Raw genomic sequence first — 461,373 nt, forward strand, 5'->3', positions numbered from 1 at the left:
AAGTCGATAAAGAACCTGTGCCACATACTTTCTCCCCCCGGCTGCGTGCCGGGGTTTTCTTTCTGGTGCGTGCGAAGCCTGCGGGAGCGGGTGCTTGTGGCGGCACAACAACGGATAAAATCAGAATTATGACCACGATCCGTGCCGTCGAGGCCAATGCGAAGGACCGGCTGTTTGCTCTTGCCGCCGAGCTGGGCGACGCACGCCGCAAGTTTCGGTTGGAAGAGATGCGTACGCTGTGCGAGGCGCTGGGCCGCCCGGAGCGGCGATTTGCGTCGGTGCTGATTGCGGGCACCAATGGGAAAGGCTCCACGGCGGCGGCGCTGGCGTCGATTGTTAGCGAGGCCGGCTATCGCACGGGGCTCTATACGTCTCCGCATCTGGAGAGCGTGAATGAGCGCATTCGCATCGGCGGCGAAATGATTGACGACGAGGCGTTCTCCCGCGCCTTTGCGCAGGTGGAAGCCGCCGCCGGGAAGTTGCAGCAGGAAGGCCGATTGCCACAGCCTCCCAGCTTTTTTGAGGCTGTGACGGCCACGGCGTTTGTAGCATTCGCCGAAGCGGGCATCGAGATTGCCGTGCTCGAAGTGGGCATGGGGGGCCGTCTGGATGCGACCAACGTGGTGGAGCCGCTGATTTCAGTCATCACCGATATTGCGCTGGACCACATGGAGTATCTTGGCTCGACGATCTCGGCGATTGCGCGCGAGAAGGCGGGCATTTTGCGGCCGAATGGCACGCTGGTGACGCTGCCGCAGCACCCTGAAGCGAACCAGTCGATTGGAGAGGTTGCCACGGCGCTGGGCGCGCGGGGCGTGAATGCCGCGATTTACCTGCCCTTTCTGGATCCGACCCAGGCCGGGGCGCACAATCGGTATCCACTGACGGTGCTGGAGGAGACGATTGAGATTGACGCGCCGCTCGAAGGCGCGCACCAACAGCGCAACCTGGCGCTGGCGATTGCGGCAGCGGCGGAATTACGCAACCATCAGGGTTACAAAATAGATGCGCAGCAGATTGCCCGGGGCATTCATGCGACACGGTGGCCGGGCCGCTTTGAGCTTGTGCGCCAGCAAGGCCGCGCGGATGTGCTGCTGGATGTGGCCCACAATCCGGCCGGAGCGTGGGCGTTGCGCTCGGCGCTCGCGCATCTGGAACCGGCGCCTGCCTCGATGACGCTGGTGTTTGGCTGCCTGCGCGACAAGGCGCTCGATGAGATGGCGCAGATTCTCTTCCCGATCTTTGACCGCGTGGTGCTCGCCGCCGTGGACTCGCCGCGCGCGGCCACGATGGAGAGTCTGCGTGAGGCTGCGGCCACCGTCCAGGCCGACGCCTTGGAGGCGGCGGACCCTGCGGCGGCGCTCGAAACGGCCTGGGAGATCACTCCGCAAGAGGGTTTGGTGGTGGTGGCTGGCTCGGTCTACCTGGTGGGAGCGCTGCGCAAGAAGGCGATCTCGGCATGAGCACGCAAACGCTGGCCCCCCGCCCGGAAAAACTCTCCCTGGGAGAGCGCATCGCGAATGTGGCGCTGCGTGCCCCGGCGATTCTGGGCGCGACGGCCTTCTTTGGCAGCCTTTCGCTGCTGGCCTCGCTCGTGGAAAAAGACGGAAAATGGCAGCACCGCATCGCACAGCGATGGGCGCGGGCGTGCGTGGCGGCGAGCGGAGGCCGGCTGACCGTGCTGCATGGCGAGCGGCTCAAGCCGCAGGTGGCCGTGTATGCGTGCAATCACCTCTCTTACATGGACACCCCGGTCATCTTTTCGACGCTTCCCTTCCAGTTCCGAATTGTGGCGCGGCATGATCTGTGGAAGCTGCCCTTCATCGGGTGGCACCTGGAGCGCTCGGGACAGGTGCCGGTGAATGTGGACAATCCCCGGGCCTCGATTGCGAGCCTGAGCTCGGCGGTGCGCACGCTGAAGTCGGGCATGCCGCTGTTCATCTTCCCCGAGGGTGGGCGCACGCGGGATGGACATCTGGCCCCGTTTTTGAATGGGCCTGCTTTCATGGCCATTCGCGCGCAGGTGCCGATTGTGCCGATGGCATTGATTGGAACCCATGAGCTGCTGCCGATTCATGCAGGCCAACTGCATGCGGTGCCGGTGACGCTGGTGGTGGGCGAGCCGATCGAGACTTCGGGATACTCCATGAAGCAGGTGAATGAGCTGACGGCGCGCCTGTACGCGGCCATTGCCGATCTTTATTACGGTCATACTTATCTGCCGCGCCCGGCTGTGGAAAGCCCGGTGCTGCAGGAAGCCACCGAATCTCACAATTGATGCGGGTGCGCCCTCCGGCTGCCCGCAAAAAGGACTGCCTATGACTCGTCCTCGCATTGCCATTCCTGAACCGACCCTGAACAACGCGAAATATAACGAGCGCTCGTGGATTCAGTACGCGAACGCAGTGGAAGCCGCCGGGGGCGAGCCGGTCAAGATTGCGCTGAGCGCGGCTCCGGCCGAGATTGCCCGCACGCTGGCCAGTTGCCAGGGTGTTTTGCTGCCGGGGAGCCCGGCGGATGTGAATCCCGCAAAGTTTGGGGAGGCGGTAGCCGGGGCCAAGCCTGAGGACCCGGCCCGCGAGGCAGCAGACGAGCTGCTGCTGCAGGATGCCTTTAACCTGCGCAAGCCGGTGCTGGGCATCTGCTATGGCTTTCAGTCTATGAACGTGTGGCTGGGCGGCTCGCTGGTGCAGGATCTGCCCACGCAGAGGCCGGATTCGCCGGTGAATCACTCGCCCAAAGAGAAGCCCGCCGTCGCGCACACGGTGCGGCTCGCGGAGGGATCGCGGCTGGTGGGGCTGGCGGGGCAAGCCGAGTCTCCGGTAAACAGCAGCCACCATCAGGCCGTAGCGCGGCTCGGCGATGGGCTGGTGCTGGCGGGAAGCTGCCCGGAGGATGGCGTGATTGAGGCCGCCGAGGGACGGACAGGAGCGTATGTGATGGGGCTGCAGTGGCATCCAGAGCGGACGCTTGAGACGGATGCCTTCTCGCGGCGCATCTTCGAGAGCTTTCTGGAGGCGGTGAAGGCCTGGAAAGAGGTTCCGAACGGCGCGGGGAGTGCGCAATGAGCGGCGAAGTCTCTGCACTGCATGCCGAAAGAATCGGGAATCTGCTGGAAGGTTGCGGGACGCCGGTTTCCGGGGCGGAAGCGGAGCGGTTGGGGGCTTTTCTGGCGCTTTTGCTGAAGTGGAATGCGCGGACCAACCTTACGGCGATTCGGGAGCCGGAGCAGATGGTGCGGCGGCACTTTGCGGACAGCGTTTTTTGCGCGCGGAATCTTCCGGAAGGGACGAAGACGCTGTTGGATTTTGGCTCTGGAGGGGGATTTCCGGGGATTCCGGTGGCGCTGCTGCGGCCGGAGGTTTCGGTGACGCTGGCGGAGTCACAGGGGCGCAAGGCTTCGTTTTTGCGGGAAGCGGTGCGGAGTCTGGGGCTACGGGCCGAGGTATGGGCGGAGCGAGTGGAAGAGATGCCTGTGGGACGGTGCTTTGACTGCGTGACGCTGCGGGCGGTGGACCGGATGCTGGATGCGTGCCGGGCGGCGGCAGAGCGGGTGGCTGCCGAGGGCACGATGATGGTGTTTACGACGGAGCGCCTGCGCGAGGAGGCAAAGGGGGTGCTTCCGGGGTGGAGCTGGCCTTCCGTGCTTCGATTGCCGCATGCAGAGCAGGGGTTGTTGCTGGTGGGGAGCAGGATGATGTTCCACGTGGAACACGAAAGCTAGAGACTCGCTGCGGAGGACCTGCAGAGTGATGTTCCACGTAGAACATCGGAGTTCAGCCTGGGGCTGCTCTTGAGCGCAGTATGCGTATGTTCCACGTGGAACATAGAAGGTCTTCAAGATGCTGGACCGGGTGGTCCCGGGTGAAAACGGGACGGGTGTTCCACGTGGAACATTGCCGATTGCCCTCTATTCCGGGCAAAGTTTTCCACCGATGCGCCATTTTTGCAACATTTCCGCAGCAATCGACAGGAAAGGCTATCTGCCGCAGAATGCGGGACTTAGCGGACCCCTCCCAGAAGCCCTTTGGGCGTTTCCCACAATTCCCTCCACTTTACCCACAAGCAGTTCTGTTTGCTGAAGGGGCGGCGGAGCCGGTAGTCTCGATAGCGTAATGAGTAAGGTTCTAGCCGTCGTCAATCAGAAGGGTGGGGTCGGAAAAACCACCACCGCGATTAACCTTTCCGCAGCTTTGGCGCTGGAGGGTTTGCCCACGCTTCTTATCGATTGCGACCCCCAGGCCAACTCCAGCGGCGGGCTCGGCATTGCCCGCGATGACGAGCGGAAGAGCACCTATGATGTGCTGATTGGCGAGTGCACGCTGGAAGAAGCTACGCTCCCGACGGAGATTCCCACGCTGTCGGTGGTTCCTTCGAGCAAAAACCTGATTGGGGCCAATGTTGAGCTGATTCAGCAGGAGCAGCGGGCCTTCAAGATGAAGCAGGCGCTCGATGCAGTGCGCGAAAAGTACACCTATATATTGCTGGATTGCCCTCCGGCGCTGGACCTGCTGACGCTCAATTCGCTGGTGGCGGCCGATGGGCTGCTGGTCCCCATGCAGGCGGAGTATTTTGCGCTCGAAGGCATCAGTGAGCTGATGCACACGCTGGAGCGGGTGCGCGAAGCCTTCAATGAGAAGCTGCAGATCGAGGGCGTGCTGCTCACCATGTATGACGACCGCACCAATCTGGCGCAGCAGGTGACGGAGAATCTGCGCGGCTTCTTTCAGGAGAAGCTGTTTCAGACGACGATTCCGCGCAATGTGCGTCTGGCAGAAGCGCCGAGCTACGGCAAGCCAGTGGCGCTGTATGATCCGCGCTCCAGAGGGGCAGAGACTTACCAGGCTCTGGCATTGGAGCTGCTGGGGCGGCACGGCATCGAAAGCCCGGCAGCGAAGGAACGCGAGAAGGCCGCCAAGGCAAACAAGGATCGCCCGGCCATTCGCTTCTGGCCATATTCAAAGTAAGCACGCTTTTGGGCCCGGCTGCCGGAGGGTTAGGCGGCTGTATCTGTTATTTCACCGAAAAGTTCAGGACCCCATTTCATGACCGCACCCGATCAAGCTAAAGACAGTGCCAAGCGCCGCGCGCTCGGCAAGGGACTCGAATCGCTGCTGCCCCGCGTGCAGGCGAAGGCCGAACCGGAGGCTCCCAAGGCCGGCATCACCGCGCCGGTGTTTGAGGTGGGCAAGCCGCGCGAGATTCCGGTGGGGGAGATTGAGCGCAATCCCTGGCAGACGCGCACCCACTTTGACGAGGAGCAACTGGCTGAGCTGACGGCGTCGATTACGGCAACGGGGGTGGTGCAGCCGATTCTGGTGCGGACGCTGCCGACGGGGCGCTTTCAACTGATTGCCGGCGAGCGGCGCTGGCTGGCCTCGCAGCGCGCGGGCAAAGAGACGATTCCGGCGATTTTGCGGCAGGTGACCGACCAGCAGGCGATGGAGATGACCATCGTCGAGAACCTGCAGCGCACCGATCTGAATCCCATGGAACAGGCCCGCGCGTATGAGCGGCTGGGCCGCGAATTTCAGATGACGCAGGAGCAGATGGCCAAGCGCACGGGCAAGGATCGCGCCTCGGTCTCGAACTTTCTGCGGCTGCTGAAGCTCCCCGGGGAGGTGCAGGCCAAAGTGGAGTCCGGCGATTTGAGCTTTGGGCATGCGCGCACGCTGCTGGCGCTCGAAGATCCGGAGTCGATTCAGAAGGCGGCGCAAAAGGTGCTGGCGCTCTCGATGTCGGTGCGGCAGACGGAGAGCTATGTGCAGGGCATTTTGCATCCTGAGCGCAAGCAGGCGAAAGGCGGCGAAGAGAAGAAGCCAGCCATTGATCCGAATGTACGCGAGGCGCAGGACCAGATGCAGCGGGCGCTCGGGCTCAGGGTTCGCATTGAGGACAAGAAGGGCCGCGGGCGCGTGATCATTGAGTATTCGGGCCTGGAAGACTTCGATGCCCTGCTCGAAATGCTGACGAAATAGCGGGCATTACAGAACGAAAAATAAACGTAACCGATCTGGTTACGTTTATTTTTTGTGTGCCGCAGAACGCTAAGGAGTGCTGAAGAGATCACGGATGGCGCGCGCTGTTTCCTGCATGGAGTAGCGCTTGCGGAAGCATGGGAGCGCGCGGGAGACCATGGCTTCGCGCTGGGATGGGTTGAGCGCGAGCCAACGCTCAAGCAACTTGCACGTGCCTTCGAGGGTATCTTTTTCGACCAGGCCAGACTCGTCTGCCTCAATGTCCGGCCAGATGTTCACCTGGTCTGAGATGAGGACGGGTTTGCCGCAGGCCAGGGCCTCAGCAACAGCGATGCCGAAGTTCTCCTGATGCGACGGCAACACGAAGGCTTCGCAGTGGCGCAGCGCGCCCCACTTGACGTCGCCCCGCAGCATGCCGGGCCAGTGGACGCGGTCTGCGATGCCAGCCTGCGCAGCCTGCTGTTGCAGCTTGGCCTGCAGGCCCACCTGATCGGGACCGGCGATGACCAGATGAAGATCGGGCGCGGACGCGGCGATGTGGGCGAAGGCCTGGAGCAGCAAGTCGCAGCCCTTCTTCTCATGAATGCGGGCCAGAAACAGCAGATAACGGCGAGGGCGGCCGTCCACGACAAGGGATGGTGCGTGCTGAAACCATGCCGCTGTCTGGGCAGCCGGATTGTCTTCGGGCTCCATGGCGCCGTAGGGAACGGGAAGGGCGTTCCATCGGCTGGGCTGAAAGCTGGTGGCGGCGAGGTCGCGCTCGGTGGTGCTGGTAAAGAGGACGGCTTTGGCATCGCGCAGCACCGGGTATTGCCAGGGCCAGAAGATCTGCTTCTTCAGCTTTTTGAGCGGATATTGCCGGTTAAACCAGGGATCGAGCGCGCCATGAGGAAAGACGGCGTAGGGGCGCTTGAGTTTGAGCATGGTGCGGCGCGCGGCCACGTTGGTGTAATTCCAGATGCCATGGAGCACGAGCGCATCGTAGGCGGGCAGATGCGCATTCAACCAGTGGGGGATGGTGCTCGAATAGCCGAAGCCTCCTCTGCGCGGTCCCAAGGCATGGACTGGCGCGGCAACCTCATTGAGAAACTCGGTCCCCGGGGTGTCGAGGCAGAATACCTCGCCCTCCACGCCCAGCGAGGCGTAGGCGCGCATCAGGTTGCGTACCGCCTGGGGCGGCCCGCCATCCGCGGGAGATAGCGATTGTATGGCGTGCAGGATCTTCAAGATATTCGGCGCTCCTTACCGGTTTCTGCCAGATTACAGGATGCGACAGCACGCTCCATCACAGCAGGATGTATGCGGCGTCAACGCAGCCACCAGCGCAGCAGCATGGCGAGCGCGAGGATGGGCGCGGCAAAGATGAGCGCGAGCGAAAGTGCTGCGAGAGCAAGAAAGCAGCGGTCTTTCCAGGTGTGACGCCGCGGCTCTGCAAGCTGGCGCGTCATCAAACGGTAGTTACGGCGATTGGCCTTGAAGGCCACGATGAAGAAATCTCCCGCGAGCGGGATGGAACCGATGAGCACTTCGAGTCCGACGTTGATGCTCATGCGCGCGAGTGTGGCATAGGGCACGCCGCGCAGCCAGGCCGCGCCGATAAGCAACAGCGAGGTGAGCCCGGCGAGCACGTCGCCGATGCCGGGGATGAAGCCGATCAGGCCATCGAGACCAATGCGGATGCTGGTGCCGGGAATGCGGAACCATTCATCGAGCAGGCGCGCCAGCAGATCCAACTGCTCGTCGCCGAGCCAACGCGCCGCGCGTGAGCGCGTTCGTAGCGGAGAGAGAACGTCTGGCTGCGTGACAGGTGGCATGAGCGTTGCTGGTTGAGATGCGGAATCAGCGCCGGGGGTATCGGACGCGGGTCCTCGAAAGGGCTGGCGAATGCTACAATGAAATCTCGTGTGGCGGCTATAGTTCAGCGGCAGAACGCCTGACTGTGGCTCAGGATGTCGCGGGTTCGATCCCCGCTAGCCGCCCCAGTTCCCTCCTCTCGCAGTATCCCTGCTTACAATTCCGGCTTTCGTCTTCCGGCGGGCAGCCCCGCGCGGCTAGGATGGTGGCACGATGGCGCGTCATTCGCTTTATGCCGGCTGCTCCGGATGGGCTTACGCAAGCTGGAAGCCAGGATTCTATCCTGCAAAGACCGCGGCGAAGCAGTTTCTGGCTTACTATGCCTCGCAGCTTAATTCCGTTGAGGTGAATTACACCTTTCGCCAATTGCCGAGTGCGGCTCAGGCAGAGAACTGGCTGGCTGCGACGGCGGAGGATTTTCGCTTCAGCTTCAAGGCTCCGCAGAGGGTGTCGCATCTGCTGCGGCTGCGGAACTGCGGCGAGGCGATGGCAGCATTCGCGGATTCAGTTGCGCCGTTTGCGCAGGCCGGGCGCATGGGACTGGTGCTGGTGCAATTGCCGCCCAACTTCAGAGCGGATGCCGCGCGGCTGGCGGGCTTTCTTGAGGATGCATCCCGGCTCAATCTGCGGCTTGCGCTTGAGTTTCGGCATGAGTCATGGTTTGAGACCGCCACGTATGCCACGCTGGAGCGCCACGGCGCGGCGCTTTGCATTGCGGAGAGCGACGAACTCGTGACGCCGGAGGTGCATACCACTGCATTTGCCTGCTACCGGCTGCGGCGCTCGCAGTATGACGAGGCTGCGCTCGATGAGCTTGCAGAGCGGCTGCACAAGGGGGCTGCCTCGGGCGATGTGTATGCGTATTTCAAGCATGAAGAGGCTCCCGATGGACCCTTGCGCGCGATGGCCGTGCGGAAGCGATTCCACGAACTGTAACGCCGCATCAGCGACAATGAAGATATGCCCAAGAGGAGCGTGAAAGACTCCGGCACTGGAGTGCTGACTGAGAGCGAAGCGATGATTGCACCCACCATGAGCGATGCCGCCGTCGCGTGGGAGCCGCGCTTTGTGCCGCGCCGTTTTTTGCGCAATGGACATCTGCAGACGTTGGCCGGCAACTTTCTGCCCCGCAAACAGACACTGCCTGAGCCAGAATCATTACTGGTGGAGGTAGAAGGCCCGGTCGCCGGGTATGGGCCGACGCAGGTGCTGTGCCATTGCCACTGGCAGCCTGAGGACGTGCGCCGCGTGCGGCTCACGGTGGTGCTGATTCATGGCCTCGAAGGCTCTTCGAACTCGCAGTATGTAGTGGGCAACACGGCGCGCGCGCTGGCGGCCGGCTGCAATGTCGTGCGCATGAACATGCGCAGTTGCGGCGGCGCCGATCACCTGTCGCCTACCATTTATCACTCGGGGCGATCAGGCGATGTGGCCCGCGTGCTGGAGCGCATTGTGGATGAGCACGCACTCGAACAAGTCGCTCTAGTGGGTTATTCCATGGGCGGCAATATGGCGCTGAAGCTGCTGGGCGAGTATGGCGTTGCGCCGCCGCCGCAACTGAAGGCGGTGGTGGGCATTTCGCCGCTGATGGATCTGACACCTTCCTCCGCGGCGCTGCATGAGCCGGCCAATCGCATTTATGAGTGGCACTTTGTGCGTGCATTGCGCCGCCGTCTCCGTTACAAATCGCAGCTCTTTCCACGGCTTTATCCGGCGGAGCTTGCGGGGCAACTGCGCACGATGCGCGACTTTGACAATCATGCGGTCGCACGCTACGGCGGCTTTCGCGATGCGGATGACTATTACGTTTCTGTCGCCAGCTCGCAATATGCGGCGGAGTTTCGCGTGCCGACGCTGATTTTGCATTCGCTCGATGACCCGTTCATTCGCATGCTGCCGACGACGCGCGCCGCGCTGCTGGCTAACCGGTGGGTGAGCTATGTGGAGACGCAACATGGCGGCCATTGCGCGTTTCTATCGCCGGCTGATCGCAAGCAACCGCAGCCCGACTTTGCTCACGACGGGTACTGGGCCGAGCATTTGCTGCTGCGTTATCTGCTGGAGCAAGCGCGTGGAAGCTGACTGGTCAGTGGAGCTGGGCGAAGGGCTGCCGGAGATTGTCATTCCGTGGAGCGGGGAGGGCCTGCAGTGGGTGGATCTGCGCGCGACCCATGCCGACTGCAAAGCCGCGGTGAGTGATCTTGCGCTGGCAGAAGCGCGGGCACCGCTGGCGGAAGCACTTAATGCGTTGAACGCGGAGCGCTCGCCGTGGCTCACCTCAAAGTGCGATGCGTGGTTGATCGATGGTGAAGACGAAGCGCTGGATCCGTATGAGCTGGATGCGGCGGATCTTGCCGCGACAGGCTCGCCGCTGCACGGCTGTGCGTCGTATCTTGATCTGCTCGCTCGAGGCGCAGAAACATTTTGTGATTTCAAGAAGCAGGAAGCGCTGCTATGCGCGCTGGCACAGGCTTTGCGCGAAGTGCCGCTGCCTCATGCGCGCATTGACCTCGTGCTGCGTGGCGCACGGATGCATCAGCAGGAGGGCTTTGGCATGACTGCGTATGTGACCGGCTGCGGGCTGGATGCGGCTGCGGCACTGCAGGCGTGGCAAGGGGCGCTGGCGGCGATGACGCATGCTCTCCTCAACTGTTGATCGCTGCTTCTATACTGATGACCGTGGCGATGCGAAAACTTACTCTTCTGCTTCTGGCCTGCGCGGGCTTTCTGGCGATGACCGCCTCCGCGCCCGCACAAACCGTTTCAGCCCAGGGCCTGCCCAAGCCCATGCCGCTCTACCAGGGCACGCCGCCCGGCGCGCTGGGCAACAAGCCGCAGGATATTCCTGAGCTGTATGTCATGCTGCCCAAGAAGCCGACTACGAGCGCGGCGGTGCTGGTGATTCCGGGTGGCGGGTATGAGTTTGTGGCGCTCGGCCATGAGGGATTTCAGATTGGCGAGTGGCTGCGCGCGCAGGGCATGCCGGCGATTGTGCTCGACTATCGCGTGGCGCCGTACCACTATCCGGTGGAGATTGAAGACGGCATGCGGGCGATGCGCGTGATTCGCGCGCATGCGAAGGAGTGGGGCATCGACCCGAACCGCATTGGCGTGTGGGGCTCTTCGGCTGGCGGCCACCTGGCCTCGACGCTGGGCACGCACTGCAACAAGATGAATCCTAATGCTGCTGACCCGATTGATCGCCTGAGCTGCAAGCCTGACTTTATGGTGCTTGCTTATCCGGTGATCTCCATGCGGAAGTCGATCACGCACATGGGCTCGCGCAATGCGTTGCTGGGGAAGAATCCCTCGCCGGCGCTGGTGAAGAAGTACTCGAACGAGTTGCAGGTTTCGCCGAGCACGCCGCCTACTTTCCTCTTTGCGACGGAGCGGGACCCGGTGGTGCCGATTCACAATTCCATCGACTTTTACAATGCGATGATTCGCAACGGTGTGCCGGGTGAGCTGCACATCTTCGACTACAGCAATCACGGCTGCGGGCTTTGCGGCTCGATTATCCCCTTGCGCGCATGGCCGGGCCTGCTGCGGCAGTGGTTCATTGACCGCAGCCTGCTGCCGCCGAATGCGCCGCCGCCGCCGCCGCCGGCTCCAAACTTGCCGGACTGGATGCCGGGCTTCCAGGGTCCGGGCATGACTGTCCCCAAGTGGTAGGAAGAAAGACTCAACGCGGCACTCGCCATCAGAAGGCGAGTGCCGTTTTTTATTTTCCAATGCAGAAGGTGGAGAAGATGCGGTTCAGGATGTCGTCGGCGGTGGTTTCTCCGGTGAGTGAGTCGAGCTGGCGCAGGGCTTCGTAGAGATCGAGCAGTACCATCTCGTGCGGAATGCCAGCCTGGGCCGCGGCGCGCGCCTTGCCGAGCGCGGCCAGCGCGGCAGACACCGCTTCATGATGGCGCAGCGAGGTGAGCATGCCAGACTCGCTGCCCATGCCCTCGGCCTGCATCATCTGGAGCAATGTTTCGCGCAGCCCGGCGATTCCCTCGCCGGTGAGTGCGGAGGTGGAGACGGCGCGGATATTTGTAACTGTCTCTGATTCTTTCTCAGAAGACGCCTCCGGCGGCGAGGCAAATAGCGCTTCCGGCTGCGTATCCAGAAGCGATTTTTGCTGCACCAGATCGCTCTTGTTGCGCACCAGCAGGGCGCGGCGGCCCGCCAGCGATGCGGCCAGCGCCTGCTCTTCTTCACTGAGCGGAGTGTTGCCCTCGACGACCAGCATCACGAGGTGGGCATCGGCCAGAGCCTCGCGCGATTTTTGAATGCCGATGGTTTCGGCCTCATCCGCGCCTTCGCGCAGACCGGCGGTATCCACCAGTTCGAGTGGAATGCCGCCGAGCGAAACGCGCTCGCTCACCAGGTCGCGCGTGGTGCCGGGCATCGCGGTGACGATGGCGCGCTCGCGCTCGACGAGACGATTGAAGAGCGAGGACTTGCCCACGTTGGGCCGGCCCACAATCGCCAGCGTGAGCCCGGAGTGCACGAGACGGCCGCGCGCGAAGGAGCGATGAAGAGATTCAAGTATGGGCTGCATCGCATCGATGCGCGTGAGGATCTGCGCATTGGGCGTGACGTCTACATCGTCTTCGGCAAAGTCGATACCGGCTTCGAGCAGCGCGATCAGTTCGACGAGCTGCTGCTTGGCCGGTTGCACGCGGCGCGAGAGTGCGCCGCCCATCTGCTCGGCGGCGACGCGCGCCTGATAGAGGGTTTGCGCATCGATCAAGTCGCGCACGGCCTCGGCCTGCGTGAGGTCGAGGCGGCCGGAGAGAAAGGCGCGCTCAGTGAATTCGCCGGGGCGGGCCAGCCGCGCACCTTGCGCGAGAGCGGCGCGCACGAGCATCTGCAGCACGACGGGGGAGCCGTGGGCGGCAATCTCAACGAGGTCTTCGCCGGTGTAGGAGCGCGGTGCCTGAAAGCATGTGACCACGGCTTCGTCGAGCTTGCGGGGTGCTTCCGACGTGCCTTCGGCTGCCGGCTCGCCCGGGGCTGACGGCTCATAGATCTCAGCGAATCTTGCAGAGGCATGCTGCAGCGGATGGCGCAGGCGCACCAAAGCCTCGGCCATGGGCACGGCTCGCGGACCCGAGAGGCGCACGATGCCGATGCCTCCGCGGCCCGGCGGCGTGGAGATGGCCACGATGGTTTCGTGGGCCAGGTTCTCCACTTCCGCAAGCTGAGGATGCGGTTGAATCGGATGCATGAGAAAAGGCTATACCCGCGGCGAAGAGCTAGCGGCGGCCGCGTCCACCGCCGCGCACGGCCGGCACACGCGGAGCGAACTTGTGATGGTCATAGCCTTTGGGATAAGCGACCACAAAGCGGTTCAGACCCTCGCCGCTCGATGAGGTCTCTAGATCCTCATAATCGCGCAGCGCCAGGTGCAGCATGCGGCGCTCGCGCGAACTCATGGCGGCAAAGGCATAGGGCTGGCCGGTCTCACGCACGCGCTCGGCGGCGGTCTGGGCAGCGAGTTTCAGCTCCTGCGCGCGCAGGGCCTTGAAGTTGTTCGAGTCGAAGGAGACGCGGTCGTGCTCCTCGTTTTCAAGCCGGATCATCTTGGCCGCGACGTGCTCGAGGGCGCGCAGCAGTTCGCCGCCACGCTGGGTGAGCAGTGAAGCATCGGGACCGGCCAGCTCGACGTAAATCTCGCGGGCCTCAAGGCCGTGCGGATCAGCGGCGCCCGCGCCGGCGGTGATGCGGTACTTCAGCCGAAGTCCGCCCTGGGTGGTGAGCATTTTGAGGAAGGAAGCGATGGTCTGCGCCGCTCCCTGATAATCTTCGATCGGCATCGGTAACCAGTATCGCACCGGGCACCGTCCTTCGCCACATCGGGCGGGGTTGACGGGCTACAATGAGCATGCGCGGGCGAGTAGCTCAATTGGATAGAGCACCAGCCTTCTAAGCTGGGGGTTGCAGGTTCGATCCCTGCCTCGCCTACCATCTCTCAGCGCCTCTTCATTTCTGCCCGGCATCGCTCCTGCCTCTCGATTGCCAAATATTGCCAATCGCGCTACGCTCTCCGCAGGAGTGCCCGGATGCCCACTCGCAATATCAATCTCACTCCGCAGATGGATCGCTTTGTCGATTCCCGGATCAAAGAAGGCCGCTATGGCAATGCCAGCGAGGTCATTCGCGCCGGTCTGCGCGCGCTTGAAAAGGAGGAGCGGGAAGAGGAAGCCCGGATTGAAGCACTTCGCTCGGCCCTGGTTGCGGGAGAGCAAAGCGGCTTTGTTACGGGAAACCCCTTCGAGCAAGTCCGGGAGTTTCTGAACGATTTGCCGAAGGCTGCGGGTGGCTGATTACAGGCTCTCCCGGCTTGCCCTGGCCGATCTCAAGGCGATCGCTCTCTACACCCGGCAAACGTGGGGCCTGGCACAGGCGCAACAATATCTCGCGGAGCTGGAGGAGATGATTCTGCGGCTGGCGTCGAACTCCCATCTGGGCAGAGCCTGCGATGAGATTCGTAAAGGCTATCGGCGCATCGAGCAGCGCCGTCATGTCCTCTTTTATCGCGTTCGCCGCTCTTCCCGGTCCGCGCAAAGCGAGACGGTCGAAATCATTCGCATTCTGCATGCGCGCATGTTGCCCGGCGAACACCTCGGCGAAGAATAATCACAATCTCTCTTGAGGCCGTTCTGTATGGGGGCGCTTTAGAGCAGTTTAGGAAATACTGTGAACTTTCCTGCGGTTTTCTGGGTCGTCGCTCCCTGCTGGTCGCGACGACTTGGCGGCGGAGGCTTCGAGCGACACCATTTCCTAAACTGCTTTAGCCGAGCACCTTCGCTGCTTCCTGGGCGAAGTAGGTCACGATAAAGTCGGCGCCGGCGCGGCGAATCGAGAGCAGCGACTCCATCATGGCGCGCTCGGGATCAAGCCACCCTTTCGCGAAGGCGGCCTGCATCATCGAGTATTCGCCCGAGACCTGATAGGCACCCATCGGCACATCGAAGCGCTCGCGCGCCGCGCGAATCACGTCGAGATAAGGCATGGCGGGCTTCATGAGAATCATGTCCGCGCCCTCGTCGAGATCAAGCTCAATCTCGCGCATGGCTTCGCGCAGGTTTGCGCCATCCATCTGGTAGCTGCGGCGGTCGCCAAACTGCGGGGCAGAGTCGGCGGCCTCGCGGAACGGCCCGTAGAAGGCCGAGGCGAACTTCGACGCGTAGGAGAGGATCGGCGTCTGCTCGCAGCCCTCTTCGTCGAGCACGTCGCGCATCTCCATCACACGGCCATCCATCATGTCGCTGGGGGCGACGACATCGGCCCCGGCGCGAGCGAGCGAGACGGCGGTGCGGGCCAGCAGATCGAGGCTGGGGTCGTTGTCGATTTCATATTCATCGCCCTGCTGGCGCACCACGCCGCAGTGGCCGTGCGAGGTGTATTCGCAGAGGCAGACGTCGGCGATGAGCACGAGCTGTTTTGAGGCGCTGCTCTGCTTGAGCGCGCGCAGCCCCTGCTGCACGATGCCGTGGTCGTCCCAGGCGCCGGTGGCCTGTTCGTCTTTCGTTTCGGGAAGGCCAAAGAGCAGCAACCCTCCCACGCCGAGCGCGGCGGCGGCTTCGGCCTCTTTGACGGCCTCATCGACCGAGAGATTGAAGACGCCGGGCATCGAGCTGACCTCGCGGCGCATGCCCTCGCCAGGGCAGAGAAACAGCGGCAGAATCAGCGCGCCGGGTTCCAGATGCGTTTCGCGCACGAGGGCGCGCAGCGGTTCGGTGCGGCGCATCCGCCGCATGCGGGTGATGGGGTAGCTCATGACTCTATTTTAGGGTTTGGGCGGCGCGAGCGCTTGTAATGGCGGTCACATGGGCCGCTTCATGCCGTCCCATTCCTGCGCGGAGAGGCTGGGCGCGATGGCCCAGAGCGTATAAATGGCCAGAACCGTACCCGCGATGGGCTTCAGAATCGTCAGCACGGCCGCCACAATAGCGAGCACTCTTGCCCACGGAGCGCGCTGCAGCAGTCCGATGCCCACCGCCGCGCTCAGAATGGCACGCAGAAACAGCGCCACGATCACCACCTGCATCACCCAATGCCAGTGCCCATACATGCCAAAGGGCCACACCTGCATGTCGTGCATGTGGCCGAACCAGCCATGCGACATGCCCTCAAGAAAGGGCATGGCAATCAGCGCGCCGAGCACCGACCAGAAGGCATAGGCGACCCATAGCCACCCCAGCGTCTGCACGTGGCGATGCACGCGGTTATAGATGAAGGGAACCGGCGCAACTCCAGCCGGCCGACCACAACGCGGGCAAACTGCCGCCCCCGGAACCAGGGCCTGACCACATGCGGAGCAATACATAAGATCGTCCTCCCTGCTGGGACCTACGCAACCGGAATGCTTATGGTTCCCCTGTGCGGAGTTGCGGCTCCGCCTGCCGGGCGCGGCGGGCCGCCAGAAATCCATCCAAAATGAGCACGGCGGCGACCTGATCGACCACCTCGCGATGCTCCGATCCGGGGCGGCCGGCGGCGTGCAGATGCCGGTGGGCTTCGGTGGTCGTGAGGCGCTCGTCCCACAGGTGAACGGGCAAACCGAACTCCTCCCGCACCCAGGCGGCAAAGGCCTGCGCTTTGAGCGCCTGCGGGCTGATATCCCCCGACATATAGAGTGGGTTGCCCACCACGACCTCGGTGCAGCCGAAGCGGCGCAGCAGGCGGCCAAGGGACTTCATGTCCTGCTTGCGATTGGTGCGGACCAGGGTCAGCACGGGCTGTGCCGTAAGGCCCAGCTCGTCACTGACGGCGACGCCGACACGGCGGTCGCCGACGTCGAGGGCCATGATGCGGGCCGTAGAGTCCTCGATCTGTGATTGCGCGGCCATACGGTCAGTCTAGAGGTTATGCCAACCTCGTTTGCACTTTTCGCACCTTACACTCCAGGATGAGAGTCTAACCATATAACGATCCAGCGAGTTATTCTCTTGCGCAAACTCTTTCAGCTCTTTCTTTTGGTTGTTCTCGCCGCCGGCGGCTACGGAGCGTACGTGGTCCTGACGCCCGTGGGGCCGTCTTCGCCGGTGCTGGTGACCATTGCGCCGGGCACGCCGACGCTTGGCATCGGGCGGCAACTGGAGCAGAAGGGGCTGATTCGGAGCCGCTGGGCGCTCGAAGCCATGCACCTGGCTCGCGGGGGCGCGCTCAAGGCCGGGGTATACCGCTTTGACCATCCGGCTCCCCTGACCGAGGTCTACCGCCGGCTGCGCCTCGGCGACGTTTACACCGTCAGCGTGACCATTCCGGAAGGCTCCAACATCTTTGATATTGCCCGCAAGCTGGCAGAGAAAAAGCTCGCCACCGAGCAGGGCTTTTTGACCGTGGCCGAGCACGACACCCAACTGGTGAGCGATCTTGACCCGCAGGCGCCGAGCCTGGAGGGCTACCTGTTCCCTGATACTTACAAGTTCTCGCCCGGCGTCTCGCCGGAGCAGATCGCCGCGGCCATGGTCGCGCAGTTCCGGGCCGAGGCGGCCAAGCTGGGGCTCGACAAAGTTGCTTCGCTGCCGGCTTCCGCCGACCAGACGACGCCCAGCCTGCACGAGATTGTCACCCTCGCCTCGCTGGTGGAGCGCGAGACGCCCATCCCCTCGGAGCGGCCGCTGGTGGCCAGCGTCTTTTATAACCGGCTGGCGCAGCAGATGCCGCTCATGACGGACCCTTCAGTGATTTATGCGGCGCTGCTCAAAAATCACTACCGGGGCGCGATTTATGAGTCTGACCTGAAATCGGACTCGCCCTATAACACCTACACGCATGCCGGATTGCCTCCGGGGCCGGTCTGCAATCCGGGAGTGGCTTCGCTGCGCGCGGCCATGCATCCGGCCCAGACCAACTATCTCTACTTTGTTGCGGCCAGCGCCGATCCGAGCGGGCATTCCCGTTTTTCGGCCACGCTGGCGCAGCATGACAAGAATGTGCAGGCCTACCGGCGCGCGGTCCGGCAGGCACAAAGGCGCTAGACGCTCAGAGCAGAACTTTCACCTCTCCGCATACGTAACTCTGAGAGTTCTGCCTGACTCCGCAACCGCGACGGATATACTGGAAAATTGTTGACTCAATGGAAAACACGAGGACTCGCTCTGGCGCTCAGCCTGGGACTGCCCGCGCTGTCGGGCTGTTTTGTGCATGTAAGGCGCGTGCCCAAGGCAGAGATGCCCAAAACGGTGCTCTCAGCCACGCCCGATCAGCTCACCAGCCTGATCAATGAGCGTTATGAAAAGATACATTCGCTCACCGCGCAGGTGACCTTCCAGGTGACCGAGGGCGGCGAACTGAAGGGCAAAGAGAAGACCATTACACCCTTCAGCGGCTACATCGTCATGCAGCGGCCGGGCGACGTGCGCGTCATCGGCTACCTGCCCGTGGTCCACCTGCCGGCGTTTGACATGGCGAGCAACGGCGAGAACTTCACCATGGTGATTCCGCCGAAAAGCCAGGCGTATACGGGGACGAACAAGGTCACGCATCCGTCGAAGAATCCCATTGAGAACATGCGGCCGGACATCTTCTTCAACTCGCTGCTGGTCGAGACCATCACGGCCGATGACCTGCGCGTGCTGACGTCAGAGACCAAGACGATTGTGCCGGCCAAGCCTAAGCATCTGCTGATTGTGCCGCTCTATGACCTCACGATCCTGCGCCGCCAGTCGCCCAACAGCAACGTGCTGGTGCCCAGCCGGATGATCCAGTTTGACCGCACAACACTGCAGCCGACGGAAGAGGACATCTACGACGCACAGGGCAGCATTGAGACGCAGGCCGTCTTTGGCCCGCTGGTGAATCATGATGGCATCGAGTTTCCATCCACCATCACCATCCGGCGGCCGCTGCAGGAGTACCAGATTCTGGTGACCTTCCAGAATATTCGCTTCAACCTGCCCCTGAACGAGCAGGAGTTTCACCTGAAGATCCCCCAGGGCATGAAGGTCAAGGACCTGCATTGAGGCTTGCGCTGAGAATGCGGCTTCCGGACCACTCCAGCAAGCCGCACCTCTTTTTTGAGCAGACTGTGACAAAAGCGCTCGCGATGTCATCCTAGTGGGCAGAACCTTATGTCCTCAACGCCTGCTCCGGCTGTGGCCGGGCGCTACAAATATCTGACTGACAGCTACGTCTTTCGTTGGCAGAACCAGACGCTGCGCGCGGACCTGATTCTGACGCTGCCGATTGCGCTTTGCCTGGGCATCGGCATTGCCATCGGGCATCCGGCCGTGGGCATGATTGCCGCCGGCGGGGCCATGAACACGGGTTTTGGCAAGAAGCAGTGCATTGATGACTCAAACCTGCTGCCGATGATCTTTGTCACCTTCGGCATGGCTTTTGCTGGATTTCTGGGCGTGATGCTCGGCTATCACAGCGTGCTGATGGTTGTGATGGCGGCGCTGTGGGGTTTCGGATATGGGATGCTCACCTCGCGCCCCGGCGGGTATGCGTGGGTGGGCCAGCAATGCGTCATCACGCTGCTGGTGGCCTCGGCCTTTCCGGCCTCGCCGCTCGATGCGCTGGCTCGCGGCGCACTGCTTTTTGCGGGCGGAGCGCTGCAGCTTGTTCTCTCGTCACTGCTGCTGCATCTCTCGGGCGAGCTGGGCCGCCGCGTGCTTGAGCTGAAGCGCTACCTGCTGGCTGAGGAGGCCGCGCTGCGGCAGGCGGTGGTGGAAACGACGGATTCGCTCTGGCAGCGGCGCTCGCTCAACTCCGCTATTCCCTACGCGCTGCGGCTGGCCTTCACGCTGGGGCTCACGACGGAGATCTACCGCCGGCTCAACTATCCCAGCGGCTACTGGATTCCGATCACGGCGCTGGTGGTGCTCAAGCCTGGAATGACCGACACGGTGAACCGCGTCATCGCGCGCATGTTCGGCACCGTGGCCGGAGCCATTCTGATCAGCTTTCTGCTGGTGCATCTGCACCCTGGCGTCATCACGCTCGCCGCCATGACGATCCTGTTTGCGTGGTTCGGCTACGGGCTGCTCAATGTGAACTATGCCCTCTTCACCTTTACCGTGACCGGCTATATCGTCTTTTTGCTCTCGCTCAATGAGCTGCCGGGGCCTGAGGTGGCGCAGCATCGCGCCATCTGCACGCTCATCGGGGCGGGCATCGCGCTGTGCGTGCGGCTGATCGTGATCTCGGTCTATCAGAGAGGCTGGCAAAAGGCGATCCAATCGCTCTCGCCATCCTGAAGATATCCGCAAGGGAACCAATTACGCCGCGCTGCCGTATGCATCGGTATTGTTCCCCTGGAGGTTTCTGATGCGCCGTTTCGTCTTTGCCCCGACACTCCTGATACTCCCGCTGTTGCTGGCGGCCACCCTGCCTGCCCGCGCGCAGTCCCCCCAGTTCGTCAAACAGTCGTGGACCACATCCTCCTGCGAGGGCCACTACGGCGGCACGCGCAACTATTCCCTCTTTGGCTCCCGTCATCAGTTCTGCGAGCTGCGCCGCATCACCCTGCCGGCCAGTGGCGAGGTGAAGGTGCGCGATGAGAACGGCGGCATTGAGGTCATCGGGCAGCAGCGCAACACGATTGAGCTGGAAGCGCGCGTGATTGTGCAGGACAGCAGCCACGCAAAGGCCGAGGCGACTGCGCAGAAAGTCACCATTCATACCGATGGAGAGATTCATGCGACGGGGCCTTCTTCTGGCATATGGGGCGGGCCCAGTTGGTATGTGAACTACCGGCTCTACGTGCCCGAGAACATCGCCGCCCAACTGCACACCGAAAATGGCGGCATCAACCTGCGGCAGTTGAATGGAAAGATCGACGCAGCCACGACCAACGGAGGCCTTAGCCTGGTCAACCTGAACGGCGAGGTGCATGCCAAAACGACGAATGGCGGGCTCTCGGTGACGCTGGGAGGCGACGGATGGACCGGCCAGGGACTCTGGGCGCAAACGACCAATGGCGGCGTGAATGTCACCCTTGGCAGCCATTATTCGGCGCACCTCGATGTGCAGAACGTCAATGGCGGAATCTCAGTGGATCTGCCGAACATCACCAAAATCGCGCGTCACCACTATGCGGGCGACCTCGGTCACGGGGGCGCGACGCTGAGCTTCAGGAGCACGAACGGCGGCGTCTCGGTGAGCCGCTAAATATTTTTTCGCACCGGGGCAAGCATTTGCCTCCTCCCCAGACCCCGGCAGAAGCCGTATTTCTGTCGGGGTTTTCCTGCGCCTAAATTGGACCTGTGGAAGTTTCGGACAAGCCGTCCGCTGTGGAAGCCGCGTCTTTGCGGCGTGGCTGATCTGCGCGCATGCGGACCGTTTTCCCACTTGGCGGCCATGGTTTCCACATGGTTTCAAAACGCTGAAGTGCAAAAGCAGGAGAACCATGGGCAGGTGTGAAGGGTTTTCGACCGGCTTTCCTTGTTTTGCTCTCTGACTGTCCCCGGTTTTCTAAAACGAGGCCCATGTTCTGGTGCGCTCCTGCTGCGGTTTGGCTTGAGATTTCCACTTTTCCGAATCGAACGGTTACTACGGCTGGGAAGAAAGACTCTTTCTTCGTAGTACCCGTAGTCGCGCCTCACACCCTACGCCGGCGATGTGCGCCGGGCCAGCTTTTTGGGCTCATTCCGGCCTGAGCGATCCGCCACTGGCTTTCACACAACGGCCGGGATTTCCACGGCGACGGTCCAAAGGAGAGTCCCTACAATGAAGCCACGCAGTAAAAACGCGTAATTTGTGCAGCCATTCCCTTCTGTGCTGCACCGTTTGTGGTGTAGATTTGAGCCAAACCGTAGTGGGAGAAACCAGCATGCCGGTTGGAGTCGAGCAGGAAAAAGCCGCAGGAACCATGGAGATCAGCGTCAGCCGCCAGGATCTTCTCCGCGAGCTCACCGCTTCGCAGAGCGTGGTCGAGCGCAAGACCACCATTCCCATCCTGTCGAACTTTCTTATCGAGGCTGACGAGGACCGGCTCGCGATCACGGCGACCGATCTGGACCAGAGCATGCGCACCTCCTGCGCGGCGAAGGTCAAGAAGCCGGGCTCCTGCACGATCCCCGCGCGCAAGCTTTATGACTACGTGAAGCTGCTGCCCGAAGGCGACGTCAGCATCAAGCTGATGGATAACCACTGGGTGCAGATTCGCTCCGGCCGGTCAAACACCAAGATGGTCGGCATGGCACGCGCCAACTTTCCGCAGGTGCCGGAGTTTCCCTCCACCGGCGCAATTGCGATTCCTGTGGCATCGCTGCGGAACCTGATCGCAAAGACGATTTTCGCTATCTCGAACGAAGAGTCGCGCTACACGCTCAACGGCGCACTGCTGATTCTCAAGGCGGAGTCGATTGCCATGGTCGCGACCGACGGCCACCGCCTGGCGCACATTGAGAAGAGCGGCGAAAACTTTCCGTCGATGGGCGCGGAGAAGAAGACGCTGATTCCGCGCAAGGCGCTCTCTGAGCTGCAGTCGCTGCTGGGCAACACCGATGCCGAGTCAGTGGAGTTTGCTGATGATGACAGTACGCTGTTCTTCCGCATCGGTCACCGCGTGCTCACCAGCCGCAAGCTGACGGGGCAGTTCCCCAACTACGAGGCTGTGCTGCCGCGCGACAATAACAAGTTCGCCATTGTGCGCAGCGAAGACCTCTCGCGCTCCATTCAGCTCACGTCACAGTTTGCCGATGAGCGGTCGGGTGCGATCAAGATTCGCCTGGAGCAGAATGAGTTGAAGATTTCGGCTTCTTCGACGGACTCGGGCGAGAGCGAAGACGTGATCGAGACGCCATACAGCTTCGATCCGCTGGTGGTGGGCTTCAACTCGGCTTATCTGCTCGACTTCCTCAAGGCGATCGGCAACACGGGCGAGGTTCGGCTGGAGTTCAAGGACGCGCAATCGGCCGGCCAGATGCGCCCTGAAGACGGTCAGGAAGATTACAAGTACCGTTACATCATCATGCCGATGCGCATCTGACGCGGCGGCTTATTGACGGATCACAAGCAAAGGGATCACCGCTGAGCGGTGATCCCTTTTTGCTGCGCGACGTGTGATTTTAGTTGCGTGGACTTATCGTGGTGGCGGATATTTCGACAGCTTGCGCTGCAATGAGCGGCGGTGAATGCCGAGCACCCGCGCAGCTTGCGAAATGTTTCCTCCGCAGTCATGAATCACGCGCTGCATGTGCTCCCACTCCACGCGGGCGAGGCTGGGCGCTTCGGCGGGCGGCTCCGCCGGTTGTGCTTCAGGAGCCAGCAGCCGCTCGTAGGCGGCGACAATCTGGTCGGCGTCCGCAGGCTTGCTCAGGTAATCATCGGCGCCACGCTTCAGAGCCGTGATGGTGGTGGGAATGCTGCCATAGCCGGTCAGCATGATGATCTTCATCGTGGCGTCGAGCGCGCGCAGCTTCTCGATGAGTTCGAGGCCGCCCATGCCGGGCATGCGCAGGTCCAGCAGCACCAGATCTGGCGTCTGCTGCCGCGCGAGCGCCCATGCCTCTTCGGCGCTTGCCGCGGGCTGCGCGTTCCAGTGCCGCTGCCGCAGCGCACGCGCAAGCCGGTTGCGAAAGACTTCGTCATCGTCGACCACATAGACCAGCGGCATTTTCTCAGGCATCTCTACGCAGCTCCTGGGCTGGTCCGGGGCGGGTGGCCGTCAGTGGCTGCAGGCAGCGTATCGGCAAGGCCAGTGTGGCGGTGGTGCCCTGGCCAGGTGCGGAATCATAAGACAATGCGCCGCCGAGATGCTCGGCGAAAGTGCGCGCCAGAAATGTGCCGAGCCCCATGCCGAGGCCGGGCGGCTTGGTAGTGAAAAATGGTTCGGTCACGTGGCGCAGCACTTCCTCACTCATTCCGCTGCCGTGGTCGCGCACGGTCAGCACCACATTGTCATGCATGCATGCGGCCTGCACCTCGACGCTTTCGCCTCCGGCATCGAACGCATTGCTCACCAGTGCGCTGAGCGATTGCACGGTCGCCCGCACCGGCAGCGTAAGCCGCGTTTGATCCTCCTGTGCATGCAGGCGAATGCGCATGCGCTTTGCCTCGGGCACCTGCTCGAGCATCTGCCGCAGCAGCTCGCTCACGGAGATGGCCTGCGGCGCCTCGCCCATGGGCTCCGCACCCCGCGCGCTCATGCCTTGCAGAATGCGCTGGCAGCGTTCGACCTCGGAGCGAATCAGGCGAGCGTCTTCGCTGAGGTCATCGCACGCCTCATGATTAAGACCTTCCCTTTCAGCCAGCGTGGTGGCATAACGCTCCAGCTCGCGCGCCACAATTGCGATGGTGCCCAGAGGCGTGCCCAGCTCATGCGCCGCACCCGCGGCCAGAGTGCCCAGCGATGCCAGCCGCTCCTGCCGCGCGACTTTCTCCTGCAGCGCGAGCACTTCCAACTCGCGGTCGCGCAGAGCGTCAGAGACGCGGCCGGTGAAGAAGCTGATCAACGCCGCCGCCGCCACAAATGCGGCCCACATGCCCACCAGGTGCGGATACTCCGCCGGCATGATGTGCATGTCCATGAGCGGCACATTCAAAAAGAACAGCGAGCCAAAGCAAAGGGCAGAGAGCAGGCCAAGGGTCCACGTCCACTCCTTTTTGAGGACGACCACCGAGAGCGTGATCTGCACTAGAAAGAGCAGGCTGAAGGGATTCATAGGGCCGCCGGTAAGGCCCAGCACCGCCGTGAGGCAGAGGATGTCGAAGACGAAGATGCCGCCCAGCGTCTGCTGCGCCGCGCGCGGTGAAAGGTGATGTGCGCGCCGAAGCCACAGATTGGTGACCAACATCAGCAGATAGGGCACGAGCGCCCAGAGAATGATGCGCGCGGAGATATGAAAAACAGGCGCGGCCGCCAGCAATGCCGCGACTCCGCAAAGCACCATGCCATAGCGCAGCCGCACCACCCAGGGCAGCGCAAGCTTGGGCGCAGCGTCTCTTGCCGAATGCGGGTTCGGCGTCATGGAAACATCAGAAGGCATGATCTTCAGCGGCACAACATCAGCGGGACGACGCGGCATCGTCTGTAACCATGATATGCGCGCGATGCTTATCTGGCGCGGGCTGCGCAGCGCCTGCGGCGATTTGCCGCAACTGCCATTGCGCACACCTCAACCACTTCAAAACGTGTACATGATGCGCGTGAGCGCCAGAATCGTATTGGGCGCGGCCCCGCCGCTGGGGTGCTGCCAGAACTCCATGTCCGGCTGAATGGTCAGTCCGCGAAAGGCATGAATCTGGTAGTAGACTTCCACCTCGTTCTCATAGCCGTGGCGAAAATCGCTCTCATGCGTGAGCAGACTGTCGCTGAATGCCGCGCCGATTTCGTCATGCGGCCGCCTAGCCCATGGGCCGGTCCAAATCAGGCCCGCACCGATGTGGCTGCGCACATTGGCCACCGCGGGCGGAGCCGTGCCAAACTGCACAAACATGCCGACACCGCGATCCTGAGAGGCCTTTGGCTGCCAGAGCTTGCTGCTGGCGACCGCGTAGGCTCCGGCGGCGTGATGCTGCGTACCACCGGCGAAGCGCACAAAGCGTCCGGTGTCGCGCCAGCCGCCGAGTTGCAGCTTCCAGGGGCGGCCATGCCAGTGGCTCTGCCATGCCTCCTCGGTGAGGTAGAGCACGCCGCCCGGATCATAGGGCAGCTCGGTGCTGTGGTCGTTGTAGGCTCCGCCGGAGAAGCTCAACGCCTTTGACGCCGCCACCTGCACATCGCCGCCAAATGATCCCTTGGGAAAGGTGGGCAGAAGGAAGGTACTGACGGAGGCGTCCGAAGAAAAATCGAGCGAGACAAAGTTGCCGCCGTAGGGCACGGTGAAGAACTGATCGTCCACATACATCAGCCCCACTTGCATCAGCACCCTCTGCTTCCAGAGGCTCTGCTGATACCACGCGCGGTCGAGCGAGGTTTCAGAGTAGGCGTCCATGTTGTCGGGGTCCTGCAACGCAGGAAACTGATGCGTCAGGATGCTCGGTCCGCTATGGCTCTGCCCGTCGAGCATCACGGTGCCGCCCGGCAGATGCAGCAGCTTTGCGGTGTCAACGGTGGCGGTGAGGTCGATGAGATATTGCCCGTCAAACCCGAGCGGATTCGGCCGGCCGCCAGCTGCGACGGTTGACCCATCCAGTTGCACCCAGCCGCTGAGGTCCACGCCGTGCTTGTCGAGCGCATCGTGGGTGCTTTTGATCGGCTGCCATGCGGACTTTGGACGGGCCGCCGCGCTCTGCGCCGCCACGGGCAAGGCCGCGCAGGCCAAGGCGCAGAGAGCTGCGACAACGAGAATGAACCGGCCACCCGCGTGTGCCATACGCCCTCATTATGCCTGTGCCTGTTGAAGCTGTGCTGAATTCGCCGGCAGTGTGAAACGCCAAAAAAAGCGGCTGGGGAGGCCCACTCACCCAGCCACTCCAGCCGGAAGCACAACCGTCGCGGAGCCAAAACCGTGCGGTGTGCGAATCTGCTTCCGGCAAGCTCTGTTTACAGGTGAATCCACCCCTTGAGAATGCAGAACAACGACACCGAACCCACCACGGCCCAGAGCATCACGCCCTGCAGCATGGGCCGTGCGCCCACTTCCTTGATGGTGCCGCGGGTGATTCCCGTGCCGATCAGGAAGAGCGTGACTGCCAGGCCCAGTTCACCGAGATGATCGATTCTCGGATAGGCGAAGCCCAGTTGCGGCACATAGCTCTTCATCACAGCGGCCAGACAGAAGAGCAGAATGAACCACGGCAGCTTGATGCCTCCGCGTGTTTTTGTGACGGCGGCAGTCGCCACGGAGACGGGGACAATCCAGAGCGCGCGGGCGAGCTTGACCGTGGTGCCAATGGCCAGGGCGAGCGCGCCGTACTTCTCCGTCGCGCCCACGACCGAACTGGTGTCATGAATCGCGAGTGCTGCCCATAGCCCAAACTGCGTCTGGCTCAGATGCAGAAGAGCACCAACAGCAGGAAAGAGAAATAATGCAACCGAGTTGAGCACAAATACTGTGCCCATGGAGACGGCTACCTGCTCCTCACTGGCCGCAGCGACCGGAGCGAGCGCGGCAATCGCGCTGCCGCCGCAGATGGCCGTGCCGGCGGAGATCAGAAAGCCCTGCACCCGCTCCACGCCGAGCGCGCGCGCCAGCAAGGTGCCGAGCGCCATGGCAAAGGTGATGCCGATGGCTGTGTAGAGAAAGCCTGATTTACCCACGCGCACCACCTCGGCCAGGTTCATGCCAAAGCCCAGACAGACGACAGAAGCCTGCAGCAGAAACTTTGAGAGACGCTTCGCCTCGACGTGATAGGCATGCACCACGAACAGGCCATACGCCAGGCCGGCGGCCAGAGCGAGCGGCGGAGAAAGCAGCCCGCTCGCGGCCAGTATGATTCCGATGTAGAAAAGATTTTTGCTCATCCCAGCTTCAGGCTGAGGCACGGGCCGGGTCTGTGTCCAAGCACATCTTTTGACCGCCGATAAGCTGAGGTTATCGGAGAATTATGCCGGTGCTCTAGCTCAGCAGCATCTGCTCAAAGGCTCCGGCCGGGCCCTCGGGCATGGGGCCTGCGCGGCGAATGAGCGAAATGGGCCGCACGATGTCGAGCCCTTCCACCGGGAGCGCCCGGATGGTGCCGAGTCGCAGCTCCTTGGGCACGGCGCACAGAGAGACAATGCCCGCGCCCAGCCCGGCCTCAATGCCGGCGATGATGGCGCCGGTGGTGTCCAGCTCCATCTCGATGTTGAGCCGGCTCATGCGCATGCCGGCACGCCGCAGCGCGCTTTCCACCACACGGCGCGAGCCTGATCCGCGCTCCCGCATCAGCAGGGGAATCTCGGGCAGACGCTCGAGCGGCAGGCTCTTGAGTTGTGCCCATGGGTGGCTGCCGGAAATCATGAGCGCCATGCGGTCGTCGAGAATCTTGCGCCGGTAGACTTCCGCATTCGACACCGGCCCCTCGATCACGCCCATCATGATGCTGCCCTTCAGCAGCGTTTCGACGGCCCACTCAGTGTTGCCGCTGATGACCGAGATTTTTACCCGGGGGTGGAATTGCCGGAAGCGCGCCAGCAGTTGCGGCAGAATGAACTGCGCCACCGTGGTGGAGGAGCCGAGCTTGAGCGCGCCCGCGACCTCGCCCTGCATGCCGGCCAGTTCGCTCTCTGTCTCCGCCGCCAGCGCTGCGACGCGGCGGGCATAGCGCAGCAGACGCATGCCGGCAGGGGTGAGTTGCACGCGATTGCCGCTGCGATCAAAGAGCGTCGTTTCCAGCTCGCTCTCAAGCGCATGCACCTGTTGGCTCACCGCCGGCTGGGTGATGTTCAGCACTTCTGAGGCCTTGCGAAAGCTGGCCTGTTCGGCCACCATGCGAAAGACTTTCAGCCGGAAGTTTTCAAGCATGGGCTCTCCTCTGGCTCATGGAGCCGACGGGGTTATGCATCTCATCTTCTCAAATGCCGGTTTTGGTACCGCGAGGGTCACTCTACTCGGAACGGGCGTCCAATGAGAAGATAGAAGTAGAAGCCCGAATTGAGACTTCCTCCATGTTGAAGGTTTTATCGACGCACGTTTTTCTGCGGCAGCGCCTGCACCCCGGCCTGCTTGATCTGGTCACGCGCGCCGGCGCGCAGGGCGTGGAGCTGTTTGCCGCCCGCCAGCACTTTGATTACACCAACCGTCAGGAGATTCGCGATCTGGCGGAATGGTTTCGCTCCAATCCGCTGGAGCCGTTCTCCATGCATGCGCCGCTTTATTCCGATCGGGAAATGGGCCGCGGTGGTGGTCCTTCGGTGAACCTGCTGCATCCGGAAAAATCACGCCGCATTGATGCCATGGATGAGGTCAAGCGGGCGCTGGAGACGGCCGAGCAGATTCCGCTGCGCGTGATGGTGGTGCACCTGGGTGACCGCGAAGATACCTGGAGCCCGCGCGCTCTCGAGTACTCGCTGACGGCGTTGGAGCATCTGCGTGCTTTTGCCAATCCGCTGGGTGTGAAACTGGCGGTGGAGAATCTGCAGAACGAGGTCACGCGCCCTGAGCATATTCGCGAGATCCTGCACACGGGGCACTTCAAAGACATTGGCGTCTGTCTCGATACCGGCCACGCACATCTGGGCGACGGCGTCTCTGAGACCATCGCGCAGCTTCGCGAGTTCATTCGCACCGCTCATCTGCACGACAACCACGGCAACAAGGACGAGCACCTCTGGCCGGGCGAGGGCGAGATTGCCTGGGACGAAACCATGCAGGAGCTGAAGTCCGCGCCGCAGACGCCGGCCGGGGTGCTGGAGATTCACTACGCGCTGGAGGAGCCGAACGAGGTCATCGTCGAGAAGGCTCAGCGCGCCTTTGAGAAGTTCTAAAAGAAGACGGATATGACTGAAGAAACAAACGTAACCAACACTGCGACAGAAGCGCCGCTCACCACCATTGCGCGCATCGGCGAGCATGAAGGCAAGACCATCACGCTGCGCGGATGGCTCTATAACCTGCGCGAGAGCGGCAAGCTGCTCTTCCCCATCTTTCGCGACGGCAGCGGAACCATTCAGGGCATTGTGCCCAAGGCCGCGGTCGCGCCCGAGGTCTTTGAGCGCATCAAGGGGCTCACGCAGGAGTCTTCTGTCATCGTCACCGGCAAGGTTCGCGCCGACCATCGCGCCCCCGGCGGCTATGAGCTGGACGTGGAGAACGTCGAGGTGGTGCAGCGCGTGCCCGAAGATACTCCCTTCCCCATCTCGCTCAAGGAGCATGGCACCGACTTCCTGATGGAGCATCGGCACCTCTGGATTCGCACGCCGCGCCAGTCGGCCATTCTGCGCATTCGCGCCGAAATCATCAAGGCGGCGCGCGACTTTCTTGACGACAACGGCTTCATCCTGACAGATCCGCCGATTCTCACGCCCGCGGCCTGCGAGGGCACCAGCACGCTCTTCCCGGTGGAGTACTTTGGCGACGAAGCCTACCTGACGCAGAGCGGCCAGCTCTACATTGAGAGCACGGCGCTCGCGCTCGGCAAGGTCTATTCGTTTGGGCCGACGTTCCGCGCGGAGAAGTCAAAGACGCGCCGCCACCTTACTGAGTTCTGGATGGTCGAGCCAGAGTGGGCTTATGCCGGCCTCGATGACCTGATGGGTCTGGCCGAGCAGTTCATCAGCTTCATCGTCGGGCGCGTGCTCACGCGCCGCGCCGCTGACCTGAAGGTGCTGGGCCGCGATGTCGCGAAGCTTCAGAGCATTCAGGCGCCGTTCCCGCGTTTGAGCTACGATGAGGCCGCGCAGATGCTCAATGACGCGCATGCCAAGGGCCTGCTGGAGCATCCTTTTGAGTACGGCAATGACTTTGGCTCGCCGGATGAGACCTACATCTCCTCGCAGTTTGACCGCCCGGTGATGGTGCATCGCTACCCTGCTGCCGTCAAAGCCTTCTACATGGAGCCGGACCCGGAGAACTCGAAATATGCGCTCTGCGTTGACGTGCTGGCGCCGGAGGGCTACGGCGAGATCATCGGCGGCTCGCAGCGCATCTCTTCGTATGAGCTGCTCAAGCAGCGCATTGAAGATCATCAGCTCCCGCTGGAAGCCTTTCAGTGGTATCTCGATCTGCGTCGCTATGGGTCGGTGCCGCACTCCGGCTTCGGCATGGGCATTGAGCGCGCCGTCGCCTGGATCTGTGGCCTGGAGCACGTGCGCGAGACGATCCCGTTTGCGCGCACGCTGAACCGGATTTATCCATAGCGCGACACTGCCGATTTATTGCTATGCAGGTGTACTGAATTCATCGAAATTCAGTACACTGGGTCGTTTCCTATGATCGTTCGAACGCAATCCGTGGCCATTGGGTGCGGCTTCAGCCGCGCCCTGGCATTTGGTTAGCGGGCCGGGCTGCCTGAGCCGGGGCGGGGCTTGAGCCTCGTCCGCAACTCTTTGCCTGAGACCAAAAGAGAGCGATTATCATGTCGAAAGAAACAGAGAAAATGGCCGCGGAAAAAGCCGCGGTCGCCGGACTCACCTCCGGCCCTATCTACAGCGGAACGCAGGCCCTGCCCCCGCGCAAAATCAAGCTCATCGGTGTGCCCCTCGATATGGGCGCCTCGCGCCGCGGCGTGGACATGGGTCCCTCTGCCGTGCGTGTGGCCGGCCTGGAAGCGCGCCTGGAGGCGCTGGGCCATCAGGTGACCGATGGCGGCAACATCAGCGTAGCCATCGCCGAAACCAAGCACTCCGGCGAGCAGAATGCCCGCTACCTGCAAGAGATCACCGAGACCTGCACCAAGGCGGCCGGCATGGTCACCAAGGCACTGGAACAGGGCATGACGCCGCTGGTGATTGGCGGCGATCACTCCGTCGCGGCGGGCAGCGTCTCTGGCGTGGCCGAGTACTACCGCCATCAGAACCAGCGCATCGGCCTTCTCTGGATTGACGCCCACGGCGACATGAATACGCCGGAGACCTCGCCCAGCGGCAACGTGCATGGCATGCCGCTCGCGGCGCTGCTTGGCCTGGGGCCGGAATCGCTGGCGAACATCTGCGGATGGAGCCCCAAGGTGCTGCCCGAAAACACTGTGCTCATTGGCGTGCGCGACATCGACGCTACCGAAAAAGAGAACATCAAGCGCGCCGGCGTCACCGAGGTCTACACCATGCGCGACATTGACGAGCGCGGCATGCGCACCGTGATGGAAGAAGCCCTGCGCGCGGCCGGACGTGGCACGGCCGGCTACCATGTCTCGCTCGACATGGACTGGATTGACCCGGAAGACGCCCCCGGCGTTGGGACGCCCGTCCGTGGCGGCGCAACGTATCGCGAGGCACACCTGGCTATGGAGATCATCGCCGACCACGGCCGCATGGTCAGCTTTGAGCTGGTCGAGGTGAATCCGGTGATCGACGAGCACAACCGCACCGCTGATTTAGCGGTGGAGCTGATCTGCTCGGCGTTTGGGAAGAAGATTTTGTAAAAGGATCATTGGGCGTTTCTGCTTTTTCGCAATCGCTGCGAGCAAGCAGGAACGCCGCTTATCTCCACATAAACCGCTCTACAAAGGCATACTCAATCAATGCCCACATCGCGGGTGCGCCCAGTGCAATCTGCATGACCGTCGCGGCCACCCCAAGCTTCCAGCCTTTCGCGAAGAGTTTCTTTGTTTTCTCAGAAAAGATCTGCATGACAAATAGAGCCACGAGGACAAGGCATAGTGCTTGCCATATGTACTCCGTCCCGTATGGCCGTTGATAGGCGAAGCCAAGCAGCGCGGGAATGGCCAGCACTCCTGCCACGGCTTCTACGATGTCGATCCGGCTGACCAATCTCGGTTTCTTTCTGTAGAGGAAAAAGCGTCCGGAAGCGCTTGCCAGCAGCAATCCCGAGAAGACCCAAAGATAGATGCGCCAAATCAGCGTACTGGAGTTGGAGAACTACGCAGCATCATGCAGCGGCGTGATCTTCTTTCTCCTGGCTTTGCCAGCGCGCGCAAGGTCGTACTGCACCTGCAAGTTCATCCATAGCTCGGGCGTGGTATTGAATGCTTCAGCCAAGCGGATCGCCATGTCCGCGGAGATGCCGGCCCTGCCGTTCAATACACGCGAGAGAGCCACACGCGAAACTCCCAGATGAGTCGAGGTCGCAGTCACCGGGCGTCCATTCAAGTATTCGGCTAAAATTTCGCCGGGGTGAGGCGGGTTATACATTCGCATGGCAGATCCTAATGATAATCCTGATAGTCAACCAGTATCGCGTCCGGTCCATCGAAGCGAAACGTCAAGCGCCAGTTCCCATTTACCTTCACTGACCAGTGTCCTTCCCGATTTCCTTTGAGGGGGTGCAAGTCCCAGCCGGGGGCGCACATATCCTCGGGTCGTGTTGCCGCATGCAAGGCGGCAAGCTGAAGTCGCAGCTTGTTTGCATGTGCCGGTTGTATGCCCGCCTTTGATCCCGTCAGGAAAAATCTTTCCACGCCGGGGTGCCTGAAAGACCGAATCATCGAGATCACTGTATCGTTTAGCGATACACGCGTCAACCGCAATTTCCGGCATATACTGAGGCTTCGTCATGAAAAAACTCCGTATCGGCATCCTCTTCGGCGGGCGCAGCGGCGAGCATGAAGTCTCGCTGCTCTCGGCGGCCTCGATTCTCAAAGCCATTGACCGCAAAAAGTATGAGGTGGTGCCTATCGGCATCACCAAGCAGGGCCGCTGGGTGACGGCGGATGCGGCCGAGTTGCTGCTCGCCAACGGCAGCGCCAAAGCAGAGCCGCGACCCTTGCGCGCCGGCGACCCGGACACCACACCCGGCGCTGCCGTGCTGGCGAAGGGCGAGGCTGTCATCGTTCCGCCGGTACCGCAGCAAGCCAGCCAGGGCGCGCTGGTGCCTTTTGAGACCCAAGCCAGCACGCTTACCGCCGATTCTGCGCGGCAGGCGCTCCAGCTCGATATCATCTTCCCCGTGCTGCACGGCACCTTTGGAGAAGACGGCACCATCCAGGGGCTGCTGGAACTGGCCGGCATCGCCTACGTCGGCTCGGGCGTGCTGGGCTCGGCCACCGGCATGGACAAGGACATCATGAAGCGGCTCTTCGCCTCTGCGAAGCTGCCCATCACAAAGCACGTCACCTTTCTGCGTCCCGAGTGGGAGAAAAATCCGCGCAAGATCACCACGCAGATTGAGGCGGCGCTCAAGTATCCCGTCTTTGTGAAGCCGGCGAATCTGGGCTCCTCGGTCGGCATCTCGAAGGCGCGCGACCGCAAAGAGCTGAAAGCCGCGATCGAACTCGCCGCCGGCTTCGACCGCAAAATCGTCGTGGAGCAAGGGGTGGGCGGCAAACGCGGCAAGGCCCGCGAGCTCGAAGTCGCCGTGCTCGGCAACAATGCGCCGGAAGCGTCGGTAGTGGGCGAAATCGTCCCCGGCAAGGAGTTCTATGATTACGAGGCCAAATATCTCAGCGAAGGCTCGGTGCCTATCATTCCGGCCAAGCTGACTAAAGCGCAGTCGAAGCAGATTCGCGAGATGGCCGTGGCGGCCTTCCGCGCCTGCGACTGCGCCGGGCTGGCCCGGGTCGATTTCCTGATGGAGCCGGGCACCTCGGGCCGCATCTATCTGAATGAAATCAATACGCTGCCCGGCTTTACCTCCATCAGCATGTACCCTAAGCTCTGGGAGGCCAGCGGGTTGCCGTACTCCAAGCTCATTGACCGGCTGATTGAGCTCGCGCGTGAGCGCCGCGCCGAGCAGGATCGCAACCGCTACAGCCTTTAACAGCTTTTGAAGAAACCCTTCCGCCCCCGGCGGTGTCAGATACAACAGAGGGAGCCTCGCGCTCCCCCTTCTACGCACCCAACAGGAGCGCAAAGAAAAATATGACCCTGCTCGATGCTCCGCCATTCAATGCGCGCCGCGCCCTCTGGATCAAACGCATCTCCATTGCTGCCGTGGTGCTCTTCTTTGCCGGCTTTACCGGAACCATTCTCTACGTGCTCGATTTTCCCTGGCAGCTCTGGAACTGGCCCTCGGATCATCGCGTGAACCTGTTTCTGGATGATGTCGAGGCCGGCAATCTGCAAAAGGCCTACGGCCAGTGGAACAACGACTTTCAGTGGCAGCAGCACCCTGACCGCTACAAGCTCTACAACTTTGCGGCCTTCCAGCGCGACTGGGGTGCGCACAGCGACTATGGCGTCATCAAGAGCCACCGCATCATTGTGGCCAAGCATGTCGGCAATGGAGTGGTGATGGGCGTCGATATCAATGGCGGCTCCACGCCTATCTTTTTGCGCGTGGATAACAAGACCCATCAGATTGGCTTCTCGCCGATCGAGTTATACATAGGCCAATAGCGCGGGTTATTCCTGCTCCCAGAGGGAGCAGAGCCCCAGCAGGGCGCATCCCAATGCGCCCCATGCGGCTGCATGGGGCAGCAGGATTCCCGCTGCCGCTAACGCAAGCCCCAGCCGCGCATACAGCCTGACCAGCGGGTCTTCGCTGCGCAGAGGATGGCTCCATTGCAGGAGCCTGCGGCGGAATGAGGCGGCCTGAGAGAAGTGGCGCGGAGGCTGTGTGATGGATGGCATCGCGGCTTCCTCCTTACACTCTCAGCATCGCGCCAGGGTGTCGCGGCTTGCAGTGCCGTCTGTCAGCAATCGGCCGTGACAGTTGTCATGCCGCGCAAACACCGAGGGAATTCTCTTGCCAATGCTCCCGTGACAGGCACAAAATGCATTCCACCGTGGCTTCTGCGCCGCGCGCCAGCCACGCGGAGGTGAGAGATGTGCTTCAGCCCATCCGGTCTTCGTTGCTTTTCCTCGTTCTGTGTACTCTGATTTCCCCGGTCTTTGCGGCCTCTCTGCGCGACCGCATCGGCCCACATCCCACGCCGCCGTTTACCGATGAAAGCGCCGGCTTCTCGGTGCCTTTCCAGTACTTTGAGCACCACCTGTATGTCACCGTTTCGGTTAACGGGCAGGCGGGGCTCAGCTTTCTGGTGGATACCGGCACCAGCGCCAATATTCTCGATCTGACGGTCTCGCGCCAGCTCGGCATTCCGGTTGAAAAAATTACGCGCGCCCGCGACCTGGGCCTGGGTGGAGGCAAAGTCTCTATCGCCGGAGCGCAGCATGTGGATGTGCGCCTCGATCATCACCTGATCGCCGACACGCTCGCGATTGTGGACCTGCATGCGCTTGCCAGCGACATGCGGCATCCGATCGATGGAATTCTCGGCTATCCGCTGCTTCGCCGCTTTGTGACGGGCATCAATTTTGAAACCAGCCAGATTACCTTATGGCCGGCGAAAAGTTTTCGTTATCACGGCGGCGGCGAGATCATGGCCCTCAGCCGCAAGGGTAACGTCCCCACCATTCCCATTACGGTGGCGACGGTGACGCAGCTCACGAGAAATGCGCGCGTCGAGGTCGATACCGGCAGCGACGCCACACTGCTGCTCTATCCGCAGTATGCGCACCGCGCGCATCTCGACAATTCATTTCTGAAGATGAAGTCCGGGCAGGCTTATGGGCTGGGCGGACTCTTCCCGGTACGGCCGGGCGTGCTCGGCTCCATGACCATGGGCAACATCATGGTGGTGCGATTCATTGCGTTTCTGATGCAGACCAAGCCGCTGGTGACAAGGCGCGATGTCTGCGGCGTGATCGGGACGTCAGTGCTGGGCAGCTACCGGCGAGTGATCTTTGATGTGCCGCGCAACCGCATTATCTTTGAGCTGCCGCCGGCGATTCCGCCCCTGCGTCAGGCATCGAATGCGCCGCCGCCGGGGCCGTCACTCTGACGCAGCTTCCAGCGCGGGCTCCGCGGAGCTGCTGCGCCAGTCCAGCGCCGCGTTCAGCAGCAGATGGACCATCTGTTGCAGCGTCTCCTCGGGCAGCAGTTCCGGGCTGAACTGGTGATTGAGCGCCAGGCCTTCGAGCACGGACTCGACCAGCAGCATACGCTGCTGCTGCTCGCGCGTGACCGGACCGTTCAGGCTCGGCAGACGGCCCTCCACGCACTCCAGCTCCACCTTGCATTGCTTGCGCAGGTGCTCCAGCAGCAGCTTGCGGCGCAGTTCAGGATGCCGTGCGGCAAACTGCTTGAATTCCAGTTGCACCAGAATCTGCCCGGCGTCTGGAATGCGTTTGGCTATCCACTGCTCAAAGTGCTCAAGCTGCTTTTCAGGGGGAACCGCTTCTGCCTGCAGGCGCAGCATCTCGGCTTCGTACTCCGCCAACGCCTGGTTGCGCAGGGCGAAGATTGCCGCTTCCTTGTTGGCAAAGTTCGCGTAGAACGCGCCCCGGCTGCGCCCGGCCTCGGCAGCAATGTCTTCAATGCGGGCGGCTTCAAATCCATCCCGTGCAAATACCTTGCGGGCCGCTTCCAGCAGCGCCTTGCGAGTTGCCTCGCTGCGCATCGCCTGCCGCGAACCGGCAGGAGCAAATTGTTCGAGCACTGTGGACATACAACGGGCATCCCCCGCCCGTACTTCCATCATATACATACACGCATGTATATATTTCTGACGGCGGCATGACTTTTATTTCATCAAACCAGCTCCGCTGAAGGCCCACATCGGCAAATTGTGGGCCTTTCCGCGGAAGATTGCAGCTCTTCCCGGTTACGCCGCCTCGTCATCCTCGGCAGGTTTGCGGGCGCCGGCGATGATCTTTTCCGCAATGCTTTGCGGCACCACGTCGTAGTGGTCCATGTCCATGTGGAAGCTGCCCCGGCCTTGGGTCAGCGCGGTGAGCGCCTGGCCGTAGTTGAGCATTTCGGCCATGGGCACCTGCGCCTGAATCACCATGCCGTCGCCGGAATGGCGCTGCATCTGTCCCTGCACGCGCCCGCGCCGCTGGTTCAGGTCGCCCATCAGCGCGCCGGCAAACTCGCCGGGAGCTTCCACTTCGACGGCCATCACCGGCTCCAGCAACACGGGCCGCGCCTGCTCCATGCATTTGCGAAAGGCCAGCCGCCCGGCCATCTTGAATGACATCTCATTGGAGTCCACGTCGTGATAGCTGCCGTCGTAGAGCGTCACCTTGAAGTCCACGACCGGAAACCCCGCCAGATAGCCCCGCGCCGCCGATTCCTGAATGCCCTTCTCGACCGCCGGAACAAACTGCCGCGGAATCGCGCCGCCAAAAATCTCATTCGCAAAGGCAAAGCCCGCGCCTCGCTCCAACGGCTCCATGCGAATTTTGCAGTCGCCATATTGCCCGTGGCCGCCGGTCTGCTTTTTGTGGCGGCCCTGCGCCTCGGCGCTGCCGCGAATCGTCTCGCGATAGGGCACCTTGGGCGGCTTGAGCGTCACCTCAGTGTGGTAGCGCTTCTTGAGCTTCGACACCAGGGACTCGATATGCGGCTGCCCCGCCGCCGCAATCAGAAATTCGTTGGTCTGCGGATCGCGGAAGAAGCGCATCAGCAGATCCTCTTCCATCAGCTTGTGCACGGCCGGGGCCAGCTTGTCCTCATCGGAGCGGCTTCTTGGCTCAATCGCCCAGGTCATGGCGGGCTCGGGCATCGGCACCGGCTCAAAAAACACTTCATGTCCTTTCTCGCCGAGCGTGTCGCCGGTGGCTGTGTCCTTGAGCTTGGCCACTGCGCCAATGTCGCCTGCATGCAGCTCGGCGACGGCCTCAGCGTTGTGCCCTTGCATGACCGAGAGATGCGCGAGCTTCTCCGTGGTGCCTCGCGAATAATTCACCACGCTGGCATCGTTCTTCAGGCAGCCGGAGAAGACTTTGAAGAAGCTGATGCGGCCGGCGAAGGGATCGGTCATCGTCTTGAAGATATACAGCGCCAGCGGCTCGGCATCGTCCACGCGGCGCAGGACCATTTCTCCCTCGGCCGCCTCTGCCGCAGCCTGGGCTGCGTCGGCATGCCCATTGCCGACTGCTTGCGCCATGGTGGCGCGGGCGCGCGCGGCCACCGGCTGGCGCTCCAGAGGCGACGGCGCATAGACCTTCAGAAAATCCAGCAGATGATCGGCGCCCACCTCGGTTAATCCGCTCGCATAGAGCACGGGAAAGATGCGGTCTTCGCGAATCGCCTCATGCAGAGCGGTGATCAGGTGCTGCTCGGGCAGCGTGCCCTCGGCAAAGAACTCTTCCATCAACTCATCCTTGCCCTCGGCCACCAGTTCGACCAGCGTCTCATGCGCTTCCTTTGCGGCATCCGCCAGCTCGGCAGGAATCTCGACAATCTTGCCCCGTCCGTCGCCCATGGGCTCATAGGCAAAGGCCTGCATCGTGATCAGGTCCACCACGCCCACAAAGACGCCGTCGCGGTGCCACGGCACCTGCACCGGAACTACGCTGCGCCCATAGCGCTCGCGCAGCGCCGCGAGTGTCTCCTCATAACGTTCGGCCGCGCGGGCATGATCCATCTGGTTGAGCACAATCGAGCGCGGCATCGCCGACTCTTCGGCATACTTCCACACGCGCTCGGTGATGCTTTCAACGCCGTTCACGGCATGCACCACCATCAGGGCTGATTCCACGGGCAGCATGGCGCAGCGGGCCTCGGGCGCGAACATGTGAAAGCCCGGCGTGTCGACTAGGTTCACCTTCACGCCATTCCATTCCGCATAGGCGACGCAGTTGTGCATGGTGGTGCCGCGGACCACATCTTCTTCGTCATAGGCGGTGATGGCCGAGCCATCTTCCACGCGGCACAGGTTGGCAGTCACGCGGGCGGCATGCAGCATGGCGGAAATGAGCGTGGTCTTTCCGCAGTGCGCATGCCCGGCTAAGGCTACGTTGCGAATCTCCTGGCTGGCATAGGTTTTCATGGCGTGCTCCTTTTCTGTGGGAGGGGCCAGGGCAGAGCGGCCCCGGCGCAAGTGAATGAAAAACAGGCATCGGGCGGAAGAGAGTGCAGGCACAGGGATGGATGGCGGGCGTCGTGAAAGGCGTCGGGGTGGTGCGTGTGCCGGTGCTGCGGATCCCGCTCCATCGAGAACTCCGCGCGCATGCGCCGGGCGGCGCATGTGGCCTCATTCTTCTCAGGATGGTCGAAGCTTTCGCCGCGCAAATGCCTCGGCATCCCTTGAAGCTACGGATACTAGCACAGGCTGCCCTGTGCGGTCAGTGGGGCGCAAAAGGCGGCTTTCACAGCCCGCACAGCCAGCGGCCGGGCTGGCGCGGTACACTGCATCCCAAAGTAAAGTGAATCGATTCTTCTATCTCATCTGGCTCATTGGCGCGGGCGTCTGGTTCTTTGATGCCGTGTTGAGCATGCACCGCCACTATCTGGCGCGCGGGCTGGCGCAGGCCGGGGTGGCAGCGGGCTTTCTTGCGGTGGGGATGCTTTTTCGCCAGAGCTACCGGCGGCAGCAGCAGCGCCGCCAGCGGAAGAACGGCGGCGATGGAAAGAATGGAAGCAGAAAAACCTGATACCCCAAACCGATAGCAGGGTGCCCCGGGTCCGTGTGTCCGGACCCGGGATCAACGATCAAGGCGTTCCCTTTACATCTCCTTCGCGGCGATCGCCACGCTCTGTTCAAAGATGTCGAGCGCAATCTTCGCCTCATGCTCATTCACAATGAGCGGCGGGGCCAGACGGATCGAGGTCTCGCCGCAACCCAGCACCAGCAGTCCGCGCTCAAAGCACAGGTCCACGATGCGGTCGCGCAGCGCCGGAGCCACCTCGCGCGTCTTCTGGTCCTTCACAAACTCCACGCCGATCATCAGTCCGCGCCCGCGCACGTCGCCCACCACGGGATGCTTCTCTTTCCAGGTGCGCAGCCGCTCCAGTATTTCGCCGCCGCGTTTGGCGGCATTGGCGATGCCCTCGCGCTCCAGCACATCCATGGTGGCCAGCGCCGCGGCAATCGCCACGGGGTTGCCGCCAAAGGTCGAGGCATGCGAGCCCGGCTTCCAGTCCATGATTTCAGCCCTGGTCATGCAGATGCTCAGCGGCATGCCTGAGGCAATGCCCTTGGCGATGCAGACAATGTCCGGCTCCACGCCGGAGTCCTGAATGGCCCACCACTGCCCGGTGCGGCCCGCGCCCGACTGCACCTCATCGGCCACCAGCAGAATGCCGTGCCTGTCGCAAATCTTCCGCAGCTCCTGCAAAAAGATCTTCGGCGCCGGCACATAGCCGCCTTCGCCCTGGATCGGTTCCACAAAGATCGCGGCGACCTCTTCAGGAGCAAGCGTCGTCTTGAAGAGCTTGTCTTCGATGTAGCGCGCGCAGCCCAGCGCAAAGGCTTCTTCCTCCTGCGGGCCGCCGCTGCAGCCGCGATACGCATACGGATACCGCACATGCGTCACGCCCGGCACGAGTGGCGAAAAGCGGCGCTTCTGCTGCGGCTTTGAGGCCGTGAGCGAGAGCGCGCCCATGGTGCGGCCGTGAAACGCGCCGAGAAACGCGATGATGTGCTGGCGGCCGGTGTGGTAGCGGGCAATTTTCAGCGCGCACTCCACGGCCTCGGCGCCCGAGTTGCCGTAGTAGAAGCGGTGCGGCCCCTTCATCGGCGCCAGTTTCGACAGCCGCTCGGCGAGCGTGATCATGTTTTCGTAGTAAAAGTCGGTGCCCGACATGTGAATCAGCTCGGCGGCCTGGCGCTGAATGGCTGTCACCACTTCAGGATGACAGTGGCCGGTCGAGGTCACGGCAATGCCCGCGGCAAAGTCGAGAAACTCGTTGCCGTCCACATCTTCCACACGCACGCCCCGGCCGCGCTTTGCCACCATGGGATAGGAGCGCGTGTAGCTGGGCGAGATCAGGCGGTCATCGGCTTCCACCACAGCCCTGGCGTTGGGGCCCGGCAGCGAGGTGACCAGCTTGGGTCCGTAAGTGTGTCGAATGTCCTCTTCGGCGTGCGTTTCGGTGGTGGGCGTCATTGTCTATTCTCCTTGAGGGCTGCGGATTGTTTGCCGGATGGGTGCGGCACACGGGTGCCGGCGATGGCAAACAGGGTCCGGGTGAGGTCATCGATCGGCCACGGAAGCGCTTTCCGGGCGACAAGCGGGTGCGAGAGGAGTCCTCTTCTACCGGCGGCATCTGCTGCAGAGCACGTGCGTGCCTGCGGAGACGGCGGGGCAGCGGTGACTAGTCGCTGCCGAAGAGGCTAGGTCGCGTGCGGGTGGGCAGCACGCGCAGATGACGCCGGGGAGCAATCGACCGCACAAACGACCGGCTCCAGCTCTTGCGGCTGAAAGCAACCGGGTACGGAATGTGCTTGGTGTGCATCGGCAGGCGTGCTCTCCGTTGGCAGAAGAGTAGCACGCCAAAAGGGATTTGCAGAAGAACTTTGACTCCCGTCCGCCTCAGGAGCGGGCGCGGATGAGAATCCTGTCATGCCGCGATCAGGCCGCGGCCATTGGCTCCGGCTGCCTTCTCTCCAGATAGCGAAACGCTATTCTGAGCAGCATGGGAGTCGCAAATGTGGTCACCACCGCCATTAGAACCAGCGTCGTGAAGAGCTGGCGTCCGATCAGGCCGCTTGCCAGGGCAATGTTGGCAATGACCAGTTCCATGACGCCTCGGCCATTCAACCCGACGCCCAGCGCCCAGCTCTCGGCCTGGTTCAGCTTTGCAAAGCGGCCGCCGAGGTAGCCTCCCAGAATCTTTCCGGCAAAGGAAACCGCCAGCACGGCCGCCACCAGTGGCCAATCCCTGAGGCTGGAAGCGTCGAATTCAAGACCGATGGCCGCGAAAAATACAGGACCGACAAACCCCATCGTCACGCTCGAAGCCGTTTGCTCGATATGCTTGAAGTTCTTCTTTCCGAGAGCTTCGTGGCTTAACAGCATGGACCCGAAAAAGGCTCCCACCACGAAGTCCAGACCGAGCAGCTCAGAGAAGCTGGCAAATGCAATCACAAAAAGCAGAATGCTGGCAAAACGAACCTCGTCTCCTTTGAATCCTGTGAGGACTCTTTCCAGCGGCCCGCTGGTTTTAAGGAGTCGTGTCGGTGAATAGCGCCGGATCAGACGCGCGACGACCGCAAAAACGATCATGAAAATCAGCGCCTTGCCCAGAGACTCTCCAATCGAGAGAAAGAATTGCTCCAGGGTTGCGGGCGCATTCTTCAAGTCGAGAATGACGCCTAGTATCAGCAGCGACACAACATCATTGGCAACAGCAGCCGAAACAATTCTCTGGCCTATGTTGCTTTGCAGCTTGCCGAGGTCCATCAGAATGCGCACGCTCACCGGCAACGCCGTAATCGCGATGCACAGGCCCAGAAACGCCATGCGCATATCGTTCATGCCGAACAGGTAGCCGAGCAGGATTCCGCCCAGCAGGGGCACAATGAATCCGGCGGCGCTCACCCAGGCTCCGCGCCCTCGAAACGAGTCCACGAGAGCGCTCAAATTCATTTCCATACCCGCAAGAAAGACCAGCAGTAAAACGCCAATATCGGCAATGGCCTTGATTTCCGGAGTGTAATGAACGTAGCCGAGGCAGGAGGGCCCCAGAATGATTCCTGCCGCTATCTCACCCAGCATGGCTGGCTGGCCAAAGCGCGTCACAACTTCGCCAAGCACGCGCGACAACAACAGCAGCAGAAGAAGGGACTGTATGAGGCTCATAAACTTCCTCGTTAGGATCGTTGAGCCGTCAGGCTAACACAGCCCTCCTGACGGAATCACGCGTGGCCCTATGCGGCGAAGCCGCAAAAGCCGGCCCAAAAGGAGAAGGCTCCAGTCGTAGGATGCCGTAATCGAGCATGGCAACTGCTTGGCGACGGCAACACTATCCATCCGCGGGCAAAGGAAAAGGGAGACATCACGGTAGCACGCGGAACATAGCTTTTCTCCATGACAGCTTTGCTGGTTCTCTCAGGCTGCGGAGCCGACAGCAGTAGGAGCAGCGGCAGCTTCGCAATATCAGGCGGCTCCCCACACAGCAGTCCCGCTTACTCTCGATACCTTCCTCGCCTCTCCGCGCAAACGATAGGATGGTAAGAACCCAATGCCTTCTTCTTCCTCTCATGCTGGGCCGGCACGGCTTGCCGTTCTGCTGGCGTTTGGCAGCGTTTACTTCTTTTGGGGAGCCACCTACACGGCCATGAGCATCGGCGTGCATCTGCTGCCGGCGCCCATTCTGGCCGGTACGCGCATGCTTATCGGCGCGGCGCTCATGCTGTTGTTCTGCAAGCTCAGAGGCAAAAAGATCTTTTATTCGCGCGGCGTCATGGCGCGCCTCGGCCTGCTCGGCGTCATGCTGCTCTTCATGGGCAATGTCGGCCTGGTCTGGAGCGAGAAGTATCTCGCCAGCGGCCTCGCCGCGCTCATTGTCGCCATTGTGCCGCTTTATGTGGCCGTGATTGAGGCCGTGACCGGAGGCGAGCAGTTGCGGCGCCGCGGGCTCTTTGGGCTCTTCCTCGGCTTTCTGGCCCTCATCGCTCTGCTGTGGCCCAGCTTTCATGAGGCGCTGCTGCCGCGCCACGGCAGCTCCATGCAGATCATTGCCGCCATCATCGTGCTGCTGGGCGCGCTGAGTTTTGCTTCCGGCTCGGTGCTCTCGCGGCACATGCAGTTGCCGGTGCCGCCGCTGGTGGCCGCCGGATGGGAGATGGGCGCGGCCGGCCTAGCCAACGTAGTGCTGGCCACCGCGACGTGGCAATGGCCGCATGCCACCTGGAACTGGCACAGCCTCGCCGCCATCGGCTACCTGATTCTCTTTGGATCGCTGCTCGGCTTCAGTTGCTACATCTGGCTTATTCACCACGTGCCGGTGGCCAAGGTGGCCACCTATGCGTATGTGAATCCCGTGGTCGCGGTGATTCTTGGCGTGCTGGTGCTGCATGAGCACATGCAGCCCACCGAATACTTCGGCATGGTCGCCGTCATAGCTTCGGTCGCGCTGGTCACCTCTTCACAGATGAAGAGCGGCAAGCCGGCCGCCGCGCCTGCTCCGGTTGAGAACGAAGCCTGACGCCGCGCCTACTTCCGCTTCCAGCGAACGCCCTCTTTCGAGTCCTCGATCACGATGCCCTTCTCGGCCAGTTCATTGCGAATCTGGTCGGCGCGCGCAAAGTTCCGCGCCCGCTTGGCCTTCGTGCGCTCATCCACCAGCGCCTGAATCTGCTCATCGCTCAAGCCGCGCTGCGCCAGCACTTCGTGGGCGGCCTCGTTCAGGCGGCCTTCCTGCTCGGCCCACTCCAGCGCAAACTTTGTGATGGCGGCGTCGCGGTCTTCGAGCACGTTGAAGACGGAATCGAACTCGCGCAGCACGGCGAGAATCTCCGCGACATTTTCCGTGCTGAGCGTACCGGCATCGGCGGCGGCATTGCCCGCGCGCACCAGGTCAAAGATCGCCGCGCGCGCCTCTGCTGTGTTCAGGTCGTTTTCGAGTCCTGCGCGAAACTCCTTCCGCGCCTTCTCTGTCTCCGTGCTCAGCGCCGCATTCTTTTCCGTCGCGGGAGTTACGGTCAGCATGCGCTGGTAAAACGTCCGCAGGCGCTCGACCGCGGTCGTCTCGGCCGCGAGCCCTTCAAAGGTAAAGTTCAACTGCTGCCGGTAGGGCACCGAGATCAGCAGCATGCGAATTGCCGAGGCCTTGTAGCCCTTCAGCAGCAGGTCGCGCAGCGTGTAGAAGTTGCCCTCGGACTTCGACATCTTGCGGCCTTCCACCAGCAGAAACCGCACGTGAAACCAGTGCCGCGCAAAGGTCTTGTGGCTGGCGCACTCTGACTGGGCAATCTCATTCTCGTGGTGCGGAAACATCAGGTCTTCGCCGCCGCCGTGCAGATCAATCGACTCGCCCAGATACTCCATCGCCATGGCGGAGCACTCGATGTGCCAGCCCGGCCGACCCGCGCCCAGCGGCGTCTCCCAGAAGTGCTCGCCCGGCTTGGGCGACTTCCACAGCGCAAAGTCCCGCGCCGAGTCTTTCTCGTACTCGTCCACGTCTACGCGCGCGCCGTCGCTGATGCCGGTCAGGTCTTTCTTTGAGAGCTTGCCGTAGTCCTTGAAGCGCGCAATGCGGAAGTACCACGAGCCGTCTTCGGTCTTATAGGCAATGTCCTGCGCAGCCAACTGCTCAATCAGCTTCACCATCGCCGGAATATGCTCGGTTGCGCGCGCAATCACCTCCGGCTCGGCCACGCCCAGCGCGTGCAGGTCTTCAAAGAATGCCTGCTCATATTTTTTGGTGTACTCGGCAATCGGCACTCCGGCCCTGGTGGCGTTGCGAATGATCTTGTCATCCACATCCGTCACGTTCATCACGTGCCGCACGGTTATGCCCTCCAGTTGCAGCGCGCGCCGCAGCACATCCACATGACAGAAGGTGCGAAAGTTGCCGATGTGCCCGTAGTCGTACACGGTCGGCCCGCAGGCATACATGCGGAAGGTTTGCCCGTCGGCGGGCGTGAGTGCTTCGATCTGGCCGGAGAGAGTATTGAAGAGTCGAATCATGCAGAGGACTGAAATATCGCGGTTCGCTCTGAAAATTCTAGCAGCGGCGGAGCTTTGAGCTGATTTTCCCGCCACAGTCCCGGCGAATCACGCTTTTATCCCAAACAGCGAAAGGCGCCGAAGGCGCGTCCGGTCGGGTGCCCCGGGTCCGTGTGTCCGGACCCGGAATTTCAGGACCCCAGCTTCAATCCCGCGGCCGCTGTCAGCGTCTCGCCGGCAAATTCGCTCGTGATCAGCTTGGGCCAGGCCGCGGCGGCAATCATGGCCGCATTGTCGGTCGCGAGTTTCAGCGAAGGAAAAGCGACCGGCAGCCCCTGCGCCGCGGCTTCTGCCGTGAAGCGCTCGCGCAGCTCGCGGTTGGCCGCGACGCCGCCCGAGACCAGAATCTCGGCGACGTCATACCGCTCCGCCGCGCGAAAGGTCTTGCGGACCAAATCTCCCACCACGGCGCGCTGAAAGCTCGCCAGCAGGTCGAGCGACTCCTGATCGCAAAGTGCCCGCACGGCCTCCAGGTCGCGCCGGGGCGAAGCATCGGGCATCGTGGCCATCGCCTGCCGCCGCGCCGCGATGCGCGCCTCCATGTCATGCGTCTGCACATAGCGCAGCACCGCCGTCTTGATGCCGCTGAAGGAGAAGTACGTCGCCTCCTCAGGGTGCAGCGCCACAGGATCAGCGCGCCGGTGCGCCTTGGCCTTCACCTGCGCAAAGGAGAATGGCACCGCCCGCGCGTCGCCAAAGGGAGCCAGCGCATCCACCCAGGGTCCGCCGGGATACCCCAGCCCCAGCAGCTTGGCGACCTTGTCAAAGGCCTCGCCGGCGGCGTCATCGACCGTGCGGCCCACATTGCGGTAGGTCCACGCGTGGTGGGTCTCCTGCGCCAGATAAAGGTGCGTATGTCCGCCGGAAACCACCAGTGCGAGCTTCGGCTGGCCGTGTTCCGGCGTTGCCTGGGTCTCCGCAGGTTGCAGCACGCGCTCCAGCAGCACCGCGTGAATGTGCCCTTCCAGATGATTCACCGCAATCAGCGGCTTGCCCAGCGCCAGGGCCAGCGCCTTGGCATAGCTCACGCCCACCAGCAGCGCTCCCGGCAGCCCAGGGCCTTCGGTCACAGCCACGGCGTCCAGATCGTCAAAGGCTACGCCCGCGCCGGCCATGGCCTGCTCCACCACCGGCACAATGGCGCGCAGATGCTCGCGCGAGGCCAGCTCCGGAACCACTCCGCCAAACGGCGCATGCACGGCAATCTGTGAGGCAATCACATTGCTGAGCGCCTCGCGCCCGCCGCGCACCACCGCCGCCGAGGTCTCGTCGCACGAGCTTTCGATGCCCAGAATCAGCCCCGTCCGCGCCCGCTCGCCTGTCTGCCCGCTTGCCATGTTCTTTCTATTTTATGGATTCCACGCACCATCCGGGTGCGGGGTGTCGCGGACCCCGCAACCGCCCATCCCCATCTGGGTGCCCCGGGTCCGTGTGTCCGGACCCGGGATTTCCAACTGTCCGCCCATCCCGATCCTCTTTTGCACTTGAAATCCAACCGCTGCATCATCAATGCAGGCATGCCCTCCACGCCCATCCCGTTCTCGTCTTTCCCGGCATCCCCGGCCTTTCGCGCCGCCGCGCACATCGTCGCCCATCTGCGCGCCCACGGCTATGAGGCATACTTTGCCGGGGGATGCGTCCGTGACATGCTGCTCGGCCACCCGCCCAAGGACTATGACGTCACCACTCGCGCCCGTCCGGACGTGGTGCTTGCGCTCTTTCCGCGCACCTATGCCGTTGGCGCGCACTTCGGCGTCGTGCTGGTCGCCGATGAAATCGACGGCCAGCCCATCACCACCGAGGTGGCCACCTTTCGCAGCGACGGAGCGTACCTCGACGGACGCCGCCCCTCTGAGGTCGCCTTTGCCGACCGGCCTGAGGACGATGTGCTCCGCCGCGACTTCACCATCAACGGCATGCTGCTCGACCCGGAAAAGTGGCAGCAGACCGGCTCGCTCGACGACGCTGTGCTCGACTTTGTGGACGGCCGCGCCGATCTGAGCGCCGGCATCGTGCGCGCCATCGGCCACGCCGAGCGGCGCTTCACCGAGGACAAGCTGCGCATGCTGCGCGCCGTGCGCTTTGCCGCGCGCTTTGGTTACGAATTGGAGCCGGAGACCTTCGCCGCGCTCCGCCAGCTTGCGCCCGGCATCGCGCAGGTGAGCCGCGAGCGCGTCCGTGACGAGCTGACCCGCATGCTCACTGAGGGCCATGCCCGCCACGCCTTTGAGCTGCTCGATGCCAGCGGCCTGCTGCGCGAGGTGCTGCCGGAGATTGACCGCCTGCATGGCGTCGAGCAGCCGCCCCAGTACCACCCCGAGGGCGACGTCTGGGTTCACACCCTGCTGCTGCTGGAGAAGCTTGCGCCCGGCTGCCCGGCCACGCTCGCCTGGGGAGCCTTGCTGCACGACGTGGGCAAGCCGGCGACCTTTGAGCGCGCGCCTGACCGCATCCGCTTTAGCGGCCATGTGGAGGTGGGAGTCAAAATCGCGGCCGAAATCTGCCGCCGCCTGCGCTTCTCGAACGACGAGACCGAGCAGATTCTCGCCCTCGTGGAGAATCACATGCGCTTTGGCGACATCCAGCGCATGAAGCCCTCCACGCTCAAGCGCTTCTTCCGTCTGCCCGGCTTTGACGAGCATCTGGAGCTGCATCGCATCGACTGCCTCTCGAGCCACGGCGATCTCACGCTGTATGAGTTTGCGCAGCAGCAGTACCACGCGCTGCCGCCCGAGGCTGTTCGGCCGCCGCTGCTGGTCACGGGTCGCGACCTCATCGAGGCTGGCTACCAGCCCGGCCCGCAATTTCGCCAGTGGCTGGCCCTCGCCGAGGATGCGCAGCTTGAGGGCCGCATTCATTCGCGCGAAGAGGGGCTGGCGCTCATTCGGGAAGCTGCCGCTCTCTAAGGTAGCCGCTTCCGGCTGAGGCGGCGGCCAAATGCGACAGGGAACGCCCGTGGGCGTTCCCTGTCGTGTGCTGAGTTGCCTGCGGACGGTCTAGTGACCGTCCCCGTCGCCGTCATGAGCCACGGCCGCCTGGCCCTGCGGGCTGATGCTGACCGTGTCCTGTGGAAGCGTGGCTTTCTGCGCCGCCGGAGCAGCCGCCGCCTGTGAAGCAGAGCTGACCTCCGCCGTCTGTGTGGCTGCGGATACAGGTGAAATCATAAGAATATTCCTCCTGTCTTTCCCATCGTCCCTCCTGCTGGGCGTCTTTAGCCGTCCCGGCCTATCTGTCAGAAACGTCATGTACTTGTCATGCAAGCACTTAGATACATTCCGCCGCCTCTGCCGGGGAGCACTTTCTGCGCGGCTGTGCCGGGTTCTGTGGCTGCATGGCCGCAGGTGTGTGGGGCCACTCTCGTATAATGGTCAAAACCAAGGCGGTCTTCCGGCCTTGCCGTCTGTCTGGCGGCCCGTCGTCGTGTGCCGCAGAGATTGAAGTCTTATGCCCGAACACATCAAGAAAAAACTTCTCGAAGACATCAAGCAGCTCGAACACGAGCTGGCTCATGAGCTTCCCGCCGAAATCAAGAAGGCGGCCGCTCTCGGCGACCTCAGCGAAAACGCCGAGTACCACATGGCCAAGCAGCGTCAGGAATTTGTGAACGCGCGCCTGGGACAGCTCAAAAAGCGCATGGCCGAGCTCTCGCTGGTGAACCTCGCGAACATTCCGCACGACCGCGTGGCCTTTGGCTCGACGGTGGAAGTCTTCGACACCTCCAAGGACGAAAAGATCGAGTACAAGCTGGTGACCAGCGAGGAGTCCGACGTCAGCAAGGGCCTCATCTCCACCACTTCGCCGATTGGCCGCGCGCTCATCGGCAAGCAGGTGGGCGATACCGCGACCGTCGTCACGCCCAGCGGCAATCGCGAGCTCGAAGTGCTCAAGCTCACCACCATTCATGACGAAGCGGCTGCCGCAGCCGAGTCCGCCGAAAAGTAAGCAGCACAACCCGCAAGGTGATGGCAGTGCCCTCTCAACAAAACGAACGCAATCCGCAACCGCGGCACTCCCATAGCTGGACCCTCGCCTTCGGCAAGGCCTGCGGCGTACTGCTGCAGGCCATTGTCAACGGGCTGGCGCTCACACGCATCTCGCCCAATGTGCTTACCTTCATCGGGCTGGTCATCAACATTGGCGCCGCCGTGCTCTTTGGCTTCGCCAATGAGCAGAACTACGTCCGGATGTTTCTCTATGCGGGGCTGGTCATCATTGGCGCCGGCATCTTTGACATGGTGGATGGACGCGTCGCGCGCCAGACCAAGCAGGTCACCGTCTTTGGAGCCTTCTTTGACTCCGTCATCGACCGCTACTCTGACGTGGTTCTGTTTTTCGGCCTCATCGTCTTTTACGCGCGCGGCAACCGTTACTTCTATGTGGATCTCTCGGCCTTCGTCATGGTCACCTCGCTCATGGTTAGCTACACGCGCGCCCGCGCCGAAGCGCTGATCGGCAAGTGCAAGGTCGGCTTCATGGAGCGCCCGGAACGCATCGTGCTCATCATCCTCGGCGCGCTCTTTGACCGCTGGGGAGCCATGGCCCCCGTGCTGTGGGTGCTCGCCGTGCTCTCCACCATCACGGTCATTCACCGCATCCGCTACACCTACGATATGACCAAGCATCTGGCCCCGCTCAGCGCCGGGGAGCCCATGCCCACGCCCAGCCAGATCTCGCTCGACCGCTCTTCCAAGCTGCCCTCAGCGAACGTATAGCTCCATCAACATTCCCTCCCGGGGCGCGCCTATCGTATCCATCGCGGCTACGCGCCTCCGGTACACTGGGTGCGATTCCCGGAGGTTCCCCTATGCCCTCGCCCGTTCGTTCTGCCGTCCTTGCACGCAGCTTTGCTGGCAAGTGGGCGCTCGTGACCGGAGCCAGCGCTGGCATTGGCGAAGCGCTCGCGCTCGATCTCGCCGCGTCGGGAGCCCATCTTGTGCTCACCGCGCGCCGCGTGGAGCGCCTCGAAGCTCTGGCCGCGCGGGTTCGCGCCGACTACGGCGTAGAATCCCGCGTCGTGCCCGCCGATCTGGCGCTGCCGGAAGCGCCCCGGCAGCTCTATGAAGCCACCGAAGGCGCCGGCCTGCCCATCGACATCCTCATCAACAACGCAGGCTTCGGCTATCTTGGGAAATTTGAAAAAGGCTCGCTTGACTGGGACCGCAAGATGGTCGACCTCAACTGTGCGGCCGTCGTTCATCTGACACACCTGTTTTTGCCGCGCATGATCGAGCGCAAGCGCGGCCACATTATGATCGTCGCCTCCACGGCTTCATTTCAGCCCGTGCCCTACATGGCCACCTATGCGGCGACGAAGGCATTTGACCGCTTTCTCAGCGAGGCGCTCGCGGCCGAGGTCCGCCCCCACGGCGTAAATGTGAGTGCCCTATGCCCGGGCCCTACCGAGTCGGAATTCGGCCAGGTCGCCGGTGTCAGAAAGGATTTTTTTCGCGGTTCGCAGACCGCCGAACTGGTCGCTCGCAAGGGGCTGCTCGCACTCGTGGCCGGTGAGCCGGAATCGCTGCCTGCCTTCTCCGGCGCGGCCACCGTCTTCTTCACGCGTTTCCTGCCGCGCAACGCCGTCACCGGCCTGGTGGAGAAGATCTTCCGTAAATCCGGCGCAGTTTAGAAAATGCTCCGGAGCGCGCGGGCACTCCGTCCAGGCTGTTCCTGCACGGCTCGTATGGCTCGACTGCCTTTTGTATCAGGCTTTGCATCAGGCCCTGTATCAGGGCACGGCTTTAGCCGTGCCATCCGGCTTGCTCGAAAAGAGGGCTTCAGCCCCTGCTCAAAGAAGGGCTCAGCGGTTGTGCAACTGCAGCAGCAGGTAGCCCACCATGCCCATCAGGCCCAGCAGCAGCACCATCACCACAATCAGCAGATTGCGGAAGGTGCTCTGCATCGACTTCACATCTTCCACCAGCTCCGAGTGCTCGAGCGAGTTCTTCTCGGTGGACTCGCGCATCCGCGCCACCTGGTCTTCGAAGCGCTTCAGTTGCAGCGTCTGATCCTGCAGCGTGATGCGCAGGTCCTGCTGGCTCTTCTGAATGTTGCCGACGCCCTGCTTCAGATCATTGGACAGCGCTGCGGCGGTGCTCGAGCTCGTCTGCGCGTGCCCTGTGGCCATATCGAGCAGCGGCAGCAGGCGCGTGATGAACGGCAGCCATCCCTTGAACTGCAGCAGAGTCTTCCACATAGGGTCCTGGGCCAGCTCCTTCAGGTCGTCCACGCTTGGCCGCTCCAGCAGTTGCACGCTGTGTACCGTCTCCATCTCTTCAGGCTCGAGCACGGGTTCCTGGGCTGGCTTGCCGGTGGAAGCCAGCTCAATGAGGCGGTCCACCGCCGATTCGTGCGCCCGGGAGGGGCTTGTCGTCAGTTTTGAATCCATGCAATACCGCCCAAACTCTTCCTTGTACCCACTATAAGGCCCATGCGCGGAAACAATCTCGCCTTACCGGCGCTTCCCGGCCGCCTTTGCCGTCTTCTTGCCGGCTGCTGTTGGCTTGGCAGGAGCTGGCTTTTTCCCGGCTGCTGTTGGCTTGGCGGCTGGTTTCGCGGCCTTCTTGTGCACTGGTTTTGGTGCAGCTTTGCCTGCTGTTCCGGCTTTGGGTTTGCTGGTCTGGGGCTTGGCGGCTTTTTTTGCCGCCTTTGCTGTCGGCTTCGCGGCGGCTTTCTTCGGAGCAGCCTTGGCCACAGCCTTGGCCGCACTCTTTGCGGGACTTTTTGCCGGTGCTCCCTTCGGCGGCGTTTTCTTGCCTGCCACGGCAACCGTTTTCGCTGCAGGCTTTGCCGTCCCATGCCCGCTCTCGCCGGCGGAGGACGTCGGCTGCTTCGCCGGCGCTGCCTGTTTCGCAGGTACCGCCTGCTTCACGGGCACTGCCTGCTTCTCAGGTTTAGAGCTCTTGACCGCCTTCGCCGCCGGCTTCACCACTGCCGCCGGAGTCTTGGCCGCCTTGGCCGCGACGGGCGCTGCCGCCGTCTTCTTCTGCACCGGTTTCGGTGCAGCCTTGGCGCTCGTACCGGCGGCCTCGGTCTTCGCTTCTGCCGTTGTTTCGGCTGCCGCCTCGGGCTTTGCCGCGGGAATCGTCAGCCTGCGTGCCGGAGCAATCGAGTCGGCCAGGCTGTGATTCTCCTGTTCCCCGGAGCGCCGCCGCAGCGCGTGCACCACGGCCCGCAGCATCTCGTCTTCGGGGGCCGGCTTGCCGGTCCATATCTCGAACTGCCGCGCGCCCTGCTGCACAAACATCTCCACGCCCGTGATCACCGGCAGTCCCTTTTCGCGCGCCATGCGCAGCAGCGGAGTCTCAATCGGGTTGTAGACCATGTCAAAGACCAGCCGCGCGTTCAGTTGATCGGGTTTGAGCCAGCTCTGCTGCTTGTGCCCGTGCATGCCGATCGGCGTTGCGTTCAGAATCACGTCAAAGCTGGCCTTCGCGAGCTGTTCATAGCGAATCGTCCGGGCCTTGGCCTGCCGCGCCAGCTTCTGCGCGGTCTCGGGAGTGCGGTTCACAATGGTGACGTCGGCACCCTTGTCCTTGAGGCCAAACACGGCCGCCCGCGCCGCGCCCCCGGCGCCAATCACCAGAACGCGCGCATCCCTGAGCGGCAGCCGCCGCTCCAGCGGACGCACCACTGCGGCCACATCCGTATTGAATCCATACAGGTTGCCGTCGAGCGCGCGCACCACCGTGTTGCAGGCGCCAATCTTCTCTGACAGCGCATCGGTATTCGTCAGGTGCTTCAGAATCTCGCCCTTGAAGGGCATGGTCACCGCCAGCCCGTGCAGCGGAACTTCCTTCACCAGGCGCAGCACATCGCTCAGCGTGTTGGCCTGCAGCGGCAAAAAGACGGCGTTTACCGTCTCCCGGCGAAAGGCCAGGTTGTGAATCAGCGGCGACAGCGAATGCATGACCGGGTTGCCCACCACTCCGTACACACGCGTGGCCGGTGAAACCTGGTCAATGCGGAAGATCTCATGGAGCGTCCGCGCCGCAATCTGCCCGGGTCCGGTCTCCTCGCCGGCCTGTGCCGAGGCAAAGGTGAAGACGGAGCCGGCGCGCACGCCCAGCACGCGCGAAATCAAGCCCTGCTCGCCCATGCAGATGCCCACCACGTTAGCCGCGTCTGATGAGCGCTCAAGAAAGTGCATCATCGCCAGATTGTCGGCCAGGCAGGTGGCCGTGGAAACCATCTTCACAAAATCGGGCGAGTAGCGCTGGATCTTCTCAAACATGCGGTCCAGATCGCGCGTAGCCTTGAAGTCGTGATAGCTGATGATCAGCGCCGCGCCCAGCGACCGGATGCGCGCCAGCTCGGCGGCCTTCAGCTTCTCTGCCGTCTCAATCTCAATATCGATCAGGTCGCAGCCGGCCGCGATGGCCTTTTCCAGAATCTGAATCTCGGCCTCGATGCTGCCCTTGAACTTGCCGCCATTCGGCTCGCGCCGGCAGGTGGCAATCGCCGTCACCTCGCCCAGCTCATACAAAAATTGCTGAATGCGCGAAATCGCTGCCGCCGGATTGGGCAGATAGTCGAGGCGAAATTCCAGAAATGGATTCTCTCGCGCGGCCTCGCGCGCCTTCTCTATCAGCTCGTCAGGGCTCGATGCGGCAATGGCAACACAAACCCGGCTGATGCGCGAGCGCAACAGTTGCACGGCAGCGGCGGGGCTGGCGCCGGTACCCGGATCGAGGGAGGACACGGCGATTCGATCGGTCATAAGTACGATTGCGGCATGGTAAAGCCGATACTCGCCGCATGCAACCTTTTGCTTTTCAATATAGTCCCGCTCTCCGCTTTTCAGGGAGTAACCTGAGCTGTAACCAGCCCTTCGATGCCCTCCGGAATCTTCCATCCTTGCGGCCCGGTTTGGGCATCCGATAAAAAAGTACTTGGAATCAATGATTTGAGGAAGTAAATAGTATGACTGCTGCCGAAAACCAAAGTACCCACCCCCAAAGCACCCATCCCTGGAACCCGTCCGGCCGCCCGTCCGGCAACGCTTCTGGCCAGCCCGCGCTCACCCCCCACGCGCTCGATGAATGGGTCGCCGCGCGCCTGGCCGCCTATCAGGGGGCCATTGACCGCCTGTTGGCGGTCGAAGGGCCGCGCACGCCTGAAAACTCGCTGCGTGCCTACGATGAGGCCGTGGCCGAGCTGGGCCTCACCGGCTCGCAGGTGGGCCTGCTCGACAGCGTGTATCCAGACAAGGCCATCCGCGACAAGGCGCAGGAGCTCTCGCAAAAAATTGCTCAGGTCGGCGTTCTGCTCGGCCTCAATCGCCAGGTGTATGAGGCGCTGGCCGCCATTCCGCTCGACGGGCTTGATGCCGCCACGCGCCATTACCTTGAGCGCACCCTGCTCCAGTACCGCCTCTCGGGCGTGGACAAGGACGATGCCACCCGCCAGCAGCTCCAGGCCCTGCAGGAGAAAGCGACCCTCGCCGCACTCACCTTTGGCCGCAATGTGCAGGAGTCGGCCAATCTGGTCATCGTCGAAGACGCCGCCGAGCTCGACGGCCTGCCACCGGACTTTCTCGCCGCTCATCCTGCGGCCACCGAGGGCGAGCACAAGGGCAAAATCGTTCTGACCACTGACTTTCCTGACTATCTGCCCGTCATGACCTTTGCCCGCTCAGGCGATCTGCGCCGCCGCATGCAGTTGGCCTACAACACACGCGCCTATCCGCAGAACCGCCAGATTTTGCTGGATCTGCTCACCACGCGCCGCGAAATCGCCAATCTGCTCGGCTTTGAGACCTGGGCCGACCTGGCCACGGCGGACCAGATGATGGAGTCAGCCGCCAACATGCAGGCCTTTCTCGATGAGCTGGCCGCCGCCACCAAAGAGGGTGCCGAACGCGAATACGCCATGATTCTGGACTTCGCGCGCCGCCAGCAGCCCGGCCTTGAACAGATCGACGCTGCCTCCCGCGCCTATTGGCTCGAGCAGTACCGCCGCTCGGCCTTTGACTTCGACTCCCAGGCCGTCCGGCCCTACTTCCCCTATGAGCGCGTGCAGGCGGGCGTCCTCGCCACAGCCGAGAAGCTCTTCCGCGTCGAGTTCCGTCCCATCGCCCAACCCGATGTCTGGCACCCCTCTGTCACCGCGTGGGAGGTCCACGAAGCCGGCCAGCTTGTCGGCCGCTTCTACCTCGACATGCACCCCCGCGAGGGCAAGGATAAGTGGTTCTCCGCCCACCCGCTCATTCCCGGCGTCGCGGGCCGCCAGTTGCCCGAGGCCGCGCTCATCTGCAACTTCCCTGAGCCGAAGCCGGGCGCGCCCGCGCTTCTGCAGTACTCCGACGTCGTGACCTACTTCCACGAGTTCGGCCATCTCATGCACGCCCTTCTGGGGGGACGCCAGCGGTGGGCGGGCCAGAGCGGCATCGCCACGGAAGGCGACTTTGTGGAAGTGCCCTCGCAGCTATTGGAGGAGTTCTTCCGCGACCCGGCCCTGCTGGCCAGCTTCGCGCATCACTACCAGACCAACGAGCCCATCCCCGCCGCCCTGGTGGAGCGCATGAACCGCGCCGGAGCCTTTGGCCGTGCCGACTGGGTGCGCACGCAGATCTACTACACCACCTACTCGCTCGAAACGCACCGCATTCCGCCGGCCGAGCTCGACCCCGACCAGTTGCTTGAGGATCTCTACCGCCGCTTCCTGCCCTACCGGTGGCTCGACGGCAACAAGATGTACGCGAGCTTCACACACCTGGTCGGCTACTCGTCGAACTACTACACCTACCTCTATGACAAGGTGATCGCGCTCGACTTCTTCGACCAATTCCCGCGCACTGAACTGCTCGATCCGGCCACGGCGCAGCGGTACCGCAACACGGTCCTCGAGGCCGGCGGCTCCATGCCCGGCAAGCAGATTGTCGAAGCCTTTCTGGGCCGCAAGCAAAGCATGCAGGCCTTCACCGAATGGGTCGGGGAAGAGTTTGAGGCTGTGGAAGCTGCAAGTTAGTTCTCCATCGGATCCCGATCTATTTCCTCATCCGGGGTATTTATCCGGGTCCTCCCGAATTTTCCCCTCAACTAACTAAAGCCGGGTGCCCCGGGTCCGTCTGTTCGGACCCGGGATTCCCGCTCCATCCGTTCCCGTTCGACAAAACTCCACCACGATTCCACCTGAACCACCCCTTGAAACCCCGTCGAATGATGACGAAAGCTCGACCATCGCCAATCCTCCGGTTTAGCTACAAGCCCCCGGTCACAGGAACTAAAGCGAAGCCCAAACGTAGAAAGGCCACCTCCTCAGAGGTGGCCTTTCTTGCTAAACCAGAAGTGCGTTACAGCGCCGCGTGCTGTCCGGCGTGACGGATCTCGGCCAGCTTGCGGCCCAGCACCGGCAGCCCGAAGGCGAGCGCTGAAAACACCAGCGTCGAGGCCAGATCGTTGCGATAGAACGGCAGTCCCGCGGCAAAGCAGGTCATCAGGCCCGCCAGCGTGTGCGGATACATCCCCGAACCCACCCAAACCGCGTAGTTGCTCACGGCAAAGAATGACGTCGAGGCCAGCACCGCGCCCGAGCCCACGCGCAGCGCGGTGACCTTCTTGCTGAGCAGCAGCGCGCCCAGCACCACCACGGCTGCGTACCAAGCCCACGTCACCAGGTAGTCGTTCACGTGGAAGGCATAGTTATACGCAAACACCGTCAGGTAGTAGTCCGTCGCGGCCAGCGCCAGCACCGGAATCCACATCCAGCGCAGCGAGCGCTTTGCGCCGAAAAAGAGCAGACCCGCGCCCACAGCCGTAAAGCTGAACCACGGATGTGGAATCACGCGGCTCATGACCGCGGCAATCACCCAGAGAAATGCTGACATTGTTCGCCTCGTATAAACACTTATTGTCCCGGTCAAAGCCGCTCAGGGTCAAGCCAGCCCGCTTCCACGCGCTCAAAATTCCGCGTATTTCCCTCCGCAAACCGGCCTCGCCCTGCTACTTCTGTCCCTATTTCTGCTCGCGGCCATCCATGTACATGGCTTCCACCTCGGGCTGCATGCCGTGCGTTACGTCCACATACACCCATCCGCTCAGCGGAGCCTGCCGCCCTGCGCCCGCGCCTTCATTCAGGCCCAGCGCCGCCGCCGTGCTCGTATAGCGCAGGTCGCGAAACTCCACCGCATGCCAGTCCTGCCCCTTCGGCGGCGCAGGCTCACCCGGAATCGCCACCTCGCCCATATCCTCCACCAGCGGCCACTTCGCCCAGTCCAGATACACGCGCCCCAGGTACGACTGCTTCGCCGCCTCCAGCACCGGCGTCTCGGCCGGCTTGTAGACCGGAGCGTCCGCTATCGTGATCTGGTCATCGAGCGTCTTCACCTGCGCCGTGCGGTACGCCGCGCTGGTTTCCAGCAGCCCCTTCCATACGAACGGATCGAACATCCGCGGCTCGGCCGCCACGCGCGATACCGGAACCGGCAGGTCGTTGTTGTTCCTCAGCAGCGCCAGGGCGTGCTCGTGCTCGCCGTTGCGCACCGCCCAGTAGAGCAGCATGAAAATCAGCGCCGTCCACGCCCATCCCCGCCCGCGAAAGCGCTTGCGCCGGTCGCCGATCTCCTGATCGGTGAGCTTCAGCAGCGCCGGAATCAGCAAGGCCAGCAGCAGCGCCGCAAAAATATACGGATCAAAAATCGAGACGATGCTCCACGCATACCAGTGCTTGTCAAACGGGAAGAACGGCCGCAGGCCATAGTTATTCGTGAAGTCCAGCAGCAGATGGCTCAGGTCTGCCACGAATGCGCCCAGCCACAACCATCCCCAGCGCGGAGCCAGCCCGGCCTTCCCCGGCTTTCCGCGCCACTGGTGCCACAGCCAGAAGACGGCCACCACCAGCAGCGCCATGAACGGCGCGGCCACCAGCGTGTGCGTGATGCCGCGATGGTGCTGCAGGGTAGCCACCGGCCCGCGCACCTCCCACAGCATGTCGATGTCAGGCGCCTCGGCGGCCAGCACCAGCGCTGCGGTCGCATAGGCCGTCTTGCGGTTGAAGCCCGCGCGCGAGAGGCATGCGCCGGTCAGCAGATGAGTCACAGGTTCCATATCGTCTTCGACGCCACCGTATCCGCTGGGGCCATTCCGATGCAAGGCCGGCTGCTCTCAGGCAATGTATCGAGTGGAAGCCCTATAAAGGGTACGGGCTTCAGCCCGTACATCAACGCTCGCATTTCAGCCTCTAGGGATGCTGCGTCACCTCGATCGCAAAGGGCAATCCCGGGTCCGGCTCGACCACCACATCCTGCATCCACACAATCTCGCCCTGCCATTCCACCAGCGGCCACGCCGGCTTGCGGGCCGCGTCGAGCTTCAGCCGTGCAAACACTTCCTTGAGCGGCTTTTTGCCCGCGGTGTAGCGCATTCGCACGCGGTCCCCGGCCTGCGGAGTGCGCAACACGGCCGCACTCACCGCGCCCGCATCCTCGCGCAGCCGCTTCATCACCACGCGCAGGCCATACGCTTCGGCCACCACCTCGCCGGGCACCGGAATCTCCACCGCCGGCAGCCGCGCGGTTTTGGCTGCCGCGCCCACCGGCTCGCGCACCAGCCGCAGCTCACGCGGAGTTCGCTCGGCACGCAACTGCGCCGTCAGTTGCTCGCGGCGCGCGCCTTCCGGCTCCAGCATGGCCATCACGCGCTCCACATCGGCAAACTCCAGATGTGCGCCGAGCTGCCGCGCCGCTTCGCGCAGCACGCGCCGCCGCAAGGCCACCGGCAAGGCGCGCAGCCGCTCCTGCTCCATGCCGAGGCTGCCCTCTTCCGGACGCGTCGAAACTGCGCGCCCACCGCCGCGCACTGCACGGCCCGGCAACAGCAGTTGCGGCATCAGCCGCTCCAGCTCCTGCTGCCAGTACGCCTCTTCGTCGCGCGCCAGCGCGGCCATCTGGCCGAGTTGTGTGCCCACTTTCGGATTCATCTTTTTCATCTCCGGCAGCAGCTCATGCCGCACGCGATTGCGCGCAAACTTCGTGTCTGCATTGGTGCTGTCTTCGCGCCACGGCTGCCCCAGCTCGCGCAGATACGCCTCAATCTCTGCGCGGCCAACGCCCAGCAAAGGCCGCACAATCTGCCCGCGTTCGCAGGCCACCACGGGATGAATCCCGCTCAAGCCCTCGGTCCACGCGCCGCGCAACAGCTTCAGCACAACTGTCTCCGCCTGGTCGTCGCGTGTGTGCGCCGTCGCCACGGCATCCACCGTGCCCTGGGCCAGCAGCTCACGAAAGTACGCATAGCGCAGATGCCGCGCCGCTTCTTCCACACTTTCTTTCTGCTCGCGCACCCGCGCCGCAGTATCTACGCGCGTGCTGTGCAATGTCAGCTCATGCTCCTGCGCAAGAGCCGCCACAAAGGCCGCATCGGCCTCGCTCTCGGCGCCGCGCAGTCCGTGCTCCACATGCATCACGTGCAGCACCAGCCCCATCTCCCGGGCCACCGGCAGCAGAGCGCGCAGCAACGCCACGGAGTCCGCGCCGCCGGACACGGCCACGCCCACGCGCATGCCTGCGCGCAGAGGCTTCCGGTCCAGACTCAATTGCGCCGCCATGCAGTTATCGTAATCGCCGGGCACTCGTCACGCTCCATCCTCGCGGCCTATACTTCTGCCATGCCGACCACGCGCTCCGCCACCGTTGACGACGCCGCACAGATCACCCATCATCGCCGCCGCATGTTTGTGGATGCCGGCCGGCCCGACAACGCCGTGCTCGACCGCATGGCCGACGCGCACACGCCATGGGTCGCGCGCATGATCGAAGAGGGCAAATACATCGGCTGGCTCACAGAAGAGGAAGGCCACGTCGTCGCCAGTGCTGGGCTTCTGCTGCTCGACTGGCCGCCGCACCCGCTCGATCCTGTCTCTACGCAGCGCGGCTACCTGCTCAACGTCTATGTGGAGCCGGCTTTCCGCCGCCGCAAGCTGGCCAGCAACCTCATCGAGCTGGCGCTGGCCGAGGCACGCCGCCGCAAGATTCGCGTCGTCTCGCTGCACTCCACCGCCGAGGGCCGGGCGCTCTACGCGGCCAATGGATTTCGCCCCACCAACGAAATGTTTTTTGTGGAGCCGGTCGAAGGCTGAGAGTGCTCGCCACGCAGCCTGCCTGCTTTTTTGAGGCGCTAAAAAGGGTGGACCTGCGTCCAGAGCCTATTTGTGCGATGATTGGTTGCGATATTCGCACCATCTCAAGGCAGCTGCTCATTTCTGCAGGCTCGGTGTACCCGGCAACTGCCACGCTCAAGCGAACAGGGGCTCACAGACATGCCACCATCCACCCTCGCGGCCATTCTGCTGGTCGCCGTGCTCTTCGGTTGCGCGCTCTACTGGAGCCTGCGCCCGCCTGCACCATCGCTGACCACACAGGAAGACGAGATCGATCCGCTTTCCGAGACGCCTGTCTCCTAAGGCGCGGCGTGTTCTTTCGCCGTCGAAACCTCTTCTGATAAATTCGCCAGCCGGAAGCAGTGCCGCGCAATCTGCATCTCTTCCTCAGCCTGCATCACGCGCACTTTCCCGCTGCCGCCTTCGGCATCATTCGTGTGAATTCCCAGCATCTCCAGCCCTTCACAGCAAAGCCCGCGCACTTCCGCGCTGTGCTCGCCAATGCCGCCGCTGAAGATCAGCAGGTCCACGCCGCCCAGCACCGCAGCATACGCGCCAATAAACTTCCGCACGCTCATCGCAAAGGCTTCCACGGCCAGCGTCGCACGCGGACCACCCTGCGCGCGCGCCTCCACCAGCGCCTGCATCGCGGTCTCTCCGCCTGAGAGTGCATACAGGCCCGACTGATGATTCAGCACCTCTTCGAGTGCATCGGCCGTGAACTGCCCGGCCCGCAGCAGATAAAGCACCACGCCGGGGTCCAGATCGCCGGGCCGCGACGACATCGGCACGCCTCCCAGCGGCGTGAGTCCCATTGAGGTATCCACTGACTTGCCTTCCAGCACCGCAGCCAGGCTCGCGCCTGAGCCCAGATGCGCGCAGACGATACGCTTCGGCACTTCACCGCCATTCTCCGCGCGCAGCCGGTGCAGAATCGACTCGTATGACAGCCCGTGAAATCCATACCGCCGCAGCCCCTGCTCATAAAACCGCTCGGGCACAGCATAGTGATGAGCCACCGCCGGAATCGTCGCGTGAAACGCCGTATCAAAGCACGCAAACTGCGGCACGCCTGGCAGCAGCTCTTCCGTGGCCTCAATCAGGGCGAGCGCAGGCGGAATGTGCAGCGGAGCAAAATGCACAGATTCGCGCAGCGTCTCCACCACTTCTTGCGTAATGCGCTGGTGCTCGGTCAGGTGCGGCCCTCCATGCACCACGCGATGCCCCACGGCGGCAACTTCGCCAGGAGCCGTCACCGCCAGCGCGCGCATCATCTCGCCCAGTGCTTCACGCTGCGACGGCAGCGTGTACTGCCGGTTCAGCAGCTCCTTGCCCTCGGCATCTTCGAGCTTCAGCCGTCCATCTGTGCGGCCTACTCCGCTTACTGATCCGCTCAACAAAGCGAATACGTCACCGTCACGGTAACAATAAACGCCCACCTTCAAAGAGGAGGAGCCGCTGTTGATTGCCAGCACCAGCGGCCCGTTTGCACCGGGGCCCCCGGCGACAGGTCCAGGTCGCTGGGGTGATCTGCCGCTCACTCGGGCCATGTCCATTCGTTGATCGCCTCCGGATCAATGCCATGCTCATGCGCATACATCACATGCTCGGTCACCTGGTCAAAGAGCCAGTTCTTTGCATGGCCCCCAATTGCACGCAACCCCGGCACGCGGTCAATCGCATTCATCGCCAGATGGAAGCGGTCCACCTTGTTCATGATGGCCAACTCCAGAGGTGTATTGATGTTGCCGCGCTCGCGATATCCATGCACATGCAGGTTGTGGTGGTTGTTGCGCTGGTAGGTGAGCCGGTGAATGAGCTGCGGATATCCGTGGAAGTTGAAGATCACCGGCGTATCCGGAGGAAACAGCGAATCATAGTCCCGCTCCGGCAGCCCGTGCGGGTGCTCATCCTCCGGCACCAGCCGGAACAGATCCACCACGTTCACAAAACGGATCTTCAGCTTGGGGAAATGCTCGCGCAGCAGCGCTGCGGCGGCCAGTGCTTCCATCGTGGCAATGTCACCCGCGCTGGCGATCACCACATCCGGTTCGCAGCCCTTGTCTGTGCTCGCCCACTCCCAGATGCCGATGCCTTTGGTGCAATGCTTGATGGCTTCATCGGCGCTCAAAAACTGCAGGTGCGGCTGCTTGTCGGCCACAATCACGTTTACGTAATCGGTGCTCTTCAGGCAGTGGTCCGCCACGCTCAACAGGCAGTTTGCATCGGGCGGCAGATAAATGCGCGTGACCTCCGCGCTCTTGTTCGCCACAATGTCCAGAAAGCCCGGGTCCTGGTGTGTGAATCCGTTATGATCCTGCCGCCACACCACGGATGTAATCAGCAAATTCAGTGACGAGATGGGCGCGCGCCAGCGAATCTCCTTCTTCGATTTCTCCAGCCATTTCGCATGCTGGTTAAACATCGAGTCAATCACATGCACAAAGGCTTCGTATGTCGCAAAAAACCCGTGCCGCCCTGTTAACAGATAGCCTTCCAGCCAGCCTTCGAGCGTGTGCTCGCTCAGCATCTCCATCACGCGGCCATCCGCCGCCAGCTCGCCACCATCGGCATCTTCGGGCTTGTACCCGGCCTCCCATGTTTTCTTGGTGGCTTCATACACGCCGCTCAACTTGTTTGAGGCCGTCTCATCGGGCCCAAACAGCCGAAAGCTCTCTGGGTTCCGGCGAAACACTTCCGCCAGGTAGGTGCCCAGCGTCTCCGTCGAGCTGGCATACATCTCGCCGGGCCGCTGAAACTTCAGCGCAAAATCACAGAATGCCGGCAGGTCGAGCGGCTTGCGCAGCTTGCCGCCATTCGTGTGCGGATTCGCGCTCATGCGCCGGTCGCCCTTCGGCGCAAGTTCCTGCAACTCGGCCACCAGCCGTCCGCTCTCGTCAAAGAGCTTCTCCGGCTCATAGCTGCGCATCCACGCTTCCAGCATCTTCAGGTGTTCGGGGTTTTCCTTGACGCCCAGAATTGGCACCTGGTGCGCGCGCCAGAAGTCCTCCACCTTGTGCCCATCCACTTCCTTCGGGCCGGTCCATCCCTTCGGCGAACGCAGCACAATCATCGGCCACCGCGGCCGCTCCCACTTCCCGCTCTCGCGCGCCTGCTCTTGAATCTCCTTGATCTCGCGCACGCAGGAATCGAGTGTCGCGGCCATCTTCTGGTGCATCTGCTCCGGCTCGCTGCCCTCCACAAAATAGGGCTTCCATCCATATCCGGTGAACAGCGCCTCCAGCTCTTCATGCGAGATGCGTGCCAGAATCGTGGGGTTCGCGATTTTGTAACCGTTCAAGTGCAAAATAGGCAGCACCGCGCCATCCCGCGCCGGATTCAGAAACTTGTTCGCATGCCACGACGTTGCCATGGGCCCGGTCTCGGCCTCGCCGTCACCCACCACCACGTTCACAATCAGGTCAGGATGATCAAACGCCGCGCCAAAGGCATGCGAAAGGCTGTAGCCCAGCTCGCCGCCTTCATGAATCGATCCCGGTGTCTCAGGCGTGCAATGGCTGCCGATGCCGCCCGGGAATGAAAACTGCCGGAAGAACTTCCGCATGCCTTCCACGTCGTGGCTCTTGTCGGGATAGATCTCTGAATACGTGCCTTCCAGATAGCAGTTCGCCAGCGTGGCGGGCGCGCCATGGCCCGGCCCCGAGATATAAATCATGTTCAGGTCCTGCTCGCGAATCAGCCGGTTCAGATGCACCCACACAAAGCTCTGACCGGGGTCCGATCCCCAGTGGCCCAGCAGGCGATTCTTGATGTGCTCCGGCCGCAGTGGCTCTTTGAGCAGCGGATTTTCGCGCAGATAAATCATGCCTGCCGCCAGATAGTTGCACGCGCGCCAGTACGCATCCATGCGCTGCAATTCTTGTGGTTTCAGCGTGGGTTCGGCATTCGTCGCTGTCTTGCTCATCGGTATCTCCTCGGCAAAAGGGTTCGCGGTCCGCGGCTCAAGGCAGTTCGCGTTTCATACTAGGTAGGATGCGCGCCTCCTGCCGCACCCTGCATCACAGCCCCATAAACAATCGTGTGGTAGACAGCGGAATGCCCCTTCCCGCTGCGTTTCCGCCGCCCGCTCCACTGCGTGTTCTGTGAATTCGGACCGGCTCATGCCGGGCAGGCGTTCGCGCACGCCTGCGGCTTTCACCTGCTGAAAATTACTCGAGACGAGCAGGTCCTGACTCGGCAGAGTCATCGCTGTCGCCACCACCCCGACAAAAGCCGGGGAGCTTCCCCTCGCAAATCACTCCCGCCAGGTCTCCCCCGCTCGATCCCGCAACCCAATTCCGCGAAGACCATCATCACCGGAAATACGGTCACCCTCATAGCCACCCCCACGAACACGACCGCTGTTCTGCGCTACCGCTCGCGAGCGGTCCATTTTCAGGCTCTGAAGCCCTCTTCTCACTTTCTCTTTCGAGTTATCCCTCGCATCAGCTACCCTGAGGCCATCTTTCCTCGATATTTCCCGGAGTGCATCGATTGTGAGCAGGCGGCTGGCGTGGTGCTTTTTGTGGTGGAGCTGTGCGCTCCTGCTGGCTCTTCCGCAATCTCTTCCGGCGCAAACTCCCGCGGTGGCCGCGGCGCAGATTAAAGGCGAGTCGCAGCCCGCCCATCCTTACATCCCTAAGCTCGTCGATATCACCGCCAGCACCGGCATTCACTTCGTCCACAACTCTTCGCCCGATGCGCGCTACATCGTTGAGTCCATGAGCGGCGGCGTTGCCTTGATCGATTACGACCGCGACGGCTACCCGGACATCTATTTCACCAACGCGCCCACCGTTGCCCAGTATCTGCAGGGCGTGCCCGCCTACAGCGCTCTGTATCACAACAACGGCAACGGAACCTTCACCGACGTCACAAAGCAGTCCGGTCTCGGCAATCCCTGCTGGGCCATGGGCGCGGCCGTCGGCGACTACAACAATGATGGATGGCCCGATCTGCTCGTGACCTGCTTCGGCGGGGTCGAACTCTTTCGCAACAACGGCAACGGCACCTTTACCAATGTCACAAAGCAGGCCGGCCTCGCGTCCGATCATGGATGGGCCACCGGCGCGGCCTTCGGCGACTACAACAACGACGGCTGGGACGATCTCTTCGTCCCCCACTACGTCGATCTTGACCTGCACGATCTGCCCACGCTCGGCTCCAGGCCCACCTGCATGTACCAGGGCATCGCAGTGCAGTGCGGACCGCGCGGCCTGCCCGGCTCGCCCGACAATCTCTACCGCAACAACGGCAACGGCACCTTCACTGATGTCTCAAAAGAGGCCGGCGTCAGCGATCCCAACGACTACTTCGGCCTGACCGGTGTATGGGAAGACTTCTACGGCGACGGCAAGCTCGACCTCATCGTCGCCAATGATGGCGAGCCCAACTACCTCTACCAGAATGACGGCCACGGGCACTTCAAGGAGATCGGCTACGCCTCGGGCCTGGCCCTCAACGGCGATGGATACGAGCAGGCCAACATGGGCATCGCTCTCGGCGACTATCTCCACACCGGCCGCCTCTCCGTTGCCATCACCCATTTCAGCGGCGAATACACCACGCTCTTCCGCAACGACGGCAACTTCAACTTCACCGATGTCTCGGCCCAGGCCGGCCTCGTGCAGGCCACCGCTCCCGATGTCGGCTGGGGCGATGCCTTTGTCGATGCCAACAACAATGGATGGCCCGATCTCTTCCTCGTCAACGGCCACGTCTACCCCCAGGTGGACTCCAAAGCGGTCGGCACCCATTACAAAGAATCGAAACTGCTCTTCCTCAACGAGGGAAACGGCAAATTCTTCAATGCCAGCAAGTTAGTGGGGCCAGCCATCCAGATTCCGCAGGTCAGCCGCGGCCTCGCCGTGGGCGATCTCTTTCATGACGGCCATCAGGAGCTGGTCATCGAGAACCTCGTCGGCGGCCCGATGATCCTGCGCATCGATCCAAACCCGAAGAACCACTGGATCAGCCTCCAGCTTGCCGGCTCTCCGGCCCAAGGCAACCTGCTTGCCCTCAATGCCCGCGTGCAGGTCATCGCCGGCGATCTCTCCCAGGTGCAGGAGGTCCGCAGCGGCGGTAGCTATCTCTCCCAGAACGACTTACGGCTCTACTTCGGCCTCGGCAGGCACACCCGGGCAGACAAGATTGTCATCACGTGGTCCGATGGCGAAAAGGAAACGATTACTGGTCTAGCCGCCGACCATTACTACTCCATTCTGCAGGGCGTGGGCATCGTTCCCGCAGCTCGCATCACCCCTCGGGCTCCCGCAAAATTCTAAAATCTTCTTCTCAGCGGGGATTTTTACAGCAAATACAGAAATCCATACCTAACGCTATGACTATTAGCAGTTCAGTAACTTTTTATTGAGAGAGCTACGCTGCTACATACAGAGAATACGGTTTCCCAGCGCTCTTCTCCCTGTAAATACAACGTTACAGTCCCTGGTACCCCTTCCGTAACCGTCACGCACCCGTTACGCCGAGTTGATCCAGTTTTTTGCAGGTCCTCACAGCCTCTTTGTTACTTGTTCTTACTGTCTAGGGACGGATCAATAAAACGTTTGACAGTCGAGATTCGGCGCGTGTACAGATTGTCCGGTTTAGTAAATCGCATTACTGAACCACGGACCGCCGTCAGATATCAGTGTCGATCTCTCGACGGCCCGAATTTGAGGAGAACAGTATGATGCAAATCATTCAAAGAGGGACGAGGGGGGCCATGTCCGGTTCGACCGGCCAGAACTCCCGTCCAGGAAACGCTGGGGGAGCGTTTTCCATCGTCTCGCGCCTGAGTCTGTGGGGAGCGTTGATGGCTTTCGCCTTCTTCCTGCTCTGTGTCCCGCAGCTACGCGCGCAGACGACCGCCAGCATGTCCGGCACGGTCACTGACCAAACCGGCGCAGTCATTCCTGGCGCAACGGTGACGCTGACCAATCAAGCCACCCAGGCTCAGCGCACCACAGTCACCACCGGGACAGGCCAGTTCACGCTGACCGCGCTGCTGCCCGGCACCTACACGGTTAATGTCTCGGCCAAAGGCTTCCAGGGCTATGCTCAAAGCGGCCTTGCGCTGACAGCCGGTGCAGACGTGGGTCTACCCACCGTCAAGCTGGCCGTTGGCAGTGCGGCGCAGACCGTCACCGTCCACACGACTACCCAGATTCTGCCCACCATCAACGGTGAGCATGCCGCTGTGCTGAGCGCGCAGGACATTCACAAGCTTGCACTTGGCGCTCGTGATATCACTCAGTTGCTCAAAATTCTGCCCGGCGTTGTTACCACCCCGCAGGGCATTGGCAACTCGACTGCCTTTAGCCAGGTGCACACTGCCACCTCCAGCACCGTCGGTATCGGGATCGTGGCCAATGGCGCTCCGTATCGTGGCGGCACAACTCAGTTGCTGGATGGCGTTGACATCACTGACCCGGGTTGCAACTGCCAGGCCATGTCTTCGGCAAATCCGGATATGACGCAGGAAGTCACCGTCGAAACCTCCAACTTCGGCGCAGACTCGCCCTTCGGTCCCATCCTCATCAGCTCCATCAGCAAGTCCGGCGGATCGCAGTATCACGGCGAAGGCTACTTTGTTGCTGAAAATGACGTGCTGAATGCCATCGACTGGCAGACCAAGAATGCGGCGGCCAGCCAAGGTAAAAAGGCCCAGAAGGGTAGCGCCCACTACTACTATCCGGGCTTCAACGTCGGTGGTCCCATTCCCGGAACGCATAAGAAGCTTCGCTTCTGGTTCGGATACGAAAAAGACCTCCAGAACACCGGTAATGCCAACATCCTGTCATCGTTCATTCCAACGCCTGACATGATGAACGGCCAGTTCGGCAACACGCCGGCCAATGCAACGTTCTGTACCGGCACCTCTATCAACTTTAAGGTAGACAACGGTTGTAACGACCTTACGAACACGGTTCTGCCCAACGGCGTCACCCTTCCTGGCGGCGGCGGTGCGGGCAGCCAGATTCCTGCGCAGTTCCTTGACCCCGGTGCCAAGGTGCTCTCCAGCTTCTGGCCCAAGGCCAACATCACCCCGGTTGCTTCGACGGGTTACGTCAACTACCGCCAGGCCATCCCGGGCACTGTGGATGGTTGGACCTATCGCATCCGTGTCGACTACAGCCCGACGGCGAAGGATCAGTTCTTCGTTTCCTACCAGCAGGGCTACACGGATGAGCTCACCAACTACAACGGTGCCCACATTTACTGGACGCCCGGAAACGCCATTCAGTATCCCGGCGGCGGCCTGTATCAGAAGTACTACACCAAGGCCATCGCGGCGAACTACGTCCACACCTTCGGAGCCAACCTCACCAACGAGTTGATTCTGGCCTGGGGTTACCTCAACGCTCCAGTCGGTCCCAACAACCCGAATCAGGCCACCCGTAGCGGTCTTGGCTATCCCTACGGAACGCTCTTCAACACCGGCTCCAACATCCTGCCGGCTTACAGCACCGCAGGTTCCTGGACCTTCCCGGACTTCTCCGAACAGGACATCTTCGACAATCCCTCGCACCAGTACCTGGTCAAGAAGGAACTGCCCTCGCTGGCAGACAACCTGACCTGGCAGTACAAGAGCCACACCATCAAGCTGGGCGCCTTCATGGAAGAAGTCACCAACGATCAGGGTGAGTATGAAGATCCGAACGGCAACTTCCGTAACTTCAACATGTACGGCGGCATTCCACAGAACGTGATCACCGGTCAGAACATTGGTTCGCCCAACAACCCGACCGCAAACTTCCTGATGGGTATTGCTACAAACTACACGGAGAACAACGTCGTCAAGGTCACCGATATGGCCTATGGCGACTTCGCCTACTACTTCGATGACACCTGGAAGGCCACCTCGCGCCTCTCCATCGACTACGGTGTGCGCATCGAGCACCTCGGCCACTGGTATGACAAGAACAAGGACGGTGAGGCTGTCTTCATTCCGACCGACGTTCTGCCCGACTACAACTCCGGACGCCAGAATCCCGGCTTCCGCTGGCACTCCACCGACCCGGGAATTCCGTCCAGCGGTATGCCCAACCGGTTTGCCTACCTGACGCCGCGCTTCGGCATGTCGTATGACGTCTTCGGCAATGGCAAGCTGCTGGTTCGCGGTGGATGGGGCATCTTCCGCTTCGCCGACCAGTACAACAACTACACCGGCCCAATTCAAACCTCACAGGAAATCGCAGGCTATTCACTGCCTGGCAACACCTCCATCTTCTTCAATCAGCCCCAGCAGGCTGCTGCCACCGGTGGCGTGGCCGGACAAAATGGTGCCCCCGGCATCATCGTTCCGCAGGTCGGCGTGGGTTGCAGCCCAAGCAATCCTTGCATCGATCCCGGCCAGTCCGGCCTCAATCCTACGGATGATCAGATTCCCGACTCCTCAGCCTGGAACCTGACCATCGACAAGCAGTTGCCCTTGAACTTCCTTCTGGAAGCTGCTTACGTAGGCAATCACGCAGAGAACCTGCCCCTCGGCGGTGAAGCCCTTGCAGGCAGCAACTTCACCGACTTCGACAACGTCAACAAGACTCCGCTCGGCGCTTACTTCAAGCCCGACCCGCTGACCGGTGTCATGTCCCCGAACCCGGAAGACGTCACGCAGACCTGCGTCGTGAATGTGGGTTGCCACTCCACCGGGAACAAGACCGCCGACTATCGCCCCTACGGTAAGGTCTACGGAGACAACAATGTGGAGGTGCTGGATACCGCTGGCTACTCCAACTACGACGCACTGCAACTCGCGCTGGTACGTCACGGCACGAATGCAAACGTCAACGTCAACTGGACCTACCAGAACAACCTCAGCACCAATATGCAGGAAGACGCTTTCCATCTGCGTCGCAACTACGGTCCTGCCACCACCACCCGCCGGTACGTCTTCAACTTCTCCGGCTCCTACACCTTCCAGCAGCCCTACAAGGGACAGAACCTCTTCCTGCGTGGGGCCGCCAACGGCTGGACGATCTCGAACATTACCACCTGGCAGTCCGGTGGCTTCCTGACGTCCACCAATAACTCCAACTTCGGAATGGGTCTGCAGTACCTGCCCGACTACAACGGAGCTCCGGTCTCCAAGACCAATCCGTTGCCGAACGGCGCTCAGGGTACCGGCATCAGCCAGGCCACCTACTACGGCACGAACGCCACGGTGCTCATCACGCCGATCAAGACGTGCAATCCTCAATCCGGTACGGGCAAGAACCAGCTCCTCAAGTACTCCTGCTTCGCACCACCGCAGGTTGGGCAGTACGGTCCAACCTCCGAGCCCTACACCATGGTGGCGTACTTCGACAGTGACATGTCGCTGTACAAGGACTTCCATGTCTGGCGCGACCAGCATGCGGAGTTCCGCATCCAGGCCTTCAACTGGCTCAACCATCCGCTGCGTCAGTTCTCGGGTGGCAACCAGCTCAGCCTGCACTACCAGGTGCCTTACGGAACCAGCAACTTCCAGACCTTCCCGGATGCATATCCTGGAGCGAACCCCAACAACTTTGGCGTGCTCGACCAGAAGAACGGCGCGCCGAACCAGAGAACGCTTGAGCTCTCGGTTCACTACCTCTTCTAACCACCAATGCCTCCTACTTTCTGGAAGGCGGTCTCCATGCCGCCTTCCAGTTTTCTTTTCATTGGCAGAATGCGCGAAAAATCCTCACCCCAAAATTCTCAAAAGGATCGCCGCAAAACGCCCTCACCCGAAATACGATCATTCCCAATGAAGTTCCCAATGTTTTCCCTGCATCTTTCTCCGCGCCACCTCGGCGCTGCCTTGATCGTTCTGCTTTGTGCTCCTGCCGCTCTGCCGCAGACCTCACCCTCCGCATCCTCCATGCAAAAAGTTGAGGCTCACAACGCGCAGATTCTCGAGCAGCACCTCCAGGTCGCGCGCAAGGCCATGGCCGCGCATCAGGACTCCGTCGCCGCGCAGCAATACCGCATCTTCCTCGCCGACGCGCTTGGCGAGCTGGCCATCGCCCGCGCCCAGGCTGGCCAATACTCCCAGGCTGCAGAAAACTTCGATGCTGCTCTCGCCCTCGCGCCCAATTCCCCGGCGCTGCTCGTCGAATACGCGCGCTCCGAATTCCAGGCTGGCAATCTGCCCCACGCCAAGAGCCTCGCCCAGCAAATCATCCAGCAATATCCGCACAACAAAAACGCGCTGGTCCGCGCCTACTCCATCCTTGGGCGCACGCAGCTCGCGCAGCAGGACGCCAAGGCCGCGCGCAAGAACCTCGCGCTCGCTGTGGCGCTCAAGCCAAACTTCCCCAACGGATACAACCTCGCCGCCGCCTGCCTTGCCCTCGAAGACCAGAAGTGCGCCGCCAAAATCTTCTCTGACATGCAGGCCTCTTACGGCAACACGGCCGTCCTGCACATGTACTTCGGCCAGGCCTATCTGAACTCTGACTTTCAGCGCCTCGCCATCGCCGAATTCGAGAAGGCCATCGCGCTCAATCCCAAACTGCCCGGCGCGCACTACTCGCTCGCCGCTGCCTACCTCGCGACGCAGCAGAGCATCGACAAGGCCGAGGACGAGCTCCGGAAAGAGATCGCCGTCGATCCCCAGAGCGCTCTCGCCTATGCCGGGCTCGGCCATCTTGAAACCGGCCAGCAAAAGCTCTCCGAGGCACTGACCGATCTGCAGCGCGCCGCCGCGCTCGATCCGCAGAATCCAAACGTCACTCTCTACCTCGGCCAACTCTATGCCGCCATGCACAAGACGCCCGAAGCCATCGATGCTCTCCGCCGCGCCATTGCCGGCATGCCGAACTCGCCCCAAAACAAGAGCCAGTTGCAAAAGGCGCACTATCTTCTCGGCCGACTGCTCGCGCAGTCCGGCCAGACCAGCGCCGGGCAAAAGGAGTTGCAGATCGCGCAGGCCATGATGCAGCAGGACATCACCCGCTCGCGCCAGCAGTTGGCCAGCTACTATGACCAGAACTCCGCCACGGCTCCGGCCAACAGCTCCAGCACCGCCGCGCTGCCGCAGGAGAAGACCCGTCACACCATCACCAAAGAGCAGCAGGCCGCCGCGCAAGCCGCCACCCAGTTCCAGCAACACATCGCCTCGGCCGTCGCCAACAGCTACAACAATCTCGGGGCGCTCGCCGGCGCGCAGGGCGACGCGCTCGGGGCGCTCGCTGACTTTGAAGGTGCCGCCGCCTGGGACCCCGCCATGCCAGGCCTCGACGAGAACATCGGCCGCGCTGCCTTCGCCGCTGGCCAGTTTTCGCAGGCCGTCGATCCCCTCACCCGCTACATGCAGCACCATCCTGAGGACAAGAGCCTGCGCGCCGCCCTCGGCATCAGCCTTTACATGACGGGCGATTATGCCAAAGCCGCCGCCGCTCTTGAGCCGGTTGCGCTTCCCAATCCTGTCTCCAATCAGGTCGCCTACGTGTACGCCGTCTGCCTGCTCAAGACCGGCAAGCCGCAGCCAGCTCTCGCGCTGCTCAAGAGTCTCGCGCTACAGTTGCCCCGCTCTGAGGATGTGCATCGCACCCTCGGCGAAGCCTGGGCCGCTACTGGCAACCAGCATCAGGCCGCTCAGGAGCTTGGCATCGCACTCTTGCTTGATCCCAATGACGCGGCGGCTTATGCCAACCTCGGCCGCGTTCAACTCGCGCAAGGCGACACCGCGAAAGCCATCGCCAGTCTGCGGAGCGCAGAGAAACTGGACGCAGCCAACAGCCAGATTCACTACGACCTTGCGCAGGCTTATCGCAAAGCCTCACAGCCCCAGCAGGCCGCGCGTGAAATGCAGCAGTACCATCATCTCCAAAGCAAAAGCGCGGCCCAGCCAGACTAGTTTCTTCTGACCGGGCCGCGCCTGCGCGTTCTCTCTTCCTGGATTAGGCGGTTGCTTTTCCGCCGCCATTTTCCGCTGGCTGCGGCTGCCCCGTCGCGGATGCCGCCACCGCAGCCGCAATCTTCTTCGCATTCCAGTCGTCGCCGCTCCATGACCGCACCACCCTGTTGTCCGGCCCAATCAGCGTGATGTCCATGGTGTGCTCAATGTCGTCGCTCGTCTGCTCATACGACACATTGAAGTCCGTGGCCAGCCGCTTCAGGTCCGTGGGCGTCAGGTCCACAAACTCCCAGTGTGCAAAGCCTGATGGTTTCCCGTTCAAGTACTCGAGTCCATAGCGCCGCAGTACCGGCGGCGTGTCATGTACGGGGTCAATGCTGATCGTGATCAGGTGGCTATGCTCCCACGCCGCCGGATTCTTCTTCAGCAATCCGTTGATCTGCGCAAACAGATGTGTGATCACCGGGCAGTCTTCCTTGCATTGCGAATCCACAAACGTGATCAGCACCGCCTTGCCTTGATAATCCGTCAGCGCCGTCGGCTTGCCGCTCTGGTTCGTCATCGGAATCCCCGGAACACTCTCGCCCACCAGCAGCGGATGCGGCGGCAGTTCCGCCATCGTCAGCGCGTGCGCCGGCTCCGAGGTCACCACAATGTCGGTCAGGTGCCGGGCGCTGCCATCCGCCGGAACCAGCACATCGCCCTTAATTTCGTCGCCGGGCTTGAGCCTGTCAAAGACCTTGCTGTCTTTGAGCGTGTACACCACGTCGGTCGCCGGCAGGAATCCAGGAATCATACCCTGCTCGATCATCACCTGGTGCGTGACCTCGCTTTTGCCCAGCACCCGGCCCGTCATCGCATAGCTCGTCACATTCAGGCTTCCGCCCACCGCGCTGGCCTTCTCAAAGCCGGCAGAATGGCTCAGCTTGTTGCATCCGGCGGCGAATACCACCAGCAATCCGCTCAGGGCGGCTGTGCCAATGCGCAACAGACGAGGACGGCTCATGCGAGGTCTCCTTTGGGAGCAAATCTTTGGGGCTTGCCGGCAGAAGGTCCGCGCGGCATCTTCCTGCCCACGCAGGGGCGCACCAATATCGTTGGACGCATCGCCCAGCCCCGAGGTATCGCCTCTTTTGCCGCGCGGGCCTTTCCAGCCGGCAAAAAGCGGCGCAATCTGCTCCCATTCAGTATAAAAGCGCCCGATCCCGGGCCGCCCCGCTGCGACACTTTGCCGCAACCGGTACACTTTTCCTGTTATGGGAATCCGTCTGCAGCGCAACCCATCCGGCCCTCCGTTGAATCCGCAGCGCAAGCGCATCGCCATCATCGCCGCGCTCGTGGCCTGTCTCTCCGCGCCCGGAGCATGGCTCTTTCGTCGCATCCCCACCCTGCAATGGATCTGGCTGCTCCTCATGATTGCCGTCCTCATCTATCTCGGTATCGAGCTCACCCGCATGCGTCAGCAAAGCCGCCGCAACTGGTAGGCGCAGCGGATGCATCCGCCCTCAAGCGCGGCAGAGAATGAACCAGCAAGCCGCCGGCCGATAAGAGCCGGCTCAAGAAAAGGTGACATGAAGACCGTCCTTCTGAAAACCATTCTTCGCAGCATGCTCGCATGGTCTGGAGTCGCCCTGCTGACCGTCAGCGCACTCTCAGCTTCTGCCCAAACCTCTCATCCTCCCCTTTATCGGGTGGCCGATGTTCCTCTGCCCGGACCGCCTGTGCGGTTTGATTACCAGACCTTCGATCCCTCCACCGGCAGGCTCTACATCGCCCACATGAATGCGGACCATCTCGTCATCTTCGACGTGAAATCGCGCCGCGTCCTCGCAAACCTCAGCGGATTCACCCGCATACATGGCGTCCTCAGCGTCCCTTCTCAGCATCGCGTCTATGCATCCGCAACGGGCGATCATCAGGTGCTCGCCCTCAATGCAGACAAGTTGCAAATCGCGGCACACGCCGGCCCGGTCAACTATCCTGACGGACTCGCTTTCGCGCCCGGAACGCAGCGTCTCTTCGTCTCAGACGAGCATGGCGGCGTTGATGCGGTCTTTGACACCCACCCTTTTCATCTTTTGCGCTCCATTCCGCTCGGGGGCGGCGCGGGCAACACCGTTTATGACGCGGACTCCGGCCACATTCTCGTAGCGGTTCATCACCTCGACCAGCTCGCGGTCATTGATCCTTCCACACTCCACATTCTCTACCGTCTGCCACTCTCCGGCATTGCCGACCCGCACGGCATCGCGCTCGATCCCGCCTCGCATCTCGCATTTGTCGCCGGCGAGGCCAATCACTCGCTCGCCGTCGTCGATCTCACGCGCCGCACCGTCCTCTCCCGTCACACCGTAGGAGACGATCCGGATGTGCTCGCCTTCGACCCCGGCCTCCAGCGCCTTTACGTCGCGGCCGAGTCCGGCACGGTCACCGTCTTTCAGCTCACCGGCACACAACTTGCAAAATTGGGCACGCTCCAGATGCCACACGCGCACAGTGTCTCGGTCGATCCGTCCACGCATCTGGTTTACTTTCCCTTGCAGGATCTTCACGGCCATCCGGTCCTGCGCATCATGCGCCCCTGATGGAATCGCCGAAGCCGAGTCCCTAACCCGCTCTTCACGGTTCCACATGATTCCACCAGGAAGGATTCATTCTCATGCACAGCGATTCCACACCCGCACACTCCGAATCCGTCGAGCGTAGTTTCGGCCCCCGTGCCAACGCCTATCTCTCCAGCGCCGTGCACGCGCAGGGCGAAGACCTCGCCGCGCTCCGCTCCCTCGTCGCCTCTACGCCGGAGGCGCACGTGCTCGACCTCGGTTGCGGAGCCGGTCATGTCTCCTTCGCCGTCGCCCCCGTTGCGGCCGAGGTGACCGCCTGCGATCTCACCCCCACCATGCTTGAAACCGTGCAGGCCGCGGCCCGCGAACGCGCGCTGAGCAACATCGCCACCCGCCAGGCCTCCGCCGAGCAGCTTCCCTTTGCCGATGCGTCCTTTGACTGGGTCCTCAGCCGCTACAGCGCGCATCACTGGCGCAACGTGCCGCAGGCGCTGGCCGAGGTGCGCCGCGTTCTGCGCCCCGCCGGACGCGTCTGCTTTATCGACGTGGTGGGCTCCGCTGATCCTCTCTTTGACACTCACCTTCAGGCCGTCGAGCTGCTGCGCGACCCCTCCCACGTCCGCAACTACTCCGCGCAGGAGTGGCTCACCCTCTTCGCCGCCGCCGGCCTCCCCGCGCAGGTCACCCACGAGTGGCGTCTGCCTCTGGAGTTCGCCTCCTGGGTTGCCCGCATCGGCACCCCTGAGCCGCGCATCGCGGCCATCCGCACCCTCTGGGCAGCGGCTCCTGCTGAGGTGCGCGAGCATTACGCCCTCGCGCCTGACGGCTCCTTTCAACTGGCGGTCGCCCGCATCGAGGCCATCCCGGCCCTATTGCCTCTCCAGCTAAGTAGCCTCTAAGTTACGTCTTAAATAGAAAAACGGTAACGTTACCCGCCTGCCATTGCGATAAAGTGAAGCCATGACGCTCGTCTTCCAGTTGGATCGTGCTTCGGACGAACTCCTCGTCATCACTCTGACCGGCTCCATGACCATGAGCCCGGCGCTCGACCAGCTGATGGAGCAGCTCTACGCGCAGTTGGACACGAACCCGCCCCGTCACATCGTCTTTGACATGGCCGGCGTCGATTACCTCGACAGCACCGGCCTTGGCTTCCTCGTCCGCATCAACCGCGATCTTGAGAAACGCGACGGCTTCATCCGCCTCTGCGGCACCAGCGAGCGTGTGCAGGCCCTCATGGCCATGACCCGCACTGACACCCTGCTCCGCGTCGATTGCGACCGCGCCGAAAGTCTCGCCGCCCTCCTCCCCTGAGTCTCGTTTCGTCCGGCTGGTGCTATAAGAGGGTTCATGACCTTCCCGCTCCATCCGTGCCGCGCCCGCGGCCATTCGCTCCCCATGACCATCTTGAGGGGCCGGCGATGCGCATAGCCGCGAGTGCTCTGTTTTTCGCGATGATCTATGTGATCGGCGTCATGGTGGTGCGGCCATGGATATACCTGCCCGATTGCGGCAATGTCCCCTTCACCTTGCTCTTCACCGGCTTTGCTCTCGTGCATGCCGCGGCCACCCTCGGCTGGCGGCGGGCCGCCACCTTCTTTGCGCTCGCGGCTGCCATCTCCTGGGGGTTTGAAGAAGCAGGCGTCGCCACCGGATGGATCTTCGGCCCCTACCACTACAGCCACATGCTGGGCGCTGAGCTGGGCTACGTGCCCGTCCTCATTCCGCTCGCCTGGTTCATGATGATTTATCCCTCGTGGTGCGTGGCCCGGGTGCTGCTGCCCGCCCCGTCTGCCACTCACCGCCGCCTGCCCTTTCTGGCGGCGCAGTCTCTCATGGCCGCTATGGTCGTCACTGCGTGGGATGTCGTCATGGACCCCGGCATGGCCCGGGGCGGCAACTGGATATGGGAGAAAGGCGGACCCTACTTTGGCGTTCCCCTGCAAAACTATGCCGGATGGTTGCTGACCACCTTCACCATCTATCTCATCGCCGGCCTTGTCTTGGCCACGCCGAGAGGACAATCCTTCGTCCCCGGCATCCACTTCCATGGCCGGGTCCATCCCCGCCTCGACGCGTGGTTCGCGGCCTTGCCAGTCCTGCTCTATGCCTGGTTTGCCCTGCGCTACCTGACCAACGAGCGCGAGGGAGCCTTCCATGTCATCGCGCTCTTTTCCATGGGCTTTCCCGCAATGCTCGCAGTTCTCCGGCTTGCCTTCCCCGCAGGGCAGCAGCCCGGGTCCGTCCGTTCGGACCCGGGAGAAAACCAGGCCGCGACTGGCGTATTCCGTGACGGACCACTGACAACTGAGGACTGACAACTGGGGACTAACGACTGACCACCGTCCCGTCCCCGCTCGCCAGCGGACGCTGCCCTGTAGTACAAGGGACTCGCCATGATCCGCGTTTTCGCCACCCTGCTTCTCTTCGCCGCACTGCCCGCCCTCGCCCGGCACACGCCCGTTCCCACGCGCAATCCGCACGCGCCCGGCAATGTTCCCGCCAAAGATCTGCCCAATGGCCAGGTCCCCTCGCCGACGCAGGACGGCAACTTCGTCCTCGGCCCTGCGCACCCGGCCGCGCCCGAGATGACCGTGAACCCCGCCGTCCCGCAGGGCCGCGTCTGCCGGTTCACCATGACCTCGGCCCACAGCCGCTACTATCCCGGCATCACGCGCACGCCTGGAACCTTCGGCACGCCCGACCCCCACAACCCCGCGCGCCTGCTCGTTCCCACCAGCCATCCCGCGCCCTGGCAACGCCTCGTCGAGGTCTACGTGCCCAGCCAATACCGCCCAGGCGATCGCGCGCCCTTCATCGTCGGGGCCGACGGGCCTGACCCGCTGCTCTTCACCGCCGTCAACAACCTCATTGCCGAACACAGGCTGCCCGTCATGCTCGCCATCTCCATCGCCAACGGCGGCGGAGACGCCCAGGGCAGCGAGCGCGGCCTCGAATACGACACCGTCTCCGGCCGTTACGCCGAGTTCGTCGAGCATGAGGTGCTGCCCCGCGTCGAGAGCACCTGCCACGTGCGCCTCACCCACAACCCCGACGGACGCGCCACCATGGGCGGCAGCTCCGGCGCCGCCGCGGCCTTCCTCATGGCCTGGTTCCACCCCGAGCTCTACCACCGCGTCCTCAGCTACTCCGGCACCTACGTCAACCAGCAATGGCCCTGGAACCCCAAAATGCCTGGCGGCGCATGGGATCTCCACACCCGCCTCATCCCCGGCAGCCCGCGCAAACCCATCCGCATCTGGATGGAGGTCGGCGACCGCGACCTCTATAACCCCAACCTCATGCGCGACGGCATGCACGACTGGGTCGCCGCCAATGAGGACATGGCCCGCGTCCTCGCCGCCAAGGGGTATCACTACCAGTTCGTCTTCGCCCGCAACGCCCACCACGTCGACCACGCCGTCAAGCTCCAGACCCTCCCCGAAGCCCTCGAATACGTCTGGCAAGGCTACCCGGTCGATCGCAGCAAATAGCAGAAAGATGGGCGGGCGGGTGGCGGGTGGCCCACTCAAGCGTCTTTTGCTTGAGTGGGGAACAAGAGCAAAACTCAGCCCCATCTCTCGCAGACACAAGCCTTCCAGCCAACTCCCCGGATTGCCTCAACCCCCCGTCCTCCCATATACTGGCAAATGTCGCCAAACCACCGGCAGACCACAGGTAAACCCATGCCCAAAATGAAGACACACCGCGGCGCGGCCAAGCGCTTCAAAAAGACCGGCACCGGCAAAATCAAGCGGGGCCAGTCCAAGATGCGCCACATCCTCACGTCGAAGGAGACCAAGACCAAGCGCAAGCTCACCGCTTCCGCCTACGTCTCGGACGCCGACCACGCGAAGGTAGCCCGCATGATTCCCTACGCCTGATCGGTCCACGCAGGACTTCAGGGCCATCGCGCCCCCGGCTTTGATCGCAGTGATCCAGCCGAGAGATTCAGGTTCGACGCGAGTGAAGAGGCCACCCTGCCTCCAGCCGCGAAACGCAACACCAAAGGAGAAACACTATGCCTCGCGTAAAACGTGGGACAAAAAGATCTGACCGCCGCAAAAAAATCCTGAAAAGGGCAAGCGGCTACTTCCTCACAAAATCAAAGCTCTACCAGGCAGCCCAGGAAGCCGTCGAGCGCGGCCTCAAGTTCGCCTACAGCGGCCGCAAGCAGAAGAAGCGCCAGTTCCGCTCCCTCTGGATCGTCCGCATCGGCGCCGCCGCCAAGCTGAACGGCATGAGCTACTCGCAGTTCGTCCACGGCCTCAAGGTTGCCGGCATCGAGCTCGACCGCAAGGTCCTCTCTGACATCGCCACCAATGACGCCGCCGGATTCACCGCTCTGGCCGAGCAGGCCAAGGCCGCTCTCGCCAACCAGCCCGCCGCCTGAAGGGCGAGCACCCGCGCCCCCGGCGCAAAGCAATCAGCAAGCCAGAAAGGGCGCGATTCCATCGCGCCCTTTTTTCTTTCCCAAACCTGCCGGTAATTTCCCCTCAAATTGCTATCCTGAAAATAAGGGGACAGGTGCGGCTCCCAACCGGCTATCCCTCCCCCATAAAGCACTCTTTACGATGAGGTATACCGTCCGCAGGTCGTTGAAAACAAAAGACTTACAAGCCTAATGTCCGCTAAGCCAATTGTTTTCAATCACTTCTGAGACGTTAATGGCGATTTTTTTTTCGGGCTTCCAGGCCTGGTTTCGGCCCTCCGGTCCACCCTGTTCCAGCCATTCCGTCTCGAAAATCTCCCCACAGGCAAAACGAAAGTTTCTCCAGTTCGGCGGAGCCTCCCGCGATCCTCACCCCGCCCGCAACACCTCATCCGCAATCGCCACCGCCGCTAACGCCGGAGCCACATCGTGTACCCGCACGATATGCGCGCCGCCCAGCACCGCTGCCGTGCAGGCCGCCATCGTCGCGGTCGTGAGATCATCGTCCGGCTCCCGCAGCAGGTGCGCCAGCTCGCGCTCCAGCGTTTTGCGCAAAAACGACTTCCGCGAAACCCCCACCAGCAGCGGCCGCCCCAGCTCCAGCAGAGCATCCTGTCCGGCCAGCAGCGAATAGTTCTCCCCCAGCACCTTCCCAAATCCGTAGCCGGGGTCCAGCGCCACGCGCTCCGCCGCCACGCCCGCCTGCATGGCTGCCGCCAGCCGCTCCCGCAACCCATCCCGAACCAGCGGCAGCACCTCATCCCCTTCCAGCTTCGGCAGGCCGCGCCACTCGTTGGGAGTGCCGCGCGTGTGCATCAGCACCACGCCGCACGCCCCGGCCGCGCACAGCGCGGGCATTGCTTCATCCCATAAGAAGCCGCTGACGTCATTCACAATCTCCGCGCCCGCGCGCAGGCACGCCGCCGCCGTCGCGGCCTTGTAGGTATCGATCGAGATCACCGCATCGGGCCGTGCCTTCCGCATCGCCTCGATCACCGGCAGCACGCGGTCCTGCTCTTCCTGTGCGCTCACCGTGCGGTGCGAGCCGGGCCGCGTCGATTCGCCGCCCACATCCACCATCGCCGCGCCCGCTTCGAGCATGCGCAATCCCTGGTCCACCGCGCGGGCGGTATCCAGAAAGAGACCCCCGTCTGAGAACGAGTCCGGAGTCACATTCAGCACGCCCATCACCAGCGTCCGCGCCCCAAGCGCGAGCGTGCGCGTGCGCAGCGGCCATTCAAATTGCCCACGTTTTCGGAATGCCATCCTGCTCACGATGCTACACTCCGCCTCAGGATGTCTCACGCCACGTTTGCTGCCTCTTCCACGCGCCGCCGCCTCTTCTCCGGCGCTGTGGCTGCCGTCTTTGTGCTCTTGTCAGGAGCCGCCGCGCACGCCCGCATTCATCGCGGCCCGGTGGCGCACCGCCGCCCGCATGTCTATCACGCCTCGCTGCCCTACAGCATTCACCGCATGCTGCTCGCGCCCGGCGTGCGGCAGGCGCACTGGGGCATCAATGTCACCACGCTTGCGGGCGCGCCCGTCTACAGCCTCAACAACGCGCAGCTCTTTCACCCGGCCTCGAACGCCAAGCTCTTCACCACCGCCGCTGTGCTCGGCCTCATGAGTCCCGATGCCCGCTGGCGCACGCAGGTGGTCACCTCCGGCCAGGTGGACGCCAAAGGCACGCTCCACGGCGACCTCATCCTGCTCGGTTCCGGAGATCCCACGCTTTCCGGCCGCGTCTACCCTTATGGCGGCCACACAGAGCGCGCCTCCGACACGCTCGCCGCCCTGGAACAGATGGCGGACGAGGTCGTCAAAGACGGCATTCATCGCATTGAGGGCGACATCATCGGCAACGACACCTGGTTCACCTGGCAGCCCTACGGCGCCGGCTGGGCGCAAGACGACCTCACCTGGGATTACGGCGCGCCCATCTCCGCGCTCACACTTAATGACAATGTGGCCTATCTGAACATCGTGCCCCAGCAGGAAGCCGCCCAACTGCCCAACGAACCGGGCGCGCATCCTGAAAAGCTGGTCACGCCCACCGGCACTGAGCTCGCCGAATGGAACCCGCCCACGCCCTACTACTACCTCAACAATGAGTCCAATCTCACGCGCGCAACCAGAAGCTACGCCGGCATCGACCGCAGGCTCGGCTCGCACACCGTGCGCGTCTTCGGCAACATTGACGCCCACGGACTCCACGTTGCACTCGCCATTGGTGATCCCGCGCAATACGCCGCGCAGACCTTCGCCGATCTGCTCCGTGAGCGCGGCGTGCAGATCGACGGCATGGCGCGCGCCGAGCATCAGCTCTCCACTGACACGACGCACTTCCGCACCGAGAGCGAGCTGCCCATTCCGCTGCATCGCATTCCAGACACCGTGCTCGGGCCTCCATCCGGCAACATGCATGTGCTCGCCTCCTGGCTCTCGCACGCCACGCTCGCGCAGGATGTGGAGGTGACTCTCAAGGTCAGCCAGAATCTGCATGCCGAGCTTTACCTGCGCGACCTGGGCCGCTATGAGGCCGGCGAGGGCAGCTTTGCTGAGGGAGCGCGGGTGATCCGCCAGTTTGCCGAGGATGCCGGCGTCAAGCCCGGCGACTTTTTCTTCTACGATGGCTCCGGCATGTCGCATCAGGATGTAGTGACGCCGCGCGCACTCACCACCATGCTGGCCTATGCCGCGCATCAGCCGTGGGGCAAGCTCTATCGCGAGTCGCTGCCGGTGGGAGGCGTCGATGGCACACTCTCTGACCGCTTTGTCTCGCCCGGCATGCGCAACCGCGTCGACGCCAAGACCGGCACGCTGTCTGAGGTGAACTCCCTCAGCGGCTACGTCAGAACCCGCAGTGGACGCACGCTGGTCTTCTCCATTCTCTGCAACGCGCACCACCCCGGCAGCTATGAAGAGCGCGCCGTCATGGACCGCATCGTTGACGCCATCGCCGCCCAGGAATAGCTATCCCGATTCCGTAACAGCCACGGTATCCCATCAGGCCCTATAGTCAGGTCTTCCCCGATGGGGCGGATGCATGCCTTCCGTTGGCTTGCGTGGGGTTGCTCTTCCGGCTCAGAGCGTATGCAGATACGCCATCAGGTCGTCGAGCTGCTGCTGGCTCAGATCATTGCCAAAGCTCGGCATCATGTTGCGGCCATACAGGATCGACTGCTCCACGTTATGATCGTTCGCCGGCAGGCCGCTGGCCAGATACTTCTTGCGAAAGACGCCTTCGAGTCCCGGCCCGCGCAGTCCGTCCTGGCTGTTGGCATAGTGGCAGCGCGCGCACTCGGCCTGATAGACCTGGTGTCCGCGCAGCTCCCGCGGAGTGAGTTCGCTCAGCGGTTTTGAGGGCGTCAGCGAGGGACGGCAGCCGGCAAGAGCCAGCGCGCAGAGGCAAAGCACAGCAGCGGAGAGGAAGCGCATTGTTCTCACGGGACCTGCCTTCATCATAGCCCGATGCGGTATCTTGATACCGAATGGCAAATCTCTTTGAAGCGCCGCGCTTTGTCGCCGTCGAGGGGCCGCTGCGGGTCGGCAAGTCGAGCCTCGCCGCCATTCTTGCCGAAAGGATGCAGGCGCGCCGCATCACCGAGCCTGAGGACAATCCTTTTCTTGACCGCTTCTATCAGGCGCAATCCGGCATGGCCTTTGCCACGCAGATGTGGTTTCTCAAGGAGCGCCACGCGCAGATGAGCGAGCTGACTGATTTCAGCACGCCGGTCGTGGCCGATTATCTCTTTGAGAAAGACAAGCTCTTTGCCTACCTCAACCTCAGCGATGCCGAACTGGATCTTTACCGGCACTACTACCAGATGCTCCGCGCCAGCATTCCCACGCCTGATCTGGTCGTTTATCTTCAGGCTACGCCCGAGGTGCTCAAGCAGCGGCTGCGCCGCAAGGGCGTGCCGGGCGAGCGGGCGATCAGCGACGCTTATATTGAGCAGGTGGTCGAGGCCTATGAGCACTTCTTCTTTCACTACTCGGCCAGCGACCTGCTCGTGGTCAACACCAGCGAGATCGACTTTGTGAACAACAACCGCGATCTGCAGATGCTGCTCAAGCGCCTCGCGGAGCCGGTGCAGGGCATGCAGTTCTTTCTGCCTCTTGAAGGCGAATAAGCGCGCCTGCAATGCACCCCAAAGCCAAAAGCCCGGGAAGATTCCCGGGCTTTGCCGTCTGACTTGCGATGAAACTTACTGCGCGGCCGCTTCCTCGGCTGCCGGCTTGGGCGCCGCGGGCTTCTTCGGCTCCAGCTTCTTGGTCGGCGCCAGAATCGCATGCAGCGTGGTGCCTTCCATGCGCGGCATGAACTCCACCGTACCGGCATCGCCTATGTCCTGAATCAGCCGGTTGATGATGTTGTAGCCCAGATCGCGGTGCGCCATCTGGCGGCCCTTGAAGCGCAGGGAAGCCTTCACCTTGTCGCCTTCGTTCAAAAAGCGGACGGCCTGGTTCTTCTTCGTCTGGTAGTCATGCTCATCCACCGTGACGGAGAACTTCACTTCCTTGATGGTGATGATCTTCTGCTTCTTGCGGGTCGCGCGGTCGCTCTTGTCCTTCTCATAAAGGAACTTGCCGTAGTCCTGAATGCGGCAGACGGGCGGTGTCGCGTTGGGCGAGATCTCTACGAGATCCAGGCTGCGCTCGCGGGCTATCTTGAGCGCTTCAAACGGCGGCATCACGCCGATCTGTTCGCCGTTCTCGTCAATGACGCGCACTTCGCGCGCGCGAATTCTCTCGTTGGTGCGTATAAACTGTTTGGCCGAACGCTTATCGATGGGTATCCTCCGGTTGCGGAGCGCAGTCGCACTCCATCCCTACACAGTATATCAGCGGGAGTGGCATTGTTTGGGGTCTCCCTTACCACTACGGATGCCTGCATACGGCCCCCCGGCAGTGATAAATTCAGAGTATGCAGCGCCTCATCGCTCGGCCGCAGAGGGGCGGTTGTCACGCCTCCCGTGGTAGACTGCGGCGTTGTTAACGTCATCACCGGGAAGCGAACGGGTCCCGCCTCTTTCAGTCGCTCTGCGCCATGCGCAGGCCTGGATTGAGGAATGGACAGTGAGAACCGTGGGAACGGGAGTGGAATAAATGAAGCGACGAATTCTTCTGGTGGATGACGAATTGGCGATCCTGTTGACGCTCAAGGCGGTGCTGGAGATCAGCGGCTTTGAGGTGGAGACCGCCGCCTCGGCGCGCGAAGCCAAATCCCGCATCCGCAATCATCAGTACCACATGGTCATCACCGACATGCGGATGGAAAACGAGAGCGCCGGGCTCGAAGTGGTCAAGGCCGCCAAGGCAGCGGACTATCAGCCGGCCGTAGCTATGCTGACCGCCTTTCCGCTGCCGGGTTCCGAGTGGCGCGAAGCCGGCATGGACCAGATGCTGGTCAAGCCCATGAATACCACCGAGCTGATTCGCCAGCTTGAGGCCCTGCTCGTCAGCCATGAAGACAAGAAGCAGAAGGCTGCCGATGCTGCGGCTGCCAACAGCCGCAAGGCTCCGGCCAAGGGCGCGGCCACAAAGCGGGTGGTAGCTGCCAGCCGCGAAGAGTAACCTGGAAGTCGAGACATACAGTCGCCGCTGCCCTTGCAGCGGCGATTTCTATTTGTTTGTCTCGCCGGTGTCGTTGTCGCCGGCATCTACCGGCTTCGATTCCGGCGAGCCTTCCTGCCGCAGATAGATGCTCAGGAAGATGTAGAGCCCTATCGCCATGAACTCGGCCTCCCAGGTCTGCGTGGTCTCAAACCAGAAGGTTGAGGAGACGGCAAACGCTCCCAGGCCGATAGGCGGCTGATGCATGAGCGCCCGCTGTTCGTTGTTGGCAGACGAAGCCGTGACCAGGTGCAGGCCAAAGAAGGCTCCGAACAGCAGGGCAAAGGCCAGCGAGAGCGAATTGCGGTAAAGCCAGCTTCTCTGCTTTTTGCCGCGATGCTTCTTGCCCTCCGTCTTTGACTTTCTTTGTCCGCCGGGCCGCAGCGAGTGGGCCGCTCCGCGAGTCTTGAGAAAGACGGCGAAGACAATCAGAGTGCCAAGCTGCAGAACGGCAGCCTGCCAGTTCGAAAACATGCCATCGAGAAAGTTGCCCGTCGCCAGATACTGCATCCGGCTCACGGTATGCAGGCCTTGCATCGACTGATTCTGGTTGTACTGGTCCGTGCCAGAGATGATCTGGCAGATAAGGCAAAGCAGAAACAAAAAAACAAACGCAAGCAGCAGGCTGTGATCGTCGATCCATTTGGCAAGCTTTCGCATTGGCTAACCCCGCTCTTCCCTGTAGGCACAATGATCCGCAAACCATGGGACTCCCCGAAAACGCAAAAGCGTCCCGGGGAGTTTCCACGGCCTGCAAAATCAACTTGGATGCAGAAAAGAGAGTCGGCTAGTCTGCTGCCGGAGGCGCAACCGTGGCTGTACCTCCCGGGGTAGCGCGCTTGCCCTGAAAGCATTGCCGGCAGAGCACTGGGCGGCCCTGTGTCGGCTTGAAGGGGACGGTGGTTTCGGTGCCACATTCCGAGCAGGTCGTGCGCGTCTCAGACCGCACGCCTCCGCTGGAGCGTGAGCGCTTGCTCTTGCATTGCTTGCAGCGTTTGGGATCGTTCTTGAACTGCTTATCTTGAAAGAAAAGCTGCTCGCCCGCGGTAAAAACAAAGTCATTGCCGCAATCAACGCATTTTAGGACTTTATCGACGAACTCCATGGGGAATCCTTGCTTTCGCCCGGCGGCAAATGCACCTGTGCCTTACCGGGATGACTCGGATATCTGATTTCGCGAATGGGGCCCTGCCGCTGAAGTGCGGCCAATACTGCTTCTGTTGGCAGAGGATGCCAACCACAACAAGGAAAATCTTGACTGGCCGGCCTGCTTCCATCGCGGGCAGCAGGCCAGCCAGATTTCTTAGAGGGTAAGGACTAGTCCTGTTCCTTACGAGCCTTCTTACGATTCCGTTTCCGCGCGAGAGCTTCCTTCACGCGACGCTTTTCGCCAGGTTTCAGATAGAAAGAGTGACGCTTGACTTCCTTGATGATGTCCTCTTGCTGAACCTTGCGCTTGAAGCGGCGCAGCGCGTTCTCGAGTGGTTCGCCTTCTTGTAAGCGAACTTCTGCCAATCGAATACACCTCCAAACTTCGCCATGAGGCTTGATTAGATTAGCAGGTAGCGGGGCGTCTTTGCTATGGTGTGCTTCTTGCCACGGTGCCCTGAGGTGCTGTTATCGCACTGAAAACAGGGCAAATTGCCTGCGTTCACGCCCGCGAGGCAGCGCGTCTGGGGCGGATGCGGTTGGCCTCAAAGCTCACGATCTGCCATTGCCCCGCCTTGCGATGGTAGACGCGCGTGTAGCGGTACTCGCCATCCATGCTGCCCCGTGGGCCTACGCCCTCGACGTGCGCCTTTGAGGTCACGACGGCCGTGTCGCCATAAATCCGCACATGCAGGTCGCTGAGGTCCAGCGCCTGAAAGCGCATGATGTGATTCCGCCACATGGCCAGGGTCTGGTTCTTGCTCTCGATCATGCCATCGGGTTCGATGCCCACATAATCGTCGGCCAGCATGTGGTCCATGGTGGAGATGTTCCCGGTCAGCATGGCCTGGCGATACTGCTCTTCCAGGTGCTCGATTTCGCGGTGCAATCGGGGCGAGTGGGTATGCGTCAGGGCCGAGGAGTGACCCGAGGAGAACAGCAGACACAGCAACAACAGGGTTCCTGCCTGCAGGGAGCAGTATGACTGCCCCTGGAGCTTCGGCAAAAAGCGGCGCATGGCGAGTTGGATACTATGCCCGCCGGCAGTCTTAGTCAAAGACAAAAATGCAAGCAGCGAGTTTCCCGTTTCAACGGCGTGGAATCGCGCTCGACCGGCGCGGGGAACAGCTCTGCATGCGGGGTTTGGCCTTCACGCTATGTTCATATTGGCGAACATGCAGCCGGGCGCAGAGCTCCCGCCGGGCCGCTGATTTCAGGCCCGGCAGGAGCGAGGAATGGAAGGAAATCAGGCGGCGGCGATCAGGTCTTCGACGCTGCGCTCGCGCATCTTCTGGTAAAGCCCGCTCACGGCATATTGCTGAAAGTGGGCCGAGGCGCGGTGCGCCTCCAGCGCCGCGCTGTCGCGGTACTGCTCATAGATCACAAGCGTGGCCGACTCGCCCTCGACCCAGTGAGGAACGTAGGTCAGGCAGCCGTCTTCCTTGCGCGAGCCCTCGGTCAGCGGAGCCAGCATGGCCTGAATCTCGCTGCGATCCTCTTCAGCAAACTTCATGCGAACGAGAAAACTGATGGGGCGCTGGTGTGAAGTCGTCATATCTCTAACTCTTTTCTGCAATCACGCGCTTTGAAAGGCCGCCAGCGCTTCGCTGAATTCCGGCAGGTACATGGTCTGGTCGCGATCCGGCCCGGTCGAAACCATGCCGATGCGGGCACCGGACTCGGCCTCAAGGAAGCGCAGGTATTCGCGCGCGGCCTGCGGCAGCTCGTCAAAGCTCCGAATGCCTTCGGTGGACTGCTGCCAGCCCTTCAATTTGGTATAGACCGGACGAATCGACTCGATGCCGCGCACGTCGGCTGGCATCGTATCGGTCTTTTGGCCGTCAATCTCATAGCCGGTGCATACGGGAATCTCGGCGAGCGTGTCGAGCACGTCCAGCTTGGTCACCACCAGCCACTCGGTGCCGTTCACCTGGTTGGAGTAGCGCAGCAGCGGCAGATCCATCCAGCCGCAACGCCGCGGACGGCCGGTGACCGCGCCGAATTCCATGCCGCGCTTGCGCAGCTCTTCGCCGGCCGCATCGTGCAGCTCGGTCGGGAACGGGCCTTCGCCCACGCGGGTCACGTACGCCTTGGTCACACCGATCACGGTGCCGATGGCCGTGGGGCCAACGCCGGTGCCGATGGACGCGCCGCCAGCCGTGGCCGAAGACGAGGTGACGTAGGGATAGGTGCCGTGGTCGATGTCGAGCATGGTGCCCTGAGCGCCCTCAAACATTACGCTCTGGCCGTCGCGCAGCGCCTGGTTGAGCAGCGCGCCGGTGTCGGTCACAAACGGGCGAATCTCTTCGGCGGCCTTGGCGTACTCCTCATACATCTGCGCCGGGTCAAGCGGTTCGGTGCCAAACAGCGCATGGGCGATGGCGTTCTTTTCACCGCAGGCATTCTCAATGTGCGTCTTGAGCAGATCGCGATTCAGCAGATCGACCACGCGCAGGCCGTTGCGGGCCATCTTGTCTTCATAGGCCGGCCCGATGCCGCGGCTGGTGGTGCCGATCTTCTTGCGGCCGGGCGCGCTCTCCTGCGCCAGCTCAATCATGCGGTGGTAGGGCAGAATGACCTGCGCCCGGTTGGAGATGCGCAACTGCTCATCCACATTGACCTTCAGGTCGCGCAGCTTGGCCACTTCCTTCAAAAACGCCAGCGGATCAAGCACCACGCCATTGCCGATCACCGCCCGGCAATCGGGGCGCAGCACGCCGCAGGGCACCAGTTGCAGAATGAACTTCTGGCCGCCAATGATGACGGTGTGTCCGGCGTTGTGGCCGCCCGCATAACGGGCGACGACCTTGAAGCGCTCCGAGAGCACGTCGACAATCTTGCCTTTGCCTTCATCGCCCCACTGGGCGCCTACGACTACCGCGGATTTTGCTCGCATTTTGCTGTCTCGACCCGGTCTTTCCTGCATTGGCATTGCGGCACACACGTCTGCGCGGGTCTCACCAGAGCTCGTTCGCGATGCACGGGGAAGATCGAAGGCAGATTGTGCCGAAGGCGAGGCGAAGCCCCTCCCGAATCTCCATGATATATGGACGCCCTAGTCGGGGGGAAGAGAAAGCGGAAGGATGGCCTCACCGGACCGTTCTTGCTGCCTCTGGCGGTCTCCGCCCGCTGCGACCGCCGCAATGAGAAACTGAAAGCATCCATGCCCGAACTACCTGAGGTCGAAACCGTAGCCCAGGGTGTCCACGAGCGCGCCCACGGCCAGCGCATTCTGGCGGCGGAGTTCAGCCGCGCCCGCGAGCCCTTCAAGACTGATCCGGACACGATGGCTGCCGTGCTCACCGGCCAGCGGATTGCCCGCGTGCATCGCGTGGGCAAGCACATTGTGTTTGATCTCGAGACGCCGCGGCCGCCCAAGGGCAAGGCCGAACCGGCCGATCATCAGTGGATCGTCCACCTCGGCATGACAGGCCGGCTGCTTTACTCCGCAGCTTCGGTGCCGGTGCCGCCGCACACGCATGGGCGGCTTTCGCTTAGCTCGGGCCATGAGTTGCGCTTTGTGGATGCGCGCCGCTTCGGCCGCATGGGCCTGCACTCCGGCGCACGCGCCCAGCCCTTCAGTGGGCCGGGCAGCGAGCCGCTGCATATCAGCCCAGAGGATTTTGCCGCGCTCTTTCGCGGACGCAAGCTCTCCATCAAGGCCGCGCTGCTCAACCAGAAGCTGCTGCATGGCGTCGGCAACATTTATGCGGATGAGAGTCTCTACTGGGCCGGCATTCGTCCCACGCGCATTGCGGGCAGCCTCTCGCGCGAGCGTCTGCTCAAGCTGCATGCGGCCCTGCAGCAGGTGCTGCGGAAGGCCATCGAGCTGGGTGGCTCTTCTGTTTCAGATTATGTGGATGCCGACGGCGTGCGCGGATTCTTTCAACTGGAGCATCGCGTCTATGACCGCGCAGGCGAGCCATGCCGCGCCTGCGCGGCCGAGATTCGCAAGATGGTTCACGCCGGGCGCGGCACGCACTATTGCCCGCGCTGCCAGCGCTGAGGCGCATCTCACCTCTGCAGGTTCCTGATCAGGATAGACTTCGACCGATGCCGCATATTTTTATCTGGATGATTGCTGCCGCCAGCATCGCGCTCATGCTCGTGCGCCCGCGTGGCATTCCTGAATACGTCTGGACCGGCGCCGGAGCCATTCTGCTGCTGGTGCTGCGGCTGATTCCGCCGTCACTGGCGGCCCATGCCGTGGCCAAGGGCCTCGATGTGTATCTCTTCCTGACCGGCATGATGCTGCTGGCAGAGATGGGCAAGCGCTTCGGCGTCTTTGACTGGCTGGCAGCGCAGGCGGTGCGTCACGGCAATGGCTCGCCCGCGCGGCTCTTCACGCTGATCTACCTCACCGGCACGGTGGTGACGGTCTTTCTCTCCAACGATGCCACGGCGGTGGTGCTCACGCCGGCCGTCTTTGCGGCGGTGAAGCGCGCCAGGGCCAATCCGCTGCCATGCCTGTTTGCCTGCGCGCTGATCGCCAATGCCGCCAGCTTTGTGCTGCCCATCTCCAATCCGGCCAACCTGGTGGTCTTTCATCAGGGCATGCCGCCGCTGGGCCAATGGCTGGTGATGTTTCTGCTGCCCTCTTTTGTATCGGTGGTGGTGACGTATCTGCTCATGCGGTTTTACTTCCGCCGCGAACTGCGCGACCCATGCAACGGGCACGACGCCGTGGAGCCGCTGCCCATGGCAGGCAAGTGGGTGCTGGCAGGCATGGGATTGGTCGCCATCACGCTGCTCATGGCGTCGGCGCTGCGCTGGAACCTCGGCCTGCCCACCTGCCTGGCAGCGCTGGCCGTTTTCGCGGCGGTTCTGCTGCGTGAGCGCGAAAGCCCGCTGCCGCTGCTCCGCGAAATCTCATGGAGCGTGCTGCCGCTGGTGGCTGCGCTCTTCATTCTGGTGGCAGCGGTCGAGCAGGCCGGAGCGCTGGACATGCTGCATCACGCGCTCAAGGCGGCCATGCAGTGGCCCGCTGCTTATGGAGCGCTGGCGGTGGGAGCGATCACCGGCTTTGGCACGAATCTGGTCAACAATCTGCCGCTCGGCCTCATTGCAGGAGCCACGCTGCATGGTCTTCCGGTTCCGGGCACCCTGCGCCGGGCTGTGCTGATCGGCGTCGATCTCGGGCCAAATCTTTCCGTGACGGGGTCGCTGGCGACCATCCTCTGGTTGATTGCCCTGCGCAAAGAAGGGCTGGAGATCAGTGGAGGCAAGTTTCTGCGCGCGGGCCTGCTTCTGATGCCGGTGGCGCTCTTGTGCGCGCTGGCAGCCGCCCTGCTGGTGGGTTAGCGCTGCCTGGCCGTTAAGTGCATGATTCTGCGCATCCGTGCGCGCTGGTTCTCATCCTGTGCCGCTTTGCGGCAACTCGGCACTCTGCGGCACCGTCTAAGCAATCATTGCTGACGGCATTCCAGCAAGAAAGGAGCAGTCATGCACAAGCTCAAAGGTCTGTTTCTCGCCGTCACCGTCGCGGCTATTCTGATAGCCGCTCCCCGCTCCCAGGCTGCACAGGTCTCCTTCTCGGTAAATATTGGTCCTCAACCTGTCTGCCCCTATGGGTATTTCCCTTACGCCCCTTACAACTGCGCGCCTTATGGCTACTACGGTCCCGCATGGTTCCCCAACGGCTTCTTCATCGGCGCCGGTCCGTGGTTTCATGGGCCGCGTGAGTTTCATGGCTATGTCGATGAGCGCTTCGATCCAAGACGCGGCTATCGAGGCCGTCTGCCGCGGCGCGGCGAGCGCGGTCGGTGGCATCCCGACCGGCGCTTCCATGGAAACGCGGAATATAGCGGCCATGGCGATCGCTGGAACGGCCATCGTTCCTCGCCCCCGCCTCGTGGACATGGCCATGGTCCGGGCCACGATCACTAGCAACTATCAGCGGACTGTCGTCTCTCCGAAAGCCCCTCCCAGGAGGGGCTTTTTTTGCTGATTTTGAACCCGAAGGTAAGCCGCTTGCCCGAGAGAACCCGATAAACCGTCCGGTGACTCACATCACAGAGAAATTGAAAAAGCCAGACTCACACTGAGAATGCCGGATGCTCACTACCCCGGCCCAAAGGGGGAAACATGAAATCCAGATGGATATCAATTCTGACCCTTGCCAGCGTTGCTCTCCTCATGTGGATGGCGGGATCGTCTTATGCAGCAGCTCAAACGCAGGACTCGGCACAAATCTCGCAGCTTTTGCGCGAGGCGCAAACTTATGCGATACAGGCAGAGCGCGATGCCACGGAGCTGGAATCATTCACGCACTCCAAGCTCAGTTGGCAGACGCATGCCCAGCAGTTGGACCGGATTCGAGAGAACGTCAACAAACTCGGTAAACTGCATCAGCAATTGACCGACATGCAGGAAGACGGTTCGCCGTGGCAGCAGGAGGCGATCCAGCAGATTGACCCAGTATTGCGGGAGATGGCGGACGTGCTCACCACGACCATCCAGCACCTCTCAGACAACCGGGCTCACATTCAATTTCCCCAGTACCAGGAGTATGCCCGGGCCAACGCGGAGCTGTCGTCAAAGATGGCCCACATGATCTCGGACTATGTTGCCTATGACAAGGCCAAATCGAGAGCGGAAGCGCTCGAGAAGAAGCTGGAAATGAGCAAGCCGGCAGAGACCGAATAAGCCAGCCGTTTAGTGGGGCCAGGCGATTCAAAGACAGCCACTTTTTGCGCGGACAGGGCCAAGCCGCTATCCGCGCAGAAAGGCTGGTCGCCATCAAATAAACCGAGCGGCAAACCCGATACGCGGGTCTTTACCGCACCTGCATGAAGTCGAGCGCCCGAATCAGGTAATCCTTCATCTCGCCGCGCTTCACAATGGCGTCGAGGAATCCATGCTGCAGCAAGAACTCGGAACGCTGAAACCCTTCAGGCAGCTTCTGCCGGATGGTCTGCTCGATCACTCGCTGGCCAGCGAAGCCGATAAGCGCGTTCGGCTCGGCAATGTTCAAGTCGCCGAGCATGGCAAAGCTCGCGGTGACGCCGCCGGTGGTCGGGTCGGTCATCAATGAAATAAACGGAATACCTGCTTCATCCAGGCGTGCCAGCGCGGCGGAAATCTTCGCCATCTGCATCAGGCTCACGATGCCTTCCATCATGCGAGCGCCGCCCGATGCTGAAATCACGATGAGCGGCTGCCGCGCATCGTGGGCGCGATCCACGGCGCGCGCAATCGTCTCGCCCACCACGGCGCCCATGCTGCCGCCGATAAAGCTGAATTCCATAGCGCTCACCACCACGCGATGCGGACCCAGCATTCCGGTGGCATTCACGATGGCGTCGTTCAGCTCGGTATCCTGCTGCGCCTTCTTGAGACGGGCGGCATAGGGCTTGAGGTCGACAAACTTCAGCGGATCGGTCGAGCGCAGGTCTCCATCCACCAGCTCATAGCCGGGGTCGAGCAACGAATCAATGCGCGCGCGGGCACCCATCTTGAAATGGAAACCGCACTTCGGGCATACCTGCAGATTGGCATCAAGATCCGCCTTCCAGATGATCTGGCTGCAGCCATCGCATTTGGTCCATAGACCTTCAGTGCGGACACGATTCCCGCTGGTGCTCTCAATCTTGCTTTCTTCGCGACGAAACCAGGACATCGATCTCCTTTTCTGCCTGCGCGGCCGCCATAGCGCCGCTCTTTGCGAAAACCTGTGTCAACCGCTGGTACTAGTATTCGATGCCACGCTGGGCGAGCACGCCTTTTTCATAGGCATGCTTGACCTGCCGCATCTCGGTCACGGTGTCGGCAATCTCTACCAGGGAGGGATGAGCGTTGCGTCCGGTGAGGATCACATGCACCATAGGCGGGCGCTCAAGGAGCGTCTCCACCACCTTGGCCGGGTCGAGCATGCCGTAGCTGATGGCATAGTTGATTTCATCCAGCACCACCATGTCCCATTCGCCCGAGAGAATGGCCTGCCGAGCCTCGAGCCACGCCTCTTCGACCATCCGGATGTCTTCGGGGTCCGATTCCGCGCCGCCGATTTTCACAAATCCGCGGCCCATCTGCTTCATGACCCACTGGCCACCGAAGGCTTCCACGGCATCAAGCTCGCCGTAGTGCCAGGAGCCTTTCAAAAACTGGAGCATCAGCACTCGCATGCCATTGCCCACGGCGCGCAGCGCGGTGCCCATCGCCGCAGTGGTTTTGCCCTTGCCAGGACCGGTGTTGATCAGAATCAGTCCCCGCCGGGACTCCTGTGCTTCTTCGGTCATATGTAAAGTGGGCGCTCCGGTTCTCTATCCAAGCTCAATGCCCGGAGTGATAAGGGTGCCCAGCAAGGATTGTAAATGCCCGGTAGATTTGCTCGCTGACCACGACGCGGGCCAGCTCGTGTGGCAGCGTCATAGGCCCGAGCGAAAGCAGCAGCCGGGCGCGTCTTCGTGCGGCGTCTGACCATCCATCGGCCGGCCCCACGGCAAAGACCAGCCACTGCTGGCCCGCCTCGCGCTGCTCGCCGACCCAGGCCGCAAGCTGTTCAGAAGAAAAGAGCTTGCCGCGGCTATCAAGCAGGGCTAGCAAAGGCGCCACGCGGCCCTGCTGGCGCTCCATCGCCTCAAGAAAGGCCTCCTCGGTGCGGTAGACGGCAGTTTCCAGATCGCAATAGCCCCGCACCCGCCCCAGATAAAGCTCGGCGAGCGTGTCAAAGGCATCGCGCCGGGCGCGATTGCCCACCGAGGCCAGCAGGATCTTCACAGCGATGAGTGTAACGGCAAAAAGGTTTTCCGGTTTGTCATAGAGAGCTCGCAAAGTCCTCTACAGAAAACCATAGAAGCGCCCTCGCGCCCGAAAAGCCAATCCTTAACCGATGAGTAAATTTATCCCGCAATGACGTGAAGCAGGCAACCCCTCGCAAAAGCTCATTAGAAACAGCTATTTAACTGCATGTAATTGTTTCATTTTGTTTACAGAGAGATTACATTTTGCCAGGCTGGAGGTGCACTGAAAGCATAGTCAACCATGTTGGCCAGAGAATTGCATACCAGTCGTGTACACCCAAGGAATCATGCTCGATTCCGGCAAAGCCGCACTGTCCAAGTAGACGCAGCGCCTTGCCACTTCGAAAGCAGGTCTTTGGTAGAGATTCGGCTCCCGGCGCTTCAGCCAGGCCTTCAACGTGAAGAAGGCCGCAGGTTTCGGGAACCAAGACGTAAACCAGTAGTTTCTACAAAATAGCCTTCCCCGGAGGGGCAATGAGCAATCGCAACAGAATACTGACCGCAGTTCTGGTTCTCTCGGTCATTGTGTTTGGAGTGAGGCCGAGTGCGTGGGCGCAGGTCACAGCTGCTGCTATTCACGGCACAGTCACCGACTCGACCGGCGCGGTAATCCCAAACGCTGTGGTTACTGCAGAAAATACCAGCACTGGCATCGTGACCAAGGCGAAGACAGATTCTAAGGGTTATTACATTTTCCCGCAGCTTCAAATCGGTGGACCCTACACGGTCACGATCGCGGCGCCCGGTTTTAACCAGTACGCTCAAACCGGATTGACGCTGAACCTCAATGACAACCGTGACGTGGATGCCCACCTTAAGGTTGGTGGCAAAGCGCAGACAGTGAATGTCAATGCTTCCCAGCTCCAGGTGGAAACATCTGACACCCAGTTGAAAACGGAGATCACCTCTCAGACGCTCGAGCAGATCCCGATGCTTTCGCGCGATCCTGCCCTTCTCCAAAAGCTGACGGCCGGTAGTGTGGAATCGTCTGATCGTTTTGGAACCTATTCGGCGAACGGCAGCCAAACTCCACAGAATTCCTTCCTGCTCGATGGCGCTGACATCAATGACTTTTCACTTCAAAGTGAAGGCATCCAAATCAATCCTGATGCTCTTGCGGAAGAGAACATTGTCACCAGTACTTTGAACCCTGAATTTGCTCGCAATTCAGGTGCCATCGTGAATGAAGTTCTCAAGTCCGGAACCAATCAGTTGCATGGCAGTGCCTTTGAGTTTTATCGCGACACCTTCCTCAATAATGGGAACTACTTCTCGTTGCCTGGCCAGCGTCCGGTCTTCCATCAGAACATTTTTGGCGCAACCTTGGGTGGGCCGATTCTTAAGAAGAAGCTATTCTTCTTCATTGCCTATCAGGGACGGCGCACTCGTTCGGCTGGCACCAGCTTGTCGCAGGTTTTTGACAACAGCCAGCGCGCAGGCAACTTTAACAACAGCTTCAACTACGCTACAGGTGCAAATGACTCAGCGGGTCTGAGCAACAATCCCGTTCCATTCGCTTTTGGTAGCTGCACAACAGGTGAGACGTGGGCTCAATGCTTCCCGGCAGGCACCTCTGTGACCATTCCAAATAATCAATGGAATTCTGTTGCAGCCAAGCTGTTCAATACATACGTTCCCGCCTCTAACGAAGTTTTGGGCGGAGCTTCTTACTACAATTTCAACGCACTTGACACATCAGGTGCTGACCAGGGCATCATTCGAATCGATTACACGCCTACGTCGAAAGACTCCATCTGGGCATCGGTGGTCTTTCAAGGCGCGCCCGCCGTCAACGCACTGTCCTTTGGTGGCGGCTCATTGCCGGGTTTTGCTGAGCAGAATGATTCGCATTACAAGCTTTACACGGCTTCTTATACTCATACCTTCAGCCCAACGCTGCTGAACGAGCTGCGGCTGGGTTACACTCGCTTGAATTATCACGCTGTCAATCCTGCTCAGGAGACGCAGCCGAGTTCGCTTGGCTTCCAGATCAACCCCGAATTGCAGCCTGCAGGTGTCCCCTATATTTCTGTTGGTCCTTACTTCTCGCTGGGCAACAGTTATGAAGGCCCTCAACCTCGTAAGGACACCAATCTCAGCGGTGCTGACAGTCTGACCTGGATTGTCGGAAATCACTCGCTCAAGTTTGGCGCACGCTACGAGAGCTTCCGTGTAAGCAATCCTTTTGCCTACCTTAATAATGGTTACTACTACTACAACGGAGGCGGGCAATACAGCTCGGGCGATCCGGCCATCGACTTTCTGATGGGCATCCCCGATGGGTATGAGCAAACCAACGATGGTTTCATCGATGCCATTTCCTCTGAGGATTATGCATATGCGCAAGATAGCTGGAAGGTGAACAGCGATCTTACGCTGAACTATGGCATCGCCTGGGATGTAGAAACTCCAGTGAAAGACGAGCAGTATAACGGCTATGGGATTTTCTGCTACGAAGGCGGCAGCTTTGCAAGTGTAACCTTCCCGGGTGCGCCTCCAGGAATGGCCTTCAAGGGAGACAAGGGATGCAGCACCACTGGCGGCCCGACCACCCATTGGAATCACTTCTCGCCCCGTGTAGGTTTTGCGTGGTCACCTTCCGCAGGTCCCAAATTCTTGATTGGAGAAAATGGCAATCATGAGTTCTCCGTTCGTGGCGGCTATGGTATCTACTACAACCGCGATCAGGAAGAACAGTCTCTGCAGAATCTGACTGATCCTCCCGCTCTCTACACCTCTTACGGTATCGGCGATGTAGGCGGTAGTCCGTCCTTTGCTAATCCTTTCCAGGATGTGCATGACCCCACACTGTCAGAGCCCAATCCGTTTCCATACGCCGCACCGCAGAAGGGTGCTACGGTCAACTGGCCCAATTACGCCCTGCTTTCGGCACAGGCTTTTGACAAGAACTACACCGCGCCTTACGTGATGAACTTCAACCTGAACGTTCAACGCGCCCTGCCTGGGGACATGATTCTGGAAGTCGGCTACGTCGGCTCTCTTGGTCACCGCCTGGCAACATGGTACGAAGCGGATCCCATTACCGCAGCCGGCCACGCGGCTTGCGCGGCGGGAGCTACCGCTACCGTCTATGGCCAGACGATCGCATGTAATAGTGCGAATGGCGCTGCAAACATTCACAAATATTTCCCCCAATACACGAAAAATCCGGTGGTGGTGCCTGGAACCGTGGGCCTCGCTGGCTTCCCCAATGGATTGCCCTGGTACACCAGCGTCGCCTCGCAAAATAGCGAAGGCGCTTCAAACTACAATTCGCTTCAGATCAGCTTGAAGAAGGCGCCGACTCACGGGCTGTCTTTCCAGGTTGCGTATACCTACTCGCATGCACTTGATGATGCTTCTGGATATGAAAGCTCGACAGGCAGCAAGGGACGTATTTACAACTACGTACCCGGCTACGAATATCTGAACTATGGCAGTTCTGATTTCGATGCCCGTCATCGTCTGGTTGTTTCATATACATACATTGTTCCAGTTGCGGACTTCATGAAGCATAATCTGGCGATGAGGGAAGCACTGAGCGGTTGGGAAGTCTCGGGCTATACCGTGCTCCAGACCGGTTTCCCTGTCTCGATCTACGGCTCCGGCACAGGCGGGGCAAACAGTCTGTGGTGCGACGGCTCCAGCTTCTTTGGCTGCTCCGACAATCCAAATGTCACAACCAGCCATGTCTCGAAGCTGAGTGTTCGTACCTTGAGGAGCTTCAAAGGCGGAGCTGCCGGCAATTACTGGTTCGATCCGACCCAATTCACCAAGGAAAAGACTGGTACGTTTGGTAACACCGCCCGCAACTTCTTCGCTGGCCCCGGTTATAACTACACTGACCTGCAGCTCTCGAAGAACTTCGCATTCAATAACAGCGGCAGTCGCTATCTGCAGTTGCGTCTTGAAGCATTCAACGTCTTCAATCACGCAAACTTCAGCGAACCGGATGGCAACTTCAACGACACCAGCTTTGGCCAAATCACTTCGGTGATCAACAGCACGGCAAATAGTGGCGGCGACCCACAGCCCGCACGTTCCGTGCAGCTTGCTGGTAAGTTCTACTTCTAGATCATCATTACCGGAGTGCGGTTCATCGCACTCGGGCTAAAATCTAAGAGGCCGCCCGTTTGGGCGGCCTCTCTTTTGATATGGGATGTGAATGAAAAAATGAATAGATAGCTCCAGGGCTAGCGTGCGGTTCTCTCGGTGGCTACGAGGGACGTCAGCCCGGCGGCTTCGACCGTGGCGCCGACCATGGCTTCGAACCCCATACAGCTATTCATCATCAGGTGGTAGATGCGGCGATCGGTCCAGTCCATGTCATAGTAGCGGCGAATGTAGGCGGCGCGGCGGCGGTCGGTGGCCAGGATCTCGACCTCTACGTCTCCGGCATGCTCCGGGAACTGCTCGGTGATGTACTTTACCTTGCGCGGCATCGACGCGTAGACGAAGACATGAAATGCTCCCGGTACGTTGTGCAGCAAACAGGCCGCGCCGCGTCCGACGACCACGCACTGACCCTCCTCGGCACGCGCGCGCAACAACTCGCGCACGTGATCGACCATCCGGTCGCTGTCGAAGGTGTCGGAGTCCGGCCCCGGCAGCCGTTCGAGCGAACCATGCCAGAAGGCCTTGCCAAAGCGGTAGTACCAGGGGTCGAGGCGTTCATCGCATTGCGCGACGAGATGCTTTTGCACTCCGGCCCGGCTAGCAATCTCTTCGAGCAGGCAGTCGTCGATCAGCTTCCATCCCAGCCGGCTGGCAAGGTGGTGGGCATAAGCCGCGCCCTGGCTGCCGTACTCCCGCTCGACCGTAATCATTCGGATCATGATTTTGCCCCTTTCCAGAGCCTCACCCACCGCAAGCTCTTTGCCAGCCCATCGTAGCATCGGGCTGAGACGTTCGACTTGCTGGAGGTGGCGGGATTAGCGAATCATTTTTGATAGGGCAACGCTCACACGCACGCGGTGCGAATGGGTGCGGGCACTACTGTCTTAATTCGACGATGGTCGCCCCCGAGCCGCCCTCATTGTAAGGCGGTTCGGTCACCTGCGACACATGCGGGTGCTGTTGGAGCCATTGCCGCAAGGTGCGGCGCAGTACGCCCATTCCGGTGCCGTGAATCACGCGGATGCGCGGCAGGCCGGCCATCACGGCGCGGTCGAGGAATTTCTCGACTTCATCCTGCGCTTCGTCCGCGGTGCGGCCAATGACGTTGACCTCCCAGCTCATCACCGGGTCGGGATCGCTCATCTGCACAGAAACGCCTTTGGAGCGCAGCCGGGCACGCACGGCCTGCCGGTCTTCGCCCGCGGCCGCGGAGCCGCGGAGCACTTCAGCGATTTCATCGCGGCTCACGCGCATCTTCATCGGGCCGATAGCCACTTCGTAGGTGCGCTCATCCACCTGACGCTGGATGGTGGCCGTTTTGCCGAGCGAGCGCAGCTTCACTACGTCTCCGGCGGTCACACGCTGGGGCAGGTGCGGCTGGGCATGGGCGTCGCCACGGCTCGCTCCGGTGTGCTCCGCAACCACGGCGGAGTTGAAGCTCTCGGCAAACTCGCGCCGCAGTCGCGCGATGCGGCGCTCGGCCTCTTTGCTGAGCTTCTGCTGGGCCGCGCGATCATCAATGGCTTTGACGGTTTCGCGAGCCTGGTATTCAAAGTCCTTGATCAGGGATTGCAGTTGCTGCTCAAGCTCGCGGACCTTGGCGCGCCACTCTTTCAGTCCTTCCACTTCGAGCCGAGCGCGTTCGCGCTGCAGTTCGCCTTCCAGTTGCTGGGTGCGCAGGCGTTCAGCTTCCAGATGCCGGAGCTGTTCATGCAGCTTGTCGAGAAAGCGTGCGATGTCGAGTGTTTGCGTGGAGAGGCGTTTGCGCGCGGCCTCCACAATGGCTGGCTCAAGCCCGAGCCGCTGCGCGATGTTGATACCGGCGCTCGCTCCGGGAACGCCCTGCCGCAGTACGTAGGTCGGGGCCAGCGTCTGCTCGTCAAAGCCGACGGCTGCATTCAGCACGCCGGGCGTGGTCTCAGCGTAGATTTTCAGCGACGTGTGATGCGTTGAGATGATGGACCATGCCCGCGCGCGCAGAAAATGCTCCGCGATGGCGACGGCCAGGGCTGCGCCCTCTTCGGGATCGGTGGCCGAGCCGAGTTCGTCGAGCAGCACCAGCGAAGCCGGGCCGGCCTCGGCGGCAATCTTGTTCAGGCGCACAATGTGCGCGGAAAACGTGGAGAGATTCTGCTCGATGGACTGCGCGTCTCCAATGTCGGCTAAAAAACCGGTCAAAAGCGGCAGCCGCGCCTCTTCGGCGCAGACCGGAATGCCGGCCTGCGCCATCATGGCGGCCAGCGCCAGGGTCTTGAGCGTGACCGTCTTCCCGCCGGTGTTGGGGCCGCTGATAATCAGTTGCCGGTGCTCATCGTCGAGCGCTACGCTGACGGGCACGACTGCGCCGCCACTCGCGCGCAAACGGCGTTCGAGCAGCGGATGCCGCGCCGCTTTCAACGAGAGCCCCGGCTGCGCTGCGTGAGCGTGCTCCAGCAAAGGGCGAACGGCGTTGTATTCCTGGGCAAAGCGGGCTCGGGCCATGACGGTATCCAACTCGGCGAGCACGCGCGCACCTGCGTGAATGGGTGCGGCATATTGGCCGATCTGCCGCGTCATGGCGACGTAGATGCGATGAATTTCGGCCTGCTCCTCTTCCAGCAGGCGCACCAGCTCATTGTTCAGCTCAATGGTTTCGAGCGGTTCCACGTAGACAGTCTGGCCGCTGGAGCTGGCGCCATGCACGACGCCGGGCACGCGCCGCTTCCACTCCGCCTTGACGGGGATGACAAACCGCTCGCCGCGAATGGTGATCAGGTCTTCCTGCGTGGTGCCGCCTTCGGCAAAGCGGCGGAGCGCGCCGCGCAGGCTGTAGGCGATGGCGCGCTGCTGGCGTTCCATCTCGCGGCGCAGGCGCTTCAGCTCAGGCGAAGCATCGTCGGCAAGGCTGCCATCGGGCAGCAATTTGGCGCGCACGGCTTCCACCAGGGGATGCAGGTCATAGCCGACCAATCCGGCCGCGGCCTCTCGCAGTGCAGGCAAGCGCTCGGCCAGATCATCCCCGGGGTCCCGCAAAAATGCTGCCCAGGCCGCAGTCTGCTCAGCCAGATCGACCACCTGCCGGATCTCCTCCGGCTCCAGCACCGCGCCTTCAAGCCGCGCCTTGGCGAGCGCTTCGGTGGGGTCAAAGAGGCTGCCCATGGCCGGGCGCACGCCGGCCGTGTGCAGCACGCGCGCTTCGTCCACCAGCGTGTGCTGGCGCTCGATCCATTCGGGATTGCCGGAAGGCACCGCCGCCGACAGCCATGCGCGCCCTACGCTGGATTGGGCGTAGCTGGCGAGAAAATCAGCGAGAAGATCCCACCCGAGGGCGGACTGGCTCAGCTCGGTGACAGGGGCTGGAATGGGCGGCAGCAGGCTCACAGATCGATTGTTGCATGCAGGCGGGGCAAGCCAGTATATCCGTGGGCTCCAGCCCCTACTGCTGCGGCTGCTGCTGCTGAGACGGCGCCTCCGCAACGTGCGGAATCTCCGATTTCGGGCGGTTGATCAGATGAAAACCATCTCGAATCACGTAGAAGTTCTGCTGCGGCAGGTCGGCTTCGAGCAGCGTGCCATCGTTGGAGTAGTAAAGCTCCACGCTGACGGCATTCTGCGCGCTCACAATCACGGTGGTGTGATGGGCGTCGATGGAGGTGCCGTTCCAGACGCCGCGCACATCCGCCTGCGGCTGGTAATGGCAGGGCACCAGAATGCCGTTTTGTTTGGGAATCAGAATCCATGCATATTTGGGCTGCTCCATGGCGAAGTGAACCATCTCGACGTAGGAGGCCGCGTCAAAATCGGGCAGCACAACCAGATTCTGATGGCGCGTCAGGGTGTTGCTTTCGCTCTTGCCGCCGCCGCTGGTGTGAATCAGAAAGGTGCGGCCATCGGTGCTGGAGGCTGCTTCAAAGCTGCCCTGCTTTCCGTTGACCTCGCCGGTGATCGAGTCCCGCACCACGTCCAACTCAGCGTCAAGCTGGTTGTGGCTGGTGAAGGAGTAGCGGAACTTGCCGAGGCTCATCTCGCCGTGCGACTCGATCGCATAGCCGTTCGCAAGCCGGGAGATGTTCGATTCGGTATGGCCGAGGGTCTTGCCGTTTTGCGTGATGGCAAACTGCGACTGCCCGGCGGGCAGCACCGTACTTTGGGCCGTGGCGCGTTGGGTCACCACGAGCAGGGCCAGGCTCAGCACGGTCAGGCTGGGCAGAATCGCGGGCATCCACCGGCGGGTTGCGGATCGCATGTCAGGGCACTCTCCCTCGTGAAAATCGTTGCACTCGATTCAGACGCGAATTTGCGGAAAAAGCTGCGGTCCGGGTGCGGAATTCATTACCGCCAGCAGCTCAAGAAAAGCAGAGGCCCCGCATTTCTAAAGAGATGCGGGGCCTCTGCGGCCTTATTGGGAAGGCTGGCGTAACTACTTCTTCGCGTGTTCGAAGCGATGGTTCACTTCGTCCCAATTGACCGTGTTCCACCAGGCGGCCAGGTAGTCGGGCCGCTTGTTCTGATACTTCAGGTAGTAGGCGTGCTCCCACACATCGTTGCCGAGAATGGGAAAGAAGCCCTGCGACAGCGGGCTGTCCTGGTTGGGAGTGGAGATGATCTTGAGCTTGCCGCCATCCCAGATCAGCCAGCCCCAGCCGGAGCCGAACTGCTTGGCCGCCGTGCCGTTGAAGGCCGTCTTGAAGTCCTCAAAGGTGCCGAAGTCCTTCTCGATCTGCTGGGCGATGGCGCCGGTCGGCGCGCCGCCGCCGTTGGGCTTCATGATCTTCCAGAACATGGTGTGGTTCACATGGCCGCCGCCATTGTTGCGCACCGCCGTGCGAATGTCCTCGGGCACGCTGTTGAGATCACGCAGCAGGTCTTCGGCCGATTTGCTGGCCAGGTCAGGATGCTTCTCCAGCGCCGCATTCAGGTTGTTGATGTAGGCCTGATGGTGCTTGTCATGGTGCAGCTTCATGGTTTCGGCGTCGATATGAGGTTCAAGAGCCGAATAGTCGTAGGGCAGAGGGGGCAGTTCGTGTGCCAAAGCCGTTCTCCTTTTCCGTTGGATTCATCTGAATCGTTTCGATTGGATTCTGCAGAAGCGACTGAAATTCTTCGCATTCCCGGCGGATTCCATCTGAATCCGCGCAGCGCTCCTAAGCATAATGGATGCCGCGACCGGGGGGAAGGCTGCGGCAGAGAGCGAAAAGAATATTCACCGGCGTCATCGTCAGCCCCGCTCTCCGGGGAGAACGTTAGCTCCTCAGCTCCAATTCGGGCTGGCCCGAGCACCCCTTTCTGTGCCGTTCTGGTCTTTTCTGCCCCCTTTTCCGGTCGGCGCTTATCTAATAGTCATCGCGCTGCACTATGCTGTTGCGATGCGGGCCATGCCGCTTCATGGCGTGTGGGTTTGTGCGAGAGGGAGATTTTCAGGCGATGGACACGACCAAATCGCAATATCGATGGATCGAGGGCCAGGGCGCGGCCTTTGGCGCTCCAGGCATGCCGCCACGCTGGACCTCCAGCGAAAAGTGGGCCATCGGCACGGCGTATTCGGCGGCCAGCCGCGTCTGGTACACCATCTCGCATGGCATTCTCAACGAGATTTATTACCCCACCATCGACCGCCCGCAGACGCGCGACATGGGCCTGCTGATCACCGACGGCGAGACCTTCTTTCATGAGGAAAAGCGCGCCCTCAACTTTACCGGCGAGTACATTGATGCCGAGGCGCTGGGCGTGCGCCTGTATGGGGCCGATCGTAAGGGCCGGTATGTCATCGAGAAGGAGATCATCACCGATCCGCACTCGCCGGTAGTGCTGATGCGGGTGCGCCTGCGCGCCGGGGAGCATGGCTCAGAGGAGCTGCTGCAGAAGCTCAGGGTCTATGCAATGCTGGCGCCTCACATTGATGGCGGCGGCATGGGGAATTCGGGCAGCGTTGTCGATCTTGCAGGCAAGAAGTCTCTGCTGGCCTGGAAGGCCAACGAACCGGGCAGCCCCTCGATTGCCATGATTGCCGATTGCGGATTCAGCCGCGCCAGTTGCGGTTATGTCGGCCAGAGCGATGGCTGGCAGGATCTGCACAACGATTTCACCATGAACTGGGAATTCGGGTCCGCGCTCGACGGCAATATTTCGCTCACCGGAGAGATCGACAACCGCCATACGCTGGACTTCCGCATCGCCATCGGTTTCGGCGACGGCCATCACTCCGCCATTGCCTCGGCAATGGGGGCTCTGGCGACGCCCTTTGAGCAGCAGAAAGAGCGCTTCATCGCGCAGTGGCGCCGGGCAGCCAGCCCCGGCCATCTGGCGTCGTCGTCCTGCGATTATGGGCGGCTCATGCAGATCAGCCACAGCATCCTGCTCGCACATGAAGACAAGACCTTCGCGGGTGCGTTCATTGCCTCGGCGTCCATTCCGTGGGGGTATGCCAAGGGCGACGACGATCTTGGCGGTTATCACCTGGTGTGGACGCGCGACATGGTGCAGACCGCCTCGGCCCTGATGGCCTGCGGCCGCGAAGAGACGGCGCTGCGGGCGCTCGTCTATCTCGCCTGCACGCAGAAGCCGGACGGCAGCTTCGCGCAGAACTTCTGGGTCAACGGCACGCCGTATTGGACGGGGCTGCAACTGGACGAAGTGGCATTCCCGATCATTCTGGCCTGGCGGCTGTGGAAGCGTCAGGCGCTCGGCACCTTTAACGTGCTGGCCTTTGTGGAGCGCGCCGCGGGCTTCTTGCTGCTGCATGCTCCGGTCACGCAGCAGGAGCGTTGGGAAGAGAATTCCGGATATTCGCCCTCGACGCTGGCGGCGGTGATCTCGGGGCTGGTCTGCGCGGCCGAACTGGTGCGGGCGCATGGCGCTGACGAACTGGCCACGCTGCTGGAAGAGCATGCCGACTGGATCGAATCGCATCTGGAAGACTGGACCGTCACCAACAATGGCGTGCTGCATCCGGATGTGAAGCGGCATTTCATGCGAGTGCGTCCGCCCGAGTGCGGCGACCCTTACGCGCATGAGCAGTGCGGCAAAGAGAAGGTGACGCTCAACAATCGTCCGCCGGGCACGCGCTATGAGTTTGAGGCGCGCGAGATCATCGATGCGGGTTTTCTGGAACTGGTGCGCTACGGAGTGCGCCGCGCGGATGATCCGCTGATTGTGGACTCGCTGAAAGTGGTGGACCACGTGCTCAAAGTGGAGACGCCACGCGGGCCCTGCTGGCGGCGCTACAACTTTGACGGCTATGGCACAGGGCCCGATGGCAGTCCCTTTACCGGTTATGGACAAGGCCGCGCCTGGCCCCTGCTGACGGGCGAGCGCGCCCACTATGCCCTGGCCGCCGGGCAGGACGTGCTGCCTTATGTGCAGGCCATCGAGGCCTTTGCCTCGCTGGGCGGCATGCTGCCGGAGCAGGTCTGGGACAGCCCCGAGATCGAGGTGCGCGGGCACAAGCTGCGGCCCGGTGATCCGGCCGGCTCGGCCATGCCTCTGGTCTGGGCGCATGCCGAGTATCTGAAGCTGCTGCGCTCCCTGCATGACCGGCAGGTTTTTGACCGCATTGAGGCGGTGGCCCGGCGCTATTGCGACGACCGGCCCGCGAGTGCCACAGTGGACGTTTTCCTGCTGAATCGGGCGATTCGCGAGATGCAGGCGGGGCGCAATCTGCGCATCCTGGCCGACCGGGCCTTCCGTGTTTTGTGGACGTCCGATAGCTGGCAGACCCACCAGATGATGGAATGCCGTCAGGTGGGCACACAGGTCTGCTGTGCCGATCTGCCGGTGGCCGGTCTGCGCGAAGGCCAGGTTTCATTTACTCTTTTCTGGATGGGGGAACAGCGCTGGGAAGGCCGGAATTTCGATGTTGCCGTCTCCGCCGAAGAATAAGTCTCCGGAACCCGATCTCCGTTTTCCGTCATCCAAACCGATAAACACAGAATTATTTGCGCCCGGAAAACCGGGCGCACGCCACGAAGAAAGGGCAGATTTTTTCATGACTGAGTTGCAGCAGACTTCGATCAACGCACTGCGCTTCCTCGCCGTCGACGCGGTGGAGAAGGCCAAGAGCGGCCATCCTGGAGCTCCCCTGGGCGATGCCCCCATGGCTTACCTGCTCTTTCACAAGTACATGCGCCACAACCCGAAGCACTCCAAGTGGTCGAACCGCGACCGCTTTGTGCTGTCGAACGGCCATGCCTCGGCCATGCTGTACAGCGTGCTGCATCTGAGCGGCTACAAGGTTTCCCTTGATGACCTGCAGCACTTCCGCCAGTGGCACTCGAACACGCCCGGGCACCCCGAGTATGGCGATACCGATGGCGTCGAGGTCACGACGGGTCCGCTGGGCCAGGGCTTTGCGATGGCCGTGGGCATGGCGATTGCCGAGAAGCATCTCGCCGCTGTGTACAACCGCCCCGGCTATGAAGTGGTCGATCACTACACCTACGGCATCTGCGGCGACGGCGATCTGATGGAAGGCATCTCGCACGAGGCCGCATCGCTGGCCGGCACGCTGGGCCTGGGCAAGCTGATCTATCTCTACGATGACAACCTGATCTCGCTCGACGGCCCCACCGAGCTTTCCTTTACTGAAGACGTGCTCAAGCGCTTTGAGGCCTACCACTGGCACGTGCAGATTGTGGAAGACGGCAACGATCTCGAAGGCATCTCGAAGGCGATCGAAGCCGCCAAGGCCGAGACCGGCAAGCCCTCTCTGATTGCCGTGCGCACGGTGATCGGTTACGGCAGCCCCAAGGCCGGCACCAGCAAGGTGCATGGCGAGGCGCTCGGTGCCGAGGCCGTCAAGGAGACCAAGAAGAACCTCGGCTGGCCCGAGGACAAGAGCTTCTATGTTCCCGAGGATGCGGCCAGGCACTGGGCCGAGGTCGTGGCCAAGGGCGCGGAATATGAGAAGCAGTGGAACGATCTTTTTGCTCAGTACAAGAAGGAATTTCCCGAGCTGGCCGCGCAGTTTGAGCGCACCCATGCCGGCAAGCTGAAGGACGGCTGGCGTGACAGCCTGCCGAAGTTTGCTGCGGACAGCAAGGCGCAGGCCACCCGCACCGCCGGCAACGTGGTGATGAATGCCATCGCCAAGCAGGTGCCCGAGCTGCTGGGCGGCGCGGCCGATCTGACCGCCTCAACCAAGACCATCATCAAGGACAGCGGCAACTTCCACGTGGACGCGACCGGCGTGAACGTCTTCTTTGGCGTGCGCGAGTTTGCCATGTGCGCGGCGGTCAACGGCATGGCGGTGCATGGCGGCGTCATTCCTTATGGCTCGACCTTCTTTGTCTTCAGCGACTACTGCAAGCCGGCGCTTCGCCTGGCCGCGCTGATGAAGGCGCATGCCATCTTTGTGTACACGCACGATTCGGTGGGCCTCGGGGAAGATGGCCCGACGCACCAGCCCATCGAGCATCTGATGGCGCTGCGCGCGACGCCGCAGTTGACTGACTTCCGTCCGGCGGACGCGAATGAAACCTCCGCGGCCTGGGGCCTGGCGCTCGAACGCAAGAGCGCTTCGTTCATGGCGCTGTCGCGGCAGGATCTGCCGCTGCTCGACCCCGAGAAGCACAAGGTCTTTGAGGGTGTCGCCAAGGGCGCTTACATCGTCGAAGAGGGTAGCAAGTCGCCGGATGTGCTGCTGGTCGGCACCGGCGCGGAACTGTGGCCCTGCCTCAAGGCCGCCGAGCAGCTCAAGGGCGAGGGCGTCACGGCTCGCGTGGTCTCCATGCCGAGCTGGAAGCTCTTTGACGAGCAGGACGAGGCCTACAAGCAGTCGATCTTCCCTGATGGTCTGCCCAAGCTGGCCGTCGAGGCTGGCGCTTCGCTCGGCTGGTGGAAGTGGGTGGGCCGTCATGGCGACGTGATCGGCATCGACCACTTCGGCGCCTCGGCCCCCGGGCCGGTGGTGCTCGAGAAGTTCGGCTTCAGCCCCGACAACATCGCCAGCCGCGCCAAGGCCCTGATTGCCCGCGCCAAGGCGGAACTGGCAGGAGCCAAGTAATGAAGCTTGCGATCGGTGCAGACCACGCTGGCTTTCCTCTCAAGGAAGAAGTGCGCGAATTTGTGAAGCGCCTGGGTCATGAAGTCGATGACCTGGGCGCTTACAGCGCCGAACCTTCTGACTATCCTGATTTCGCTGAGAAAGTGGGCCTCGCGCTGATCGAGGGCCGCGCCGAGCGCGGCATCCTGATCTGCGGCAGCGGCGTTGGCGTGAACGTGGCGGCCAACAAGCTGCCCGGCGTGCGCGCCTGCATGTGCCATGACACCTACTCCGCGCATCAGGGCGTCGAGCACGACAACATGAACGTGCTGGTGCTGGGAGCCCGCATCATTGGTCCCGCGCTGGCGTTTGATCTGGTCACCAGCTTCCTCAATGCGGCCTTTCAGAGCCAGGTGGAGCGCTACACCCGCCGCCTGAACAAGGTCTATGCCATTGAGGCGCGCTACATGCCCGGTTCAAAGAAAGCTTAGGAGCAGGCACGGATGGCAGAGATTCGCGCAGTGTTGTGGGATGTGGGCGGCGTGCTGCTCACCAATGGCTGGGATCACTGCGGCCGTGCCGAGTTGCTCAAGGAGTTTGGCGTGGACCGCGCCGCGTTTGAAGCGCGTCATGAAGAGGCGAACGATCCCTGGGAAAAAGGGAAGATCACAATTCATGAGTATCTGGACCGGACCCTGTTTTATGAGCCCCGCAGTTTTACTCCGGACCAGTTCATCGCGCGCATGAAGCAGGAGTCGCAGTGGATTCCGAATACGTCAGTGGAAGTTCTGCGCACGCTCTCGGTTTCCCAGCAGGTCCGGGTGGCGATGCTCAGCAACGAGTCCCGCGAGTTGATGGATTACCGCATCGAGACCTTCGGGCTCGATAAGCTCTTCCCCGTTTGTTTCTGTTCTGCCTATGTAGGCCTGCGCAAACCCGATCCGGCAATTTTCCGGCTCGCTTTGGAGGTTCTGCGCGTCCAACCAGAGGAAGCAGTCTTTGTGGATGACCGCAAGGAGAATGCCCAGGCCGCGAACGATCTGGGAATTCATGGGGTGCATTATGCGGGTCCCGAACATTTGAAAGAGCAACTCCAGCGGCTGGGCGTGAAGCTCGGCTAACTCAAAATTCATCAGAAGACGGAAGGAATCTGCGATGGAAATCGGAATCATTGGTCTTGGCAAAATGGGCGGCAACATGGCCGAACGCCTGCGCAAGGGCGGCCACAAGGTGGTTGGCTTCGACTTCAATAAGGAAGCCACCAAGAAGCTGACCGACGCCGGTTCGGTGGGCGTGGATTCGCTCGAAGCTCTGGTGAAGAATCTGACCCCCCAGCGTGCCATCTGGATCATGGTTCCGGCCGGCGATCCGGTGGATGAAACCATCGCCAAGCTCAAGCCCTTCATGCAAAAGGGCGATATCTTCATTGACGGCGGCAACTCCAACTACAAGGATTCGCAGCGCCGCTACAAAGAGCTGAAGGCGGAAGGCTTCAACTTTGTCGATGTGGGCACCTCGGGCGGCGTCTGGGGTCTGGCGGAGGGTTACAGCATGATGGTGGGCGGCGATGAGGATGTGGTGGAACACCTGCGCCCCATCTTTGAGACGCTCGCGCCCGGCAAGGACAAGGGCTGGGGCCGTACGGGTCCGGCCGGCGCCGGCCACTTTGTGAAGATGGTGCACAACGGCATCGAGTACGGCATGATGCAGGCTTACGCCGAAGGCTTCTCGATCATGGGCCACAAGACCGAGATGAATCTCGATCTGGGCCAGATTGCCGAAATCTGGCGCTACGGCAGCGTGGTGCGCTCGTGGCTGCTCGATCTCACGGCCGATGCGCTCCAGAAGAATCCGAACCTTGAGGGCCTGGAAGCCTACGTGGCGGATTCAGGCGAGGGCCGCTGGACGGTGTTTGAAGCCATTGATCTCAATGTTTCGGCGCCGGTGATCACCGAGTCGCTGATTCGCCGCATTCGCAGCCGCGAAGATAACAACTTTACCGACCGCATGCTCGCAATTATGCGCAACCAGTTCGGCGGACACGCAGTCAAGAAAGACTAACGATTATGGCGACGACAGAAGTACGGGTTTCGACCGAAAAGGTAAAGGAAGCCGCCAAGCGCAAGGAGCGCGTCCCCGAACCAACGGTGGTCGTGATCTTTGGCGCAAGCGGCGATCTCACCAAGCGCAAGCTGCTGCCGGCCCTGTTCCATCTGGAACAGGCCGGGCTGCTGCCGGAAGAGTTCGGCATTCTCGGTGTGGCCCGCCGCGATCTCACCGCCACCTTCGCGGATGACATGAAGGAAGGCATCCTTGAATTCGGCGGAGTCAAGGCCGACGATGACAAGCTCGGCGCGTTCATGGAGAAGGTGAATTATCACGCCATGAACTTTGACGACGATGCCGGCTACGAAAAGCTCAAGCAGCATCTCGACGAGTATGACAAGAAGCACGGCGTGAAGGGCAATCGCCTCTTCTACCTTGCGGTGGCGCCGGAGTACTTCTCTGACATCCTGCACCGGCTAGGCCGTCACGGCCTGGCCAAGCCGGAGCATGGCCAGGTGCGCGTCATCATCGAGAAGCCCTTCGGGCAAGATCTGGAGAGCGCCAAAGAACTCAATGCGGAAGTCAACCAGGTGCTCGATGAGAACCAGATCTTCCGCATCGACCACTATCTTGGCAAAGAGACCGTGCAGAACATCCTGGTCTTCCGTTTTGCCAACGGCATCTTTGAGCCGATCTGGAATCGTAACTATATCGATCATGTTCAGATTACGGCGGCCGAAAGCATCGGCATTGAAGGCCGCGGCCCGTTCTATGAGAAGGCGGGAGCGCTGCGTGATGTGATCCAGAATCACATGATGGAGCTGCTGTCGTTCATCTGCATGGAGCCGCCGGTCTCATTCGAGGCCGACGCCGTGCGCCACGAGAAGGTGAAGGTCTGGCAGGCCATCAAGCCGGTTGAGATTCTCAATACCGTGCGCGGGCAATATGGCCCGGGCGAGGTGAACGGCAAGCAGGTAAAGGGGTATCGCGAAGAAGAGCGCGTCGCTCCCGACTCGCAGACCGAAACCTTCGCAGCCATGAAGCTTGAGATTGAGAACTGGCGCTGGGCTGGCGTGCCGATCTATCTGCGCGCGGGCAAGCGCCTGGCCAAGCGTGCGACCGAAGTTACCATTCAGTTCAAGCAGCCTCCCATGCTACTCTTCCGCGGAGCCAGCTCTGGCCCGTGTGAGGAGATTCAGCCCAATCTGATCAAGATGCGCATTCAGCCGGATGAGGGCATCTCGCTTCGCTTTGGAGCGAAGGTTCCCAGCCCGGATATGACCGTCTGCCCGGTGGACATGAACTTCGAATATGCCGGAGCCTTCGGCACCTCTTCGGCCAACGGCTACGAGCGTCTGCTGCTCGATGCCATGCTGGGCGATGCCACGCTCTTTGCGCATCGCGACGGCGTGGAGGCCACCTGGGCGCTATTCACTCCGGTGCTCGAAGCCTGGGCCGCCAAAAAGCCGCAGGGATTCCCCAACTACGCCAGCGGAAGCTGGGGTCCGCAGTGCGCCGACGATCTGATTGCCAAGGATGGCCGTCGCTGGCATAGCTGCAAGGGCTGATCCACAGGAGCCATAGCCGGGCGCCACGCCGCGCCCGCAACCAAAGGAATAGAGGCACACCAGAAGATGCCACGGCCGTTTGAACTGGAATATCGCGTATTTGAGGATGCCGCTGCATTGAGTCATGCAGCGGCCCAGCATTTTGTGGACTGCGCCAAGGCCGCCGTGGCACAACGCGGCAAGGCGCGCGTGGCGATCTCCGGCGGCAGCACGCCCAAATCGACGTTTGCACTGCTGGCTGACCCGGCGCAGCCCTACCGCGCGCAGATGCCCTGGGAGAAACTCGAAATCTATTGGGTGGACGAGCGCTGCGTGCCGCCCGAGGATGCTGATAGCAACTACCGCATGACCCGCAAGACGCTGCTCGACAAGGTGCCGATTCCCGCCAGCCAGGTCTTCCGCATGGAAGGCGAGCGCGACCCCGAAGAGGCGGCCGCCCGTTACGAGTCCGTCATTCGCGGGCAGTTTCGGTTGGAAGGCGCGCAGGGGCCGGTCTTTGACATGCTGGCGCTGGGCATGGGCGATGACGGGCACACGGCCTCGCTGTTTCCGCACACTGAGGCGATTCACGAGCTGGGGCGCATCGTTGTGGCGAACCACGTTCCGCAGAAGCAGACCTGGCGCATCACCCTCACCTGGCCGGTCATTGTAGAAGCGCGAGACCTATTCTTTCTGATTGCGGGCAAGGACAAGGCCGATCCGCTGCAGCGCGTTTTAGAGGGGCCTTATGATCCGGAAACACTTCCTTCGCAGCTCATTCAGCCGCGCAGCGGTAAACTGCTGATGTTGCTGGATAAGACCGCCGCTGCGAATTTACCGGCCCCCGGGCCGGATGGCGTCGGCAAAATGGAGATTGCCCGATGATTCTTGCCGGCGATGTAGGCGGCACCAAGGTTCACTTAGCTCTTTACGATTTCAAACAAGGTTCGCTGCAGCACGTTCGGGATGAGCGCTTCCCGGCTCGTGATTATGACGGCCTGCAGGTCATTGTCCGCCAGTTCTTGGGCGCGCGCACCGAGGGCGACATTACCGCGGCCTGCTTCGGCGTGCCCGGACCAGTACGTCAGGGACGTCTGAAGCTCACGAATCTACCGTGGATACTTGATAGCCTGGAGCTTTCCAGCGCGCTTGATATCCCACACCTGTTCCTGATCAATGATCTTGAGGCGAATGGCTACGGCATCCCCGAGCTTCGGGCCGATCAAATCTTCACGCTCAACCCGGGTGATCGCGGAGCTGTCGGCAACCGCGCACTGGTCTCGGCCGGCACCGGCCTCGGCGAGGGCGTCATGGTGTGGGATGGCCGCCGTCACGTCCCCATGGCTTCTGAGGGTGGGCACTGCGACTTTGCCGCGCGCAATCCGCTCGAACTGGAGCTGCTGCAGTATCTGATCGAAAAGCTGCAGGGTCGCGTGAGCTTTGAGCGCGTGGTTTCAGGGCTTGGCATTCAGAATATCTACCGTTTTCTGCGCGATGTGAAGAAAATGGAAGAACCCGCCTGGCTCAGAGAGCGCATGGAGAAGGAAGATCCCAACGCCGTCATCGGAGAGCTGGGCGAGAGCAGCCAGAATGAACTGTGCGCCAGGACGCTGGAGATGTTTGTGGCGGCTTACGGTGCGGAAGCCGGCAACATGGCTCTCAAGGTGCTGGCTGTGGGCGGCATGTACATCGGCGGCGGCATTGCGCCCAAGATTCTCAAGACCATGCAGAATGGCATTTTCATGCAGGCCTTCACTGACAAGGGGCGTTTGAGCGAATTGCTGATCAAAACGCCGGTGCACATCATTCTTGAGAGCCGTTGCGCCCTGATGGGCGCCGCGGCATATGCAGAGCAGCGCGCTGCGGAGTTGAGCGGCACCTCAGTACGCGCCGCCTCCATCTAGAGCAAGTAATAAAACATGGCAGCGCATCGAGCGCAGCAGGAGTCATCGCATTGATTGTCCGGCCTAAACTGCATTGGCTTCGCATGCTGTTTATCTGGAATGGATCGGTCATCCGCGCGATTCTTCCGCAACTGCTGGTTGTGCTGTGTTTTTCGCTCTTTGCTGTCTGGACGCATGGGCGGCTCTTCGGTCATATCGTCCCTCTGACTGTTGCCCCGTTCACGCTGTTGGGCGTATCGCTTGCGATCTTTCTCGGATTCCGTAACAGTGCTAGTTACGATAGGTTCTGGGAAGGACGCAAGCTGTGGGGGGCCTTGCTCAATGTGTGCCGATCTCTCATGCGTCAGGCGCAATCGATCGGCGAAACCCGCCCCGAAGAGCCCCGCCTGAAAGAGTGGCTGGCGCTGCTCGCTGCCTTCACGCATGCCATGCGGCACCAGTTGCGCAAGACCGATCCGGCTCAGGATTTCGCGCGCCTTCTGCCGGCTGACCAGTGCGCGCAACTGGCCGCTGCCCGCTATCGCCCTACGCTGATCCTGCTGTGGCTGGGGCAGTGGGTGGCTGACGGCAAGAGGCAGGGGCGCTACGGTGAAATTACGGCGGCCGCGATGGACAGCAATCTGAGCGCTCTCTCTGACATTCTGGGCGGCTGCGAAAGGCTCGCGCATACGCCTATTCCTTACGCCTATTCGGTCATGAACCACCGCGTCGTCTATTTGTATTGCTTTCTGTTACCTTTTGCGCTGGTGGGTGAGATTGGCATGATGACGCCGGTCATATCGGTCCTGGTGGCCTATACCTTCATTGCGATCGAGGCTCTTGCGCAGGAAATTGAAGAGCCATTTGGCATGCTGGCAAATGATCTGGCACTCGACAACATGTCCTTCAACATTGAAGACTCACTGCGGGAGTTGACCGGCGAGCCGCTGCCGCCCGCCGCGCCCGAACCGGAAAACTACATCCTCACCTAGACGCCGTCGCGCTTCCACCTGTGCGGACAATGCCGTTTTGCGCTATGGTGAAAGGTCATCGATTTATTACTTCCAACCTCAAGGATGCCCATGTTTGCTGTGAATGGAATCTTTTCTCGCGTGGCCCGTCTGGCCAGGCCGGTCACCTCGTTCTCTCTGCCGGTCGCGGCCGCCACTCTTCTCGGAGCCTGCCTGCTGCCCGTGGCCGCGCAAGCACAACGGCTGCCAGACAATGTGGTGCCCCGGCACTACACGCTCACCTTGACCCCCAATCTGCAGGCGGCCACCTTTACCGGGCGCGAGAAGATCGTGGTCGATGTCAAACAGTCCACCCAGACCATTACGCTGAACGCCGCGCAGATCAGCTTCAAGAGCGTCGCCGCCAACATTGACGGCCAAACTGTAACACCGAAGGTTACAGAGGACGCGCAAAAGGAACAGGCGAGTTTTCACTTTGGCCAGACGCTGGCTCCCGGCCAATACACCCTGGCGATTGATTACAGCGGCATTCTGAACGATCAGCTCCGCGGCTTTTATCTCTCAAAGACCAAAACGCGCCGCTATGCCGTAACGCAGTTTGAGCCGACCGATGCGCGCCGCGCCTTCCCGAGCTTTGATGAGCCGGCATTCAAGGCGACCTTTGATGTCACGCTGGTGGTGCCCAAGGGCGACACGGCCATCTCCAACACAAACGCGATCTCTGATACGCCCGGCCCCGGGCCGGATGAGCACACCATGCACTTTGCGACGACGCCGAAGATGTCTACCTACCTGGTGGCATTTCTCGTGGGCGACTTCCAGTGCAGCTCCGGCTCGAGCGATGGCGTGCCCATCCGCGCCTGTGCTCCGCCGGAGCAGGTGCAATACACGCACTACGCGCTGCACACCGCTGAGTTTGTGCTGCATTTCTACGATCATTACTTCGGCATCAAGTACCCCATGCCGAAGCTCGACATGATCGCGATTCCTGACTTTGAAGCCGGGGCCATGGAAAACTTTGGCGCGATCACCTACCGCGAAACTGCCATGCTGCTCAACCCTAAAACGGCTTCGGTGGGCGAAGAGCAGCATGTCGCCATCGACATTGCGCACGAGATGGCGCATCAGTGGTTCGGTGACATGGTCACCATGCAGTGGTGGAACAACATCTGGCTCAACGAGGGCTTTGCCACGTGGATGGAAACGAAGTCCGTGGCCGCTATGCATCCCGAGTGGGACATGGACGCGATTGTGGCGGAGACGAAAGACAGCACGCTCAATCTCGATGCGCGCCGCGTGACCCGGACCATCCGGGCGCATGCCGACACGCCGGACCAGATCAACCAGATGTTTGATGGCATCAGCTACGGCAAGGCCTCTGCCGTGCTGCACATGGTCGAGAACTACGAGGGCAAGCAGGTCTTCCGCGAGGGCGTGCACAAGTATCTTGAGGCGCACATGTACGGCAATGCCACGGCGCAGGACTTCTGGAATGCGCAGACCGAGGTGAGCCATCTGCCGATCAATAAGATCATGGACAGCTTCATCAGCGAGCCCGGCGTGCCCAAGCTGACCTTCGGCGATCCACATGATGGCAAGGTGCAGGTCACCCAGAGCCGTTTCTTCCTCAACTCTGACGTAAAGCCAAGCGGCAAGCAGCAGTGGACGATCCCGGTCTGCTTCAACGCCGACAATGCCGCTGGCGAAAAGTGCGGCGTGCTCAGCAGCAAGCAGCAGACGATGGCTCTTCCGCCTTCGAAGCTCTTCTTCCCGGATGCCCGGGCCATGGGCTACTACCGCTATGGCTTCAGCGATCAGGTGGCACAGACGATCATGAACAGCATCGAAAGCGACCTCACTCCGGTCGAGCGCATCGATGCATTCGGTGATCTGTGGGCCTACGTGCACGCCAATGAAGATACGGTGGGAACCTACCTCAATCTTGTGGGGAAGGTAAAGAACGACACGCACGCCCACGTGATCGGCACCGCGATTGGACCGCTCGACACCATTGAAGATCGCATCGCCTCCACTCCGCAGGAGAAAGCCGCGCTGCGTGCCTGGGAGCTGCGCACCTTCAAGCCTGCCTACGACCGCCTCGCAGCGCCGGCGGCCAGCGATTCCCCCAACACGCGGCAACTGCGCGCCGAGCTCTTCGAGCTGCTTGGCCATGCTGGCGACAAGCAGGTGATCGCCCAGTCCCGTGGCATCGCCATGAAGTATCTCGACAACCCGGCCTCGGTGGATGCCAATCTGGCGGATGCAGCTCTATCGGTCGCCGCTGCCCATGGCAACACGGCATTCTTCGACAAGCTGCAACATGTGTATGAGACGGCAGACAATCCGCAGATTCAGGAGCAGGCGCTGCATCTGCTGGCCACCTTCAGCAATCCGGCGCTCGAACGCCGCGCGCTCGATTATGCGGCCTCCGGCAAGGTGAAGAATCAGGATTCCATCTTCCTCTTCGCCACCGGCCTTGAGCTGCCTTCCACGCGCAAGGTCGCCTGGCAGTACATCCAGCAGAACTGGCCCAAGGTGAAGGCGCAGAACACGGCCTTCCTGATGGGCTCCTACCTGGTGGGCGCGGCAGGTTCGTTCTGCAGCGCGCAAAAGCAGACTGAGGTGCAGCAGTTCTTCCAGACGCACCCGCTGCCGGCCACCAACCGGGCACTGGCACGGGCCACGCAGGAGATTCAGGACTGCATGACCCTTCGCAGCCAGCAGGAAGGCAATCTGCGGCAGTGGATCGCCGCCCAGAAACAGTAATTCCGGCGAATCCCGGGCTTAGGAAACCCTAGGCCCGGGATTCACTCCAGCAGATTTGCTGGCGCTCGTGTAAACTCATTTAGGTAAGACCCTGGTCGTCGGGACGTGGCTCAGCCTGGTAGAGCACTCGCTTGGGGTGCGAGGGGTCGGCAGTTCAAATCTGCCCGTCCCGACCAGTTCCTTCCTTAATTTCTCCGGTTACAATCAAGGCATCGGGGCGTAGCGCAGTCTGGTAGCGCATCTGCTTTGGGAGCAGAGGGTCGGGGGTTCGAATCCCTCCGCCCCGACCATGGCGCGGCATCCGCACTGTTGCCTGGTCAAAGTTACCTTCTGCCTGCATCCGCCCTATCGTCTTATCCCTTCGATACAAACTTGTTTCGCTGAATGCTGAAGCGCAGCAACCGGTCGGCTGCCTTCTGGATGCCAATGCGCGGCGTCACATCCATCGGCGGCGTCCCATAACCATCCTCCATGACGGTCAGCAGAGAATCTGCGTCGGTCACGTCAATGCCATTGTGGTCAAGGCGAGTAATCCCCATCGCCTGGCACATGCGTCCGGGGCCCGAGGTCAGCAGTCTGGCCGATGCGTCGCTCGGCAATCCGCGCCGCCGCGCCATGGTCGCCAGCCCCGTCACCGGTTCCAGCGCACGCAGCAGCACGCACCCTGCCGTGCCTTCAGGCTCGCACGAGATATTCAGGCAATGGTGCATGCCATAAATCAGATAGACATACGTTCTACTCGGCGGCCCAAACAGCACTGCGTTGCGCGCTGTCTTGCCGGAGTAGGCATGCGCTGCTGGATCTCCCGCCCCGAAATATGCCTCGACCTCCACAATGCGACCTGAGGTGGTTTCATCGTCCGGCGAATCCGGCTTGCGCACGAGCAGCTTGCCGAGCAGGCGGCGTGCTACTTCATCCGGTGCATCGATAAAAAAGTCAGGAGTAAGCAGCCGCGAAGGCATGAAGTCCAATCTCCGTGAGCAAGCACAGGGCCGGAGATCTCCGGCCCTGCGAACCAGAGCAACCTGTGCTTACTTCTTCATTTCTTTCAGCGCGGCCAGTACCTCTTCGGCATGGCCCTCGGGCTTGACCTTGGGAAATATCTTCACCAGAGTCTGATCGGCCCCAATCACAAAGGTGGTGCGCTCAATGCCTTTCACCTTTTTGCCGTACATGTTCTTGTCCTTGAGCACGCCAAACTGGTTGCAGACGGTCTCATCCACATCTGCCAGCAGCGTGTAGGGCAAGTCATATTTCTCTTTGAATTTTTTCTGCGCCTTGGGCGTGTCGCGCGAGATGCCCAGCACCACCACGCCTTCTTTTTGCAGCTTCTTGAAGTGATCTCTGAATCCGCATGCCTCAATGGTGCAGCCCGGCGTGTCAGCCCGTGGATAGAAAAACAGTATCACCGGCGTACCGGCATAATCGGTCAGGTTGACGGTCTCGCCCTCTTCGTTTTGCAGCGTAAAGTTGGCGACCTTCTCGTGGAGTTCCATGATTTTTCTCTCCGTGGGAGCAGTACGTTTCCTAGTAGATTGTTTCTTAGTTGGACTCCGATGTCACGGTCTCGCCCCATTCGTTTTCTGCCACGAACCGCGCTATTGTTTGGCCTCATCATAACGAGCGCCGCTATGACGCCGAACACCCGTGCGCAAAGCTCTTCGCATCTGCGAGCTGTGGCGGTCTATGAATATCTCGGCAGCATCGAAAAGCCAGCCCGAAGCCGCCTGGTTCCTGTGGCCATCTGGGATGGAACGCAGTTTCAGCCAGCGGGTTTGTATCTGGCAAGCCCCGAGCCGCTCGCGGTCGAGTCGGGCACGCTCTATGAGCTGATGCATCACGGCATCGGCGTGGGCCAGATCGAGGTCAATCAGGCAGAGCAGACTGCTTCCGGATGGATCGGCCTTGTTCACTATCTGCCCAATCCAAAACCCGTGCAGGCAAAACTCAAGCTGCCCTCTTACCTGACCGAATCAAAAGATTTCGAGTCAGACACTCCGCACTTTGCCTACACGCCGCCCAAATCGACTGGAGTCGCGGGCCCGGCCGCACCCTCCCAGGCAAGCGCCCAGAGTGGGCGGCCCACACTGCACACCCAGGAAACTCCAGCAGAAGAAGGCCGGCCGACGCTGCATGAGGCCGGGAGCGAGCCGCCCTCATTGCACCGTCCAGACACATCCGCGACTGGCAATGCCAATCTCAACTCGCGCACCGCTCCGCCTGACCGGCCAAGGCTTTTCTATGGCAAGCCCAAAACAACCGCAACAAGCGAACAACAGGATCTGCTGACCGGGCAGCCGGTGAATCTGCAGCAGATGGTCGCCATCTCTGATCCCGATGGAGCAGAGAATCACTCTTATGTGTGGAACTGGTCATCTCCCGCGGAAGAGGCGGAAGCCAGAGCATCCATGGAAGAACTGGCGCGGAGCCTTTTGCATACCAGCGCAACCGTACCTATCCAGCGAGCAAAAGGCGCCAGCATCCCCTCCGTTTCCGCTGGCTCATCCAACGCCTCTGGACTAGCAGCGGAACATTTTCACGCCTTTCAGCTTTCCTGGGGATCCGGTGCCGTATATGTCTACTCTGCGCGAACCGAAGCGCCGGCGCAGCAGACGCGATACATTACCCTCATCGCGCGGCCAGATTTTAGCGGCGGCCTGGTCACGCTCTATCGCAGAATCACCCCTGCTGCCCTGCTCGATTATCAGCCGCGCCTGCGGGTGATAGACACGGTGGACGCAACCGGCAACGGGCAGGCCGATCTGCTATTTGAAATGCTCACCCGCAGCGCAAGACAGTTCGCGATCTTTCAGGTAGGAAGCACCGAGGCGCAACCCGTCTTCATCACTGCGCCGCAATAGTCTCGCCGCGCACTCTTCCTGGGTCGGCGAAGCCTGATGACAGTTACATTTTCGGCAGTTGCGCGGTACTCCATCCGCCGCCGAGCGCCTCAATGAGTTGCACGCTCGCCGCAAACTGCCGCGTGGTGATGTCGGCTTGCGTACGTTCGTTCGACAACTGTGCTGATTGCGCCGTGAGCACTTCCAGATAAGTGGTCACTCCGCCTTCATACCGATGTGTGCTCACCTGTAGCGAGTGCCGCGCAGCGGCCACCGCGTTGGCCTGCGTAACTGACTCCTGCTGCAGAATGCGCAGGGCCGAAAGGTTATCTTCTACCTCTTGAAAAGCCTGCAGCACCGTCTGCCGGTAGTTGGCGACACTGGCGGCGTACTCATCACGTGCCTGCCGGGTGAGTGCGTGCCGTTGGCCACCGTCAAAGAGCAGCTCCATAGCTGAAGCGCCCAGCGACCATAGCTCACTGGGGCCTTGTATCCACGTGCCCGGCTCCGCGCCCTCAAATCCGCCGCTGCCGGTCAGCGTAATGTCTGGGTAATAGGCCGAAATAGCGATACCAATCTGCGCATTGGCTGCATCGGCCGACCGTTCCGCAGCCGCAATATCCGGGCGGCGCTCAAGCAGTTGCGAAGGAACTCCCGCAGGGATTTGCGGAAGCCCAGGACTTAAGGGCGCAGGCGGCAGATGAAACTGTGAGGCGGGAACTCCGAGCAATGTGGCAATCGCATGCTCATACTGTGAGCGAGCGACGCCGATATCAATTGCCTGCGTCTTTGTGCTCTCCAGTTGCGTTTGCGCAAGAGCTACATCTGACTCCGTAGCGACGCCGCCATGAAATCGTATCTCAGTGAGTGACAAATAGTCCTGATAGGTCTTGAGGGTGCGATTGAGAATCTGCTGCTGCAAATCCAGGCCGCGCATCTCAAAGTAATCCAGAGCCAGCTCAGCCTGCAGGCTGAGTTCTACATTCGCGGCCTCAGCCGCGCTGGCCTGCGCATTGGCGCGAGCCGCTTCTACTGAGCGGCGCACCCGGCCAAAAAAGTCTGGCTGCCAAGATGCCTGCCCTTGCAACACGTATGTGTTGTACTGCAACTGCGAGAGCGCGGCATGACTGTTGGGTGCGTTGTTAGAGCTGCGGGTCCGGCTGATGCTGGGTCCGGCGGTCAGCGTCGGAAAGTACTGCGACCGCGCCTCCTGCACCTGCTCTCTCGCGGCAAGATACTGATCGACCGCAGCCTGCAGCGTCTGGTTTGAAACGGAGACACGCGCCTCGAGCGCATTGAGTTCCCTGTCACCATAGAGCTTCCACCAGTCTCCTCGCAGCGCGGCATCGCTCGGCTTTGCGTGCTGCCATGTCCCGGCAGGCGGAGGGGCCGAAGACTGGCTCCAGGCAGGCGGTACAGGGGCCGACGGCCGATGATATTGCGGCCCCACCGTGCATCCGGTGGCCGCGAGCGCGAGCGCGCAGCAGGTGATCGACAGAGTGCGCCGCATGCGTCAGCTCCTGGCCTCTGAGGCGTGCGTCACGGTCTGCACGGCTTCGCCATCAATCAGCGAGTCCGGCGGATTCTGCAGCACTTCATCCTGCGCGTTGAGGCCGCTGAGCACCTGCACCACGCGGCCGTCATTCTGGCCAATCGTAATGGGTATCAACTGGATTTTTCCGTTCCGTACGATCGCCACCTGCAAGCCATGCTGCTGAAAGATCAGAGACGATGCCGGCAAAATGAGCGTTGGGTGCTTCACCTGCAGGTTGAAATGCACCTGCGTAAACATGCCGGGGTATAGCTCACCCTTGCGGTTATCAACATCCACCTCGACCAGCAGTGTGCGCGTGGTTGGATCAATCGACTTTGACGTGCGAACGATTCTTCCAGTGAATGTGCGATTTGGAAACTCGCTGAAGGTAAGATGAGCCAACACGCCCGGCACGCAGGCCAGTGAATCCACCTGGGGAACATTCACATACACGCGCAGCACGTGTTCGTCCGCAATGTGGAAGAGCTCTTGCGCCGTCCCGTTCTGAATCAGCGTTCCCGTATCGACGTCACGCGCGGTAATGGTTCCGCTGAAGGGCGCATAAATCTTCTCAAAGCCCACCATCTGCTCCAACCGATCGACGTTGGCCTTGGCAGAGTTTACCTGCGTGCGCGTGGACTCCTGCTGGGTCACAAAGGTATCGCGATCCTGAGCTGAGACGGCGTTCTGCTTTAGGAGCGCCACATATCTCTTCGCCTGCACCGCGGCATTGGCGGCATTGGCTTCGGCGGTGGCAAGGTCTGCTTTGGCCTGGAAGAGCTCCTGGTCCACTTCCGGGCTAGCGATGGTGGCAAGCAGTTGACCCTTCCGCACATGAGAGCCGATGTCAAAGTACCACTTCGTCAGGTAGCCGCTGGTGCGGGCATAGATGGGCGAGTCTTCCCACGCATACACATTGCCCGGCAGCACGAGGTCTTCGCTGGGCGCGCCCATTTGCGGGCGCGCCACCTGCACGACCGGCTCTGCATTTGTGATTGTTTGCTCCGCCAGCACATGCTTCGCGTGTTCGCGCGGCAAGATTCCAGCTAGCGCCAAAATGGCAGCAACCACCAGCAGCACCACAACTCCGAGCATGGCAGCGCGGCCTGAAATCTTCGGTGGAGCATGACGTGGTCCCATGTCCCGGCTCGCTTCATGGCCGGGGTGGGTTTCGCCTTCAGGCGCGTTTGGCAATGGCATATGGTCACTCATGAGGCAGAGTTCTCCAGAGGCTGGGGGGTGTGCGTGTGTCGATAAGCGGCGCGTTCTCTGCGGCGGCGTTCGATGCGGCCATGCACAGCACTGAAAAAGGTAGGCACAAAGAAGAGGGTGGAAACCGTTGCGAAGATCAGTCCGCCGATCACGGCGCGGCCCAGCGGTGCATTCTGCTCTCCGCCTTCACCCATGCCCAGGGCCATGGGCAGCATGCCGATAATCATGGCGAGCGCTGTCATGATGACCGGCCGAAAGCGCGTGAATCCCGCATTCAATGCGGATAACGCAGAGTCTCCCACCGTCTGCTCCAACTGTTCGCGTGCAAAGGAAACGACCAGGATCGAGTTTGCCGTCGCCACGCCCATGCACATAATGGAGCCCGTCAATGCAGGCACGCTGACATGCGTGTGCGTGAGGAAGAGCATCCATACAATGCCACAGAGCGCGGCCGGCAATGCCGAGACGATGATGAAAGGATCAAGCCAGCTCTGAAAGTTGATCACAATGAGCAGGTACACCAGCAGGATGGAAAAGAGCAGCCCGGCATAGAGCCCGCGGAAGGAGGCATTCATCGTCCGCACCTGGCCGCGTACCACAATGCGCGAGCCGCGTGGCAGCAGATGCTTTTGCTGCGCAATGATCCTGTTGATGGCATTGCTGACAGTACGCAGGTCAGTTCCCTCGATATTGCCATAGACATCGATCACCGGCGTGATGTTGTAGTGGTTCACGGTGCCCATCTCGTCGCCCTGCTGAATGCTCGCCACGTTGCCGAGGATCTGAACCGGCACGCCGCCCATCGGCGCATTGGCGGCGGGCAGTTGCATCCCGGCGCCGGTGATTGATTGTAGTGAGGGCGAAGTGGTTGCCGGGACCGATCCACTGCCGCTGCCTGCGCGAACCGGAATGTTGCGCAGCTCCTGCAGCGTGTCCAGATCATACTGTGGCGATTGCACGGCAATCTCGTAGCTCACTCCATTCCTAGGGTCGAGCCAGAAGGCCGGAGAGGTCTGGAAGCTGCCGCTTGTCGCCACCAGCAGGCTTTGCGCAATGTCGCGCTGCGTCAGGCCCATCTCATTCGCCTTGGTGCGGTCAACATTCACGAACAGGCGCGGCTCATCAAAGGGCTGCTGAATGCGCATATCCACCGTGCCCGGCACCGTCTTGAGCTTGTTCAGCAACTGCTCGGCAAATCTTCGGTTGGCGTAGAGGTGGGGGCCAACAATCTGCACATCAATCGGGGCCGGTAATCCGAAGTTCAGAATCTGCGTCACCATATCCACGGGCAGCGTGTAAAAGGTAACTCCGGGAAATTCATATTTGAGCTTCTTGCGCAGAATGTCGATGTACTGCTGCGTGGGACGATGCTTTTGCGTAAGCACCACCTGAATGTCGGCATCGTTCGGCCCCACGGGTGCGGAGTTGGAGTATGACGTATTAATGCCGCTGATCGGAAGGCCAATATTGTCGATGATGGTGACCAGTTGATCGCTGGGAATCACTCGCCGAATAGCGTGATCAATGCGGTCGCACAGCGCGGCGGTATCTTCAATGCGGGTGCCGGTGCGGGCCCGTACATGCAGCTTGAATTGCCCCGCATCGACGGTAGGAAAGAAGTCCTGCCCCAGAAACGGAAAAAGCAACACTGCGGACCCGATCATAAAGATCAGAAACAGTGACAAAAACACCGCGGCATTCCGAATGCAAAGCGAGAGAATCGCGTAATACACGCCGCGCAGGCGCTCAAAGCGGTCATCGAACCAGAGATAGAAGCGAGTGAATGGATTTCGGCTGCGCTGGCGGCGCGCCGCTTCTTCATCGTCGTGCTCTCGCAACAGATAACGCGCCATAGTCGGCACCACCGTGCGCGAGAGCAGATACGAGGCAGCCATGGCGAAAACCACCGCCTCTGCAAGCGGCACAAACAGGTATCGCGCTACGCCGGTCAGAAAAAACATCGGTACAAAGACGATGCAGATCGAGATGGTCGATACCAGCGCCGGCACCGCAATCTGCGAGGCGCCGTCGAGAATCGCTTGCTCAATCGGCTTGCCCTGTTCCAGGTTGCGATTGATGTTCTCTACTTCCACCGTCGCATCATCCACCAGAATGCCGACGGCCAGCGCCAGCCCTCCCAGCGTCATGATGTTGATGGACTGCCCAAGCGCGCTCAGCGCCAGAAGCGACGCAAGAATCGCCAGAGGAATCGACACCGCAATGATCAGCGTGCTGCGCAGGCTGCCGAGAAACAGCAGAATCATCAGTGCCGTCAGGCAGGCGGCAATCACGCCCTCGCGCACCACGCCGTCGATCGACGCCTTCACAAACACTGATTGATCGGCGAGCGGCGTGATTTTCAGGTTTGGCGGAAGCTGCGACTTCAATTGGGCCAGCTTCTTCTTCACTCCATTGATGATGTCGAGTGTGGAAGCATCGCCAGTCTTGATCACAGACAGCAGAGAAGACCGCTGCCCATCCACGCGCACAATGTTGGTCTGCGGCGGCGACCCGTCGCGCACATGCGCCACGTCATGGATGTACACCATCGCCCCGTTCACGCTGCGGATGGGCAGGTTATTCAACGCGGCGATCGTGGCTGGTGCGCTATTCGTATCGATCTGATATTCAAGCGGCCCGATCTTGATCGTTCCGCTGGGCAGAATCAAATTCTGTGCCGCGATGGTGTTGACCACATCCGCAGGCGTGAGCCCCTTCGATTGAAGCGCCGGCAAGTTGAGATCCACCTGCACCTGGCGCAATTTTCCGCCATAGGGATAAGGCACGCCAGCGCCAGGAACTGTGACCAGTTGCGTCCTCACAAAATTCATGGCCAGGTCGCCGAGCTTCTGTTCTGACATTCCCTTGCCCGACAGGCCGACCTGAATCACCGGCACACTCGATGCGTTGTACTGAATAATCAGCGGCGGCGTCGTCCCCGAGGGCAGATGCTTGATCTGCGTCTGGCTGATGGCCGTGATCTGCGCTACTGCCTGCGCAATTTGCACATTCGGCTGAAAGTAGACCTTCACCACCGCAATGCCATCCAGCGAGGTCGATTCGATATGGTTGATGTCGTTGACCGTCGTCGTCAGCGCCCGCTCAGTGACGGACACAATGCGGTTGGCCATCTGTTCCGGCGAGAACCCCGGATACTCCCAGATGATGGAAACCACGGGGATATTGATATTCGGAAAAATATCCACGGGCATGCGCAGAATCGCAATCGGCCCAAGAATCAGCAGCAGCAGTGCGAATACAGCAAAGGTATAGGGCCTGCGCAGCGCAAGGCGAACAATCCACATAACGGTCTAAGACTCCCGTCGAGGCAGCAGGACATTCTGGTTTTGATACGGCGGCTGCCCGCACGTCGGCTATGGTTTCGCCGCGAAGCAAACCCGACGGAATGACTCTTCCTGCGGCAGTGGCTGCCCTCTAGCTTAATGCCAAAGGGATGTTGGAAGTATCAGTAGACGATCCAGACCGCCGGAAAGACTCGCCAGCCAGCCGAGACAACAACAGCCACGCCGCTTGGCGTGGCCGTTGTTGTCAGGAGGCATTCCCGGCAAGTCGCTACTTGCTCAGAATCGGTTCCAGCGTCTCGGCGGAGCAGTCCACCAGCGATTCCGGGTAATACGCATTCACAATGTACTGCTCGATCATGCGCTGCGTGTTAAAGAAGGAGCCATTCAGCGCGATCGCCGAGCGCATGATCTGCTGCCACTGCTCGGGCCGCTGGTAGTAAAGTGGCAAAATGGTCTGCTCCAGATGTTCATAGAGCGAGGCCGCTTCCCCGGCTTCATCTTCGCGATCTTCAATCGCCCATCCGGTCACACCTTCAATCCAGCCTTCAATCCACCAGCCATCCAGAATGCTGAGGCTCGGCACACCATTCAGCGCAGCCTTCATGCCACTGGTTCCCGAGGCCTCATAGGGGCGCTTCGGAGTGTTCAGCCACAGGTCCACGCCGCCGGTCAGCAGTGCCCCGAGCTTCCATGCATAGTTCTCCAGATAAACGATCTTCAGCTTGTCTGAGCTGTACTCATGCGCCAGCTCAATCACGTGCTTGATCTTGGCTTTGCCCGGCTGATCGGCCGGATGAGCCTTGCCGCTGTAAAGAATCTGCAGGCCGCCAAACTGCTCGGCCATCTTCACCAGCCGCTCGGGATCATGAAAGAACAGATCTGCGCGCTTGTAAGTGGCCGCGCGGCGCGCAAAGCCGATCGTGAAGACATCTTTGCGCAGCTCGGTGCCGGCCAGCTCGCGCACCGCGTCCATCAGCAGCTTCTTGCCGGCGCCGTGAGCCTCCGCCACTTCATTTTCTGGAATATCAATGGCATACCGCAGCGTCACGTTGTCCTGCCGCCAGCGCGGCATGTGCCGGTCAAACACGGCCTGAAAAGCCGCCGAGGTCCAGGTCGCCGCATGCACGCCATTGGTGATGGCGGTGATCTTGTAATCCGGAAACATCGCACGCGAAACCTTGCCATGCTGCATCGCCACGCCATTCACAAAACGCGAGAAGCGCAGCGCAATGTAAGTCATATTCAACAGGCCGTCATGGCATGCTCCGGCGCGCTCCAGCAGGGTGGCGCACTCTTCGCCCAGAATGCGGTGCGCCTGCTCCATCGAGAAGCGGTCATGGCCGGCCGGCACCGGTGTGTGCGTCGTGAAGACGCAGCGCTCGCGCACTGCGGCAAAGTCCCGCTCCGTGGCAGTCGCGAGAGTGCGGCCTTCCAGGTGCTGCTCCAGCACGGCGACGGTCAGCAGAGCGGCATGACCTTCATTCATGTGATAAACCGCCGGATCATATCCGAGCGCCGCCAGCATCTTCGGTCCGCCCAGCCCCAGCACGGTTTCCTGACGCAGACGATAGTTTCCGTCTCCGCCGTAGAGCTGGTCGGTCAGGTTGCGGTCTTCCGGGTCATTCTGTTCGAGATCCGTGTCGAGCATGTAGATGGGTACTGTGTGCCCGGTCACCCCGTGAACGTCAAACCGCCAGGCGCGAATCGCTACGGACCGCCCTTCCACTGTCACCGTGACGATGGGTTCTTCCGCAACCAGCTTTTCTTCGGGAGACCAGGGCTGAGACGAATCCGTCTGATTTCCTTCGCCATCCAGATGCTGCTGAAAGTACCCTTTGCGATGAACGAGCGTGGTTGCTACCATGCGCAATCCCAGATCGGCGGCAGACCGTAACGTATCGCCGGCCAGAACACCCAGGCCTCCGCTATACGTCGGCATATCCGGGCGAATGGCAATTTCCATGGAAAAATACGCAACCATGCCGTCTTCGGCAGAGCGGGCGAGCGCAGAGAGATGGGAACGATTGGTTTCGGTCATGAAGGCTAAACATCTCCTAAAACCCGGGCCAGAGCCTCAAGATGGCCGGTTCCGGGGCATTCGTTGGTTTTGGGCCCGGGAAAAAGAACACACAATACGCAATCCCCAGCCGTCCGGTATTCCGGGCTGTGAAGGTATCCCTCTGCCGTTCCCTGAGTTTGCTCCGGCGGGGGGAAGGTCGGAAGCACCACGGGAGCCACTGCTCCACGTTTTACCACTGGCCTCCACGAGGAAATCGTGAAAACTCCTGCCAGTTCCATGTTGCAGCAAACCACTAAACTTGGCGAGCGCCTGCGGCAGCTTTGCAGAGATAGATGTCCGCTTGGATGCCGGTGGCGGACAAATAGCCTTCTTTCAGGCGTTGAGCAAAGGCCTCCGCTGCATGAACCGGCACCAGATTCACTGTGCAACCGCCAAACCCTCCTCCGGTCAGTCGGCTTCCAATGCAGTCTGCATGCTCGTGCGCCAGCTTCACCAGCAGGTCGGCCTCAGGGCAACTGGCTTCAAAATCATCACGATAGCTGGCATGTGCCTCCGCCATCAGCCGCCCCATCTCCTTGAGATTCCCTGCGTCGAGCGCGGCGGCGGCAGCCACGGTGCGGGAGTTCTCCGTGATGATGTGCCGGCAGCGGCGATATACATTGTCCCGCATCTGGGGCCGGGCTTTTTCCAGGTCGTGGACGCTGGCGTCGCGCAGCGCATGAATTTCCGGACGCAGATTATGCAGAACGGCCGTGCCCTCCGCCACTTCGGCGCGGCGAACCTTGTAAGCGCCATCCGCATGCGAGTGCTTCACCATGCTGTTGATGATGACCAGGCTGATGTCGTGCGGCAGAGGAGCCAGACGGTACTCAAGGCTGCGGCAGTCCAGCAGCAGCGCGTGGTCTGCGGCTCCGCATGCGGAAACAAATTGATCCATGATGCCGCAGGGCGCGCCCACGTACTCGTTCTCGGCCCGCTGGCTCAGGCGCGCCACTTCGGGGCCGCTGAGGCGCTTCCCGGCCATATGCAGCATGGCCAGTGCGGAGGCCACCTCAATGGACGCCGAGGAACTCAGGCCCGCGCCCAGCGGCACATTGCCGGCAATCGTCATCGAAAACGCCGGAACCCGGATGCCCATCTGACTCAGGACCGCGTGCACTCCCATGGGGTAGTCATGCCATTGCCCGGTGCCGTGGGGCGGAACCGCAGCGGCATCGAACGAGGCCTCCACATTAAAGTTCTGCGAATACAGCACGACGCGGCCGTCCTTGCGTGGCGAAATGGCCACAGTCGTCTCCAGGTCAATCGCCGCCGGAAAAACGAATCCTTCCGCATAATCGGTATGCTCGCCAATCAGGTTGACGCGGCCCGGCGCAACAAACAGTGCTGTTGGTTCCTCGCCAAAATGCTTTGTGTGTCCTGCAGCCAGGGTGTGCTTATCCATCATCGTCATTTCTATCGTTCTTCTTTCACTTTCGCCAGTGCCGCGTGCGTGGCGTCTTTCACGCGATTCCATATTTCATCCATCCAGACAAGATGCTCTGGCTTCATCAGCACAGACCGTAGGCAGGTCACGGTGGCATTCTCTTGAGCGTCTCGCCAGGCGCCGGCCGCAAACAGCGATGCCGGCATCTGCACCAGCGCCAGATGCAGATCCCGCGCCGCAGCTTCGTCAAAAACAGCCTGCGCCCGCGCAGAGGACTCTTCCACGCTCTCTCCCCGCACCGCCCACACCACAATGTCCAGTTCAGGTTCCATCGGCGCCAGGCAGTCAGGACTCCCTGCCAGCCGCTCATGCAGGAGCAGCGCCGCTTTCCGGCTGGCCTCCAGCCCCTGCGCAAACTCCCCGCCCGTCACCAGCGGCAGAGCCTGTTGCGTTGCCCACAGGGCCACGGCTGACGCACCCGCACGCGAACACTCCAGGCTGATCTCCCCCAGGTGCAACTCGCCCGAGGTGAAATAGGTATAAGGCGAGTCATGCTTATAAAAGCGTCCCACCGCCGGATCGCGGAAGAGCACGCATCCGCACCCATACGGCTGCAGGCCGTGTTTATGCGGGTCCACCACAATCGAGTCGGCCTCCGCGATTCGTTCATAAGCGCGGCGTGCCTCAGCGGCCAGATTGCCCGCCAGCTTGAAATAGCCTCCATAGGCCGCATCCACGTGTATGCGAAACCCGTATTGCTCCCGCAGCGCCAGCACTTCCGGCAGCGGATCCACTGCTCCCAGCCCGGTCGTCCCCAGCGTCACCACCACCGTGCCGACATCGCCTTCCGCCACACGGCTGGCGAGGGCCTCCATATTCATTCGCCCCCATCGATCCGCCGGAATCGCCGCAAACGGCAGCTTCAGTACCGAGCTGATGCGCTGGTGCGTGTAGTGCGCCTGCGCCGAAGCCACCACATGCTTGCCGGGCAAAATCTGCCCAGCCACCCACAGCGCCTCCAGGTTGGCAAAGGTGCCTCCGCTGGTCAGATGGCCCAGAAACTCCCGCCATCCGAACATTCCGGCAATTTCGCGCACAGCCTCTATCTCCATGGCCGAGCTGGCGCGGCCCCCATCGAGGGCGTGGTTATTCGGGTTCACGGCCATTGCCATGGCGTAGGCGGCGCGGGCTACCGGATGCGGCGGCTTCAGCATCTGCCCGGCGTATAAAGGATGAAAGTAGGGATAGTTGTCCCGCATGCGCTCGACAGCGGCGGCTAAAGCGGCAGCCGCTCTCTCCCGGCCCGGCAGCGGAGTCTCCGGTCCTGATGGCAGGTCAAAGCCTGCGGAGAGCAGCTCCAGGGCTCGGACAACAGCGTCCGGCATGGGGTCGAGCAAAGGAAAGGCCATCGCACTCAGCATACTGGCTTCTGGCGCGCCGCACGATGGTCTCAATCAACCATTCCGGTGGCTTTCCGGCCCCGGACGCCTCATTTGTTCTCAGATAATAGAAAGGTGACTGGAGACGGACCTCGATTGTTACTTTTTATTGAACCGTTACTATTGACACCGAACGTCCTCAACTGATTTGCAAAACTCTGCTAGACTGGGCGTGCGTTAGAACCGAACCGGGCAAAAGCAGTTCTCGCCCAGTAGTTGTGCAAGTTTCTGCCAGTGAGGCTCCGATTCACTCCAGCGCAATTCATTCCAGGAAAAAGCAACAATGGAACAAGGTACTGTGAAGTGGTTTAACGACGCGAAGGGCTTCGGCTTCATCTCGCGCCAGAATGGCGAAGATGTCTTCGTGCACTACTCGGCCATCAGCTCGAATGGCTTCCGTAGTCTGCAAGAAGGTCAGGCCGTGCAGTTCAACGTCGTTAAGGGGCCAAAGGGCTGGCAGGCAGCAGACGTTCAGCCTCTGTAAGACGCAAACAAATTACAAGAAACAACAAAGGAAGCGGGCTTCGGCTTGCTTCCTTTGCATTTTGGGCGATAGATCCCAGCTTTTCCCCGCCGGCCCCGGCGCTTTTGGTCCCGTTGAAAAATCACGCTTCCGGAACATTTCGGCCCGTAATCGCGTATGATGCTTTTTCCCGCTCGAAGCTTATTTCCAAGGAGGACCAATGCAACTCATGCGATACAAGGCGGCCCTGGCTGCCGCCGGGCTCGCTGCGACTCTCGGCCTGACCGTGACGGCCGTGGCGCAGAAGGCTCCCACTGCCAAACCCAAATCCGTAGCCGTTCCGAAAGTGATTCCCGGCTTTGATGCCAGCGCCATGGACACCTCGGCCAACCCCTGCGACAACTTCTACCAGTTCGCCTGCGGCAACTACGCCAAGCTGCACCCCATCCCGAACGACCTGCCGGAGTACGACCAGTTCGTCTCGCTCTACGAGTTCAACACGGCCGCCCTGCACCGCCTCGTCGTGCAGGCTGCGCATGCCGGGCCCAACCGCAGCGCCAACCAGCAGAAGATCGGCGACTATTACCAGGCCTGCATGGACACCTCGCAGATCAATAAAGACGGCACCGCGCCGCTCAAGCCCATGCTGGATCGCATCAATGATCTGACCAGCAAGAAGCAGTTGCCCGCGCTGCTCGCTGACCTGAACAACCAGGACGTCACCGCCTTCGTCAACTTCGGCTCCCAGCAGGACCTGAAGGACGCCAGCAAAGAGATTGCGGTCATCGATCAGGGCGGCCTCGGCCTGCCCAACCGCGGCTATTACTTCCGCAAAGATGCGCGCAGCGTAAAGCTCCGTGAGCAGTACGTCCAGCACATCGCCAACGTTCTGCACCTGCTCGGCGACTCAGACGCCCAGGCGCAGTCCGAAGCCAAAAACATCATGCAACTCGAGACTAATCTGGCCCAGTCCTCGATGGGCATTGTCGAGCGCCGCGATCCGCACAAGACCTACCACATCGAGACCGTCAAGGCCTTTGCCCCGACCGTGCCCGTGCTCAACATGCCCGAGTTCCTCAAGGCCATCGGCGCGCCCCCTGTCTCCTCGCTCAACGTTGCGGTCCCCGGCTTCTTCACCGCGCTGAACAAGACCATTCAGGACACGCCGCTTTCCACCATCAAGAACTACCTGCGCTTCCACCTGGCCGACTCTTACGCCTCGCGGCTGCCCGAGCAGTTCGATCAGGAAAACTTTGCTTTCTACGGCCGTGACCTCACGGGAACTCCGCAGCAGCAGCCTCGCTGGAAGCGCTGCGTGAACTCGACCGACAGCGCGCTGGGCGATGCTCTTGGCCAGTTGTACGTGGCGAAGTACTTCACGCCCAGCCAGAAGAAGGAAGCTCTGACCATGGTCCACGGCATCGAAGCCGCCATGGGCAAAGACATTGAGCAGAGCGACTGGATGAGCGCCGCCACCAAGCAGAAGGCTCTTCAGAAGCTGCACATGATCGCCGACAAGATCGGTTATCCCAACAAGTGGCGCAGCTATGCCAAGCTCACCATCAAGCCGGATGATGCGCTCGGCAACTCCATGCGTGCCCGTGTCTTCGAGAGCGCCTATCAGCTCAACAAGATCGGCAAGCCCGTGGACCGCAACGAGTGGTTCATGACGCCGCCCACCGTCAATGCCTATTACGATCCCAGCCAGAACACCATCAACTTCCCGGCTGGCATTCTGCAGCCTCCGTTCTATGACAAGAACGAGCCGGCCGCGGTCAACTACGGCCACATCGGCGCCGTCGTGGGTCACGAGCTCACGCATGGCTTTGATGACCAGGGTTCGCAGTTTGACGGCAAGGGCAACCTCGACGACTGGTGGACGCCGCAGGACAAGAAGAACTTCAACGAGCGCACCGCCTGCATCGCCAACGAGTACAGCAGCTTCACTGACGCAGGCCTGCACGTCAACGGCAAGCTCACGCTGGGCGAAGACACGGCCGACAACGGCGGTGTTCACCTGGCTTTGATGGCCCTCATGGCGCGTCAGGCCATGGATGGCGGCCACATCTCGGGCCCTGCTGCCACAGGCATGGCAGCCAAGTACACGCCGGAGCAGCAGTTCTTCATCGCGTTTGCGCAGAACTGGTGCTCCAACATGCGCCCGCAGATGACGCGCATGCTCATTCAATCGGACCCGCACGCTCCCGACGCCATTCGCGTCAAGGGTGTGCTCGACAACATGCCGCAGTTTGACAAAGCCTTCAGTTGCCACGTGGGCCAGCCCATGGACGCGGCCAAGAAGTGCAGCGTCTGGTAGTTGCACCCAATCACCCAAAAAAAGAGGGACGCGAAATGCGTCCCTCTTCTCACGTTGGTGACAAACCTATGCAGCAATCGTTTTGTAACAGGGCATGACTTCAGTCATGCCGATCAAGCTCAATGAAATCAGCGGGCTTTAGCCCCTGCGCGATGTTTGTTCTGCTCCAATTCAACTTTGTCAGCCGTCTGAGAGGGACGCGTCTCGCGTCCCTCTTCTGAAACCTCTCACCGGCCTTCGCGCAGCCGCGTCGCCAGCCGGTCCGGCAGGCCCGCCCCGAGAATCCGCATCTGCGCCAGCCGCACATCGTAGGGCACGCGATAAAACATCACGATTCCCTCGGCATCGTCATAAGTCGCAAACGCCGCGCGCCAGTCCCCATCGCGCGGCTGTCCCACCGAGCCGGGATTCAGCAGATAACGCGCCCCATCGCGCAGCACCAGTTGGTAGCACTCGCCCCGGTCGCGTGACCCATACTGCGGCGTCAGCCGGAACCACTCATGCCCGTTGGTGGCAAATCCGCCCTGCACATGCGTGTGGCCAAAGAAGTTGAGCCGCGTCTCCGCCTGGCACAGCGGCTGCCACGCATCCCGCACCGTCAGCACATACTGGTCTTCATCGAGCAGCGAGCCATGCACACAGCTTACGGCTGGCCCATCAGGATGAATCGGCCCGGCCGCCATTTGCCGCAGCCATTGCGTGTGCTCTTCCGTCAGCACAGCCCGCGTCCATCGTGCGGCGCGGCTGGCAATGGGATTGAAGTCCTCGAGATCCGACAATCCGCAGCAGGCGCGGTCATGATTGCCGCGCACAAACACATTGCCAAACTGCCGCGCGCGGTCAATCACTTCGTTGGGATTCGCCCCGTAACCCACCACGTCTCCCAGATTCCAGACGCAATCATGCTCGGGCGCCGCCGCCATCACGGCGGTCAGCGCCTCAAGATTGGAATGAATGTCCGAGAGAATCAGCGCGCGCATGAGGACCCAATTCCCACTCTAACGGCAACCCACCGGCATTCCAAGCCCCGGAATACTTCCCGCGCATCATTCCATCTCAGGTGTCCGCTTGCCCTCAGCCCGCACTGTACGCCCGCTCCTTCCATGTGGCCTGCACGCCGAGCAGCTTGCGCATCAGCGAGACCCATTGCAGCACCAGCAGCACCGCAATCCCCAGCGGATGCAGCAGCACGCTCCGCCACGACTGCTGGTAACGCCATGAGGCCACCACGCGCGGCAGATATCCGGCAGCGACGGCGGCCGCTGCGCAGGCAGCCGGCAGCGAGTGCATCGCCCCGGCCCCGTTCCACAGCATCCACACCAGCAGCGGCAAGGGCAACACCTGCCCCAGCCCCAGCAGCAGCGTGAAGGGGCCAATGCGCGCGGGCGCAGCCAATCCCTCCGTGGCGTTCTTGCCCAGTCCGCGCCACACCTCGGGGGCGCTGCGATACATCCGGCACGTCGCCAGATGCGTCAAATCCGCCAGATCGGTGCGCAGCCCCACGCTACGGTAGCGCTGCGGCAGCAGCAGACCATCGTGCATCGTGGTCCGAATCGCCGAATGCCCGCAGCTACGCAGGTAGGCATGCCGGTCCGTCAACATGAACTGACCGCAGCCCGCCGCAAAGCCCGGCGAAGTCGCATACCGGCGCATCATCGCCAGCGGTAAAAATCCCAGCAGCACAAAGTGAATCAGCGGCAGCAGCAGCCATTCCAAAAGGGTCTTGGTTTCCTGGCGGGGAAAGCCACTCACCAGCGCCGCGCCGGACTTGCGCTGAAAGGCCACCATCCGCGCCAGCGCTCGCGGCGCGAGCCGCACATCCGCATCCAGAAAGCAAAGCAGCTCATAGCGCGCCAGCCCGCCCAGCACATAGCAGGCATGCTGCTTGCCATTCCAGCCCTCGGGCAATGGGGGAGCCGTCGCCAGCCGCAAGCGTGCGTCCTTGCGCGCATGGGCACGTACCACATCCGCCGTGCCGTCGGTCGAGGCATCGTCCAGCACAATCAATTCCAGATCCACGCCGGTCGATCGCAACACGCTTTCCACGGCCGCGCCAATCGACAATTCTTCATTGCGCGCCGGAATCAGCACGGAAATCTTCGGCCTGCCGTCATCGGCATCCGGCTGCGGAGGCTCGGCGAAATACAGCAGATTGCACAGAAACAGCAGGCAGGGCAGCAGCGCGCATACCAGCGCGGCCAGAGCAATCCACATCATGGCTGGCGGTTCCTGCCACGTCCATGCGCCAACGACTGCCACAAAGAATACACACTCCCCATCCCGCGCCCTCCTTCGAGAATAGTCTCAAACCCCGCAGCATCGCGCGCGGCAGACATCTGCATCAGCTCATCGGATGCAGCCGTCAGCGCGCCGGCCAGACGCGCATTCACGCTCTCCACTGCTCTCGATTCGTCCGTCGCGGGAAAAATTTCGGGCGCGCCGCAGTTCACCAGCACCTCCGGTAGCCGTTCATTCCAGAAGGTATACTCCACCGCCAGAGGAAGCACCGTCACGCGCGGCAGCCGCGCCGCCAGCACGCTCAATCCCGCGCGAAACATGAGCGGCCGCGGCCTCACATCCGTGAACGCACCTTGCGGAGTCATCCACAGCACCGAGCGGGGCCGCGAAAAGATCTGCTGGCTGGCATGCAGAAACTGCGCCGCACCACGCGGCGAATGCTGCTCCACTGGAAATAATCCCATACGGCGCAGAACGCTGTAGCGCTCCGCTTCCACGGCATCCATGGGACCGTAGTGATCGTGCTCGGGCAGCAGAGCATGCGCCACGATCATGCAGGTCAGCGGGTCCCACCAGGAGGGATGATTCAGCGCCACCACCAGCGCGCCGTTCTCCTCTTCTGCAGCCTGCTCAAAGCGCGCCGCATGGGCCAGCCGCACGGCGCGAAAATGCCTCGGTACATACCAGCGCAGGTAGAGCCGGAACCACGCGAGCATGGCTCGCGAGGGGCGCGGCAGCACACTGCGCCGGGCGCTCTTCATGCGGGCGTCAGCATCTCCTCGGCCTTGCGCCGCGCCATGTCCGCTGCATCCTTGCCGCGATAGCGCCGGTCTACGGCGTCGGCAGCAATCCAGCCAGACATCATCACCATCGGCATGCCCGGCCCCGGATGCGCCGCGCCGCCCGCCAGGAAAAGTCCATCCATCAGGCGGCTCGCGTTCGCCGGTTTGAAGGCCCCATTCCAGCGTCCGTGGCTGGCGATGCCATAAATCGCGCCATTCAGCACCTTGTAGCGGTTGTGAATATCCTCGGGCGTCAGCGCCCGCTCAAACACAATGCGATCTTCAATATCGGTCAGGCCGGCCGTGCGCTTCAGCTTGTTCAAGATCACCTGCCGGTACTCGGGCAGCATCTTTGACCAGTCCTGCCCGGGCCGCAGATACGGCGCGTGTACCAGAATGTAAAGCGCATCGCCCCCAGCAGGAGCTGTCGCCGCCTCTGTGCCCGTGGTCGAGGCCAGGTAGCAGGTTGGGTCCGGCGCAGGCACGCCCAGGTCATAGATGTGATGAAACTCCTCATGCGGATCGCGCGAAAACACAAAGTCATGATGCGCCAGGTGCTCATAGCGCTTGTTCAGGCCCAGGTAGAGCACCACGCCCGAGCACGCCGGCTCATACTCGCGCTGGCGATTAAACTTCTCGGCCACCTTGCCGCCGAGCAGCTCGCGATACGTGCGCACCGCATCTTCGTTCGACACCACGGCGTCGCAGGCAAATGTTTCGCCCTCTGCCGTCACCAGTCCGGTGACTTTGCCATTCGCCGTCACCAGCCGCTCCACTTCGGTGGACGTCCTGTACTCCACGCCCAGCTCGCTCCCCAGCCGCGTCAGCGCTTCCGGCACGGCGCGCGTGCCACCCATCGGATACCAGATGCCCTCCTCCGACTGCATGTGCCCGATCGCGCAAAGAATCGCCGGCGACGCATCGGGCGACGAGCCGACATACTGCGTGTAGTGGTCCAGCATCTGTGCCACGCGCCCGTCCGGAATAAACTCGCGGATCGTGCCGCCCACCGTCTGCCCCAGCCGCATGCGCATCACATCGCGCAGCACTGAAAGCTGAAACGCTCCGCCAATCTCAAAGGTGTCGCGCATCGAGCCCACTGAACGCCAGAAAAAGAAGCGGTCCGAGATGGCATGCAGTTGCTCTGAAAGTTCCATGAACTCGCGGAATCTTCCACCCATGCCGGGCCGCAGCGCATCGAGTGAGGCAGCCATCTCCGCATTGTCGTGCTTCAGATCCAGTACCAGCCCGTCATCAAAAAAGCAGCGCCACTGCGGATCCAGCCGCACCATCTTCACATAGTCATCCAGGTCGCGCCCCGCCTCCGCAAAGATGCGGCGCAGCACCGATGGGCGCAGCAGAATCGTCGGGCCCATATCAAAGCGGAACCCATCTTCCGCCAGCACGGCCGCCTTGCCGCCCAGCCAGGAGTTCTTCTCAAAGACGGTGACCTTGTAGCCCCGCGCGGCGAGTGTGGCCGCGGCAGACAGCCCTCCCAGTCCTGATCCAATCACTGCGACGTTCATGCAATTCTCCTTGCGCTGTTCTGTTTCCATTTGCGCCCGGCGGCGATGAGCTGCTTCAGGCTTGCGGGCCAGTTCTTCCAGCCGCCGTGGCAAAGCCTGGCCCAAGCGGCAAAGAGCGCGGCGTCATCGCCGCTCACCGGGCGGTAGGCAAGATTGCTCCGCACACGGTTACAAATTACCGTTTGCACGGCGGTCATCTCCAGCAGACCCTCCGGCCCGCGGGTTACGCCAAATCCACTCTGTCCGCGCCCGCCAAAAGAGACGCGCGGGTCCGCAGTCGACACAATCACATCATTCAGCAGCACCGTCCCGCAATCCAGATCCGCGGCCAGCGTCATTCCATGGCGCTCCGGTCCAAAGATGGCGGCGGTGAGCTGATAGCGGCAGGCGCGATGCATCTGCACAGCCGTCTCCACTGATCCAAAAGTGAGAATGCTCAGCACCGGCGCAAAAATCTCCATGCACGCCACCGTCATCGCTGGCGTCACCTCGGCCAGCAGCGTGGGGCCGCAAAGCAGTCCCTCCCCGCTGGCCGCAGCATCGCGCAGCCCATCCATCAGCATCTTCGCGCCAAACAGCGTCGCCTCTTGCACGGCATCGAGCAGGAGTGCTCGCGTCGCGGCGGGCAAGGTCACCGGCTGCATCTCTGCCAGGCGCTTCACCAGCGCCTGCGTCAATGCGGGTGCCACGCTTTCGGCTACCAGCACGCGCCGCGTTGCCATGCAGGTGCAGGACCCATTCAGCCGCAGCCCAAAGGCCACCGCATCGGCCGCGCGCTCTACATCCGCGCCCTCCAGCACAAACACCGCATCGCAGCCCGACAGCTCCATCACCGAGGGCGTCTGCTTGTCGGCAAGCTGGTGCATCACCGCTTGTCCTGTCTTCCCTGAGCCAGTCACAAACACCTTGTCCACGCCCGCCCGCATCGCCTCCTGCGCTTCGTGAAGACGCTCCGGCAAAACCTGCAGCAGATGTTCCTCCAGTCCGCACGCCAGCAGCATGGCTCGCAGCGCATGCGCCGGCGCGCCCGTCTCAGGAGCCGGCTTCCAAAGCACCGCATTGCCAGCCACCAACGCCTGCAGCGCCTGCACGCCCGGCAGCAGCAGGGGGTAATTCGCCGGCGCAACAATCAGCACCACACCGAGCGGCAGGCGATGCGTCTCCACCGCATTGCCCCACAGCCATACCGGACGCCCGCGCGAAGACTCGCGTCGTGGAGCCAGCAACCGCTCCGCTGCAACCTCCAGGTAGCGGCATGCTTCGGCCAGCGGCAAAACCTCCGCCGTCAGCGTCTCTGCAAGATTGCGCTGCAACGCTCCCGGCAAATGCTGCGGAACGGTGGCCGCCAGATCCTCCGCGCCCGAGGCAATTTCGCGGCGCAGCGCTCGCACCACGCGCAGCCGCGAGCGCACCGGCGTTTGCCGCCACCGTTGCTGCGCCGAGCGCATGGTGGCCAGCAGCCGTTCTGTGACAGCCGTCTGTGCGGAATGGCCGGCGGCGTGCATGATGGGCCTAAGAATACGCTTCTGCCACCGTGTTTTGCCGCAACGATGGCACGGCCTCCCACTGCGGCTCGACCTTCAGGTCTTCGAGCAGCAGCCGCGAGGTGATGCGCGCCGACTCAAAGATCACCGGCAACCCGCTGCCCGGATGCGTGCCTCCACCCACCAGGTACACACTGTCCAGGTCCTCAAAGCGGTTGTGCGGTCTCAGGTGCAGCATCTGGTCCAGGCTGTGTGCCATGCTGAAGGTCGCCCCGCGATGCAGCGCAAACTCGCTGCCCCACGTGCGAGGCGTGTGCCGCCGCTCCACGCGAATTCGCTTCTCCACGTCATCGATTCCAATCCGCGCAAGTTGTTGCAGCGCGAGTTCACGAAAGCGCGGCTCTTCCTTCTTCCAGTCCACATTCGGATGCTCGTGCGTCACCGGCAGCAGCACATACAGCGTGCTCATGCCCTCTGGTGCCAGCGTCGCATCTGTAATACACGCATTCTGCACATAGAACGAAGGATCATCCGACAACCGGTGCAGCTTCTCAATGTCCTCTAGATTCTGCCGGTAATCCTCTGAGAGATAGATCGTGTGATGTGCCGCGTGATCGTAGCGGCCCTCAATGCCCAGGTACATCATGAACGTCGAGCAGGAGTAGCGCTTCGACTCAATGCGCTCATCCGTCCACTTGCGGCGCAGCTTGTTCGGAACCATCCGGCGCATCGCCTCGGCAAACTCCGCATTCACCACCACCGCATCGGCGCGCAGCCGCCGGGTTGCTGTGCGCAGGCCGACGGCCTTCCTGTTCTCAAATAGAATCTCCTCCACCGGCTCATCCAGCAGAATCTTCGCGCCCAGGTCCTGCGCCACGCGCGCCATCGCTTCCGTCACCGCACCGCAGCCGCCCATCGGGTGAAACACCCCATGCTCATACTCAAGAAACGACAAAATGCTGAACAGACTCGGGCATGAAAAAGGCGACATGCCTAAGTACTTAGACTGAAAGCTGAAACCCAGCCGGATACGCTCGTCGGAAAAGAAGCTGCGCAAGTCATCGTCAAGAGAGCGCCACGGACGCAGCAGCGGCAGCAGCTTCAGCATCCCAGGCCGCGCCAGATCCTTCCAGCTCTCAAAAGGCGACTCAAGGCAGGGAATAAACCGCTCCAGCTTCTCGCGGTTCTCCTTCAAAAAGTCCCGAAACCGCACCGCATCTCCAGGCGACAGCGCGGCAATTGCCTTTTCCATCTTTTCGATGTCAGGCGTCGCCAGCAGCTCGCCTCCTGAGCCAAAGACCAGCCGGTATTGTGGATCGAGCCTCTTCATCTCGACCTCATCGTCGAGATTGCGCCCAGCCGCTGCAAAAATCTCCCGCAGAATCCGCGGATAAAGAAAGAACGTCGGCCCGGTATCAAACCGGAAGCCATCCGCGTGAATTGTCGAAGTGCGGCCACCCACGCTCGGCCGCTTTTCCACCACCGTAACTTCCACGCCCGATTTTGCCAGCAGAATAGCCGCAGCCAGTCCTCCGGGGCCCGCTCCAACTATGACGACATGACTGGTCCGTTTCATCGAAAAATCCTGATCTCTCTCTGGTCTCTCATATGCTCGAAGAAATCTCTTCTCAGCTTTGCAGAGCCATTCACTCGCATCCACTGCGTATTTTCAGAATTTCCGCAGGACTGCCCGCAAGATAACTCCGTTTTTACTGTTACGAAAGTCAGATTTTTCAGCGATAGAAAGCGCAATCTGCTGCCAGCTAAGTCAGAGTAGCGGAGAACAGGCGCGGTATTGCCCGCGCCTCCTAAGATCGTTTGGGTGGGATGGAAAATTCGGGCAGGAAGTAAAAAATCAGAGGAACGGCGCGGCACGGAAGTTACTCCGCGCCAGCCTCTTGAAGAAATGGCGCAAGTTGCTCGGCGCTGGGTTTCGGTGTCACTGCGCTCACCACGACCAGGCAGAGAACCGCGCTCGCCAGCGCAGGAAAAATGGCATCCAGATGCGCCAGTCCGGCTGGCAGATACGGGTGCAGCCACCGCGAATCCCAGCCCACCGTCACAACCGTTCCAGCCGCAATCGCAGACACGGCTCCGGCGCTGGTCGCGCGTTTGGAGTAGAACGCCGCCAGAATCACCGGCGTCAGCGCTGCCGCGTACACCGTGTAAGCGTAAAGCGTCTCCTTCAAAACCGATTGCGTTCCCATCGCCTGATACAACGACCAGATTCCCAGCAGCGCCACCATCGACCGCGAAACCAGCAGCACTGTCCGGTTCGAGGCATTCGGTGCAATGTAGCGCACAAATACGTCGTTCACCAGGTTGGTCGCCGGTGAAAACAGGTAGTTATTCGCGGTCGAGATAATCTTCGCAAACACTGACCCCACCAGCAGCGAGCCCAGCAGCGCCGGCACGCCATGCAGCCCCACATAAGCGATAATCTCGCGCGGGCGATGCGATACCTCGCCGTGCGGAAACATCACCGAGCCAAACACCGCCAGCGCCACAATGATCGTTTCCAATATGACGGTGCCAATGATCCAGCCCACCACCGCCACGCGCGCATCCCGTTCTGACTTGGCGGAGAAAAACTTCTGATACATCGACTGATTGCCCAGCATCAGCAGCATGGTCGGTAGCGCCAGCTCCATCGCCCACACCCAGCCCGAATCGCCAAACACCGTGAAGTGCGACGCCGGCAGCGAATGCGTCACCACATGCCATCCTCCCACCGCATGCAGCACAAAAAACGTGGCGACTATCAGCGTGAAGGTCGCCAGCAGCCCAATCACCACATCCATGTAGGCCACTGAAGCCATACCGGCAATCGCCGTGAACACAATCACAAACGCCGTGATGATGTAGCGTCCCAGCGTGGCGCTGATCGCCGGAAAAATCAGGTGCAGAATATCTCCGCCGCCAATGATCTGGTAGCTCGTGATGGCCGTATACGCAAACAGCACCGCAATCACGCCCAGCACGCGCGCCGTCTGGTTGTAGCGGGCCTCCAGCAGATCAGGAATCGTGAACTGCGCGAAGCGCCGCGCGCGCGGAGCAATGAAGTAGATCAGCAGCAGGCCCAGCCATCCTCCGGCCGCCTGCCACAGCGCCACAAAGCCATGCTCGTAGGCGTTCTCCGCGCCGCCCAGCAACGAGCCCGACCCAATCCATGACGACAGCAGCGTAAACACCAGCACAAAGGCCGGCAGCGAACGGCCCGCCACAAGGTAGTCGGCGCGGGTCTTCACCGTGTGCATGCGCCCCAGCGACACACCCAGCAAAGCAAGCACAATGGCGCCAAGCACCACAGCGTACAGAGGAGACATACAACACCCTTAATTTCAGGAAAGGTAAGCGTCAGTGTACGGGGAGAAGCGCCTGCTTGTCAGGCCATCCATGCTCAGGCCTGGGCCGTGAGAAAGCGCCGCAGCAACGGCAGCAGCAGCGACTCCAGCTCTTTCACACTCATTCCTGTCATGCGCACCAGCTTCTCGCGCGACTGCAGGCCGCGAATAATCTCGAGCGACGAACCCGGCAGATCCAGTTGCCGCGCCAAAAAGTCGAGCAACTCTTCATTCGCCCGTCCATCGATCGGCGGCGCATGCAGCGCAACCCGCAGCATTGTCTGGCCTTCTTTTTCGAGCACGCCCTGAAAGGACGAACGGCTCGCGCGGGGCGTCACGCGCACCGCCAGCACCGCACCCGTGGGCGTCTCGCGCACCAGGCCCGCCGGAATCATCAGCGCATCTCCCGCTTGCCAAACAGCGCCGTGCCAATGCGAACGCAAGTGGAGCCTTCCTCAATCGCAATCGCAAAGTCGCCCGACATGCCCATCGAAAGCTCTTCAAAGTTCAAGCGTGGATACGCGGCGCTCCACGCATCCCGCAGCTTGCGTAGCCGCCGGAAGCAGTCGCGCGTCCCCGTCTCGCCGCCGGTCAGCGGCGCCACCGTCATCAGGCCGCGCATCTTGAGTGCGGTTAGCTCCGGCAGCCGCTCCAGCAGCGTGCGTGTCTCTTCGCTTTCCGGACTCAGCCCCGTCTTGGCCTCTTCCTCGCTCAGCTTGATCTCCAGCAGCACCGGCAACGTCTTGCCCAGCCGCGCTGCGGCATCCTGCAGGCGTTCGGCCAGCCGCAGCGAATCCACCGTATCCACGCCCGCAAAAATCTCCGCCGCCTTGCCTGTCTTGTTCGACTGCAAATGGCCAATGAGGTGTACCTCGGCATTCTGAATGCCAAGCTGCTCCAGCTCCTGTGCCTTCTGCTGAAACTCCTGCACGCGATTCTCGCCAAACAGGGTCACGCCCGCCGCCACCGCTTCCGCAATGGCATCGGCTGGATGCGTCTTGGACACCGCCATCAGTTGCACGCTCTCTCGCGTCCGCCCGGCATGCCGGCAGGCGGCGGCAATGCTCTCTTCCACCTGCGCGAGCCGGTTAGAAAATGTCTCGCCAGCGACTTCTGAATTCCTCATGGCTAGATGGATGTTACCGCAATGTATTTCGCTTCGCGGTGCGCCTGAATTACTCCAGCAACGCCGCCGCCACAGCCGTTGCCGTCATCGCGGCCGTCTCGGCACGCAAAATGCGCGGCCCCAGGCTCACCGCCTTCCAGCCCTCCGCATCAAAGAGCGCTTCTTCCTCGGCCGTCCATCCACCTTCGGGGCCAACGGCAATTTCAATCTTGGGAATCTCATCGCCAGCCTGTGCCAGCGCTTCGCCAAGCGCAAAGCGAAACGTGGTCGAGCGCTCCTGCTCGGCCAGCAGAAATCGCAGATGCTCACCGGGCTGCCGCACGGCGGTCTTGAGCGGCAGCGGTTCGTCAATCTCGGGAATATCGGAGCGCCGCGATTGCTTCGCTGCTTCCCGCGCAATCCGCCGCCAGCGTTCCACACGAGCGGCCGCCGCCTGCGCCAGGTGCTTCTCCGAGCGCCGTGCAATTACGGGCTGAATGCGCTCCACCCCGAGTTCGGTCGCCTTCTCAATCGCCCACTCCATGCGGTCAAATTTGAAGACCGCCAGCAGCAGCGTAATCGGCAGCGCCGGATCAGCCTCCACTTCAGCCACCAGGTTAAAGCGCACCGCGTCGCCCGTGATGCCCGCAATCACGCCATGCCACACGCGGTCGCCGGCGACAATGTCAAACTCCATGCCCGGCTGCGCGCGCAGCACGCGAATCAGGTGCGAGGCCTGCTCTCCCGTCAGCGAGGCGGTGGCTTCATCCCACGTATCGGCAATCCATCGGCGTCTTGTCATATCTGTATTCTCGCGCACCCGGCACAGGCTTGCGTGGCCGCAAACTACGAAGGGGGATGCTCATCGCATCCCCCTTCGTGTTGCCTTTTGTTGCCTTGTACTGCCGGTCGCTTACTTCTTCTTAGCGGCCTTCTTCGCTGCCTTCTTGGCGGGTGCTTTCTTGGCTGCTGCCTTCTTCGTTGCCATGACTATTCTCCCTTTCGATTTACATCGAAGCTGCAACACAAGTGCTGCAGTTATCCGAATGTATAGAGTTGCGCAAAAGCGGTGTCAAGAAAAAAATCGAAAATTATGCGCGAAGTTTTCCCGCCAGGTAACGCCCGCGAACACCGTCCCGCAATCGGACAAAAATTACTTCGGCAGTACGTGGAAATGCGAAGCGCCCATCAGCACCAGTCCGGCAAAAATATCCTGCCACGCATGCGCAATCATTCCTGGCCGCAGGCTTCTGCTTTTCAGGTAGAGCAGGCATAGCAGCGCGCCCAGCACGCTCAGCAGCAGCATGCGTGACCATCCTTCATATCCATGGCTCGCGCCAAAGATCAGCGAAGAAATCACCACGCCAATCCACGCTTTGCCGCCAAACGAAAACTGCCGCATCAGGTAGCCGCGAAACAGAATCTCTTCGCAAACGCCCGCCGAGATGCACAGCGCAAACCACACCAGCAGGTCCAGCGCGCTGAGCGGAGCAATCGCCGTCAATCCCTTCGGCGGCGTCGCCGACGCATGATGCAGCAGGTAGATTCCAATCGAGAGGCATCCGATGATAGCCATCGCCATCACCCAGAAGATGCCCGCAAATGCAAAGTCGCGTCCCAGTCCCTTCCATCCCTCGTGCGGAACGCCCAGCAGCGTTCGCAGTCGAACGCCTCGCACGCGCAGGCCAATCCACACCACGCCCAGCAGCACCCATTCATAACCGATGGTCGCGGCATACTGTGTCATGTGGTGTACCGCCAGCGTGCCCTTGCGCGCCTGCAGGCTGCTGCCGAGCGACGTTGCCAGCAGCAGCAGCACAATCAGCGCCGTGTGCCACCACGGGGCGACACGTTGGCCCAGCGGCTTCCATTGCTCCGCTGCCGCCGCCTGCTCGGGCTCACCTGTCATCGCCGTTTCGTGCATGGAAACCTCACTCTCTGGTATCTTCATCGGTTCGCCTCTGAGTGTACCGGCAGCTTCACGTTTCACAACAGAGGAATGCGCCTCAGCGCGGCACGACCGAATTGCGAACCAACTAAAGGAGTTTCGATGCAGTCCCAATCCTCATCGATGGAACAGATCGTCATTGTCTCTGGCGTCCGCACGCCAGTCGGAAAATTTCAGGGAACCTTGTCCGGCATGAAAGCAACCGAGCTTGGCGCCATCGCCGTGCGCGAAGCCGTCGCGCGAGCCGGCGTCGATCCAGCCATGGTGGACGAGTGCATCATGGGCAACGTCGTCTCCGCCGGGCTCGGGCAAAACCCCGCGCGTCAGGCTGCGCTCTTCGGCGGCCTTCCGCCGGCCGTCAGCGCGTTCACCATCAACAAGGTGTGTGGCTCGGGCCTCAAGGCCGTCGCGCTGGCCGCGCAATCCATCCAGACCGGCAATGCGGAGATCGTTGTCGCCGGCGGCATGGAATCCATGACCAACGCACCCTACCTGCTGCCGCAGGCACGCGCCGGCTTCCGCATGGGCAACAGCGTCGCGGTCGATTCCATGGTGAATGATGGCCTCTGGGATATCTACAACGACTACCACATGGGCGTCACCGGCGAGAACGTCGCCGAGAAGTACAACATCACCCGCGAAGAGCAGGACGAGTACGCTCTGAACTCGCACCGCAAAGCCGCGGCCGCGCAGCAGGCCGGCCACTTCAAAAACGAAATCGTCCCCGTCGAGATTCCCGCGAAGAAGAAAGGCCAGCCCGCCACCTTCTTTGACACCGACGAATCCGTCCGCGCCGATGCCAGCATCGAAGCCTTGCGCGCCCTCAAGCCCGCCTTCAAGAAGGACGGCACCGTCACCGCCGGCAACGCGCCCGGCGTCAATGACGCTGGCGCAGCCTGCCTCGTCACCAGCGCGCGCAAAGCCGCCGAACTCGGCCTCAAGCCCCTGGCGCGCATCGTCGCGCAGGCCTCCAGTGGCGTCGAGCCCAGGTGGGTCATGATGGCACCCGTCACCGGCGTGCAAAAGGTGTTGGCCCGCGCCGGCTGGTCCACTGACAGCGTCGATCTCTTCGAGCTGAACGAAGCTTTCAGCGTGCAGGCCATCGCCGTCACCCGCGAGCTGGGCATTCCTCTCGACAAGGTCAACGTCAACGGCGGCTCCGTCGCCATCGGTCATCCCATCGGTGCCAGCGGAGCGCGCGTGCTCGTCACGCTGCTGCATGAAATGATCCGCCGCGACGCAAAACGTGGTGTCGCCGCGCTCTGCCTTGGCGGGGGCAACTCGGTCGCCATGGCCATCGAGCGCGACTGATACTTCCTGCGCGCTCCTCTTTGCGTCTTATAGATTTGAAGTCAGCAACGCAAAGGGGAGCGCATGCAGCTCAAGCCGACCGAACGCTTCACCACACGGGTGGAAAGCTACCGTCATTTTCGCCCGCACTACCCGTCAGAGATTGTCGAAGCGCTCCATCGCGAGTGCGGCCTCAAAACCAATGATCTCGTCGCCGATGTGGCCGCCGGCACCGGGCTGCTGACGGAGATCTTTCTCGCCGCCGCCCATCCCGTCATCGCCATTGAGCCCAACGATGCCATGCGCGCCGTCTGCGCAGCGCTCCAGTCAGACTATCCGCGCTTGCAATGCGCTCCGGGCACGGCAGAGAACACTGGCCTTCCCAATCGCAGCGTGGCTTTGGTCACCGTGGCGCAGGCGCTGCACTGGTTCGATCTTCCCGCCGCGCGTGCGGAGTTCGCCCGCATCCTCTCCCCCGGCGGCTGGTGCGCCATCATCTACAACCATCGCCGCATGGGTGGCGATGCCTTTCATGATGGGTATGAGCGCATCTTGCAAACCTTCGGCACTGACTACGCCGCCGTGCAGGCCCGTCACGCCGGCCCTCAAGAAATCGCGGAGTTCTTCGCCCCGTCCGCCGTCCGCACGCTCACTTTCCCTAATCATCAAGACCTGCAGCTCGCAGGATTAATGGGCCGCGTGCTCTCCTCGTCCTACATGCCGCAGCCCGGCCATCCGCAATACGAAGCGATGACCCGCGCAGTCGAAACGCTCTTCACACAAAACCAGCACCACGGCACCGTGCGCATGGACTACGAAACCGTCGTGAGCTTCGGGCAGCTCTAGCACTTTGCGAAAGCGATCACGTTCAGCACTCAATCACACTCAGCGCCAGTCCGCCCAGCGACGTCTCCTTATACCGCGACTGCATATCCAGCCCCGTCTGGTACATCGTCTTGATCACCTGGTCGAGCGAAACCTTGTGTCCCTCGCTCTCATTCATCGCAATGCGCGCCGCCTGCACCGCTTTCACTGAAGCCATGGCATTGCGCTCAATGCAGGGAATCTGCACCAGCCCGCCAATCGGATCGCACGTCATCCCCAGGTTGTGCTCCATCGCAATCTCGGCGGCATGTTCCACTTCATCATTCGTCCCGCCCAGCGCGGCCACCAGCCCGCCGGCCGCCATCGAGCACGCCACGCCCACCTCGCCCTGGCAACCCACCTCCGCGCCGCTGATCGAGGCATTCTCTTTGTAGAGCACGCCAATCGCCGCCGAAGTCAAAAAGTAGCGCACCATCCCGTCCTCGTTCGCCCCCGGCAAAAAGTCGAGATAGTAGCGCCCCACAGCCGGAACAACCCCCGCCGCTCCATTCGTCGGCGCGGTCACCACGCGTCCGCCCGCGGCATTCTCTTCATTCACCGCCATCGCATACACTGTCACCCAATCGAGCGGTGCCAGCGGGTCCACCGATCCCTTCGTCCGCAGCCGTTCGGCCAGCCGCGACGCGCGGCGGCGCACATTCAGCCCGCCGGGCAGGATTCCCTCCGCGCGCATGCCTCGCTCGATGCAGCCCTGCATCACGCTCCAGATATGCAGAACGCCCCGCCGCACCTCATCCTCACTTCGCTGCGCGCATTCGTTCCGCAGCATCAGCTCCCAGATGTGCAGTCCTGCATCCCTGGCCATGCGCAGCAGCTCCGCCGCGCTCGTAAATGAGAACGGCACCGTCGCCGCATCCGTCACCAGCAGCGCGGCCTCTTCGCCGTCCTGCACCGTAAAGCCGCCGCCAATCGAAAACACCGTCTCCGTGTGCAGTTCTTTTCCCTGTGCGTCAAAGGCGGCAAAGCGCATGCCGTTCGGGTGCTCCGTCACCGCGTCCGGGGGATAAAGAATCTCGCGATGAAACAGCAGATCGCCGGCTTCGGTGAAGGGAATCGCATGCTTGCCCCGCAGCGCGAGCGAATGCGCCGAGCGAATCCGCTCCAGCTTGCCATCGATGGTGTCCGGGTCAATCTTCGCGGCCTCTTCACCCGAGAGTCCCAGCAGCACCGCGCGATCCGTGCCATGCCCATGACCGGTCAGCGCCAGCGAGCCGTAAAGATCGCACTGCACCCGCGCAGTTTCAGCCAGCAGTGAACGCTCCTCAAGATGCTGCGCAAACTCGCGCGCCGCGCGCATCGGACCCATGGTGTGCGAGCTCGAAGGCCCCACGCCGACTTTATAGAGATCAAAAAGACTGGTTTTCACGACCCTCTAGTGTAAGGCGTTTAGAGAAAAAAGCATCAGCGGCAAAAATCCCCACGTGACAGGCGGCAAAGAGCAGCAAGCCAGCCGGAAGAAAGCGCCTCGCAACCTGAGGCGCGGGCATAGGAAACCGACCGCTGTTCGCCGCACAAAAAAGAGAGCCCATACCATCTATGGACTCTCTCTCGATCAGCTGGCCGCTTCATCCCTGACAGCCTTTTTACTGGCCGCCTTTTGCCGCCTTCTCAAACCTGCATGATCTCCGCTTCCTTCTTGCGGCTGATCTCTTCCATGCGCTTGATCTCTTCATCGGTCAGCTTCTGCATCTCGTCCAGCGAGCGCTTTTCTTCGTCCTCTGAGATCAGCTTGTCCTTGGCCGCCTTCTTGATGGCGTCATTGCCATCGCGGCGAATGTTGCGAACGCCCGTGCGATGCTCTTCCAGCACCTTGTTCAGGTGCTTCACCACCTCGCGGCGGCGCTCTTCCGTCATCGGCGGAACAGGAATGCGGATAATCTTGCCATCGTTCTGCGGATTGAATCCCAGGTCCGAGGTCCGCAGCGCATTTTCAATGTCCTTCAGAATGCTCGTGTCCCACGGCTGCACTACGATCGACTGCGCATCGGGCGTATTCACCTGGCCCACCTGGTTCAGCGGCGTCGGCGTGCCGTAGTAGTCCACGCGAATCTGGTCGAGCATCTGCACTGAGGCGCGGCCTGTGCGCAGCGAGGTCAACTGCGTCTGAAAGTCCTTCACCGCCTTGTCCATGCGCGTCTTGAGTTGCTGATAGGTGTCTTTGAGAGCGGGGATACCCGCCATAACTGAACCTGACATCGCTGAGTCCCTTCTATTGCTTTCCGAATCTGTATTTTACATTTGCCCTGCACGGGCTGGCAGCCGCTCTCCGGCCATTTCCATCAGCTCTCTTTGCGGTAGAGCATGTCACGAATGGCCTTCCGCCGTTCCGCATCCAGCTCGCGGTTGCCGCTCGACAGGTCGCCGGCCGCATCTTCATTCTCAGCCTCGCTGCAATCCGGGCAGCGATTGGCAAAGCCCGGCTTGCCCGGCCGCAGTTCAAACTCTTCTCCACACGCCACACATACTTTGATCGGGAATGCCATAACTGAATATCGTAAAGTTGAACGCCTCCCGCCGTCATCTCTTCGGCGTATTAAGATGCGCTCCCGTTTCCCCAAACAATCCAGGCAGCACTTCCACCGCCGTTCCCAGCCGAATCTCACCGAAGGCCTGCGCATTCAGCGGCCGCTCCGGCCCCACATACACCGTCGCGATTCCTCGCTGCCGCGCCACCTGCACCAATCCCGCTGCCGGATACACCGAGCCCGACGTCCCCACCACCAGCAGCACCGTCGCCTGTTCCAGTTCCCGGTAGATGCCGTCCATATCCCGCGGAATCTCCCCAAACCACACAATGTGCGGACGCACCGCGCTGCCGCACCGCTCGCAAACCGGCAGCTCCCCGGCCGTTTCATAAAACCGCGCATCCGCAAAAGGCTGCTGGCAGCGCACGCACCGCGAGCAAAACAGCGTGCCATGCATATGGTGTACCCTCCGCGATCCTGCGCGCTCATGCAGGTCATCTACATTCTGCGTGCACAGGTAAAAGCGCTCGCCCATGCGCTCTTCCAGCCGTGCCAGCGCCACATGCGCCGCGTTGGGCTCGGCAGCCAGCGCATCGCGCCGCCGCATGGAGTAAAAGCGCCACACCAGCTCCGGATTCTCCGCCCAGCCCTCCGGAGTCGCGACTTCCTCCACGCGGTACCCGTTCCAAAGCCCATCCGAGCCGCGAAAGGTCGCCAGCCCGCTCTCGGCGGAGATGCCCGCTCCGGTCAGCACAAACAGTCGATCACTGGCAGAGAGTTGCATCTCTCGATTATCCTGCGTCATCGTTGTCTCACCTTCAACCATTCGCGGCGGGGTCGGCGTATGACTAATATGACTTCAGGCGGCACTTCACTTACTTCGGCCAGCATGATATCGTCCGGTTCCATTCCTCGCTCTCGTGTCTATATCGGCCTTGGCGGCAATCTCCCGTCTGTTTACGGAGATCCCCGCCACACCCTCCAGGCCGCCATCCACGGGCTTGAGGAGATGGGCCGTCTCGCCGCCTGCTCATCGTTCTACGAGACAGCTCCCGTCGATCTTGAGGCTCAGCCCTCTTTCATCAATGCCGTGGCCGCGCTCGACACCACTCTGCCGCCTGAACTTCTGCTGCGCATGCTCCTCGCGCTTGAGATTCGCTTCGGCCGCGACCGCGCCGGCACCCCGCCCAAGGGGCCCCGCGTGCTCGATCTCGATCTGCTGCTCTACGGCGATCTCATCCTTTCTCAGGAAGATCTCCACGTCCCGCATCCGCAATTGGCGCGGCGCAGGTTCGTGCTCGCCCCCCTGGCCGAGATTGCCCCCGAACTCCGCCATCCGGTCCTCGACCTCACCATTGCCGAACTCCTTTCCGCCCTTCCGGATGTCGGTCCCAATCGCCGCGACGCCGTCCGCCGCCTCTGAGCATTTTCACTGAAGGTGTATAGGAGGAAGACGGGCTCAACGTGGACGTTCGATCAAAGAACGTCCACTCCGGACCCACGCAAAACACTCCACAGTATCAGTGAAAATGCTCTGAGCGCATCTAAGTCGATGAGCCGGCGGCAGTACCCGGCCTCTCAGAGACAAAAGGAGGTGGCTCGCATGCCATCCACATACTTTTCCCGCTGGTGGATCTGGGCGATTCGCGGTGTCCTGGCCATCCTGTTCGGCTTGCTGACCTTCGCGGTTCCCACCGCTACGTTCACCATTCTTGTGATTCTCTTCGGCATCTGGGCGGTCGTCGATGGAATCACCCACCTCTCCATCGCCTTCCATGCCGGCGTCGAACACAAGGGCCTCCATGTCACCGAAGGCATCATCGGTCTCGCGGCCGGCCTCGTCGCCTTCTTCTTTCCGCTCACCACCGGCGTGGCTCTGCTCTATATCGTGGCCGCCTGGGCCGTGCTCTCTGGCATCACGCGCATTCTGCTGGCCTTCCATCTGAATGACTCCGCCACCCGCGAGTGGATGGTCGGCCTCAGCGGATTACTCGCCCTGCTCTTCGGCATCGTCATCTTCCTTTACCCCATCGCCGGCATCGTCGCCGTGGCGCTCTGGATCGGCATCTACGCCATCGTTGCCGGAGTCGTCTTCCTCGGCCTCGCCCTGCGCATGCGCGCCGGTCACAAGCGCATGCTGCTCAGCGGCATCTGACTGCCCCGCAAAAGCAGCAAGGCCACCCCGAGGGGTGGCCTTACCTGTGTTCGTTGCGTGCTCGCGGGTTACTCGCGGTCGCGCTTCCAGTTCATCAGGTCGCCCAGCGTCGTCGTCGAGCTCGACACCGGAGCCTTGTAGGCTTCCACGTCGGCACGGCTGGCTTCTTCGCCCACCGCGCGCAGGCTCAGGCCGACCTTCTTCTCATCCGGATTCATCTTGATGATCTTGAAGTCGTACTCCTGGCCCTGCTCCAGGTTCACCGGAGCGCCATGCTGATCGGTCGCCTCGGAGACGTGGCAGAGTCCTTCCACGCCCTCGGCAATCTCGATGAAGGCGCCGAACTGAGCCGTGCGCAGCACCTTGCCGTGAACCACATCGCCCGTGCGATGCTGCTCAAAGAAGGTCTCCCAGACATCGGGCTGCAACTGCTTGATGCCGAGCGAGAGGCGGCGATTCTCCGGCTCCACGCCCAGAACCACGGCGCGAACCTTCTCACCCTTCTTCAGCACTTCTGACGGATGCTTCACGCGCTTGGTCCAGCTCAGGTTGCTCACGTGTACCAGGCCGTCGATGCCGTCTTCAATTTCAATGAAGGCGCCAAAGTCGGTCAGGTTGCGCACGCGGCCTTCCACGGTCGCGCCGGTCGGGTACTTGTCGCCCAGCGTCTCCCACGGATTGTCCTGCAACTGCTTCATGCCCAGCGAAATGCGGCGGTCGGTCGGATTCACGCTCAGCACCACCGTCTCGACCTCGTCACCCGGCTTCAGCATCTTCGAGGGATGCTTCATCCGCTTCGACCAGGTCATCTCCGAGACGTGTACCAGGCCTTCAATGCCCTGCTCCAGTTCCACAAACGAGCCGTAGTCGGTCACGCTCAGCACGCGGCCACGCACGCGCGCACCCACCGGGTAGCGCTCCGTGGCATCGAGCCACGGGTCAGGCGTGAGCTGCTTGAAGCCGAGCGAAACGCGCTGCTTGTCGCGGTCAAACTTCAGCACCTTTACCTGAATCTCGTCGCCCACATTCACCAGGTCGCGCGGATGCGTCAGGCGTCCCCACGACATATCGGTGATGTGCAGCAGGCCATCGATGCCGCCCATGTCAACAAATGCGCCATAGTCGGTCAGGTTCTTGACCGTTCCGGTCAGGATCGAGCCTTCTTCCAGGTGCTCCAGCGTCTCCGAGCGCTTCGCGGTCTGCTCCTCTTCGAGGATCTCCTTGCGGGAGACAACCACGTTGCCGCGCTTCTTGTTCAGCTTGATCACGCGTACTTCGATCGGCTGGCCAATGTAGGCGTCCAGATTGCGAACCGGGCGAATTTCGAGCTGCGAGCCAGGCAGAAATGCCTTGATGCCGATATCGACCGTCAGGCCACCCTTCACGCGGCCCGCCACGATGCCCGTCACGGGCGTCTTCTCGTTGGCGGCCTTCTCGATGGTGTCCCATACCCGCAGGCGCAGAGCCTTCTCATAGCTCAGCAGGAAGCCGCCCTCGGCCTCTTCACGCTCAATCACAACCTCGACGGTGTCGCCGGGCTGTACCTTCGGCTGCTGGTTGTGGTCCAGCACCTGGTCGAGCGGAATCAGACCTTCGGACTTCAGCCCGACATCGACCACGACATGCTTGTCGGTCAGCTTGATCACGGTGCCGTTGACGACCTGCGTGTCGTCAAACGACGAAGCGGCCGCTTCGGCTGCCTGTTCGCGATCAAACGACTCCAGCACGGCTGCAAAGTCCATGCTGTTCAGATCGATATCTTCATCGTCCTGCGACAATTCGGCGGCCGGGGCAGTTGCCTGCTCGGGTGCTGCCGATGCGGTCTCAGTGGGGGCTTGTGCGTCCGCGGAGGGGGCTGCGGGGTTAGGGGTGGTTTCGAGGGACGGCTGCGCTTGCTCCGTCGCGTTTTCCAGCGTAGGGGTTTCCAGTTCGGTGTTCAGAGGTTTGCTCTCGGTTTGCTCAGGATTCAGGACGTTTGACATGACGGCCAACTCAGGGATTTATGGCGGCGTTCCCGCTTCCGCCTTGGGCTGCCAGGGCAGTCCGTTCTCCTCGTCTTCTGCTGGCGTGCGATCCAGCACAAAAGGAGACAAGGATTGGGAGATCCCTCATTCCGTCCGTTCATCCGTCGGCTCTGCGGGAGGAAGACCGTGACGTGATAGACACGTTCTTCGTATGCAGACTCGGCAGAGGGAATCGGAAAGAGTAGGATCGAGGGATTGCGCAACGATCCCGAAGCGCTAACCCATATCTGAACTATAGAACTGCGTATTTCCAGTGTCAAACCTATTACTGCACTGGAAAGTGGGCATCCGGCCACTTTTTACGCCTTCGCAACAAATCAGCCGTTCGCGCTCCCGGCCACAAATTCCCCCCACTGCTTCATGTGGCTGCAACAGCTTTTTACAAAACCGTCGGCGCTGATTCTCAGCGGTGGCGAAACGGGCTTATGCTGTTGGAGCAGTCAGGTTCCACGAAAACATCACGCTGACAGATTAAGTTTGACTCCTGAACCAGAACCCCGCGGGCTTTCGCAGCGACGGTGCCCACCCGCGCTGCCGAAACCTTTCCGGGCTCATGCACGTCATCTTCACCAACACGCAGGGTGTTCGCATGAATTCTCGAGATACACGAGACGCATTAATCGAAGCCGCCGCACAGCCTTCGCCGGAAACCACGCCATCATCCACTTCCGGCACTGAATCCAGCCCCCCGCTCTTTGGCAGATTCTCCCGCCGCTCGTTCATGGCCTCGCTCGGCGCGGCCGGCGTGGTCGCCGGCGCCTCGTCGCTCGCTGCCGTCGCCGTCGCGCAGCAGGAAAAGCCCGCTGGAGCCTCTGAAGACGATTCCGCCGTGACCGGCGCGGTTCCCGTCGTGCTCAATATCAATGGACGCGACCACCACGTCATGCTCGAGCCCCGCGTTGTCCTGCTCCATGCCCTGCGCGATCACCTCGGCATGCCCGGCACCAAGATCGGCTGCGACCATGGCCAGTGCGGAGCCTGCACCGTCCACGTCAATGGCCGCCGCGTCAACTCCTGCCTCACGCTCGCCATCATGCATCAGGGCGACCGCATCACCACCATCGAGGGGCTGGCGCAGAACGGCAAGCTCCATCCCGTCCAGCAGGCCTTCCTTGATCACGACGGCTTCCAGTGCGGCTACTGCACCGCCGGGCAAATCATGTCCGCCGCGGCGCTGCTGCACGAGCCCATTGGCCAGGACGACGACTCCGTGCGCGCCGCCATGAGCGGCAACATCTGCCGCTGCGGCGCTTACAACAACATTGTCGATGCCGTGCAACAGGCAAGGAAGCAGGTTTAGAGGACCGCCATGCAAGCATTCCGCTACACCAAGTCCACGACCGTCGATGCTGCTGTTCAGGCCCATGGCACTTATGTCGCCGGCGGCACCACGCTCATCGACCTGATGAAGCTCAATGTCGAGACGCCCGCCTCGCTCGTCGACATCAACCCTCTGCCGCTCGCCAAAGTTGAGGCCCAGCCCGGCGGAGGCCTGCGCATCGGCGCCATGGTCCGCAACAGCGATCTGGCCAATGACGAGCAGGTCAGGAAGCATTACGCCGTGCTCTCTGAGGCGCTGCTCTCCGGCGCTTCGCCGCAGTTGCGCAACATGGCCACCACCGGCGGCAACCTGCTCCAGCGCACCCGCTGCTACTACTTCCGTGACACCAGCTACGCCTGCAACAAGCGCGAGCCCGGCAGCGGCTGCTCCGCTCTTGACGGCTACAACCGCATCCACGCCGTGCTCGGCGGCAGTGAACACTGCGTCGCCGTCATGCCTTCAGACATGGCTGTGGCCATGATGGCCCTCGAAGCCACCATCCATACCAGCGGCAGCCAGGGTGAGCGCAAGATTCCCATCCGCGAGTTTTACGTCCTGCCCGGCGATACGCCCCAGCGCGAAAACACCCTGCTGCCCGGCGAACTCATCACGCACGTCACGCTCGCTCCGCTGCCTGCCGGCACCCGGTCTTACTACCTCAAGCTGCGCGACCGCGCCCAGTATGAATTCGCGCTGGCCTCCGTCGCCGCCGTCACCACCATGAAGGGTGGGCGCATCGAGCGCGTCCGCGTTGCCATGGGCGGAGTCGGCACCCAGCCCTGGTACGCCCCTGAAGTGGAAAAGGCTCTGGAGGGCAAGCAGGCGACGCCGGAAAATTTCCATCGCGCCGCCGAAGCCGCCCTGGCCCATGCCAGGCCGCTCAAGGACAACGGATTCAAGATCGAGCTGGCAAAGCGTGCCATCGTGCGCGCTCTCCACGTCACCACAGAAATGGCCTGAGACTCACGGCGAGGACTGCATCATGGCGACTGACTTATTCAACGCACCCATCGGACAACCCGTAACCCGCATTGAGGGCTTTCATAAGGTCACGGGCACGGCACCCTACGCGCTCGACTTCCTGCCAGACAACGTGGCGCACGCCGTCGGCGTCTTCAGCACCATCGGCAAGGGCCGCATCGCAAGCATTGACACCAGCAAGGCGGAGTCCATGCCCGGCGTGCTGGCCGTCCTCCATCACGGCAACATCGGCCCCATCTACCGTTCGGCCGAGCGTCTGCAGCCCAACAGCCACGCCAGTGAGAGCCGCCCGCCGCTCTCTGACGACCGCGTCTACTACTTCGGCCAATTTGTCGCCGTCGTAGTGGCAAATACCTTTGAGCAGGCCACCGCTGCCGCCGCGCACGTTCACGTCAAGTACGACGTGGAAAAGCCGGCCACCATGCCCAGCGAAGCGCCCATGCCCGCCGGCAACGCCCGCGCCCAATATGCGCGCGGCGACGCGGCCAGCGCTTTCTCTTCCGCTCCCGTGCAGATCGAGGGCTTCTACAGCACGCCCACTGAAATGCACAATCCCATGGAGATGCACGCCACCACCGCCGTCTGGAAGGGCGACAAAGTCACCCTCTATGAGACGACACAGGGCGTCATGAATCATCAGGGCGTCTCCTCCGAGATGCTCGGCATCCCCATCGATCGCGTCGAGGTCATCTGCTACTTCTGCGGGGGCGGATTCGGCGGCAAGCTCTTTCCCTGGCCGCAGTCCGCCCTGGCCGCCGTTGCCGCGCGCCAGCTCGGCCGCCCCGTCAAAATCTTTGTCCCGCGCGACATGATGTTCACCACCGTGGGCCACCGCCCCACCACGCAGCAGCATCTGCGCGTCGGCGCAACCCATGACGGCAAGCTGCTCTCCATCGAGCACAACGTCGTGCAGCCCACCTCCATGCTCGACAGCTTTATGGAGTACTGCATCGGCGTCACCGGCATGCTCTATAGCTGCAAAAACATCGCCACGAAGCAGGACGTTATCCCGCTCAACATTGGCACGCCCACGCCCATGCGCGGCCCCGGCACCACACCCGGCCTCTACGCGCTCGAGTCCGCCATGGACGATCTGGCCATCAAGCTCAACATGGACCCGCTCGAACTCCGCCTCAAGAACTACGCCGAGATCGACGAAAGCTCCAACAAGCCCTACTCCGGCAAGCATCTGCGCGAGTGCTATCAGGCCGGCGCGGAAAAATTCGGCTGGTCCAAACGCGATCCTCGCGTCGGCTCCATGCGCAACGGCAGCGAAATCCTCGGCTGGGGCATGGCCACTTCCACTTGGGAAGCAGGCCGCGGGTCGGCGGACGTGCGCGTGCGCCTCATGGAAGATGGCCGCGTCCGTGTCTCCAGCGGTACGCAGGACCCCGGCACCGGCACCTACACCGTCATGGCGCAGGTTGCCGCCGAGCGTCTCGGCATCCCGATGCATCGCATCCACGTTGTCATCGGCAAAAGCAATCTGCCGCCCGGTCCCATGTCCGGCGGTTCTACGGCCACGGCTTCGGTGATTCCCGCCGTCGCCAAGGCGTGCGATGAGGCCATGAACGCCGTGCTCCGCGCGGCAGACAACGCGCCCGATCTCGGCATTCACGATCCCGAAAGCGCCACCGGCAACGTCAATCACAGCAAGCCCATCCTCAAAATGACCAATGGCTATGTTCACGCCGCCGATGCAAAGCCCGAGACCGGCAAGCCGTTCGGCGATGTCTTGCAGGCTCTGAACCTTGCGGCTCTTGAGGGCGAAGCCTCCACCCATCCCAATCCCGAGATGCGCAAATACTCCGGCCATTGCTTCGGCGCGCAGTTCGTCGAGGTCGGCTGGGACCCCGGCATCGCCCGTCTCCGCGTCAACCGCATCGTCACCGTCATGGATGTGGGCCGCGTCATCAACAAGAAAACGGCGCGCAACCAGGTCCTCGGGGGCGTCACCTGGGGCATCGGCATGGGCGCGTTTGAAGAGACCATCTACGATCCGCGCAACGCCAAGCCGCTCAACAACAACTTTGCGGATTATCTCGTTCCCACCAATGCGGACGTGCCCAAAACCGAGGTCATCTTCGTCGAATACCCTGACTACCACCTCAACGAATTCGGCGCGCGCGGCGTCGGCGAAATCGGCCTGACCGGTGTCGCCTCCGCGCTCACCATGGCTGTCTATCACGCCACCGGCATTCGCGTTCGCCGCCTGCCCATCCGCATCGAAGACCTGCTGCCCTCCAAAGTCGGCCTCGCGAAGGACTATGTCTGAGCTGCGCCAGATTCTCGACCTCGCTCGCCTCGCGCAATCGCGAGGCGAAGAGGTCTGTCTCGTCACCGTCGTCGGCGTCGAGGGCTCGTCCTATCGCAAGCCCGGCGCGCGCATGCTGCTCACCCGCGGCGGCCAGCGCGCCGGCACCATCAGCGGCGGCTGCCTCGAAGCCGAAGTCAGCAAAAAAGCCTGGTGGCTCACCGCCGAGGGCGCATCCATCCAGCGCTACACCAGCTTTTTTGATGAAGACTCCGGCATCCCCTTCGGCCTCGGTTGCGGTGGAACCATCCTGCTCCTGCTCGAACGCGGCCAGCCCGCCCTCGCCACGCTCGAAGCTCTGCGCCGCACCCTCGAGCACGACGAGCCGGCCGTTGCCCTCATCTCCATCGCCGAGCAAAATCCCGGCACCCGATGCATCGTTTCTGCTTCCGGCCAAGTGCTCTTCGGCGATCCTGCTCTCGCGCCGCTCGCGGCCCAAACCCTCCGCAACGGCACCCACACCACTCTGCTGCCAGCCTCCGAATCCACGCCCGCATCCGGGGCCACGCCGCTCTTCTGCGAGCGCATCACCCCTCCGCCCGCACTCTGGATCTTCGGTGCCGGCGACGATGCGCAGCCCCTGGCCGAGTTCGCCCATAAGTTAGGCTGGCGCATCACCGTCGCCGATGGCCGCTCCCATCTCGCCCGGCCTGAGCGCTTTCCGCTCGCCCGCCAGGTGCTCACCCTCACGCCAGAAACACCCCTCTCGCTCAAGCCCGCCGACGCCGCCGTGCTCATGACGCACAGCTATGAGCAGGATCACGCCCTGCTCGCCCGCCTCCTGCCGCTGCCGCTGGCCTATCTCGGCGTCCTTGGGCCCCGCCGCCGCACCCGGCATATCGTCAAAAGCCTCACCCAGCCCGCGCAAAACCGGCTCGGCGTCACCGCTGAAGAAGCCATGGCCCGGCTCCACGCTCCCGTCGGCCTCGGCCTGCCCGGCCACACGCCCGCGGCCATCGCGCTCTCCATCGCCGCCGAGATCCATTCCGTCTTCGCCGCCCCTGCTGCTCCGGAATGCGTCGCGTCCCCCGCGCCCGCTCATGCCTTCTAGTGCGCCCGGCGCGGCCATCCTTCTGGCCGCCGGCTCTTCCTCCCGTCTCGGTCAGCCCAAGCAGTTGGTCCGGCATGAAGGGCAGTCGCTCCTGCGCCGCACAGCTTCCATGGCCCTTGCCTCTGATGCTTCTTCAGTTATTGTTGTTTTAGGTAACTCAGCCTCGCGGCTACGGCCCGAGCTGGCAGGCCTGCCCGTCTCCATCGTCGAGAATCAGGACTGGCCTTCCGGCATGGCCGGCTCGCTCCGCTGCGGCCTGGCGCAGCTTCTGCTCCAGGCTCCCGAAACACCCGCGGCGCTGCTCATGGTCTGCGATCAGCCCCATCTCCAGGCCACTCATCTGCGGCAGCTATGGCAGCAGCATCAGGCTTCGAATCAGGTAGTTGCCGCCCAGCAGGCCGACGGCCAACCCGGAGTTCCCGCCATCTTCCCCGCCCGCTGCTTCCCCCAACTCGCAGCCCTTCAGGGCGACCAGGGAGCGCGCGCGCTCCTCCGCCAGCTCCCACCCTCTGAGCTTCACATCCTGCCCATGCCCGAAGCCGTTGCCGATCTCGACACTCCCGCCGACCTGGCCCGGCTGCGCTCCCAGGCCCTCAATGAGCAGAGTTAACCCCAAAGATAATTTTCCAGGATCAAAATAGCTATTGATATTGAGAAAACAAAATCTATCGGAATCGATGATTTCTGTGATTCCCGTCACACACTTCTGGACAGTTGTTGCGTCGCGAGTCTAGCATCGCTGTCAAGAAAGTTTAAGAACCAGCATAGGTTCAATCCTTCTAACTTCGGCCAGTTTTACAAACCTGTCCCCAGACGCCTGTATTTCCTACAACCTTGTAGTACCAGCTTGTGGAGCGAATCTCTATGGCATGGTATGCCTATTGTGTTACAGAAAAACAATCCTTTCCTGAGTTGCTTCGCCACCGAAAACCAATTCCGTTGGAATCCGTGGCCGGCATTCAGGGCAATCAAATCTTCCTTTATCCCGCCAGTGATCTCGCAGTAATCGTCAGTGAACATTCCCCGCAGGAAAACCTCAATCAGAAGGCCGCTGTAGACCACGCCCGCGTCATTGCGGAGTGCTTCAAAGTCTCCACCGTCCTCCCCTTCCGCTTCGGCACCGTCTTCGGTGATGACGAAGCCCTTCGCAAGTCCATCCGTTCCAACCACCGTCAATTCTCAACCAACATCGAACGCCTCCGCGGCAAGACCGAGATGCACCTCAAAGTGATGCTCGAGGATTGCGGCCGCGATGGTGCCTATCGCCCCTGCGCCGATGCGCATGCGGTCGGCAAGGCCTACCTCGCCAATTTGCGTGAGACTGCCACGTTGCAGCGCGAACGCCAGACCAAGGCGCGCTCCGTCTCCGTGCAAATGCATCGCATGTTTACTCCGCTCGACGAAGAAGTCAGTTGCCGGCGGGTAGACGAGGGAAAGATGCTGCTCGATATCGCCCATCTCATCGATACGCGCAATGTTGAGCGTTATCAGAACAAATATTCGAGTGCCAGCCAGCTCATGAAGGACTGCCACATGCAGCTCTCCGGGCCATGGCCGCCGTACCATTTCGTGCATCGCCTTTCGCGCAGCAGCTCCACGCTGCCGGCCTAGCCGCACGAGTTCTAATTTTCAGAGCGGCCCGGCGGACCCACGAAGCCCCGGGCCACTCCACGAAAGCAGAGGAAAGACGTTCAGAGCGCACCTTCCTCGTGCTTTCTTTTGTCACAGACGGCAACGCTGCGCGAAAGTTCACAGCGGCGCATCCGTATACCTCAAAAAAAATCACTTCCCCCCTGCCGCCCACTTCGGAAAATCCCGAAGAATCTGATCTCGCGGAGAAAGTTCGCAAGGCTGAAGGGTGCGGACCTGAAGGTGCGGGCCTGAAGGGTACGGGCACCCTGAAGGGTACGGGCTTGAGCCCGTACACACAACCGGCAGAAACAACTGGCCTTTAGGCCCTGAGGGAGTGCAAATTACCTCTGTCAGCATGGCCTGATCTCCGTCATTCTGAACCACAACGCGGTAAACAATCCCGGCAATTCCGCGCCCCCCGTATGCGCGCCCAGCTTCGCCCCAACACCCTGCATCCATTCTCAGCAGCAGCTCATGCCATAGGTGCGGGAAGGACCAGAACCGCCGCTGCGCCACGCCCCTATGCGAAGATGACCCTTGGTGCCCCTCATGTCTTCTTCGCAAAAATCCCGCCCCGCCCAGTCCCCCTACAGCGCCCGCACGCAGCAGAATCCCGCCCCGCGCCCGTCCGCGAAATCTCCCGCGCCTGCTCCCGCCCCCGCTCCGCAGATCCCGGCGCCGCAGCTCCCCACGCACCCCGGCATCACCATCTCGCGCCGCGCGGCAGACCGCCTGCTCGCCGGCCACGTCTGGGTCTATCGCTCTGAGGTCGAGGCCATCTCTCCCGCGGAGCGCCCCGCCGGTCTCGCCCCTGTCTATGACCGCCGCGGCACCCTCTTCGGCACCGCGCTCTTCAATCCTGATTCCGAAATCACCCTCCGCCTCCTCGCGGCAGAAGAACTCCCCGATGAAGCCGCCTTCCTGGCCCTCCTCCAGCAGCGCCTGCGCCGCGCCATCGGCCGCCGCAAGGCCCAGCTCGCAGCCGGGCATTCCGCCTGCCGCCTCGTCTTCAGCGAGGCCGACGCGCTGCCCGGCATCATCGCAGACAAATACGGCGACCTCATCATCCTCCAGCTCGCCAGCAAGGTCCTTGATACCGCCGCCGTGCGCGCGGCCATCGTCGCCGTGCTGGTCGCCGAACTCGCCCCCGCCACCATTCTCGAGCGCCCCAGCCCCCGCATCCGCGAGCTGGAGCAGCTCAGCGCCCCGCCCAGCGCCGTCCTCTACGCGCAGGGCGATCCGCTCACGCACTCCACCTTTGCCTTGAATGGCCTGCTCTTCCGCTTCGACGCCGAGGCAGGGCAAAAGACCGGGGCCTTCCTCGACCAGCGCGAAAACTACGCCGCCGCCGCCCGCCATGCCCACGGCCAGGCCCTCGACATCTGCACCTACCAGGGCGGATTCGCCCTGCACCTCGCCCAGGTCTGCCCCCGCGTCACCGGCGTGGACATCTCCCGCGCCGCCCTCGAGGTCGCCGAGCTCAATCTCGCCGCCAACTACTCGGCTCTCGCCGCCAGCGAAGTCGACTGGATCGAAGCCAATGCCTTCGACCTGCTCCGCGACTGGAGCGACGCCGGCAACGCCTACGACACCATCGTGCTCGACCCTCCCGCCTTCGCCAAGTCAAAGCGCGCTCTGGAAGGTGCCCTGCGCGGCTACAAAGAGCTCAACCTCCGCGCTCTCAAAATGCTGCGCCCCGGCGGAGTCCTCGTCACCCACTCCTGCTCCCATCACGTCTCTCTGGCCGACTTCACTGAGGTCGTCCGCGCCGCCGCCGCCGATGCCCGCCGCCGCGTCCGCCTGCTCGAGCGCCGCGGAGCCGCCAGCGACCACCCCGTCATCCTCAACATTCCGGAAACCGAATACCTGAAGTGCCTCATCCTCGAAGTGGATTGAGGAAGTCGATGGAGGCAGTGAACTCAGGAATGCGCGAGCGCCCCGGAAGGCCAGCCCGTAATCCCCGTAGCCTCACGCCTTCCTGAACGGGATCGCGCCTTTCGCCCGCGAAGGCTCCACCACCCGGCCGCCCTGCGTGATCACAATCTCGCCTCGCTCCACCAGCCGCCGCCCTGCCGCGCGCGTACGTTCCATCCACGCCTGCCAGTCCTCGGGATAGAGCGCCCGCGCCACCTCTGACGGACAAATCGTCTTGCCCGCGCCGCGCTCGGCCAGCAGCGCCAGAATGCCCCGCTCCAGCGCCGCATCGGCTTCACCCGGCTTGGCCCGGCGGCAGGCGTCACTGCAATAGCGCACGTTCTCCCAGTCGCGCTCCCACTTCTTGCGCCACTCCATCCTGCGCCCGCAGGCCGCGCAAGCCTTGGCCTCTCTACCCGAATCTCTCATTCCTCCGTGAACCACCTCTCCCCATACCCGCTGTCTCGCCGACCCGCCTATGGCTGACTCGCTGACCTGCTGACTCGCTGACCCGCTGACTCGCTAGCCTCTCCACCCCTGGCCGCTCTTATACTAAAAACACTCATGAGCCAGTTTCTTCCCGTAGAGGAGCAGCTTGATCTGCTCGAAAAAGGTGCGGCAGAGATCATTCGCGTCTCTGACCTTCGCGAGCGGCTGGAAAAGTCGCGCCAGACCGGCAAGCCCCTGCGTGTCAAAGCCGGCTTTGACCCCACCGCGCCTGACTTGCATCTTGGCCACACCGTGCTCGTGCGCAAGCTCAAGCACTTTCAGGATCTTGGCCACACCGTCATCTTCCTCGTCGGCGACTACACCGCGCTCATCGGCGACCCCACCGGCCGCTCGGCCACGCGCAAGCCGCTCACCCGCGAGCAGATCGACCAGAACGCGCAGACTTACACCGATCAGGTCTTCAAGATTCTCGACCGCGAAAAAACTGAGGTGCGCTTCAACTCCGAGTGGCTCGGCAAGCTCAGCTTTGAAGACATCATTCGCCTCGCCGCCAAGTTCACCGTCTCGCAGATGCTCGAGCGCGCCGAGTTCCACGCGCGCTTTCAGAACGAGCAGCCCATCTCCCTGCATGAGTTCATGTACCCGCTCGCCCAGGGCTATGACTCCGTCGCCCTTGAGGCCGATGTCGAGCTCGGCGGAACCGATCAGAAGTTCAACCTCCTCGCCGGCCGCGAGCTGCAGCGCGACTTCGGCCAGCCGCCCCAGATCGTCCTCATGACGCCCATCATCGAGGGCCTCGACGGCGTGCAGAAAATGTCCAAATCCCTCGGCAACGCCATCGGCATCCACGAGCCGCCGCAGGAGATGTACGGCAAGCTCATGTCCATCAACGACGAGCTCATGTGGCGCTACTGGACGCTCCTCACCGATCTCCGCCAGTCCGAGATCGACCAGATGCAGGCCCATGTCACGAGCGGTGCGCTCCACCCCATGGAAGCCAAAAAGCACCTCGCCCGCACCATCGTCGCCGGCTTCCACGGCGCCGAGGCCGCGCAGGTCGCCGATGAAAACTGGGCCCGCCAGTTCCAGCAGAAGAGCGATGACGTCGAAGGGCTCGAAGAACTCACGCTCACCCCGGAAGCCCTCGGCTTTGATCCGGAGAAAGGCATCCGCGTCTCCAAACTGCTCACCGCGCTCGGCCTCGCCGCCTCATCCTCCGAAGCCGATCGCAAAATCAAGGAGGGCGCCGTCCGCCTTGACGGAGAAGTCGTCCGGCAGAGCTACATCCCGCTCAACGGCTCCCGCCCGGCCCGCATCACCGCCCGCGTCGGCAAGCGCGCCAAGGTCGCCGTCATCGAGTAGCAGCCCCACCACCCATCCAAGGTGCCTGACCACCCCGGACAGCCAACTCCTAACTGACCACTGACAACTGGGAACTAAACCATCCGGGGTGCCCTAGGTCCGTCTGTTCGGACCTGGGAGTCCGACCCTCCCAATTCGCCGCAGGTCCCGCTTCACGCCGGGAATAACCCCGTTTCCCGCTATCATGGAGATAGGAATAAAGCCCTCCCTCGCATTCAGGAAAATGTGAATCCATATTCACATTTAATCGGACCTCAAAAAGAACAATAAGTCATTATTATTCAATAGAATGCGTTCAATCCCTGCCCCTTTATGCGCATCCCGTGCCATTCCCAAAAAAATAAAATAGCCCAAAAGTGAATGCACATTCACATTCCTCTCGAAATCCCGTATGTGTTTGAATAAACACAGCTTATAGTCTCTCTCGAAGCCCATTCCGCGCTCCCGTGAAAAATAATGCGAATCCGCATTCACATTATTCCGCCAGGCTCCGGCAACCCTATCCGTTTCATTCACTTATCCCCGCCCGGCCGCGAGCCTCCGCTCCGCCGCCCAGCCCCGCTCCCATCCCTTCCGTCACTGATACTCTTAGATCATGATCAAAGGGATTACAGTGACCCGCCATCTCGGGTCAGAGGCTCACTTCGAGCGGCTGGCGGGCTTCTTCTCCGCGCTCGGGTTCGAGCCCGGCAAGGGCTGGCACGACGCCACCAGCCGCGGCAGCGCCTTTCTCGCTCCGCTCGGCAATCTGGAACTGATTCACCCCCTCACCCCCGCCGGCCGCCACGACGACATCTATATCGAGGTCACCAGCCTCGACTCCGTGCGCCAGGTCGCTGAGGCATGGCTCCAGGCCAATGCCCTGGCAGATAGCGCCGTCCAGCTCTCCGAAGTGACGGAGACCGATTGGGGCGCGCGCCTCTTCCGCGTCTCGCCCACCGCCGATTTCTCCTTCACCTTCTGGGAGTTCTCTGACCCGCACAAGGGCAAGCCCGTCGCGCTCGAAGGCGACCTGAGCGCCGAGGGCATGCGCTTTGCCATCGTTGTCGCCCGCTGGAACGCCGTCATCACCGACCGCCTTCTGCAGGGCTCGCTCGACGCGCTCTACCGCAGCGGCGCAAAGCGCTCTGACGTCGAAATCGTCCGCGTGCCCGGCGCATGGGAGATTCCCTCCGCCGCCCGCAAGCTGGCCGAAAGCGGCAAATTCCACGCCATCGTCACGCTCGGCGTGCTGCTGCGCGGCGAGACCGCGCACTACGAAGCCATCTACAACGAAGTTTCGCGCGGCATCGGCCAGTCCCAGCAGGAGACCGGCATCCCCCACGCTTTCGGCGTGCTCACCTGCGAAACCCTGGAGCAGGCTCTCGACCGCGCCGGTCTCAAGGCCGGCAACAAGGGCTTTGAGGCGGCGGCGGCGGCTATCGAGATGGTCTCCATCCACCGCAAAATCACGGAGAAGCACGCATGACCACCACCGGCAAGCGCCGCAAATCCCGTGAACTCGCCATGCAGATGCTCTTCCAGGCCGACGTCGGCAAGCAGACCCCCGACGACGTGCGCAAAACCTTCTGGGAGGCGCGCGAAGAAGTCGAACCCGACACGCGCGGATTCGCCGAAGATCTCTTTCGCGTCGCCATGAACCGCGAAGAGGAGATTGACACGCTCATCGAGCAGCACTCCGCCAACTGGAAGCTCAGCCGCATGGCCGCCGTCGATCGCAACGTGCTCCGCATGGCCATCGCCGAGCTGCTCGGCTTTCCCGGCACGCCCGCGCCCATCATCATCAATGAAGCGCTCGAAATCGCGCGCCGCTACTCCGCCCCCGAGTCGGTCAACTTCCTCAATGGCGTCCTCGACGCCATCTCGCGCCAGCGCTACGAAACCTCCAAAAAGAAGTAGCGCCCGCTACCAGTTGCCAGTTGTCAGTCGTTAGTTGTCAGTCGTTAGTGGTTAGTCGTCAGTTGTCGGCTGTCGGACGTCGGCGTCGGGTGCCCCAGGTCCGTCCGTTCGGACCTGGGATGAGCCAAGCCACACACCTCCCCCGGCCGCAGACTGGCCGCCGTCTGACCCGGCATCTCCCCGTCCCGCAGACTGGCTGACTTGCTAACTCGCTAACTCGCTGACCCGCTGACGGCTGGCCGCCTCACCCCTGATCGCCTCACACACCTGACCATTTGCTACACTCTCCCGTTCGGGAGAATTACCGCATGCCCTACGAAACGCTGCTGCTCGAAGTTCAGGATTCCATCGCTACCCTCACGCTCAACCGTCCCAAGGTGCTCAATGCGCTCAATGATCAGCTCTTTCGCGAGCTGGACGCGGCCCTCGACGCGCTCGCCGCTGACGATGCCGTGCGCGTGGTGATCCTCACCGGCTCAGGCGAGAAGGCCTTCGCGGCAGGAGCCGACATTCAGGAGCTCGCCAGCGTCAGCGCCGAAGAAGGCCGTCAGCTCGCGGCACGCGGCCAGCGCGTCATGGGCAAGATGGAGCGGCTCGGCAAGCCCGTCATTGCCTGCATCAACGGCTTCGCTCTCGGCGGTGGCTGCGAGCTGGCCATGGCCTGCACCTTCCGCATCGCCGGTGAAACCGCCCGTCTGGGCCAGCCCGAGGTCAAGCTCGGCCTTATCCCCGGCTACGGAGGCTCGCAGCGGCTGCCCCGCCTTATCGGCCAGGGCGCGGCTCTGAAGCTGCTGCTTTCCGGAGAAATGATCTCCGCCGCTGAGGCATTGCGGCTCGGGCTGGTCGAAGAAGTGGTGCCCGCGGCCGAACTGATGCCGCGCGCCCGCCAACTCGCCGCGCTGATCGCCGGCATGGCCCCGGTGGCCCTCCGGCACTGCCTCGCGGCCGTGCATGACGGTGCCGAGCTACCGCTTGATCGTGCGCTGGCGCTCGAGGCCTCACTCTTTGGCCTCTGCTGCGCCACGGCGGACAAGGCCGAGGGCACGGCGGCATTTCTTGAGAAGCGCGCGCCTCGCTGGTCCGGGCACTAGATAGGGGCGCTCCAGCAAGGCGGTAGCTTCAAAGGTTACTGCCGTTCTCTCATCGAGCGGCCCGCCTCCTGCTATCCTGCTGTTGTGTCTGAGCTACGGATGCGGAGTGGACCACTCGCCGGGACCCTGTGTGCATGGGGTCTTGCTGTGCTTGCACTCTCACTGACCGCATGCTCTCCGGCCAGGCCGGCCAATCCACAGGCCGCCGCCGCTGTGCAGGCAGCCCGCCAGCAACGCATCGCCGAGCAGCAGGCCGAGACGGCTTACAGTCAGGATCTTGACCAGATTCCGCCACCCGCCAAGAGCCGCTACATGCAGATTCACAAGCTCAAAAGCTGGAGCAACCCCTTTCTCATGATTGGCACTCACACCTTGAGTCTGCGGGTGGCCGCGTCCACCAGTACGCCTAGCGCTCCCGGCCGCATGCTTCGCTCCCGCGCGCCCAAATGGCGCACCGCGCAACTGCAGCTCGCTGACCTGCCCGAGGCGCTGGCGGCCTTGCCGGAAGAGAATTGGCCCTATGGCCGCGTCATCGCGGTGGAGGACGACCCCTCCGCCACCCGTCGGCAGCGCGTGCAGGTGCGCCGCAATGAAGAGGCGACGCTCAAAGTGCTCAATGACATGGGTGTAGTGGTGTATGAGTGGCCCGGCAACGGCCCGGCGCTCTGAGCACGCCGCCGCGCCAGCCCAGCCTTCGCGTGGCCGCAGTGAGGAGCCGATGAACACTTCCTTTCCCATCCTGCAATCAATGCCTTCCGCCCCGGCCTTTGAAGCCGCACGCGAGCTCGAAGCCCGCCTGCGCGCCGTCGTGCGTGGCGGCGTGCGCTTCGATGCGACCGCGCGGGCGCTCTACGCCACTGACTCCTCCAACTATCGCCAGGTGCCCATCGGTGTCGTCACGCCCAAAGACGAAGAGGATGTGATCGCAGCCGTCGCCGCCTGCCGTTCGCTGGGCGCGCCGGTGCTGGCGCGCGGCGGCGGCACCAGCCTCGCGGGCCAGACCTGCAACACCGCGGTGGTCTTCGATTTCTCGCAGTTCATGCGGAACATCCGCACGCTCGACCCCTCCCGTCGCCGTGCCGTCGTGGAACCGGGCATCGTGCTCGACCGCGTGCGCGAAGCCGCCGAGCAGCATGGGCTCACCTTTGCGCCCGACCCGGCCACGCACAGCCGCTGCACTCTGGGCGGCATGATCGGCAACAACTCCTGCGGCACGCATGCGCTCATGGGCGGCAAGACGGTCGACAATATCCGCTCGCTCGACGTTCTACTTTATGACGGCACGCGCCTGACTGTGGGCCAAACTACAGAGGACGAGTACGCCGCCATCCTCGCGCGCGGCGGCCGCGCCGCCGATTTGTATCGCGGACTGCGACAGATTCGCGACCGCTACCAGGACGAGATTCGGCGGCGTTTTCCACGCATTCCACGCCGCGTCTCCGGCTACAACCTCGACGAGCTGCTGCCTGAGAACGGCTTCCATGTGGCGCGTGCGCTGGTGGGCAGCGAGGGCACGCTGGTCACCGTGCTGCGCGCGGAGCTTGACCTGGTGCACAGCCCGGCCTGCCGCCGTCTGGTGGTACTGGGCTTTTCCGATGCATTTGTGGCTGCCGATGCCGTGCCCGCCATTCTGGAACACCACCCCATCGGCCTTGAAGGATTTGATGACACCCTGCTCGACGGCATGCGCCGCAAGCAGCTCGCCGAGGCCGAGCGCAGCATGCTGCCCGAGGGCAGCGCCTTTCTGCTGGTGGAGTTTGGCGCTGACAGCGACGCCGATGCCGACCACAAGGCGGAGGACTTTCTCCACGCCGCAAAGCAACTCCCGCATGCCCAGGGAGCCGCAAAGTTCTCCGGCGAGGATGCCGCGGGAATCTGGCGCGTGCGCGAGTCCGCGCTCGGCGCCACGGTCTTCATCCCCGGCAAGCCACACCAGTGGGAAGGCTGGGAAGACGCCGCCGTTCCGCCCGAGCGGCTGGGCGAATACCTGCGCAAGCTCTTTGCCCTGATGCGCCACTATGACTATCACAGCCCCGTCTACGGCCACTTCGGGCAGGGCTGCGTACACATGCGCATGAACTTTGACTTCGAGAGCGAAGCAGGCGTTCGCAACTATCGTGCATTCATCGATCAGGCGGCCGATCTGGTGGTAGCGATGGGCGGCTCGCTCTCGGGCGAGCACGGCGATGGGCAGGCGCGCTCCTCGCTGCTGCCCAAAATGTTCGGCGCAGAAATCATGCAGGCCTTTCGTGAGTTCAAGCAGCTCTGGGACCCCGGCAATCGTATGAATCCGGGCAAGCTGATCTCAGCCGAAGGCGAAATCTATACCCCCACCGACAATCTGCGTGTGGGGCCCGGCTACGAGGCCGCCACGCCTCAGACCTACTTTGCGTTGGAACGCGATCATGGATCTCTGGGCGAGGCCACGCTGCGCTGCGTGGGCGTGGGCGCCTGCCGCAAGGCTGATCACGGCACCATGTGCCCAAGCTACATGGCCACGCAAGAGGAGCAGCACTCCACGCGCGGCCGCGCCCATCTGCTGTGGGAGATGCTGCAGGGCGACGTGTTGCCGAAGTCCTGGCACAACGAGGGCGTCAAAGAGGCGCTCGATCTTTGCCTCTCCTGCAAGGCCTGCAAGAGCGAGTGCCCGGTCAGCGTGGACATGGCCACGTGGAAGGCGGAGTTCCTCGCGCACTACTACGAGCATCAGCCGCGCGAGCTGCGCCAGTACCTCTTCGGCTTCATGGATCGTTGGGCGCAGCTTGCCTCCGTAGTGCCGGGCATTTCGCAGCGCGCCGCCAATCTTCCGTTGAAGACGCCGCTGGTCTCCGGCGCCATCAAACGGCTGACCGGCGTGGCCGCGCAGCGGAATCTGCCGCAATTTGCCCCGCGCACTTTTCAGCAGCAATGGCACCGCGCGCAACGCCCGGGGCAGCAGCTTTCCAATGCCGTCCTGCTGTGGCCCGATACCTGGAACAACTACTATCACCCGCAATCGCTCAACTCAGCCGCGCAGGTGCTTGAGGTTGCCGGATACGCCGCCGAGGTTCCGCGCCGGCACGTCTGCTGCGGCCGCCCGCTCTACGACTTTGGATTTCTGGATGCGGCGCGCGAATACCTGCGCCGCATTCTGCATCAGTTCTCGCGCTCGATCGACGCCGGGCAGCCCATCATCTTTCTTGAGCCAAGCTGCGCCAGCGTCTTTCGCAATGAGCTGCTCGAGTTTTTCCCCCGCGACGACCGCGCAAAAAAGTTGAGCGAACAGGCCCTGCTGCTGAGTGAATTCCTCTCGCGCTATGCCGCAAGTTTTCAGCCAGCTTCCCATGCGGGGGAGCGCATCGTGCTGCACGGCCACTGCCATCACAAAGCCGTCTTCAGCATGGAGGACGAACTCACATGGCTGCGGCGCACCGGAGCGGAGGTGCAGTTGCTCGATGCCGGTTGCTGCGGCATGGCCGGCCCCTTTGGATTTGAGCGCGAGAAGTATTCCGTCTCACAAGCCATTGGCGAGCGCGTGCTGCTACCGGCTGTGCGCGCGGCAGGCCCAGCTGACCTGCTCATCACCGATGGCTTCAGTTGCCGCGAGCAGATCGCGCAAAACACGGCACGGCGCGCCATGCACTTTGCCGAGGCCATCTGCCCGCGCAAAGCAGATTAATAATCGCCGGTGACAATATTCTCAAGCGGCTCGCCCGCCTGCATACGGCGAATCTGCTGCCCGGCAAGCTGTATGGCGCGCGCCATGAACTGAGGGCTGCTGCCGCCCACATGCGGCGTGAGAATGAGATTGGGCGCGGACCAGAGCGGGTGTCCGTCCGGCAGCGGCTCAGGATCGGTAACATCAATCGCGGCGCGAATGTGGCCCGTTTCGAGCGCGGCAATCAGCGCGTCTGTATCCACCACGGGGCCGCGAGCCGCGTTGACCAGCAGCGCGCCCTGCTTCATCGCCGCCAGTTGCGGCGCTCCGATCAGGCCGCGGGTCTCTTCGGTCAGCGGCACAATCAGCACGATCACATCCGCCTGCGGCAACAGCGCGGGTAGCTGATCGATAGACGCAACGCCCTCGCGCGCGGTGCGCGCAATGCGGTCCACCTGCACGCCAAAGGGCTGCATGAGCTGCTCAATCTTGCTGCCGATAGATCCATAGCCCACAATCAGCACGCGCTTGCCATGCAGGTCCTCAAGCATCACCGGCGGATAGTAGCTGCGGTCATCTCCATGAACGCGGGCAAAGTGCGCGGTGGCTTCGCTGCGGCGCTTCCACTCGGCGGCGCGCTGCACCTGGCCATAGAGAGGCAAATACTTCAGCGACGCCAGCGTGGCCGTCACGGCCCATTCTGCAGTGGAGATATCATGCACTCCACGCGCATCGCACACCGTGACCTCGCGCGGCACCAGCCGCAGCAGCCAGTCCACCCCCGCGAGCACAGACTGCGCTACGCGCACGCCGCGCAACTGCTGCCACATGGCTTCGGCCGGCTTGGGATAAGGAGGAACGATCCAGAAATCGATATCGACCGGATGCTGCATCTCCGCCGGCAGCACTTCGATGTGCACATCCTGCGGCAGGTGCGCATGCAGCGCTCGATCAATCATTTCAGGCACGCCGACTTTGAGCATCAATCTCCGTCCTCCATTTGGTTGGATAGAACTTTCCACACGAACAGGCAGACACACAGCCCGCTACTTCAGAAATGCACGCAGCGCATCGAGCCCGGCATGAATCGCCTGCTCCGGCACAGCATAGCCAAAGCGCACGCTGCCCTCGCCCTGCGCGCCAAACACGACGCCCGGGATGGTCGCGACGTGGGCCTTCTCCAGCAGCAGGTTCGCGGCCTTGCGGCTATCTTTGCTGATCTTCGCCACGCTGGGGAAGGCATAGAACGCGCCCTCCGGAACCGGGCACGTCAGCCCGAGTTCGTTGAGGCCGGCCACGAGCAGGTCGCGGCGCTTGCGATACTCCGCGCGGCGCGCATCCAGCTCGGTCTGGGGTGTTTTCAGCGCCTCAAGCGCGGCATATTGCGTGGGCGTTGAGACGCCGTTGGTGGAGTAGAGGACCATCTTCCGCAGGCCCGTCATGAAGGGCTCTTTGGCCACGGCATAACCCACGCGCCAGCCTGTCATGCCATAGCTTTTTGAGAGCGTGTAGCAGGTGATGGTGCGCTGCGCCATGCCGGGCAGCGAAGCGATGGAGACATGATCGCCGTCATACACCAGGTCTTCATAAGCCTCATCGGCAAACACAATCAGGTCACGCTCCATGGCAAAGGCCGCCACCTCTTCGGCCTCTTTGCGCGAAAATACCGTGCCGGAAGGATTCTGCGGCGTGTTGTAGTAAATGGCGCGCGTCTGCGGCGTCGAGAGCCGCTCCAGCATCTGCGTAATGCCGCTCTGCCGCGCACTCGCCGTGGACACCAGGAGCGGACGCGCCTCAGCGCCGGTGATCATGTCGCGAATCGGCGTCCAGTACGGCGAGAAGAGCAGCACATCGTCTCCCGGATCAAGCACCGTCTGGAAAGCGGCATAGAGCGCATGCGCGCCGCCCACCGTCACGATCACGTCTTCCACCTGCACGTCCATGTGATTTTTGGTGCGCAGCTTCTCCGCGATGATCTCGCGCAGCGGAGCAATGCCCGAGGACGGAGCATATCGCGTCTGGTTCTCGGCCAGTGCGCGCGTCATCGCCTGCTTGATGGGCTCGGGCGTATCAAAAAAAGGCTCGCCGCCATGAAAGGCATGCACGGGAACACCGGCAGCGCGCAGTTCGAGAACCTTGTTGCGAATCTGCACAATGTCAGAAAATCCGACTTCATCAAGCCGCTTCGCCGTGCGGAACGCGCCATTGCCTGCCATGGATGATCTCCCGGTCTGAAGATTGCGCACGCGGCTCTTGAGGCTGCTGGCAAAGCAGAACGCGGCCGCGCGACCTATTAGGTTAACCGATGCCGCGGAAATGCCGGTAAACCCAGCATTTCACGCGGGCAACAGGCCGGAATAGACGGCCATTCCAGCCACGGCATCCACGCCGATGGCGTCGAGTGCGTCAATCTCCGCCTGCTCGCGAATGCCGCCCGCCACGATCAGCTCGCGCTCCGTGGCTTTGCGCAGCGCCTCGGCCACAGCAAACGGAAAGCCTGTCAGGGTGCCCTCGGTATCCACATGCGTGTAGAGAAAGCTGCCGCAGTGTGGCTCCAACTGGCGCAGCGCTTCGAGCGGCGTCACCGAGGTCTGCTCTTTCCAGCCGCGAATCGCCACCTGGCCGCCTTTGGTGTCGATGCTGGCGACGAAATGCTTCGGACCGATAGTCTGCGCGATAGCCGCGGCGGTCTCTACCGCGACGGGCTGCTCGGCATCCGCGCGAAAGAGCACCGAGCCAAAGATGACGCGGCGCGCGCCCAGATCGAGCAGCGCCTGTGCCTGCTCGGGCGTGCGCACTCCGCCGCCAATCTGGCAGGGAAGGCGGCGCGTAATCTTCTCGATCAGCGCGCGGTTGTCGCCCTGGCGCATGGCCGCATCCAGATCGATCAGCTGCACCAGCGGGTACGCGGAGAAGCGGTCAATCCAATACTCAAAATCATCAAAGGCGAGCTTCAGCTTCTCGCCCTGCACCAGTTGGACGATGCGGCCGCCCATCAGGTCAATCGAAGGAATCAGCATGGGAGCCTCATGGGAATGGATTGCGCTGCCAGCTCAGCCTTGAGCGAGCGGGCATCCGCGACACCAAAGTGAAAAATGCTCGCGGCTAATGCCGCGTCTGCCTTGCCACGCAAAAATACATCGGCAAAGTGCTGCGGCGTGCCCGCGCCGCCCGAGGCAATGACCGGAATCTGCACGGCGCTGCTGACTGCAGCGGTAAGCTCGCAGTCAAACCCGTCGCGCGTGCCGTCGGCGTCCATTGAGGTGAGCAGAATTTCACCCGCGCCGCGTTGTTCCGCCTCGCGTGCCCAGGCCACCGCGTCGCGGCCCGTGGGCTTGCGGCCTCCGCTCGCGAACACCTCTGCGCCGGTGGCGTTCCGCCGCGCGTCGATGGCTACCACGACGGCCTGCGCGCCAAACTTTGACCCAATCTCCTCAATCAGCTCCGGCCGTGTGAGCGCCGCCGAGTTGATGCTGATCTTGTCTGCGCCCGCGTCAAATACTGCGGCGGCGTCATCGGCGGTGCGAATGCCCCCGCCCACGGTGAAGGGAATGAAGAGCCGTTGCGCGGTCTTGCGCACAGTTTCAAGCAGCGTGCCACGGCCTTCATGCGTAGCCGTAATATCGAGCAGCACAATTTCATCCGCCCCCGAGGCCGCGTGGCGCGCGGCGAGTTCGGCTGGGTCGCCGGCGTCCATCAAATCCAGGAATTGTACGCCTTTGACCACGCGGCCATTCGTGACATCGAGACAGGCGATGATGCGGCGCGTCAGCATGCGAGCCTCACAAAGTTCTCCAGAATGCGCAGCCCCGCCTCGCCGGATTTTTCCGGGTGAAACTGAACGCCCATGATGTTGTCCCGCTCCACCGCAGCCGAAAAGGCCTGGCCATATTCTGTAACCGCCGCAGTGCCGTTTACCACCGGAGCGCAATACGAATGCGTGAAATAGACATAGGACTGTTGCGAAAGCCCGGCGAGCAGGCGCGAGCCCTCGCGAATCTCCAGCGAATTCCAGCCGACATGCGGCACCTTGAGTTCCTGAGTAGCGAAGCGCGCGCACTGGCCGCCGAATGCGCCGAACCCCTGTACCGCGGGGGCCTCGGTGCTGCCCTCAAAGAGCCACTGCATGCCCACGCAGATGCCCAGAAAAGGCGCGCCCGCATCGACGCGCTCGCGCACGGCGGCAGTCAGGCCGTGCTCCTCAAGAAAGCGCGTGGCGGAAAAGTGGCCCACGCCGGGCAGAATCAGCTTCTGCGCGCGCGCCACCACCGCGGGATCGTCCGTCAGCACCGGTTCGGCCCCGGCCGCGCGCAGCGTTTTGAGCACCGAGGTCAGGTTGCCCGCCTTGTAATCAATGACGGCAATCACAGCAGGCCTTTCGTGCTGGGTAGCATCTCCTTGAGTTGCTCATCGCGCGAGCAGGCAAAGCGCAGCGCGCGGGCAAAAGCCTTGAAGAGCGCTTCCACCTTGTGATGATTCGAGCGGCCATAGACCGTCTTCAGATGCACATTGGCGCGCGCGCCGCGAGCAAAGCCCTCAAAGAAATCTTCAACCAGCTCTGATTGCAGGTCGCCCACCAGGCGCGTCTTGACCTTGGTTTTCACCACAGACGACGTGCGCCCGCTCAAGTCGACGGCCGCGAGGCCCAGCGTTTCGTCCATCGTCATCAGGAAGTAGCCCGCGCGCAAAATGCCGCGCTTGTCGCCCAGCGCCTTGTCAAAAGCCTCGCCCAGCGCGATGCCCACATCTTCCACCGTGTGGTGTTGATCGACATCGAGATCGCCCTTGCACGCAAGGTCAAGATCAAATGCGCCGTGCCGTGTAAAGAGTTCGAGCATGTGATCAAAAAAGCGAATGCCCGTGGAGATGTTGTACTGCCCGCTGCCTTCGATGGTGAGCCGCAGGCTGATCTGCGTTTCGGCCGTCTTGCGGTCGAGCGACGCCGTGCGCTTCGCACCGGCCGTGACGGGCGTCTTCTTCGTAGCTTTCTTCATGCTTTCCCTTTCCATCCAATCTCAGCCAGCGACTCTTCGAGCGCCAGAATGCCGGCATCGGTCTGCTCACGCGGGCCAATCGTGATGCGCACACACCCTTCGCATCCGGGGTCGCTGGAGCGGTCGCGCACCAGCACATCGCGGTCGCGCATGGCCTGTACAAAATGACGGTGCTGCGCGCCAATGCGCACCAGTACAAAATTCGCAGCCGAGGGCCAGCGATGCACCGCGAGGCGGTCCAGCGCGGCCTCCATCAGAAGGCGCGCCGCCTTTACCTCGCCCACATACCAGTCCAGATACTGCTGATCTTCGAGCGCCGGCGGCAGGCAGGCCAGCGCCAGCGCATTCACGCTATAGGGCGAGATGACACGCCGCATCCACTGCATCTGCTCTTTGGCGGCGGCCAGCATGCCCAGCCGCAGGCCCGCGAGTCCATAGGCCTTTGAGAAAGTGCGCGCCACAATCAGGTTCGGAATCTGCCCGACGAGATCCATCACGCTCTCGCCAAAGAAGTGGAAGTATGCCTCATCCACCAGTACGGCGGCGTGGGGAGCAGCGGTCAGCACTTGCAGAATCTGCTCGCGCGTCACGGTCTGCCCGGTCGGACTGTTGGGGTTGGCAATCGCAATGAGGCGCGTCTGCGGCGTGATCGCCGCCAGCAATTCCTCCAGCGGAAACGCGAAGCTGTGCCCGGCAACTACGCGGTCGATGCGCGCCTCCGCACCCGAGCCATACACCTCATACATCGAATACGTCGGCACAGGCAGCAGCAGCGCATCGCCGGGGTTGAGATAGGTCTGGCACAGCACGTGAATCGCTTCATCCACGCCATTGGTCAGCAGCACCTGGTCAGGATGGAGCCCGTGATGCCGCGCCACCATCGCTTCGATCGGTCCGCGTTCGGGATAACGCGTGAGGTCCGCACCGGTGATCGCCGCCAGCGCTTCGCGCACGCGCGGCGAGCAGGCCAGCGTGTTCTCGTTGAAGTCGAGGCGCAGCCCGCTGCGATCCCCGAGCGGTGGATGATACTCCTTCATGCGCAGTACGCCCGCGCGCGGTTCCAGACGGCTCATGCGCGCCTCCTGACGGGTTTCGCACTCTGCAGGCGAACGCGCACCGCATCGGCGTGTCCCACTAATCCCTCGGCTTCAGCCAGCGCAACCGCCGAGGGGCCGAGCTGCCGCACACCCGTAGCCGAGTACTCCTGCACGGTGACCAGTTTGAGATAATCCATCACGCTCAGGCCGCCGCGCAGCCGTGCCAGCCCGCTGGTGGGCAGCGTGTGATTGGGGCCGGAGACATAATCGCCCAGCGGCTGCGACGACCAGCGGCCCACAAACACCGAGCCGGCGTTGCGCACCCATGCAAGATCGGCAGAGCTATCCACGGTGAGGTGCTCGGCCGCGAGCTGATTGGTGAGCATGCGCGCTTCCTCAACATCTCTGGTGAGGATGACGGCTCCGTTCGCCGCGATCGATTGCTTTGCAATCGCATTGCTCTGCGCGCGCAGCTTCGTTTTCGCAGCGACTGCGCGGCCCAGTGCGGCATTGCTGGTCACCAGAATGGCGATGGCGTCCGGATCATGCTCCGCCTGCGCAACGAGATCGGCAGCGATGCCCTCGACCGTTCCGTTCTCACTGGCGATCACAATTTCCGTGGGGCCGGCCAGCATGTCAATACCGCAATCAAAGCTCACTGCCTTCTTGGCAGCGGTGACGTAGGCATTGCCCGGGCCCACAATCTTGCCGACACGCTCGATGCTCGCGGTTCCATAGGCCAGCGCGGCGACGGCCTGCGCTCCGCCAATGCGATAAAACTCGGCTACGCCGAGCATGTGCGCGGCGGCGAGCGTTTCCTTTGCCGGGCGCGGAGACACCGCCACAATGCGCCGCACGCCCGCCACCTGCGCGGGAATCGCGGTCATTAACAGCGTGGAAGGCAGCGGATAACGCCCACTCGGCACATAGCAACCCACGGCCTCAAGCGGAATCACCTTCTGCCCTGCCGTGACGCCGGGGGCCATCTGCAAGGTGAAGTCTCGCGGGCGCTGCTTTTGCGCGAAGCGGCGAATATTTTTTGCCGCCTGCTTCAGCGCTGCCTTCAGTTCGGCAGTAGTCGCCTTCCAGGCGGCTTCCATCTCCTCGGCCGGAATGCGCAGGGGCTCGCTCGCGGCGATGCCGTCGAACTTGGCGCGATAGCGCAGCAAGGCAGCGTCTCCACCACGCCGCACGCCCTGCACAATGCGTTGCGCGGCCGGCAGCGCGCGCTCATAGCTCGCTTCGCTGCCGGTCAGCAGGCGGCTCAGAAAATCCTGCGCCGCCTGCGCGCCTCTTCCACGGGTGCTGAGCACGCGCATGTCTAGAGCACCACCTTGTTCAACGGATACTCGACAATGCCCGTCGCATTCGCGGCCTTGAGCCGGGGCACTACATCGCGCACCACGCTCTCTTCCAGAATCGTGTTGACGGCGACCCATTCCGAGTTGCTCAGTTCTGAGATTGTGGGCGAGTTGAGCGCGGGCAGCACTGAGAGAATCTGCTGCAGGTTCTTCTTCTCCACGTTGAGCATCAGGCCCACCTGGCCTTGCGCCGCGATAGCTCCGCGCAGCATCAGCGCCAGGCATTCGAGCTTCTCGCGTTTCCACGCGTCGTTGTAGGCGTTGCGGTTCGCGATGAGGTGCGTCTCGCTCTCCATCACCGTGTCGATAATGCGCAGGCGGTTGGCGCGCAGTGAGCTGCCAGTCTCAGTCACTTCGACAATGGCATCGGCCAGCATGGGCGGCTTCACTTCCGTGGCGCCCCAGCTGAACTCCACCTGCACCGGAACATTGCGCTCGGCAAAGTAGCGCTTCGTAACTTCGACCAGTTCGGTGGCGATAATCTTGCCGCCCAGGTCTTCGGCTTTTTCAAACTTTGAGTCTTCGGGCACGGCCAGCACCCAGCGAACCTTCTGGCGGCTCTGCTTGGCATAGACCAGGCTGGTGACGCTCTCCACTGCGAGGCCGCTTTCCACTACCCAGTCAATGCCCGTGAGTCCGGCATCGAGCACGCCGTGGTTCACGTAGCGCGCCATCTCCTGCGCGCGAATCAGCATGCACTCAATCTCAGTGTCATCGATGCTTGGGAAGTAGGAGCGGCCATTGGCGTAGATGTGCCATCCGGCACGTTCAAACAGGGCGATGGTGGCATCCTGCAGGCTGCCTTTGGGAATTCCGAGACGCAGTTTGTTGGCCATTAGCGCACCTCCTGCACGGCAGAGGCGAGCGCCAGCGGACGCGTGAAGCAGCTCACCGTGCCTTCGTGGCACACAAGGCCGTCGCCTTCCACTTCCACGCGGAAGAGCAGCGTGTCCTGGTCGCAATCGGTGGCTGCGTCGATCACGCGCAGGCGGTTGCCGCTGGTTTCGCCCTTCATCCAGAGCTTCTGGCGAGTGCGGCTCCAGAAGGTGACAAAGCCGCTCTCCATCGTCTTGCGATAGCTCTCGTCATTCAAAAAACCTACCATGAGCACCTGTCCGGTTTTGGCGTCCTGCACAATGCCGGGAATCAGGCCCTCCATCTTCGCGAAATCCAGCTTCGTCTCTGTCATCACTCTTCTTCCTTTTTATCGTTTGCGGTTACAGTTCCTGGCAATGAAAAAGCCCGCCGGCGTGGTCGCCGGCGGGCTATTCCTGAGAATCCTGAGGTCTGGTACTTAGCAGTCGCTTCCAGACAGGTCCGCCGGCACACTCGTCGCTTGATGATGATGGTGGCGATGATGGTGGCGGAAGCTCATCCTGAGTAAGACCCTACTGGGGATGCCGGCGGCTGTCAACCAGTCTTTGTCTTTCCCTACTCCGGCAGCGCTTCCGTAGCGGGAAAGTAAAGCAGCACCTGCGTTCCCTTGCCTTGCTCGGTCAGGATCTCGACGCCGCCACTGTGCAGGCGCATGATGCCATAAACCGAAGACAACCCCAGCCCATGCCCCTGAGGTTTCGTGGAGAAGTATGGCTCCATGGCATGCTGCCGTGCTTCTTCACTCATGCCCGCGCCCGTGTCTTCGACTGACAGCACAACGTAGCTGCCCTCTGCCAGATCAAGCCTCGGGCAGCCTTGCGGCAACCGCTTGATTGCCGTCCGCAGAGTGCAGGTCCCGCCGTGCGTCATGGCTTCCATCGCGTTGATCACCAGGTTCAGCAGCACCTCGCGGAACTGGTTCCTGTCGGCCATGGCCCAGCAGTCCGGCGTCAGATCGAGCCGCAGCATCATGTCGCCGCCCAAAGCCGCCTGCAGAATGTCCTGCTCGGCGTGCACCAGCTCGGCCAGATCGCATGCCTCCATGCGGCCGGGACGCCGATGCCCGAAGTGCAGAAGCTGCTGGGCCAGCAGCGAAGCCTCGGCCACCGTATTTGCGATTAGTTCCGCCTGCTGCGCCGCCTCAGGAGGCGCCATTTCACACAGGTGCGAGGCGGCAAGCTGGATGATCGTGAGCAGATTGTTGAAGTTGTGCGCGATCGCTCCAGATACCCTCGCCATGTTTTCAAGGCTTGTCAGATAGCTGCTGTCGCGCACCAGATCAAGATTGGGTCGCTGGTCGCGAATCAGAGAGAAGCGCGCCCGCTGGTCCTTCCAGGCCAAAGCAAAAGAGATCACCTCGACCGGGAATATCTCACCCGACGACGTGACGTGTTCGCTGAGCAGATTTCCCGCGTGCGCGGCCTGCCCGGAACCGGTCAACTGAGCCAGCGTAGGCCGCACTCTGGCGGACACAATATCGTTTGCGCGCAGCGTGGCAAAATCTTCCAGCCGGTAGCCATAACGGCGCGCGGCTGCGGCATTGGCTTCCAGAATCGCCCCGGTTTCCGGGTTCCAGACAAAAATCGGCCACGGAGCCTCCACCAGCAAGGCGCGGCAATCCTTCTCTGGCCAGCCAGACGCCAACATTGAGGACTCCCCGGTCAATCCATCTCCTGTCGCCTAGCACCACTTCGAACGTTTGAACCCTGTGGCCAGAGGCATGTGCGACTGCTCAGAGTACCAAGAGCAGATGAACTTATGTCCACAAGAGAACGAGCGGTCTTTACTTGTCCCCAATAAGATACGTTTCAGATGCATCCAGAGTTCCAGAATGGTGTCAGGCTCGACTTGGGAGGGTTCGCCTCCAGGTCCGGCTCCACATGCGTTCGTTCCCGCGCCTGTGATTCAATACAGGCTGTGAATCAGCCTTTTTCGATTGGTCCTGTTCCGGTGGGATCCGGGCAGCTTTTTCTTATTGCCGGCCCGTGTGTCATTGAGAGCGAAGCGCACGCGCGCAAGATGGCCGATGCCATTCAGCGCATCACCGCCGATCTCGGCGTGCCGTATATTTTCAAGGCCTCCTACGACAAGGCCAACCGCACCAGCGTCACCAGCTTTCGCGGTCCGGGACTGGTGGAAGGCACGCGCATCCTCAAGACCATTCAGCAGCAGCATGGCCTGCCGGTGCTCACCGACGTGCATGAGCCCGGCCACTGTGCCGTCGCGGCCGAGGGTGTCGATGTGCTTCAGATTCCCGCGTTCCTGTGCCGGCAGACCGATCTGCTGGTGGCCGCCGCCAACACCGGCAGAGCCGTCAATGTGAAGAAGGGCCAGTTCGTCGCGCCCTGGGACATGCAGCATGCCGTCGGCAAGCTCGAGTCCACCGGCAACCCGCGCTTCTTTTTGACCGAGCGCGGCGCAAGCTTCGGCTACAACAACCTCGTGGTGGACATGCGCTCACTCGGCATCATGCGCAAGATGGCCCCCGTGGTCTTTGACGGTACCCATTCGGTGCAGATTCCCTCGGGCAGCAATGGCGTCTCCGGCGGCCAGCCGGAGTTCATTCCGCTGCTGACCCGCGCCGCCGTCGCCGCCGGAGTCGATGGCCTGTTTCTCGAAGTGCATGACAATCCGGCCGAGGCCAAGTCTGACGGCGCCAATGCCCTGCATCTGGACCGGTTGCGCCCGCTGCTTGAAAATCTGCTGGCCATTCATGCCGCCGCGCACGGCTGAGGCCGGTGCCGGACTTTTGCCCGATGCCAGCAACCGTGTATCGTGAAGTTTCCAGGCTTTTTCTGTGAGGTGGAAGAGATTCGCGTGAGATTCCGTAGTCTGTCATCTGTTTTGTTCAGCGCCGTTCTGCTGGCTCTTTTCCTGCCTGGGGCGCATGCCCAGGTCACCGCCACGGCTGCAACGCCCGTCAATCCGGCGTATGCGCATCACTGGGACGTCTTCGTGGGCGGCCAGTATGCCCACTTCAACCCGGCCCGTGGATCGAACGTGCAAGCCATCAACATGGAAGGCTTCAACGCAACCGTGACCGACTGGGTGAAACCCGGCTTTGGCCTCGAAGCATCCTCGCGCACTGTTTTTGGCACCATCGTGCCGCCACTGAATCCCTATGGAATCAAGAACTACTCGGCCTCGCAGAGCCTCTTCCTTTTTGGCGTTGCCAGCCGTTTCTTTCGCACGCCGCGCTATGACTTCGGCATGCACTTTGACATCGGTGGAGCCTACGGCAACTTCGCCAAGAACTACCCGGCTAACGTACAGCCCGTTAATCTGGGGCTTATCAACAGCCAGCTCGCCTTTGCCGCAGCCGTGGGCGCATTCTCTGATTACAACGTGAGCCCGCACTGGGCGGTGCGCCTTTACACCGACTGGCAGCCTACTCGCTACAGCAAGACCTTTCAGAATGAATTTGCAGGCGCGCTGGGCGTCGTCTACAAGTTCGGCAAGTAATCGACTGCTTTTCTGAGCAGGTAAAAGGCCGTCAGCAATCGCTGGCGGCCTTTGTGCTTTTTGTGGGCTGACTTCTACTGCTTCGTCGGGCGAATGTGCAATTCGCGAAGCTGCGCGTCGCTGACCGGCGTGGGTGCATCGACCATCAGGTCGATAGCCTTGGCCGTCTTCGGGAAGGCGATCACTTCGCGCAGGCTTGAGGCTCCGGCAAGAATCATCACGATGCGGTCCAGACCCAGCGCGATGCCGCCATGCGGAGGCGTGCCGTACTGCAGCGCTTCCAGGAAGAAGCCAAAGCGCTCCTTTGCTTCGTCGTCCGACATGCCCAGCGCGCGGAAGATCTGCTGCTGCACATCCTGCCGGTGAATACGAATGGAGCCGGAGCCAAGCTCCGTGCCATTGAGCACCACGTCGTAGGCCAGCGCGCGTACGGCGGCCTGGTCAGACTCCAGGCGGCCGGCGATCAGGTCATCCTGATGCGGAGACGTGAACGGATGATGCGCAAAGGTCCACGTGTGGCTCTGCTCGTCCCACTCAAAGAACGGGAAGTCGGTCACCCACAGGAACTGATAGTCCGCGGCCGTACCCTTCTTCTCAAAGGCCTTGTGCTCGGCGGCGAAGCGCTTGCCCAGCTCCAGCCGTAACTGGCCCGCGCGCTTGTAGACCCACGAGGTATCGCGCGAAACCGCCGCCGCCCCAAGACGCGGCGAAATCACCACCAGGCGATGATCCGGCTCCACGCGCTCCAGCTTGCAGTGGGCCGCCGCGGCGGCATCGATGCGGTCAGCCAGCAGCGCAAATTGCGGGCTGGTCCTGAGGCGCTCGACGTCCAGATAGGCCAGCTCCGCGCCCACCTGCTCTTCCACCTCTTTGCCAAAGGCCTTCTTCTGCGTGTTGCTCATCGCCGACTTGTTCGGAATCACGATGGCCACGATGGGCATGCCCGGCTCAATCTTTAGCGACTGCAGCTCCTCGTCCGAGAAAACCGAGCGCACGTCGGTCATGGGAGGCAGGCGCAGATCGGGCTTGTCGATGCCATAAAGCTCGATGGCCTTGTCGTAGGTCATGCGCGGAAACGGCACCGTGATCTGCTGGCCCACGGCCTCGAAGGCCGCCGCCAGAAAGCCCTCGACCACCCCGAAGATCGTCTCCTGCTGCGGAAAGGTCATTTCGAGGTCGATCTGCGTGAACTCCGGCTGGCGGTCGGCGCGCAGGTCTTCGTCGCGGAAGCAGCGCGCGATCTGGAAGTAGCGATCCATGCCGGAGATCATGAGGATCTGCTTGAAGAGCTGCGGCGACTGCGGCAGCGCATAAAACTCGCCGGGATGTACGCGGCTCGGCACCAGGTAATCGCGCGCGCCCTCGGGCGTCGAGCGCGTCATAAAGGGCGTCTCGACCTCAAAGAAGCCCTGGCCTGAAAGATATTGCCGCACCGCGAGCGCCACCTTATGCCGCACCTCAAAGTTGTGTTGCATCTCGGGGCGGCGCAGATCGAGGTAGCGGTACTTGAGGCGCACTTCCTCATTGGCGATAGCCTCTTCGGCGGGCGAAAACGGCGGCACCTTCGAGTCATTGAGTATGAGCAGCTCGGTGGCCGCAATCTCGATTTCGCCGGTGGGCATCTTGGGATTGATGGCCTCCTGGCTGCGCGCGCGCACCTTGCCGGTGGCGCAGATGACGTACTCCGGACGCGCCTGCTCGGCCTTGGCGTGGGCCTCGGCGCTGAGGTCTTTGTCGAGCACCACCTGCGTGATGCCGTAGCGGTCGCGCAGGTCAAGGAAGATGAGGTTGCCGTGGTCGCGGCGGCGGTTGACCCAGCCCATAATGGTGATGGTTTCGCCGGCGTGCGCCGCGCGCAGTTCGCCACAGGTATGCGTGCGTTGTTTGGTGCCTAGAAAGTCCAGCAAAGTGATTCTTCCTGAAATGATCTTTCGAATCTTGTATCCGGGCATGGCCTAAGCCATACCGTTGGTGCAGCTCAAATGTTGAGGCTCCAGCCTCTGCAACCTTTGTATCGCAATCTGCCCCTGCGAATCTTTCCGGTCCTGTATTTGGGCATGGCTTCCGCTCGCAGTTTGTATCAGGGCATGGCTTTAGCCATGCCATTCTTGCCCCAGTTATTGCCGGGCTTTAGCCCCTGCCGCTTTTTGCATCGCCAGAGGACGGTAGCAAAATGGAAACGCCTCAGGAGAACTCACCAATCCTGCCTTCACTGGATTGTGGGCGATGTACTCCTGACAGTCGCCGCGATGCTCCGAATCCATCACGCGAACTTCTGAGAAGCCTCGTTGCCATACCTCTCCATCGTATCCAGTTTCTTTTTTCAGCCGATACGAAAACCCACCCTTGACCAACTGTACGGCCTTCTCAATCGTCATCTCGCTTCCTACCGTCATGAGTAGATGAAGATGATTGGGCATAACGACAAAATCGTGAACCTCAAACTTGCCAGCTCGCGCATACGAGCGGATGACGGCAATCAACAGCAGCGCGTTCCGCTCCGTCTGCAACAGAGCACGTCCCATGCTTGTCTTGGCTGTCACAAAGAAACACCGCGCGGAGCCGAGAGTCTTCATCGTTCTCGAATTCCGTGTGGGTACGGCCATGGCAGGCACTGAAGCCCGTCCTTTGATCTGCGTTTGGCGGCACGGCTAAAGCCGTGCCCTGATACATTCCTTATTCCGCCGTGGCTTTCTTCGTTGCCGCATTTGCCCCGGAATTCACCCCAAAGGATGACAAAGGTGTGCGTTTATGCGCCTAAAAAGTGCGCAATCTCGCCCCGCGCAACCTTCACCTGCTCGCCCGAGGCGAAGTCTTTTACGGTCAGCATACCCGAGGCCAGCTCGTCTTCTCCGAAGAGAATGATCTTGCGCGCCAGCTTGTTTCCCATTTCAAACGACTTCTTTAGCCGGAAGCTGCCGTCGCCCAGCTCAATCTTCAGCCCCGCGCCGCGCAGCTCATGCGCCAGCCGGAGCGCCGCCGCATTCATGCCCTCGCCCAGCGGAGCCACATAAGCATCTGCCAGCGTGGAAGCGGCCTCGCTCGCCTGCGCCTGCAGCGTCAGAATCAGCCGGTCCTCGCCCATCGCAAAGCCGATGCCCGGAGCCTTGGGGCCGCCGATGGCCTCGCTCAGGCCGTCATAGCGTCCACCGCCCAGCAGCGCATTCTGCGCGCCCAGGCCGCCGTGGCTGAACTCGAACGTCGTGCGCGTGTAGTAGTCCAGCCCGCGCACCAGGCGGGGATTCACCTCATACGCCACGCCGCACGCATCGAGCGCCGCGCAGACGGCGGCAAAGTGCGCCTTCGATTCCTCGTCGAGATAATCGGCAATCTTCGGCAGCGCATCGATGATGGGCTGGTCCTCGGGCACCTTGCAGTCGAGCACGCGCAGAGGATTAGTCTCCGCCCGCCGCTGGCAATCCACGCACATCTGCGGAGCCTTGTCCTGGAGCGCCTCGCGCAGCGCCGCCACATAGCGCGGCCGGTCGCTGGCCGAGCCCACGGAGTTGATCGACAGCTTCGCATCGCGAATGCCCAGCTCGTGCAGAAATGCCGCCAGCATCTCCAGCACCTCGGCATCGCGCAGCGGCGACTCGGAGCCGGCGCTGGCCGGGCCGATGACCTCCGCGCCAATCTGCCAGAACTGCCGGTAGCGGCCCTTTTGCGGACGCTCGCGGCGAAACTGCGGCCCGATGTAATAGAGCTTCTGCAGCATGCCGGTCTCGCCCAGCTTGTGCTCGATGTAGGCGCGCACCACTCCGGCCGTGTTCTCAGGGCGCAGCGTGAGCGACTGCGGCTTCTCTGACTGTGCGCGGGCGCGGTCCTCCCACGTGTACATCTCCTTCGAGACAATATCGGTCTCCTCGCCCACGCCACGGGCAAAGAGCGAGGTGTCTTCAAAAAGGGGCGTGCGAATCTCGCCGAAGTTATAGCGCGCAAAAACGCGCCGGGCGGTCGCCTCAACTTTGTTCCACAGTTCTGTTTCGGGGGGCAGCAGGTCGCGCGTGCCACGCACCGCTTTCAATGTGCTCATAAGCTTAAGTTTCAGATTAGCAGGGCAGACAAGGCTCCTGTGCGTGGCAATCGCCCCCGCTCCCTCTAAAATAAGAGAATATGCCGCTGATCGAACAATACGATGTCGTGGTGGTGGGCGCGGGCCACGCCGGTTGCGAGGCTGCCATGGCGGCGGCGCGCATGGGCCTGCGCACGGCCCTGTTCACGCTCAACCTTGATCTGATCGCGCAGATGTCCTGCAATCCCGCCGTGGGCGGCATCGCCAAGGGCCACCTGGTGCGCGAGGTGGACGCGCTCGGCGGCATCATGGGCGAGCTGGCCGATGCCGTCGGCATCCAGTTCCGCCTGCTCAATACTTCGCGCGGACCCGCCGTCTGGTCGCCGCGCGCGCAGTGCGACAAGCAGCAGTACCGCGTCAAAATGCGCGAGGTGCTCGAGTCGCAGCCCAATCTCTACATCAAGCAGGCCGAGGCCGTCGATGTCGTCGTGGAAGATGCGCGTGTCACCGGCATCCGGCTGCGCGACGGGCGCACCATTCGCGCCGGAGCCACCGTCATCACCACCGGCACCTTTCTGAACGGCCTCATTCACTGCGGCGAAGAGCGTATTCCCGCAGGCCGCTCCGGCGAGCCGCCCTCGGTGCTGTTGGGCGAGTCGCTCAAGCAGCTTGGCCTGCGCGGCTGCCGCCTCAAGACCGGCACCCCGCCGCGCCTGGATGGCCGCACCATCGACTGGGCGCGCTTTGAAGAGCAGCCGGGCGACGCCGATCCCACGCCCTTCAGCTTTCGCACAAAGACGCTGCCCATGCGGCAGATCTCCTGCCACATCGCCTACACCACGCCGGAGACGCTGCGGCTGATTCGCGAGAACGTACATCGCTCGCCCATGTACTCCGGGCAGATCGAGGCCATCGGCCCGCGTTATTGCCCTTCCATCGAAGACAAGGTGGTCAAGTTCCCCGACAAGGACCGCCACCAGTTCTTTCTGGAGCCGGAGGGTCTCAACACGCACGAGGTCTACGTGAACGGCATGTCCACGTCGCTGCCGATGGAGGTGCAGTACGAGATCGTGCGCTCCATCCCGGGCCTTGAAAACGCCGAAATGCTGCGCCCCGGCTACGCCATTGAGTACGACGCCATTGACCCGACCGAGCTCGATCGCTCGCTGCGCGTGAAAAAGTTTGAGGGGCTCTATCTGGCCGGGCAGATCAACGGAACCTCGGGCTATGAAGAGGCCGCCTGCCAGGGCATCATGGCCGGCATCAATGCCGCGCTCAGTGTGCGCGACGACGCACCCTTCACGCTCAATCGCACCGAGGCCTACACCGGCATCCTGATTGACGATCTCATTTCCAAGGGCACCAATGAGCCCTACCGCATGTTCACCTCACGGGCGGAGTTTCGCCTGCACCTGCGCATTGACAATGCTGACCGGCGTCTCACGCCCTACGGGCGGCGTCTGGGGCTGATTCACGATGAGGCCTGGGCCGACTACGAGGCCAAGCAGGCGCGCGCCGTCACGCTGGAGAAGCTGCTCGCCACGCGCAAAATCAAGGATGTGACGCCGCTGGCTCCCGCACTGGCACAGGCCGGAATTACGGATGCGGCCTCGCTCGCCGGGCAGACCTATGCGCAATTGCTGAAGCGGCCCGAGATGTCCATTGAGGCGCTGTGGACCGTGATTCGCGCCGAGGTGGCCGAGGGCGAAGCAGCGAGTCTCTTTGCGCCCTGGTTCACCAACGCTGAAGAGGCCAGCCAGCCGCTGCCAGCCTTTGTGCGCAACGAGCTGAAGTCCGTCGAAACCGAGATCAAGTACGCCGGCTATCTTGACCAGCAGCGCAAGTCGATGGAAAAGCTCAAGAAGGCCGAAACCCGCGTCATTCCTGAGTGGTTTGACTATGCGTCCGTCAGCGGCCTCTCGCGTGAGATGCAGGAGAAGCTGGTGCGCGTGCGTCCGCAGACCATCGGCCAGGCGAGTCGCATTCCCGGGGTGACTCCGGCGGCGCTCTCGCTCATCAACGTCTACATTGAGATTCAAGGCAAGCGGCTGGCAAAGGGTGGCCATCCGGTACAGGTGTAACCCTGGTGTCTGCTCCCATATCGGGACCTGTATCTGGCCGGTAACCTCTTCCTGCCGGGATTTCCACAGAAGCATGGTATTCTGTAGAAGCTGAGAACCTGCCTCAGAGCAGGTGACGTTCCGGTCCGGATCTGAACCGGGATACTCTTGGGGCCATTCGCCCCGTTTGTCTTCGCAATATTCCGATTGAGCAAACAGATCACGTGAACACCACACGGCTGCCAATCCAAAGAGAGCAGACCGCTTTTTCATGCAATTTTCTGAACTGAACCTATCCTCCCACCTGAAGAATCAGCTTGCAGTTAACCAGTTTGTAACCCCAACCCCTGTCCAGGAAGCCGCGATTCCGCCGGCCATGGAAGGCAAGGACGTACTGGCGACCGCGCAGACCGGCACCGGCAAGACCCTCGGGTTTCTGCTGCCTGCCATGGAGCGCCTGCTGGCCACCAAGGGCAAGCATCCGGCCGTCCTCATTCTGACGCCAACCCGCGAACTGGCCCTGCAGGTGGAAAAGCAATACGCCCAACTGGCCGGCAAGAGCCTGCCGCAGGCCGCGACGCTGATCGGCGGCGCGAGCGAGAATAACCAGATTCGCGACCTCAAGGCCGGTGCGCGTCTCATCGTCGCCACCCCGGGCCGTCTGGAAGACTTTCTGGAGCGCCGCCTCATCGACCTCAAGCGCATTGAAGTTCTGGTGCTCGACGAGGCCGATCGCATGCTCGACATGGGCTTCATTCCGGCGATTCGCCGCATTGTGGCCAAGCTGCCCCGGCAGCGCCAGACCATGTGCTTCTCGGCGACTATTGATCCGGCTGTCGCGCACCTGCTGGATGAAATTCTGACCAATCCCGTGCGCTTGTCCTTCGGCTCGACCCAGCAGACGTCCAGCAGCGTTCGCCTGATTGCCTATGAAGTCGATGCCGATCAGAAGGCTGCGCTCGTCCATCGTGTGGTCACCGCCGAAGAAGGCCAATCGCTCGTCTTCGTCGGAACCAAGCGGCGCACCGAGCATGTGGCCAAGCGGCTCGATCGCGCGGGCATCTCCGTGGCGGTGCTGCACGGCGACCGCTCGCAGTCGCAGCGCAATCGCGCACTCGAAGACTTTCAGCGTGGGCGTGCCCGTGTGCTGGTCGCCACCGATGTCGCCTCGCGCGGCATTCACGTGGACAACATCGCGCAGGTCATCAACTATGACATGCCGAAAATGACCGAGGACTTCATCCATCGCGCCGGCCGTACCGGACGCGCGGGAGCGACCGGAGTCGCGGCTACCTTCTACACGCCGCTCGAGCGCCGCGAGTTCAATCGCTTTGAAAAGACGCTGAATCGCAAGATTGAGCGCGTCATGATCGCGAGCGACAGCGGCCTTGATCGCGAGGAGCGCGGCCAGATGGTCAATCATGCTCCTGTGCTGCGCATGGCCACGGTGGCCCCCACCAAGCCGCGCGGCAAGGGGAAGGGTAAGAGCAAAGCGCCCGCTGCGGCTGCGCCTCAGCAGCGCGTTTACCTTGAGGGCGAACGCCTGCAGCGCTACGCGAATTAGTAAGTCCGCAAACCGGAAAGCAGCAGGGCTAGCCGTGCAACCACGCGGCTGGCCCTTTCTGTTGGCCCCTTCGGGACCTGTTCCGCCCTGGCTCTATTTGTTCGCGATGCGCTGATACTCGCGCCGGTAGAGAGGATTGGCCGGAAACTCCTGCGACAGCCCCTGCAGCAGATTGCGCGCACCCGCATAGTTCTTCTGCCGGATATCGGCCACCGCCAGCAGCAGCCGCGCAAAGGGCGCAAGGTAGTGGCCATGCGCGGCGGCCAGCTTCAGCTCATGAACTCCGGCCGAGGCATTCGTCTGCGCGCCCGTCCAGCTCAATACCCACCGCACGGGCGCCGGCTTGATGCCCAGCAGATAGTTCTCAATGCCGACGGCAAGGTACGCGTCGTAGCAGTGAGGGTCCGCCGCCAGCGTCTTCTGCGCGAGCGCCGTGGCGCGATTGCTGAAGCGCAGGGCATCCAGATCATGCTTGAGAATCAGCGCCGCATAGTCGCTTTGCAGCCCATCGGCCAGCGTGCTGGCCAGCAGCGCCGAAACATCTTTGGGACTTTTGCTCAAGGCCGCCGCGGCCAGGCGGTTGGCTTCATCAATGCGAGCCTGAAACTTCTGCTGCACCGCAGGATTGGGCGTCGGTCGCTTGCGGTGCGAGAATCGTGAGTTGTCCGCAAAGAGCCGCAAATCCAGAATGCCGAGCCGGTCGAGCTCCGCAAACAGATAGGCCGCCGCATCGGAGACCGGCCCCATGGCATCGTCTGGATGCGCCTGTATATAGGCGTCGAAGGTCTGATGGGCGCCCGCGAAGTTCACGTTGTACATCTGCCCGTAGCCGTGTTCGAGCACCGGGTCAGCATGCGCGGCGAGGGGGCCGCAGCCGAGCAGGCAAAGAAGCAGAAGAAGGCAGCGCAGCGGCTGCGAAAAAACAGGCATATTCACCCACTCCCGGTCGCCACCAGCTTACCGGACCCCGGCAGCCCCTGTGGCCTGCTGGCAGTCCCAGCTTCTGCTTGGATGCCTGAATGCTCCCAAAGCCGATGCATTTACAATCAGGAAGCTGGTAGAACGCGCCAGCTCTTGAGGGCCTATAGCTCAATTGGTTAGAGCAGCGGACTCATAATCCGTTGGTTCCAGGTTCAAGTCCTGGTGGGCCCACCAGATTGCTCCACGCCGGGCAATTCATTCCCACGCCCTTCAGGCGTTTCCCCAATGCACGTCTAATAGATCGAGCTCGCGCTCCACCTCGCGCAGCGTATTCTCGCGAATCTGCCCGGTCGCGCGCAGGTGCATGAGCTCGGCGCGCTCGGCCTGGCGCAGGCTGTAGGCAATCTGCTGCATGTTCTGCTGGCGGCGCTGCTGTTCTTTCTGGCTATCTGATTTCTCCGCGGGAGCCAGCGTGCGCAGCCGTTCCCGGTAAAAGCGTTCCATCAGTTCATAGGCGACGCCGTCGTTCTTCGCCTCCTGGTCCTGTTCGCGCAGCTCCTGCAGCCGGTCAAGTGCGGCCTTGACTACGGCGGCGCGGGCGTTGCGCGCCTCCTGCTGCACATCGGGCGATTCGCACACGTTCAGCTTGCGAATCACCTTGGGCAGTGTCAGACCATGGCCCAGCAGCGTGACCAGGATGACGGCGTAGGCGAAGAAAATAATCGCCTGCCGATGCGGAAACGGATGCCCGGCCGCCGTCAGGCTGGGCAGCGAGAGCGCGGCCGCGAGCGTGAGCACGCCCCGCATGCCGCTCCAGCTCACCACGGTCAGAATGCGTGGCGAAATATAGCTGACCTGCCCGCGGAAGAGGCGGTTCCGCAGGGCCAGCGCCACGCGCGCCCCGGCAAAAACCCAGAAGAAGCGCAGCCCGATCACCAGGGCACAGACCAGCGCGGCGTGGCCGAGCTTTTCTCCCCAGTCCTTGTCAGACATGCCGGCCAGAATTGTCGGCAGCTGCAGGCCGATCAGAATGAACACCAGTCCGTTCAGACTGAAGTCAATCGTGTTCCAGACAGCTTGCCCCTCCAGACGGGTCTGCGAAGAGAAGGTCTTCGAGCGCATGCGGCCAGAGTAGAGCCCGCAGGCCACGGTCGCCAGCACGCCTGATCCGCCCAGGCTCTCGCCAAGTAGATAAGCCACAAATGGCGTGGCGATGCTGACCATCAGTTGCAGCGCCGTGTAGCGAATGCGGCGCTCAAAGTGGGCGATGGGCCAGGCCACCAGCAGGCCGGCTCCCACACCGGCCACGATCAGCCAGAGAAACTTCCCAACGCCTTCAGGAATGGTCGGGATGGTGCCGCTGACAACCAGCGCGCTGGTGAACTGCAGTGCCAGCAGGCCCATGGCGTCGTTGACCAGGCTCTCGCCCTCAATCACCTGCAAAATTCTCTCGGGCAAGCCCACGCGCTTGGCGATCGAGGCTACGGCAATCGTGTCCGTTGTGGAAACGACCGCTCCCAGCACCGCGCCGGAGCGCCAGTCAAAGCCATGCACAATGAAGTGCATGCAGGTGGCCACCCCCACCACCGTAAAGGCCACCAACCCCAGGCCCAGCATCAAAATATGGGCAGCATTGCTGCGCAGCTCGCTCCAGCCGATGTTCGTGGTGCTGGCAAAGAGCAGGGGAGGCAGAACGACAAGAAAAACAAAGGATGGGTCGAGATAGACCTTGGGGATGCCCGGCACAAAGCTGAGCGTAAGGCCGCCCAGCAGCAGCACAATGGGATAGGGCACGCGCAGCCGCTGCGCCAGCGTCGCCAGCAGCGCCACCATGGCCGTCAAAAGCAGCAGAGTGATTTCTGTCTCGTGAATTCCTGAGCCGAACATAATTTTTCAGGTAGTCAGATGCAGATGGCTGCCTCTCCCACAGCCAGGGCTGCTTGCAGTAAACTAACGGGTTTGGCCGTGGTTTGCCGCCAGCTTGTGCATGGCGGGGCGGCGGCCCGATCAACCGCCAATTTATAATCAAGTTTCTCACGGCTTCCAACCTGCACTGCGGAAAGGATTTTGCATGCCGACCGATGTAGTCATGCCCCAGATGGGCGAATCGATCTTTGAAGGCACCATCACCAAATGGCTCAAGAAACCGGGCGAGAGCGTCCAGGTAGACGAGCCCCTCTTCGAGATTTCCACCGACAAGGTCGATGCGGAGATTCCTTCGCCTGTGGCAGGCACGGTCGCCGAAATCAAGGTCGCCGAAGGCACCACCGTTCAAATCAACACCGTCGTCGCCGTCATCAATGAGGGCGGCAGTGCGGCAGCGGCCGCTTCAGCCTCGGCTCCCGCGGCGGCCCCAGCTCCCGCAGCGGCTCCGGCGCCAGCAGCCCCGGCTTCGGCCCCAACTCCTGCGGCCAGTTCCAGCACGGGCGCAAAGCATGAAGTGGTGATGCCGCAGATGGGCGAGTCCATCTTTGAGGGCACCATCACCAAGTGGCTCAAGCAGGTGGGCGACAAGGTCGAAGTGGACGAGCCTCTCTTTGAGATCTCCACCGACAAGGTAGACGCTGAGATTCCCTCGCCTGTGGCGGGCACACTCTCTGAAATCAAGGTGCAGGCCGGCAACACGGTGCAGATCAACACGGTGGTCGCCGTCATTGGCGGCGCAGCCGGTACATCCGCTGCTCCCGCTGCTCCTGCCGCCCCGGCTCCGGTCGCAGTTGCTCCGGCGGCCGCGCCCTCCGCTCCGGCTGCGGAAGAGGACTACGCCGACAGCGCTGAGCACGTGCGCTCTTCGCCGCTGGTGCGCAAGATTGCCCGCGAAAACAATGTGGACCTGCGCAAGGTGTCTGGCACCGGTGCCGGTGGTCGCATCACCAAGGACGATATTCAGGGCTACCTCGAAGGCAAGCCCGCCGCTGCTCCGGCTGCTGCCGCCCCGGCCCCCGTGGCCGCTGCGCCTGCTCCGGCTGCCGCACCGCGCGCTACTGCTCCCGCGCCTGCCGCTGCCGTTCCGCAGCCTGGTGAGCTGGTCCCCATGTCCAAGATGCGCACCATCATCGCGCAGCGCATGATCGACTCCAAGCACACCAGCGCGCACGTTCACACGGTCTTCAAGATCGACTTCACCCGCATCGTCAAGCTGCGTGAGAAGGAAAAGAACAAGTATGAGCAGCGCAACGGCGTCAAACTGACCTACATGCCGTTCATCACGCGCGCCGTGGTGGCCACGCTGCGCAAAATGCCCATCATGCACGCACAGATGAAGGGCGACGCCATCCTCTACCCGGCCAACATCAACATCGGCATCGCCGTGGCTCTCGACTGGGGGCTGATTGTGCCGGTCATCAAGCAGGCTGAGGAGAAGAGCTTCCTGGGCATTGCCCGTGGCATCGCGGACCTCGCCGAGCGCGCGCGCGGCAAGAAGCTGAAGCCGGACGAAGTCGGTTCGGGCACCTTCACGATCACCAACCCGGGCATCTTTGGCGAGCAGTTTGGCACGCCGATCATCAATCAGCCCGAGAGCGCGATTCTCGGTGTGGGCGGCCTCTTCAAGGAGCCGGCCGTCATCACCGACAAGGACGGCACGGACTCGATCGCCATCCGCCACATGATTCACCTCACGCTCGGCTTTGATCACCGCATCATTGATGGCGCCGACGCGGGCAAGTTCATGGCCGAGGTCAAGAAGTACCTCGAAAACTGGACCGAAGACATCGGCTAATCCAGCCACAACCCAAGAGCAAAGGGCAGGCGCGCAGCCTGCCCTTTCTTTTTCCCTGAAATCAGCTTCAACCTTGTTTGAGCTTCTTTTCCGCTTCCAGCACGCGCGCCACGGCTTCTTCCGGTGTCGCACCCACTGAAGAGAGATGCCCCATCTTGCGGCCCTTGCGCGCCGAATGCTTCTCATACAGATGCAGCCGCAGTCCCGGCACCGCCATCGCAAGGTCAAAGCGCGGCGTGCGTTGCTGGCCGTCTCCATCGAGCCATAGGTCGCCCAGCAGATTCACAATCGCGGCCGGCTGCACCACCGCCACATCGCCCAGTGGCAGGTCGCACACTGCGCGAATCCCCTGTTCAAACTGGCTCGTGACGCAGGCGCGCTCGCTCGCGTGATAACTGTTGTGCGGGCGCGGAGCCAGTTCATTGACCAGCAGCTTGCCATCCGTCGTCACAAACATTTCGATGGCCAGCAGCCCTTCCAGCGTGAACTGGTCGGCAATGGCGCTGGCCAGTTCCTGAGCCTGCTTTTCCAGAGCCGGCGGCACGCCTGAGGGAATCACGCTCCACACCAGAATCTGGTTTTCATGATGGTTCAGCGCTGAGGGGAAACTGCGTGTTTCGCCGCTGGGCCGCCGCGCCACCATCACAGAGACTTCGCGCTCCAGCGCCACGGCCTTCTCCGCCACCACGGGCCGCTGGCCCAGCAGCTTCCAGGCCTCGCGTGCCTGCTCTTCGGGCGTGCCGGTCAGCTCGCCAAAGCCGATCTTCACCTGCCCGCGGCCGTCATAGCCGCCGCGCGCGCTCTTGATGAAGCATCGTCCGCCGAGCGCCGTCACAGCATCGACCAGCGCCTGTTCTGACTCCGCGGCGCGGTAATCACCCAGCGGAAGGCCGTGATCGCGCAGCCAGTTCTTCTGCAGAATGCGGTCCTGAATAATCCCCAGCATCGCCGCGCCCGGCCGCACCGGAGCATACTTCGCCGCCGCATCGAGGCAGTCGAGCGAGAGCTGCTCGATCTCGAGCGTCACTACGTCAGAGCCGCGCGCCAGGTCAGCAGCGGCGCGAGTGTCGTTCCACGGACCCTCAAAGCAGGCGTCCACCACAAATCGCGCCGGGCATGAGGGGTCGGGGTCCATGACCTGCACGCGATAGCCAAAGGAGCGCGCCGACATGGCCAGCATGCGCCCAAGCTGTCCGCCGCCCAGAATGCCAATGGTTGATCCGGGAAGAATGGCCGTCATGCCATCGGCTCCCGGAACTGCAGCACGGGCAGTTCCATGGCCAGCACCTCATCGCGGCGCGCCTCGCGCCAGGCCTGGAGGCGCTCGCGCAGCGCGGCATCGGTCGTCGCCAGAATCTCCGCCGCAAAAATCGCAGCGTTGGCCGCGCCCGGCTTGCCGATGGCGAGTGTGCCCACCGGAACGCCCTTGGGCATCTGCACAATCGAGAGCAGAGAATCGAGGCCATTCAGCATCGTTGCGGGAACAGGAACGCCCAGCACCGGGACCAGCGTCTTCGCGGCCAGCATGCCCGGCAGATGCGCCGCGCCGCCCGCGCCCGCGATAATCACGCGCAGGCCGCGCGCCTGCGCCTGCTCCGCATACTCATACAGCAGGTCAGGGGTGCGATGCGCGGAGACAACGCGCGCTTCATGAGGAATGCCGAGTTCGGTGAGGATCTCCACGGCGGGCGAGAGCACGTCAAAGTCGCTCCTGGAGCCCATCACAATGCCGATGAGGGGGTGGTCTGCCATAACAGATGGATTATATCGGGCCGCGTGCCAGGCCTGCGGACGCAGGCGGAGGGAAGGGGAAACAGTGGCTCGCAGCCGGGCCCGGCGCGGAGATCCCACATCCGCCACAACAGAGAAGATGTGGGATATCCGCGATCCGGCCTATCGGTGACGCAGATACTCGACGAGCATCTGAATCCCGGTGAAGACGGTTCCCGCAGCCAGAAAAAATCCCTTGGCACGCTGGAACGCCTGTTCGTGAGCGGTGACGCGCCGCTCAATGGCTGCGATACGGCCGGTTTCGCCGTCGCCATAGAGTGACGCCATCTGGTGCTTCAGCACCGAAAGATCGGCGAGCACCTGGGCTTCAAATTCAGTCATCAGGGGACTCATGAGGAGCTCTGTTCTCACGCGGCGCGCAAGCCCCATTGATCGGGCCGCGCCCGCGTCGTGAGAGGTTAAAGCGGCAGGTTCACAAATACCGCCGTCGAAAACTCCGAGTAGTTCGGCGGAGTCGAGCCGTCATACATGCGAATGTAGTATTGCTCCATCACTGCCGTGCGCGGAATGATGAAGTTGGGCACCGGACTGCGCAGCACCAGGTCAGCGTCCATGCCCGGACCAAAGGCCCAGTCCCTGCGCCGCACCTCAAAGCCGCCACCTGTGGGCGGTGTAACGTTGGCGCTGATGTCGATCTGGCTGGCCGTGACACTGGTGATGCTGAGCGCATTCAGATTGGCCAGCGGCGCGGCCGCCTGCGGCTGCTGCGGAAGCCACACATCCACCGGGATGGTGGCGCTCGTCTTGATCGACAACTCATCCGCCCAGTCATTCGCGAACTGAATGGTGTATTTCGCCAGCCCCGGCTGCGAACAGGTGAGATCGATCCGCACCTGCCGCACGACGAGATTGGCATTGATGCCCGCGCTGGTTGACTCCATGATCAGCACATCCCCCGGCCACACATCGCCGCTCTGCTCATAGTTCCAGCCGGTATAAGTGCCCGCCCACGCCGAGGCGCGGCTGGTGGCCAGCGCCAGCAAGGCCTGCGCTGCATTGGCGCAGTCCTGCGAACTGCGTGCTGCCGGCTTTGAGACTGTTCCGGCCCACGCTGCCGTGCCCGGCAGTCCTCCCGCGCTCTCGCTCGCAATGCTGGCCGCGCTGGCCACCCGCGCCACTGCTCGATGGCGCGTGCGGTATGACACCGCCACCACCTCGCCCGCCTGCGGAATGCTGCCGGGATAGAATCGCAGCTTGCCGGTGCTTTCCACTTTGCAGTCCGCGCCCTGGGCCGTGGTGCCCAGCCGCCGCACCATGGGCGTTCCGTTGGGTGGTGTGCTCATCACCCAGGTGGGCCCGCCGCGGGTGACCGTCACATTGCCAATGCTGCACTGCAACTCGTCGCTGTTGAGCGGTACATACAGGCCCGTGGAAAGCGATGTCGGCACCGTGCCGGTATACAGAATAGTGGGGGCGCCAGCCACGCCGCCTGTCGTGTCCTGCACCTCCAGCACAAAGGTAACCGTAGCGGATACAATCTGACCGCCCGATGCCATCAGCCCCGAGTCTCCCTCGTAGTAGTAGTACTGCTGCACGCGCTGGTTCTCGTTGCAGTACAGGCGAAGCCGCAGCGTGTAGATATGGCCGGAGACAGGGGTGAATGTGGAGCCGGAGATTACGCCCCCAATCAGGGGCGCGATCGAGGTCACGCCGCTGCTCTGCGAGATTTGAAAGCCCGCAACGCAAGTCGCCTTGGAAATAAATCCGTTGTAGATCGAGTTGAGCGTGCCCTGCGTATTGGCGCCAAACTGCACGCCATTGGTCTCAAAGATGATCGAGCCGCCCAGTTCCACCTGGCCCAGCGCTGCAAGGTAGATGCTGCCATCCAGCCCATTGCCGCCTGCGCACGTAAGCCCGTTCGAGCTCATGCCCAGATAGCCGTTATCGGAGATCTGCCACAACATCAGATTAAAAGAAGGTCCCTGAAAGGAATCCTCTACCGGTCTCGCCTCCGCCGCGGTCGGCACAAAGGGCAACTCCGTCAGATCAAAGAGCGCCGTGACGCCGTCTCCTTCAAAGTACTCGGTTACATAGGCGCTCGGCTCTGTCTCTCCGCACACGGTGATGTCGTTGGCCAGCATCTTGACCTGGGCGGCCTGCAGGTCAGAGAGTGACAGGCTGCCATCCGACTCCAGCAGCTTGTGAATCGAGTTGCCGATGGGCTCGGCCGTCAGCACGCCATTCTGCACCCGGTAGGCCCCGCGCGTGCTCGCCGCCAGCTCCGCCGCGCCCTCTGACCACACCATTCCATGATCTGCAATGAACTGCCCAATCGTCGCCTGCAGATTGGCTCCTCCGGCGGTGATGGGGGTCGCGCCCAGACCGCCAGTTAGCCCACTCATCATGGTCTGCGCACTCTGGTTATAGCTCGCATACTGCTGCGCGAGCGCCATGCGATCCAGCAGCACTTCATCGCTGATGGCAGACATTTCGGCTACATACATCGGTCCTGAACTGGCCTCGCCAGCCAGCATCATGGCCGGCTCATTCGCTACATAGCCGGTAAAGAAGAGATTGCCGCTGTCATCGGCCAGCAGCACGCGCCCGTTGCGTGACGGCACCGGCAGCCCTGCCGCCGAAGGCAGCAGCGAAACCGTCAGAACGGAGGGAGCATTCAACTTGCGCTCCACACGAAACGTCTGCCCTTCCACCACGCAGGCCGAGTAGTCAACCGCCCCATTGCCGTCGTAATTATTGATCGTCAGTTTCACTGAGGTCTCTCCGTACGCGGTTTAGATCAGCGCAAACGCCGGCGGAACAAAGGTGCGAAAGCACACCGCGCGCTCGCCATCATTCGCATCGGTTACCGGCAGCGCTCGAAAGCTGGCAGCCAGCGAGATTCGTTCGCTCTGGTTAACGTGCATAGGCGTAAGCATCTGCGCGGAAGAAGACGAAGGAATACTCGCTCCCTGTGTCGTGTGTGCCGAGGCAGCATTCTTCAGATTTGCAACATTCGCGGTTGCGCTCGAAGAAGCAAATGGTTTGGAAGACGCAACATGCACCGCTGCGGATGTTAACGGAGTCGCCGCTTCTTCCGCGCCGCCTAAGGCCTGCAGGCGCGGGTAGTAATAGAAGATACGCTCCCCCTGATCGCCTGCAATCACAAACAGCGCTGACCACTCCTGAAAAAAGCTGCCGCCCTCGCGATCCACAAAGCCGAGAATCGGCTGCACCTTCATCACCGCGGTGGGCACGCCCGCCATCAAGGGCTGTGCCAGCGTCACCCCCGTCGTGCTGACTGACTGTACGCGCGCCACGTTGAATGTCACGCGCCGCGTGTAATCCGGATCGCTGTTCACCGCCGCCGCGCTCGCCACATAGGCTGCCGAAACTCCGCTGCCCACATAGCCCGTCTGCCCGGAGTAATCCACATCCACCGCCACCAGCGAACCCGCCGTAAACTTCGCTGCATCTGTCGAGGCCATCGCTAGAAATGTCGCAGTCGAGCCGCTTGCCGCCAGACTCACCGCGGCCACACCCTTGCTGCCCGAGCCATTGCCGCTGCCCGGGGCAGGCGTGGCCGCTGCGATGACATTCATATGCTGTGAACCCGCGGCCAGCGCCATGGTCAGCTTGCTCCATGAGCTGAACCGCAGCGACACCGTAGCATCGAGCGACTCGCGCACCTGGTACTGCGTATTCGCGGGGCTGCCCGCCGCCAGCACGCCATACTTGCTGGTGGAGCGCCGCGAAAACGCCTCCACCCACCCCAGGTCCGTCCACGGAGAAGGCGGAGCGTCCAATGGGAAGCCTGCGCTCAGCGAAGGATCAAAAACCGCAGGCTGGCCCAGTGTGCGATTCACAGGAGCAAAGTAAGCGCGCACGCGGCGCGTCGTGGGAGTCATTGCCGGAAGATTTGTGCTCGTGCTCATCGCTCTCCTGCCTCCTGCCAGCTCCACACCGTGAGCAGCGCCACGCGGCTGATCTGGTCGCGCACGCTAACCGCGGGTTGAAACTCCGGCTCGCTCCAGAAAATTGATGTCAACATACCCGTCGCCGGAGTCGTGGTGTAGTTCATCTTTGGTGCGCTCTGCGGCGACAGCATCTGCTGCAGCTCTGCATCCATCGCCTCCAGCAAGCGGCCGCGATCGAGACCTGAATTGAGCTGCGTGCCCGCAGTGGAGTAGTAGATCTCGCAGCTCATCTGCGCCAGCGGCAACGGCAGTTGCGGCAGCACGGTGAGGCCCGTCCACCGCAGCGTAAAGGCATCCAGAACCGGAAGCGCCATTGGTGATTCGGCTTCCTCTACAAGGATGCCGGGCCGTGTCACCGAACGCAGCAGCATCGTCCGTTCAGGATTCACCTGCGTCAGCCGGTTCCGCAGCGTGATGTAAAACGTGTCTTTTGCATTCTGCATAGGCTTGTCCTTTAGCTCTGCGGCCCGGCCTGCGGATTCTGCAGCGGCCAGTTGCTCGCCGCATCTCGTAACAGCAATCGGTACAAATACACCTCGCCCTGGTCTTCAAAGCTTGAGGCGGCTTCAATCGTAAATAGCCTGCCCGCCACCACCACTCCCGAGGCCATGCTGAACAGTGCCGAAGCCGAGGCCAGTTGCTGTTGTGCCACCTGCGCGGCCACTGCCTCGGCAGAGATGCGCAGCTCGTACCGCTGCGGCTGGTTGGGCAGCAAATACTCCGTGCGCATCTTGTGAAAGATCGCCGGGGATAGCGGCAGAAGTTGCAGATTCGGCTGGTCAATGCCCAGTTGCCCGGCATCGTTCTGATCTCCCGTCAGCGGCGGCACCTGCAAATATGCGGTGGTCCCTCCACAGGCGCGCAGCAGCGAGGCAGCCACGCGCACTGCGCGGCCGCTGGGGATTTGCGTGCTCAAATCGGCGCACATATCAGCCCATCCTTGTGGAGACCCACGGCTGCAATAATGTCTGCACCGTGGCATCGATCAGCGTGTTCTGGAAGTACTGCACCTGCATGTCGTTGATCGTGGCCGATTTCACATTCAGCCCCGGCGTGGACTGCGCATTCTTCACAATCTGCGCGCACGCCGCCAGCACCGCATTGGGCATCGTCGCCAGGCCGGCTGTGTACGTCACGGCGACTTCGTTGTAAGGCAGCCCCATGATGTTCAGCGGAAAAATCAGCTCGCCCGTGTCCGGAACAAAGTCAATCGTGGTCGGGTCCAGCCCCGTCCACGCACCCGGCAGTGAAAAGGCAAACAGCACCTCTTCCTGCAGCGGGAACACAAGCTGTCCGCGCCGCGGCTTCGCATATCTTGCCTGCACGCTCACCAGTGGTGAAGTCTCCGGTGCTACCGGCGTGAGCGGAAGGTGGCTGAGTCGCACCGTCTGCGAGCCTTCCACCATACGCAGCCGCTCGGTGTACTGCATCGGGTTCAGCGTGGCGCGGCGGCAATAGGTGTCAATCAGGGACGAAGCGAGAGTGATCCAGTCGTCCGTTGTGTCGGCCGAGAGCCCAAAACTGACATACTGAGCCGGCTGTAGATATCCCATGAAACACTCCTTCGCGAAAGCAATCGGGCCGGCATGCGTGCCCGGTAAGACATGCATGCCGGCCCATTTCAAACAACCTCAAGGGACGCTCAGCTCAGTTACGGCCAGTCGTCCCCACTTGTGTTTAGCGATCGACCAGCACCTGGTAGTGCGCATAGTTCGCGCCCTTGACCACCGGCGCTCCAAACTTCACCACCACATACTGCGAGGCCAGCGAGCCGGGCAGTCCGAGTTGGAAGACGCGCGGATTCGGGTCACTCAGCCAGTGATACTCGATCATGTCCTCCGTCACGATGTAGGCCGGCAGCACCGCCGAGCCGGAACCCGGTGTGCCGGTGTAGCTCAGCGACCAGTCCGGAATCAGCGGAAGATCGCCGGCCTGCGTCGACAGCATCTTCACCGTGAAGCCAGAGGTGACCTCGCGCGTGCCCAGCACCACGTTGAACTCGCTCTTCATCTCGCGATCAATCAGGTCCAGCAGCACCGGGTTGGCATAGATCGCCGTGGGCCGCACGGCAAAGTTGGAGTTGCTCACCATCTGTGCCACCGTCGACTTGAGGCCATCCACAATGCTGGCCGAAGTGCCGATGGTGGTCGAGTTGCCCCCTGCCGCAATCTGCTGCGAGACGCCATAATATTGCGCCGTCGTGGGCGTGGTCAGCGAGGTATCGCTGCCATTCCACAGGGCAATATCGTGCGAGTGCATCACGCCCTCAATCGTATCGATGAGGTCCTTGGCCTGCAGATACGCAAACTGCTTCTGCTGCGTGCCCAGTTCCACATCAAACAGGTTGTAGTTGAGCTGAGCCACAATGGCCTTCAGCGGAACGCTGCGCTCCACGCGCGTCGGGCTTACCACCGGAGCCACAATGTTGCGCGGATCCACAAAGCCGGCCGCGCCCGGAGTCGGAATCGCAGTCTCTTCAAAGAAGCGCGACGGATGACCGGTGGCCGGCACCTGCTTGATGCGCTGGCCAAACAGGCTGCGGCGGCGAACGATGTCGGTGATCTCCGTCTGATAAAACGGAACTTCAATCGCGCCAGGCCCAATGTAATCCGCTGCGGAATGGATGTCGTAAAAATTGGCTTTCATCAGTCTCTCTCTGCCCTTTGGGCTTGCTGAAAATGAAAAGGCCCGGACCATCGTCCGGGCGCAACAAGAGCAGCAAGACCGCCTGCCGATGACGGCAACCGGCGGCCTTCCTGTTCGCTACACGAGAAGCTAGCCGAGCAGACCGGCGCGCAGCAGTTGCGCTTTCACCGCCACGCGCTGCTCGATGCTCAAGCCGGTCAGCGCCGCATCGAGCGCCCCTGCCTCAATCGAGTCCAGCGTCGAAAGCCCCTGCTTGGCCAGCAGTTGCGTGGTGGCGGCGGGCAGCGTCTTGCGTGCCGCGGCCGCGGGCGCGCCGCTCTGCGCGCGCATCTCGGCAATCTGGCGCTCGGCGGCTTCCAGCTTGCGTTCCAGCTCCTGCTCGCGACTCGTATCGGCTGTCGCCACGATGCGCTGTGCTTCCCCGGCCTGCGCCATCAATTCCGCCGTGCGCTCCATGGTCGCGGCAGCAGCATGCATACGCTCCAGACCTTCCTGCAGAGCATTCATTACTTCATGGATTTCCATCGTGTGTCCTTTCCTGGTTGCACAACAACATTTCTGCGCGCCGTCTCCCGGCTCGCAGTCCGTGAAACGCCGCGCGTCGCGCCTGCGGCGGCCAGTGTGCGGCAGCGCTGCGGCGTCAGGGCAAAGTGCGTGTCCTGGTAGGCCGCCTTGGCGCGCAGCAGAATGGCCGCGCCGGTGAAGGTGGCGCGCGTCAGCTTCCACACCTCGGCGTTCATGTCCTCCACATGCGCATTCGCCAGCTCGTACGACATCCCCATCGATCCGGCGCTCGCCTGCCGAAGGTGGCGCGCGACCTCGGGAAAATCTTTGGCATAGAGATAGCCGCTCACTTTCAGGCGGCGTCCCACCACATCGGCCTCCGTGATCACGCCGCATTTGCGTCGTGCGTCGTGGCCGTCCCATGCGGGCGTAAAGTCCACCCCCATGCCGAGCAGTGACGGCAGCGCGGCCAGCGCCGCGGCGCGCGTGAGCACCACCCGGTGTCCGCGAGCCCCTGCCGGAGCCCGCGTGCTGGGCTCATCCACCACCGTCAGAACCCCCTCGAAAGGAACCCGGTTGGGATGCTCTGGAACCTCCGGCATCGTAACTGCCATGGCTTCAAATTTCATGTGCTCTCCGTTTGTGTTTGCGGTGAGTTGCAACAAATTCCATCAATCGTTCTTTGCCAATGGTGGAACCTCCTCTGTCTCTGCACTCCCGGAAGCCGCATGCACACCTGCGGAGGAATGCTTCGCTCCCGTGCCCGTCTCTTCAGCGCGCAGCGGCGCCAGGCCTCGCATCGCGCGCACTTCGTTCACCGTGAGCACGCCCGCCGCCAGCAGCGCGGTCTGCACCTCCATCTGCTGCATCTCGTCGGTGGCATCCAGCTGATTGAAGACAAATTCAAACTCCGGCCAGCCCAGCCGCTTTGCAAAAAGATCCCGTGTGATGTGCTCGGCCACCAGGCGCGCCATCGGCACAATGGCGCTGTGAAAGGCCTCGTCCATCAGCTCGGCCGCCGTCGCGCGATTCACATCCTGCTCCAGCCCCAGCAGCACCGGCGGCAATGAGAAGGCGTTGGCAATCATGCGAATCAAAAACTCCTGCCAGTTCATGCGCATATCCGCATCCGTGCCCGCCGCAAAGCGCAGCACCTCAGGCTTTTCCGGAGTGCTCAGCAGCGGCACCCTGCCCGTGCCCTCAATCTCGTCCTGCCACCAGCGAATCAGCCGCTCCTGCTGCGCTGGCGTCGAGTCATTCACCCATAGCGCATACTGCACCACCGCGTTGCTCGCCAGCTTGCCCGCATAACGGTGCGCGCCCAGAAATGAATTCACGCTCTCAAACGCAACTTCCAACGGTCCCAATCCAAAAGGCGTATAGCTGCGAGGATTCGTCCGCAGATAAATCAGCTCATCGTCGCGCAGCTTCACCAGCGAGCCCGAACTCGGCATGCCTGTGTTCTGCGCATAGCGAATGCTCGACGGATTCCCATCCCACTTCGGATCAATCTGAATCGAAGCACCATCTACCGGCCACAGATGAAAGGGCCGCTCCGGATCATCCGTCGTCTCCATCTCGATTGCGCCGTAGCCGCCTACCAGAGCATCTTCCAGCACCTGCTCCAGCAGTGTGCGAAACGAGTCTGAAGGATTCGGATGCTCCAGCGCATAGCGCAGCGCGCGCTGCTTGCGGCGCACATAACCGACTTGCTCTTCGGTGTAGTCGCGCTTCAGCCGAATCTGCCAATCCAGGCTCGCCACTCGATCCTTGATGATGTTGATCGCGCGCCGCACCACCGGTGTCTCGGCAAACCGGCGCAGGTTGTCCGGCGTCGGCTTCGGCATTGCGCGCGAAGGAATCTGATACGGAGCCAGAATCGTCGGCAAGGCCAGCGTCTTGCGCTCCGCGCTCGCAGGCTCGCTGGGTTTCTGCCCGCCCGCCAGCAATTGCCGCGCCTGTTGAAATGTCTGTCTTAGATTCACTGCTGCCGCTCCCTCTGTAGTGGAAAAACAAAAAGGCCCGCCGTTGCCGGCGAGCCTTCGCTGCTGTTGCACGAGCCGCATCTCGCGGCCGCTCATTCCCTCGTCTCTACAACTTCATCTCCACCCTGGCCGTGTCGGCAAGGCGCGGCAGATCGCTGGTCGTCAATACCCTGATTTCCGCTGCCTCCATGCACTCCACGCCAAAGCGATACTGTGCCAGCCCGTCTTCCTGCGCATCTTCTTCGCCGCGCAGTTCGCGCCAGGGCTCCACAATCGCGGTCAACTCCAGCGTGGCATTTTCCACTCGCGCCACACCCTCGCGCAATTGCGGCATGCCAAAGGCCAGCACCTTCGCCAGATCCAGGTCCCCGTCAAGTGAAACCGCATGAAACATCCGGATCACTCCATTTGGTCTATAACCGCAGTCAATTCGCAGCGGATCGCCCGGATGCGTATATGGCGAAGCCGCGATTCGCTTGCTCATCAGATTCCAGACGCCCGTACGCTCAAACGCGCCGCGCATAGAGCGCGCAATCTTCTGCCGGCCGCTCATGCGCGCCACTGCTTCGCGCCGCTGCGACTCCACATACAATTGCATCAGCCGCGTCAGCTCCGCCGGAATCGTCTCCGCCAGGCAGGCCTTGGCTTGCGTAATTTGTAACCCATTCGAGAGCGAATCTTCGAGCGTCTTCAGCACATACGGCATATCTTCCCGCCGCTCTTCCACGCGTTGAATCAGCTCTTGCTCCAGCGCCTCCAGCATCTCAATGTCCGCACCCGGATCCACGCATCGCACCCGTGCCCAATCCCGCGTAAAGCGGACATACGCCGGCGCCGGTCCCGTGCCCGAAAGATCGCGCAGCAGAACGCCAATATTCACAAACTCGCCCTTCACCGGATCCGGCACATAGCGCACCAGGAAGAACTCACACGGACGCAACCCAGTCACATGTTCCTCCCCTCTGCATCATCGGCCACACCCGCCTGCTCCCTCACGCTACTCTTCATCGCAAACGGCACCCCATTCCACTTCGGAAAAGGCTCCCGCGATGATTCCCGGAATCCCTTGATCAACTCCGGAACCCGTTCTCTCCGGGCATCCAGTTGCTCCACCAGGCGCTCCAATGCTGCCACATCACCCCGATACCACTCCGGCGGAATCTGGTCGGCCAATGCCCATACCCGATTCACATCCAGCTCCCGCATCCGGCTCATCCACGGCTCAAAACTCTCCCACCCCGTGATGCCGTCATACACCGCATTGCGCGCAAACACGCCCCGCAAAGGCGCATCCCGGTACTCCCAGTCGCCCGCGCCAAAGCAGAATCCATAATCAATGAACGTCGCCGAATACTTCCGCTCCCGCTGCTTCTTATGAAAGACCGCCTGCCGCCCATTTGCATTGCACGTCCACTTGTCTACCACCAGAACCCCGGCAAAATCCCGCAGATTGCGCACATCCAGCAATTGCGGCTCGGGCAGATAATCCACGCTCTGCCCCGGCATCAGTCCGCCTACAAACTGCGAGCCAAAGTGCAGCCCCGGCAGGCAGCGCTCGCTCTCGCGGCCCCGTTGCACAGCCAGCTCCGGAGTGTTCTCCACCAGCCACGAAGTCACCTCAATCACCTCGCATGGCGGCGAAGGCAAGCCCACGATCCGCGCCACATGCGTTGCCAGCCACTCATTTACCAGTACCCGCAGATGCTGAGGATTGTTCTGAAACTTCACAACATACGGAACGCCGTCGGCGCCGAGCATCAGGTGGCTCTGCGCGCCGCCGCGCATCCTCCGAATCTGTTGTGTCGCCAGAACCGCCACATCCCCTCCGTCAGCAAACATCCTATCCTGCCCGGCCGCATTCGCCGCGCCGCAATTTGCCTTACTGTCCGGCCCGCACTGCCAGCGCGATGGCCATCGCCATCACGCAATCATCATGCTCGCCGGCCTGTGCCTCCACGCGCCCATTCTGCTGCCGCACAAAACTGCGGCACTCCATCAGCAGCCGCCGGCTCATAAAGATGTCTGGTGTCTCCACCAGCGTGCTGGCCAGGTTCGCCAACATCTGCGGCCGCGAAATCGCGGTCGTCAGCCATCCCTCCTGACCGCTCTGCCGGTAGAGATTCCGGTAGCCGCACACGCTCTGCAAAAAGGCGATCACTGCCGCCCCGTGGTTGTTCCGCTCCACGGCCACCAGGGCCTGCCGGTACTCTCTCGCCAGCTCCGCCACTTCCTGCGCCAGTTCGAGCGCCGTGCAATGCATCTGCAACTCGGCGCACTGCAGTCCCGTCTTCTCATCGATCACTTGCGCCACCGAGTAGTCTCCCTCGCTGCCGCCACCTGCCGGGTCCACCGCCACAATGTAACGGCGCTGGCCTTCCGGTGGATACCAGATTTGCAATCGCCCGCCCAGCCGCATCCTCAGCGGAGCTTCCACCGCGGACAACCGCCGGTCGATCGCCGCCGCGTCAAAGTAGCATTCGCCGCTTGCCAGAAAGCAGTCATGCGCCGTCTCGGCATACTCCTGCCGGGCCAGCTCGCGATAGTTCGCCCGTATCTGCCGCCGGTATCCAATCTGCTCCGGCGACAGCGAGTGAGCCTCCATCAGGGCCCGCTCTTCCGTCGTGAGCGAGGTCTCGTCCACCGGCTCTGCGGCATAGGCTGCCTCCATCCACCAGGGAAAGAAATGCTGCACCATCCCCGTCTCCGCTGCGCTCTGCCACGTGTTCCAGAAGCAGCCGGCCGCACCCATCGGCGTGGACTCGAGCACCAGTTCCCCCTTCGGCGACAATGCCGCCCGCATGCCCTGCAACACCTCCTCTGCGTCTCCCGGCCAGCGAGCCACTTCCGTGCAATGAAGGTTGGTGATCGTCAGCCCGCGCCCGGCATTCCTGTCCCCGGCTGTCTCCACCCGGTACTCGCTGTCAATCGCCGGAAAAACAAGCTGACGCGCATTCGCCCGTGCTGTTCGCAGCGGCACCAGAGTATCTTCCGGCAACTGCCGGTAAAACCGGTGCACCATCTGAAACAGGCTCTCCGCCGCCTCCTGTGTATGTGCCACCTGCACTGTGAGTGTTCCGGGAATCAGCGCGGTCTTCAGAAAAAACCGCGCCGCAATCCACGTGCTGATGCCAAGTTGACGAGCCTTCAGCACAATGTTGCTTTGCCCGCGCCGCTGCTCAAACTCCCTCTGCACCCGGTTGGCAATCAGGGGAACACTGCTGCCGTCCCGTCCCCGAATGCGTAGCGCCGAGTGCGCAAGGTAGTGAATGAGTGCCTCGCCGCTGCTGTTGACGGGCGTGTCCAGCTCGCGCCCCAGCAGCAGCAGGTCGTCGCGGCATATCGTGCTCCTTTGCCGCATGTCGTCCTATCCTGCCTGCGCTTGCTTCTAAAAGCGCCTGGTTGGTCTTAGTAGGCGTACCAGTTGAAGTCAGGGCCGCAAACCAGATTTCTGGTGCCCGGCGTCCCAATCGTCAACGTCTGCGCGGTGTTGCCCTGGTAATCGATCGTCTGCGAAGAAACCGTCTGCAGCGTCACCGCGTTCGCGCTGCTGTCTGACTTGATGATCGTCAATTGCAGCCCGGTCGGAGCCATGTGATCCGGCATCGTCGTGTAGCAACTCGGCAGCGTAATGGTCTGCGCTCCGCTCGACGCATTGGCAATCACATTCCGGTTGGCCGTCGTCAGCGTGAGCGATGCCGATGTGTTGATGATCGTGCTCAGAGCCAGTCCTCCATTCGACCGGATCGTTCCCTGGTACGTCACATTGAAGAATGGACTCACTCCCGAGAAGTGCGCCTGATACGCATCTCCTTCATAGCCCGTGTACATCTGCACCGCATAGGCTGCTTCATTCGCTGCTGCCGAGAGCGGCGTCGCCCACACGCGTGGCACTGTTCCGCTCGGGTCATTGATGTTTGCTCCGCCGCTGGAAAAGCCCGTCGTCACCGCCGGCTCCAGCGCCTGATAGTAGTTGCCGCAGCCCGTCAGGTGATGCACGCTCGAGAAAGTAGGCGGCGTCCCCGAGGAGTTGGCATAGGTAATCCAGTGCGCCGTCGGACTCATCCCCAGGCAGTTCACATCCGAGATCAGCAGGTCATTCGTTACATTCGACGCGACGTATGCAAGATTAGCTGCGGGAAAACTCGTCAAATCAGGCCACTGAATATGACCGCCATTGATCTCCACGCCATCCGCCCCGACATAGAAGCCTGCAATCGCAGGGCTATCTATATAGGTATCTGTCCACACCGACCCGGCCCCGCCCGTGTCATAAATCACATAGTTGGTGGCATACGAAGCATTACTTGCCGAGCCGGAAGTAGCCGTATTGCTACACGGCGCCGAGCTGCAGGTGTAAGGATAGCCAAATCCATGCACCATATAACCCGTGTTGCCTGTGCCCTCGTTGTATACCGATGCGGTCAGCGCGTTTCTGACCAGCACATTTCCCATGTAGCTATCGATGGCCGTCTTCTGCAGATGAATGCCATACGCTGGCCGGCTCGCGGGACTGAAATCCGCGCTGTTATAGCTCACCGTGATATTGCGCATCACAAAGTTCGACTGATGCCCGCTGCTCGTCGATTCTTCTCCCAGCAGAATGCCTTCCGCCGTCGTGTCATTGACAGTGACATTCTCGAGCAGCAATCCACGAAACCATTGCAAGTCAAATCCATGCTGCACATCACGGTTGCCCAGAATATTCAGGTCTTTGAACGTGCATCCCTGCGCCTGGGCCGCATTGCCCTCCTGGAACATCGCATCCGTCAGCGCCGCGCCAGCCACGAGTGTCGTTGCTGCTGTGGTCACATCCGCTGAGGTCGCCGTTCCCGCTGAGCCAATCAGGCTTACGCAAGCTCCGTTTGCGGGCTCCGTCATCGAGGCCATCACGTTGAACTGTCCCGGTCCCAGCCGCACCGTTTGATTATGCCCCGTGTTGGTAGCAGCATTCAGCGCGGCATTCCAGGCGCTGTTCAGCGTGGTGTAAGTGCTGCCATCGACGGTGATTTCTCCGTTGATCGTGCTGGCCGTAATACCACCAGGAAAATTGCCCGTCCCGGTCACACTCAAATTCACAGCGGAATTACTGCTCGGCGACAGCGTAAACCCATTCACCCATGCCGACCCGTTCCAGGTGTCGAACTCAAATCCGCTCCCCATCCCCGTCAGGCTCGGCGAGCCCTTGAAGCAGAATCGGTTTTGAGAGTGCCCACCCTTGGTCGATGGCGTGTCGTAATAGCACCACGAGTTGGCGAATTGCCTCCCAAAAGAATAATTGGAACCAGGATTGGCCCCTGTCACAGGGTCACTGAAGGCATTGACCGTTTTTGTATAGCTTTGCGCCGCGACGGAGTTGCAATAAAGTCCGTTATCCAGATCCTGAAAGTCAACTAAAGGATAGGAGCCATCAGCTTCCTGCACATTGAAAACACTTCTGGAATTGAATTGGCAGCTCAATGCCGAACTGTCGCTCGCTCCAGGAAATCCACCGGCGCTGCTGGGATCCAGGTAGGAGACCGTCGCGCCGTAGCCTCGTGCTTTGAAAAATCCCTTACCATCCTGCTCTGTTCCTCCACCCCATTGCTCATCGTCAAACATGTTGACCGCAGGCCGGATGCCGCTGTAATGAGCGGGAGGGTTCTTCGGTGTAAAGCTCGTGATCTGGTTCGGAATATTCCCCCCAATAAACTCAGAGCAAATATTCTCGCCATTGTCCGTGCAGCCGCTAGACCATCCGCTGCCTGGCGGATCAACCGCTTCAGGGTGATTGCTCGCAAACAAAAGCGTTCCATAAAAACTTCCCGCCTGCGACTCCACCACAAGAGAGCCTGCTGGCCAGGTCGTGCCGGCGGGTGCAGTCGAAGTGCTCAAATTCCGCTGCGAAATCATCATCCCCTGAGAGGTCATCACCGCATACACGTCCTCCCACTGTCCTTGTTGCACCCCAGGATTATTCGCGCAGGGAGCAGTGCTTCCATACGCATAATCCGCACAGGCAATGCGATAGAACCACACGTCTGCTGGAGCGCCCGGAACTCCCACTGTATAGGCATCCCCCAGGTCATTCACGTAATAGGGAAACCATGCAGTGCTTGCGACCGGCACCACCGTGTCGATCCCTGCAGAGCCATTTAAGGTGCCTGTCAGCGTAGTCTGCGGAGGCAGGCCACCTGCAACCATCGAAGAGTCTTCATGGGGCTGTCCGTTGAGCGGGTAGCCTTCCAGGTAAAAGTTGCTGATGCGGCCGCCAAACATGCTTTCCAGGTCAAAGCCCCCTGCATACCAGAGCGCTTTGATGCTGCCACCTGCAAGCACATCGTTGGCCCCCATGATGTGTACGGCTGCATTGCGGTCCGGCAGAATTGTTGGTGTCCAACTCGCTGAGGATACATTGGCGGTCCCATTGGCCATCGAAGCCGCCTGCACTTCAAAGCATTCGCTGCTCGCAGTGCAGCCGCCGCTCGGGTCCGACGTCACATTGCTGATGACATTCGTTGCCGTATACATGCCGTCCAGCACCGTACCGCTGGTCCCCGTCACAGTAAAGTGATGCCCCGGCACAATCGGCGAAGTCGATTGCGTCAATGGAAGAAATCCATTCACGTTACTGATCGAAGTAGCTTTCACATAAAAAGTCGCAGTAGTCCCGTTGGCGCTGGCACTTACCAGCGTGCCGCTCACCCATCCCGGATCCGGATACTTTCCGTTCACGCAATTCGAAACATAGCCGTAACCGGTCCCGAAGCAATATCCGTCTGGTGTTGCTCCCGGCGATGCGATATTCAGCTTCCAGAGATGGTTCTCATTCCCGTCCCAGATCAGCGGCCATCGCACCGCATCAATCTCTATGTCCCGGCCTTCATTGCGTTCATTGTCATAGAGATTGTTCAGACCCCGGCCGCCACCGCCGCTGATGCGAATTCTGTCAAAGGAGTATCCCGCAGCATTCAAGTTCTCGAGTTCGTCTGCGGTATAGTTCTCTTCGTTGGGCGTATTGACCGTCAAGTCAGTGATAGAGCCGCTGCAATCCCAGGCATCCACTTGCTCGGTATAGTTATATATAGTTATGCCATTTTCATTATTGGTGACTGGCTCCAGGATCGTCGCATTCACGCCATCCCCGCGTACGGGAATATCACAAGGTAGCCGGACTGTATCAATTAGCTTGTAATTGCCTTCTGGGATATAGATCTGAGGCAGATTGTGTGTCGTCTGGCCGATGCCTTGCACATAGTCCGCCGCATTCACAATTGCCGACGAAGAATCCGCCGAACCCGTTGGGTCAGCTCGGCCTCCCGCACCAAGCAGCACCAGCGCTCCAGTCGCGCCATTCGTTCCTCCACCTGAAATCGTTGGTGTCTGTGCAGTTGTATAACCGCCCCCCGGGAAGGAGATGTACGCAAATACCTGCCCATTGATGCACATGCCTCTCGCGGTGGCCTGCGACCCATCTGCGGAGTACTGCGGGGGCGGAATCGTAATCGTCGGAGCACCGGTGCAGGCCCCATTCGTCACTGCGATCGCCTTCACCGGCTGTCCCAGCGCAAAGTCCGAATCCAGCACATTCACGCGCGGGCCCTTTTCAATCAGCTCCGGCGTCTGCAGGGTTCCAAGCATTGACCCGCCCGCCAGCGGCACATCGCTGGCAATCATGTTATCGACGTAGCGTTTGGTCGCCGCTTGAGTCGCGGCCGTTGGATCTCCATCCAATGTCAGCGGCCCATTCATCGTGCCGCCCGTAGTCGAGAGAAAGTTCCCCGTGAGCGCCGAGAGAGAACTATCCACATAGCTCTTGCTTACTGTTTGCACGGCGACTGCTGCAGGCTCAATCTGCGCGCGCACTGATCCAATGCTGGCCGAAGACGCAGCCGGAACAACCCAGTACTCCCGATTCACTGTGCCATCACTCAGGTGGTACACGGCCGTGTAGTAAGTTCCAGAAGGGTAGGCGTTCTGGTTCGGAGTAAGAGATACGCTCACAAACCCGTCGCTGCCAATCTGCACACTCGTGGAACCGGCGGCAATGGCCTGGTTGGCCGCGGTCGTGAATGAAGGCCAGCTCACAATCAGGGTTCCGGAGGCTGGGCTTCCATCCGCACGGTAGACCGTACCCTGCACGGTCGTCGTTGTCACCTGGGCCACGCCGGGCAACGGCAGCAACGCCAGTAAAAGAACCACAAGACTCCACGACGCCCACGTCCCAAAAGTACGCATTCTCACCACAACCTCCATCCCGGAGCACTCCTTCTTACCGTGCAGCTCGCCCGCCTGCCGTAAACCCCAGCCTCTATGCGGAGCATACTGCCACTTCGCGCATTTCAAATAAAATCGGAACAAGCCCACAAATCAGTACGCTGCCAATTGCAAATAAAAACGGGACGCACAAGGCGTCCCGTTGAAATGTCATCTATAAGTTCAGAATATCAAGTCAGGAGGAAATTACCGGCACAATCACTTCATTTTTTTTGAACAAATGATTCTCGTCCTGTCTTTTACTACCTGCATCTCTTTTCTCAGCTACAAAATGTCAGGATCAAGCAGCCCCATCTCCAGCAGAATGTTTGTCATCTGATCCAGCGCAAAGGCATACTTTCTTCCCACTGTCCGCTCACTTTGCTGCGTCATCCGCGCCGTCTCCTCATGTGTGTATTCCTGCAGCGCAATGCGCGCAATCATTTCCTTTGACTCTGCATCCAGCCGTTTCAGGCACTTCTCGACATCAAAGATGAAGATGATGCAGTCTTCAAAAGTCCGCAGGCGGTAGCTCGAGGCGCGGCCCCGAAAAACCGTATTGCCCAACAGTGACGGTGTTCTTCCCATCTCCATCGATGCGCGCATGTACCGGCGCAGTAGAGCTTCTGTGCGGCGGCGATAGAAGACACTGCCTCCTAGCGGTGGCGCAGCGGTTTGTGCCGCGCCGCGTGTCCTCTCATATCCACAGGCTCGAACATTAGGCAGAACAGCAGCGGCGCTCATTGCGCACCTCCGCTCATGGCGACTGCGCGCGAGTGTCGCGGACGTCGGCCGCGTGTCCGGGAGGTCGGTTTCGGAAAGTCCTTCAACTTGTTTGCACAATGGGCGCAATAGACGCCCGAATGACCTTGAGTGCGATACCAAAGACTGCCGCACCCTTCACAGACTTTCAGAAATACTCGCAAATACATCATCATCAGGTTCTCCAAAACAAAGCTGTACGGTGCAGAACCGGAAGTCGGGCCCTGCGCGGGAAGAAGAGTTGCCCTTTCACTGCTGCCTGCGAGGGGATGCATGTCAGGTTCAAGGATCTCTCTGCGGTTTTCTGTCGTGGATATAGCGCTGATCTTTGACATCGGTACTCAGGTTGCAAAAGCCAAGTTGCGCAACAATCAAGGGACAAAGGCCGCGCATGAACGCGCGGCTTTTGAGCTTCGTTGACAAATTGGAAAGTGAGCCGACTCTAGAAGTGCTGATACGGTAGGTCAACACGACAAACGTGATTGAGAACAGCGATGATTTGACCGGATACAAATATTACTGCCAAAAGCGCGGAATCTTGCACAATTGAGTTTTCTCCCTGCTAATAAGGCAGCGGCACGGCATCACTGATTGAAAACAATTCACAATGACCTTTTCTCAGCTCCATGAGCGGCTGCGCATAGAGATATGGCGGCGCATTGAACGAGGAGTGGTAACAGGCAAGCTGCTCGCTGTGCAGACAGGGCTTCAACCTTCTCACATCTCCAATTTTCTGCATGGCAAACGCAACCTCAGCCTGCCCGCGCTCGATCGCCTGCTCACCGCGCAGCAGCTCTCCATTCAGGATCTCGTCAATCTTGAAGAGCAGGATGAGTGGTCCGGAGCTTCTTCATCCGGCGAAAGAATTCCAATTGTCTCCGCCTCGGTTGCGATCCATTCGGCTTCGATCGTTCCAGTGGAAGGGCAAACCTATCTCACGCTGCCCGAGGGCGAACTCCAGCGTTTTCCGCCGCGCAACACTCCCGCGCGCCGCAGGTGGGAGCGCTTCGTCGCCCTTCGCGTCACCGCACACCAGGCCTCTCCCATGCAGCCTGTACTCAAGGAGCTTTCATTGGCTGTCATTGACCGGCACTACAACTCGCTCGTTCCGGTGAATCCGCCACTGGCCAACCTCTACGCGGTTCGCCTCGGCAGCAGTCTGGTCTTTCGCTATGTCAGCTTTGAGGGCAGCAGGCTCTTGCTGCGTCCGCGCCTGTTCACCTTCCCCATTGATGCCATTGAGCTGCCTCCACTTGAGAATCCCAGCGATGTGCTCGTTGGCCGCGTCTGCCTCTGTGTCACCGAGGCCTGATCGAGCGCCTCCGCAGAGATTTTGCTAGCATCGACCGTAGAGGATTTCAATTCATGGATCAGTCCACAGCCTCCAACGCTGCCCGCCGCAACGAAGACATCGCTCTCGATCTGCTCAAGTTCGTCGTCACTTCCACCGGTGTCGCGCGCTCAGCTTCCTCCGCGCCCGGCTTTGTAGCCGCCAGCGCCGCCAAGCCTGAAGATCACGTGCAGCAACTGCTCGCTCTCTACTCGCGCTGCCTCCGCGTCGTCGAAGGCAAAGGGGACTCAAACTGAACTTCGCGGTCGTCGGAGCCGGAGCTTTCGGGCGCAATCATTTACGCGTCTATCATGAGTTGCAGGCGGCCACGAGTTCCTCCGCCCGCCCTGTCCGTCTCACAGCCATCGTTGAGGCTCATCCCGACCGCGCTAGCGAACTGCGCGCTTCCTTTGCGGAAGCCGCCCAGCCTCCGCTCATTTTTTCCTCCGCCGAGGAACTCCTCCACGCCCGTGCCGCCGGCCAGGTCGCCGTGGACGCAGCATCCGTCTGCGTCCCCACCTCGGCTCATTATGAGGTGGCCGCTGCCCTGCTTGAAGCCGGAATTGATCTGCTCGTCGAGAAGCCCATCGCAGCCACGCTCTCGCAGGCCGATCAACTGATCGCCCTCGCGCAAAAGCAGGGCCGCATCCTTCAGGTCGGTCATCTGGAGCGCTTCAATCCCGCCATCCTCGCCGCCGAGGCCATTCGCAACGCCCCCATGTTTTTTGAGGCGCACCGCCTCAGCCTCTTCAGCCCGCGCTCTCTCGATGTCGATGTCGTCCTTGATCTCATGGTGCATGATCTTGACATTGTTCTGGCACTCGCCGGCTCGCCTGTCCATTCCGTGCATGCCGTCGGCCTGCCCATCGTCTCGCCCAAGGTTGATATCGCCAACGTGCGCCTTGAGTTTGAGTCAGGCTGCGTCGCCAACTTCACCGCCAGCCGCGTCAGCACCGAGCGCGTGCGCAAGCTCCGCTTCTTTCAGCCTCATCAGTATGTGTCGATTGATTACGCCCGCAAAGATCTCTTGATTATCGATGTCGAGCCCGAGGCCTTTGCCGCTGCGGCGGACCTCAGCGCTCTTCTGTCGCAGCCGCCGGCCGGCTCGCCGCTACCTCCTGGGCTCAAGCTGCACAAGCCGCAGCTACGCGATGGTGAGCCCCTGCGCCTTGAGATCGAGTCCTTTGTTCAATGCGTAGAAACCCGCCAGCCGCCGCGAGTCAGCGGCCGCGACGGACGCGAAGCCCTGGCTCTCGCGCTCACCATCAATGAAAAGATTGCCGAGCACGCTCGCAAGACAGGCCTGAGCCGCATCGCTCCAGCCCGTTAGCGGCCCGCTGGTTCAGCAGCGGTAGCCGCGCTCCGCCGCCACCGCCGCGCCCACCACTGTGCGGGTGCGCTCCTCCGGCAAAACCTCTACCGTATAGTTCTGCAGCGGACTCATCTTCACCATCTCATAGAGATACTGGCGCAGCAGCCCCAGGTCGAGGCGCTGAATATCCCGGCCCGTATAGTAAAAGCGTCCGGGCCCCTCGAGGTGAATCTGCGAGGCCGTCGCCGCCGCCAGCGCGCGATGCCACAGGTCCACGAAGTCGGCGCAGCGTTTGTCGCCCTGCTTGGCCGCCGCAAATACCTCTTCCGGCTCCATGTCCAGAAAGCGCAGCCGCATGGCACGGTTGCCCATGATGCCTTCCAGGTGTCCCTTGCCGCCGCATCCGCAGTAGCGCTCCTTCGGGTCGAGCGTGACCACCATGTGGCCGCCCTCCCAGGCGCCTTCCGTGTAGGGATATCGCCCAAAGCCAATCCCGTTCCCGATCGTCCACACCCGCAACAGCCGGTCAAACTCCTGCCGGGTCGCGGCCACGCCGGCCGCCACGGCATCCGCGTCGTTGCACAGGCTTACGGGATAATTCAGCCCCCGCTCTTTCAGCTCCGAGCTCACATCGTTGCAAACATGAGTGCCTTTCAGCTGCGGCAGGTTCGGCGAGTCTTCCAGAACCCCTTTGATCACAATGCCCGGAACCGCCACGCCTACGGCGGTAATCTCTGTGCCAGCCGGAGCCAGTTCAGAAACAGCATCGCAGATCAGGTGGCAAAGCTCTTCCTTCGGAATCTCGATCAGGCCATTCTGATCCAGGTTCTTCGGGAACTCCTGCAGGCTTCCAACCAGTTGATGATCCTCCACCAGTCCGGCCGTGACCCGGTCGCTCAACACCACACCAATCGACTTCGCCATAATCCTGTGCCCTCTTATCTGTGCTGCTTATCCCGCGTGCTCACTCAAAGCGACGTCAGCTCTCAAATCGCGCCAGGCGATTGATGCCGTTAAAGGCCGCCGCTTTGTAGCATTCTGCCAACGTAGGATAGTTAAATACGGTATCGATGAAGTAGTCTACTTTTCCGCCCAGAGCCATCACCGCCTGCCCGATGTGTACCAGCTCCGAGGCCCCTTCGCCGATGATGTGAACGCCCAGAATCTCCCGGTTCTCCCGGTGAAAAATAATCTTCAGTCGGCCCGTTGTATCCCCGCGAATCTGTCCGCGCGCAATCTCGCGGTAATACGCGACGCCCACCTCGTACGGCACATCTTCTTCCGTCAATTGCTCCTCGGTCTTGCCGATGAACGAAATTTCCGGAATCGTATAAATGCCATACGGATAAAAGCTCGGGTTCGACTGCATCAGTTCGTTGCCATAGGCGCGTTCCACTGCGATGCGGCCCTGCTCCATGGACACCGAAGCCAGGCTCGGGAACCCGATCACATCGCCCACTGCATAAATGTGCGGCACCTTGGTCCTGAAGTCCTTGTCCACCGGAATACGCCCGCGCTTGTCCGCCTCGATGCCCGCCGCCGCCAGGTTCAGCTCGTCCACATTCCCCTGCCGTCCCACGGAGTAGAGCAGCGCATCCCCGGAGATGCGCTTCTTGCTCTCCAGGTTCGCCACCACCGTGCCATCCGGCAGCTCTTCCACGCTTTCCACCTCTTCATTCAGCCGCATCGTCACGCGGCTATCGCGCAGGTGATAGCTCAGCGCTTCCACAATCTCCTGATCGGCAAACTCCAGCAGCCGAGGCCGCTTTTCCACCAGCGTCACGCGCACGCCCAGCGTCGCGAACATGCAGGTGTACTCCACGCCAATCACGCCGCCGCCCACCACAATCATCGTGCGGGGCAGATCGCTCAACTCCAGCACCTGGTCGCTGTTGACGATCGTTTTCCCGTTGATTGGAACCTTCGGCGTGCTGGCCGGCTTGGTCCCCACAGCGATCACGATATTGTCCGCTTCATAGGTCGTGGCCCCACGCGGCCCATCCACGCGCACCTGGTTCGGAGACTCAAAGCTCGCCACCCCGTGAATCACGTCCACCATGTTCCGCGACAGTTGCGCCTCGGTCACATCAATTTCCGTCTTGATCACGTGCTGCACGCGAAAGGCGAGATCCGACATCGTGATCTTTTCCTTTACGCGATAATTCATCCCGTAAATCGACCGGTAGCTGTAGCCGGAGAGATGCAGTACCGCCTCCCGCATCGTCTTGCTCGGGATCGTGCCGGTGTTGATGCAGACGCCGCCCACCACGCTGCGCATCTCCACCAGCGCCACGCGCTTGCCTTTCTTCACCGCGGAAACCGCAGCCCGCTGCCCCGAAGGACCGGAACCAATTACCAGAAGATCGTATTTCGCCATAATTTTTGTCGCATCCGCGCCCATCTTATCGCTCGAAGCCTTGGGGCCCGGTAAAAGACTTCAAAGTTTCTCTACCAGTTTCTCATTACGGAACGCATACTCAGGCTAGATGCTCCATTGCGCCATTACAGAACGCGCTCTTTTTCCCGGCAATGAGTTCCAGCGGCTCTCCCAACTCCTCGAACAGGTCCGCGAACTCGCCTGCACCGGCCTCGCCTATCTCCAGATTCGCGAGAAAGATCTCCCCGCGAGCGATCTCGAATCGCTGGCCGCCTCCATCTGCGGGCTCGTGCGGCAGCAGGGCTCGTCCATGCGCGTGCTCCTCAACGGCCCTGCGGAAATCGCCCTTCGCACCGGCTGCCACGGCGTTCATCTGCCCGGCCATGCCTCCCCTGAGGCCGCCGCGCAGGCGCGCAGGCTCTATGCGCAGGCCGGCCGCACGGCGATCCTCAGCGCCGCCTGCCACACCATTGCAGACGTGGAACAGCGGAGCAATTACGCCGATCTTCTGGTCTTTGCTCCTGTTTTTGAAAAAGTGTTGCCTGATCGCGCTCTGCCTGGCCTCGGGCTTGAGGCTCTCGCCTCGGCGGTCCGCGCGGCCCAGGGCAAGCCTGTGCTCGCGCTGGGAGGCGTCACGGCCGCCAATGCCCCTCTTTGCATCGAGGCCGGCGCGGCGGGCATCGCCGCCATCCGCCTCTTCATGACCCAGGACTGGAAGACCCTGCTCTCGCCTCCAGAAGCCTGCCAGGCGCCCGCCGTCCCCGGCAGATAGCCCTAGGCGCCACCCCCGCGTTTACGCTCTGCTGCAGGGGCTATTGCTACCGCTTCCGGTGCCGTTTCTTTGCCGGGTTTAGCGGCTCGTCAATCACATTCGTCCGCTGCGAATTCACGCACAGCCACCGCCCATGCGTCTGCACATAAATGTGCGTGAAAATCCCATTTTCCTGGCGCGGATCCCCATTCACGGCAATCTTGATCTGGTAGGTGCCGCTCACAATCGCCACATCGCCAAAGATGCGCACGCTGGCCACCTTTTGCTCCATGCTGAAGGGGCGGCTCGCATTCTTCTGAAACCGGAACGCCAGAAACTCGTCCCGCGTCTGCACGTCCCCTGCCGCGCTGATGTCTTCAAAGTAGGGCGACAGCAGCAGCTCCATCCCGTATTGGTCGGCTCTTACCAGCGCCGTGCTCCAGCTGTCTTCGAGCGACTGAAAGGTCTTGATCGCTTCCGGCTTCGGCTGCCCGGCTACAAGACCGGCCGCCGCCTGCTCCTGCGCCTGCAACACCGGCGTCTGAGCGCACAAAACCATCGCCGCGCCCAGCAGCGCAGCGGCACACTTGCCTTGAAATTTCATTGTGAGAGCACCTGTTCTTTGAGGATTGCCGCCATGCTGACGCCGCTACGTCCTGATGTTCACTAATTCCGGGCCCTGGCCCGGCGACGTCGAAGAGGTCTGCGGAGCGCGCCAGTGATCGATATACGAAATCTGGTGAACACAACTGATCGTGCAGTTCGGCGCGCAGGTCTTTTCCGTCAAAAACTCCCGCCGCACATCGGCCCGCGTGTACTCGGCCAGCGGAACCCCCGGAAAACCGCGCTGCTGCGAGCAATAATGCACCAGCCCGTCTTCGCAGACGTAGAGGTAGCGCGAGCCGGCCCGGCAGCGCCAGTCATTCGGCTGTCCGTTGGCAATCGCTTCCTGAAACTGGTTAAAGCGCGAATAGTTCTTCTTCTTCCAGCTCCGCATCTCGGTCCACACCGTGCGCTCGGCGTCGCCCAGCGGCTTCAGTTGGCCATCTCCGTCGTGAATAATCCCGATCGTCGAGGTAAAGCCCAGCTCCACCGCGCGGCGGCCAATGGTCAGCGCATCCTGAGGATCCTTGATGCCCCCGCCCACCACCGAGTTGATGTTCACGTGAAACTCGGCGTACTCCGACAGATTCTGCAGCTTCTTGTCCAGCACCTTCAGGCTCTTCTTTGAGACCTCATCCGGCTGCACGTTATCAATTGAAATCTGCAGATGGTCCAGCCCCGCCTTGTTCAGCCGCACAATTCGCTCCGGAACAAGGTAGTAGCCATTCGTGATCATCCCGGCGATCCGGCCATGATGGCGGATGCGCGCAATGATCTGGTCCAGTTCCGGATGTAGCGTTGGCTCGCCGCCCGAGATCGTAATGATGCTGGTACCCAGCCTCGCCAGATGGTCAATGCGGCGCAGCATCTCTTCCAGCGGCACCGGCTTTGACACATCGTCATACTCGTTGCAATACGCGCAGGAGAGGTTGCACCGTCTCATCGGCACAATCTGCGCCATTACAGGGTGCCCGGTCGAAGCCAGGGCGTGTCCCACCACCGCCAGTTCGCGCAGCTTTCTCGATGCGGCTTTGGCCCGGCGAACTGCAGGATTGGGTTTTGCGACTTCAGGCATGCTACCTCTATTCAATCACAGACACATCCGCTATTGAGATGAGTCCGCATGCCCCCGAGATTTGCCATCCAGCCATTCGCTTCCCCATGCCATTCCCCGGGAATGCCCGGGCAATTCACAGCCCAGCCGCTCAGTTCCACACCTGCGCCGGCAAGCCGCCGGCTTCCGGGCACGGCTCGGCCCGTTCCACCAGCACCGGCTGCATCCGTTCGAGCGCCAGCACGGCCTGCTCCAACTCGGGCGCGACCTCCCGCATCTCGGCCAGCACCGCCGCCGGAACCTCCAGAGACGGCCCGCTGTCCCAGGGCATCGGCCGCAGCGCACTCTGGTGCGCCTGCCCGCCCGGCGTATAGCGAATCGTCCGCACCCGGTGATTGCGCAGGATTCTCAACTCCACCGGCTTGCCCTGGTTCTGCGATACCACCATCAGCCACGCCTGCAGTGACGCCGCCGGCAGCCCGTTGGCGGCCGTAATCACGTCCCCCGCCTTCAGCCCCGCCGCCGCCGCCGGACTATTCGGTTCCACATCCCGCACCAGAAGCCCCATGCCCTTCGGCGCGCCAAAAAACTGCGCCAGTTGCCGGCTCAGCGGCTCCACATCCAGCCCGTCGCTGCCCAGCATGGCAAACTCGTGCAGATTCACATTCGGCCCAAAGTCCTTCGGAAAAGGCATGGGAATCGCATCCGGCCGCGCCGGAAACTCATCCACCACAAACGAGCCCTCCGGCCACGCATCCTCGGCCACCTGCGCGCGGCTGGCCAGTTGCACCGGCACGTCCAGCACTTTTCCATCCCGCGAAATGCGCAACTGGACGGTCTGCCCCGCTGTGGTGCCCTGCAATATCTGCCGCAGTTGCGCCTCGCTCGATACCGGATGCCCGTTTACCGCCAGAATCACGTCATGCACGCACAGGCCCACCTTGCCGGCTGGCGCGTCATGGTCCACATTCACGATCTCGGTGCCCCGCGCGGACGTCAGCTTGAGCGCCCCGGCCATCTGCCGGTCCACCGCGCGCACGTTCACACCCAGGTAGCCCGGCGGTGCGCCCGCGGCGCTTCCATTGTTCTGGGGGGGCGTGTTCTGGGGGTGCGCGGCGGCCAGCGCCCAGCAGGAGAAACCTCCTGCCATCAGGCAGCCACAGGTGGCTGCCAGCATGCGTCGCGCAATTGATTTCATCGCCTTTCTCATCGGCTCATCCGTTCTGAAAGACGAGGCAGGCAGGCAAATGTCACCGGGGAAACCTCTGCCCTACTGTATCTGAGGTTCCTGCTCCAGCAGTTGCTCTGAAACATCCCGGATGCGCGGATTCTCGTCTTCCATCGACACCGTCTGCAGTACCTGCCGTACGCTCGAGTCCGCTTCCACCGGAGCCAGCAGTTGCATCGCCTGAATGCGCACCACCGGGTCCGCGTCATGCAGCAGCGTCTCCAGCACGGCGTTGCGTACCTGCGTGTCGCCGGCCACATACGGCTCCAGTCCGGCCAGCGCGTTCATCCGCACTCCAGGATCATGGTCGTAGCGCAGCGCTTCCATCAGAGCCCGCCGGATCGCGCCTTCCTTGCAGTGGCCCATCTCGCACTGGCGCGCCAGCAGGTCGACCGAGTCATCGCGCACCATCGGGTTCTGCGGGCTCTCCACGCCCAGCAGCAGCAGCCGCCGGATGTCCGGATCGTCGATCGAGCCTTCCACCGACTCCGGGACCAGCCTGTTAAATCTCACTTCCACTTCATCCGAGTTGGGATTGTGCAGAATCTGGCTCACATTGGCAATCTGCGCCCGCGCCGGATCGATGCCACGCGCATCCTCCGTCTCGCTCGCATCCGTCACCTGCGCCGCGGCGGGCACACTCTTCACGCTTTGAATGGGCAGCGACCGCAAAATCATTCGAGCCTGCTGCTCGCGCAGCTTATGAGCGCCCAGCCGGTAGCCACCATAGCCGCCCGCGGCCAGCCCGGCCACCAGCAGCGCCGAGGCCATTACGGGCACACTGCCCAGCCTCATCGCATCCAGCCGGATGCGCCGCCCGGCGCGAACCCACCAGTGGTCTTCCGGCACCGCATCCAGAGCCTCTTCCAAGCCCAGCCGCGCGCGCGCCATCAGGTTGGCCGAGGGCTCTTCCAGCGGATGCAACAGCATCGCCTTGCGCAGCCCATCCACCGCTTCATACTCCTCGCGGCAGGCTTCGCAGGCCACCAGGTGCTGCGTCAGCAGATGGCGTTCCTCATCCGGAAGCTCCCCATAAACAGCCAGGGAAATGCTTTGTTGGGCCTGTTCACAGGTCATAGGCACTCTTGAGTGCGGCTGGAATCAGCGAGCGCCAGCCAGGTTTGCGCGCAATTTCTTCGTCGCCCGAAAGAGCGTGTTCTTGGCCGTCTCTTCGGTCGTATTCAGCATCTCGCCAATCGTACGAAGCCGCAGCCCCTGGAAATGCTTCAGCTCAAATACCATGCGTTCGCGTGGGGTCAGCTTCTCAAGCGCCGCCCGAATCTGGCGGCTGAGCACCTTCCGCTCCAGCTCCCGGTCAGGATTTGCGCTTGCCCGGTCATCCGAGACGTTCACCAGCATGTCCATCTCGCCGCCGGTCGCGTCAATCATCACCGCCTGTTCCTCCCGCCGCGACTTGCGCCGCCGCATCAGGTCCAGGCACAGGTTGGTCACAATCCGGTAGATCCAGGTGTAAAAAGAGCACTCAAACCGGAAGTTCCCAAGCGAACGGTACGCCTTCAGGAAGGCTTCCTGGTGAATGTCCTGGGCGTCCTGCTCCGATCCGGTCAGGTGCAGCGCCAGCCGCAACACTGCCTGGTCGTGCTGCCGCACCAGGGCATCAAACGCCGTCCGCGATCCGGCCTGCGCCGCGCGAATCAGATCGGTTTCCGAAGCAGAAGCATCCGAGGAGCTGGCCCTGTGCCTTGGCGAAGCAAGAACAGGCTCCCGGGAAAGAATGCTAAGAGCATCTGACATAGGCCCTATGTCTCCACGAAAAGTAGACGCAGGGCGGCCCGGAAGGTGAGCCATCCGTTTTGATTCCGACGCGGTCGAGCGGTCATTCATAGCGCAAAACCTTGTTCCCTACGACTATACGCGCCACGGCCAGCGCCGGTCATGCTCCGCAGGCCGGGGAACCGCTATCTTTCGGCTACCCCTCGTTTGCCCCTCGGATGCCCCGGGTCCGTGTGTTCGGCCCCAGGCCTCTCCCCCGCTACACAGTCACGCTGTCAAACAGCGCGACGGTATCGTCCTCAAACGACACCGTGAAGTAGTCAAACGTCAGATCCTTCTCATCCACGGTGATGCGCAGAAAACCCGGCTCCTCTTCCTGAAAGCTCTCCAGTTGCACATCCGCATGCGTGGTCTGGTACGGAAGCTGCACATCCGTCAGCTCCTTCTGCAGCTTGTGCAGGCTGCGCGCCGTGTTGGCATACCCGCCGGCCCCGGACACGATGTAAGGAATCTGCTTGCCCTTGAGCGTGCGCGTAAACCGCTGATAATTATGCACATGCCCTGACAGCACTGCATCCGGCAACCGCCCAGTAGACTGAATCGCACGGTCCAGCGCCAGCAGAATGTCCGGCGTGCCGCCATGCGCGCTGTCGAGCGAATACGGCGGGTGATGCACCGTCACCACCAGCTTCGCGTCCCTGGGCGCGGCCGCCATCTGCGCTTCCAGATAGGCCTGCTGGTCGTTTCTGCCGCGCGCATCCAGGCTGCCTTCCACATTCGAGTACAGCCCCACCATCGTCACGAAGGGAGCCTGCAGGGTCCAGTAGCAATACGGCTGCGTCATCGACATCCGGTAGGGCGTCACATGCTCCGGCTGCGCGGCGCAGAAGTTGTTGAAGAACCCATACAGCGACGGCTCCCCATCGGGCGCATCGCCCCGCCGCACCTGCGTGTCCCCGTCATGGTTGCCGGGAATCGCAAAAATCAGCGCCGGATAGTACTGGTACGGCTCATAAAACTCCTGCTTGTAGAGCGTTTGCTGGCCGTTGAAATAGATCACGTCGCCCAGCACATAGTGAAAGCGCGGCACATCCTCCGGCGCGGCCGCCTTGATCTGCTCCTCCATCGCCGTCGCAATCGACTCTTCGGTCGCCGTGCCATAGATGCCGCCGATATCGCCGACGCAGTGAAAGACCAGCTTGCCGGCCTCGCGCGCCGCCTTGGCCGCCGCCGGATCAAAAATATCGAGCGACGCCGCCAACTGGTTCGGCGCCGGGTTGGGAATCGGAATGAAGCGCGTGTATTCCTTCAGCGTGGCGACCGGATCGCCGACGGCGCGGCGTGGCTTGCCCACGGCCTTGTGGCGGGTGAGATGAGGGGCGATGACATGCGTGTGCAACATGGGGGAGTTCCTCCTGTGCACCGAACTCTAGCCCTCTTTTTCGCTCCCGGGGGCAAAAAACCTGTGAATTGCCGCCCGAGGTGCCTTCCCGGTTTCCGTCCGGTTTCCACGGGCAACTCTTCTACACTCATCCCATGGCAGATCAAAAGCATTCCGGTCCGTGGATCACCGCCTACTGCGACGGCGGTTCGCGCGGCAATCCCGGACCCGCCGGTTACGGCGTCTATCTCGAAGACGAGCAAGGGCAAAAGGTCGACGAACTCTACGAATTCCTCGGCGTCAAAACCAACAACGTTGCCGAATACTCCGGCCTGCTCGCCGCCCTCGAATTCGCCCTCGAAGAGGGCCACCCCTGCCTGCGCGTCGTCGCCGACTCCGAGCTGATGGTCAAGCAGATGCAGGGGAAGTACCGCGTCAACAGCCCCGATCTGCGCCCGCTTTATGACGAGGCCAAGCGCCGCGTCGCCCGCCTCGACGGCTTCCGTATCGAGCATGTTCTGCGGGGCAAAAACAAGCACGCCGACCGGCTCGCCAACCTCGCCATGGACGAGGGCACCCGCAAGACCGTCAGCCGTCCCCGCCCGGCATCGAGTCCCGCATCCAGCCCGGCCGCAACTCCGGCAGCACCCGCACCGGCCACCACCGGATCGCTCTTTGCCCAGCCCCCGGCCAGCCGTCCCGCGCCGCCCGCGACTCCAGACCGCCCCATCCTCGGCTTCGTCAAAGGCGGAGTCGTCCATCTCGTCGAAGGCGAACTGCCCGAAGGCACCTTCGTCAGAATCACTCGCGAACGCAAATAGCCCGCGCATCTCGCGCGGGCTATGGGTCGATCACATTCGTGGTGCTCTTACTTCGCCAGCCGCGCCTTCACCATCTCGCTGACCATGCGGCCATCGGCGCGCAGGCCCTTTTGCTGAATGCGCGCCTGCACGGCCTTCATCGCCGTGCCCATGTCCTTGGGGCCAAGATCATCGCCGCTCACGGCCAGCTCGGCAATCGCCTCTTCGACCAGTTGGCGAATCTCCTCTTCGCTCGCGGCTTTCGGCATGTAAGCCTCGATCACCGTGATCTCCCAGGCTTCCTTCCCGGCCAGGTCGGCGCGGCCGCCCTTTTGAAACTGCTCAATCGACTCGCGCCGCTGCTTGATCATCGTCGTGAGCACCTGCTGCGCCTCGGCATCGGTCAGCGGCTCCCGCTTCTCAATTTCCCGCGTCTTGAAGGCGGCCTTCACCATGCGCAGCACGCCGGTGCGCTCCGCGTCCTTGGCTTTCATCGCCGCAATGGTATCGGTATCGATCTGTTTTACGAGGCTCAAAGCGCTTTCTCCACTTCCCAAACCTTCCAGTATAGAAGGACGCGATGAAAATCGCAGATGGCTAGAATGGGGCGCAGAGAGGATACTCCCAGATGCTCAGGAAGACCCGGCTCTTCACTCCTGGCCCGACCCCACTGCTCCCCGCTGCGCAGTTCGCGATGGCCGCCGCTGACATCCACCACCGTACTCCGGAATTTCGCGCCCTGTACCAGCGCGTCCTCGAACAGCTCAAAGCCTTTGTCGGCACCCAGAACGATGTGCTCCTGATGGCCTGCTCCGGCACCGGCGCCATGGAGGCTTCGGTCTCCAATCTCACCTCGCCCGGCGACCGCGTCCTCGTGCTCTCCGCCGGTAAGTTCGGCGAGCGCTGGGTGGCCCTCACCAAGGCTTACGGCTGCAACCCCGACGTCATCAAGGTTCCCTACGGTTCCACCTTCTCGCTCGATGAAGTCCGCGCCGCGCTCAAGCCCGACACTCGCGCCATCTTCATGCAGGCCACTGAAACCTCGACCGCCGTGCGCAATGACGTCGAGGGAGTCGCCAAGCTCATCAAGGAAACCGGAAGCGAAGCCCTCCTCGTCGTCGATGGCATCACCGGTCTCGGCACCACGCACTTTGACATCGATGCCTGGGGCGTCGACGTCATCATCGGCGGCTCGCAGAAGGCCGTCATGATTCCTCCGGGCCTCGCCTATCTCTCGGTCAGCGAGCGCGCCTGGGCCGCGATGGAGCACTCCAAAAACCCGCGCTACTACTTTGACCTGCGCCGCGAACGCAAGAGCGCCAAGGCCGGCGAGTCCGCCTACACGCCTTCGGTCGCGCTCATCGCCGGTCTCGGAGCCGCGCTCGACTACATCGCCTCGCAAGCCGGGGGCGATCTGGCCGCGGGCCGCGAAAACCTTGTGAACAACGCCGAGACCATTGCCGCCATGATGCGCGCCGCTGTCCAGGCGCTGGGCCTCAAGCTCTTCGCGCCTGACTCGCCGGCAGCCGCCGTCACCGCCGTGCTCCCGCCTGAGGGCGTGGATTCCGGCGTCGTCGTCAAAGAGCTCAAGGGCCGCTTTGCCGCCGTCATCACCAATGGCCAGGGCGAGATGAAGGGACAAATCTTCCGCATCGCGCACCTCGGCTTCTTCGACTACATGGACACGATTGCCCTCATCGGCGCGCTCGAGCATGTTGCCATGCACACGCTCAAGCTCCCCGGCTTCACCTACGGCAAGGCCCTTACGGCCGCGCAGCAGGTTTTTGCCGATCGCGTCCTCACTGCGGGCAAGTAAGCACGACGTCCCCCTTCTGTCCCTGCTCTGCATCAACCCGCGCCGCGTCGCGAAGGAGTTGCTGATTCGATGAAGATTGTTCTCGCTGAAAAAGTGTCCCCCGCGACGCTGGCCGTGTTTGCTGCCGAGCCGGGATGGAAGATTGTCACCCACGATCAGGTCAAGGACCTGCACGCCGAGGTCGCCGATGCTGACGGTCTCGTCGTCCGCTCGGCCGTCCAGGTGGATGACGCCCTCATGGCCGCCGCGCCCAAGCTGCGCGTCGTAGGCCGCGCCGGCGTCGGCGTCGACAATGTCGATGCGGAAGCCGCCACCCGCCGCGGCATCGTCGTCATGAATACGCCTGGCGCCAACGCCGTGGCCGTCGCCGAGCTCACGCTCGCTCTCATGATCGGTCTCGCCCGCAACCTGCCCCGCGCCAATGCCACCATGCACGCCGGCAAGTGGGAGAAGAAGTCCCTGCAGGGCGTCGAGCTGCGCGGCAAAACGCTGGGCGTGCTCGGCCTTGGCCGCATCGGCCTTGAGGTTGCCCGCCGCGCCCGCAGCTTCGGCATGGAGATCATCGGTCACGATCCCTTCGTCTCCGCCGCCGTCGCCCGCGAAAACGCCGTTCGCCTCGTCAGCACTGAGGATCTCTTCCGCGAGGCCGACTACCTCACCCTGCACGTGGGCCTCACCCCGCAGACGCACGGCATCATCAACGAGACCACCCTTGCCACCATGAAGAAGGGCGTGCGCATCATCAACTGCGCCCGCGGTGAGCTGATTGTGGAAGCTGCCCTGGCCGACGCTCTCAAGTCCGGCCAGGTGGGCGGCGCCGCGCTCGACGTCTTCGTGACCGAGCCGCCCAAGGAGTCGCCCTTCTTTGGTCTCGACAACGTGATTCTGACGCCGCACATCGCCGGTTCCACCGCCGAGGCGCAGGAGGCTGTCGGCATCCAGATCGCCAAGCAGATGCGCGAGTACCTCAAGCTGGGCGTGGTGCAGAATGCCGTCAACCTGCCCTCGCTCACCCATGAGGAGTACCTGGAGCTCTCGCCCTACATGACGCTCGGCGAAAAGCTCGGCGCATTCCTCGGCCAGTTCTCCACCGGCAGCATCGAGAGCATTGAGATCAGCTACAACGGCCGCATCGCCGAGGGCAAAACCGATCTCATCCGCAATGCCGCCATCGCCGGAGTGCTCGGCCACTCCGAGCAGGTGAACCGCATCAACGCGGCCTCGGTCGCCGAGGAGCGCGGCATCCGCCTGCATGAGCAGAAGAAGGAGAACGCCGCCGGAGGCTCCGGCAACGTGCTCAAAATCGCTCTGCACTCGGCCAGCGGCAAGGTCTCCGCGTCAGGAACGGTGCTGCACGGCAACTCGGCCCGCCTGCTCAACCTTGACGGCATCGACATTGAGGCTCCGCTCGAAGGCATGCTGCTCAGCCTGCGCAATCTCGACGTGCCGGGCGTCATTGGGCGCGTCGGCACCATCCTGGGCGACCACCAGATCAACATCGGCAACTTTGCCCTGGGCCGCTCTGACCGCGACCACCACGGTACAGCGCTGGCCGTCATTCAGGTGGACGGCGCGGTGACCGAGCAGGTGCTGCAAGCCCTGCGCGGCGTCGAGGCGATCACCGAAGTCCGGCTCGTCACGCTGTAACCACGCTGCAGGCATTGCGATCCAAATGCGCGGCCATTCTCTTGAGGGGAGTGGCCGCGCGTGCGTGTGGGGCAGGTAGAAGGACCTGCATGCCAGAATCTTTACGCTCAAAACACCGTAGAATAAAGACATCGTTATTCATTGCATTCGAGGTGAGAAACAGTGCCTCTCTACGAATACCGCTGCAAGCAATGCGGTCATCAGTTTGAGAAGATTCAGAGCTTCAGCGCGCCGGAGCTGAAAGAGTGCCCGGTATGCCAGGGCGAGGTGGAGCGGCTGCTCTCCGCGCCCGCCGTGCAGTTCAAGGGCGCGGGCTGGTACGTGACCGACTACGCCGGTAAAAACGGCTCCAACAAACCCAAGAGCGGCTCCTCCAGCGAAAGCAGCGCCTCGGCCGCGAGCGAAAGCAGCTCCCCGGCCAAGAGCGAAAGCGCGTCGGCCAGCTCCACACCCGCTGCCAAAAGCGAGTAGCTGCCGGGAGGGACGGGAGATACGCCCTTACCCTTAAGTGCGGGCAGCCGATTGAAAATAAAAGGGCTTTTCGGCGAGCGAGCCGGAAAGCCCTTTGCTTTGCGCCGCGAATTTGCTGTTTTGATCCGGTGGGCTGGTGCGGGCGCGAGGAAAATGTGAATGCAGATTCGCATTTATCCGCATATTTCTGCGATTTTTGCGGCATATTGCCCCGCAAGTTGCTCAAAACAATCGGCCAGAGCCAGATGCTTGAGTAAATGTGAATGCGGATTCACATGTTTTCCGGATTTTCGGCATGTGCAGATGGATGGAGCGGAGTAAGGTCAATAGATTTAATGGTTTACGGAGACTCCCGGGAAAAGTGAATGCGGATTCACTTTTGCGCCACTTTTTTCCGGCCTGCGGAGAGCGGTGCGGCGCGGACGGATTATTTGGCCTAAGACGCTGATTGTAATAGGCTTATACAGGAGGTTGGGCTTGGCAAAAATGTGAATTTTGATTCACATTTTTGCCGGCCGATTGCTGCCTAAAAACTCTCTATCTTTATGGTAGCCGGAAGAGGGGGTTTTTCCGGCAGGCCGCATGGACCTGGCAGATCTAAAAGCCGTGCAGATAGAAGCCGTAGACGGCCACCGAAGCCAGCAGGCAATAGATGCCGAATAGGTACCAGCGGCCATTTTCGAGCCAGCCGCTCAGCCACTTCAGGGCTACCAGGCCGGCGAGGAACGAGAAGATCATCCCGAGCAGGCTGGGGAGAAAGAGTCCGCTGACGTGCAGTCCGGCCGAGGTGCCGGTGGCGAGCGCCTGGGCATGTTGCGCATGCACGGCGCGCAGCACCTCCTTGGCGATGGCGGCGGGGGTGAGCACCACCACCAGCGCGAAGCTGAAGACCTCGCTCTGCTGCTTGGTGACCCCGGCGAGCATGCCGGTGGAGATGGTCGCGCCGGAGCGCGAGAAGCCGCGAAAGGGCACGCAGATGCCCTGCACCAGCCCGATCCAGGCAGCCTGCCCCATGGTCAGTTCGCGGGGTCGCTCGGTGGAGGAGTTGCGCTCGTCCTCCTTGCGGCGAAGGAGTCCTGCAATCAGGATCAGCACGCCGGCGGCAAAGAGTGCCGGGGCGATCCAGTTGAGACGGCCGAACATGTCTTCGATGTGGGCGTGGGCCACGTTGTGCAGCACCGTTTTTTCGAGGATCTTTTTAAGCACCTCATAGACGATGGCCGTCAGAATGGTGGCGTAAATGATGCGCACCGCAATCTGCCGGAAGGCGGCCATGCTCGAGAAGTAGCTCTCCTTCCACGAGCGCCAGAAATAGACGATGACGGCAAACATGGTGCCGGTATGCAGCATGACCAGCAGCAGCGTCATCTGCGGCGAGGTCACATCGAGCCCCATCAGCTTTTCCGCAACAATCACATGCGCCGAACTGGAGACAGGCAGCAATTCCGCCAGGCCCTGAATGATGGCGAGCACCACAATCTTGAGCAAAGACATATGCTCTCATTCTGCCTGAGGAATCGTGAGAATCCGCTGATCGCGGAGGCTACCGTGCGATTTTTTTAGAGCAGTAGAAAACGCCGCGGCCCCGGGTCCGAACAGACGGACCCGGAGCACCCAGCGGTGAGACACGGGGCACCCAGTGGTGAGATACGGAGCACCCAGCGGTGAGATACCGGGCACCCAGCGGTGAGACACGGAGCACCCAGCGGTGAGATACGGAGCACCCAGCGGTGAGATACGGAGCACCCAGCGGTGAGATACGAAGCACCCAGCGATGAGACACGGAGACGGCTCTACTTCACTTGCGCGAGCATCAGCTTGGCGATAGTCGCGAGCTGCATGTTTGAGGTGCCCTCGTAGATTTTGCCGATCTTGGCGTCGCGGTAGAACTTTTCGACGGGGTAGTCCTTCACGAAGCCGTAGCCGCCGTAGATCTCCACGGCCTGGCTGGCGACGCGCTCGGCCGTCTGCGAGGCGAAGTATTTGGCCATGGCCGCTTCCTTCACAAAGTCCTTGCCGGCATCTTTGAGCCGGGCGGCGTTGTAGACGAGGAGGCGCGTGGCCTCAATCTCCACGGCCATCTGCGCAATCTGAAACTGCACGCCCTGAAAGTCGGCAATGGCCTTGCCGAACTGCTTGCGCTCCTTGGCGTACCGGGCGGCGCAGTTCCATGCGCCCTGCGCGAGGCCGAGCATCTGCGCGCCAATGCCGATGCGGCCTTCATTGAGGGTCCCGATGGCGATCTTGTAGCCCTTGCCCACCTCGCCGAGGACGTTTTCGGCCGGGACGCGGCAGTCCTCAAAGATCAGCTCGCAGGTCGAGGAGGCGCGAATGCCGAGCTTGTCTTCCTTTTTGCCGAGCGAGAAGCCGGGTGCGTCGCGGTCCACCAGAAAGGCCGTGATGCCCTTGTATCCGGCGGCCAGATCGACGCTGGCAAAGACGATGAAGACGCCGGCCTCTTTGGCGTTGGTGATCCAGAGCTTCTGGCCGTTGAGGTGGTAGTGGTCGCCGCGCAGCTCGGCACGGGTTTGCAGCGCAAAGGCGTCTGAGCCCGAGGACGCCTCGCTGAGCGCGTAGGCTCCGGCCATTTCCGTGGCGAGCAGGGGCAGATATTTGCGCTTCTGCTGTTCGTTGCCCCACTTGAGAATGGCATTGATCGAGAGCGTGTTCTGCACGTCCACCAGCACGCCCACGGCTGGGTCGATGGCCGAGATTTCTTCGACGGCGAGGCAGGCCTCGAAGAAGGTGCCGCCCGCGCCGCCGTATTCGACCGGCACCTCAATGCCCATGAGGCCGAGGTTGAAGAGCTGCGGCAGCAGGCCTTTGGCAAAGTGCTGCTCTTCGTCCATCTGGCGCACGAGCGGGCCGATGTTCTCCTGGGCGAACTCGCGCACGGTGGTGCGGAAGAGCTGCTCGTCGTCGGTCAATTGGGTCAGGGGAAGCATGGGGGCTTCGGCCAGCGTGTCAATCGTCATGAATCTATTCACCTCTACTTCTGACAAACGGATGAGTGTAGCACCGCGAGATAACGACAGAACAGCGAGCCGGAAGGGGGTTCCAGCCTTGTTTGCCGGCCGCTTTCAATTACGATGCCCTTGTGGCCCTGCTTTCTATCCGTGATCTGTGCATCCGGTTTGGCCCGGCGCAAGGCGCCGGCCATCGGCCTGCCGTCGATCACCTTAATTTGACGATTGCGCCGGGCGAAGCGCTCGGGCTGGTGGGTGAGTCCGGCTCGGGAAAATCGGTGACGTCGCTGGCGATTCTGCGGCTGCTGGATGGCGCGGCGGGGGTAAGCGGCAGTATCCGGTTTGACGGGCAGGATCTGCTGGAACTCGCTCCCGATGCGATGCGGCGGCTGCGCGGGCGCGAGATTGCGATGATTTTTCAGGAGCCGATGACGGCGCTGAATCCGGTGATGCCGGTGGGCGAGCAGATCGCCGAGGGGATTCGCGCGCATCATCCGCGCATGAACCGTAAGGAGGTGCGCGAGACGGTGCTGGCCGCGATGGACGCTGTGGCGCTGCCCGATGCGGCGCGCCGGTACAAGGATTATCCGCACCAGTTTTCGGGTGGGCAGCGGCAGCGCATCCTGATTGCGATGGCCATTGCCAACCGCCCCCGGCTGCTGATTGCCGATGAGCCCACCACGGCGCTCGATGTGACGGTGCAGGCGCAGATTCTCGATCTGCTGGCGAGCCTGCGGGAGCAATTCGGGTTGGCGATGCTGTTCATCTCGCACGATCTGGCGGTGGTGTCGCAGGTGGCCGATCGCGTCGCCGTCATGCGGCATGGAGTGCTGCTCGAAGAGGCTTCGCGGCGTGAAATCTTCGAGCATCCGCTGCACCCTTATACGCGCGGGCTGATCGGCGCCGTGCCCACCATGGAGACGCCGCGCGACGAGCCGCTGGCCACGCTGGCGCAGGGGATTGCGGAGAGCGGTGAGTGGCGCGAGGCGCGGCCTGGGCACTGGGTGCGGCAATAAAAAAGATCCCCACCGCGTGGCGTCATGCTTGCGTTATGGCGACGCTGGCGATGGGGATTTCCCGGAGGGGCAAACCTAATCTGGTTGGGCGGAGTGCTGGTAGGGCGAGTGGTGCGGGTTGTCGAGGAAGCTTGCCAGCCGCTCCCCGTTCAGGTCCATGCGTACGATGTCGAGCTCGTGATGGTCATAGTTGGCGACCAGCATGCGCATGGAGCCATGCTCGGGGCGTACATAAATCAGGCTGATGTCGCCATCGCTTCCGCGTTCGAGCACCATGCGCTGCCACTGAGCATCCAGCCGTCCGGCGATCAGCCGGTCCAGTTCTTCTGTGGAAGCCGGGCCGGAAAAGTTATCGAACTCGGCGAGCTTCATGTGCCGCACGCCCCCGCCCGTGTATGCCCCGGCCATGGCGTCGGCCAGCCACAGCATGGGGATGTGCTGAGGCTGCTGGTGGTATTGCCCCTCGACGGCCGAGACGATGGCGTCGAAGCTGTTTCCGCTGCCCAGCAGGGGATGCATGGCGACTGTTCCGGCAATGGCGAGAGCAAGTCCCGCGGCGAGCAGCTTCATTGCTTGCCTCCCTTGCCTGAGGCCGCGGCGGGCATTTTGGGGATGCCGAAGTTGCCCCCGAGTCCGGAGATGTCTTTCGGGTCGATATGGCCCGCGATGTAGACGAAGTCGAGCTCTTTGGGCTCGGCATCGAGCACGAACATGCCCTCGTTTTGCCCGTTCACCATCTTCATGTAGACGTCGGTGTCTGCGGAGTGATTTTTGCTGCGCTCGCGGACCATGGGCACCCACTCCGAGCCGCGGAACTGGCTGCGAATCTGCTCCAGATCAGCCTCGGTATAAGCGCCCGGCTGGGCAAAGGTGTAGGTGTGGACGTAGATGCCCTTGAGGTTCTGGAGCATCTGGCGGGTCTGCTGGTCCTGGCCGGATTTGTCCATGAACTGGCTGGCAAAGCTGAGCATCTTCTTGTCGAGCGTGACATCGGTGTAGTCGCTGGCCCTGGCGGCGAGCTCTTTTTGCAGTTGCACCGGGAAGGCGGGTGCGGATTGCGCGAAGGCCGGCGAGGCGGCGAGCAGCAGAAGAAGAGTGGGCATGAGAGATTTCATGGTTGGGCGTCCTTTCCGTCCTGATTGAGCTTTTGTCCTACCTGTTCGAGGGTGATGTTGGTGATGCGCAGCGCCAGCAGCACCTGTTGCCGCGCGCGCTGGCCGGCCACCTGCCGCTGGTGCTGGTAAATGAGGCTGCCGAGCAGCACTGCAAGCACGACCGTCGCGGCCGTTGCGAGGCGCGCAGCCACGGGGAATGAGAGCAGACGCTTGCGGGCCGGGGCGGGTGAAGCCGATTGCGTTTGCGGGAGGCGCTGCATCAGGCGTTCGGCAAAGCCTTGAGGCGCCGGGCGGCTGCGCAGTGCTTCGCGCAGTTGCTGTTCCAGTTCCGGGTCGATATCAAAGCCGGGGTCAACCACGGGTGTACTCCTTCAGGGTTCGCTCCGCTTTTTCGCGGAGCAGTTTGAGGCCGCGCTGCAGGTGGCTGCGCACGGTGGCGAGCGGCATGCCGAGGGTCTCGGCAATCTGCTGCGGCTCCAGGTCTTCCTGGTAGCGCAGCAGCACGACCGCCCGCTGTTGTTCCGGGAGCGTGAGAAGCAGTTGCTCCACGCGATTCAGCAGCGGATCTTCGCGCTGCGGTTTCGAGGGCGTGAGCAGGTCTTCTTCGAGCGTCATGACCAGATCGCCGCCGCGAGACTTTCGACGCCGCAGAGCATCGGTGGCGCGGTGACAGGCGACGCGGCAGAGCCATGCGGCCAGGTGCTCCTCTGAGGCCATGGAGTGCAAGGAGCGATGGCATTCGAGGAAGACGTCCTGCGCCACCTCCTCGGCGGTGCCGGTGTCGCCCGTGATGCGGAGCGCGATGCTGTAGACGCGGCCCTGATGGCGGCCGACGATCTGCTCGAACGACGGGTAAGGCTTGGCCGGGCTCTGCTGGATGGCGGGCACGATGGTTTTGCGTCCTCTACCTGCCTATACGGAAAGCAGAGGGGAAAATGATGCAGAAATTTTCAGAGGGGGTGTTACAGGGAGAGTGCTTAGGACCGGCAGCGCCCGCACCTTCGCAGGAGCGGGGCTACGGCGCTGCGGAGACGCGGGCGGACCTGGTGCGGGGCTCTCTGGTGCCTTAGTAGGTTTTGTAAGCCTCGTTGAATTTGGGGCGAGGCTGGCTGTTCACATAGGCGGCGATGTCCCACGCCTGCTGGGCGGTGAGGGTGTTGGGCCTTTGGATGGGCATGTTGTATTGAATCCAGGCCGCGAACTTGGCGTTGTGCGACATGCCGGCCCCATCGTTATAGGAGGTCGGCCCCCAGACGGGCGGGTAGGCCAGGGGTCTGCCTTCGCCATTGGCCTGATGGCAGGCGGCGCACTGGGCGATGTAGAGATCTTTGCCCCGAGCGGGGTCTCCGGTGAGTGCGGGCAGGGCGACCAGCGGGAGGTATTCGGCAGGCTTGCTCTTGTCTGGACTGGCTGAGATGGAGTGGAGATAGGCGACGAGGGCGTTCATCTGCGGGCTGTTGGCGGGGAGCGGCTTGCCATTTTCGCTGCGGACGAAGCACTCCTGAATGCGCTGCTCGAGCGTGACGACGTGGCCGGCGCGTTGGCTGAAGCGCGGGTAACGGCTGGCCGTGGCCGTGAGGGGCGTGGCGTAGGGAACGGTTCCGCTGAGGCGGTGGCAGTCGGTGCAGGCGAGCACGTTGCCGGTCCAGGGCGCGGCATAGCGGGGGGTGTCATCAAAGATGAGTTTGCCCTGGCGGACGAGCTGGGCCTGAGAAGTCACAGCGGGCGCAGGCTGGGCGGGTGAAATGCCTGCCCGGGATGCGGAGGGTGGTGCGCTTTGCGGCGCGGCATGGATGACGCCGGTAAAGCCAAAGCCCGCGGCGGCGCACAAAACCAGCACCGCGAGACCGGGAAGGAAGAGACGGGGAAGAAAGAGCCAGAGACGTGCTTTTGACATAACGTTCCTCACTTTTGAGAGGCTGCCGCCGGCAGCGAGCGGAATCCATATTGGTGATAGATCGCCTGCGCCTGCGGGGTTTTGAGAAAGGCGAGCCAGGCGGCCGCGACGGCGGGATGGGGCGCATGGTTGAGCGCGCCGCCGGCATAGATGGCAGTGGCATTCTGCGCGGCCGGGATGGCGAGGCCCTGGATGGGGTTGCCGATGGACTCCTGAAAGCGGACCTCAGAGGCCCAGGTGACGCCTGCATCGGCCTGGCCGCTCATGATGCGCATGGGCGTCTGGCGGTGATGAATCTCAGTCAGGACGGTTTGGCCGGACTGGACCTTGGCCTGGTAGACAGCGTGATAGAGCGATTCGCCGCCGGCCTTGCGAAGCGATGCGGCGATCTGGTTGGCGACGCCCTCCCACTGAGGATTGGGCATCGAGAGCCGGATGCCGGGGCGCGCAAGGTCAGCCAGGGAGTGGATGCCACGCGGGTTCCCTTTGGCGACCATGATGGCGAGATCGTTTGTGGCGTAAGCCACCACGCCGTGGAGCTGGCCGGCCGTCTGCATCTGGCGGACGGCGCGCAGGCCCGCCTCGTACACGTCGGGATGCACCCGCAGCGTCAGGTTGCCGAGGGTGAGGGTGTCATCGTGCGCGATCTGGCGGCGAAGGATGCCGGGCGGAAGCGTCTCGTAAAAAATGTGGCCCTTGAGCTCCGGGTGCTGCTGCTCAAAAGCGGCAATGAGTCTGGGGAGGACAAAAAACTGGTTGCCTCCGATAAAGAGAACCAGCCGGGCGTCGCAGGGATTGCCGTGAAGGTCAGGGACGTTATCGACGTCCGGCACCTGAAAGACATAGCCCTGCGCGGCGGGATCGTTGGCGCCCCGGGACCAGGGCGGCCCCTGCTGAGCTGAGGCCTGCTGGACTGCGGCCAATGCGGCGCCGGCGGTCATCAGCAGCAGTGTTGTCAATAATCTTCGATACATGCTCATGGAGAGGTTCCTGTGTCTTTCTTGCATGGGCGCTCAGGCGACGGTGATGTAGCTGTAGCGGCCTTCGGTCTGCAGCAGCGCGATGGCGGCCACCTGGGCGGCGACGGTCAGGACGCCGGGATAGACATGGGCCAGCCAGTCTTCGGCGATCTCTTCAGGCTTCTGGCTGAGGTTGCGCAGTTTGATGAGCTTGCGGGCCTGCTCCTCGACGGCGGTGTGGCAGCAGAGAAAGTGGACGCCGCGATGCTGGAGGGCCTGAATGCTGGTGTCCTGGTAGAGAGAATCGGGGCTGTCGGGACTGCTGGAGGGGTACTGGAGACCGTGCTTGCTGGGATAGAAGATGTTGCGTTCGGCAGGCTTGCCGGTTTCCGGGTCGGTGACCTTGAACCATTCGCCGACCTTGTACTTCTTCCAGACGTAGTCATCCATGTTGAGCATGTTGGCCGGCCCGTGCAAGGCGGCGGCGATCTGGATCTGGTCTGCTGGAATGCCAAAGCCGAAGTGCAGGCCATTGAGCGAGTTCTTGATGTTGTTGAGGAAGCCGCCTCCGCCGATGGCGATGATGTCGTAGACCTGCTTGACGCGTGCGGGGTGATGCGCCAGGGCGTTGAAGTCCGCGATCTTCCAGGTGGAAGTGGTGGCGACGAGCTGCGCATTGGCGGCAGGGGCAAGACCGGCCATGGTGGAGAGGGCAGCAGCCCCCGCGGCGGCGGTGACAAAGGTGCGGCGGCTGAATTTGCCGGGACTGGAGTTTTTCATCGGTTCCTCGCTTGGGGTGTTGACGGTTGAGGGCTGAGGTCAGGGAGCCAGTAGGGTGGCCGTAGCTCGGGGAGTGTGAATGAAGCCGGCAGGGCCTGTATTTGTCTCGCACATTCAGGGATAGGGCTGGCCGTGACGGAGGTCACAGGGCATAGGCGGGACGGGGACAGACGGCGATGGCCTCTCTGGGTTTGCATGCAGGTTCAGTGTGGAGAAACGGGGCGAGGTGCGTCCAAGCAGAAAATCTTATGGCCGATTAGCGGGCGGGGCGGGGTGAGGGTGGGGAGGAAACTCGGCGGTGAATGTGGGGCGGGAGCTTGGTGTTTGCCGGAAAGTCCTTATTTTCAATTGAGTACGTGGCCTCAAAGGCTTGGGTCAGAATATGACAACAAATCACTCATGTTTTATGCATCCATTGTGCTATAGTCTGCGTCAGATGTACTGAGTGCCGAAGTCGAGCCGGGCAAACGCTCCTTCGGCCCTCAGGCCAAAACTTTTCAAAGGAATCGTACGGAGGTACATCATGGCAATCACTCGTTGGGACCCGTTTCGGGATGTGCTCGCTCTGCAGAACCGCATGAACTCGCTCTTCCAGGACTATGCCCGCACGGGCGGGGATGATCTGGTTTCGACGGCGTCGTTCGTTCCGCCGGTCGATATCTATGAAGACGAGCACAGGATTGTGCTGAAGCTCGAAGTGCCGGGCATGAAGCAGGAGGACTTCGACATTCAACTGGAAAACAACACGCTGACGATTCGCGGCGAGCGGAAGTTTGAGAAAGAAGAGAAGGAAGAGAACTTCCATCGCATTGAGCGGCGTTATGGTACGTTCTTCCGGTCGTTTGCGGTGCCGAACACCGTTAACACCGAGCAGGTGAAGGCGGGCTATGATGCGGGCGTGTTGCGGATTGAGCTGGCGAAGCGCGAGGAGACCAAGCCGAAGCAGATCAAGGTGCAGGTGGGCGCAGGTCCAGTGAAGACGGTGGAGAACAAGCCGGCGGCGTAAAGACAGTTGTCAGTTCTCAGTGACCAGTCCACAGTGCGGGATGGCCCGGTTGGCCATCCCGCTTTTGCTAGCCGGTCTGGAATGAGCTCAGACTAAGAGCTGCGGGGCTGCGAGCTGAGGACGGAAAGCTGGAGACTGGGCACTGAAGGCTGGCACTGAAAATTGGGGACCGATAACTGGCAACTGAGGTGAAATATGGCGATTCGTTGGGACAAATTTACGGTGAAGTCGCAGGAGGCGGTGCAGGCGGCGAGTGGGATTGCGAGCGAGCATGGGAATCCTGAGCTGCTGACGCTGCACTTGCTGGCCGCACTGCTGGCCGATCAGGAGAGCATCGTGGTGCCGGTGCTCGAGAAGGTGGGCGTGCCCACGGCGCAGTTGCGCACCAAGGTGGAGGAAGCGATTGCGAAGCTGCCGAAGGTGAGCGGAGCCTCGGCGCAGCCTGGGATTGCGGCGACGCTGAACAAGGTGTTTGACCAGGCCTTCAAGGAAGCGGAGAACTTCAAGGACGATTACGTCTCGACGGAACATCTTTTATTGGCGATGGCCGCGCAAAAGAACGATGGCGCGCAGTTGCTGCTGGCCTCGGTGGGCGCGACGTATGACGCGATATTAAAGAGCCTGAGCAGCGTGCGCGGTTCGCAGCGGGTGACGGACCAGAATCCGGAAGGCAAATTTCAGGCGCTGGAGAAGTATGCGAAGGACCTGACGGAACTGGCGCGGCGCGGCAAGCTGGACCCGGTGATTGGGCGCGACGAGGAGATTCGCCGCGTGGTGCAGGTGCTGTCGCGGCGGACGAAGAACAATCCGGTGCTGATTGGCGAGCCGGGCGTGGGCAAGACGGCGATTGTGGAGGGGCTGGCGCGGCGCATTGTGCATGGCGACGTGCCGGAGATTTTGCGCGAGAAGCGAGTGATTTCGCTTGACCTTGGCTCGATGCTGGCCGGGGCGAAGTTTCGCGGCGAGTTTGAAGACCGCCTGAAGGCTGTGCTGAAAGAGATTGAGGAGTCGAATGGGCAGATCATTCTGTTCATCGACGAGCTGCACACGCTGGTGGGCGCGGGCGCGGCAGAGGGCGCGATTGATGCGTCGAACATGCTGAAGCCGGCGCTGGCGCGCGGCGAGCTGCGCGCGATTGGCGCGACGACGCTGAACGAGTATCGCAAATACATTGAGAAGGACGCGGCGCTGGAGCGGCGCTTTCAGATTGTGTTTGTGGGCGAGCCGAATGTCGAGGACACGATTGCGATTTTGCGCGGGCTGAAGGAGCGCTATGAGGCGCATCACAAGGTGCGCATCAAGGATGCGGCGATTGTGTCGGCCGCGACATTGTCGCATCGCTATATCTCGGACCGGTTTTTGCCGGACAAGGCGATTGACCTGGTGGACGAGGCGGCGGCTTCGCTGGCGATTCAGATAGGATCGGTGCCCACGGAGATAGATCAACTGGAGCGCGAGGCGACGTCGCTTGAGATTGAGCGGACGGCGTTGAAGCGCGAGACGGACCAGAATTCCAAAGACCGGCTGGAAGTGGTGGAGCGCGAATTGGCCGCATTGAAGGAGCAGGCGACCGGGCTGCGGGCGCGCTGGCAGAAGGAGCGCGAGGCAATCACGCAACTGAGCGAGCTGAAGAACCGTGTGGAGGCGCTGCGCTTTGAGGCCGATGAGCAGACGCGGCGCGGAAACCTGGAGCGCGCCGCGCAGATTCAGTACGGCGAGTTGCCGCGGCTGGAGGCCGAGGTGCAGAAGCTGAACGCGCAGCAGGAGGGCGCGGAGAATGCGCAGCGCATGCTGAAAGAAGAAGTGGATGAGGAAGACATTGCGCGCGTGGTGAGCAAGTGGACCGGGATTCCCGTGGCCAAGATGCTTGAGGGCGAAGTGCAGAAGCTGGTGCAGATGGAGGAGCGGCTGCGCGACCGGGTCGTGGGGCAGGATGAGGCGCTGAGCACGGTGGCGAATGCGATCCGTCGTTCGCGCGCGGGGCTGAGCGACCCGAAGCGGCCGATTGGCTCGTTTATTTTCCTGGGACCCACGGGCGTCGGCAAGACGGAGACGGCGCGGGCGCTGGCCGAGTTCCTGTTTGATGACGAGCAGGCGATGATTCGCATCGACATGAGCGAGTACATGGAGAAGCATGCGGTGGCGCGTTTGATTGGCGCGCCTCCGGGCTATGTGGGCTATGACGAGGGCGGCCAGTTGACGGAGGCCGTGCGGCGGCGGCCTTACTCGGTGGTGCTGTTTGACGAGATCGAGAAGGCGCATCCGGATGTGTTCAACGTGCTGCTGCAGGTGCTGGACGACGGGCGGCTGACGGACTCGAAGGGGCGCACGGTGGACTTCAAGAACACGGTGCTCATCATGACCTCAAACCTGGGCGCGCAGGCGCTGCATGCCGAGGCGTTGCAGGATGAAGCGGCCTTTGAGCAGGCGCGCGAGCAGGTGATGGAGGTGCTGCGGCAGAGCTTTAGGCCGGAGTTTTTGAACCGCGTGGATGACATTGTGATCTTCCGTCCGCTGGGCGAAGCGCAACTGGTGCATATTGTGGATCTGCGGCTCAAGGATCTGGAGCAGTTGCTGAAGGAGCGTCACATCACGATTGAGCTGACGGATGCGGCGCGGCATCAGCTCTTCCTGAGTGGATATGATCGCGCGTACGGTGCGCGTCCGTTGAAGCGTGCCATGCAGCGGTTGATTCAAGATCCGCTGGCGATGCGGATTCTGGATGGAGAGGTGCTGCATGGGGATCATGTGCGGATTGATGCTGATCCGCTCAAGAACCAGTTGAGCTTTGAGGTGACGGGAAGAGAGGCGGTGAAGTGAAGGGAGACTTGGTCCATCCTTTCCACCCTTCGCTTCCCACCTCATCTACGAAGACCTGTCGATGGGCACTCTGATTCTCCGAGAGTACTGAATCCCAGGTCCGAAAACACGGACCTGGGGCACCCCCTGAAGTATGGAATGCCCGATAGCTTCGGCTGGAATGACACATTTTTTCTATGAAAAAGCCCCGCATTCCGGATAGATGCGGGGCTTTTGTATCTGTGAGAGTGCTAAAAGGTGAAGCGCGAGGAGAATTGCAGTTCGCGGGCGGGAAGCTGATTGCTCACGCCGGGGAGGGGTTGTCCGAATCCCTGGCCGGGTGCGTTGCCGTTGCCGTAGGTTCCGCTGTAGCCGACAAAGTTGGCATGGTTGGTGGCGTTGAGCGCTTCGGCGCGCAGAGCCAGATGGGCGCGGGTGCCGGGGATGGGAAAGTCGCGCTCGACGAAGGGTGAGACGTCGTAGATGGCTTCTCCGCGGCCGGTGTTGCGGCCGATGACGTGGCCATCGATTACGGGACGGTCGGTGGTGGCGCGGTTGTCGCCGCTGTTGGTGGTGCCGGTGACGATGTTGTAGGGCAGGCCCGACGCCAGCGTGGCGATGCCGCCGAGCTGGATGCGGAAGGGCGCGTCATAGACGCCGCTGAGGACGAAGCGATTGCGCTGGTCAAAGATGGCGTTGCCGTATTCCGCGGTGCCGGTGAAGTTGGGGTCGTTGGGATTCTGGCTGGGAATGTCAGGGTCTACGTTGTCGAGCGCGTGCGACCACGCGTAGCTGGCGAGCAGCCAGGAACCGTTGGCGAAGTGATGGTTGAGATTGATGTCAAGCGCGTTGTAGTTAGCGTAGCCATCGTTCACGTCGCTCTGAATGACGGAGTAGGGCGGCTCAGGATTGCTGGCATGAGTGGGGCTGCAGGTCATGCCGTGCTCGTTGTACCAGTAGACCCAGTAGGGGCGGGTGCAGTTGGCCGCCTGCGCGCTGCGGGACTGGCCTTGCGCGGTGCGAATGAAGGGCGCGGGCGAGTCGAGGTCGAGCGGGCGCACGTTGTGGAGGGTGTGCGAGCCCACGTAGTCGAGGCTGAGGGTCCAGTGCCCGGGCAATGCGCGTTGCAGGCCGAGCGTCCACTGCTCGGTGTAGGGGTTGAGGAGCACGCCGGGATAGCCCTTGAGCGTGGAGACGGGGAAGAACTGGTTGTAGTAAGCGGCGCGGCCGGGACGGATGTAAAGACTGAGCAGCGGCACCTGCGCTCCGGCAGGAAAGGCCGGGAGCGGCGCGGCGGCGACGCTGGTGGGAAAGCCGATCTGGCCCGGCGCGGCGGTGTAGTTGAAGACGCCGGTGGGTCCGGTGAGTGCGTAGTTTGCCTGAGAGTTGTCGACGATTTGCGAGTAGTAGATGCCGAAGCCGCCGCGCACTACGGTCTGGCCGCGTCCGCCGAGGTCGTAGTCAAAGCCAATGCGCGGGGCGAAATCGTTGCGGGCATCGGTGAAGGTCTGCTGTTCATAGCGCAGGCCGAGGTTGAGGGTGAGGTTGTTGCTGGCCTGATAGTCGTCCTGCGCGAAGAGCGCCCAGAGAAAGTCGTTGACCGTGTAATTGGCGTTGCCGTAGCTCTGGGTGTAGGTCTGCACGTTGGCGATGTTGCCGAGATAGGCCGGGCTTTCGCAGTAGGAGAGCGACTGCGTGCAGGTGTTGTAGACGAATTCTCCGTCGTAGATGGGGCCGCCGAACTCTTTGCTGTCGCCGCCGGTGTGAGCCGCGACGAGGCTCGCGCCGAAGCGGACCTGATGGCGTCCCCAATCGGCGGAGAGCACATCGTCGGCGGAGTACTGGTGGTTCATGAGCAGCGCCTGCTGCGAGGTGCCCGAGGTGAAGGTTCCGCCGGTGGAGATGGGCACGGAGTATTCGGTGCCGTAGACGGCGGGGTCAAACTCGGTGATGGGCGAGGCAAGCTGGAACTGTGCGCGGAGGTCGTTGAGCAGCGTGGGGCTGAGGATGTAGGTGTCGCCAATCTCTGTGGTGTAGGTGCGGCGGCGGAAGGTGCGCGCGACGGAGGGCAGCGTGTTGCCGCCGACGATTCCAGTGGGGTTGGTGTCGTAAAAAAGGTCGTCGCTCTCGCGCAGAAAGACGCGGTGCTTTGCGCTGAACTCGTGATCGATGCGCAGGTAGGCAAGGCCTCCGCGATATTTGCCGATGAAATTGCCGGGCGCGATGGGCGAGGTGACGGGCGAGGCCTTGTTTTCAGAGCTGTATTCGCCAGAGACGAAGAACTGCGTGCGGTGACCGAGCGGGCCGGAGAGTGAAGCGGCGGCCTGGCCCAGGGTGTCATTGGTGAGATCGTTGCCGCTGGCCGCGTTGGTGCTGTTGAAGCCGGAGAGTTTGGCCTCAGTGGAAGATGGCCTCCACATGCCGAAGGCAGAGCCGTGGAATTGATTTGTGCCGCTTTTGGTGACAATATTCACGACGCTGCCGGCGCTGGCTCCGTATTCGGCGGAGAAGGAGTTTTCAAGCACGGTCATTTCGCTGACCGCGTTGAGAGGAATATCGCTGAAGATTGTCTGCCGGCCCCAACTGTCATTGGCGTTTGCACCATCGACCTCGAACCAGGTCTGGCGGCGGCCCGCACCGTTGGTGGTGAAGAGATCCTGATTCATGAAGATGTCGCCCTGGTTGATGGCGGGGCGGTTGGCGGCGTTGAGCAGCGGCAGGTAGGTGATGCGGCTGTTGAAGAGCGGCAGGTTGCGTATCTGGCGCGCGGTGAGGACCTCGCCCATCTGGGGCTCGTCGGTGCGCAGTGCGCCTGCTTCGCCGGTGACGACCACGCGGGCAGAGCTGCCGGGAAGCGAGAGACGTGCGTAGATTTGCGCGGTCACTCCCGCTTCGAGTTGCAGGGCATGGATGTGTGCGGGAGCGAATCCCTGAGAGTTTGCGGTGAGGGTATAGCTGCCGGCGATGGGCAGGCTGCCAAACGTAGCAGTGCCGCCGGGGCCGGTGAGCGTGTGGCGCGTGAGGGCGGATTGCGGATTGCTCAGCGTGACGAGTGCATGCGCGATGGCGCGGCCGTCGGGGTCAAGGACGTGGACTCGAAGGGTCGCAGTGTCAGGGGTCTGCGCAGCGGCAGCGGCTGCGAGTGAGAGGCAGAGAAGAAGTCCACAAAACGCACGAAACATATAAAGAAGATTAATGTGCGCAGTAGCCATTTTGCGGGCGAACTCCGCATGGCTATACGACTTTCTACGAATTTAGGTGGAATACCGGGAAGCTCGTGGGCCGCTGAGGAAAGACAGGGATTTACGATAGAGGGTTCGCTCATCCCCGGAGGTTCCGCAGTGTCTGTTTGGCGTGCGCTCGTGTTTCGTTGTTTTGGCTGTCTTTGTGTTGCAGCAGGGTTTGGCGCGGCCGCCATCGCGCAGGCGCAAGTGGTGGCGCTGACGCATGTGGGCCATGTGCGGCCTTTGCCCGATGGCATTGAGGTGCAGAGCGGCCCGGGCGTGCTGCGGGTGCTGGCACTGCGCGGCGATGTGCTGCGCTTTACGATGTCGAGCACGGCGAAGCTGCCGGATGGCGGTTCGTGGGCTGTGCTGCCGGCGGCGCGCGAGGCGCGGGTGAAGGTGACGCCGTATTCGAGCGCGGATGCCGTGGGCTTTGATACTCCTGACCTGGAAGTACGCATTGCGCGAAGCACGATGCTGACCACCGTGCTCGATGCGCAGGGCCATGTGCTGATGAGGGATGCCTCGCCTGTGGAGTTCTACAAGAGCGACAAGGAAGGCGACACCGGCTTTGAGGTGTGGAAGGTGATGCCGCGGAACGAGCACTACTTCGGACTGGGTGATAAGACGGCCCCGCTTGACCGGCGCGGCTGGCAGTTCACGATGTGGAATACGGATCACCCGTACTGGCAGCGGGGCACGGATCCGATCTATAAGGACATTCCTTACTTCATGGCCTTTCGCGCGGGCAAGGCTTATGGGCTGTATCTGGACAATACGTGGCGGACGACGTTTGATTTTGGCAAAGAGCGGCGGGATGAGTATTCGTTTGGATCAGAAGGCGGCCCGCTGGACTATTACTTCTTTTATGGCCCCACGCCGAAGAAGGTGGAGCGCGATTATGCGTGGCTGACCGGCACGATGCCGCTGCCGCCCAAGTGGACGCTCGGCTATCAGCAGTCGCGCTTCAGCTATGGCACAGCAGCCAAGGTGCGGGCGATTGCCGATCATCTGCGGCAGGACAAGATTCCTGCCGATGCCATCTACATGGACATCGATTACCAGGTTCACTACCGGCCCTTCACGATTGACGAGAAGAAGTTTCCGGATTTTCCGGCGCTGGTAAAGGAGTTGGCGAAGCAGGATTTTCATTTGGTGATGATCACTGACCTGCACATTGCTTATCTGCCGAAGGACAAGAGCTATGCGCCGTTCCAGACAGGGGAAGCGGGCGATCACTTTCTGCACAATCCTGATGGGTCGCTGTTTGTGGGGGATGTGTGGCCGGGGGCGGCGGTGTTTCCTGATTTCACGCAGCAGGCGACGCGGAAGTGGTGGGGCGGGCTCTACAAGCAGTTTTACTCCTACGGGGTGGGCGGCTTCTGGAATGACATGAATGAGCCGTCTGTCTTCAACACGGCCACGAAGACCGCGCCTCTCGATGTGGTGGGTCAGGTGAAAGAGCCGGGCTTCAAGACGCGCGCGATCACGCAGCGCGAGATGCACAACATCATGGGGCTTGAGAATTCCCGCGCGACCTATGACGGGCTGCTGGCGTTGAAGCCGAATCAGCGCGCCTTTGTGTTGACGCGTGCCACCTTTGCGGGCGGCCAGCGCTATGCCGCGACGTGGACGGGAGATAATTCGGCGACCTGGGCGCAGCTTGCGTTGAGCACTCCGATGCTCGAGAACATGGGCCTGAGCGGGTTCACGATGACGGGCGACGACATTGGGGGATTTCTGGGATCGCCCTCGATGGACCTGTTGACGAAGTGGTTTGAGGTGGGCGCGTTCAATCCGATCTTCCGCGATCACACGGACAAGGGCACGCATCCGCAGGAGCCGTGGGCCGGAGGGCCCGCGCAGGAGGCGATTCGCCGGAAATACATCGACACGCGCTATCGGCTGCTGCCCTATTTCTACACGACGGTGCAGCATGCCTCCGAGACGGGGATTCCGGTGATGCGGCCGCTGTTCCTGGATTTTCCGAAAGCTGCTTCGGACGGAGACCCGCTCGATCTGGATGCGCCGGGCGAGTTCTTGTTTGGTCCGGACCTGCTGGTGGCTCCGCCACGCTATCCCGATGAGGTGCAGGATTACACGGTGACGCTGCCGCCGGCGCCCTGGTATGACTTCTGGACTGGCGAGAAGGTGACGCCGGATGCGGGTGCAGCGCAGGCCGGAGCCGGCAATGAGGCAAAGCTCGCGACGGTTACGGTTCATCCCACGCTGGCGGTGCTGCCGGTGTATGCGAAGGGCGGTTCGGTGATCCCGATGCAGCCGCTGGTTGAGAGCACGGAACAGACGCCGCAGGGGCCGCTGGAGTTGAGGGTGTATCCGGGACCGGATTGCCACGGGACGCTCTACGATGACGACGGGATCAGCTTTGATTACAAGCATGGCGATTTTCTGCGTGTGGATTACACCTGCGCGTCTTCGCCGCACGAGTTGACGCTGCACATCGGTGCGCAGAAGGGGACGTATCCCGCATGGTGGAAGCAGGTTCGCGTGCTGGTGTATGGCTGGCCACAGCCAGCGGAGCATGCGACGGCGCTGCTGGACGGCAACGCGGTGCAAGGGGTGCAATACGACGCGGCGCAGCATGCGGTGCAGGTGGTGATTCCGCAGAACAAGAACGGCGGGACGCTGACGCTGCGGAACTAACTCTGAGGTGCGGCGCTTTCGGTGACGATGATGCGGTCGTGCAGGCGCTGATCGCCCGAGGCCGAGGCGTCGCCGGAGACGACATAGGCGACGGCCGCGCCGATGAGGGCGGGAATGAGGAAGGCGTGCGCGCCAGTGGCTTCGGCTACAAAGACGACGGCTGCGAGCGGAGTCTTGTATCCGGCAGCGATGAAGGATGCCATGCCCACGGCCGCGTACAACTCTGGTGCGGAGCTGTGCGCGACGGATTGCGCGAAGGCGGTTCCCAGCGCGCCGCCGGTGAGGAACAGCGGGACGAACATGGCGCTGACTCCGCCAGCGGCGAGCGTAAAGAGTGTGGCTGCGAGCTTGAGCACGCTGAAGACCAGCAGTTCAAGTGACGAGTGGTGCTGGTGGAGCAGGATGCCCACCGCTTCGTAATTTGCGCCCAGCGGCACCAATGGGCCGCGATAGAGCGCGAGGAAAGCGAAGCCACAAAGGCCGGTGGCAAAGCTGCCGAGCGTGAGCTTGATCCAGTGAGGCCTGCGCCATTGCACAAACCAACGGCGCGCCCGGCGAAATGTGGTGACGAAGGCCGTGGCCACCAGGCCGACCAGAAGCCCCAGCAGCGCGCACCATGCGAGGTCTGCGTCCCGCCAGGTGACGGCGCTATGAAAGCCGAAGAGCGGCTGGCTGCCCAGAATGGAGGCCAGCGTGGCATAGGAAACCACCGAGGCAATGAGCGAGGGCACCAGCGCTTCATGGGCGAGGTCGTCCTTGTAGGGCATCTCCAATGCGAAGACGATGCCGGTGAGCGGCGCACGGAAGACGGCAGACATGCCGGCGGCCGCGCCACAGATGAGCAGGATGCGCCGGTCAGTCCCGGTGAGGCGCAGGCGCTTTTGCAGTCTGGTCCACAACAGAGAACCCACCGCGCCGCCGCCGTAGATGCTGGGGCCCTCAAGCGCCGCGCTGCCACCGAGGCCTACGGTGGTGATGGCCGCGATGAGCTTGGGGACGAAGGAGCGCAGATTCATGCGGCCCGAGTGCTCGTGGTAGGAGCGAATCACTTCCTCAGTGGAATGCTCATCGGGGTTTGGCGTGAACCACTGCATGATGAGTCCGGTGAGCAGGCCGCAGAGCAGGAGGCCGGGAAGGATTGTCCAGGGGTGGTGCAGATAGAGGCCGAGCACGGGGGGCCAGATTCCCTTGAGGATGACGACCGCGATCAAGGTGATGAGCAGGCCGGTGATGACTCCGACGAGGGGCGCGGCGATGAGCCACTTGATGAGATCGCGCGAATAGATTTCCTTGAGGTCCTGATGCACAAGGGGAAGATATTTCTCCAGCAGCGGATGATGCAGCAGCCGGTAGGGCCGCGCCATGGTTGCGTGCGGCGATGCCGGTGTGCGCGAGGTATCTGTATGGTCTTTCAACGCTGCACCTTGTCTGCGTTCTGCATTCTCAACATGCCGGAGCGCACGCGGCTAACTTCTTCCTTGTGGAGTTGCGTGAGCCCGGCCAGGATTTTTCTTCCGCGGGGAGTCAGAGAGACGCGCACGGCGCGGCCATCGTCCGGGTCGGGTTGCCGCTCGACGAGGCCGCCTTGCTCCGCGCGCTCGACGAGGCCGATTACGGAGTGATGCTTCTCCTGCAGGAATTCAGCCAGTTCTGAGATATTGGCTGTTCCCGTCTGGCTGAAGCCGGCAATGCCCAGCATCAACTGATGCTGCTGCGGCGTGATGCCGGCGGCGCGGGCGGCCTGCTCACTGAAGCGCAGGAATTTGCGGAGCGAGTATCGAAAGGCTGCCAGATCACGGAGCGTTGCGAGGAGTTCGAGTTGATTGTCTTCCGGGCTCATGTTCTCTGTTTTTATTTATATCGTATAGCGATATAAATGCGGCAGGCTAACGAGCTCTGGAGCGGCGCGATTCCCTCATCTTCATGGGAAACGGGTCAAGTTGGCCGGAAATTGTGATTTTCGTTCCAGTGAATTCTTCTCTGGCGCGGAAAACATTTTCTCGGGTACTATGTTCGAGCTTAGAAAAGCGATTTTTCATGACAACGTTGTTCTGCTTGAAAGCGCGGGCGGTGAGGCCGGTTTTTGAGCAGGCTCGCGCGGCCAGGACGGCCGACCCACCCATGTTGCAGTGCTTGCAGGAGCACTGGTAAAGGAGAAAGACCATGAGGCAACACAAATTGCATGTAGCGGCTGGACTGGCGCTTTGCGCCGGTATGCTGCTGATGCTGCCGAGTGCGTTCGCACAGTCGCAGACGCAATCGCCATCCACTCCGGCTTATCTGAATCCGTCGCTGCCCCCGGTGGTGCGTGCCCGCGATCTGGTGAGCCGCATGACGCTCAAGGAGAAGGCTTCGCAGCTTGTAAATGCGGCGCGCGCGATTCCGAGACTGAAGGTGCCAGCTTACAACTGGTGGAGCGAAGCGCTACACGGCGTGGCGGTGAACGGGACGACCGAGTTCCCGGAGCCGATCGGTCTGGGCGCAACCTTTGACGTGCCGGCGATTCACGAGATGGCCGTGGACATTGGCACGGAAGGCCGCGTGGTCTATGAGGAGAACGAGAAGGATGGATCGTCGAAGATCTTTCACGGTCTCGATTTCTGGGCGCCGAATCTGAACATCTTCCGCGATCCCCGCTGGGGCCGCGGGCAGGAGACTTACGGCGAAGATCCGTTCCTGACCGGCAAGATGGGTGTGGCCTTTGTCTCGGGCATGCAGGGCGACAATCCGAAGTACTATCGGGTGATTGCGACGCCGAAGCACTTTGACGTTCACAGCGGCCCGGAGCCGACGCGCCACTTTGCCGATGTGGATGTGAGCCTGCACGATCAGCTTGATACGTATGAGCCGGCCTTTCGCGCGGCCATCATGCAGGGCCATGCGGACTCGGTGATGTGCTCCTACAACGCGATCAATGGCCAGCCGGCCTGTGCGAATCAGTTCACGCTGCAGCATCAGTTGCGCGGTGCGTGGGGCTTCAAGGGCTATGTGGTGTCAGACTGCGACGCAGTGCATGACATTTACAGCGGCCATAAATACCGTCCGACGCTGGCGCAGGCCGCGGCTATCTCCATGGAGCGCGGCATGGACAATGACTGCGCCGACTTTGCCCAGCCGAAGGGCGACGACGACTACAAGGCATACATTGACGCAGTGCAACAGGGCTACCTGAGCCAGCAGGCGATGGATACGGCGCTGGTACGGCTCTTCACGGCGCGCATCAAGCTGGGGCTGTTTGATCCGAAGGGCATGGACCCGTATGCGGACACGCCGCACAGCGAACTCAATAGCCCGGCGCATCGCGCCTATGCGCGCAAGCTGGCCGATGAGTCGATGGTGCTTTTGAAGAATGACGGCACGCTGCCGCTCAAGCCGGGCAGCGTCCACAGCATTGCCGTGGTGGGTCCGCTGGCCGACCAGACGGCGGTGCTGCTGGGCAACTACAACGGCGTTCCGACGCACACGGTTTCGTTTCTTGAAGGGCTGCGTGCGGAGTACCCGAACACGAAGATCACGTATGTGCCGGGAACGCAGTTCCTGAGCGACACGGCGAATCCGGTGCCGGACAGCGCACTGACCACGCCTGACGGCAAGCCCGGCCTCAAGGCCGAGTATGACGACTGGCAGGGCATTCAGATGGGCCCGGGCGCGAAGCCGAAGCCGATCATGACGCGCGTGGATGCCAACATCGACCTGAAGAAGAGCAATCTGCCGGCCGCGGCTGCGGGCAAAAAGTCGGTGGGCGTGCAGTGGTCGGGTTTCCTGACTCCTGAGCAGGATGGCTACTACCTCGTCGGTATTCGTGCGAACGGCTTTGCTCGCGTCTCGGTTAATGGCCGCGATGTGGCGCGCCAGTACGGCTCAAAGAACGCGACCACGACGCTGGGCCGCGTGCTGCTGCACAAGGGGCAGAAGGTGCCGATCAAGGTGATGTTCGGTGCGCAGGGCAATGACAATCCTGAGGCGCAACTGCTGTGGGCGCCGGTGGATAACACTCCCTCGCCGGCGGCTGTGGCAGCGGCGAAGAAGGCCGATGTAGTCATTGCCGTGGTGGGCATCACGAGCAAGCTGGAAGGCGAAGAGATGCCGGTGGATCAGCCGGGCTTTTTGGGCGGCGACCGCACCAACCTGCAGATGCCTGAGCCGGAAGAAGCGCTGGTGGAGGCCGTAGCCAAGACCGGCAAGCCGGTCGTGGTGGTGCTGATGAACGGCAGCGCGCTGGCCGTGAACTGGATCAGCCAGCATGCCAACGCGGTGCTGGAAGCCTGGTACTCGGGTGAAGAAGGCGGCGCGGCGATTGCGGACACGCTGAGCGGCAAGAATGATCCGGCGGGCCGTTTGCCGGTGACCTTCTACAAGAGCGTGAACCAGTTGCCGAACTTTGAAGACTATTCCATGGAGAACCGGACCTACCGCTACTTCAAGGGCAAGCCGCTTTATCCGTTTGGCTATGGTTTGAGCTACACGACGTTCCGGTACTCTGACCTGAGCATTCCTCATGCGACGGTGGATGCGGGGCAGCCGGTAGAGGCCAGCGCGACCGTGACCAACACGGGCAAGGTGGCCGGGGATGAAGTGGTGCAGCTCTATCTGAAGTTCCCGAAGGTGGATGGTGCGCCGGATATCGCGCTGCGCGGCTTCCAGCGCATTCACCTGGAGCCGGGCCAGAGCCAGCAGGTGCACTTTGAGCTGAAGAAGCGCGACCTGAGCATGGTGACCGCACTGGGCCAGATCATCGTCGCCCAGGGCGATTACACGCTGAGCATCGGCGGCGGCCAGCCGGATACGGTGGCCCCGGTTGTGACGGGACACTTCCACATCCACGGGCAGATCGGCCTGGCCGAATAACCCCAGGAGCCTGACGGCGGAGAGCATCTGCCGTCAGGTGAACGAATCTGCAGCAGGCATAGAGGGGCGCATGGCGAGAGCTGTGCGCCCTTCTTTTTGGGGGAGGGTTTGCGAACGTGCTGGGGGAGAAGAGAGATGGCGGAGGGAGAGGGATTCGAACCCCCGTTAGCCTCACGGCTAAAGCGGTTTTCAAGACCGCCTGTTTCAACCACTCACACATCCCTCCGCGAGTGGCGGCTGTTGCGCTTCTTTATTGTACGATGGCGGCCGGCGATGCCGTAGAAAGGCGTGGGTAGGCCGGTACTCCGCCGCACCTTTCCGGTGCAGCGGGGTCAGGTGCAGCGGGGGTCCGGTGCAGCGGGCGGGGAGGTTTTAGGGTTCCTTCTTCTCGGGGGCGGTGCTGTGGTTTGCCTGCTGGAAGACGCGCTGCATGACGAAGTCCGGGGTGACCTGCTCGCCGGAGAGCAGCATGGCGGTCAGTTCGCCGCCGAGCACCTGCGGAGCGATGACCACATCGGGCTGCACCAGCTTGACGCGGCTGAGATGGCGGGCATCATTCACGGCCGCCACGGTGCGGGCTGAGCCGTTCAACTCCTTGACGGCGAGGATGGTGAAGGCATTTTCCGAGTCGTCCACCAGCATGGCCAGCACGGCCTCGGCCTTGTGGGCGCCGGCCTCACGTAGCACGTCTACCATGCTGGGGTCGCCCACCACCATATCTACGTCTGGTTTCTGGCCCTCTTCGGGGGTTTCGCGGACGATGCGGGTGACGGGGCGGCCGCGGCGGGCGAGTTCACGCCACGTATTCACAGCCAGCGGCGTGTTGCCGATGACGACGAAGTGATTTTCGCGTTTCATGCGAGGACCTTTGCGATTGATGATCCGCTGCAGGCTCTGGCCTACCAGCGGAGCGATGACGGCAGTCAAGGATGTTGCAAAGACCGCGACGCCCAGCATCATGATGGAGATGGTGAACATGCGGGCTTCCATGGTGCGCGGCACAATGTCGCCGTAGCCGACCGTGCTCATGGTGACCATGGAGTAGTAGAGGGCCGTGGGCAGGTCGGCGATGTGAGGCTTGAACTGCGTGCCCAGGTAATAGGAGCCAAAGGTGGCATAGAGCAGCAACATCACCACCGAGGTGATGGCAAACAGTGTGCTGGCTGCGACGCTGGACCGGTCAAAGCTGCGCCAGGTGAGCAGCAGCACGATCAGCGTGAAGGCGAAGTAAGCCAGCATGACCTCGACCTGTACGCGTCCCGTGAGCAGCGTATTGACGAGGCCGAGCGCGGCGAGGAGCGTGGCCATGGTCCAGGCCAGGCGCGAGCGCCAGAGCAGGGCGATGCCCATGGCGACCATGCCGCCGCCGATGAGCAGCGAGGGCAGCAGGTGGGGGTTCATGTTGAACTGGCCCTGCATCAACTGGTTGAAGTAGTAGCGCCAGGTGCTGCCGAACTTCGAGTCCAGAATCCACCAGCCACCGAGCGCCAGCAGAAGAAACAGCGGCACATGCGGAAACCAGTATTGCGCCCGGGAAAAGTAATGCAGTCGCTGGAAGCGGGCGCGCACGCGCTGTAGCAGAGAGGGAATCATGAACGTGCCCAGTGTAAACGTGCCCAGTGGAATGGTTCTGTGGAGTTCGATGCGCGGGCTCTGGGCAGAAGCTGTTGCGAGCCGCGGATTTTCGGCGAAAAGCCCTCTGGTTTGACGGTCTTATGAGGAAAGGGATACCTTGGCAGGCGATAGTAAATCGAATTACCATGCGTTGCCATGTCCGCTGCCGGGCGCGCGCCGACGCATGGATTCTGTATGATTCAACCGTCGTAATGAAGGGAATGCCATGAGGCCATTCAAATCACTTTTGGGCTGGTGCACTCTGACGCCGGCAGCCATGTTGTGCCTGATTGCCGCCGCGGGGCCGCAGGCTGGTGCGCAGGCGAAGTACCAGCATCCGTGGGATAACCCGAATCAGCCGATTCAAAAGCGTGTGCATGAGCTGGTTTCGCAGATGACGCTGCAGGAAGAAGCCGCGCAGATGATGAACACCGCGCCTGCGATTCCGCGCCTGGGAGTGCCTGCTTACAACTGGTGGAGCGAGGGGTTGCACGGGATTGCGCGCTCCGGCTATGCGACGGTGTTTCCGCAGGCGATCGGGATGTCGGCGACGTTTGATCCGGCGGCAATTCACCAGATGGGCACCACGGTCTCGACCGAGGCCCGCGCCAAGTACAACTGGGCGATCCGGCATGACATTCACAGCATCTATTTCGGCCTGACGCTGTGGGCTCCGAATATCAATATCGTTCGCGATCCGCGCTGGGGCCGCGGGCAGGAGACCTACGGCGAAGATCCGTTCCTGACCGGCACCATGGCGGCAGAGTACGTGAGCGGGCTGCAGGGGAATAATCCGAAATACCTGAAGACCGTCGCGACGCCGAAGCATTTCTCGGTCTACAACGGGCCCGAGTCGATGCGGCACAAGATCAATGCCAATCCTTCAGCACATGACATGCAGGACACGTATCTCGCGGCCTTTCGCATGGCGATTACAAAGGGTCATGCCGACTCGATGATGTGCTCCTACAACGCGGTGTACGGCGTGCCGTCGTGCGCGAACAAGTTGCTGGCCGATGTGGTGCGCGGCAAATGGGGCTTTGACGGTTACATAACGTCGGATTGCGGCGCGATCTCTGACTTTTACCGTCCGGGTGCGCATGGATATTCGCCGGATGCCGTTCATGCCGCAGCTTCCGCAGTGCTGGCGGGAACCGATACGGACTGCGGGACAGGCTACAAGGTTCTGCCGCAGTCGGTGCAGCAAGGGCTGATTTCAAAGGCGGCGATTGATCGCGCGGTGGAGCGGCTTTTCACGGCGCGCTTCCGCCTCGGCATGTTTGATCCCAAGGCGGATGTGCCGTACAACAGCATTCCCTACAGCGTGGTGGACTCGGCGGCGCATCGTGCGCAGGCGCTCGAAGATGCGAGCAAGTCGATGGTGCTGCTGAAGAACGAAGGCGGCATCCTGCCGCTCAGGAATGCGCGCACCATTGCCGTGGTGGGGCCGAATGCGGCCAACCTCAATTCGATTGAAGGCAATTACAACGCGATTCCCTCGCACCCGAGTCTGCCGGTGGATGGTATCGAAGCGGCCTTCCCGCAGGCGCATGTGGTGTATGCGCAGGGTTCTTCTTTTGATGCGGTGCTGCCGGTGCCGATACCACGCACGCAGTTTCGCCCGGGCGCGGACAGCAAAACCAGTGGCCTGAAGGCGCAGTACTTTGCGAAAGCGTCCTTCCAGGGCAAGCCGGTGGCGACCCGCGTGGACAAGCAGATTGATTTTGACTGGGATGCGGCGCATCCGGTGCCGGGTGCGCCGAAGGATAGTTTTGGCGTGCGCTGGACGGGAACCATGCGCGTTCCCGCGCCGGGCACTTACAAGATGCAGGTGTCGCTGACGGACTGCTACCCATGCAACGATGTGGAGGCCTACACGCTGTGGATCGATGGCCGCAAGGTTTCGAGCGATGCGACGCAGGATGCTCCGAATCGTCCACGGCAGTTGCCCGCCTTTACGGTGGACTTCAAGGACACGAAGCCGCACAGCTTCCGGCTGGATTACTCGCACACTTCGAAGATGTTTGGCGCGGGCATTACGCTGAATTGGTATCCGCCGGAGCAGGCGCTGCGCGAGCAGGCTGTGGCTGCGGCGAAGAAGGCTGACGTGGTGGTGGCGGTCATGGGACTCTCCCCGACATTTGTCAGCGAAGAGATGCCTATCAAGATTCCGGGCTTTGACGGCGGCGACCGCACGCGGCTCTCACTGCCGCAGACGCAGCAAGACCTGCTGCACGCCCTGGTGGCAACGGGCAAGCCGGTGGTGCTGGTGCTCTTGAACGGGAGCGCCCTCTCGATTGACTGGGCCAAGCAGCATGTTCAGGGCATTCTGGAGGCGTGGTACCCGGGCGAGGCCGGTGGCGAGGCGATTGGCGAAACGCTCTCGGGGCAGAATGACCCGGGCGGCAAGCTGCCGATCACCTTCTACACGTCGGTCAAGGATCTGCCGCCGTTCACTGACTACAGTATGAAGGGGCGCACCTACCGCTATTACACGGGCAAGCCGCTCTTCCCGTTTGGCTATGGGCTGAGCTACACCACCTTTGAGTACTCGCATGTGCGTCTCTCCACATCGAACCTCAAGGCAGGAGAGCCGCTGACCGTCGAGGCAGAGGTGAAGAATACGGGCCATGTCGCGGGCGATGCGGTGACCGAGGTATATGTCACGCCGCCGCAGAATGGCGTGAATCCGCTCAAGGAGCTGAAGGGCTTTGACCGCGTGCATCTCGCGCCGGGCCAGTCGCGGCAGCTTACCTTTACGCTGAATCCGCGTGATCTGAGCCTGGTGGATGAGGCCGGCAAGCGCAGCGTGCAACCGGGCGTCTACTCCATTTTTGTGGGCGGCAGCCAGCCCACGGGAGCCAAACAGCAGACGGTGAACCTCACCATTCACGGTTCGAAACCGTTGCCGGAATAAATCATGATGAAACTGAATTGCTGGAAAGTGGCCGCGCTCTCGTGCGCGGCCACCCTCTTTTTGCCGCTGCCATTGCATGCAGAGAGTGGCGCCAAGGCATGGCTGCGCTATGCTCCCGTGAAGCTGGCGGCTCCACTGCCGCAGCGAATGGTGGTGCTGGACAAGGCGGTGACGGTGCGCAGCGCTGCCTTTGAGCTGCGCCGGGGATTGCTCTCGATGACGGGTGCTGCGCCGGTCTCTGTGCCAGTTTCTGGGTATGTCTCTGGGCTGGGGCTGGATGCCCAGCCGGAATTTGTGCTGGGAACGGTTACAGAAGTCAGGAAGGCTCTTCCGGGCTGGCACGCTCCTGTGGGTCTGAAGCTCGACGGGTATGCGCTCGAGACCTTTCGCAACCATGGGCAGACGGATTTGATCATTGCCGGGCGCACGCCGCGCGGCGTGTTGTATGGCACGTTCGCTCTGCTTGAAACGCTGGGCGAGCATTCGGAACTGAAGCAGTTACAGATTGCGTCTTCGCCTTCGGCGCCGATTCGCTGGGCTGACCAGTGGGACAACCTGAACGGCAGCATTGAGCGCGGCTATGGCGGGCGGTCTATCTTCTTCAACGATGGGCATGTGCGCGCCAATCTTGCCCGCGTGGGACAGTATGCCCGCCTGCTGGCCTCGGTGGGACTGAATGGCGTGGATGTGAACAACGTCAATGCCAGCCCGCAGATGCTCTCGCCTGAGACCATTGCGGGGCTTGGGCGCATTGCCGATGTCATGCGCCCGTGGGGCGTGCGAGTGGCGATCTCAGTCGATTTTCGGAGCCCGGAAACGCTTGGCGGCATGAAGACCTTCAATCCCAAAGACCCGCAGGTGATTGCGTGGTGGCGGCAGAAGGTGAATGCGCTTTACCAGGCTATTCCTGACTTTGCGGGATTCACCGTCAAGGCCGACTCCGAGGGGCAGGCCGGCCCGTCGCAGTATGGGCTGACGCCGGCGGCCGCCGCGAACATGCTGGCGGGCCTGCTGCGCCCGCACGGCGGCGTCGTGATGTATCGCGCGTTTGTTTATAACAATCATCTGGACTGGAATGACAAGAAGGCGGACCGCGCCCGCGCGGCCTACGACATCTTTCATCCGCTGGACGGCAAGTTTGCGTCGAATGTCGTGGTCCAGATCAAGAACGGTCCTATCGACTTTCAGGTGCGCGAGCCTGCGTCTCCTTTGTATGCCGGACTGCGACATACCAATGAGGCGATGGAGCTTGAGGTCACGCAGGAGTACCTAGGGCAGGCGCGCCAGACCGTCTATCTGGTACCGATGTGGAAGAAGACGCTCGACTTCAACATGCATGCGGAGAATCGCGATACTCCTGTGAAGTCGATTGTCGAGGGCAAGGCCTTTCATCGTCCGCTCGGTGGTTACGCAGCCGTGGTGAACGTGGGGCTGGATGCAAACTGGCTGCGCAATCCGCTCTCGATGGCAAACTTGTGGGGCTATGGGCAACTGGCGTGGAATCCGGATCAGAGCGCGGAGGAGATTGCGTCGAACTGGGCGCGGCTGACGTTTGGGGATGATCCGCGGATCGTCTCGGCGGTGGACAGCATTCTGTTGCCGTCGTGGCATGTTTATGAGGACTACACCGGGCCGCTGGGCTTGGAGACACTCACGGATATTACCGGAGCGCACTATGGTCCTGCTCCGCAGTCGGCGGAGCGCAATGGATGGGGGATGTGGTTCCGCGCGACGCACACGGGCGTGGGCATGGATCGCACGACAGCGACGGGCACCGGATTTATCGGGCAGTATCCGCCGAAGGTGGCCGCGATGTATGAGTCGCTGAAGACGTGTCCGGACGATCTGCTGCTCTTCATGCATCATGTGCCGTATACGCACCGGCTGCATGATGGCAAGACGGTGATTCAGTACATCTATGACTCGCACTACGCCGGCGCGATTGCTGCGCAGAAGTTTGTGGATGAGTGGAAGACGCTGCATGGACTCATCGACACGGAGCGCTATGAGCAGGTGCTCGGCATTCAGCGCTATCAGGCCGCGTATGCGATTGTGTGGCGCGATGGCATTACGCGCTACTTCTACAAGATGTCTGGCATTGCGGATGACAAAGGCCGCGTGGGACATTATGCGGGCCGCGTGACGGGTGCGCAGATGCAACTCCGCGGTTATTCGCCGGAAAAGGTGACGCCGTGGGAGGACGCCTCCGATGGCAAGGCCGAGGTGTGCCGCGATCAGGCGCAATGCACGGCCAGCACGGTGCTGCAGCATCCGGCGGGCGTTTATAACATCGGCGTGCAGTACTTTGACCTGCCGCAGGGGGCTTCGACCTTTGATCTGCTGCTCAACGGCAAAGCTCTCGCGCACTGGACGGCGGACCGGCATCTGCCGGGCTACAAGATCGATGGAGATACCTCGATTCGTTATCTGGTGCGTCACGTGTCTCTGAAGCCGGGCGACAAGCTCGCGCTGGTCGGGCATCCAGAGGGCGGTGAGCCTGCGCCGTTTGATTATGTGGTGGTGTATCCGTCGGCCGATCAATCGAAGCTGCACAACTAACGATGCTGCGGGTGGCAGGCCAGAAAGAGGAATGTCTTTCGGCCCTCCCTCAAAGATTCACAAAGAATTTGCTTCTACTTTTGCGCCGTGCGAGTCACGGCGCTCATCTTTTGTAGCGAAGTATTTTCACCGCGAGGAAAAATTCCATGCAGATTTCAGGCAATACCATTCTCATTACGGGCGGCGGATCGGGCATTGGCCGTGCGCTGGCCGAGGCTTTCCACCGCGAGGGCAATCAGGTCATCATTGCGGGCCGCCGGAAGAGCGTGCTGGATGAGACGACCGCAGCTAATCCCGGCATGGCCTCGATGGTGCTCGATATCGAGAGCAAAGAGGCCGTGAAGAACTTCGCCGCGGAGATTGTGCAGAAGTTCCCCAAGCTGAACGTGGTGCTGAACAATGCCGGCATCATGCAGGTGGAGAATCTCAAAGAAGCAGCCGACGAGGCGACGGCCGAATCCATCATCAACATCAACCTGCTGGGCACTATCCGGCTTACGTCCGCGCTGCTGCCGCACCTGTTGCAGCAGCCGAAGGCGACGGTGCTCACGGTTTCGTCCGGGCTGGCCTTTGTGCCGCTGGCGATGACGCCGGTGTACTGTGCCACCAAGGCGGCGGTGCATTCGTGGTCGCAGTCGCTGCGTTACCAGCTCAAGAACACCTCGGTGGGAGTCATCGAGATCATTCCGCCTTACGTGCAGACTGAACTCATGGGCGCGCAGCAGGCCAGCGACTCGCGGGCCATGCCTCTGGCGGAGTATCTGCAGGAGACCTTCCACATTCTCAAGACGCAGCCGGATGTGGAGGAAGTCCACGTGGAGCGGGTGAAGTTCCTGAGCCAGGCCGCCGAGCGCGGGGAGTATGTCAAGGTGTTTGAAACGCTCAATGGTATGTGGGCAGGCGAAGGGCACTGAGCTTTCCGGCTCCTGGCTTCCGGATGCGCGCTGCGGCGCATTTCCGGGAGCCTGCGGCTTCTAATCCGTCCTACAATCAAGCCATGTCCACGCGCACGGTCCATACGGTTTGTTCTCATGACTGCCCCGACTCCTGCGGGGTGCTGGTGACCATTGACGCAGCCGGCAAGGCGACGCGCGTGCAGGGTGATCCTAGCCATCCGGTGACGCGCGGTTTTTTGTGCGGCAAGGTGGCGAAGTATCTCGACCGCGTCTATGCGCCGGACCGCCTGCTGTACCCCATGCGGCGGCGCAAGGGTGCGCCTAAAGGGCCGGGACGCGAGCTGGATGCGTTCGAGCGCATTAGTTGGGATGAAGCGCTGGATGAGGTGGCGCGGCGTCTGCAGCAGGTCAGCGACGAGCATGGGTCTGAGGCGATTTTGCCCTACTCCTATGCGGGAACCATTGGCCTGCTCGGATACGGTTCGATGGACCGGCGGTTCTTCCATCGGCTGGGAGCGTCGCAGCTTGGCCGCACGATCTGCTCGGCCACGGGCGGCGAGGCGCTGGAGTCGGTTTACGGCATCAAGTACGGCACAGAGCCGGAGCAGTTTGCGCATGCGCGGCTGATTCTGGCCTGGGGAGCGAATGTTCACGGCAACAATATTCATCTGTGGCCGTTTATTGAAGAAGCGCGGCGCAACGGCGCCAAGCTGGTGGTGATTGACCCCTACCAGACGCGCACGGCAGCGCTGGCCGACTGGCATATTCCGATTCATCCCGGCACGGATGCCGCCCTGGCGCTGGGCATGATGCATGTGCTGGTGCGCGATGGGCTATGCGATCTGGAATACATTCGCGAAAACACCACGGGCTTTGACCGGCTGGCGGAGCATGTCGAGGAATACACGCCTGAGCGCGTGGCCGGCATCACGGGCCTGAGCGCGGCCGAGGTGGAGCAACTGGCCCGCATGTATGGCACCACGCAGCCCGCGGTGATTCGTATGAATTATGGTGTGCAGCGCTCAGAGAATGGCGGCACCGCGGCGCGCGCCATTGCCATGCTGCCCGCTCTGACCGGGGCCTGGCGTTATGCGGGCGGAGGATTCCAGCTTTCGACGAGCGGAGGCTTTCCTTTTGACAAGCAGGCGCTGGAGCGGCCCGACCTCATGAAATCCAGTCCGCTCGGCCGTCCATCGCGCGTGCTCAATATGTCGCTGCTGGGACAGGTGCTTGCGGCCAGCGAGCCTCCGGTGAAGGCGCTGTTTGTGTATAACTCCAACCCGGCGGCCATTGCACCCGATCAGGCGGCGGTGCTGCGGGGCCTGGCGCGGCCTGACCTCTTCACGGTGGTGCATGAGCAGTTTTTGACCGACACGGCAGATTACGCCGACATTCTGCTGCCGGCCACGACGTTTCTGGAGCACAGGGACATTCAGGGCGCGTACGGACATTATTATTTGCAGCTCTCGGAGCAGGCTGTGGAGCCGCTGGGCGAGGCGCGGCCGAATGTGTGGCTGTTTTCGCAACTGGCACAGCGTATGGGCTTTGCAGAGCCATGCTTCCGGGACTCGATCGATGACCTGATTCGCCAGGCGCTTCATGAGGGCAAGGAGCAGCCGGCCACGTTCAGGGGCATCACGCTGGAGTTGCTGGAGAAGCAGCCCACTCAGCGATTGCGACTGCACGAAGAGACGGCTGACGGGAAAGAGAAACCGTGGCTCCCCTTTGCGCAGGGGCCTTTTCCGACGGCGAGCGGAAAAATTGAGCTGTATTCCGAGCCGCTGGCCAAGCGCGGCGCGGATGCTCTGCCGACCTTCCGGCCTCCGCGGGAATCGCGGCTGGGCCGTGAGGGTTCGCCGTACCCGCTCGAGTTTCTGGCCCGCAAGGCCGATAACTATATGAATTCCACCTTTGTGAACCTGCCCGGGCACCGGAAGCTGGAGACGGCCTATAACGGCGTGCTCGAGATGCACCCTGATGATGCGGCGGAGCGCGGCGTGACCGATGGGGCTTCGGTGGTGGCCTGGAATGGCCGGGGCAGCCTGCCGCTGGTGGCCCGGATCAGCCGCAAAGTTGGCCGGGGGGTGGTTGCAGGCCGCCTCCATTGGAACAAATTGTCGGCGGCCGGCCACAACGTAAACTTGCTCACGGGCCAGCATTTGACCGATCTGGCTGGTGGCCCGGCTCTCTATTCGGTGCTCGTGGATGTCCGCCTTGCGGATTCCTTGACGAACTCCGGCGACTAAATGCGTTCTTTCCAGTAGACTGGTAGCGGAAATCTCCTCCCAAACCGTGGAAGCGACCGTCAACGGCCGATTGTGCGGAACGGGTGGAGAAAGGCCGTAAATCGTAGGGTTGGGGACTGCCTTTCGGTTTCATATAATCGGCTTTTCCTGAGAGTCCGCTGATTTTAAGCAGTGAGGGTGTTCCTATTTTTCCCGTAATGAAAGGGAGCGCGAGTTCCCCAAAGGAATTGAGCAAGATTTTGCGTTCGTATCGCCGCTACGCGCAGTTCTTTGTTCTGTTGGTGCTGTCTTTCACGGCGATTTCAGCGTGGGCTCAGCAGCAGATCATCACCCAGATCCGCGTGATCGGCGTGCGCCGTATCCCCAAGGAGACGGTGCTGGCGCGCATGTTCAGCCGCGTGGGTGACCCTTATGATCCCCTGACGGTGGAGCGAGACTTCAACTCGCTCTGGAACACCGGCTACTTCACGAGCGTCCGCATTCAGAAGCAAGACACCCCCAAGGGTGCGATTCTGAACGTCTACCTCAAAGAGAAGCCCACGATCAGTGAGATTGATTACAAGGGCCTGAACACCATCACGGTTTCAGACATTCTGACTCGATACAAAAAAGACCACGTTCACCTCGAGCAGGAAGACCAGTTTGATCCGACACAGGTGGCGCAAGCCATTAACGCGATCCGCGAGTTGGAGGCCGAGCACGGCCATCAGTTCGCCACGGTTCGCCCCGAGCTCAAGAATGTGCCGCCGGCTCGCGTCGCCATCACCTTTGTGGTGAAGGAAGGCCCGAAGGTCAAGGTTGGCAAGATCACCTTCAGCGGCAACCAGCACGTTTCTTCGGGCACGCTTCGCAATGCAATGGTAGATCTGCGCCCGATCGGCATTCCGCACTCCATTATCTTTGAGCATCTTTTCGCGCGTACCTATGATGCGAGCAAGCTCGAAGAGGACTCTGACCGCGTGCTCGAAGCCTATCGCGATCGCGGCTATGAGCGCGCCGATGTGGGCGAACCGGCGACGCACCTGCGGAATGAGACCGGCTTGTCCCTGTTCACCTTCCGCCCCCGCAAAGGCAAGCGGATTGATATCCATATTCCTGTGACCGAAGGCGGCCGCTACTACCTTGGCAAGATCACCTTCACCGGCAACAAGGCGGTGCAGAACGTCAAGGCACTGCGCGCGCAGTTCCCCATCAAGGATGGCGAGATTTTCAACGCCACTGAATTCCGCAAGGGCCTCGACAACTTGCGCAAGGCTTACGGCACGCTGGGCTACATCAACTTCGTAGCCACCCCGACGCCTACCTTTGACGAGAAGAACCACACGATGAGCTGGAATATCGATATCGATGAAGGCAAGCCGTTCTATGTCTCCCGTATCGAATTCCGCGGCAACACCGTGACGCGCGACTTCGTGATTCGCCGTTCCCTGCTTTTGCAGGAAGGCCAGGTCTATAACAGCCACCTGTGGGAGCTGAGTCTGCAGCGCCTGAATCAGCTCGATTACTTCAATCCGCTCAAGGTGGATCAGGACTCGGAGACCCATCAGAACACCGAAAAGGGCACCGTCGACCTTCTGCTCAAGGTGCAGGAAAAGGGCAAGAACTCCATCGGTCTGCAGGGCGGTGTCAGCGGTCTCTCGGGCTCGTTTATCGGTTTGAATTACCAGACCAATAACTTCCTGGGACTCGGAGAGACTCTTACGCTGCAGGCCAGCGGTGGCGACCTCGCGCGCAACCTGGTCTTCGGTTTCACCGAGCCTTATGTGCATGACAAGCCGCTGAGCCTTGGCTTCCAGGTCTTTGACAGCAAGGAAGATTACAACGCCTCGAAGAACTACTCGCTGACCGGTTCCCCGTCGGGCAACCTCAGTGCGGCCACCAATTCGCTGCTGCAGAACTACAACCAGCAGAGCAAGGGATTCACTCTGTCGGCCAGCTATCCGCTGCCGCATTCCTTCAAGCGCATCGGTATCACCTACTCCTGGAACAAGTCTTCGGTGAATACCTTTAGCCAGGCTTCGCAGAACCTCTTCCAGACGCTGGCTTTCCGCAGCGGTATTCAGGGCCAGAATGCGCTGGAAGGCATTCTGACCAGCGAAGTCTCGCTGAGTCTCTCTGAGAACAAGCTCGACGCTCTCTTCCTGCCGCACACTGGTTATGAGCTCTCCACGGCTCTGCAGTTGGCTGGCATCTGGGGCAGCGTGCGGTACATCCGCCCGGTGGTCGAGTTCAAGCAGTTCTTCCCGATCAAGGGATTGCATCTGAACCGCGACGGCCGCAATACTCTCGGCTACCGTATTCAAGGCTCTTATATCCGCGGTTTCAGCGGAGACGTGGCGCCACCGTTTGACCGTCTCTATGAGGGCGGCGAGCAGGATCTGCGCGGCTTCCAGATTCGCGCGGCTACACCGTATGGCTTTGTGCCTACGCGTGTCATGTTCAACCTGACCAACCCGGATGGCACCACCGTCTCTCGTAATCCAAATGTTCCAACCGAGGGAGCCATTCAGGTTCCGATCCCGGTCTATGGCATCGCTCCGGTCGGTGGCGACCTCAGCTTTGTCGGGAACCTGGAATACACGATTCCGATTTATGCCCGGTCAGTGGCCTTCAAGTTCTTCAACGACTTTGGCATGGACATGGCCGTGAGCCAGGAGCAGCTCAAGCAGAGCCCGGAGGGCATCGCCAGCCTCGACTCTCCGCTTTATGGCTGCCCCAATTACGTGAACGGTTCCTGCCAGGGCGGTACGCAAGTGCAGTTCTCGCGCTACATCAACATCATCAAGGGCACCAACTATGTACCTCGCGATTCGCTGGGTGCCGAGCTGGACGTGATGGTGCCGATCATCAACGCGCCTTTCCGCCTCTACTATGCTTACAATCCGCTGCGTCTTGAGACGCAGTTCAACCGGCCGGATCTGATCACGCGCAGCATGTTCCCCTCGGGGCAGGCCGGTACGTTCAGCTACGACGAGGCCGAGCAGTTCTACAACGGTCTGTACCAGTTGCGCGAGCCCAAGAAGACGTTCCGGCTTGCTGTCAGCACGACCTTCTAAGCCCTGAAAACGGGGGTAAAAGCAGCATATTTTTACCCCCGTTTGGTTTGACGGTTCATGAGTGCAACCCTATAATTCGCTCAGTTCCTGAAAATGCCTTCTGCCCATTGTTCTCTGCGTCGGTGCATCAACCGCCGGCTTCCTGGAAGATCATAGGAGAAGCAGTATAGGGGAGCGAAGATTCGCTTCCGCGAGAACAGCGGGCGATCTCACCTGAGAACCTAAGGAGTTCTAAATCCGCATGAAGCGTTCGTTGTCATTGATTTGTGTGCTCGCAACCGGCCTGAGCATGAATGCCATGGCCCAAACCAGCAAGGCTCCGGCGCCGGGAACCAAGATTGCTGTCATCATGTTCCAGGCTGCCGTGGCTCACACCAACGAGGGAGAGCGTGATCTGGCTGACCTGCAGAAGAAGTTCGCTCCTCAGCGGGACAAACTGCAGCAGGAGAATCAGGAGATCAACAATCTCAAGCAGCAGCTTCAGGCCGCCGGCAAGACACTGACCGATCAGCAGCGGGCGGATCGTCTGCGCGTGATCAACCAGAAGGAAAAGGACCTGCAGCAGAACGCTCAGGACGCCCAGACCGACTTCCAGAATGCTTTGGGTGATGACTTCAATGGACTGGCTCAAAAAGTCGGCACCGTGATGACCGACTATGCCAAGGCGCACAGCTACACGCTGGTGATCGATGCCGGGTCGCAGCAGAGTCCGGTTCTCTGGGCCAGCCCCTCGGCAGACATTACCAAGGCTGTGATTGCTGCCTACAACGCCAAGTCCGGTGTACCGGCACCTCCGCCGTCGGCTCCTGCGCCTCATGCAGCAGGCAAGCAGTAGGCTTCAATATCGAACCTGGTATACCTGGGGCTCTCTTCGGAGAGCCTCAAGTGTTTCTCCCTCCGCGACCACCACTCCCTCTGTGGAAAAGAATGTGGAAAATCAACTGGCGTCGGATGAAGCCGGAATTTCTTTCACGCCAAAAACGGAAGTTCACCGGAAATTAAACTGTAAGTACTCATAAACTCTGCGTTTACAGCAGCTTTCGGGTAATTCTTGATGTACTGCAGAGATTCTTCGTTAATTTTCTGATTTCCACAGAATGTAACTTAATCCGATCGCATCCAGCCGCATTTTGTCCTCCCTTTTCTGCCAGATCAGGCATTTGGAATCGTGGCTGCAACGTTTCAGGTGGATCTGTAATTGTTGCGGTGCCTTATTGCGAGGAAGTTGAGGATTTGAGATTCCCAGTACCCGGCATAGGGCGTCCACGTCAAGAATGGACTGGCGCGCTGAGCGGCGCAGCGAAGCAAACGCGGCGAAAAACAGATGGCCGAAGCCGCCCCGAGACAAAAGACGGTTTCACCTGCGCTCATGCGTCCGCAAGAACCAAGGTCAAACTTTATTCAGATTGCCAGGGAGAAGATTGGTGGAGCTAGACGGGATCGAACCGTCGACCTCATCGTTGCGAACGATGCGCTCTCCCAGCTGAGCTATAGCCCCACAAACAGGTAACGACTTGTCTGATTTTAGCAGTGAAGCGCGCAGGTGCAAAGGGGGACGCCGCAGTGCGGAACTATACCTCTGGCAGCCTGCGCAGATCTGTCTGCAGCGCTGCCCGCACCTCGGCTAACCGAGCGAGGGGAACATCTGTTTGAGCGAGGCCAGGGGAGCCGCCGCCGCGCAGACCAAATCGTGCAAGGACGGCTTTCATTACATCTCCGCAATGCAAATCGAGGTCGAGACTGCGAGCCAGTACGAGGCGCACAGTTTGTCCTTGTTCGCAGCTCAACAGAGCGATCGTACGCGGCACGGCGGCAGCAAGACTGGAGGCCAGCATGCGCAGATAGTCGGCGTCGCGATCGTTCATCACGCGGTCCACCCAGCGAAGACCATTCTGGATGGGTACTTCCACCGCGATCTGCGTGGCCTGATAGTGAGCCAGCTCCTCGCGCAGCTTCTGGTTAACTTTGACGGCGGCTTTGGCTTCGCTTCTGAGGCGCTCCACGGATGCCGGGACATCCGGCACCCCGACCGAGAGCTGGGCTGCGGTACTGGCGAGTATCGCGGCATCCTGTCGAGCGGCCATGACGGCTCGCAGTCCACATACGTAGCTGACACGCACTCCACGGCTTACCTTTTCCGTGCCGCGGATCAGCAGGCTGCCAATCTGGCCGGTGGTATTCACGTGCGTTCCACCGCAGGCATTGCGGTCATAATCTTCAATCTCAATGATGCGCAACTCGCCATCGCGTTCGGGCAGCTTGCGCAATTCCCCGGACGCCAGCATGGCCTCAGCTTCTGAGCGAGGCAGTTGGCGAACGCGGACTGGCCGATTTCCGGCGATCTGCTCATTGGCAATGCGTTCGATTCGCACCAGCGTGGCCTCATCGAGTGGGCCGCAATCCAGATCAATGGTTGAGACTTCTTCGCCGAGATGGAAGGACAAGGTGTGCGCCTCCAGCTCGTGGGCAAAGACGGCCGAAAGCAGGTGCTGTCCGCTGTGCTGCTGCATATGGTCGAGGCGGCGGGGCCAGTCGACCAGACCCTCGATCTGTGTGCCGGCGATCAGCGGTTTCTGCACAAAGTGCCAGACTTCGCCCTGCTCATCTTCTTCTACTGCGACCACGGGCAGTTCAAGCACGTTGCCCAGGCGCGAAGTGGCCCGCAGCAGCCCAAGGTCAAAGGGCTGGCCTCCGCTGGTGGGGTAGAAGGCTGAACGGTCCAGCGCAACCTGCCAGAGCGACTGCCTGTCTTCCCGCGAGTATTCGCGGATATCCGTGACGGTTGCCGTAAAGCTCAAAAGAAAGGAGTCGTTGTAATAAAGCCGCTCTGCCGCCGTCATGCCACCCCTCCGGTGCCCTTTAGATTTTAAGCACTTTCAATGTGCGGAAACCGCCCGGCACAAGGTTCTTTGTACCTGGGCAACGGACTGCGAAGGGCGCAAAACACTCGCACTCCTTTTCTCAAGGAAGCCGGTTTCGCTGCGGGGGAACTTATCTTTAGATGTGGCAAGTGGCCAGGCCGCGCTTTTCCAAATACCTCTGGTGGTATTCTTCCGCGCGCCAGAAGGTTGCTGCCGGCACTACCTGAGTCACGATTGGCCGGGGGAAACGCTTCTCTGCTGTCAGGCGATCGATAAAGGCCTGCGCCACAGTCTGCTGTTCTGGTGAGTGATAGAAGATCACGCTGCGATACTGGGTGCCCCAGTCCGGCCCCTGGCGGTTCAGTTGGGTCGGGTCATGCAGGCCAAAAAAGGCCTCAAGAAGCTGCTCGAAGCGAATCTCGTCGGGGTTGAAGTCGATCTCTACGACCTCAGCGTGGCCGGTGAGGTCAGTGCATACATCCCGATAGGTGGGGTTATCGAGCTTTCCGCCCTCATATCCGGCTGCCACATCCTGAACGCCATGCAGTTGCCGGAAGCTGGCTTCCACTCCCCAGAAACAGCCCGCTCCAAATGTTGCCTTTGCCATGACTTCCCTCCCATCTGTCAGGATGCCACAAAGGGCTCTCAGGATGCAGACAGGAAGGCTGCCGGGCGCTTATGAGCGGCGAGAGAAGAGCGGACTCAGGCCCGCTCTTCTCCCAGCGTGTAGTTGTGCTCGTGAGCGTCGCTCCAGGCCATGCGCAAACCGCCGGAGAACGGGCGGCTGCCCATCATGCGGACGATACGAACGCCGTAGTGCATGTACCAGGGGGAGCGTCCGCTGGGCCAAAGCTGGCTCAAGGGGCGAGGGACGCCATTGCCATCCGGATGGAAGACGCGGTCATCCCAGGTACGCGATCCCTGAGGAAAATCAGGGTAATCGCGAATGGCATCCAGCGTGGATTCGAGTACGCGATGCTTCCAGGGCTCGGCATACTGCGGCATGAACATCACATGGCTGAAGCCGTCACGAACCTCGTGCACAAACTCAGTGAACGAGGTGGCGTTGGTCAGGTTCACGTTGGCGTTCGGTTCGCGGCCGTGACGGTCGCCGCCGGAGATGAGCAGCATGTTCCACTTTTCGGCCAACTGCTTCACGCGGCGATTCTCGTCCCAGTTGCGCAGGCCGTTCAATTCCAGTGCATGAATGAACTGGCGGTTCGCCGTCAGAAAGTCGTGAACGCGCTGCTGGGCTTTCTCGCGGCCAATCAGGTAAAGATCCCAAACCGGATGATTAAAAACGATCAGCACGTTGGGCAGCGCGTAAAGAGCTTCGAGCAGCTCGGTCAGGCGGCCCTCATCGGGGTTTGCTGTGAACTCGTTCAGCGTTTGTATCCAGGCAGCGCCCTGATCGCTGGGCAGATTGTGGATACCGAGGTGAAATGCCTGATCGCCGCCGAACGGAGCTGTCCACTCGACCGAAACCGGGATGTGGCGCGCGCTGGGGACCGTGCGCAGCAGCAACGGGGCCTGAATGCTGTCGTGGTCCGTAATGGATACCAGTCCTGCCAGGTCGAGCTTCTTCTCAATCTGGCCGCGTTCCAGATCAAAAGCCAGAATCGGAGTTAGCGGCGGGGTCCAGTAGCTGTGGGAGTAGTCGATCTTGACTCCATGATTTGCGTTGGCGCGAGATTCCGCGCGCTGCAAAAAAGGACGCAGGTAAGGAAATTGGCGGCCCCAGTTGGCGACAAAATCCAGAGTCTCCCTCGACTGGTTGGTGTGGCTGTGCAGGGAAACCCCGGTCTTGTAAGACCGTGCAGCCTTGCTGTCCTTCCAGAAATAGGAGATGTGATTTCGACCTACCATGCTTGAATCCCCCTCCACTACTACTCCTTCAGTATCTGCCCCCAACATGAAGGCAACATTAGCAATCAAAGAAAGCTGGACTAAAATCCGGCCGCTGTATCGCCTGCGGCATTAGCGCCGCGTATGCGCAATTTCCGGCACTTCGATTTCCGCTCCTGGAGCTAAGTGCTCTCTTTCCAGATGGTTATGGATCAACCCGTCTCGCAGCAGGGCAAAAGCCTCCTCTGGAGTGTCGGCGAACTGGAATAACTCCCGGTCGGCCGCGGAGATAGCGCCTTTTTGGACCAGCGCATCCAGATTGATGACCTGCTTCCAGTATGACGAGCCGTAAACCACAATGCCGATCTTCTTGGCCAACTTGTTGGTCTGCGAGAGGGTCAGGATCTCAAACATCTCGTCCAGCGTTCCAAACCCACCCGGAAAGACTACTAGCGCCTTTGCGAGATAAGCAAACCAGTATTTGCGCATGAAGAAATAATGAAACTCGAAATTCAGCGCAGGCGTGATGTACCGGTTGGGCTCCTGCTCAAAAGGTAGACGTATGTTGAGGCCGATGGTTTTTCCGCCTGCCTCATAGGCGCCGCGGTTGGCCGCTTCCATGATGCCCGGGCCTCCGCCCGAGGTCACCACGAAACGGTGCCGGGGATATTTGAGCGATAAGGACCAGTCGGTCAGCAGGTGGGCCAGTTTGCGGGCATCCTGGTAGTACTGCACCATTTCCTGTGCAGTTTCACCGTCCAGAGGTACTTTTCGCGCGGACTGGGCGGTGTCATCCGACTTACCGGCGGCGAGTTCCTGCTCTCTTTGCAAATCCTCGGGCGATGGAGTGCGGGCCGAGCCGAAGAAGACCACGGTGTCCTGAATGCGCTCGCGCCGGAACTGGGCGAGCGGAGACGAGTATTCCGAAAGAATGCGCACAATGCGCCCGTCGGGACTGTTCAGGAAGGCCGGGTTTTCGTAGGCAAGAGGAGCGGAAGCGAGGGATTCGGGTGGTTCCAGAGGCATAAGGTCAGCTTTCGCGATAGCGAATCGCATCCGTCATGGCGATCCAAATGTTGAGTATCCCCAGGCCGGAAATCACTCCACGCAGCGCTCCGCTCATGGCAATCTTGGCGGCGAGAGCGTAGTACAGCAGCAGCCGGTTTTCCGTCCAGAAGTGGGTCCACGGCAGTACCAGCACGATGAGCCCCACATAGAGCCGCACCATCACGCGCAGGAAGAATTCCACCCGCAGCATCCAGGACGAAGGCGATGGAGAAACGGGCGCCGAGCCCCGGGGGGATACTGAAGAAGAAGGGTTCGGCTGTAGCGGCATAAGAATCAATCGGTTTGGGTGAGCAAAAAAGTCACCCGCACCCTCAACCCACGTTAACACAGGCGGCCGGGGCAGCCGGAGCCGCCCCGATCCTTCGCCCATGCACTATTGGCCCATCACGCTGACCGCGTGCTGCGCCAGGTTCCAACCCCGCAGCGTGAGGCGCGGTGCTCCGCTCGCCGCCGTTGCTGGATAGGTGATGGTGATCTGCCGGCTCTCGCCGGGCAACAGAGACACGTAATTGTCGCTGTAATAGGCAGGCAGAATGCGTTTGCCGGCCGCATTCAACAGCGTGAGCTTATCCTGCAGCGAGGCTGTTGAGCCGGTGTTGTGCAATGTCACATGCAGCTCCACCGTGCTGCCGTGGCTGGCATACGTTGCGGTCGCGGTGACGGGGGCATCGGGCAGCCGGTCGAGCGCGCGATAGTCAGCCATGTTCGAGGCCAGCCAATAGAGGTTGCGCGATACCACCTTGCCGCTCGCATCCGACAGCTTCAGCTCGACCAGTGCGACGCCGTGGGCTTCCACCTGGACCAGATCAACGGGAAAGGCTGTCACGACGCCGTCGGCGGCACTGTTCACGGTTGCGGAGTGTGAGAGCAGCGGTTGATTTGCCAGCGAATACGCCTTCACGCTGACCGTCATGGCAGGATGCGCCTCGCGCGTGGTGTTGACCACCTGCACGTTGCCATTCGAGAGGTCAAGCTGCACATGCAGGGGTTCGCACGCCTTTTTTACGCCGTAATACGAGGCTTGCGTGTCGTAGTCGTAGCTGTAAATCTCCCATACATTGCTGGGCCATGCCGGATGCGTCATCCAGAGCATGCGCCCGCTGTTGGGCTGCCACAGGTGCGCGTCCATGCCCTCAAAGATGGCACGATGGTCGATGTAGTTGAGCATCTGGGCCTTGCGTTCAAAGTCAGCCAGGCTGGTGGGTGCGCCAAACATGGCCTCGACGGCGTCCATGAAAGGATGCACGTCCCCATTTCCTGACTGATGCCAGTCGTGATAGGCCCACACGTCATCGATGGGCCACTGATCGGGCTTCGGCGTCCAGGCTTTGAAGGATTCGAGTGTGGACATGGAGGGCGTGCCGGTCTCGACCGAAAATCCCTCATTCAGATTGGTGTAATAAAGCACGGGATTCTGCCAGCGATAGGGGCCGCTCACCTGCAGGTTCACATTGTTAGAGCTGGGCATGTAGATGCGCGTGCCATCGAGCTTGCGGGTCCACTTGTCCAGCCCCTGATTGATGATGGGCTGCGGCACGCCCTCATTGCGTCCGCACCACACCACGATGGAGGGGTGATTGCGGTAATGCGAGATGGTGTCGCGCGCGTTTTTCAAAAACAGCGCCGGATTCTCCGCTTCGAGATTGCTGTCCTGCGTGGACTCCCAGAAGTCGTTCCACACCATCAGGCCATATTCGTCGGCCAGGTTATAGAAAGTCTGTTCGGTGTCCTGCCCCTGCCAGTTGCGGATAATGTTGACGCCGGCTTGCTGCTCCAGCTTGAAGTAGGGCTCAAGATGCGCGCGTGAGACGTTCTTCATTGCGTCATCCATGCCCCAGCTTCCGCCACGCGCGGCAATGCGCACGCCGTTGACCAGAATGACGAGGAAGGTTCGTGTGCCCGCATCGCTGGCGGGCGCGGGAGTGACGGCTGGCGAATGCATGGCAGCCGGAGTGAGCGAGTAGACCCAGTTGGTCCAGTTCTTCTTGCCGTCGGGGGAGTAGAAGCCGGGGTATGGCGCCTGGGGCGGGACCTGAAGAATGGCCTCATGCCGGATATTGATGAGCGCCTGCTTTGCAACGTCGCCGCGCGAGGGGTCATAGATGATCTGCTTGAGCTGCCCGCCGGGCGTCATGAGGCCGAGCTGATAGCTCACCTCGCGCATGCCAAACTGCACCGTCCGCATGTCAGATACGCCGTTGCTGGTGGCAAAGGTGAGCTTCAGGTGATAGAGATTTGGCTTGCCGTAGCCATTGGGCCACCAGAGCCGGGGATGCTGCACGACCAGTTGCGGATACTCCGAAGGCGTGAGCTGGATGGAATTGGCGCCGGAGGCCAGCGTGACTTTCTTTGTGACGGTTACGCCTTCAAAGCTGGCCGTCAGGGTGCCCTGCACCGCAGCCGTATTTGTGTTCTGGAGCGGCACATCGATGCGCACGCGAGCGCTGGTGAGGCTGGGCAGCGGGAGAGTGGTCACGACCTGCGGATCGCCGATCTTCACCGCGCCGGTAGCCTCAAGCATCACCGGCTGCCACAGGCCGCTGTCGCGATCGCGAATCGCTGGAATCCAGTCCCAGCCTTCGGTGTCCATGAAGGTCGGGCCATCGAGTACCATCTCGCCGCCATTCATGCCCGGGCCGCCCAGCACCGACTGTTCCTGCGGAATGCCGGGGTGCGGCGGCGGCGAAATCTTCACCAGCAGCACATTTTTTCCCGAGGCTTTGACGTAGGGCGTCACATCGAAAGCGCCGCGAATGAATGCGCCCTTGATGGTGCCGAGTTCGTGACCGTTGAGCCAGACTTTTGCCTTGTAGTTGATGCCCTCAAAGTCGAGCGAGAGCTGCCGTCCCTGTGCGGATTTCGGAGTCTCAAATTCCGTACGGTACCAGTAGTCCTGCTTGTTGAGGCTCTCGGGGATCGCCATGTTGTTGAGCCCGTAATAGGGGTTGGGATAGATGCCGCGATCGACCATTGTCGTGAGCACGGTGCCGGGCACGGTCGCGGCCATCCAACCTTTGGGGTCGTATTGCGGAGAATTCAGCTCCTCCGCAGTGGCATGGACCTTCGGCGCGGCTTGCAGGTTCCAGTCGCCGATCATCCATTGATCGACACCCTTCGGCGTCAGGCCAGGGCGATGCGCGGGCAGTGGCTCGGCGACCGGCTTTGAAAATGGAGCTTTGCTGTGCGGCAGCGTCTGCGGACTCTGCGGCTGACGATACCCGATCCACTGGCGTGACTGGATGGGCCAGTCCTCTGAGCCGTGCTCAAAGTCCACGACGTCGAGATCTTTGCGCTGTTTTGAGAGCGCGGCCAAATCGGAGCTGCTCATGGCATGGCGCAGCAGCGTGAAGCCTTCGATCAAGCCTCCAAAGTGAGAGAAGCCGCCGGGCAGGCCGCGCGCCGGCGCGAGCGAGAGCACCGGAGAGACACTGCCCAGCAGCAGCGTTCCATGGCCGGCCTCCGTGCCGTCCACGTAGACATGAAACTGCGTGCCATCAAACGTTGCCGCCACAAAGTGCCACGTGCCGGCTGCGATGCTCCTGCCGCCCGGCAGAGGAAAGCGCAAGGTGTTGTCCGCGCCATCCCACAGCATGACGTCTTTGGCGCTCAGGGCCAGCATGCGCGGATATTCCTCTGACGTCTCTCCCATGCCTCCGATGAGTACGGGCGCTGTTACGGCCACATTGGGTTTGATCCACGCATAGAGGGTCCACGGCGATGAGGCCATCTGCACGGTATCGTGGGTCTCGAGCTTTTCCGTCAGCCCGGTGCCGCCTTCGAGAAAAATCGCGTTGAAGGGGCCATACTGCGGCGGATTATTCGTGGTGGGCGTCCCATAGGTTTGGGTCATGCCAACGAGTGGGAACGTTAACATAAGCGCCACCGCGAAAGAGAAAAGGCGCAGGCGCGCCGCTAGATACCTTGCAGACATGAGTGTGTGCTCGCTCGTGGAATGTTATGCGCAGTCATTATGCATGACGGGGCGAGCCGGTGTCAGCAGGGAATGCTCCCGCGCCAGCCGCCATACAATGAGAGGCATGCCAGCTTCCGTGTCCGCCAGCCCTGATGTTCTCGCCCGCGCCCGCAAGATCAAGCTCTTTTTGATGGACGTGGATGGCACCCTCACCAGCGGTGGCGTCTGTCTGATCTCTCTGCCCACGGGCGGCGTGGGAGAGATGAAGCAGTTCGATTCCCAGGACGGGCTCGCGCTCAAGCTGGCCGGCATCATGGGCATACAGACCGGCTTTATCACTGGCCGCCGCTCCCCAGCGGTGCAACAGCGTGCCAGTGAGTTGAATGTGCGCTTTGTTTATCTTGGGCAGGCCACCAAAACCGCTGCCTTTGAGGAGTGCCTGGAGCAGGCCGGTGTCACCGAAGAAGAGACGGCGTATCTTGGCGACGATCTGCCCGACATGCCGCTGGCGCGCCGTGCCGGGCTGGCCATTGCCGTGGGCAATGCGGCCGTGGAACTGAAGGAGATCTGCCATTACACGACCCAGGCGCGTGGCGGCGAGGGAGCGGCGCGCGAGGTGATCGAGCTCATTCTCAAAGCGCAGGGCCGTTGGGAAGAGGCCGTGCCGAAGGCGCTCGCCTAAGGCGGCTTTTTCATCCCACCGAATCCTCGGGCCGTCCTTATGGCGGCTCGCTTATACTGCCAGCCATGCTGAAATTTCGCGCTGGATTATTTGTTTTGTCCTTTGCGCTTGCTGCTGCCCCGGTTCTCGCGCAAGCCCCTGCTACGCCGCACCCGATGACGATTGACGATGCCTTTCGTGTACAGAACGTGGGCAGTCCTCGCGTCTCGCCCGACGGCAAGTGGATCGTTTACACGGTCTCCTCGACAGACCTCAAAGCCGACAAGCGCACCACCGATTTGTGGATGGTGGGCTGGGATGGCAAACAGGACATGCAACTCACCTTCGGGTATGACGGCTCGACGAGTTCGCCGGAGTTCAGTCCCGATGGCCGTTCCATCTCCTTTCTGTCAGGCCGCAAGGGCACCGCCAAGGGAACGCAGGTGTGGGTGCTTGACCGGCGTGGCGGCGAAGCCCGCCAACTCACCGATGTGAAAAAGGGCGATCTGGAGAATTACGCATGGTCGCCGGACAGCAAAGAACTGCTCCTGACGATTCACACCGGCGGCACGGTGAGCGCGAATGATTTCAACGATCCCGGCAAGCACAAGCTCATTCCGCCCATCGTGATGACCCGCTACCACTTCAAGCAGGACGTGGAGGGCTACCTGACGGCGGACGACCACACCTACCTCTATCTGTATGACATTGCCACCGGCAAAATGGAGAAGCTGACGGCCGGCAAGCAGTACAACGAGAGCGATGGCGTCTGGAGCCCTGACGGCAAAGAGATCGCCTTCGTCAGCAATCACACGGCGGAGCCGGACCGGAACATCAACACCGACATCTTTGTCGTCGCGGCAAAGCACGGCGCCGAGCCGCGCCAGCTCACGCACTACACGGGCGCGGATGCCGGACCACTCTCCTGGAGCCCTGACGGCAAGTTGATCGCGTTTTTGCGCGGCGGTCACGTCAAGTACTGGCAGTATCAGGAGAACCATCTCGGCGTGATTGCGGCCGATGGCAGCAGCCCGGCACGCATTCTCACGTCGAAGTTTGACCGGCCTGTCCACTCGCCGCAGTTTTCAAGCGACGGCAAGAGCATCATGGTGCTCGTGACGGACGACCGCAACCGCTATCCCGCAAGCGTGGATGTGGCCACCGGCGCGGTGCATCGCCTGGTTGCGACAGAGGGCGTCTCGTGGGCGCATGCCGAAAAGGCCGGGCATGAGGCTCTGCTGTGGACCACTGACACCGAGCCCGGAGAGGTGTACGCGCTGTCGCAGGGGCATCTGCGCGAGCTGACGCATCACAACGCCAAGCTGCTCTCTGAGCTGGAGCTATCGAAATCAGAAAACATCAGCGCCCTCAGCAAAGACGGCACCCGCATTGACGGGCTGCTGACCTTGCCGGTGAACAAGAGCGAGGCCAAGCCTTATCCCTTGCTGGTCTTCATTCACGGCGGGCCGCAGGGGCAGGATGCGCATGAGTTCAACACCATTCCGCAGTTGTTTGCCGCGCGCGGCTGGGCTGTGCTCAATGTGAACTATCGCGGCAGCAACGGCCGCGGCCTTGCCTTCCAGCGCGCCATCTGGGCGAACTGGGGTGTTCTTGAGGTCCAGGATGTGCAGGCCTGCGTCCACAAGGTGATTCAGGAGGGCATCGCCGACCCCAATCGCATGGGCGTGGGCGGATGGAGCTACGGCGGCATCATGACCGACTTCATGATTGCCAGCACGAATGAGTTCAAGGCGGCGAGCAGCGGCGCGGGCACCGGCGATCCGCTGGCGCTTTATGGGGTGGATGAATACGGCAACCAGTACAACTTTGAGCTGGGCGAGCCGTGGAAGGACCTGAATACCTACATCAAGATTGGCTACCCGTTCTTCCATGCCGATCGCATTCACACGCCGACGCTCTTCATGGGCGGCACGAGCGACTTCAACGTGCCGGTGGTGGCCGGGGAGCAGATGTACCTGGCGCTCCAGACGCTGCATGTGCCGTCGGCGCTGATCGTGTATCCGCAGCAGTTCCACGGATTCACGGATCCCACTTACATTCGCGACCGCTACCAGTACTGGTTCAACTGGTACGACAAGTGGGTACTCGGCAAGGATGTGAAGCTGAGTTATCTGCCGTGGGCGAAGAAGGATAAGGACAAGGACAAGAAAAAGTAGCCATAGTCTATTGCAATAACGAGAGAGACCGCCTGTGAGGGCGGTCTTTCTCGTTGCGGCCTCGTCACAAGGATGTGCGCTGCATCACGCGCCGGAACCCCGTGCCGGTGCTAGCCTTGAAAGTGGCCTCCGATGCCTCAAAAATATGCCTTTGAATCCTGAAAACGGCGCTCTCGCCGCTGATGCCTTGTCTCTCTCTGCCCATGGCGGCCGCTTTGTGCGCGCCTGCCTGCGCCGCCCGGTGGATCGCACGCCGGTGTGGTTTCTGCGCCAGGCCGGCCGTTACATGCCCGAATACATGGCCGTGCGCAAACACCACTCACTGCTCGATATCTGCAAGCGGCCGGAGATTGCCGCCGAAGTGACTATCACCGCCGCCGAAAAGCTCGATGTGGATGCGGCCATCATCTTTGCCGATCTGCTGCTGCCCTTCGAGTGCATGGGGCTTCCGTTTGAATTTCAGGCCGGCGAGGGGCCGGTGGTGCATCACCCGGTGCGCACGCTGGAAGATGTCGAGCGCCTGCGTACCGACAAGGCTTCGGAGCTGATCTATGTGGCGCAGGCCATTGAGAAGGTGGTTGCGCACTTCAAAGACCGCCTCGGCATCATCGGCTTCTGCGGCGCGCCTTACACGCTGGCCAGCTACATGATTGAGGGCGGCGGCACGCGGCAGTATATCGAGACCAAAAAGTTCATGTACCGCCAGCCCGATGCGTGGAAGCAGTTGCTCGACAAGCTGGTCACGGTGCTCACGGCCTATGCCCGCCAGCAGGTCGAGGCCGGTGCCGACGTCATTCAGATCTTCGATAGCTGGGCCGGCTCGCTCAGCGTCGAGGACTACCGCGAATTTGTGCTGCCGGTCACGCGCCAACTGGTGCGCGAGGTGCAGGCGCTGGGCGTGCCGGTCATCTATTTCGGTGTGGATACGGCCTCGCTGCTGCCCTCCATGCGCGAGACCGGCGCCGACGTGCTCGGGCTGGACTGGCGCACGCCGCTTGCCGAGGCCTGGCATCGCCTCGATTACGGCTGCGCGGTGCAGGGCAACCTCGATCCCATCACGCTCTTTGCCGAGCCGGATCTGATTCGTAACCGTGTCGAGAACATTCTGGCGCAGGCTGCGAATCGCCCCGGACACATCTTCAATCTAGGCCACGGCATTGTGCCCGGCACGCCGGTCGAGCATGTGCAGGCCGTGGTCAAATTTGTGCGCGAATACAAGCCCGCGACCTTGTGAGGAAGCAGTTTATGGAAGAAAGAGCCGCCATTCTTTTGCTCGCTCACGGCACTCCGGACTCCGCCGAAGAGATCCCCGAGTACCTGCGCAATGTGGTCAGCGGCCGCCCCATGCCGGCCGAGGTCATCGAAGAGGTGCGCCACCGCTTTGTTGAGATCGGCGGCAGCCCGCTCACCGCACTCACCCTGCAGCAGGGCCGCCTGCTGCAAGAGGCCCTGGGCCTTCCGGTCTATGTGGGCATGCGCAACTGGAAGCCCTACATCGCCGATGTGGTGAAGCAGATGGTGGAGGACGGCATCACCCGCGCTGTGGCGATCTGTCTGGCTCCGCAGAACTCGCGCACCAGCGTCGGCCTCTACCGCCGCGCCGTCTTTGCCGAGGCCGGGCAGAAGATGCAGATTGGCTTCATCGAGGGCTGGGCCGAGGACGACCTGCTGGCCGCGGCCTTCGCCGACCGCCTGCGCGCGACCTGGGAGCCTTTTCGCGCCGAGGTGGGTGGGCCGGTGCCCGTGCTCTTCACCGCGCACAGTGTGCCCTGCCGCACGGTGCAGGCGCCGCAGCCCGATCCGGAGGCGCCGCGCCGTCCTGTTCTGCCGCCGGACCCCTACAACTACGAAGCCAAGAAGACTGCGATGCATGTGGCTGCAAAGGTGGATGGCCTCGATGCCTGGTACTTCGCCTTTCAGAGCCAGGGTATGTCGGGCGGCCCCTGGATTGGCCCCACGGTGGAAGACACGCTCACGGCGCTGCATCAGGAGGGCATTCGTCATCTTGTGATCCAGCCGGTGGGCTTTCTCTGCGATCACGTCGAAATTCTGTATGACATCGACATCGCCTTCCGCGACTTTGCGCAGAACCTTGGCATGATGCTGCGGCGTCCGGCCTCGCTCAATGATTCGCCTCTGCTCACCGCCGCGCTGGCGCGCCTGGCGCAGTCGGGGCTGGATCGGCTGCAGGCCAGCGAAGCCCCCGAACCGGCGGCTTCATGAAGCACATTGCGGTCATCGGAGGCGGCATCAGCGGTCTCACCGCCGCCTGGCAGCTCACGCAACTGGATCAATCCTGCACCCTCTTTGAGGCAAGCGCGCGGGTGGGCGGCATTGTGGAAACAGAGCGGCGCGACGGCTTTGTGATCGAGTGCGGCCCCGATTCCTGGGTGGCTGAGAAGCCCTGGGCGCGCGAACTGGCGATTGAGCTGGGTCTGGAAGACGAAATCATCGCGTCGAACGATTTTCAGCGCCGCACCTGGCTGCTGCGTGATGGCCAACTGCTGCCCATGCCCGATGGCATGCGCATGATGGTGCCCACGCGGCTCGATGCGCTCGAAGGCTCCCCGCTGTTTTCTCAAGAGGCGATCCGCGCCTATGCCGCCGAACCCTCCCGCGCGGAGGGACTGCGCGCGTCGGCGCTGCCGGAGGGGCAGGATGAGTCCGTGGCCAGCTTCGTGCGCCGCCACTTTGGCGATGAGGTTACCCGCACCATCGCGGCGCCCCTGCTGGCTGGGGTCTTCGGCGGCGATGTGGAGCAGTTGAGCGTCCGCTCGGTGATGGCACCCTTCGTCAAGATGGAGCAGGAGCACGGCAGCCTGATCGCTGCTCTCAACGCGCGCCCGCCTAAGCCGGGCCATGGTGGCACGTCTATTTTCGGCTCGCTGCGCTCGGGGTTGGGCACACTGGCTGAAAAAATGTCTGAGGCTCTGCCTACGGCCAGCGTCCATTTTGAAACTCCGGTCCAAGCCCTGGCACGCGAGGGAGGCCAGTGGCGGGTGTCCACCACGCAAGGGAGTGGCCTCTTTGACGCGGTGTTGCTGGCCACGCCTGCGAATGCTACCCGCGCGCTGCTGGCCCGGCTCGATGCGGCTGCCGCCGCGCTGCTGCCGGTAGAAGCCAGCTCCGCCATCGTCGTGGCGCTGGCCTATGATCGGGCTGCGGCCCGGCATATGCGAGTTCCAGAGGGATTTGGTTACCTCGTGCCGCCGCCGCAGGCTGGGCAGGGCCCCAGCGCCGAATCGCTGCTGGCCTGCACCTTTGTGGATCAGAAGTTCCCGCATCGCGCCCCCGATGGCTGCGTGCTGCTGCGCGCCTTCTTTGGCGGGGATGCCGCGGAGCGTCTTCTGCATGCGCCGGAGAGTGAATTGATCACCCGCGCCGAGGCGCAATTGGCCGTGGCGCTGGGGCCGCTGCCCGCGCCCGCGTTTTCTCTGGTGCGCCGCTGGCCGCTTTCGCTGCCGCAGTATGCGACCGGCCATCTGGACCGCATGCGGGAGCTTGAAGCCCGCGTTGCGCAGCTCCCGGGTCTCACGCTGCTGGGCAACGCCTATCACGGTGTGGGGCTGCCGGATCTGATTCGCCAGGCGCGCAGTGCTGCCCGCGCGCTGGTTGCGCCCGAAGCGTAGCCGCTGCCGCCGGGCGCTCCAAAAGATGCGAGATGCCGCGTGAAATCAGGGTGTTTTTCGCACGGGAACAAGCGGACGCCGGAGTTTTTCTCCGGTCGAATTCATGGGAATCGAATGCTCGCGCCGCAACATCTAGCAGGCGATGATGCAATTTAAGGCTTCGAATGACGCGCTCCCGGCAAGTTCACTCCGGTCTCGCGTTCGTTCCGTTATGGGAACAGCAGGTAAAAATTTGGTGAGATGCAGCATGGAATTGAGGCGAGACCGTTTTCCGGTTAGCATAGAGTTTCGCTGGCATACATCCCGAAATGCGTGTCTGGGCCACGAAGGCCCGAGCACGGGGGACCAGAGGCAGCTCTTGATCGCTGCTACGGATAGATTGGTTCTGCTTCCTGGTTCCTCAACTTTGTCGCGAGCGATTGCACGAGCATACGCAGCGCCGGAGATCCGGCAACAGGCAATTTCATCGCGCGCCCTGGCGGATAGGACTCCTGTGCGCGCCACAACCACGAACGGGTAAGCAATACCGATGTTCAAGCAAATTTCCAGAGGGTTGCGGTCGATTTTGTACGCTGCCGGCTGCGCCATGTTCCTGCAAGCGGGCGCCTGGGCGCAGACGATTACGACAAACACCGATTCGTTTTCGCCGGCGTCGAAGCCTGCCCATGAGATTTTCGGTCTCGCCATCTTTGCGCTGGCGATTACCGGCGGCATCTTTGTGGTGGTCGCCGCGGCCATGTTCTATGCTGTGATTCGCTACCGCCGCCGCAAGGACGACGATGGCAGCGAGCCGCCGCAGATTTTTGGCAGCGTGCAGATTGAGATTGCCTGGACGGTGATCCCGATCATCATTGTCGTGGTGCTCTTTCTGACGTCGGCCCGCCTGATCTTTGCCATCAAGGATGCTCCGCGTCCCAAGTCGGCGTTGAACATTACGGTTGTCGGCCACCAGTTCTGGTGGGAGATTCGTTATCCCGGTCTGGGCATCATCACGGCGAACGAGATTCACGTGCCGGTCAGCACCAAGGCCGATCCGCAGCCTACCTATATCAAGCTGCTCTCCGCCGACGTTGTCCACTCCTTCTGGGTGCCGCAGTTGGCCGGCAAGACCGATGCCATTCCGAATCATGTGAATGAGACCTGGATCGAGCCGACGCACACCGGCATTTACAAGGGTCAGTGCTCGCAGTTTTGCGGCGCGGAACACGCCAAGATGCTGCTGCGGGTCTATGTCGATACGCCGGCTCAGTTTGAGGCTTGGGTCAAGCAGCAGCAGCAGCCGGCGGTGGAAGATCCGGCCGTGGCCGCCGGGCGCGAAGTCTTCATGCACAACGCCTGCATGAACTGCCACGAAATTCGGGGCACGGAGGCGACGGGCCGTTTCGGGCCTGACCTTACGCATGTGGCCAGCCGCGATACTCTTGCCTCCGGCTCGGTGATGAACAACCCGGCAAACCTGCGCCAGTGGATCGAAAATCCTGACTACTTCAAGCCGGGTGTTCTGATGCCGGCAATGCACCTCAGTTCACAGCAGCTCGACCAGGTAACCGCATATCTGGATACGCTTCACTAGTTTTCGCAGTGCTCAGCGCTGCCCGCGCGGCAGCCGCTGACGAGGAGAATGGGAAGAAAAAATCATGGCAGACCAGACTCTACCAATTGGCGGTGCCCTGGACGTTACGCCTCATGATGAGGCGCAAAAGGGCACATTCCTTGAGTGGCTGCATGGCTGGGTAATCACGGTAGACCACAAGCGGCTGGGCATTCTGTATGTCACGTTTGCTCTGTTCTTCCTGCTGGTGGCCGGTCTCGAAGCCCTGGCTATTCGCGTGCAACTCGCGATGCCCAACAACCACTTTGTTTCGCCGGAACTGTATAACCGCCTCTTCACCATGCATGGCACCACCATGATCTTCCTGGTGGGCATGCCCATTCTCTTCGGCTTTGCGAACTACATCGTGCCGTTGCAGATCGGCGCGCGAGACATGGCGTTTCCGCGTCTGAATGCATTCAGCTTCTGGCTGACAGCCTTCGGCGGTCTGCTGCTCTACTGGAGCTTCGTCGGCGGCTTCGGCCTCTTCGGCGCCGGCACGGCGCCGGACGTAGGATGGTTCGCCTACGCCCCGCTGACCGAACGCGCCTTCTCGATCGGCCATGCGATGGACTACTGGGCCGTCGCGCTGATTATCTCGGGCTGGGGTACGCTGGGAACGGCCATCAATATTGTCGCCACGACGGTTTCGATGCGCTGCAAGGGTATGACGCTGATGCGCATGCCGCTCTTCACCTGGCTGATGCTGGTGGTCAGCGCGCTGACCCTGGTGACCATCACTCCGCTCACCGCGGCGCAGATCATGCTGATGATTGACCGCTACCTTGGCGGCCACTTCTTTGACACGCAGGCCGGCGGGTCAGCCGTGGTCTGGATGCACTTCTTCTGGATCTTCGGCCATCCTGAAGTCTATGTTCTGGCGCTGCCGGCCTTCGGCATCGCGAGCGAAATCATCCCGGTCTTCTCGCGCAAGGCGATCTTCGGCTATCCGGCCATGGTGGCGGCATCGGCCGGCATCGGCTTCGTGAGCCTTGGCGTCTGGGCGCACCACATGTTCACCGTGGGCATGAACGGCCCTACCACTGCCTTCTTCGTGCTTTCCACCATGCTGGTGGGTATCCCCACGGGCATCAAGATTTTCAACTGGACCGCCACGCTCATTGGCGGCAAGATCTGGTTCGCCACGCCGATGCTCTTCTGCCTCGGCTTCCTGATCCAGTTCCTCATCGCCGGTTTGACCGGTATCATGCTCGCCTGCGCACCGTGGGATTGGCAGTTGCACAACTCCTACTTCGTGGTGGCGCACTTCCACTACGTGCTGGTGGGCGGTATCGTCTTCAACATTTTCGCGGCCATCTACTACTGGTTCCCCAAGGCTACCGGCAAGATGCTGAGCGAAACCCTGGGCAAGTGGCACTTCTGGCTCTTCCTGCTGGGCTTCCACCTTACATTTGACACGATGCATATCCCGGGCATTCTGGGCATGCCGCGCCACATTTATACGTATGAGGCCGATCGTGGATGGGGCGTCTATAACTTCATCGAGACCATCGGCGCGTTCGTGCAGGCGATTGCGGTTCTGATCTTCGTCTACAACATCGTGATTTCGCTGATGAAGGGGCAGGACGCGGGCAGCGATCCCTGGGATGCCTGGACGCTCGAATGGGCTGTTCCCTCGCCGCCGCCGTCGTACAACTTTGTCGTCGATCCGGTCGTCAACAGCCGCCGGCCGCTGTGGGACCTCAAGCATCCTGAAGATCCAGATTGGAAATACGAATAATGGCTACGATTCCCGTTGTGCATAACCCGGCTGAGGAGAAAGAGTGGCGGCTGCCCTCCCGCGGCCTCGCGGCCATGGTTTCGCTCATCATCGGCGAGACGGCTCTCTTCAGCATCTTTGTTGTGGCCTATGTCTTTTACATGGGCAAGAGCATCAGTGGACCTCAGCCCAGCCAGGTGCTTGAGCTGCCAATTTTCATGACGATCTGCCTGTGGTCGAGCAGCCTGACCATCGTGCTGGCCGAGCGGGCGATCGAACATGGAAAGATGAAGGTCTTCTCGCTCTTCTGGGGCCTCACCATTCTGCTGGGGGCGATCTTCCTCGGTGGCACGGCCATGGAGTGGCACAAGCTCATCTATCACGATGGCCTGACGATCAGCACCAACCTTTTTGGTACCACGTTCTACTCGCTGGTCGGGCTGCACGCCTCGCACGTCATCGTGGGCCTGATCATGCTCCTGATTGTTTTCTTCTTTTCATTGACCGGACGGCTGCAGCCGAAACACGCCTATCAGATCAAGACGCTGGCGCTTTACTGGCACTTCGTCGACGCGGTGTGGGTGGTGGTCTTCACGGTTGTTTATCTGGTGGGGCGGTGATCATATGTCCGAGATAACCAAGCATACTGATATTGCACAACATCCGGCCGGCCCGGAGCACGGCGAGTCGATTCACCTGCCGGCGGGCACCTCGTGGCCCATCGTGCTGGCCTTTGGCTGCACCATGCTGCTGGGCGGAATTCTGCTCGGAGCCTACATCTCTCTGCTGGGTGCGGTTCTGGTGGTTTTTGGTTGCGTTGGCTGGTTCCGTCAGCTCTTTCCGCATGAGCACGCCGAGCATATCCCGGTCGTGGTGCAACCCATTCACGTGGAGACAGTCCGCAAGAAGATCGATCGTTATGTTCTGCCGGGTAATTTGCCGGCCGATGCCGAGCCGCCGGTTTCCACGCCGATCATGGCAGGCCTCAAGGGCGGAATCGCGGGCGGTATCGCCATGGTCATTCCGGCCCTTATTTACGGGGTCGTGGCGCACCACAGCATCTGGTATCCGATCAACCTGCTGGGAGGCGCGGGCCTTACCGGCATGGGCAGCCTGAGCACGGCCAGCCTGAACGCCTTCCATCCGGCCACATTCATCATCGCGATCGTGATTCACATCACCACATCGCTGCTGGTGGGCCTGCTCTATGGCGCCCTGCTACCTTTGCTGCCTCGTCATCCGATCGTACTGGGCGGCATCGTGACGCCGCTGCTCTGGACAGGTCTGCTGCACTCCTCGCTCGGCCTGATCAATCCCACTTTTGACGTCCGCATCTCGTGGCCCTGGTTTGTGGTTTCGCAGATTGCCTTTGGCCTGGTGGCCGGCTGGATTGTCTCGCGGGATGAGAGCTACCGGCGTGTTCAGAAACTTCCGTTCGCCATGCGAGCGGGTTTGGAGATTCCAGGAATCATGCACGAAAGCGACAAGAACGGAAACGGGGAGGGCTCGCACTGATGCGCCGCCGTTACCTTCTGCCTATCGTCTGTGTCTTCGCGGTGAGTCTGCTCAGCGGATGCAAGAATCTGCCCGGTTATCCGAAGCCCGCCTGGCAGCCTCCTAAAGATGAGACCAGCTTCAAGGTTCTCTACACGCAGAATTGCGCCTCCTGCCATGGCGAAAACGGTCGCAATGGCACTGCCATAGCGCTGAACAATCCCGAGTATCTGGCCATCGCCAATGATGCGGCCCTTCATCAGGCCGTCACCAACGGCGTACCCAACTCGCTGATGCCGGCCTTTGCCATGTCGGCCGGCGGCATGCTCACGAGCCAGCAGGTGGATATCATCGTCTCTGGCATTCGCCAGCACTGGGGTAAGCCGAACGCGCTGGCGGGAGCCACGCCCCCGGCCTATCTGCAGCCGGCTACGGGCGGCAACGCGCAGCAGGGACGCCAGGATTACATCCAATACTGCCTCTCCTGCCACAACAGCAAGCAGACGAACATCACGAACACTTCGTATCTTGCGTTGATCAGCGATCAGGCCCTGCGCAGCATCATCATTGCCGGACGCCCTGACCTCGGCCAGCCCGACTGGAGAAATGACAAGCCGGGCCACCCTTTGACCGATCAGGAAGTCACCGACATTGTTACCTATCTGGGGTCGCTCCGCGTACAGAACCCCGGACAACCGTATTCGTCGTATGAGTGAGGAACAACGTGACTGAAGAAACTGGCACCCATAGCGAACCCTCGGATTACAGCCAGCACTCCGCCACGAACGATCAACTGTCGATCTCACGCCGCTGGCTGCTGCTCAAGATCGGCGTTGCGTTCAACGCCGTCGTCGGGCTGGTTCTGGCCACGCCGATCATCGGCTATCTGCTGGCTCCGATGAAAAAGGATCGCGCCTATAAGTCGTGGGTTTCGCTCGGCGGGATTGAGAAATTTCCCGTTGGCCAGACTCGTCTGGCGACCTATGTGAACCCATGGAAGAGCCCTTCGGACGGGCAGACAGACGATATTCCATGCTGGGTGCAGCGGCGGACGAAAACCGAATTCACGGTGTTCGCCATTAACTGCGCTCACCTCGGCTGCCCGGTGCGCTGGTTTCCCCAGTCGCAGCTTTTCATGTGCCCCTGCCACGGCGGCGTGTACTACGCCGATGGTTCGGTGGCCGCGGGTCCGCCTCCGAGAGGCCTGTTCAAGTACCAGAGCAAGATTGTGGGTGGCGATCTGCAGATCTTCGCCGGCCAGATTCCTACGCTCTCCAACACGGCGCAGCTCGTGAACATCGGTGGCTGCAAGGGAGATTCCCCATGCGCGGGCTAGACAAAGCAAAGAAGGTTTATGACTGGCTTGAGTTCCGGGTCGGGTTTGAAAAGCCCGTCAAGGAAGCCGCTCTGCACCCGGTGCCGCGTAATACCGCCAGCTGGTGGTATGTGTTCGGCAGCGCGGCCTTTACGCTGCTGATGCTGCAGGTTTTCACGGGCATTCTGCTGGCGCTTATTTATGTGCCGTCGGCAGGGCAGGCATGGCAGAGCCTGAACTTTATCAATCATGACCTGACCCTGGGCTGGTTTGTCCGGGCGGTGCACAACTGGGGATCGAACTTCATGGTCGCCATTGTGCTCATCCATATGGTGCAGGTCTTCCTGTTTGGCGCCTATAAGTTTCCGCGCGAACTCACCTGGATGGTCGGCGTCTTTCTGCTGCTGCTGACCCTGGGTATGGCCTTCACCGGTCAGGTGCTTCGCTTTGATCAGGACGCCTACTGGGGCCTGGGTATCGGCGTCTCCATTACCGGCCGTGTTCCTTTCATCGGGGGACAATTAGTCCACCTGCTGTTAGGCGGTCCAATCATAGGCGGCGCCACGCTCAGCCACTTCTTTGACCTGCACGTGTTCATTATGCCGGCGGCACTGCTTGGCCTGGCTGGTCTGCACGTGTGGATGGTGCTGCGCCTCGGCATTAACGAGTGGCCGATGCCTGGCCGCATGGTCAAGCGCACCACCTACATGAAGGAGTACCACGAGCTCACCCACACGGATGGCGTGCCCTTTGTGCCGGTCGCCCTGTGGAAGGACATCGTCTTCTCCGGCGCCATCATTGCAGCGGTACTGGTGTGCGCGGCGATTCTGGGTCCCAAGGGACCCGGCGGTGCGCCGAACCCGACATACATTCGCACGGCTCCCAAGCCGGACTTCTTCTTCCTCTGGATCTATACCGCGCTGGCCATGCTGCCGCCGTGGATGGAGACACCGCTGCTGCTGACAGCGCCGATCATCGGCATCGTCGGCCTGCTGTCGGTGCCGCTCATTGCCTCAGAGGGGGAGAAGAGCTGGCATCGCCGACCGGTGGCCGTGCTTACGGTTGCTCTGGTCGCGGTGGCATGGGGAACGCTGACCCACCTCGGTACCTATGAGCCCTGGAGCCCGCACATGAATGCGTGGAGCAAGGACACTATGCCGGTGAAGTTTGTCCACCAGGACTCGCCCCTCGAACGCCGTGGCGCGGTGGTCTTCCAGGAAAAGCAGTGCCGTAACTGCCATGAGATTGCCGGCGAAGGCGGTCACCGTGGTCCAGCTCTTGACGATGTGGCGACCAACATGACGCAGGATCAGTTGATTCGCCAGGTGCTGCAGGGCGGCGGCAATATGCCGGCTTACGGTAAGAACCTGACACCGCCGCAGGTGAAGGCGCTCATCGCCTTCCTGGAAACGCTGCATGGCCCCAATCAGAAGCCGGCGATGGACGCCTCGCAGCACTTTGACGAGAGCTTGGTTCACACTGGCGTCACTGTGCCAGCGCAGACCATGCCCTTTGCTCCTCCGGCGGGCAGCGGCTCTCAGAACAGCGATCCGATGAAGTAGTTGTCAGGTCGCTCCAGACGCAGAAAGGCCGTCGCACACCGCGACGGCCTTTCTTTTTTGCTCGATGGAGTCAGCGAAATTTCAGTACTTGTAGACCGCCGGCGATGGCATCTGCCCACGCACCCAGGCAGAGATCTGCATGGCGTGGTTCAGGTTCCAGGTGCGCACGCGGCTTGGCATGAAGAAGCACTCAATTATTCCCAGCAGCGTGGGAATTCCGGTCCAGCAGAAGAGAATGTAGAGAATGCCGGCCGTTGTCTCCCCGAGATAGAAGCGATGCGCGCCGAAGGTCCCCAGAAAGAGAGCCAATAATGCACCCAGCAGTTCATCTTTCTGCACCATGGCCATGTGCTGGTAAAAGAGGGCCTGCTGCGCGGGACTTGCATCCGCGGGATAGTAGTTGGCTGGGGTCATCGCATCCTCCTTCGGTTGCACGCGTGAGTCTTCAAACGGCCCGGCCAGGAATGTGTTCCTCTGAGCCTGCGCCGGCCCTTCTGATTTGCTATAGAGTGATACGCAGGCAGGTGCATTCCGGTTCCAGTGCCGAGGGCTACTCTGGGGGCTCAGGCAGCCTGTAAAGCCAGGCGCGCATCCGTCCAACGGACCCCTATGGCGACGGAAACAGCTTCACGCACCCGGAAAGCGCTCTTCGACAGTCATCCAGCCTGGATGCTGGCGCTGGTCATTGCCGCGCTCTATTTTGGGCGCGACATCTTTATTCCACTGGCGATGGCGCTGATTCTGAGCTTTTTGCTGACGCCGCTGGCCGAGCGCGTCGAGCACCGCCTGCATCTGCGCCGCACGCCTTCTGTGATTCTGGTGGCGATCGTGGCCTTTGGGTGCATGGCCATCATTGGCTGGGTGGTAGCCGCGCAGCTTCTCACGGTGGTGGATGCGCTACCCAACTACCGGGACAATATTCAGGCGAAGATTGATGCCATTCACGCCCCTGCCAAGGGCCCGGTGGCGCAGGCCGTCCGTAGTATTCAGGAGATCAGCAACGCGCTCTCCTCCGGTGCGCCGCAACCGGCTCCGGCTCCCGAGGTGCAATTGCCCTCATTCCGCCGCATGACGCGGGCTGATCTGGAGAAGGAAATTCTGCGGCTGCAGGCCGAGTCGCAGGCCAATACGAACAAAGGCCCCACACCGGTCATGGTGGTTTCGCCGCCTGTCTCTGAAACTGCATATCTGGGCACCATTCTGTTGCCGGTGGTCAAACCGCTGGGCATTCTTGCGGCGATGCTTGTTTTCACGGTCTACATGCTGCTGCGGCGAGAGGACTTGCGCAATCGCGTGCTGCTGCTGGCCGGGGTGGGCCACATCAACGTCATGAGCCAGGCGCTCAACGATGCCGCCGAGCGCATCAGCCGCTACCTGCGCATGAATGTGCTGGTCAATGCCGGCTTTGGCGCCGTGGTTGGCATTGGCCTCTATCTGCTGCACGTGCCCAACGCCACTTTGTGGGGTGTGCTGGTGGGCCTGATGCGACTTGTGCCCTATTTTGGCATCTGGGCGGCCGGCTCTGTCACTTTCATCTTCACGCTGGCGGTTTTTCCGGGGTGGTGGCATCCGCTCTTTGTGGCGATGATGCTGGTCGCCATCGAGCTGCTGATCAGTAATTTTTTTGAGCCCTGGTTTTATGGCAGCCATACCGGTGTTTCTTCGCTGGCGCTGCTGGTCTCGGCTATCGTCTGGACGATTCTATGGGGATGGGCGGGGCTGATTCTTTCGACGCCGCTGACCGTCTGCCTGATCGTGATTGGCCAGCATATTCCGCAGTTGCGGTTTCTGCAGATTCTGCTGGGAGACGATGCGGAACTGGAGCCGGAAGCTGCCTTGTATGAGCGCCTGCTGGCCATGGACCAGGCCGAGGCGCGCACCATCGCCTACCAGTACCTCGAAGAGCGCAGCCTGCTCGAACTCTATGACAGCGTGCTGCTACCGGCGCTGGTGCTGGCCGAGCAGGACCGTCACAAGGGCGATCTGGATGAGGTGCGGACCACGTATGTGCATCAATCCATTGCCGAGATCATCGCCGAGGTGGCCGAACACAAGCCTGCATGGCCCCCGAGCCTTGAGGCTGTGATGCAGCGTGCGCCGGCCCTGCGTTGCGGGCCCGTGGTTTGCGTGGCCGCCTCAGACTATGCGGATGAACTCGCCGCAGGCATGATGGCACATCTGCTCGAACGCGCCGGGCGAGACACGCTGCTGTTGCCCTCGAACGCGCTCTCTCCTGAGATTCTGGAGCGCCTCGCCCAGGAGAAGGACACGGTGCTCTGCCTCTCGGCGCTGCCGCCCTTTGCCTTCGCGCATGCCCGCGCCCTGTGCCTGCAATTGCGGCAGCAGATGCCAGACCAGCGCATCGCCGTCGGCTTATGGAGTGAGCAGGAAGACCAGTCAGAGATGGTCGTGCGCTTTGGAAAGGCTGCGCCGAGCACCGTGTTCTTCACCATGCGCGAGGCAATGACTTACCTGCTGGGCTGCGAAAATCCGCGCCCTGCACAGATGATGCCCGAAAGCTCCGCCACTGGGGTTTGATCCTGACGCGTGCAAGATAGAAAGGCCGCTCCGGATGGGAGCGGCCTTCAGACTGGTGACAAAGTTGAATTGGAGCAGAGCAAACATCGCGCAGGGGCTAAAGCCCGCTGATTTCATTGGGCTTGATCGGCATGACTGAAGTCATGCCCTGTTACAAAACGATTGCTGCATAGGTTTGTCATCAACCTCAAAGGCCGCTCCGGATGGGAGCGGCCTTTTTGCATTCGTAGCTGTTTTGCTTACATTTCGCGGGCGTTGTCCACAAAGGCCCGCAGCTTGCGCGAGCGCGAGGGGTGCCGCAGCTTGCGCAGCGCCTTGGCTTCGATCTGGCGAATGCGCTCGCGGGTGACCTGGAAGCTCTGGCCTACTTCTTCGAGCGTGTGCTCTGAGCCGTCTTCGAGGCCGAAGCGCATCTTGATGACGCGCTCTTCGCGCGGTGTCAGGGTGCGCAGCACTTGCGAGGTGTACTCCTTGAGGTTCACGCTGATGACCGCCTCTGAAGGCGAGACCGCCTGCGAGTCCTCAATGAAGTCGCCCAGGTGCGAATCTTCCTCTTCGCCGATCGGCGTTTCGAGGGAGATGGGCTCCTGCGCAATCTTGAGCACCTTGCGGACCTTGGCCACCGGAATATCCATGCGGCGGGCAATTTCCTCTGAGGTGGGTTCGCGGCCCAGCTCCTGCACCAGTTGACGCGAGGTGCGGATGAGCTTGTTGATCGTCTCAATCATGTGCACCGGAATACGGATGGTGCGGGCCTGATCGGCGATGGCGCGCGTGATGGCCTGGCGAATCCACCAGGTGGCGTAGGTGGAGAACTTGTAACCGCGGCGGTACTCGAACTTGTCCACGGCCTTCATCAGGCCGATGTTGCCTTCCTGAATCAGATCGAGGAACTGCAGGCCGCGATTGGTGTACTTCTTGGCAATCGAGACCACCAGGCGCAGGTTGGCTTCAATCAGCTCGCGCTTGGCCTGCTCGGCATCCATGTCGCCCTGAATGATCTCGCGCTGCGTGCGCTTCAGGTCGGCAATGGAGAGTCCGGCTTCCTCTTCGAGCTTTTCGAGGTCGGTCTTGCAGTTCTTCTGCTGGCGGCGGTATTCCTTCTTGAGCTCTTCGCTCTTCGACTGGTCATACTTCTGGTCGAGAGAGCGAATCTGGCGCTCAAGCGTGCGCATGGAATCGACGGTCTTGTTGACCTTGTCGAGCAGGCGCTTGCGCTCCTGATTGGTGTACTTCAGGTCGCGCACAATGCGCGTGATGAAGACCATTTCGCGCGCGATGAGCCAGCGCAGCTTGCGCTGCTCCTTCACCTTGCTCTTGGCGGCCTGCATCTTCTCTTCGAGCGCCTGAATCTTCTTCTGGTGCTTGACGATGCCGTCGATCTTGTTGGCCGTCTGGCGCACGCGGGCGGCCAGTACTTCTTCAGTGATCTCTTCTTCGTCGAAGATCACCACTTCCTTGACGCTGCGCACACCGCGGCGCAGATCTTCACCGAGCGCGATGATCTCGCGAATCACGATGGGCGAGCGCGAGACAGCCTTCATCACGCGCAACTGGCCGCGTTCAATGCGCTTGGCGATTTCTACTTCGCCTTCGCGTGTGAGCAGCGGAACGGTGCCCATTTCGCGCAGATACATGCGCACGGGGTCGTTGGTTTTTTCAAGCGTTCCTGGGGTAAGATCAAGCTCGACGTCGTCGCTGTCTTCGTCGTCGAAGCCATCGTTGCCGAGCTTGGGACTGCCTTCAAGAATGTCGATTCCCTGGGTCCCGATGGTCGTCATCAGGTCGTCCAGGTCTTCTGGAGAAGTCATGTCGCCAGGGATCAGGTCGTTGACCTCGTTGTAGGTCAAATAGCCCTTTTCCTTACCGGCGTCGATGAGCTTCTGCAGATCCTCTTCGTATTTATCGTCTAATGCCAAGCGGATTCGTCTCCCGCGAATATGGTCGGATCTGGCGTTGAATCGGACGAAGTGCGATCGAGGCCATGACAGGCATGTCCCATTGCGAACAAAGTCGCGGGACGATGGGCGCACCTTCCCCCAAAGACTTATAGAGTATCATGCGAGGGGTCTTCACTGGTACGACGCGTTGGTTTCCCGCGGACCTGACATGCCCTCCACGATCCGCTCCTGCAAGAACAGATCCCATAGGTATAGATGTGGAAAACGGCATTTTGTTGCAGTCCGGGGTCAAAATACCCGCTGAGGCCGGTATTCCGGCTGCTCAGACGAGCCGCTCCTATCCAGATCGCCACCCGTAAGCGTGTGACCGGGGATGTGGCAGGGCAATAGATCTGACGCCAAAGTGGTAGGCCGGGTTGGGCGGAGAAACCCTGTCCGGCACTCCCTTTGGGCCCGGCCGTTGGTTAAGATAAGCTAGCAGTCCGCAGGCAAGTCCCCCCGATGAGCAGCGGATGGGAGATTGCATGTCTTTGCGCAAGTCGAGGTATCTGGCTGCCGCTCTGGCCGTGGCGGCCACGGTGGGCGTCCTGAGCGGATGCCAGTCGGTGGCCGGTTCGCAGGCCGTGAGCCTGGTGCGGGTCATTGATGCCTCCTACAACGCCCCGGCGGTGGACGTGTATGTTGGGCAAACTCAGATTGCCGGGAATATTGCCGCGCCGTTCATCAGCAACTATGCCATTCTGAGCCCCGGCGTGCAGACGACCAAGATCGACAGCACCGGCACCACCAAGGTGCTCGCCACGGTGAGCGGAAATTATCTGGCCAGCACGCAGCACTCCCTTTATCTCTCCGACTCGGGCACCAGCTTTACGGCGACCCTGCTCACTGACCAGGTGACGGCGGCTCCGGCCGGCGACTTTGACGTGCGCTTTCTGCAGAACGCCAACGCGGTGGGCAGTGTGGATATTTACCTCGTTCCGGATGGCAGCAAGTTTGCCGCCGCCACGCCGATTGCGGCGAATCTCGCGCCGGGGCAGGTGACCAGCTACATTCCGGTGGCGGCGGGCAGCTACCAGCTCGTGATTGCCCCGGCCGGCAGCACCAAGGCCAGCTATACCGGCAGCGCCGTGGTTTACGCCTCGGGCCAAGTGCGTACCCTGCTCATCACGGACCAGCCCAATGTGGACCAGCAGCCCATCAACGTAGTGGTGGGCGACGATGTGGATTAAGAGCCGAAAGGCCAGGCGCGGGGCGCCAGATCTCGTGGCAGGAGAGACGAGCTTCTCCCCTTCTGGCGTGAAGCCGAATTAGGCCGGGTCGCAAACTTTACCTCAAAACGGCTATGCTGGTCGCCATGAAATGCTTCCTGCTTCTGCTGTTGGCCGCCGCCGTCTCCGCAAGCGCCCAGACGGCTTCCTCCCTGCCGCCGGGTACGCACTGGGTGGGCACCTGGGCCTCTTCGCAACAGATTCCCGAGCCGCGCAATACCCTGCCCGTTGCCGATCTCACCGACGCCACGGTGCGCCAGATTGTGCATCTGTCGCTGGGCGGTGACGAATTGCGCATTCGCCTTTCGAATGCCTGGGGCATGCGTCCGCTCACCTTCACGGCGGTGCATATTGCCGAGCCGGTGGCGCTGGATTCCTCTGCGATTGTGCCGGCGACAGATACCGAGATCACTTTCGGCGGCCAGGCGAGCGTGACGATTCCGGCCGGGGCGGAGTATGTGTCTGATCCTGTGCATTTTGACGCGAAGCCGCTCTCGAGCCTCGCGATCACGTTCTACCTGAAGCAGCCCCCGGCCAGGGAGACGAGCCATCCCGGCGCGCGCGCGACGACCTACTATGTGCATGGCGATCAGGTCTCCGCGCCTGAGCTGAAGGATGCGGGCACGGTCGATCACTGGTTTGAGATCTCAGGCGTCGATGTGGCCGCGCCCCGCAAGGACGCCTGCATTATTGCGCTCGGCGATTCCATCACCGACGGGCATGCCACGGAAGACAATAAAAATCAGCGCTGGACCGATGACCTGGCCGCCCGGCTGCAGGCGCATCGCCAGACCCGCAACCTGTGCGTGCTGAACGAAGGCATCGGCGGCAACCGGCTGCTCCAGTATGGGCTGGGACCGGCGGCGGCGGCCCGGGTGGATCGCGATGTGCTGGCGCAGGCCGGAGCGCGCACCGTGATTCTGCTGGAAGGGGTGAATGACATCGGGGTCTTCGGCTTTCACAAGAACGCCACGGCGGCCGACCATCATGCCCTGGTGGAGCGGATGATCGAGGCGGACCGGCAGATCATCGAGCGGGCGCATGAGCATGGCCTGCGCATCCTGGGCGGAACGATCATGCCGTTCAAGGGTTCGGGCTACTACCATCCCGGCCCGCAGGAGGAAGCCGATCTGGCGGCGGTGAATGCGTGGATTCGCACGCCGGGGCACTTTGACGGCGTGATCGACTTCAACAAGATCATGCGCGATCCGGCGCATCCTTTGCGGCTGAATCCGAAGTATGATTCGGGCGATCACCTGCATCCGGGACCCGCAGGTTATGTGGTGATGGCTAACTCCATTCCGCTCAAGATGCTCGAAGCGAAGTAGCCGCAAGCCAGAGGCAGGTGAAAAACGGTACCATCTTTGGCGTACGAGATCCGGCGCGTTATGCGCGCCGGAGACTTTTCAAAAGAGGATGGACTCGTGAATCTTTTGCGCCGTATTTCCTGTGGTGCTTTTTGGATTGCTCTTGCTTCGCTGACTTCGACCGCCGTCGCTCAGACGCCGCGTAACCTGCACTGGACAGACAGCTGGGCGGCCTCGCCCATGCAGCAGACCTTCTACACTTCCAACACTGCATTTCATGACACGACCGTGCGAGAGATTGTGCATCTCTCCCGTGGCGGTCACTACGTCCGCGTGCGGCTCTCGAATGTTTTTGGCACGGAGCCGCTGCACATCACGGCCGTGCATGTGGCCGCCGCGGTGGCCACCAACAGCTCGCAGATTGTCGCCGGCACGGATACTCCGGTGACCTTTCAGGGCAGCGCGGATGTGCTGATTCCGCCGGGGGCGGCCTATGTTTCAGACCCGGTGGCCTTTGACGCCAAGCCGCTCGAAAACCTGACGGTCAGCTTTCACGTGAACGAGCCCTCGATGCCCGAGACGTTTCATGACAATGCCAACCAGGTGGCATTCATGGCGCCGGGCGACCAGGTGGGCGCGACGCAGTTGACGCATGCCCGCAGCGAGCTGCACTGGTACTGGCTCACGGGCGTGGAAGTGGGCACGCCGCAGCCCGGTAGCTGCGTGGTGGCCTTTGGCGACTCGATCACCGATGGCTGGCAGTCCACCGTGAACGGCAACAACCGCTGGCCGGACGATCTGGCGGCGCGCCTGCAGGCTCATGCGGCGACGAAGAATGTCTGCGTCGTGGACGAGGGCATCAGCGGGAATCGCGTGCTGCTCGACGGTTCGGGGCCGAATGCGATGTCGCGCTTTGATCGCGATGTGCTCTCGCAGCCGGGCGTGAAGTATGTCATCGTGCTCGAGGCCATCAACGACATTGGGCATCTGGCCGATCAGCAGGACGTCAGCCAGGCCGACCAGGAGGCGCTCTACCACCACCTGATTGCGGGCTATCAGGAGATGATCGATCAGGCGCACGCGCACGGCATCAAGATCATTGGTGCGACGCTGACGCCCTTCAAGGGCTGCGGATACTACACGGCGCAGGGGCCGGAGTTTGAGGCGCTGCGGCAGAAGATCAATACCTGGATTCGCACGCCGGGGCATTTTGATGCCTACGTGGACTTTGACAAGGCGACGCGCGACCCGGCGCAGCCGGATCGTTTTGCGCCGGAGTACGACTCGGGGGATCACCTGCACCCGAATCCGGCCGGGTACAAGGCGATGGCGAATGCGATTCCGCTGACGTTATTTGAAAAGTAAATAATAGTTATTGCTTTGAATATAGAGGCGGCCGGAAGGCCGCCTCTGCTTTTGAAAATGTGAATGCGGATTCACTTTTTGGCGATTTTTTGTGCGGCGAAGACGAGAAGGGTGTAAGTGGTTGATATTGCATGAGATAAAATGTGAATTCGGATTCGCATTGATGCGGGTGCGTGGTGAATTGCCGGGAAGTTGTTTTATATCAGTGATTTGAAGTATGGTTCGGGCAGGTTTCCGGCTGCTAGATGCGGCGTATGTTGTTGATTATAAGCAGCATTAAAAAATGTGAATATGCATTCACATCTTTTGAGGGATAGGCTGTCTGGGGCGAGTCTTCTGAATTTCAGATTACCGGATTTGGGTGGAATTTCCGGCAGGGGCTTGAGGGCTGGTGTTCCCTCAGGTGCTTCAGAGTCTGTGTGAGTATTTGATTTCGATGTTGATAAGCGAGAAGTGAGCATGTCTCGTTATCGGTTTTATTCAAGGGAGCAGGTGGAGTTGCTTCCGCCGAGTGTTCACGAGGTTGTGGGCCGGGATCATGTTTGTTTTTTGTTCATGGGGTGGTGGAGCGTCTGGATTTATGCCGGTTTCATGAGGTCTACGCTGCCGAAGGTGATCGCGGCACAGAGAGTCACGCAGGCGGTCAACGACAACGCCGGACTGCTGCCGATGGACGATCAGGTGCAACGCAGGTGTGGTTCGCCGCCCGAGCGTGTGCTTGCCGACTCGGGCTTGTTCTCTGCCGCCAACCTGGAAGACCTGGAAAACCGCAACATCGAGTTCACCCTGGCGGCGCTGGCATGGCACCTCACCCGGCTGCACCTCGGAAAACAGAACTGACCAACAAAAACACCAGCCTCTTGCTCCAACTTGCCGTTCCGAGCACCTTTGCCTGCCCACAGCATCCAGCCAAACACCGCAACCACCATAGCCTGAACAACCCCTCCTACCACTCAAACCCGCTCTCACAAAGACTCTGAAGCCCGTACCCTTCAGGGGCTAAAGCTCATTCTTTTGAGGGGCGTTTAGTGGCACGGATGAAGCCATGCCCTGATACATGCCCCGATGCAGGGGATGCGTCTGGATGGACGGGGCTGGGTGGGAGGAATGCAGTTCTCCATTGAATATGTCCCCTTCGCCCTCGTTTTCGTTATTCTCATGGCATGCGTCTCTCTTCTGTGCTTCTGCTCTGCGGCCTGGTCGCCGCGGTTCCTGCCCTGTCCACTCAGAGCCTGTCCGCTCAGACCACCAGTGCTCCCAACACCGGCACCACCACGGCCAGCCCCGCGCCGCAAGCAACCGGCAACTCCGCGAGCACATCACAGAACAGCGCTCCCGCCGCTCCGCTTAAGCTGGAATCTCTGCCGCCCGAGCCGCACACGCTCACGCCCGCGCAGATTGCCCGGCTGCGCGAGCAGCGCATCCTCGAGGCCACCACCCAGCTCGCCCGCAATGAAGCGGCCTGGGGACCGGCGCGCTCCACACCCGGCACATCCCTCGATATGGTCGAGGCCGGCCGCAAATCCACGCCCCAGGGCCTCCAGATCACCTATACCTTTCAGGTCAAGGGCTTCAAGTCCACCGACAATCTGCGCCTCATCCAGTGGCCGCTCGACGAGAACCTGAAAGTCCTCAACACCGGTCTCTCCCTGGACGGACAAGGCCAGCTCATCTGCCCCGCCATCACACAGGGCGACTGCCTCAGCTCCATGCAGCCCGGCGATGCCGTCAAGTTTGCCGCCACCGCCGCACGCGGCGAAGCCCTGCGCCTCGCCGTCTTTGACGACACCACCAAGCAGCACGCCGAGACCACCGTCATCCCCTTCCCGCTGCTCTACACCGGCAAGAGCTGCCAGCTTGAGGCGATGCTCGGCGTCAAGAATGCAGCCCTCGTGCTGCTCGAAGGTGTCGGCTTCCCGGCCAGCAAGACCATCCAGATTCAGGCCGCCACCAATGGCGAAAATCGCGCAGTCTCCACCACCACATCGGCCAAAGGACAGCTCCTCGCCGCCTTCATGCCCGTCGTGGCCAACAAGACCTCCGGCACCACCACGCTCAGCTACGATGGCGGCCCCGGCTGCTCGCCCAGTCTGAGCTTTCCCTGGGGCGAAGGCTCCTACCACGCCGTCACGCAGGCAGAGGCCGCCACCCCGCAAGCCGCGGCACCGGCCACAAAGCCAACCCCGGCGCACTCCGCCACTCTCCACAAGAAGCACTGACGCGATCTCCCATCTCAACTCGGGTGCCCCACGTCCGTCCGTTCGGACGTGGGATCAACCTCACACCAACCCTTTGTCATCCCGACCGAACGAAGTGAGTGGAGGGACCTGCAGTCCGCCGCTCGTCCCAGGCACACCTCATCGGTATCAGGGCATGGCTTCAGCCATGCCGCAAACCGCCGCTGAAAACACTGGGCTTTGGCCCCTGAAGGGTACGGGCTTCAGCCCGTACATCCAGATCTCCACTAAAAAACACTGGGCTTTAGCCCCTGAGGCAATCCCGCCCTCCATACTCAACATCCGCACAGAAGACTTCACCATCCCGAACCGCTGCGCGATGAAGAATCTCGATGCCATCTCGCTCTCAGACGCCACCGTAAGTTTCTCCCCACCCACGCCGCCTCAAGTTTCCCACTCCCACCCAACAATCCCTTTCCTCCGGCTCCTGTTCCTGCGATACTTGATTGTGCCTACCCGGTGCCCCCAATCCACTCCATCCGAAAAGGTGAAGCATAAATGTCCGCAAAGTACATCTTTGTGACCGGCGGAGTCGTGTCCAGCCTCGGCAAGGGCCTCGCAGCCGCTTCCATTGGTTGTCTGCTCGAAGCTCGCGGCCTGCGCGTCAATCTCATGAAGTTCGACCCCTATCTCAACGTTGATCCCGGAACCATGTCGCCTTTCCAGCATGGCGAGGTCTTCGTCACCGATGATGGCGCCGAAACCGACCTCGACCTCGGGCATTATGAGCGCTTTACCCACGCGCGCCTCACCCGCGACAACAACCTCACCACCGGCCGCATCTACGAGCAGATCATCACCAAGGAGCGCCGCGGCGACTATCTCGGCAAGACCGTGCAGGTCATTCCGCACGTCACCAACGAGATCAAAAACGCCATGCGCAAGGTCGCGGCCGATGGCGATGTGACCATCGTCGAAATCGGCGGCACCGTAGGCGATATCGAGTCGCTGCCCTTCCTTGAAGCCATCCGCCAGATGCGCCAGGAACTCGGTCGCGAAAACACCGTCTTCGTCCACGTCACCCTCGTCCCCTGGATCAGCGCCGCGCAGGAGCTCAAGACCAAGCCCACGCAGCACTCCGTCAAGGAGATGCTCTCCATCGGCATCCAGCCCGACATCCTGCTCTGCCGCACCGACCGTTATCTGCCCCACGACATCAAGAGCAAAATCGCCCTCTTCTGCAATCTTGAAGAGAAGGCCGTCATCACCGCCAAAGATGTCGATTCCATCTACGAGGTGCCGCTCGTCTTCGCGCAGGAAGGCGTCGACAAGCTCGCCCTCCGCTATCTCCACCTCGACACCCGCGAGCCCGACCTCAGCCGCTGGAGCGCGCTCGTCGAGCGCTGCTACCACCCCACCGGCGAAGTCTCCATCGGCATCGTCGGCAAGTATGTCGAGTATGAAGACAGCTACAAGTCCCTCAAGGAAGCGCTCGTCCACGGCGCACTCGCCGAGGGCCTCAAGCTCCGCGTCACCTGGATCGAGGCCGAAGGCCTCGAAGCTCCCAACTACGAGCAGCAGCTCTCCGGCTTTGACGGCATCCTCGTCCCCGGCGGCTTCGGCAAGCGCGGCGTCGAGGGCATGCTCAACGCCATCCGCTACGCCCGCGAAAACAAGGTGCCCTACTTCGGCATCTGCCTCGGCATGCAGACCGCCTGCATCGAGTTTGCCCGCAACGTCTGCGGTCTGCAGGGCGCAAACTCCAGCGAATTCGATCCCGCCACGCCGCACCGCATCATCTACAAGCTGCGCGAGCTGACCGGCGTCGAAGAAATGGGCGGAACCATGCGCCTCGGCGCCTGGGCCTGCGTGCTGCAAAACGGCTCACTCGCCGCCGATGCCTACGGCAAAACCGAAATCAGCGAACGTCACCGCCACCGTTACGAATTTAACCGCGAGTACGAGGCCGTCCTCACCGGCGCGGGACTCCGCATCAGCGGCACCACCCCTGACTCCACCTACGTCGAGATCGTCGAGATTCCTGACCATCCCTACTTCCTCGGCTGCCAGTTCCACCCGGAGTTCAAGTCCAAGCCCCTCGAACCGCATCCACTCTTCCACGCCTTCGTAAAGGCCGCATACCAAAACCACAAGCCTCACACCGAGGCCACCCAGCCAGCAGCCGAATCCGCCCCCATCGGCAAGTAAATATCACCCTGCAATAATCTGGTGCCCCATTCAAGCCCGCCGTTGGCTTGAGTGGGGCTTTCTCTTCACTGGACGTCTCATCCCAACTCGGGTGCCTGTAGAAGGTCAAGAGGTTGTTCCTTCTTGGGATCGGCTGCTTGGCGGTTTGTAGTTGAGGCTACCATGAGGTCTTTCGTGGTTGTAGTAGTGGATCCAGGACTGCAAGTGTTGATCTCTCTGGCTGGAGTCGGTCCAGTGTTTGGCGTAAGCCCATTCGCGCATGGCTGTCTGGATGAAGCGCTCGGCCTTGCCGTTGGTTCTGGGGGTATAGGGCCGAGTGCGGCTGTGTTTGATGGCCATCTGCTGGCAAGCCTGACGGAACTGGCGAGAGCGGTAGCTGCTGCCGTTGTCGGTCAGCAGCGCGCGGATGCCGATACCATGGCTGGCGAAAAACTCAACCGCCGCGTGCAGAAAACCGATCGTGGTTTCCGCCTTCTGATCGGCCAGCATCTGGGCGAAGACCATGCGCGAGTGATCGTCGACGGCCACATGCAGAGCCAAAAAGCCCGGGTGTTCCTTCTTGCCCCGCAGCCTGCCGTCGCCGCGCAGCGAGACCTCGCCGAAGCGCGTCATGCCTTTGATGTCCAGATGCAGCAAGTCGCCTGGAGCGGCATGCTCATAGCGAACCACCGGCGGAGGCGGGTTCAGATCGCGCCATCGGCTCAGCCGCGCGCGCCGCAAAATACGGCTCACCGAAGACACGCTCACAGCGCTGCGCCGGGCGATCTGATACCCCGGCATGTAACCCCGCCGTAGCTCAATCACACTCAGCCGCAACGCCTCCGGCAAGCGCCGCGGGCTGCGATGCGGACGCGAGCTGCGGTCCCGCAAGCCATCCGAACCCTCGGCGCGATACCGGCGCACCCATTTGCCGGCCGTCTTTGCGCTCACGTTGAAGCTGGCCGCGGCCAGCTTCAACGTGCACCCGGTACAAATAACTTTTCTCGCCAACTGCTCTCGACTGTAAGGCGTTAGACGAGCATTCTGGTGAATGTCCATTCGATCTCTCCGAAGACTCTGCTTGTTCGCCACAAACAGCTTCTCCGCGAAATTTCGAATGGACAACCTCTTGAAACATCACAGGTGCCCCACGTCCGTCCGTTCGGACGTGGGATCGACCTCCTGCCAACCTTTGTCATCCCGACCACCGCTGCGCAGCCGAGCGATCCACATCCCCGCCCCAAAAAAGCAAAAGCCCCGATCTCAGAGATCGGGGCTTTTGAGCTTTGCGGCGAAGCCGCGCACACCTGGACGGCCAGTCCTAGGTGCCTTCGCTCCAGCTCGCCAGGTACTCTTCCTGCTCCGGAGTCAGACGGTCGATCCCGATGCCCATCGCTTCGAGCTTCAGGCGCGCCACGCGCTTGTCCAGATCCACCGGCACCGAGTAGACCTTCTTCTCGAGATTCGCGTGGTTCTTCACCAGATACTCGGCCGCGAGCGCCTGGTTGGCAAAGCTCATATCCATCACCGAGGCCGGATGCCCTTCCGCCGCCGCCAGGTTGATCAGGCGGCCTTCGCCGAGCAGATAAATCTTCCGCCCGTCGCGCAGCGCATACTCGTCCACAAACTCGCGGCCCGCACGCTTCGAAGAAGCCAGACGCGCCAGCGCCGGAATATCGATCTCCACGTTGAAGTGACCCGAGTTGGCCACAATCGCGCCATTCTTCATCGCCTCGAAGTGTTCCTGGCGCAGCACGCTCTTGTTGCCCGTCACCGTGCAGAAGATATCGCCAATCTTCGCCGCCTCTGCCATCGACATCACGCGATAGCCATCCATCACCGCTTCCAGCGCGCGCGTCGGGTCCACTTCGGTCACAATCACATCCGCGCCCATGCCGCGAGCGCGCGACGCCAGGCCGCGTCCGCACCAGCCATATCCGGCCACCACAAACTTCGAGCCGGCCAGCAGCACGTTGGTCGAGCGCACAATGCCGTCAATCGTGGACTGGCCCGTGCCATAGCGGTTGTCAAACATGTGCTTCGTCAGCGCATCGTTGACCGCAACCACCGGAAAGTTCAGCACGCCTTCCTTGGCCATCGCATGCAGGCGAATCACGCCCGTCGTCGTCTCTTCCGTGCCGCCAATCACGCCCTCGAGCGCATCCTTGCGCTTGGTGTGCAAAATCGTCACGAGGTCGCAGCCGTCATCCATCGTCACCTGCGGCTTGTGGTCAATCGCCGCCAGAATGTGCGAGTAGTACGTGTCGTTGTCCTCGCCCTTGATGGCATAGGTCTTGATGTTGAAGTCGCGTGCCAGCGATGCCGCCACGTCGTCCTGCGTTGACAGCGGGTTCGACGCGCAAAGCGCCACATCCGCGCCGCCGTCGCGCAGCGTGATCATCAGGTTGGCCGTCTCGGTCGTGACGTGCAGGCAGGCCGAAATGCGCAGCCCCTTCAGCGGCTGGTTCTTGATGAAATCCTTGCGGATGCTCTGCAGAACGGGCATCGACTGGTTCGCCCACTCAATGCGCTTGCGCCCCTGATCGGCCAGATCCAGATTTTTTACGTGATGCGAGGTAGGAATGCTTGTAGTAGCCATATATGTTTAGAAGCTGCGCCACCGCAAAGCGGTCTGACGCGCCGGGTAATTTCTCCCTTCATTGAAGACGATACCATCCTGAGCCGCGCATCACCGGCACGAAATTCCCAGCGCAGCAGCAAGCATTGCGCGGGATGAATCGCGAGTGCCCTGAAAATAGTGCGACACGCAAAGGTAAGTTGCTGATTTCTCGTGAAGGCTCTCTATCTCGTGAACAGACGATGAATCAAAACCGGCTCAAAGTAACTTTTTTCTGTTACCGCTGATTGTTACGCGAGCGCTCCTGCACAAGCATGGCTGCAACCTCAAGAGCACGGCCCACTGCCCGGACATCTAGGCCAGCCGGGTGCCCCGCGTCTCGACTCTGAGACGTGGGATTCATCACCCCTCGATGAACTCTCCCCCGCACTCCGCTACGATAGTCCTGTGGCATCCACGCGACCTCCCGAATTCACCAGCGAGCAGATGACCCGCATCGCCAAAGCGATCGGTGACCCGCGCCGCTTTGAAATCTTCCAGCGCATCGCCGCCGCGCGGCAGCAGCCCACCTGCGGCTGCCTGCTCGAAACGCTGCCCATCAGCGCCGCCACCCTCTCTCACCACCTCAAAGAGTTGGAGCAGGCCGGCCTCATCGCCGTCGAGCGCGAAGGCAAATTCGCCCATCTCTCCCTGCGGCGCGACACCTGGGCGGCCTACCTCAAGCAGCTCTCTAAAATCTGACGCGCAAAAAAAATCACAACCTTCCCGAAACCTTTCCCGGCCCGGCTCATCAATTCGATAGTTGTCGAAATGTCAAATCGAATGACGCGGCAACCGGAGAGATCAAAATGAGCAAGCTGACAGGAAAAGTTGCAGTTGTGACGGGCGCTTCCAAGGGCATTGGCGCGGCCATTGCCAAGGCGCTGGCTGCCGAGGGTGCGGCCGTTGTGGTGAATTACTCGTCCAGCAAAGAGGGCGCTGATCGCGTCGTCTCTGCCATCACCGCCCAGGGCGGCAAGGCCATCGCCGTACAGGGCAGCGTAGCCAAATCCGCAGACGTCGAGAAGCTCTTCGCCGAGACAAAGAAGGCTTACGGCAAGATCGACGTGCTCGTGAACAACGCCGGCATCTACGCCTTCTCCCCGCTCGATCAGATCACGGAAGAGAGCTTCCAGCAGCAGTTTGGAACCAATGTGCTCGGCCTGCTGCAGGCCTCGCGCGAGGCCGTCAAGCTCTTCCCCGCGGAAGGCGGCAGCATCATCAACATCAGCTCCATCGTGAGCGACATCGCTCCTCCCACCTCTGCCATCTACACCGGCACCAAGGGCGCGGTCGATGCCATCACCCGCGTGCTGGCCAATGAACTCGCGCCGAAGAAGATTCGCGTCAACGCCATCAATCCCGGCATGGTCGATACGGAAGGCGCGCAAGCGGCCGGCTTCATCGGCAGCGACTTTGAGAAGGAGCACACCAAGCAGGTGCCGCTCGGCCGCATCGGGCAGCCCGACGACATCGCAAAGATCGCCGTCTTCCTCGCCTCCGAAGACTCCGGCTGGCTGACCGGCGAGCGCCTGCTCGCCACCGGCGGCCTCCGCTAAGGCACTGGCCGTCCAGGCAAGTGCGGCTTCGCCGCCAGAATGAAGCGAGAGAGTAGAAAGCTTGCGCAGCCATGCGCAGGATCAACGCAACCCAGCTTGGGCTGCTGCCGGTTTCCTCCTGGCCCCCGGCAGCAGCCCATTTTTTTCTGAACTCCAACCCTATCCGCGCCGCTGCTTCGCTTCCAGATCCAGAATCTTCCGCTTGCGCTCCACGCCCCACCGGTAACCCGTGAGCTGCCCATCGCTGCCCACCACCCGATGGCACGGCACCAGCAGAGCCGCCGGATTCGACGCGCACGCCCGCGCCACGGCCCGCACCGCCTTTGGATTGCCCAGCACCGCAGCCATCTCGCGATAACTCCGCGTCTCCCCGGCCGGAATCCGCCGCAGCGCCTCCCACACCCGCATCTGAAAAGCCGTCGCCCGCAGATCGAGCGGCAGGTCGAGCAGCGCCGCCGGGCTCTCCCGGCACGCCTGCGCCAGAGCCTCTATCTCGCCGGCCAGACTTGGATCCTCCCGCAGCTCCGCCGCTTCCAATCGCTCCCGCAGCTCACGTTTTAATCCCTCGCGCTCCGCGCCCAGCGCCACCGCGCAAATGCCGCGTTCCGTGCGCGCCACCAGCATCTCGCCCAGTAGAGTAGGGGCCGTCCAATACCGGATCACCACACCCTCACCGCCCCGCCGAAACTGCCCCGGCCGCATGCCCAGCACATCCCCCGCCGACGCATACACCCGGCTCGAAGCGCCAAAGCCAGCCGCGTAGACCGCATCGGTCACCGAATCCCCACGGCTCAGCTCCTCACGCAGCGCACGGGCGCGCGCCTGGCGCTGGTACTCGGCAGGAGTCAGTCCCAGCACGCGCCGAAAAATCTTCTGCGCCGTGAAAGGGCTGCGTCCCGTCAGCCGGCCCAGCTCGGCCAGCGTCACCGGGCGGTCGCGATGTGCATCCAGAAAATCGGCCATCCGCCGCGCCCGCACCGCCTCACCCGGAGCCTCTTCCGGCCGGCAGCGCAGACACGGGCGAAATCCCGCCGCGCGCGCCGCCGCCGCATCCGCAAAGAAGCGCACGTTATCCCGCGCGGGCCGCCGGCTTGGACATCCCGAGCGGCAAAAGACTCCCGTTGTCGTGACGGCATACACAAACCCGCGCGCTCTCTTGTCGCGGCGCTCCACAGCGGCCCACGCTTCCGCCCAGGCCTCCGTGGCATCAGGCTGTGTCGTCGAAATAGAAACAGTAGCGGCAGGCATGGCAATCTCTCCTGCCATTAAAGTAGGTGCGGCAGCCGCGAAAAAACTATCCGCGGCTTGCCGTCAAATTTCCAGCGGGCCGCCATTCATCCCTGCTGCTCGGCGGCTTCGGCCTCGTTGGCCGCGCCTGGATCATTCAAGATAGCCCGCGCGTCTTCCGCATCTGCCGCCGGTACCTGCAGTTGCAAGGGCCCAAGCCCCGGCTCCATGATGCGCGCGTTCTCTCCAGACAGAAAAACCTCAATCCCCGCCGACTGCAGCCGCAGCCTTGCCATTTCGGCCTCCAGCGGCTCATTGAATTCGGCAATCGTAACAATGTCGTCTGCCATTTTTATGTCCTTCCCTTCCTCACTTTGAAAGCAAACATCGATTGGATGCCTAAACGATAGAATGAGGAGTCCCTGTTTGACGAATCCGCCGCCGTACGGCGACCAAGGAGCCTCGCATTGATCGCGCGCTATACCCGCCCGCAAATGGGCCAGATCTGGACCGAACACAATAAGTATCAGATGTGGATGGAAGTCGAAGCCGCCGCCAGCGAGGTCCTCGCCGAAGACGGCATCGTTCCCGCCGAAGCCGCCCGCGCCATCCGCGAGCGCGGACACTTCTCCGTCGAGCGCATTCAGGAAATCGAAGCCGAAGTGAAGCATGACGTCATCGCCTTCACCACCGCCGTCGCCGAAAACATCGGCCCCGAGTCGCGCTGGCTGCACTACGGCCTTACCTCCAACGACGTGGTAGACACCGCGCAGGCGCTGCAGGTCAAGGCCGCTTCCGCCATTCTGCGCGAAGACCTCCTCGCACTCATCGCCGTGCTCAAGGCGCGCGCTCTCGAATTCAAGCACACGCCCACCATCGGCCGCACGCACGGCATCCATGCCGAGCCCACCACCTTCGGCCTCAAAATCCTCAACTGGTATGCGGAAATGCGCCGCAACCTCGTGCGCTTCGATGCCGCCGCCGAGCAGATGCGCATCGGCAAGCTCTCCGGAGCTGTCGGCACCTTCGGCCACCTCAGCCCGCGCCATGAGGAGCGCATCTGCGCCAAGCTGGGCCTTCAGCCCGCCCCCATCGCCACGCAGGTCATCCAGCGTGACCGCCACGCGCAATACATCTCCACGCTCGCCGTCATCACCGCGACGCTCGACAAAATCGCCACCGAGGTCCGCCACCTGCAACGCACTGAGGTCCGCGAGGCCTCCGAGTACTTCAGCGAAAAGCAGAAGGGCTCCTCGGCCATGCCGCACAAAAAGAACCCCATCATCAGCGAGCAGATTTGCGGCCTCGCGCGCGTCGTGCGCTCCAACGCGCAGGCGGCTTTTGAAAACGTAGCCCTCTGGCATGAGCGCGACATCTCGCACTCTTCGGTCGAGCGGGTCATCTTCCCTGACTCCACCATCCTGACCGACTATCTGCTGGCCAAGACCACCAATCTCGTTGAGAAGCTGCTCGTCTATCCGGCCCGCATGCAGAAAAATCTTGAGAGCACGGGCGGGCTTATCTTCAGCGGCCAGCTTCTGCTCGATCTCGCCGAGGCCGGCATGCTCCGCGAAGACGCCTACCGCCTCGTCCAGCGCCACGCCATGAACGCCTGGCAGAACGATCTCGTCTTCCGCGAGCTCGTCGCGTCGGACCCGGAAATCACCAGCCGCCTTACCCCCGAAAAGCTCGCAAAGACCTTTGACCTCACCCGCCAGCTCAACAACGTCGACGCCATCTTTGAGCGCGTCCTCGCCGGGGACGAGGCATGAACCTCACCGTCGCCATGACGGGTGCCAGCGGAGCCGTCTTCGGCCAGACCCTCTTGCGGGTGCTGGCCGCGGACGCCCGCGTCGAGCGCATTCACTTCATCGCGACCGAGAGCGCGCTGCGCGTGCTCGCCGAGGAGATGGGCTTCAGCGGCCGCAACGGCCTCGTCGAGAAGCTCCTCGGCAGCCCCTCCGCAAAAATCACCCAGCATGTTGAGAATGATGTCGGCGCGGCCATCGCCAGCGGCAGCTACCCCTCCAGCGGCATGATCGTGCTGCCTTGCAGCATGGGCACGCTCGCCGGCATCGCCAACGGCCTCGCGCAAAATCTTATTGAGCGGGCCGCCGATGTCTGCCTCAAGGAGCGCCGCCCGCTTCTGCTCTGCGTGCGGGAGACGCCCTTCAACCGCATCCATCTGCGCAACATGACGCTCGCGGCCGAGGCCGGCGCCACCATCTTCCCCGTCATCCCCAGCTTCTACAACAAGCCGGTGGACTCGACCGAAATGGCCCGCCAGTTCGTCTACCGCGTGCTCGCCCACTTGGGGTTGCCGCAATCCGGCGCTTACATCTGGAAGCCCGACCAGTAACACTAGTCTGAAGGGCACAGCCTTCAGCCCCTGAAGGGTACGAGCTTCAGCCCGTACATCCAGACCCCCACAAAGAGCCGGGGCTTCGGCCCCTGAGGGAATCCCGCCGCCCCGTCAGTCGGCGATGCCACCCTGCCGTTCCGCCTCCGGCTTTTCCCCGGCATCGTCAGGGCTCTCCGCCAGCGGCGCAATGGGCCGCGAAATCGCGCCCGGCAGCCCGCCAATCTGAATCAGCGTCGGAGCCGCAGGCTGTGCCGGAGCATGCGCCTGCGCCGCCTCATGCTGCTTGCGGGCCACCTCGTCGATGTCCACCGGAATGCCACCCGGCACAATCGGCGGAATCGCGTACTGGAACTTCAGCGAGCGCGTCGCCGTCACCACCACCACCACCAGAATCAGCAGCACCACGATGGCCACCGCGCTGCCCTCCGGCCCGTAGCCGCCGCCCGTCAGCCAGTACGGCCCGTAGGTGCTCGTCTCCATCAGCGGAGAAAACCGCGTCAGCCCGCTCAGGGGCAGCCCAAACACAATGGCCATCACCGCATTCCAGGCAAAGTGAAAGCCCCAGCCCACCCACAGCCCGCGCGTGCGCAGATAAGCAACCGCCAGCAGCCAGCCCGCCAGCATCGTCACCAGCGTGCTCGCCGCCGTCGCATCCGGGTTCTGCAGATGCATCACACCAAACGCCAGCGAAGCCAGAACCGTCGCCGTCACCGGTCCGGTGGCCTCAATCAGCCGTTGAAAAGGATATCCCCGGAACGCGACCTCTTCGGCCAGCGAAGCCGCGGCCAGCGTCAGAACATCCAGAAACAGGATGCCCACACTGTGCCAGCTCAGGTTCCATTGAATGTAGAGCGCGCCAAACACCGCCATCGGCAGCACGCAGGCCACCATGCCGCTCCAGCCGATGGCCCCGCCCAGCAGAACCTCGTGGAACCAGCCCGGCCGGAAGGCGAGCCCCATCTCGCGTAGCGGATGAAGCTGCCGCTGCCCCACAAACCCCATCGCCGCAAAGCCGATCAGCAGCAGAAAGAGAAGAAAGACCCTGTTCAGAACCGGAAACCAGTCGCCCGTGCTGAAGCCGCTGGCCGCCGTGACCGCCAGCCGCTCGGCAAACAGAAAATACAGCACGCCGAGAAAGACCCAGCCCAGCGCCCGCAGGCGTCCCATCATACTCACAAGCATCTCCGCTGCGGCAGCCCCGCGAACCGCCTACCCGGCGGTGTAGAACTGGGCAATGTTACGGAACTTCTGATACCGCTGTTCGAGTAGTTGTTCAACCGGCAGCGCCTTGAGTTCTTCGAGGTGCAGATGCAGCCGGTCGCCCAGCATCTCCGCCGCCCGGGCCGCATCGGTATGCGCGCCGCCTTCCGGCTCCGGCACAATGTCATCGATGCAGGCCAGCGCCTTCGCATCCTCAGCCGTCGCCTTGAGCGCCGCCGCCGCCTTGGCCCGCTGCGAGGCATCGCGCCACATGATCGACGCACAGGCCTCCGGCGAAATCACCGAATAGATCGCCGTCTGCAGCATCAGCACGCGGTCCGCCACGGCCAGCGCCAGCGCGCCGCCCGAGCCGCCCTCGCCCGTGATCGTGGCAATCGTCGGCACCCGCAGCCGCGCCATTTCGCGCAGGTTGCGGGCAATCGCCTCGCCCTGGCCGCGCTCTTCCGCGCCCAGCCCCGGGTTCGCGCCCATCAGGTCAATGAAGGTCAAAATCGGCCGCCCAAATTTCTCCGCCAGCTTCATCGCCCGCAGCGCCTTGCGATAACCCTCGGGGTCCGGCATGCCAAAGCGCCGCTGCACTTTCTCGCGCGTCGAGCGGCCCTTCAGATTCGCGATCACCATCACTTCCTGGCCGCGAAAACGCGCCATCCCGCACGTCATCGCCGGATCGTCGCCATACACCCGGTCCCCGTGGACTTCGCTGTAATCCGTGAAGAGAGCCTCCATAAAAGCCAGCGGATCAGGCCGCTGCGGATGGCGGGCCAGCTCGGTCTTGATCCACGCTTCAGGAACCGGCTCGGAGGCCGGAGCAGGGTTCGTCGGTGCGTAATCGCTCATCGCCTCTGATTGTAAAAGAATCTGCCTGTCAAAGTCGGCTGCGAATCCGGCACTCAGCCCCCGCCGCCCGCGCGCCCCGCATTGACAAACCACCGGCAAAGCCCAAAAATCCAGACTGCGGGTTCGCATTTTTACTACTGCGCATCCCGAAGGGAAGACGCCAGCCGCGAACATGAGCATTCTGGAACGCTTTCGTATCGACAGGGAAGTCGCGCTGGTCACCGGCGCCACCGGCGGCCTCGGGACGGCCATCGCCATCGCGCTCGCCGAGGCCGGCGCCAACGTCGCCTGCCACGGGCACAGCCGCGAGGCCGACGAAACCTGCGAGCGCATCCGCGACCTCGGCCGCATGGCTTACTCCTTTTCCGCTGACCTCAGTGACATCTCTCAGGCCGAGCGCCTCTACCGCGAGGTGCAGGCCCGGATGGGCGCGCCTTGCATCCTGGTTAATAATGCCGGCATCCTTCACCGCCAGGCCGCCGAGCATTTTGACGCCGCCATGTGGTCGCGCGTGCTCGACGTCAATCTCACCAGCGCCTTCCGCCTCAGCCAGCTCGCTGGCAGCGCCATGCTTGAGCGCGGCCGCGGCAAGATCATCAACATCGCCTCATTGCTCGCCTTTCAGGGCGGCAGTGAAGTGCCCGCCTACGCCGCCTCCAAGGCGGCCCTGACGCAGCTCACTCGCGCGCTGGCCAATGAGTGGGGAGCACGCAATCTCCAGGTCAACGCCATTTCCCCCGGCTTCTTCCGCACCGCCCATACCGAGGAGCTACGCAAAGACGAAACCCTCAGCCGCCAGATCGTGGATCGCATTCCCGCCGCCCGCTGGGGCGAGCCCGAAGACCTGGCCGGAGCCGTCGTCTTCCTCGCCTCCCGCGCCAGCGACTACGTCAATGGAGAGGTGCTGGTCGTCGATGGCGGCTGGCGAACCCGGTAACGCATCCCGCACCCGGGCAGGCGGGCCCGTGCGGTTGCAGAAAAATCTTCTCTCGCCCCATGCATCTCATCCCGGCGCATCCGCCCCGGAAAAGTAAAATCAAAGCATGACGACCGGTTACCGTTCCTCCCTGCTGCAACTGCTGGCCCGCAACTCCTTCAAGCTCGGCCAGTTCAAGCTCTCCTCGGGGGGCACCAGCGACTATTACATCGACTGCCGCACCACCACGCTGCACGCCGAGGGTGGCCGCCTCACCGGTCTGGCGCTGCTCGACCTGCTGCATGAGAAAAAGCTCCATCCGCAGGCCGTCGGCGGACTCACCATGGGTGCCGACCCCATCGTCTCCAACCTCGCCTCGGCCAGTGCCTGGTACGCGCAGGAGCACCACGGCGCGCCCCTCATCCACGGCTTCCTCGTCCGCAAGACCGAGAAGGCGCACGGCACCGGCCGCCGCCTCGAAGGCTTCTACCCCGAAGGCGCCGAAGTCGTCATTGTCGATGACGTCTGCACCACCGGCGCGTCCACGATTCAGGCGATCGAAGCCGCGCGCGAAGCCGGTCTGAAGATCCTGGCCGCCATCTGCCTCGTCGAGCGCGAAGAAGCCAAGGGCCGTCCCGCCGTCGAGGCTGCCTGCCAGGGAGCGCCCTTCCTGCGCCTCTTCACCGCCAACGACGTGCGCGAAGAGCACCTGCGCCTCATGCCCATGTAACTGCCGCGCCCCATCCAGGCGCACCGGGTGCCCCACGTCCGTCCGTTTGGACGTGGGATCATCTCCCAATCTCTGCTCTCCCTTGTCATCCCGGCCAAACGAAGTGAACGGAGAGACCTGCACCCCCCTCACTAAGCAGCAAAATGCAAACTGAAGGGTGCAGCCTGTAAAGCCCATTCTTTTGAGGGGCGTTTTGTGGCACGGCTGAAGCCATGCCCTGATACATGCCCGATGCAGGGGATGCGTCTGGATGGGCGGGGCTGGGTGGGAGGAATGCAGTTCTCTCCACTTCGCTTCGCTTTGGCCGGGATGGAAGACAAGGGTGGACAAAACCCACATCTCTGCGAGATGTGGGGCACCCGCATGGGTGGGATTCTTCGCCGCTGTGCGGTTCAGAATGACGCAGCTTTCTGGGCGTCAAGAGTTGCGGAGGAGTTCGGTATTGCGGTCGGCGACGGCTACGTCGTCGCGGGTGCTGCCTTTGACCAGATACATCATGGCGTCGGCCATGCGGATGATCTGGTGACCGGTGCGTCCGTCCTCTGGGAAGCTGGCGACGCCGAAGCTGGCGCTGACCTGCAGGCGGAGATCGGAGCCCATCTCGAAGACGTGACTGCGCAGCTTCTGGCGGAGGTTGCGGGCGATCTGCTCGGCCTCAGCCTTGGTGGTCTCTGGCAGGAGCAGGATGAATTCGTCGCCGCCATAGCGGAAGGCGTGGTCGCCGGGGCGGATGTGCAGGCGCAGGCATTGCCCGATGCCGGCCAGCAGGCGGCTGCCGATCAGGTGCCCGTGCTGGTCATTGATCTGCTTGAAGTGGTCAAGGTCAAGGAAGATGACGCTGAAGGGGTGATGATGGCGGCGGGCGCGCGTGACCTCTTCTTCGATTTTCTGCTGCAGGTGGCGCTGGTTGTAGAGCCCGGTGCAGTCATCGGTGATGGTGAGGGCCTGGATCTTCTCGACGGCGCGCGCGTTTTCAATAGCGATGGCGGCGTAATCGCAAAGGATATGCAGGAACGAGATGGTGTACTCGGTCATCGACTCCAGACGGCAATTGAAGAGCTGGATGACGCCGAGGGTGCGCTGGCGCGAGAGCAATGGCATGCAGATGGCCGAGCGCATGGGCGTGCGGGCATCGGATGTTGCGGCGAAGCGGGGGTCCTGCTCAAGGTCGGGAACGATGAGGCTCTCGCCATGCTGGGCGACCCAGCCGGCCATTCCCTCGCCGAGCGGCACGCGCACGTTGCGCAGAGCAGCTTCGCTCTGGCCGACGGCGACAGCGTAATAAAGCTCCTGGGTGGTTTCGTCGAGGATGAGCAGCGACCAGGTTTCGGGCTCGAAGAACTGGCGCATCTGCTCCATGATGGCGTGCAAGACGGAGTCCAACTCAAGCGACGAGGTAAGCGCGCGGGCGAGATTATGAAAGACGACCAGGTCTTTCCAGTTTTGATTGCGTGCTTCTGCGCTCATGCCCTGATTCCATGTGGGAGGGAGTGAGACGATTGTATGCGCATCCAAAGTTTTCGGGGGGTAGGAATTGTGGGCCGTCGAGAACGAGGGATGCTGCTCATTTTGCTGGCGATGGCCGCAGGCGCTGCCGACGGCTGGAGCTTTCTCGGGATGGGGAAGGCATTTGTCGCGAACATGACGGGTAATACGGTTCTGCTCGGGATTTCGTTCTTCCACCTGCATGGAGCCCTGCATCCGGCGGCGGCGCTGGGTGGCTACGTGGTGGGTGTGGCACTCGCCTCTTATGTGACGGGACGGCATGCACGTCGGATTCAAGAAGAAAATCTGGAGCCACCCGAGCGCGTGATATGGTCGCGCGCGGTTTCCTGGATTCTGCTGGCGGAGTGCGCGTGCCTGGCGGCGGCGGAGGCGGTCTGGTTTGCGCGATGCCGGGGTGCGGGGATTCCGGACTATGTGCCACTTATTTTTGTGGCGGTCTGTATCGGGGCGCAGAGTGGGGCGATGCTGCAGTTGCGGGTTCCGGGGATTGTGACCACCTACATCACCGGCACGTGGACGCAGATGGTGCGCGGGCTGACGCGTGTGATTACCGGTGAAAATATTGCCGCGCCGGTGGAGAAACCGGAATTTGAAGAGCAGTTGCGGATGCAGGGCCAGATACTGGTGGCCTATTTTGCGTCAGCGGTGCTGACGGGCTGGTTGTTTTATCACGCAGCGGCGCTCACGGGGGTGGTTCCTGTGATCTGCCTGGGTGTAGCAGGAATTTACGGTATGTTGCGCGGCGGCGCGTATTCTTTATCGGATTGAGATTTTGCGGAATAGGCAATCCTGAGCGGGCCTTGCGCGCATCTCTTTGATGGAAGACCAATTGATGGAAGATCAAATTGCAGCCGTAGAAAGAAAGGGAACGTCATGCCTTCTGCCAGCCCTGTGAAAGTCTCTGCATTGAGGGAGGGCCGACGGCCACGGGTGCTGATTGTTGGCGGCGGCTTTGCGGGCACGCACGCGGCCAAGGCGCTGGCGGAGCTGCCGGTGGATGTGACGGTGGTGGATCGCCGGAATCATTTCACTTTTCAGCCGCTGCTGTACCAGGTGGCGCTGGCTGTGCTTTCTCCGGCGGACATTGCCGCGCCGATTCGCACGATTTTGCGCAATGCAAAAAATGTGGAAGTGCTGATGGACGAGGTCGTGGGAGTTGACCTCGAAAAGCGGCAGGCGATGTTTCGCAGCCGGGTGGCGATGGATTACGACTACCTGGTGGTGGCGACCGGGGCGACGCACTCCTACTTTGGGAATGATCACTGGGCAGAGGTTGCGCCCGGACTGAAGACGGTGGAGAACGCGATCGAGATTCGCCGCCGCGTGCTGCTGGCCTTTGAGCTGGCCGAACGGCAGATGCTGGAGACGGGGAGCCATCCGCCGCTGAATTTTGTAATTGTGGGCGCGGGCCCGACTGGCGTGGAACTGGCGGGCGCGATCACCGACATTGCGAAGCATTACATGCGGCATGATTTCAGACACATTGACCCGACCAAGGCGCGGGTGCTGCTGATTGAAGGCGGGCCGCGGGTGCTGCCGTCGTATCCGGAAGACCTGTCAAAGCGTGCCGTGGCGCAACTGAAGGGCCTGGGCGTGGAGGTCTACACGAACCGGAAGGTCTCGGACATTCAGCCGGGCTATGTGATGGTGGGCGACAACCAGAAGATTGACGCGGTGGTGACGCTGTGGGCGGCGGGGGTGACGGCTTCTCCGCTGGGCAAGCTGCTGGGCGTGGAGACGGACAAGCGCGGCGCGGTGATGGTGAACCAGACGCTGAATCCCGAAGGGCACCCTGAGTTATTTGTGTGCGGAGATCTGGCGCACTTTGAGCAGGACGGAGCGCAGGTGCCGGGAGTGGCGCAGCCGGCGATGCAGATGGGCGATCATGTGGCGCGGATGATTGAGGCGGATCTGGCGGGCAAGCCCCGGAAGGCGTTTCGCTACTTTGACAAGGGTGACATGGCGACCATCGGACGTCAGGCGGCGGTGGCCAAGATTGAGTGGCCCTTCAAGGCGCATTGGAGCGGGCTGCCGGCGTGGCTGACGTGGCTGACGGTGCATATCTTCTTTTTGATCGGCTTCAGAAACCGGCTGGTGGTGATGATGCAGTGGGTGTGGCAGTACTTCACCTTCACGCGCGGCGCGCGGCTGATTTATGGCGACCAGACGCTGGTGGGCTGGACCGAACAGCCGGGGGTGGAAGCGCCGATGAAAGGTGAGCCGCTCGATTTGAATTCGCCGGAGGTGGTGGCAGACCGGCCGGCGAGTTGATAGCGCGCAGGCTGGAGGCGGAGCTTCCCTTATGCTGATAGTCGAGAGTTTAAGTTGAGAGCGGCCTTGGGCACGCCCTGGTTTGTGCGTGCCGCGTCAGGGAGTGTTTGCCGGTGAGGGCATTCGCAGCCGCTTCACGGAGAAGTAGTGAGACTGTTTCGTAAAAAGATCAAGCAAGAGCACAAAGTCATGATGCAGGCGGAGCGCGCGCGAGGCGCGGTCCTGACGGAATATCACCGGCCTACGCCAGAGTGTCCTCATCCGGAGCGATGGAGCATGTATGACTCCATGACGGCGGAGGTGGAGGTGCTGGAGTTTCTGCGGAGCCTGGTGACGACGATCAAGCCAGAGCGCATTGTCGAGACGGGATCTTTTCTGGGTGTGAGCACGCTGTGGATGGCCGAAGGGCTGGCGCGGAATGGCTTCGGGCGGATTGTGAGCTGCGAGCTTGATCCAGTGGTGTTTGAGAAAGCCAGGGCGAATGTCGCGCAGTCAGAGTATGCGCCGTGGATTGACATGCGCAACGAATCGAGCCTGGAGATGCAGGTGGAAGCGCCGATTGATCTGCTGTTCAGCGATAGCGATATTTCAGTGCGCGAGTCGGAGATCCGGAGATTTCTGCCGCTGATGAATCCGAACGGACTCATTCTGATTCATGATGCGAGCTCACATTTGAAGACGGTGCGGGAGATGGCGCAGCGTCTGCACGCAGAAGGAATGCTGTCTGCGGTTTTTCTTCCTACGCCGCGCGGGCTGGTGGTGGCGCAACCGTCGCGATAAGCCGCGCACGGCGATGTGGGCGCGGGCGCAGCGCGCTTTTTCTCGTCCAGCTTGCGTGATGGTTCGCAACTTTTCGAGAGCCGGAGGGGTTTGAGAGGGCATAGGAGCTTTCTCCCCCCATGGCCCTGACCCGTCACATTCTTCTTCGCAATGGTGCCTTTGCGCTCGTCGGCACTGCAGTGATTCCAGCATTTCTGACTCGCACGCTGCATGCGCAGACGGCGGCGGCACGCGCGTGGCAAGGTGCTGGTGGTGGTGTTTCAGCGCGGCGCGGACCGAGCAGGTGATTGCGCGGCAGTTGGCGAAGATGCCGCGTGCGAGTGAGCCGCAGAAGCTCCAGATGATGACGGCGCTGCTGCTGGGTTCGCCGGAGTTTCAGATGCGCTGAGAACTGGCCGTTCTGGCGGACGCGCCTTCGGTGCCTGCTCGCGCTGGAACTGGGGAAGATGCGGCCGGGAAGTTCGGCGTCCCCATCCTGACATCGAGATGGGGGATGGTCGAATGCCCGCGATTGCTGGCGGACGAATTTGTAACTCTTATGGAGACAAATGAAAGAGGCAGCCTTGAAGGCTGCCTCTTTTTGCGCGGAAAGCGCGGAAGCGTTATGCGCCGACGGGCTGCTCGGCGTTCACGTTGACGGGCGTGAGCCAGCCGAAGCGATCGGGCTTGAGGCCGTTGGCGATGCCGAAGAACTCGTCGGAGAGCTGCTTGGTGACGGGGCCCATGGATCCGTCGCCGATGAGAATGCGATCGACCGAGCGGATGGGCGTAACCTCAGCGGCGGTGCCCACGAAGAAGACTTCGTCGGCGATGTAGATCATCTCGCGGGGCAGGCCCTGCTCGACGACCGGAATGCCGAGGTGGCGCGCGAGCGTGAGGATGGAGTCGCGTGTGATGCCGGAGAGCACGGAGTTGGCGAGCGGCGGGGTGTAGAGCACGCCGTTGCGGACGAGGAAGAGATTTTCGCCCGAGCCCTCGGCCAGGTAGCCGTTGGTGTCAAGCGCGATGCCCTCGGCGTAGCCGTTGACCTCGGCCTCCATGCGGATGAGCTGCGAGTTCATGTAGTTGGCGCCAGCCTTGGCGAGGCCCGGCATGGTGTTGGGCGCGAGGCGGTTCCAGGAGGAGATGCAGACATCGGCACCCTGCTCGCCGCTGACATATTTGCCCCACGGGAAGTTGGCGATGTAGACCTCAACGGGCGAGTTCTTGGGATTGACGCCGGCCTCGCCGTAGCCACGGAAGGCGATGGGGCGCAGATAGCAGGGGGCAACCTTGTTGGCCTCGGTGAGCTCGACGACGGCCGAGCAGAGCTGATCGAGCGAGTAAGGCAGCGGCATGCGATAGATGCGCGCCGAATCAAGCAGGCGCTGCATGTGTTCAGGCAGGCGGAAGATGGCCGCACCCTGGGGCTGCCCGTAGCAGCGGATGCCTTCAAAAACAGAGGAGCCATAGTGGACGACGTGGCTCATGACGTGAATCTGGGCTTTTTCCCACGGGATGAGGGTGCCGTTATGCCAGATGTTGGTGGTGGGCGTGATGGGCATTGCGCGCTGCTCCTTGATGATTTGGCTCGAGTGGTGGTGTGGCGCGAAGCCGGCGGAAATGGCTGCTCGACGTTCTCAAAATCGCCAACGTACGATTATAGCCGTGGCCGGGAACGATTGGCTGCATGACGGCGGGCATGACGAGAGCCGGAAGAGATGCGTTGAGGCGCGGAGCAGGGCTCGTGCATCTGTCATCATGACTGGAAGGCTTTTCTGTCTGACGGTTGCCGGAGGATCCATGGTTTCGCCCGCCGCTGCTGCTACGCATGCACTGCATTCGCCGATGGTGCGCTTTTCGCTTTTGGCGCTGAGCTCGGTCTTCTTTCTCGTGGATCCCTTTGCGGCGATTCCCTCATTCATTGCTCTGACGGACGGGGTGGATGCGGGGGGCCGGAAGCGCATGGCGCGGCGCGCGACGTTGACCTGCTTTGTGGTGCTGTCGTCCTTTGCGCTGGCCGGGCAGTTTATTTTCAGCCTGTTTGGCATCAAACTGCCGGCCTTTGAGATTGCGGGCGGCCTGATCCTGTTGCTGATCGGCATCGATATGCTCGAGGCCAAGCGGTCGCCGACACAGGAGTCAACCGACGAGACCGAAGAGGCCGCCCACAAGGACGACGCCAGCATTGTGCCGATGGGGATTCCCATGCTGGCCGGCCCCGGGGCCATATCAAGTGTGATGGTCCTGGTGGGTGAGGCGCAGAATCACTGGCAGATGGGGGCGGTTCTGGCCTCCATTGCGATTACCGCTGTTGCGAGCTACTGGGTGTTGGTAGGGGCTGATCGTCTGCGAAAGATTCTCGGGGAGACCGGCATTCGCATTCTGGTGCGCATTATGGGCCTGCTTCTGGTGGCTCTGGCGATGCAGTTCTTTGTGAACGGCTTGACGGAATTGGGGATTATTCCGAGGTAAATGGGGCGTGAATCTGCGGTAACTGGTTGAAAAGCGCTTGCGGAGAGCCGCGTATTTCAAGGCTCCGCCTCGCTTTTCAACAGTTTGAGCGCTTTTTCAACAGTTGCAGTGCCCCAGCCCGGTTGCTAGTATTCATCTTGTCGCTGCGGTGCGGAAGAGAGCACTGAGAGACAGGTAAGCAGTGGAAGCGAATGATGGAACGCTTCTGGTGACCACCGAAAAAAAGAGTTGCAGCAAGAGAAAAGAGCTGCTAATCTGGGTTTCGGTTGTAAGGCACTGGAAGACGCCTCCGGAGGCCAGCAGGAACGCGGCCGTGGAAGAGGCAGTAAGTTCGAAGGGCGCAAGCGCCTCATCCAAGCCACAAACCATTGCAGTAAATCGGCCCAGTGCCGGCCGGAGTTTTGCGCTCCGAGTGATCTTTATGAGTTTGGTGCTGTGTAGGGCGGGCAAGACCTGCTGACGCGCGACGGAAATATCGAGTCAAGCGGCTTCGAAAAAAAGTTCCGAAAAGAGCTTGACAGAACGAAGCGAATCTCGATAGTCTGGGAAAGCGCGCAAAACACAGCGCAGCAAGTTCGAGGACAGCAATCACTTGGTGATTGCCTCTCGATCCGAAGCAGACCGCTAAGGCGGAACCTGCCTGGATCTTTGACAATCAGGTTGAACATGCCAGTCGTGAGAATGCAGAAAGATCTGGTTTGATCATTCTCACTATATTAGTACCTCACAGCCTTTCGAGCGCTGTGAGGCTGGTTCCTCTGTTGACCTCCGTCAACAGATGGTAACCCTTCAGGTTTCAAACGAGAGTTTGATCCTGGCTCAGAATCAACGCTGGCGGCGTGCCTAACACATGCAAGTCGAACAAGAAAGGGACTTCGGTCCTGAGTACAGTGGCGCACGGGTGAGTAACACGTGACTAACCTACCCTCGAGTGGGGAATAACTTCGGGAAACCGAGGCTAATACCGCATAATACCCACGGGTCAAAGGAGCAATTCGCTTGAGGAGGGGGTCGCGGCCGATTAGCTAGTTGGCGGGGTAATGGCCCACCAAGGCAGTGATCGGTATCCGGCCTGAGAGGGCGCACGGACACACTGGAACTGAAACACGGTCCAGACTCCTACGGGAGGCAGCAGTGGGGAATTTTGCGCAATGGGGGAAACCCTGACGCAGCAACGCCGCGTGGAGGATGAAGTCTCTTGGGACGTAAACTCCTTTCGATCGGAACGATTATGACGGTACCGGAAGAAGAAGCCCCGGCTAACTTCGTGCCAGCAGCCGCGGTAATACGAGGGGGGCGAGCGTTGTTCGGAATTATTGGGCGTAAAGGGTGCGTAGGCGGTTCGGTAAGTTTGATGTGAAATCTTCGGGCTCAACTCGAAGTCTGCATCGAAAACTGCCGGGCTTGAGTGTGGGAGAGGTGAGTGGAATTTCCGGTGTAGCGGTGAAATGCGTAGATATCGGAAGGAACACCTGTGGCGAAAGCGGCTCACTGGACCACAACTGACGCTGATGCACGAAAGCTAGGGGAGCAAACAGGATTAGATACCCTGGTAGTCCTAGCCCTAAACGATGATCGCTTGGTGTGGCGGGTACCCAATCCCGTCGTGCCGTAGCTAACGCGTTAAGCGATCCGCCTGGGGAGTACGGTCGCAAGGCTGAAACTCAAAGGAATTGACGGGGGCCCGCACAAGCGGTGGAGCATGTGGTTTAATTCGACGCAACGCGAAGAACCTTACCTGGGCTCGAAATGTAGTGGACCGGGGTAGAAATATCCCTTCCCCGCAAGGGGCTGCTATATAGGTGCTGCATGGCTGTCGTCAGCTCGTGTCGTGAGATGTTGGGTTAAGTCCCGCAACGAGCGCAACCCTTATTGCCAGTTGCTACCATTTAGTTGAGCACTCTGGTGAGACCGCCTCGGATAACGGGGAGGAAGGTGGGGATGACGTCAAGTCCTCATGGCCTTTATGTCCAGGGCTACACACGTGCTACAATGGCCGGTACAAACCGCCGCAAACCCGCGAGGGGGAGCTAATCGGAAAAAGCCGGCCTCAGTTCGGATTGTAGTCTGCAACTCGACTACATGAAGCTGGAATCGCTAGTAATCGCGGATCAGCATGCCGCGGTGAATACGTTCCCGGGCCTTGTACACACCGCCCGTCACATCACGAAAGTGGGTCGTACTAGAAGCGGGTGAGCCAACCGTAAGGAGGCAGCCTTCCAAGGTGTGATTCATGATTGGGGTGAAGTCGTAACAAGGTAGCCGTAGGAGAACCTGCGGCTGGATCACCTCCTTTCTAAGAGAGAACGTCACGGCACTCTTATACTTCCGCGATAGCGGACTGCGAAGGCAGCGTATAAGGGATGTTGCCGTGTACCCCGCACCGAGCGTCCTGACGCAAGGAGCGGGAGCCTGAATCAGACCATCTCTGCTTTCTGAAAATTGTCACGATGGTCATGCGCGGCGTAGCTGCGCAGCATGTTCAACCTGGTCCTCGAAACTTCTCGAGTCACAACGACGAGCAGTCGGGCTCAGCAGGCAGTGCCTCTGGGCAGGAATTGCGAGCATTGCCGGGCCTGTAGCTCAGTTGGTTAGAGCGCACCCCTGATAAGGGTGAGGTCGGTAGTTCGAATCTACCCAGGCCCACCATACTTAAGAGATGGGGCTGTAGCTCAGCTGGGAGAGCACCTGCTTTGCAAGCAGGGGGTCAGGAGTTCGATCCTCCTCAGCTCCACCACTCCAATGTGACGCGAGGCTGCTCAAAGCTGGAATCCTCTAAGGAATGAGGTTTCGAGCTTTGAGCAGAGTGCGAAAGCACGAAGTTCATAGCGCCTGAGGGCGCGCACCGGTGACGCTGGTGTTCTGGATGTTTGACAACGAAATCGATTGGGTAACGTTGGTTCTGTATGCTCTGCAGTATGGAGCAGGCAGCAATCAGCGAATACATTACAAGGCCGAGCAACACTTCTGTCCTGTACTCGTAACACAGAGGCAGAAAGGTTGTTCGTGTTGAGTGTCTTTAGGATGAGCCGTGACTGCCGCTCCAGCAAGTGGAGAGCGGAAAGACGGGCTCACAGGCGAATAACAGCATGGAGTAACTCCTGCGTGGAGTTAATTCTATGGTCAAGCTACTAAGGGCGCACGGTGGATGCCTTGGCAGAATCAGGCGATGAAGGACGTGGCAAGCTGCGATAAGCTTCGGGGAGCCGCACACAGGCGTTATATCCGAAGATCTCCGAATGGGGAAACCCACATGAGCAAACCTCATGTACGGCCCGCTGAATACATAGGCGGGCACGAGCGAACCCAGGGAAGTGAACCATCTCAGTACCTGGAGGAAAAGAAAGAAACCTCGATTCCGAAAGTAGTGGCGAGCGAAATCGGAACAGCCCAAACCCGTGATATTTCGGTATTGCGGGGGTTGTAGGGTCTGCAACAGTAGAGTTACCAATCCTCTGGTTAGTCGAATCCGTTGGAAAGCGGATCCATAGAGCGTGACAGACGCGTAGGCGAAAACCATGAGGACTCGAAGCAGATACCTGAGTAAGGCGGGGCACGTGAAACCCTGCTTGAATCCGCGGAGACCATTCCGCAAGGCTAAATACTCGATTCTGACCGATAGTGAACCAGTACCGTGAGGGAAAGGTGAAAAGCACCCCTGCGAGGGGAGTACAAAGTACCTGAAACCGTGTGCCTACAAGCAGTGGGAGGACTATGCCCGCAAGGGAATGTCTGACCGCGTGCCTATTGCATAATGAGCCGGCTAGTTATTCTTGTCAGCAAGGTTAAGCGTAAGCGAGCCGAAGCGAAAGCGAGTCTGAATAGGGCGTTAAGTTGGCAGGAATAGACGCGAAGCGGGATGATCTACCCTTGGCCAGGTTGAAGATGGGGTAACACCCATTGGAGGACCGAACCGGTGTTTGTTGAAAAAAGCTCGGATGAGCTGAGGGTAGGGGTGAAAGGCTAATCAAATTCCGTGATAGCTCGTTCTCTCCGAAATAGCTTTAGGGCTAGCCTCGGATGATTTGCAGTGGTGGTAGAGATCTGGATGGACTAGGGGGCTTTCCGGCTTACTGAATCCAACCAAACTTCGAATGCCACTGACAACCAGTCCGGGAGTCAGACTGTGGGGGCTAAGCTTCACAGTCGAGAGGGAAACAGCCCAGACCGCCTGCTAAGGTCCCCAAGTTACAGTTAAGTGGGAAAGGAAGTCGGAACGCTCAGACAGCCAGGAGGTTGGCTTAGAAGCAGCCATCCTTTAAAGAAAGCGTAATAGCTCACTGGTCAAGCGGTCCGGTGCCGACAATACAACGGGGCTAAAACTGTACACCGAAGCAGCGGATGCACACCTATGGTGTGCGTGGTAGGAGAGCATTCTCAACAGCGTTGAAGTCAGACCGAGAGGATTGATGGAGCGTTGCGAAGAGACCCTGCCGGCATAAGTAGCGATAATGAATGTGAGAACCATTCACGCCGAAAGTCTAAGGTTTCCTGAGGAAGGTTAATCCGCTCAGGGTCAGGCGGTCCCTAAGGCGAGGCCGAGAGGCGTAGCTGATGGACATCCGGTTAATATTCCGGACCTCCCAACTCTCGTTTGACGATGGGGAGACGCAGAAGGATAGGCAGGTCGTCATATGGCTATGGCGGTCGATACGCGTAAGCTGGTGCCGGGAGGCAAATCCCCCGGTGCTTAACAGTGAGGCGTAAAGCAAGCCCGTATGGGTGTAAGCTGCCGAGTTCACGCTGCCGAGAAAATCCTCTAAGGAGAGTAGTTGGGAACCGTACCCCAAACCGACACAGGTAGACGAGGAGAATATCCAAAGGCGCTCGAGTGAAAGCTTGTTAAGGAACTCGGCAAATTAGACCCGTAACTTCGGGAGAAGGGTCGCCCACCTCTGGTGGGCCGCAGTGAAACGCGTACGGCGACTGTTTAACAAAAACACAGGTCTCTGCAAAGTCGAAAACGACGTATAGGGGCTGACTCCTGCCCGGTGCTGGAAGGTTAAAAGGAGAGGTTAGCCGCAAGGCGAAGCTTTGAATTGAAGCCCCAGTGAACGGCGGCCGTAACTATAACGGTCCTAAGGTAGCGAAATTCCTTGTCGGGTAAGTTCCGACCTGCACGAATGGAGTAACGATCGTACGACTGTCTTAACGAGTTGCTCGGCGAACTTGTAGTACCGGTGAAGATGCCGGTTACCCGCAGCTAGACGGAAAGACCCCGTGCACCTTTACTACACCTTTACTATGAATTATGACTCTTACTGCGCAGGATAGGTGGGAGGCTTTGATACCAGGCTCTTGGGCTTGGTGGAGCCACCGGTGAGATACCACCCTGTGAGCGTTGTGATTCTAACCTGCTCCCGTGATCCGGGAGAGGGACATAGTAAGGCGGGTAGTTTGACTGGGGCGGTCGCCTCCTAAATTGTAACGGAGGCGCGCGAAGCTACTCTCAGACTGTTTGGAAATCAGTCGTCGAGTGCAAAGGCATAAGAGTGGTTAACTGTGAGACCTACAAGTCGAGCAGATGCGAAAGCAGGCCTTAGTGATCCGGTGGTTCTGTATGGAAGGGCCATCGCTCAACGGATAAAAGGTACGCCGGGGATAACAGGCTGATCGGAGCCAAGAGTTCATATCGACGCTCCGGTTTGGCACCTCGATGTCGGCTCATCGCATCCTGGAGCTGTAGAAGGTTCCAAGGGTTAGGCTGTTCGCCTATTAAAGCGGTACGTGAGCTGGGTTCAGAACGTCGCGAGACAGTTCGGTCCCTATCTGCTGTGGGCGTAGGAGATTTGAGGAGGGCTGTCCTTAGTACGAGAGGACCGGGATGGACGAACCTCTTGTGTTCCAGTTGTCATGCCAATGGCACGGCTGGGTAGCGAAGTTCGGTTGTGATAACCGCTGAATGCATATAAGCGGGAAGCACGCTCCAAGATGAGATCTCCCTGAAGGGCCCAGGAAGACCACCTGGTTGATAGGCTGGAGGTGTAAGCACAGTAATGTGTTCAGCTTACCAGTACTAATCGCCCGTTCGGCTTGTCCATAGAATTAACTCTGCGCAGTTCAACTGCACTAGAGCATTCAACAGGCCGCGTAATGTACGAGTGATCCGGTGAAACCGGTCACTCTCCAATCGATTTCGTTGTGAAAGATCAGATTTATATGGCGCCAGCTTGCCGTATCTGGTTTCAGAAGAACACGTCTGATGCCCTCTGGCTGCGGGATAACCCTCCCGCCAAGCGCCTCCCAAGTTTCAAAGGCAGCAGTAACGCCTCAAGTTTGCCGGTGACCATACCGTGAGGGGCCCACCCGTTCCCATCCCGAACACGGAAGTTAAGCCTCACTGGGCCGATGGTACTGCACGCGAAAGTGTGTGGGAGATTAGGTGATCGCCGGCATAAACATAGAAAAGCCCGCTCTTCGGAGCGGGCTTTTTTGCGTTTTGGGCCCGAATGGAGGCTAAGCGGGCCGGGGCGGGGGGAGCGCCGTAAACGTTACCGTGAAAACGCATAGGACGCGACGGAATAATATCTCCGCATGCATGGATTATGAATGGTCAGGGCGTGATGCTGAGCGCCGGGGGACAGAGCATGCATCTCGCCTACCGTGAAACTGCAATTCTCTTTGGAATTGGGGTGACGCTCCATAATCTTGAAGAGGCACTGAACGGTCCGCGATGGATGCGCGAGCACCGGATGCCGCTTTTTGAGCCCAACGGGGCGATTTATTGGGCATTGACTTCGCTCGTCAGTGCGGTGATCTGGGTTGCGGTGCTGGGTGTGTGGCTTGAGCCATGGAACAGCGAATTTCAAAATGTGCTGACGGGATTTGCTCTGGCCATGGCGCTGAATGCGGTATTTCCGCACCTGGCAATGAGTCTAGCCCGGCGCTCCTATGTGCCGGGCACGGCGAGCGGAGTGCTGCTCAATCTTCCGCTAGGTATCGCACTGATGGGTGACCGGATGGCTTCGACGCCCTCCGATTTCCTTGCCTGGCGGAGCGCTATTGGGGTTGCCCTGCTCCTGGGTGCCGGCAGCATGGGAGCGTTGTATGGGGCACATGCATTTCTGGCATGGCGCAGAAGTCGCCCCGCTGACGGCGGCTAAATCGCTGTAATTGCTATCGAATGTGGGCGTGGTGGCTGTGGGCGGCAGACTCTGAGTGTCTGACAGGCTCCGGGACCGGCGTCTGCTGTTTGTACGCCTCGATCAGGAGGCGCATGTCGCCGTTGGTGAACAGGGGATGGTTGAAGTGGACGGTTCCGTCGCGGCCGATGAGGATGGCGGTGGGATAGTCGGCGATGGAGAGTGCCTGCAGTTCCTGGTCAGGGAGAATCAGCAAGGGGAGATGTGGCGGAAATTGCGCCTGCATCTCCTCGAATGCCTTCAGGATTGCGTCGGAGGGTTTGTCGCTGGTGCCGGTATTGGCGGCAAAGGATGTGACGGCCGCGATGGTTACGGGGAGACCGTGGAAGCTTTTGGCCATCATTTGCACGGCGACCGGGGAGGTTGGCGCCCAGAGGGTAACCGGGATGAGGATGGTCGTAGCGTTGCTGAGGCTCAGGGTGGTGAGTGACAGTGGGTGGCCGCTGAGAATCGCCTTTCCGTGCAGAAAGGATAGGGCTGCGGGCTGGCCGAGGGTGCGATAGGCGGCGAGATCGGCCTGCAGGGCGGGCAGTTCGGGGCTGTGGGCGTAGCGGCTGTTCGCGGCAATTTGGGTGAGAGTGTCGAGAAGCGCCGATTCCTTTTTCGGCTGCTGCTCGATGCGGAACTGGTAGGCGCAGCGTAGCGCGTCGTAGAATGCGGTTTCCGGATCGACCGGTGCGTGCTCAGGGCTGGATTTGGCCGTAGATGCCGGGATGGCACCGGAGTTCAGCGTTTTGAGCAGAAATGGCAACTGCTCCTCGGCGAGCCGGTGCACGGTGAAGGAGGCCATGCTGACAGGATTGCGGCCCTCGGAGTGGCTGATGATGAGATCGATCAGTGCATTGGTGGCGGCGCTGTAGGGGTAGTCGTCCATGAGCGATTCGGCTTCGCTCTCTGCCGCCGCGGACTGGTGAAGACCGAGGAACACGCGGCCCAGAAGCAGGTAGGCAGCTTCGCGGTCGGGAGGGTGCGGCAGGCCGAGATAGGCGACGAGCGCATCGCGAGCTGGCGCGTACTGGATGCCAAAGTTGCAGAGGCGGCCAAGAGCGAGCAGGTCCGGCGCTGTTGTGGGCAGGCCTTTGGCAGTGATCTGATTGCACAACTTCATGGCCCGGGTGATGCTGATGCCGAGCGCCCACTGGTCCTGTGCGGTGAGGTCGTTGGGCTGATGGCGTGCGTCGTGATAGGGCGCGAGCGCGTATTTCAAGGCATCGGCCGGGGAGAGCTCGGGCATCGCAGCCTGGCTGGCGACCGATGGCTTCGATGCGGTCGTGGTTTGCGCCGCGAAGGGAAGCGAGCAAAGGACGAGTAGAAGCAGGCATCTCCGCATGGCAGCGAGTATAGCGGAGGGCCAGAAAGCGGAGCGAAGAAACACTGCGGAAACCGGCAAATCCGGGTGTCCGCAGTAGTTCTTCCGCTTTCGTTGATCCGGCCGCGCCGCTTTCCCTATAAATCTGCCCTTGGGTGGGAATACGACCGGGCGGAGAATACCCGTTGGCGCTCGAGCTATGGGACGGCGTGGGAAGAGTGAGCCGCAGCAGGAGCGCCGCTGAGCAGTGCCGAGATGACATCCTGTGCGGAATAGGAGGAATGGCCGGGCAGCAGAAAGTCGCGGATGGTGTTCAGGTCGTCGCCCGCAGTGACCAGACCGGGCTCCATTCTTTGACCATTTCTGATCTGGGGATGGCCGATATTGGCCAGCAGCGCATTGCAGATGCATTTTCTGCCGGCCGCCTCTTCGGGAGCGCCGCCTTTGGAGGTGTAGAGGGTGATGGGTTCGGAGGCGCAACGATAGCCGAGTTCTCCGCCGGGGATGAGATAGATTTCACGGAGCGCCCCGATGTCGCAGATGCGCGCGCGAGCGGCATAGACTTCGGGCTCGGAGCAGGTGCCAGGGAGTTGTGCCACCTTGAAGGGGAAGCCGGTGGGCGACGCCAGGGGGTCTGTGAAGACGTGGCCGCGACCGGCGATGGCCTGGGCCAGCAGGGCTGCTTTGTAGTCATCGCGGAGACCGGACTCGGTGGCGAATTCAAAAGCCGTGCCTACCTGGATACCAGAGGCTCCCTGCGCAAGGGCCTCTTCGAGCTTGCCGGGGTGCCCATAGCCGCCGGCGAGCCAGAAGGGAATCTCGAGCTCGCGCAATTTTTCGAGATTCACAATATCGCGATCGCCGTAGACCGGCTCGCCGGAGCCGGAGAGCTGAAGCTTGCCGCGCGGCGGAGCATTGTGGCCGCCGGCCTTTCGCATTTCGACGATGAGGCCATCGACGGTACCATTTGCCTTTTTGAGCATGGTGGCGGCAAGGGTGTTGGAAGAGACGATGGGCAGAAATCGTGGCCGTTCGAGCGGGGGCAAGGGGTGGTCCTGACACTCGGCTGGATCGAATTGCATGACGAAGCGGTCTCCCTCCCGGGCTCCCTTGACGCTCAACTCGTATTCCACCGGCTGGTGCAAGGCCAGCCGATCGAGGATTCCGGGAATCTTTAGTGGAATGCCCGCGCCCATGAGGATGTAGCCGACACCGGCCAGCATGGCCCCGTAAATGGAGGGCAGATGGGCCATCTGAATTTTCTCAAGATAGTTGATGCCCACCAGGTTGGCGTGGCCCTGCCGGGCGAGATAGACCTCGACAAAATTGCTGACGATGCACAGCTCCGTGATCTGCCGCGGTGTGTCGCGGGTATGAGCGGGCAGCAGACGGTAGGGGGCATCTTTGCGTTTGCCGCCGGGAATGAAGTATTCGCGGTAAATGCGCGCGGCCATCGAGGGGAAGGGGAAGGCATCGAGACCGCGGCGCATGTGGCCGCCGGGATCTCCGTCCTGCAGGCGAAGAACGAGAATCTGATCGAGAGCCGTTCCGGAGACGACGCCGAGCTGGCCGGTGCGGGAGACAGCCTGGGCCAGTCTCCAGTTGGAGACGCCGGCTCCCATGCCGCCTTGAATGATGTGGGGATAGAGGGTCATAGGCGGCTCCTTGTTGCCGTAGGGGCTGTTGTCTGATCTTTGGTGCCGGCTATTGTGCGGATTCGGTATGAGGACAATTCGGAGGCTTCGATCCCTTGTGATATCTGCTGCTGCGCGTGGCCTGCGCTGGCCACGAGCAACCACGCGCGCCCCGTAGAGGTATGGGGCGGAGGCGTGGGCACAGGTTTGAGTATCGGCCGGGCATGAGGAGGAGTGTTGTGACCAGGATCACAGGGGATGGCGCGTGCCGGCGGCGGAGTTGTGCGCGCGAGTTCAAAGAACGTCAGGGCGCGAGTGTCTTCTGGATGAGGGTAGTGGCTCCGGCGAGATTGGCGAGCAGCTCCGGGGGGAAGCCGTGGCGGGCTTGCAGGTAGGCCGGATCATTCAGCGTGACCCAGGTCTGGCCGGTGGCATCCTCGGCGACGAGTGCCTTGAGGGGAAGATCGATGGCCAGAGAGGGCGTGGCCAGCATGAGCGGGGTTCCAGCCCTGGGGCTGCCGAAGAGGATCACCTGGGTTGGCAGCATGGCGAGGCCGGCTTGCTCGGCTTCGTCGCTGTGGTTGATGAGGGCGAAGATTTTGAGGCCGCGGGCGGTGAGCGCGGACTCCAGTTGGGCCACGGTTTCGGGTACGGAACGGGGACTGGGAAAAGTGATGAGGCCGGGTGCGGACATGGGTTTCCTCCGGGAATGACGCTGCGAACGAGGCTGCCGCTACTATCCCACAGAATGGGGTGAAGTTTGTGAAGAGGCCTTTCGGACTTTGTTATCGATAACGGGGTAGGATGGTGAATTATGCGCCGATTCGCTCTCATTCTGCTGGCTTTTGCGACGACCGTGCTGGCGGTGAATCTTCCCTGCACCCCCAAGGGGCCAAAGGCGGCGGCTTGCAGCGATGCGAGCTTTGCGGCGGCGACGGCGGCGCTGCGGAAGGCCTTCCGGCAAAGCGAGGCGCAGCTCTCCGCTGCGGCCAGCGGGCAGATGGAGAGCGATGCGGCGGAGTGGCTCGCCTGGACGCAGAGAGTTTGCCCGGCAGGCAAGGCGGAGTGCCTGACTCCTCTCTACAGAGCGGAAGAAAAGACGATTGCCGAAGGGATGGTACGGGCTGGCGGAATGCAATTTTACCCGCGCACGGAGTATCGCACGGCACCCGACCCGGCGCATACGGCCGGGGAGCCGGAGCATCTGCCGGGAGATCCGGGATATGGGGTGGGCGAGTTTGCATGGCCCCAGGTGGACCGGGCAAATGAGCGCGCGTCGCGATGGAACCGGGCGGTGCGGACGCGAGTGGCGGCTTTGAAGCGGGGAAGCGCGGCGGATGGGGATGCTTTCGAGCCGAGTCCGCTGGGCGGCAAGCATGAGTGGCTGAGCTACCGGGTGGCGGCGGCGAACGCGCGGCTGATCGAGGTCACATTTACGCAGAGCATTTTCCCGTACGGGGCGGCGCATCCGGCGACCAAGAAGACGCAGATGAACTGGTGGCTGCCGCGCGGTCGCGAGGTGCGGGCGGAGGATGTGTTTCGGCCGGGCAGCGGCTGGCGGCCATTTCTGGCGCGGGTGAGCTATGAGCAACTGGTGGAGATGAGCCGGCGGAAGGAGAATCCGGTGAGGATATTTCCGGAGGCCGAGTCGCGGCCAGCGGCGGAGAAGGCTGCGCTACAGACCGGCCACTGGACGCTGCTGCGGGATGGGCTGTGGGTGACCTTCCCGGCATATTCGGTGGCGGCAGGCTTTTATGGTGAGCCGACGATTTTTATTCGATGGGGGCAGTTGCGGCCGTATTTAGCGGCGGGGCTCGATCCAGAGACGCTGCCGGTGCGGGTGCGGTGAGGGGTGGTTTTTCGCGAGGGGGCGGGAACGGAGATCCTTCCGCTCGCTCAGGATGACGGGCGCATTTTTGGGGGAGCGGATTGCGCTGAAAATCCCGGGTCCGAACCGACGGACCCGGGGCACCCGACTCGATCCGGAGATGCTGCCGGTGCGGGTGCGGTAGCCGCCTTACCTCAAAGGTGTGGACGCCAGGGCTTCTTGTTGAGATCCCGCGAAATCATGAACTTCAAGGTCCATTTGTCTGAGCCGGCGGTGAGTCCGTAGCCTGCGCCTGCCTCGATGTCCCAGGTCTGGCCGAAGTGGTCGAAGTCGCCCCAGACTTCGTGGAATTGATCATGCAGGGGGGAGAAGTCGTTGAAGGCTCCGAAGCCGTCGTATTCCTCGGCGGCGACATCCCACTTGTGATTCAGGGAATAGACGATGCGGGATTCGGGATTGAACTGCAGGCCTCCCAGGCCGCCGCGGTAGTCGGTGTCGACCACGGGGTTGTACATGAGTTCCCACTTGCCGAGGTTTGCGCCGATGATGGGACGCACCTCGGCGCTGAAGGTGCGGGACTCCCAATAGTGGTAATTGAAGCTGAACTCAAAGTTGGAGCCCCAGAAGAGTTTGTGTTGCTGGGCGTGGGGGCGGACAAAGAGTTCGCGCACCTTGAGCCCGTCGATGGAGCCGCCTCGTCCTTTGGAATAGGCGGTATAGATGGGCAGGTAGAGCCCCTGCTCGAGCCACGGGGTGACGCCGTAGGCCCACTCCAGACCGCCGTTAACGGAGTGGTTGGCGATGATGGCGCCGGGGTATGCGGGCGTGGTGCGGCCCTCGGGCGTGAAGTTGCTGTGTAGCATCAGGTTGAAGGTGCCGGGCGGAGCGATGGTGGCGTCGTAGACCTGGATTTCGTCGGTCTGGGCGTGGGCCGCCAGCGGCGCGAGCAGCAGGAAGATGCCGAGTAAGCAGAAAACGGCTTTGGCAATGGTGCGCGATGGAAAGCGGAAGGATGGGCGGCGATGGGAGATGCCGGCGAAATGCCGCGACTGCGGCTTGTACAGATGGCTGCTTTCAACAACACGCATGAGTCCAGTTACTCCTCAAAAACCGGGGATTTCCCGGCGGGATGCAGCGCTCCGGCATGGCTATGGCGAAATGCGGAGACAATGCTCTGCTTGCGCCGGCGGGCTGCTGGCCTGAATGAACGTTCTTCCGTCTTTTCTTTCGCGGAAACTCCATTATAGATTTTGCGCATTGCGATCTGAGGTGCTGGGCAAGAAGCTGCGTGCATGCGATGCAAAACGGGAGCCCGGCCTTTGTGCGGAGTGAGTGAAAGACCGGGCTGCGGATGCTACTGCTGGGGCTTGTACTACTCGGTGGCGTAGGCCCACTCGGCGCGGCCTCGTGCCATCATGGCGGGCTTGTCTTCGGGGAGAATCCAGCGCTCAGCGATGAGCTGGTCGATGGCCTGGCTGTATCGGCGCAGGTATGCGGCCTCGCTCGGGTATCGCTCGGCAATCGAGAGGCGCGGGTCGTGGGTGCGGAGCCGGTCTGCCTTCGTTTTGGGAAATGGAATGTAGGAGCCTTCGAAGGGCACGCGCTGGCCGGGTGCGCCGATGGAGGGCGAGCGCAGGTTCCAGCCGGTGTAGGTGGCCAGGGGCACGGTGATTTCGGGCAGATGGACGCCGTCGATCTCATTGCCGTCGGCATTCACTTTGGGCACGAGCACCGGGAAGGGCGCGCCAACCCTGGGCGGCTGCCAGAGCAGGATGCCGGTCTGCCGCCAGTGCGGGCCGAAGTTGAGATGCCATCCCGCGTTTGCTTCTGTCGGCGTGTGAATGCCGGGGATGGCCGGGAAGGTCCACTTGGCGAGCGGAATGAGTGTGCCGTTGGAGATGCGGGGATAGCTGCTGGGTGGCGGGGGGGGTCCGTTGCGCACCCATGCGTCCATGTTGGCGATCATGGCGCGCCAGAAGTAGTGGATGGGTAGCGGCGACATGGGCTGCTGGCCGGCGAGGTCGCCGGTTCCCTTCTTCGGTGGAAACGGGCCGGAGAAGTGCTGTAGTCCGGTGAAGTGGTAGACGCGGACGTGGGGACCGATGGGCATGTCGTGCCGGCCATCGGCGGTGATGGTGATGAGTCCGGCGGCGCGGCCCCAGTATTCATAAGAAGTGCAGGAGAGAAAGATGTCGGGCACAACGTGCTCGGCTTTGGCGGCGTCGAGCAGACCGGCGCGGCGGCCTGTGGCTGGATCGACTTCCGGCTCATCGGTGAAGGGAAAGATGTCGATGGGGAAATCGACGGAAGACGTGGGCTCGGCATCGCGGGAGGGTTGCGCGAAGCGGTAGTTGAAGCTGCCGCGTCCGGCGCCCGCGACGTGCGCGAGCACACCATCGAGGGCGATGCGGCCCTGTTCATCGGCGTTGAAGCCCTCATAGAGAAAGTCGCGCAGGTAGCGGCCGTTTTGCGAGATGCCTTCGCCGTAGACGCGGCGGACGGGCGTGAGTGCATGGGGATCGTGCTTGGCCCAGGAGGCGAAGTCGCGGATGGAGGCAAAGCCGAGGCCCGCGACGACGGGATTCTGGACAACGTAGACGTACTCGTAGATTTTGCCGGGTTCAAAACCGGTCTTGAGATAGATGTGGCGCGCGCTGGGCACCGGTTTGTCATTGACGAGCTTTGCGAACTCCCAGCCACTGCGTGGGATGACGACGCGGCGGCCCTGGCGCGTGTTGCGAACGGTGAGCAGGTTGCGAGGGTCGCGCGGGTTGGCTACCGGATATTCGGTGCCTCCAATGCTGCCGATGATGTCATGGCCCAGCGGAATGACGGACTGCGGTTTGGACAGCATGAGGTCGCCGCGCAGTAGTCCGGTGATGGTGTGGCCGTGATCCTTTGCGATAGGCGCGTAGAGCTTGAGCGCGTGGGGGCCGGGTGCATCCCACTGCCAGCCGAGCGAGACGACGGTGAAGCCGCGGCGCAGCAGCCATGCGTCGCCCACGTTGGAGAGATCGGTGGTGCCTCCATCGACAAGGCGGACGATGCCCTGATGGCCGCGATTGGGGACCTCGAGCAGCATGGAGCCGTTGCCTTTGGAGGCATCGACGGGACGGATGGCTACGAAGTCCGCTGAGAATGCGACCTGGCCGTCGTGCAGGTTGACGGCATTCTTAAGATCGACGATGCGGCGATTGTGCGGATTGGCGACGGCCACGGAGAAATAGACCTTGCCGGTGAGGCGTTCGTAGGCTCCCGCGTGGCCAAAGGCGCGGCCGTTGGCGACCGGCTGAGTGGACGTGACTTCGACGCGCACCACGCGCGCCTGCAGCCCGGGTACGGCGGCGAAAAGAAGGAACAGGGGGAGGCAGATGCGGCGGAGGAGCTTCATCGCGGCAGGATAGCACCGCCGGAAGAGGAACAAGCATAAGAAACGTATGGGCTGCGGCTACTTGCGCGGCGCTCAATGAGGCGGGTCAAAGGGCGGCATGATGACCTGGTTGGAACGCAGTCCGCAGGTGAGCAGATGGGGAATGTGCTCGCCGGGAGCGGGGAGCCAGGCGTAAGCAAAGACGGCGCGAAACTCGTGTTCGCCGGGATAATTGCACTGCGCGCAGCCTGGTTGATAGGCGATGGCCGGGTCCTCGCTGGTCCACGCAGCCCAGGTGTGCTGGCCATGGGCGGGGATGGTGATGGTGTGGGGAGGTTTGCTGGAGGGCCGGAGGGCGCGATCGACAAACATGGGACTGCGAGAGGAAAGCGCGTTCACGAGAGAACCGCCGCGCCCGGCGGAGGCTCGCCATAACCACAGGCGGCCGACATGCGCGTACCAGTGCGCGCTCGAGGGCAGCGGGGCCACGAGCGTGACGGGATGCGGGGTGCGATTTTCCAGTTGAAAGTAGAAGCCGGGGCCCTGGCCGGGTTTTTCCGGTGCGAGATAGCTGGCGGTGAGCTTGATCTGGGGCGGGCATTGGGGCACGGTGTCCACCGCGCGGCGGGTGGCGGCCCATCCCGGAGTCAGGCCCGCGCAGAGCAGCAGCGCGGCGATGCGCGTAAGACGCAGGAAGGCCCGAAGGCGGAAGGGGGGCAGCACGTTCTCAGGGTAATGCATGCCCTCTCTACGATGCGCGGAGAGCGGTGCCGTGATGCTGGCCGGGCGAAGGGCAGCGGGTGGCAAGATTTGTTACACTTCGCGCCATGCGTTTCTCTCACGTTGTTTCGACGATTGCTACCGGCGCCTGCGCCGCGCTTCTTTCCGCGAGCGTGCTTGCTTCGACGGCAGCCGCGCAAATGCCCCGGCATCTCTTCTTCCGGGTGTCTGCCGGCAGTGCCGTGCATCAGCCTGTTTCTGGGCGGCTGCTGGTCTTTATTGCCAAAGGAACGGGAGCCAAGCAGGTTTCCATCAATGAATTTGAGCCGAATGCCACGTGGGTGGCCGCGCGCGAGGTGCATGACCTTGCGCCGGGGGCGGCGGTGGATATTGATACCGACGAGATCGCTTTTCCCAAGCCTTTCTCTGACCTGACACCGGGTGACTACCAGGTGCAGGCGGTGCTGGATGTGGATCACACCTACAACTACAGCGGCCTGACTCCGGGTGACCTGATGAGCCCCGTGCTGACGCTGACGCATTGGACGGCTGGCGAGGGTGCCGAACCTGCCTTGACGCTCGATCACGTGGTGCCACCGGTCAAGCATCCTGCGCTCAGCGCGGTGGATCAGGATGCGCTGGATCATCATATGAAGCTCGCCGAGCACCAGAGCCGTTTGCTGACGGAATTCTCGGGACGGCCTACATCGATCAAGGCCTGGGTGGTGCTGCCGCCGGGCTATCAGAAGGACAAAAAGAAGCACTACCCGACGGTCTACTGGACGCATGGCTTTGGCGCGAACCTGTACTACTGCGAGCGGATGGGGATCGACCTCTACCGGCGGATGGCCGAGGGCAAGATGCCGCCCATGATCTGGGTGATGCTGGACGAGCATCTGCCGACCGGCACGCATGAGTTCGACAACTCGGTGAACAACGGCCCGTGGGGCTCGGCGCTGGTGGAGGAGTATATTCCATGGCTGGAATCGCAGTATCGCATGGATGCGAGGCCGAATGGGCGCTTTCTGCAGGGGCACTCCTCGGGAGGATGGGCTTCGCTGCAACTGGAGGTGGATTATCCGCGGTTCTTTGGCGGCACGTGGTCCACGTCGCCGGACCCGAGCACCTTTCATGACTTCACGGGCATTGACCTCTACGCGCCGCACGCGAATGTGTATCACCGTCCGGATGGAACGGCGTATCCACTGGTGCGGGCTCACGGCAAGGTGCTGGCGACCTTTGAGCAATTTGCCAGGCTGGAACAGGTGCTCGGCCCCTACGGCGGCCAGATTGCCTCGTTTGAGTGGGTGTTTTCACCGCGCGGGCCAGATGGAAAGCCTGAGCCGATGTTTGATCGCAGCACGGGAGATGTTTATCCCAAAGTGGTGGCCTACTGGCGGGAGCACTACGATCTGGCTCACATTGTGAAGACCACCTGGCCGCAGCAGGGACGCTACCTGAAAGGTCACATCCATGTGTATGTGGGCACGGCGGACACCTTCTACCTGAACGGCGCGGCCCGGAAGTTTGACGCCGTGCTCGAAAAGCTGGGGGCGGAGGAGCACTTTACTTTCCGCAAGGGCCGCAGCCACTTCAATTTGTATGAAAAGAATGGCGACCGGCTGGCGCTCTTCGACACCATTGCCGCGCAGATGTACCTGCAGGCGCGGCCCCATGCCGGCGCGAAGTGGAAAGCTGTGGCTGAGGAACAGTATCCGTAGGCGGCAGGCATACTTTTACGCAGCTCTGGACGGACAACTTTTGATGGTCCGTCTGGGGTTGCGCGAAGGGATGACGCTATTTGCGGGGCTAGAGAGAGGGAGCGGACGTTGCTTGCAGGGAGCCGTCCTCAACCATGCCGCGCCCAGAACTCGGACGGCGTGAGAATGGGATAGCTCTCCGAGCGGGCCAGCAAATCTTTATCTCCAGTGATGAGATAGTCTGCCCGGGAAGCCTGCAGCGTTCCGAGGATGGGTTGATCGGCGGTATCGCGGAGGGCTGGATCGACGGCGCCCTCCGGCTCGACGATTGCGGCCAGGAACATCAGGCCGTCGACCAGGTCCTGAATCTCGGCAGCAGTGAGAGCAATGCGGGAGAGGCGAGGAAGCCCCCGCGCCGTTTCGCCGAGAATGTATCGCGAGAGCACCACTTCGACGCTGCCGTGCTTCCAGAGTGCGAGAATTTTGCCGGGGATGCTGCCGGGATAGGCGATTCCCGAAACGATCACGTTGGTGTCCAGAACGACGCGCAGACGGGACATCAGTGCTTGCGGATCTCGGCGGTCAGGGCGTCAATCTCTGCCATGCCTTCGGCGGCCGGGGTCTGGGCGTAAGCATCGGCGATGCGGCTGGTGAGGTCATCAAAGCGGTCCTGCATGCGGCGGATGCGCGCGAATAAATCCGCATCGACCAGCGCGGCCACGGGCTTGCCGTCCTTATGAATGAGGATGCTGTCATGGCGGTATTGCACCTGATTGAGCATTTCGCCCAGGTTTTGCCGAAACTGCACCGCATTGATCTCCTTGACCATGACCGCGTCTCCTTTTATGCCTATGACTATCATGGCTTCAATGATCGTTATGGTCAATATGGTTGAGTATGCGTCGCAGCCGTGATGATACAGATGACAGATGCAAAAAGGGCGTTCCGCTTCCGGAACGCCCTTTTGCTTTCGTAGAAATGGGTTTAGATGGAGCTCATGTTCAGCAGGAACTCGGCGTTGTTGCGGGTCTTGCCGAGTTTGTCGACCAGGAGTTCCATGGCTTCGACCGGTGAGAGCGGGTTGAGCACCTTGCGGAGGACCCAGATACGCTGCAGGTCTTCCTTGGGGATGAGCAGCTCTTCCTTGCGTGTGCCCGAGCGCTGAATGTCGATGGCCGGGAAGACGCGCTTGTCGACGAGCTTGCGGTCGAGGATCACTTCCATATTGCCGGTGCCCTTGAACTCTTCAAAGATCACTTCGTCCATGCGGGAGCCGGTATCGACCAGGGCCGTGGCGATGATGGTGAGCGAGCCGCCCTCTTCAATGTTGCGGGCCGCGCCGAAGAAGCGCTTGGGCCGCTGCAGGGCGTTTGAGTCCACGCCGCCGGAGAGCACCTTGCCCGAAGGCGGCACAATCGTGTTGTAGGCGCGGGCCAGGCGGGTGATGGAGTCGAGCAGGATGACTACATCGCGCTTGTGCTCGACGAGGCGCTTGGCCTTTTCGATGACCATTTCGGCGACCTGCACATGGCGCGCGGCCGGCTCGTCAAAGGTGGAGCTGATAACCTCGCCCTTGACCGAGCGCTGCATGTCGGTGACTTCTTCGGGGCGCTCGTCAATCAGCAGCACGATCAGTGCCACTTCAGGATGATTGGCGGTGATGGAGTTGGCGATCGACTGCAAGAGCATCGTCTTACCGGTGCGGGGCGGAGCCACGATGAGTCCACGCTGGCCCTTGCCGATGGGCGTCAGCAGGTCCATGACGCGGCCGCTGATGTTGTCGCGGACCGTCTCCATCTTGATGCGCTCTTCAGGGTAGAGCGGCGTCAGATTGTCGAAGAGGATCTTGTTGCGGGTCTCCTCGGGCGACTCGAAGTTGATGGCCTCGATTTTGACCAGCGCGAAGTACTTTTCGCCCTCGTGGGGCGGGCGGACGTTGCCGCTGATGGTGTCGCCGGTCTTGAGGTCGAACTTTCGAATCTGCGAGGGGGAGACGTAAATGTCATCCGGGCCGGGCAGATAGTTGTAGTCGGGCGAGCGCAGGAAGCCGTAGCCGTCGGGCAGAATTTCGAGCACGCCTTCGGCGAAGATGTGGCCTTCTTTTTCGCTCTGCGCCTGCAGAATCTTGAAAATCAGGTCCTGCTTCCGGAGGCCGCTGGCCCCGGGAATGTCGAGCGAGCGGGCGATGCGGCTCAGCTCAGTAATGTTTTTTTCTTTCAGTTCAGCAATGGTCATGTGCACCTGCGGTAGGGGATCGTTCGATGACGGGTAGGAATATCGGGAAGGGGATGAGCGGCAGAAAAGAAGAGTTTAAAGTGCTGCGAGGCTCCCTGGACTGAGCGGCCGCGCCGGTACCATTTTCCCTGAAAAAATAGTTATTGGATAGGGTCGTAACGCCGTTTTCTCACCACGAAAACGGCGCGTCAGGTTTCGACTGGAACGAAGAAATCAGGAAACGAGCTCAGGCCGCGCGGCGCTGGGAGGTCTGAGCGGCAGCCCTCTGGGACATCACGGCAGCCGAGGCTTCCGCCATCGGATTGGACTGGTGGAAGTGCCCCAGAACTTCATTCGTGGTGTCCTGCAGGCGGGTGCTTGGCTTGTGCAGCTTGCGGGTGGCCTTTGACGCCAACTGGCAGAGCTGATAACGGTTCTTCACATAAGACAAAGCGCCAAAAACAAGATCGGAACGCATGAAAACTTTCTCCTCTTTACAACTTTGCAAAAACCAGAAGCCGAGAAGCCAGGGGCGCAAAGTGGATCGAATTAAAGACCAAACAGTTAGACGCAGCAGGATTCCGTTTTGGTCAACTTTTTCTTTTGACCGGTCCAAATCTTCAGGAAACGATCGTAATCTCTTGCAGATGCGGCGAGTGCCCTTGCCCGGCTCGCAAACGCGCAAACAACCGGCCCCCTCAGAGAGCAGGGAGAACCATGGGGACCAGTTACATCGTTCGGAGACAGGCAGCCAGAGACAGAAGACACAGCTCAGAGGCCTGGAAACCAGCACGAATCGCCGCCAGCAATCAGTAACGTAAATCCATCTGCTCTTCAGGTCAATACTTTTTTTTACGGCAGAACGGATTTTTACTTCCATTCCTGGAATGTGGATTAAGGCATTGCCGTTGCAATCGTTTACCGGAAACTCTCTGCATGGCGGCGGCGTGCGAATCGGCAGAAATTCAAAAAACTGTAGGGGATTTGTGGCTTTCGATGCTCGGATTTTGTCTGATTTTCGAAAATTCCTGTTGACATCTGGATTTATTGTACTACTGTACTAATACAAATGATCTTCCGCGTCCATCCCGGTTCTGGAGTCCCGATCTATCTGCAGATTGAGGGGCAGGTCAAACAATCCATTGCGGCCCAGGTATTGCGCGAAGGGGATGCATTGCCCCCAGTGCGCAAGCTGGCCGCCGAGTTGCGCGTCAACCCTAACACCGTGGCCCGCGCCTATCAGAATCTGGAGCGCGAGGGTGTGCTGCGCACGGTTCCGGGCGGCGGGTGCTATGTGCATGGGCAACCGCCGGGGCTGCTGCATGAAGAAAAGCTGCGACGGCTGAAGCCGCTGGCCGACCAGCTCGCGGTAGAGGCTGTGCAGATGCGCCTGGGCCGGCCCGATGCTCTTGCGCTGCTGGACGCATCGTTTCAGAACCTTGAAGCTCCTGATTCTCAAACCCCTGACAGGGAGAACCCGAATGACTGAACTGGCCGTGCATACGCAATCGCTCTCAAAGCACTACCGGTCTCTGCGATCGGTCACGCGCGCCGTGGATGGCCTCACGATGCAGGTGCCGCGCGGCTCCATTTATGGCTTTCTGGGCCGCAACGGCGCCGGAAAGACCACCGCGCTGCGGATGCTGGCCGGACTGGCCCGGCCCACGGCTGGCTCGGCGGTGGTGCTCGGGCTCGATCCTCAGCGAGAGACCGTGGCGGTGCTCAACCGGACGGGATTTGTGATTGAGAAGACGCTTTTTCCGGCGATGACCGGCGAGGAGCTGCTGCGGTTTCAACGGGGCTTCTTTCCGGGGTGGTCCGAGGAACGCGCCCGCCGCTATGTGGATGCACTCGAGGTTCCGATGCGGCAGCGCTTCCGCACTCTCTCGCTCGGCAGCAAGACCAAGCTGTGCCTGTTGCTGGCGCTGGCGCAGAATCCGGAACTGCTGGTGCTCGATGAGCCCACGGCTGGCCTTGATCCCGTCGTAACGGACCAGCTTTTGCGGGTTCTGATTGAAGACTTCGCCGGAACCGGGCGCACGCTGCTGCTCTCTTCTCATCACTTGTCAGAGGTGGAGAAGGTGGCCGACTGGGTCGGCATCATCGACGCCGGCACGCTGAAGCTGGAGGCGCGCCTGGATGATATTCGTCTGGCCTTCCGCCGCATTCGCGCGGCGGGCCGCGATCTGCCGGCCGGAGGGCCCACGGTGGTGACCAGCCGCGTCTCAGGGGGCGCGGCGGAGTATGTCGTCCGTGCCGAGGCGGAGGCATTTGCCGCCGAGCTTCGCGCTCAGGGCGCCACGATCCTCGATATCGAAACCATGAACCTGCAGGAGACATTTCTTGCAGTCGCCGGAAAGGAGTCTGCTCATGTATCTGTGGAAGTGTTGGCGTGAATCGCGGCTGTTTTTTGTTCTGAGCGCCGCGCTGTTTGTGGTGTTTGGGGCGCTCACCATAGAGACGGGCGCGTTGCATGACTTGAATCCTCACCACTTCGGCGTGCTGGTTTCGCTGGCGGCCTTGCTGATTGTGGCGTGCGCTGTGACGTGGTATTTCGGGCAGACGGGGCTGGGGCGGCACTTTCATCAGAATGCCGGGGACTTTCTCTTCACGCGGCCGCGATCCCGCCGCTACTTTGTGTGGAGTGAGTGGAGCTTTGGCATGCTGTCAGCGGTGGTGCTGACGGCTGTACTTGCCACCTGGTTTCTGATCGGGGGGCATATGCCAATGGTCCGGGTTACGCATACCGTGATGACAGGTGGCACCACGCATACCGTACAGACGACCACGGCGGCCGCCATGCTGGGGATTCCCATGTTTCCAATGGTTCTGCTGACGGGGCTATCCATTCTTCTCTTCGCGGGTTTGCTGACGGGACTGGCGCAGTTCTTCTCGCTGCTGTTTCGCAATGGAGGTTACGGGCTGGCGGCAGGCCTGGCGACGCTGATCGTTTATGGATGGGCCAACATGCTGCTGGTGAAGTACCGGGACATTCATTTGCCGAATCCGTTTTTTGTGAGCTTTCATCTTTACGGACACGCCATGACGCTGGCTCCGCACTTTGCGGTCGAGCTGCTGGCGCGCACGGCGTTGATTCTCGCGTTTCCGTTGCTGACGCAGCTCTGGCTGGAGCGCGTGGATATCTGATGAGATCGCGGAGCGCACAGAGTGTAAAAGAGGAGCCGATCGGCTCCTCTTTTGTATGAGAACGAGATAAGAGGGGGAACCTTGCTCGTGAGGGGCGAGCTTTTCCTGAGAGCCCGAAGAAGATTCTCTTGCGGCATTGTAAAAAAATATTGACTCTGGTTTGGACTTAAGGGATAAAGTCTCATGCGCAAAATGCACTGCGGCCCCGCTACTAAATCGCTTTGGCCCTCGCCGAAGCAGCGGTATGCCCTTGTGATTTGCCCGATGAACTGATCCGCAGCCCTTCCATTTTCACCAACATCTCCTCGATTTACCCCCGCACAACTCCCCGTCGAGCCCGTGCTTACCGGCGCCGTCTCTGTTGACGTCTCCTGTTGTCCCCTGCAGTGCCCAATTTCTGTTGAGGATTAAGACAGTGAAGCTATCTCCATCTCTCATACCCCATCTGCGCCCCGGGCGGGTTCTCCTGCTTGCCCTGATGGCTGCGTTATTCATCTCCCCATCGCTGGCGCAAACCAGCGCCACGCCTTCGCTGATCGTGCAGGAGATCAACAACTCCGTGCGCGCGACGCTGCCGGGCACGAAGCCGAAGGCGATTGCCTCCGCCCAGGATATGGGCGCGATGAGCAGTTCGCAGACGCTCCACAACATGATGCTGGTGCTCAAGCCCAGTGCGGCGCAGCAGGCGGCACTCAAGAGCGAACTGGCGAATCTATATAACCGGAACTCGAAGAGCTATCACCAGTGGCTGACGCCGGCGCAGTATGGCGCGGCGTTTGGTCCTTCAGCCGCGGACGTGGCGAAGGTAGAGGGCTGGCTGCAGTCGCAGGGCCTGACGCCCACGGCGGTGGCGAACGGGCGGCAGTGGATTGAGTTCACCGGCAGCGTGCAGCAGGTGAATACCGCGTTTGCGACCTCGATGCATCAGTTTGTTGCGAACGGCCAGAAGCATTATGCCAATGCGACGGATATTTCGATTCCGCAGGCAATCACGCCGGTGGTGGCGGGCGTGCTTTCGCTGAATAATTTTCAGGCGCAGCCGCAGCACACCGATCCGATTGAGGTGAAGCGGAATGTGAGCGGCAAGATGGCGCCGGTGAATCCCAAGTTCACGACGAATGATGGCAATGGTAACTTCTACTATTACCTTTCGCCGAATGACTTTCAGACGATCTATGACGAGACATCGCTGATCAAGAATGGCGTGGATGGCACGGGAGTTTCGATTGCCATTCCGGGCCGCAGCGATATCGATATGGCTGACGTGGAAGCCTTTCGGCAGGCTTTTGGCCTGCCGCAGAATGACCCGAAGATCATCGTCAATGGTACCGACCCCGGGGAGACTTTTAGCCGCGACCAGAGTGAGTCGAGCCTGGACGTAGAGTGGGCCGGAGCGGCTGCGCCGGGCGCCACGATCAACTTTGTGGTGAGCGCGAGCACCGACACGACAGATGGCGTGGATCTTTCTTCGGCTTACATCATCGATAACCGGATTTCTCCGATCATGAGCGTGAGCTACGGTTTGTCGGAAGCGCTGCTTGGGCCTTCCGGCAATGCGTTCTATAACTCGCTCTGGGAGCAGGCCGCGGCCGAGGGCATCACGGTGTTTGTGTCGACCGGTGACAGCGGAACCGCCGAACTGGATGCGGACCTGCAGGGGAATGGCTATGAACCCAGCGGCCCGGCGCAATATGGACCCAGCGTCAGCGGCATGGCCTCGACCCCGTATGACGTGGCGGTGGGCGGCACCCAGTTCAATGAGGGCGGCAACTATCCCTCGTACTGGTCGCCGAACAACACGAATACGTTTGAGGACGCGCTGGGGTATATCCCGGAGGCGGCCTGGAATGAGGGCTGCGACCCGACACTGCCTCAGTCGAGCACGAACTGCGCGTATGGAGAGACCTACTATGTGCTGGAGGGCGGCGGCGGCGGCCCCAGCAACTGCAGCCAGGCCTCCGTGGACAGCCAGGGCAACGAGACCTGTCTCGGCGGCTATGCGAAGCCTGCATGGCAGGCAGGAACAGGCGTGCCCTCCGATGGTGTGCGCGATATTCCTGACGTGGCGCTGAATGCGTCTCCTGACGATGATGGCTACCTCTACTGCTTTTTTGGCCAGTGCCTGATTGGCACACAGAACGGCCAGCCGGTGCTGAACCAGGCGGGCATCATCGGTGGCACCTCGGCTTCGGCGCCTTCCATGGCCGGTATCATGGCCCTGGTGGAGCAGAAGAACGGCGCTTACCAAGGGCAGGCCGACTATGAGTTCTATCAGTTGGCAGCGAAGGACAATGCAGCTTCGTGCGACTCTTCGGCAATGACCCAGCCAACGCTCGGAAGCACCTGCAACTTTCACGATGTGACGCAGGGCAACAACAGCGAGCCGGGCATGGACGGCTACAACACTGCCACGGCGCAGTGGACCGCTGGCACCGGCTATGACATGTCCACCGGTTTGGGCACAGTGGATGCCGCGAACCTGGTGGCGAACTGGGGCAGTGTGTCGGCGACGGCCGGTTCAACCACGACCCTGACGGTGGACGGCAGCACGGCAGCGCATGGGCAGCCGCTGACGGTTCACATTCATGTGGCAGCAGCGAGCGGAAAAGGCACGCCGACGGGCGACGTTGCCCTGATGACGGACAAGTACGGCAGCATCGGCGATGTGACGCTGGATGCTTCCGGCAACTACTCCGGCCCGGTGAGCGACCTGCCTGGTGGGACCTATAACCTGACGGCGCACTATAACGGAGACAGCACCTTCACAAGCAGCGACTCTTCGCCGGTTTCGCTGACGGTGTCTCCGGAAGACAGCACCGTATCGGTGAGCCTGGATGTGGTGAACTTCACGACGAATCGGGAAGTTCCTTATACGGGTACGCTGACATGGAGCGAACCGCTGTTTGTGACGGTGACGGTGGCCGGCAAGTCTGGGCAGGGCAATGCAACGGGCACGGTCAACCTGCTGGACAACGGCAAGGTGGTAATGACCGGTACCCTGACCTCAAGCGGCACGGCTGCTTTCACGACGGGCGGTGGCACCAGCTATACCTTCCCAAATGGAAGCAGCACGCTGACCGTGCAGTATGAGGGCGACAACAGCTTCCATGCGAGCACTTCGGCAGCGCAAACCGTTACCCAGCAGAAGGTGCAAGGGCCGACCTATGTAAGCATCAGCAACTACCAGGTGCCTGCGGGGCAGACGGTATTCCTGACCGCGATCATTCCTCCGGCCTACAATGGCGGCGGGCCCGCGACGGGAACGGTTCAGTTCTATGACAACGGTCAGCCGCTGGGCAGCCCGATGACGCTCGCAACGCCGGCCGGCGCAACCGAAGCTAAGGTCAAGTACGCAGCCACCTTCACTACATTGGGCACGCACAACATCACTGCTGGCTACAGTGGCGACGCAAACTTTGCGGCGGTTTCGGGAACGGACCCGACCTACGCAATGCCGTCGCAGTTCACGGTGGTGCCGGTCACGGGTGCGGCGACCACTACGACGATCACGCAGAATCCAACCACGGTCTCCTACGGGCAATCCTTTACGTACACGGTCAAGGTGACTCCGGTGAAGGCAAGCGCCACGGTGCCGACTGGCCAGGTGACGATCGCCAGCGACGGCAATATCTTTGGCGGTCCGGTCACGCTGGTGAATGGCGTCGGCACGGTGATTGAGAGTGGAGATGCGGAGACGGCACACGTCTATGCGCAATACTCGGGCGACTCGAATTATGCAGCCTCGACAAGCTCGATGATCACGACCACCATCTCCAAGGTCACCACGCCGATCGCTCTGACGACGACTGCGCCTTATGTGTTGCCGGGGCAGCAGACGGAGCTGAGCGTTGTGGTGACGGGGCACAGCTATGGCCAGTACGGCTATTACCGTCCGCAGGGCACGGTGCAGTTCTTCACCTCGGTGAATGGCGGCGCCGAGCAGGCGGTCTCTGCTCCTATCGGCCTCACGCTTCCCTGGATACAGAACCCCATGGACGCGATTGTGACCGTTCCGGTTACATTGCCCGCAGGCACGAATGTGGTCACGGCGATGTATTCCGGCGACTCGGACTTTAACGCGGAAACTTCCGCACCAGCCACCGTGGTGGTGACGGCGCCGGACTTCACGCTGAACTCTGGCTCGCCCAACATGACCATTTCGGCAGGGGGAAACGCGACCACTTCGTTGTCGATCGCTTCGGTGCTGGGCTTCAGCGGCAACATCGCTCTGGCTTGCGGCAGCGGATTGCCGGCGGGCGCGACGTGCAGCTTTTCTCCGGCGACGCTGGCCGGAGGCGGGCAGTCGAACCTGACGGTCACGTTGCAGGGACCGTTTACGCAGACGCAGGCGAAGAATGACAGCCGGAAGTCTCAAGGCTGGGCCACGGGCGCGGAGCTTTGCGGCCTGTTTGGCCTGTTCTTTGCCGGCTTTGCCAAGCAGCGCCGCAAGGTGATGTCGATGCTGATGGTGCTGGTGATGGCCTTCGGCTTCCTCTCCGGTTGCGGCGGCAACTCGACGCCTGTTTCGAGTATGGTGACGGTCGGCAGCACGCAGTCTGAGGTTGCCTCAGGAAACTCGGTGACCTTTACGGCCCAGGTTTCAGAAGGAGACCGCATGCCGACGGGAACCGTGACCTTCTATGACGGCGCCACGGCGCTGGGCAATCCGGTCACGCTGGACAACGGTGAGGCGACCCTCACGGCGAGCAGCCTTGCCGTGGGCACGCACCTCATCTCTGCCAAGTACAGCGGGGACGCACACCACTCGGCCGCGGTCTCGCAGGACTACTATGAGGCGGTGACCGGCACCACTACGCTGCAGGTGGTGGCGACCTCCGGGGCGACCACTCATACGTTGAATGTGAAGCTGGCCGTGCAGTAGACGGTTTGCTTCGCGTCTTTGGCCACTCAAGGGTGTGGCGTGCCTTCGGGCTTCGCCGCACCCTTTCTTTTTTGTAAGAGGAAGTGGGGGCCACCTGCCGGAGTTGTCCGCAAATGGACACCTGTGTCCGGGGATGGGCAGGTTGCAGGCGGCTCGAGGCGGGCCCGCGCTGGCATTCGCGATGAAAACAAAGCCGGTTATGGGCGAGCGGGGTTTGGCGCAACGCGTGCAATCCATAGACGCGTGGATATCGCTCGGCCCGATTTGAAGAAGAAGAAGAGACGCCGTCAGCTCGTCATTGCCCTGGTTGTTTTAATCGCGGCAGGCGGGGTGGCTCTTGTAGTGTCCCGGTTGAAACCTGCGGCTCCCACGGTGGACAGCAGCGAGATCTGGACCGGCGTGGTGAAACGCGGCGACATGATTCGCCAGGTGCGCGGCCTGGGACAGTTGAAGCCCCGGCAGGATCGTATCCGGCTGATTCCGGCGCAGACCGATGCGACGGTGGTGCGCATTCGCGTGCTGCCGGGCACGAAGGTCGGACCGGATACGGTGCTGATGGATCTTTCGGATCCGCAACTGCAGCAGCAGTTGTTGAATGCCCAACTGGCGCTCAAGGCGGCCAAGGTGGATTATCACAATCTGCAGGTGAGCCTCGAAAGCGCGCTGATGGACAAGCGCTCGGCGGCAGCGGCGGTGAGCGCGGACCACAGCCAGGCGGAGCTGCAGGCGCAGACCGATCACCAGCTCTACAAACTGGGCGTGATCAGCGGCCTCTCGTATCACGCCTCAGAGAGCAAGGCACAGCAGCTCACCGTGCAAAATCATCTGCAGCAGGAAGAGATCACCATGAATCAGAAGGCGATTGCGACCCAGTTGCAGGTGCAGCAGACCAAGGTGGAGCAGGCGCAGGCGATGTATTCGCTGCTGCAGAGCGAGCAGGATGCCCTGCACGTGACGGCGGGCATCAGCGGCGTGCTGATCAACCTGCCGCACCAGATTGGCGAGCACGTGGCGGCCGGCGCGACGCTGGCCGAAGTGGTCCAGCCGAATCAGCTCATGGCGGAGTTACAGATTCCTGAAACGCAGGCGCACGACATCGAGCTGGATCAGCCGGCCGAGATCGACACGCACAACGGCATCGTGCCCGGGCATGTGATGCGCATTGACCCCTCGGTGGTGAATGGCACGCGTACGGTCGATGTTGCGCTGGATGGTCCGCTGCCCGCCGGCGCGGTGCCTGACCTGAGTGTGGACGGCACCATTGACCTGCAGCGGCTGCATGATGTGCTGTACGTGGGGCGGCCCGCCTTTGGCAACGAGAACAGCACGATCAGCCTTTTCCGTATTTCGCCGAACGGAAAGACCGCGACGCGCGTACAGGTGAAGGTGGGCGTCGCCTCTGTGACGAAGATCCAGATTCTGGGCGGACTCAGGGAAGGCGACCGGGTCATTCTTTCGGATATGTCTCAGTACGACAACGTCGACAGAGTTCAGCTCAACTAAAGCAGCATTCGAGGAGAGAAGCAGCGATGGAAAACACGCAACCATTGATCGAGATCGAAGGGCTGACCAAGGTCTTCTATACCGACGAAATTGAAACGCATGCCCTGTCGGGCATTCACCTGAGAATTGATCGCGGCGAATATGTCGCGATGTCTGGTCCTTCAGGCTGCGGCAAGTCCACGCTGCTCTCCATCATCGGGCTGCTCGACACGCCGACGGGCGGCAAGTACATGCTGAATGGGCACGAGGTGGAGAATCTTGATTTCTCGCAGCGCTCGCGCATTCGCAACCAGGAGATCGGTTTCATCTTTCAGAGCTTCAACCTGATTGGCGATCTCACTGTGTATGAGAATGTCGAGCTGCCGCTGACTTACCGCTCAGGCATGACGGCGGCGGAACGCAAGCGGCGCGTGCAGGAGTCGCTGGAGCGAGTGGCGATGGCGCATCGCATGCGGCATTATCCTTCGCAGCTCTCGGGCGGCCAGCAGCAGCGCGTGGCCGTGGCGCGTGCGCTGGCGGGGTCGCCCTCCATTCTGCTGGCCGATGAGCCGACCGGAAACCTTGACTCGAAGAACGGCGAGGCCGTGATGGATCTGCTGCGCAATCTGCACCGCGAGGGCGCGACCATCTGCATGGTGACGCACGATCCGCGCTTTGCCGCGCATGCCGAGCGTCAGGTGCATTTGTTTGACGGCAAGGTAGTGAGCGAAGAGGAATTGCAGCGCCAGTTGGCGGCGATTCAGGCCTGAAACCACGGGCGAGAGCGCCGGCTAAATTTCTCAACGGAGGCAACGACACGATGCGGACATGGACTGCGGACATCTCTTTCGCTTTGCGGCAATTGCGCAAGGCCCCAGGCTTTGCGCTGCTGGCAGTGCTGACGCTTGCCTTTGGCATCGGCGCGAACACGGCCATGTTCACGGTGATGGAGAATGTGCTGCTGCGTCCGCTACCGTATGCGGGGGCGAGCCGGCTGGTGGCGATCCAGCCTGGTCCCGGGACTGATTCGCCGCAATCGACTTCGTGGCTGGACTATCGCGACATTCGACATGGGATGAAAAATATTGTCGACGTGGCCGGATATTCGGACGATCTGGCGGTTGTGCAGGGAAAAGATACATCCACAGCGGTGGCCGCTCCCCATGTCACGCCCAGTCTGCTGACCATGCTGGGGACCAGGCCTCTGCTGGGACGAACTTTTACATCGCAGGAAGGGCTGGCCGGAGGACCGCAGGTTGTGCTGCTCTCTGAGGGCATCTGGAAGAAGGTATTTCACGCTGACCCGGACATTGTGGGAAAGGTGATTCACATCAGCAGTGTGCCGCACACTGTGGTGGGCGTGATGCCGGCGAACTTTGGCTTTCCTGAGAATGAAGGCTCGTCCACCAGAACCGCTGTGTGGCTGCCGCTGCAGCCCACGCATGCCATGCTGACGAAGCGCGGGTATAGCTTCTTTCTGATTCTCGCCAAGCTGCATCCGGGCGTAAGCATGGCACAGGCACAGGCGCAGCTCCAGCAGGTCAGCAAGCAGCTTGCGGATGTCGATCATGATCCGGCGCGGGATGGCAGCTTCACGATGGTCTCTTACGCGAAGACGGTGGTGGGCAGCACGCGACCGGTGCTGATGGGTCTGTTTGCTGCCCTGTTACTGGTTTTGCTGATTGCATGCGCCAATGTTGCCAATCTGCTGCTGGCTCGGGCGATTGGCCGTCAGCAGGAGTTTGCAGTGCGAGTTGCGCTGGGTGCGGGCCGGGCGAGGCTGCTGCGGCAGGTGATGACCGAGGGCGCGGTGCTGAGCGGGTTAGGCTGCGTTGCCGGTTTTGCACTGGCAGCCGCGGCGATTGAGAGTGTGCATAAGCTGCCGCCGGACACACTTCCGCGCATGGATGCGATTCATCTGCGGTGGACCGTGGTGCTGGTGATGGCTGCAATTGCGACGTTCACGACGGTGCTCTCATCGCTGCTGCCGGCCGTGATGGTCTCGGGTGCGGACCCGCAGGCGACGCTGCAGTCCGCCTCGCGGGGTGTGGGCACTCGCTCGGTGCGCGGCAAGCTCACGGCATGGCTCGTCATGGCGGAGATTGCGCTTTCGACTCTGCTGCTGGTGGGGACTGGATTGCTGGCGCGCACGATGTGGAATCTGGAGCATGCGTGGCTCGGCTTTCAGACGACGCGGCTCACTACGTTTCAGGTAACACCGCCGGATGCCGTGGGTTTCAGCGGCATGAGCGTGTCATCCGGTACCGGAGTACCGCCAGCTTCCGTCGCAGTGCTCTCCTATGACCCGGTGCTGGCAAGGCTGCGCGAAGCTCCGGGAATTGAGGATGCGGCTTACACCACGATGCTGCCGCTGACCAACTCGCAGATTCGGTCTTCCTTCAGCGTGGTGGAGCATCCGGCCAAAACGCATCATCAGCCTCAGGCGCTCATGACCGCGGTGGGTGGCGACTATGCAAAATTGATGGGCACGCCCATCTTGCGTGGGCGCATGATCAATCCGGATGACACAGCCAGCGCTCCGCCGGTGGCAGTGATCAATGAGGAGATGGCAAAGAAGTACTTTGCAGGCAGAAATCCGATTGGCGAGCATCTGGATCTCGGCGGCAAAGACACGGGCATTCTTGTTCCGCCCGTGATTGTCGGGGTCATTGGCAACGAGCGCACCACGAGCGTGGAGGAACCTGCCCAGCCTATGATTCTGCTGCCGGGCGACCAGATTCCGACGACATCGCTCTTTTATCAGGCGCTGGTGGATTCGTTCCAGAACTTCATCGTGAAGACGCGCGGCAATGTTCCGGTAGCAAGAGAGGTGCGGGATGTCTTTCATCAGCAGGCGCCCGGCTTTGCGCTGGATACCTTTCAGACCATGCAGACGGTCGTGAACCAGACGACATTCAATCAGCGGCTTGGCCTGGATTTGACCGCGTCTTTTGCTGGACTGGCCATTCTGATGGTGATTGCGGGGCTTTACGGCGTGCTATCGCAGTTTGTCGGGTTCCGCAGACGTGAGATAGGGATTCGTCTGGCGCTGGGCGCATCCCGGCAGCAGATTTTGCGCATGATTTTTCGCCAGAGTCTGCTGCTAGCAGGATATGGGCTCGGATGTGGCCTGGCGATTTCATTGCTTGCCGGACGGCTGTTGCGCAGCTTTCTTTATGGAGTGCAGCCCTTTGATCTGCCGACGTACGCCGGTGTGCTGGGACTGCTGTTGCTGGTGAGCGTGGCCGCCGCGGTGTGGCCGGCAAAGCAGGCGGCGTCGGTCGATCCGATGACCACTCTGCGCATGGATTAAGAGGTTCAGAATGATTCAGCTAAAAGATATCGAACGCAGTTACAAAACGGGCACCGGGCAGGAGTGGGTGCTGCGCCGCATCCAGTTGCAGATTGCCGAGGGCGAGTTTGTCACTATCATGGGGCCATCGGGGGCGGGTAAGTCGTCGCTGCTGAATGTGCTGGCAATGCTCGATGACCAATGGGAAGGCGAGTACTGGCTCAAAGGTGAGCCGGTACACAAGCTGGGCCGCAAGCAGAGAGCCGACGTGGCGCGGCGTGAGATCGGCATGGTCTTCCAGAGCTATCACCTGCTGGATGATCTGACGGTGGCGGAGAACATTGATCTTCCACTCTCATATAAAAATATGCCGCGTTCTGAGCGGCAGGCGATGGTGGCCGATACGCTGGACCGCTTCAATATCGTCGGTAAAAAAGATCTCTATCCATCACAGCTCTCAGGTGGGCAGCAGCAACTGGTAGGCATTGCACGCGCGGTGATTCACAAGCCCGCATTGCTGCTGGCCGATGAGCCTACGGGCAATCTGCATTCCGGCCATGCCAGAGAGATTATGGAAATGTTTCGGGAGTTGAATGGACAGGGGACGACGATTGTGCAGGTGACGCACTCTGACGCCAATGCCGCTTACGGTTCGCGCGTGATCGAGCTGCGCGACGGATGGATGGTCAAGGACACGGCGTCTGCGGAGGTATCTGCTTCGTGAAGTTCTTTTCTCCATTTGCCCGGCTTCTGGTTCCAGTCAGTATTTCTGCTTTGTTGTTGCTTCCTGCTGCCACCGTGGCGCAGACAGCTTCTCCCGCTGGGCCCGCAAACTCCACGCACGCGGTTCCCAGCGCTCCGCAACCGGCGCAGCAGCCAGCGGCGAAGGCGACGACTATCGAGCAGCAGATTCATGAGAATGCTGTCGGGCATTATGCGCTGCCGAGAGACAGCTTTCATGTGGAGGAGCCGCACTCGCACAATCCGTTTGCAGCTTATATGCCCAGCACGGTGCCACCGCTTGATTTGAGCAATTCACCGCGGCTCAAGAGCCTTGAGATCAACGGAAAGCTCTATCTTTCGCTGCGCGAAGCGATCGCCCTGGCGATTGAGAATAATCTTGATCTTGCCTATTTTCGCTATAACCTGCCCATTGCGCGCACCGACCTTGCGCGTACCAAGGCGGGCGGGGTCGCCAATGGTGTAAATGTAGGCGTGCGGCAGAATACGCCCGGCGGGAATGGGCAATCCTTTGGTTCGGGCAATAGCGCGGGCAGCGCCGGAAGCAGCGCAGGCAGCGCGGGAGCCTCGGCGGGCGGCGCGGGCGGCATTGTGACCTCGACCCTAGGTGAAGGCAGTGCCGTGCATTCGTATGATCCGCAATTGAGCGCAGTCGGCTTTGTAGATCACACCAAGACGCAGTTGACCAATATTGTGACTACGGGCACGCCAGTCTTTGATCAGAATACGGTGGAGGGCGAGGCGGAATACCGGCAGTATTTTCCGTTGGGGACCAACATTCAGTTTGACTATCAGGGGCTGCGGCAGACGACGAACAGCTTGTATAACGCGACGAATCCTACGCTTGAGTCAGCGTTTCAGTTCTATGTCTATCAGCCGGTGCTGCAGGGCTTTGGCCTGGCGACCAATGATCGCTACATTCACATTGCAAAGAAAAACATGCAGCTCACCAACCTGGGATTTCGCGCACAGGTGATCGCCACGGTTACGCAGGTAGAGGACATCTACTGGGATTTAGCGAATGCGTATGAAGATGAACAGGTGAAGGAAAATGCTCTGCAGTTTGCGCAGAAGACGCTGGATGACGACAGGAAGCAGTTGAAGCTGCAGGCGATTCCTGAGATGCAGGTGCTCAAGGATGAATCCGATGTTGCTGCCCGCGAAGGTGATCTGACTGTGGCGCGCGCTAATTTGCGCCTGAATGAACTGCTGATCAAGAACGCTCTGACCAAAACGATCAGCGATCCAAAGCTGGTCGAAATGCCTGTGGTGCCGCTCACACTGGAGACGCCTTCTGATCCCAACGCAGACCGTCCTATTGATGCGCTCATTAAGGAAGCGGAGAAAAATCGTCCCGATGTGACGATGGATCAGCTAGCCATGGAGATTGCGCAACGCAGCCTGAAGAGTATTCGTAATGAACTTTTGCCGTCACTGAGTCTATATGGCGAATATGCAGGCGTGGGTAATGCGGGTCAGCCAAACCCAAACTGCGCCGGCTGTGAAACCGTACCGCTGCCAAACTCCTACGGAGGGTCTCTGCAGAACGCATTCAACTATTCTTCGCCGGAGTACCAGGCGGGCTTTCAGTTGAACATTACGTTGCGCAATCGCATCGCCAAGGCTGACCAGTTTCGTGCGGTGCTCGAGTACCGGCAGCGCCAGCTTGCCTTTGAGGAGCAAAAGAAGAGCATTCTGTTTGACGTGCGCAACTCGCAGTATGCGCTGCGGCAGGCCGAGGCCCGCGTGACCGCGGCACAACAGGCGCGTGACCTGGCACAAAAGACTTTTGCAATTACAGAGCAGGAACAGAAGCTCGGAGCGAAGTCGAGCTATGACACGCTCGCTGCCCAGGACGCGTTGGCGGTGGCCCAGTCGGCGCTCTACGATGCGCAGGCCGCATATGCCAAGGCTCAGGTGGATATTGATCGCGCGACCGGCGAGACGCTGGACCAGGTGGACATTTCGATTGATGATGCGCGCCTGGGTGTAGTCCACAACATTCAGCCGTAGAATCAAAAGCACCGGTAAGTTCTATGGCTGCGAATGTACAGTTTGAAGCGCCGCGGGGGGGTGAGCAGGATGCACTGCCGCCCTGCGTGCTGATTGCCGATGATCAACCGCACATTCTGGATGCGCTTGAAATCCTGTTGGCGCCGGAAGGCTATCGCATCGAGCGTGCCAGTTCGCCACGCATGGTGCTGGAAGCGCTGCAGTGCGGCAATTATGATGCCCTGCTCATCGATCTGAATTACACGCGCGACACGACCTCGGGCCGCGAAGGGCTGGATCTGCTCTCGCAGATTCAAGCCATGGACAGCCAGGCTCCCGTGATTGTGATGACGGCCTGGGCCAATGTAGATGTAGCCGTCGAAGCTATGCGGCGGGGCGCGCGCGACTTTATTCAGAAGCCGTGGGACAACGTGCGTCTGTTGACTATTCTGCGGACGCAGATTGATCTTTACCACGCGGTACGCAAGGCGCAGCACCTTGAGGCGGAGAATCGTCTGCTGCGCGCCGAGGGCCTGCCGGAGATGATTGCAACCGCGCCGGCCATGCAGCCGGTGCTGGCGACCATTGCGCGCATTGGCCCCTCTGGCGCTAACGTACTCATCACGGGAGAGCATGGAACAGGCAAAGAGGTCGTCGCGCAGACATTGCACCGGCTCTCATCCCGGGCTCCTCGCTCGTTGGTGGCGGTGAATACGGGCGCGCTGCCTGAGGGCACGTTTGAGAGCGAACTCTTCGGGCATGTAAAGGGCGCATTTACCGACGCGCGTACAGATCGCATCGGGCGTTTTGAGCTGGCCGATGGCGGCACACTTTTTCTTGACGAGATTGCGAATGTTCCGCTGCGGCAGCAGGCACGGCTGCTGCGGGTGCTGGAGTCAGGAGAAATGGAGCGCGTGGGTTCGTCAAAGACGCGCCGTGTCGATGTGCGCGTGCTTTCAGCGACCAATGCCAATCTGCAGACGGAGGTCGAAGAAGGCCGCTTTCGGGCTGATTTGCTTTTTCGCCTCAACACCGTCGAAATTCATTTGCCGCCGCTGCGTGAGCGGCGAGAGGATATTCCTTTGTTGGCCGCGCATTTTTTGGCGCGGTATGCGCAGCGCTACCGCAAGCCGGTGTCGGCCATTGCGCCGACTGCATTGCAGGCAATGATGCAGCATGACTGGCCGGGCAATGTGCGCGAGCTGGACCATACGATGGAACGTGCGGTGCTGATGGCTCGCGGCGGTCAGATTGAGGTCTCGGACCTTGGACTGAACAAGGCTCGTGTCTCTTCGTCATCGCTCGAAGAAATGAGTCTGGAATCCGTAGAGAGTATCCTCATCCGCAAGGCGCTGGCGCGTTGTCACGGCAACGTTAGCCAGGCGGCTGAAGCCCTGGGGCTGAGCCGCGGAGCGCTCTATCGGCGGATGGAAAAGTATGGCCTCTAGCTCCAGGGAGGAAATGCGCAAACAACGCGGAGCAGCACGGGACAGGCAAGCGATCCACGTTTCGTTTGCCACGCGTTACCGCATTTTTTGCGTGCTCGTTGCGGCTGCTCTGCTGGGCCTGGTGGGAGCCTTGCTGGCGGAGCAGCATCTTTCCGCGACAGCCATTGTCGCCATTCTCGCGGTGTTCGGGTTTCTACTGATCTTCATTTTTCTGGCCTTCTATGAGTCCTCGGTGCGCCCCCTGCAGACACTCTCCAATGTAGTCTCCGCGCTCCGCGAGGAAGATTACTCATTTCGCGCGCGCGGGGCGCATCGTGATGATGTGCTGGGGGAGCTTGCGCGCGAGATTAATGCGCTGGCCGACATGCTGCAGAGCCAGCGGCTGAAGGCGCTTGAAGCCATCGCATTGCTGCAGCGGGTGATGGCGGAGATGGATGCGCCGGTGCTCGCCTTTGATCATCGGGAGTCATTGCGGCTGCTCAATCCCGCGGCTGAGCGCGCTTTTCGCCTCAGTGCTTCGCGAGACATTGGAAAATCTGCGGGAGAGTTGGGGTTGCTTGGATTGCTCGCGCAGCCGCAGGAAGGCATCTGGCAGCAAGAGTTGAATGACCGCACTGTCCGCTGGATGGTGCGCCGCAGCCGCTTTCGCCAGCGGGGAGCGCCCCATTTGTTATTGCTGCTTTCTGACGTAAGTCTGGCTCTGCGTGAAGAGGAGCAGCAGGCATGGAAGCGACTGATTCGCGTGCTGGGTCACGAGATCAGCAACTCTCTCACGCCCATCAAGTCGATTGCTGGCAGCCTGCGACTGCGTAGTGAGGCCCGGGAAGAGTTTGAGCGCGGTCTAAGTGTAATTGAGAGCCGTGCCGAGTCATTGCATCGCTTTGTGGAATCTTACCGGCAGTTGGCCCAATTGCCATCACCCACTTTGCAGCGTGTCGCATTGGCGCCGTTGCTGCAGCGCGTGGCACAACTGGAGACACGATCGGAGGTGCGGATTGTCTCGCTGGCAGAGATGGATTTGCAGGCCGATCCTGATCAACTGGAGCAGCTTTTCATCAATTTGGTTCGTAATGCCGTGGAAGCGGCCAGCCGTGAAGAGGAGTGTGGAGGAGAGAATGTAACTCCTGAAGTGACAATTGCTTCTTCGCGGCAGGGCGGCCTGGCAGTGGCCGTCATTGCTGACAATGGTCCGGGGCTGGCCAATGAGACGAACCTTTTTGTACCGTTCTATACGACAAAGAAGAGCGGCAGCGGCGTGGGGTTGGCGTTGGCGCGGCAAATTGCAGAGGCGCATGGCGGCTCGCTCGAATTGCGAAACCGCCGCGACGTTCAGGGCTGCGAAGCCGTGGTGCGCCTGCCGCTGCAGGCGGCTTCGCTGTCTTCGTGAATCCGCTTCTCCAGTCAAGTTTGCCTCAGGCTTTGCGAAGGTGCCAAAGCATTTGAGAGACGCAAATCCCCGGGAGAACTATTCATTTCTCAAAGCCTGCATGGGGTCTACGGAGGCGGCACGATAGGCCGGCAGAAGTCCGGCGCAGGAGCCGGCGAGCAGCAGCGCTGCGGTGGAAAGCAAGATGGAGAGCGCGAGGCCATCGCCGAATCCGGCGAAGGCATGGCGCAGAAGCAGCGAGGCTGCGACCGAGCAGGCCGCGCCGCAGAGCAGGCCGACGGCGGTCCAGCGCAAAACCGCGCGGAGCACCAGGAGCAGGACATCGCGGCGTTGCGCCCCGAGCGCCATGCGCACCCCCATCTCACTCGTGCGCTGCGCGGTGATGTAGCTGATCAGGCCGTAGATTCCGATGATGGAGAGCAGCAGCGCCAGCCCGGCGAAGGCTGCGAGCATCCACACGATGAGTTGACGGCCGGCGAGGGTATTCGCGATGAGCGAGTCGAGCGTCTCGCTAGTGGAAATTGCCTGGGCGCCGTCAGCCTGCTGCACGGCTTGCTGCAATTGTGCCTGAAACAGTTTCAAATTCTCATGGGAGCGCGCTATAAATTCCACGCCGCCGTTTTGAGACTGAGCAAAGGGGTAATAACGCATGCCGTCGCTGGTATTTTGCTCAAGCGAGTCGTTGCGAATATTGCCAACTACGCCGATGACGGTTGCCCAATTCTTTCCATCGGGACTGCCGATGCGTTGCCCTATAGGGTTGCTGTGCGGCCACCAGCGGTGCGCCAAGTGCGCGTCGATGACCACCACCGGCGTGGTGCCGTTGCGGTCGTCCGTGCTGAACCAGCGGCCCGCAATCAGAGGAATTCGCATGACCTGCAGGTAGCCGGGCGTGGAGTAGCTGTACTGGCTGTGCATCTGTGCCTGATCGGGCACCTGAGGGCGGCCTTCGATCGAGAAAGTGCTGGCCATCGGGCCTGTTCCAAATGGCACCGGAAAGACAGCGGCTGCTTGCACACCGTGGCGAGCGGAAAGATTTTGAACAACCGAATGAACGAATTGCGCCTGGCGCGCCTGATTGCCTTCGAGATTATGGCCGGCATAGTAGACCGCGCCGACCAGAACATGGTGCGAATCGAAGCCGGGATTCACCTGCTGCAGTTGACGCAGACTGGTGAGAAAGAGTCCGGTGCCGCAGAGCAACAGGAAGGCCATGGCGATTTCGCCAATGACAAAGACGCTGCGCAGGCGTTGCTTTTCGGCGGATGCCGTCGCACTGCGGCCACCCTCGCGCAACTCGAGCGACTGATTGTGCCGCGTCATGCGCCATGCCGGACCCATTCCGGCGACGAGCGCAGTGAGCACTGCGATGGCCGCTGTAAATAGCAGCACGGCGGGCTGCATGCGCACGGAATAGCCGGTAGCCAGGCTGTGTGGAATGCTGCTCAGGATGAAACGCCCGAGCGCAGGCCCCGCCAGGCAGCCCATGAGCGCGGCTGCACCGGCGAGCAGCAACGTCTCCATCAGGATTTGCCGCACCATGCGTGGGGTGCTTGCACCCAATGCCGCGCGAATGGCAAACTCGCGCCCGCGCGCCGAGCTGCGTGCCAGGAAGAGTCCGGCGACATTGGCTGCGGCAATCAGAAGCACCAGCACCACCACGCCGAAGAGTACATAGAGCGGCTTTTGCAATGAGCCGGCGATGTATTGGGTGAAAGCCGTGGCATACATCGACCATCCGGCCTGGCGCGCATAACCGCCATAGGTGCCCAGGCGGAACTCTTCCTGCATCTTCTGCTGTAGCCCCGCATTGAGTTGTGCGAGTGTGATGCCGGGTCGCAGGCGCACCACTGCGGTGCCGTTCTCGTTGAAGCGATTGTGCTCGACGAAGGCCGCAGGCGGCAGTCCCATGGGGACCCACAGCATGCGCTGGCGCGGCCAGTCAAAGTCGCTGCGCATGACACCGATGACGCGATACGGCTTCTGGTCGAGGTCTATGGTCTTGCCGATGGCGTCTGCCGCGCCGCCGAACTGCTGCTGCCAGAGGTTGTAGCTGATGACGGTGACGGGCGCAGCGCCGGGCAGCTCGTCCCCGGCGCTGAAGACGCGGCCGAGAATGGGACTGGCTCCAAAGACTTGAAACCATTGCTGCGTAACGTCGGCCGCGCGCAGCCGCGCCATGTGTCCATTTTGCTCGATGTTGAATCCGTCTTCATCCTCGAGGGCGGCTGCCTCGACCAGGTGATGCATCGAGGCTGCATCCGCATAGTCAGGGATGGAAGCTTCGGATATGTTCAATCCTAGCTTTTTGTAATCCACATGAAGCACGGCGACGCGGCCGGGGTGGTCGATTCCTTCGGGATGCCGCAGGACCGCGTTGACAACGCTGAAGATCGCCGTGTTGGCGCCGATGCCGAGCGTGAGCGTCAGCACAACGGTGATCGTGAATCCCGGCGACTTGCGCATCTGGCGCAGCGCGTAGCGAAGGTCCTGCAGCAGGGTATGCATGGTGCTGTTCTCCTATTCGGTGCGCAATGCCTGAATTGGTTCTACGGCTGCCGCACGCCGTGCGGGGATTAATGCTGCCAATAATCCAACCGTCGCCAGTCCCATGGCGAGTGCGAGCATCAGCCCAACCTGATGAATGAAGCGGATCTGCACAACCGAGCCGATCACTCTTTGCGCTGCAGCGGTGAGCGCGAGGCCGAGAGTGACGCCAATGGCAATGAGGATTGTCACGCGCCGCAGCACCATGGTCAGCACGCTTGCACGCGTTGCCCCGAGTGCCATGCGCACACCGATGTCGCGCGTGCGCAGCTCCACTTCATGGCTGATGAGCCCATAGAGGCCAATGATTGCCAGCAATACCGCAAGTGAGGCGAAGATGCCGAAGAGCCAGCCTTCCAGGCGCTGCATCACCAGGCGGCTCGAGATGGCTTGTTCCATGGTCACGGGTTGGCGAAAGGGAATCGTAGGGTCAAGGCTATGCAGAATGCGGCGTAGATCGGAAATGATGGCTTTGGGACTGCCCGAAGTGCGCACCATGAGGCGTGTGGACATGAGATAGGTGCCCATGTCTTTGGTCTGGAACTCCGTGTAGAGCATATCCATCTCTGGCAGCGGGCCATGGCTGATGAGATCCTGCCGCGCGCTGGCAACGACGCCTACGATGCGGGTCTTGTTGTCGGCCTGATCCGCGTCGTCGAGATGCTGGCCCACAGGGTCGAGCGAAGAAGGGATGTACTTATTTACGAACGCCTGATTCACCACGACAGTGGCCGCTTTGTTGCTGGCCAGATCGACTTGAGGAGAAAGCATGCGTCCACGAATCAGGGGCAGACCCATGGCATGGAAGTAGCCGGGACTTACGAAGCGAATCTCGGCCAGGGAAAATTCATTGGGAGGATAGGGCGGCTGGCCTGAGATGTGAATTTCCTCGTTGGTGCCGCTGCCTTCGAGAATCGGGACCGTGCTGATGAGTCCGGCACCCTCTACGCCGTGAATGTGGCGCACGCGTTCGAGCAAGGGCTGGTAGAAGTCTGTCCAGACATTGCGATTGCCATAACGCGCGGGTGCAAGGTTGATTTGCGCAGTGAGAAGGTGGTGCGGATTAAAGCCGAGGTTTTCATTGCGATAGCCGGCGATGGAACGGAAGAGCACTCCGGCCACGGCCAGCAGGACAAGCGAAAGAGCCATCTGCGTGATGATGAAGCTTGAGCGCAGACGATGCTGTGTGCCACTGGTGCCGGCGCTTCCACCTGTTTTGAGTGCCCGGTTGGGATCAGTGCCGGAGAGACGCAGTGCGGGCGCGAGCGAAGCCAGCAGGCTCGTGAGGCTGGCCAGCACAATGGCCGCGAGCAGCACCTTCCACTCCAGATGGGCATTGGCGCCACGGGCAACGGCTGTGACCAGAAAGCTGCGCATCGCTGCGAGCAGAAGCCACGCGACGAAGATACCGCCGATGGCCCCGAAGCATGCGAGCGCAAGATTCTCAGTGAGCACCTGGCGCACGACGCGCTTGCGAGAGGCCCCGATGGCGGTGCGCAAAGCCATTTCGCGTTCGCGCTTGACGCCGCGCGCCAGCAGCAGTCCCGCCAGATTGACGCAGGCAATCAGCAACACGGCGAGCACCGCTCCGGCGAGAGTCCAGAGGCTGCCGGCATCGCGCCCATAGGTTTCTTTGGCAACGCTGATCATCTCAACCTTGCGCCCGGCATCGCTGTCAGGATAGGCGCGGCCCACATTGGCCATGACGTGATTCATGTCTGCCTGTGCCTGCGCCAGAGAGACTCCGGGTTTGAGCAGACCGATGGTCATGAGCCAGTGGCTGCCGCGCGCGGTCTGCTCGCCCTTGGGGACCACGATCGGCGCATAGATGGCATGCCGGTCACTGAGCAGTGTGAACCCGGCCGGCATGACCCCGATGCAGGTATAGGGCTTGCCGTCGAGATCAATCTTGCTGCCCACCACATTGGGGTCGCCGTTGAAGTTGGCCTTCCACACCTCATAGCTGAGCACGGCGACATTATTTTTGCCGGGCTGGTCTTCATCTGGCCGGTAGGTGCGGCCAAGAATCGGCTGCACGCCGAATACCTGAAAGAAGTTGGCCGTGCTGGCAATGAGGTTGAGCGCAACCGGTCCTGACTTGGTTTGCAAATTGGTGCCGGTGTAGTCGGTGTAGCCGGCCAGGGCGCTGAAGCTTTGGTTTTGCGCGCGCATGTCTTCATAGCCGGGCCAGGAGGGCGGCTGAAAGTAGCCTTCTTTGGCGATGGTAGTCGGCGAATAGATGCGGTCAGGATGCTGATAGGGCAAGGGCTCGAGGATCACCGCATCCACGACACTATAGATCGCAGCGGCGGCGCCAACGCCAAGGGTCAGCGTCAGTATGGCGATGATCGTGAATCCGGGCGACTTGCGCATCTGGCGAAGCGCGTAGCGAAGGTCTTGCAGCAGGGTGTGCATTAAGGTGTGCTCCTGTGTCTATTCGTTTCTCAGGGCCCGCATTGGCTCGACAGACGATGCGCGGCGCGCCGGAATAATGGCTGCAACTACGGTTGCGAAAGCCAGAACTGCAATGGTGCTCGCCAGCACTGCCGGATTCCACGCGCCGACACCGAAGAGGCTGGTGCTCATCATGTGTCCGGCCAGAATCGCTGCGGGAGTCCCGATCAGCAGGCCGATACCTGTTTGCAGGAATGCTCCGCGCAGCACCATCTGCAGCACATTGCTGCGATCTGCGCCGAGGGCCATGCGCACACCAATTTCGCTGGTGCGTTGCGCTACGTTGTAAGCGGTGACGCCATAGAGGCCGATGGCAGCCAGCACGAGCGCGAGCAATCCGAACAACGAGGTCAATTGCGCGATCATGTTTTGCCAACTCAAAGACGAGCGCACCATCTCGCCCAGTGAGGCAAAGCGAATCATGATGAGGTTGGGATTGATTCCGGTCAGAGCCTCGCGCACCTTAGCCTGCAGATCAGGCACGCGGCCGTGTGTTTCGATTTCAATCGCGCGCATGTAGTGGGTTGTGTTCACATAACGCAGATCATTTGCGGCCTGCGTATCCGTAGCCGGGAGCGAAGTCCACTGCGCCGCCGCCTCAAAGAACATGGGCCTCGCCGCGTGATCCGCGTATTGGTACTTTGCATCCTGCACGACGCCTACGATCTCAAAGGTGTTGTTGTCGTTTGGATCCCAATCGCCAAAGTGCATGCCGATGGCGGCCCTGCCATGCAGAATCTCGCGCACAAAGGCCTGGTTCACAATCGCCACTGGCCTGCTGGATCTGTCATCAGCCTTTGTGAAGCTCCGTCCGGCGATGATTCGGCTGCCGATGGCTGCAAAGTAGTCCGGGCTTACACGATCAAAGCCCGCCAGGTTCGCATTCGATTCTGGAGGGGGCGCGGGCAGGCCTTCGATGTACACAGACGTGTTGGTATTTTCGCCATCGAGCGGGCTGCTCAATGAATAGGAAACGCGCGCCACACCGGGAATCGCCGCGATTGTGTCGTGCAACTGCTGGTAAAACGCATCCAGTTGACTGGGCTGGTAGCCGGCCGTCTGCGGATCGATGTGGACCACATAACGATGGGTGGTGACGAAGCCAAAGTTCTGGTGCTGCAACTTGTTCAGGCTCAGGACGAGCAGCCCCGCCGAGCACAGCAGCACTACGGAGACAGATGCCTGCGTGATGACAAGCGCCTTCTGCAGAAAGAGGCTACGCCGGCCGGTCGAGCGATTGGCTCCGCGCAGGGCTTCAATCGGATCGGCATGCGCCGCTAACCATGCGGGCGCTACTCCGAAGAGGATTCCGGTAAGGAGCGAGACTGCAAATGCAAAGCCAAGCACAGGCAGCGAGGGACTGACGTGCAGGTTCTCCAGCGAATCGTGATGAAAGGCCAGGCGAACTATCAGATGGGCGCCACCCCAGGCGACCAGTAATCCGGCAAAGCCGCCGATGACAGCCAGCGCCAGGCTCTCAATGAGCGCACGCTGCACAAGCCGCCGCCGCGGGGCACCCAGGGCCATGCGCACGGAGACCTGCTGGCGATGCGAGGTGGAGCGCGCCAGCATCAGGTTGGCAAGATTGGCGCAGGCGATCAGCAGGACGAAGCTTGAGATCCACATCAGCAGATGCAGGTCTGCCTTGTACTGGTCTTGCATGCGTTGCACGCCGCCGCCGCCAGGCGTGACGCGCAGGTACTGGCGGGGAATCAGTGCTGCTGCCGGTCCGGTGATGCCACTGATGGGACTCTTCAAAAACTGCCGCAGTTCGACGATCATCCGCGCCTGCACCGCGCCGGCTGTAGCTCCGGGAGCGAGACGGCCAAACAGATTCAGCCATTGCTCTTCCGGATGATGCATCAGGTCCTGCTGCGGCTGGAGCTCTGTGATCATATGCAGCGGAAACCACAGCGAAGGCGGAGTGGGGCGCAACTCTTCCCCATAAAAGCCCGGCGGAGCAATGCCCACGATCGTTACCGGCACATTGTTCACCAGAAAGTTCGCGCCGATGACTGAAAGATCGCCGCCATATCTCTGCTGCCACGCCTGATAGCTCATCACCGCGACTGGCGCGGCACCATCATGATCATCCGATGGCTGCAGCAGGCGGCCGGCATAGGCCCTCAGTCCGAGAGTGGAAAATGCGTTTCCTGAGACCATTTCGCCAAACATGGGTTGAGCCGCATGCTGGCTGCCCGCACGCCGCACGGCCATTTGCGGCTGGCTCGCCTGAAAAGCAGCCAGACTGGCAAAGCCCGGGGTATGATCGCGGAATTCGCGGTATTGCTCATAGGAGAAGATGGACCAGTCATTGGATGTAGAGTCGAAGCTGGGCAAGCCGCTGTCTACGCAGCAGGCGTTGGTGTTGCCCACCCGCCATAGCCCGGCAGGATCTTTGACGGGCAGCGACTTCAGCAGTACCGCGTTGACCAGAGTGAATATCGCCGTTGTGGCCCCAATGCCGAGCGCCAGCGTCAGCACGGTGGTCAGGGTGAATCCGGGCGACTTGCGCATCTGGCGCAGTGCGTAGCGAAGGTCTTGCAGCAGGGTGTGCATGGCGGCTCTCCACGTATGCTTACGCAATTCGTGGGCCATTGTTCCGAGTGCGCTGCTGTTGATACAGCAGGGGTTATGCAAGATGGGATTGCGCCGATTGTCCGAATTTGCGCCGCATGTGTCCGGTTATGGACACGATTCGGGGATGAATCAGCGTTGGACTCAGTACGTAGTTGAGTCTGAGATGCGTCCCAAGGTATAGACAGCCGGGAAAGTCTTCTATTTGCTTGTCTGTTTGCGTTGGCTTCGCTGCTGGCTCACTGCCCAGGGTGGGCCAGCAGCGATTGAAACTCCAGATAGACGGCGTTGGTCCACCCGAAGCCCACTACGTTTTGGGTGTAGCCGGCAGTGACGCGAAAGTCGTTGCTGCGGTTGACGACATCGTACTTCTCATAGATGGCATGGTCGTGCTGGTAGGTCGTGCGCACGGTGCGATTGAACTCGGAGGCGATGCGGCGGGCATCGTGCTGGTCGTCAGCGCGCAGCAGACCTTGCACGGCCATCCATTCGGTGGGCGCCCATCCGTAGGGTAAATCCCACTGCACGCCTGAGTCGTGATTGCTGATGGCCAGGCCGCCGGGATGCTCGAAGAGAGGTAGTGACGCGATGACGCCCTGCTGCTGCGCTTTGTCTGCCGCGCCTGCCCATAGCGGATAGAACGTCGTGATGAAGGCGTAGCTCGATTGCCGGTGTGTCTCGAAGTTGTAATCGAAATACATCTTCTTCTGCGCGTTCCAGAGGTAGTGATTCATCTCTGCGCGGCGCGTCTCTGCTTCGGAATTCCACTTCGCGGCTTCGCCCGGCTTGCCCAGTTGTGCGGCCATCCAGGCCAGGTCGCGCTCATATTTGTAGAGCAGGGCGTTCAGTCCGACGGGGGCGAAGTGCTGGGTCGATCCACTGAAGGGGCCAAAGCGAAAGGTTGTGTCAAAGCCGGACTCCCGCATGGCGCGGTCGCCCTTGTAAAAGCTGCGCGTCAGCCAGTAGCCGTGCACATGCGCGCGCGCGCAGACTTTTGAGAGTGTGGGATCACAGCTTAATTGCGCCAGCCGCTCGCGTGCGGCCGCGTCGAGATGCGGGGAACCATGCATCAGATAGCCTGTGTGCAGGCCGGGGTGCGCGAGCAGCCAGCGAATCACGTCCTGGTAATAGGTGCTGTCATCGGCCATCTCCGGCACCGGCCCCTGACCGGTATCAAAGTAGCGGGCCAGGCCCGTGTTGCCTGCCTGATGAATGGGGCTCATCCACAACGCATGATCGCGCACCGCGTAGGGGTATGCCTCGACCAGCCATGCGTGCGCTGCTTGAGTATGGCCCTCGGCGACTTCTGCGGCGTAGATGGCGCGAATCATCGAGGAGAGAAACGGCGGTTGCGAGCGGGTGAAGTAGTAGGTCCGGTTAGCGTTGAGAATGCCGCCGTAGTGGGCAATTTCAAAGAAGAAGTTTTCGACGATACCGCGCGCCAGCGCAATGTGGTGATCGTCGAGCAGTCCTTTGAGGATGAAGAAGCTGTCCCATCCATACATTTCATTGAAGCGGCCGCCAGGCACTACGTAGGGATGCGGCAGATAGAGCAGGCCGGGAGTGGCGATCTGTGATTCCCTGATCTGATCAAAGTGCGTGATGACGATGGGCAGCCGCAGCACGCGCACGTGACACTGCTTTTGCATGGCGGCGACATTGGCCGGCACGGCGAGGTCGCGCGGCAGGTAGAGGACGGGAGTGCTTTTCAGCTTTGGGTCTGCGACCGACTTGCAATCGCTCATGGAGCGGGTGAGCGTGCTCCAGGCCGTGTGAATATAGGCGTCGATGGGCTGAGGCCCGGCAACGGCATGCGGACTTAGGGAAGACCGCGCACCCGCGTGCGCGACCGGACCGAGCAGGCACAGGAGCAGAGCAAGAGATCGGAATGGATGTCTCAAGCAGCGAGTCAGCTTGAGCGTCGAACCTTTCATGTCGTTCCCCCCTTATGGGGCCTTTGATTGCGGAGTTGTGTGCCGCCCGCAACCAGTCTAAGAAATTGCAACCGCGAAGGGCCAGCCGGCGCATTCGCCTGCTTCGCGAAAAAAGAAGCGAGCCCGCAGGCTCGCTGTCTTGAGATGCACGCCGGAGTGGGATCTAGTGATGCACGCTGTAGCGATATCCGACCTGAAAGTACATAAGCGTGAGCGGAGCGCCATGCTGATTGTGGGTCATCAGAGCGCCGGGGAAGAAGTGTCCCTGCCCGGCCTGCAGCAGAAAGTGCTTCTTGAAAAGGTACCGGCCTGAGGCGTCGAACTCGGTTCCGATATCGTCACTGGCAAAACCCATCATGGGCGGCTTTACGGATGCGCTGCCGCTTCCGGAGTATACGTCGTCCATGACCGAGGCGACATGCAGGGACTCGGCCTGCAACAGAACAAACGCAGAACGCATGGGTAGCAGCGAAAGACTTGCGCGGCGTTCCTTGATGTTGCGGAACCCGAAGAGATCAGTCAGTCCAAAGGCGTTGTGGTTGCTGGGGTACTGTTGGTCGTAGGTGCTGATGCGGTCGGGGTTGCGATGCGAGTTGCCGGTCGCGTATTTGTATTCGAGCACCAGATGCGGCGCCCAGGAAGAGCGTGCCAGGGTGTACCCGCCGCGGATAATGGCCGCGCCGGCGTGAATGGAATCGTTGGAGTAGCTGCCGCGCTGGAAGTCGCCGGTTCCCGAAGCGTCGAAATGATAAGGCAGCTTTGAAGAGAAGTAGATGCCCGGCGTCACCTCGTTTTCCGCCCCTTTGATTTTCTGCTGGCTGGTGACCAGCGGCTCTCGCCGAATCAGCACAAAGGGCTGCAGCGATGTTCCGCGCACGAGCGTGTTGATGTTGCCTTCGACGCCGTGAAAGGTCAGTCCCGCGCCGTGTGTGTCCAGACTGGTGGGATGAACCGTCACCACCGAAGTGGTGAAGAGATCGATGCGATTCTTCTTGCCAATGCGAAGATCGGCACCATCCCAGGAGCGGCTGTTGTTGGTCCAGTTGCTGATGCCCACGACTCGCTGATCGCCAAAGATGAGCAATTGGCGGCCCACGATCAGTTGCGCCGCCCTGTAGTGGAAGTTGGCATAGCCCTGACGAAAGTCAAAGGTATCGCGCATGTTGGCGGCAACTTCATGCAGGGGCAGGCCCAGAGCATGCGTGTCGTGAAACTGCACGTAGCCGGTGAACCATGAGGCAGGACGCATCGTCACCGAGCCGCGCACGCGGGTCAGCTCATAAACGCGGCCATTGCCCGAGATGTAGTTATACGCGGTCTGGTCTTCGGTGCGGCCGCGCAGTTCCATCTGCAGCGTCATCCACGGGGGCAACATATCCCACTTGAGAGGTTGAAAGGGCGCGGATTTCGGGGGAATAGCGCGTGGGGAATGGCTGTGAAGCGGCTGTCCGTTCAGGGCGGGAACGGTGACCATGCCCACGATGGCTGTCATACAGCACAACTGCTTGATATTACGAATCATTGTCGATCTGCACTCCACGAAAAGAAAGCTGCTCAGCATTTATCGTTCGCTGAAGGCGTGGAGTTGAATCGGAAGTGAAAGGGGCCCGGATGGCTCATGCTACGGGGGGATGGAGCCGAAAATATCAGGTACGGAAGCTATGGGGCTCCGGATGGCTGGCTCGATGCGGATTCCGGACCTGGTCTCGGATAGAGATTGCCAGCTCCGGCAGGGAGCGTGAGCTCGCTTCTATGCAGGTCTCACACTCTCCGCGATCAACAGCCGTGTATGGATGAGACCAGCACCGGCATCGAGGGCTTCCGCGGAGTTCTCTGGATTTTGGCCAAAGACGGAAAAAGCGAACCTTTCGGTTCGCTGGAGCTTCAGAAGCTGTTCCGTTGGTGCCGAAGAGAGGACTCGAACCTCCACACCCTTGCGAGTACATGGACCTGAACCATGCGCGTCTGCCAATTCCGCCACTTCGGCTTTTGTGGATCATCCGTTCGGCCAGAGCGGCCGAACAGGCAGTAAACCTAGTGTTACAAAGGTCTGCATGGCTGTCAAACCCAAGTCCATCCGGCTGCATCCCATTATCTTTGCAGTATCCATCTTCTGCCTGGAATTCGTCTTCTCATGCGCGAAAATACGCCATCTTCCACGTCGCTCAGCGCCATTCCGTCTGAGCATGCTCAGCAAATCCGCCACCTTGCCCATGACTTGAGCAACGCGCTCGAGGTGATTCTGCAAACCAGCTACCTGCTCGGTACGCAGCCGCTCGATGAGAACGGCCGACAGTGGCACGAGATGCTCGACAAAGGCGTGCAGCAGGCTGCCGGCATCAATCAGCAGTTGAGAGAGTATCTTCGCCGCCACTGCTAGAACCGGTCTCATATAGGTAGATTTTTAGATCCAATAGGGAGCATGAGCCCCGCTTCGGCGGCGGGGCTCACACCGTCCACAATCGGCAGCCACGTCTTTATGAGACCAGTTGCAGGCTGTTGCGCCGCATACTCCCGGCCATTCCGTCATCCCTCTGCCAGGTGCCCACTCGCTGTGATACCGTTGCTGCCAGGAACCGCAATCATAAGCGGACAAATTGCAGCACGACAAAACACAGCAGTACACCATTTTGATTTGGGAGTGACCGATGAAACATCGAGTGCTTGGCGCCATTTGCGCGCTGGCCATCCTGTGTCTTGCGTCTGCGCGTCTGCAGGCCCTGCCATCTTCTCCGCATTCATCCGCAACACCACATGCCACTAGCGCCACCGGTGCCCCGTGGTGGAAGAACGCTGTCATCTACGAGGTCTACCCGCGCAGCTTTCAGGACTCGAACGGCGACGGCGTCGGCGACCTGAACGGCATCACCCAGCGACTGGGATATCTGCAGTCGCTGGGCGTGAATGCCATCTGGCTGACGCCCATCTATGATTCGCCGCAGGTTGACTTCGGCTATGACATTTCGAACTACTACCATATCGATCCGCGCTACGGCACCATGGCCGACTTTGACCGCCTAGTGCGCGAAGCCAAAAAGCACCATATCGGCGTCATCATGGATCTGGTTCTGAACCATACTTCAGACAAGCATCCGTGGTTCCTCGAGTCGGAGAGTTCGCGGACGAACCCCAAGCGCGACTGGTACATCTGGCGGAACGGCCGCAAGGGACCGAATGGAAAGCTGTTGCCACCTAACAATTGGCAGTCCGATTTTGGCGGCTCGGCCTGGCAGTACGACCCGAAAACCAAGCAGTTCTACTACCACAAGTTTTATATTCAGCAGCCTGACCTGAACTGGAACAATCCGCAGGTGCGCAAGGCGATGTATGACGTGGCGCGCTTCTGGATTCGTCACGGTGTCGCAGGCTTTCGTCTGGATGCCATCACGACGCTCTTTGAGGATCCCAAGCTGCGTAATGAAAAGCCCATCCTGGGGCCGAATGGCAAGCCGCAAATCGACGCCTTCGGGGAAGTGGAGCTGGACGACTCGCTTACCAACAACCTGCCGCAGGTGCATGACGTGCTGCGCCAGTTGCGCCAGGTGGCCGATAGCTATCACCGCAATGTCCTGCTGATTGGGGAAACCTATCTCAGCTCGATCAAAGATTTGCGCGCCATGTATGGGGCAAACAATGACGAACTGCAACTCCCCATGGACATGCAGGTAGGCTTCATCAACAAGCTGGACGTGAAGGAGTTCCGCGCCCGAATCAATGAAGCGGAGACGAAGCTCGACGGCGATGAGCCGCTCTTTGTCTTTGACAATCATGACAACGTACGCTGGGAGCGCTATGCCACGGCGGCGGGTGTCACCGATCCGGTGCAGCGCGAGAATATAGCCCGGCTGCTCGCGGCAATTCTCTTTGCTTCCCGAGATTCCGCGCTGATGTATTACGGCGACGAAATCGGCATGGTGACCACCCCGCCGAAGACCCGGGCCGAGGTACGCGACCCGGTTGGGCTTCGTGGCTGGCCCAAGAACAAGGGCCGCGACGGCGAACGCACCCCTATGCAGTGGAACAGCGGCCCTAATGCAGGCTTCTCACCAGCAGGCGTGAAGACCTGGCTGCCGATTCCGCCGAGCTATAAGACGGTTAATGTCGCGGTGGAGTCGCGGCAACCAGATTCTCTGCTGGCCTGGTATAAGCAGCTCATCGCGCTCAAGCACGCCAATCCTGCCTTGCGCGATGGGCAGGAGATCATGCTGAACACCAGCAACGATAGCGTGCTCTCCTGGCTGCGCAAGACGTCGCAGGGGCAGGCCGTGGTGGTGGCGTGCAACTTCACGGCTCAGCCGCAGACCATTCGATTTGACCTCAAGCCGCAAGGTGTTTCCGGAGCGGGACTTCGCACGCTCATGGCGACCCCTCACGACGCCGAGGTTCAGTCGCTGGACGCGGTGCATCTTGGTCCGTTTGGGGTATACATCGGGCAGGTGGAGTAAAGGACACGGGTAAAAGGAAAAGCCCCGGAGCGCATCTGCACTCCGGGGCTTTCTCTCTTGCAGAATACTGCAGCTACTAGACCAGCTTGGCGTCGAGAGTGATCTCAGTATTCCCCTGGAAGAGCCGCGAGATGGGACAGCCATTCTTGGCATTCTGTGCGGCTGTCTCAAAGGCAGCCTGGTTGGCGCCGGGTACCTTGGCACGCGTGGTCAGACGGATTGCCGTAATCGTGAAGCCCTGCTCGGTCTTCTCAAACTTCACGGCAGCCGTCGTTTCCAGTGACTCTGGCGTCAGGTTGGCGTTGCCGAGCTGTGCGCTCAGCGCCATGGTGAAACAGCCGGCGTGGGCGGCCGCAATCAATTCTTCCGGGTTAGTGCCGGTTCCATGTTCAAAACGGGTTGAAAATGAATACTGCGTGTCTCCCAGCACTCCGCTTTGCGTCGTGATGGCTCCCTTGCCTTCCTTCAGGCTGCCATGCCAAACTGCGCTCGCTGTGCGCTCCATAGTGACTCCTTTTTCAAGTTTTGGGTGGGGATGAGCTTTCCAAGGCTTCCTGCCCGGCAATAGCCTCATCATAACTGTTCAGGGAATACGATGCGAAACGATGCCCATGCGGCCTCCTCTGCGAGCCAGACTGTGGAAGCAAAAATCAGTTCTCCGTCCGAGGGGGCCCCTCGGGATGCTGGAGCTCCTCATCATTCGGTTTTTTGTCCCAACTGTTCCAGTCGGCTGCATGGGTACCGATGCAAACTAGTGTGCGGGAAGTGTGGTTACTATTTGAGCTGTGCGGATTACTACTAGGTGAGAGGTGGAGCCAAAAGATAACTGACTCCTAATGTTCACTAATTTTCCATCCAAATAAATCTTCTTGAGTTAGATTTGTTTCAAGCAAGTTCCAGTCCTCCCTAATATCGAGTGTGTTTGCCGTGAAGCTTTGCCCCATGTGCTACTTCTCTGACTTTCGCCCCTCTCATTTGAGGGCGAATGATCTGTCGCACCTTCTGGCGTTTCAGCTTCCTTTGCGCTGCCGCCGGTGCCAGGAACGCACCTACGCCGGGATTTCGTTTGCCATGAAGGTCTGGCTCAGGCATAAGGATGGGGTTCACGCCTCCCATTCCCATAGCTCGTCTGACAAGTAGATCTTTATCAGTTTTCAGGTAGTTTCATGGTGTACATGTTTGCTGCGGAAGTGCGTGCATCCACCAGGGGAACATTCTCGGGTGTGAGCCCGGCAAAGCGATAGTCCACGGCGTCGGCGGCGCGCAGGTCGCGCAGGTCGGCAATCTTCTGGATAGCACCCGCCTTCACATCCACCCGATAGAGCGGCTGGCCCGGCTGCACAAAGTCATGAAAGTAAATGGCGGGCGCGCCATGCGCCCATGCCGGATCGGCCACGCTCTGCTGCGCGAGTGTCTTCCAGAGGTGTGTTTTCAGGTCGTACAGCATGAGCCGGGTCTGGTCGATAGAGAGTGCGGCAATGTAGCGCCCATCCGGGGACCAGCGCGGGCTGAAGAGCCCCTCGGAGCCCGGCAACTTGCTCAGGTGATGACTGGCCAGGTCATAGATATAGATGGCCTTCGGCATCGAGGCCTCGGCCATCAGGTCGGGAAGCCTTCCAAAGACGATCTGCTTGCCATCAGGGGACCAGTTGGGGTCAGCCTGGCTGCGGTTTTCAGGATAGACGACGCGAAGAGGGCCGCCGTCGGCATCAAGCGTGTAGATCGTCCATCGCTTGCCCGGTTCCCGGGCCATCAGGATCAGCTTTTTATCGTCTGGCGACCACTGCATCATAAAGACGTCCAACGGTCCGCTGCTCAACTGCAGCCGTTCGGTGCCGTTCCGGCGGCTGCGCCAGAGTGAGCCATCGTCCTGCCGAAACCAGGCGACCCATTCCCCATCTCGTGAGAATGCTACCCGGCTCGCGTTGCTGATGCCCCCGGCATACGGAATAAAGAGCTGCGACGAGGCATCGTATTGCAGAAGTTCTGAGCGCAGATTGAGCCCGATAAAGAAGACTCGGCGCCCTGTCGTGTCCGTGATGGGCGACTGGTAGTTGAGGGGACCGTTTGTCAGCGGGTACGGTTGCCGGTTCCGCCAGAACCAACCGCTCCGGCTGGGCAGCACCCAGATGTTCGAGCCCTCGCTGGCGTTCTTTTGAAAGACGTAGTCCCTGCCATCCGCCGTCCAGCTTCCGCAACACTCTGAGCCGTCGTCGTCGGCGAGCAGCAGGTGGGCATCATTTCCATTGGCGCGAATCGACCACAAGCGGGAGCTGTGCGTCTCACTGTTCAGCAGCGTGAACCGCAGTTCTTTGCCGTCGGGCGACCACCGCAGCCAGAAGGCGCGTCCCGGTAGCGAGGCAAACTTCTGAACATCCGAGCCGTTCAATTGCGCGATATATAAATTGTCGCCGCTGGCATACAGGATGCGCTGCCCATCCGGCATCCATGTGGCATCGTGCGCCAGGATACCCGGAACCTGCCTGGCTCCGCCGCCGATCGTCGGCACAATCCAGAGGGGCTGCTCGGCCCTGGCGGCGAGATGGTCGCGCAGCAGCAGACTTGATCCATCGCGGGAAATATCGCTGATATAAGGAGCCGCGATCTCCTGCGGCAAGGGAATCGTGCTCGTCTCTCCGTCGGCGATGAGCGCCTGGGCCAGGACCGCGCGCCCCTCCTCAATCTCCGGAAAGTAGAGCCGCGAACCGTCGGTCGCGGTAGGGCCAAAGCTTTCGAATAGAGGATCGCTTGGCGAAACGCGCCCTGAAAATGTGATCTGCCGAATCAGGGGTGGCTGCGGAGAATGGTCATGCACATACCCCCGGCCAGGAAGCAGATCGCGCCCAGGGCCATCGCGGCGAGCGATGCCGCCGTCCAAGTCCACGCGCGGCTGAGAGGGTGCTTGGATGATATCGAGCTTTTGGGGCCGGATTCGGGAATTGCAACCGCAGAGGGCTCTTCCATGTTCGTTCTGGCGGCCGGCTCCCCCGGAGTCTCCTCATGCTCATGCACCTGCGTGACTGGAGCCAGAAAGCGGTATCCACGCCGCGCCAGCGTTTCTATGAAGCGTGGATTATCCGCTGAGTCTCCCAGCGCCTCGCGCAATTTATTGATGGCGGTTCCCAGACTGTGGTCGAAATCCACAATGGTGTCGGAGCCCCACAGCCGCTGCTGGATCTCTTCGCGGGTGACAACCTCACCGGGCCTTTCCAGTAAGAAACTCAACACTCGAAATGGTTGAGCCTGAATGCGAATTCGGATTCCCGATTTGCGCAGCTCGCCTGTGCTCAGGTCTGCCTCAAACAGGCCGAACCTCAGCTTGCGAACCGGGTGAGGAGGAGATTCCAAAGGGGTGCTCATGAGCAGATTTCTATACAGGACTCCTAGTTCTACTCCTTCTGAAAGGCCCGGTCAATCAGTAAAGGAGCATTCATTGTCGGTTAAATCTGACTTCACTTGATTGAATCCAAAGGGCTTATTCGGTGATCAACGTTTGATGTAAAATGGATGCGCTGTGTATTGCCCATCGTTGCAGCAGGCATGTCTAGTTCGCGTTGGCATGATGCTCCACGACCCTGTATGGGCATGAGCGCATGTGCAAGTTGTTTTTTGGGAGGCAACATGAAATCTCACGATAAGAAGAACGCTGGCAGCCGGAAGGGTTGGATGACCTTTCTGCTGCTGATTCTCTTCACGGCCCTGTCCGCCGCCGGCGCCTATGCGCAGTCAGATGACGGCAGCATCGTCGGAACAGTGACGGACCAGACCGGCGCCGTCATTCCAAATGCGGCCATCACCGTCACGAACAGCGACACCGGCCTGACCTTTCATTCCACGTCGAATGCGTCGGGCGAATTCCGCATCTTCGCCGTGCCCCGTGGCAACTACAAGGCGGATGTGACCGCACCCGGCTTCCAGAGCCAGAGCACCAGCTTTGCAGTGCAGGTCACCACGACGCAGACTCTGATCTTCAAGCTGCAGCCGGGCACGGTGAGCACGACGGTGCAGGTCACCGCCGCCGCCCCGCTGGTGAACACCTCCAACGGCACCATTGGAGACACCATCCGCGGCAAGCAGGTCACTCACCTTCCGCTGAATGGCCGCAATTTCACCGGTCTGGCGCTGCTGACTCCGGGTGTGACCCGCGGCTCCTATGGCAATGGGCAGAGCGGTGTGAGTGACAACACCGAGAGCTTCCGCAACAACGAGAGCGGTGGCGCTGCCCTGTCGGTCAATGGTCTTGATCCGACGGCAGACAATTACCTGCTCGATGGTCTGGATGACAACGATTCGCTCTTCAACACGATTGTGATCTTCCCGAATATTGACGCGACCGACGAGTTCAAGGTGGATACCAGCGTCGCCCCGGCGGAGTACGGACGAGCTGGCGGCGCGATTGTGTCTTCGTCGATCAAGAGCGGAACCAACCAGTATCACGGCTCGGCCTTCTGGTTTTATCGCAGCGCAAAGTTTGATGCGAACCCGAGCTACCGCTTTCTTGGAGCTCCGGCGAGCCCGAATCCCTCATTCAACCGCAACCAGCCCGGCTTCTCCATCGGCGGGCCCTTCATCAAGAACAAGCTCTTCGGTTTTGGCGACTATCAGGCTTTCCGCGAAGTGCAGCCCATCAACCCTTACTACCTCACGGTGCCCACGGCTCGTATGCGGCAGGGTGACTTTGGCGAGCTGCTCAACAACCCCGACGTGGTCAAGCAATTCACTGAGCCTTACTGTCTGATCCATCAGGGCGTGTCGCCTGCAGACTTTCAGAAGATGAACAACGGGCAGCTCTACGATCCTCAGACCTGCCAGCCGATTCCGAATAACAACATTGCCGCAGCCGGCATTGCCGAGAACCAGGCGGCGGTGAATTACTTCAACGCCTATCCCGCGCCGCAGCGCCCGGGCGTCATCAACAACTTTCTGGCGCATGAGCAGCAGTTCACGCACTACAACACCTTTGACGTTCGCCTTGATTATGACGCGACGCCCAAGGATGTGGCGTTCCTGCGCTTCAGCTATGACAACTCCGCGTTTACCAAGACGCCGGAACTCGGCACGCTGCCCTCGGGCTTCGGTACCGGCTCCACCTTTCTGCATGCGCGCTCGTGGGCGCTGGGTTACACGCATACCTTTACCCCGTCGCTGGTCAACGAGTTGCTCATCGGCTATAACCGCGACAACTATGGCTACCAGCCGCCGTTTTATGGCGATGCACTCTCAGCCAAGCTGGGAATCGTAAATGCCAACCGCAACCAGGAAACCAGCGGTGGAGCGCTCATTGGCGGCAACGCGGGCATCGACTACACCGGCGACTACGGCCTGTATGCCGTGCCGCAAAACACCATTGAAGCCAGCGACAGTGTGGACTGGGAGCATGGCCACCACTCCTTCAAGTTTGGTGCGACCGGCATCCTTCGCAATCTTGAGTACTTCCGTCCCATTGCCGGCAAGGGCTACTTCAACTTCGGCAACGGCGACTTTACCGGCTTTCCGACCGCGGAAATGCTGATCGGCTTCACTGACAACTACACCATCGGCGCGCAGAGCGGCTATTACAGCAACATCTCCTATGAAGATGGCTTTTTTGCGCAGGACGACTGGCGCGTGACCCAGCGGCTGACCCTCAACCTGGGCGTTCGCTATGATCTGATGCCGTGGCCCTATGAAACCCACAACCGCATGGCGTCGTTTGACGTCAACCCCAACAGCAACACCTATGGCCAGGTTCTGCTGGCCGGCAAGAACGGTGTGCGCCGCTCCATCATGGCGAACAACTATGGTGACTTTGCACCGCGCATCGGCTTTGCGTGGGACATGAACGGTAACGGCACCCGCGTGCTGCGCGGCGGCTACGGTATCTATTACTTCCCCAACTATGGCGGCATCGGCAACCAGCTTGGCCAGCAGGTGCCCTTCGGCGGCAGCGTCGCCTATGACGCGCAGCACGGCTACTGCGTGACCTTCACCGGTCAGACGCCGACTCCCGGCACGGCTTATGGCTGCCAGGCGGCTGCGACGCAGACGACGCCACTGCCGGCTCCCGGATTCCCGAACTTCAATCCGGCGAATCCGCCCACGGGCCTCAGCACGCTGGCTGTGAACATTCACAACAAGAATCAGGGAATCCAGGAATGGAACCTGCAGCTTGAGCAGCAGTTCGGCAAGTACGACGTGGTCGATCTTGCCTATGTGGGCAACAAGGCCGATCATCTCTCCGAGTACTACAACTACAATCTCTACCATTTCGGAACCGGCCTGCAGAACTTCCCGCAGTTTGGCACCATCACCTACAACAACTACAACGGAAGCTCGGACTACAACGGCCTGCAGTTGCACTTTGAGCATCGCCAGGGCAGAGATCTGGTGGTGACCGGCTCCTATGCCTGGTCGCACACCATGGACGACCAGCCCGGAACGATTGCGCTCTACTACAATCCTCAGGCCAGCTACGGCAATTCCAACCAGGATCAACGGAATGTCTTCACATCCTCGATCCTTTACAGTCTGCCTTTTGGACGCGGCCAGCGCTTCTTCGGGCATGCCAGCTATCCGGTCAATCTCATCATCGGTGGATGGCAGCTCAATGTGATTGGCCATATCGCCAGCGGTAATCCGTTTGATCTCTCAGTGTCAAACTTTGCCACTGCCGATACGCCAGATGTAACAGGGCCGATCACTTATCCCAAGAGCATCAGCGGTCTCTGGTTCAATACGGCTCCGTTCACTCAGGCTCCCAGCACACAGGCCAATGGACAGAATGTCTTCACGCGGGTGGGCACGTTGGCGCGCAATCAGGTCTACGGGCCGGGTCAGCGTTCGGCAGACGTCTCGCTTGAGAAGGACATTCCGTTCACCAGCCGCTATGTGTTGCAGTTGCATGGCGACGCATTCAACGTAACCAACACGCCGCAGTTCACCAACCCGATCAGCAATTACAACGATGCAAATTTCGGCAAGGTAACAGACACCGAGCTGGATTCGCAGCGTGAAATTCAGCTCGCGGCTCGCTTCGTCTTCTAAAGTTGTCGTGCTTCCTCCATGCGCCACGATAGTATCCCTGTCGTGGCGCGTCTTTTCTTCTGGACACGATGAGTCAGCAGCCGTTCGCACGAACGGACAAAAGGGAAGTCATGTCTTATTTTTTGAGAGCAGTATCTCTTGCAGTTCTTTTCGCGGGCCTCGGCCTCGCGGCTCAGGCCCAGTTGCAGGCTCAAAAGGTATGCGAGGCAGCGCCGGCGAATGCGGCGCCATGCGTATACCGGCTGGATCCGCCAAACTGGTGGACGCACATGCCCGCGCCCATGTTGCTGCTCTATGGCCGCAACCTGAAAGACACCCACATCACAGTGCAGGGGCGCGATGTCTCCATCAGGCGCACGCATTTTTCCGCGAACGGACACTATGCCTTCGTATGGCTGGCCGATCAGAACAACGCCCCTCAGACCCTGCAGCTAAAGGTTTCATCGGCGCAGGGCGAAACCTCATTTCCATTCGTGCTCGGCAAGCGCAAGCCCGCCAGTGATGGATTTCAGGGCTTCTCGGCTGCGGACACGATGTATCTCATCATGACGGATCGCTTTGCCGACGGCGATCTCAGCAACGATCCGCATCCCTCGCAACTCGCGCTGCCGCGTGGATGGCATGGCGGCGATTTCAAGGGCATTCAGGACCATCTGAATTACCTGAAGCAGTTGGGCATTACGACTATCTGGATTACCCCCGCCTACGACAATTCCGGCGGCCAGCAGGACTATCACGGCTACAGCGCGACCAACATGTATAAGCCGGACCCGCATTTTGGAAGCATTCGGGATTTTGAGAACCTCGTCTCCGCTGTCCACGCAGACGGCATGAAATTTGTGCTCGACACGGTGCCAAATCATGTTGGAGCCGCGAATCCGTGGGCGCTTGATCCACCCGCGCCGGGTTGGTTTCACGGGACCGTGGCGCATCACGACGAAGCGAAATCCAATTTCGAGGCCATCACCGACCCTCATTCCGATTGGGCGCAGCGCAAAGACATTACCGAGGGCTGGTTTGCGAATGTGCTGCCCGATCTGAACCAGGAGAACCCGCTCGTTTCGCAATATCTCACGCAGAATGCGCTCTGGTGGATTGAAACCGGCGGTCTTGATGGTCTGCGCATCGACACTTTTCCTTATGTGGGGCGCGCCTTCTGGCAGCACTTCAACGGAGAGATTCACCAGGTCTTTCCGCGTGTGACCGAGGTGGGTGAGGTCTTCAATCCCGACCCAACCATCGTCTCCTACTTTGCAGGCGGAGTTGCTCATGACGGCATCGATACGCATCTGTATACGCCCTTTGACTTTCCTACTTACTTTGCCCTGCGCGCCGTGTTGACGCATCAGAAGCCCATGTCCTACCTGGAAAGCGTCTGGGGCAAGGACTGGCTCTATCCGCATCCCAATCGCCTGGTGCCATTCTTTGGCAATCACGACACGATGCGCTTCATGAGTCTGCCCGGCATGACGGTCGCTGATCTCAAGCTTGCTTATGGCATCGTGCTCACCATGCGTGGAATGCCGGAAATTTACTACGGGGACGAACTGGCGATGAAAGGCGGCGACGACCCGAACAATCGTCATGATTTCCCCGGAGGGTTCCCGGGTGGCAAACGTGACGCCTTCACACGCGCGGGACGCACACCTAAGGAGAATGAGGTGCATGACTGGGTCGCCGGCCTGCTGCACTTCCGTGATACTAACGCCGTCTTTGGAGACGGCGGCCAGCAAGATATTGAATATGATGCGACTTCGTTCGTCTACCTGCGTGCCCGCGATATTTCGCACGGCTGCATCGCCGGACATTCGGACCGCGTGCTGGTCGCGATCAATGACGGGTCCAAGGCGAAGGTGATTTCCATCGCTTCAAAAAATACAGCGCTGGCGGGCTGCAGTATATTTGTGCCGGAAGCAGGTACAAATGTTCCGGCATCGCAGCGCGAAGGAAATCTCACGCTCACCCTCGCGCCGAAGCAGATGGCAATTTACACGGTGCGTTGATACAAGAAATGCAGCAATAACAAAGTGAGGGGCGGATTTTCCGCCCCTCACTTTTCCTTACCGGGTCTTTATCTTGCCTTGGGCCTCGTCTTCAATGGCCTGCCACTCATCGGCACGCAATTCAAATTGAGCCGCCGCTACATTCTCTTCCAGATGCTGCACTGATGAGGTGCCAGGAATGGGAAGAACCACCTTGGATCGGTGCAGAAGCCAGGCCAGCGAAAGCTGCGCTACCGTCATCTGGTGCAACTCTGCGGCGTGCTGCAGCATACCGCCCTTTTGGGCCAGCTTGCCTGCCGCGACTGGAAACCACGGAATGAAGCCAAGCCCGTGCTGCTCGCAGTAGTTGAGCGTCGCTTCATGCTTGCGTTCGCTCAGGTTGTACATATTCTGCACGCTCACGATAGGAAGCACTTTCTGCGCCTGCTCAATCTCTTTTGCGTCGACTTCAGACAGCCCAACGTGCCGAATCTTGCCTTCCTTCTGCATGTCTTTGATCGCGCCCAGCGATTCTTCTACCGGCACCTTGGGATCAATGCGATGCAGTTGCCAGAGATCAATGCGCTCGACCTTGAGCCGCCGCAGGCTCATCTCGACGCATTGGCGCAGGTATTCCGGCCTGCCGACGGGGTGCCACTGGTTTGGCCCTGTGCGCGTGAGCCCGCCCTTGGTCGCGATCACCAGTTCTTTTGGGTAAGGCCGCAAAGCCTCGCCAATCAGGCGTTCGCTCACTTCCGGGCCATAGGCATCCGCTGTATCAATGAAGTTCACGCCCAGCTCAATAGCGCGTCTCAGAACCTTCTTCGCCGTGTCTGCATCCTTGGGCTCGCCCCAGATTCCCTCGCCGGTGATGCGCATTGCGCCGTAACCGAGCCGGTGAATTTCCAGGTCGCCGCCTAATAGGAATGTTCCGCTTTTTGCCGCAGGGGTATTGATCATGTCCATACGCAATTAGATGCGCTGGAACTTGCGAAGAGCTATTTTGTGGCTGGGGATTGTGTATCTGGCTAGCTGCGGCTGGCTGGGAGAGATGGGGTGCCTTTTGCGCAGAAGGGCGGGATGGTGAGCCCATCCCTGGCATAGCTGCTGCCAAAGGATGGGCGCCCACGGTTTCTAGTGCTTGTTGAAGATGTCGGCCTCGACCGCCTTCTGGAAGGCGACGCGGCTTGCCTCGCGGGTGTAGAACATGTGTCCGCCCGGGAACTCGTGAATTTCGATGCGGTCACGCAGCGCGTTGGGCATCTCATTCACGCTCAGCACCGAGCCCATGAACGGGCAGGAGAGATCGTTCCACCCATGCCCGATGAACACATGCAGGCCCGGATCGGCGGCGACGGCATCGCGCAGTTGCTCCACTGAGCCGTTGCGCAGGTCGTTGTCGCGATTCCACTCCTCGTTCACCTTGTAGGAGAGCGTGTGGTACGGCGCGTCGTCCTTCCAGCCGACGGTTTGCGTCACAAAGTTCACCATAGCCTCGGTGGTGGGCGCAATGATGCTGGCCAGAATCGGATCGTTGGCGCGCTGGTCAGGAGACCACGGAAAAGGATCTGTCATGGTTACATTAGAGTCGTAGATCGAGCCGATCTTGCCCTGCTCCCGCCACGCTTCGCGCAGGTAGGACTCCGTGTTAAAGCGGCCGCCCGATTCCTTCACATAGGTGGGGTCGAGGCCGGTCATCTGCGTCACCTTCTGGATCATGGCCTGCTCCGCGGAAGGATCCGCGTTGCCAGTAATAAGAGCCGAAGCATACGGACCTTCGTCATACGCAATGACCGACTGCATGGCTTCGGGTGTCAGCTTGCCTTCCCTCTCCAGGTGCGCGGCAACAATGGGCGGTAGTGTTACCATCCACGGAATCGGGGAGACATCGCCGAAGCGCTCGATGCTCGGGTTCAGGTAGGGCGAAACCAGCACGAGACCGTTGACGCCCACTCCCAGCCGCGACTGCAGGTAATAGGTGATGCGCGGTCCGCGGAAGCCGCCGTAGCTCTCGCCGATGACATACTTGGGCGAGGTCATGCGACCGTTATCGACCAGCCAGGTATAGATGACGCGCGACAGGTAAGCGATATCAGGGTCAGTGTTGTAGAAGAGCTTGCGGGTTTCTGCATCCGAGACCAGCGACCGGCTGAAGCCCGTGCCGATGGGGTCAATGAAAACCAGATCGCTGAAGCCGAGCCACGTGCCCTGATTGTCGGTCATCGTGATGGGGCCCGATGCGCTGTCCCCCTTGTTGCCGATGCCTTCTAGGTGCTTGGGCCCGATGGCGCCGAAGTTCAGAAAGACCGACGAGGCGCCAGGGCCGCCATTCACAGCAAACGTAACAGGGCGGTTCTTTCCTGGCACCGTGTAAGCGGTGTAGACCACTTCCCCGGCAACTTTGCCGTTTTCATCGCGCACGGGAATCTTGCCCACCGTGACGGTGTAATGCAGTGTGCTGCCGTTGAGCACCATGGATTGCGGAACGCTCTTATCCGCCGGCAATGACGGCCATTTGCTGGTGTCAGTGTCAGCCGGTTTAGCGGCCGAAGGCGCGGGCTTGGCAGGCGAGCTCGTGCTCTTGTCTTCATGATGCTTTTTCTGCGCATGAGCGGGCAGAGCAGCAGAGCAGAATAGAAGGCAGAGAGAGGCACAGCCCAACGCAGCCCAGGGGCGAGCGGAGGTCGTTAGAGGATTTCGCATGGAATTCACGATAAAGGAACCGGCGGAAAAGGAACAGGAGCGAACTTGAATCAGGCTTGGAGCGGATGCATATCAGGTCGTGGGAATGCTTCGCCGCCGTTGCGCGGCTACAGTCCGCTTGCGCCACTGATGTAACAGAAAAAGCAGCATCATGATCGGCACAATGGCGATCTGCCATGCGACTTCATTGGTAATCAGGTTCGGCGGGGCAACGCGAAACTCGCCGGTGCAAACGCCGCTCTCGGCACCCTGGCTTACATGAATCGCAATACGCCACAACCCCTGCTTCGGCAGAGAGAAATTGGCCGCCTCAAGAAACCGCGTGGTGGCCTGTCCATGCGTGGCTTGCAGGGTAATCGGCTCGCCCTGCCCATCTGCCGGGGTCAGCACAAATGTGACGCGGGCATCGCTGACGATGCCTTGTACTCCGGGCCTTTCTACCACCACGCTGAAGTCCGCGCGGCCCGGCGTGAGCGGATCAGGCGTGGTGAACAGCGTTACGACAAACGGCCCGGCCGGTTTGCGAAATTGCAGCCGTCCGCCATCGGCCCAGGCATGCACGGAAACAAAAAGCATCAGCAGCAGAAGCAGATATCGTTTCATCACATGCCCATCCCACGCATCTCCATCGGCTGGGTGTATATCCAGATGCAGATGGCATAGAAGAGTCCGCTACTGAGCGCCCATAAAGTCAGCATGGCGACGGCATTGCGGGCTGAGGAGGCCATCTGTCGCACCAGGCGCCATCCGGCATAAAGCGTAAACAGCAACCCTAGATCGAGCATCCAGATTTGCAGGTGAAAGAGATTCAGCCCTTCCGCCCCCGGAATCAGCATGAGCTGGATGGGCTTGCTCACCATCGTCATCGCGCCCATGCCGCTCATGTCCATGTTCATGCCGGGCATATTGCCCATTTGGCTCATCCCCTGCATGCCGGCCATTGCGCTCATGGCATGCGGGTGCGCTCCGCCTGTCAGAGCATGCCATGCATGGGTGAGAGTTGGCATGAAAGAAGAAGTTGCGGTGGCCATATGAAACAGCAGGTGAGCCGCCCACATCGCAAGCCCCAGCGGCAGCAGAGCCAGTGCGAAGCGGCAGAAGACGGTGCGAACACTCTTCTCGGTGGAGAAGATCTGCAGCGCTTTGGCAAATGTCCAACTCGCGGCCAGCAACACGAGAAAGATGGATGCTGCGACGGCAAGAGAACCAACTCCCGAGGCGAAGAAAGGGTGCGCTGCCTCGAAGTCTGAGAGGCGATCCACCACCGGCGCAATCATCACTCCCGCATTGAAGATCGAAGAGATCGCCAGCAGCAACACCATCACCGCGACATCAAACCGCCGCGAGAATCGGCGCAGGGATGAGCGCCGTGGATCGTTGACCAGATCGCGCACCGGCGGCAACACACGCAGCGCAATATTGTCGTGCGGGCAGGCTTTCACGCAGTCCATGCAGAGTGTGCAGTCCATGTTGCCTTGCTTCATCGGCAGATAAAGCTGCAGCTCGCAGCCTCGCTGCGCTTCATTGCCACGAATGCAATCCCGCGTGGAGCAACTCGAACAGGTGGACTGGCTTTTCACGCCCAGATCAAGCGGCGAAACCAGCGATGAGACAAAATTGAACTGGCCGATCGGGCAAACGTACTTGCAAAAATTTGCCCCGCGAAAGATGGAATCAATTGCAAAGACCGCCAGCACATAGCCGAGCAGCACTATCGCGGTATCACGCGGCGAGTTCCAAAGTGCGAAGTGTTCATAGGCCCAGAAAAAGACCAGCAGCAGGATCGTCGCGGGCCATTTGTTTTTGAGCCACGCGGGCCAGCGCAGCTTACCCAGACCAAAGAAACGGGCCAGTTCCCGCGGCAGCGTAAAGGGACAGGCCATGCAGAAGAGGTTGCCGGCGACGAAAAAGAGCAGCAGATTCAAGGGCCGCAAAATGTTCCAAAGCACGGAACCGCCAAGATTCAGCATGGCTACCGGTGTGCCGCGTGCGCCGTCGAGAATAATGGCAGCAATCAGCAACAGGGTGAGACTCTGCAATCCGGCGCGGCCAAATCGCGCGCGCAAGATTCGGCCTACAGGTGGCATCTGGAGCAAGTCAAATGCCGGCGGCATCTTAACTTTGTGGCGTATCGCTGCCGCGCGCTGGATTGCCTGGCGTATGCGCTGCCTGCGTGGCGAGAGCAACTGCAATACGATGACCATCAACGGAATCCAGAAGATAAATGAGCCAATCACCCACATCTCGGCTCCCGCCGCCGTTTGGTCCATTTGCGCCGAGATGCCAAAGATGCGCGGCGCATTCCGATAGGTCGAATAGATGACGCTGCCGCCGAAAACCAGATAGCCCGAGAGGGCCGTATTCACAACATCAGCCGTCATTAAATATGGCAAAATCATCCAGCGCGACCAGCGGTAACGGCTTGGCCAGGGTTGAAGCACAAACCACCAGAAGGGCAGCGCAAAAAAGAAGAAGCTGGCGTGCTCCAGTTCGTGCACGGTGTTGTTGCGCAGCGCCAGATCGTACGCCGCGGGTACATGCCAGAGCAGAAATGAGATGTTCATGGCCAGCCATCCGAAGACAGGGTGCGTCACCACCGCCTGCACACCGTGGAAGGCCTTGGAGTTCATCCATGCGGACAGATCATCGCGCACCAGCGCGCGGGGCAGTCCGCGCAGCAGGGGCACCACGGGCGCGCCCAGCACAATGAGCGGCGGCGCCACTGACATGAGGATAAGGTGCTGTGTCATGTGCGCGACCAGCAGAAACTGATCCAGTGCGTCCAGTGGAGACGCCAGCGCCAGCCAGAACGAAGCCAGCCCAGCCATAAAGGAGGCCATGCGCCACACCGGCAACTCCGTGGGGCGGGTCACGCGGGCCATCCGCCACCCGCGCAGGTAGACAATGGCGGCCACCATCACGCCGATGGTAGGGGCCAGCGGGATGGTCCACGATTGAAGGATGGCTTGAGTCAGGTTATCGGGCACGAGGGTTCCACATCCGTAGCGCGGCTCGGGAGACGGTGATCATCTGGGAGCTTGCACTTCTTAGGATACCGCTGCGGATCGCCTGCTTCCTGCGCGACCTGGTGCGGCAGATCGTCGCTTGGTGCGCTATGAAATTCATATGGCAACCGAGGTGCGGTATACTTGGATAGACGCTGTCCTTCGACGGACTTCGCAGAGCGAGCATTCATGCAGCTTCACGTGACATACCGAAAGCCAATGTCGGCCCTCGGAAATCAATCCGGTGCCATGCATGCACTTGTTTTTGTCACAGGCTGGAGCCCACTCGCACTCTGATTCTTCTTACAAGAGTTTGCGAAGCCCCGGCCCTCAGCGCCGGGGCTTTTGCGTTGGCGCACGATTTCTTTCTCACAAACCATAAAAAAAGGAGGCAATTCATGATCACGACCTATTCTTTCCAGGCAGACTTTCGCAATGTGGCCCAGCGGCTCGCGGAGAATCAGCGGCAGAGTGTGCGGCAGACCGAGCACGTCCGGCGCGCTGTCCGGTCTGCGGCAGAGGAGCGCGAAAGGATGCGGTTCCAGCAGGAAGATGCCTCAAGCGAGCGCGTAGCCTGAGCGGCATGTGGCGGCCAGCGTGACTCCAGACCGCGAAGCCCCGAGAGCGAGCTGGTTCCCAGCTCGCTCTTTTCATTTTTACTCTGTTTCGCAGGGATGATTCGGATGCATATGCGGAGCGCCGACCGGCTGCTTGGCAAAGATGCCAGTCGATGTCCTGAGGAATGTATAAGCCCCTGGCGGTGGCGCGTCCGCTAAAGAAACCGTTTTCTATAACTTCCGCGATAAATTCTTTTTATCCGGAATCCATTTGTTGACGGATAAGTAAATCCTTTCTGAATCATGAAGTTAGAGTCATGAAGCGATGCCGGGGCTTTCCGCGGCACCCGTTTCCTCCTTTCGCCCCTCTTGACAATGCAAATTCACAGCGTGCTTAATGTTGCCCGCATCAGTTTTTGTCCTGTCTGAAGGCATGAACTGAAACGTTTCAGCAGAATCTCGTTAGGCGCTTTGTACCTGAGATGGTTCTGTCTGATCGTCCCCTGCTGCGAACGCCTGCTGAGAGTAGAAGCCCGGCATCTTCCGGTCATCTTCTGTCTTGGAGGGCGAAACAGGAAATACGAGTCTTCCACTCAGAGAAGACGCGAATACTAAGGCGCGAGATATCACAACCTGGTACGACTTATCGCATTTGGCGCGCAAAGCGCGTTGGGTGCGACAACGCAAGACCATGCCTGCAGGGCGATGCGGTCACAGAGCCGCACGCGATCGGTGCATTGCGCACTGACAGGCCACCACAGGATTTTTCAAGGAGAAAGGTTACATGCAAAGAACTGCAAGATACGCATTCGCGTTGTTAATTGCTGTCCTGTTGTCAGTGACTACCGTCTATGCTCAGGCCACCGCCGAAATCACCGGCACGGTCACCGATCCGAGCGGCGCAGTGATTCCCGGCGCCAAAATCACCGCCACCAATGATGCCAGTGGCAGCTCACAGAGCACCGTGAGCAACAGTTCGGGCCTCTACACGCTGCCCGGTCTTTCCAATGGAACGTATACGCTGGTCGTCACGGCCAAAGGCTTTGCGACTTATAAAACATCGGGCGTAGTTCTAGACGTTGCCGCCACCGTGCAGGAGAATGTCGCACTGCAACTCGGCTCCAGCAGCCAGACTGTCACTGTGCGCGCCAATGCCTTGCAGGTACAGTCGCAGAGCAACGAGATCAGCACGCTCATCAGCGGCGCACAGGTAAACCAGATTGCCACCAATGGCCGCAACATCACCAGCCTCACCACGCTGGGCACGGGCGTTTCGGGTAATCTGCCCTCATTCAACGGAGTGGCGGCGCAGACCAGCACAGCCACTATCAGCTTCAACGGCATGCGCCCTGATCACAACAACTACCTGATCGACGGCGGTGAAGTGTATGACCGCGGTTCGGGGGGCAAAATTGACGTGCTGCCTTCTCCTGATGCGATTTCGGAGTTTCAGGTACTCAGCAGCAATTACCCGCCAGACTATGGTCTCTCTTCCGGTGGAACGATCCTGGTCGAGCTGAAGAGCGGCACGCGCAAGTTTCACGGCGGCGTGTGGGAGTTCAATCGCAATGACGCGCTCGATGCCGGCTACTACTTTGCCAAGAAGAATCATCAGGCGAGTCCCGAACTTCGCCTGAATATCTTCGGCGGGAACATCGGCGGCCCAGTCTGGATTCCGCACGTTTACAACACTCACAAGAACAAGACATTCTTTTTCGTGAACGAAGAGTGGCGTCGCTTTGTGCAGGGAGCCAACCCGACGGCGACCAATACGATTCCTTCCAACGATTTCCCGACGGCGGGCCAGCCTTTCACCTACACGCCGTTCAATGGTCCAGTGCCGGTGGTGCCTCAGACCAGCGACCCAGCCAAGCTGGCGCTCTACACCCAGGATGGCCTCGTTCCCGGCCAGCCATTCCCAAATAACACCATTCCTGCCAACCTCCTCGATCCGAATGCCGTGGCGTTCATGGGGACTGGCGCGATTCCTAAGCCCAACGCGCCCAATAATCAGTACATTGCTTCGCCCAAGCAGCCGACCAACGTGCGGGAAGATGTCGTGCGCATTGATCAGAACATCGGCTCGAAGTACAAGCTGATGGGGAGCTGGATTCACGACTCGATGACCCAGACCATCTTTCCCACGCAGTGGAGTGGAGACAGCTACTCCACGGTAGGCGATATCTTCTCCAATCCCTCCTGGGCGGCAGCCGTGCGCCTCACACAGGCGCTCTCTCCGACGGTGCTCAACGAGACGGGCCTTTATGTGAACGGCAACAAGATCAACGTGCAGCCGGCCGGCATTTATCAGCAGCCCTCGGGCTGGAGCGCGAAGAGCTTTTTCACGGGTAACAACGCGGAAAACCGCTTGCCGCAGATTGCTTTCAGCGGCGGTCCCATCAACACCACCTACACGGCCATTTACTGGCCCTGGCATAACTCGTATCTGAACTATCAGATTCGTGACGATCTCTCGATCACGCGCGGCAAGCACGCTTTCAAGTTTGGCTTCTCGTACATGCGCGAGGACAAGAACCAGCAGCTGCAGGCTGATACCCAAGGCGACTACGGCTTCGATGGTTCCAAGTACTCGGGCGACGCCTATATCAACTTCCTGCTGGGATTTGCGAGCACCTACGATCAACTGCAGCAGCAGCGTACCGATCACTGGATCTCAAATACGTATTCGTTCTATGCAATGGACAACTGGCACATCACGCCGCGGCTTTCGCTGCAACTCGGCTTGCGCGATGACATCATGCCGCAAACCTATGAGAAGAACAATCAGGTCGCAAACTTTGTGCCGGCTGACTATAAGGCAGCCGATGCGCAGAGTCCCGATCCCAACACCGGCAATCTGAACCCCAATGGTCCGGGCGTCCAGATCATTAACAACGAGCCTTTTTATCTCAACGGAATTGAGCAGGCAGGCAAAAATGGTGCTCCGCGTGGACTGGTCAAGAATGACTTTTACACGCTGCAGCCTCGCATCGGTTTTGCCTATGACGCTTCTGGCGATGGCCGCACCATCCTGCGTGGTGGCGCCGGCATCTTCTACGAGCGTGTGCAGGGCAATGATATTTACAACCTATCCACCACGCCGCCGTTTGCCTATGCGCCCAGTGTCTCTGACGTTTATTTCTCTGATCCTAACGTCAGCGCGGATACTGGCCAGCGTGCCTCGGTTCCGCTCGGTCCGGCAGGGCTGACGGCCATGAACTACTACTACCCGCATCCGGGTACGGCTCAGTACAGCCTTGGCATTCAGCACCAGCTGGCGCCTTCGGCGATCTTCTATCTCGGCTACGTCGGTTCCACCAGTTGGAATCAGGACGATCTGCGCGAGATCAACGATCTGCCGCTCAACGCGATCAGCCAGCGCGAAGAGGTAGCGACCGGCTGCGCGAACTCGGCTCCGCCTTCGGCGGGAGCGCTGCCGTGCCCCAACATTCCATCGAATGCAAACCTGTATCGCCCTTACCTGGGATATAGCAACATTCGCCTGGAAGAAAACGCGGTCAACGCGGACTACAACTCGTTGCAGGCCTCAGTGCGCATGGAGAAATGGCATGGCCTGACGTTGCAACTCGCCTACACATGGTCGCATGAGATCGATATCCAGAGTGCCGACCTCACCACCCAGACGCTGGCCGGTTCCGGTGGCGACATTTCCGATCCTTATAGCTATAAGTACGATCGCGGATCAGGCAACTTCGACCGCCGCAATATTTTCAACGCAAACTACATCTATGACCTGCCCTTCTACATGCATTCGCACAATGTACTTGCGCGCACTCTGCTCAGTGGATGGGTCGTCTCTGGTGTAACTGTGGCGCAAAGCGGCTCGCCGGTGAATGTCTACTACAACGGTCCAGACACGCTTGGACTGGGCGGCAGCACCACCAATCGCCCGAACATCGTGGGGAATGTCACCTTTCCGAAGACGCAGCAGGAGTGGTTTAACGCCAAGGCCTTTGCGGATCCGGTTGCACCCTGGGTTTCCAGCGCCAATAACAATCAGGGCTTTGGCGATGCCCGTAAGGACACCATCACCGGTCCCGGGCTCTTCAACTGGAACATCTCCATCTTCAAAACCTTCCCATTTACCGCCAATCCAACTGGACCTCATCTCCAGTTCCGGGCAGAGAGCTTCAACACTTTCAACCACACGGAATGGAACTCGATTGATACCGGCAGCCATGACCCGAACTTCAGTCAGGTCACCAATACCTACGATCCTCGTGTGCTGCAGCTTGGACTGAAACTACTGTTCTAATCCCCCAGTCCTTTCCTCCGGCACGGCAGATCCATTGCTGCCGTGCCTTTCTTTTTTCTGTGCTGCATGCCATGATGGGGCGCGTCTGAAATTCATGCCGGAGGAGCTAATTGCAGTTATTTCGCCTCAAGGCCATTTGTGTGGGTCTGCTTCTGGCTGGACTCTCTCTCGCGTTCGCGGTTCCGGAGGCGCGCGCACAGTCCGCGGCATCGCCAGATTTGCTGCGGCAGCAGGCGCTGGCACTCGAACAGCAGGGCCAGTTTGCCCAGGCCGAATCCATCTGGCATACCTTGCTCACGCAGAATGCGAAGAACGTGGAAGCCTGCGCGCATCTCGGCCTCGATGAAGCGCGCACGCAAAATTATCCTGAAGCAATTCAATATTACCGGCGTGCTCTGGCGCTTGACCCCTCCTTGCATGGCTTGCGCCTCGATCTGGCGCTCTCTTATTTCAAGATGGGAAAGTTCCCTCAGGCTATTCCGCTGCTCGCAGAGGAACTCCATCAGCACCCCGGCGACCTGCGGTTGACCATCCTGCTCGGAATGGCGCACTACGGCGCGCAGCAGTATGACAAGGTGGTTCCATATCTCAAGGCGGCCGCAGCCAAAGAGCCTCAAAGCGCGGCGATCCGTTTGCCACTGGCGCAGGCCTGCCTGTGGTCGCGGCAATTCGAGTGCGTGCTGACCACCTATAAGCAGATACTGGCGCTCAATGCAGATTCAGCCGAGGCAGACATGCTCGCGGGGGAAGCCTACAGCGCGCAGAGCAACACTCCGGCTGCCATACGGCAGTTTCGTGCCGCCATTCAGGCCAACCCCAACCTTCCGCAGGAGCACTTCGGTCTCGGATACCTGCTCTGGACACAGCGCAATTATGCGGAAGCGGAAGAGCAGTTCCGCGACGAGTTGCGCATCAGCCCTGACGATGGCCAGTCACTCGCCTACCTCGGCGATACGCTGATGCATCTGGGCAAGAGCGATGAAGCGCGAGCCTCGCTCGAACGAGCGATGGTGCTGAAGTCCTCGCTTGAACTCGCGCACCTTGATCTCGGCATTCTCGATGTGAATGCCGGGCACGATAGTGCAGCCGTTGCCGAGTTCCATGCCGCCATTCAGATCAACCCCAAGAGCACGGATGCGCGCTGGCGGCTGGCGCGCCTTTATCAAAAAATGGGCCAGCACCAAAAGGCGGCAGCCGAGTTTGCTATCGTCAGCAAGATGAAGCGCGAATCCGCGCAAAGCCTCTACCTCAAAATGGCGGGCAGCCACGAGGCGCAGGCGACTGCCCGGCAAAAAGATGCAACTCCGCAGTGATGGCACTGCGCCGCAGGGTGTTGACTATTTAAACCCTCCTTACGGAAAGATAACTGGATCATTCAGAGGAGGCAGAAGCTGCATCTTGTCTGATAACGTTATCGGAGACAGGAGACAAGGCATGTGGAACTGCTTTAGCCGCCAGGCGAAGAGTTTTTTGAAACACTCGGCAGGATGGGCCGCAATCGGATTTCTGACAGGGGGGCTCGCGATCCCGGCCCATGCGCAGGAACCAGTCACCGCGCGAACTCCGGCCACGCCGCTCGTCGTGCATGATCCTTACTTCAGCATCTGGTCATTCAATGACAAGCTGACCGGTGGCCCCACCCATCACTGGACTGGAAGCTCTCAGCAACTCATCGGCGTCGTTCGCATTGACGGCAAGAGCTATCGCTTCATGGGCGATGAGCCATCGCTGCCTGCCCTGCCGCAGATTTCTCGCGCGATATGGCCCACGCACGTCATCTATCGCTTTCAAGGAGCAGGCGTTCGCCTCACCGCGACCTTTTTCACGCCCGATCTGCCGCACAATCTTGATGTGCTCTCGCGTCCTCTGTCTTATCTGAGTTGGAAGGTGAGTTCCAGTGATGGAAGTCCTCACCAGGTGCAGATCTATTTCGCGGCGAGTGCGGAACTGGCCGTCAACGATGTCTATCAGCATGTCGTTTGGGGAACCAGCCGTGTGGGTGACATGCAGGTGATGCACATCGGCACCAACACGCAGCAGGTGCTTGCGAAGTCCGGCGACAACCTGCGCATCGATTGGGGATGGGCGGACGTGGCCGTTCCCGCGCAGCCCGGCGCCTCAGTGGCTACGATCGGCATGAATGCCTTCAACGATGCGGTGAACAAGGGCGAATTTCCAGCGAGCGACGATCTCAACATGCCCCGCATGGCGCGCATCGACACGCCGGTATTGGCGGCGCGGTTTGATCTGGGCCAGGTATCTGGCACCCCGATCACCCGGCGTCTCATGCTTGCCTACGATGACCGCTACGGCATCGAGCTTTTTCATCGCGAACTGCCTGACTACTGGCGTCGCGGGCACACCACCTTCGCACAGATGCTTTTACAGGCCGAAGCTCAGCGGGCGTCGCTCAATGCACAGGCAACAGCTTTCGACCACGCACTGGTCTCCGCACTCACGCAGGCGGGCGGCAGCAAATATGCGCAGTTAGCCGTGCTGGCCTATCAGCAGACTCTCGGAGCCACGAAGCTGGCCGCAGGCATTGACGGCGAGCCGCTGCTCTTCTCCAAAGAAAACTTCAGCAATGGCTGCGTCGATACAGTCGATGTCACCTACCCCTCGGCGCCGCTGTTTCTGTTTGTCAATCCCAAGCTGCTTGAGGCCATGCTGCGCCCCGTGCTGCAGTACGCTGAGATGCCACGCTGGCCGTGGCCCTTTGCCCCGCATGATATTGGCACCTATCCTCTGGCGAATGGTCAGGTATACGGTGGCGCAGAAACGAGTGAAGTGGACCAGATGCCGGTGGAAGAGACCGGCAACATGCTCATCATGATGGATGCCATTGCGCAGGCCGAGGGCAATCCTGATTTTGCAAAGCCCTATTGGCCCATGCTGACGAAGTGGGCAAAGTATCTGCGCGCCTTTGGCCTCGATCCCAAAAATCAGCTCAGCACCGATGACTTTGCCGGCCATCTGGCCCACAATGCCAATCTCTCAATCAAGGCAATTCTGGCGCTTGGCAGCTACGCACAACTGGCCCGAATGCTAGGCCATGCTGATATTGCCAACGACTATCAGCAGACGGCGAAGCAGATGGCCGGCCAGTGGGTTCACATGGCCGCGGATGGCGACCACACGCGCCTCGCCTTCAACATGCCCAACACCTGGAGCCAGAAGTACAACCTGGTCTGGAATCGCATTCTGGGGCTTAACCTTTTCCCGCCGAGCGTGGCCCGCCAGGAAGTCGCGTTTTATCTCCAGCATCAGAACGCCTTCGGGCTTCCGCTCGACTACCGGCACACTTACACCAAGCTCGACTGGACGACCTGGAGCGCGACACTGGCAAACAATCAAAAAGACTTTGAAGCGCTCATCGATCCACTCTATAAATTCATGACCGAGACGCCCACGCGGGTTCCGTTGAGCGACTGGTTCGATACCGTTACGGGTAAGCAGGTCGGCTTTCAGGCGCGCTCGGTGGTTGGAGGCATCTTCATCAAGCCGCTAACGGACAAGAGCCTTTGGCGCCAGTGGGCACAAGGCCATCCATAGTGCAAACTGGAAAAGCAATGACGATTCAGAATGTATATCTGCTGCATGGCAAGGGTGGTTCTCCCAACGGCACGGTCAGCAAGCTGGCCGCTGTGCTCGAACCACTCTGGCCGCAACTGACTTTCACTCGCCCACTGCTGCCGCACAACGATCCTCAGACTCTCGCTGAGCGATCCGTGGATTTCCTCGAACAACTGCAACTCCCGCAAGGGGCTTTGCTTGTGGGCATAAGTCTCGGCGGCACTGTCGCGGCCAAACTGCAAGAGATGGGCCGTGACGACCTGCATGTCATGGCCATCAGCTCGCCCACCTGGGCCGATGGTGTGGTGCTTCGCGAGCGGCCGGAACGCCGCGTCGCGATCTACTCTTCTCAGGATGAAGTGATTGCCCCGCGCACGGCAGACTGGCCGCGCCTCGCCGCGATTGCCCGTGACTTTTCCTGGCTCAACCACAGCACTGACCAGCACTTTGCGCCGCTGACCCGCCTCTTCGGCTGGTACCTCGAAGGCACGCTGGCCGAGAAGATCGGCACCGATCCTCGCTAGCCGGCAATTCTCCTGGCGCAACAAAAGCCGCACATGATGTGCGGCTTTTTGTTGTTTAACATGCAGTATTATTGGCCAATCTTGCGCAGCGGTTTACCCGCCATCAGATTGCGCTCAATGAACTCCAGCGTGATGTTCTTGGTCTCTGGCACCAGCAGGCCAGTGATCGCGATAAAGATCACGTTAAAGCCCGCATATAGCCAGAAGGTCTGCGCGTGGCCGAAGCTGTTGAGCAGCGTCAGGAAGGTGGCCCCAACCACAAAGTTGGCGACCCAGTTGGTCAGGGTGGAAAGCGCAATGCCAAAGTCGCGTCCGTTAATAGGCTGCACTTCCGAACACAGAATCCAGATCAGCGGCCCGGCCGACATCGCGAAACCAACGATAAACAGCAGCAACATGGCGACGGTGAAGATTTGCTCAGTATGCGAGTGAATGCCCAGATGCATCATGCTGCCCACCACGGCCATGCCAATCGCCATCACCGTGAAGCCTGTATAAAGAATGGGCTTCCGGCCCCAGCGATCTACCAGCCAGATGGCAATGAACGTCGCCAGCACGTTTGCCAGGCCCACAATCGCGGTGAAGACCATCTGCGCTTCTTTCTGGTAGCCCATGTCCTTGAAGATGATCGGCGCATAGTACATCACCACATTCATCCCGGTGAACTGCTGCACAATCTGCAACAGTACGCCGAGCCCCACCGAGCGGCGGAAATTACTGTTCTGCAGAAACATCTGCCAGCCATGCTGAGGTATGCGCAACTGGGCGGCGATCTCCTGCTCTTCCTGCTCCACAATCTTGGGGTTGCCCCGCAGGCGCAGGAGCACGCGAGTGGCTTCCTCTTTGCGTCCCCGCATCATCAGCCAGCGAGGGCTGTCAGGCAGCGAGAAGATGCCTACGAAAAATAAAGCACCCGGGATGGCAATGATGCCGAGCATCCAATGCCAGTTGCCGGAGTAGCTGAAGGCCAGATCAGAAAGATATGCGACAAAAATGCCGATGGTGATCATCAACTGATATAGCGAAACCATGGAGCCGCGAATATTTTCCGGCGCAATCTCTGCCAGGTAAATCGGCGCGGTGAAAGAAAGCATGCCGATCGAGATGCCGAGAATCAGGCGTCCGGCCAGCAGCACGTTCACTGACCATGCCGCGCCGCACAGCACCGAGGCCACCACGAAAATGAATGACCCCAGCAGCAGAGAACGCTTGCGCCCCAGGCTCTTGGCCATCCATCCGCCGGCCAATGCACCCACGGCCGCCCCGAGCATCATCCAGCTCACAATGTGCTCCAGCATCGTGTCCGAAATGCCAAAGTCAGTTTTAATGAACTGCTCGGCTCCTGAAATCACACCAATATCCAGCCCGAACATCAGGCCGGCCAGGGCACCCAGCAGACCAATAAACACGGCCGCGGCTTTGGGGTGAGCCTCGGTTGTAACCGTTTGCATGCTGTCTTTCATGGCATCTCCGTCAGAGTCTCGTTGGCTGCATGAACGGGCCATGGTGAACGGACGCGGAGGCGTGTCACTCGATGCTGGCGCGCGGACTGATCCAACTTCACCGATTGTAGTGGCAGAATTCCATGGCTGGCCAGTGAGAGGGCAGCAGAAGCTCACTCGTGCAATCGAGGCGCTGCCTCGAGAAGAACCGAACCCATATCTCAGGGTGTTTTTATGTGAACAACCTGCTTCCGCGAAGGCAATTCCGAGGCATTCCATCCGCCGCCAAGGGCTTCGATCAACTGCACGCTGGCAATCTGCTGCTGGGTTTGCAGGGTTGCTTCATTTTGCCGGTAGCTGAGCCATGTGATCTGCGCTGTGAGCACATTTACATAGGGATCCAGTCCAGCCGCATAGCGGGTCTGCGTCTCGCTCAGGGCCCGGCTCGCGGCCTCAACTGCAGCCTGCTGCTGCACCCGGGTGGCAGCGAGGGCATGCAGCGCAGCCAGTTGATCCTCGACCTGTTGAAATGCCGTCAAGGTCGTCTGCCGGTAGTTGGCCACGGCCGCGTCATAAAGGGAGCGATACTGCTGCACATTCGCCCGGCGCGCCCCCGCATCAAAAAGCGTCTCCGCTGCCGAAGGCCCAGCGGACCAGAAGCGGCTCGGCCATAAAAACCAGTTGGCCGCGCTCAGGCTTTGAAAACCAGCCGTGCCACTCAACGTTACATTCGGGAAGTAGGCCGAACGCGCCACCCCAATCTGGGCATTGGCCTGTGCCATCATACGCTCGGCCTCGGCGATATCCGGGCGTCGCTGCAGGAGTTCGGCAGGTACTCCGGTTGGAGTGACGGGCAGCGAGATGGGCTCACTTCCCGGCTCAAGCTTGAATCGAGAGGGCGACTCCCCCATGAGCACCGCAATGGAATGCAGGTACTGTGCCCGCGAACTATACAGCAAGCTCTCTTGCGCTTGCGAAGCCTTAAGCTGCGACTCCACGGCGGCGAGAGCTTCTTCGTTCGAGAGCCCATGCCTATAAAGATGACGCGTTACGTCCATCTCTTGCTGCCAGGCGTGGACGGTCTCTTGCAGAATGCATTGCTGCTCCTCCACCCCGCGCAACTCAAAATACGCAGCGGCAAGGGCGGCATGCGCCAGCAGGCGAACATTCGCCCGCTCAGCGGCGCTGGCCTGTGCAGCATAAAAGCTCGAGGCGACTGTCTTGCGCACGCGCGCCCAGAGATCGGGCTCCCACGAGGCAGTGAGTGGAAACTGATATTCGGCCGTCTCAAATCCGGTGTTCTTGATGCCGGGAATGGCAATCGCCGCTATCCGCTGCTGCGTAATCGAGGGAGCAAGTGTTGCCGCCGGCCAATACTGGGCTCTCGCCGCTCGCATAGCCGCACGCGCGGCAAAGTAATTGGCCGTAGCTGCGGCCAAGGTCTGATTGCTCGCATCCACCTGCGCTTCCAGCCGGTTCAGCGTTGCATCGTGATATTGCATCCACCAGTCTTCGCGCAAGGTCGCGCTCTCGGAGGAGGCGGGCACCCATTGTGCCCCCATCGCCTCTTGATATGCAGGTGCCAGAGGCACGGTAGCCCGACGATAGGCAGGCCCAGGAGCGCAGCCTGCAACTGCAAACGCAAGGCAGCCCGCGAGCAACACTCCTTTGTAAAAAGCCCCACGCGAAATGGAAGTGTTTCTCCGCACGGTCTGTCTCCTACTTGCCGATGTACACGTCCACCAGTTCTCCCGGATACAGCGCCACGCCTTTTGGAGTGCGAAGACGGAAGATGAGAGGCAGCACACGCACGTCCACACGCTCCAGGCGTTGATTCGATAGCTCGATCTTTGGCGACACAAGCGGCTGCATGCGCTCAAACGTCAGCGGCAGATGCACATCAGTCCCGCGAATGGTCATCTGTGCGTGAATTTGCGCTGGCGGTGGCAGGCGCGAGATCAGAATCTCATCGACATAACAGCGCACCTCCATCTCTCCGCTGTTCGCGCTGAGCGAGATCACCGGATCCGTGCCCTGTGTGTAGGCGTCATAAGCGCCCTGCGGCGAAACATAGGCGCCCGGTGCCGTGTTGATCGCCATCACCGTCGCATCTCTTGGCGCCACCAGTGCATATTTGCCGAGCAGAGCCTGCGCCGCCTGGTAAGCGCGAGTCAGCGCTATCCACTGGCGTTCCTGATTTTGGATGTCATAACTCCAAGCGCCTGCTTTCGTCAGTGCATATTGATTTTCAGCAACTGTCAGGTTTGCGGCGGCGACTCGCGCGGCATTCTTGGCATTGTCGAGTGCATCCTGGCTGACCGTTCTTGTATCCGCCCGATAAGCGTCCTGCTGTTTGGTCAGCGTGTCTTGCGATGTCTTGAGTTGCGCCTGCGCCGCCGCGACTTGCGCCGCGCTGACCGCGAGCGACTCTGGTCTTGGCTCTGCGCGCAGCTCGTTCAGCATGGTGTGCGCGGCTGCAGCTTGGGCCTGCAATTGCCGCGTCGTCGCGTTCTGAATCGTGTCGTCAATTTGCAACAGTTTCTGCCCTTTTTTTACGGACTGTCCCTCTTTGACCAACACAGCGCTCACCGTTCCGGCAACTTCGGGGTAAAGATTGAGATTGGTCCCGCTCGATTGAGCACTTTCCACAATGCCCTCGGCGTAGATGCCGTCAGAATAAGGATTCGACGCGGGTTGAAACATCGGCTGCTGCGCCTGCATGACGCGGCTGGAGAAGTATGCGGCCACGCACGCCCCTAGTAATCCAATGCTCGCCAGCACAAACAGCCATCGCGTTTTCATGCCGCACTCCTCTCTACTGGGTGAGTTGTCCGTCTTCCATGTGCAGAATGCGTGAGGCAAATTCGTAGATGCGGCTGTCGTGTGTCACCACCACAATGCAGCGTTGGTCATTCAAAAAGGTGGACTTCACAAACCCAACAATCGTGCGGCCGGTATCTCCATCGAGGGATGCTGTAGGCTCATCCATAATCAGAATGTCCGGGGCGCTTGCAATGGCGCGTGCAATCGCCACGCGCTGCTGCTCGCCGCCACTCAGCTTCACCGGTGGCAGATCGGCACGATTGCCGAGGCCGACAATTTCGAGATAGCGTTGCGCTTCCTGCAGTGCTTCTTTCCAGGGCTTGCGTTTGAGAATGAGCGGAATGGCAACGTTTTCGGCAGTGGTGAGCCGGGGAAATAAATGGTAGTCCTGAAATACAAAGCCGATGCGGTTCAGGCGGAATTCGGCTAATTCATCAGCCGGCAACTTCCAGAGATTGACACCGTCGTTTTGTACTGTGCCGCCGTCTGGCCGCAGAATGCCTGAGATCACACTCAGCAGTGTCGTCTTTCCGCTTCCCGAAGGACCCACGATATATACGATCTCTCCGAAAAATGCTTGTAAATTCACGCGACGCAGAGCGTAGGTCCGAGCCGGTCCCGCGCCAAACCATTTCTCTACGCCTTCGGCCTGAATGGCAGTTCTCATGAATCCTATCCTCTAAATACATCAAAGGGCTCAATGCGCAGTACCTTCCGCACGCCGACATAACTCGAAATTGCAGAAATCAGCACCACCATGCCGAGCGCGAGCGCGAGATTAAAAAACGTGATGCGCGAGGCATAGTCGGGCAGGCGCATCTTGGCCAGCGTCGTGAGTGTCGTGCAAAGCCCTACGCCCAGGCCATAGCCAATCAAGGCCGTAACAGTGGATTGAAAGAGAATCATGGCGATTAATTCACGGCTCTTGGTCCCAATCGCCTTCAGCGCGCCAAATTTCTCCAGGTTTTCGAGAATAAAGGTGTAAAAGGTCTGGCCAGAGATTGAAAGGCCCACGATAAAGCTGATCGTGGTCATGATCAGGATATTGATACCCAGGCCAGTCTGATATTTGTAAAAGTCTGAGATACGATTCTCAAATTGCGCTCTTGTCAGGGCAAGATATCCCAGCGCCGCCACCCTGCGCTGAATTTCTGGAACGTCAGCCGCCGATTTTGGCTCGACCAGGACATACGAGATAGTGAAGCGCGGATTGGGAATATATTGAATTGCCCGGTTGTAGGTGGTGTACAGAGTTGGCAAGCCAAACAGGCTGCTGGTCGGGGCTTTGGCAATGCCCACCAGCACGCCGCGATGATCGTTCAGTTCAAATTCCGTTCCAAGATGAGCATCTCCGAATTTGCTGAATTCAGAATCACGCACCAGGATGAATGAACTCTCGGCGAAGATATTTTGTATGTTGCCCTGAAGCATCGTAGGACGGCCAAAGAGGCTGGTGTCGTCCAGGCCAAGAACGCTGACAGCTTGATACGTTCCATTGCCTAGCTTCACTAATGCTGTGCCGGAAAACAAAGGCACCGCATACTTGACGCCAGGAATACTGCGAACGGAGTCGAGCAGATAATCCGGCAAGCCAATGGAACTGGCCACCGTCTGCACGGACGGATCCATCACCCACATGTCCGCGCCAATGTTGATGACCGTGGAAGAGGCACGATTCAGGACGCCGGCGAAGAGCGACGTCATCACCACCATCAGGAAGGCCGCAAACGTAATGCCCGTGAGCAGAGCGGTGAACTTGCTCCGGTCATTGACCAGCAGTTTGAATGCGAGTTTGAGGATTCCCCGCAATCCGGCCTCCCCTCATATCCAGCAAATAGCCTGTGCTCGTTCCGGCGGCTCCGGTTCCAGCGGTCGCGGGACTCAGCATAAGAGCGGGCAAGCTTTCGCCCGCTCTTACGTCACATGCATTCAGGCTGCTTTCACTTCAATCAGTTTGGGTGGCGCAGCCTTTGGAAGATGAATCTCCAGCACGCCGTTCTCGAGCTTTGCTGTCGCTTTCTCGGCGAGCACGGCGGTTGGCAGCAAGATCTGGCGATAGATTTCGCTGGCAGACATCTCGCTGTACTGCTGACGAGACTTCTTATCTGCCTCCGTCTTGCGTTCCGTCTTTCCATAGACTGTCAGCAGATTGTTTTCTGCGCGAACAGACAATTCCTTCGCTTCAAAGCCGGGCACCTCGGCACGAACCACCACGTCACCGTCATGCTCTTCGACGGCAATCGGTACAGGCTTCAGAATTTCCGATTCCGCGCGGAACCAGTCATTCATATCGAGTCCATCAAAGCCGCCGCGCTGCTGGAAGAGATGGAACGCGCGGTTGGCAATGCGTTGGGTGAGTTGATCCATCTCTTCAAAAATCGACGAGGGGCGAAGCATGGTGGAGATTTGCTTTGGAGCCGAAGGCTCTTTCATCAGGCTGGTAGACATGGTCGTGATCTCCTTTTCGGGATGCAGACAGGAAGGAGCGAGATGAGCAATGGGTGCTCCGACTCCCACCCATCTGCCGAATTTCAGCTTACGAAGCTGCCCGGCGCCTTGATGTGACGCAGAACACCGGCCACCTGATTTTTAGAAAGAGGTGATGGTAGTCACAGATGAAATTGTATGCATCTACTTAGAATCAGAATCCGCAGGTAGTTACACCTTACCGGGAGGTTCTTATGCCGGCTCCCCTCGACTTTTCACCGCCCGCTTTGCGTGGCACGGGTAAATATCAGTTACGGCGTATCCTGCTTGCGCACGACAACTCTCATGCCGCGCGGCAGGCTCTGGAAGACGCCGAGGCCCTCGCGCTGCGCTTCCAGGCCGAAATCATTCTGGTGCGCGTGCAAACCGCCGGCGAAGATTTCTCCAGCACTGCGTTAGCATCGCTCCGCAAGGAAGACTTTCTGGAACTGGACACGATAGTCAAGCACCTCTCTGCCAAGGGCATTACCAGCCGTACCATGGTGCGCACGGGCATGGTCGGTGACACGCTTTTCCATGTCAGCCATGAAGAACGCGCGGATCTGCTGATGTTAGGAGCCTACGGCCATGGCTCTCAGGATCGCCAGACCCTGGGCTCCACTGCGGAGCATCTTCTGCGTGCTATTCCCTGTCCTGTGCTCACCTATGGTCCCCATGCCAGCGCTGGCTTCCTGAGGCGAATGAACGCAAATCCATCCTTGCTGGTGGCGATTCCGCTTCCGTTCAGTATTGAGTCGCTCGAACCGGCGCTGCAGATCGCTCAACTCTTAGGCCTTGCGATCGAGTTGGTACATGTTGTTCAGGAACCGGGGCCGCGCAGAGACAACGGAAAATTTCGCGAGCAGTGTGAGAACCTCGCTCTGCAGATTCGTCAGAGAGGCATTGCCGCTGACTGGACCATCTTTGTCGGCGTTCCTGCCATCTTTCTTCACGCGTGCGTCGAGGAGCGCAAGAGCCCTACGCTCATGTTGCCGCTGCAGCGCCGCGACCGGTTGTCTTCTATTACGTCAGACAACGTGGCAGCACAGATTATCCGCTGTTCGGCAGTCCCGGTGCTCTCTTACCGTATAGATTGATCGAGAGCGAAGCCGTCTACGCTCCAGTGATTCGCATAGCGAACAATCGCAACAGCAAATTTCACTGGAGCACTCGGATCGGTCATCACTTGCACATCTCCGCCGTGACGCAGAGTCTCCAGCGCAAGATGATTCAGCATTTCGTCTGAGGAATCTCCAGACTCCTGTGAGGACAAAATCAGGCGATGAATGCGGCCGTGCTCTGCGGCACAGAGCAATTGCAGTGGATCCTCAACGGCATGGTCTGCCTCCTTTGCGGCCAGCACTTCCTGCCAGGCAGCTTCTTGCTCCGCCGCCAGGTGTGTCCTCCAGACGTGCAGGGCCTTCTGGTGCAGATCTTCCTGCGTGAAGCCTTCCGGGCTGCCCTCCACTTCTTCCGCAAGTAGAGCCGCACTGGCGCACACCTTGCGGTAGAGGCATGTATTGCGTGTAACTCCCGCCAGCATGAGAGAGGATCGCGTTTTGCGCATCAAAGGCTCCACAGAACGAGCCACGGCAGAAAAAAGTGTGCTCCGATGCGCGTCCTGTCTTTCCTCTTCCGCGCTGGTGCTGAAGTGAATGCGCCGCTTTGCTCCAGCGGCCTTTCCGGCTGCTGCGCGATTTTCCAGCATGTGGTCTGGGGGACTGAACTGCCCCGCTTCCCATACGGAGTGAGGCAGTTGATCCGGCAGGGGCACATCTTCCAACGCCGCTCCCGTGCAACGCAACAGGTGTACGTGCTTCTCGCTCAGCGCCAGCAGGTAAAAAGTCCGCTCGCGTTGCAGACCCTCCAGCAGAGGGCGAATATAGAAATCCTCTCCAGCGTGGACCGAGGATGCCACCTGTCCCGCTAGCTGCACAATCGCGGTATAGCCCGGCGTATCAAATATTGCGAGCGATCCTGTATGTCCGGCTGCCTCTGCGTGTTTCGCATATTGCCAAAGATCAGGACTCGGCAGTATTGCTGCCCCGCCGGGCAGGCCGGTCAGCATGCTTTGTGCCTGCTGCAATGCGTTGCGCAGGCGTCTGCCAAGGGTGGAATGCGTTTCACCATCCATGTGCAAGGGCAGATAAATAGAAAGACACGGGCCGATCCGGGGCAGCAGGTTTTTAATGTGCCTGGAATCATAGAATTCGGCAGCATCCATTACAGGAATCACCGCACACCCCCTTCGTTAAGCCACGCGGATATTGTTCTCCACCGCAATGATTCCGGGCACGCTCCACGCCGCACGTTCGGCCTCTTTGCGCCGCGAGAGTGTCTGCACCACGCCCGTGAGCACGGCTCGGTTGCCCTCCAGCGTCACCTGAATGCCATGGGCATTCAGGACGGCATTCCGGCGCAGCGCTTCGTGAATGCGGTCGCGAATCTCCGCCTTGAGAGCATGAGTGCTCACCGTGATCTGATTGCTGACTCCTCTCACTCCCATCAGATCGCGAACCGCGCGTTCCGCCGCCATGCGCTCAAAGTGCCAGTCCACTTCTCCGCTCAGGGTGATCCAGCCATGAGAAACCTGCACATGGATACGATGTTTCGGTAGCGAGCTATGCCACACAAGAGCAGAAGTGGCCGTACGCGCAATGTCTTCATCCCGGCGCTCGCTTTCGGCGGGCAGTTCTACCTCCAGATCATTGATCAACGCACGCACGCCATGAATGCGCATAATGGCACGCTCGGCTGTCTGCTTTTCTGTGTAGCTTCGCACTTTTCCGCTCAAGGTAACCATTGCATCGGATACGGCTACGCCGATCGCAGCCGCATCCAGAGAGGGTTCCAGGTAGAGTTCGTCTTCCACATGCGTTTTGAGTTCTCGGCCGCCATCCCGCATCGCAGACCTCCCGGCGTGACAGAGGGGGGCAGGGCCACTGACCATGCCACGCACTGTCATTTGTCTGAACAGTGTTGCGCTGAACGCGAGTAGTTGAAGTGATTTGGATCACGTAAAATCAGTGCCCGGCGTCACAGCCTGGCTTCGGGCGCGGTTCTATCCTGAGGAGGAATTTCGGAAAGGAGTATTCCGATGACAGAGTATCTTGGTGAGCAGCGCAGCGATGAGCGTGTCCGCAACGATGTAATGCGGGAAATCGAATGGGATCCCGCCATTCTTTCGCAGGACATAGGCATTACCGTGCATCAGGGGGTTGTCACCCTGACGGGATTCGTCCATAGCTTTCCTGAAAAGTTTGCGGCCGAGAGAGCGGCAAAATCCGTCTATGGCGTGCGCTCCCTCGCGAACGATATCCAGGTCAAGCCCAAGCTCCTCCGCACCGACCCGGAGATTGCGCGAGATATTTTGCATGCGCTCGAAGTGCATCCTCTCGTGCCCCATGAGAAGCTCACCGCCACCACGCGGGAAGGCTTCGTGACTCTCGAAGGGGAACTGGAATGGGATTATCAGCGCCGCAATGCGGAGAGCGCCGCGGCAGGTGTCTCTGGTGTTCGCGGCGTCACCAACTCCATACGCATCAAGCCGGCTCTCTCCTCCTCGCAAGTGAAGGAGAAAATAGAAGCGGCTCTCAAGCGCAGCGCGGAGGTGGATGCGCGCCGCATCCATGTCACCTTGCAGGGCAGCACCGTCGAGCTGCACGGCAGCGTCCGCTCATGGCTGGAGAGGGAAGAGGCCGAGCGCGCAGCATGGGCAGCGCCGGGCGTGGCCCATGTAATCGACCATATCTCAGTGACGCCCTGACGCGCAGAATCGCGCCTCAATCATGGGGCACTCAGGCAGTATGTTGTGGGTCTGAATGGTAGGCACGAGCGGATTCGAACCGCTGACCTCTACCGTGTCAAGGTAGCGCTCTAACCAACTGAGCTACGCGCCTGCGAGGTGGGACAAACTGTTTTTAATATAGCAGGAACCGGCCGCTTTCGGAGCGTCGGCCCACCCGCGAATCCGCCATTCGCCTCCCACGGCAGAAAATCTCGCTCTGAGCCCGGCGCTTCCAGTAAAACTGTAATGGCGCAATGAATCCATTCCGGTCGACTCCGAATCTGCTCACCTTTTTGCGGCTCTGTCTGGTGCCGTTTTTGGTGCTGTTGATTCTCAATGACCACTATGAGCTGGCGTTCGGGGTCTTCATCGTGGCCGGCATCACGGATGCGCTCGATGGGCTGCTCGCCCGCATGCTCAATCAGGCCACCATGCTCGGTCATTATCTTGATCCTGTGGCCGACAAGCTGCTCTTGAGCACGCTCTTTCTGGCTCTGCACCACCAGGAACTCATCTCGCGCCTCGTCACTGTGCTGGTCTTCGGCCGCGACTTCGGCATTCTGCTGGTTTCGGCCATTCTCTATGCCACGATTGGCATGCGTTCATTCCCGCCCAGCATTTTTGGCAAAACCAATACGCTCATGCAGATTGTGGCGGTCACCTCGGTGCTGCTGGGCGAGTTCTACGATCCGCTTTGGGTCAAGTTCACGCGGCATTGGTCGCTCGATGCCACCGTGGTCTTCACCGTGCTCTCGGGCTTCCACTATGCCTGGACGGTCGCGCGCCGCGTGGGCCAAATGAGCCCGTCGGCTCCCTCAGAAGGGTAGCCATCGCGCCACCTTTTGCCGGGCCTATGGTTCCGTATCTTCTTCTTGCGGTTGCTCTTCAAGCTCCATGTCGCGGAACTCCGAGGCCTCAAAGACCTCGCCGCACTGCTGGCATTCCACGTATTCGGCGTCTTCTTCGCGCGCTACCACGCGCACTTGGGGGTGTTTGCAGGGCGAGTTCATGGGTGTCGGCATCAGAAAATTGGGTCGAATATGGGGAAGATTGTAGCGGGGCTTTTCAATCTGTCAAAGCATCGTCTTCTGGTTCGATGCCATCCGTGAAAATACGGGGCAAATTCGACCCTGAATGGGAATCCACGTTGAATTCAGACTAAAGCAGTCCTATACTCTACAAAGGGAGTCTTACGTGCTGCGGCTGACAAAGAAAGCGGACTACGGCCTCATGGCAGTCAAGTATCTGGCTGAGCATGCCGGCGAGCCTTCGCGCAGCGCCAAGGATATAGCCGAGGCGTATCACATTCCGGCGCAGTTGCTTGCCAAGATTCTGCAAAAGCTCACCCGCGAGGGGCTTCTGCGCTCCCACGCTGGCATGAACGGCGGATATTCGCTGACGCGGGCGGCCAAGGATATTTCAGCATTTGAAGTCATCCGGGCCATTGACGGACCACTTTTTATCACCTCATGCACCACCGGTACCAGTGTCTGCGACCTGACCGCCAGTTGCACCATCAAAGAACCACTGGCCCGGGTGAATGAAAGCATCATTGATCTGCTGCGCAAGACGCGCATCTCTGACCTGATGGATCATGAGGTTCACAACGCTCCGCCGCAAAAGCTCGTCAGCATTGCGAGCGTGAGCTAAGGCAAGTTTTTAACAGAAGGATTTCAGGAGAAGGCAATGAGTACAGCAACTACCACCAACGGAGCATCCAGCAGCGCGGCCATTGCGGGCATTCCGGTACCGGCGGGCGTCAAGCTGCCCATCTATATGGATAACCACGCCACCACGCGCATGGACCCGCGCGTGCTTGAGGCGATGATGCCCTATTTCACCGAGACCTTTGGCAATGCCGCCAGCCGCAATCACTCCTTTGGTTGGGAAGCCGAACAGGCCGTGGAACAGGCGCGCGCGCAGATTGCCAAGCTCATCGGCGCCACCTCCAAGGAGATCATCTTTACCTCCGGCGCCACCGAGAGCAACAACCTCGCCATCAAGGGCATCGCCGAGATGTACCGCGAGCGCGGCAATCACATCATCACCCAGGCCACCGAGCACAAGGCCGTGCTTGACACCTGCAAGCGCCTCGAAAAGAGCGGCTACCAGGTCACCTATCTGCCCGTGAAGGCCGACGGTCTCATTGACATTGAAGATCTGAAGAATGCCATCACCGACAAGACGATCCTCGTCACCATCATGATCGCCAACAACGAGATCGGCGTCGTTCAGCCCGTTGAAGAAATCGGCAAGCTCTGTCACGAGCGCGGCGTGCTCTTCCATACGGATGGCGTGCAGGCCGTGGGCAAAATTCCGGTCGACGTCAACGCCATGCAGATCGATGCGCTCTCGCTCACCGCGCACAAAATCTACGGTCCCAAGGGCGTCGGCGCGCTTTATGTCCGCCGCCGCAACCCGCGTGTCCAGATTTCTGAGCAGATCAATGGCGGCGGCCACGAGCGCGGCATGCGTTCCGGCACCCTGAACGTGCCCGGCATTGTCGGCCTGGGCAAAGCCTGCGAACTCGCTGGCGAAGAGATGGAATCCGAGGCGAAGCGCCTTACCGCCATGCGCGACCGCCTCAAGCACAAGCTTGAGTCCAGCCTCGACTACATCCACGTCAACGGCACCATGGAGCGCCACCTGCCCGGCAACCTCAACATGAGCTTTGTCTACGTTGAGGGCGAGTCGCTGCTCATGGGCATCAACGATGTCGCTGTTTCGAGCGGCTCGGCCTGCACCTCGGCCACTCTGGAGCCATCTTATGTATTGAAGGCTCTCGGTCTCGGCGATGACGTGGCGCACAGCTCCATCCGCTTCGGCCTTGGCCGCTTCAACACCGACGCCGAAGTGGACTACGTCGCCGACAAGGTGATTGACGTCGTGCAGAAGCTTCGCGAGCTCTCGCCGCTCTACGAGATGGTGAAAGAGGGCATCGACCTTACCAAGATCGAGTGGGCCGCGCACTAAAAAGCGGCTCAATCCACACAGCAGCACGGTGTAACAGAAGATCAGAAGGAGATTCCAAATGGCATACAGCGATAAAGTCATTGACCACTACAACAATCCCCGCAACGTCGGCCAGCTCGACAAGAGCAGCGAGGCCGTCGGTACCGGCCTGGTCGGCGCGCCCGAGTGCGGCGACGTCATGCGTCTGCAGATTCGCGTGAACCCTGAGACGCAGGTCATCGAAGAGGCCAAGTTCAAGACCTTCGGCTGCGGCTCGGCTATCGCTTCGTCCTCGCTCGCCACCGAGTGGGTCAAGGGCAAGACGGTGGAAGAAGCGCTGCAGATCAAGAACACCGACATCGTGAAGGAACTCGCGCTGCCTCCGGTCAAGATTCACTGCTCCGTGCTCGCGGAAGACGCCATCCGTGCTGCCATCGGCGACTGGAAGAAGAAGAATGGCGTCGCCGAGACGGAAGCCGCGCAGCAGACCGTTGCCGCGCAGTAACCCTCATCAGGAAGGAGCCAGGAATGGCAACCTCGCAAACCAGCGGATCCGCCGCGGGAGCAAGCGCTCCTGCGGCCAAAGGGATTGAAGTCACGCCCAAGGCCATCGCTCGCATTCGCGTCGCGATGCAGCAGGAGGGCATCTCGCCCGAGCAGGGCGGTCTGCGCCTGGGCGTGCAGGGTGGCGGATGCAGCGGCCTCTCGTACAGCGTGCGCTTTGACACGCAGCCACGCGAGCGCGACCGCATCTACACCTACGACGACGTGCGCATTTTTGTGGACCCCAAATCGTTCCTCTACCTCAGTGGCATGATTCTCGACTACGAAGAGACGCTCATGCGCCGTGGCTTCAATTTCATCAACCCAAACTCTAAAAAGTCCTGCGGCTGCGGCTCATCCTTCTCGGCCTGAGCCCGTCGCGGCTCACTTTTTTCGATTCGCCTATGCAAAATGCCACCACCTCCGTCTCTGGTGTCTGCTGGTCCTGCGGTCAAACGCTTGAGGGCTCTGCGGCCTTGTGCGCGGCCTGCGGAAAAGTGCAGCCGGTCATTTCTGAAGGCGGAGAGCAGCCGGACTACTTCCGCGTCTTCGGCCTGCCGCGCAAGCTTGCACTCGACACCGCCGCTCTCGAGCGCAGCTTCTACCGCCTCAGCCGCAAGCTGCATCCCGACGTTTACGCACGCGCCTCGGCCGAGGAGCAGCAATGGAGCCTCGACCAGACCTCGCTGCTCAACGACGCCTACCGCACGCTCAAGAATCCTGTAGCGCGCACCGAGTATCTGCTCAAGCTCGAAGGCAAACCCATCGCCAGCGAAGAGCAGCAGGCCCAAAGCGGAGTCCAGCCCGGTGCTACCAAAGAAGCTCGCGTGCCCGCAGACATGCTCGAAGAGGTCTTCGAGCTGAACATGCAGCTTGAAGAGATGCGCATGAACCGCAAAATGGGCGAGGATGATCCCGCTCTCCGCGGCGATCTTGAGAAAGCACGCGCGCAGTTTGAAGCGCAGCTCGCCGCCGTTGACGAAGACCTGAAGACCCTGTGGCAGCAATGGGACGCGGCCATCGACGCAGATGCGTCCGCCACCGCCGAGCCGGTGAAGGACAAGATGTTCTCCCTGCTCGACCGCCGCCGCTATATTCGTAACCTTGTTCGTGACGTAAACGACGCACTCGGCGCTTAGGGAGATTGCATGCCACTCGTTCGTATTTCGGTTTTTGAAGATCTCGCCAAAGAGCGCCGCCGGCAATTGCCGCAAGCGGTGTACGACGCCATGCGGACCGTTCTCCCTATTCCCGAAGGCGATCTTTTCGTGGTGCTCACCGCGCATGCCGAGGGCGAGATGGTGGTCGATCCCCACTTCATGGGTGTAACCCGGACTAAGGACTTCGTTCTGGTGCAGATTACCTTCCGGCACCGCCCGGTTGAGATCAAGCAGAAGCTTTATGCCGAGATCGCCAGCCTGCTCCAGCAGCGTGCGGGTATAGCACCGGACGATGTGATGATTGTGATCACGGAAAACGATCTTGCAGACTGGTCCTTTGGCCGGGGCGAAGCGCAGTATGTGCTGCATCCGCCTGCTTAGATCCAGCTTGTCGCGGGAAAAGTGAATTTCTTATGAGTGAAAACGTTCAGGAAAGAATTGTTGGCATTGATCTCGGTACCACCAACTCGCTGATCGCCTTCATGCAGGGCGAGCAGCCGGTGGTGATTCCCGGCGAAGACGGCTCCAGGCTTGTGCCTTCGGTCGTGGCTATTCCGTCGGCGAAGCAGATCGTCGTGGGCAACGCCGCACGGCAATATCTGGCGGAAACGCCGGAGCGCGTCGTCTACTCGGCCAAGCGCCTGATGGGCCGCGGTGTCGAAGATGTGCAGGAAGAGTTGAAGCTCTTCCCGTTTCGCATCGCCAGTGACCTGCAGACCGGCGAAGTCATCCGCCTGCAGATCGGCGAGCAGCAGTTCACGCCACCGGAGATTTCCGCCTACGTCCTGCGCCAGCTCAAGCGTAATGCCGAGCGCTACTTCGGTGCGCCCGTCACCAAGGCGGTCATCACCGTCCCGGCATATTTCAATGACGCGCAGCGCCAGGCCACCAAGGATGCAGGCCGCATGGCCGGCCTCGAAGTGCTGCGCCTGGTCAACGAGCCTACGGCGGCCGCGCTCGCCTACGGCCTCGACCGGGCGAAAGAAGGCATCGTCGCTGTGTACGACCTCGGCGGCGGCACCTTTGATATTTCCATCCTAAAGCTGCATGACGGCATCTTCGAGGTCATCGCTACCAATGGCGACACCCACCTCGGCGGCGACGACATCGACAACCTGCTCATCGCCATCGCGCTCGACGACATTCACGGCGAGCTGAATCTCGATCTGCGCCACGACGCTGCGGCCGTGCAGGCCATTCGCAAGGCTGTCATTGAGGCAAAGATCGCGCTCTCGTCGTCCGATTCCGCCCGCATCTCCGTCGATCTGCCCGGCGGCGTGCCCTATCGCCGTGAAATCACGCGCGAGCAGTTCCAGCAACTCGTCAAGCCCATCCTCGATCGCACCGTCGGCCCGTGCCTTGCCGCGATGAAAGACGCCGGCATCCAGCCCGAACAAATTGATGAAGTCGTCCTTGTCGGCGGCTCCACGCGTATTCCCGCCGTCTGGCAGCTTACCGATGAGCTGTTTCATCTCGCGCCGCGCGGCAAAAAGCCCCATCGCGAGCTCAATCCCGACGAAGTCGTCGCTCTCGGTGCGGCCGTGCAGGCCAACATTCTTGAGGGCGGCAGCAAAGCCACTGAGGACATGCTGCTGCTCGACGTCACCCCGCTCTCGCTCGGCATTGAGGCCCTCGGCGGAGTCGTCGCCAGGATCATCCAGCGCAACTCGACCATCCCCGCCTCGGCCACCGAGCACTTCACCACCGGCGTCGATGGCCAGACCAACGTTGCCATCCACGTGCTGCAGGGCGAGCGTGAGCTCGCCAAGGACTGCCGCTCACTCGCCCGCTTCGATCTCAAAGGCATTCCGCCCATGGCCGCCGGTCTGCCGCGCATTGAGGTCAAGTTCCTCATCGACGCGAACGGCATTCTGCAGGTCAACGCGCGCGAACAGCGCAGTGGACAAGAGGCGCAGATCGAGGTCAAGCCCACCTACGGCCTCACCGACGATCAGGTGGAGTCGATGATTCTCGAATCCTTCGACTTTGCCGAGCAGGACTTTCATGAGCGCCAGTTGATTGAGGCGCGCAATGAGGCCACCAATTTGCTCGCGCACGTGGAGAAGGCACCCCAACACCCCGCCTGGCAACAGTTGACGGAGGAAGACCGCACGCACATTCGCTCTCTGGCAGAAGAACTCCGCGTGCTCGTGCAGGGCGATGATCTGCAGGCGCTGCGTGCCGGCACCGAGGCGCTCGACAAATCCACCACCCGCTTTGCCGAACTTATGATGGATGCCGCCGTCTCCACCGCCCTCCGCGGACAGACCATGGAGGCCGCCGGCGACAAACTTGGTGACGGCCCGGACGCACCGCACCCCTTTGCGCCTGCCGAAATCACCGACAAATAGAATGGAATGAGAATCCGACCATGACGACAGAGAATTCACAGCAATCCATCGACCTCAGCCAGCCGCCCGCGCCCAACATGGTGCGCGTCACCTTTATGCCCGAGGGCCGCACGGTTGAGTTTGAGTACGGCACCATGCCGTATGACCACCACGGCAAACCCATGTCCTTTCTAGACGTTGCAGAAAACTACGGCATCTTTCTCGATCACGCCTGCGGCGGATCCTGCGCCTGCACCACCTGCCACATCTGGATCAAGGAAGGCGCAAAGGGTATCAGCGAAGCCGACGACGATGAGCTGGACCGTCTCGACATGGCGGCCGATCTGCAACTCAACTCACGCCTCGGCTGCCAGGCCGTCATTACCGGCCCCGGTAGCTATGTTGTCGAGATTCCTAAGTGGAACCGCAACTACGTGCAGGAAGGCAAGCCGCTGGCTGCCGCTGAAAAATAAATAGCATCATCACAGTTACAAATTCCGGAGCCCACCATGCCGCGTGAAATTACCTGGAACGACGCCGAAGAAATCGGCATTCAACTGCAGGAGAAGTTCCCGGATCTCGATCCGCTCTCCGTCCGCTTTACCGACCTGCACAAGCACGTCACCGAGTTGGAAGGTTTCGCCGACGACCCGTCCAAGTCCAATGAAAGCAAACTTGAGGCCATCCAGATGGCCTGGTACGAGGAATACAAAGACGCGCAGTAACCGGCTGCGCGTCTCCGCTTCACTCACTTCATCGCCGGTGCGAGTCCGGCGTCTCTTCTCCGCTCCACCCGCTTCCGTTTTCCCATCCCTTAAGTCAGCTCCCTTGGCACGTTCAGGTCGAATATTCGCATCCTCTTTGCGTCTTTATTTTCTTGTTTTGTTCGCCTTTTTGAGGCGTTGAGCGGCCCATTCCCGCTCTTTTCTTTAGTTTCTTTAAGGTTCGGTGAAATGTGGCCGCCAAAGGGATGCAGAATGCTCGCGGGCCACTATCCTAACTTTCGGGACGCGAGGCATTGTGCCCTGCGCGGGAACCAAAAGTTTTCAGACGTATCAATGAAGTGAAAAGCCAAGAGGAGGCCTTCATGAGCATTTTCAACAAGACTGCCGACACGAGCCGCCGCAAGTTCGGCAAGGGCGCGATTCTCGCCCTGGCGCTCGCTGTGGCCGGTGCCGGTTCGGCGTTTGCCGCGGCGCAGGTCAACATTCTCGAAACCGGTTCGAGCCTGCTGTATCCGCTCTTCAATCTCTGGGTTCCGGTCTACACCAAGGCCCACCCGAACGTGAAGATCACCACGCAGTCCACCGGCAGCGGCACGGGTATGTCGCAGTCCGTGGCCGGCATCGCGCAGATCGGCGCTTCTGACGCTTACCTGAGCAACGCCATTATGCACATGCACCCGGATATGCTGAACATTCCGCTGGCGATCTCTTCGCAGATGGTGAACTACAACGTTCCCGGCCTGAACAAGGCGCATCTGAAGCTGAGCGGCCCGGTGCTCGCTGGCATCTACTCCGGCAAGATCACCAAGTGGAACGACGCCCAGATCGCGAAGATCAACCCCGGCGTTAAGCTGCCCAACCACAACATCATTCCCATTCACCGCACTGACGGCAGCGGCGACACCTTCATCTTCACGCAGTACTTGGCCTTCAGCACCCCGTCCTGGGCAAACTCCCTCAGCTACGGCACCACGGTCAGCTGGCCGGCAGTCTCCGGCAGCCTCGGCGCCGAGGGCAATCCTGGTATGGTGACGGCTCTGAAGGGCAGCGCCTACTCCATCGCCTACATCGGCATCAGCTTTGAGCAGGCCATCATGCACGACGGCATGGGCATCGCAGCTCTCGGCAACCGCGACGGCAAGTTCGTTCTGCCGAACGACCACACCGTCAGCGCTGCCGCTGCCGCAATGGTTCCCAAGACCCCGAAGGACGAGCGCGTTAGCCTCATCTTCGCTCCGGGTGCCGAATCCTACCCCATCATCAACTACGAGTACGCGCTCGTGAAGAAGGATCAGCCCTCCTCCGACACCGCCGCGGCTCTGCGCCAGCTCTTCACCTGGGCCATCAGCAAGAACGGCGGCAACTCGCCTAAGTTCATGAGCGAAGTTCACTTCGTAGCCCTGCCCCCTTCAGTGGTCAAGCTGAGCATGGATCAGGTCAACCAGATCCGCTAAACTCTGCACCTTCGGGTGTGCGGTTTTTCCCTTCGCCCCTGCCGGAAGATTTCCTCCGGCGGGGGCCAACTGTCTACAATAAGATTGAGAGCACGCTCTCACGCAGTTACAGAAGCAAAAATAAGTGATTATTACAGTTACGCTTTGTAGCTCTCCGATTTTCCAGCATCTGTAGGCGCACCGGAGCCTGAGCATGTCGTTCAAAAACATCATTGCCCCTATCGCCAGCATTGTAGGGGTCACCCTGGTTCTCATCGTCCTGTTCCTGGGCAAATACGCCTGGTCGGCTGTGAAGCTGAATGGCTGGTCGTTTCTCTCAAAGAACGATTGGAACCTGGGCAATCTGTACGCAGATCCGATTGTGCACCACGGCGTCACTCTCATGCCTGGCGCGCAATACGGCATCCTCTTTCTGATCGTTGGCACGCTGCTCAGCACTCTGATCGCTGTCGTCATCGCGGTGCCATTCGGGGTCGGTTCGGCCATTTTCCTGGCCGACGGAATCCCCGCTTCGCTGCGTCCCTGGCTGTCTTTCTTTGTGGAACTGCTGGCTGCGGTCCCCAGCGTGGTCTACGGACTGTGGGGCTACTTTGCCGTCATTCCGCTGCTCAACGAGCATGTCTTTCCCTGGATGGCCATCCACCTCAAGTTCATTCCCTTTTTCGCCGGCGATACGGGCAGTGGCTACGGACTTCTCACCTCCGGCCTCGTGCTCACGCTCATGATCGTGCCGCTCATCACCTCCACCATGCGTGATGCGCTCATCTCGCAGCCGCGTGGATTGAGAGAAGCAGCCCTCGCCCTCGGCGCCACGCGCTTTGAGACCATGTGGTCGGTCATTCTGCCCTCCACGCGCCGCGTGCTCATTGCCTCCGGCATTCTGGCGACCGGCCGCGCCCTCGGCGAAACCATGGCCGTGCTCATGGTCAGCGGCAATGCTCTCAACTACCTGCCCAAAAACATCTACTCCCCCATCACCACCATGGCGGCCTTCGTCGCTTCGCAGTTGGATAGCGCTATGGAAGACCCCACCGGAATGGCCGTCCGCTCCCTTGCCGAGGTGGCGTTGGTGCTTTGCGTCATCTCCGTCATCGTGAACAGTGCCGCACGCCTGATGCTCTACGTCAGCGGCTACCAGCGCATGGGAGGTGGCTCATGGCAGTAACCGCGGCCGATGTTCGCTCCGTCATCATGAAGCCCTCGCCCCTGCGGGCCACGCAGCGCGCCGTCTTCAACTTTCTCGGCTGGGGGCTGTGCGCCTTCACCTTCGCCGTGCTTGGCTTCGCGATGATCTGGATTCTCAAGATGGTCTTCGTGCAAGGCGCAAGCTCCATGAACTGGAAGGTGCTTTCCACCGTTACCACTGGCGTCGGCGGCGGCCTGCTCAATGCGATTGAGGGTACGCTCTTGCTCGCGCTCGGCGGCGTCGTCCTTTCGGTGCCTCCCGGCATCGCCGCCGGAATCTATCTCTCCGAATACGACGGCGGATGGCTCGCCCCTGTCCTGCGCTTCATGTCTGACGTACTTGTTGGCGTTCCCTCCATCGTGGTCGGCTACTTCTGCTACGTCACCATGGTCGATCAGTTGGGCTGGAAGTTCTCGATCGCCGCCGGCAGCATCTCGCTCGCCATCATCTCCATGCCCTACGTCACCCGCACCGCCGAGGTCGCTTTCCGCGCTGTTCCTCGCACGCTGCGCGAGGCAGGTTTTGGACTCGGTTGCACGCCCGGCACCGTCATCCTGCGCGTTTGCCTCCCGATGGCGCTGCCCACCATTCTCACCGGAGTGCTGCTGGCCCTCGCCATATCAGTCGGCGAAACGGCCCCGCTCATCTACACCGCGGGATGGTCCAGCTACATGTGGACCGGCCATCTGACCAATGAGCCGGTCGGCTATCTCACCTACGTCATCTGGACCTTCATCACCGAGCCCTTCGCCTCGGCTCACGCTCTGGCTTTCGCCGCTGCATTTTTCGTCACAGTTTTTGTGCTGATCATCAGCGTGATTGCGCGCGTCGTCACCTTCCGCCGTTCCGGCTGGGGCCACCACTAGTCCATCCGCTTCTCCTCCTGAGGCCGGCAGCGCATTGCGCTCGCCGGCCTTTTCTCATCTGGCACGCCGGTTTTCCATCTCTTGTCAAAGCGCGTAATCTGAACCCGCGCACGCCATCGAGGAGATAACCCTATGCTGAGTACCACTCGACCCTTCCGCCCGGGCATCGTCCGCCTAGCCGCTTTCGTTGCAGCCGCAGTGCTTTCCGCCCTCCCAGCAGCGGCACGCACCGTCACCGCGCAAAACGCTGAGGTACACGCAAGCTTCAGCAGCAACGGCACCTATCAGCTTCACTGCCTGCAAACGCACTGGGATCTGCAAGGCTCGCTGCCTGTGAATCCCGCCGCGCTCGCAGTCAAATCTGGCTCCGATGCACTCGGCGCATGGACAGAAGTGGATGCCACCACCTCGAACCGCGTCGCCATCATTCGCGTCTATCAGCAGCAGCCAGTGGTTCTTTTTCTCGATCGCCGCACGCACTCCGCGCCCAATCGTCATCCCTTTCCGCAGTTCGCAGCGCTGCCGCCCGGCCTTGAGCAGTTCAGCTACGGCGTCAACACCTTCGCGCACTATCAATTCGGAAAGCTTGGCGCGCAAGGCCCCTGGGTGCTCTTCGATGCCCGGCGCAACGCCATGGTGCTCTCTCCCGCCGATCACTTCCTCGTAGCGGACATGAAGGCGATTCCCGGCGGCAAGGTCAGCAGCGGCGTTGATCCGCAAATCAAGACGCTGCCTGCCGGTTTTGAGCACGGCACGCTGCTGGTGCTGGGGCACGGCATCGACCAGACACTCACAGCGTGGGGACAAGCGCTCGAAACCCGCAACGGTAAGCAGCCCGTCCCCAGCGATGCAGATGTGCTACTCAACAAGTTCGGCTACTGGACCGACCATTATGCGACTTATTACTACAAATACGAGCAGAGTCTGGGCTATGAAGGCACACTCGTAGCGGTGCGCAATGCGTATCAGAAACTTGGCGTCCCCATCGCCTACATGCAGCTCGATAGTTGGTGGTATCCCAAGCAGAAGGGCAACAGCCTCGCGGCCATGGCCGTCAATGGCGCGACCGTCTATCGCGCCGATCCAAAGATATTCCCCAAGGGCCTGCACGCTTATCGTCAGCAGCTCGGCCTGCCTTTCGTGGTGCATGCCCGCTGGATCGCGCCCGATAGCCCCTATCGCCACAAATTCAAGATGTCGAACAATGTGATCCTCTCGCCGAAGTATTGGAACCAGACGGCGAAGTATCTCCATCGCGGCGGCGTGGCGGTTTACGAGCAGGACTGGCTCGACCACAACGCGCGCCCGGCCATCAACCTGACCGATCCCCAGCAGTTTCTCGGCAACATGGCGCATGCCATGGCCCGCCAGCAGATCGCCATCCAGTACTGCATGCCGCTGCCCGGCTACTTCATGGCCAGCACCCGCTACCAAAATCTTCAAACCATCCGCGTCAGCGACGATGGCTTTCGCCGCTCGCGCTGGGACTGGTTCCTCTATGGCTCTGCCCTGGCCCGCGCCGTCGGCCTCTGGCCGTGGACCGATGTCTTCATGAGCCATCAGCTTCCTGAGCTGATCTTGTCCACGCTCTCAGCCGGTCCGGTCGGCGTCGGCGACCCCATCGATCAGATCGATGCCGCGAATCTCAAGCGCGTCATGCGTGCTGACTCCGTGCTGCTCAAGCCGGATACTTCCATCGTGCCCACCGACGCGACCTTCCAGAGCGATGCCGCCAACCTCGAAGGCCCCATGGTCGCCTCCACGCACAGTGGAGACGAGGTGGAAGTCTTCGCCTATCCCCGCCGCGATCTTCCCAGGCAGGTCGCCGTGCCACTGCGTGAAGTCGGTATCACCGGTCAGGCCTATGCCTACAACTGGGTCAATCACACCGGCAAACTTATTGCCGCCAAAGGCTCCGTTACCATGCCATTTGCGAATGGATGGGCCTACTCCGTGCTGGCTCCTGTCGATGCGCATGGAATTGCCATTCTGGGAGATACAAATGCCGTGGTTCCACTCGCGGCCAAGCGTTTTCAGGTCGCATCAGGCAATCAAAATGACCAGGTGACGGTTACATTTGCAAAAGGCGAGAGCGCTGTCATGCTGACAGGATGGGCTCGCCAGCAGCCACACGTGCGGGCAAAGAAGGGGAGCGTCGGCACCGTCCACTTCGATGCCACGACACACCTCTTCACCGTGCCGGTCCATCCATCGGACAACACGGCGGAGCTTCGTCTGAATTAGCAGGGAATGCAGGGCAGGGAATTGGAGCACCGGGCCGGATTTGAACCGGCGAATACTGGTTTTGCAGACCAGCGCGTTAGCCCCTTCGCCACCGGTGCTCAATTTGCCTGCCGCAGCGGAATCCGCGGCAGGCAATCCTTCAAAAACTACTTCGGCTGCGCAGCCGTGCGCAGGTAGGGCTTCACCGTCTTGAAGCCTGGAAACTTCGTCGCAGCTTCTTCATTTGAGACCGCTCCGCCAATGATGATGTCATCGCCCTGCTTCCAGTTCGCGGGCGTTGCCACCGGGTGCTTCGCCGTAAGCTGAATCGAGTCCAGCACGCGAATGATCTCGTCAAAGTTGCGTCCCGTCGTCATCGGGTAGGAGAGTGTCAGCTTGATCTTCTTGTCCGGGCCAATCACAAACACCGTGCGCACCGGCGCATTCAGTGTAGGCGTGCGGCCTTCGCAGCTCTCGCCGGCGTCGGCGGCCAGCATGTCGTAGAGCTTGGCAATCTTCAGCTCAGGATCGCCAATGATCGGGTAGTTCACCTTGTGGCCGCCTACCTCTTCAATGTCCTTCTCCCAGTTGCTGTGGCTGTCCACAGGATCCACGCTCAGGCCGATCACCTTCGCGCCGCGCGCCGCAAACTGGCTCTCCAGCGCAGCCACCGCGCCCAGCTCCGTCGTGCAGACGGGCGTGAAGTCCTTCGGGTGCGAAAACAGAATGGCCCAGTTGTCGCCGATCCATTCGTGAAAGTGAATGGTGCCCTGCGTGGTTTCAGCGGTAAAGTCGGGGGCGATGTCGTTGATGCGCAATCCCATTTTCCTTATTCCTCTCTGCAATGACTCAAAGGTTTTCAACCTTGAAAACTCGAAAACCCACCGCGGCAGCTTCTCTGCGGGTGGGTCAGGGCGATACCAGGTTCCGTTTTCGCTCTTAGAGACACACCCGCAGAGTGCGGCCGCAACAGCAGCACATGCACATCGAGTTGTGAGCGTGAGCGATCACGTAGACAGACTAGGGCGCGCGTGGCCCCCGTGTCAATGCGCATCCTCAGCTACCCTGTCTTCATGTGCGCTCTCGACTACTACCTTTGCGACGTCTTCACCTCCAGGCCGCTCACCGGCAACCAGCTTGCGGTTTTTCCTGACGCTGGCCATCTCTCCCCCGAAGAGATGCAGTCCATCGCCCGTGAAACCAATCTCTCCGAGACCACTTTCCTCTGCCGTCGTGACGCTGCGACCGAGGCGGACCAGGGCTACCGCTTGCGCATTTTCACCGTGCGTGAGGAGCTGCCCTTCGCCGGGCATCCCGCCCTCGGCACCGCTGCCGTCATTCGCCGCTTCGTTGCAGACCATCCCAGTCTTCCCGCTCTCACGCTCGATCTCAACGCCGGCCGCGTCCCCGTTGTCTTTGACGATTCGCAGGCCACGGCTCCGGCCATCTATGGCGAAATGACACAGCCCAAAGCCGAGTTGGGCGCCGTGCAATCACGTGAAGCCATCGCCCCGGCACTCGGTCTTGAGCCATGCGATCTCTCGCCTGAGTGGGCGCCGCAAATCACCTCGACCGGCAATCCCTTCTGCATCGTGCCGCTCCGCTCCGTCGAAGTGCTCGCGCGCCTCAGCCTGCGGGCTGATCTCGCGCCCCCGCTGCTGGCCTCCATCGGAGCCCGCTTCTTCTACGTCATCGCGCAGGAAAAGCCAGGCCAGTGGCAGGCCCGCATGCAGTTCTACAACGGTGAAGATCCCGCCACCGGCTCCGCGGCCGGATGCGCCATGGTCTACCTGGTCGGCAACAGCATTGAGCCGTCAGACACGCGAATTCACCTCCGGCAGGGCCTCGCCATCCATCGCCCCAGCGATCTTTACGGCCGCTGCTCGCTGCAAAACGGCAAGCCCGCGCAGGTGCGCATCTCCGGCTGCACCGTTTTCGTAGCAAAGGGACGGCTTTTCCTTGAGCAATTCACATAGTTTCAACAGAGCCACAGGCGCTGTAACGCTGGCGCAACAGCAATTCGGCCAGCTTCCGTGGATCGTGAGTGCAAATCTCCCCGCTTCTTCGCCTCATGTTCCCTGTTTACACGCCCCGGTGCGGTTCGTACTCTTGGCAAGCGAACTGAGGAAACGAAGTTCACAGCTTTTGCCGATTGACCAAAAACTGAGATAGAGCAATGCGCCGCACGCGCGCCTCTGCTGGCTTGCTGCCGTTCCAGGAGCACTCTTCCGGAGCATGCGCAGTCCGGGGACGCAGGCAACCGTGCCGAGCCTTTGCTCACCGCATTCTGGCCTGATCCAGAACACGGCAGCGTGCGTGCGCGCGACTTTTTCCTTTGTGGAAAAAATCGCCGCCGCGCGGTGGGAGACCCATTGTCTCTGCACAGCCGCCTCGCTTCAGGCCCGGAATGCGGCCCTGAATCACCCGCACACCGGTGCGCCCCGGTGCATGCACAGCCGCTTCGCCAGTGCTCGTGAAGCCAAGAAGGATGTCTAAAAAGAATGAGGCCAAAGAAAGTCATTCTCTGCGTCGACGACAACGAACAGGCTCTGTCGGTCCGCAAATTTCTGCTCGAAACCCGCGGCTATCGCGTGCTCACCGCCACCAGCGCCGCCTCCGCCATTGAGACTCTGCACGAGGGCGGCATCGATCTCGTGTTGAGCGATCTCGTCATGCCCCAGATGGATGGCAACGAGATGATTCGCCGCATGAAGCAGTTCGCGCCTGAGGTGCCCATGATGCTCATCAGCGGAACCGTCAAGGCCTTTGAGCGCGCCAATCGCGCCGATGCCTTTCTGCCCAAGGGCGCGTCCTCGCCCGTTGAACTGCTCGATCGCATTCGCGTCCTCATTGCCCGCAAGCGCGGACCCAAGAAGACCGTGCATCGTCCTCTTTACGACGGCGATCTGGCTGCCTCTGCGCAGGATGGCTACGCCGCCGCGCCCACAGCCATCGCTTCGTAGCCATCGGCCGCCGCCAGTCCTTCACCAGGTTTCCGGCTCCCGGGTTTCAGCCTCGGGAGCCGCCACAGGCTCCCCTCCGGCAGTTACAATCAATACTGTGTCCACCATCGTTGCTGAAAAGCTCACCAAGACATACAAATCCGGCAGAATTCAGGTCACCGCGCTGCGCGGCGTCTCCTTCGGCATTGAAGGAGGCGAGTTTGTCAGCATCGTCGGACCCTCCGGCAGCGGCAAGTCCACGCTCTTCTATCTGTTAGGCGGACTTTCCCGTGCCACCAGCGGCAGCGTGCACATTGATGGTGTCGATTTTGTCGCCCTCAGCGACGCCGAACGCACCCGCATCCGCAAGCAGAAAATCGGCTTCGTCTTTCAAAAGTTCAACCTGCTGCCCACGCTCACCGCACGGCAGAACATTGAACTGGCACACGAAATCTCGGGCCGCAAAGAACCGCTCGACAATAAATTCCTCGACCACCTGGCCGATCTGCTCAGCATCCGCGGCCGTCTCGATCACCGGCCCTCTGAGCTCTCCGGCGGCGAGCAGCAGCGCGTCGCCATCGCTCGCGCGCTCGTCAATCGCCCCGCCATCGTGCTGGCCGACGAGCCCACCGGCAATCTCGACACAGAGAACTCTGACGCTGTGCTCCAGATGCTCCGCCGCTCCAACAAGGAACTGAAGCAGACCGTCCTCATGATCACCCACAACCCCGAGGCCGCCTGCATCGGCGACCGCATCATTCACATGCGCGACGGGGAAATCCGCGGCATCGAGCCGGGCCAGGGCCGCATCACCGGCCATAGCTGGTAGTTCCGCAACCGGACTGCCCGGCTTCCACTTTTCCTGAGCCCGTTTGATTGACCACCAGCGGGCTCCCCGATATACTCAAAAAGTACCTCAAGCGGGAGTAGCTCAGTGGTAGAGCATCGCCTTGCCAAGGCGAGGGTCGCGGGTTCAAGTCCCGTCTCCCGCTCCAGTCGGCCCCTACCTCACATGGCTGGCTGTGGAGAGATTGCACAGGTCTCTGACCCCAAAGGCGCGGTACCCAAGTGGTAAGGGAGAGGTCTGCAAAACCTTTATGCGTCGGTTCGATTCCGACCCGCGCCTCCAATTCTGCACATCGCATTGAATACCCTGAGCTGAATTCCACCAGTCACAAGATTTCGCTTTTTCTTTAGCTTGATGACGAAAGTGATCTGCGAGTATATGTAGCGTATAGGCTACGCTTCTTCCGTGATCGAGATTCGGGAGGCAGATCTCTTTTCCTACTGGCTACGAACGCTGCGGGACGTTCAGGCAAGGGTCCGGATTGCAGCCCGCATCCAACGGCTGGCTTTTGGAAATGCCGGAGATGTGCGGCCTGTGGGAGAGGGGATTAGCGAGCTTCGAGTTCATGCGGGACCTGGATATCGCATTTACTACGCCCAACGCGGCAGCATGCTCATCATTCTGCTCTGTGGCGGAGACAAAGCACGCAGGAGCAGGACATCGCATTGGCTAAAAGGTTGGCAAAGGAGATCGGATGAGCCAGATAACCACGAAGCCCTTTGACCCGGCCGCGTACCTCGATAATGCTGAGGCTGTCGCGGCCTATATCACTGAGGCACTTGAGACGGGTGATCCCGCTTTTGTGGCGGACGCCCTCGGAGTGATTGCTCGCTCGCAGGGCATGACAGAGGTGGCCCGCAAGGCCGGAGTCTCTCGCGAAAGTCTCTATCGCTCATTGAGCACAGATGGCAATCCAGAGCTGGCCACAGTCATGCATGTCTTGCGCGCCCTTGGTCTACAACTCTCTGCCGTGCCTGCTTCCACGCGCAAAGACGTCGCATAATTCTCCTGCCATTCATCACTTTTCTTCGCCCTTGTGTTGCAAATCACATTTGAGATTCCCCCGGAATGTGCGACGATAATCTCTCCTGACAGGCCGCACCGTGTTCGTGCTGCCTGTCGTGAGTCCTCGTTGCACGAAGGGAGGAGATGCTTTGCATCCGTGGCGTACGGTAGTCGCGCTCCTGATCGGGGCCGTCGCCTTTGGCCTTGCCCCGTTGGCCCTGGCACGCCTGTGGGCGGTCGTATTCTCCCCGCAAAAGCCCGGCCCGCAAAAGAACTCCATCTATGAGTGCGGCCTTGAGTCGCACGGCGATGCGTGGATTCGCTTTGACGCCGCCTACTATCTCTACGCCATCGTCTTCCTCATCTTCGATGTGGAGGCCGTCTTCCTGCTCCCCTTCGCGGTCGCCTTCACGGGCCTCACGGCCGGGGCCTGCCTCGCCATGCTCGTTTTTCTTCTTCTGCTCGTCGAAGGTCTGCTCTGGGCATGGCAGAAAGGTGTGCTCACATGGAACTAGCAACCATATCTGTTACAAATCTCAGCGCAAATCCAGGAAGCCGCCGCCATGGATGACCACGCACTCGCGCCGCAGCAGTTGAAAGATCTGAAAGTCGAGCTCAGCAAAAACGGAGTCTTCACCACCACGCTCGAAGAGCTCTACAACTGGGGCCGCCGCAGCTCCGTCTGGCCGCTCACCTTTGGCCTTGCCTGCTGCGCCATTGAGATGATCGCCACCACCATGGCCCGTTATGACCTCGCCCGATTCGGCGCGGAAGTCTTTCGTCCCTCGCCGCGCCAGGCCGATCTCATCATCGTCTCCGGCACCGTCACCAAAAAGATGGCGCCGCAGGTCGTGCGCCTTTACAACCAGATGCCCGAGCCGAAATACGTCATCGCCATGGGCGCATGCGCCATCTCCGGCGGCCCCTTTCGCGATGGCTACAACGTTCTCAAGGGCATCGACCGCTACATCCCCGTGGACGTCCATATTCCCGGCTGCCCGCCGCGACCCGAGGCGCTCATTCACGCCTTCATGACGTTGCAGAAGAAGATCGACGCCCAATCCCTCCGTGGCTCAGATCGTCCGCGCCATCTGCAATCCGGCGCCCCCAGTGAATTTCCCGTGCCCGCGTTTGGCGAGCACGGCCTTGAGCCCACGCACAACCCTGACGTCTTTCCGCCGCAAGCTGAAAGCCCCTTCAAGGTGCTGCCATGAGCACTGCTGCCACCGTTGTCGATCTCTCTGCAGAGGCTCTTCGCGCCGCACTCGAGTCCGCCATTCCCGGCTGCCAGATCACAGTGGTTCCCAAGGGAAGCCCCTCGGCACAGCACTCTCTGGTGCTCGACCGCGCGTACGCTGTCGAAGCTGCACGCTATTTGCGTGACCATGCGGATTACCGCCTCGACTACTGCTCTGACGTGGCGGGTGTGGACTGGCTCGACGCCGAAAAGAAAGAAACTGTAAAAGTTACAAAAACTGTAGAAACCCCTGAAGGCCCGGCAGAGCAGCAAGTGGACGAGACCCGTACCACCCTCATCCCCGGCTACCTTGAAGCTGTCTATCACCTTTACTCGGTCGAGAAAAAGCATGGGCCCGTGGTATTGCGCCTGCGCACGGCCGATCGCGCCGCGAACACCCATGTGCCGTCGCTCACCCCCATCTGGCGCAGCGCGGAATTTCAGGAGCGCGAAGCCTTCGACCTCTATGGCATCGTCTTCGACGGCCATCCCGATCTGCGCCGCATCCTCATGTGGGACAACTTCACCGACTATCCCATGCGCAAAGACTACGTGCCTCCCAGCGAAGAAGACGAAGGGAGAGACGCGCAATGACTACGGCTCTCAGTCCCACAGCGATTCTTTCATCGGACTCAGACATCCTCGAAGTCTCCATGGGGCCGCATCATCCGTCTACGCATGGCGTCTTTCGCATGGATGTGCGCCTTGACGGCGAGCGCGTCGTGCGCCTCAAGCCGGTCTTCGGTTACCTGCACCGCAATCACGAGAAGATTGCCGAAAACGCGAGCTATCTCGCCTCCATACCCTATACCGACCGCCTCGACTATCTCTGCTCCATGACCAACAACTGGGGCTATGTGCTCACCGTCGAGAAGCTCGCAGGCATCACGGTGCCCGAGCGCGCCGAATACATTCGCATCATTGCCGCCGAGCTCACCCGCTTTCAAAACCATGCGGGCCTCGTCGGCTTTCTCATGCAGGACATGGGCGCCAGCGGCACCCCGCTGATGTACGCCTTCCGCGAGCGCGAGAAGATTCTCGACCTCTTCGAGTCCCTCACCGGCGCGCGCATGATGTGCAACTATCTGCGCTTTGGCGGCGTGCGCGTCGACTGCACAGAAGAGTGGCTCAACCAGACGCGCCAACTCGTGGCTGCTCTGCCGCGCTTCGTCGATGAATTCGAGCGCCTGCTCCGCGAAAACGAAATCCTGATGGCACGCACGCAAGGCGTGGGTGTTCTGCCGCGCGAGCTCGCCATCAATGCTGGCGTCAGCGGCCCCATGTTGCGCGCCAGCGGCGTCAACTACGATGTGCGCAAGGTGGATGGCTACGGCCTTTATCCGCGTATGAAGTTCCGCGTGCCGCTCGGCGATCACGGCGACGTGTATGACCGCTACATGATGCGTATTCTTGAAATGCGCGAGTCCGTCAGCATTCTTGAGCAGGCGTTGCGCGACATTCCCGCCGGTCCCATCCAGGATCCCAAAACGAAGCTGCGCGGCCTGCGCCCCAAGGCCGGCGAAGCCTACGCGCGCGTCGAGTCGCCCAAAGGGGAGCTCGGCTTTTATCTCATCAGCGATGGCACCATGAATCCCTATCGCTATCGCGTGCGGCCGCCCAGCATGATCAACCTCACCATTCTTGAGGACATGTGCCTCGGCCGTAACGTGGCCGATGTCGTCGTGATCCTGGGCAGCGTCGACATCGTCATGGGAGAGGTGGACCGATGACGAATCTTCAATTTTCAGCAAGCAGCCCACAGGTGAATCCTTGCAGTCATTTCGCGAGCCTGGCGGATGACTGGCAACTGGCAACTGGAGACTCATATGCTCGGTGAAGGCATTGCCAAAGGACTCATCGAAACCGCCCGCAACTTCTTCGGCAGCTTCGTCGACAAGGATCGCCTCGTCACCGTGCAGTATCCCGAGGAGCGGCATCCGCTGCCCGAAGCCTCGCGCGTCTTTCCCTTCCTGCTCTATGACGGCGACGATGCAGAGAAAGGCCTGCGCTGCGTCTCTTGCCACATCTGCGAGAAGGAGTGCCCGCCGCACTGCATCACCATCGAGAAGAGCACAGACAAAAAGCCGGATTACGTTGGCAAGTCTCAGTTTTATCCGGCCGTTTTTAACATCGATGTTTCGGTCTGCATGAGCTGCCAGATCTGCGTCGAGGTCTGCCCCTTCGACGCCATCCGCATGGATACGGCCTTTGAACTCAGCACCAGTGATCGCTTCGACGGCCTGCTTTGGACTAAGGAGCAACTCGCGAAGCCCAACAGCCACTACCGGCAGATTCATCCCACTGAGGCCGCCGAGGTCGATACGCGCCGCGCAGACGACGTCGCCAAGGCAGAGGCCAAAGCCGCCGCTGCCGCGCAGAAAGAGGCCGGCGCATGATGACTCTCGTTTCCGCGCAATCCGTCGATCAAGTCTTCGTCAACCTCGACCACTGGCTCGTCGCGCACACCCCCGCCCCCCTGCAGCCGCTGGCGGCGATCCTGTTGATCATCGTCCCCATTCTCGCCATCTTCCCCGGCCTCTTCGCGCTCACCACGGTGCTGGAGCGCAAGGGCCTCGGTCGCATGCAAAATCGCTTCGGCCCCAATCGTGTCGGCCCGCTGGGCCTTTTGCAGCCCGTAGCGGATGGCATCAAAGCGCTCACCAAAGAAGACATCGTGCCACGCTCCGCCGACGCCCTGCTGCACTTCCTCGCGCCCGTCGTCATCGTCTGCACCGCCTTTCTGGCCTACGCCGTGCTGCCGATCGGCCGCAACATGATCGCCGTGCATCTCGATGCGGGCATCCTCTTCTTCTTCGCCATCGGCTCTGCAACCGAGCTCGCCGTCTTCATGGCAGGCTGGTCGAGCCGCAACAAATATTCGCTGCTCGGCGCCATGCGCGCCATCGCGCAGATGATCAGCTACGAAATCCCGCTCATCCTCTCGTCGGTGGCCGTCATCATGATTGCCGGCACGCTTTCACCCGAGCAGATCGTTACGGCGCAGGCCGGCTTTACCGGAATCTTCCCGCACTGGTATGTCTTCACGCCCTGGGGATTCGCTGGCTTCTTCCTCTTCATGACAGCCGCAGCAGCCGAGACGAATCGCAGCCCGTTTGATCTACCCGAAGGAGAGTCCGAGATCATCGCCGGCTACTTCATCGAATACTCCGGCTTCAAATTCGCACTCTTCTTCCTTGCCGAGTATCTTGAAATCTTTGCCGTCAGCGGCCTCGGCATCACCCTCTTCCTCGGCGGATGGTCCGCGCCCTTCAGCTTTCTCACCTGGATCCCATCCTGGTGCTGGTTCTTCGCAAAGCTGCTCGTGCTTATCGCCACTTTCATCTGGATTCGCGGCACACTTCCGCGCCTGCGCATGGATCAGCTCATGAACTTCGCATGGAAATTCATGCTGCCCATGACGCTGCTCGAAATTCTCTCCGCGGGCATCTGGAGATTCTTCCCGCAAAGCGGCTTCTGGCCTGTGGTTCGCTGGCTGGCATGCGCACTGCTGCTCGCCGTGCCCTATATATTGCTCGCGCGAGGCCTCGAACACGGCCGCCGCATCGAGAAGCGAGTCTATCGCTATGCGGAGGAGTCATGAGCCCAACCACAGCGCCGAATCATTTCGCATTAGGGCATAACCATAGCCGTGCCGCTGAGGGCTTCATAACCACGGAACCGAATCAATCGGCATCAGGACTGAGCCTCAGCTGTGCCGCTGAAAGCTTCGTAATCTCAGCGCCAAGCCGTTTGTATCAGGGCACGGCTTTAGCCGTGCCGCTCAGAGCTACAAAAAAGAGGGGGCTTTAGCCCCTGAGGTATGAAGACAAGAAGTGAGCGCCAATACGCCGCAAACATCCTGCATCGCGGCCTTGGTCTCTGATTTCCGGTATCGCCTGGGGGAAAGGTAACCATGGCTGTATCTTTCTGGATTCTCGCATTTCTCACGCTCGCCAGCGCCGTTGCCGCCATGACCATGGCGCGGCTCATTCACTGTGCGCTCGCGCTGGTGCTCGCCTTCGCCGGGGTCGCCACGCTCTACCTCAACCTCGGTGCGGAGTTTGCGGGCCTCGCCCAATTACTCGTCTACGTCGGCGCAGTGGCCATCCTGATTGTCTTTGCCATTCTGCTCACGCGCAGCAGTGAGGTTACGGCCATGCCCGCGGCTCGCACGGCTTTCTCCGGTAGCCTCATCGCGCTCGCGGTCTTTGCCGTGCTTGCGCGCGCTATTATTTCCAGCCGCCTCGTGCATGCAGCCCCCGCGCAACCCATTGCGCCCATGGCCACGGTCCGGCAGATCGGCGAAGCGCTCATGCAGCCCTATGTGCTGCCGCTTGAAGTGCTGGCCCTGCTGCTCACCGCCGCGCTCATCGGTGCGGTACTCATCGCGCTGCGAGAGAAGCCCTCAAAGCAAGGAGCGCCCACATCATGACCCCGCTCACCGCTTGTCTGCTCGTCGCGTCGCTGCTCTTTGCCGTTGGCCTCGCCGGAGCCATCACGCGCCGTTCCGCCATTCTCGTCCTTGCGGGCATTGAACTCATGCTCAGCGCTGCCAATCTGAACTTCATCGCCTTCTGGCGCTATGGTCCGCATGCAGCCTCGGCAACTCATCCGCTCACCGGCGTCCTCTTCGTGCTGTTTTCCATCGCCGTGGCCGCAGCCGAAGCCGCCGTGGGCCTCGCGCTCATCGTGGCGATCTACCGTCACGCCAATACATCGGATGTAACCGAAATCACGGAACTGAAGGGGTAGCGCATGTCATCTTGCACCTTCCGGAGTCGAACCCTTGCTTAAGCTCCTCTGGCTCATCCCTGCGCTCCCCATGCTGGCGGCGGCTCTCATCGCGCTGATGCCGCGGCAGCGTCGCGTTCCGGCAGCGGCGCTCGCCATCGGCTCGCTCGGCATCTCGTTGCTACTCTCGCTCGTCGCTCTGGTCCAGACCATCGCCAATCCTGTCCGCCAGGTCTACAACTTCAACTGGCTGCAATTTGGCTCGCAGTGGGTCCAACTTGGCTGGATTCTCGATCCCCTCTGCGCCGTCATGCTGGTGATGGTCACCTTCGTCGGCCTGCTCATCTTTATCTACAGCCTTGGCTACATGGCGCATGATGAGAACTTCACGCGCTTCTTCTGCTTCCTCGCGCTCTTTGCCGGGGCCATGCTCGGCGTCGTCCTCGCCAATAGCCTGCTCTTGCTCTTTATGTGCTGGGAGATCGTCGGCCTTACCTCCTACCTGCTCATCGGCTTCTGGTTCCATAAGCCCTCAGCCGCCGCCGCCGCGAAAAAAGCCTTCATCACCACCCGCATTGGCGATCTCGGCCTGCTGCTCGGCATGGTCTGGCTCTATGCGAGCAGCGGTACGCTGCTCTTCTACAACAACGGCGCGGGATGCCTCGAACACTCCGCGCTCGCCGCCATGGTCACGCAGACCACCCTCGCAGGCATGGCCGTCTCCACCGCAATTGCCTTGCTCCTCTTTTGCGGAGCAGCCGGCAAATCCGGCCAGGTGCCGCTGCACGTCTGGCTGCCAGACGCCATGGAAGGCCCCACCCCCGTCAGCGCGCTCATTCATGCCGCGACCATGGTGGCCGCCGGCGTCTATCTCATCGCGCGCGTCTATCCACTCATGGCTGCGGCCGCCACGCCGCACACCATCAGCGCCGCGCTGCAGGTGGTCGCCTGGGTCGGAGCCATCACCGCTTTCTTCGCCGCCTGCATCGCTGTTGCGCAGAATGACATCAAGCGCATCCTCGCCTATTCCACGGTCTCTCAACTCGGTTACATGATGCTGGGCCTCGGCGTCGGCGGAGTCGCCATCGGCATGTTCCACCTCATCACGCACGCCTTCTTCAAGGCGCTGCTCTTCCTCGGTGCGGGCTCCGTCATTCACGGCTGCACTGAAGAGCAGGACATTCGCAACATGGGCGGCCTGCGCCGCTTCATGCCCATCACCTTCGTGACCTACATGTGCGGCATGCTCGCCCTCTGCGGCTTTCCGCTCTTCGCCGGTTTCTGGAGCAAGGACGAAATCCTTCATGCCGCGCACGGCTGGCCCATCTCGCTCGGGCCGTTCTATCTCGGTGCTGCTGGGGCCTTACTGACTGCCTTCTACATGACGCGCCAGGTTTGCTACGTCTTCTTTGGCCCGCGCCGTTTGCCTGAGGCCACGGCGGACCTCTCATCACCGCGCCCGCCAGAAGCCTGCGTCATCCGCGACCCGCACGAGAGCCCCGCCGTCATGACGGTGCCGCTCATCGTGCTCGCGCTCTTCGCCGTCTTGCTCGGCTTCATCAGCACGCCCGCATGGCCATGGTTCAGCAACTTCCTCATCAGCACCCGCGCCACACTTGATCTCACTCGCTTCGCCGCCGCCGATCTCGCCATGCTCATGATCGTTTCTTCGCTCATCGTCTTCGCGGGCCTCGGCCTCGGATGGTGGCTTTATGGCCGCAAGCCAATCGAGCGTGCCACAGATCCTGATGCACTCCAGACCCTGCAACCCACGCTCTTTCATGTGCTGCAGCAACGCTTCTATGTAGATGAAATCTATGACGCGACCATACTGCGCCTCGCGCGCATCGCTTCGGTGGTAGCCGACGGATTCGACCGCTGGATTCTCGGCGGTACGGTGCAAGCCATCGCAGCTCTTACCCGCTTGCTCGGCCATGTCGATGCCGCTATCGATACGCATGCCGTCAATGGCGGCTTTGATCTCGGTTGCCGCGAACTGAACCGTAGCGGGGCATTGTTCGCAACTTGGCAAAACGGACGCGTGCAGACTTATCTGCGCACTCTCGGTGTCGCGCTCGCCGTGCTCGCTGCATGGGTGCTTCTGTGGGGGTGGCGATGATCTTCGCAGGTCCACTCACCTGGCTTACCGCGCTTCCATTCGCAGGAGCCTTCGCCGTACTCGCGCTCTCGCGCAATCGTGCGCTTGCCCGCGCTCTGGCCATCCTCATTGCTGTGGCCTCGCTACTGGGCACGCTGGCCCTCTGGGTTCATTTCAACGCTGCAAGTTCCGGCATGCAATTTGAGCAGCAATATGCATGGGCGTCGTCGATCGGGCTCACCTACCACGTTGGCATTGACGGACTCGGTCTGCTCTTACTGGTGCTCTCAGCCATCGTTGTGCTCATGTCGCTCATCGCTTCCTGGAGCAACCCGGCGCACGGCCCGGTTTACTTCGCCCTGGTGCTCTTTCTGGAGTGCGGCCTCTTCGGCACCTTCACCGCTCTCAACTTCCTGCACTGGTTCCTCTATTGGGAGCTGACGCTCATCCCCGCGTTCTTTCTGGTGCGTCAGTGGGGCGGAGCCAAACGCGCACAAGCTTCGTTGCAATTCTTTCTCTACACCATGGTGGGCAGCGTCGCGCTCCTCGTCGCGTTCCTTGCGCTCTATCTCGCGGCTGGAACCTTCGACTTCCTCGCACTTGCACAATGGGCGCATCAGGGCCAGCTCACTGCCGCGCTACAACAGCAATTCGCCTGGACCGGATGGTCCGGCTCCTCGCTCGCACTGCTGCTCTTCTGGGCAGTCTTTCTTGGCTTCGCAGTCAAGACACCCGTGGTCCCGTTCCATACGTGGCTGCCGGCCACTTATGCCGAAGCTTCCAGCGAAACCACCATGCTCCTCACCGGCGCCATGTCCAAGATGGGCGTCTACGGCTTCCTCCGCATCCTGCTGCCCATCTTCCCCGAGCAGATGCAGCAGATGCTCACTCCGCTGCTCTGGCTCGCTCTCGCTTCCATCGTGTTGCCAGCGCTGGCTGCCTGGGCGCAGCGCGACCTCAAACGCACCTTCGCTTACTCCTCGGTCAACCACCTTGGCTATTGCGTGCTGGGCATCTGCGTCGTCGCGCGCTTTACAGGAGCAGACCCCTCCCTGCTCCTTGAAAAATCCGCCGCACTCACCGGTGTGCTACTGCAAATCTTCAGCCACGGCCTCACCGCCGCCGCGCTCTTCTGGTTTGTTGCGTTGCTTGAGCGCCGCAACCAGGGCAAGCGCGCTCTCACTGACTTTGGCGGTCTCCGCAAAATCGTTCCCGTCTTCTGCGGACTCATGGGCATCGCCATCTTTGCCTCACTCGGCCTGCCCGGTCTCAACGGATTTCCCGGCGAGTTCCTCATCTTCAAAGGCGTCTTCCCGCTCGCAGGCTGGGCCGCTGCTCTTGCCCTGCTGGGCCTGCTCTTCACGGCAGTTTTCCTGTTAGCCGTGCTGCAGCGCGTCTTCTTTGGCCCAATGCGTGAATCACAGCAACAAGCTCCCATGCCTGACCTCACCGCTGCGGAGCGCTTCGCCTTCGCTCCGGTTATCGCGCTCATGCTGGTGCTCGGCTTTTATCCCCAGCTCATCGCAGGCAAAATGACCGGCACCGTCGCGCAATGGACCGCCCCGCAGGCCGCACCGCTGCAAACTGCTGCCAACACAGTTACAAATCCCTCCGGATATCCCGTTCGCGCCACGGAGGCCCATCGCTGATGCCGCTCACGACGATTCCACAGCCGCTCGCTTTCGCTCCGCAACTCGCGTGGACCATCTACGCCTCTTTCCTGGGTGCGGCCGCTGTCCTGCTCACGCCCCAATCGCGCCCGCAGTTTACCCGCTGGGTCGCGTTGCTCACTTCGCTGGTCGGCTTCGTACTCACCCTCGGCGCGGTGCTGCAGTATCAGCCCGGCTCGCTGCTTGTCGTCGCGGACTCTACCTGGATTCCTCAACTCGGTATCCGCTACACGCTCGCCGCCGACGGCATCAGCCTTACGCTCTTGCTGCTCACCGGCCTCGCGGCCATGGCCGGCATCCTCTTTTCGTGGAACATCGAACATCGCACCCGCGAGTTTTTCGCCTTCTACCTCGTGCTCATCGGCGGAGTCTACGGCGTCTTCCTCAGCTTTGATCTCTTCCTGCTCTTCGTCTTCTACGAGATTGCGATCATCCCCAAATACTTCCTCATCGCCATCTGGGGTTCCGCGCCCAACGGAGACACGCGCCCGCGCCAATACGCAGCCATGAAGCTCGCGCTCTACTCCTTCGCGGGCAGCGCGCTTGTGCTCATTGGCATTCTCGCCGCATGGGCCGCTTCAGGCTCCCAGACGCTCAACCTCGCCGTCCTCGCTCACTATCCGTTCTCGCAGCACTTCCAGATGTGGGCCTTCCCGCTCGTCTTCGTGGGCTTTGCGGTGCTCGCCGGCCTCTGGCCGTTCCATACCTGGGCGCCCACGGGCCACGCCGCCGCGCCCACTGCTGCCTCCATGTTGTTGGCTGGTGTTGTTATGAAGCTCGGTGCCTACGGCTGCCTGCGCGTCGCCATGATGCTCTTTCCCCTCGGCCTCGCACCATGGGGATTCCACATTCTCGGCCTCGGCTCCTGGCGTGATGTCTTCGCCCTGCTCGCGCTTATCAGCATCGTCTACGGCGCCAGCGTCGCCCTCGTCCAGCGCGACTTCAAATTCGTCATCGGCTACTCCAGCGTCAGTCACATGGGATTTGTGTTGCTCGGCCTCATGACGCTCAGCCAGATCGGCATCGACGGCGCGGTGCTGCAAATGTTCTCTCACGGCATCATCGCGGGGCTGCTCTTCGCCGTCGTCGGCCGCATGGTCTACGACCGCACCCACACCCGCGACCTCGCCGCTCTCGGCCCCATGCATCTCAGCCGCGCATTGCCGTTTGCGGCCATCACCTTCACCCTCGCCGCCATGGCCTCCGTCGGCCTTCCCGGTTTCAGCGGATTCATCGCCGAACTGCAAGTCATCCTCGGCGTCTGGCGCTCCATGCCATGGATGGTCTTCGCTGTCGCGCTTGGCATTCTCATCGGTGTCGCCTTCACCTGGCGCGCGCTCACTCGGGTATTCTTTCCCGCTGCTCAATCAGACGAGCCGCCCGCGCCCATCGAACATCCTCTGCCGCCCATCACTTTGCCCGAGCGCGCCGGAGCACTGCTTTTGCTCACGGCAACCATCATCGTCGGCCTCTACCCGCACATTCTTATGCGACTCATTCTGCCTAGCCTGCAATCTCCGCTCTTCTCGGCTCTGCGTAACGGAGGCTGGCGATGAACCCGGTCTCCTACTCCGAACTGCTGCGCCTCACACTGCCGCAAATCGCCCTCACTGTCGCCGCCTTCTTCGTGCTGGCCTGTGACGGCATGCTGCTGCGCCGCTCTCCAATAGCCGTACGCGCTCGCATCGCCATGCTGCTCTCGGTGGCAGGCTCCCTCGTGGCGCTCGCACTCCTGCCTCTCACTGCGCCGGTCCAATTGCTCGATGGCATGCTGGTGCTCGACGCCCGCACGGGCGTGGTGCAGGTCGTGCTGCTGCTGTTCACTCTCGCCGTCACGCTCCTCTCCGGCTCAGTGTTAGCCCAGCAGGGCAGGGAAGTATCCGCATTCACCACCCACATCGGCGAATTCTTCGCCTTGCTCTTATTCGCAACCGTCGCGGCACTCTTTCTGGTCAGCACGCAAAATCTTCTGCTCATCTTTCTTGCGGTTGAGTTTTTGAGCCTCGTGCTCTACATCCTCACAGCTTTCAATAAACACAGCCGCGCCTCGGCTGAGGCCGCGCTCAAGTACTTTCTGTTTGGCGGCATGTCCGCCGGTTTTCTGCTCTTCGGCATCAGCCTGCTTTATGGAGTCTCTGGCTCGCTTGATCTGCAGCAAATTGCGCTCGCGGCCTCGCAGCCCGACTCTCTGCTCCTCGTGGCCATCGTGCTCGTCATCCTCGGCTTCGGATTCAAGATCGCCGCCGCACCCTTCCACCTCTGGGCTCCTGATGCCTACCAGGGCGCACCGTCTCTCAGCGCCGGTTTCATCGCGTCCTCTTCAAAGGTAGCGAGCTTCTTCGTCTTCGCCCAGGTGCTCTTCATCGGCGTGGCCAGCGCCTCCGGCAATGCGGCGTGGCATCTTTCCGCTCCAGGATGGATGCCCATCCTCGCGGCCGTCGCAGTGCTCTCTATGCTGCTCGGGAATCTCGCCGCGCTCGCCCAGACCAGCCTGCGCCGCCTGCTCGCCTACTCGGCGATTGGCCACGCGGGCTATCTCCTGCTCGGCCTCATCGCGCATACGCCACAGAGTCTCGCCGCGCTGCTCTACTACGTCTTTACCTATGCGCTGGCCGTGCTCGGTGCATTCGGCGTGCTCGCCATCCTTGAAACAAACGGCATCGATTCACTCTCATCCCTCGCAGGACTCAGCCGCCGCTCTCCCGCGCTCTCTGCCTGCCTGCTTGTCTTTCTGCTCTCGCTGGCAGGCATTCCGCCGCTGGTCGGCTTCTTCGCCAAGTTCTGGCTCTTCGCCGCCGCATTGCAGGCCGCGCCCGCCTTTGGACTCCTCTGGCTTGTCATCCTTGCCATTCTGATGAGTGTGGTCGCGCTCTTCTACTATCTGCGTGTGCTGCGTCAGGTCTATGTCGTGCCGATGGCAGAGGACGCCACTCCGCTTTCATCCCCCACACTGGCCCGCATCACGCTCCTCGTCATGGCCGCGCTCACGTTGCTGCTCGGCTGCGCGCCCAATCTGCTCATGCGCTGGTTGCGCTAGCTCTGCCGTCGCGAAATGCCTATTCCGTCACCGCGCGCAGATGCTTGCCGTCCAGATAAAACGTAGTCATGCCATTCATATCGGTGCGATACGTCAAGACATGTGCATCCCCCAGCTCCTGCAGCACGGCCAGCTTGGGATGCCCATACAAATTACGCTGCCCCACTGAGATCGCCGCATATTGCGGCCGCACCGCCGCCAGAAACGCCGGCCTCGTCGACGTGCGGCTGCCATGATGCCCCACTTTCAGCAGGTTCGATTGCAGCCCGCCTTCCGCAATCATCTGTCGTTCGGCCGGAGCCTCCGCATCGCCCTCCAACAGCGCGCTCGTGCCTTCATACCGCAGCCGCAACACCAGGGAGTCCTCATTCGACGGGCGTCTCCCCGGCTCATAATCAGCAGAGGGCCACAACACGCGCACGCGCACGCCCCCAAACCAGAAGCGGTCTCCCGCCAGGTGCGGCACCACCTCCACGTGCATCGCCCGCGCTTCCGCGAGCACCACATCATAAGTCCGCGACTGCGGATTCTTACCCACCCACAACTGCTTCGGATGAAAATTCGCAATCACTGCCGCCATGCCGCCAATATGGTCCACATGCCCATGCGTGATTGCCACCGCATCCAGCCGCCGAATCCCCAGCGACCACAGCACCGGCGAAACCACATCTTCGCCCATGTTGAAATGGTCGTCCGGTGATTTGCCCTCCAGTCCGCCCGCATCAATCAGCAGCGTTTTTCCCTCTGGTGTAATGACCAGCAGGGAATCGCCCTGCCCCACATCAATGGCCGCCACCTCGCATGCTCTTTGGTCGTGCGTAATGGGCCTCGGCCACAGCAGCACTGCCACGCTCAAAGCCACCAGCGCCACGCCCGGAACCCACCCCATGCGCCGCCAGCGCAACATTCCCATGCCCATCACCAGCAGAACCAGGCATCCTGCCAACTGCAACGCAAGCGGCTCCGGCACACGCCAGTTTCCTAGCCGGGCATCCCCAAAATAAGTAACCAAAAATAGAACAAAATGCAGAAACAACGCCGTGCCCGCCGCCGGAATCACCGCCAGCGTAGGAACCGCCAACACGCAAAGCAAAGTCGCAATCGCCAGCGGCAAAAGAATGCCAATCAGCGGAACAATCAGCAGGTTCACCGGCAGCCCGGCAATCGTAATGCGATGAAAGTCCACAGCCATCGGCAGCGCCATCGCTGCCTCAATCGCCACCGTCACAATCACCAGTTCGGCAATTCGCAGGCAAATTCGCAATAGTTTCGGAAGCAAATACCGCATCACTCGCGTTCGCAGTGGCCAGCGCCCCTGCTGTAATAGCATCCGCAGCGTCACTCGAAACTGCGCCAGCCTGGGCGGCAGCGAGGCATCCATCGGAAGCACCCACAAACGCTCCAGCGCACGCAGATACGGCTCCACTCCACGCTCCAGCAATGGAATCGCAATTCCCGCCACGGCAAACACCGCCAGCAGCGTCATCTGAAATCCCGTGTCCGCCACTGCCTCCGGCCGCGCTGCCAGAATTCCCAGTGCCGCCAACCCAATCGCGTTCATCCGCTGCTTCTCGCGCCACACCAGCCGCGCCAGCAAATACAAGACCACCATCCACAGCGAGCGCTGCACCGGCTGTCCCCACCCCGTGAACACTGCATAGCCCCATGACAGTGCAATGGTCGCCACGGTCGCCCATCCACGGCCCATGCGCAGCCGCCGCGCCAGCCAAAAAATCATGCCAGAGAAAATCGCCAGATGCAGCCCTGAAACCACCAGCAGATGAAACGACCCCGTCCGCTCAAAACCCGTGCGCGTGGGTCCCGTCAAATAGCTGCGGTTTCCGGTCGTCATGGCCGTCAGCATCGTCGCGTCAGTAGTTGAGATTCGCAGCATCGCCGGCATCGCCAGATTCCGCTGGCTCTGCGCATACGCCATGAGCTGTTGGCCCGCGCTTTGCTGCCATGAGCGGACGCGGCACATCACCTCCGCGCGCCAGTTCATCGCGTGCGCCGGCAGCAGCCTCACCGCCGCGGCCTTCGTGCTTCCTTCCGCGCCAATGCCTTGTCCACGTAGATATTCCGCCGCATCCCAAACGCCCGGATCATGAAACTCTTCCGGCATGTGCAGCGTGCCCGTCCACTCAACCGCGTCACCGCAGCGCATCGTGGGGAAGCGCGCATCCTCGGGTGCATAGATCCCGACGCGAACACCAAAATCTGCCGGAAGCGCGAGGCCATTGATCCGCACCGCACGCAGATCAGCATATTGGCTGTGCTCCACCCGGCTCTTGCGCGAATAGAATGCGTGCCAATCTTCCTCGCGCACAGCCTGCGCCACGGCCACCATGCCTTCCACATGGTCTTCGCCGCTGACCTTGCGCCCATTGCGATTCTGGTGGCTATACTGCACCAGCAGCGCAGCGTTTTCCGTGGAGGGCTGCGGCGCAATCTCCCAACTCCACGCGCCCGCCAGCGCCATGCACGCTAGGGCCGCCGCCAGGGCGATGCCTGGCAGCACCTTTCGCAAAGTAGCCATCCATGCCACCGCAGCCATGGCAAGCATGGCCACGCCCAGCAGCGCGGGCGTGCGCCAGCACATGCGCGCAAGCAAAATGCCTGCGGCAAATCCCAGGGCGCCCAGTAGCATCGGTGCAGAAAAATACCGGCGAGAGATTTTGCGTGCCACTATGGCCACCGGGTGTTGTTCAGGAATCGCTCGCGTTGCCATGCTGCCTGCGGTTCTCCCCCGCCGGCCGCCGTATCTATTCGAGCGTCAGTTGGGCAATCGTCTCCACATGAAATGTCTGCGGAAACATATCCAACAAGTGCAGAGAGCGGAAGCGGTACCCGGATTGTAGCAACGCAAAAAGGTCGCGCGAGAGCGTTGCCGGATCACAGGAAACGTAAGTAATGTGCCGGGGGCGAATCTTGCCCAGCAGCGCCGTCACATCTTTGCCCAGGCCCGCACGCGGAGGGTCCGCCACTACCAGATCCGGCGCGGCCTTCCGCTTTCCGGCTTCCTGCGCCGCCTTGCGCAGAAAGTCGAGTGTCGTCGCCGCCACCACGCGTGCTCCCGGCGCGTTCACCCGCAAATCCGCGACCGACTCCGGCGCGGCCTCCACCGCCGTCACATGCTCAAACCGCGGCACCAGTGCTTTGGCAAATAGCCCGACGCCCGCATACAAATCCCATGCCGTTGCCCCGGCACGTGCCTCGCACACCGCCGCCACCATGCGATCCACCAGAAACCGGTTCACCTGAAAGAATGCACCCGCGCTCACGCGGTACTGCAAACCGCCAGCGCCATACGTCAGCGAAGGCCCTCCCGCCGTCGCCACGCGCCGCGCAAATCCCTTACCCGCCGGCAGCGCAAACGCCGCGCATCCCGCCGCCTCGGGCAACGCGCCTTGCAGTCGCTCCCACAAAGCATCCAGTCGCTCCTGCATCTTCGCTGTCGCTGCATCGGCATACACGCTTATCAACAGGAGCTCCGTCGCATCATCGGTAAACAGTTCCACTTCGCGCGCCCATCCTGCCAGCGCTGCTTCGCACTGCTCCACCAGCACCTGCATCGCGCGCACCAGCGCTGGAGCGGCAATGCGGCACTCCTCCACGGGCAGCGTTACATGCGACTGCTCTCGCCGGTAGCCCAGCGCAAACGGCTTCGTCTCCACATGCAGCCGAATGCGGTTGCGATATCCCCACGGCTCTCCCGCAATCACCTGTATCTCAGGCAGATCCTTTAATCGCGCACGCTCCAGTGTCTCCTGCAAGATCGCCGCTTTCATGCGCAACTGTTCGTCTTCGCTCGCATGCTGATACTGGCATCCGCCGCATGCGCCGTAATACGGGCACGGCGCCGCCACGCGCTCCGCAGAGGGTTCCAGCACCTCCGTCACACGCGCTTCTGAATAAGATGCTTTGTCGGTTACAATCTCAGCTTCCACGAGCTCGCCCGGCAGAGATCGCTCCACAAAGACCGCTTTGCCCTCATGCCGCGCCAGCCCCGCGCCGCCGTAGATCGCCTTTTCGATGCGTACCTTCATGCCTGGCTCATGTAAAACAGGCTCAGTCGCGGCAGCTTATGCCGGTCCACAAGCTGCTTGTGCAAAAACTGCTGCTCAATCTGTCGAATCTGCGCCACCTGCATCTTCCGTTTATAAGGTGCCAGTTCGCGCGCGCTCTGCTCTTTCAGCGCCAGCATCTCTGCTTCACCGGTTGTGGCCACAATCGCGGTCATCAGCTTCTCTTCCAGCACCAGCAGGTTCCGCTCCAGCGCTTCCAGATCGCCGGCACATGCTGCGGAATCCGCCGCCATCTCGCGCAATCGCGTCGCAATCTCCTGCGCAGTCTCCGCGGCCAGCCCGCGCAATTGGGCCGCCATCAATGCGTCGGCCCCGCGCATCAGCCATGCCGCCACGCGCTCGCTTTCAAAGCCTTGCTGCTCGGCCTTATCCGCTTGCGTGTTGCGCGCCATGCCCACGGCCGCTTCCTGCATTTCCTGAGCTGCTTCCATCACTGCCTGCGCACACCAGGCGAGTCCGTTCACGCGCCGCGTGCGCGCATTGGGTTTGGCCTCGTGCTTGTCAAAAGCCTTGTCGATCCCGCGCAGCACGGCCTCCAGCGGAACCCCCGCCTCGCGCCAGGTCTCAATCAGTGCCCAGTCAAGCGTAGACAGCAGCAGCAGCGTGCCGCGCCGGCGCTGAAAGTGCTCTTCGATCTCCGTGAAGTAGTTGAAGTAGTTCTGCACAGCTTTTACGCGCCGCGATTTCCGCCGCTCTTCTCGCGGCTTGCGCGCTGTGCTTCATACACCAGCCGCAATCCGTCGAGCGTCAGCGTTTCATTTACTTCAGTGATGTACTTCGATTCGCCTGCCAGCACCTGTGCCAGTCCGCCTGTAGCCACGCATTTCACATCATGCCCCAGTTCGCTGATCATGCGCTCCAGTATCGAGTCCACCAGCCCGATGTGCCCCCAGAACAACCCAATCTGCAGATTGTCCACCGTGTTGGTTCCAATCATCTTCGCCGGCTTGCGAATTTCCACGCGCGGCAGCCGCGCAGCCCGCGCAAACAGTGCCTCGGCAGAAATATTCAGCCCCGGCGCAATCGCGCCGCCAATGAATTCACCCTTGCGCGACACCACATCGAAGTTGGTCGCCGTGCCAAAGTCCACCACAATCGTCGGGCCGCCATAGCGGTGAAAAGCACCAATGCAATTCGCCACGCGATCCGCGCCCACCTCCGTCGGATGATCCGTCAGAATCGGCAACCCCGTCTTCACGCCCGGCCCTATAAAGATCGGCTTGCTCGTGAAGTAGCGCTCGCAAAACTGCCGCAGCGTCCAATCCAGCGGCGGAACCACCGATGCAATCACCACATCCCGCACTGCCTCGCATACCAGCCCCTCGCTCGCCAGCAGGCTGCGCACAAGAATGCCATACTCGTCCGCCGTCTGCCCCTGCCGCGTGCTGATGCGCCATGTCGCGCGCAGTTCATCGGTTGAGCCATCGGCATGCAGGCTATAGATCGCGATGAGGGTATTCGTATTGTTGACATTCAAAACCAGCAGCATCGTTATCGTCCCCCATCATCTTCGCGCACTCCGCCAGACAGCACCGTACGAATACCATCCTGCGTGCGCACCTGCAGAAATCCCTGCGCATTCAACCCGTCGGTGACGCCTGCGAAGCCAGCGCCTTCATCCACGCGCACGCGCTTGCCACGCACCCAGCTCGACGCCCGCTCTATCCGCTCCAGAATGCTCTGCTTCGCGGCGTCCATCCGCATCGCATCGCCCAGCGCAGACATTTCGCGATCCAGAGCCTGCAGCAGCGCAACCAGCAGATCCTGCCGCGACCACTGCAGCCCGGTCTCAATCTGCAGTGAGGTTGCCATCGCATCCAGCCCTTCAGGAAACGCCATCTGCAGCACGTTGATGCCGATACCCACCACCACATGCCGCACGCGTGTCGCCTCGGCATGCATCTCAGTCAAAATCCCGCAGAACTTTTTCTTCCCGAGCATCAAATCATTGGGCCAGCGCAAGTCCGCCTGCAGTGTCGTCATCTCTTCCACTGCATGACGCACCGCCAGACCCGCGGCCAGTGAGATCCACAGCGCATCTCCCGGAGCCATCTGCGGACGCAGCAGCACACTCACATACAGTCCGCTGCCCGGCGGCGAAGCCCACGCATGCGCCCCGCGCCCGCGTCCGCCCGTCTGTTCCTCGGCCACATAAACACTGCCATGCGCGGCGCCCGCATCCCCTTCCGCCATTGCATGCGTGTTGGTCGATGTGATCGCTGGGAAGAGCGTAATCCTGCCCGCGAACGGCGTCTCTGCCAGTGCCGCGTTCATTGCGTTCAGGTCAAGGGCTTGCACCGCAGCTTCCACGTCTCAGTAAATCTCCATCTCGCTCTGGGTGCCCCATGCAAGCCAGCCTTTGGCTTGAGTGGGATCGTCATTTGCGCAATTCACTAGTAAATTTCCGCTCTGCACTGGGTGCCCCATTCAAGCCTGGTGTTGGTTTGAGTGGGGCTGTAGGTGGCTCGATTCGTTAGTAAATCTCCGCCGTGATGCGCATGCTGATGTCCGCCGCCATCACCGAGTGCGTCAACGCTCCCACTGAGATATACGTCACGCCAGTCTGCGCATATTTGCGAATGTTCTCGAGCGTAATATTGCCTGATGCTTCGGTCGGAATCTTCTCGTCGTGCTCCTTCACCATCGCCACGGCCTTCTTCACCTCAGCCGGAGTCATGTTATCCAGCAGCAGTGACTCGGCTCCATATTCCAGTGCTGTCTTCAATTCCTCAAAGTTGCGCACTTCAATGTCAATCGTCTGTCCGGGCTGCCGCTTCTTGTGCGCGCTCTCCAGCACCCGGGCCACGCCGCCGCCCAGCGAGATGTGATTGTTCTTGATCAGAATGCCGTCTGACAGGTCCAGCCGGTGATTTTCACCGCCGCCACAGCACACCGCGTACTTGTCCAACATACGAAGCCCCGGAACAGTCTTTCGCGTGTCCAGCACACGTGCTTCGGTGCCTTCAATCGCGTCCACATAGCGCCGCGTCATCGTCGCAATGCCGCTCATGCGCTGCATCAGGTTCAGAATCACCCGCTCGCAGGCTAAAATGACACGCGCATTGTGACGAATTACGGCTATCGCCTGCCCGTTCTTCACCCGCACGCCATCAAACATCTCCGGGTGGCTCACAATTTCATACCGGCGATGCTTGCGGCTGTCGAGCGCCGCAAATATCTCCAGAAATCGCGGAATACATCCCAGCCCGCTCAACGTCAGGTCCTGCCGCGCAATCACGGTAGCAGAAGCTCGCAGGTCGGCATCCACCGTGATGTCCGTCGTCACATCCCGCGTCGCCTTGTCTTCTTTCAGCGCGCCTTCCAGAATGGCTTCAATCTTTTTGCTCTTCCATTCCATCATCGTGTCCCTTTAATTCGTTGCTTCTTTCAACTCACTCAGTCCAGCGCGCGCCTTCTCCAGCAGCAACACAAGTTCTGCCGCGCGCGTGCGCAGCCCTTCCACCACATTTGCGGGAGCCTTGCTCAAAAACGCCTCATTGCCAAGTTGCCGTTCCGCATTCGCTTGCTCTTTCTCGTAGCGCGCGATTTCCTTGGTCAGGCGTTCGCGCTCCGCAGCCACGTCAATCTTCTTTTCGTAGACCACCTGCACGTCAAACTGCGGAGTCGATCGCACGCCTGCGCCTTCCGGCACCGCAGCCACTTGCTCAATGCCCGCCACGCGGGCCAGCTTCTCCACCATCGCTGCATTCGCGGCAATCGCTGCCGCTGCTCCGCCCTCCGCTCGCACCCGCACCGGAACCAGCGCTTTCTCTTCCACGCCAAGATCCTTGCGTGCCGCACGCACCTGCACAATCAACTCCTGCAGCAGCGCAAAGTCATTCTCCGCCTGCGCATCGCGCAGCGCATCTTCGCCCAGCGGATACCGTGTCAGCGCAATCGACTTCGCCGGCGGTGCGCCATTCCAGAACGCATGCCAAAGCTCTTCCGTCAAAAACGGCATGAAGGGCGAGAGCATGCGCAGCGCAGCCTCAAACACCTGCAGCAGAGTTGTTAATGCTTCTTGCTGACTGGCTGATTTGCTGACTGACTGCCCCGCTGTTTCATTGAAATCCAGCCGCAGCTTCACCGCCTCCAGGTACCAGTCGCAAAACTCGCCCCAGAAGAACTGGTACACCAGGTTCGCCGCCTCATGAAAGCGGTACTCCTCCAGCGCCCGATTCACGTCAGCCGCTGTCGCCTGCAGCCGCGACACGATCCACCGCGCTTCCAGAGCCGCATCCTTGCCCAGCATCGGCGCGGCCATCACCTTCGCCGCCTCCACATTCACTCCGGCCTGCTCCGCGCGCTCCACGTTCATAAAGATGAACCGCGCCGCATTCCATATCTTGTTGGCAAATGCGCGGTATCCCTCCGTGCGCGCTTCGCTGAAGGCAATATCGGTGCCCGGCGAGGCCATCGCCGCCAGCGTAAATCGCACGGCATCGGTGCCAAAGCGGCCCACAATCTCAATCGGGTCCACCACGTTGCCCTTGGTCTTTGACATCTTCTGCCGGTCCGCATCGCGCACCAGCGCATGAATATGCACCTCGCGAAACGGCACAGCATCCTTCAGCGTGCGCTCGCTGCCATCGGCCATCGGCACATCCAGCATGAAGTGGCAGCCCAGCATAATCATGCGCGCCACCCAGAAAAACAGAATGTCAAAGCCCGTTACCAGTTGCTGCGTCGGATAAAACGCGTCCAGATCCTTCGTATGCCGGGGCCATCCAAACACTGAGCAGGGCAGCAGTCCTGAAGAGAACCACGTGTCCAGCACGTCCGTCTCCTGCGTCAGCTTCTCGCTGCCGCAATGCACGCACTGCGCCGGAGTCTCGCGTGCCACCGTCACCTGCTGGCAGGTGCCGCAATGCCATGCCGGAATCCGGTGCCCCCACCACAACTGCCGCGACAGGCACCAGTCATGAATGTTGCGCATCCACTCAAAATAGGTCTTCGCATGCTGCTCCGGCGTGAAGCGAATATATCCTTGCTCCACAGCGGCGATCGCCTTATCGGCCAGCGGCTGAATCTTCAAGAACCATTGCGTCGAAAGCCGCGGCTCTACCACCGTCTTGCAACGGTCGCACTTGCCCACGGAGTTCGCATGCGCCTTCACCGCCACCAGCAATCCCTGCGCTTCCAGGTCCGCCAGCACGCGCTGCCGCGCCTCATAGCGTTCCAGCCCGGCGTAGGTGCCGGTATCCGCCGTCATGTGCGCCGTGTCATCCATCACGCTGATCGACGCGAGCCCGTGCCGCTGCCCAATCGCAAAGTCGTTCGGATCATGCGCCGGCGTCACCTTCACCGCGCCCGTGCCAAACTCCGCGCTCACCCACGTGTCGGTCACAATGGGAATCTCGCGGCCCACCAGGGGCAGCCGCAGCCGCTTGCCATGCAGATGCCGGTACCGTTCATCGTCGGGATGCACCGCCACCGCCACGTCGCCCAGCATCGTCTCCGGTCTTGTCGTCGCCACGGTTACAAATTCGCCAGGCTCTTCAATCACCGGATAGCGAATCTCCCAGATCGACCCCTGCTGCTCCTCATGCACCACTTCCAGATCGCTGATCGCCGTCTGGCAGCGCGGGCACCAGTTCACGATGTAGGCTCCGCGATAGATCAGCCCCTGCTCATGCATCGTCACAAATGCTTCGCGCACCGCCGCCGACAGATTCTCATCCATCGTGAAATATTCGCGCGACCAGTCCACGCTCGTGCCCAGCCGCCGCATCTGCCCAAGAATCGCGCCGCCGTAGTGTTCCTTCCACTGCCACACGCGGTCCACAAAGGCTTCGCGGCCCATCTCCTGTCGCGTCTTGCCTTCGGTCTTCAACTGCCGCTCCACCATCAACTGCGTGGCAATGCCCGCATGGTCCGTGCCCGGAACCCACAGCGTCGTCTTACCCTTCATCCGGTGCCAGCGCGTCAGAATGTCCGATTCCGCGTGCTCAAACATATGCCCCATGTGCAGGTTGCCCGTCACATTCGGCGGCGGCAGCAGCATCGTGAATACATTTGCCGGGTCCACCGGCTTCTGCTCTGCCGGGGGAACATCAAACAGCTTCTCGCGAACCCAGTACTCGGCCCAGCGATCTTCAATCGCGGTCGGGTCGTAGGCTTTGGGCAGGTCGCGGCGCGTCCCCTGCGAGGGGCTCTCGGTCATGGAAGTCGCTGGCGGATTCGGCTCTGTCATGCGGTCAAAAGTTCTCAGGTAGCTTTCTGTTTTGTACTTCTTTCTAGGATAGCGTGCCGTTCCCGCTCCGGCACCCACGCAGCACAAAGGGCCGCACGCGGCGGCCCTTTGTGCTGCGTCAGATTTGCTGCCGTTTAGAACGGATTCAGCCAGCGATGCAAGCCCTTCTTCTTCTTGTGCCTGCTCGACGACTCTTCCTTCGAGTTAAACGCGGCCTTCTTCTTCTTGTGCTTGCCGTTGGCCGCCTGATTCATGGCATGGCCGCGAGCTGTGTCGGGCACATCGTTGATCTGGCTGGGCGCCTCCGCCGGCTTCTCCGCCGCTGGCAGAGCCTTCGGTCCCGAGGAGCCAACCGGGCCTGCAATTGGCGTATTCACCGAAGGCGCAATCGCCGCGCCGTTGATCTCCGCCGGACGATCCGGCCCTGCCGGTTCTGAGTTCTCCTGCGGTGTCTGGTGAACCGACGTCTTCACGCCGCCCTGCGCGTCCACCGTCGTCGTATCGCTGCTCGTGTCCGCATTGCCCGTCGGTACATCTTCAAATGAGGCTGTGGGCGTGGACTGCTCGCCGTTGCTGTTCTTATCAGCCGCACGAATCTCAGAGGGCGTTGCCATGTGCGGGCCGCTCTGCGCCTCTACCGTGCTCTGGTTCTCATCATTCGCCGTCGGCAGCGGTTCATTCCTCAGCGCGGCAATGAATACGGCCTTTTGCTGCCGTGCGATCGCCGGCGCATACGTCTGCGGCGGATCTGTCAGCGTCGGGTTACCCACACGCACGGCCTGCACCGGCGTCGCGCCCGCGCGGCTGAAAAAGTCCAGTGCACGCGTCTTGAACTTCACCGGAACCATGCTGGCTTCCATCGCCTCGCTCTCGGCCAGAGCCTCCGGCGTCGGCGTCGGAATCTTCAGTCCCATCGCAATCAGGCGGTCCTTCGCGTTTTCCGCGTTGGGCGACATCGGATACTTCTCCACAATCGCGCTCCACGCATCCGCTGCCCGGCCGTTGTAATAGTTCAGCAGCTCCGTCTTCGCCTTGGCCGGCATGCGCATGCGGCTCACCGCCTGCGCTTCGTTCGCATAGTCATCGCCCATCAGCAGCAGATCGGCGTCTACCTTGCTGTAGAGCGGATACAGATCGGCCACCGTTTCCAGACGCGCAATCGCGCCCGGCCAATCCTCGGTGGTCGAGTAGTACGTACCCACCTCAAACTGTGCCTGCGCCAGCACTTCCTGCACGTTGCGCAGCTTCTGCTTCGCCTCCGGAATCAGTGTCGAGTCCGGGAACTGCTCAATCATCGTGCGGTATTGCTGCTCGGCCGCCACAGCATTGGTCGGGTCGCGGTCCGGACGCTCCATCTGCATGTAATAGATGTCGCCCACCTTCATCTGCGCCTCGGCAGCTTCTGGCGTATTAGGGAAGAACGTGATGAAGTCCTTGTACTCGGCCTCAGCCTGCTCCAGCGCCGCGGTGCCGCCTTCCTTGAACCACGAATCGGCCACCGCCAGCTTCGCACGCATCGCATACTCTGAGTCCGGATACGTATTCAGCAGCGTCTCCAGCTCCAGGCGCGCCACATCGTAGCGGCCCTTGCGCATCGACTTCATTGCCTTGTTAAAAAGCTCGGCGTCCGGCTGCTTCGTCTTCAGGTTCGCCAGCGGATTCGTGTCAACCTGCGAAAACCGCGTCTTCTTCTTGTGGTGGTGCTTCCTGGCAAACGCATTGGGGGCGCTGCACAGGGCAGCGCCTACGCACAGGGCCGTGACACCTTTAACCAACCGATTCATAACACCTCAAACCCGGCGCGCACTTGCCCGCGCCGCTTCCAACCTTCTTTATGCCGCCGCAGCGGCCTTGCGCGCCAGTTCCAGCAGCAGGCGTGCCTGTTGCTCGGCATGGCCTCCGCCAAATACGGCGCTCCCTGCCACCAGCAGGTCTGCCCCGGCGGTCACGACGCTGGCAATTGTCTCCGCGTCCACCCCGCCGTCTACCTCAATCCTAAACGTGAGCCCCAGCTCCTGGCGAAGTTCTTTTAGCCGCCGAATCTTATCCAGCGAAAAAGGGATGAATTTCTGCCCCCCAAACCCCGGATTCACGCTCATCACCAGCACATGATGCACCATCGGCAGCACCGGCAAAATCACCTCCACCGGGGTCGCCGGATTGATCACCACCCCCGGCTCCATCCCATGCTCCCGAATCAGGCTCAGCGACCGGTGCAGATGCGGGCAAGCCTCATAATGCACACTCATCCAGTTCGCCCCGGCCTCGGCAAACGCCGCCACAAAGTCATCCGGACGCTCGACCATCATATGCACGTCAAAGGGCAGCTTCGTATGCTTCCTGAGCGACTTCACCAGCGGCGGTCCCAGCGTCAGATTGGGCACAAAATGCCCATCCATCACATCCACATGAATGACCGTGCCGCCGCCGGCCTCAGCCGCGTGCACCTCATCGGCCAGCCGCGCAAAATCCGACGCCAATATCGAAGGAAGCAGTTCAATCACAGTACCGCCAGTGTACCAATGTCCTTCGGCAGGCGCCCCCGGCGGCCAACGGGAGCTGCGCCGAAGGCACTTTCGCCCGGACGGCCAGCCCTACATCAGCAGCTTCGGCCCATTCATCTGGCTGAGCGTTTCGCTCACCTTCGTCAGCCCGTAGCGGCAGGTGTCAAACTGCTCGGTCAGCTTCGCAAACAGCGCCGCCTCCTTCGCATACTCAAACAGGTCAAACTGCGACACGATGTAATAGCTCTCCTTGCCCGTCCGCACCAGTTCGGTAAACGTCGCGTCCTCGGCATACCGGTGCGTGTTTTCCGGATACATCCCCGTCGAAAACAGCGCAAAATCGCCGATATGCTTCCGCACCTTGCGTTCCTCGTCAAACGAGCTGGCGCGGCCATGCACCGGGTCCGAGGCCATCAGCATCAGGCCCAGGCTCCGCACCGGCTGCCCCTCCGCATCCTGCAGCGGATAAAGCTGTTCCGCTGCCGAAAAGTGCGCGAGCATCCCGGCCACATAGCCGGTCAGCTCCGGATCATCGACCGCCGTATGCGCACGAAAGCAGTGCGTCACCACGTCTTCAAAGAAGGCTTGCAGTCCATTCGACTCAGGAGTCATTCCACCTCCACCCAGGGCAGGCAGCCCTGCTGTTGAGTCACAAATTTACGGAAAAACCCATGAAAGGCAATCCCTCATTTGGATTCCCCGCGCGTATTCTTGGCACTCGCAACACGTAACTGCGAAAAATCCAAAACGGGAAATCATTCGGGGCCTTAGCCCTTGAAGGGTACGGGCTTCAGCCCGTACATCCAGCCAGTCTTGAGGATTCGGGGCTTCAGCCCCTGAGGGAATTCTCGCTCTCCGGCCAAAGCGCCCGCACAAAAGCCCGAGTCATTCTGAACCGCAACGCGGTGAACCGGGACCCCCGGGAACAGGTCTTCGTTCCCGGGGTGGGAAGAATCCCTGCGATGCTCCGGTCACCAAACACCATCCGAAGTTTCTCCCACCATCCCCCGCATCCCGGCATGGCTTCAGCCACGCCACAAACCGCCTGTCATAGAAGGGGCTTCAGCCCTTGAAGGGTACGGGCTTCAGCCCGTACATCTACCCCGTCTTGAGGATTCGGGGCTTCAGCCCCTGAGGTCCATTTCCGCACCACCCATGTGAGGGCATGGCTTTCACCCGGCCCTCAGCCCCTCAACACCCCACGATACGCCTCATACACCTTGTCAAACACCGCATCCCACGAGGCCGTCAGCGCATAGGCGCGCGCCGCCTGCCGCATCCGGGCATGCCGCTCGGGATTGCCCACAACCCCCGCAATCGCGCCCGAAAACTCCCCATCCTCCGCCACGCAGCCCGTCTCCCCATCGCGCACAATCGAGCACGGCCCGCCATCTCGCGTCACCACTGCCGGAACCCCCGACGCCAGCGCCTCCAGCACTACATTCCCAAACGTGTCCGTGTGCGAAGGGAAGACAAACAGGTCCATGCCCGCATAGGCCCGCGCCAGCGCTTCGCCGCGCAGCACGCCCGTGAACTCGGCGCGCGGCAGCCGCTCCCGCAGCCATGCCTCTTCCTGTCCTTGGCCCACAATGCGAAAGCGAAAATTCCTGAGCCCGCGCGCTTCCAGCTCCTGCTGAATCTGCGCCAGCAGCGCCACATTCTTCTCCACCGAGAGCCGCCCCACAAACCCCAGCACAAAATCGCCCGTGCTCGCTTCCGTGCGCTTCTCCGGCGAAAACAGCTCCGTGTCCACCCCGCGCTGCATCAGGTGGCAGGGCCGTCCCGTCGTGCGCTCCAGCAGCCGGCACAGCCCCTCGTTCGGGGCAAAGTTCACCTCCGCCCACGAGTAGAGCAGCGACGTCAGCCGCAAAAAGAACTCCTCAATGCCCGCGGCGCCCGCGCGCGCCAGCCCCTTTGGCAGGGAACTCAACAGCCACTGCGACCGCTTAGCCGCATACTCATGCACGTTCGTGTGCCATGAGGCCGCCATCGGAATCCGGTTCAGAATCGCCACCGCCGCAGCCATCAGACCCACATCGCTCGGGCCCGTGATGTGAACAATATCTGGCCGGAAGGCCCGCACCGTCTGGTCCATCACCCTCAGGTGGCGGAAGAAAACCGGATCGAGGTGCAAATCCTTGTCCAGCGGAACCGAGAAGATGCCGCGCCGCAGCTCCAGCGTCGTCAGCGCGCCCTCTTCGATCACCGCCGTCGGTCTGCCCCCGGCCCGCGCGCACAAAAACGGGAGCCCATGCCGCCGCGCATACGCCTCAAAGTGGCGCGACGTATGAGCGACTCCATTGATTTCATGAAAGGAATCGGGGAAGTACGCAACCCGGGGAACTGCCCTCTGGGACTCCGAAGGAAACGCCATCTGGTCAGTCTGGTTATACCTGCGCCTGAAAAATACCCGGTTAAAATCCGCTCTAACGGCGGCCCGACCGTGGTCCCGCTCCCGAACGAGACCCCGTCCCGGAACGAGACCCAGCCCCCGGCCGTGAACCTGACTTGGGCCCCGGCCTGCTTCCAGACCGCGTGCCTGGCCGTGCAGCCGGCTTGTTCCCCGCCTTCGCGCCAGATCTCGAGCCCGCTCTTTCCGTTGCTCGGGAAGCACCCTCTGGCGCCAATTTCCTCGCCGGACGTTCCGACGAGGCGCCGCCCTGTCCGCTCCGCGCGTTCTGTCCACCCTGTCCCGCGCGCCCCGGCCTGCCTGCCGCCGGTCTTCCTGCCCCGGCTCTGCCCGGCCGTCCGCCCGTGGCCGATTTCCTCGCTGGCTTCGCCTTCGGCAGCATCGTCAGCCGCTTGGTCTTCGTTGCGGCCTTCGGCTTGGGAGCGCGCTTCCGCTGCGCGGCCCGCCGCAGCGAGTCCACCTCTTCGGGGTTCAGCTCGCGCACCTCACCCGGCTCCACATCCAGCACCAGCGGGCCATACCCAATGCGGCGAATCTTCTCCACAAAGTGGCCGGTCTCCTCAAACATCTTGCGAATCTCGCGGTTCCGACCCTCAATCAGCGTCAGCTCAAACCACGGATTCTCCGCATCCCGCACCATCCGCACGCCCGCCGGAGCCGTCATCACGCGGCCCTCGCCCGGCCGTCCCCGGTCAATCATGATGCCCGCGCGAATCTGCTCCAGTTGCTCCTCCGTGGGCCGTCCGCTCACCTTCACCAGGTAAACCTTCTCCACATGCGAAGACGCCTTGGTCAGCGTATTGGCCAGCGCACCGTCATTGGTCATCAGCAGCAGGCCTTCGCTCGCATAATCCAGCCGCCCTACGGGATACAACCGCTCCCCGCCCTTCCCCCGGCCATGGAAGAACTCCATCACCGTGTGCCGCCCCTCCGGGTCGCTCACCGTCGTGACGTAACCCTTCGGCTTGTTCAGCATGAAGTAGCGCAGCTTCTCCGGCCCCTGCAGCAGCTTCCCGTCTACGCGAATGTGGTCGCTCGCCGCATCAGCCTTGAAGCCCATCTCCGTGACCACCTGCCCGTTCACCTGCACGCGTCCGGCCAGAATCAGTTCCTCGGCCTTGCGCCGCGAGGCCACGCCCGCCGACGCCAGAATCTTCTGCAGCCGCTCGCCGCCGCGAGGCTCTTCCTGTGGCGCAGCCTGCTGCGCCTTCTCCGTCCGTGGCTTGCGGCTAGGCATGAGCCGTCTCCTCTGCTTCGTCTTCTTCCGCGCCTTCGGCAGTCTCTACAACGGCTGCCTCCGCCACCACGCTCACCGCCGTGGCCACACCCGGCACGTCTTCATAAATCGTGGACTCATCCGTGACCGCAATCGCGCCGCCGTCGCCTTCCACCTCAATCTCGACACGCGGCCGTCCCAGCTCCGCTGGAGCCTCCACCGCCTCATCGGCTGCGGCGCTTTTTTCTTCCGCCTGCGCCCGGGCCTCCGTCTGCTCCTCATCAAAGGGCAGCGATTCGTTCAACTCGCCGGCCATCTTCTCAAACTCTTCCATCGATGGCAGCTCGTTCAAATCCTTGAGCCCAAAGCGCAGCAGAAATTCCTTGGTCGTCTTGTAGAGAATCGGCCGTCCAATCACCTGTTTGCGGCCCGCCGTCGTCACCAGCTTGCGGCCAATCAGCGAGCCAATCACGCCCGCCGAGTCCACGCCGCGAATCTCGCCCACCTCCGGCGCCGTCACCGGCTGCTTGTAGGCAATCACCGCCAGCGTCTCCAGCGCCTGCAGGCTCAGTTTGATGGGCGGCTTCAGGCTCCGCACAAACGCCCGCACCGAGTCGTGATACTCCGGCCGCGTACCCACGCGATAGCCTCCGGCCACCTCGCGAATCTCCATCCCGCGGTCGCTCTTCGCATACTCGGCGATCAGCTCTTCCACCGTCCGCCGCAGCTCGTCGCGAATCTCGCGCTCGCGCAGTCGC

At 61.2% G+C, this 461,373-nt stretch carries 380 protein-coding genes, 14 tRNA genes and 3 rRNA genes (1 of these 397 running past the window's edge); 203 read left to right on the plus strand and 194 right to left on the minus strand.

Going from position 1 to position 461,373, the window contains the following annotated elements; translation table 11 throughout:
• The first annotated feature begins 128 nt into the window (after positions 1-128).
• The 6 genes from ACP_RS10335 to ACP_RS10360 all read left to right on the plus strand — a co-directional run bounded on the left by ACP_RS10335 (position 129) and on the right by ACP_RS10360 (position 5,978).
• Positions 129-1,463 (plus strand): bifunctional folylpolyglutamate synthase/dihydrofolate synthase, encoded by a 1,335-nt coding sequence (locus ACP_RS10335; protein WP_015897268.1) that lies wholly within the window; start codon positions 129-131, stop codon positions 1,461-1,463.
• Positions 1,460-2,278 (plus strand): lysophospholipid acyltransferase family protein, encoded by an 819-nt coding sequence (locus tag ACP_RS10340; RefSeq protein ID WP_083770580.1) that lies wholly within the window; start codon positions 1,460-1,462, stop codon positions 2,276-2,278. The genes ACP_RS10335 and ACP_RS10340 overlap by 4 nt, the downstream gene beginning before the upstream one ends.
• Before the next feature lie 40 nt (positions 2,279-2,318).
• Positions 2,319-3,068 carry a gamma-glutamyl-gamma-aminobutyrate hydrolase family protein gene (locus ACP_RS10345; protein WP_015897270.1) on the plus strand — a complete coding sequence of 250 codons (750 nt, stop codon included), beginning with the start codon at positions 2,319-2,321 and terminating at the stop codon, positions 3,066-3,068.
• Positions 3,065-3,724 carry a 16S rRNA (guanine(527)-N(7))-methyltransferase RsmG gene (gene rsmG, locus ACP_RS10350; RefSeq protein WP_015897271.1) on the plus strand — a complete coding sequence of 220 codons (660 nt, stop codon included), beginning with the start codon at positions 3,065-3,067 and terminating at the stop codon, positions 3,722-3,724. The genes ACP_RS10345 and rsmG overlap by 4 nt, the downstream gene beginning before the upstream one ends.
• A gap of 391 nt (positions 3,725-4,115) precedes the next feature.
• The gene (locus ACP_RS10355; RefSeq protein ID WP_015897272.1) at positions 4,116-4,967 is read left to right on the plus strand and encodes a ParA family protein; all 852 of its coding nucleotides are present in this window, start codon (positions 4,116-4,118) and stop codon (positions 4,965-4,967) included.
• Positions 4,968-5,045: 78 nt separating this feature from the next.
• Positions 5,046-5,978 carry a ParB/RepB/Spo0J family partition protein gene (locus tag ACP_RS10360; RefSeq protein WP_015897273.1) on the plus strand — a complete coding sequence of 311 codons (933 nt, stop codon included), beginning with the start codon at positions 5,046-5,048 and terminating at the stop codon, positions 5,976-5,978.
• 69 nt (positions 5,979-6,047) lie between these two features.
• Here ACP_RS10360 and ACP_RS10365 read toward each other — a convergent pair whose 3' ends face one another.
• On the minus strand, positions 6,048-7,205 hold the full coding sequence (locus ACP_RS10365) for a glycosyltransferase (RefSeq protein WP_015897274.1): 1,158 nt from the start codon (positions 7,203-7,205) through the stop codon (positions 6,048-6,050).
• Between the two features lie 80 nt (positions 7,206-7,285).
• Positions 7,286-7,792 (minus strand): DUF4112 domain-containing protein, encoded by a 507-nt coding sequence (locus ACP_RS10370; protein WP_015897276.1) that lies wholly within the window; start codon positions 7,790-7,792, stop codon positions 7,286-7,288.
• 93 nt (positions 7,793-7,885) lie between these two features.
• Here ACP_RS10370 and ACP_RS10375 point away from each other — a divergent pair.
• The 5 genes from ACP_RS10375 (at position 7,886) to ACP_RS10395 (ending at position 11,504) form a co-directional block, all read left to right on the plus strand.
• Positions 7,886-7,960, plus strand: a tRNA-His gene (locus tag ACP_RS10375).
• An 85-nt stretch (positions 7,961-8,045) separates the two neighbouring features.
• Positions 8,046-8,768, plus strand: a complete 723-nt coding sequence (locus ACP_RS10380; RefSeq protein WP_015897277.1) for a DUF72 domain-containing protein — start codon at positions 8,046-8,048, stop codon at positions 8,766-8,768.
• Between the two features lie 24 nt (positions 8,769-8,792).
• Entirely contained in the window at positions 8,793-9,914 is a 1,122-nt protein-coding gene (locus tag ACP_RS10385) for a YheT family hydrolase (protein WP_238525532.1), read from the plus strand.
• The gene (locus ACP_RS10390; protein WP_041839490.1) at positions 9,904-10,488 is read left to right on the plus strand and encodes a hypothetical protein; all 585 of its coding nucleotides are present in this window, start codon (positions 9,904-9,906) and stop codon (positions 10,486-10,488) included. Before ACP_RS10385 ends, ACP_RS10390 begins: the two co-directional genes overlap by 11 nt.
• Before the next feature lie 29 nt (positions 10,489-10,517).
• Positions 10,518-11,504, plus strand: coding sequence for an alpha/beta hydrolase (locus tag ACP_RS10395; protein WP_041840187.1), 987 nt, complete (start codon positions 10,518-10,520; stop codon positions 11,502-11,504).
• A 49-nt stretch (positions 11,505-11,553) separates the two neighbouring features.
• On the opposite strand, the gene mnmE is transcribed toward ACP_RS10395, so the two are convergent.
• Positions 11,554-13,050, minus strand: coding sequence for a tRNA uridine-5-carboxymethylaminomethyl(34) synthesis GTPase MnmE (gene mnmE / locus ACP_RS10400; protein ID WP_052294782.1), 1,497 nt, complete (start codon positions 13,048-13,050; stop codon positions 11,554-11,556).
• Between the two features lie 28 nt (positions 13,051-13,078).
• Positions 13,079-13,639 carry a Jag family protein gene (locus ACP_RS10405; RefSeq protein ID WP_148215122.1) on the minus strand — a complete coding sequence of 187 codons (561 nt, stop codon included), beginning with the start codon at positions 13,637-13,639 and terminating at the stop codon, positions 13,079-13,081.
• 74 nt (positions 13,640-13,713) lie between these two features.
• Between ACP_RS10405 and ACP_RS10410 the strand changes: the two genes are divergently transcribed.
• The 3 genes from ACP_RS10410 to ACP_RS10420 all read left to right on the plus strand — a co-directional run bounded on the left by ACP_RS10410 (position 13,714) and on the right by ACP_RS10420 (position 14,462).
• Positions 13,714-13,790, plus strand: a tRNA-Arg gene (locus ACP_RS10410).
• Between the two features lie 95 nt (positions 13,791-13,885).
• Positions 13,886-14,149, plus strand: a complete 264-nt coding sequence (locus ACP_RS10415; protein ID WP_015897283.1) for a type II toxin-antitoxin system ParD family antitoxin — start codon at positions 13,886-13,888, stop codon at positions 14,147-14,149.
• Positions 14,142-14,462: a type II toxin-antitoxin system RelE/ParE family toxin gene (locus ACP_RS10420; RefSeq protein ID WP_015897284.1), complete on the plus strand. Its 321-nt coding sequence runs from the start codon at positions 14,142-14,144 to the stop codon at positions 14,460-14,462. Before ACP_RS10415 ends, ACP_RS10420 begins: the two co-directional genes overlap by 8 nt.
• Positions 14,463-14,616: 154 nt before the next feature.
• Here the strand turns inward: ACP_RS10420 and hemB are convergent, their stop codons facing one another.
• The 3 genes from hemB to ruvX are packed head-to-tail and all read right to left on the minus strand — an operon-like array spanning position 14,617 to position 16,678.
• On the minus strand, positions 14,617-15,606 hold the full coding sequence (hemB, locus tag ACP_RS10425) for a porphobilinogen synthase (protein ID WP_015897285.1): 990 nt from the start codon (positions 15,604-15,606) through the stop codon (positions 14,617-14,619).
• Positions 15,607-15,651: 45 nt separating this feature from the next.
• A complete protein-coding gene (locus ACP_RS10430; protein ID WP_015897286.1) occupies positions 15,652-16,155 on the minus strand; it encodes a zinc ribbon domain-containing protein in 504 nt (167 codons plus the stop codon).
• 40 nt (positions 16,156-16,195) lie between these two features.
• Complete coding sequence (gene ruvX / locus ACP_RS10435; RefSeq protein ID WP_083770581.1) at positions 16,196-16,678, minus strand: Holliday junction resolvase RuvX; 483 nt, start codon at positions 16,676-16,678, stop codon at positions 16,196-16,198.
• Positions 16,679-16,777: 99 nt separating this feature from the next.
• On the opposite strand from ruvX, the gene mltG reads away from it, so the two are divergent.
• The 5 genes from mltG to dnaN all read left to right on the plus strand — a co-directional run bounded on the left by mltG (position 16,778) and on the right by dnaN (position 22,770).
• A complete protein-coding gene (gene mltG / locus ACP_RS10440) occupies positions 16,778-17,812 on the plus strand; it encodes an endolytic transglycosylase MltG (protein ID WP_015897288.1) in 1,035 nt (344 codons plus the stop codon).
• Positions 17,813-17,902: 90 nt separating this feature from the next.
• Positions 17,903-18,796: a LolA-like protein gene (locus ACP_RS10445; protein ID WP_015897289.1), complete on the plus strand. Its 894-nt coding sequence runs from the start codon at positions 17,903-17,905 to the stop codon at positions 18,794-18,796.
• A 108-nt stretch (positions 18,797-18,904) separates the two neighbouring features.
• Positions 18,905-20,035: an FUSC family protein gene (locus tag ACP_RS10450; protein WP_015897290.1), complete on the plus strand. Its 1,131-nt coding sequence runs from the start codon at positions 18,905-18,907 to the stop codon at positions 20,033-20,035.
• A gap of 70 nt (positions 20,036-20,105) precedes the next feature.
• On the plus strand, positions 20,106-20,948 hold the full coding sequence (locus tag ACP_RS10455; protein WP_015897291.1) for a DUF4097 family beta strand repeat-containing protein: 843 nt from the start codon (positions 20,106-20,108) through the stop codon (positions 20,946-20,948).
• A 661-nt stretch (positions 20,949-21,609) separates the two neighbouring features.
• Positions 21,610-22,770 carry a DNA polymerase III subunit beta gene (dnaN, locus tag ACP_RS10460; protein ID WP_148215123.1) on the plus strand — a complete coding sequence of 387 codons (1,161 nt, stop codon included), beginning with the start codon at positions 21,610-21,612 and terminating at the stop codon, positions 22,768-22,770.
• Positions 22,771-22,863: 93 nt separating this feature from the next.
• On the opposite strand, the gene ACP_RS10465 is transcribed toward dnaN, so the two are convergent.
• The 5 genes from ACP_RS10465 to ACP_RS10485 form a co-directional block, all read right to left on the minus strand.
• Positions 22,864-23,409: a response regulator transcription factor gene (locus tag ACP_RS10465; RefSeq protein WP_015897294.1), complete on the minus strand. Its 546-nt coding sequence runs from the start codon at positions 23,407-23,409 to the stop codon at positions 22,864-22,866.
• Positions 23,402-24,769 carry an ATP-binding protein gene (locus ACP_RS10470; protein WP_169305963.1) on the minus strand — a complete coding sequence of 456 codons (1,368 nt, stop codon included), beginning with the start codon at positions 24,767-24,769 and terminating at the stop codon, positions 23,402-23,404. Before ACP_RS10470 ends, ACP_RS10465 begins: the two co-directional genes overlap by 8 nt.
• A gap of 138 nt (positions 24,770-24,907) precedes the next feature.
• The gene (locus ACP_RS10475; protein WP_015897297.1) at positions 24,908-26,098 is read right to left on the minus strand and encodes a carbohydrate porin; all 1,191 of its coding nucleotides are present in this window, start codon (positions 26,096-26,098) and stop codon (positions 24,908-24,910) included.
• A 170-nt stretch (positions 26,099-26,268) separates the two neighbouring features.
• The gene (locus ACP_RS10480; RefSeq protein WP_041839492.1) at positions 26,269-27,189 is read right to left on the minus strand and encodes a YeiH family protein; all 921 of its coding nucleotides are present in this window, start codon (positions 27,187-27,189) and stop codon (positions 26,269-26,271) included.
• Positions 27,190-27,283: 94 nt separating this feature from the next.
• The gene (locus ACP_RS10485; RefSeq protein ID WP_015897299.1) at positions 27,284-28,171 is read right to left on the minus strand and encodes a LysR family transcriptional regulator; all 888 of its coding nucleotides are present in this window, start codon (positions 28,169-28,171) and stop codon (positions 27,284-27,286) included.
• A 143-nt stretch (positions 28,172-28,314) separates the two neighbouring features.
• On the opposite strand from ACP_RS10485, the gene ACP_RS10490 reads away from it, so the two are divergent.
• The 3 genes from ACP_RS10490 to rocF all read left to right on the plus strand — a co-directional run bounded on the left by ACP_RS10490 (position 28,315) and on the right by rocF (position 31,727).
• Positions 28,315-29,133 carry a sugar phosphate isomerase/epimerase family protein gene (locus ACP_RS10490; RefSeq protein ID WP_041839493.1) on the plus strand — a complete coding sequence of 273 codons (819 nt, stop codon included), beginning with the start codon at positions 28,315-28,317 and terminating at the stop codon, positions 29,131-29,133.
• Between the two features lie 12 nt (positions 29,134-29,145).
• Positions 29,146-30,504, plus strand: a complete 1,359-nt coding sequence (gene asnS, locus ACP_RS10495) for an asparagine--tRNA ligase (RefSeq protein WP_015897301.1) — start codon at positions 29,146-29,148, stop codon at positions 30,502-30,504.
• A 218-nt stretch (positions 30,505-30,722) separates the two neighbouring features.
• Entirely contained in the window at positions 30,723-31,727 is a 1,005-nt protein-coding gene (rocF, locus tag ACP_RS10500; RefSeq protein ID WP_148215125.1) for an arginase, read from the plus strand.
• Between the two features lie 58 nt (positions 31,728-31,785).
• Here the strand turns inward: rocF and ACP_RS10505 are convergent, their stop codons facing one another.
• The 3 genes from ACP_RS10505 to ACP_RS17760 are packed head-to-tail and all read right to left on the minus strand — an operon-like array spanning position 31,786 to position 32,750.
• Positions 31,786-32,130 (minus strand): hypothetical protein, encoded by a 345-nt coding sequence (locus ACP_RS10505; RefSeq protein ID WP_015897303.1) that lies wholly within the window; start codon positions 32,128-32,130, stop codon positions 31,786-31,788.
• A 54-nt stretch (positions 32,131-32,184) separates the two neighbouring features.
• Complete coding sequence (locus tag ACP_RS10510) at positions 32,185-32,463, minus strand: HigA family addiction module antitoxin (protein WP_015897304.1); 279 nt, start codon at positions 32,461-32,463, stop codon at positions 32,185-32,187.
• An 8-nt stretch (positions 32,464-32,471) separates the two neighbouring features.
• Positions 32,472-32,750, minus strand: a complete 279-nt coding sequence (locus tag ACP_RS17760) for a type II toxin-antitoxin system RelE/ParE family toxin (RefSeq protein WP_015897305.1) — start codon at positions 32,748-32,750, stop codon at positions 32,472-32,474.
• A gap of 68 nt (positions 32,751-32,818) precedes the next feature.
• On the opposite strand from ACP_RS17760, the gene ACP_RS10515 reads away from it, so the two are divergent.
• Positions 32,819-34,021 (plus strand): D-alanine--D-alanine ligase family protein, encoded by a 1,203-nt coding sequence (locus ACP_RS10515; protein ID WP_015897306.1) that lies wholly within the window; start codon positions 32,819-32,821, stop codon positions 34,019-34,021.
• Positions 34,022-34,122: 101 nt separating this feature from the next.
• Positions 34,123-34,599, plus strand: coding sequence for a hypothetical protein (locus tag ACP_RS10520; protein WP_015897307.1), 477 nt, complete (start codon positions 34,123-34,125; stop codon positions 34,597-34,599).
• 6 nt (positions 34,600-34,605) lie between these two features.
• Here ACP_RS10520 and ACP_RS18110 read toward each other — a convergent pair whose 3' ends face one another.
• Positions 34,606-34,833, minus strand: a complete 228-nt coding sequence (locus ACP_RS18110; protein WP_015897308.1) for a hypothetical protein — start codon at positions 34,831-34,833, stop codon at positions 34,606-34,608.
• A gap of 143 nt (positions 34,834-34,976) precedes the next feature.
• Here ACP_RS18110 and ACP_RS10530 point away from each other — a divergent pair, with 143 nt between their 5' ends.
• Entirely contained in the window at positions 34,977-36,047 is a 1,071-nt protein-coding gene (locus ACP_RS10530) for a pepsin/retropepsin-like aspartic protease family protein (RefSeq protein WP_041839495.1), read from the plus strand.
• Here the strand turns inward: ACP_RS10530 and ACP_RS17405 are convergent.
• On the minus strand, positions 36,039-36,713 hold the full coding sequence (locus ACP_RS17405) for a TetR/AcrR family transcriptional regulator (RefSeq protein ID WP_015897310.1): 675 nt from the start codon (positions 36,711-36,713) through the stop codon (positions 36,039-36,041). The two genes, ACP_RS10530 and ACP_RS17405, sit on opposite strands and share 9 nt — an antisense overlap.
• A 156-nt stretch (positions 36,714-36,869) precedes the next feature.
• Complete coding sequence (locus tag ACP_RS10540) at positions 36,870-39,041, minus strand: elongation factor G (RefSeq protein ID WP_015897311.1); 2,172 nt, start codon at positions 39,039-39,041, stop codon at positions 36,870-36,872.
• Between the two features lie 376 nt (positions 39,042-39,417).
• Between ACP_RS10540 and ACP_RS10550 the strand changes: the two genes are divergently transcribed.
• Complete coding sequence (locus ACP_RS10550; RefSeq protein WP_015897313.1) at positions 39,418-39,645, plus strand: hypothetical protein; 228 nt, start codon at positions 39,418-39,420, stop codon at positions 39,643-39,645.
• A gap of 72 nt (positions 39,646-39,717) precedes the next feature.
• Here the strand turns inward: ACP_RS10550 and ACP_RS10555 are convergent, their stop codons facing one another.
• From ACP_RS10555 to ACP_RS10560, 3 genes are all read right to left on the minus strand, one after another.
• Positions 39,718-41,100, minus strand: coding sequence for an acetyl ornithine aminotransferase family protein (locus tag ACP_RS10555; RefSeq protein WP_015897314.1), 1,383 nt, complete (start codon positions 41,098-41,100; stop codon positions 39,718-39,720).
• Between the two features lie 208 nt (positions 41,101-41,308).
• A complete protein-coding gene (locus tag ACP_RS18325; protein ID WP_169305964.1) occupies positions 41,309-41,449 on the minus strand; it encodes a hypothetical protein in 141 nt (46 codons plus the stop codon).
• Between the two features lie 116 nt (positions 41,450-41,565).
• The gene (locus ACP_RS10560) at positions 41,566-42,795 is read right to left on the minus strand and encodes a cation:proton antiporter (protein ID WP_015897315.1); all 1,230 of its coding nucleotides are present in this window, start codon (positions 42,793-42,795) and stop codon (positions 41,566-41,568) included.
• Between the two features lie 382 nt (positions 42,796-43,177).
• Between ACP_RS10560 and ACP_RS10565 the strand changes: the two genes are divergently transcribed.
• The gene (locus ACP_RS10565; protein WP_015897316.1) at positions 43,178-44,143 is read left to right on the plus strand and encodes an EamA family transporter; all 966 of its coding nucleotides are present in this window, start codon (positions 43,178-43,180) and stop codon (positions 44,141-44,143) included.
• A gap of 8 nt (positions 44,144-44,151) precedes the next feature.
• Here the strand turns inward: ACP_RS10565 and cysS are convergent, their stop codons facing one another.
• Both cysS and tsaD read right to left on the minus strand, forming a co-directional pair.
• Complete coding sequence (gene cysS / locus ACP_RS10570) at positions 44,152-45,627, minus strand: cysteine--tRNA ligase (RefSeq protein ID WP_015897317.1); 1,476 nt, start codon at positions 45,625-45,627, stop codon at positions 44,152-44,154.
• Between the two features lie 170 nt (positions 45,628-45,797).
• Entirely contained in the window at positions 45,798-47,003 is a 1,206-nt protein-coding gene (gene tsaD, locus ACP_RS10575; RefSeq protein ID WP_015897318.1) for a tRNA (adenosine(37)-N6)-threonylcarbamoyltransferase complex transferase subunit TsaD, read from the minus strand.
• A 180-nt stretch (positions 47,004-47,183) separates the two neighbouring features.
• Here tsaD and ACP_RS10580 point away from each other — a divergent pair, with 180 nt between their 5' ends.
• Positions 47,184-48,572, plus strand: a complete 1,389-nt coding sequence (locus ACP_RS10580) for a CCA tRNA nucleotidyltransferase (protein WP_015897319.1) — start codon at positions 47,184-47,186, stop codon at positions 48,570-48,572.
• Positions 48,573-48,662: 90 nt separating this feature from the next.
• Here the strand turns inward: ACP_RS10580 and ACP_RS18330 are convergent, their stop codons facing one another.
• Positions 48,663-48,830, minus strand: a complete 168-nt coding sequence (locus ACP_RS18330) for a hypothetical protein (protein WP_169305965.1) — start codon at positions 48,828-48,830, stop codon at positions 48,663-48,665.
• A 280-nt stretch (positions 48,831-49,110) separates the two neighbouring features.
• Here ACP_RS18330 and ACP_RS10585 point away from each other — a divergent pair, with 280 nt between their 5' ends.
• The 3 genes from ACP_RS10585 (at position 49,111) to ACP_RS10595 (ending at position 51,292) form a co-directional block, all read left to right on the plus strand.
• Complete coding sequence (locus ACP_RS10585) at positions 49,111-49,608, plus strand: GreA/GreB family elongation factor (protein WP_015897320.1); 498 nt, start codon at positions 49,111-49,113, stop codon at positions 49,606-49,608.
• Positions 49,609-49,628: 20 nt separating this feature from the next.
• On the plus strand, positions 49,629-50,378 hold the full coding sequence (locus ACP_RS10590) for a CDP-alcohol phosphatidyltransferase family protein (RefSeq protein ID WP_015897321.1): 750 nt from the start codon (positions 49,629-49,631) through the stop codon (positions 50,376-50,378).
• A 92-nt stretch (positions 50,379-50,470) separates the two neighbouring features.
• Positions 50,471-51,292 carry an SDR family NAD(P)-dependent oxidoreductase gene (locus ACP_RS10595; protein ID WP_015897322.1) on the plus strand — a complete coding sequence of 274 codons (822 nt, stop codon included), beginning with the start codon at positions 50,471-50,473 and terminating at the stop codon, positions 51,290-51,292.
• Positions 51,293-51,463: 171 nt separating this feature from the next.
• On the opposite strand, the gene ACP_RS10600 is transcribed toward ACP_RS10595, so the two are convergent.
• Positions 51,464-52,051: a hypothetical protein gene (locus tag ACP_RS10600; protein ID WP_015897323.1), complete on the minus strand. Its 588-nt coding sequence runs from the start codon at positions 52,049-52,051 to the stop codon at positions 51,464-51,466.
• 63 nt (positions 52,052-52,114) lie between these two features.
• Positions 52,115-54,382, minus strand: a complete 2,268-nt coding sequence (gene aroE, locus ACP_RS10605; protein WP_083770583.1) for a shikimate dehydrogenase — start codon at positions 54,380-54,382, stop codon at positions 52,115-52,117.
• A gap of 203 nt (positions 54,383-54,585) precedes the next feature.
• Between aroE and ACP_RS10610 the strand changes: the two genes are divergently transcribed.
• On the plus strand, positions 54,586-56,631 hold the full coding sequence (locus ACP_RS10610) for a M3 family metallopeptidase (protein WP_015897325.1): 2,046 nt from the start codon (positions 54,586-54,588) through the stop codon (positions 56,629-56,631).
• Positions 56,632-56,956: 325 nt separating this feature from the next.
• Here the strand turns inward: ACP_RS10610 and ACP_RS10615 are convergent, their stop codons facing one another.
• The 3 genes from ACP_RS10615 to tilS all read right to left on the minus strand — a co-directional run bounded on the left by ACP_RS10615 (position 56,957) and on the right by tilS (position 60,231).
• The gene (locus tag ACP_RS10615; protein WP_015897326.1) at positions 56,957-57,490 is read right to left on the minus strand and encodes a DUF6580 family putative transport protein; all 534 of its coding nucleotides are present in this window, start codon (positions 57,488-57,490) and stop codon (positions 56,957-56,959) included.
• Positions 57,491-57,617: 127 nt separating this feature from the next.
• On the minus strand, positions 57,618-58,709 hold the full coding sequence (locus ACP_RS10620; RefSeq protein ID WP_015897327.1) for a metal-dependent hydrolase: 1,092 nt from the start codon (positions 58,707-58,709) through the stop codon (positions 57,618-57,620).
• 133 nt (positions 58,710-58,842) lie between these two features.
• Positions 58,843-60,231 carry a tRNA lysidine(34) synthetase TilS gene (gene tilS, locus ACP_RS10625; protein WP_238525534.1) on the minus strand — a complete coding sequence of 463 codons (1,389 nt, stop codon included), beginning with the start codon at positions 60,229-60,231 and terminating at the stop codon, positions 58,843-58,845.
• Positions 60,232-60,267: 36 nt separating this feature from the next.
• Here tilS and ACP_RS10630 point away from each other — a divergent pair, with 36 nt between their 5' ends.
• Entirely contained in the window at positions 60,268-60,738 is a 471-nt protein-coding gene (locus ACP_RS10630) for a GNAT family N-acetyltransferase (RefSeq protein ID WP_015897328.1), read from the plus strand.
• Between the two features lie 180 nt (positions 60,739-60,918).
• The gene (locus tag ACP_RS18335; protein WP_169305966.1) at positions 60,919-61,062 is read left to right on the plus strand and encodes a hypothetical protein; all 144 of its coding nucleotides are present in this window, start codon (positions 60,919-60,921) and stop codon (positions 61,060-61,062) included.
• Here ACP_RS18335 and ACP_RS10635 read toward each other — a convergent pair.
• Positions 61,059-62,300: an acetate/propionate family kinase gene (locus ACP_RS10635; protein WP_238525701.1), complete on the minus strand. Its 1,242-nt coding sequence runs from the start codon at positions 62,298-62,300 to the stop codon at positions 61,059-61,061. The two genes, ACP_RS18335 and ACP_RS10635, sit on opposite strands and share 4 nt — an antisense overlap.
• The gene (locus ACP_RS10640) at positions 62,297-64,684 is read right to left on the minus strand and encodes a phosphoketolase family protein (RefSeq protein ID WP_015897331.1); all 2,388 of its coding nucleotides are present in this window, start codon (positions 64,682-64,684) and stop codon (positions 62,297-62,299) included. The genes ACP_RS10635 and ACP_RS10640 overlap by 4 nt, the downstream gene beginning before the upstream one ends.
• 571 nt (positions 64,685-65,255) lie before the next feature.
• Between ACP_RS10640 and ACP_RS10645 the strand changes: the two genes are divergently transcribed.
• From ACP_RS10645 to ACP_RS10655, 3 genes are all read left to right on the plus strand, one after another.
• Positions 65,256-67,043 (plus strand): CRTAC1 family protein, encoded by a 1,788-nt coding sequence (locus tag ACP_RS10645; RefSeq protein ID WP_015897332.1) that lies wholly within the window; start codon positions 65,256-65,258, stop codon positions 67,041-67,043.
• Positions 67,044-67,483: 440 nt separating this feature from the next.
• Entirely contained in the window at positions 67,484-71,344 is a 3,861-nt protein-coding gene (locus tag ACP_RS10650; RefSeq protein ID WP_238525535.1) for an outer membrane beta-barrel protein, read from the plus strand.
• A 159-nt stretch (positions 71,345-71,503) separates the two neighbouring features.
• On the plus strand, positions 71,504-73,585 hold the full coding sequence (locus ACP_RS10655) for a tetratricopeptide repeat protein (protein ID WP_041839498.1): 2,082 nt from the start codon (positions 71,504-71,506) through the stop codon (positions 73,583-73,585).
• Between the two features lie 43 nt (positions 73,586-73,628).
• Here ACP_RS10655 and ACP_RS10660 read toward each other — a convergent pair whose 3' ends face one another.
• A complete protein-coding gene (locus tag ACP_RS10660; protein WP_041839499.1) occupies positions 73,629-74,591 on the minus strand; it encodes an SCO family protein in 963 nt (320 codons plus the stop codon).
• 250 nt (positions 74,592-74,841) lie between these two features.
• Here ACP_RS10660 and ACP_RS18340 point away from each other — a divergent pair, with 250 nt between their 5' ends.
• From ACP_RS18340 to rplT, 8 genes are all read left to right on the plus strand, one after another.
• On the plus strand, positions 74,842-75,069 hold the full coding sequence (locus tag ACP_RS18340; RefSeq protein ID WP_041839500.1) for a hypothetical protein: 228 nt from the start codon (positions 74,842-74,844) through the stop codon (positions 75,067-75,069).
• A gap of 87 nt (positions 75,070-75,156) precedes the next feature.
• Entirely contained in the window at positions 75,157-76,170 is a 1,014-nt protein-coding gene (locus tag ACP_RS10670; protein ID WP_015897336.1) for a YncE family protein, read from the plus strand.
• Between the two features lie 74 nt (positions 76,171-76,244).
• Positions 76,245-77,048 carry a class I SAM-dependent methyltransferase gene (locus ACP_RS10675; protein ID WP_015897337.1) on the plus strand — a complete coding sequence of 268 codons (804 nt, stop codon included), beginning with the start codon at positions 76,245-76,247 and terminating at the stop codon, positions 77,046-77,048.
• A gap of 61 nt (positions 77,049-77,109) precedes the next feature.
• Entirely contained in the window at positions 77,110-77,463 is a 354-nt protein-coding gene (locus ACP_RS10680; RefSeq protein ID WP_015897338.1) for an STAS domain-containing protein, read from the plus strand.
• Between the two features lie 107 nt (positions 77,464-77,570).
• Entirely contained in the window at positions 77,571-78,467 is an 897-nt protein-coding gene (locus tag ACP_RS17410; RefSeq protein ID WP_015897339.1) for a carotenoid biosynthesis protein, read from the plus strand.
• A gap of 78 nt (positions 78,468-78,545) precedes the next feature.
• Entirely contained in the window at positions 78,546-79,643 is a 1,098-nt protein-coding gene (locus ACP_RS10690; RefSeq protein ID WP_015897340.1) for an alpha/beta hydrolase, read from the plus strand.
• A gap of 192 nt (positions 79,644-79,835) precedes the next feature.
• On the plus strand, positions 79,836-80,033 hold the full coding sequence (gene rpmI, locus ACP_RS10695; protein ID WP_015897341.1) for a 50S ribosomal protein L35: 198 nt from the start codon (positions 79,836-79,838) through the stop codon (positions 80,031-80,033).
• A gap of 137 nt (positions 80,034-80,170) precedes the next feature.
• Positions 80,171-80,542 carry a 50S ribosomal protein L20 gene (rplT, locus tag ACP_RS10700; protein ID WP_015897342.1) on the plus strand — a complete coding sequence of 124 codons (372 nt, stop codon included), beginning with the start codon at positions 80,171-80,173 and terminating at the stop codon, positions 80,540-80,542.
• A 408-nt stretch (positions 80,543-80,950) separates the two neighbouring features.
• Here rplT and folP read toward each other — a convergent pair whose 3' ends face one another.
• Positions 80,951-81,847, minus strand: a complete 897-nt coding sequence (folP, locus tag ACP_RS10705) for a dihydropteroate synthase (RefSeq protein WP_015897343.1) — start codon at positions 81,845-81,847, stop codon at positions 80,951-80,953.
• 30 nt (positions 81,848-81,877) lie between these two features.
• Between folP and dacB the strand changes: the two genes are divergently transcribed.
• Entirely contained in the window at positions 81,878-83,554 is a 1,677-nt protein-coding gene (dacB, locus tag ACP_RS10710) for a D-alanyl-D-alanine carboxypeptidase/D-alanyl-D-alanine endopeptidase (protein WP_052294784.1), read from the plus strand.
• A 111-nt stretch (positions 83,555-83,665) separates the two neighbouring features.
• On the opposite strand, the gene ACP_RS10715 is transcribed toward dacB, so the two are convergent.
• The gene (locus ACP_RS10715) at positions 83,666-84,019 is read right to left on the minus strand and encodes a c-type cytochrome (protein ID WP_041839501.1); all 354 of its coding nucleotides are present in this window, start codon (positions 84,017-84,019) and stop codon (positions 83,666-83,668) included.
• Positions 84,020-84,072: 53 nt separating this feature from the next.
• Between ACP_RS10715 and ACP_RS10720 the strand changes: the two genes are divergently transcribed.
• A complete protein-coding gene (locus tag ACP_RS10720) occupies positions 84,073-84,714 on the plus strand; it encodes a deoxynucleoside kinase (RefSeq protein ID WP_015897346.1) in 642 nt (213 codons plus the stop codon).
• Between the two features lie 75 nt (positions 84,715-84,789).
• Here the strand turns inward: ACP_RS10720 and infC are convergent, their stop codons facing one another.
• The gene (gene infC / locus ACP_RS10725) at positions 84,790-85,380 is read right to left on the minus strand and encodes a translation initiation factor IF-3 (protein WP_083770586.1); all 591 of its coding nucleotides are present in this window, start codon (positions 85,378-85,380) and stop codon (positions 84,790-84,792) included.
• Positions 85,381-85,690: 310 nt separating this feature from the next.
• Here infC and ACP_RS10730 point away from each other — a divergent pair, with 310 nt between their 5' ends.
• A complete protein-coding gene (locus ACP_RS10730; RefSeq protein WP_015897348.1) occupies positions 85,691-86,158 on the plus strand; it encodes a response regulator in 468 nt (155 codons plus the stop codon).
• 48 nt (positions 86,159-86,206) lie between these two features.
• Here the strand turns inward: ACP_RS10730 and ACP_RS10735 are convergent, their stop codons facing one another.
• The 6 genes from ACP_RS10735 to ACP_RS10760 form a co-directional block, all read right to left on the minus strand.
• On the minus strand, positions 86,207-86,857 hold the full coding sequence (locus ACP_RS10735; protein ID WP_015897349.1) for a DUF6766 family protein: 651 nt from the start codon (positions 86,855-86,857) through the stop codon (positions 86,207-86,209).
• Positions 86,858-86,984: 127 nt separating this feature from the next.
• The gene (locus ACP_RS10740; protein ID WP_015897350.1) at positions 86,985-87,302 is read right to left on the minus strand and encodes a zinc-ribbon domain containing protein; all 318 of its coding nucleotides are present in this window, start codon (positions 87,300-87,302) and stop codon (positions 86,985-86,987) included.
• A 212-nt stretch (positions 87,303-87,514) separates the two neighbouring features.
• On the minus strand, positions 87,515-87,712 hold the full coding sequence (gene rpsU, locus ACP_RS10745; RefSeq protein WP_015897351.1) for a 30S ribosomal protein S21: 198 nt from the start codon (positions 87,710-87,712) through the stop codon (positions 87,515-87,517).
• A gap of 136 nt (positions 87,713-87,848) precedes the next feature.
• Positions 87,849-88,403, minus strand: a complete 555-nt coding sequence (locus tag ACP_RS10750) for a nuclear transport factor 2 family protein (RefSeq protein ID WP_148215126.1) — start codon at positions 88,401-88,403, stop codon at positions 87,849-87,851.
• A gap of 189 nt (positions 88,404-88,592) precedes the next feature.
• Positions 88,593-88,901: a putative quinol monooxygenase gene (locus tag ACP_RS10755; protein ID WP_015897353.1), complete on the minus strand. Its 309-nt coding sequence runs from the start codon at positions 88,899-88,901 to the stop codon at positions 88,593-88,595.
• A 21-nt stretch (positions 88,902-88,922) separates the two neighbouring features.
• A complete protein-coding gene (locus tag ACP_RS10760; protein ID WP_041839502.1) occupies positions 88,923-90,242 on the minus strand; it encodes an adenylosuccinate synthase in 1,320 nt (439 codons plus the stop codon).
• A 267-nt stretch (positions 90,243-90,509) separates the two neighbouring features.
• Between ACP_RS10760 and ACP_RS10765 the strand changes: the two genes are divergently transcribed.
• From ACP_RS10765 to ACP_RS10780, 4 genes are all read left to right on the plus strand, one after another.
• Positions 90,510-91,352: a DNA-formamidopyrimidine glycosylase gene (locus ACP_RS10765; protein ID WP_015897355.1), complete on the plus strand. Its 843-nt coding sequence runs from the start codon at positions 90,510-90,512 to the stop codon at positions 91,350-91,352.
• Positions 91,353-91,399: 47 nt separating this feature from the next.
• Positions 91,400-92,647 (plus strand): arsenic transporter, encoded by a 1,248-nt coding sequence (locus ACP_RS10770; protein ID WP_015897356.1) that lies wholly within the window; start codon positions 91,400-91,402, stop codon positions 92,645-92,647.
• A gap of 141 nt (positions 92,648-92,788) precedes the next feature.
• Positions 92,789-93,232, plus strand: a complete 444-nt coding sequence (locus ACP_RS18610; protein ID WP_015897357.1) for a hypothetical protein — start codon at positions 92,789-92,791, stop codon at positions 93,230-93,232.
• 198 nt (positions 93,233-93,430) lie between these two features.
• Positions 93,431-93,991 carry a hypothetical protein gene (locus ACP_RS10780; protein ID WP_148215127.1) on the plus strand — a complete coding sequence of 187 codons (561 nt, stop codon included), beginning with the start codon at positions 93,431-93,433 and terminating at the stop codon, positions 93,989-93,991.
• Positions 93,992-94,121: 130 nt separating this feature from the next.
• Here ACP_RS10780 and accD read toward each other — a convergent pair whose 3' ends face one another.
• The 3 genes from accD to ACP_RS10795 all read right to left on the minus strand — a co-directional run bounded on the left by accD (position 94,122) and on the right by ACP_RS10795 (position 96,118).
• Entirely contained in the window at positions 94,122-94,964 is an 843-nt protein-coding gene (accD, locus tag ACP_RS10785) for an acetyl-CoA carboxylase, carboxyltransferase subunit beta (protein ID WP_015897358.1), read from the minus strand.
• Between the two features lie 70 nt (positions 94,965-95,034).
• A complete protein-coding gene (gene cobO / locus ACP_RS10790; RefSeq protein ID WP_015897360.1) occupies positions 95,035-95,583 on the minus strand; it encodes a cob(I)yrinic acid a,c-diamide adenosyltransferase in 549 nt (182 codons plus the stop codon).
• Between the two features lie 34 nt (positions 95,584-95,617).
• Positions 95,618-96,118, minus strand: a complete 501-nt coding sequence (locus ACP_RS10795) for a 23S rRNA (pseudouridine(1915)-N(3))-methyltransferase RlmH (RefSeq protein ID WP_015897361.1) — start codon at positions 96,116-96,118, stop codon at positions 95,618-95,620.
• Positions 96,119-96,561: 443 nt separating this feature from the next.
• Here ACP_RS10795 and ACP_RS10800 point away from each other — a divergent pair, with 443 nt between their 5' ends.
• Positions 96,562-100,161, plus strand: a complete 3,600-nt coding sequence (locus ACP_RS10800; RefSeq protein WP_015897362.1) for a TonB-dependent receptor — start codon at positions 96,562-96,564, stop codon at positions 100,159-100,161.
• A 119-nt stretch (positions 100,162-100,280) separates the two neighbouring features.
• On the opposite strand, the gene ACP_RS10805 is transcribed toward ACP_RS10800, so the two are convergent.
• The 4 genes from ACP_RS10805 to ACP_RS10820 all read right to left on the minus strand — a co-directional run bounded on the left by ACP_RS10805 (position 100,281) and on the right by ACP_RS10820 (position 105,214).
• A complete protein-coding gene (locus ACP_RS10805) occupies positions 100,281-100,922 on the minus strand; it encodes a cytidylate kinase-like family protein (protein WP_015897363.1) in 642 nt (213 codons plus the stop codon).
• A 157-nt stretch (positions 100,923-101,079) separates the two neighbouring features.
• The gene (locus tag ACP_RS10810) at positions 101,080-103,563 is read right to left on the minus strand and encodes an endonuclease MutS2 (protein ID WP_015897364.1); all 2,484 of its coding nucleotides are present in this window, start codon (positions 103,561-103,563) and stop codon (positions 101,080-101,082) included.
• Between the two features lie 55 nt (positions 103,564-103,618).
• Positions 103,619-104,428 carry a hypothetical protein gene (locus tag ACP_RS10815; RefSeq protein WP_148215128.1) on the minus strand — a complete coding sequence of 270 codons (810 nt, stop codon included), beginning with the start codon at positions 104,426-104,428 and terminating at the stop codon, positions 103,619-103,621.
• A gap of 174 nt (positions 104,429-104,602) precedes the next feature.
• The gene (locus tag ACP_RS10820) at positions 104,603-105,214 is read right to left on the minus strand and encodes a superoxide dismutase (RefSeq protein WP_015897366.1); all 612 of its coding nucleotides are present in this window, start codon (positions 105,212-105,214) and stop codon (positions 104,603-104,605) included.
• 392 nt (positions 105,215-105,606) lie between these two features.
• Here ACP_RS10820 and ACP_RS10825 point away from each other — a divergent pair, with 392 nt between their 5' ends.
• The 12 genes from ACP_RS10825 (at position 105,607) to ACP_RS10880 (ending at position 119,664) form a co-directional block, all read left to right on the plus strand.
• A complete protein-coding gene (locus ACP_RS10825) occupies positions 105,607-108,060 on the plus strand; it encodes a glycoside hydrolase family 15 protein (protein WP_015897367.1) in 2,454 nt (817 codons plus the stop codon).
• A 106-nt stretch (positions 108,061-108,166) separates the two neighbouring features.
• Positions 108,167-110,182, plus strand: a complete 2,016-nt coding sequence (gene tkt, locus ACP_RS10830; RefSeq protein WP_015897368.1) for a transketolase — start codon at positions 108,167-108,169, stop codon at positions 110,180-110,182.
• Positions 110,182-110,652 carry a ribose 5-phosphate isomerase B gene (rpiB, locus tag ACP_RS10835; RefSeq protein ID WP_015897369.1) on the plus strand — a complete coding sequence of 157 codons (471 nt, stop codon included), beginning with the start codon at positions 110,182-110,184 and terminating at the stop codon, positions 110,650-110,652. The genes tkt and rpiB overlap by 1 nt, the downstream gene beginning before the upstream one ends.
• 12 nt (positions 110,653-110,664) lie before the next feature.
• A complete protein-coding gene (locus ACP_RS10840) occupies positions 110,665-111,282 on the plus strand; it encodes an HAD family hydrolase (RefSeq protein WP_015897370.1) in 618 nt (205 codons plus the stop codon).
• Positions 111,283-111,292: 10 nt separating this feature from the next.
• Positions 111,293-112,222, plus strand: coding sequence for a phosphogluconate dehydrogenase (NAD(+)-dependent, decarboxylating) (gene gnd, locus ACP_RS10845; RefSeq protein ID WP_274426281.1), 930 nt, complete (start codon positions 111,293-111,295; stop codon positions 112,220-112,222).
• 5 nt (positions 112,223-112,227) lie between these two features.
• A complete protein-coding gene (zwf, locus tag ACP_RS10850) occupies positions 112,228-113,775 on the plus strand; it encodes a glucose-6-phosphate dehydrogenase (RefSeq protein WP_015897372.1) in 1,548 nt (515 codons plus the stop codon).
• 66 nt (positions 113,776-113,841) lie between these two features.
• Positions 113,842-114,639, plus strand: coding sequence for a 6-phosphogluconolactonase (gene pgl, locus ACP_RS10855; RefSeq protein WP_015897373.1), 798 nt, complete (start codon positions 113,842-113,844; stop codon positions 114,637-114,639).
• Positions 114,636-115,658 carry a glucokinase gene (glk, locus tag ACP_RS10860; RefSeq protein ID WP_015897374.1) on the plus strand — a complete coding sequence of 341 codons (1,023 nt, stop codon included), beginning with the start codon at positions 114,636-114,638 and terminating at the stop codon, positions 115,656-115,658. Before pgl ends, glk begins: the two co-directional genes overlap by 4 nt.
• Before the next feature lie 50 nt (positions 115,659-115,708).
• Positions 115,709-116,629, plus strand: a complete 921-nt coding sequence (locus tag ACP_RS10865) for a bestrophin family protein (protein ID WP_015897375.1) — start codon at positions 115,709-115,711, stop codon at positions 116,627-116,629.
• Positions 116,630-116,719: 90 nt separating this feature from the next.
• The gene (locus ACP_RS10870) at positions 116,720-119,374 is read left to right on the plus strand and encodes a M1 family metallopeptidase (RefSeq protein ID WP_083770680.1); all 2,655 of its coding nucleotides are present in this window, start codon (positions 116,720-116,722) and stop codon (positions 119,372-119,374) included.
• Positions 119,375-119,473: 99 nt separating this feature from the next.
• Positions 119,474-119,550, plus strand: a tRNA-Pro gene (locus ACP_RS10875).
• A 37-nt stretch (positions 119,551-119,587) separates the two neighbouring features.
• Positions 119,588-119,664: transfer RNA gene (locus ACP_RS10880), tRNA-Pro, on the plus strand.
• A 63-nt stretch (positions 119,665-119,727) separates the two neighbouring features.
• On the opposite strand, the gene ACP_RS10885 is transcribed toward ACP_RS10880, so the two are convergent.
• Entirely contained in the window at positions 119,728-120,336 is a 609-nt protein-coding gene (locus ACP_RS10885; protein WP_015897377.1) for a DNA-3-methyladenine glycosylase, read from the minus strand.
• Between the two features lie 69 nt (positions 120,337-120,405).
• Entirely contained in the window at positions 120,406-120,870 is a 465-nt protein-coding gene (bcp, locus tag ACP_RS10890; RefSeq protein WP_015897378.1) for a thioredoxin-dependent thiol peroxidase, read from the minus strand.
• A gap of 135 nt (positions 120,871-121,005) precedes the next feature.
• Between bcp and ACP_RS10895 the strand changes: the two genes are divergently transcribed.
• Positions 121,006-122,235, plus strand: coding sequence for a hypothetical protein (locus ACP_RS10895; RefSeq protein ID WP_041839507.1), 1,230 nt, complete (start codon positions 121,006-121,008; stop codon positions 122,233-122,235).
• A gap of 43 nt (positions 122,236-122,278) precedes the next feature.
• On the opposite strand, the gene ACP_RS10900 is transcribed toward ACP_RS10895, so the two are convergent.
• From ACP_RS10900 to ACP_RS10925, 6 genes are all read right to left on the minus strand, one after another.
• On the minus strand, positions 122,279-123,724 hold the full coding sequence (locus tag ACP_RS10900) for an efflux transporter outer membrane subunit (protein ID WP_015897380.1): 1,446 nt from the start codon (positions 123,722-123,724) through the stop codon (positions 122,279-122,281).
• A gap of 3 nt (positions 123,725-123,727) precedes the next feature.
• On the minus strand, positions 123,728-124,960 hold the full coding sequence (locus tag ACP_RS10905) for an efflux RND transporter periplasmic adaptor subunit (RefSeq protein ID WP_015897381.1): 1,233 nt from the start codon (positions 124,958-124,960) through the stop codon (positions 123,728-123,730).
• Entirely contained in the window at positions 124,957-128,265 is a 3,309-nt protein-coding gene (locus tag ACP_RS10910; RefSeq protein ID WP_015897382.1) for an efflux RND transporter permease subunit, read from the minus strand. Before ACP_RS10910 ends, ACP_RS10905 begins: the two co-directional genes overlap by 4 nt.
• Positions 128,266-128,533: 268 nt before the next feature.
• Positions 128,534-130,303, minus strand: coding sequence for an alpha-glucan family phosphorylase (gene glgP, locus ACP_RS10915; RefSeq protein ID WP_015897383.1), 1,770 nt, complete (start codon positions 130,301-130,303; stop codon positions 128,534-128,536).
• A 274-nt stretch (positions 130,304-130,577) separates the two neighbouring features.
• The gene (galK, locus tag ACP_RS10920; protein ID WP_015897384.1) at positions 130,578-131,738 is read right to left on the minus strand and encodes a galactokinase; all 1,161 of its coding nucleotides are present in this window, start codon (positions 131,736-131,738) and stop codon (positions 130,578-130,580) included.
• 2 nt (positions 131,739-131,740) lie between these two features.
• On the minus strand, positions 131,741-133,120 hold the full coding sequence (locus ACP_RS10925) for a pyridoxal phosphate-dependent decarboxylase family protein (RefSeq protein ID WP_238525536.1): 1,380 nt from the start codon (positions 133,118-133,120) through the stop codon (positions 131,741-131,743).
• Between the two features lie 313 nt (positions 133,121-133,433).
• On the opposite strand from ACP_RS10925, the gene ACP_RS10930 reads away from it, so the two are divergent.
• Positions 133,434-133,634, plus strand: a complete 201-nt coding sequence (locus ACP_RS10930; RefSeq protein WP_015897386.1) for a cold-shock protein — start codon at positions 133,434-133,436, stop codon at positions 133,632-133,634.
• A gap of 199 nt (positions 133,635-133,833) precedes the next feature.
• A complete protein-coding gene (locus ACP_RS10935) occupies positions 133,834-135,930 on the plus strand; it encodes a M13 family metallopeptidase (RefSeq protein WP_015897387.1) in 2,097 nt (698 codons plus the stop codon).
• Between the two features lie 227 nt (positions 135,931-136,157).
• On the opposite strand, the gene ACP_RS10940 is transcribed toward ACP_RS10935, so the two are convergent.
• From ACP_RS10940 to ACP_RS17415, 11 genes are all read right to left on the minus strand, one after another.
• Complete coding sequence (locus ACP_RS10940; RefSeq protein WP_015897388.1) at positions 136,158-136,910, minus strand: metallophosphoesterase family protein; 753 nt, start codon at positions 136,908-136,910, stop codon at positions 136,158-136,160.
• A gap of 94 nt (positions 136,911-137,004) precedes the next feature.
• Positions 137,005-138,189, minus strand: coding sequence for a glycosyltransferase family 2 protein (locus ACP_RS10945; protein WP_238525537.1), 1,185 nt, complete (start codon positions 138,187-138,189; stop codon positions 137,005-137,007).
• On the minus strand, positions 138,144-138,929 hold the full coding sequence (locus ACP_RS10950; protein ID WP_015897390.1) for a lysophospholipid acyltransferase family protein: 786 nt from the start codon (positions 138,927-138,929) through the stop codon (positions 138,144-138,146). The genes ACP_RS10945 and ACP_RS10950 overlap by 46 nt, the downstream gene beginning before the upstream one ends.
• Positions 138,926-140,476, minus strand: a complete 1,551-nt coding sequence (locus tag ACP_RS10955; RefSeq protein WP_015897391.1) for a phytoene desaturase family protein — start codon at positions 140,474-140,476, stop codon at positions 138,926-138,928. The genes ACP_RS10950 and ACP_RS10955 overlap by 4 nt, the downstream gene beginning before the upstream one ends.
• Complete coding sequence (locus ACP_RS10960; RefSeq protein WP_015897392.1) at positions 140,473-141,981, minus strand: aldehyde dehydrogenase family protein; 1,509 nt, start codon at positions 141,979-141,981, stop codon at positions 140,473-140,475. Before ACP_RS10960 ends, ACP_RS10955 begins: the two co-directional genes overlap by 4 nt.
• A 7-nt stretch (positions 141,982-141,988) precedes the next feature.
• Entirely contained in the window at positions 141,989-143,536 is a 1,548-nt protein-coding gene (gene crtI / locus ACP_RS10965) for a phytoene desaturase family protein (protein ID WP_052294786.1), read from the minus strand.
• 304 nt (positions 143,537-143,840) lie between these two features.
• A complete protein-coding gene (locus ACP_RS10970) occupies positions 143,841-145,286 on the minus strand; it encodes a sodium:solute symporter family protein (RefSeq protein ID WP_015897394.1) in 1,446 nt (481 codons plus the stop codon).
• A gap of 74 nt (positions 145,287-145,360) precedes the next feature.
• Positions 145,361-145,699, minus strand: coding sequence for a DUF167 domain-containing protein (locus tag ACP_RS10975; RefSeq protein WP_015897395.1), 339 nt, complete (start codon positions 145,697-145,699; stop codon positions 145,361-145,363).
• On the minus strand, positions 145,699-146,430 hold the full coding sequence (locus tag ACP_RS10980) for a YggS family pyridoxal phosphate-dependent enzyme (RefSeq protein ID WP_015897396.1): 732 nt from the start codon (positions 146,428-146,430) through the stop codon (positions 145,699-145,701). The genes ACP_RS10975 and ACP_RS10980 overlap by 1 nt, the downstream gene beginning before the upstream one ends.
• 49 nt (positions 146,431-146,479) lie before the next feature.
• Entirely contained in the window at positions 146,480-147,211 is a 732-nt protein-coding gene (locus ACP_RS10985) for a 16S rRNA (uracil(1498)-N(3))-methyltransferase (RefSeq protein WP_015897397.1), read from the minus strand.
• 351 nt (positions 147,212-147,562) lie between these two features.
• A complete protein-coding gene (locus tag ACP_RS17415) occupies positions 147,563-148,360 on the minus strand; it encodes a CPBP family intramembrane glutamic endopeptidase (RefSeq protein WP_015897398.1) in 798 nt (265 codons plus the stop codon).
• 99 nt (positions 148,361-148,459) lie between these two features.
• On the opposite strand from ACP_RS17415, the gene ACP_RS10995 reads away from it, so the two are divergent.
• Together ACP_RS10995 and ACP_RS11000 are read left to right on the plus strand one after the other, a co-directional pair.
• Positions 148,460-149,668: an acetyl-CoA C-acetyltransferase gene (locus ACP_RS10995; protein ID WP_015897399.1), complete on the plus strand. Its 1,209-nt coding sequence runs from the start codon at positions 148,460-148,462 to the stop codon at positions 149,666-149,668.
• Positions 149,669-149,731: 63 nt separating this feature from the next.
• A complete protein-coding gene (locus tag ACP_RS11000) occupies positions 149,732-150,493 on the plus strand; it encodes a class I SAM-dependent methyltransferase (protein ID WP_015897400.1) in 762 nt (253 codons plus the stop codon).
• 22 nt (positions 150,494-150,515) lie between these two features.
• On the opposite strand, the gene ACP_RS11005 is transcribed toward ACP_RS11000, so the two are convergent.
• The 4 genes from ACP_RS11005 to ACP_RS11020 all read right to left on the minus strand — a co-directional run bounded on the left by ACP_RS11005 (position 150,516) and on the right by ACP_RS11020 (position 153,802).
• Positions 150,516-151,898, minus strand: a complete 1,383-nt coding sequence (locus tag ACP_RS11005; RefSeq protein ID WP_015897401.1) for an L-serine ammonia-lyase — start codon at positions 151,896-151,898, stop codon at positions 150,516-150,518.
• A gap of 242 nt (positions 151,899-152,140) precedes the next feature.
• Positions 152,141-152,728: a ribosome recycling factor gene (frr, locus tag ACP_RS11010; RefSeq protein WP_015897403.1), complete on the minus strand. Its 588-nt coding sequence runs from the start codon at positions 152,726-152,728 to the stop codon at positions 152,141-152,143.
• 83 nt (positions 152,729-152,811) lie between these two features.
• Positions 152,812-153,015 carry a hypothetical protein gene (locus ACP_RS11015; RefSeq protein ID WP_041839509.1) on the minus strand — a complete coding sequence of 68 codons (204 nt, stop codon included), beginning with the start codon at positions 153,013-153,015 and terminating at the stop codon, positions 152,812-152,814.
• 34 nt (positions 153,016-153,049) lie between these two features.
• Positions 153,050-153,802, minus strand: a complete 753-nt coding sequence (locus tag ACP_RS11020) for an SIR2 family NAD-dependent protein deacylase (RefSeq protein ID WP_015897404.1) — start codon at positions 153,800-153,802, stop codon at positions 153,050-153,052.
• Between the two features lie 39 nt (positions 153,803-153,841).
• Between ACP_RS11020 and folK the strand changes: the two genes are divergently transcribed.
• Complete coding sequence (gene folK / locus ACP_RS11025) at positions 153,842-154,420, plus strand: 2-amino-4-hydroxy-6-hydroxymethyldihydropteridine diphosphokinase (protein WP_238525538.1); 579 nt, start codon at positions 153,842-153,844, stop codon at positions 154,418-154,420.
• 180 nt (positions 154,421-154,600) lie between these two features.
• Positions 154,601-155,152, plus strand: coding sequence for an HdeD family acid-resistance protein (locus tag ACP_RS11030; protein WP_015897406.1), 552 nt, complete (start codon positions 154,601-154,603; stop codon positions 155,150-155,152).
• Positions 155,153-155,220: 68 nt separating this feature from the next.
• Here the strand turns inward: ACP_RS11030 and ACP_RS11035 are convergent, their stop codons facing one another.
• Complete coding sequence (locus ACP_RS11035) at positions 155,221-157,134, minus strand: 30S ribosomal protein S1 (protein WP_015897407.1); 1,914 nt, start codon at positions 157,132-157,134, stop codon at positions 155,221-155,223.
• 631 nt (positions 157,135-157,765) lie between these two features.
• On the opposite strand from ACP_RS11035, the gene ACP_RS11040 reads away from it, so the two are divergent.
• From ACP_RS11040 to ACP_RS11070, 7 genes are all read left to right on the plus strand, one after another.
• Positions 157,766-158,476, plus strand: coding sequence for a (2Fe-2S)-binding protein (locus ACP_RS11040; RefSeq protein ID WP_015897409.1), 711 nt, complete (start codon positions 157,766-157,768; stop codon positions 158,474-158,476).
• A 9-nt stretch (positions 158,477-158,485) separates the two neighbouring features.
• A complete protein-coding gene (locus ACP_RS11045; RefSeq protein WP_015897410.1) occupies positions 158,486-159,457 on the plus strand; it encodes an FAD binding domain-containing protein in 972 nt (323 codons plus the stop codon).
• 22 nt (positions 159,458-159,479) lie between these two features.
• Positions 159,480-161,753: a xanthine dehydrogenase family protein molybdopterin-binding subunit gene (locus ACP_RS11050; protein ID WP_015897411.1), complete on the plus strand. Its 2,274-nt coding sequence runs from the start codon at positions 159,480-159,482 to the stop codon at positions 161,751-161,753.
• On the plus strand, positions 161,746-162,843 hold the full coding sequence (locus ACP_RS11055; protein ID WP_015897412.1) for an XdhC family protein: 1,098 nt from the start codon (positions 161,746-161,748) through the stop codon (positions 162,841-162,843). The genes ACP_RS11050 and ACP_RS11055 overlap by 8 nt, the downstream gene beginning before the upstream one ends.
• Positions 162,833-163,453, plus strand: a complete 621-nt coding sequence (locus ACP_RS11060) for a nucleotidyltransferase family protein (protein WP_015897413.1) — start codon at positions 162,833-162,835, stop codon at positions 163,451-163,453. Before ACP_RS11055 ends, ACP_RS11060 begins: the two co-directional genes overlap by 11 nt.
• A 254-nt stretch (positions 163,454-163,707) precedes the next feature.
• Entirely contained in the window at positions 163,708-164,454 is a 747-nt protein-coding gene (locus ACP_RS11065) for a GvpL/GvpF family gas vesicle protein (RefSeq protein WP_015897414.1), read from the plus strand.
• A 570-nt stretch (positions 164,455-165,024) separates the two neighbouring features.
• Positions 165,025-166,371, plus strand: coding sequence for a class I SAM-dependent rRNA methyltransferase (locus tag ACP_RS11070; RefSeq protein ID WP_148215129.1), 1,347 nt, complete (start codon positions 165,025-165,027; stop codon positions 166,369-166,371).
• Positions 166,372-166,443: 72 nt separating this feature from the next.
• Here ACP_RS11070 and ACP_RS11075 read toward each other — a convergent pair whose 3' ends face one another.
• Complete coding sequence (locus ACP_RS11075; RefSeq protein ID WP_015897416.1) at positions 166,444-166,818, minus strand: DUF2256 and DUF3253 domain-containing protein; 375 nt, start codon at positions 166,816-166,818, stop codon at positions 166,444-166,446.
• A 135-nt stretch (positions 166,819-166,953) separates the two neighbouring features.
• On the opposite strand from ACP_RS11075, the gene tyrS reads away from it, so the two are divergent.
• From tyrS to ACP_RS11110, 6 genes are all read left to right on the plus strand, one after another.
• The gene (gene tyrS, locus ACP_RS11080; RefSeq protein WP_015897417.1) at positions 166,954-168,201 is read left to right on the plus strand and encodes a tyrosine--tRNA ligase; all 1,248 of its coding nucleotides are present in this window, start codon (positions 166,954-166,956) and stop codon (positions 168,199-168,201) included.
• Between the two features lie 595 nt (positions 168,202-168,796).
• Complete coding sequence (gene ribH / locus ACP_RS11090; protein WP_015897418.1) at positions 168,797-169,669, plus strand: 6,7-dimethyl-8-ribityllumazine synthase; 873 nt, start codon at positions 168,797-168,799, stop codon at positions 169,667-169,669.
• Positions 169,666-170,100 (plus strand): transcription antitermination factor NusB, encoded by a 435-nt coding sequence (gene nusB / locus ACP_RS11095; RefSeq protein WP_015897419.1) that lies wholly within the window; start codon positions 169,666-169,668, stop codon positions 170,098-170,100. The genes ribH and nusB overlap by 4 nt, the downstream gene beginning before the upstream one ends.
• A 308-nt stretch (positions 170,101-170,408) precedes the next feature.
• Entirely contained in the window at positions 170,409-171,191 is a 783-nt protein-coding gene (locus tag ACP_RS11100; protein ID WP_015897420.1) for an enoyl-CoA hydratase-related protein, read from the plus strand.
• A gap of 147 nt (positions 171,192-171,338) precedes the next feature.
• Entirely contained in the window at positions 171,339-171,860 is a 522-nt protein-coding gene (locus tag ACP_RS11105) for a hypothetical protein (RefSeq protein ID WP_015897421.1), read from the plus strand.
• 49 nt (positions 171,861-171,909) lie between these two features.
• A complete protein-coding gene (locus tag ACP_RS11110) occupies positions 171,910-174,849 on the plus strand; it encodes an FAD-binding and (Fe-S)-binding domain-containing protein (RefSeq protein ID WP_015897422.1) in 2,940 nt (979 codons plus the stop codon).
• Here ACP_RS11110 and ACP_RS11115 read toward each other — a convergent pair.
• The 11 genes from ACP_RS11115 to ACP_RS11165 all read right to left on the minus strand — a co-directional run bounded on the left by ACP_RS11115 (position 174,846) and on the right by ACP_RS11165 (position 184,743).
• On the minus strand, positions 174,846-175,811 hold the full coding sequence (locus tag ACP_RS11115) for a 2-hydroxyacid dehydrogenase (RefSeq protein ID WP_015897423.1): 966 nt from the start codon (positions 175,809-175,811) through the stop codon (positions 174,846-174,848). The two genes, ACP_RS11110 and ACP_RS11115, sit on opposite strands and share 4 nt — an antisense overlap.
• 63 nt (positions 175,812-175,874) lie before the next feature.
• A complete protein-coding gene (locus ACP_RS11120; RefSeq protein ID WP_015897424.1) occupies positions 175,875-177,044 on the minus strand; it encodes a pyridoxal phosphate-dependent aminotransferase in 1,170 nt (389 codons plus the stop codon).
• A 120-nt stretch (positions 177,045-177,164) separates the two neighbouring features.
• Positions 177,165-177,848 carry a 1-(5-phosphoribosyl)-5-[(5-phosphoribosylamino)methylideneamino]imidazole-4-carboxamide isomerase gene (locus ACP_RS11125; RefSeq protein WP_015897425.1) on the minus strand — a complete coding sequence of 228 codons (684 nt, stop codon included), beginning with the start codon at positions 177,846-177,848 and terminating at the stop codon, positions 177,165-177,167.
• Entirely contained in the window at positions 177,842-178,603 is a 762-nt protein-coding gene (hisF, locus tag ACP_RS11130) for an imidazole glycerol phosphate synthase subunit HisF (RefSeq protein ID WP_015897426.1), read from the minus strand. The genes ACP_RS11125 and hisF overlap by 7 nt, the downstream gene beginning before the upstream one ends.
• On the minus strand, positions 178,597-179,196 hold the full coding sequence (hisH, locus tag ACP_RS11135) for an imidazole glycerol phosphate synthase subunit HisH (protein ID WP_015897427.1): 600 nt from the start codon (positions 179,194-179,196) through the stop codon (positions 178,597-178,599). The genes hisF and hisH overlap by 7 nt, the downstream gene beginning before the upstream one ends.
• Positions 179,193-179,822, minus strand: coding sequence for an imidazoleglycerol-phosphate dehydratase HisB (hisB, locus tag ACP_RS11140; RefSeq protein WP_052294788.1), 630 nt, complete (start codon positions 179,820-179,822; stop codon positions 179,193-179,195). The genes hisH and hisB overlap by 4 nt, the downstream gene beginning before the upstream one ends.
• Positions 179,819-180,895 (minus strand): histidinol-phosphate transaminase, encoded by a 1,077-nt coding sequence (gene hisC / locus ACP_RS11145; protein WP_015897429.1) that lies wholly within the window; start codon positions 180,893-180,895, stop codon positions 179,819-179,821. Before hisC ends, hisB begins: the two co-directional genes overlap by 4 nt.
• Positions 180,892-182,178 carry a histidinol dehydrogenase gene (gene hisD / locus ACP_RS11150; RefSeq protein WP_015897430.1) on the minus strand — a complete coding sequence of 429 codons (1,287 nt, stop codon included), beginning with the start codon at positions 182,176-182,178 and terminating at the stop codon, positions 180,892-180,894. Before hisD ends, hisC begins: the two co-directional genes overlap by 4 nt.
• 2 nt (positions 182,179-182,180) lie before the next feature.
• Entirely contained in the window at positions 182,181-183,056 is an 876-nt protein-coding gene (gene hisG, locus ACP_RS11155) for an ATP phosphoribosyltransferase (RefSeq protein WP_015897431.1), read from the minus strand.
• A complete protein-coding gene (hisI, locus tag ACP_RS11160) occupies positions 183,056-183,409 on the minus strand; it encodes a phosphoribosyl-AMP cyclohydrolase (protein WP_015897432.1) in 354 nt (117 codons plus the stop codon). Before hisI ends, hisG begins: the two co-directional genes overlap by 1 nt.
• 242 nt (positions 183,410-183,651) lie before the next feature.
• The gene (locus ACP_RS11165) at positions 183,652-184,743 is read right to left on the minus strand and encodes a two-component system sensor histidine kinase NtrB (protein ID WP_015897433.1); all 1,092 of its coding nucleotides are present in this window, start codon (positions 184,741-184,743) and stop codon (positions 183,652-183,654) included.
• Between the two features lie 270 nt (positions 184,744-185,013).
• Here ACP_RS11165 and kdsA point away from each other — a divergent pair, with 270 nt between their 5' ends.
• The gene (gene kdsA / locus ACP_RS11170; RefSeq protein ID WP_041839511.1) at positions 185,014-185,829 is read left to right on the plus strand and encodes a 3-deoxy-8-phosphooctulonate synthase; all 816 of its coding nucleotides are present in this window, start codon (positions 185,014-185,016) and stop codon (positions 185,827-185,829) included.
• Positions 185,830-185,913: 84 nt separating this feature from the next.
• Positions 185,914-186,558, plus strand: coding sequence for a hypothetical protein (locus ACP_RS11175; RefSeq protein ID WP_015897435.1), 645 nt, complete (start codon positions 185,914-185,916; stop codon positions 186,556-186,558).
• 74 nt (positions 186,559-186,632) lie between these two features.
• Here the strand turns inward: ACP_RS11175 and aspS are convergent, their stop codons facing one another.
• The 3 genes from aspS to hisS form a co-directional block, all read right to left on the minus strand.
• Positions 186,633-188,465: an aspartate--tRNA ligase gene (aspS, locus tag ACP_RS11180; protein ID WP_015897436.1), complete on the minus strand. Its 1,833-nt coding sequence runs from the start codon at positions 188,463-188,465 to the stop codon at positions 186,633-186,635.
• A 210-nt stretch (positions 188,466-188,675) separates the two neighbouring features.
• Complete coding sequence (locus ACP_RS11185; RefSeq protein WP_169305967.1) at positions 188,676-189,134, minus strand: REP-associated tyrosine transposase; 459 nt, start codon at positions 189,132-189,134, stop codon at positions 188,676-188,678.
• Positions 189,135-189,307: 173 nt separating this feature from the next.
• A complete protein-coding gene (hisS, locus tag ACP_RS11190; RefSeq protein WP_015897438.1) occupies positions 189,308-190,591 on the minus strand; it encodes a histidine--tRNA ligase in 1,284 nt (427 codons plus the stop codon).
• A gap of 80 nt (positions 190,592-190,671) precedes the next feature.
• On the opposite strand from hisS, the gene mnmG reads away from it, so the two are divergent.
• Positions 190,672-192,651, plus strand: a complete 1,980-nt coding sequence (mnmG, locus tag ACP_RS11195; RefSeq protein ID WP_015897439.1) for a tRNA uridine-5-carboxymethylaminomethyl(34) synthesis enzyme MnmG — start codon at positions 190,672-190,674, stop codon at positions 192,649-192,651.
• Positions 192,652-192,901: 250 nt separating this feature from the next.
• Positions 192,902-194,194 (plus strand): DEAD/DEAH box helicase, encoded by a 1,293-nt coding sequence (locus ACP_RS11200; protein WP_015897440.1) that lies wholly within the window; start codon positions 192,902-192,904, stop codon positions 194,192-194,194.
• Between the two features lie 93 nt (positions 194,195-194,287).
• Here ACP_RS11200 and ACP_RS11205 read toward each other — a convergent pair whose 3' ends face one another.
• Positions 194,288-195,124, minus strand: a complete 837-nt coding sequence (locus ACP_RS11205) for a hypothetical protein (protein ID WP_015897441.1) — start codon at positions 195,122-195,124, stop codon at positions 194,288-194,290.
• A 148-nt stretch (positions 195,125-195,272) separates the two neighbouring features.
• Here ACP_RS11205 and ACP_RS11210 point away from each other — a divergent pair.
• A tRNA-Ile gene (locus tag ACP_RS11210) sits at positions 195,273-195,349 on the plus strand.
• 36 nt (positions 195,350-195,385) lie between these two features.
• On the opposite strand, the gene ACP_RS11215 is transcribed toward ACP_RS11210, so the two are convergent.
• Positions 195,386-197,002, minus strand: a complete 1,617-nt coding sequence (locus tag ACP_RS11215; protein WP_015897442.1) for a Na+/H+ antiporter — start codon at positions 197,000-197,002, stop codon at positions 195,386-195,388.
• A 184-nt stretch (positions 197,003-197,186) separates the two neighbouring features.
• On the opposite strand from ACP_RS11215, the gene sucB reads away from it, so the two are divergent.
• Positions 197,187-198,836, plus strand: a complete 1,650-nt coding sequence (gene sucB / locus ACP_RS11220) for a 2-oxoglutarate dehydrogenase, E2 component, dihydrolipoamide succinyltransferase (protein WP_015897443.1) — start codon at positions 197,187-197,189, stop codon at positions 198,834-198,836.
• Positions 198,837-198,903: 67 nt separating this feature from the next.
• On the opposite strand, the gene purK is transcribed toward sucB, so the two are convergent.
• From purK to ACP_RS17770, 17 genes are all read right to left on the minus strand, one after another.
• On the minus strand, positions 198,904-200,076 hold the full coding sequence (purK, locus tag ACP_RS11225) for a 5-(carboxyamino)imidazole ribonucleotide synthase (RefSeq protein WP_015897444.1): 1,173 nt from the start codon (positions 200,074-200,076) through the stop codon (positions 198,904-198,906).
• Entirely contained in the window at positions 200,073-200,588 is a 516-nt protein-coding gene (gene purE, locus ACP_RS11230; RefSeq protein ID WP_015897445.1) for a 5-(carboxyamino)imidazole ribonucleotide mutase, read from the minus strand. Before purE ends, purK begins: the two co-directional genes overlap by 4 nt.
• A 141-nt stretch (positions 200,589-200,729) precedes the next feature.
• Complete coding sequence (locus ACP_RS11235; RefSeq protein WP_041839513.1) at positions 200,730-200,948, minus strand: hypothetical protein; 219 nt, start codon at positions 200,946-200,948, stop codon at positions 200,730-200,732.
• Positions 200,949-201,025: 77 nt separating this feature from the next.
• Entirely contained in the window at positions 201,026-203,338 is a 2,313-nt protein-coding gene (locus ACP_RS11240) for a hypothetical protein (RefSeq protein ID WP_015897447.1), read from the minus strand.
• A gap of 21 nt (positions 203,339-203,359) precedes the next feature.
• Positions 203,360-204,499 (minus strand): hypothetical protein, encoded by a 1,140-nt coding sequence (locus ACP_RS11245; protein ID WP_015897448.1) that lies wholly within the window; start codon positions 204,497-204,499, stop codon positions 203,360-203,362.
• On the minus strand, positions 204,496-204,984 hold the full coding sequence (locus tag ACP_RS11250) for a hypothetical protein (protein WP_015897449.1): 489 nt from the start codon (positions 204,982-204,984) through the stop codon (positions 204,496-204,498). Before ACP_RS11250 ends, ACP_RS11245 begins: the two co-directional genes overlap by 4 nt.
• Positions 204,985-204,995: 11 nt before the next feature.
• Positions 204,996-205,457, minus strand: a complete 462-nt coding sequence (locus ACP_RS11255) for a hypothetical protein (RefSeq protein ID WP_169305968.1) — start codon at positions 205,455-205,457, stop codon at positions 204,996-204,998.
• Positions 205,458-205,470: 13 nt separating this feature from the next.
• Entirely contained in the window at positions 205,471-206,094 is a 624-nt protein-coding gene (locus ACP_RS11260) for a hypothetical protein (protein ID WP_015897451.1), read from the minus strand.
• Positions 206,095-206,218: 124 nt separating this feature from the next.
• On the minus strand, positions 206,219-207,187 hold the full coding sequence (locus ACP_RS11265) for a hypothetical protein (RefSeq protein WP_041839515.1): 969 nt from the start codon (positions 207,185-207,187) through the stop codon (positions 206,219-206,221).
• 129 nt (positions 207,188-207,316) lie between these two features.
• Positions 207,317-207,694 (minus strand): hypothetical protein, encoded by a 378-nt coding sequence (locus ACP_RS11270; protein WP_238525539.1) that lies wholly within the window; start codon positions 207,692-207,694, stop codon positions 207,317-207,319.
• Entirely contained in the window at positions 207,694-208,320 is a 627-nt protein-coding gene (locus ACP_RS11275) for a hypothetical protein (RefSeq protein WP_015897454.1), read from the minus strand. Before ACP_RS11275 ends, ACP_RS11270 begins: the two co-directional genes overlap by 1 nt.
• A gap of 42 nt (positions 208,321-208,362) precedes the next feature.
• Positions 208,363-209,772: a phage portal protein gene (locus ACP_RS11280; protein WP_238525540.1), complete on the minus strand. Its 1,410-nt coding sequence runs from the start codon at positions 209,770-209,772 to the stop codon at positions 208,363-208,365.
• Positions 209,773-209,782: 10 nt separating this feature from the next.
• A complete protein-coding gene (locus ACP_RS11285; RefSeq protein ID WP_015897457.1) occupies positions 209,783-210,625 on the minus strand; it encodes a DUF3037 domain-containing protein in 843 nt (280 codons plus the stop codon).
• Complete coding sequence (locus tag ACP_RS11290; RefSeq protein ID WP_193760146.1) at positions 210,622-211,515, minus strand: HipA family kinase; 894 nt, start codon at positions 211,513-211,515, stop codon at positions 210,622-210,624. The genes ACP_RS11285 and ACP_RS11290 overlap by 4 nt, the downstream gene beginning before the upstream one ends.
• A gap of 40 nt (positions 211,516-211,555) precedes the next feature.
• Positions 211,556-213,034 (minus strand): phage terminase large subunit family protein, encoded by a 1,479-nt coding sequence (locus tag ACP_RS11295; protein ID WP_015897459.1) that lies wholly within the window; start codon positions 213,032-213,034, stop codon positions 211,556-211,558.
• A 47-nt stretch (positions 213,035-213,081) separates the two neighbouring features.
• Entirely contained in the window at positions 213,082-217,890 is a 4,809-nt protein-coding gene (locus ACP_RS11300; protein ID WP_148215130.1) for a hypothetical protein, read from the minus strand.
• Between the two features lie 303 nt (positions 217,891-218,193).
• Entirely contained in the window at positions 218,194-218,652 is a 459-nt protein-coding gene (locus ACP_RS17770) for a sigma factor-like helix-turn-helix DNA-binding protein (RefSeq protein ID WP_083770589.1), read from the minus strand.
• 625 nt (positions 218,653-219,277) lie between these two features.
• On the opposite strand from ACP_RS17770, the gene ACP_RS11310 reads away from it, so the two are divergent.
• From ACP_RS11310 to ACP_RS11320, 3 genes are read left to right on the plus strand one after another with little or no spacing between them, the layout of a single operon-like run.
• Entirely contained in the window at positions 219,278-219,982 is a 705-nt protein-coding gene (locus ACP_RS11310) for a helix-turn-helix domain-containing protein (protein ID WP_041839517.1), read from the plus strand.
• Between the two features lie 53 nt (positions 219,983-220,035).
• The gene (locus tag ACP_RS11315) at positions 220,036-220,257 is read left to right on the plus strand and encodes a hypothetical protein (RefSeq protein WP_015897464.1); all 222 of its coding nucleotides are present in this window, start codon (positions 220,036-220,038) and stop codon (positions 220,255-220,257) included.
• Entirely contained in the window at positions 220,254-221,330 is a 1,077-nt protein-coding gene (locus tag ACP_RS11320; protein WP_041839518.1) for a Gfo/Idh/MocA family protein, read from the plus strand. Before ACP_RS11315 ends, ACP_RS11320 begins: the two co-directional genes overlap by 4 nt.
• Before the next feature lie 12 nt (positions 221,331-221,342).
• Here ACP_RS11320 and ACP_RS11325 read toward each other — a convergent pair whose 3' ends face one another.
• Both ACP_RS11325 and sthA read right to left on the minus strand, forming a co-directional pair.
• A complete protein-coding gene (locus ACP_RS11325; protein ID WP_015897466.1) occupies positions 221,343-222,236 on the minus strand; it encodes an ROK family protein in 894 nt (297 codons plus the stop codon).
• Between the two features lie 55 nt (positions 222,237-222,291).
• Complete coding sequence (sthA, locus tag ACP_RS11330; RefSeq protein WP_015897467.1) at positions 222,292-223,689, minus strand: Si-specific NAD(P)(+) transhydrogenase; 1,398 nt, start codon at positions 223,687-223,689, stop codon at positions 222,292-222,294.
• A gap of 109 nt (positions 223,690-223,798) precedes the next feature.
• Between sthA and ACP_RS11335 the strand changes: the two genes are divergently transcribed.
• Complete coding sequence (locus ACP_RS11335) at positions 223,799-224,461, plus strand: thiamine phosphate synthase (RefSeq protein ID WP_015897468.1); 663 nt, start codon at positions 223,799-223,801, stop codon at positions 224,459-224,461.
• A 46-nt stretch (positions 224,462-224,507) separates the two neighbouring features.
• Here ACP_RS11335 and ACP_RS11340 read toward each other — a convergent pair whose 3' ends face one another.
• From ACP_RS11340 to ACP_RS17420, 6 genes are all read right to left on the minus strand, one after another.
• Complete coding sequence (locus ACP_RS11340; RefSeq protein WP_015897469.1) at positions 224,508-225,044, minus strand: nuclear transport factor 2 family protein; 537 nt, start codon at positions 225,042-225,044, stop codon at positions 224,508-224,510.
• A gap of 45 nt (positions 225,045-225,089) precedes the next feature.
• Positions 225,090-226,118, minus strand: a complete 1,029-nt coding sequence (locus ACP_RS11345; RefSeq protein WP_052294791.1) for a radical SAM protein — start codon at positions 226,116-226,118, stop codon at positions 225,090-225,092.
• A gap of 130 nt (positions 226,119-226,248) precedes the next feature.
• Complete coding sequence (locus ACP_RS11350; protein WP_041839519.1) at positions 226,249-227,295, minus strand: PDZ domain-containing protein; 1,047 nt, start codon at positions 227,293-227,295, stop codon at positions 226,249-226,251.
• 72 nt (positions 227,296-227,367) lie between these two features.
• Positions 227,368-228,402 (minus strand): HEAT repeat domain-containing protein, encoded by a 1,035-nt coding sequence (locus ACP_RS11355; RefSeq protein ID WP_041839520.1) that lies wholly within the window; start codon positions 228,400-228,402, stop codon positions 227,368-227,370.
• A gap of 24 nt (positions 228,403-228,426) precedes the next feature.
• The gene (locus tag ACP_RS11360; protein ID WP_015897473.1) at positions 228,427-229,080 is read right to left on the minus strand and encodes an RNA polymerase sigma factor; all 654 of its coding nucleotides are present in this window, start codon (positions 229,078-229,080) and stop codon (positions 228,427-228,429) included.
• A gap of 238 nt (positions 229,081-229,318) precedes the next feature.
• Entirely contained in the window at positions 229,319-230,461 is a 1,143-nt protein-coding gene (locus ACP_RS17420) for a metallophosphoesterase (RefSeq protein ID WP_015897474.1), read from the minus strand.
• Between the two features lie 134 nt (positions 230,462-230,595).
• On the opposite strand from ACP_RS17420, the gene ACP_RS11370 reads away from it, so the two are divergent.
• Positions 230,596-231,261 carry a ribonuclease HI family protein gene (locus tag ACP_RS11370; RefSeq protein ID WP_015897475.1) on the plus strand — a complete coding sequence of 222 codons (666 nt, stop codon included), beginning with the start codon at positions 230,596-230,598 and terminating at the stop codon, positions 231,259-231,261.
• A gap of 47 nt (positions 231,262-231,308) precedes the next feature.
• Here ACP_RS11370 and ACP_RS11375 read toward each other — a convergent pair whose 3' ends face one another.
• On the minus strand, positions 231,309-231,776 hold the full coding sequence (locus ACP_RS11375) for a GatB/YqeY domain-containing protein (protein WP_015897476.1): 468 nt from the start codon (positions 231,774-231,776) through the stop codon (positions 231,309-231,311).
• Between the two features lie 92 nt (positions 231,777-231,868).
• Between ACP_RS11375 and ACP_RS11380 the strand changes: the two genes are divergently transcribed.
• From ACP_RS11380 to ACP_RS11390, 3 genes are all read left to right on the plus strand, one after another.
• Positions 231,869-233,056: a pyridoxal-phosphate-dependent aminotransferase family protein gene (locus ACP_RS11380; RefSeq protein WP_015897477.1), complete on the plus strand. Its 1,188-nt coding sequence runs from the start codon at positions 231,869-231,871 to the stop codon at positions 233,054-233,056.
• Between the two features lie 69 nt (positions 233,057-233,125).
• Positions 233,126-234,703: a phosphoglycerate dehydrogenase gene (gene serA, locus ACP_RS11385; protein ID WP_015897478.1), complete on the plus strand. Its 1,578-nt coding sequence runs from the start codon at positions 233,126-233,128 to the stop codon at positions 234,701-234,703.
• Between the two features lie 162 nt (positions 234,704-234,865).
• On the plus strand, positions 234,866-235,174 hold the full coding sequence (locus tag ACP_RS11390) for an FmdB family zinc ribbon protein (RefSeq protein WP_015897479.1): 309 nt from the start codon (positions 234,866-234,868) through the stop codon (positions 235,172-235,174).
• A gap of 597 nt (positions 235,175-235,771) precedes the next feature.
• Here ACP_RS11390 and ACP_RS11395 read toward each other — a convergent pair.
• Both ACP_RS11395 and ACP_RS11400 read right to left on the minus strand, forming a co-directional pair.
• Entirely contained in the window at positions 235,772-236,668 is an 897-nt protein-coding gene (locus ACP_RS11395) for an undecaprenyl-diphosphate phosphatase (RefSeq protein ID WP_015897482.1), read from the minus strand.
• A gap of 299 nt (positions 236,669-236,967) precedes the next feature.
• Positions 236,968-238,119: an acyl-CoA dehydrogenase gene (locus tag ACP_RS11400; protein WP_015897483.1), complete on the minus strand. Its 1,152-nt coding sequence runs from the start codon at positions 238,117-238,119 to the stop codon at positions 236,968-236,970.
• Positions 238,120-238,241: 122 nt separating this feature from the next.
• Here ACP_RS11400 and ACP_RS11405 point away from each other — a divergent pair, with 122 nt between their 5' ends.
• Positions 238,242-239,156, plus strand: a complete 915-nt coding sequence (locus tag ACP_RS11405) for an ABC transporter ATP-binding protein (RefSeq protein ID WP_015897484.1) — start codon at positions 238,242-238,244, stop codon at positions 239,154-239,156.
• 75 nt (positions 239,157-239,231) lie between these two features.
• On the opposite strand, the gene ACP_RS11410 is transcribed toward ACP_RS11405, so the two are convergent.
• The 7 genes from ACP_RS11410 to ACP_RS11440 all read right to left on the minus strand — a co-directional run bounded on the left by ACP_RS11410 (position 239,232) and on the right by ACP_RS11440 (position 243,907).
• Positions 239,232-239,726, minus strand: coding sequence for a hypothetical protein (locus ACP_RS11410; RefSeq protein WP_015897485.1), 495 nt, complete (start codon positions 239,724-239,726; stop codon positions 239,232-239,234).
• Positions 239,723-240,259, minus strand: a complete 537-nt coding sequence (locus ACP_RS11415; protein WP_169305970.1) for a DUF4252 domain-containing protein — start codon at positions 240,257-240,259, stop codon at positions 239,723-239,725. The genes ACP_RS11410 and ACP_RS11415 overlap by 4 nt, the downstream gene beginning before the upstream one ends.
• Before the next feature lie 8 nt (positions 240,260-240,267).
• Positions 240,268-240,630: a hypothetical protein gene (locus ACP_RS11420; protein ID WP_015897487.1), complete on the minus strand. Its 363-nt coding sequence runs from the start codon at positions 240,628-240,630 to the stop codon at positions 240,268-240,270.
• Positions 240,623-241,159 (minus strand): RNA polymerase sigma factor, encoded by a 537-nt coding sequence (locus tag ACP_RS11425; RefSeq protein ID WP_015897488.1) that lies wholly within the window; start codon positions 241,157-241,159, stop codon positions 240,623-240,625. Before ACP_RS11425 ends, ACP_RS11420 begins: the two co-directional genes overlap by 8 nt.
• 178 nt (positions 241,160-241,337) lie before the next feature.
• Positions 241,338-242,168 carry a c-type cytochrome gene (locus ACP_RS11430; protein ID WP_015897489.1) on the minus strand — a complete coding sequence of 277 codons (831 nt, stop codon included), beginning with the start codon at positions 242,166-242,168 and terminating at the stop codon, positions 241,338-241,340.
• Between the two features lie 8 nt (positions 242,169-242,176).
• Complete coding sequence (locus ACP_RS11435; RefSeq protein ID WP_202944463.1) at positions 242,177-243,127, minus strand: substrate-binding domain-containing protein; 951 nt, start codon at positions 243,125-243,127, stop codon at positions 242,177-242,179.
• A 54-nt stretch (positions 243,128-243,181) separates the two neighbouring features.
• Positions 243,182-243,907, minus strand: a complete 726-nt coding sequence (locus tag ACP_RS11440; RefSeq protein WP_041839521.1) for a hypothetical protein — start codon at positions 243,905-243,907, stop codon at positions 243,182-243,184.
• Positions 243,908-244,430: 523 nt separating this feature from the next.
• Here ACP_RS11440 and ACP_RS11445 point away from each other — a divergent pair.
• Together ACP_RS11445 and clpB are read left to right on the plus strand one after the other, a co-directional pair.
• Positions 244,431-244,913, plus strand: a complete 483-nt coding sequence (locus ACP_RS11445; RefSeq protein ID WP_015897492.1) for an Hsp20/alpha crystallin family protein — start codon at positions 244,431-244,433, stop codon at positions 244,911-244,913.
• Between the two features lie 195 nt (positions 244,914-245,108).
• Positions 245,109-247,733, plus strand: a complete 2,625-nt coding sequence (clpB, locus tag ACP_RS11450) for an ATP-dependent chaperone ClpB (protein WP_015897493.1) — start codon at positions 245,109-245,111, stop codon at positions 247,731-247,733.
• Between the two features lie 230 nt (positions 247,734-247,963).
• Here clpB and ACP_RS11455 read toward each other — a convergent pair whose 3' ends face one another.
• Positions 247,964-250,924 (minus strand): TonB-dependent receptor, encoded by a 2,961-nt coding sequence (locus ACP_RS11455; protein ID WP_015897494.1) that lies wholly within the window; start codon positions 250,922-250,924, stop codon positions 247,964-247,966.
• A gap of 129 nt (positions 250,925-251,053) precedes the next feature.
• Between ACP_RS11455 and ACP_RS11460 the strand changes: the two genes are divergently transcribed.
• A complete protein-coding gene (locus tag ACP_RS11460) occupies positions 251,054-253,600 on the plus strand; it encodes a glycoside hydrolase family 31 protein (protein WP_015897495.1) in 2,547 nt (848 codons plus the stop codon).
• On the opposite strand, the gene ACP_RS11465 is transcribed toward ACP_RS11460, so the two are convergent.
• The gene (locus tag ACP_RS11465) at positions 253,597-255,015 is read right to left on the minus strand and encodes a chloride channel protein (protein WP_015897496.1); all 1,419 of its coding nucleotides are present in this window, start codon (positions 255,013-255,015) and stop codon (positions 253,597-253,599) included. The genes ACP_RS11460 and ACP_RS11465 overlap by 4 nt on opposite strands.
• Positions 255,012-255,440 (minus strand): MarR family winged helix-turn-helix transcriptional regulator, encoded by a 429-nt coding sequence (locus ACP_RS11470; RefSeq protein ID WP_015897497.1) that lies wholly within the window; start codon positions 255,438-255,440, stop codon positions 255,012-255,014. Before ACP_RS11470 ends, ACP_RS11465 begins: the two co-directional genes overlap by 4 nt.
• Positions 255,441-255,763: 323 nt before the next feature.
• Here ACP_RS11470 and ACP_RS11480 point away from each other — a divergent pair, with 323 nt between their 5' ends.
• On the plus strand, positions 255,764-258,448 hold the full coding sequence (locus ACP_RS11480) for a glycoside hydrolase family 3 C-terminal domain-containing protein (RefSeq protein WP_015897498.1): 2,685 nt from the start codon (positions 255,764-255,766) through the stop codon (positions 258,446-258,448).
• Between the two features lie 136 nt (positions 258,449-258,584).
• On the opposite strand, the gene ACP_RS11485 is transcribed toward ACP_RS11480, so the two are convergent.
• Together ACP_RS11485 and kch are read right to left on the minus strand one after the other, a co-directional pair.
• Positions 258,585-258,674, minus strand: a tRNA-Ser gene (locus tag ACP_RS11485).
• A gap of 146 nt (positions 258,675-258,820) precedes the next feature.
• On the minus strand, positions 258,821-260,041 hold the full coding sequence (kch, locus tag ACP_RS11490) for a voltage-gated potassium channel protein (RefSeq protein ID WP_015897499.1): 1,221 nt from the start codon (positions 260,039-260,041) through the stop codon (positions 258,821-258,823).
• Between the two features lie 247 nt (positions 260,042-260,288).
• Between kch and ACP_RS11495 the strand changes: the two genes are divergently transcribed.
• From ACP_RS11495 to ACP_RS11520, 6 genes are all read left to right on the plus strand, one after another.
• Complete coding sequence (locus ACP_RS11495; RefSeq protein ID WP_015897500.1) at positions 260,289-262,979, plus strand: glycoside hydrolase family 3 C-terminal domain-containing protein; 2,691 nt, start codon at positions 260,289-260,291, stop codon at positions 262,977-262,979.
• A 3-nt stretch (positions 262,980-262,982) separates the two neighbouring features.
• On the plus strand, positions 262,983-265,538 hold the full coding sequence (locus ACP_RS11500) for an alpha-glucuronidase family glycosyl hydrolase (protein WP_238525541.1): 2,556 nt from the start codon (positions 262,983-262,985) through the stop codon (positions 265,536-265,538).
• A gap of 146 nt (positions 265,539-265,684) precedes the next feature.
• Positions 265,685-266,452 carry an SDR family oxidoreductase gene (locus ACP_RS11505; protein ID WP_015897502.1) on the plus strand — a complete coding sequence of 256 codons (768 nt, stop codon included), beginning with the start codon at positions 265,685-265,687 and terminating at the stop codon, positions 266,450-266,452.
• Positions 266,453-266,535: 83 nt separating this feature from the next.
• Entirely contained in the window at positions 266,536-268,680 is a 2,145-nt protein-coding gene (locus tag ACP_RS11510; protein ID WP_015897503.1) for a molybdopterin-containing oxidoreductase family protein, read from the plus strand.
• 227 nt (positions 268,681-268,907) lie between these two features.
• Positions 268,908-271,736, plus strand: a complete 2,829-nt coding sequence (gene bamA / locus ACP_RS11515; RefSeq protein ID WP_238525542.1) for an outer membrane protein assembly factor BamA — start codon at positions 268,908-268,910, stop codon at positions 271,734-271,736.
• A gap of 241 nt (positions 271,737-271,977) precedes the next feature.
• Complete coding sequence (locus tag ACP_RS11520) at positions 271,978-272,571, plus strand: OmpH/Skp family outer membrane protein (RefSeq protein ID WP_015897505.1); 594 nt, start codon at positions 271,978-271,980, stop codon at positions 272,569-272,571.
• Positions 272,572-273,158: 587 nt separating this feature from the next.
• Here ACP_RS11520 and ACP_RS11525 read toward each other — a convergent pair.
• From ACP_RS11525 to ACP_RS11555, 7 genes are all read right to left on the minus strand, one after another.
• A tRNA-Ala gene (locus ACP_RS11525) sits at positions 273,159-273,234 on the minus strand.
• Between the two features lie 73 nt (positions 273,235-273,307).
• Complete coding sequence (locus tag ACP_RS11530) at positions 273,308-274,576, minus strand: alanyl-tRNA editing protein (RefSeq protein ID WP_015897507.1); 1,269 nt, start codon at positions 274,574-274,576, stop codon at positions 273,308-273,310.
• A 157-nt stretch (positions 274,577-274,733) separates the two neighbouring features.
• The gene (gene msrA / locus ACP_RS11535; RefSeq protein WP_015897508.1) at positions 274,734-275,204 is read right to left on the minus strand and encodes a peptide-methionine (S)-S-oxide reductase MsrA; all 471 of its coding nucleotides are present in this window, start codon (positions 275,202-275,204) and stop codon (positions 274,734-274,736) included.
• 95 nt (positions 275,205-275,299) lie between these two features.
• The gene (locus tag ACP_RS11540) at positions 275,300-276,463 is read right to left on the minus strand and encodes a hypothetical protein (protein WP_015897510.1); all 1,164 of its coding nucleotides are present in this window, start codon (positions 276,461-276,463) and stop codon (positions 275,300-275,302) included.
• A gap of 111 nt (positions 276,464-276,574) precedes the next feature.
• Entirely contained in the window at positions 276,575-277,498 is a 924-nt protein-coding gene (locus tag ACP_RS11545; protein WP_015897511.1) for an LOG family protein, read from the minus strand.
• The gene (locus ACP_RS11550) at positions 277,473-277,691 is read right to left on the minus strand and encodes a hypothetical protein (RefSeq protein ID WP_148215134.1); all 219 of its coding nucleotides are present in this window, start codon (positions 277,689-277,691) and stop codon (positions 277,473-277,475) included. The genes ACP_RS11545 and ACP_RS11550 overlap by 26 nt, the downstream gene beginning before the upstream one ends.
• A 192-nt stretch (positions 277,692-277,883) precedes the next feature.
• Entirely contained in the window at positions 277,884-281,360 is a 3,477-nt protein-coding gene (locus ACP_RS11555) for a glycosyl hydrolase 2 galactose-binding domain-containing protein (protein ID WP_169305971.1), read from the minus strand.
• A gap of 187 nt (positions 281,361-281,547) precedes the next feature.
• On the opposite strand from ACP_RS11555, the gene ACP_RS11560 reads away from it, so the two are divergent.
• The 12 genes from ACP_RS11560 (at position 281,548) to ACP_RS11615 (ending at position 295,572) form a co-directional block, all read left to right on the plus strand.
• A complete protein-coding gene (locus ACP_RS11560) occupies positions 281,548-282,105 on the plus strand; it encodes a KdsC family phosphatase (protein ID WP_238525543.1) in 558 nt (185 codons plus the stop codon).
• Between the two features lie 95 nt (positions 282,106-282,200).
• A complete protein-coding gene (locus ACP_RS11565; RefSeq protein WP_238525544.1) occupies positions 282,201-284,261 on the plus strand; it encodes a S9 family peptidase in 2,061 nt (686 codons plus the stop codon).
• 145 nt (positions 284,262-284,406) lie between these two features.
• Positions 284,407-285,495 carry a uroporphyrinogen decarboxylase gene (hemE, locus tag ACP_RS11570; protein ID WP_015897516.1) on the plus strand — a complete coding sequence of 363 codons (1,089 nt, stop codon included), beginning with the start codon at positions 284,407-284,409 and terminating at the stop codon, positions 285,493-285,495.
• Positions 285,496-285,506: 11 nt separating this feature from the next.
• Complete coding sequence (hemH, locus tag ACP_RS11575; RefSeq protein WP_015897517.1) at positions 285,507-286,484, plus strand: ferrochelatase; 978 nt, start codon at positions 285,507-285,509, stop codon at positions 286,482-286,484.
• The gene (hemG, locus tag ACP_RS11580) at positions 286,481-287,890 is read left to right on the plus strand and encodes a protoporphyrinogen oxidase (protein WP_015897518.1); all 1,410 of its coding nucleotides are present in this window, start codon (positions 286,481-286,483) and stop codon (positions 287,888-287,890) included. The genes hemH and hemG overlap by 4 nt, the downstream gene beginning before the upstream one ends.
• A 529-nt stretch (positions 287,891-288,419) precedes the next feature.
• The gene (coxB, locus tag ACP_RS11585; protein WP_015897519.1) at positions 288,420-289,463 is read left to right on the plus strand and encodes a cytochrome c oxidase subunit II; all 1,044 of its coding nucleotides are present in this window, start codon (positions 288,420-288,422) and stop codon (positions 289,461-289,463) included.
• Positions 289,464-289,527: 64 nt separating this feature from the next.
• Positions 289,528-291,222, plus strand: coding sequence for a cytochrome c oxidase subunit I (gene ctaD / locus ACP_RS11590; protein WP_015897520.1), 1,695 nt, complete (start codon positions 289,528-289,530; stop codon positions 291,220-291,222).
• Positions 291,222-291,821 carry a cytochrome c oxidase subunit 3 gene (locus tag ACP_RS11595; protein WP_041839526.1) on the plus strand — a complete coding sequence of 200 codons (600 nt, stop codon included), beginning with the start codon at positions 291,222-291,224 and terminating at the stop codon, positions 291,819-291,821. The genes ctaD and ACP_RS11595 overlap by 1 nt, the downstream gene beginning before the upstream one ends.
• A gap of 4 nt (positions 291,822-291,825) precedes the next feature.
• Complete coding sequence (locus ACP_RS11600; RefSeq protein ID WP_015897523.1) at positions 291,826-292,716, plus strand: hypothetical protein; 891 nt, start codon at positions 291,826-291,828, stop codon at positions 292,714-292,716.
• The gene (locus tag ACP_RS11605; protein ID WP_015897524.1) at positions 292,716-293,411 is read left to right on the plus strand and encodes a cytochrome c; all 696 of its coding nucleotides are present in this window, start codon (positions 292,716-292,718) and stop codon (positions 293,409-293,411) included. Before ACP_RS11600 ends, ACP_RS11605 begins: the two co-directional genes overlap by 1 nt.
• Before the next feature lie 8 nt (positions 293,412-293,419).
• Positions 293,420-294,031, plus strand: a complete 612-nt coding sequence (locus tag ACP_RS11610) for a QcrA and Rieske domain-containing protein (RefSeq protein ID WP_015897525.1) — start codon at positions 293,420-293,422, stop codon at positions 294,029-294,031.
• Positions 294,019-295,572: a cytochrome b N-terminal domain-containing protein gene (locus ACP_RS11615; protein ID WP_015897526.1), complete on the plus strand. Its 1,554-nt coding sequence runs from the start codon at positions 294,019-294,021 to the stop codon at positions 295,570-295,572. The genes ACP_RS11610 and ACP_RS11615 overlap by 13 nt, the downstream gene beginning before the upstream one ends.
• A gap of 81 nt (positions 295,573-295,653) precedes the next feature.
• Here the strand turns inward: ACP_RS11615 and ACP_RS11620 are convergent, their stop codons facing one another.
• Positions 295,654-295,986: a TM2 domain-containing protein gene (locus ACP_RS11620; protein WP_041839527.1), complete on the minus strand. Its 333-nt coding sequence runs from the start codon at positions 295,984-295,986 to the stop codon at positions 295,654-295,656.
• Between the two features lie 195 nt (positions 295,987-296,181).
• On the opposite strand from ACP_RS11620, the gene ACP_RS11625 reads away from it, so the two are divergent.
• The gene (locus tag ACP_RS11625) at positions 296,182-298,110 is read left to right on the plus strand and encodes an AI-2E family transporter (protein ID WP_015897528.1); all 1,929 of its coding nucleotides are present in this window, start codon (positions 296,182-296,184) and stop codon (positions 298,108-298,110) included.
• A gap of 239 nt (positions 298,111-298,349) precedes the next feature.
• Here the strand turns inward: ACP_RS11625 and rpoD are convergent, their stop codons facing one another.
• On the minus strand, positions 298,350-300,029 hold the full coding sequence (gene rpoD / locus ACP_RS11630) for an RNA polymerase sigma factor RpoD (RefSeq protein ID WP_041839528.1): 1,680 nt from the start codon (positions 300,027-300,029) through the stop codon (positions 298,350-298,352).
• 506 nt (positions 300,030-300,535) lie between these two features.
• Between rpoD and ACP_RS11635 the strand changes: the two genes are divergently transcribed.
• From ACP_RS11635 to ACP_RS11665, 6 genes are all read left to right on the plus strand, one after another.
• Positions 300,536-301,240, plus strand: a complete 705-nt coding sequence (locus ACP_RS11635) for a DUF4397 domain-containing protein (RefSeq protein WP_015897530.1) — start codon at positions 300,536-300,538, stop codon at positions 301,238-301,240.
• A 125-nt stretch (positions 301,241-301,365) separates the two neighbouring features.
• The gene (locus ACP_RS11640; protein WP_148215136.1) at positions 301,366-302,607 is read left to right on the plus strand and encodes an SGNH/GDSL hydrolase family protein; all 1,242 of its coding nucleotides are present in this window, start codon (positions 301,366-301,368) and stop codon (positions 302,605-302,607) included.
• Between the two features lie 96 nt (positions 302,608-302,703).
• Positions 302,704-303,951, plus strand: a complete 1,248-nt coding sequence (locus ACP_RS11645) for an SGNH/GDSL hydrolase family protein (protein ID WP_238525546.1) — start codon at positions 302,704-302,706, stop codon at positions 303,949-303,951.
• 459 nt (positions 303,952-304,410) lie between these two features.
• On the plus strand, positions 304,411-304,791 hold the full coding sequence (locus ACP_RS11650; RefSeq protein WP_015897533.1) for a hypothetical protein: 381 nt from the start codon (positions 304,411-304,413) through the stop codon (positions 304,789-304,791).
• Positions 304,792-305,114: 323 nt separating this feature from the next.
• On the plus strand, positions 305,115-306,170 hold the full coding sequence (locus ACP_RS11655) for a hypothetical protein (RefSeq protein WP_015897534.1): 1,056 nt from the start codon (positions 305,115-305,117) through the stop codon (positions 306,168-306,170).
• 516 nt (positions 306,171-306,686) lie between these two features.
• Positions 306,687-308,336, plus strand: a complete 1,650-nt coding sequence (locus tag ACP_RS11665) for a CTP synthase (RefSeq protein WP_015897537.1) — start codon at positions 306,687-306,689, stop codon at positions 308,334-308,336.
• Between the two features lie 105 nt (positions 308,337-308,441).
• On the opposite strand, the gene ACP_RS11670 is transcribed toward ACP_RS11665, so the two are convergent.
• Together ACP_RS11670 and ahcY are read right to left on the minus strand one after the other, a co-directional pair.
• Complete coding sequence (locus ACP_RS11670) at positions 308,442-309,374, minus strand: IS481-like element ISAcp2 family transposase (RefSeq protein WP_012680514.1); 933 nt, start codon at positions 309,372-309,374, stop codon at positions 308,442-308,444.
• A gap of 262 nt (positions 309,375-309,636) precedes the next feature.
• A complete protein-coding gene (gene ahcY, locus ACP_RS11675) occupies positions 309,637-310,914 on the minus strand; it encodes an adenosylhomocysteinase (RefSeq protein ID WP_015897538.1) in 1,278 nt (425 codons plus the stop codon).
• A 426-nt stretch (positions 310,915-311,340) separates the two neighbouring features.
• Here ahcY and ACP_RS11680 point away from each other — a divergent pair, with 426 nt between their 5' ends.
• A complete protein-coding gene (locus ACP_RS11680) occupies positions 311,341-311,634 on the plus strand; it encodes an ArsR/SmtB family transcription factor (RefSeq protein ID WP_015897539.1) in 294 nt (97 codons plus the stop codon).
• Positions 311,635-311,741: 107 nt separating this feature from the next.
• Positions 311,742-312,491 carry a glucose 1-dehydrogenase gene (locus ACP_RS11685; RefSeq protein WP_015897540.1) on the plus strand — a complete coding sequence of 250 codons (750 nt, stop codon included), beginning with the start codon at positions 311,742-311,744 and terminating at the stop codon, positions 312,489-312,491.
• Positions 312,492-312,650: 159 nt separating this feature from the next.
• Here ACP_RS11685 and ada read toward each other — a convergent pair whose 3' ends face one another.
• Entirely contained in the window at positions 312,651-313,739 is a 1,089-nt protein-coding gene (gene ada / locus ACP_RS11690) for a bifunctional DNA-binding transcriptional regulator/O6-methylguanine-DNA methyltransferase Ada (protein ID WP_015897541.1), read from the minus strand.
• Positions 313,740-313,825: 86 nt separating this feature from the next.
• Complete coding sequence (locus tag ACP_RS11695) at positions 313,826-314,068, minus strand: putative signal transducing protein (RefSeq protein ID WP_052294795.1); 243 nt, start codon at positions 314,066-314,068, stop codon at positions 313,826-313,828.
• 117 nt (positions 314,069-314,185) lie between these two features.
• Here ACP_RS11695 and purB point away from each other — a divergent pair, with 117 nt between their 5' ends.
• The gene (gene purB / locus ACP_RS11700; protein WP_015897543.1) at positions 314,186-315,490 is read left to right on the plus strand and encodes an adenylosuccinate lyase; all 1,305 of its coding nucleotides are present in this window, start codon (positions 314,186-314,188) and stop codon (positions 315,488-315,490) included.
• Entirely contained in the window at positions 315,487-316,077 is a 591-nt protein-coding gene (locus ACP_RS11705) for a UbiX family flavin prenyltransferase (RefSeq protein ID WP_015897544.1), read from the plus strand. The genes purB and ACP_RS11705 overlap by 4 nt, the downstream gene beginning before the upstream one ends.
• A 114-nt stretch (positions 316,078-316,191) precedes the next feature.
• Here ACP_RS11705 and ACP_RS11710 read toward each other — a convergent pair whose 3' ends face one another.
• Both ACP_RS11710 and ACP_RS11715 read right to left on the minus strand, forming a co-directional pair.
• Positions 316,192-317,250, minus strand: a complete 1,059-nt coding sequence (locus tag ACP_RS11710; RefSeq protein WP_015897545.1) for a CPBP family intramembrane glutamic endopeptidase — start codon at positions 317,248-317,250, stop codon at positions 316,192-316,194.
• 39 nt (positions 317,251-317,289) lie between these two features.
• On the minus strand, positions 317,290-318,138 hold the full coding sequence (locus tag ACP_RS11715; protein ID WP_041839532.1) for an acetyl-CoA carboxylase carboxyltransferase subunit alpha: 849 nt from the start codon (positions 318,136-318,138) through the stop codon (positions 317,290-317,292).
• A 172-nt stretch (positions 318,139-318,310) separates the two neighbouring features.
• Here ACP_RS11715 and ACP_RS11720 point away from each other — a divergent pair, with 172 nt between their 5' ends.
• Complete coding sequence (locus ACP_RS11720; RefSeq protein ID WP_015897547.1) at positions 318,311-319,075, plus strand: SDR family oxidoreductase; 765 nt, start codon at positions 318,311-318,313, stop codon at positions 319,073-319,075.
• A gap of 106 nt (positions 319,076-319,181) precedes the next feature.
• A complete protein-coding gene (gene pyrE, locus ACP_RS11725; protein ID WP_015897548.1) occupies positions 319,182-319,784 on the plus strand; it encodes an orotate phosphoribosyltransferase in 603 nt (200 codons plus the stop codon).
• Between the two features lie 417 nt (positions 319,785-320,201).
• On the opposite strand, the gene ACP_RS11730 is transcribed toward pyrE, so the two are convergent.
• Positions 320,202-321,251: a GGDEF domain-containing protein gene (locus tag ACP_RS11730; protein ID WP_041839533.1), complete on the minus strand. Its 1,050-nt coding sequence runs from the start codon at positions 321,249-321,251 to the stop codon at positions 320,202-320,204.
• Positions 321,252-321,341: 90 nt separating this feature from the next.
• On the opposite strand from ACP_RS11730, the gene ACP_RS11735 reads away from it, so the two are divergent.
• From ACP_RS11735 to ACP_RS18120, 4 genes are all read left to right on the plus strand, one after another.
• A complete protein-coding gene (locus ACP_RS11735) occupies positions 321,342-322,058 on the plus strand; it encodes a YoaK family protein (protein WP_015897550.1) in 717 nt (238 codons plus the stop codon).
• Between the two features lie 105 nt (positions 322,059-322,163).
• Positions 322,164-323,561, plus strand: a complete 1,398-nt coding sequence (locus tag ACP_RS11740) for an NAD(P)/FAD-dependent oxidoreductase (protein ID WP_015897551.1) — start codon at positions 322,164-322,166, stop codon at positions 323,559-323,561.
• 147 nt (positions 323,562-323,708) lie between these two features.
• Positions 323,709-324,341: an O-methyltransferase gene (locus ACP_RS11745; RefSeq protein ID WP_238525547.1), complete on the plus strand. Its 633-nt coding sequence runs from the start codon at positions 323,709-323,711 to the stop codon at positions 324,339-324,341.
• Positions 324,342-324,576: 235 nt separating this feature from the next.
• Positions 324,577-324,729: a DUF1800 domain-containing protein gene (locus ACP_RS18120; protein ID WP_148215137.1), complete on the plus strand. Its 153-nt coding sequence runs from the start codon at positions 324,577-324,579 to the stop codon at positions 324,727-324,729.
• 214 nt (positions 324,730-324,943) lie between these two features.
• Here the strand turns inward: ACP_RS18120 and ACP_RS11750 are convergent, their stop codons facing one another.
• Positions 324,944-325,885, minus strand: a complete 942-nt coding sequence (locus tag ACP_RS11750; protein ID WP_015897555.1) for a branched-chain amino acid transaminase — start codon at positions 325,883-325,885, stop codon at positions 324,944-324,946.
• A gap of 238 nt (positions 325,886-326,123) precedes the next feature.
• Here ACP_RS11750 and ACP_RS11755 point away from each other — a divergent pair, with 238 nt between their 5' ends.
• The 7 genes from ACP_RS11755 to ACP_RS11790 all read left to right on the plus strand — a co-directional run bounded on the left by ACP_RS11755 (position 326,124) and on the right by ACP_RS11790 (position 333,898).
• On the plus strand, positions 326,124-326,795 hold the full coding sequence (locus ACP_RS11755; RefSeq protein WP_052294796.1) for a MarC family protein: 672 nt from the start codon (positions 326,124-326,126) through the stop codon (positions 326,793-326,795).
• 796 nt (positions 326,796-327,591) lie between these two features.
• Positions 327,592-329,091: ribosomal RNA gene (locus ACP_RS11765) — 16S ribosomal RNA — on the plus strand.
• Positions 329,092-329,367: 276 nt separating this feature from the next.
• Positions 329,368-329,444, plus strand: a tRNA-Ile gene (locus ACP_RS11770).
• Between the two features lie 12 nt (positions 329,445-329,456).
• Positions 329,457-329,532 (plus strand) — tRNA-Ala (locus tag ACP_RS11775).
• A 384-nt stretch (positions 329,533-329,916) separates the two neighbouring features.
• Positions 329,917-332,836, plus strand: a 23S ribosomal RNA gene (locus ACP_RS11780).
• 237 nt (positions 332,837-333,073) lie between these two features.
• Positions 333,074-333,190 (plus strand): 5S ribosomal RNA (rrf, locus tag ACP_RS11785).
• The 16S, 23S and 5S rRNA genes sit together here with 2 tRNA genes alongside, the layout of an rRNA operon.
• Before the next feature lie 192 nt (positions 333,191-333,382).
• Positions 333,383-333,898 (plus strand): HXXEE domain-containing protein, encoded by a 516-nt coding sequence (locus ACP_RS11790; protein ID WP_015897558.1) that lies wholly within the window; start codon positions 333,383-333,385, stop codon positions 333,896-333,898.
• A gap of 13 nt (positions 333,899-333,911) precedes the next feature.
• Here the strand turns inward: ACP_RS11790 and ACP_RS11795 are convergent, their stop codons facing one another.
• From ACP_RS11795 to ACP_RS11805, 3 genes are all read right to left on the minus strand, one after another.
• Entirely contained in the window at positions 333,912-335,171 is a 1,260-nt protein-coding gene (locus ACP_RS11795; RefSeq protein ID WP_041839536.1) for a hypothetical protein, read from the minus strand.
• Positions 335,172-335,443: 272 nt separating this feature from the next.
• A complete protein-coding gene (locus ACP_RS11800; RefSeq protein WP_015897560.1) occupies positions 335,444-336,901 on the minus strand; it encodes a nitronate monooxygenase in 1,458 nt (485 codons plus the stop codon).
• A 283-nt stretch (positions 336,902-337,184) separates the two neighbouring features.
• Positions 337,185-337,574 carry a DUF302 domain-containing protein gene (locus tag ACP_RS11805; protein WP_015897561.1) on the minus strand — a complete coding sequence of 130 codons (390 nt, stop codon included), beginning with the start codon at positions 337,572-337,574 and terminating at the stop codon, positions 337,185-337,187.
• A gap of 120 nt (positions 337,575-337,694) precedes the next feature.
• Between ACP_RS11805 and ACP_RS11810 the strand changes: the two genes are divergently transcribed.
• On the plus strand, positions 337,695-338,729 hold the full coding sequence (locus tag ACP_RS11810; RefSeq protein ID WP_015897562.1) for an RsiV family protein: 1,035 nt from the start codon (positions 337,695-337,697) through the stop codon (positions 338,727-338,729).
• 173 nt (positions 338,730-338,902) lie between these two features.
• Here ACP_RS11810 and ACP_RS11815 read toward each other — a convergent pair whose 3' ends face one another.
• The 3 genes from ACP_RS11815 to ACP_RS11825 form a co-directional block, all read right to left on the minus strand.
• Positions 338,903-339,796, minus strand: a complete 894-nt coding sequence (locus ACP_RS11815) for a hypothetical protein (RefSeq protein ID WP_015897563.1) — start codon at positions 339,794-339,796, stop codon at positions 338,903-338,905.
• A gap of 284 nt (positions 339,797-340,080) precedes the next feature.
• The gene (locus ACP_RS11820; protein ID WP_083770597.1) at positions 340,081-342,099 is read right to left on the minus strand and encodes an alpha/beta hydrolase domain-containing protein; all 2,019 of its coding nucleotides are present in this window, start codon (positions 342,097-342,099) and stop codon (positions 340,081-340,083) included.
• 72 nt (positions 342,100-342,171) lie between these two features.
• Positions 342,172-342,819 (minus strand): hypothetical protein, encoded by a 648-nt coding sequence (locus ACP_RS11825; protein WP_041839537.1) that lies wholly within the window; start codon positions 342,817-342,819, stop codon positions 342,172-342,174.
• A 59-nt stretch (positions 342,820-342,878) separates the two neighbouring features.
• On the opposite strand from ACP_RS11825, the gene ACP_RS11830 reads away from it, so the two are divergent.
• Positions 342,879-344,519: an alpha/beta hydrolase gene (locus ACP_RS11830; protein WP_202944464.1), complete on the plus strand. Its 1,641-nt coding sequence runs from the start codon at positions 342,879-342,881 to the stop codon at positions 344,517-344,519.
• 128 nt (positions 344,520-344,647) lie between these two features.
• Here the strand turns inward: ACP_RS11830 and ACP_RS11835 are convergent, their stop codons facing one another.
• The 4 genes from ACP_RS11835 to ACP_RS11850 form a co-directional block, all read right to left on the minus strand.
• On the minus strand, positions 344,648-345,058 hold the full coding sequence (locus tag ACP_RS11835; RefSeq protein WP_015897568.1) for a putative toxin-antitoxin system toxin component, PIN family: 411 nt from the start codon (positions 345,056-345,058) through the stop codon (positions 344,648-344,650).
• On the minus strand, positions 345,058-345,327 hold the full coding sequence (locus ACP_RS11840; RefSeq protein ID WP_015897569.1) for a type II toxin-antitoxin system Phd/YefM family antitoxin: 270 nt from the start codon (positions 345,325-345,327) through the stop codon (positions 345,058-345,060). The genes ACP_RS11835 and ACP_RS11840 overlap by 1 nt, the downstream gene beginning before the upstream one ends.
• Before the next feature lie 155 nt (positions 345,328-345,482).
• On the minus strand, positions 345,483-346,733 hold the full coding sequence (gene rho / locus ACP_RS11845) for a transcription termination factor Rho (protein WP_015897571.1): 1,251 nt from the start codon (positions 346,731-346,733) through the stop codon (positions 345,483-345,485).
• 226 nt (positions 346,734-346,959) lie between these two features.
• Positions 346,960-347,190: a hypothetical protein gene (locus ACP_RS11850; protein WP_041839538.1), complete on the minus strand. Its 231-nt coding sequence runs from the start codon at positions 347,188-347,190 to the stop codon at positions 346,960-346,962.
• A gap of 591 nt (positions 347,191-347,781) precedes the next feature.
• On the opposite strand from ACP_RS11850, the gene ACP_RS11855 reads away from it, so the two are divergent.
• The 11 genes from ACP_RS11855 (at position 347,782) to ACP_RS11905 (ending at position 365,083) form a co-directional block, all read left to right on the plus strand.
• Positions 347,782-348,201: a GntR family transcriptional regulator gene (locus tag ACP_RS11855; protein WP_015897573.1), complete on the plus strand. Its 420-nt coding sequence runs from the start codon at positions 347,782-347,784 to the stop codon at positions 348,199-348,201.
• Positions 348,194-349,108 carry an ABC transporter ATP-binding protein gene (locus tag ACP_RS11860; protein WP_015897574.1) on the plus strand — a complete coding sequence of 305 codons (915 nt, stop codon included), beginning with the start codon at positions 348,194-348,196 and terminating at the stop codon, positions 349,106-349,108. Before ACP_RS11855 ends, ACP_RS11860 begins: the two co-directional genes overlap by 8 nt.
• Positions 349,083-349,859: a hypothetical protein gene (locus ACP_RS11865; protein WP_015897575.1), complete on the plus strand. Its 777-nt coding sequence runs from the start codon at positions 349,083-349,085 to the stop codon at positions 349,857-349,859. The genes ACP_RS11860 and ACP_RS11865 overlap by 26 nt, the downstream gene beginning before the upstream one ends.
• A gap of 478 nt (positions 349,860-350,337) precedes the next feature.
• Complete coding sequence (locus ACP_RS11870; RefSeq protein WP_148215138.1) at positions 350,338-354,741, plus strand: Ig-like domain repeat protein; 4,404 nt, start codon at positions 350,338-350,340, stop codon at positions 354,739-354,741.
• A gap of 243 nt (positions 354,742-354,984) precedes the next feature.
• Complete coding sequence (locus ACP_RS11875) at positions 354,985-356,244, plus strand: efflux RND transporter periplasmic adaptor subunit (protein WP_015897577.1); 1,260 nt, start codon at positions 354,985-354,987, stop codon at positions 356,242-356,244.
• A 26-nt stretch (positions 356,245-356,270) separates the two neighbouring features.
• Positions 356,271-356,993 (plus strand): ABC transporter ATP-binding protein, encoded by a 723-nt coding sequence (locus ACP_RS11880; protein ID WP_015897578.1) that lies wholly within the window; start codon positions 356,271-356,273, stop codon positions 356,991-356,993.
• Positions 356,994-357,043: 50 nt separating this feature from the next.
• Positions 357,044-359,536 carry an ABC transporter permease gene (locus ACP_RS11885; protein WP_015897579.1) on the plus strand — a complete coding sequence of 831 codons (2,493 nt, stop codon included), beginning with the start codon at positions 357,044-357,046 and terminating at the stop codon, positions 359,534-359,536.
• A 10-nt stretch (positions 359,537-359,546) separates the two neighbouring features.
• Positions 359,547-360,239, plus strand: a complete 693-nt coding sequence (locus ACP_RS11890; protein WP_015897580.1) for an ABC transporter ATP-binding protein — start codon at positions 359,547-359,549, stop codon at positions 360,237-360,239.
• Positions 360,236-362,269 (plus strand): TolC family protein, encoded by a 2,034-nt coding sequence (locus tag ACP_RS11895; protein WP_015897581.1) that lies wholly within the window; start codon positions 360,236-360,238, stop codon positions 362,267-362,269. The genes ACP_RS11890 and ACP_RS11895 overlap by 4 nt, the downstream gene beginning before the upstream one ends.
• Before the next feature lie 23 nt (positions 362,270-362,292).
• Entirely contained in the window at positions 362,293-363,696 is a 1,404-nt protein-coding gene (locus ACP_RS11900; RefSeq protein WP_052294797.1) for a sigma-54-dependent transcriptional regulator, read from the plus strand.
• 13 nt (positions 363,697-363,709) lie between these two features.
• Positions 363,710-365,083 carry a sensor histidine kinase gene (locus ACP_RS11905; RefSeq protein ID WP_015897583.1) on the plus strand — a complete coding sequence of 458 codons (1,374 nt, stop codon included), beginning with the start codon at positions 363,710-363,712 and terminating at the stop codon, positions 365,081-365,083.
• Positions 365,084-365,161: 78 nt separating this feature from the next.
• Here the strand turns inward: ACP_RS11905 and ACP_RS11910 are convergent, their stop codons facing one another.
• The 6 genes from ACP_RS11910 to ACP_RS11935 all read right to left on the minus strand — a co-directional run bounded on the left by ACP_RS11910 (position 365,162) and on the right by ACP_RS11935 (position 376,582).
• Positions 365,162-367,591, minus strand: coding sequence for an ABC transporter permease (locus tag ACP_RS11910; RefSeq protein ID WP_015897584.1), 2,430 nt, complete (start codon positions 367,589-367,591; stop codon positions 365,162-365,164).
• Positions 367,592-367,603: 12 nt separating this feature from the next.
• Complete coding sequence (locus tag ACP_RS11915; protein ID WP_015897585.1) at positions 367,604-370,045, minus strand: ABC transporter permease; 2,442 nt, start codon at positions 370,043-370,045, stop codon at positions 367,604-367,606.
• Positions 370,046-370,063: 18 nt separating this feature from the next.
• Positions 370,064-372,643 (minus strand): ABC transporter permease, encoded by a 2,580-nt coding sequence (locus ACP_RS11920; protein WP_015897586.1) that lies wholly within the window; start codon positions 372,641-372,643, stop codon positions 370,064-370,066.
• A 257-nt stretch (positions 372,644-372,900) separates the two neighbouring features.
• Complete coding sequence (locus tag ACP_RS11925; RefSeq protein ID WP_015897587.1) at positions 372,901-374,595, minus strand: trehalase family glycosidase; 1,695 nt, start codon at positions 374,593-374,595, stop codon at positions 372,901-372,903.
• A 163-nt stretch (positions 374,596-374,758) separates the two neighbouring features.
• Complete coding sequence (locus ACP_RS11930) at positions 374,759-376,117, minus strand: alginate export family protein (protein ID WP_169305972.1); 1,359 nt, start codon at positions 376,115-376,117, stop codon at positions 374,759-374,761.
• Between the two features lie 378 nt (positions 376,118-376,495).
• Positions 376,496-376,582 (minus strand) — tRNA-Leu (locus ACP_RS11935).
• Between the two features lie 147 nt (positions 376,583-376,729).
• Between ACP_RS11935 and ACP_RS11940 the strand changes: the two genes are divergently transcribed.
• Both ACP_RS11940 and ACP_RS11945 read left to right on the plus strand, forming a co-directional pair.
• Positions 376,730-376,975, plus strand: coding sequence for a hypothetical protein (locus tag ACP_RS11940; protein WP_015897589.1), 246 nt, complete (start codon positions 376,730-376,732; stop codon positions 376,973-376,975).
• Positions 376,976-377,243: 268 nt separating this feature from the next.
• The gene (locus tag ACP_RS11945; RefSeq protein WP_015897590.1) at positions 377,244-379,040 is read left to right on the plus strand and encodes a glycoside hydrolase family 13 protein; all 1,797 of its coding nucleotides are present in this window, start codon (positions 377,244-377,246) and stop codon (positions 379,038-379,040) included.
• A gap of 76 nt (positions 379,041-379,116) precedes the next feature.
• Here ACP_RS11945 and ACP_RS11950 read toward each other — a convergent pair whose 3' ends face one another.
• The 3 genes from ACP_RS11950 to ACP_RS11960 all read right to left on the minus strand — a co-directional run bounded on the left by ACP_RS11950 (position 379,117) and on the right by ACP_RS11960 (position 382,400).
• Complete coding sequence (locus ACP_RS11950; RefSeq protein ID WP_015897591.1) at positions 379,117-379,545, minus strand: OsmC family protein; 429 nt, start codon at positions 379,543-379,545, stop codon at positions 379,117-379,119.
• A gap of 642 nt (positions 379,546-380,187) precedes the next feature.
• Positions 380,188-381,855: a TolB-like translocation protein gene (locus tag ACP_RS11955; RefSeq protein ID WP_015897592.1), complete on the minus strand. Its 1,668-nt coding sequence runs from the start codon at positions 381,853-381,855 to the stop codon at positions 380,188-380,190.
• Positions 381,825-382,400: a winged helix-turn-helix domain-containing protein gene (locus tag ACP_RS11960; RefSeq protein WP_041839539.1), complete on the minus strand. Its 576-nt coding sequence runs from the start codon at positions 382,398-382,400 to the stop codon at positions 381,825-381,827. Before ACP_RS11960 ends, ACP_RS11955 begins: the two co-directional genes overlap by 31 nt.
• A gap of 261 nt (positions 382,401-382,661) precedes the next feature.
• On the opposite strand from ACP_RS11960, the gene ACP_RS11965 reads away from it, so the two are divergent.
• Both ACP_RS11965 and ACP_RS11970 read left to right on the plus strand, forming a co-directional pair.
• Entirely contained in the window at positions 382,662-386,063 is a 3,402-nt protein-coding gene (locus ACP_RS11965) for a TonB-dependent receptor (protein ID WP_015897593.1), read from the plus strand.
• Between the two features lie 110 nt (positions 386,064-386,173).
• Positions 386,174-388,066 carry an alpha-amylase family glycosyl hydrolase gene (locus ACP_RS11970; RefSeq protein WP_015897594.1) on the plus strand — a complete coding sequence of 631 codons (1,893 nt, stop codon included), beginning with the start codon at positions 386,174-386,176 and terminating at the stop codon, positions 388,064-388,066.
• Between the two features lie 57 nt (positions 388,067-388,123).
• On the opposite strand, the gene ACP_RS11975 is transcribed toward ACP_RS11970, so the two are convergent.
• The 4 genes from ACP_RS11975 to ACP_RS17425 form a co-directional block, all read right to left on the minus strand.
• Complete coding sequence (locus ACP_RS11975) at positions 388,124-389,005, minus strand: aldo/keto reductase (protein WP_015897595.1); 882 nt, start codon at positions 389,003-389,005, stop codon at positions 388,124-388,126.
• A 174-nt stretch (positions 389,006-389,179) separates the two neighbouring features.
• Complete coding sequence (locus tag ACP_RS11980; RefSeq protein ID WP_238525548.1) at positions 389,180-390,550, minus strand: S10 family peptidase; 1,371 nt, start codon at positions 390,548-390,550, stop codon at positions 389,180-389,182.
• 270 nt (positions 390,551-390,820) lie between these two features.
• Positions 390,821-391,351, minus strand: a complete 531-nt coding sequence (locus ACP_RS11985; RefSeq protein WP_015897597.1) for a hypothetical protein — start codon at positions 391,349-391,351, stop codon at positions 390,821-390,823.
• Positions 391,351-393,735, minus strand: a complete 2,385-nt coding sequence (locus ACP_RS17425) for a cytochrome c oxidase assembly protein (RefSeq protein WP_052294798.1) — start codon at positions 393,733-393,735, stop codon at positions 391,351-391,353. Before ACP_RS17425 ends, ACP_RS11985 begins: the two co-directional genes overlap by 1 nt.
• Positions 393,736-394,151: 416 nt before the next feature.
• Between ACP_RS17425 and ACP_RS12000 the strand changes: the two genes are divergently transcribed.
• From ACP_RS12000 to ACP_RS12020, 5 genes are all read left to right on the plus strand, one after another.
• Complete coding sequence (locus tag ACP_RS12000) at positions 394,152-394,331, plus strand: hypothetical protein (protein WP_041839541.1); 180 nt, start codon at positions 394,152-394,154, stop codon at positions 394,329-394,331.
• Positions 394,332-395,148: 817 nt separating this feature from the next.
• Positions 395,149-398,586 carry a TonB-dependent receptor gene (locus tag ACP_RS12005; RefSeq protein ID WP_238525549.1) on the plus strand — a complete coding sequence of 1,146 codons (3,438 nt, stop codon included), beginning with the start codon at positions 395,149-395,151 and terminating at the stop codon, positions 398,584-398,586.
• A 110-nt stretch (positions 398,587-398,696) separates the two neighbouring features.
• The gene (locus ACP_RS12010) at positions 398,697-399,899 is read left to right on the plus strand and encodes a tetratricopeptide repeat protein (protein WP_041839542.1); all 1,203 of its coding nucleotides are present in this window, start codon (positions 398,697-398,699) and stop codon (positions 399,897-399,899) included.
• A gap of 157 nt (positions 399,900-400,056) precedes the next feature.
• Positions 400,057-402,138: a glutaminase family protein gene (locus tag ACP_RS12015; RefSeq protein ID WP_238525550.1), complete on the plus strand. Its 2,082-nt coding sequence runs from the start codon at positions 400,057-400,059 to the stop codon at positions 402,136-402,138.
• 17 nt (positions 402,139-402,155) lie between these two features.
• Entirely contained in the window at positions 402,156-402,683 is a 528-nt protein-coding gene (locus ACP_RS12020) for a YqiA/YcfP family alpha/beta fold hydrolase (protein ID WP_238525551.1), read from the plus strand.
• Between the two features lie 68 nt (positions 402,684-402,751).
• Here the strand turns inward: ACP_RS12020 and ACP_RS12025 are convergent, their stop codons facing one another.
• From ACP_RS12025 to ACP_RS12050, 6 genes are all read right to left on the minus strand, one after another.
• Complete coding sequence (locus ACP_RS12025; protein ID WP_015897604.1) at positions 402,752-404,146, minus strand: sugar porter family MFS transporter; 1,395 nt, start codon at positions 404,144-404,146, stop codon at positions 402,752-402,754.
• A 200-nt stretch (positions 404,147-404,346) separates the two neighbouring features.
• A complete protein-coding gene (locus tag ACP_RS12030) occupies positions 404,347-405,945 on the minus strand; it encodes an efflux transporter outer membrane subunit (RefSeq protein WP_337998442.1) in 1,599 nt (532 codons plus the stop codon).
• The gene (locus ACP_RS12035; protein WP_015897606.1) at positions 405,845-406,927 is read right to left on the minus strand and encodes an HlyD family secretion protein; all 1,083 of its coding nucleotides are present in this window, start codon (positions 406,925-406,927) and stop codon (positions 405,845-405,847) included. The genes ACP_RS12030 and ACP_RS12035 overlap by 101 nt, the downstream gene beginning before the upstream one ends.
• Positions 406,928-406,940: 13 nt before the next feature.
• A complete protein-coding gene (locus ACP_RS12040) occupies positions 406,941-407,615 on the minus strand; it encodes an ABC transporter ATP-binding protein (RefSeq protein WP_015897607.1) in 675 nt (224 codons plus the stop codon).
• A 5-nt stretch (positions 407,616-407,620) separates the two neighbouring features.
• Positions 407,621-408,757 (minus strand): ABC transporter permease, encoded by a 1,137-nt coding sequence (locus tag ACP_RS12045; RefSeq protein WP_015897608.1) that lies wholly within the window; start codon positions 408,755-408,757, stop codon positions 407,621-407,623.
• Positions 408,758-408,877: 120 nt separating this feature from the next.
• A complete protein-coding gene (locus tag ACP_RS12050; protein WP_015897609.1) occupies positions 408,878-409,396 on the minus strand; it encodes an Hsp20 family protein in 519 nt (172 codons plus the stop codon).
• A 233-nt stretch (positions 409,397-409,629) separates the two neighbouring features.
• Between ACP_RS12050 and ACP_RS12055 the strand changes: the two genes are divergently transcribed.
• Positions 409,630-410,511, plus strand: a complete 882-nt coding sequence (locus tag ACP_RS12055; RefSeq protein WP_015897610.1) for a universal stress protein — start codon at positions 409,630-409,632, stop codon at positions 410,509-410,511.
• Here the strand turns inward: ACP_RS12055 and ACP_RS12060 are convergent.
• Both ACP_RS12060 and ACP_RS12065 read right to left on the minus strand, forming a co-directional pair.
• On the minus strand, positions 410,496-411,638 hold the full coding sequence (locus ACP_RS12060; RefSeq protein ID WP_015897611.1) for a baeRF3 domain-containing protein: 1,143 nt from the start codon (positions 411,636-411,638) through the stop codon (positions 410,496-410,498). The genes ACP_RS12055 and ACP_RS12060 overlap by 16 nt on opposite strands.
• Before the next feature lie 27 nt (positions 411,639-411,665).
• Positions 411,666-412,319: a BON domain-containing protein gene (locus tag ACP_RS12065; protein WP_041839543.1), complete on the minus strand. Its 654-nt coding sequence runs from the start codon at positions 412,317-412,319 to the stop codon at positions 411,666-411,668.
• Positions 412,320-412,511: 192 nt separating this feature from the next.
• Between ACP_RS12065 and ACP_RS12070 the strand changes: the two genes are divergently transcribed.
• Entirely contained in the window at positions 412,512-413,180 is a 669-nt protein-coding gene (locus ACP_RS12070) for a BON domain-containing protein (RefSeq protein ID WP_015897613.1), read from the plus strand.
• Between the two features lie 56 nt (positions 413,181-413,236).
• On the opposite strand, the gene ACP_RS12075 is transcribed toward ACP_RS12070, so the two are convergent.
• A tRNA-Val gene (locus ACP_RS12075) sits at positions 413,237-413,313 on the minus strand.
• A gap of 142 nt (positions 413,314-413,455) precedes the next feature.
• Between ACP_RS12075 and ACP_RS12080 the strand changes: the two genes are divergently transcribed.
• Positions 413,456-414,028: a CDP-alcohol phosphatidyltransferase family protein gene (locus ACP_RS12080; protein ID WP_015897614.1), complete on the plus strand. Its 573-nt coding sequence runs from the start codon at positions 413,456-413,458 to the stop codon at positions 414,026-414,028.
• Between the two features lie 24 nt (positions 414,029-414,052).
• Here the strand turns inward: ACP_RS12080 and ACP_RS18695 are convergent, their stop codons facing one another.
• Complete coding sequence (locus ACP_RS18695; protein WP_274425238.1) at positions 414,053-414,184, minus strand: hypothetical protein; 132 nt, start codon at positions 414,182-414,184, stop codon at positions 414,053-414,055.
• Positions 414,185-414,395: 211 nt separating this feature from the next.
• Between ACP_RS18695 and ACP_RS12085 the strand changes: the two genes are divergently transcribed.
• From ACP_RS12085 to ACP_RS12145, 13 genes are all read left to right on the plus strand, one after another.
• Positions 414,396-414,851: an RrF2 family transcriptional regulator gene (locus ACP_RS12085; RefSeq protein ID WP_015897616.1), complete on the plus strand. Its 456-nt coding sequence runs from the start codon at positions 414,396-414,398 to the stop codon at positions 414,849-414,851.
• Positions 414,852-414,887: 36 nt separating this feature from the next.
• A complete protein-coding gene (locus tag ACP_RS12090) occupies positions 414,888-416,174 on the plus strand; it encodes an IscS subfamily cysteine desulfurase (protein ID WP_015897617.1) in 1,287 nt (428 codons plus the stop codon).
• 58 nt (positions 416,175-416,232) lie between these two features.
• Positions 416,233-416,658: a Fe-S cluster assembly scaffold IscU gene (gene iscU / locus ACP_RS12095; protein ID WP_015897618.1), complete on the plus strand. Its 426-nt coding sequence runs from the start codon at positions 416,233-416,235 to the stop codon at positions 416,656-416,658.
• Positions 416,659-416,681: 23 nt separating this feature from the next.
• A complete protein-coding gene (locus tag ACP_RS12100; RefSeq protein ID WP_015897619.1) occupies positions 416,682-417,068 on the plus strand; it encodes a HesB/IscA family protein in 387 nt (128 codons plus the stop codon).
• 125 nt (positions 417,069-417,193) lie between these two features.
• On the plus strand, positions 417,194-417,835 hold the full coding sequence (hscB, locus tag ACP_RS12105) for a Fe-S protein assembly co-chaperone HscB (RefSeq protein WP_238525553.1): 642 nt from the start codon (positions 417,194-417,196) through the stop codon (positions 417,833-417,835).
• Positions 417,836-417,844: 9 nt separating this feature from the next.
• A complete protein-coding gene (locus ACP_RS12110; protein ID WP_015897621.1) occupies positions 417,845-418,237 on the plus strand; it encodes a tautomerase family protein in 393 nt (130 codons plus the stop codon).
• A gap of 32 nt (positions 418,238-418,269) precedes the next feature.
• On the plus strand, positions 418,270-420,207 hold the full coding sequence (gene hscA / locus ACP_RS12115) for a Fe-S protein assembly chaperone HscA (protein ID WP_015897622.1): 1,938 nt from the start codon (positions 418,270-418,272) through the stop codon (positions 420,205-420,207).
• Positions 420,208-420,227: 20 nt separating this feature from the next.
• Complete coding sequence (locus ACP_RS12120; protein ID WP_041839544.1) at positions 420,228-420,659, plus strand: 2Fe-2S iron-sulfur cluster-binding protein; 432 nt, start codon at positions 420,228-420,230, stop codon at positions 420,657-420,659.
• Positions 420,660-420,695: 36 nt separating this feature from the next.
• Positions 420,696-420,911: a Fe-S cluster assembly protein IscX gene (iscX, locus tag ACP_RS12125; RefSeq protein ID WP_015897624.1), complete on the plus strand. Its 216-nt coding sequence runs from the start codon at positions 420,696-420,698 to the stop codon at positions 420,909-420,911.
• Between the two features lie 362 nt (positions 420,912-421,273).
• A complete protein-coding gene (pstS, locus tag ACP_RS12130) occupies positions 421,274-422,365 on the plus strand; it encodes a phosphate ABC transporter substrate-binding protein PstS (protein WP_015897625.1) in 1,092 nt (363 codons plus the stop codon).
• 193 nt (positions 422,366-422,558) lie between these two features.
• Positions 422,559-423,530 (plus strand): phosphate ABC transporter permease subunit PstC, encoded by a 972-nt coding sequence (gene pstC / locus ACP_RS12135; RefSeq protein WP_015897626.1) that lies wholly within the window; start codon positions 422,559-422,561, stop codon positions 423,528-423,530.
• Positions 423,521-424,417 carry a phosphate ABC transporter permease PstA gene (gene pstA, locus ACP_RS12140; protein WP_015897627.1) on the plus strand — a complete coding sequence of 299 codons (897 nt, stop codon included), beginning with the start codon at positions 423,521-423,523 and terminating at the stop codon, positions 424,415-424,417. Before pstC ends, pstA begins: the two co-directional genes overlap by 10 nt.
• Before the next feature lie 132 nt (positions 424,418-424,549).
• Positions 424,550-426,661: a hypothetical protein gene (locus ACP_RS12145; RefSeq protein WP_015897628.1), complete on the plus strand. Its 2,112-nt coding sequence runs from the start codon at positions 424,550-424,552 to the stop codon at positions 426,659-426,661.
• A gap of 22 nt (positions 426,662-426,683) precedes the next feature.
• Here ACP_RS12145 and ACP_RS12150 read toward each other — a convergent pair.
• Positions 426,684-426,759, minus strand: a tRNA-Cys gene (locus tag ACP_RS12150).
• A gap of 48 nt (positions 426,760-426,807) precedes the next feature.
• Positions 426,808-427,464: a peroxiredoxin gene (locus ACP_RS12155; protein ID WP_015897629.1), complete on the minus strand. Its 657-nt coding sequence runs from the start codon at positions 427,462-427,464 to the stop codon at positions 426,808-426,810.
• Positions 427,465-427,671: 207 nt separating this feature from the next.
• On the opposite strand from ACP_RS12155, the gene ACP_RS12160 reads away from it, so the two are divergent.
• The 19 genes from ACP_RS12160 (at position 427,672) to ACP_RS12250 (ending at position 444,207) form a co-directional block, all read left to right on the plus strand.
• Positions 427,672-428,616 (plus strand): PhzF family phenazine biosynthesis protein, encoded by a 945-nt coding sequence (locus ACP_RS12160; RefSeq protein ID WP_148215142.1) that lies wholly within the window; start codon positions 427,672-427,674, stop codon positions 428,614-428,616.
• A 525-nt stretch (positions 428,617-429,141) separates the two neighbouring features.
• Entirely contained in the window at positions 429,142-429,603 is a 462-nt protein-coding gene (locus ACP_RS12170; RefSeq protein WP_052294801.1) for a response regulator, read from the plus strand.
• Positions 429,604-429,700: 97 nt separating this feature from the next.
• Positions 429,701-430,411 carry an ABC transporter ATP-binding protein gene (locus ACP_RS12175; protein WP_015897631.1) on the plus strand — a complete coding sequence of 237 codons (711 nt, stop codon included), beginning with the start codon at positions 429,701-429,703 and terminating at the stop codon, positions 430,409-430,411.
• A gap of 91 nt (positions 430,412-430,502) precedes the next feature.
• A tRNA-Gly gene (locus ACP_RS12180) sits at positions 430,503-430,577 on the plus strand.
• A gap of 59 nt (positions 430,578-430,636) precedes the next feature.
• Positions 430,637-430,711, plus strand: a tRNA-Cys gene (locus ACP_RS12185).
• 123 nt (positions 430,712-430,834) lie between these two features.
• A complete protein-coding gene (locus tag ACP_RS18820) occupies positions 430,835-431,152 on the plus strand; it encodes a type II toxin-antitoxin system RelE/ParE family toxin (RefSeq protein ID WP_015897632.1) in 318 nt (105 codons plus the stop codon).
• Entirely contained in the window at positions 431,124-431,432 is a 309-nt protein-coding gene (locus ACP_RS12190) for an addiction module antidote protein (RefSeq protein ID WP_041839546.1), read from the plus strand. The genes ACP_RS18820 and ACP_RS12190 overlap by 29 nt, the downstream gene beginning before the upstream one ends.
• 151 nt (positions 431,433-431,583) lie before the next feature.
• Entirely contained in the window at positions 431,584-431,949 is a 366-nt protein-coding gene (locus tag ACP_RS12195; protein ID WP_015897633.1) for an NADH-quinone oxidoreductase subunit A, read from the plus strand.
• A 48-nt stretch (positions 431,950-431,997) separates the two neighbouring features.
• Positions 431,998-432,648, plus strand: coding sequence for an NADH-quinone oxidoreductase subunit B (locus tag ACP_RS12200; protein WP_015897634.1), 651 nt, complete (start codon positions 431,998-432,000; stop codon positions 432,646-432,648).
• Positions 432,645-433,265: an NADH-quinone oxidoreductase subunit C gene (locus ACP_RS12205; protein WP_015897635.1), complete on the plus strand. Its 621-nt coding sequence runs from the start codon at positions 432,645-432,647 to the stop codon at positions 433,263-433,265. The genes ACP_RS12200 and ACP_RS12205 overlap by 4 nt, the downstream gene beginning before the upstream one ends.
• Positions 433,262-434,401, plus strand: a complete 1,140-nt coding sequence (locus tag ACP_RS12210; RefSeq protein ID WP_015897636.1) for an NADH-quinone oxidoreductase subunit D — start codon at positions 433,262-433,264, stop codon at positions 434,399-434,401. The genes ACP_RS12205 and ACP_RS12210 overlap by 4 nt, the downstream gene beginning before the upstream one ends.
• A gap of 96 nt (positions 434,402-434,497) precedes the next feature.
• Positions 434,498-435,067 carry a 4Fe-4S dicluster domain-containing protein gene (locus ACP_RS12215; RefSeq protein WP_015897637.1) on the plus strand — a complete coding sequence of 190 codons (570 nt, stop codon included), beginning with the start codon at positions 434,498-434,500 and terminating at the stop codon, positions 435,065-435,067.
• Positions 435,064-436,272, plus strand: coding sequence for an NADH-quinone oxidoreductase subunit NuoH (gene nuoH / locus ACP_RS12220; RefSeq protein WP_015897638.1), 1,209 nt, complete (start codon positions 435,064-435,066; stop codon positions 436,270-436,272). Before ACP_RS12215 ends, nuoH begins: the two co-directional genes overlap by 4 nt.
• Before the next feature lie 312 nt (positions 436,273-436,584).
• Complete coding sequence (locus ACP_RS12225) at positions 436,585-437,103, plus strand: NADH-quinone oxidoreductase subunit J family protein (RefSeq protein WP_015897639.1); 519 nt, start codon at positions 436,585-436,587, stop codon at positions 437,101-437,103.
• Positions 437,100-437,423 (plus strand): NADH-quinone oxidoreductase subunit NuoK, encoded by a 324-nt coding sequence (nuoK, locus tag ACP_RS12230; RefSeq protein WP_015897640.1) that lies wholly within the window; start codon positions 437,100-437,102, stop codon positions 437,421-437,423. Before ACP_RS12225 ends, nuoK begins: the two co-directional genes overlap by 4 nt.
• Before the next feature lie 34 nt (positions 437,424-437,457).
• Entirely contained in the window at positions 437,458-439,521 is a 2,064-nt protein-coding gene (gene nuoL / locus ACP_RS12235; RefSeq protein ID WP_015897641.1) for an NADH-quinone oxidoreductase subunit L, read from the plus strand.
• Positions 439,518-441,149, plus strand: coding sequence for a complex I subunit 4 family protein (locus tag ACP_RS12240; protein ID WP_015897642.1), 1,632 nt, complete (start codon positions 439,518-439,520; stop codon positions 441,147-441,149). The genes nuoL and ACP_RS12240 overlap by 4 nt, the downstream gene beginning before the upstream one ends.
• Positions 441,149-442,726, plus strand: coding sequence for a complex I subunit 4 family protein (locus tag ACP_RS12245; RefSeq protein WP_015897643.1), 1,578 nt, complete (start codon positions 441,149-441,151; stop codon positions 442,724-442,726). Before ACP_RS12240 ends, ACP_RS12245 begins: the two co-directional genes overlap by 1 nt.
• Positions 442,723-444,207: an NADH-quinone oxidoreductase subunit N gene (locus tag ACP_RS12250; RefSeq protein WP_015897644.1), complete on the plus strand. Its 1,485-nt coding sequence runs from the start codon at positions 442,723-442,725 to the stop codon at positions 444,205-444,207. Before ACP_RS12245 ends, ACP_RS12250 begins: the two co-directional genes overlap by 4 nt.
• A gap of 19 nt (positions 444,208-444,226) precedes the next feature.
• Here ACP_RS12250 and ACP_RS12255 read toward each other — a convergent pair whose 3' ends face one another.
• From ACP_RS12255 to scpB, 13 genes are all read right to left on the minus strand, one after another.
• Positions 444,227-446,935 (minus strand): ComEC/Rec2 family competence protein, encoded by a 2,709-nt coding sequence (locus tag ACP_RS12255; protein WP_015897645.1) that lies wholly within the window; start codon positions 446,933-446,935, stop codon positions 444,227-444,229.
• A gap of 34 nt (positions 446,936-446,969) precedes the next feature.
• Positions 446,970-448,253, minus strand: coding sequence for a 23S rRNA (uracil(1939)-C(5))-methyltransferase RlmD (gene rlmD, locus ACP_RS12260; protein WP_015897646.1), 1,284 nt, complete (start codon positions 448,251-448,253; stop codon positions 446,970-446,972).
• Entirely contained in the window at positions 448,250-448,957 is a 708-nt protein-coding gene (locus tag ACP_RS12265; RefSeq protein ID WP_015897647.1) for a hypothetical protein, read from the minus strand. The genes rlmD and ACP_RS12265 overlap by 4 nt, the downstream gene beginning before the upstream one ends.
• Before the next feature lie 5 nt (positions 448,958-448,962).
• Complete coding sequence (locus ACP_RS12270; RefSeq protein ID WP_015897648.1) at positions 448,963-449,781, minus strand: type III pantothenate kinase; 819 nt, start codon at positions 449,779-449,781, stop codon at positions 448,963-448,965.
• 2 nt (positions 449,782-449,783) lie between these two features.
• Entirely contained in the window at positions 449,784-450,602 is an 819-nt protein-coding gene (locus tag ACP_RS12275; RefSeq protein ID WP_015897649.1) for a biotin--[acetyl-CoA-carboxylase] ligase, read from the minus strand.
• Positions 450,603-450,765: 163 nt separating this feature from the next.
• On the minus strand, positions 450,766-451,653 hold the full coding sequence (nadC, locus tag ACP_RS12280; protein WP_041839547.1) for a carboxylating nicotinate-nucleotide diphosphorylase: 888 nt from the start codon (positions 451,651-451,653) through the stop codon (positions 450,766-450,768).
• A gap of 9 nt (positions 451,654-451,662) precedes the next feature.
• Positions 451,663-454,455: a valine--tRNA ligase gene (locus tag ACP_RS12285; RefSeq protein ID WP_015897651.1), complete on the minus strand. Its 2,793-nt coding sequence runs from the start codon at positions 454,453-454,455 to the stop codon at positions 451,663-451,665.
• A 164-nt stretch (positions 454,456-454,619) separates the two neighbouring features.
• Complete coding sequence (locus ACP_RS12290) at positions 454,620-456,269, minus strand: outer membrane protein assembly factor BamD (RefSeq protein WP_015897652.1); 1,650 nt, start codon at positions 456,267-456,269, stop codon at positions 454,620-454,622.
• 48 nt (positions 456,270-456,317) lie between these two features.
• Entirely contained in the window at positions 456,318-456,989 is a 672-nt protein-coding gene (rpe, locus tag ACP_RS12295; RefSeq protein WP_015897653.1) for a ribulose-phosphate 3-epimerase, read from the minus strand.
• Between the two features lie 90 nt (positions 456,990-457,079).
• Positions 457,080-457,601 carry a hypothetical protein gene (locus tag ACP_RS12300; RefSeq protein WP_015897655.1) on the minus strand — a complete coding sequence of 174 codons (522 nt, stop codon included), beginning with the start codon at positions 457,599-457,601 and terminating at the stop codon, positions 457,080-457,082.
• A 571-nt stretch (positions 457,602-458,172) separates the two neighbouring features.
• Positions 458,173-459,363 carry a glycosyltransferase gene (locus ACP_RS12305; RefSeq protein ID WP_015897656.1) on the minus strand — a complete coding sequence of 397 codons (1,191 nt, stop codon included), beginning with the start codon at positions 459,361-459,363 and terminating at the stop codon, positions 458,173-458,175.
• 52 nt (positions 459,364-459,415) lie between these two features.
• Positions 459,416-460,636: a pseudouridine synthase gene (locus ACP_RS12310; protein WP_015897657.1), complete on the minus strand. Its 1,221-nt coding sequence runs from the start codon at positions 460,634-460,636 to the stop codon at positions 459,416-459,418.
• A protein-coding gene (gene scpB / locus ACP_RS12315; protein ID WP_015897658.1) for an SMC-Scp complex subunit ScpB crosses the window boundary here: on the minus strand, positions 460,629-461,373 show its 3' portion. It continues 449 nt past the right edge of the window; the window shows 745 of its 1,194 coding nt (coding positions 450-1,194); its start codon lies off the right edge, out of view; the stop codon is at positions 460,629-460,631. The genes ACP_RS12310 and scpB overlap by 8 nt, the downstream gene beginning before the upstream one ends.

Source organism: Acidobacterium capsulatum ATCC 51196 (assembly GCF_000022565.1).
Lineage (GTDB): Bacteria > Acidobacteriota > Terriglobia > Terriglobales > Acidobacteriaceae > Acidobacterium > Acidobacterium capsulatum.

Bases quoted from the DNA above. Each gene is read 5' to 3' on its own strand.
- ACP_RS10335 (WP_015897268.1), top strand. From the start codon at position 129: ATGACCACGATCCGTGCCGTCGAGGCCAATGCGAAGGACCGGCTGTTT.
- ACP_RS10340 (WP_083770580.1), top strand. From the start codon at position 1,460: ATGAGCACGCAAACGCTGGCCCCCCGCCCGGAAAAACTCTCCCTGGGA.
- ACP_RS10345 (WP_015897270.1), top strand. From the start codon at position 2,319: ATGACTCGTCCTCGCATTGCCATTCCTGAACCGACCCTGAACAACGCG.
- rsmG (WP_015897271.1), top strand. From the start codon at position 3,065: ATGAGCGGCGAAGTCTCTGCACTGCATGCCGAAAGAATCGGGAATCTG.
- ACP_RS10355 (WP_015897272.1), top strand. From the start codon at position 4,116: ATGAGTAAGGTTCTAGCCGTCGTCAATCAGAAGGGTGGGGTCGGAAAA.
- ACP_RS10360 (WP_015897273.1), top strand. From the start codon at position 5,046: ATGACCGCACCCGATCAAGCTAAAGACAGTGCCAAGCGCCGCGCGCTC.
- ACP_RS10370 (WP_015897276.1), bottom strand. From the start codon at position 7,792: ATGCCACCTGTCACGCAGCCAGACGTTCTCTCTCCGCTACGAACGCGC.
- ACP_RS10380 (WP_015897277.1), top strand. From the start codon at position 8,046: ATGGCGCGTCATTCGCTTTATGCCGGCTGCTCCGGATGGGCTTACGCA.
- ACP_RS10385 (WP_238525532.1), top strand. From the start codon at position 8,793: ATGCCCAAGAGGAGCGTGAAAGACTCCGGCACTGGAGTGCTGACTGAG.
- ACP_RS10395 (WP_041840187.1), top strand. From the start codon at position 10,518: ATGCGAAAACTTACTCTTCTGCTTCTGGCCTGCGCGGGCTTTCTGGCG.
- mnmE (WP_052294782.1), bottom strand. From the start codon at position 13,050: ATGCATCCGATTCAACCGCATCCTCAGCTTGCGGAAGTGGAGAACCTG.
- ACP_RS10405 (WP_148215122.1), bottom strand. From the start codon at position 13,639: ATGCCGATCGAAGATTATCAGGGAGCGGCGCAGACCATCGCTTCCTTC.
- ACP_RS10415 (WP_015897283.1), top strand. From the start codon at position 13,886: ATGCCCACTCGCAATATCAATCTCACTCCGCAGATGGATCGCTTTGTC.
- hemB (WP_015897285.1), bottom strand. From the start codon at position 15,606: ATGAGCTACCCCATCACCCGCATGCGGCGGATGCGCCGCACCGAACCG.
- ACP_RS10430 (WP_015897286.1), bottom strand. From the start codon at position 16,155: ATGTATTGCTCCGCATGTGGTCAGGCCCTGGTTCCGGGGGCGGCAGTT.
- ruvX (WP_083770581.1), bottom strand. From the start codon at position 16,678: ATGGCCGCGCAATCACAGATCGAGGACTCTACGGCCCGCATCATGGCC.
- ACP_RS10450 (WP_015897290.1), top strand. From the start codon at position 18,905: ATGTCCTCAACGCCTGCTCCGGCTGTGGCCGGGCGCTACAAATATCTG.
- ACP_RS10455 (WP_015897291.1), top strand. From the start codon at position 20,106: ATGCGCCGTTTCGTCTTTGCCCCGACACTCCTGATACTCCCGCTGTTG.
- dnaN (WP_148215123.1), top strand. From the start codon at position 21,610: ATGCCGGTTGGAGTCGAGCAGGAAAAAGCCGCAGGAACCATGGAGATC.
- ACP_RS10465 (WP_015897294.1), bottom strand. From the start codon at position 23,409: ATGCCTGAGAAAATGCCGCTGGTCTATGTGGTCGACGATGACGAAGTC.
- ACP_RS10470 (WP_169305963.1), bottom strand. From the start codon at position 24,769: ATGCCTTCTGATGTTTCCATGACGCCGAACCCGCATTCGGCAAGAGAC.
- ACP_RS10475 (WP_015897297.1), bottom strand. From the start codon at position 26,098: ATGGCACACGCGGGTGGCCGGTTCATTCTCGTTGTCGCAGCTCTCTGC.
- ACP_RS10480 (WP_041839492.1), bottom strand. From the start codon at position 27,189: ATGAGCAAAAATCTTTTCTACATCGGAATCATACTGGCCGCGAGCGGG.
- ACP_RS10485 (WP_015897299.1), bottom strand. From the start codon at position 28,171: ATGCTTGAAAACTTCCGGCTGAAAGTCTTTCGCATGGTGGCCGAACAG.
- ACP_RS10490 (WP_041839493.1), top strand. From the start codon at position 28,315: ATGTTGAAGGTTTTATCGACGCACGTTTTTCTGCGGCAGCGCCTGCAC.
- asnS (WP_015897301.1), top strand. From the start codon at position 29,146: ATGACTGAAGAAACAAACGTAACCAACACTGCGACAGAAGCGCCGCTC.
- rocF (WP_148215125.1), top strand. From the start codon at position 30,723: ATGTCGAAAGAAACAGAGAAAATGGCCGCGGAAAAAGCCGCGGTCGCC.
- ACP_RS10510 (WP_015897304.1), bottom strand. From the start codon at position 32,463: ATGCGAATGTATAACCCGCCTCACCCCGGCGAAATTTTAGCCGAATAC.
- ACP_RS17760 (WP_015897305.1), bottom strand. From the start codon at position 32,750: ATGATTCGGTCTTTCAGGCACCCCGGCGTGGAAAGATTTTTCCTGACG.
- ACP_RS10515 (WP_015897306.1), top strand. From the start codon at position 32,819: ATGAAAAAACTCCGTATCGGCATCCTCTTCGGCGGGCGCAGCGGCGAG.
- ACP_RS10520 (WP_015897307.1), top strand. From the start codon at position 34,123: ATGACCCTGCTCGATGCTCCGCCATTCAATGCGCGCCGCGCCCTCTGG.
- ACP_RS18110 (WP_015897308.1), bottom strand. From the start codon at position 34,833: ATGCCATCCATCACACAGCCTCCGCGCCACTTCTCTCAGGCCGCCTCA.
- ACP_RS10530 (WP_041839495.1), top strand. From the start codon at position 34,977: ATGCATTCCACCGTGGCTTCTGCGCCGCGCGCCAGCCACGCGGAGGTG.
- ACP_RS17405 (WP_015897310.1), bottom strand. From the start codon at position 36,713: ATGTCCACAGTGCTCGAACAATTTGCTCCTGCCGGTTCGCGGCAGGCG.
- ACP_RS10540 (WP_015897311.1), bottom strand. From the start codon at position 39,041: ATGAAAACCTATGCCAGCCAGGAGATTCGCAACGTAGCCTTAGCCGGG.
- ACP_RS10555 (WP_015897314.1), bottom strand. From the start codon at position 41,100: ATGACGCCCACCACCGAAACGCACGCCGAAGAGGACATTCGACACACT.
- ACP_RS18325 (WP_169305964.1), bottom strand. From the start codon at position 41,449: ATGCACACCAAGCACATTCCGTACCCGGTTGCTTTCAGCCGCAAGAGC.
- ACP_RS10560 (WP_015897315.1), bottom strand. From the start codon at position 42,795: ATGAGCCTCATACAGTCCCTTCTTCTGCTGCTGTTGTTGTCGCGCGTG.
- ACP_RS10565 (WP_015897316.1), top strand. From the start codon at position 43,178: ATGCCTTCTTCTTCCTCTCATGCTGGGCCGGCACGGCTTGCCGTTCTG.
- cysS (WP_015897317.1), bottom strand. From the start codon at position 45,627: ATGATTCGACTCTTCAATACTCTCTCCGGCCAGATCGAAGCACTCACG.
- tsaD (WP_015897318.1), bottom strand. From the start codon at position 47,003: ATGGCAAGCGGGCAGACAGGCGAGCGGGCGCGGACGGGGCTGATTCTG.
- ACP_RS10580 (WP_015897319.1), top strand. From the start codon at position 47,184: ATGCCCTCCACGCCCATCCCGTTCTCGTCTTTCCCGGCATCCCCGGCC.
- ACP_RS18330 (WP_169305965.1), bottom strand. From the start codon at position 48,830: ATGATTTCACCTGTATCCGCAGCCACACAGACGGCGGAGGTCAGCTCT.
- ACP_RS10585 (WP_015897320.1), top strand. From the start codon at position 49,111: ATGCCCGAACACATCAAGAAAAAACTTCTCGAAGACATCAAGCAGCTC.
- ACP_RS10590 (WP_015897321.1), top strand. From the start codon at position 49,629: ATGGCAGTGCCCTCTCAACAAAACGAACGCAATCCGCAACCGCGGCAC.
- ACP_RS10595 (WP_015897322.1), top strand. From the start codon at position 50,471: ATGCCCTCGCCCGTTCGTTCTGCCGTCCTTGCACGCAGCTTTGCTGGC.
- ACP_RS10600 (WP_015897323.1), bottom strand. From the start codon at position 52,051: ATGGATTCAAAACTGACGACAAGCCCCTCCCGGGCGCACGAATCGGCG.
- aroE (WP_083770583.1), bottom strand. From the start codon at position 54,382: ATGACCGATCGAATCGCCGTGTCCTCCCTCGATCCGGGTACCGGCGCC.
- ACP_RS10610 (WP_015897325.1), top strand. From the start codon at position 54,586: ATGACTGCTGCCGAAAACCAAAGTACCCACCCCCAAAGCACCCATCCC.
- ACP_RS10615 (WP_015897326.1), bottom strand. From the start codon at position 57,490: ATGTCAGCATTTCTCTGGGTGATTGCCGCGGTCATGAGCCGCGTGATT.
- ACP_RS10620 (WP_015897327.1), bottom strand. From the start codon at position 58,709: ATGGAACCTGTGACTCATCTGCTGACCGGCGCATGCCTCTCGCGCGCG.
- ACP_RS10630 (WP_015897328.1), top strand. From the start codon at position 60,268: ATGCCGACCACGCGCTCCGCCACCGTTGACGACGCCGCACAGATCACC.
- ACP_RS18335 (WP_169305966.1), top strand. From the start codon at position 60,919: ATGCCACCATCCACCCTCGCGGCCATTCTGCTGGTCGCCGTGCTCTTC.
- ACP_RS10640 (WP_015897331.1), bottom strand. From the start codon at position 64,684: ATGAGCAAGACAGCGACGAATGCCGAACCCACGCTGAAACCACAAGAA.
- ACP_RS10650 (WP_238525535.1), top strand. From the start codon at position 67,484: ATGTCCGGTTCGACCGGCCAGAACTCCCGTCCAGGAAACGCTGGGGGA.
- ACP_RS10655 (WP_041839498.1), top strand. From the start codon at position 71,504: ATGTTTTCCCTGCATCTTTCTCCGCGCCACCTCGGCGCTGCCTTGATC.
- ACP_RS10660 (WP_041839499.1), bottom strand. From the start codon at position 74,591: ATGAGCCGTCCTCGTCTGTTGCGCATTGGCACAGCCGCCCTGAGCGGA.
- ACP_RS18340 (WP_041839500.1), top strand. From the start codon at position 74,842: ATGGGAATCCGTCTGCAGCGCAACCCATCCGGCCCTCCGTTGAATCCG.
- ACP_RS10670 (WP_015897336.1), top strand. From the start codon at position 75,157: ATGAAGACCGTCCTTCTGAAAACCATTCTTCGCAGCATGCTCGCATGG.
- ACP_RS10675 (WP_015897337.1), top strand. From the start codon at position 76,245: ATGCACAGCGATTCCACACCCGCACACTCCGAATCCGTCGAGCGTAGT.
- ACP_RS10680 (WP_015897338.1), top strand. From the start codon at position 77,110: ATGACGCTCGTCTTCCAGTTGGATCGTGCTTCGGACGAACTCCTCGTC.
- ACP_RS17410 (WP_015897339.1), top strand. From the start codon at position 77,571: ATGCGCATAGCCGCGAGTGCTCTGTTTTTCGCGATGATCTATGTGATC.
- ACP_RS10690 (WP_015897340.1), top strand. From the start codon at position 78,546: ATGATCCGCGTTTTCGCCACCCTGCTTCTCTTCGCCGCACTGCCCGCC.
- rpmI (WP_015897341.1), top strand. From the start codon at position 79,836: ATGCCCAAAATGAAGACACACCGCGGCGCGGCCAAGCGCTTCAAAAAG.
- rplT (WP_015897342.1), top strand. From the start codon at position 80,171: ATGCCTCGCGTAAAACGTGGGACAAAAAGATCTGACCGCCGCAAAAAA.
- folP (WP_015897343.1), bottom strand. From the start codon at position 81,847: ATGGCATTCCGAAAACGTGGGCAATTTGAATGGCCGCTGCGCACGCGC.
- dacB (WP_052294784.1), top strand. From the start codon at position 81,878: ATGTCTCACGCCACGTTTGCTGCCTCTTCCACGCGCCGCCGCCTCTTC.
- ACP_RS10715 (WP_041839501.1), bottom strand. From the start codon at position 84,019: ATGCGCTTCCTCTCCGCTGCTGTGCTTTGCCTCTGCGCGCTGGCTCTT.
- ACP_RS10720 (WP_015897346.1), top strand. From the start codon at position 84,073: ATGGCAAATCTCTTTGAAGCGCCGCGCTTTGTCGCCGTCGAGGGGCCG.
- ACP_RS10730 (WP_015897348.1), top strand. From the start codon at position 85,691: ATGAAGCGACGAATTCTTCTGGTGGATGACGAATTGGCGATCCTGTTG.
- ACP_RS10735 (WP_015897349.1), bottom strand. From the start codon at position 86,857: ATGCGAAAGCTTGCCAAATGGATCGACGATCACAGCCTGCTGCTTGCG.
- ACP_RS10740 (WP_015897350.1), bottom strand. From the start codon at position 87,302: ATGGAGTTCGTCGATAAAGTCCTAAAATGCGTTGATTGCGGCAATGAC.
- ACP_RS10755 (WP_015897353.1), bottom strand. From the start codon at position 88,901: ATGACGACTTCACACCAGCGCCCCATCAGTTTTCTCGTTCGCATGAAG.
- ACP_RS10760 (WP_041839502.1), bottom strand. From the start codon at position 90,242: ATGCGAGCAAAATCCGCGGTAGTCGTAGGCGCCCAGTGGGGCGATGAA.
- ACP_RS10765 (WP_015897355.1), top strand. From the start codon at position 90,510: ATGCCCGAACTACCTGAGGTCGAAACCGTAGCCCAGGGTGTCCACGAG.
- ACP_RS10770 (WP_015897356.1), top strand. From the start codon at position 91,400: ATGCCGCATATTTTTATCTGGATGATTGCTGCCGCCAGCATCGCGCTC.
- ACP_RS18610 (WP_015897357.1), top strand. From the start codon at position 92,789: ATGCACAAGCTCAAAGGTCTGTTTCTCGCCGTCACCGTCGCGGCTATT.
- ACP_RS10780 (WP_148215127.1), top strand. From the start codon at position 93,431: ATGAAATCCAGATGGATATCAATTCTGACCCTTGCCAGCGTTGCTCTC.
- accD (WP_015897358.1), bottom strand. From the start codon at position 94,964: ATGTCCTGGTTTCGTCGCGAAGAAAGCAAGATTGAGAGCACCAGCGGG.
- cobO (WP_015897360.1), bottom strand. From the start codon at position 95,583: ATGACCGAAGAAGCACAGGAGTCCCGGCGGGGACTGATTCTGATCAAC.
- ACP_RS10800 (WP_015897362.1), top strand. From the start codon at position 96,562: ATGAGCAATCGCAACAGAATACTGACCGCAGTTCTGGTTCTCTCGGTC.
- ACP_RS10805 (WP_015897363.1), bottom strand. From the start codon at position 100,922: ATGATCCGAATGATTACGGTCGAGCGGGAGTACGGCAGCCAGGGCGCG.
- ACP_RS10815 (WP_148215128.1), bottom strand. From the start codon at position 104,428: ATGCGATCCGCAACCCGCCGGTGGATGCCCGCGATTCTGCCCAGCCTG.
- ACP_RS10825 (WP_015897367.1), top strand. From the start codon at position 105,607: ATGGACACGACCAAATCGCAATATCGATGGATCGAGGGCCAGGGCGCG.
- tkt (WP_015897368.1), top strand. From the start codon at position 108,167: ATGACTGAGTTGCAGCAGACTTCGATCAACGCACTGCGCTTCCTCGCC.
- rpiB (WP_015897369.1), top strand. From the start codon at position 110,182: ATGAAGCTTGCGATCGGTGCAGACCACGCTGGCTTTCCTCTCAAGGAA.
- ACP_RS10840 (WP_015897370.1), top strand. From the start codon at position 110,665: ATGGCAGAGATTCGCGCAGTGTTGTGGGATGTGGGCGGCGTGCTGCTC.
- zwf (WP_015897372.1), top strand. From the start codon at position 112,228: ATGGCGACGACAGAAGTACGGGTTTCGACCGAAAAGGTAAAGGAAGCC.
- pgl (WP_015897373.1), top strand. From the start codon at position 113,842: ATGCCACGGCCGTTTGAACTGGAATATCGCGTATTTGAGGATGCCGCT.
- glk (WP_015897374.1), top strand. From the start codon at position 114,636: ATGATTCTTGCCGGCGATGTAGGCGGCACCAAGGTTCACTTAGCTCTT.
- ACP_RS10870 (WP_083770680.1), top strand. From the start codon at position 116,720: ATGTTTGCTGTGAATGGAATCTTTTCTCGCGTGGCCCGTCTGGCCAGG.
- ACP_RS10885 (WP_015897377.1), bottom strand. From the start codon at position 120,336: ATGCCTTCGCGGCTGCTTACTCCTGACTTTTTTATCGATGCACCGGAT.
- bcp (WP_015897378.1), bottom strand. From the start codon at position 120,870: ATGGAACTCCACGAGAAGGTCGCCAACTTTACGCTGCAAAACGAAGAG.
- ACP_RS10895 (WP_041839507.1), top strand. From the start codon at position 121,006: ATGACGCCGAACACCCGTGCGCAAAGCTCTTCGCATCTGCGAGCTGTG.
- ACP_RS10900 (WP_015897380.1), bottom strand. From the start codon at position 123,724: ATGCGGCGCACTCTGTCGATCACCTGCTGCGCGCTCGCGCTCGCGGCC.
- ACP_RS10905 (WP_015897381.1), bottom strand. From the start codon at position 124,960: ATGAGTGACCATATGCCATTGCCAAACGCGCCTGAAGGCGAAACCCAC.
- ACP_RS10910 (WP_015897382.1), bottom strand. From the start codon at position 128,265: ATGTGGATTGTTCGCCTTGCGCTGCGCAGGCCCTATACCTTTGCTGTA.
- glgP (WP_015897383.1), bottom strand. From the start codon at position 130,303: ATGACCGAAACCAATCGTTCCCATCTCTCTGCGCTCGCCCGCTCTGCC.
- galK (WP_015897384.1), bottom strand. From the start codon at position 131,738: ATGACGATGATGGATAAGCACACCCTGGCTGCAGGACACACAAAGCAT.
- ACP_RS10925 (WP_238525536.1), bottom strand. From the start codon at position 133,120: ATGGCCTTTCCTTTGCTCGACCCCATGCCGGACGCTGTTGTCCGAGCC.
- ACP_RS10930 (WP_015897386.1), top strand. From the start codon at position 133,434: ATGGAACAAGGTACTGTGAAGTGGTTTAACGACGCGAAGGGCTTCGGC.
- ACP_RS10935 (WP_015897387.1), top strand. From the start codon at position 133,834: ATGCAACTCATGCGATACAAGGCGGCCCTGGCTGCCGCCGGGCTCGCT.
- ACP_RS10940 (WP_015897388.1), bottom strand. From the start codon at position 136,910: ATGCGCGCGCTGATTCTCTCGGACATTCATTCCAATCTTGAGGCGCTG.
- ACP_RS10950 (WP_015897390.1), bottom strand. From the start codon at position 138,929: ATGAAGAGCGCCCGGCGCAGTGTGCTGCCGCGCCCCTCGCGAGCCATG.
- ACP_RS10955 (WP_015897391.1), bottom strand. From the start codon at position 140,476: ATGAACGTCGCAGTGATTGGATCAGGACTGGGAGGGCTGTCTGCCGCG.
- ACP_RS10960 (WP_015897392.1), bottom strand. From the start codon at position 141,981: ATGCACGCCGCCGGCCATTCCGCACAGACGGCTGTCACAGAACGGCTG.
- crtI (WP_052294786.1), bottom strand. From the start codon at position 143,536: ATGAAACGGACCAGTCATGTCGTCATAGTTGGAGCGGGCCCCGGAGGA.
- ACP_RS10970 (WP_015897394.1), bottom strand. From the start codon at position 145,286: ATGTCTCCTCTGTACGCTGTGGTGCTTGGCGCCATTGTGCTTGCTTTG.
- ACP_RS10975 (WP_015897395.1), bottom strand. From the start codon at position 145,699: ATGATTCCGGCGGGCCTGGTGCGCGAGACGCCCACGGGTGCGGTGCTG.
- ACP_RS10980 (WP_015897396.1), bottom strand. From the start codon at position 146,430: ATGAGGAATTCAGAAGTCGCTGGCGAGACATTTTCTAACCGGCTCGCG.
- ACP_RS10985 (WP_015897397.1), bottom strand. From the start codon at position 147,211: ATGACAAGACGCCGATGGATTGCCGATACGTGGGATGAAGCCACCGCC.
- ACP_RS17415 (WP_015897398.1), bottom strand. From the start codon at position 148,360: ATGAAGATACCAGAGAGTGAGGTTTCCATGCACGAAACGGCGATGACA.
- ACP_RS10995 (WP_015897399.1), top strand. From the start codon at position 148,460: ATGCAGTCCCAATCCTCATCGATGGAACAGATCGTCATTGTCTCTGGC.
- ACP_RS11000 (WP_015897400.1), top strand. From the start codon at position 149,732: ATGCAGCTCAAGCCGACCGAACGCTTCACCACACGGGTGGAAAGCTAC.
- frr (WP_015897403.1), bottom strand. From the start codon at position 152,728: ATGTCAGGTTCAGTTATGGCGGGTATCCCCGCTCTCAAAGACACCTAT.
- ACP_RS11015 (WP_041839509.1), bottom strand. From the start codon at position 153,015: ATGGCATTCCCGATCAAAGTATGTGTGGCGTGTGGAGAAGAGTTTGAA.
- ACP_RS11020 (WP_015897404.1), bottom strand. From the start codon at position 153,802: ATGACGCAGGATAATCGAGAGATGCAACTCTCTGCCAGTGATCGACTG.
- folK (WP_238525538.1), top strand. From the start codon at position 153,842: ATGACTAATATGACTTCAGGCGGCACTTCACTTACTTCGGCCAGCATG.
- ACP_RS11030 (WP_015897406.1), top strand. From the start codon at position 154,601: ATGCCATCCACATACTTTTCCCGCTGGTGGATCTGGGCGATTCGCGGT.
- ACP_RS11035 (WP_015897407.1), bottom strand. From the start codon at position 157,134: ATGTCAAACGTCCTGAATCCTGAGCAAACCGAGAGCAAACCTCTGAAC.
- ACP_RS11040 (WP_015897409.1), top strand. From the start codon at position 157,766: ATGAATTCTCGAGATACACGAGACGCATTAATCGAAGCCGCCGCACAG.
- ACP_RS11045 (WP_015897410.1), top strand. From the start codon at position 158,486: ATGCAAGCATTCCGCTACACCAAGTCCACGACCGTCGATGCTGCTGTT.
- ACP_RS11050 (WP_015897411.1), top strand. From the start codon at position 159,480: ATGGCGACTGACTTATTCAACGCACCCATCGGACAACCCGTAACCCGC.
- ACP_RS11055 (WP_015897412.1), top strand. From the start codon at position 161,746: ATGTCTGAGCTGCGCCAGATTCTCGACCTCGCTCGCCTCGCGCAATCG.
- ACP_RS11060 (WP_015897413.1), top strand. From the start codon at position 162,833: ATGCCTTCTAGTGCGCCCGGCGCGGCCATCCTTCTGGCCGCCGGCTCT.
- ACP_RS11065 (WP_015897414.1), top strand. From the start codon at position 163,708: ATGGCATGGTATGCCTATTGTGTTACAGAAAAACAATCCTTTCCTGAG.
- ACP_RS11070 (WP_148215129.1), top strand. From the start codon at position 165,025: ATGTCTTCTTCGCAAAAATCCCGCCCCGCCCAGTCCCCCTACAGCGCC.
- ACP_RS11075 (WP_015897416.1), bottom strand. From the start codon at position 166,818: ATGAGAGATTCGGGTAGAGAGGCCAAGGCTTGCGCGGCCTGCGGGCGC.
- tyrS (WP_015897417.1), top strand. From the start codon at position 166,954: ATGAGCCAGTTTCTTCCCGTAGAGGAGCAGCTTGATCTGCTCGAAAAA.
- ribH (WP_015897418.1), top strand. From the start codon at position 168,797: ATGATCAAAGGGATTACAGTGACCCGCCATCTCGGGTCAGAGGCTCAC.
- nusB (WP_015897419.1), top strand. From the start codon at position 169,666: ATGACCACCACCGGCAAGCGCCGCAAATCCCGTGAACTCGCCATGCAG.
- ACP_RS11100 (WP_015897420.1), top strand. From the start codon at position 170,409: ATGCCCTACGAAACGCTGCTGCTCGAAGTTCAGGATTCCATCGCTACC.
- ACP_RS11110 (WP_015897422.1), top strand. From the start codon at position 171,910: ATGAACACTTCCTTTCCCATCCTGCAATCAATGCCTTCCGCCCCGGCC.
- ACP_RS11115 (WP_015897423.1), bottom strand. From the start codon at position 175,811: ATGCTCAAAGTCGGCGTGCCTGAAATGATTGATCGAGCGCTGCATGCG.
- ACP_RS11120 (WP_015897424.1), bottom strand. From the start codon at position 177,044: ATGGCAGGCAATGGCGCGTTCCGCACGGCGAAGCGGCTTGATGAAGTC.
- ACP_RS11125 (WP_015897425.1), bottom strand. From the start codon at position 177,848: ATGCTGATTCCTTCGATTGACCTGATGGGCGGCCGCATCGTCCAACTG.
- hisF (WP_015897426.1), bottom strand. From the start codon at position 178,603: ATGCTGACGCGCCGCATCATCGCCTGTCTCGATGTCACGAATGGCCGC.
- hisB (WP_052294788.1), bottom strand. From the start codon at position 179,822: ATGAAGAAAGCTACGAAGAAGACGCCCGTCACGGCCGGTGCGAAGCGC.
- hisC (WP_015897429.1), bottom strand. From the start codon at position 180,895: ATGAGCCGTCTGGAACCGCGCGCGGGCGTACTGCGCATGAAGGAGTAT.
- hisD (WP_015897430.1), bottom strand. From the start codon at position 182,178: ATGCGCGTGCTCAGCACCCGTGGAAGAGGCGCGCAGGCGGCGCAGGAT.
- hisG (WP_015897431.1), bottom strand. From the start codon at position 183,056: ATGGCCAACAAACTGCGTCTCGGAATTCCCAAAGGCAGCCTGCAGGAT.
- hisI (WP_015897432.1), bottom strand. From the start codon at position 183,409: ATGACAGAGACGAAGCTGGATTTCGCGAAGATGGAGGGCCTGATTCCC.
- ACP_RS11165 (WP_015897433.1), bottom strand. From the start codon at position 184,743: ATGTTGGCGTCTGGCTGGCCAGAGAAGGATTGCCGCGCCTTGCTGGTG.
- ACP_RS11185 (WP_169305967.1), bottom strand. From the start codon at position 189,134: ATGAAGACTCTCGGCTCCGCGCGGTGTTTCTTTGTGACAGCCAAGACA.
- hisS (WP_015897438.1), bottom strand. From the start codon at position 190,591: ATGAGCACATTGAAAGCGGTGCGTGGCACGCGCGACCTGCTGCCCCCC.
- mnmG (WP_015897439.1), top strand. From the start codon at position 190,672: ATGCCGCTGATCGAACAATACGATGTCGTGGTGGTGGGCGCGGGCCAC.
- ACP_RS11200 (WP_015897440.1), top strand. From the start codon at position 192,902: ATGCAATTTTCTGAACTGAACCTATCCTCCCACCTGAAGAATCAGCTT.
- ACP_RS11205 (WP_015897441.1), bottom strand. From the start codon at position 195,124: ATGCCTGTTTTTTCGCAGCCGCTGCGCTGCCTTCTTCTGCTTCTTTGC.
- ACP_RS11215 (WP_015897442.1), bottom strand. From the start codon at position 197,002: ATGTTCGGCTCAGGAATTCACGAGACAGAAATCACTCTGCTGCTTTTG.
- sucB (WP_015897443.1), top strand. From the start codon at position 197,187: ATGCCGACCGATGTAGTCATGCCCCAGATGGGCGAATCGATCTTTGAA.
- purK (WP_015897444.1), bottom strand. From the start codon at position 200,076: ATGACGGCCATTCTTCCCGGATCAACCATTGGCATTCTGGGCGGCGGA.
- purE (WP_015897445.1), bottom strand. From the start codon at position 200,588: ATGGCAGACCACCCCCTCATCGGCATTGTGATGGGCTCCAGGAGCGAC.
- ACP_RS11235 (WP_041839513.1), bottom strand. From the start codon at position 200,948: ATGACTGAATTTGAAGCCCAGGTGCTCGCCGATCTTTCGGTGCTGAAG.
- ACP_RS11245 (WP_015897448.1), bottom strand. From the start codon at position 204,499: ATGAGCACGAGCACAAATCTTCCGGCAATGACTCCCACGACGCGCCGC.
- ACP_RS11250 (WP_015897449.1), bottom strand. From the start codon at position 204,984: ATGCAGAATGCAAAAGACACGTTTTACATCACGCTGCGGAACCGGCTG.
- ACP_RS11260 (WP_015897451.1), bottom strand. From the start codon at position 206,094: ATGGGATATCTACAGCCGGCTCAGTATGTCAGTTTTGGGCTCTCGGCC.
- ACP_RS11265 (WP_041839515.1), bottom strand. From the start codon at position 207,187: ATGAAAGCCAATTTTTACGACATCCATTCCGCAGCGGATTACATTGGG.
- ACP_RS11270 (WP_238525539.1), bottom strand. From the start codon at position 207,694: ATGAATGCTCTGCAGGAAGGTCTGGAGCGTATGCATGCTGCTGCCGCG.
- ACP_RS11275 (WP_015897454.1), bottom strand. From the start codon at position 208,320: ATGAAATTTGAAGCCATGGCAGTTACGATGCCGGAGGTTCCAGAGCAT.
- ACP_RS11280 (WP_238525540.1), bottom strand. From the start codon at position 209,772: ATGAGCGGCCGCGAGATGCGGCTCGTGCAACAGCAGCGAAGGCTCGCC.
- ACP_RS11290 (WP_193760146.1), bottom strand. From the start codon at position 211,515: ATGTTTGCTGACGGAGGGGATGTGGCGGTTCTGGCGACACAACAGATT.
- ACP_RS11295 (WP_015897459.1), bottom strand. From the start codon at position 213,034: ATGCGGCAAAGGAGCACGATATGCCGCGACGACCTGCTGCTGCTGGGG.
- ACP_RS11300 (WP_148215130.1), bottom strand. From the start codon at position 217,890: ATGCGTACTTTTGGGACGTGGGCGTCGTGGAGTCTTGTGGTTCTTTTA.
- ACP_RS17770 (WP_083770589.1), bottom strand. From the start codon at position 218,652: ATGAGCGCCGCTGCTGTTCTGCCTAATGTTCGAGCCTGTGGATATGAG.
- ACP_RS11310 (WP_041839517.1), top strand. From the start codon at position 219,278: ATGACCTTTTCTCAGCTCCATGAGCGGCTGCGCATAGAGATATGGCGG.
- ACP_RS11315 (WP_015897464.1), top strand. From the start codon at position 220,036: ATGGATCAGTCCACAGCCTCCAACGCTGCCCGCCGCAACGAAGACATC.
- ACP_RS11325 (WP_015897466.1), bottom strand. From the start codon at position 222,236: ATGGCGAAGTCGATTGGTGTGGTGTTGAGCGACCGGGTCACGGCCGGA.
- sthA (WP_015897467.1), bottom strand. From the start codon at position 223,689: ATGGCGAAATACGATCTTCTGGTAATTGGTTCCGGTCCTTCGGGGCAG.
- ACP_RS11335 (WP_015897468.1), top strand. From the start codon at position 223,799: ATGCTCCATTGCGCCATTACAGAACGCGCTCTTTTTCCCGGCAATGAG.
- ACP_RS11340 (WP_015897469.1), bottom strand. From the start codon at position 225,044: ATGAAATTTCAAGGCAAGTGTGCCGCTGCGCTGCTGGGCGCGGCGATG.
- ACP_RS11345 (WP_052294791.1), bottom strand. From the start codon at position 226,118: ATGCCTGAAGTCGCAAAACCCAATCCTGCAGTTCGCCGGGCCAAAGCC.
- ACP_RS11350 (WP_041839519.1), bottom strand. From the start codon at position 227,295: ATGAAATCAATTGCGCGACGCATGCTGGCAGCCACCTGTGGCTGCCTG.
- ACP_RS11355 (WP_041839520.1), bottom strand. From the start codon at position 228,402: ATGACCTGTGAACAGGCCCAACAAAGCATTTCCCTGGCTGTTTATGGG.
- ACP_RS11360 (WP_015897473.1), bottom strand. From the start codon at position 229,080: ATGTCAGATGCTCTTAGCATTCTTTCCCGGGAGCCTGTTCTTGCTTCG.
- ACP_RS17420 (WP_015897474.1), bottom strand. From the start codon at position 230,461: ATGTTGCACACGCATGTCATCGCCCCTCATCTCACCCGCCACAAGGCC.
- ACP_RS11370 (WP_015897475.1), top strand. From the start codon at position 230,596: ATGGCAGATCAAAAGCATTCCGGTCCGTGGATCACCGCCTACTGCGAC.
- ACP_RS11380 (WP_015897477.1), top strand. From the start codon at position 231,869: ATGCTCAGGAAGACCCGGCTCTTCACTCCTGGCCCGACCCCACTGCTC.
- serA (WP_015897478.1), top strand. From the start codon at position 233,126: ATGAAGATTGTTCTCGCTGAAAAAGTGTCCCCCGCGACGCTGGCCGTG.
- ACP_RS11395 (WP_015897482.1), bottom strand. From the start codon at position 236,668: ATGTCTTTGCTCAAGATTGTGGTGCTCGCCATCATTCAGGGCCTGGCG.
- ACP_RS11400 (WP_015897483.1), bottom strand. From the start codon at position 238,119: ATGCTTCCCCTGACCCAATTGACCGACGACGAGCAGCTCTTCCGCACC.
- ACP_RS11410 (WP_015897485.1), bottom strand. From the start codon at position 239,726: ATGAAGCTGCTCGCCGCGGGACTTGCTCTCGCCATTGCCGGAACAGTC.
- ACP_RS11415 (WP_169305970.1), bottom strand. From the start codon at position 240,259: ATGCCCACTCTTCTTCTGCTGCTCGCCGCCTCGCCGGCCTTCGCGCAA.
- ACP_RS11430 (WP_015897489.1), bottom strand. From the start codon at position 242,168: ATGTCAAAAGCACGTCTCTGGCTCTTTCTTCCCCGTCTCTTCCTTCCC.
- ACP_RS11440 (WP_041839521.1), bottom strand. From the start codon at position 243,907: ATGAAAAACTCCAGTCCCGGCAAATTCAGCCGCCGCACCTTTGTCACC.
- ACP_RS11445 (WP_015897492.1), top strand. From the start codon at position 244,431: ATGGCAATCACTCGTTGGGACCCGTTTCGGGATGTGCTCGCTCTGCAG.
- clpB (WP_015897493.1), top strand. From the start codon at position 245,109: ATGGCGATTCGTTGGGACAAATTTACGGTGAAGTCGCAGGAGGCGGTG.
- ACP_RS11455 (WP_015897494.1), bottom strand. From the start codon at position 250,924: ATGGCTACTGCGCACATTAATCTTCTTTATATGTTTCGTGCGTTTTGT.
- ACP_RS11470 (WP_015897497.1), bottom strand. From the start codon at position 255,440: ATGAGCCCGGAAGACAATCAACTCGAACTCCTCGCAACGCTCCGTGAT.
- ACP_RS11480 (WP_015897498.1), top strand. From the start codon at position 255,764: ATGAGGCAACACAAATTGCATGTAGCGGCTGGACTGGCGCTTTGCGCC.
- kch (WP_015897499.1), bottom strand. From the start codon at position 260,041: ATGATTCCCTCTCTGCTACAGCGCGTGCGCGCCCGCTTCCAGCGACTG.
- ACP_RS11495 (WP_015897500.1), top strand. From the start codon at position 260,289: ATGAGGCCATTCAAATCACTTTTGGGCTGGTGCACTCTGACGCCGGCA.
- ACP_RS11500 (WP_238525541.1), top strand. From the start codon at position 262,983: ATGATGAAACTGAATTGCTGGAAAGTGGCCGCGCTCTCGTGCGCGGCC.
- ACP_RS11505 (WP_015897502.1), top strand. From the start codon at position 265,685: ATGCAGATTTCAGGCAATACCATTCTCATTACGGGCGGCGGATCGGGC.
- ACP_RS11510 (WP_015897503.1), top strand. From the start codon at position 266,536: ATGTCCACGCGCACGGTCCATACGGTTTGTTCTCATGACTGCCCCGAC.
- ACP_RS11520 (WP_015897505.1), top strand. From the start codon at position 271,978: ATGAAGCGTTCGTTGTCATTGATTTGTGTGCTCGCAACCGGCCTGAGC.
- ACP_RS11530 (WP_015897507.1), bottom strand. From the start codon at position 274,576: ATGACGGCGGCAGAGCGGCTTTATTACAACGACTCCTTTCTTTTGAGC.
- msrA (WP_015897508.1), bottom strand. From the start codon at position 275,204: ATGGCAAAGGCAACATTTGGAGCGGGCTGTTTCTGGGGAGTGGAAGCC.
- ACP_RS11540 (WP_015897510.1), bottom strand. From the start codon at position 276,463: ATGGTAGGTCGAAATCACATCTCCTATTTCTGGAAGGACAGCAAGGCT.
- ACP_RS11545 (WP_015897511.1), bottom strand. From the start codon at position 277,498: ATGCGATTCGCTATCGCGAAAGCTGACCTTATGCCTCTGGAACCACCC.
- ACP_RS11555 (WP_169305971.1), bottom strand. From the start codon at position 281,360: ATGACCCAAACCTATGGGACGCCCACCACGAATAATCCGCCGCAGTAT.
- ACP_RS11560 (WP_238525543.1), top strand. From the start codon at position 281,548: ATGCCAGCTTCCGTGTCCGCCAGCCCTGATGTTCTCGCCCGCGCCCGC.
- hemE (WP_015897516.1), top strand. From the start codon at position 284,407: ATGCCTTTGAATCCTGAAAACGGCGCTCTCGCCGCTGATGCCTTGTCT.
- hemH (WP_015897517.1), top strand. From the start codon at position 285,507: ATGGAAGAAAGAGCCGCCATTCTTTTGCTCGCTCACGGCACTCCGGAC.
- hemG (WP_015897518.1), top strand. From the start codon at position 286,481: ATGAAGCACATTGCGGTCATCGGAGGCGGCATCAGCGGTCTCACCGCC.
- coxB (WP_015897519.1), top strand. From the start codon at position 288,420: ATGTTCAAGCAAATTTCCAGAGGGTTGCGGTCGATTTTGTACGCTGCC.
- ctaD (WP_015897520.1), top strand. From the start codon at position 289,528: ATGGCAGACCAGACTCTACCAATTGGCGGTGCCCTGGACGTTACGCCT.
- ACP_RS11595 (WP_041839526.1), top strand. From the start codon at position 291,222: ATGGCTACGATTCCCGTTGTGCATAACCCGGCTGAGGAGAAAGAGTGG.
- ACP_RS11600 (WP_015897523.1), top strand. From the start codon at position 291,826: ATGTCCGAGATAACCAAGCATACTGATATTGCACAACATCCGGCCGGC.
- ACP_RS11605 (WP_015897524.1), top strand. From the start codon at position 292,716: ATGCGCCGCCGTTACCTTCTGCCTATCGTCTGTGTCTTCGCGGTGAGT.
- ACP_RS11615 (WP_015897526.1), top strand. From the start codon at position 294,019: ATGCGCGGGCTAGACAAAGCAAAGAAGGTTTATGACTGGCTTGAGTTC.
- ACP_RS11620 (WP_041839527.1), bottom strand. From the start codon at position 295,986: ATGACCCCAGCCAACTACTATCCCGCGGATGCAAGTCCCGCGCAGCAG.
- ACP_RS11625 (WP_015897528.1), top strand. From the start codon at position 296,182: ATGGCGACGGAAACAGCTTCACGCACCCGGAAAGCGCTCTTCGACAGT.
- ACP_RS11635 (WP_015897530.1), top strand. From the start codon at position 300,536: ATGTCTTTGCGCAAGTCGAGGTATCTGGCTGCCGCTCTGGCCGTGGCG.
- ACP_RS11640 (WP_148215136.1), top strand. From the start codon at position 301,366: ATGAAATGCTTCCTGCTTCTGCTGTTGGCCGCCGCCGTCTCCGCAAGC.
- ACP_RS11650 (WP_015897533.1), top strand. From the start codon at position 304,411: ATGTCTCGTTATCGGTTTTATTCAAGGGAGCAGGTGGAGTTGCTTCCG.
- ACP_RS11655 (WP_015897534.1), top strand. From the start codon at position 305,115: ATGCGTCTCTCTTCTGTGCTTCTGCTCTGCGGCCTGGTCGCCGCGGTT.
- ACP_RS11665 (WP_015897537.1), top strand. From the start codon at position 306,687: ATGTCCGCAAAGTACATCTTTGTGACCGGCGGAGTCGTGTCCAGCCTC.
- ACP_RS11670 (WP_012680514.1), bottom strand. From the start codon at position 309,374: ATGGACATTCACCAGAATGCTCGTCTAACGCCTTACAGTCGAGAGCAG.
- ahcY (WP_015897538.1), bottom strand. From the start codon at position 310,914: ATGGCTACTACAAGCATTCCTACCTCGCATCACGTAAAAAATCTGGAT.
- ACP_RS11685 (WP_015897540.1), top strand. From the start codon at position 311,742: ATGAGCAAGCTGACAGGAAAAGTTGCAGTTGTGACGGGCGCTTCCAAG.
- ada (WP_015897541.1), bottom strand. From the start codon at position 313,739: ATGCCTGCCGCTACTGTTTCTATTTCGACGACACAGCCTGATGCCACG.
- ACP_RS11695 (WP_052294795.1), bottom strand. From the start codon at position 314,068: ATGGCAGACGACATTGTTACGATTGCCGAATTCAATGAGCCGCTGGAG.
- ACP_RS11705 (WP_015897544.1), top strand. From the start codon at position 315,487: ATGAACCTCACCGTCGCCATGACGGGTGCCAGCGGAGCCGTCTTCGGC.
- ACP_RS11710 (WP_015897545.1), bottom strand. From the start codon at position 317,250: ATGATGGGACGCCTGCGGGCGCTGGGCTGGGTCTTTCTCGGCGTGCTG.
- ACP_RS11715 (WP_041839532.1), bottom strand. From the start codon at position 318,138: ATGAGCGATTACGCACCGACGAACCCTGCTCCGGCCTCCGAGCCGGTT.
- ACP_RS11720 (WP_015897547.1), top strand. From the start codon at position 318,311: ATGAGCATTCTGGAACGCTTTCGTATCGACAGGGAAGTCGCGCTGGTC.
- pyrE (WP_015897548.1), top strand. From the start codon at position 319,182: ATGACGACCGGTTACCGTTCCTCCCTGCTGCAACTGCTGGCCCGCAAC.
- ACP_RS11730 (WP_041839533.1), bottom strand. From the start codon at position 321,251: ATGAGCGCAGAAGCACGCAATCAAAACTGGAAAGACCTGGTCGTCTTT.
- ACP_RS11735 (WP_015897550.1), top strand. From the start codon at position 321,342: ATGCTGCTCATTTTGCTGGCGATGGCCGCAGGCGCTGCCGACGGCTGG.
- ACP_RS11740 (WP_015897551.1), top strand. From the start codon at position 322,164: ATGCCTTCTGCCAGCCCTGTGAAAGTCTCTGCATTGAGGGAGGGCCGA.
- ACP_RS11750 (WP_015897555.1), bottom strand. From the start codon at position 325,885: ATGCCCATCACGCCCACCACCAACATCTGGCATAACGGCACCCTCATC.
- ACP_RS11755 (WP_052294796.1), top strand. From the start codon at position 326,124: ATGGTTTCGCCCGCCGCTGCTGCTACGCATGCACTGCATTCGCCGATG.
- ACP_RS11790 (WP_015897558.1), top strand. From the start codon at position 333,383: ATGCATCTCGCCTACCGTGAAACTGCAATTCTCTTTGGAATTGGGGTG.
- ACP_RS11795 (WP_041839536.1), bottom strand. From the start codon at position 335,171: ATGCCCGAGCTCTCCCCGGCCGATGCCTTGAAATACGCGCTCGCGCCC.
- ACP_RS11800 (WP_015897560.1), bottom strand. From the start codon at position 336,901: ATGACCCTCTATCCCCACATCATTCAAGGCGGCATGGGAGCCGGCGTC.
- ACP_RS11805 (WP_015897561.1), bottom strand. From the start codon at position 337,574: ATGTCCGCACCCGGCCTCATCACTTTTCCCAGTCCCCGTTCCGTACCC.
- ACP_RS11810 (WP_015897562.1), top strand. From the start codon at position 337,695: ATGCGCCGATTCGCTCTCATTCTGCTGGCTTTTGCGACGACCGTGCTG.
- ACP_RS11815 (WP_015897563.1), bottom strand. From the start codon at position 339,796: ATGCGTGTTGTTGAAAGCAGCCATCTGTACAAGCCGCAGTCGCGGCAT.
- ACP_RS11820 (WP_083770597.1), bottom strand. From the start codon at position 342,099: ATGAAGCTCCTCCGCCGCATCTGCCTCCCCCTGTTCCTTCTTTTCGCC.
- ACP_RS11825 (WP_041839537.1), bottom strand. From the start codon at position 342,819: ATGCATTACCCTGAGAACGTGCTGCCCCCCTTCCGCCTTCGGGCCTTC.
- ACP_RS11835 (WP_015897568.1), bottom strand. From the start codon at position 345,058: ATGTCCCGTCTGCGCGTCGTTCTGGACACCAACGTGATCGTTTCGGGA.
- ACP_RS11840 (WP_015897569.1), bottom strand. From the start codon at position 345,327: ATGGTCAAGGAGATCAATGCGGTGCAGTTTCGGCAAAACCTGGGCGAA.
- rho (WP_015897571.1), bottom strand. From the start codon at position 346,733: ATGACCATTGCTGAACTGAAAGAAAAAAACATTACTGAGCTGAGCCGC.
- ACP_RS11850 (WP_041839538.1), bottom strand. From the start codon at position 347,190: ATGCGTTCCGATCTTGTTTTTGGCGCTTTGTCTTATGTGAAGAACCGT.
- ACP_RS11855 (WP_015897573.1), top strand. From the start codon at position 347,782: ATGATCTTCCGCGTCCATCCCGGTTCTGGAGTCCCGATCTATCTGCAG.
- ACP_RS11860 (WP_015897574.1), top strand. From the start codon at position 348,194: ATGACTGAACTGGCCGTGCATACGCAATCGCTCTCAAAGCACTACCGG.
- ACP_RS11865 (WP_015897575.1), top strand. From the start codon at position 349,083: ATGTATCTGTGGAAGTGTTGGCGTGAATCGCGGCTGTTTTTTGTTCTG.
- ACP_RS11870 (WP_148215138.1), top strand. From the start codon at position 350,338: ATGGCTGCGTTATTCATCTCCCCATCGCTGGCGCAAACCAGCGCCACG.
- ACP_RS11880 (WP_015897578.1), top strand. From the start codon at position 356,271: ATGGAAAACACGCAACCATTGATCGAGATCGAAGGGCTGACCAAGGTC.
- ACP_RS11885 (WP_015897579.1), top strand. From the start codon at position 357,044: ATGCGGACATGGACTGCGGACATCTCTTTCGCTTTGCGGCAATTGCGC.
- ACP_RS11890 (WP_015897580.1), top strand. From the start codon at position 359,547: ATGATTCAGCTAAAAGATATCGAACGCAGTTACAAAACGGGCACCGGG.
- ACP_RS11900 (WP_052294797.1), top strand. From the start codon at position 362,293: ATGGCTGCGAATGTACAGTTTGAAGCGCCGCGGGGGGGTGAGCAGGAT.
- ACP_RS11905 (WP_015897583.1), top strand. From the start codon at position 363,710: ATGCGCAAACAACGCGGAGCAGCACGGGACAGGCAAGCGATCCACGTT.
- ACP_RS11910 (WP_015897584.1), bottom strand. From the start codon at position 367,591: ATGCATACCCTGCTGCAGGACCTTCGCTACGCGCTGCGCCAGATGCGC.
- ACP_RS11915 (WP_015897585.1), bottom strand. From the start codon at position 370,045: ATGCACACCCTGCTGCAAGACCTTCGCTACGCGCTTCGCCAGATGCGC.
- ACP_RS11920 (WP_015897586.1), bottom strand. From the start codon at position 372,643: ATGCACACCCTGCTGCAAGACCTTCGCTACGCACTGCGCCAGATGCGC.
- ACP_RS11925 (WP_015897587.1), bottom strand. From the start codon at position 374,595: ATGAAAGGTTCGACGCTCAAGCTGACTCGCTGCTTGAGACATCCATTC.
- ACP_RS11930 (WP_169305972.1), bottom strand. From the start codon at position 376,117: ATGATTCGTAATATCAAGCAGTTGTGCTGTATGACAGCCATCGTGGGC.
- ACP_RS11940 (WP_015897589.1), top strand. From the start codon at position 376,730: ATGCGCGAAAATACGCCATCTTCCACGTCGCTCAGCGCCATTCCGTCT.
- ACP_RS11945 (WP_015897590.1), top strand. From the start codon at position 377,244: ATGAAACATCGAGTGCTTGGCGCCATTTGCGCGCTGGCCATCCTGTGT.
- ACP_RS11950 (WP_015897591.1), bottom strand. From the start codon at position 379,545: ATGGAGCGCACAGCGAGCGCAGTTTGGCATGGCAGCCTGAAGGAAGGC.
- ACP_RS11960 (WP_041839539.1), bottom strand. From the start codon at position 382,400: ATGAGCACCCCTTTGGAATCTCCTCCTCACCCGGTTCGCAAGCTGAGG.
- ACP_RS11965 (WP_015897593.1), top strand. From the start codon at position 382,662: ATGAAATCTCACGATAAGAAGAACGCTGGCAGCCGGAAGGGTTGGATG.
- ACP_RS11970 (WP_015897594.1), top strand. From the start codon at position 386,174: ATGTCTTATTTTTTGAGAGCAGTATCTCTTGCAGTTCTTTTCGCGGGC.
- ACP_RS11975 (WP_015897595.1), bottom strand. From the start codon at position 389,005: ATGATCAATACCCCTGCGGCAAAAAGCGGAACATTCCTATTAGGCGGC.
- ACP_RS11985 (WP_015897597.1), bottom strand. From the start codon at position 391,351: ATGAAACGATATCTGCTTCTGCTGCTGATGCTTTTTGTTTCCGTGCAT.
- ACP_RS12000 (WP_041839541.1), top strand. From the start codon at position 394,152: ATGATCACGACCTATTCTTTCCAGGCAGACTTTCGCAATGTGGCCCAG.
- ACP_RS12020 (WP_238525551.1), top strand. From the start codon at position 402,156: ATGACGATTCAGAATGTATATCTGCTGCATGGCAAGGGTGGTTCTCCC.
- ACP_RS12025 (WP_015897604.1), bottom strand. From the start codon at position 404,146: ATGAAAGACAGCATGCAAACGGTTACAACCGAGGCTCACCCCAAAGCC.
- ACP_RS12035 (WP_015897606.1), bottom strand. From the start codon at position 406,927: ATGAAAACGCGATGGCTGTTTGTGCTGGCGAGCATTGGATTACTAGGG.
- ACP_RS12040 (WP_015897607.1), bottom strand. From the start codon at position 407,615: ATGAGAACTGCCATTCAGGCCGAAGGCGTAGAGAAATGGTTTGGCGCG.
- ACP_RS12050 (WP_015897609.1), bottom strand. From the start codon at position 409,396: ATGTCTACCAGCCTGATGAAAGAGCCTTCGGCTCCAAAGCAAATCTCC.
- ACP_RS12055 (WP_015897610.1), top strand. From the start codon at position 409,630: ATGCCGGCTCCCCTCGACTTTTCACCGCCCGCTTTGCGTGGCACGGGT.
- ACP_RS12060 (WP_015897611.1), bottom strand. From the start codon at position 411,638: ATGGATGCTGCCGAATTCTATGATTCCAGGCACATTAAAAACCTGCTG.
- ACP_RS12065 (WP_041839543.1), bottom strand. From the start codon at position 412,319: ATGCGGGATGGCGGCCGAGAACTCAAAACGCATGTGGAAGACGAACTC.
- ACP_RS12070 (WP_015897613.1), top strand. From the start codon at position 412,512: ATGACAGAGTATCTTGGTGAGCAGCGCAGCGATGAGCGTGTCCGCAAC.
- ACP_RS12080 (WP_015897614.1), top strand. From the start codon at position 413,456: ATGAATCCATTCCGGTCGACTCCGAATCTGCTCACCTTTTTGCGGCTC.
- ACP_RS12090 (WP_015897617.1), top strand. From the start codon at position 414,888: ATGAGTACAGCAACTACCACCAACGGAGCATCCAGCAGCGCGGCCATT.
- iscU (WP_015897618.1), top strand. From the start codon at position 416,233: ATGGCATACAGCGATAAAGTCATTGACCACTACAACAATCCCCGCAAC.
- ACP_RS12100 (WP_015897619.1), top strand. From the start codon at position 416,682: ATGGCAACCTCGCAAACCAGCGGATCCGCCGCGGGAGCAAGCGCTCCT.
- ACP_RS12110 (WP_015897621.1), top strand. From the start codon at position 417,845: ATGCCACTCGTTCGTATTTCGGTTTTTGAAGATCTCGCCAAAGAGCGC.
- hscA (WP_015897622.1), top strand. From the start codon at position 418,270: ATGAGTGAAAACGTTCAGGAAAGAATTGTTGGCATTGATCTCGGTACC.
- ACP_RS12120 (WP_041839544.1), top strand. From the start codon at position 420,228: ATGACGACAGAGAATTCACAGCAATCCATCGACCTCAGCCAGCCGCCC.
- iscX (WP_015897624.1), top strand. From the start codon at position 420,696: ATGCCGCGTGAAATTACCTGGAACGACGCCGAAGAAATCGGCATTCAA.
- pstS (WP_015897625.1), top strand. From the start codon at position 421,274: ATGAGCATTTTCAACAAGACTGCCGACACGAGCCGCCGCAAGTTCGGC.
- pstC (WP_015897626.1), top strand. From the start codon at position 422,559: ATGTCGTTCAAAAACATCATTGCCCCTATCGCCAGCATTGTAGGGGTC.
- pstA (WP_015897627.1), top strand. From the start codon at position 423,521: ATGGCAGTAACCGCGGCCGATGTTCGCTCCGTCATCATGAAGCCCTCG.
- ACP_RS12145 (WP_015897628.1), top strand. From the start codon at position 424,550: ATGCTGAGTACCACTCGACCCTTCCGCCCGGGCATCGTCCGCCTAGCC.
- ACP_RS12155 (WP_015897629.1), bottom strand. From the start codon at position 427,464: ATGGGATTGCGCATCAACGACATCGCCCCCGACTTTACCGCTGAAACC.
- ACP_RS12170 (WP_052294801.1), top strand. From the start codon at position 429,142: ATGAGGCCAAAGAAAGTCATTCTCTGCGTCGACGACAACGAACAGGCT.
- ACP_RS12190 (WP_041839546.1), top strand. From the start codon at position 431,124: ATGAGCCAGATAACCACGAAGCCCTTTGACCCGGCCGCGTACCTCGAT.
- ACP_RS12200 (WP_015897634.1), top strand. From the start codon at position 431,998: ATGGATGACCACGCACTCGCGCCGCAGCAGTTGAAAGATCTGAAAGTC.
- ACP_RS12205 (WP_015897635.1), top strand. From the start codon at position 432,645: ATGAGCACTGCTGCCACCGTTGTCGATCTCTCTGCAGAGGCTCTTCGC.
- ACP_RS12210 (WP_015897636.1), top strand. From the start codon at position 433,262: ATGACTACGGCTCTCAGTCCCACAGCGATTCTTTCATCGGACTCAGAC.
- ACP_RS12215 (WP_015897637.1), top strand. From the start codon at position 434,498: ATGCTCGGTGAAGGCATTGCCAAAGGACTCATCGAAACCGCCCGCAAC.
- nuoH (WP_015897638.1), top strand. From the start codon at position 435,064: ATGATGACTCTCGTTTCCGCGCAATCCGTCGATCAAGTCTTCGTCAAC.
- ACP_RS12225 (WP_015897639.1), top strand. From the start codon at position 436,585: ATGGCTGTATCTTTCTGGATTCTCGCATTTCTCACGCTCGCCAGCGCC.
- nuoK (WP_015897640.1), top strand. From the start codon at position 437,100: ATGACCCCGCTCACCGCTTGTCTGCTCGTCGCGTCGCTGCTCTTTGCC.
- ACP_RS12240 (WP_015897642.1), top strand. From the start codon at position 439,518: ATGATCTTCGCAGGTCCACTCACCTGGCTTACCGCGCTTCCATTCGCA.
- ACP_RS12245 (WP_015897643.1), top strand. From the start codon at position 441,149: ATGCCGCTCACGACGATTCCACAGCCGCTCGCTTTCGCTCCGCAACTC.
- ACP_RS12250 (WP_015897644.1), top strand. From the start codon at position 442,723: ATGAACCCGGTCTCCTACTCCGAACTGCTGCGCCTCACACTGCCGCAA.
- ACP_RS12255 (WP_015897645.1), bottom strand. From the start codon at position 446,935: ATGGCAACGCGAGCGATTCCTGAACAACACCCGGTGGCCATAGTGGCA.
- rlmD (WP_015897646.1), bottom strand. From the start codon at position 448,253: ATGAAGGTACGCATCGAAAAGGCGATCTACGGCGGCGCGGGGCTGGCG.
- ACP_RS12270 (WP_015897648.1), bottom strand. From the start codon at position 449,781: ATGCTGCTGGTTTTGAATGTCAACAATACGAATACCCTCATCGCGATC.
- nadC (WP_041839547.1), bottom strand. From the start codon at position 451,653: ATGATGGAATGGAAGAGCAAAAAGATTGAAGCCATTCTGGAAGGCGCG.
- ACP_RS12285 (WP_015897651.1), bottom strand. From the start codon at position 454,455: ATGACCGAGAGCCCCTCGCAGGGGACGCGCCGCGACCTGCCCAAAGCC.
- ACP_RS12290 (WP_015897652.1), bottom strand. From the start codon at position 456,269: ATGAATCGGTTGGTTAAAGGTGTCACGGCCCTGTGCGTAGGCGCTGCC.
- ACP_RS12300 (WP_015897655.1), bottom strand. From the start codon at position 457,601: ATGACTCCTGAGTCGAATGGACTGCAAGCCTTCTTTGAAGACGTGGTG.
- ACP_RS12305 (WP_015897656.1), bottom strand. From the start codon at position 459,363: ATGGCGTTTCCTTCGGAGTCCCAGAGGGCAGTTCCCCGGGTTGCGTAC.
- ACP_RS12310 (WP_015897657.1), bottom strand. From the start codon at position 460,636: ATGCCTAGCCGCAAGCCACGGACGGAGAAGGCGCAGCAGGCTGCGCCA.